This window comes from Shewanella sp. LZH-2, from assembly GCF_016859145.1.
Lineage (GTDB): Bacteria > Pseudomonadota > Gammaproteobacteria > Enterobacterales > Shewanellaceae > Shewanella > Shewanella xiamenensis.
The window spans coordinates 3,782,888-4,244,260 of record NZ_CP069350.1; the positions used below are offsets into that span (position 1 = coordinate 3,782,888).

The following is a 461,373-nucleotide window of genomic DNA, read 5'->3' on the forward strand; positions in this document are numbered from 1 at the left end:
GGTTCGTCTATTCATCAATGTCTCCCCAAGACGCTTAGTGTTAAATTACTGTGCTACAATGACCGCGAACCTAAATTAAACACACGTTTTAATTTTCAGCAATAGTTGATGCCAAGATAAGATCCCATGCCAAACGCTTTTACACCGCCTTGGTGGGCCAAAAGTCCCCATGTACAAACCATTTTGCCCGTATTCACTAAAGTGGCCAAACCTGTGCTTAAGCGACAGCGACTCGAGCTTCCCGATGGCGATTTTATCGATTTAGATTGGCAAGCTAGGCCAGAAATCGGTAAACCCATTGTGGTTATCATTCATGGATTAGAGGGCAGTGCCCAGTCCCATTATGCCAGACGCATTCTGCAAGCCTGTAAAGAACAAGAGTTAGCGGCCGTGGTTCACCATCATAGAAGCTGCTCAGGTGAAGCCAATCGTCTCGCCCGCAGTTACCACAGTGGCGACACCGACGATTTGCAGTTTAGCCTAAGCCAGCTGCAACAAACCTATCCGCAATCACCTTTATTGGCCGTAGGTTACAGCTTAGGTGGCAATGTATTGACAAAATACCAAGGCGAATATCAAGACCAAAGTCTGTTAACGCGTGCCGTAGTGGTGTCAGCCCCATTGCAATTATCAGCGTGCGCTAAGCGTTTAGAACACGGCTTCTCAAAGGTGTATCAAAGCCATTTAATCAAGCAGTTACAATATAAGGTCAATCAAAAGCTTAATGATCCAGAGCTTGCTGGCACTATGACCTTGACCCCAATCCAAGTTGCTAATCTCAATACTTTTTATGACTTTGACGATAAAGTCACCGCCCCGCTCCATGGATTTTTAGGTGTAGAAGATTACTATACCCGCGCCAGCGGCTTACCCTTTGTTAGCCGAATCACTAAGCCTACGCTAATTATGCATGCCAAGGACGATCCCTTTATGACGGATGAGGTCATCCCGCATCCCAGCCAGCTTTCCGAACATGTGGAATATGAGTTACATGCCCATGGCGGCCATGTTGGTTTTATCGAAGGCGGCACGCCATGGAAGCCACGCTATTATTTAGAGCGGCGCATTTTAGACTTTTTACTCGCCAATGATGCGTCATCGGCACCTTAAGGAACCCGAATGCTTATCCCCTATGATGCCTTACTCCAACTTCCCAAAGAGACCTTAGTCAATTTGATCCGCGAATATTTGTTAGGGCAAGTGGAAGATGGAAGTTTTACTAGCCTAGATGAGCAAGAACTATCAGGCGCAATTGTGCAATGCCAACAAGCACTTAAACAAGGTAAACTTGTCTTAGAATACAGTGAAGAGGATGAGTCCTTTGCCATTCGTCACGCTGACCAAGTGGCCAAACGGCAAGATTGACCACTAGTATCCCTGTGCCGTATAAATAGCTTATACGGTTTATCGCTCCCACTGAGCGGCTCTTTATGGTGCCTAGGTAGAAAAAATGTCAGCAAAACATCCAATTATTGCAGTTACAGGCTCATCTGGGGCAGGAACCACCACAACCACCACCGCCTTTAGTCATATTTTTCGCCAACTTGGAATCAATGCCGCCTTTGTAGAAGGGGATAGTTTTCATCACTATACCCGCGCAGAGATGGAAGTGATGATCCGTAAATCCCAAGCCGAGAATCGTAACCTGAGCTATTTTGGCCCCGAGGCCAATAACTTTGCCCGCCTAGAACAATGCTTTCGCGATTATGGCGCCACTGGCCAAGGTGAAACCCGCAGCTACTTACACACCTTTGACGAAGCCGTGCCATTTAACCAAATGCCCGGCACCTTCACCCAATGGCGGCCACTGCCTGAAAACACCGATATGTTGTATTACGAAGGCTTACATGGCGGTGTGGTCACGGGTGATGCCAATGTGGCCCAGCATGTGGATTTGCTGATCGGCATGGTGCCTATCGTCAACTTAGAGTGGATCCAAAAGATCATTCGCGATACATCGGAGCGTGGCCATAGCCGCGAAAAAGTCATGGGCTCGATTGTCCGCAGTATGGACGATTATATTAAGCATATGACGCCGCAATTTTCGCGCACCCATATCAACTTCCAACGGGTGCCGACGGTAGATACCTCTAACCCCTTTAGCGCCAAAGATATTCCAAGCCTAGATGAAAGCTTTGTGGTGATCCGTTTTCGCGGCATCAACAACGTCGACTTTCCCTATTATTTGAGCATGATCCAAGGCTCCTTTATGTCACGGGTTAACACCTTGGTGGTGCCGGGTGGCAAAATGTCCCTCGCAATGGAGCTGATCCTTACACCGCTGATTAAGGATTTGATGGAAAAACGCCAACAGCTTAATAGTCCGCAGGCGAACTGAGATAGCGTTAACGTTTGACTAAAGGCTAATGAAATAAAGCCTTTTTGAGCAATAGATTAAGTTTGATTTAAGCCATTGAAGTTAATCTTATTGGCATCGGGATTTCAGGCGAAAGAACGATAGTTGGCATACTCTTGGGAGTTAATTCCCCCATCTTGATCTGTTGATTCCCTTGGGTATGCCAGCAACCCCATTCAGCGTTAAGTCTTAGCTGTTAATTCCACATCCATGCTTGATCTGTTGATTCCCTTGAGTATGTCAGCAACCCCTTCAAAGCTTTTAGTTGTAGCAATTAATTCCACATCCATGCTTGATCTGTTGATTCCCTTGGGTATGTCAGCAACCCCTTCAAAGCTTTTAGTTGTAGCAGTTAATTCCACTTCAATGCTTGAACTGTTGATTCCCTTGGGTATGTCTGCACCGCTGAACCAAATAGGTTCTAGCTTCTAGCTTCTAGCTTCTAGCTTCTAGCTTCTAGCTTCTAGCAGCGAAGCGCTCTCGCAGTTGCGAAGCAACGCCCTAGAGATTCTAGCAGCGAAGCGCTCTCGCAGTTGCGAAGCAACGCCCTAGAGATTCTAGCAGCGAAGCGCTCTCGCAGTTGCGGAGCAACGCCCTAGAGATTCTAGCAGCAGCGTTTTTTTGCTGCGCCCTAGCAAACCAGATTTTTATACATCACCATACATTCCAAGGCGATACCGCGGGGTGAGCAATAGATAGACTCTTCCTCAAAACCTTCACCACCGAAACCGCAGTGGCGATAAAATTCGACCGCATTTAAAGTAGATTCTAATCGTAATTGGGCGATGCCTAAGTTAAAGGCTTTTGTTTCAATAAATTGCAGTAACGACTTGCCGACACCTAAGCCCATCGCCTCGGGAGCAACGAACAGCGCCTCGACCTGAGCATAGGGTTCATCCAGCATGATGGTACCAACCAAAGTGCCTTCTTGAGTTTCATCATCAAGGATTTCAGCCACATAAAAATGCGCGCCCACCATACGACGAAAAGATTCGGTCAATTCGCCCTGCATCCAAATCTGCAAGTCATCTTGAGCATAAAATCCGGCGCAGCCTTTATTAATCGCCGCATTGCGAATATCCCAGCAAGCCTTAGCATCTAATTGCGTCGCTTTACGTATCCTTAGCATAGTCATCCCGATAAATTGCCCTAGCCCTAGCCCTAGCCATGGCCATAGTAATAGCCACTGCTAATACGCTGAATCATAAAATAAACATATAAAGACTCATACTGCCCACGCTTTAATTTTATGCAATAAAAAACCGCCCGAAGGCGGTTTTAATACAATAAAAAGCTTTACTTGCAAGCTTAGCCGCAAAAGCAAACTCAGTCGCGAAAGCAAACTTAGCCTTTAATCAGCTCGCTGATGGTCAGCACACCATGGGTGGTCGCGCCAGCGCCCCATAGTGCAGAAGCAGAATCTTCGAAGGCGGCCGCTAAATCCACGTGTAGCCACTTGGCTTCTGGCGAAACGAAACGCCATAAGAAACCTGCGGCATTCGAGGCACCGCCCGCACCACCACCTTTCACTGGGCGGCTGTTTGCCGTGTCAGCATAGGCCGATGGACACATGTCTTTATGCCAAGGATCCAGTGGCAATGGCCATACACGCTCGGCTACTGTCGAAGCCTTTTGCTGCGCCAGTTGTAACACTTCTGTCTGTGGCGAGAAAATCGCGTTGTAGTTAGAGCCCACCGCCATCACAGCTGCGCCAGTTAAGGTTGCCGCATCGATAATAAAAGGAGCACCCGTCGCAGAAGCCGCTTGTAGACCATCGGCCAATACTAAGCGCCCTTCGGCATCGGTGTTAACCACTTCAACTGTGACGCCATTTTTGTAGGTGAGGATATCGCCCAGTTTGTAGGCACGGCCGCTGATCAGGTTTTCAGCGCAGCAGAGGAATAACTTAACGCGTTTGTTCAGGCCCGATTTAATCGCCAAACCTAAAGCGGCAGTAACAGTGGCGGCGCCGCCCATATCGCACTTCATGCCCAGCATGCCTTCAGAAGCTTTAATGCTGTAACCGCCGGAGTCGAAGGTAATCCCTTTACCGACCAAGGCAACAGATACTGGGGCATCGGCTGACAGCGGGTTAAAGTCTAGCTCTAACATTGCAGGTGGGCGCTCACTGCCGCGACCTACAGCATGAATACCAATCCATTGCTCTGCTAATAATGCTTCACCTTCAATAATACGGTAACTGACCTTGGCACCACCGAGTTCGGCTAACCATTTGGCCGCTTGCTGCGCCAGTTTCACAGGAGACAGATTTTCAGGAGTCTCATTGATCAGTTGACGGGCAAATGTCGCCACGTCTAAGCGACGTTGTAACTCGGCTTGTACTTCGGCATCGCCGCACCATTGGATTTTGTAACCCGGTTTAGCGGTGGCAAAGCCTTGAGCGAAGACCCATTGGCTATTCAGATCCCAAAGAGATCCCACTAAGGCAACAGTGCTAATCCCTTGATTGCGTAACTTACGCGCCGCCATTTGAATTTGGCGCAGCTCATCACCGCCACCTAAGTGGATTAATGCGCCTTCGGCATTGAAGGTCACATCGGCTTTGCCCCAATGGGCGGCGGGGGTCTCTTTGGTTAACTCTACTCTCATCACTTCAGTCACTTTAAGTTCACTCATGAGGGGTCCTTATTTTAATTTGTTCTTGCGCTTATACCCATGCAAGTTGAGGTGAGACGTCCTGCATCCTCAGGCTTTTGGGGTACACACAATACAACGGGGTTGGCGGCAGTTTACTGCCAGTGGCCCAGGACTGAAAGCCATCGGCCTAAGTTACCGAGGTAAAATCTGTAAACATTTGCGAAATTTGTTAGTCTTTGGCGCCAGAATCAACTAGCGACAGGGATCACATGCACTTTACTCCAGCACTGAAATCGGGAAAGCTACTTAAGCGCTACAAACGCTTTCTCGCCGATATTCAACTCGAAGACGGCAGTGAAATCACCCTGCATTGCCCCAATACTGGCTCAATGCGCAACTGCCTGTTCCCCGGTGAAACTGTGTGGTTTTCCACCTCCAGCAACCCTAAGCGCAAATATGCCAACACATGGGAGTTAATGACTACACCAGCAGGTGGCCTTATTGGCATTCATTCGGGCAATGCCAACGCCCTAGTCGAGGAGGCGCTTAATAAAGGTGTCATCACCGAACTCGCAGGCTATGACAGCTTAAGCCGCGAAGTGAAGTACGGCGATGAAAATAGCCGTATCGATATCTTGCTTGAGGCTGCTCAAAAACCCGCCTGTTATATAGAAGTCAAAAGTTGTACTTTGCTCGAGGATGGCCAAGGTTATTTCCCCGATGCTGTGAGTCTTCGCGGCCAAAAACATCTACGGGAATTAATGCACATGGCCAGCCTTGGGCATAGAGCCGTCTTGCTATTTGTGGTGCAACATACTGACATTATGAGTGTGGCACCAGCGGCACACATTGACCCTGAGTATTCTAACCTATTGAAAAAAGCTATTTTATCAGGTGTAGAAGTACTAGCGTATCGCTGCGAAATATCCCCCGATGAGATACATCTGGCCCAATCATGCCCAGTCCGAGTATGATGTTAAGATTGAGTAAAATACTTTTTCATTTCAATTAGCGAAGGCAGTCAAAAAATTCTGTCAAGGTGAAACGAAAAATTTGCCTCGTTGTAAAGATTCTGATATAGATAGCGGCCGTTCTTAAGGACGCCCTACAAACGCAAATGATGACAGGAGATGCGTTATGCCTGAAGGCACCAAAAAACTTGGCGTACTCGCTATCGCAGGTGTAAGTCCCTACCAGGAAAAACCCGGTGAGGAGTATATGAACGCTAAGCAACTGGGTCACTTCAAGATCATTCTTGAAGCTTGGCGCAATCAGTTGCGTGAGGAGGTCGACCGTACTCTGAGTCATATGCAGGATGAAGCAGCAAACTTTCCCGATCCTGTGGACCGTGCAGCGCAGGAAGAAGAGTTCAGTCTCGAATTACGTGCGCGTGACAGAGAACGTAAACTGATCAAGAAGATCGAAAAAACTCTCCAGAAAATCGAAGAAGACGATTTTGGCTTCTGCGATTCTTGCGGTATCGAAATCGGCATTCGCCGTCTCGAAGCGCGTCCAACAGCCGATCAGTGTATCGACTGTAAAACGCTTGCAGAGATCAAAGAGAAGCAAATGGCGGGTTAATCGGCCATCCTAGGCGGGGAGTTCCCCGCCTACTTGTTTGTGCATCTTGCATAAACATCCTCTCGTTTCACTTCGCTTTTTTTGTTAGTATCCCCCTAAAATACAGCCACTTTGACTGGTTATTCCTGCAAATTCCTATGATGGCGACTCACTCTTGCAACACTTCCGCTTTACATCCTTATGTTGGCCGTTTTGCGCCTTCGCCCTCAGGAGCATTGCATTTTGGCTCGCTAGTCGCCGCCCTTGGTAGTTATCTGCGGGCGCGCTCAGAGGGAGGAAAGTGGTTAATACGCGTTGAGGATATTGATCCACCTAGGGAAGTTGCTGGCGCCGCCGATGATATTTTACGCACCTTAGAGGCTTATGGTTTCGAATGGGACGATGCGGTGCTGTACCAGAGTGCGCGCACCGAGGCCTATCAGGCCAAACTCGATGAGTTACTCGCTGAGGATAACGCCTACTTCTGCCAATGCAGCCGCAAACAAATTCAAGCCATGGGTGGAATTTATGATGGCCGCTGCCATCGGTTAGCCACGCCACATCACAGTGGTGCGATTCGGCTAGTTAATCGCGCTCAAGTGGCCGAGTTTACCGATAACCTGATGGGAAAAGTGATTGTAGATCGAGCCTTTGCTGCTGAAGATTTTATTATCAAACGTAGTGATGGACTTTATGCCTATCAACTCGCCGTAGTGCTGGATGACGCCTACCAAGGCATTACCGAGGTGGTGCGGGGCTACGATTTAATCGAAGCCAGTTGTCGCCAATTAAGCCTATATCAAACCTTTGGTCTAACCGCGCCGCAGTGGTTGCACTTACCGCTCGCCAGTTTAAGTCCGGGTTTTAAGCTGTCAAAACAAAATCACGCGCAGGCTATCGATAAACAGCATCCGCAAGCGAGTCTCAATGCAGCCCTCGCCTTTTTGGGTCAAGCACCAGTAGAGCTCACAACTGCGCCGCAAATGCTGGCCCAGGCAGTGGCCCAGTTTGAACTGACGGCAATCCCTAAACAGCGGGAAATCCTGATCGCCCCTTAAAGCCTGACGGGCAAGTTCTCGACCTAAAAGCATCATGTTATCAGCGCTAAGTCGTGGCATAGCTCAAAAATCGCGATATACCCATCGGGACGCAATTGGTATATCATAGCCGCCAGATTTTTAATCACATAACAGATACATTCCGAGGTGTCCCATTTTTCGCCGTATTAGCCAATTCTGCAAGCAGCTATTTGAAGACGCGCCTAAAACGACCGCTCCAACTCCAGCTCAGATTGAACCCCAAACGCCCGAACTCACATCTGGCGGCTTAAGCTTGGCGATCGTGCCTCGGGATGCGCACACCATTTCCCGAAAGCAAATCAGTGAAAATGCGCTTAAGGTACTATATCGACTGAATAAAGCTGGTTTCCAAGCCTATTTAGTCGGTGGGGGTGTACGGGATTTGCTCCTTGGGCTTGAACCGAAAGATTTTGACGTAGTTACCAATGCAACGCCGGAAGAAATCAAAAAACTGTTCCGCAATTGCCGTGTTGTTGGTCGTCGATTCCGCCTCGCCCATATTGTATTTGGCCGCGATGTCATTGAGGTGGCAACTTTCCGTGGCCACCACGGTGAAAGCAACGAAAAAATATCTAAAGCTAATGCCGAAGGACGTTTACTTAGGGATAACGTATATGGAGAAATCGATGAAGACGCCGAGCGCCGCGATTTTACCGTCAACGCCCTTTACTACGATATTAGCGACTACTCTATCCGCAGCTATGGCGGTGGCATGGAAGATCTTAAAGCCGGCACCTTAAGGCTGATTGGCGATCCCGAAACCCGTTACCGCGAAGATCCAGTGCGAATGCTCAGAGCCGTGCGTTTTGCCACTAAGCTCAGCATGACAATTGATGAAGTAACTGCTAAACCAATCAAACAGTTAGCACCACTGCTCAAAGATATTCCTGCCGCCCGCATGTATGAAGAAGTGCTCAAACTCTTCTTCGCCGGCAAAGCCATGGCAAACTTTGAGATGATGCAGGAATATAAACTGTTTGCGCCCTTATTTCCTCAGGTTGACGCCCTATTAAAAGAAGCGCCTAAAGGTCCGGCAATGAAGATGGTGCAAGCCATCATGAAGAGTACGGATGATCGTGTTAATGAAGATAAGCCCGTCACGCCATCGTTTTTCTATGCGGCGATTCTCTGGTATCCACTGCGCCAACGCGCCGAAGATATTGCTGTTGAAAGTGGCCTTACTTTATATGATGCCTTTTTCGCCGCCATGGGCGATGTGATGGAGCAGCAATGCCAAACCATTAGTATTCCTCGCCGTTTTAGCACACCAGCCAAGGATATCTGGCAACTACAACTTCGCTTTGAGCGCAGCCAAGGCACGCGCGCCTTTAAACTGTTAGAGCATCCGAAGTTTAGAGCGGCATACGACTTACTGTTACTGCGTGGCGAAGTCGAAGGGGGCAATCTGGCCAAGAGTGCAGCCTGGTGGCAACAGTTTGTTGAAGCGGATGAAACCGAGCGTTTGGCGATTGCCCGCAGCGGTAATAAAGCCTCGAGCAGCCGTAATCGCAATTCACCTCAGCGTCGCCGTCGCCGCCCAAGTGCAGCCAAAGCCGAAGAATAATGACTCAAGTGTTTGTCGCCCTTGGAGCGAATCTTGAAGATCCCCAAGCACAGCTGGACAATGCCGTAGCGGCCTTGTCCACCTTGGCTGAAAATCAAAGTCTTAGGGTATCTCCCTATTACCGTTCAACGCCAATGGGTGAGGTTGTGCAACCTGACTATATTAATGCTGTCGCAGGCTTTGAAACTCAGCTGCCCCCGCTGGCCTTATTAGATGCACTGCAACACATTGAAAATACGCAAGGCCGTGTACGCCAAGAGCGTTGGGGGCCCAGAACATTAGATCTAGACTTACTCTTGTATGGCGACGCCATTATCGATGAGCCCAGACTCAAAGTGCCGCACTACGGCATGAAAGAACGTAGCTTTGTGCTAGTTCCTTTAGCTGCCATTGCGCCCGATCTCGTGTTGCCCTGTAAAACGCCGCTACACAGCCTTATCAGTGAAAAATTCTTGGCCGAGTTACAACTACTGGGCAATGATCATTGAAGTCAGCCCCCAGTTAGCTTATAACACCACTTCCATTTGGTTTGAAGATCACCCATATGTCTAAAGTTACTAGCTCAACCCTGTTGAAATACAAACAGGAAGGTAGAAAATTCACCGCTCTGACAGCCTATGATGCCAGCTTTGCCAGCGCGTTCGACGGCGAAGGCATCGATGTGCTACTGGTCGGCGATTCTTTGGGAATGGTTCTGCAAGGCCACGATGATACGCTGCCCGTCACGACAGCCGAAATCGCCTATCACACTCGTTGTGTGCGTCGCGGTATCGAGCGATCACTGCTGATCGCAGACATGCCGTTTATGAGTTACGCCACGCCAGAACAAGCCATGGAAAACGCCACCGCACTAATGCAGGCGGGTGCCAATATGGTCAAGCTGGAAGGCGGTCACTGGTTACTCGAAACGGTTACTAAACTGACCGAGCGCGGTATTCCTGTCTGCGCCCACTTGGGCCTCACCCCGCAATCGGTACACGTTTTTGGCGGTTTTAAAGTGCAGGGCCGCGATGCTGAAAATGCCCAGCGCATTCTCGATGAAGCTAAGGCCTTAGAGGCGGCAGGCGCGCAGCTGTTAGTGGTTGAATGTATTCCAGCATCGCTTGCTACCGCCATTACTCAAGCATTAACTATCCCTGTAATTGGCATTGGCGCGGGCGCCAGCACCGATGGTCAGATTCTGGTGATGCACGACGTGCTTGGTATTTCGAGTGGTTATATTCCACGTTTTTCAAAGAACTACCTCAAGCAAACGGGCGAAATCCGCTCGGCGGTTCGCGCTTATATTGAAGAAGTGGCCAATGGCACCTTCCCGAGTGCAGATCACACGTTCAACTAAGAGTGCTAGCACTCATAAAGCTAAATTGTGCTAAGCACACAGACTACTCATTTTAGGTTTTAGCAAGGTAAGAGTTAATGATCACTAGCGCCCATATCGATGATATTCGTACTCAAGTGCGAGCATGGCGTGCCAAGGGCGAGACTGTCGCCTTTGTGCCGACCATGGGCAATCTCCATCAGGGACACATCACCTTAGTGAAAGAAGCGGCGAAAAAATGCGATCATGTAGTCGTGTCTATCTTCGTCAATCCCATGCAGTTTGGGCAAAATGAAGATCTCGATGCCTACCCGCGCACCTTAGAGGCCGATAGCCAAGCCTTAACCGCAGCGGGCGCCGAGCTCTTGTTTACCCCAACACCGGCGATTATTTACCCCAAAGGGTTAGCGCAGCAAACCTATGTTGAAGTCCCAGGGATCTCCGATGTGCTCTGCGGTGCCAGTCGTCCCGGCCACTTCCGTGGCGTCGCGACCATCGTTTGTAAACTGTTCAACATAGTGCAGCCCGATGTCGCGTTTTTTGGCAACAAGGATTATCAACAACTGTTAGTGATCCGCACTATGGTTGAGGATTTGTCGCTGCCGATTGAAATAATTGGCATTGATACCATTCGTGAAGCCTCGGGTTTAGCCATGAGTTCACGCAATGGCTACCTGACGGCGGAAGAAAAAGCCGCAGCGCCCGCGCTGAAAAAGGCCATCGATACCATGGCACAAGGGATCAAGCAAGGCGTGAGTATCGAACAAGTCACCGCAGAAGCCAAAGCGAGCCTTATCGCCGCAGGCTTTACACCGGATTATTTAGAAGTTCGCCATGCCACCACGCTGGCCCATGCGGAAGCTACGGACCAAGCCCTGGTGATTTTGGCGGCCGCTTACTTAGGTAAAGCGCGTCTTATTGATAATCTGCGCTTTGATCGCTAAACATCTATTTAAGATTTGAGAAAAGGAGCTTAGGCTCCTTTTTTATTACCTCAGAACGCTGGTATTGCTGGCGTTCCAGTGAAGCGTCAAATAAATTCCAGTGTCAAAAAACTGGTTTTATTCTTTCACTTACGCCATAGTACTCACCAATGTTAACGTTAAGTAACATATGTTTATACTACATGGATTTATAACTGCTAAAGTTTAAAGGGAGATAAGTGAGACAACTCCATTTAACTCTAGCTTAATACCCATTGTGATAACTTCATTCATTGCGTATACAAAGGATTTGTCGTCGAATGGCAAGACTCATAGTGACTCTTATTTGTATGCTTTTGCCTCTCACGGCGCTCGCAAATACCGTCTATAAATGTCGCAAAGGCGATAAAGTCATCTTTAGCCAAATCGCCTGTCCGCAGGAATACAGTCAGCATAAAATTGAATATCAGTTGGGTATTAGCAACGAAATTGATTCGGATAAACGTGAAACCAAAGTAGACCCATTGCAAGCTTTGTTAAATAATCACTCCTTACCCCCAAAGAAACTGCTGCAATTACTCGACGGTGAAATCTATAGCCTAAAACAAGAGAATAGCTATTTTGAAATCCTAAGGGCCAGTGAATTACAGAAACTAGAACGGCAGCGATATTGGCAAAATAAAGACAAAAGTGATCCCGATTATTTAAAGCAACTGAGCAAGATTAATGATCATTTTGATAAACTCACCACAATCAATAGCCAACTTATACAGCAATTATCGGATAGAAAAACCCAAATAAATGCCGATGTAGAACACGAAGAACCCCAAAAAAATGACACGCATTAGTTGAGCATTAAACGTAAATGGTAACTACCGACTAAACAGCTAGTTTAGGGGTTGAAAGCAAAAAGGCGACCTTTCGGTCGCCTTCATTTTTAAGGACTAAATTAGAATTGTGCTACTACTGGTGCAGAACATAAGGTTCCAGTGGTTTCACATACTTGGTAAGTCACACTTGATGCAGACGTAGTGAAGCGATCACGATAGTTGCCATCGTTCTCAGTTGTCACCACTAACTGACCGTCACGGTATAGAGCAATACTTTCGCCTAATGCACTATCCCATTCAATATCTACCATAGCGCTACCACGGCGTGATACCAATGCGCGAGTGACGGATGCGTTGATACTATGCTCATAAACTTGAACTTCCATGGTCACAGTATTGCTGTGTTCCATTGAGTCAGTCACAGTGAGGGACACAGTGTAAGTACCTGCCGCAGCAAATACATGGCTAGGGTTCATTTCAGTTGAAGTTGAACCATCACCAAAATCCCAGCTGTAGCTCACGATATCATCGTTCGCATCGGTACTAGTGTTAGTAAAGGCGACACTTAAACCTTCAACTGCATACTCGAAGCCCGCCACTGGTGCCGCTGGAGATGCTTCGCCTAAGCCGCTGATCACTAAGCCCCAGTTATTAAGAGTACCAGTGTCAGCCGCTGCATTGTCATCTACTGATAATGACCAAGTACCCCGTGCGTTTTCACCATCAAACGCGCTTAAGTCCCAGCTCTTAACAATGTTGTCAGCGCTGCCGCCATCACGGTTATGTAGAACCACTTCAGTACCTGCTGGAGAAGTTAACACAACGCGTAAGTCACCAATCCAAGTGTGGCTGATATTGACATCGGCGGTCACGCCAAAAATCTGCACATCATCAGTAACTTCAATCGTGCTCACAATACCACTAGCATTGTTATCAGGGATAGCAACAGCATTCTCATTGCCATAGGTAAAGTCATTTAATCCTTGAGGGAACACATTCAGTGAAACGACTTTAGCCTTTTCAATGGTGCCATCGGTACCTGTTACTGTAATGCTGTAATCACCCCAAGCTGTTTGCGCCGTTGTCGCAACATCTAAGGTAAATGCACCACCAGCTGAAACAGTTGAGGCTGATAAGGACACACCTTCTAGCGCTGGAGAAACCGAGACAGAAAGAGCTACATCACCTTCCCATCCTGCAACGCTACCAACACTAAAGTTATAACTTGCAGTGCTGCCCGCTTCGACAGATTGTGATACTGGCGATACGGTAAACTTGTAGCTAGGAGATGGGTTAGCCTGCTCGAGTGCGTTAGCCACATTGAGGCGAGTACCAGCCACGGTTTTACCCGTTAAATCTGCATTAGCATCACCTGATGCCATAAGTAAGGATTTCATTTCTACTGGTGAGAGATCTGGATTTAATGACCACACCAGAGCTGCGGCGCCGGTGACATGTGGAGTAGCCATAGAGGTACCAGAATACGTCGCGTAACCACCACCTGGAACAGTAGAGAGAATCGCGGAGCCTGGTGCTCCCATATCGACGCTAGTTAAACCCCATTGTGAGAAGTCTGACATACGGTCATTACGATCCGTACTTGCAATCGAGAGGACAACGTCAGAATCGTAGCTTGAGGGATAATGTGGGCTCGCATCGTTATCGACCGCGTCATTACCCGCTGCTGCAACGAATAAAATGCCTGCTTCACCACCCGCTTCAATCGCATCTTTTAAGGCTTGGCTAAAGCTACCGCCGCCCCAAGAGTTGTTGGTGGCTTTGATATCCACGCCATGGTTAACCTTCAGATCCGTAAAGTAATCTAAACATGCAATAGCGCCAGCTGTAGAACCATAACCATCGGCATCAAGGAACTGACAGGCGGCAATTTTAACGTCCCAGTTCACCCCAACGACACCCACACCATTGTTGCCTTTAGCACCAATAGTGCCAGATACGTGAGTACCGTGACCATTACCATCCATTGGGTTACCGTTATCATTTACCGCACTGTAACCGTGAATATCATCGATCACGCCGTTACCATCGTCATCGATACCATTACCTGGAATTTCGCCAGCGTTAACCCACATGTTGGCTTGCAAATCTGGGTGATTGTAATCAACCCCAGTATCGATAACCCCAATCACCACATCCGAGCTACCCGTGGTGATTTCCCAAGCCTCTGGCGCGTCGATATCTGCATCGGCACGACCGCCATTTTGGCCAGTGTTGTTCATGCCCCACAGGCTAGCAAAGCTTGGATCATCGGGCGTACTTATCGCCTTAAGAATGTAGTTGGGTTCTGCATATTTTACCACTGGATGACGACTAATCACCTTAATCGCATCTTCAATATTAGCGCCTTTACGCAGGGCTAAACGGGCAAGTTTACCATTAAGTAGATGCTGGAATTTATCGTCTACGCCATCAGCATTTGCATCGGTTAAGGTGCCGCGAATTAAACGCTGTGCTGCTGCACGTTCGGCTTTAGTCACATTATCTTTGTACACCACAAGGATGGCGTCTTTTTCATAGACTGGTGCATCTTTTGCCATTGCAGGCACCGCTGACAACGTCATCGCCCCTGCAATTGCTAACGCCAATGGTGAGAGTTTTATTGACATACTTAAGCTTCCTATAGTCCTTTACGTTGAAATTCTGGAACGGCAATTACGCAGCCACCATTCAAAGTGAAATGGATAAAAACGACGAATTTCCAGCATGTTTGCCTGCAAATTGTTGCCATAATGTTTCAATTTAAAAAAGACGCTGCACGCTAAATACAACTTAACTACTAGACCAACTCGGTGAGGTAAATACCGCCTAAACGCAGGGTTTTATCGACAAAAAACAAGATATTCATGGAATTAACAAAAGTTAATCTGGTTAGCATTTAAATTACACCTCAAAAATAAATACCCTTTTGGCCAATTGTCTCTAAGCACTATGGCTCGTACCTTGATGCCTGAGTTGGAAGGAGTCTGTGCTCTGACCAAAACACCAATACATGCAAGGAGTCACTTGTGCCAAATCCATTAACACGCTTTTGGGTACTGCTGCTCTTGATATGTAGTTGCCTGACATCATCCCATGCGGCAGATGTCAGTGAATTGCCCGTCACACTGCAGGCGCTAATTGAGCGTTCAGGGCGCGATAATCTTATCGACCTAGTGCAGCAAGGCACGGCAAACCAAGGGATCGTGTTTCAATCAGGGAACGATAACAGCGCCTATGTGACGCAAGCGGGTAACGATAACGTATCGCTTGTGACACAGATTGGAACCAATAATGAAGTCCAACTACGACAAGTCGGCACTAAAAATATGGCTTCGATTACCCAGATTGGTAATGACAACCTGGTGCAATTGAACCAGCTAGGAAGCGGCAATTTTTCGATTCAACAGATTGCGGACGGTGCCGCAATCTCAATAACTCAGTATTAAACAGGGAGAGTCACATGAAATCACAAGCCAAAATGTCATTGATTGCATTAGCCATTACTGCGGGATTAAGTGGTAATGCGCTAGCAGCAAGCACAGTCAACGAAATCAGCGTTGAGCAAACAGGCCAAGGTCAAGATACCTTAGTCGCTCAAACTGGTGTCATTAACGCAGCAGCAGTAACCCAAACGGGTAACGACCAAGTTGCCACCGTATTACAAGACGGTGTGTGGCATGAAGCACAAGTCAACTCAACTGGCGATGCTAACAAAGTGACTGTTAGCCAACAAACAGATTGGCACGTAGCCTCTGTTGATGTGGAAGGCAATAATAACGAAGTTGAAGTGACTCAAGACGGCTTCTTCAACCAAAGCAGCAACGATGTCGTGGGCAACGACAACCTTGTTTCAGTTAGCCAATTAGGTGAGCTGAACGAAAGCTATGTTGAAATCACTGGCACAGAAAACAGTGCATTTGTTGAGCAAGAAGGTGATGAAAACCTTGCCGTATTCCGTGTTCAAGGCGACAACAACGACGGTGATATCAAACAATACGGTAACAGCAACCAAGCGGGTCTAATTGCACTCGATCTGACTGCCAACGTGGGTAACAACAACGACGTATCAGTTGAACAAATTGGTAACAATAACTTTGGTGCAGCCAAAGGCATCGCTGGTAACGACAACAGTGTTGATATCTACCAAAAAGGTGATAACCACACTGGCTTTGTTTACGCCTTAGCCGGTAGCGAAAACGATATCAGCATGAAGCAAGAAGGTAGCAATAACATTGCTTACCTCTCTATGACTACGGGTGATGATAACACTATCGACATCGCTCAAGATGGTGATAGCAACACAGTTGGTGATTCTTTAGTTGCTGATATTCAAGGTGATGATAATGATATCGCCATCAAGCAAAAAGGCGATAGCAACGGTGCAGAGTTCCAAGTATGGGGCGATAGCAACGACGTAGACTTAAAACAACGTGGTGATGCTAACTTCGCAACCTTTGGCGCTTACGGTACTGACAACGACTTCGACTTATCCTCTAAAGGTGATAACAACGAGCTGGTTGCCTTCGCAACAGGTGAAGACAACAGCATCGAAATCAGCCAAGAAGGTGATGCGAACTTCGCTTATGTGGATGCCGTGGGTAGCGACAACGAAGTGGATGTTGAGCAAGATGGTGATCAAAACGAGACCATCATTAGCGTAACAGGTAACAACGCCGATGTAACTGCACTGCAACACCGTGGCGATCTGAACCTTATCGATTTAATCATCGAAGGTGATGAAAACTCAGCAGAAATCACTCAAGCGGGTAACGGCAACTGGGTCGGTGGTGATAGCGGTAGTTCATTTGCTGCCAACTCATTTGGCGTGAGTGGTGACAACAACAGCCTAATGATCTCCCAAACAGGTAATGACAACTTAGTATTAGGCTCACAAGCGGGTAACAACAACAGCATCAGCGTAACCCAAAATGGTGATATGAACGTTGCGACTGTTGTGCAATACTAATCTTTAAATATGAGTCGCCTTCAAGTTGAAGGCGACTAAATAAAAACGGGAACATTGATAATGTTCCCGTTTTTATTTGCCTATCACACGCAAAAGTACATCGCTATTCGTCTTATCGTTTGGGTATCACAAACAAAGGCTTAACTACAAAACTCAAAATGGGTTTGATAGGTCTGAGCCCACCTTAATAACTCGACACGATTTCGTGACTGGGTTTTACGGAAAATCGATGAAATATGCGCCTTTACCGTGTGCTCACTGATGCAAAGACGATGGGCAATTTCCTTATTTCTCGCGCCGCTGGAAACGAATTGAATGATGGTTCTTTCTCTAGAGGTAAGAGCTTGCAGCATGGCCACAGTGTCGGCAGGCATATCATGTTGTCCATCCAACTTTTGCACCACGCGACGAAACATCTTACTGAGCAAAGTTCTATCGTACCAAAGCTCATCGGCAACCATTTTACGCAATCCGGTCAACATCAAATCCATACGCTGGTCAGTAAACAGTAGTCCGCGTATGCCAAGCAGCATAGCTGACTCTTGATCTAAGGAATTGCGCTCAACTTGATACAGAGCCACAGGAATATGGGGGACAAGACGAGATGCCAGCAAAGGGATCCCTTTATTGTCTAAGGCCGCACCTTTCTGGGCGATTAAACAAAAGCTGCGATGCCCTTTGTCTAAATCTAACTCTAACTCTGAGGCATGTTTAACGATCCGTGTTTTCAATCCGATAGATTCAGCAAGTATCGCTAGATGACAAGGCGCCGCCACTTGATGTAAAAATACTAACTCATTGATAGTACCCAATTTACTCTTCTCCCTGAAAAGTATTTCATTATCTTTTTATCCGGCTTAATGAAATCTGCCTAAATCTCAGCATACATCTCATTAACATAGCCCATTTTGACTAGTTACCGTATGAATGCCATCACCCAAATGTACTAATAACCTCTATTTATATGTAGTAAATTCGACTAAGTCCCTAAATAGTATTTAATTGCTAGCAATTAATACTAAATGAGATGGAGATCACATTCATCTTTATACCTTAGTCTATGAAAACATCAATCGAAAGTTTAAACAAAAAATTAACACCTGAAGATGACATTTTTGAGAATAAAAATCCCCTTTGAATCTAATTCAAAGGGGATTGGATGTTCTCAGACTACGATTAGGCTTGAGTCAGGAGTTTAGTGATTTGCTTATCCTGCACACGGGATAAACTGAGTAGCGCCACGATGACCCCAATTAAGGCTAAAAACATATCCGATTGAGTATCCCACATGTAACCTTGTGTGCCTAAGAATGCCTCAGCACCTTCGCCCGTTGCAGCGGCCACCCACCACTCAATAAGCTCATAGAAAGCACTGAAAGCGAGTACAAAACAAGTGACCAAAAAAGCGCACCAAGCGCCGGGTTTGACGGCTTGATTGCGTAACATAATCTCACGGGCCAACATGGCAGGAATAAAGCCTTGAGCGAAATGCCCGACCTTGTCGTAATTGTTACGTTCACTGCCCATCCATTGGGCAATGGTGTCAAATAATGGCACTTCAGCATAGGTATAGTGCGCACCGACAAACAGCACACAGCAATGTACAAGTACTAAAAAATACACTATTGGGGTTAGCTCAAAGCGTTTGCGGGTAAAAAATAATAGCGGAACCGCCACTAATGCAGGTAAAGCTTCAAGCCACCAAGTGAAAGTATCAGCAGGTTTTATCGCCGACCAGACTAATACTGAGAGGTAAATACCGCACCAAGCGATTTTATTATTCAATGTTTCTTCCTCTTATGCGATATTGTTCTAATTTTAGAATATTAACTTTAGCCATCTAGCCCTCCACAGTGAGCAAAAAAAGTGCTACTTTGATGAGCCAAGGTTGTCAGCATAACATACAAGAACCACTTCAATTAATTAGAGGGTACCCATATCATGGCGAAACATTCGCTTGACAAGGATAAGATCAAAATCCTGTTGTTGGAAGGCGTCCACCAATCTGCGGTAGATGTGTTTGAACGCGCGGGATACACCAACATTGAGTATCACAAAGCCTCGTTAGGTGATGAAGCCCTGCATGAATCCATCAAAGATGCTCATTTTGTTGGTATTCGTTCCCGTACCCAACTCACCGCCGATGTATTAAAACGTGCCGAAAAATTAATTGCGATTGGTTGTTTCTGTATCGGCACTAACCAAGTGGATCTAGCGACCGCCGAATTACTCGGTATCCCCGTTTTTAACGCACCATTCTCTAATACCCGCAGCGTAGCTGAACTGGTATTAGGCGAAATTATTATGCTGATGCGCGGTATTCCTGAACGTAACGCTATCGCCCATCGTGGTGGTTGGATGAAAACTGCCGCAGGCAGTTACGAAGTCCGTGGCAAAACTTTAGGCGTGATAGGCTATGGCCATATTGGAACTCAGCTGGGGATCCTGGCAGAAACCTTAGGCATGCGTGTGGTGTTCTTCGATATCGAAGACAAATTGCCATTGGGTAATGCCCAGCAAATCCATTCAATGGAGCAATTGCTGGCACAGTCCGATGTAGTGAGCTTGCACGTGCCTGAAACGCCGCAAACCAAAGACATGATAAGTACTGCCGAATTCGCCGCTATGCGTAAAGGCAGCATCTTTATCAACGCTTCCCGCGGTACTGTGGTCGATATCGATGCGCTCACGGTGGCACTCAAAGAGCGTCACCTTGCAGGCGCGGCGATTGACGTTTTCCCCATTGAGCCACAATCGAATGATGATGAATTTATCAGTCCACTACGCGGTTTAGATAATGTGCTACTCACGCCACATGTGGGTGGTAGCACCGCCGAAGCACAGGAAAATATCGGTATCGAAGTGGCAGGCAAATTAGCCAAATACTCAGATAACGGTTCAACCGTATCTGCGGTTAACTTCCCTGAAGTGTCTCTGCCAATGCATAAAGGTACCTCACGCCTACTGCATATCCACCAAAACCGTCCTGGCGTGCTGATCAAAATCAACAAAGCCTTCTCTGAAAAGGGCATTAACATTGCCGCTCAGTATCTGCAAACCACGGCAGAAATCGGTTATGTGGTAATGGAAGTCGACACTCACCAAGCAGAAGAAGCCTTGGTTGAGCTTAAAGCCATTGAAGGCACACTGCGTACTCGCGTGTTGTTCTAAAGCCTAAACCGCTTAGGTTTGCCCCCATCTAAGGCGCACATTTCATTTAAGATATGTGCGCCTTATGCTTTTGAGGCCAGAGGAATTCCGCTACAATCAAGCCTCTTGCATCGCCTTCATTTTCAGGATCTCGCTATGACTATTGCAGTTTCGACACCCAATTGGGATCTGGACGCCTCCACGCCTCCACTTATGCTCGCCAACTTATCCCACCTAGGCCTTATCAAAGTGGTTGGCGAACAGGGCCGCAGTTTTATCCATGGCCAAGTGACCACAGATATCAGCTCACTCGAAGCCAACCAATGGCGCTGGGGCGCACATTGTGATCCTAAGGGAAAGATGCTGGCTAGCTTCCGCACCTTTGCCATCCAAGATGCGCTGTTGATGTTGATGCCAAAGGACACTATTGCAGTGGATCTGCCACAACTGCAAAAATATGCGGTATTTAGTAAGGCGACCCTGACCAATGCCTCTGATGAGTGGACATTACTCGGTGTGGCGGGTGAACAGGCTAAACAATTTGTCAACCAACACTACGGTGAAGTCACTCAGGAACTCACTCTCATCGAGCATGGCGCCATTTTAAAAGATGCGGATCGATTTATATTGGTTCTACAACCACAAGCCGCAAGTGCCCTCATTGCCGAGCATACAGTATTTGATGCCAGCGCTTGGCAAGCATTAGAAATTGCTGCGGGTTATCCCAATCTAGCGCCAAGCCATGCTAATCAGTACGTACCGCAGATGTGTAACCTACAGGCTATCAACGGGATCAGCTTTAACAAAGGCTGCTACATGGGTCAAGAAACTGTGGCTCGGATGAAATACCGTGGTGGTAACAAGCGTGCGCTCTATATTCTTCAAGGCACCACTTCCTTAAATATCAATTTGGAAACTGGTATCGAGATAGAATTGGAAGACGGTTATCGCAAGGGTGGACAAATCATTGAATTTGTTCAACGTGGTAATCAAGTGCTGCTCAGCGCCGTGCTCGCCAACGATACCGAGAGTGACGCCAAACTGCGTTTCGCTGATGACGAGCAATCTAGCTTACGTATTCAAGCATTGCCCTACTCGCTCGAAGACTAGTTTCTCGCTGATAAGCGAATCGTATTGAAAAAGGCGCCCTAGGCGCCTTTCTGTTTTAATGTTCGAAATAAGTATCTCGAATCGCCACCACTTCGGGCAAAATTTGCTTAAATTCGGCCACCAGCTTAGGGTCAAAATGTTGCCCTGCTTGGCTTTCGAGTAACTCGAGCGTGGCCTCTATTGTCCAAGGCTCCTTGTAAGGGCGCCGCGAAGTCAGCGCGTCAAAGACGTCCGCTATCGCCACAATACGGCCTTCAATCGGAATATTTTCCCCAGACAAGCCATTAGGATAACCCGAACCATCCCATTTCTCATGATGGGTTAAGGCGATACGCCGCGCCATTTGCAGCAGTGGGTCGCCATGCTCACCAATGATCTCAGCACCAATGGCGGCATGTTGCTGCATGATTTTCCACTCTTCGGCATCGAGCTTACCCGGCTTTTTCAGTACCGCATCGGGCGTGCCGATTTTGCCAATGTCATGCATAGGCGCTGCGTTATACAACAACTCACAGAAAGTACTCGGTAAACCTAGTTTGATAGCGAGCAGCCGCGCATAATGGCTCATACGCACAACGTGCAGACCCGTTTCGTTGTCTTTGTATTCGGCGGCGCGACCTAAACGGCGAATGATTTCAAAGCGGGTTTCTTCTAACTCTTGGGTACGTTCTTTAACTTGTTGCTCTAGCAAGCGTTTTTGATCGTACAGCGCGAGATGAGTTTTGACTCGCGCCTTCACCACGGGAGCGCTGACTGGTTTGGTAATGTAATCAACCGCACCTAAGGCAAAGCCCTGTGCTTCATCGGCAACCTCAGATAATGCCGTCACAAAAATCACAGGTATGTGACAAGTTAAGGGCTCCTGTTTAAGCTGCTTACAGACTTCATAACCATTCATGCCGGGCATCATGACGTCGAGTAAAATTAAATCAGGCAGTGTTTTGGCTACAAGGGCTAGCGCCCTTGGTCCATCAATCGCGACTTTGACCTTATAGTCATCACCGAGTATGCCCACCAAAATATCAATATTTTCTGGAGTATCATCGACGACTAATATTGTTGCCTTATCCATCAACACATTCACCTTTCCAGTGGCTTTATCAATGATCAATACTGCGCATAATTGACCGTTTTACTTTAAGTCTACAAGTACTTCATCAATCAACTCGACGGCCTCATCGAATTGATATTGATTAATCATCGTTAGCGCTGGACTCAACTGCTGCCATAACTGCGCGCTCACTTGCGGTTTAAGTGCATCCATTTGGGCGACAGCATCGGAATCCGCTTCTTCTAAACTTTGGCGTAATCGCGTTAAGGCCTCAATGAGGGCTTCTGGTGGTAAATGCTCCGCCGTCGGCCCACTAGATTCTTCAAACTCAGGTTTAACTTTTTCAATTGCTTGGCAAATCGATGCCACTAACGTTTGGATTTGGTCCAACTCCGCTTGGAACTCAGTATTTTCACTTAAGTGAAGTTCCAATTGCCGAGCCAATTCCGCAAGCGTTGTGGAACTTAAATTGCCCGCAAGTCCCTTAAGCGTATGGGCCATTCGCACCGCATCCTCACGTTTATTGCTGGCAACGGCCTTGTTGATTTGCTCCACAACATTACGTTGACTAGTCACAAAACGATCAAAGATCCTTTGGTAAAGGCGCGTGGAGTTTTGCACTAACTGCAAGCCTCTATCAACATCAAGCTCTGGGTGTTCAGGCCATTTCACGACAGAATCAACATCAATATTCACAGGCTTGGGTGAATCATTAATAAGCTCTTGAGGCGGTAACGGTGCACCTAAATATTTTAGGAGGGTTTGATACAGTAAGTTAACCTCTATCGGCTTGGCGATATGATCATTCATTCCCGCTCTTAAACACATTTCCTTGTCGCCAGCCATGGCATTGGCGGTCATTGCTATCACAGGTAATTGTGCTAACTCGGGCCTTTGTCTCAGTGCTTTTGTTGCCTGATAACCATCCATCACTGGCATTTGACAATCCATCAATACCAAATCAAAGCTCTGCTGAGCTAACTTATCCAACGCAATTTGGCCGTTGGTGGCAATGGATAAAATAATCCCCACTTGCTCTAAAAATTCGGTCGCCACCTCAAGGTTCATTTCGTTATCTTCGACTAACAGAATACGCTTACCTTTAAGGGGCAATAATAACTCAGGCGCAATACTGTCTTGATGGCGCCTGACGGGTAGGAACCCTGCGCGACCAAGTGCGTTCATAATGCCATCAAGCAATCTTGATGCGCTGATAGGTTTGCTGATGTAGCCCGCTAACCCAAGTTGCTCGATTTGGGTCAAGAAATCTTGATTCGCATGGGCTGATACCATCAAGATCCGCGGCGCTTTTTTTGCCCGTTGCAGGATTTGTTTTGCGGTTTCGAGCCCATCAAGATGTGGCATTTTCCAATCAATCAATGCCACAGCATAATCCTGCTGGCTGCACCGCATCACCGCCTCGTCGCCAGAACGCACAGTATCCACTTGAAAGCCCATGCTCTCTAGAGTGGTTCGCATAATGTCCCTTGCGGTGGCATTGTCGTCGGCAACTAATACAGGCATACCTTCAAGCTCTTGACCTACGATGAGCTTTTGTCCACTGGAGATGCGCAATTTAACGGTAAAAAAGAAAGTACTGCCATGGCCTTGCTGGCTTTCGACCCCGATACTTCCCCCCATTAATTCAACCAGCTGTTTACAAATCGCCAGCCCTAATCCTGTACCACCATATTTACGGGTAGTAGACGTGTCTGCTTGCGTAAACGACTTAAACAGTTTGGCTTGTTGTTCATGGGTTAACCCAATGCCACTGTCACGCACACTACAACGTAATATGACATCATCGTTTTGCTGCTCGACCAAGCTGAGGGACAGTAATACCTCTCCTCTTTCGGTAAATTTGATCGCATTATTCATTAGGTTGATCAGCACTTGCCCCAACCGCAACGGATCGCCAAGCAGATAACGTGGAACATTGGGTGCGACAGCAAACAGCAATTCAATCTGCTTTTGAGCCGCCCTTTCGGAAAAGATATCGCTCAAATCTTCAAGCATGGTATCGAGTTGAAAAGGCACATTTTCGATATCAAGCTTGCCAGCTTCAATCTTAGAAAAATCAAGGATATCGTTAATGATTGATAATAAAGATTGCGATGCGCGCTCAATTTTTTCGAGATAATTTTTCTGTTTTTTGTCTAGATCAGTCTGTAAGCAAAGTTGCGACATCCCGATAATGGCATTCATTGGCGTGCGGATTTCATGGGACATATTCGCGAGGAAGTCGCCTTTTGCCTTACTGGCGGCATCAGCCTCTTCCTTGGCAACAAGCAATTGTTCTGAAAGCAGTTTTAACTCAGTCATATCGACCATGCTTACCACAGCTGACTCAAATTGGTTCTGGCTGTCCAATAAGCTTGAAACGTTGACTGTCATCCATAAATGCTCACCGGAGGGACGAATAAAGCTTCTTTCCCCTCGATAGTGATCAACTTTACCTTCTACAAGTTCCTTAAACTGCGCTTTTGCAACTTCTTTATCCTGTGCACTCAAGACATCAAAAATAGGCGTACTACGTAATTCATTACGGCTCAGCCCCATATCCTCACAGAATTGATCATTACAATCGAGGATAAGTCCTTTGATATCGACATTCACGATACCAATGGTTGCGCCATCAAATAAGGCCTTAAAGTGCGCCTCACTGACCGCAAGTTCTTCTTCAATAGACTTGCGTTCAGTCACATCCATCACATAGCCATTCCAGATAATGGCGCCATCATCGGCATAATGACCACTGGCTCCGGCTTCCATCCAGCGAATGCCACCATTAGGATGACGATAGCGGAACTCGCGGATCCAGCTTAATTTATCGTCACTCATTCCCTCAAGCGCGCGTATAACTTCTGGTCGTTCCTCATCAAAAATCCGCTCAGCAATAATATTAAAGTTACTGAGTAAATCTTCGCGGTGTAAGCCCAACATGTGAAATGCTGCGCCAGAAAGGAAGGTAAAACGGCGATCGCTAGGAGAAACCCAGCGCAATTGATACACAGTACAAGGAATGGACTCAGTGATATTGGTTAATTGCAGCCGTGAAGCTTCAAGCTCGACGATGGCTAACTTACTCTTGGTTATATCGTCAATACTGCCGTCAAACCATAGGGGAAAACCCTCTTCGGTATAACTCGCCTTGCCCTTTTCATGCACCCAACGGATGCTACCGTCACGGTGGCGAATACGATATTCCACCTCAAAGGTTTCCTGCTGCGCGAGGGCTCTATCAATATGCTGATGACACAGCTCGCGATCTTCTTCCAAAATCAATGAAGCAAAGCTGCGTTGACGATTCTCAATAAACTGGCTCGCGGCATAACCGGTAATATCGGCAATATTGTCACTGACATATTCCATCACCCACTCCTCGCCGATGCGAGTGCGGTAGACAGCCCCAGGAATATTAGTCACCAAACCACGGAAGCGAACTTCACTATCACGGATTTTTTGTTCAACCGCTATTTTTTGGGTCATATCACGGATCGATGCGGCCACTTGGCGACGACCATCAAAATCACTCGGTAAAATACTTAAGGCGATTTCGGCAACAAACTCATCCCCATCAGACTTAAGTGCCCGCACATGGCGTGCATTTGCCATCGGCCTATCACGCCCCTCACGTAGAAACTGTAATCTTTCTTTGGCATGGGGACTCCTTAAATCTTCGGGTAGCAAAGCTTCAATTTGTAATCCCAACATAGCTTTTGCGTCATAACCAAACAGCTGCTGACAGCGACTATTGCTAAATACTATTTGGCCACTTTGATCGACAATCAACATGGCCTCAGGTGCGGCCTCAAGTACCGCGCTAGACCAAGCTGCGGCGGAAAATTGTTCTGTCACATCGGTAAATAGCATCTCCACCGACATTAACTCGCCAGTATCTGACACTAAAGGCTGCATAAAAACATCGAGCCGCCTTGACTGACCTTTTGAATCGATGAGTTCAACTTGATGTGAAGGGACGTTCTGCCCTTTGAGTGCCAGATCGGTGTATTCCCAGTTTTTCTCATTAAGGGGGTTGGCCGAAAACAATCTTTGATATTTGCGCTTAAGTAATTCGGGCGGTATGCCCAATACTTTGGTCACCCCTTCACTGACCTGTGCAAGTTGTCCGTCAGGATCAAGTGAGCAGTAAAAGGATTTATCGCTCATACCGTCGATCAGGCGAGCGAAGCGGTTACCGCGGGAATCTAAAATAGCTTGCTCACGCTGAGCAAGCAGATCTGCCATTTTGTTAAAGGTTTCACTTAAGGTCACTATCTCGCTAATCGCCCCTTTAGGGATAACCAACTGCTGTGTTTTACCTTGACCGAAAGCCAAAATGCCGGATTCAAGGGTTTCCAGTGGACGAGTTAACCGTTTAGCGGCGATATAGCAGGTCAATAACAGCAGTAAGGTTAATAAACTTAAGTTGAGGACAACTGAGGAAATATCGTCCAGTAGCGAGGTAAATAACTCCTGCTGTGGTACCATAACAACCACGTGCCATTTTAACTTTGCCACTTCTGCAATGCTGGCAAGATAAACTGTACCAGTATCATCAACAAAACTGGCTTGCCCAGTCAGCCCATCTTCCAGCAAAGCGCCAAAGGCATTATTTTTGTGATTTCCTTTATCCAGCCATTCCGAGACTGATGTGGCTAAAACCTTTTCTTTATCCCCATGAAAGATAAGCCGACCTTGCTCATCTAATATCATCAGCCGATTAGGGGCTATCCCTAGTTGCTCAGGTAATCTATCTAAGGCCAAATCAACGGTTGTAACCCCAAAATAGTTCGGCTGCACTCCAAAAGGAACCGCATAAGTAATCATTAAAGTATTACCAGCACCCTCGTCGAAATAGGCTTTTGACCAATAACCTTCGACTTTATTGATGGCTTGCGTCCACCAATCCCAAGTCCCATCGGTATAATCGTACCCCTCGGCGCCAATATCTAAATAATGGAAACTATTACCACTGCGGTATACATAGGGAGAAAAAAGTTTTTTATTGAGAAAAGTGCCCGGTTTAAAAGCAACGGCAGAACCATAAAAATCGGGGTTACGTTCGAGGCGATTAGTTAAGACTTTTTGCAGCTTATCAGAATCGTTAATATCATTCTTGTCAGCCAAAAAACCAATAAAATCAGCAAGCCCTTGAGTATTTGTTTGAGCGTGTTCGAGTAATAATTGCAATCGAGAGGCTGAATGTGCCGACTGTTGAGCTAAATGATCGTAAAGCCGCTTTTCAAGGGAAAGATAATTAAACCATGAAGTAATCCCATAAACGGCCGCCATGATAAGAATCAAAGGCAGCGCAATATGGGATAAAATTTTGCTGCGGAAAGTACGAAGTTTACTTTTATCCATGGCGTCGCCTCAAAGCCCCCGTTTTAAGTCCCCCCTTTTTGGGGTAGCTCTTATAAAGTAAACGAAGAACGCTGTGGCGACAATCTCAAAGTTAAAATAATGTGAACTAATATATTGTTTTCACAACATTAATAAACAGGGTTTAGCGTACGGTTAGCGAATGTTCGAACAAAATAGCTTTGCGTTTCAGCAATGATAATGTGCCGCAATCCAATAATCGCAATCAAATTAGGTATGGCCATTAAGCCGTTTACCGTATCAGCCAGTAACCAAATCACATCCAACTTGATAAAAGCCCCACCAGCAATCAGGCCTAAAAACAAGATTTGATAGGCACGCAGCCCGCGCTCGCCCACTAAGTAGTACCAGCAACGTTCACCATAGTAATGCCAGCCTAAAATGGTCGTAAACGCAAAGCAGACCAAGGCGATAGTGACTAAATACTGGCCGATGGCAGCCGATCCGCCTAAGCTAAACGCCGCACTGGTCATGGCCGCGCCCGCAGTGTCACCGCTCCATACCCCAGTGATGATGAGCACTAATCCCGTCATAGTGCAGATGATAATAGTATCGAAAAAGGTGCCCGTCATACTCACTAAACCCTGCTCGACGGGTTCATTGGTTTTTGCCGCAGCCGCAGCAATGGGCGCACTACCTAAGCCTGACTCATTAGAAAATACCCCGCGGGCAATCCCCATTTGAATCGCTTGCGCCACGGTCGCCCCTAAAAATCCCCCCGCAGCCGATACTGGGGTAAAGGCCGACGCCACCACTAATTGCAACGCGGGTAGAATAGCATCGGCAAAAACCACTAAAATCCACACACAGGCCAACACATAACCAATTGACATCGCCGGTACTAACTTTTGCGCCACGTTGGAGATACGTTTGACACCACCTAAGGTGACAGCCGCCACCAGCAGGGTTAGCACCAGCGCGGTCGCCCATGTTGGTACATCAAAGGCGATAGTTAAGGCATCACTTATCGCATTCACTTGAGCAAAAGTCCCAATGCCGAAAAATGCAACCCCCACGCCAAACAGTGCAAATAACTTCGCCATCCAACGCAAACCGAGGCCACGCTCGATGTAATACATCGGGCCACCGGCAATCTGTCCACGCGCATCCGTAGTGCGGTATTTTACCGCCAACATACACTCGGCATACTTAGTCGCCATGCCAAAAAAGGCGGCAAGCCACATCCAAAATAACGCACCAGGACCGCCCATCTTAATCGCCGTTGCGACCCCAACAATATTGCCCGTACCTATGGTTGCAGACAATGCAGTACAAAGCGCGGCGAAGGACGATAGATCACCATGCCCCTTAGCGGGTTTGAACAATAGGCTAAGCGCCATTGGCAGACGAAACACTTGGATAAGCTTTAGTCGCGCAGTGAGATAAATCCCTGTGCCAACTAACAAACAAAGTGTGATAGGACCCCAGACAATACCATTTAGGCTGCTGAGTAAGGCTTCAAAACTCATGATATTCCTCAATTATTAAACAACTAAATTAATAAAGGAGGAGGAAAAGAAATGGCTGTGACACATCGCTGCCAGCCTAAAGAAATACCATCTTCCCAGCCAATAACGGCAGGAAAATAGTCCACAAAGACAAACGACAGGGACTGTGCAGTCATCCTCTCCTCTGTCCTTTTGCCTGAGCGTTTCGCGTCGCTTAAAACACTGCGACACTTTCGCCTTCGGCGCCACCTATTATTGCAAGTTAATGCAATCGGTAGTCTCTCCAGAGGCTCGTCCAGTAACAGTCCACGCCTTACGGCACCTGAAAGAGTGCTTTGTTTATGGAATGCTTCCAACAACAAAGTTGCCTCGTCGGTGTGGGGTTAATTCCCCACTCTCCTGCTACCTTCATCCGAACGGATTGTTAAAACGATAGCCAGCTATCGTTTTAACAGGGCGCACAGCATGCAACAAACACCACAATAGCTCAAGCCCATTTGCTCACAGAAATGAGAGCCAAGCCGTTAATCGCAGAAAATTCAAACAGACTCAATCCTAAGTCTTAATCGATGTGAATTGATCTAACTTGCCTAAATATCGGTATCTATAGGATTGTAAAATGCTTTATCTTTAGCCTAATGCCTAGGTTGGTAAAATCCCAATTGGAAGAGATAGATGAAAGAAGTCGCCAAGCTTATCCAAGTAAGTAAAAGTTTTCGCGACGGCGAGCAGCGCCACACTGTACTGCAAGCGGTCGATTTAACTTTGCATCAAGGGGAGACTATCGCACTCACCGGCCCAAGTGGCAGCGGCAAAAGCACTTTACTGAATCTGATTGCGGGATTTGAAACGGCAGACAGTGGCCAGATTGTGTTGAATCATCAATCCACCACCAAGTGGCAAGATAAGCAATGGAGTGAGTTTAGGCGTACCCATTTAGGCGTGGTATTCCAGCAATTTAATTTACTCACTCCGCTGAATGTTAAAAATAATATCGGCTTTTCCCTGCACCTTAACGGTGATAGCTGGAATCCTTGGTGCGATTATTTGGTGGAAAAACTCGGGTTAGCGGCATTGTTAAACCGGCAGGTTGAAGCGCTTTCCGGCGGACAACAACAGCGGGTCGCGATAGCCAGGGCATTAGCCCACAATCCGAGTTTACTGCTGGCCGACGAACCCACGGGTAACTTAGATGACGAATCTGGTAAACAGGTGATGTCACTGCTATGCGAACTCGCCAAAGAGAGCCAAACCAGCATTTTGATGGTCACCCACAGCGAAGAGTGCGCCGCCTTTATGAACAAACGCTGGCATCTGTCCCACGCCGCAGTGTCGATCTCCGGCTAGCATGATGAATAACACACAGCTAGAACATAAAGCCAATCCATACCACCACTTAAGCAAGAGTGGACAATGGCTGCGTATCACTTGGGTACTCAAGGTATTTTTAGCCCATTATCGCCACGCGCCATTGCAGGCTGGGGCGATTTTACTCGGAATCGCCCTCGCCGTGACGCTGCTCATCGGGGTAAAAGCCACCAACGATAATGCGATTCGTAGCTATAGCGAAGCCACAGAGCTATTAAGTCAGCGGGCCGATGTACTGCTGACCTCACCCGTTGGCCAAGATAATCTCGATGAATCGGTGTATTTCAGTTTAAGGCAGGCTGGGATTAGCCAAAGTCTTGCGGTAGTCAGTGGCAGAGTTGCTGGCCAAAACGGCCAGTATTGGCAAATTGAAGGCAGCGATATTGTCGCGGCATTGACTGCCACGTTAACCTCAAAAAACGCTTCACCGTCCTCAAATAACAAGGCAACGGCTAATTCTACTGTCTCAATGGGAGATCTGCCCCTTGCCGACCTAATAAGCGGTGAGCCCGTGGTGGTGATGAGTGACAGTCTAGCCAGCAAAATCGCGCCCAATGGCCAGCTCAGCCTAGCCCAATCCATAACACCATCGACCCTAAAAGTGATCCGTGTCGATGATAGTTGGGGACTTGGCAGCGCCATCTTGACCGATATTTCCCTCGCCCAAAACTTACTTGGCATGCAGGGCAAACTCAGTTATATCGCCCTATTTAGCGATAGGGATAAACTAGTCGCGTTAAAACAACGGCTCGACACCTTAGGTATCACCCCAGATCTCGCCAGCTACAGTCAGCAAGATCAAGGGCAAGCCTTAATGGCGCTTACCCGCAGTTTTCATTTAAATCTCAATGCAATGAGTATGTTAGCCTTTGTAGTTGGGCTATTTATTGCCTATAACGGCGTGCGTTACAGCCTGATGAAACGCCAACGTCTGCTGATTCAACTGCTGCAACAGGGGCTAGAACGACTCGACGTGATGCTTGCCCTGCTCGCCGAATTACTATTTTTGGTTATCTTAGGCTCGGTAATCGGGTTTATCTTAGGTTTACAACTCAGCCATTGGCTACAACCTATGGTTGCTATGACGCTAGAGCAACTCTATGGTGCTCACTTGCTGCCGGGCATTTGGCAATGGCATTGGTTAGCACAGGCGATCGCGCTCACCTTAGTTGCAGCGCTTGCTGCTTGCATGCCCTTGTATTTTGATCTTACGCGCCAATCCCTTGCCCAAGGCGCTAACCGTTATCAGCAAACTAAGGCCCACAACCAAACCCACCAGCGGCAATTTATCTTAGCCTGTGGGTTACTCGTACTCGCGGCGATACTGTTTCCCTTCAGCCAAAGTTACAACACCAGTTTGATATTACTAGGTATAGTGACGGTCGCGATTCCTCTGCTGTTGCCCCAAGTATTGCATTGGGGAGTAAGCTTACTGCTCCCCTTCACTCGCCCAGGGCTTAAGCACTATTTGCTCGCCGAAACCCGCGAGCTTATCGCGCCACTTTCCCTTGCGATGATGGCCATTTTGCTGGCATTAAGCGCAAATGTGGCGATGAATACCCTAGTGGGCAGCTTTGAGCAAACCCTAAGAAGTTGGTTAGAAACCCGCTTACATGCCGATTTATACCTACGCCCCAGTGCTAACCGTATGGCTGATGTACGGGATAAATTAAGCCAAGATCCTCGTGTCAGCGGCTTATATCAACAATGGCAAGTCGATGGCGAGATATCGACCCAAGGTCCAACAGCTCAAACGATCCCTGTGAATATTATCAGCCGTGATGATGAATCGATAAAGTACACAAGTACACTCAAAGACAGTTTACCTGACCTATGGCAACACTATTTTGGCGGACAATTTGTCTTGGTGAGTGAGCCAATGGCGATTAAGTATCAGTTGATGCTGGGCGATAAAGTCACTTTAAACGTGCTCGATAAAACCACCAATAACCAAGTGGTTATCGCAGGAATTTATTACGACCATGGTAATACCCGCAATGAGCTCATTATTAGCCATCAACTGTGGCAACAGGCACAACTGCCACTGTTACCCATCAGCCTTGCGGCCAGTTTTCATCCTCTGGAACAAGCTGATAAATCATCCTCATCAGTGCTAACGCAACCAATACCCACGAACGGCAAGCGCAGCGAGGCCGAACTGGATGAACTGCAAATGCAGCTCGCCACAGCGCTAGAGTTGGCTCAGGCACAAATTTATAGCCAAGCCAACATAAAGGCCCAAGCCATTGCCATGTTTAAACGCACTTTTTCAATCACGTTAGTGCTCAATAGTTTAACCTTGCTGGTGGCCGCCATTGGGCTATTTAGCGCCTGCTTAATGTTAACCCAAGCACGGCAAGCACCACTGGCACGGCTTTATTCCCTTGGGGTGAGTCGCAGCAAACTGCGTACTATGGTATTTAGCCAAATGCTACTGGTTGTAGTAATCACTTGCCTGATTGCGATGCCTACGGGCGCTCTGCTGGGGTATTTATTAATCGATAAAATCACCCTGCAAGCCTTTGGTTGGACCATCCAAATGATCTGGGACTGGTTTGCTTATGCCAAAGCCATCCTCATCGCACTGGTGACTTGTACCTTAGCCGTGCTCTTACCGCTTTACTGGCAAACCCGCAGGCCGCTAATCGCCAGTTTGCAGCAGGAAACCCTATGAACAGTCGTCCATATACCATTACCCAATTGAAAGTGAATGGTTTACTCACAATGAACTGGCTTAAGTGCCATACAAACGCACGCTTAATCAGTCAACTCATCATCGGTGGATTACTCTTTTTCACGATAAGCGGCTGCGATAATGCGCCCGCGAGCGTTTCAGAATCCAAATCCATGGGAGCTTTGCTAGGGCAAACAAAAGAAGGCGAAACCACAACTTCAACGCAACAAGCCTTTGCCAAGGTGACACCTGAGCATCAGTTTCACTTTCCCCAAGATCATCTTGCCCACAACGGCTTTCGGCAAGAATGGTGGTATCTCACCGCTAACTTAACCACCGAAAAAGGTGAGCAACTTGGCGCGCAATGGACCCAATTTAGGGTGGCACTAAAACCTCAATATACAGAATCGCAAAATGCGCAACCGACTACCCTTAACTCCGCTTGGGCCACTGAACAACTCTATTTTGCCCATAGCGCACTGACCTCTAGCGCGGCACATCTGGCCCATGAGAAATGGTCTCGCGGTCATCCAAAGCTTGCCGGCGTCAATGCCAATCCCTATCAAATTTATCTCGATAACTGGCAATGGCAGAGTGAATCGAGCGAGTTATTTCCGGCAACATTAAGGGTTGAGACCACAGACTTTAGTTACGAGCTAACGCTGACCAGCCAAGCACCGCTGCAATATCAAGGCGATAATGGCTATAGCATTAAAAACCGCGAGGGGAATGTCGCTTCCTACTACTACAGTCAACCTTTTATCAGCATTACTGGCCAGATCACCCGCCATATCAACATCAATGGCCAAGCCGAAAGTCGGGTAGAGAAAGTCACTGGCCAAGGCTGGCTAGACAGAGAATGGAGCTCACAATTTTTAACTAAAAGCCAGCAGGGTTGGGATTGGTTTGCCCTGCGCCTCAATGATGGTTCGGCGCTAATGCTCTTTCAGTTAAGGGAGCAATCCACCGATAAATCTCAAACTCCATTAGCCTTTTACAGCGCCAGACGAATGTTTGCCGATGGCACAGGCCGCAAGATCAACTCCCGAGACATGCCAGATGGAATAAAAATGACGCCGCTTGAATGGCAAACCACCCGCTCCGGCAAATACCCTGTAAGCTGGCAAGTCCAAATCCCGAGTGAGCAAATCGATATCCGCATCTCACCGTTAAATCCCAATAGCGCCATGGCGTTATCCACCTCCTATTGGGAAGGTCCGATTAAACTTAGCGGTAGTCACACCGGCATGGGTTATATGGAGCTGACGGGATATTAATCCACTTATAGTGATGTTTGACTGCCGGATCTTTCGCTAATCTAACCAATCTCGCCATTCCCTCTCCAAAGAGATAGCGATTGTTTAAATTTCAAACTGAGAGTTAGATCACGCGCAAAACTTTGATCCCGATCGACTATCCCCTGCAATACCTCTTGTGAGGTATACCCACATTTTTTATCAGGTCTAGACTCGCAGTTATCCACATTCAGTTGTACAGATGTTTATGCAAAGCAGCTGAGTGCATCTCAAGATAAAGGTCACCGCTATGAGTCAGGAATACCATGTCACCAGCCTCGTGGTACATGCAGCCCCTAATGCCTTGCAACAGGTTGAAGCCGATATTGCCGCGTTAAAAGGCTGCGATATCCACGCCATTTCACCCGAAGGCAAGTTGGTTATTACCCTCGAAGGGAATACCCAAAAAGCCATTCTCGACAATGTTGAAGCCATCAATGGCCTGTCCGGTGTGTTATCCGCCAGTTTGATTTACCACCAAGTAGAACCCCTAGAACAAGAACTGTTAGAAAAAGAGAGTGAGGAAACACTATGAGCATTAGCCGCCGCGAGTTTCTCAAGGCTAACGCAGCGGTTGCCGCTGCGACGGCCGTTGGCGTCACGCTTCCCGTGAAAATGGTTGAAGCCGCCGAGTCAGATAACATCAAGTGGGACAAAGCCCCCTGCCGTTTTTGCGGTGTGGGTTGTAGCGTATTAGTCGGTACTAAAGCGGGTAAAGTGGTTGCCACCAAAGGCGATCCTGAAAGCCCAGTTAACCGCGGGCTAAACTGTATTAAAGGTTACTTCCTGTCGAAAATCATGTACGGCAAGGACAGATTAACCACGCCATTACTACGCATGAAAGACGGCAAATATCATAAAGAAGGCGAGTTTACCCCAGTCAGTTGGGATGTCGCCTTCGATACTATGGCCGCTAAGTGGAAACACAGCATCGCCACTAAAGGCCCAACCTCTGTCGGTATGTTCGGTTCTGGTCAGTGGACGATTTGGGAAGGTTACGCAGCATCTAAACTGCATAAAGCTGGATTCTTAACCAACAACATCGACCCTAACGCCCGCCACTGTATGGCCTCAGCGGTCGTTGGGTTTATGCGTACCTTCGGTATTGATGAACCGATGGGCTGTTACGACGACTTAGAAGCCGCCGATCACTTTGTGCTCTGGGGCGCCAACATGGCCGAGATGCATCCGATCCTGTGGGCACGTTTATCTGATCGCCGTTTAAGCAGTAAAGACTGTCGCGTGCATGTGCTATCCACCTTCGAGAACCGTAGCTTCGATCTTGCGGATAACCCGATGGTTTTCCATCCGCAATCTGATCTGGTGATCCTCAACTATATCGCCAACTACATCATTCAAAACAAAGCGGTAAATACCGACTTTGTGACTAAACACACTAAGTTTGCCCTCGGTGTAGATGATATCGGTTATGGTCTGCGTCCAGATCATCCGTTAGAGAAGAAAGCCAAAAACCCTGGCAATGGTAAATCTAGCCCTATTAGCTTCGAAGAATACGCTAAGTTCGTCAGCACTTATACGCTGGAATACGCAGCAAAAATGAGTGGTGTAGAGCCTGAAAAATTAGAAACCTTAGCCAAAGCCTATGCCGATCCTAAGGTGAAGGTTATGAGCCTGTGGACCATGGGGATTAACCAACACGTTCGTGGAGTGTGGGCAAACAACATGCTCTATAACATTCACTTACTGACGGGCAAAATCGCCACACCTGGCAACAGCCCATTCTCACTGACAGGCCAACCTTCAGCCTGTGGTACCGCCCGTGAAGTCGGCACCTTCGCCCACCGCTTACCTGCTGATATGGTGGTGGATAACGATAAGCATCGCGCGATTACCGAAAAAATGTGGCAAGTGCCTGAAGGCACGATTCCACCTAAACCTGGCTACCATGCAGTGCTGCAAAGCCGGATGCTCAAAGACGGTAAGCTAAACTGTTATTGGACTATGTGTACCAATAACATGCAAGCCGGCCCGAATATCAACGATGAAATTTACCCGGGATTCCGTAATCCAGAGAACTTTATCGTGGTATCCGATCCTTACCCAACCGTCACCGCCATGGCAGCAGACCTTATTCTACCGACCGCCATGTGGGTTGAGAAAGAAGGTGCCTACGGTAACGCCGAGCGCCGCACCCATATGTGGCATCAACAGGTTAAAGCGCCTGAGGGAGCTAAGTCGGATCTGTGGCAATTAGTCGAGTTTTCAAAACGCTTTAAAGTGTCTGAAGTCTGGCCAGCAGAGCTTATCGCTAAAAAGCCTGAATACGCTGACAAGACCCTTTATGAAGTACTGTTTGCCAATGGTGTCATCAACAAGTTCCCGACTACCGATTGTAAGGGCGACCTAAACGACGAAAGTGAACACTTTGGCTTCTATCTACAAAAAGGCATCTTCGAAGAATACGCCGCCTTCGGTCGCGGCCATGGCCATGACTTAGCCGACTTTGACCGTTACCACGAAACCCGCGGCCTACGCTGGCCAGTGGTTGAGGGGAAAGAAACCCTGCGCCGCTTCGTTGAAGGCAGCGATCCTTATGTTAAGGCAGGTGAAGGCTTTAAGTTCTACGGTAAACCCGATGGTAAAGCGGTAATTTTCGCCCTGCCTTACGAACCAGCAGCGGAAGAGCCTAACTCAGAATACGATCTGTGGATGTCTACCGGCCGTGTGCTCGAACACTGGCATACAGGTTCGATGACCGCCCGTGTACCTGAGCTATACCGCGCCTATCCTGATGCACAAATCTTTATGCATCCTGAAGACGCGAAGGTCCGTGGTCTGCAACGGGGTGATGAAGTGATAGTCGCTTCTCCCCGTGGTGAGGTCAAAACCCGCGTCGAAACCAAAGGCCGAAACAAACCGCCACGCGGCGTGGTGTTTATGCCCTTCTTCGATGCGCGTCAGTTAGTCAACAAGTTGATTCTGGATGCAACCGATCCACTGTCAAAAGAAACTGACTTTAAGAAGTGCCCAGTAAAAGTGATGAAGGCCTAAGCCCTCATTTGATAGCGATAAGCGTATTTGAAAGCGATTAAGGAGTCTAAGGTGAGTCAGCAAGTGAAGAGTCCATTCACAGTCAAACAAGTCAACCGTCGCCAGTTTTTGGCCACGACGGCTAAGGCTGGCTGTGTGATGGGGCTTGTGGGATTAGGCTTGACGGCCACGGCAAAAAGCCAAGGTCAACTCGCCTCCCAAGCTTGCAGACCGCCGGGCGCCCTTGAAGAAAGCGATTTTCTCTCGGCCTGCGTGCGCTGCGGTTTGTGTGTTGAGGCTTGCCCTTACGACACGCTAACACTGGCACGTTGGTTCGATGGCGCCGCCACTGGCACGCCATTCTTTACCGCAAGACGCATTCCCTGCGAAATGTGTGAGGATATTCCCTGCATCAAAGCCTGCCCATCGGGTGCGCTTGATCCTCAACTTGAGCACATTAGCGATGCCAAAATGGGTATTGCGGTACTGATCGATGAGAAAAATTGCCTGAACTTTAAGGGATTACGCTGCGATGTTTGTTATCGGGTTTGTCCGTTAATCGACAACGCCATCACCTTAGAACGCCAACGCAATCAACATAGCGATCACCACGCCATGTTCTTACCCACAGTCAACAGTGATACCTGCACGGGTTGTGGCAAATGCGAGCACGCCTGCGTACTCGATACCGCCGCCATAAAAGTCTTACCGACGGCATTAGCACTCGGTAAGGCAGCGGAGCATGACACTTATCTCAACACCGAGGAAACCACCTTAGAGATGTTGAATAAGGGGCTGACGTTATGAGCAATGAGTCTATGAGTAACAAGTCTATAAGTCATAAGACAATGAACTCAAAAGCCCGCATGCAAGGCGAGCATGCCGCCGCCATTGCAGAACTCGGTTGGTTTGGCGCACATAAATATTTGCTACTACGCCGCGCAGTGCAATGCGGCTTGTTAGGGCTATTTGCACTGGGGCCGCTACTAGGGATTTGGTTATTTAAGGGTAATTTATCGGCCAGTTTACTGCTCGATACCATTCCCTTTGCCGATCCGCTAGTGAGCTTACAAATGCTCATTAGCGGGCATATTCCCGAGCTTAGCCTATTGATAGGTGCAACCTTGGTCATACTGTTTTATGCCCTCGCCGGTGGCCGGGTGTTTTGCAGTTGGGTGTGTCCCGTCAATCTGGTCACCGATACCGCAAGCTGGCTCAGACGTAAACTAAACCTCCCTCGCACCAGCGAGTTACCGCGTAATTTACGTTATTACCTGCTGGCACTCGTGCTGTTATTGCCACTGCTCACGGGCAACTTGATTTGGGAATGGATTAATCCCGTCCCCTTAGTCTATCGCGCCGTGCTATTTGGCAGTCTCAGTGGTTTATGGATCTTAGCGGCGATATTTCTGCTGGATCTGTTTATCGCCGAGCGCGCTTGGTGTGGCCACCTGTGTCCAACAGGCGCCCTATTTGGCTTAATCGGCAAATGGAGCCCCATCAAAATTGTTGCCAGCAAAGCCAGTGCCTGTGATAACTGCATGGACTGCTTTGCTGTTTGCCCTGAACGCCAGGTATTAAAGCCAGCGTTAAAAGGGCAAAACCCGGTGATCACTAGCCCAGACTGCACCCAATGCGGCCGCTGTATCGATGTCTGCGCACAACGCGTATTTCGCTATCAAACACGTTTTACGGCCACTCAGGCTCAACTTAGTTCAGGCGATTCGACCGATTGTCACTCGCCATCAACCACTTCACCAATTCGTCAACACATTGCCCCCAAGGCGGAGAATGACCAATGAAAAAAATACTCACCTTAACCGCGATTGTATTAGCCATCGGCGGCTGCTCAGGCCAACAAGCAGACTCTCAAGCAACACCAGTCAATATCAAATCCCTCGCCGGCGATAGCGCGGTGACCGATATTCGCCCCGCTGATGCTATGCCCGTTTACCCAGCTCGCGGTAAGGCGTTGGAACGCAGTTTTACTGACCAACCGCCACTCATCCCCCATAAGGATGATTACAAAATAACCTTAGATAAAAATGGCTGTTTAACTTGCCATAGCTGGGATAAAGCCCCACGGATGAAAGCCACACCAGTGGCGAAATCCCACGTTATCGACGATAAGGGCACGCTCAATGGCCATAATTATTTCTGCACCCAGTGCCATGTTGCACAAGCAGAAAACAAAGCGCCTTTAGTTGATAATAAGTTCTCAACTCAGTAAAACAATCCTCCCCTGCCCGCACCAAAGCCACTGATCATCCAGTGGCTTTTTATTATCCATAACAAAATTAGAGATAAACTTAAAAACTCAGTGGGGGAGATGTTGGACGAACTGAAAAATAAGCAGACGGGACAATAGATAAAATACGGAAAAGTAAAAACCCAGCCTAGGCTGGGTTAACTTGTTGTTTTGCTTTATGCAAATCACCCGCCGGAGCCGTTACTCTTGTTTGCGCTGCCTTTGCTGTTTGCACATTCTTTGTTTCAGGCATCGCCGCCTGCCACAAAGCACCTACCCATAAACTTGACGTTGACTTCATGACCAAATCTCCTGTTCTGTTAACAAGTTCAAAGTAATACTTAGACCATCATCAGTAAAATGAATTAACGCCATACAATGGATTCCATTTGAGCATGAACATTCCAATCAAGACCTTACAATGTTTTCTGATCTTAGTTGAAACGGAAAACTTCACCCGTGCAGCACAAAAATGCTTTATCACTCAACCAACGCTTAGCAAAATCATCCAAAGGCTTGAAGAAAGCGTAGGAGAAACCCTGCTGATCCGTAACAATCAAAAGGTGGAGCTAACCCAAGCAGGGCAGCTGTTTGAACACAGTGCGCGGGAGATCCTCGGACAATGGCATAGATTGCAGGAGGATATGAGTAACTTAAGCGGCCTAAAATCGGGGCGGCTTAGACTCGGTGTCTGCCCCATGATGAGTAGCTTAATTATTGGATTACTGACGAGCTATCGTAAGCGTTATCCAGGGGTTGAACTACAAATGTATGAATACGGGGGATTTGGCTGCGAGCAGGCACTGCTAAATAACAGTTTAGATATTGCCTTTACTGCGTTACCCACAACCCATGAGACTGAGCTAGTCAACCAGCCGCTAACAAAATATCCTCTGTTAGCTTGCCTGCCTGATGGACACCCGCTTGCGGCTAAGTCATTTCTCAACTGGCAAGATTTTGAAGCATATCCGTTTATCCTCTATAACGAGGACTTCTCACTTGCCAAATTGATAACTCGCCTCAGCCGTAAGGCTGGCGTGCAATTAAATATCGCCTTTCGCAGTGGTCAATGGGACTTTCTTGCAACCATGGTTGAAGCCGACATGGGACTGGCCATATTACCCGAACCTATTTGCCAAAAACTCAGTCACAGCAAACTAGTCTTTAGACCAATGCAACCAGCATTAACTTGGGATTTAGCCCTGATTTGGCGGCAGAACTTACCGTTAACTCCCGCAGCAAATGCTCTACTGGAATTAAGTAAACAAAAAGCGTGAATGCTGAATGCTGACTCGTCAACCTATCGTCAACCAGTGCATCGCCCATAAAAAAACCGCTGCTAGCCTAGGCTTAGCAGCGGTTTCTATTTAGAGGAAGTTAAGAATTACTTCTTAGCTTCAGCAGCTTTACGCTCTTTAACTTGCTCAACAACTTTGTCCGCAACACTGTTTGGACATGGGCTGTAGTGTGAGAACTCCATAGAGAACTGACCACGGCCTGAAGTCATTGTACGCAGAGTACCGATGTAACCGAACATTTCTGATAACGGTACGTCAGCCTTAACGCGAACACCCGTTACACCAGCAACTTGGTCTTTGATCATACCGCGACGACGGTTTAAGTCACCGATTACGTCACCCACGTTGTCATCAGGGCTGAACACGTCAACTTTCATGATTGGCTCAAGCAGTTGTGGTTTAGCTTTAGCCATAGATTGACGGAATGCCGCTTTAGCAGCGATTTCAAACGCGATAGCTGAAGAGTCAACTGCGTGGTAAGCACCGTCAGTCAGTTCAAACTCAACGTCTAACACTGGGAAGCCAGCGATAGTACCGGTGTTCATCATGCTCGCGAAGCCTTTTTCAACTGCTGGCCAGTATTCCTTAGGAACGTTACCACCAACAACTGAAGACTTGAACACGAAGCCAGAGTTTGGCTCACCTGGGCGAATGATGTATTCGATCTTACCGAATTGACCAGAACCACCAGATTGTTTCTTGTGGGTGTATTGGTCTTCAACCATTTGAGTAATGGTTTCACGGTAGGCCACTTGTGGCTCACCTACGATCAGCTCAACACCATAAGTACGCTTCAGGATGTCCACTTTAATATCTAAGTGCAGTTCACCCATACCTTTAAGGATGGTTTCACCTGAATCTTCATCAGTTTCTACGCGGAATGATGGATCTTCTGCGATCATCTTACCGATAGCGATAGCCATCTTCTCGCTGCCGCCTTTATCTTTTGGCGCTACTGCGATAGAGATAACTGGCTCTGGGAACACCATGGCTTCCAGAGTACATGGGTGCTTAACATCACACAGTGTGTGACCAGTTTGTACGTTCTTCATACCCACGATTGCGATAATGTCACCAGCTTCAGCTGATTCAATTTCGATACGATCGTTAGCATACATTTCGCACATACGGCCGATACGCTCAGTCTTACCAGTTGCACTGTTAAGAATGGTATCGCCTTTCTTCAGACGGCCAGCATAAATACGTACGAAAGTCAGGGCACCGAAACGGTCATCCATGATCTTGAACGCTAATGCTTTTAATGACTCATCAGCAGAAACGATAGCGTATTCGCCAGTTTCGTTACCTTCTTCGTCAGTTAAAGGTTGTGGATCAACTTCATCTGGCGCTGGCAGATAATCAACAACAGCATCCAGAACCAGTTGCATACCTTTGTTTTTGAAGGCAGAACCACAGAATGTTGGGAAGAATGCCATAGTACGAGTACCCTTACGGATACAACGTTTCAGGTCTTCAACAGATGGCTCTTCGCCTTCCATGTAAGCTTCTAGCAGATCGTCATCTTGCTCAACAGCAGTTTCGATCAGCATTTCACGGTATTCTTCAACTAAGTCAACCATGTCCGCTGGAACATCTTTAACTTCGAAGTTTTCTGGAATACCAGAATCGTCCCATACGTAGGCTTTACGAGTTAGCAGGTCAACAACACCACAGAACTCATCTTCAATACCGATTGGCAGAACCATAACCAGTGGGTTAGCAGCTAAAACGTCTTTAGTTTGCTTAACAACACGTAAGAAGTCAGCACCCATACGGTCTAACTTGTTTACGAAGATGATACGAGCAACTTCAGATTCGTTCGCATAGCGCCAGTTAGTTTCTGATTGAGGCTCAACACCACCAGAACCACAGAATACAGCGATACCGCCGTCAAGAACCTTCAGAGAACGGTAAACTTCAACGGTGAAGTCAACGTGCCCAGGGGTGTCAATAACGTTGAAACGGTGATCTTTCCAGAAGCAGCTTACTGCCGCTGACTGAATGGTAATACCGCGCTCAGCTTCCTGAACCATGAAGTCAGTTGTTGATTCACCATCGTGAACTTCACCGATTTTATGGATTTTACCGGTTAGCTTAAGAATACGCTCGGTGGTCGTGGTTTTACCCGCGTCAACGTGAGCGAAGATACCAATGTTTCTGTATTTGGATAATTCGGTCATGATTCAACTTTAATGATTAGTTTAAGAAGTAGACGGAGTATGCGACAAACCACCGACACACCGCACATCAGATTATTTTAGGCGCATATTGTAAATTGGAACCCCGCTATGCGCAAATGGCTCTTGCAATTTTTCACGATAAAGTCGCGGAAAAAATTAAAAAAAAATAAGAAAAATGCATTAAAACAATTAAATAAAAAAATTTAGCTCAGTTTTCAAACAATTAGTAAAAAGCCTAAAAATAAGCGTTTTTTTACCGATATTGCAGATTTCTCATACTTTAAGGACTCACAAATGGCAAAAGACCAGCCCAATGCAACCTCAATACAAACTTCAACTCAGGTTAAAACTCGGTTTAACCTAAAAGTTGATTAGCATAAATGTGAAATTGATCGAGTAAAGTGTCAATGGGCTTAGCAATGCATCTAATTTCGCAAACTAAGCATTGGATTCATCAATACAAATCTGATTTCTGCCCAAGGCTTTCGCTTGATACAATGCTTTATCTGCTCGTTCAAAGCAGGACTGCATTGGTTCATTACTCGCTAATTTGGCAATCCCCAAACTACAGGTGAGCCGCACATCACCACTAAAGCGATAATCCTTAATCGCCGCAGCAATCCGCTGGCACAATGAGTTAACTAAAGTAATTGAAGTCTGATGGCAAAGGATCACGAACTCTTCACCTCCCCAACGGGCAACAACATCTGATTCACGCACACAATGCTGCAGCACTGTAGACAGCTCCATCAAAATATTATCTCCGACGGTATGACCTAAGGTGTCATTAATCTCTTTAAAGAAATCGATATCTAACATGACAAGGCAGATGCTACTTTCTGTTGCGGTCTCAGAACGATGCTCATGCACAAACTGGCGGTTAAAGTAATGGCGATTATAGAGTTTGGTGAGCGGATCATGGGTAGATAAAAACTCGAGTTCAGTATTGGTTTGTTCTAATTGCCGACGTAGGGCTTCAAGCTGTGTATTTTTATCGGTTAAGCGTCGATTATAGCGACTGATAAAATAAGTCCGAGTCGCAAGTAAGAATATCACCAGCAGAGTACCTGCAATAACTTGATAGATAAGCCAATAGTTAGTCTCATCGATAACAGTAATGTTGTTCCACTTCTGGTAAATCCTAATTCGCTCAAGCTCATCAACATCATCAAGCACTTGATTAAGTATCGGCAGTAGTGCTTCATGGCCTAAACTCACTCCCATGCGTAGTTCATCTTCTGGCCCGCCCCACCCCGCAATTTTAAGATGGTTAAAACCTGTCTGCTGAATATAAGCATTCACCGAAAACATTGACCCAACAAATAAATCAGCGCGCTTATCGAGCACAGCCTCGAGTCCCGCTGGTTCACTGGCCACTTCGATGATTTTGACTCTAGGGTAATATTGCTGAATATACTCAGCGAGACGATAACCTTTAGGCACGACTAATGTTCGTGAGCCTATGTTTTCAAATCCTTGTAAAAATGGCTGTTCTTTTAGCGAAACCAACACATTTGGCGAGTGAAAATACACATGGCTAAAATGTAAAAATTGCTCTCGGGTAGCGGTTTTGTTCAACATTGGAGTTAAATCACAGCGCCCAGTTTGTAAAAAATTAAGGGTTTCAGACCAAGATGTTGTAGGAACAAGAATGAATTTAAGGGGAGAATGGGACTCAATGTAACGAATATAGTCCGATGAGACCCCTACATGTTTTCCCTCTCGAATCGCTTCATAGGGCAACCAGTCGGGATCAACACAGTAACGGACTAACTGCCTACTGCTAGCACCGTCATCAGCGGTTTTGAGATAGCGCGAAGCCAAACGCTCTGCACTCACAGTTAAGGGTGAGCATAAACAGAACAATAAAAACCAAAATCGACAACCCATGTCGCTTCTCAAATACATTCGTAATTCGCTGACGTAGATAAAAAGTGTATACATGATATTAAGATAATACCAATTCGCTCATCCTAAGCAGAAAAATGCACCGAACCTGAGAAACGTAATCTTGTTACCAATAAAAAAATACCCGCCAAATTGACGGGTATTTCGTTTACTTAATCTATTTTTACAAGATTAATCTTCAACTGGTGACACAACAAAGAGTAGGTCACCTTGCGATACTTGCTGACCATTGCTGTTCAGAATACGCTCGATGCGGTACTTCTTATCCTCAGGATAGAGCACTGCGCCTTGGCGGTTAAAGCCAGCCAAGTTAACCTGCGAGAACATCTTCATTGCTTCAGTCAAGGCAAGGGTTTGCTCAACGGTTACAATATCACCTTCTTTAACGAAATCAGGTTCGCCTGGCGCTGGAGAGGTATAGAAGATACCTGCGCCTTGGGCTAATACTTTAAGCTCGTTACTTTCACCTACACGCAGCGACTCAGTATCCACCCCAACGGTTTCGGCAGCGGCTTCCATTTCAGCAATCAGTGTTGGAATGTCTAGCTCAGCCATAAAGCGTGGCAGATAGTTAGTGTCGTATACACCTTCTTTGAAGGTGCCATCGCTTAGGATTAACTTCAGCAATGGAATGTTAGTCGCGATACCTTTGAGCACTACGCTGTCGAGGTAAGCATGTAGCTTCGCAATAACGTCTTCACGGTTTTCACCGCGCATAATCACCTGGGCGATTAAGCTATCGTAATAAGGCGAAACTTCTTTGCCCGGTGCAGCAATCGAGATGATTTCTACATCTGGATGATCAGGGAATACACATTCGGTGATCTTGCCAGGGTTTGGAACCAGTTGCAGGATGCCGTGGCTGTCGAGTGCGGCTTTCTCAGCCGTTACACGCACTTCCATCGCATAACCGATTTCTTTCGGCTCTAAATGCTCGATTGAACGACCCGCAGCGATATCAAACTGCGCGCTCACGATATCGATACCAGAAGTCGCTTCCGTTACTGGATGCTCTACCTGCAGACGGGTGTTCATTTCCATGAAGTACACTTCGTTCGCATCTAAGTTATAGATGAACTCAACTGTACCTGCGCCCATGTAATCGGTCGCATCACCTAAAGCACGGGTGTAATCCAGCACTTGTTTCTTCAGTTCTTCTGGCAGCATAGTTGAGCCAGATTCTTCAACCACTTTCTGGTTGTTACGTTGTACTGAACAGTCACGTAAACCCAGCACCTTAGCGTTGCCGAACTTGTCACGCAGTAACTGCACTTCGATATGACGCAGTGAGGTTACATATTTCTCTAAGTACAAGTCACCGTTACCAAAGGCCGCAGCCGCTTCGGTAGCGGTTTTTTGGAATAAACCAATCATATCCTCAGGACGTTTAACGACCTGGATACCTTTACCGCCACCACCTTGTACCGCTTTGAGCAGCACAGGGTAACCAATTTCATTGGCCACGTTCACCGCTTGCTCAGCGTTCGTCAGAATACCGTGTGAACCTGGTACTACTGGTACGTTTTGGCTTTGTGAAGTCTTAATCGCGTTCGACTTGTTACCCATAGTCGTCATTGAATGCACGCTCGGACCAACGAAGTTAACCCCATTGTTCACACACAATGCCGCAAATTGTGGACTTTCAGACAGGAAGCCGATACCTGGGTGCAGTGCGTCAACTTGCTCGTATTCGGCGACTTTCAGCACTGAGTAAGCATTCAGGTAACTTTCGTCAGAGGTGTTACCCCCTAAACAGACTAACTTGTCAGAATCTTTCAGCATATCCGCAGGTACGGCAGTCATGTCAGGATCTGACGCCACTAATACCACGTTGATATCGTTATCGTGAGCCTTACGGATCAACTTAACAGCAGTACAACCACGGGCATGAACCAATACTTTATTAATTGGTTTCATTAACTTACGAGGATCGTTTTGAACAATCACTTCTTCTTCAACAGGCGCTTCAACAACCAGAGTCGACAGAGCATTGATGATTACGTCATTAATCTTCGCCGTTGGCATTGGCATCAGAGGATCGATGCTCGCCAATTGGTTATCTAAGGTTTCGCTGAATGGGTTGTGGACTAAGCCCGCCATTGCACCTGGTACTTTCGACAGATAGTTCGACAGTGTAGAAGTCGAAGGCAAGTAAGCTGGAACCACCATTTGACCCGCGAATGGCATGTTAGTACCAGACAGGTAGTAGGTTTGCACTAATGGGTGAGTCACGAAACTCGCTTGCGCACCACCGGTACAGTCACCAAAACCAAACATCAATACTGGCAATTCGTTATCACGGATAAAGCGTGTGATACGGTCGTTCACAACAGCCATTGAGAACAGTGCCGCAGCACCTTCTTTAGTCTGCATACCGCCTGAGCTGATAAAACAAACTACTGGCAATTTACGCTTAGCACATTCGATCAGCAGCGCAGAGAATTTCTCGGCACTCGCCATATCGAAGGCACCCGCTTGGAATGCAGTGTTAGATACCGCCAGACCCACACGGACTTTTTGTCCCTTTTCTTTAAAGTCAGCAATACCGGTGATCAGGCCGCAAGGACGAATACCTTTATCTAACGCATCTTCAATGGATAAACGGAAACCAGGGAAGTTGAGCAAGTTAGCCGACATTTTGTCGCCATTGATTTCGTCGAAATTAGTGAAAAATTGCTTAATCACATTTTCCCACGTCATCTTGCCGGTACGTTTTTCGTCACGTAATACTTTTTGGATCAGTAAGTCCTGATAACCCATGGTCAAGCGGTTCCAGAAGTCCTTACGACGACCGATACGCACAGGGTTAATCGCACCAGTGTATTTGCTGTGGTCGCTTTCACTGTCGAAGTATTCAGGCAATAAACGTTCGAAGAAGTAAGTCAGGATAACGAATAAACTGTCGTTAAGTTGTGGGAAGCCCACACTCTTCCACTGCTCTACACGCACCAAGAGATCGGCACGGTTAGATTGGCTCATAAAGTACTTAAGCCACTTGTAGAATTTAGCCTTGTCGTTTGCGGTATCCTGAGTAGACAGCGCATGGTCAATCGACTTGTGCAGTAGATTGTTCACAGAGTTGCGTGACAGACTCTTAGACATCATGGCTTCTTTCGCGATAGACGCTAAGCTACCCACAACGTTGTCGTAAAGTGAGTTAAAAATCAGGATGTTATGGCATTGCCAAATAAAGTCTTCACGCAGCTCATCGTTTACAACGACATCGAGCACAGTCAATTGATTAAGCTCAGGCCATTTTGCTTGAGTTACAGACTTAGGCAGATTTTCAAGATGCTGAATTAAGCCCTTAAAGTTGTTTGCCGCGTTGCTCTTCCAACGGTGATATAAAGACCAACCGATGTTAAATAACAGTGCCTTACGAGCTTTTTTATAGTTTTCTTTTGGTTCACCCAAAATAAAACGTGTCAGCATATTACGTTCGGTTGAAATTTCATCGCGCTTAGCAATAAAGTTCGCCCACAATTTATTCAGATCTTCATCGTAAACCAGCTTATCGGGGCTAGATAACCAAGCTTGGAATACACGATCTTGCTCTTGCTGGATACGAGCTAACAAGTCACCTTCAGGCACGCTAACACGTGACAAACGTCCGTATTGCTCCTGAGAGATCGAATGAATACGGCTACGCAGCGTTAAATAACGCAGGTAACGGTAAGCGCTACCAAACAAGTTGTGGTGGTTGGTTGGGCTCGTTGCCACAGCCAATTCAGCGTTTAACTCTAATGCCATCAAGTTTTTAGATGGATTAAGGAAACGCGCTAAACTGCGATCATAATGCTCACGTAAATCCTTAGATTCACGTACAAAGTTCACTGCTGCGCGCTCAACCGCTTCGATACTACTGATAATCGCGCGGCGTAAATTGTGCTGACGCTCGTCACGGTCACCTGGAGAAAAATCGATAATGCCATCGATACAACCGGCGGTGTAAAGCTCTTCTGGAGATACACCCACAGATTTAGCACATTCCTGCCATGACAGGTTGTACTTACGCGCGATACTTTGTAGACCTTGTGGTTGAATGGTGTTGAAAATACCATCGCGCAGCGATAACAGAATGTTGGCTGCAGCTAAAGGAATCGCGCCACCCGAGTAACCCGCACCGATAACGATACCGACTGTCGGTACGTCAACGTTGGCACTCTCGGCAATCGCCTTAGAAATAGAATGTGCTTGGTTTTGGCTGTTGGCCACTTCGCCTGCATCGGCCCCTGGGGTATCGATTAAATAGACGATAGGCATAGACAATTCGGCAAAATGACGAATCGCTTTACAGGCGGCATAGTGATGCTCAGGCATCCATGCACCGTTAGCCGTTGTGCGCTCTTGAGCAATAAAGCCGATACGACGAGTGCGTGAACCGAAATTCAACTCGACCTCAGCACTGTAGAAAGAGCCCAAGTGAGTTTCGGTAATCAAGCGCCCCTTTAGGTCCGCAATGATACGTTTAGCACCAGGACGACCTTTGTCTTGGGTCGGTTGGATCACTTTTGCGACATAACCGTCAACATCTAACGATGCCAAGTCTTTTAAATTTGCCTGAATGGCATCTTCATTTAAAAGACCTTTAATTTCTTCTGATAAGCTCTGTTTACTGTGTTTTGGAAACAGAGAAAAATCCTTTGCCAAATGCTCGGCCTGTAAAAAAAGCGGATCGGGCGTTTGGGCTTGAGTCATGTGTTTGGGCTGATTATTGCTGGTCATCAAAAGATCCTCTGCTTTAGCCTCTGAAAATTTTTAGCCAATAAATATAACTTTGTTATCCCGCCAAATGCCATTAAACTGCATAAGACGCTATGTTCCAAATATGAGACAGTGGGAAAAACATGCCAGATTTAAACGGTATGATGCTATTTGCAGCCGTAGTGAGAGCAAAGGGATTCTCCCAAGCTGCACGTGAAACCGGCCACCCAAAATCCACCATAAGTCGCAAAATCGCGCAGCTTGAAGAACAACTAGGCGTGCGATTGTTACAACGCGACACCCGTAACCTGAGTCTTACCCAAGTCGGGGCACTCTTTTATCAACACTGTGATTCCATTCGCAATGAGGTGGAAGCGGCCAAGGCTGTTATCGAGAGTACCCATGATGATGTATCAGGATCATTACGGATAGCCATTCCGGTCTCTTTTAGCCAAGAATTAATTGCTAACCTCTGTAGCGGATTCATGCGTTTATATCCCAATGTGGAATTAGATGTCCAGTTTACCGACAACGATATCGGTTTGGTGGGTGAAGGATATGACATAGCTATCAAATATGGACCACTGCAATCCTCTGATCTTGTTGCAAGATTACTGTTCGAGCGTCAACCAATTCTGGTAGCAAGCCCTGGCTATTTAAAAGCACGCGGCACCCCCGCAACACCTAAGGAGCTGAGCGACCATAGTGGTATTCTGCTAGGGACATCCCGCTCAGCACCCATATGGCCCTTAGGCAAAGGTGCTCGCAAAACCATGGTAAACTTTCAGCGTAAAGTCAGGGTCAATAGCCCGATAATGGTTAAGCAGTTAGCCCTCGATGACTTTGGGATTGCAATGCTATCAAACTCCGCCTGCAAAACCGAACTCGCCAACGGCCAGCTAGTGCCAATCTTACAGGAATGGCCGATTGAACCCTTTAAGGTCTACGGGGTGTATTCGAGCCGCAGACAATTAGCCACCAATATCAGCGCCTTCTTGGACTTTTTCGTCAAACGCTTTAGCAGCCAAGAAAGCCTACAATCCTTGATGGGCTAGGCACTTTATCGCAGCGGCATTCACCTTTACTGACATCGCCATTCCTTTATACACATCCCAATGTTGAGTGACCATGACCATTTAGATAACAAAAAAGCCTAGCAAATTGGCTAGGCTTTTTACGTTTAGGAATGTGATGCTAACGCTCAGGCTAAAAGTTAACGCGCGGAGCTTAAGTCGATTTGGCCTAACCGATTAAGTATGAGCCATTAACTACAAGCGCATCAAGCATCAGCATTTTGTCCATATATCTTTACAGCTTATATGACGGCTATTTCACACAAATACGCGCTAACCACTTCTAGGGAATAATTTTTTCCTGTTTGAGCACTTCTTTTGTGATGGCTTGGCGCAGCCCTAAACCATCCGATGTGGGCATATCCATATTCATCGCAAAAAACCACACATTATCATCAAGTTCAACCCAACCGACCCACCAGCCAATCTTAGGTTCGATTCTAGTCGAGTATCCAGTTTTAGCCCGAATAATATAGTCGCCATTGGCTTCGGTCAGCATGGCTTGTTTCACGATGCGCTGACTGCGCTCCGATACGTGTAACTTATTGTGATACAGCTTTCTTAAAAAGCTGATTTGCTCAATGGCCGAAATTCGAATACCACCGTCGAGCCAGAAACTGTCTACATTGCCCGAAATGTCCTCATTACCATAATCGAAAGCATGTAGCATCTTGCTCATACGTGCCTCGCCAATTTGGCGGGCAAATTCTTGATAAACAGGCACAACCGAATATTTCATCGCGGTGATTAGATTATGATCGCGATTCCAAGTGGCGATATCGCGCGTCTGTCCATCCCACTTAAAGACTTGGTGTTCATCCTTAACCACGCCCAAATCGAGGGCGATCAAGCTATTGGGAATTTTAAATGTAGATGCGGGTAAAAATGCTTGGTTCGCCCGTTTAAGATTATTGGTAAATCCTTGCTGCTTATTCTCATTCCAGAGCACAACTACGCCCTGTGATTTATGTTCAGTAAAGTGAACATTCCAACTTTTGTTTTCTTGCCATTCCCTTGCTACCGCAGGCATTCCGATAATCGATGCCACCAAAAACACAGCCGATAAGGCTAATACACGCATAACGTCCCCTTGCTTAATGCAATATATCCATACAAATTAAGTGCTAAGCTTATCATTCTCTGCCCTCTCATTCCCTAGCAAACTGCTGACCAATTGTGGCAACAATCAGGCACAAGCTTTACAAGATTTAACTATTAGCTATCCCAACTAAACGCCAGTCCAAAATCATAGCAACTCGTCAGTATCGATCTGATATGCAAAATAGGAATAAGATCCTCGAATCACTATAGGTAAACTCTTATACTCAAAACAATCATTGTGGCTTTTTGGCATAAGTTTCATTATTTCTAAGATGAAGTAAGCCTGAACGCCCTAGAAACATCGTCTATTTCCAGCAAAATAAGTGATTAAAATAAAAAGGAAACGCCAATGTTAAAGCCCTGCCTCGCTTTTATCCTCGCTAGCACAGTGGCGCAAACCGCTGGTGCCGTACAACTCCTCGGCGATGTGGAAGTGTCTCGCATTCCTACCGCTGAAAAAGTCATGGCTGAAGTGGTAAACCGTTATCAAGCATTGGATGAAGGCTTAGCGAATCAATTATCCGCACAGAAAAATGAACGCGACGCTACCCAACTTGCCGCCCGCCAAGGGCATAGATTATGGCAACAGGCCGTGCGTGATGTGCAGTCTGGACACTTTGATGACAGATCCCTGTATTGGGCGCGACTGTCAATGTTAAATAGCATTAAAAACAACAGTGCTAACTTTAAAATGGCTGATTGGCAGCAACAGATTTTAGCCAGCGCGGTTGAAAAGGCATCGCGAGGCTTCAGTGATATCCAATACGATGATGATGTGCAGATAAAAATCTTCCTGACGGGATTCGACCCCTTCTTCCTCGACAAAGATATCAGTCAGAGCAATCCTTCGGGCTTAGTCGCCCTCGCCCTCGATGGTTTTAAATTTGATATCAATGGCAAAAAGGCCCAAATCGAAACCGCCATGATCCCAGTACGCTTCGAGGATTTCGACCAAGGTATTATCGAATCCTTACTCAGCCCCATTTATCGCGACCCTAAAACCCAGTTTGTCTTAACCGTCAGCATGGGGCGCAGCGACTTTGATATTGAACGCTTCCCAGGCCGTAACCGTAGTGCAGCAGCGCCCGATAACCAAAATCTATACACAGGCGCAAGCAAAACCGCGCCTGTCGCCCCAAAACTCAATGGTAAAGACTTTATCGGCCCTGAATTTGTTGAATTTTCATTACCCGTCGCAGCGATGCAAGTGCAAGATGGTCAGTGGAAAGTCAACGATAACCATACTGTGACCACCCTTGCGCGCGGTGAATTTAATGCTAGTTCCCTAAGCGAGCTACAAAATGAAACCTCGGTCGAAGGCTCTGGCGGTGGGTATCTCTCAAACGAGATTTCTTATCGCGCCATTGTGTTACAGCAAAAGTTCAATAGCCGCGCTAAGGTGGGCCATATCCACACCCCGAGGGTGAAGGGCTACGACAATGCCACCGAACAAGCCATTGTCGAGCAAGTGCGTACTATGGTGATGCAGGCCGCGGCAAGCCTGTAACCGCCGCAATACTGGCATTGTCAGCAAGCGTTGGTTATGATGCGAACGCTTGCTTTATGCGCCTTATCGGGTCGCATCATGGTATCCATCTGACACACCTAGCCACATTTGATGCTTTGCAAAATAAGAGTTAACGCCTAAGTCTATGTTTAACCCGAGATCCCTACTCAATAGCCTGCGCCGTAAAGCTATCTCATCCGCGAGTATCACCACGCCGACTGCGACCAAGATGGCGAAAACCAACACGCCACAACACCAGCCAAAGCCACTGACACCAGTGCAGCAGCAAATCCTTACGCGTATCGAAGACTGTTATCAGCAGGCAGAAATCTACTTTAAGCGTCCATTTGCGCGGCCGTTGACCCAATTTACCCTGCGGGGACGGAGTGCGGGCACAGCGCATTTGCAGCAGAATCGCCTGCGCTTTAACCCCGTATTACTCAGGGAAAATAGCGAAGCCTTCTTATCCGAAGTAGTGCCCCACGAAATAAGCCACTTACTCTGCTTCCAACTCTTTGGCAAAACCAAACCCCATGGCCGCGAGTGGCAATCCATCATGCTCAAGCTGTTTAAGGTGAGCCCCAATACCACCCACAGTTTCGATACTCAGTCGGTTAAAGGGAAAGACTTTGAGTACCGCTGTGCCTGCGGTCCGGTTAGGCTGAGCATCCGTCGCCATAATAAAGTACTGCGTGGTGAAACCCGTTATCTGTGTAAACGCTGCCATACCCACCTCACCTTTACCGAAGCAGCCAAATAACCCACATAGCGTAAAAATCCTCTGCCAAAAGTACGAGCGATTTGCATAGGACGCGGTATTTCCCTTACCATTCAGACATAAAAGACGAGCCACAGGCTCGCGTAGTATTGATTATTTTTGGGATAAATATTGAACAACTCCAAGATAGCCTTAAGGTCTCGGCAAACCTTGCTGTGCCTATTCAGTTGGCTGGCGGTGTTGGCCTCAGCCAATGCCTCTCCTTCGCACCCCAATAGTTTTAGCCAAGCCAAGGTCTTGTCTCAATCCTTATACCAAGGCAGTCGCCAAGGCACCTTGCCCGCAGTCAGTTTTTACTGTGGCTGCACTATCCAAATTAAGGGCAAATCCTGGAAGCCCGATCTCAATAGCTGCGGTTATCAAGTGCGTAAACAAGAAACCCGCGCCAACCGTATCGAGTGGGAGCATATCGTCCCTGCATGGGAGTTTGGTCACCAATTACAATGCTGGCAAAAGGGTGGCCGTAAAAACTGCGCCGATAACAGCCAAGAATTCAATAAGATGGAAGCGGACATGCACAATCTGGTGCCCGCCATTGGTGAAGTGAACGGCGATCGCAGCAACTTCCGTTTTAGCCAATGGAACGGTAAGGCCGACCAATATGGTCAATGCGCTATGGTTATCGACTTTAAGAATCGCCAAGCCCAGCCGCCCGCTCACGCCCGCGGCAAAATAGCCCGCACTTACTTGTATATGCAGCAAACCTATGGCCTTAAAATCGCCTCACAGCAATTAAAATTGTTCAAAGCATGGGATAAAAGCTATCCAGTTGATACTATTGAATGCAAACGCGATAACGCCATAGCGCAGATCCAAGGTAATCATAACCCCTTTGTGCAGAATGCCTGCAATGCACCACCACTGCGCCAACAATTAGCCGAATAAGGTCGACAATGAGAGTTCCAAGAATTTATCAACCTCAGCCATTAGCCGTAAACCAACAGCTGAATCTAGACGAAGATGGCGCAGCCCATATCGGCAAAGTGCTGCGTATGGGCAGTGGCGAGCAAATTAGCCTGTTTAATGGCGATGGTAATGATTATCTTGCCGAAATTGTCGATGCGGGTAAAAAATCGGTCACGGTAAAAGTGCTGTCCTGTGAGGCCAATCCATCGGAGTCCCCCCTCAATCTGCATTTAGGCCAAGTGATTTCCCGTGGCGATCGGATGGAGTTCACCATTCAAAAATCCGTTGAGCTAGGGGTAAATACCATTACGCCGCTATTTTCTGACCGCTGCGGCGTCAAGCTCACTGGTGAGCGTCTCGAAAAGAAAATCCAGCAATGGCAAAAGATAGTGATCAGTGCCTGTGAGCAATCGGGCCGTAGCCAAGTGCCCATCGTTCGCCCCGCCATGGAATTACAGCAATGGTGCAGCGAACCGACCAGCGCACTCAAACTCAACTTGCATCCAAGGGCAGCGCACGGTATCAATGGCTTAGATTTATCCCATACCCGCGTACGCCTACTGATCGGTCCCGAAGGGGGATTATCGGCGGAAGAAATCGCTATGACGGAAACCTATCAGTTTACCGACGTATTACTCGGCCCCCGAGTGCTGCGCACCGAAACCGCCTCACTCACGGCGATTACCGCGCTGCAACTTAGATTCGGTGATTTAGGTTAAAGGTTAACCGCTAACTAGCAAATCGGTTACTGGCTAATCCATAAATGCTTTTTGCCTGCGACGGCAACCAATAAGGAACAGATTAATGATAAAACTCGGCATAGTGATGGACCCCATCAGTGAGATCAACATTAAGAAAGACTCCAGTTTTGCCATGCTGATGGCGGCGCAGGAAAGGGGTTACCAGCTGTTTTATATGGAAATGGCCGACCTTGCTATGGTCAATGGCGTAGCCATGGGCAATATGCGTCCATTAAAAGTCATCAACGATGCCAATAAATGGTTTGAACTGGGCGATGCCCAAGACACGCCGCTGAGCGATCTGAACGTGGTGTTAATGCGTAAAGACCCGCCGTTCGATACCGAATATATCTATGCCACTTACATGTTAGAGCGCGCCGAAGAACAAGGTGTATTAATCGTCAACAAGCCACAAAGCTTGCGCGATGCCAACGAAAAACTATTCACCGCATGGTTTAGCGAATTTACTCCAGAAACCATTGTGACTCGCGATGCCAATCGGATCCGCGCGTTCCACCAAGCCAAGGGCGATATTATCCTCAAGCCACTAGATGGCATGGGCGGCACCTCTATTTTCCGCGTCAAGCAGGACGACCCTAACCTTGGGGTGATCATCGAAACCTTAACCCAATATGGCAACCAATACGCCATGGCGCAGGCCTTTATTCCTGAAATCACCAAGGGCGACAAGCGCATTCTGGTGGTGGATGGCGAGCCCGTGCCCTACGCCTTGGCGCGCATTCCGAAAAAAGGCGAAACCCGCGGTAACTTGGCTGCAGGCGGCAGCGGTGTTGCCCAACCGCTATCGGACTCAGATTGGAAAATCGCCCGTGCCATTGGCCCAGAGCTTAAAAAACGCGGCCTGATTTTTGTGGGTCTGGATGTGATTGGTGACAAGCTGACCGAGATTAACGTCACTAGCCCGACTTGTATCCGTGAAATCCAAGCGGCATTTGATGTGGACATTACTGGCATGCTGTTCGATGCCATCGAAGCCCGTCTCGCCCAGTAAGCTTGTACACCTACAAGATAATAATATTCATTGAAGGCGCCTTAAGAGCGCCTACGACTTCTAGGGATCTGATATGAGTTTCACCAAAGCGCCACTGTTACTGCTTGGTATGAGTTTATGGCTCTCAAGCCCCGTATTTGCAGCGGAAGCTGGGGCGAATGAGACGGGCCCAGCCAAGGCGCCATCACGCCCCAAAAATATTGTGATTATGATTGGCGACGGCATGGGGCCTTCCTATACCAGTGCCTATCGTTATTACAAGGACAATCCAGATACCGAAGAAGTCGAACAAACCGTCTTTGACCGTTTATTGGTTGGCATGGCAAGTACTTATCCCGCCAGTGTCAGTGGTTATGTGACCGACTCGGCCGCCGCCGCAACCGCCCTCGCGACAGGAGTCAAATCCTATAACGGCGCCATCTCGGTTGATACCCAAAAACAGCCTCTGCCCACCATTCTTGAAAAAGCCAAATCCTTAGGCTTGAGCACTGGGGTTGCCGTTACCTCACAAATCAACCATGCCACGCCAGCGGCATTTTTATCCCATAACGAAAGCCGTAAAAATTACGATGCACTGGCATTAAGTTATCTCGACACCAACGCCGATGTGTTTTTAGGTGGCGGGCAAAAGTACTTTCCACCCGAGCTGTTGGCCCAATTTACCGCCAAGGGCTATCAACATATTACCCGCTTTGATGATCTGGCCAGCATTACCCAGCCTAAGGTCTTAGGTTTGTTTGCCGAAGTACAACTGCCTTGGGCTATCGATGAAAAAGATGCTAAAAAACTCAGCACCTTGACCCAAAAAGCCCTCAGTTTACTGTCGCAAAATGATCAAGGCTTTGTACTGCTGGTCGAAGGTAGCCTTATCGACTGGGCGGGACATAACAATGATATCGCCGCCGCTATGGGCGAAATGGATGAGTTTGCCAACACCATTGAAGTCGTTGAGCAATTCGTACGCCAAAATCCCGATACCTTAATGGTGATCACCGCCGACCATAATACCGGCGGTTTATCGATTGGTGTCGATGGAAATTACAACTGGAATCCTGAGATCCTGCGCAATATTTCCGCCAGTTCAGATACCTTAGCGCAAGCCGCTATCGGTGGCGAGACCTGGCAAGCCGACTTATCCCGTGGTTTAGGCTTTGAATTAACGGAAGAAGAACTGGCTAAACTCAATGTAGCCAGAATGCAGGGCTTAGAAACCATGGCAATGGCTATTCGTCATGTGATTGATAAACGTACCGATACGGGTTGGACAACGGACGGACACACAGGCACCGATGTGCAAGTGTTTGCCGCAGGTCCCGCAGCTGGGCTGTTTAACGGTCATCAGGACAATACTGATATCGCCAATAAGATTTTTAGCCTGTTACCTAAGCCTAAAAAGCCAAAAGCCCCCGCACCTGTATCAACTCCAGCTCCAGCACCAGTGCAGCCACAGGGCTAATTTGCTGTGATTAGCTAAAAATAAGCCAATCGAATATCGCGCCAGCTAACAGATAAAAGGCAACCGTATTAACACAGTTGCCTTTTTTATTGGCTTTCAGTCAGCACCGTTCGAGTGAGCGCTGTTTTGCTGCATCCCTTAAGTCGGCATGCAGGCTGGCTCGTAGCCGAATAAGGGGTATAATGCCCGCACTTATTTTTTACGGTAGCCATGCAGTGTTAACGAATCCATCGCAAGTCATTATCCGCAATCAGGAAACCCTGAGCCAACATAAAGTCTTAGTGCTAAACCATGAGGCAGACTCACTGCCCAAAGCACTGCTCGATGTCGCCCAGTCCGTCGATGCTCTCGCCTTGGATTACCACCATTATCTGCATTTAGCGCCGCAGGCTAATGCCAAACTGCGCTGCTATTTTGGCCATCAACTGCCCCACCAGGATAAGTACGACACTGTGATTGTGTACTTTCCTAAGGCTAAGCCGTTAGCGCCCTATTTGTTTAATCTGGCCGCTCAGCATTTAGTGGCCGATGGCCAGCTCTTAGTCGTAGGAGAAAACAAAGGCGGGGTTAAATCCTTAGTCAAACTGTTGCCGAAATACTTTGCCACAGGCGTCAAACTCGATAACGCGCGCCATTGCCTACTCTTTGGCAGCAGCCTAATTAATACCGCGCCTGAGATTAAACTCAGCGATTGGACCAGCCAGTATCAACTCGCCACCCCGCAGGGCAATATCACCATCTGCAACTTAGTCGGTGTGTTCAGTGAAAAGCATTTAGACCAAGGCACAGAGCTATTGCTGTCGCATCTGCCAACGCTTTCAGGTCGAGTACTGGATTTTGGCTGCGGCGCTGGTGTGATTGCCGCGGCGCTGTTAAAGGCGCAGCCGACATTGGCGCTAGAATGTATTGATATCAATGCTATGGCGCTGGCGTCCTGCGAACTTACGCTGGCAGCAAACGGCATGACGGCCAAGGTCTATCCCTCCGATGGATTGGCGCAAACCAGTGGAAAATTCGACGGTATTATCTCCAATCCTCCCTTCCACGATGGCCTTGCCAGCACGACCAGCATTGCCCAACGCTTTGTCGCCGATAGCGCCAAGCAATTACAATCTAAAGGGATTTGGCAAATTGTGGCTAACCGCCATCTGCCCTACTCAGACACTATCGCGGCCGAATTTGGCCAATTAACGGTGCCCGCAGAGAATAACAAATACAAACTCTATTCCTTCCAGCAGGCCTAATCTTTCGCCCCGCTCGATTATGAGTGGGGCTAACTTAATTTGACTCTAGGATGCACCAAGGAATAAAGACTCGTTAAGAATTAAGAGAATAACGCAGCCCCTATCGAATACACGTATTTTGAAATCAAAAATCCCCCAACAAACAAGTTAACGCTGCCATATCTTAAATAGCATTTATTACCATTGAACTGTTTATCTGACTAAAAAGCTAATGCTCCATTCCGTGCTTCGGCTCGTTAGCTCAATCGAAAATTCCCACACCTGCTGCCATACAATTCTTATCTATTTACCTATGTTTGGACTTACCAGAAATCGACTAACAATGTATGGGTATAGTCATATTTAAATTGAGGTATTTTTGAATGATTTGAAGACAATATCAGTGCGCATTAACTCCATTTTCAACAAATAAAACGCTATAAAATCAATTGACTATAGTAGTTGGCTTTTAGTTAATAGGTTTGTAAAACGCGCATGCGCGTTTTCCCAGATGGATTACTTATATGAAAAGCGGCAGAAAGCTGATAAGTTCCTTGCATACAGATAGTTAGCTGTGCGCGTTTTCACTGGTCCAACGAGGTAAACCCGCATGCGCATGAATAAAATGTTAGGCCTCACGGAGTCATTCATGGATCGTTCTAAAAGTTTAAATAGGTCAAAAAAATCAGCAATAACTGTAGCTGATCTTTTAGCTAAAGAAGGTTTAACTGCTGTAGTTCCTGGAGGCGGGCTTATTTATGACATCTCTAAATCATTAGCTCAACATGGGCGAAATTATTTTATGGGCCGAACAGAGGCTAGATTAGAAGAATTCCATGATAAATTATTAAACGAAAATCTAGATGAAGAGGAAATAAAAGATTTTATAAATAAGGAGTTTAGTTTAGATGATTACCATGCAATTTTGTCGTCTTGTACTCAAGATATAGAAAATGAAAAAGTTACAATTTATGCAAACTTGTTAAAAGGGATAATTGAACAAAAAATTGAACCGAACGTTAAAAGGCATTTCATTACTACCTGTAAAGATCTAACTTTTACAGAATTGTGCTTTTTGAAAGAAATATACATTAATTCAATTTTTGATCTAATGACCCCCGGTGGAATTGGCTCTCAAGTTTCAAAGTTATTATCAACGAAAGACTTTTTTAAAAATGTAACAATTAGCAAATTGATTCAGCTTGGTTACATAGATTCGGAACGCTCCCGAATAACACCAATATCTAAACAATTTATTCCATTAATTTTTGATAAAGAATCTCTATTACCTAAGGCTGTAGGTAGAAGTGAATTTTCAGGCATTAATGTTTTAATCATTAGCTACCAACTTGGTAATAATATTCACAGTAAAGTAGTGCAATATATACAAGAATCTCTATGGTCAAATAATATAAAATCATCAATCTCTATCCTAGATGAGCGTTTCTTAAGAGGCATGCATAATTACAGTGCAGCAGTCCTGATAGTCGATGACAAAGAAATTATGGATAAGTATATACCGTCACTTATAAAATTTTCAGAACATAAACCTTTGATTAAGGTTAATATTTCAGAGGCTGGGATGAGAAACAGTGTAAGTGGGGTAAACTTCATTGATCAATTAAAACTAGATAATTTAGAACGTGCTTCAATTCGGCAAAATATTTCAGAGTTTATCTCCAACTTAAAGGCCTAACAAGGCGTTTAAACGGAACTAAAACAGTTGGTTACGTTTCGATTCGCTACACATTTCAACCCACAATTTTAGTCCGCTTAACGCGGCATTAACCTCTAGAGCAAATATGAAGCACATTATTAGTAAAGATTTAGGCATTGAAGCATTCAAAAAGAGATTCTCAGAAATCAGAGAATCCTTTCTGGATTCTTTAACAGCAGCTAGCGAAGGTTATAAGAACGTAAGATACCTTGCTTGTGATGAAAATGGGGCACCTATTAACTGGGTGTGGGACGATGAAACCTTCAGCCATAACAAGGAAGAAGGGTCGCTTGAAGAGGCAATTCAATTTGCCAATAACATGATAAATAGCGGCATGTGTTTTTCCTTCATGGGGTGTTTATCTGGCTCCGGTGAGCTTGAGGTTTGGCTGACCACTTTTGAATCTCCCATAGAAAAGCCGACATGGCCAAGCAATAAAGAACCCAGATTTGAGCTGACTCATGGGGGTGTAACACAAGAATAGAGTAGAGGTAATCAAATGCTAACCATAGAATTTTTAATCCCACGATTTAATCCTAACCCCACAAATTGAAGCAAAGCACCTAGCTTACTTTTGCCCCTAAGTTAGGCTATTCGAAGATTTTAACGTACCGCACGCGTCTGGATAGACTAGTTATCCCCTCAAAAACACCTCAATAGAGTCGTGATCCGCAACCGAAGACTTGCTGCTATCTAGAGAAGATTTTCATCATTTTGTGAACAGTATCAAATGCAGTAAACGCTAAATTATCAAGAATGTTGTCCAGTCTACCTCTCCCCTAACATACCCGACAGCGTTGTAAAGTTTATTTTTTTGTTAAGCTAAAAAACTTTCCCAATCAACACCCGTGCTGATATTTTGAAAAAAACCAGAGATTACACTAGATTAACTATCGTTAATCAAATAAAAAATCTATTGATAAATCAACCAATAGACCATCACAACAAAAACACAACATTTACATTTTTTCGCGTCGAAAAGGCTTCTTTGCGCAAAGTTTCTACTGTTATACTCGCGTTAGCCGATAAAACAATAATAAAACAAACGAGTAAGGAAGCGCTCTATGTTGGCCCCTGAACTCCTCGAGTTAAGCAGTGACAAAAGCAAGGCGGAATTACGCCTGATCCCCAAAGAGCATGGCCCCATCACCCGTGATGATGTGATGCGCCTGTTATCGCTCCCAGAGTTTTGCTCACTGTATCCACTTGATCAGGCCATCGATAAAGTGGTGGCGCAAACCAACTCTCTGTACCATCAAGAAGATGGTAAATTTGAACTGTTTTCCGTACTGGCTGAACGCCGAGATGGTAGCGTTAAGATTGAAATCAGCCCAGATAAAATGCTCGCCACCATGACCCTAACCGCCCCTTGTGGAGGTAAAGCGGTCGACTTACCTGAAATTCTTACTGAACTTAAAAAAAATAATGTTTGCATGGGCTTAAGCAAACTTAAAATCCAAACCTTGCTGCAAAAAATCACCAAGCTCAAACCCGGCGATAGCTGTCAAAGTGAAATCGCCCAAGGCAAGCACCCAGTAAACGGCCAAAATGCCGTGCTAGAGCGTAAGGTTTCGCTGGCCCGTGAGCGCTTACTCCAGCCGCAGGAGCGCGAAGATGGTACTGTGGATATGCGTAATCTTGGCTCCATGATAATGGTCAAGCCTAACGATATTTTGATGATCAAACACCCAGGGACCGAAGGCTCTCCCGGTTATAACATTAAAGGAGAAGTCCTTAAGCAAAAGCCTGGCAAGGATCTGCCTTTACTCGCAGGAACAGGTACCAGCATCCATCCGAATGATCCCAACAAACTCATCGCCACTGTAGCAGGGCAACCCGTTGAAACCCGCACAGGCATGAATGTTGATGATGTTTTACAGCTAAAAGATGTCGATATCAGCACGGGCCATGTCACCTTTAAAGGCAGTATTTTAATCACAGGTGATGTACACGAAGGCATGATAGTGAAAAGCTCCGGTGATATTACTGTGATGGGCTTTGTCGATTCAGCGACCCTTGAGGCAGAAGGCGATATTACCGTTAGTAAAGGCGTCATTGGTCGGCAAATTCGCGTCAATGAGTTTTCGACTAACCTCACTGCTCAAGGGCAAATCAGCGCCCAGTTTGTGCAATATTCCCAATTAACTGCAAAGGGGAATATTCTGATCACTAAGCAATTACTTCATAGTAATACCAAAACAGCAGGAACCCTGACGATAAGTGACACTAGCGGTCGCCGCGGCGATTTAACTGGTGGCGTCGCCCATGCTGAAAAAGGACTCATTGCCGTTGCCATTGGTGCCACTGCGGGGACAAAAACAGAAGTCTTTTGTGCAATGGAGCAAGGCGAGCTCAAGCAAAACCTCAAACAGCTGGAGGAAAGTGTCCAATCAATGGTGATAGCCACCCTCGATATTGAAGCTCGCCTAAAAAGACTTCCCCCAAAATCCGAATGGCAAAATGATCCCGTGATGATTGAGCAGATTAAGATGATGCTCGATGAGAAGAACCGAATTTTAAACGAGCGCACCCGTGAAGAGCTCGAATTTGATAGCCTAAAACAGGAAGTGGAAAGTTATTTCGATAAGTATCACATCGATGTGATTAAGCATGTATTCCTCAATGTCGAATTTCATATTGGCCAAGCTAATCATAGAACTACCCGCGAACATGGCACTTGCTCCATCACCAATCTTAATCAAGAGATTAACTTTGATTACAATGCCAAACCTAAAGCACAAGCGGCAGCCAGTTAAATAACGTTCAAAGCGTTTTACTAAGGGCGCACATGTCATTCAACGTGGCGCGCCCCTTAGGGCTACTGCCTCAATCATAGCCCCCTCATTGTTATCCACGAGTGAATCCTCACCCAAGAACATTTCAATGGCTTTCTTCTTTGACCTAGTCGGTGGCATACTGCCTACGATTCCCCACGTAAACGCCAGCGTTGGGGGATAAGGATAAATGTGATAGGTTGAAGTAGAACATGGCCCCAGGAATACACATGACTCAAGTAAAAATGGCTGATATTCAATGGCCTGCAGTAGTTAAGCTGACTCAAAATGATGAACTCCTTTATCTTGGCCATCAACGTGATTGGTTAGAACTCGCCTGCCTTTACCAGCATCAATTTATCGATACGGACCTGTTACTCGACAGCTTAGGTAACCAATATTTGATCCGCGCCACCCCAACCACTATTCATGAAGATCCTATTGGTGAGCTACCTAACCTGCTAAAACAAGAGCACAAATTGCCCCTCACCGATTTTATTAAATGGGTACAAAAACATGCCAATGCCTTAGGCCAATGCTGTGTGGCCAAATTAGCGTTTACAACATTCGCCCAAGGGATGGAAATCGTCCATAGCTTAGATGACTAAGCAGAAGCAAAGTAAAATCTGATAGGATTCACAGTCTTCGACGAGATGATCCAAAAAGCTAATATCCTCAACCACATTTAGCAGGCATAATTTATCACGAACGGCCCAGCCCGTTATGTCCAAAGCAATTGGTCTGCATACTTTGCCTTAAAGTGCCAAATCAACGCTGGACATCATTCGGATACACCAACAAACGGAACCTAAATTGGAACTACTTAAGATTGACTGCTTAGGCAAATCACTGCGTTTGGAAGGCTCCCTCGCAGGTTGGCAACAACTCTTTTGGGACAATACCTTAGTCTCACAAAAAGCCGCTTCAGTGGATAATGGCGGTCTCAAAGTCCATGAATTTGAACTCACTCAACAGCATAGCCAATTGGCCAGCGAGCATGGCGAAGCGCAAGTTCTTGAGCATAAAATCCTTGTGCGGCTTGAAACCGATGTGGTTTGGCAGCCCTTTAGATTCGACTATCGACTGCTTATTGATGAAGAAGTGATTGCCCAAGGCACTCGTACCGAAAAAGATATCGAACGCCAAACCCCTGAAATCCCAGTGACTACACCACAAAAATTTAGCTTTGTTGGTTTAGCTTCCCTTGGATTTAAGCTACTCAAAAGCGCTAAGGTCATCAAAGTGGTTCTCGCGGGCGCGAGTGTGGCGGCCTACTCTTGGTTGTTTTCCTTCCAATTTGCCTTGGCACTTATCGCCTGTTTGGTATTCCACGAGTACGGCCATATTCGCGCGATGAAGTACTTTGGGATGAAAACCAAAGGAATTTACCTCATCCCCTTTATGGGGGGACTCGCCCTCAGCGATGAAAAGATTAACACCCGCTGGCAGGATGTGGTCATCTCGATTATGGGGCCAACCTTCGGCCTGTTGATGTCGGTAGGCTCGCTTATCGCTTACCACATGACGGACAATGTCTTCTTTGCAGGGCTAGCAGCCTTTAACGCGCTACTTAACCTGTTTAATTTATTGCCAATTTTACCCCTCGATGGCGGCCATATTTTAAAGAGCATTAGCTTCTCCATGAACAGCATTATGGGGTTAATTGCCTGCGTGATTGGCGCCGCCTTTGGGGTGTATATCAGCTACACCTTGGGCCTTGCCTTGCTCGGTTTCTTGCTACTTATCGGCAGCTTAGAAATTGTATTTGAATGGCGTACTCGTCATCAAAGCCACCTCTTGCCGCTAGACAGATATGGGCAGATATTCTCAACCATTTGGTACTTAGTGACCGTTGCCGCCCTCGTTGGGATTATCTGGCACTTAGCGGGCACGGGCGATGATATGTTAAGCCTGCCACTCCAGATCCTGCGCAGCTAAACGCAATCGTCTGATCCACATAATAAAAAACCGCGATTGCTTAAGGCATCGCGGTTTTTATTTATCTAATAATTCAATTAATTATCCGCTAATGGCGGCGCAATATCGCTCCCACCTAAGGCTTGATAAAGCGTCGCTTGAGCCGTTAATTGGTTATAGCGATTCTCCAGCAATGCGGCCTCAGCGCTGCGGCGATTCTCCTGCGCATCAATCCAATTTTGAATGCCAATAGCGCCATGGCGATATTGGCTCTCATAAATCGCTTCGGCCTGGGCGGCGGCGCTAAATTGCTGCTCAAGCTTCTCACCTTGGTAGGCGTATTGCTGCTTGGCCGAGATAGCGTTATCCACATCTTTAAAAGCGCTGTAGAGGGTTTTACGGTAATTCACAATCGCCGTTTGGTAGTCGATATCTGCAAGATCATTGTTGATTTGCATTTGATTCCATTGCAAAAAGGGCAGCACTAAACCCGCACCTAAACTCCCCACGGGATTGCGCAACAGCTCTTTTAGCTCGGAGGTCGACTCACCCACGCTGCCAGTCAAACTCAAACTTGGGAAGTAACTGGCGTAGGTCGCATCCTTACTGGCCAGCGCCGAGCGCAATTGGTACAAAGCCGCCTTCACATCGGGACGACGGCCGACCAATTCGGCGGGAATGCCGACGCCAACCTCAGGCACCGCACCGTCCGGCAATTGCTTGATCTCAACCGCCACTTGCCCCGGGGCGCGATTGAGTAAGATCGCTAGGGCATTTTCGGCTTCAGCTAACTGTTGCAGCAATTGACTGTGGGAAGCCTCTTGCCCCGCTAAACTGCGTTGGGATTCGAGCACATTCAGCTCAGTCACGGCGCCCGAGGCATATTGGCGCTGGGTTAATGCCAGTGTTTGTCGACTATGTTCAATACTCTTATTGCTTAGTTCAATCCGCTGATGCAGATAGCCAATCTGCCAATAGAGGGATGCCGTCGTCGCGACTAGACTCTGCGCCGTGCTCTCCCTATCTTCGAGACTTGCCAGCGCCGTCCATTGGGCTTGGTCGATATTGGCCGACACTTTACCCCAGAGATCTACCTCATAGCTTACCGACAGGTTAGCCTGAAATGTCTTGCTCGAACTGCCGCCCTCCAGCGGTTTATTCACAGACGCGGTATTATTGGAGCTGAGCTGTGGATACAAATCATCCCGCGCTAACCCCGCCTGTAAACGCGCCTTTTGCAAGGTTAAGGTGGCGAGCGTCAGGTCATTATTGCTGCTAAGCACTTGGCTAATCAGCTGATTTAATTCGGGTTGATTAAACTTCTGCCACCAAGGGTCGAGGCTCACTTGACCATTCACTTGGGTGTGCTGCCACTGCTCTGGCACTTGTAATGCTGGCGGCTCAAAGTCGGAGCGCATCAGCGCGCCGCAGCCAGACAACAGCGCAATGCTGATGGCAATCACGCTGAACTTAAGCGTTCTTAATTTGTTTTGATGCGTTAACACTTTATTATTCATTGAGTTACTCTCTAGCCAGGGCATCAACAGGATCTAAACGCGCCGCATTGCGAGCGGGGAGGAAGCCAAACAACACCCCGATTAAGGTGGAGCAGGCGAAGGCGGCAACAATAGAAGTCGTCGAATAAATCATCTGGAAACTGCCTCCCGCTTGGGCAAACACCACGCCAATCAAATAGGCCAAGGCCACCCCAAGCGCGCCGCCGCACAGACAAACCAACACGGCCTCAATTAAAAACTGCCGCAGAATATCACTCTGGCGCGCCCCAACCGCCATGCGCACGCCAATCTCGCGGGTGCGCTCGGTCACCGACACTAGCATGATATTCATCACCCCTATGCCGCCCACTACGAGGGAAATCACCGCAATGGCCGAGATTAATAGCGTCATGGTCGCGGTGGTTTTCTCGATATTCTGGCGAATGGTATCCGTGTTAATGGTGAAGAAATCCTGTGTACCGTGGCGCATCTTCAGCAGGCTAATAATCCCCTGCTCCGCCGCATTGCTCGGTACGGATTCATCGAGCCTAACAGTAATGCCATCAAGGTATTTCTTGCCCACCATCCGGCCTGATACCGTGGTATAAGGCACCCACACATTGAGGGCATCACTGTTACCAAAGGCGCTTTCCTTAGGCTGAGTGACACCAATAATCCGCACCGGCAAATCCCCGAGGAAGATGACTTCCCCGATGGCAGAGCCCATGACGCCGCTACTGTTAGGGAACAGCTGTTTACGGGTGTTCTCGTCGATCACCGCATCTTGGGCTAACGCATTAACACTGTCATCGTCCCAAAACTGCCCTTGGGCGAGCTCATAGCCTCTAACCCGGAAGAACTCTGGCCCCACACCATTCACAGTCGCCGTCACCGCCTTATTGCCATAACGCACAGTCGCACTCGAGCCAATGCTCGGGGTGACACTATCGACATAGGGCAAATTTTTCAGTGCATTAGCATCGCTTGCAGTCAAAGTTCGTACCTTTGCCGAGCGCCTATCACCAAAGCCTGAGCCGGGGCGAATGTCTATGGTATTGGTGCCCATCGAACTAATGCTCTTTAAGATTTCCCGCTGCGAGCCTTCACCCAGCGCCACCACAGACACGACTGAAGCGATACCGATAATAATGCCGAGCATAGTTAAAAAGGTGCGCAATCTATGGGTCGACATCGCCAGCAGCGCCATTTTCAGGGCTTCGGCATATCTGTCCCATGCCGCCACGCGGGCGCGCACCTTCGTCTTGGCGGGGATCACTTCAGTCTTAGGCGCAGCCGCAACGTTTGAGGCGGGATTAGGCTCATCGCTGATAATCACCCCGTCCTTAATCTCAATAATACGGTCGGCATGCTGCGCCACATGCATATCGTGGGTGACGATGATAATGGTGTGGCCCTCGCGGTGCAGTTCCTGTAATAACCGCATCATTTCTTCACCGCTGTGACTATCTAAAGCGCCCGTCGGTTCGTCGGCAAGGATCACATCACCGCCATTCATCAGCGCCCGCGCCACACTCACCCTCTGCTGTTGGCCACCACTGAGCTGATTTGGCTTATGGTCGAGACGCTCACCTAAACCCAAGCGCGACAATAAGTGCTCAGCGCGCTGTCTACGTTCAAGACGATCTTTACCCGCATACACGGCGGGCACTTCGACGTTACCGACAGCATTTAGATCGCCAAGCAAATGATATCGCTGAAAAATAAAGCCGAAATGCTCACGTCTCAGCTTTGCGAGTTCATCCACATCCATCTGCGAGGTATCTTGGCCATCGATAAAGTACGAGCCCTTTGAGGGTTTATCTAAACAGCCCAAGATATTCATCAGTGTCGACTTACCCGAACCCGAGGCACCGACGATCGCCACCATCTCACCACGGGCGATGGAAAGATTAACATCTTTGAGTACAGTCAGTTGTTGCTCACCCGCCTGAAAACTGCGGTAGCAAGCTGACACTTCCAGTAATGGCTTAGTCACGCTTAAAACCTCATTGGTGGGCCACGGAACTTCATGGTCGAGCCGTCGGCGGGCATTCCGAGCACCACTTGGTCGCCTTCGTTCAGGCCAGACAGGATTTCGGCATTGATTTTGTTATTAATACCAACAGTTACATCCACATATTGCACTTGGTTATTCACCAATACAGGCACTTGATATTGCGGCCCACGGGACTTGCCTTCCGCTGGCGGAGCCGCTTTATCCCTTGGTTTTACCCTCAGCACCTGCGATGGTACTAACAGCGCATCATCAGACTTGGCAAGCACAATCGAAATCTGCGCCGTCATGCCAATGCGTAGGGTTCGGTCGGGGTTTTCGACATCGAACAGGCCATGGTAATAAATGGCGTCTGAATCGCTCGAGCTCATATTGCTATCGTCACCATCCATTGACGTCGGGCCAGGCTCAATCGCCCTTAAAGTGCCGCGATAGGGATGGTTAGGTCTACCAAGAATAGTGAAATACACTGGCTGTCCTGGGCGCACATTGACGATATCGGCTTCGGAGATCTGCGCCTTGACCGTCATGGTATCGAGCTGCGCCATCTCGACTATGGTTGGTGTGGTTTGATTGGCGTTAACGGTTTGACCCACTTCGACCGCAGAGTAAACGACGGTGCCATCCATAGGCGCAGTGATCTTGGTATAACCTAAATCGATTCTGGCACTGTCGACATTAATCTCAGCCTGTTGTTTTTGCGCTTCTAACTGCTCAAGCTCGGCTTGATACACCGTGAGCGTGGCTTCGGCGGCTTCAAAGTCTGCGCGGGAGCTGGCCTTATCGGCGAGCATTTGCTGCTGACGGGTATATTCGAGTTTTGCCTGACGAATTTGCGCCTGCTTAGCACGATACTGGGCATTGATGTTTTTAAGGGATGCCAGCGCATTTTGCAGGTTGTTTTGCTGGGCAAGACTGTCGATTTGCGCGATAAGATCGCCCTTTTTCACCTCTTGGCCTAGCTCCACAGGCAAACTCAGAATTTGCCCTGAGACCTGCGCGCCCACACTCACCAGCTTGGAGGCCTGCAACATGCCGTTGGCGAGCACCGAGTTTTCAATATCGCCGCGTCTAACGGGTTCAGTCACATAGCTTGGAGCCGCCTCGGGTTTATGTAGCAGAAAATAAGCGCCGCCCCCAAGGAGGATGAGGCCGCTTAGGATCAATATCAATTTACGCTTTGAGGATTTTTTCATCTGAATCTAGGTGTCCATCAATGCCAATGGGCGCAAGCGTGTATCTTGCGGGAAGAAAAATAGTGCTGTCAGTATATAGAGTTAGCTAAGCACAGTAGACGAAGGAAGTGTCGATATCAGGTAAAGATTTGCAAATATCTGTGTAGAAGTTTGCGCCCTAGACCTTTAAATATACGGATAAAACGTTGAACCATATAAATCCATGTTACTTGAGATTATCTGCATACCTCAAACTAAAGGGTCATGGCGTGAAACGCTGATTTTTATAAGCAAAGGTTTGTATAAACAACCAATAGCAAAACAGGGATACCTTAGGTATCCCTGTTGTTTACGTAAAGCAGTTGTGGCATTTATTACTCAGATATCACAAACACTTAGCCAAGGCGGCGACGCAATTCACGGGTCGCATCGACCATGTTTTTCAGCGCGGGTTCGACTTCAGCCCAAGTGCGTGTCTTAAGGCCGCAATCGGGGTTAACCCACAGTTGGCGCACTGGCACTTTTTGCGCCGCTTTTTCGATAAGGTGCACCATGGCCTCAACACTTGGTGTATTGGGCGAGTGGATATCGTAAACGCCAGGGCCAATTTCATTTGGATATTCAAAATCTTCAAAGGCGTTGAGCAGTTCCATGCGTGAACGGGAAGTCTCGATGGTGATCACGTCCGCATCCATGGCGGCAATCGCGGCAATCGTATCGTTAAACTCGCTGTAACACATATGGGTGTGGATTTGGGTTTCATCAATCACACCCGCCGCACTCAGTTTAAAGGCATTCACCGCCCAATCTAAGTAAGCTTGCCACTCGCTTTGCTTTAATGGCAATCCTTCGCGGAAGGCTGGCTCATCAATTTGAATAATGCCAATACCCGCATTTTGTAAATCCACCACTTCATCACGAATAGCCAGCGCCAATTGGGTGGCAATGGTATCGCGGCTGATATCTTCACGGGCAAACGACCAATGTAGAATCGTCACCGGCCCCGTTAGCATGCCTTTGACAGGTTTGTCCGTCAGGCTCTGGGCAAATACCGCCCAATCAACCGTCATGGCTTTCGGGCGACTCACATCGCCATAAATTAATGGCGGCTTCACGCAGCGAGAACCATAACTCTGCACCCACCCATTTTTGGTAAAGCCCACGCCTTCGAGCTGCTCGCCGAAGTATTCCACCATGTCATTACGCTCGGCTTCACCGTGCACCAGCACATCGATACCGAGCTTAAGCTGGCGGTCGATAGTATCGCGGGTCACTTGCTGCAACTGCTCAGTATATTGGGCATCGCTTAGCTCACCCTTGCGCCAGCGGCTACGTAGTCCGCGGATTGCCGGTGTTTGTGGGAATGAGCCAATCGTAGTCGTTGGCAACAATGGCAAACGATACTTACGCTGCTGCACCACTTGGCGCTCAGTAAATTCACTCACCCGTTCATAGTCGGCTGGGGTCAGCGCAGCGACACGGGCGATCACTTTAGCATCCGCCGCCTGTGCCTTAGCCTCACGGCGAGCCACGCAGGAGTTAACTATCGCTTTGGCCGCGACAGACTCAGGGGCCTGCAACAATTGGCGCACATTTGCCAGTTCCAACAGCTTTTGCTTGGCAAACGCAAGCTGCTGACGCAGCGTCGGCGTGAGCGTTGTCTCTACCTCTAAATCCACAGGGCTGTGCAGCAGTGAACACGAAGTGCCAATCCATAGGCGCGCTCCTAAGTCTCGGGCAACACCGCCGATACGCTCAACAATCAGGTCAACCTCCGCCGCCCACACGTTACGGCCATTAACTACACCCGCCGACAGAATTTGATCTGGTCTTAATGCATTAGCAAACAAGGCCAATTGTTCAGGGGCAGTCACTAAATCTAGGTGCACCCCCGCCACCGGCAGCGCGGAAACCAATGCCTGATGATGGCTAATGCTGCCATAGTAACTGGTGAGTAAAATCTTCACTTGAGCCGTTTTAAGCGCTTGATAAGCTTGGCTAATCGCTGCTTGCCAATCGGCGGCTAATTCGAGTGCCAGAATCGGTTCTTCAAGTTGCACCCAAGTTACGCCCTGCGCAGCAAAACGCGCAAGAATGTCGGCATAAGCCTTTACTAGATTGGGCAATAAACTCAGCTTATCGAAATCCTGACCTACAGTTTTGGCCAGATACAAGTAACTCACAGGGCCTAACAACACAGGCTTGGCTTGATAACCCAGCGCCTGCGCCTCGGCCACTTCATCAAATAACTGCTCATAGGCGATAGAGAACACTTGGTCTTGCTTAAGCTCTGGCACTAAGTAGTGATAGTTAGTGTTGAAATACTTAGTCATTTCCGAGGCTGGCGCATCGGTGCCACTTGGTGCACGACCACGGGCAACGCGGAATAAGGTATCAAGATCGATAGCACCCTCGCCACGGTGGCGATCGGGGATAGCGTTTAAGGTCGCACTCAGGGTTAACACTTGATCGTAAAAGGCAAAATCCCCTACAGGTACTTGCTCTATCCCTGCGTCCACTTGCCATTGCCAATGAGTGCGGCGTAACTCCCTAGCCACCTCATGCAGTTCAGCTTGAGTGCTCTCACCACGCCAGTATTTTTCAAGGGCAAACTTTAATTCACGACGACGCCCGATACGGGGAAAACCAAGACTGTTTAATTGCATACCATATCTTCCTTTATTTGAGATAAGCCATATTCGGCACTTGCACCCAGTAGATGGTGTTTTCTTGGCAACTTTTCGCATTTAAGCCTAGATAAATCACAATGGGCGTCTGGACGTCTAGAAGTTTATTGTGATAGTCTCTATGCCAGCAACCGAATTGATTTCAAGCACAACATGAGCGAAATTCACTTGGAGTGATCATGATCGAACTAAGACATCTGCGAACCTTAATGGCACTGAAGGAAAGTGGCAGCTTGGCGGGCGCAGCCAAAAAACGTTTTGTCACTCAATCGGCTCTCTCCCATCAAATTAAGGAGTTAGAGCAACGAATTAACTCGCCCATTTTTGTGCGTAAAAGCAAACCGCTCTCCTTTACTCAGGAAGGTGCACGCCTGCTGCACCTCGCCGAAGAGATCCTGCCTAAGGTGTTAGAGACGGAAACCGATCTCAAAAATGGGCTGGAAACTGAAACCAATCAGCTCAGAGTTGGCATTGAATGCCACAGCTGTTTTCGCTGGTTAATGCCAGTGATGGAACAATTTAGGCAAGATCATCCCCAAGCCGAGTTAGATCTCTCAAGCCGTCATCTATTCGACTCGCTCAATGCCCTAGAAATGGGCGAACTCGATATAGTGCTGACCTCAGATCCCGTGCCAGGTCACTCGCTCGCCTATCAGCATTTGTTTGATTTTGAAGTGAAGTTAGTGGTTGCTAAGGATCATCCCTTAGCGAAAGAAGCCTATGTTGCGCCTAAGCAATTGGCGCGCTTGCCGATAATCAGTTATCCGGTGCCACTGGCGCGTTTAGATATTTACCGTCACTTTTTAGAACCCGCGGGCATAGAAGCCGGCGAGCAAAAAACCTGTGATTTGACCATGATGTTATTGCAGCGCATCGCCTGTAAGGACGGTATCGCCGCCCTGCCCAATTGGTCGATTAATGAAGGGCATGGTTTAAGTCTCGCCACCGTCAAACTGGGGCAAGAAGGCTTAAAACGCCCACTATTTGGTGCCTATCGACGCCACAGTGCGAACTCGGCCTTAGTGCAAAACTGGCTGCAATTGGTGGCAAGCGAAGGCTTAGCCCGCCAGCAAAAATCCAATTAAGCTTTGAAATGTTTAACAAAAAAGCCTGCAATCGCAGGCTTTGTTTTTATGGGCGGTGCTTAGAGCGGGTTAAGCAATAAACCACGCATTGACAATACTCGGCGCAGAATTAACCCGGGGGAATTTTGATTACGGGTCTGGCGCAGATTGTGGGCGATCATAAACTCTTGACGCAGATCTTGGTCAAGATCTAAGGCTTCAAAGGCTTCGATGGTTAAGGTTTGTTGCTGATTATCGATCAAAGACTTAATCACACTTAGCGGGAAAGATTGCTCAGAGCTGGCATTCAAATAAGCAAATGCGGTTAAGGCAATAATCTGGCCGAACACACTAAACAGCGCCAAGGTTTGCACCTCATCGGGGTCGATATCGACATCCGGCATATCAACTAAGCTGTCAACCGCATCAGTTGCTATATTTTCCGTGAGTTTCCAATAACCTTGAACCAACTTCTTATAGGGTTGAGGCAATTCATCGAGGCGTTCTTTCAAATAAAATGTAAAGGCGTAACGGTAAATATTAACTTGGCCCAAACGAATTAAGGCATCTTTTAAAGAGCGAGACTTAGGGCTAACCACACCAGAAGCTTGCGCCGAATTACTGCGCATCAACATATGGGCCGCTAACGCGGGATCACTCGAAATAATATCGATCACATTACGAATATCGCCTTCGGCAAGAATGGCCTTTTTCAGTGGAATTAAGATCCCACGGCGGCCAATGACTTGCTCTTCATTCGCTATGATGGCTCTCACTTGAGTAAAAACCTGTTGCTCAAGATCTGTCATAGGACACTTTACACCTGTTAATTAGCTATAAGATGATTCGAATACCGCTCACATCATACCCAAACTACAAAGAATTTCAGCACTAAGTCGTAGAATAATTGCGTTAACCCTAAAGATGATGTGCTTTACAGTATAAGCAACGACTTAGCCTATATTACACCCGTAAAAATGATTTTTCTCTGCACCCAACAGCAGAAATAACAAAGCCAGACAACGTCTGGCTTTAAAATGCGCTAAATCACTTAATTATCAGGATTCGGCTTAGAAGCGGTAGCCGACAGTCAAGCGAATATCACGGCCTCGGCCTGAGTAATAGCTATCACCCCAAATGCCACCGTAGTAACCCGAGCTAACATACTCTTTATCAAACAGGTTATCGATACGCAGGCTCGCTAACCAAGCATCACGGGTATAGTTAAGGGCTAGATTACCTAAAACATAGCTAGATAATTTATCGCCTTCGTTGCCGTTATCGCCTTCAATAAAACGATCGCCCGTGTAAATTGCCTCAGCAAATACTTGGAAATGCTCGGCAAAATCCATGCTGACATAACCGCGCCCCGTATGCTCCGCAACCCAAGACAATTGCTTGCCATCATTCACCCCATCGGTAAATTCGGCATCAATATAGTTATATTCCAAGCCTAAGGTGAGGGCTTGAGTGACCTGCCAATCCCAATCGGCACTCGCGCCATAGCGGCGTGAAGCATCGGCATTGACGTTGGCGCCTTGGAAGCTGCCACCAACAGGTTTTTCCGCACTCGGGTCGAAGACAATTTCATCTTCTAAATCGAGGCGATATAGGCTGACGCGTAGGCTTTGGCTAGCCACAGTCCAATCCCAACCCGCCTCATAGGAACGGCCTGTCTGTGGCTTTAAGCCATAGACATCTTTCGGGGTGTAAGCTTGCTCATCGACCTTAGCAAAGCGGAAGTTTTCATCGCCACGTAGATAGAATCTGTGCTCGGCGCTCGGACGGTAATTTAAACCGAACTCGAATGCGGTCGCATCTTCATCTAAATCGATGCCGTTTGGATACACATTGCCATCGACCAGATCGTCGGTCACCCGCGCATAACGGCCGCCCACTACATAGCTTAAGGTGTGGCTTAATGGCACAGTGGCTTGCAGGTAAGCACTTTGCATTTCCTGCACGTTGCTGCGCGCCATAGAGTCAAACTCGGCCTTACCACGGCTGATGTCTAAACCAGTGACTAGGTTTAGCTCACCTTGACGGGTGCTGTAATTAGCAAGTGCTTTAGGGCTAAACATCAGCAGCGAGCGAGTATTTTGGCTACCTGCGCCCCAGTTTAATGAGGTCACTAAGGTATCGCTGTAATCCAGATCCGCCGCTAAGGCCCAGTTTTGGTTAAGCTGATGCTGATAACCACTGCGTGCAGCCGTGGTCATCTCATGAACATATTCGCTTTTATTGGAAGACTGGCGTGGGTCTTCTTTGAACTGATTTACGGTCAACGAGCCCGGATTTTCACGGTCATCATCGTAGTAGCTGGTTTCAACAAAGAAAGAATCGGTAGCGGTTTTATATTGAATGCGGCCAAGGATAGAACCCGTTTCATTGGCGTTATGCTGACGATAGTTGTCACCTTGGTTGTAGCTTCCGGTCAAGAAATAGCGCCAATCCTTGTTGATTGCGCCAGACACATCGCCGCGACCTTCATAGGTATTAAAGCTACCGCCGGATAATTGCACGCTGCCACCGGTATTCTCAGGCGATTTAGTCACAATATTGATCACGCCACCCACGGCTTGATCGCCATAGAGCACGCCCGCACTGCCGGATAAAATCTCGATGCGTTCAACCTGATTTAAGGGAATTGCATTCAGGCTAGGCGCAGCAATATCAATGTTATTCAGACGGCGACCATCGAGCAAAATCAAGGTGTTGTTTACCGCTGTGCTGGCGCTAAAACCGCGCATCGCAAAGCTAGTACCAATATTGTTATCCGAAATTTGAATACCGCTCTGACCACGTAAGACGTCAGTCAAATTAGTCGCGCCACTCATTTCAATCGCCGCAGCATCAATCACATTCACATTAGCGGCAATATTTAACGGGGTCTTATCAGCACGGCCAATCACCACGATATGCTCATCGACGTTGGCGGCATGAGTTTCATCGGCAGCCACAGCGGGCGCGATAATTGATACACTGCAAAGGCTGCCAATCAGCAGCGCAATTTTGGTTGGATGTGTTCCCATTTTACCTTTAACTCCTACAAGGAAAACGGGGCATTAGCGCCACGATACCGTTGATTCAGTAGAAAACACTGATAGTCACTATCGCATTTTGAGATCTGCCCACCGAAATCTCAAAAACACCTTTAGGGCCGGTCTCCGGACTTAGGCTATATCCATCTCAACTTGAGATGAACGCGAAACTGACCTTTACACACTCGATTACAGGGCTCATCGTGAACGCCTATCAAATGCGGTCGTCTCTCACCTTTTACCGTTGCGGGGGCAGTGCCAGAATTTCACTGGCTTCCCGATTATCTCGCGACTTCATCATCGCAAGCACCACAGAAGGTTGACTCAAAATTAGGTTCAAAGGGCGTCAAACCTGTTAACGCCCAACAAGGCTCAGAATATTAAAGACCTAAGCGCGCGCATTATAGACGTCTATACGGATGAAAGTCCATTAATCTCAGATTGGCGAGAAAGCTCAGATGAGTTAGAAAACGCCATCCCAGTTTTTTGCCGCAGGTTGGGGTCTGTCTTTGCTCAAAATCGCCTGACGCTGCTCAGGGCTTTCGCATTGGGCAACCGGGCTTAAATCCAGCGGCTTAATCACTAACGAGTCAGCAGGTTGCACAGGCGACTTGTCGAACATGGGCAAATTCATCGACCAAGAGACCAACTCCCCCTTGTCGCTAATGCCAACATAACCGTCATTTGCGCCATCTAACCACTTGAGGCGCGGAATACGTGCCATTAACTTTTCCACATTATCACGGTTGGCGCGATATCCAACGGGCACCACTTTGCCATCGGGACGCGTAAACACAAAGGAGGATGGTCCTTGAGTAATAACACTGCCTTCCTGCCAATATTTATCAAGAATCTCTTGGGCATAGTGAAAGCCAAACATATACGCGTAGTCAGTGTCGTCGGCCACAATTTGCGGCACCGCCTTATCCCGCAGTAATAAAAACCCTGAGCCGACACTGATAATCTCCTTCACGCCTGTAATGTCGGTTTTTTTAATCCAATCGACGCCACAGTTAATCCCATCGCCCCAAAAATGCGCATCCCCCGTAGGACTTAACACCGCAAATGCGCAATTGTTTGCCGTCATACTCGCCACGTCTTTTAAGGCACTGCGGATAGGATAAGTATCACTGCGCCAGCCCCAACTCACTACTGAGCCGTCCTTTTTCAAGGCGGCATAGGTGTGTTGAAAATATTCGATCTTCGCCACATCCGTAAGCTGCGGGAGCAACTTTTTCATATTGGTCGACTCTTCAATCTGGCCCCAAATCACTGCACTGCCCTGTTTTTTGAGTGCGACAAAACTGCGTCCCTTAGCAAAGATATCAATGACATCAACTAATTGATCCTGCACATGCAAGCTATTGCCACCGTAAGGGCCATAACCCCAAGTGTGTACCTTGCCTGTGGCATCTAGCGCGGCAATGGCCTCTTGGTTGGCGAATAATTTAGTAATATTAGTCATGCGGTTTTGTAGGGCTTTGTCGAGGCGATATTTCCCCGCATTGCCCCAGAACACCACAGTGCCATCTTGACGTAACGCGGCAAACCCATCTTTAATCGAGACGATTTGCTTAACTTGCTTAAGCTGCTCAGTCACCTCGCGGCTATCGCCACCAGCATAGCTATCACCCCAAGTGATCACCTCACCGGATTGTGTTAACGCCGCAAAGGCCGAACTATTGGTCACAACAGTCTCGACAGCGGGTAAATCACAGGGAATATGGCGGTACTGTGGACTCGGATTTTCCTTAAATTGGAGCAGTTTGCCGTTATCAAACTGCAATAAGGCTTCTTTATCATTTTCGAACACGGTTACGGGTTTCGGCTGACTACAAGCCGTTAATTGTAGGGCGATTAAGGCTGCTACCAATGCCAAAGGGCGAGGAATTGAATAAGACTGCATAACTTATTTCCTTGTCGTTGCTGAAAACGTGAGTTGTTGAATATGTTGCGCTACGTTATCCGATAATGACTCCATTATCGGCCTCAATGCGCACTGAAAACCATGACTCGCATCTAACCGAGATAATAATACTTGTGTATGTTTATCAATCACCTGAGCGCTGTCGAGGCTGAGTGTTTGCAGCGCCATTCTCTGGCCAAACGCCGCCAAGATCCGCGCTTGCACGGGGCTAACCGTTTGCTCCACCGCACTATGGGTATTATCGAGTACCCATTTAACTAACCAAAGTAAATATTCGATGCGGGCAGCAAGGTCGACACAGCATTGTTTTTCATCCTCCAAGCCAAAACTGAGCTCTTTGGCATAACAAAGTGCCTCCAATGCCTTGAGCTTTTCTGCCGATAATGTCAGTGCCAAAGGGAGCTGATAAGTGCGAGTTATCAGTACAAAGGTTGCCAAGGTTCTTGCCGACAAAGCTTGATTGCTACGGGCTAACATCGCGAGTGCCAAGTCGTGAAACCCTAAGGAACTCAAGCGATAAAAGCTAATCATCACAATGGTTTCATCTATCGGTTCTAACTGTTTTTTGCTTGGCACAGATTGCATTTGGGCAAATAAGGCAACAAAACGCGGGTATAACTCACGGCAATGGCCGATATGATCGGCTGCTTCCCATACCAGAATATTCGCGGCGGGGTGGCACCTGTAGGTTTCAAGCAGATTGATAATCCCAGCGTAATCCTGCTGCAGTCCTAAACGCTTGACCATTGGCACATAACGACACTCAGCCCAACGAATTCTAAATAAGTTCAAACAGAAATAACCGACAAACAAGCCAAATAATAAGCCTGCGACGCCAAAGCCAACGTCCAGTTTGGCGCGATCGCGGGTTAATTCAAGATTGGCGCTCGCCCGTGTTGGTGCATCAGGCAAGTAGCTCACAGCACTTTGCGCATAGTTGGGCACTAATGCCCCCGGCGTATCATCCTGCGGCGAGACTAATTGATAAGTTGCACGGCAATCCACACCATCGAGATCCCACTGACGAATTTGCTCGCCCTCGGCGGTGTGATACTCCACCAAACACACCAATCTTTGGCGAGAGATGCCGTTCGAACCTCGTTCACTCCGATACTCAGTGTCAATCACCCGGCCAATGGCGACAGCACCACGCTCTTCAAGTTGATTGACCAACGACCACTTTTGCACGCCTTCCCAGAGGAACAAGGCGGCAAAACTAAAAAGCAGCAGAGGGATACAGATTAAGAGTATTTCTAACCACCCCAAAAAACGAGTGGAGGTACTCGAGGTTAATTGACTAGGATTCACCAACACGCCAGAACGTCCTTATCATTCCATGATATTTAAGGCATTGAATATCTATCTTTATTGTGCCTAAAGCGGGCGCTATTGTAGCAGCTTATGAAGATAAATCAGAAAATGCTCACAGTTTATTGTAAAGACACTATGAGACTCACTGTCTTCAAGCTTTAGCGTGCTATTCTAAGCCTCCATTGCGCTGTTTAAAGGAGTAACAGTATGACTCGTCCTATTATTCTGGATTGCGATCCTGGCCATGATGACGCCATTGCGCTCATTTTAGCCCTCGCCCATCCAGAGCTCGTTCCACTCGCCGTCACCACTAGCGCGGGTAACCAAACCCCCGATAAAACACTTAATAACGCCCTGCGGATCTTAACCTTATTAAATCGCAGTGATATTCCGGTCGCGGGCGGTGCGGTTAAACCCTTAAGCCGTGAGTTAATCATTGCCGATAATGTCCACGGCGAAACCGGACTCGACGGCCCAGTATTACCAGAACCCAGCTTTACGCCACAAAGCATCAATGCCGTTGAGTTGATGGCGCAGCAGCTGCGTCAAAGTGATAAGCCCGTGACACTGGTTCCCACAGGGCCACTTACCAATATCGCGCTATTACTTGCAAGCCACGCCGAATTACACGCCAAGATCGAACGCATTGTATTGATGGGCGGTGCAGCGGGTGTCGGCAATTGGACGCCTGCCGCCGAGTTTAATATTTTTGTCGACCCAGAAGCCGCCGATATCGTGTTTAAATCCGGCATTCCCATTACCATGTGCGGCCTCGATGTAACACATCAGGCGCAGATCATGGATGAAGATATCGAACGTATTCGTGCTATTCCCAACCCTGTGGCTAAATGTGTCGCCGAGTTACTGGATTTCTTTATGATTTATCATAGGGATCCCAAATGGGGATTTGTGGGTGCGCCGCTGCACGATCCCTGCACTATTGCTTGGCTACTCAAACCTGAACTGTTTGATGCCCAAGACTGTCGAGTAGAGATTGAAACCCAGAGCGAATTAACGCTGGGGATGACGGTAGTCGACCGCTATCAGCTTACGGCTAAACCTGCGAATGCCACTGTACTGTTTGGACTCGACAGACAAGGCTTTGTTGACTTGTTAGTTGACAGCTTAGCGGCCTACACTCCAACGTATCTCAACCGCAGATGACACTAAGGTGAACCTTCCATGAGCCATATTCTCGTTATCGGCAGTGCCAACGCCGATCATGTCATGAATTTTGAGTATTTGCCCGCTCCCGGACAAACCCTAAAAAGCCGAAGTTATCGGCTAGAACATGGTGGCAAGGGCGCAAATCAGGCCGTCGCTTGCGCTCGCCTGTGTCTACCCGATTCTCGCGTGGATTTTATTTGCCATGTAGGCCAAGACGGTATCGGTAATGAAATGCGCAATAGTTGGCTCAAGGACGGTATACAAGCTGATGGCATCACTCAAGTTGCCAATATGAGTACAGGTACAGCGATGATTTTTATCGCTGAAAATGGCGAAAACACTATTGGGATTGCCGCTGGGGCTAATGCCCACCTCAGCCCTGCCGAGTTAGAAAAACATTACGCCCTGTTTGCCAATGCACAATACCTACTGATCCAACTCGAAACACCCACTGAGACGGTGAGTAATGCACTGCAAATGGCCAAACGTCTTGGTATCACCACTGTGCTTAATCCTGCGCCAGCGGCCACTCAGGAGCTGGACTACCTCAAATGGGTCGACATTATTACTCCCAATGAAACCGAGGCCGAAGCCTTAACGGGTATAGAGGTCAAGCATGAGGAAGATGCCAAACTCGCCGCCCAATGGCTACATCAACAGGGGATTGCGACGGTAGTGATCACCTTAGGCAGCAAAGGTGCATTTATCAGTAGCGCAGGCTTTACCGGGCTAATTCCGGCACTTGAAGTACAAGCCATAGATACAGTCGCCGCTGGTGATACCTTCAACGGTGCACTGGTTGTCGGCTTAAGTGAAGGTATGTCGATTGCCGCCGCCGTCGGCTTTGCCAATGCGGCATCGGCGATTACGGTTACCCGTGAAGGCGCACAACGCGCCATTCCCTACCGCAACGAAGTGCCGCGTTAATGCCTGATGAGTGCGGCAAATTGTCGCACTCAATCTCTTTCAATCAAAAGTTGTATATACATAATTTACATACCGAATTCATTCCCATTTAATGAATTCAACCTATGCTGAGCAGCGCATACTCGAGTCAAACGGCTCGATCCACCTTGTTCAGAATAAGGAAGTACCAGATGAAAGCGAAAAGCACCACTTTCCGTAACATGACTAGCGCAAGCCTACTCGGTCTAGGATTATTCGTCGCCAGCCAAGCGAGTGCTAACGAATGTGAACTCAAGATTGCTGCGACTGACGCAATGCAATTTGACACTAAAGAGCTATCTGTTCCTGCTACCTGTAAAGAAGTCACACTGACCCTAACGCACACTGGTACCCTGCCCAAAGCCGCTATGGGCCACAACTGGGTATTAACTAAAGCCGCAGATATGTCTGCCGTTGCGACCGATGGAATGAGTGCTGGTGCCGATGCAGCTTATGTTAAAGCCGGTGATACCCGTGTTATTGCTCACACTGCGTTAGTGGGTGGCGGTGAATCTACTTCGATAAAATTTAGTACTGCGGGTATGAGCCCAACTGAAGCTTACCAATTCTTCTGCAGCTTCCCAGGTCACTGGGCGATTATGCAAGGTAGCTTTAAAATTCAAGGCTAATCCCATTGCCTAACAGCTACTTAGGGGAATACCTTAAGATGGCATAACAAAAAGCGGACCTTGGGTCCGCTTTTTGTTGAATGCAGATTGGCTCACAAGCCAGCTTGCCTTCGAGACTTTTGTTCCGAGATTTCTTCTGCGATTTATTCTTCGCCGAACTCGTCTTCATCATCAAAATCATCGGCGTCAGTTGCCGCTTCCGCTGCTAATGCAGCCGCTAATTTAGCCTTAGCTTGTTTCTCTGAGCGACGCTTATTACGCTCAACCAGTGTGCCTAAAAACACTTGCAGCTCGGCTTGACCCCAAGCTTGTGCCTCGGCCTCAGTCGCAAAACCATCATGGCTTTTCGACACAACCGTCTTAGTCGACGTCATACGACGAGTGATTTCCGTCTTCCAACCATTTTCAGCTTGAGTGACGCGAAAATCGTATTTTTTACCCTTGCTCATTCTGCTCTATTTCCTAAATGATGCTTGCCACGTTTGTCTTATCAAGCGATACAAACGCCATCATAAAACAAAAGGAGCGCAGTTTACTTGATTTCGGCACAGAAAGATCGCTTACGAGAAAATTTTCATGCTTAGCACTTTCAAATAGCCGTAATAATCCCAAAAGTAACGCGACATGCTAGATGATTTTTCGCCCTAATCTTAGTCCTAAGCTCAGTATCAAGCTAGCGTAAAAGCGGCGGGCAAACGGTAACTTTTCTTGTTTTGATCATAAAACTGAACATATTTAGTCATCTAGCCATTTTAGAGTGTGAGGTGAATCCATTCACAAAAACTCAATCTAGGAAAGATGATGAAAACCTCTCCAATAACACGCTACATGCTATTTGCCACAACAGCTCTGCTTGCTGGCTGCAACAGTGATACTAAAGATAACGAGACCACAGCACCCACCACTCAAATGGTTGCGGCCCAAGTGGGTGAGCGGCCGCTGTTTCTGGTGCGCCAGATGCAAGACAGCACACTTAAAACCCGCTTAGAGCAATGCACCACTGATCATTTTTATCGCAGTGAGTTTTCCATTGGTCATCGCGGCGCGGCGATGCAGTTTCCTGAACACACCAAAGAATCCTACCAAGCGGCTATTGATTCCGGCGCGGGTATCGTCGAGTGTGATGTGACCTTTACCGCCGATAAAGCCTTAGTCTGCCGCCACTCTCAGTGCGATCTCGCCAGCACGACCAATATTTTGGCCATTCCCGAACTTGCCAATAAATGCTCTGTGCCTTTTACGCCCGCCGATCCGGCCAATGGCATTGCCGCCACAGCAACCTGCTGTACCAGTGATATCACCCTTGCCGAGTTTAAAACCTTAAAGGGGAAGATGGAGGGCGAGAATCCCAAGGCCACCACTGTCGAGGAGTTTATGAATGGTACGCCTAAGTGGCGCACGGATTTATATGCTGGCAATGGCACCCTAATGACCCACGCCGAAAGCATTGAGATGTTTAAAAAGGCCGGTGTAAAAATGACGCCCGAGCTAAAAGCCGCGAGCGTAGCTATGCCCTTCGATGGTTTTACTCAGCAGCAGTACGCTCAGAAGATGCTCGATGAATATACCGCAGCAGGTGTCGATGCCTCACAGGTCTTTCCTCAATCCTTTATTTTGGATGACATTAAATATTGGGTCGCCAACGCGCCTGAATTTGCTAAACAGGCAGTATTTCTCGATGACAGGTACGATTATAACAACGCCTTCGATCCGCAAAATCCAGCGACTTGGTCACCCTCAATGGCGGATTTAAAGACCCAAGGCGTCGAAATTATCGCGCCGCCACTCTGGGTTTTAGTCGCCTTAGATGCGGATAAAAAAATCATTCCCTCGGAATACGCTAAGGCAGCTAAAGCCTCGGGACTTAAGATCATCACATGGTCGCTGGAGCGTTCTGGTTTATTAAAAAATGGTGGCGGCTTTTATTATCAAAGTATTACCGATGCCATTGATAATGAGGGCGATACCTACGAATTACTCGATGTGTTAGCTAAAGATGTGGGCGTGATTGGCGTGTTTTCGGACTGGCCAGCGACTGTGACTTACTATGCCAACTGCATGGATTTATAGGCCAAAACAATAGGCCCTATTTCAAATACCGAGAAACAAAAAAGCGTTAGCAAAAACTGCTAACGCTTTTTATTAACAGATTCTTTTTACTTAAAAAGATGCTGAATATTTTTTAAATCGCCCTTACCTTCGGCAATTTCTTCCGGCGTTAAACCCGTCACTTCATGTGGGAACACTAACCAGTCTTCAGAGGCATGAATATAGTAATCAGGCTTTAAAGGCACAGCGGTATTCTTTGGCTTGTAATAAGGGCAAGCGATACGAATATCCTGCGGCATATTTAAGCGCATCAGTTGGCTTAACTTTTCCTTCAGCGCATGGATACTGCGGCCAGAGTCAAACACATCGTCCACAATCAGTAAGCTATCGCTAGCATTGGCATTTTCAACAATGTAATGCAGACCATGTACTTTGATTTCTTTGCTTTGCTTGTCGGTACCAATACCGTAATAAGACGAGGTACGCACAGCGATATGGTCGGTTTCAACCTTCTTAAAGTCGAAAAACTCTTGTACCGCGATCCCGATTGGAGCACCGCCACGCCAAATACCCACGATAAACTGCGGACGGAATCCACTCTCATAAACCTGTGAAGCTAATAGAAATGAATCTTCGAGCAGTTGCTGTGCGGTAACGAAATATTTTTCTGACATGACACCGATCCCCATCTTAATTATTGATTTTAGGCGGCAAAGCGTAGCTTTTTACCTAGTAAGGTCTGTTCGGCGTCCAAAACACGAGAACAGCATTCTCTTTATAAGAGTCCTAGCAAGTGTAGGCAGCCGCCGAATTTTGGGAGCGAATTTTATACCAAAAAAAACCACCGTGCTGCAGTAATAGTAATAAGTTGTAGATTAACTGCGGTTTATTTTGCATTTTTAGGACGGAACTAACAAAAACGCGTAAAAAAAAGGCCACCCCAAGGTGGCCAACAAGGAACGAGCACAAGCTCAGCGCAAAGGATGGAGCTTAAGTTTGGCGCTTAAGTTAGCTCACTGGGTTGATAATATGTTCACCGACCTTAGTCATGGCGCTGTAGCTACGGCTGGTCGACTCTTCAAACTCCTTCGCCAGAATCGTGCTGACATAATGCCAGTCGCTACGCACCGCTTCCTTAGTGAAGGTTAAGGTCATAAAACCGCGATCTTTGAGGTTGGTGTATTTAAGATCCGGTACCAATTCGACAATTGCCGCCTCGGTCGCGGGGATCTGCTCCACAGGCAGATTTAAGTAATATTCCAAACCAGGTGATGATACCGAGCTTGTGGCAAACTCCACCCCAACACTATTACCGTTGACGTCTTTAAGCTCATTCGCCCAGGCGTTATGGGTGTCACCCGCGATCACCACTAGGTTGTGATTTTTCGATTTAGCCGTGCCTAAAATCACTTCTCTTTCATAGGCATAACCATCCCATGCATCCAAATTATAAGGAATAGATGGCAGTTGTAGTAGGGCGATCACCTCTGGCGTTAACAGGGCTTGGTTGGCCTGTAAATACTGTAATTCCGCCGCCGTTAAGGTTGGATCATTTGCCGCTGCGCGGGCCGCTAACTTAGCCAGCGCACCAAGCATGGCGTATTGTGGAATGCTCATTTGCTGGGTGGCAATCGCGGCAGGTAGAGACATTTTGCCCATGAGGATCTGCTGACCCAACACCTGCCAAGTACCCGTGGCTTGCAATAAGGTGCCCTGTAACCAGAGTAATTGGGTTAAACCCAACATGGTGCGAGAGGTCGATGTCACATCGGCGCGGAAACGCTCGCCATCGAAGGCGCCCGTGCTGGCATCCATATAGTCGGCATAGTCGAGCTGCTTATCACGGGCTAACACACGCGTATCGAGCATATGTAAGTCGACTAGATTACCGTAACTAAAGCTACGGTAAATCTCCTCATGGTTGCCCTCACGCCATGGACGAATCGGCAGCCACTCGAAGTAAGCTTGCAACGCCGCTTCTTTGCGTGCCGCAAAAGTCCCTTCACCTTCGTTATGATTCTCAGCGCCATCACGCCAAGTATCGTTTGCTACTTCGTGGTCGTCCCATACCGTAATAAAAGGCACTTTAGCATGCAGTTTTTGCAGACTGGCATCGGTATGGTATTGGGCGTAACGGGTACGATAATCGCTAAGTGTTAGTAGCTCATTGGCGGGTAACACTTCACGGCCAAGCTCTGCCGCATGTTCGCTGGCATAACCACCACGGGCATATTCGTAAATATAATCCCCAAGATGCACCACGGCATCGAGATCATCCTGCGCCGCAGCCAATTCATACACGTTAAAATAACCCGCAGGAAAGTTAGCGCAGGACATCACGGCTAACTTGACTGAACTCACCTCTCCCTCCGGTAAAGTACGGGTTTTGCCCACGACAGAGATTTTATCAGCCGTCATAAAGCGGTAGAAATAGGTTTGTCCCGCACGTAAACCACGGGCATCAACTTTAACGGTGTAATCACGATTAGCATTAGTGACCATCTCCCCCGTGGTCACTAATTGGGAGAACGCTGCATCACTGGCGACTTGCCAGCTGACTTTAACATCCCCCGCAGAATCCGGCGTCACGCGGGTCCAAAGGATCACCGCATCCTGCGCGGGGTCACCACTGGCAACCCCATGTAAAAACTGTGCGGGCACAGAGTTATCATCATTACTGTCACTACACCCCATTAGGCCGTAGGAAATCACTGCGGCACCAATACCTTTGGCTGACATGGCTAAAAAATCACGACGAGTCACGGTTCGTTTCATTATTATTATTCCTTTCTAAGATGAGGGTTCACTGGTATGAGGTCTAATGAGGCCCCGATTGTGAGACATCACTGTTACACATTTGTGACATCTTTGTCAGCCTTTTATGATTTCTTTTAATTCATAGCCTTATACTGAATATCGTACTTTATTTGTACAATACTGGCATAAGGCGCAATGAAGCTGCTAACATCGAATAAGAGGCAAATCGCTCAGATTTTGGCTCATGCTGAGTCAAACCAGAGCATTGTTAAAAAAGGAATTTAGGATGAAAGTCAGCGATATTATGAGCACAGAGGTCATCTGCATCAGCGATGGTGCGAGCCTTAAAGATGCCCACCATTTAATGCAAACCCGCAGCGTGCGCCATTTACCTGTTATTTCTGAAACCGACGGGACATTAGTCGGTATTCTTACCCACAAAAAGATGATCGCCAGCGTATTGTCTATGTTGAATAAATACGGCCAAGGCGCGCTCGATCGCAAAGAACGCTATACCCCCATAGCGACTGTGATGGACAAAGACTGCCAGCAGTTAACTGCGGATGAACCCTTAACCGTGGTGGTAGAATACTTTATCGATAATAAACTCGGTTGCTTACCCGTAGTCGATAACGATAAGAAAGTATTGGGGATTGTGACTTCTTCTGACTTTATCAAGCTGTGCCGTACCCTGCTGCAACAGCAAGCTTAACGCCTAAGACTCTCCAATTCCTCGCCAGCTCTCGCAGAGCTGGCGAGTGCGGTTATTTCAACATTCCTAAGGAAGCACGTGGCCAAGTTATTAACCCAAGAACAATTTATTCGCGCCTATGAATGCGCAGAATTAGGCTGTATTGCCAATCAGCAACAACTCGCCAAATTGCTCGCCGATCCCGATTATGACGCTTTACATGAATACAGCGCCTACTTTGGCAAAGCGGTGATACAAATCTTCTGTATCAGTGACTTACAAAGTATGGAGGAATTGCATTTTGTCGCGGGTAACTTGAATTGGGATGACCATGATCCCGATATGGTGAGGGCGATTATCGAACATCCGCTCTGCGATGCGGGTACCGCTTTATTGCTTTACTGGTACGGACAAGGCTTTTATTACTCCACGCCACAGACACTCGATACCCCATTTGGACAGCTATTTACAGATATTACCGAGCGTTTTGTTAAGCGCGGCTATGCCAGTTATAAAATCCATTTTGACCCGATTAAAGAATGTTTTATGCCCTCATTAGAGGATGTGTTGACGCGAGGTTACCAAATTCCCGGTGCGCTTTTTGCCCCCTACAGCACCATGGAAATCGAAACCGATGCAGGGCACCCAAGGTATCTACAATTTAAAAATGAACTGCTGAAATCGGGCAAATGGGGCAACCAATAAGGGTTGACCTTTTATTATCAGAACGATTTAAGCTGAGGTTGCTGGCGGAATACGCGTAAAACGCTGCCAGCGACCCGAGCGCCAACGGTGCACCATAATCAAGCCTCGCACCCACTCGTCGGCCGCAACAGCAAGCCAAGCGGCAAGCACGCCATAACCTAAATGCAGCCCAAAGAACCAAGCTAACAGTACGCCAATCCCCCACATGCTAAACAGGCCCACGCGCACCGGAAACGCCACATCCCCCGCGCCTTTTAATGCCGAAATAATCACCAGATTAAAGACTCGGCCGGTTTCCAGCGCGATAGAGCACAATAGCAGAAGTGCAGTAAGTTCAATCACTTCTGGGTTTTCACTCAACCAACCCACAATGGTAAAACGCTGCCAATAAAAGGTTAACACTATGGCAAGGGAGACGATAAAGCCTACTAAGCAATACTTTTGCACCCGCAGCGTTATCTCATCAAACCATTGTTTACCGACGTAGTAACCGGTTTGAATTTGCGCCGCCTGCCCCAATGCCACCGAAAAACAGTAAATAAAGCGACTGATATTCAAGCCATAGGTATAAGCCGTTAACGATAAGGTGCCCATCTGGCTAATAAAATAGATGATGGTCATCTGCGCCACATTGTAGGACAGCATTTCGCCCGCATTAAGCAAACCAATGCGCATCACGCTCCAATAGGTGCTGCGCGGCAATAACTTAAGTCGTTGCATTGGCAGCGGAATACGCTTACTGCGGATCACCGCCAGCATAATCAAGGCGCCGATCATCTGGCTGGTGACAGTCGAAATCGCCACCCCAGTTACCCCATAAACCGGCAAACCAAAGGGAGAATAGAGGGCAATATAGTTACCGAGCACGTTCATCAATCCCGTGCTCAATGTGACCAACATAGCCGAGCGGGTAAAACCGTAACTACGTAAGATGGCAGCAAAGGCGATGTTCATCACCAGCCCGATACTTAAACTGCCGCAGATCAGCAGATAATCGTAACCATAGCCCGCAACCTTAGGCTCTAGCGCAAATAAACCGATAATGCCGTGGGCACCGAAAAACATCGAGGTGCCCATAATCACGGCTAAACCTAAACTTAAGGCCACGCTGGCCACGCCAATATCGGTCGCCTTTTGGGTTCGCCCCGCACCATTATTTTGGCTGATCAGAATGCTGGCGCCCGTGCTGACCATCATGGACATCACCATCATAAAAAACATCAATTGGGTGGTGAGTCCGACCGCCGCAACCGCATTATCGGAATAATGGCTCAGCATAAAAATATCGCTGATCCCGAGTAAGGATTGCAGCAATGTTTCGATAAAAATCGGCCAAGTGAGGGCGACAATGCCCATGCGTTGTTGCAGGGTTTTAGCTGGTGTGGCCACGTCCGATCCTTACCGCGGGAAGACAAGTGAAATAGCAATAGCACGCCAAGGCTGGCGAACGGTAATTTTCTTACATTTTTAGATTGTGCTCAATCCTTCATCAAACCTAAAACCTGCCCCTGCAACCGTATTCATCGGGCGAAGCTCAATACATAGGGGTCACAAAACATCGGCAATGACAAATCAATAAGCGTTAATCAATAACTGCTAATCAACTGAAATAGCAGGGATTAATACCTTATCACCCAATATACACTACCCTTTTTAATATTGAGCCGATACACTTTGCCGACCACAAAGGGCGATAAGCGCTCGCCGAATATATTCAGGGAAACTGCACATGAGCCAACTCTATTTAGAAGACGGAATTAAACAATTGGTGAGCGAGTTTATCGCCGCAGGTTGCCCTTCGGTGCGCGAGCAAAGCCTTGAAGAACGCCGCCAAGGTTATATCGCCAGCACAGTATTGGCAGGCGAGCCGGAGGCTGTGTTTGAAGTTAAAACCTTATCCCTTGAGGGTATAGAATTAACCCTGTTTAAGCCCTCGGCGGATAACAATTTACCCGTGGTTATTTACTATCACGGCGGTTGTTTTGTTAGCGGCGGCATCGCCACCCATAATCAGCAACTGCGTAAAATTGCCAATGATTCCGGCGCATTAGTGGTGGCGGTTAGCTATCGTCTCGCCCCTGAGCATGTGTACCCAGCAGCCCATGACGATGCCTTCAATGCGGCCAATCTCGTGCAGCAACATTGCCAGCAATGGGGCGGCGATAACACCCATATCACCCTGATGGGCGACAGTGCCGGCGGCCATTTAACCTTAGTCACTTGCCTGCGGTTAAAGGCCAAAGGGCAATGGTTGCCTAAAAAACAAGTGCTTATCTATCCGATGTTGGATGCGACCGCCAAAAGCCAGAGTTATATCGACAATGGCGACAAGTACATTATCACCCGCGACACGCTGCTCACAGGCTTTGATATGTACCTCGACTGGCATCCCAGAACCGATGTTGAAGCCAGCCCACTGCGTAGCCAGGATTTAGCAGGTTTACCCGAAACCCACATTATTACCGCCGAGTTCGATCCCCTGTTAGATGAGGGCGAGCAGCTATTCCGTAACCTATTAGAGGCAGGCGTCGATGCCCATTGCCGCCGCTATTTAGGGGTGATCCACGGCTTCTTCCAACTCGCTGGCGTCAGCCAATCGGCACGTGATGCCATGGTGCAAGTAACCCACATTATTCGCACTTAATCCTCACTAAGCCGCATGTCTAGATAAAAGACATGCGGCGATTGAATCCAGTCAACGAATAACCTATTGCATGATAACGCAATGATCTAACGGCGCTATTTCGCCTCTGGTCGACTCAGCTTGTAGATCACATCTTTATGCTGCGGATACATCGCCAGCAAAGCTTCTTGGCTAAACAACTCAAAGTCATCGAAGGTAAAACCGGGTGATACCATACAGCCCACCAGCGAGAATCCATCTTGATTCATCGCCGAGCCAAAAATGCAGCCCTTAGGCACTAAAAACTGTGGTCTTTCGCCCGCAGCTAAATCGAGTCCTAACTGCGCCGTGGTCAGCTCGCCTTCGGGGGAAATCATATAAATCGTCAATGATTGCCCCGCATGGAAATACCACATCTCATCGGCCGTGAGTCGATGAAAATGCGACACTTCGCCCGTTCGCAATAAGAAATAAATACTGCTCCACAGCTGACGACTCGGATCAAAGGCCGAATCGGAGCGATAAGACGAACGGTAATATCCGCCTTCTACATGCTGCTCAAGCGCTAAATACTGAATAAAATCATCTGCCGTGTGCATGGCATTTCCTCGTTTTAAATGTTAATGCGCCAAAGTTTACACTCTCACCTAAATGGGATTAACCCTAATTGTTTGCAGATCGAGGATTTGACCACAAAAACCACCTAAACTGATAAAGCTAGTCGACTATTCATCATATTGTTAACAATGCTGAACCCAAGTTTACGGTTTGAATATCCACAAAAAAAAGCTAAATTCAAAACCAAATAACTGCCAATAATGACATTTGCAGTAGCAAGGATAATGAACACATAAAATGTGTCAGGGAGTAGATTTGATGATCAATGTTGAGCAAATCGCTTTAGTGCTGGACGCCCTTCCCGATCCAGCGTTTATCCTTTCCCAAAGTGGCCGTTATATTGCGGTGTTTGGCGGTAAAGATGATCGTTATTACCATGATGGTAGTGGATTAGTCGGCCTATATATCAGTGACGTATTAAACGAAGAAAAAGCCAATTATTACCTCAGCATTATTGAACAAGCTTTAATCAGCCGTAAATTGCTCATCGAAGAATATGAGCTCAGTAACAAAGATATCAAAGGCTTACCCGAACAAGGCCCCACCGAACCTATTTGGTTTGAAGGGCGCATTCAGGCATTAGATTTTCTCGTCGATAATGAACCCGTGGTGCTATGGGTCGCCAGCAATATCTCCAAACGCCATCAGCTTGAAGTCCAGCTTCGGCAATTAAGCGATACAGACCAACTCACAGGACTATTTAACCGTCGCCGATTAGAGCGCGACTTAAACCTGCTGTTCGATACCTATAGTCGGCACCGCATTCCCGCCTCGATCTTAGTGCTCGATCTGGACAATCTAAAATTGATCAACGATCAACTTGGTCACCATGCGGGTGATAACGTCATCATGGCAGTGGCCGACACTTGCAAGCAGCAATTTCGCAAAACCGACAGTGCCTACCGTTTTGGTGGGGATGAGTTTGTCGTCGCCCTGCCCGGCGTTGAATACGATCAAGCCATAGTGTTTGCAGAATTTCTCTGCGATTGCTGCTTCAAAGCACTACAAAAACACGCCGTAAAAGGGCTCTTCGCCACTGTCAGTATTGGTGTCGCCACCATAGAGGCGAGCGATAAATCCTATGAAGACACCTTAAAACGCGCCGATGCCGCGCTCTATCAAGCCAAGCGGAATGGTAAGAATCGCGTAATAGCCAATACGGCTTAATTTCCGACAATAGGATAGTATAGAGCTTGATATGAGTTCACCTTGCAATATATCACCCCCAGAATTTATGACCTTATAATCATAACACATTGTAATAAAACAAATTCAAACAAGCCTAATATACAAAAACATTTAAGATAAATATCAAAAAAACCAGTTATTGTAAGATTAATAAATTGATAGAGTGAATAAACTCATTTACAATTATTAACCCTATTTTACCTTAGACGACATGATTGCTTATACATAATCAAGTCAACAGAAAAATATTTACACTCAAAATTTAAACAAGGCTAATATAATGAGATATTCTCAGGAAGAGATGAAAACAGCATATAATAATGTTATGAAAAAATGCAAACCTATGGGTGCTATTTTTGGCGCATTGGTCGGTACCATTCCGGCGCTAGCAATTTATATATCATTTGTTTTTATGAATGTTAATGGACCTATTTGGATTTTATGCATTTTGCCTCCAGCTGTAATTGGCATGTTTTCACGCTTTGTTGGAAGAACCTTTAGACCAGAGCATCGTATCCCCACAGGGCTAATCGGAGCAATAACTCATATTTTAGGATGTTACATATTAGGAAGTGGAATAATTTTTTATCTATTAGCACCGATTAATTTTGCAATAGCAATGATAGCAGCAAAAACAAAGCTAAGCGAAGTAGAAGAATGGGCAATTTATCAAGCTGATATTGGAAAGCTATCCTAAAAACATAATAAATAAAAATAAGAAAATGAGATTACTAAATATAGCATTATTCATTCTACTCCTTTGTAGTTTCCATGCCGACTCTACGGAACATTCTGTTAAAAGCTCAACGATAAGCTCCAGAATACAGATTAAAGATATCAATCAAGTGTTGTCAGCTCAAAGCGTAGGTACTCTGGTCATTACAAGAAATCGATTTAGCAAAGATACTCAATCACTATGTACGGGTATTCTAATTGCTGATGACTATCTTATGACAGCGGCGCACTGCATTATCGACCATATGACTGGTGAGGGTGTGCTCAATGCAGAATTTATTCCACAATACCTTGGCGATGGAAAGCAAATTCGTTCAAGAGTGTTTATTGAAAAAGGCTGGGTTCACAAAAAATATTTAACCACTGATTATAAAGATATTTTACAATTCAAAAATGGTTTAGTCTCACTCAATCGCAAACCAAATACGAGTGATTTAGCTATACTAAAAGTCACAAACAGCCAAACAGGATATGGCTTAGGGAAGCAGTACGGATATGTTTCCCCTATTGCAGCAGAAGATGTGTTAACCACTAAAAACCCTAATGTTAGTTTACTAAGTTATCCAGCAGATAAAAGTGGTAATACATTATGGTATCAGCAATGTCACTTAATAGAACACAAGTCATTAATAGGGAAGTTTGACTGTGAAATCTACTCGGGTTCTAGTGGTGCAGGATTACTAATAAAGGCACCGAATTCTGATAAAGATAGAGTGTTAGGGATAGTTTCATCTTCATCGGATAATGGACTATCAGGTGCTGCGGTTCTTTTCTCTACTGAAATGATACAGGATATTCAGAATATTATTAAGAATCGCACTGAATCGATTAAACATTTTAGCGCCGTAAAATTTAAAACAACACCTCGAACTTATGTGCATATTGAAAATCTTTGCAAAAAAGAAATTATTGCCATGGTATATTCAGAAGAAAATAATCAGGGAATGGTTTCTGAGAGTAAAATACCAGTTAATACATCCGTAATTTTTAATAGTATACAATCTAGAATATGGTACAGTCATATCAGAGATCTAGAAGGAAAACCTTACAATTTTGGCAATGATATATTGCTAGATGTTAATAACAAATCATATTACTTTAAAAAAAATACTATTCCATATAAAAATATTGGCAATGGAAGTGTTTTTTATGGTGATTATTTTCTAAAAGTATACTGTATTTAATACAAGCTGCGTTTATTAAACACAGTACTGTACGATGGCCTATAACATCAAACTAGGAACTACGATTTAGGGGCTTGCATCAACACTGTTTAGGTTAGTTTGATGCAAGCCTCTGTTGAGCCTTACTTAACCGCGTTGGCCTTGCGAGCGGCGTGCAGTTTTTTATAGCTTTCGATAAGTCTTAGGTGCGGTTCAATCCCTTCGAGCTGCATGCTGGTCTTAGTTAAACCGCTGAAACGGACTTTACCAGTAACGCTACCGACCACTTGTTCCATCACTTCCGCACCAAACATGCGAGTAAAGTTATGGCTAAAGTCTTCGAGTTCAAGGTCTTCATCCAGTGTCACTTCCAGTACCGCGCTCATTGCTTGGTAGAACAAATTGCGCTTCACGGTATTGTCGTTAAATTGCAAAAACTCACCGACTAATTCCAGCGCCTCTTCATGCGCGCCAAGTGCAAGATAAATCAGGATTTTAAGCTCGATAATCGTCAACTTGCCCCAGACGGTGTTTTCATCGAAGACGATACCAATCAGGGTACGAATATCGGTGTAGTTATCCAGCTGACTTTCCTCTAAGCGATTTACTAGGTTAACCAATTGCTTAGTGCTTAAGGAATGCAGATTCAGAATATCTTCCCGGTAATCCAGCGCCTTGTTGGTGTTGTCCCAAATCAGGTCTTCTACTGGATAAACCTCAGAGTAATCAGGGACTAAAATACGGCAAGCCGATGCGCCTAACTGGGTAAATTCGGCAACATACACCTCTTTACCAAGATCTTCTAAAATGCCAAATAAACGGTCCGCTTCCTCTTCGTTGGTGCCAGAGAAATCCCATTCGCAGAACTCATAGTCATGCTTGCTGCTAAAGAAGCGCCAGGAGATCACACCCGTTGAGTCGATAAAGTGCTCAACAAAGTTTTCTGGCTCGCTCACCGCCATACTGTTAAAGGTCGGTTTTGGCACATCGTTTAAGCCTTCGAAGCTGCGACCTTGAAGTAATTCGGTTAGGCTGCGCTCCAATGCCACTTCAAAGCTTGGGTGGGCACCGAAGGAGGCAAATACGCCGCCGGTTTTCGGGTTCATCAGCGTCACGCACATGACAGGGAACTGGCCGCCTAAGGAGGCATCTTTCACCACCACGGGGAAGCCCTGCTCTTCTAAGCCCTTAATGCCCGCAAGAATGCTTGGGTATTTTTCTAACACCGACATAGGCACGTCTGGCAAAACGATTTCTTGCTCGATAATTTGGCGTTTTACCGCGCGCTCGAAGATTTCAGAGAGACACTGCACTTCGGCTTCTTTCAGGTTATTACCCGCGCTCATGCCGTTGCTTAAGAACAGGTTTTCAATCAGGTTTGATGGAAAGTACACCGTCTCGCCATCAGATTTACGGGTATAAGGAATCGCACAAATACCGCGTTCACGATTGCCCGAGTTAGTGTCGATTAAGTGCGAGCCGCAAAGCTCCTCATCGGGATTGTAAATCTCGAGGCAATAGTCATCTAACAGGCCTGCTGGCAGCGAATCATCCTCTTCTAAGGCAAACCATTTTTCATTCGGGTAATGCACAAACTCGCTACTCGCGATCTCAACCCCAAAGAATTGATCGTTATAGAAGAAGTTATTGTTTAAACGCTCGATAAACTCGCCGAGGGCCGAGCACAGCGCGCTCTCTTTGGTTGCGCCTTTACCATTGGTAAAACACATGGGCGATGCGGCATCGCGGATATGCAGCGACCACACATTGGGCACGATGTTGCGCCATGAGGAGATCTCAATCTTCATCCCCAAATCGGCGAGCATCGCCGTCATATTGGCAATGGTCTGCTCCAGCGGTAAGTCTTTGCCCAAAATATAGGTGCTGCTCTCTCCAGCGGGATGACCCATCAACATGGCATTAGCGTCGGCATCGAGGTTTTCAACGGTTTCGATTCTAAATTCGGGGCCAGTCTGCACTACTTTTTTCACTGTGCAGCGGTCGATAGAGCGCAGAATACCTTCGCGGTCTTTATCCGAAATATCGTCGGGCAATTCGACATTGATCTGGAAAATTTGGTTATAGCGATCTTCTGGGTCGACAATATTGTTTTGCGACAGGCGGATATTGTCCGTCGGAATATCGCGGGATTTACAATATACCTTCACAAAGTAGGCCGCACACAGCGCCGAAGAAGCTAAGAAGTAGTCGAAGGGACTCGGCGCCGAGCCATCGCCCTTATAACGGATAGGCTGATCGGCCGTTACCGTAAAATCGTCGAACTTGGCTTCGAGTCTCAGGTTGTCGAGAAAATTAACTTTGATTTCCATTAGAATTTTTCCACTCAATATGCTCAAACGCGGTAATCGTATCCGTTACCGCACAGCATTGCCCTTGGGCGCTATCATCTGGGGGGAATTATCGGTGTTTTTCGACCATTAGTCTTGGGTTAATTATGTTAAAAAAACACCAGTGGGATTTTTATGCCATAAGCAGCAAGTAGAACTGTGGGATTTATTGCGACATTGACTGTGGTTTGGCTAAGGGTTAATGCTCAGCGTCGCCTTGCTTATCCGCCTCGCGCTTAACCAGTAAAAAGGTGAGATACATCTTTGTCGGCAGGGATAAGGCCATCCCAACGGCAACGCAAACGGCGCTGATAATAATGCCTTTTACGCCCATGGCTTCAACGGTCACATTAAAGTTATGCAGATAAATGCCAAGCACAATCAGGCACAACCCGATGCTAATACAGATTTTTAAGAGGGTGATCAGCCGTTGGTTGGTCACAGTCCTGCCCCTTTTAGTGTGCGCATTTGGTATGTGTCCATCTCGCCTTGTCCACCTCACTTTGATTAAGCTTGAGCTGCGACTCTTGCCCACTTAAGCGAACAAACGCCCTGTCGCATTTCATCAAGAATAACTAATATAATGAGCGCATTGGCTTATTGAGGCTTTGATTAAGATCAACGAAGTACTGCGAGCCGCCCTCATCCTTAAGTCAAATATCATTAAGGTTTTTTGTCGGTTACATTAGATTTTTGTTAACTTAAGCACTTAAGAACAATGGGGATTAGTTATACTGCCCTGCAAATATAGAGGCTTATTTCGGAGTTGTTAAGCATGTCTAATCTCAGTTTACGTAACAAATTGCTCCTGTTAGCGCTGTTCCCGTTACTCTTAACCCTCGTCATACTGATGACTGTTTCCTACCATATTGAACAAGAATCTCTTGCCGATGAGGTCACCGCATTTAGAGAAAAGCTGATTGGCGAGCGTAAAACCCAAATCAAAGAAGCCACCCAAATCGCCGCAGGCATAGTGCAATATCAGTTATCGTTAAAAGAACAGGGCAATGTCAATCAAGCCCTGCGTGATATCCGCTTTGGTAGTTCGGGCTACTTCTTTATTTACGATTCCCAAGGTAAAAACCTATTCCATGCGGTCATGCCCAATCTCGAAGGGCAAAATAAAATCGATATGACCGATCCCCGCGGCACCAAAATTATTGTCGGTTTACTCAATGCCGCGAAAAACGGTGACGGTAACTTCTCGTTTTATTTCCAAAAGCCAAATACCAACGAGCAAATCGAAAAACTCGGCTACTCCATGATGATCCCTGGTACTGATTGGATGCTCGGCACTGGGGTCTATGTTGATGATATCGATGCCGTGGTTGAGGATTACCGTGCAACCGCCTATGAACAAATGATGAGTAAATCCCTTGGGGTGTTATTAATTGCCCTGATACTGGCGGCAATTACTGCCGCAGTAATCCTTTTGACTGCTCATCGCATGGTGACGCCGATTAAGAATATGGCCGATAACTTAAACGATATTGCCAAAGGCGAAGGCGATTTAACTAAACGCCTTACAGTGACGGGTGAGGATGAAATCGCCCAATTAGGCCGCTCCTTCAACCTGTTTGTCGATAAACTGCAAACCATCATTGGTGATGTCGCAAACGCGACCGCCAAAGTCAAAAGCGCGGCCAACGCGATTCACGACCAAACCAAGGTGATGTCGAGCCAGCTTATCAGCCATAACAATGAGACGGATCAAGTGGTTACCGCCATTACAGAGATGTCTGCAACCGCGAGTGAAGTAGCGCAAAATACCACCCAAGTGGCCGAGGCTACCCATGCCGCCACGGGCGATGTGGCCAATGCCCAGCGTTGTGTCGATGCCTCGCTAGAGGAGATTTCGGCACTGATGGCGCAAATCAATAATGCCGCCAGCAATATTCAATCCTTGAGTGAACAATCCAAAAAAATCAACAGCGTACTCTCGGTTATCGGCGGCATTGCCGAGCAAACCAACCTGTTGGCATTAAACGCCGCGATTGAAGCCGCCCGCGCAGGTGAACAGGGACGCGGCTTTGCCGTGGTCGCCGATGAGGTGCGTAGCCTAGCCAGTCGTACTCAATCAAGCACATTAGAAATCAACGAGATGCTATCCGAACTGCACAAGCTTGTGGCCTTGGCAGTCAAAACCATGGAAGAGAGTCAGCAGAGTTGTGTGCGTTCGGTAGACTCGTCCCGCGCTATCTCAGACAGCCTTGGCTCTGTGACCTCGGCAGTAACCGCCATCAATGATATGAGTACCCAAATCGCCACCGCGGCAACCGAGCAAAGCTCAGTGACCGAAGAGATCAACCGTAATGTGTTTGCTATTCAAGAAATTGTGAATGAGCTACTGCACTCCAGCGAAGATGCGGCAAGAGTGAGCCAAACCGTGTCACAGGAAGGGACGAATCTGGGTAAACTTGTGGGTCAATTTAAGATTTAACGCCTAAGACTTCATGTCGGCGGTCGGCGTTAGTCGATTAAGTGTTAATCGATTAAGTGTTAATCGATTCAGTGTTAATCGATTCGGCATAAATAGCTATCTTTAACCACCAAAGGCCTCAAGCAATTGAGGCCTTTTTCTTAGTGGCAGCCCGCTTATGACCACGCCCAAGCTCAGAGCTCGGCATCAAAGCGCGCCAATCTTGCCTCAGTTATGCTGCATTGGGTCTGCTGCATAAGCTCACCTAAGGTAATGGCGGGATTTTCGTTAATCAGGCGGATTAATTTCGCACTCAATGGTTCAAGCTTATCGGCGTGTTGCAGTAAGGCGGTATCGATCTTTTTGATCATAAAGGCAAATTCGGCAGCATCACTCTGGGCTGTTAACTCACCACAGCAGCTTTGAATCGCGATAGCCTGCCCTGTGATGCTCCAATTACGGGAGCGGCGCACCCGCTTTAGCTCGCAGCCGTGCTTTAGCGCCATTGCCTGCGCCCGCTTTGCCGCCTCGCGGCCGATACGATGGATAAGGGATGGCAAGGGAATACTAATATCATCATGCATGGCAAGTTAACTATCGGGCCTTGGGTCGAATGTGGGTGAATAACGGAGCGCGGCTATAAGTTGTAAGCGCGTGCCTTAAGCACTAAGCACTAAGCACTAAGCCTTAAGATGCCTTTAGCGCGAAACCTATAGCCAACGCCGCCAGAGTTTACCTTGCAGGGCGTGCGAACAAAAGACGATACAGGCAGATGCTACAACTCACGCTGAGTGCCACTCGCCCAAGATAGCGGCTTAGGCGTCACAGACTGACAACAACAGTCCTTGAGCAAGGCGGCGGGATTGCCTACAATAACGCACTTTTTGTTCACTACAGATAACGACCATGACTGACACAACAGCACAACCCGCATTACCCGATCGTCTTTCGGTTAACCCACGCAGCCGCCACCATGTAGCTGAAGTCTTCCAATACGATGTGGGTATCCGCGTGAACGGTAAAGAACGTTTCGATGTTGAAGAATACTGCATCAGCGAAGGCTGGGTTAAAGTACCAAGCAAATCCTTAGACCGTCGCGGTCAACCTCTGCTGTTAACCATCAAAGGCACAGTAGAAGCATTTTATCGTTAAGCAGCCACTGCTAACGGAAAATAATAACGGCCAATTCGATTGGCCGTTTTTATTTACTCTGCATAACCCCAAAACGCCCACCAATTCATCACTCCAAATATTCACAAGTTGTTATTTAAAGTAAGTAACCAAGAGAAATTAGGCATTATTTCTATAACGTAAATTATATACCGTCCTAAATTTATCATAACAATCATTTCTTAAGCCTAAATTTTCCTCAGGGGAAAAGAGTTTAAAATAATGATCAAAATACCTACCATCACTTCGTAAATCACCTTTCCATGGATAATTGTTAATCGTTCTAACCAACAACTCCCTAAATAACACATCATTTAATTCAGTAACTAATGTATCACATGCTTTAGCTGCTTCCTGCACAACAATAAGGCTTAATTTAATCGGCTTTTCTAAATACTCACCATACTCATCCAAACCTAAAGATAAAGCATTATTTGAACCAAAAAGACCAGATCTATGTACAACACAATGCCTTAATTGCCCAACAAAGTCATAATCACTAAATGCTGAAATTAATTCAGGAATTTTATTGTTATTTAAATTGATACCAGTGATATTCTTTATAGTTTCCTTAATATTAGATGCAGAATGAAATGAATAATCCTCCATTATCGCTTCTGGTAACATAACTGCTTGATGGTGAACAGCGGCACCATAGGTTACTTTTTGATTATAACTTTTAAACTTAGAATCATCATCAATCAATAAAATACGTCTCAGCAGACATCTCATATAACTTTCTACTGAAGAAATAAAACCGAGAATCAGAAGGTTAGATAACTTATTCCACTCTTCACTACCACTTGCTGCTAGTGAAACATAATTCCCAGATTCAGGTTCCAAAATAAAACAGCCGAGTAACTTTTTATATGTAAGAATATTATTTTTATAAATATCAATAGGTGATTTACTAGATTCTTGATAAGACACATCAAAAACATTATGAGTGCGTATAGTAGTTGTACTTCTAGCACCAGATATAGAGAACAAAAATTCTAATTTAGCCATTAGTATAAAAACTCATTTGTCCAAGTGTTAATCTTATTCACAATTTTTTCTGCGTATTTAGGTCCAACATACTTAACCTTTTTCAATATCTCGATGGTATTGTCAGATATCAAAACATCCTCGACAGTTTTAAACCCACAGATATCGATAACATTAAGTTGAAATTCAGTAAATGGCAGTTCACAAAGTTTCTTCTTCATGCACTCTTTAAAAATTGAGCCATCAACTAATTCGCGACCACAGATATGACAAAATTTTTGACCTTCAGCAATACGAGCTGTACCGCAATTAACGCATGCTGGTAAATCAATCTTAATTCTAGCTAAAACATCTTCTGAAACTATACGATTAAACTTCCTTCTTATAGGATGTTTTTCTGATGGACCACTTAACACATTCACTATTTGATTAACATTAAAACCTCGACTCTTTATCAGGGCCTTTTCTTTTATAAGCAAAGCCAAATGTGGGACAAATCGCCTTAATTTTCGTTCTTGCCCATGAGAAACCATAGACATTTCGAACAATAAACCAGCCTCAATCAAAAATTTAATCATCCTTTCGGCTTTATCGTCAACATCCTCTATCCCTACAATTATATTCTTCTTAAAATCATCTCCTTTTTTATCATAGTTCTCATAATTAAATTCCTTTACAGAATTTATCAAACCAAATAAAAAATCATTACCTACATTAATAAAACTTCCATACTGCTTTATTTTCCCAGAAATGGATAAATATTCTTCAATGATATTATCACATCTAGATTGAATTATTGAGTTAATTCGCTGTTGTTGGTTTTTACCTTTATCAAATTCAACAAAAGAACGAATTAATGTTATATAAGACCTAGGGATTCCAAATGATGCAAACATTAAAAATTTTAATATAGCTTCATCTATATTTAATTCATTCTGAAACCTACGATCAATTATAGTATTCATAAAAGGTATGTAGTCTTTATCTTGAACGTCCATCCAAATTGAGACTTGTTCAGCATCTTGACCTACATGGAAACGAGGACCATATTGAGTAGTGCCAGGATAAACCGAAGCCTTTGGAGATATTTTAACTGACTTTATACTTCTAAAAATATCGAAAAACTCAATCATATAGTCACGAGTTAATGTTAACGCTGCATCATCTAAAAATAAAACTGCTCTTTTCCTACCATTCTTTTCAATCGCTCGATGTATTAAATCTTGTGTAATAGATATATTTATTGTAGATATAATTTCATTATAATTTTCTTCATATCGATTTAATTCCATATCTTTTATAAATCGAAGTAAATTATCTTTATTTAAAAAATCATATTTATATTCAACATCAAAATTATCAATTACCGCATAAGATATTTTACACAAAACCCAAGCGTGAAAGATGTCTAATGCATTAGATCTATCATGCAGATAAGTCTCTAATCTCAAATAGTGATTGAATGTTATATAAATTGGCAAAGGTAGTTTTTCGTCATTAATACAGGTATTGTATGCGCATCTCATTTGATGCGTTTTCCCTGTACCTCTCGGGCCAGTTATTAATTTAGCACCTACTTGTATTAACTTTTTCTGAATATACTTAAAGTGTTCACTGTTTGCCGTCCAGCTCAGCAATTGCTCAACGCTTAAATAGTCAGCCCGCTCTTCGTATTCGCTACTATCAAAAAATGATAGATCTATCCCTAACTGCTCGGCCATAAGAGGATTCCCTTTACATATATTATAAATGACTGTATTATATCCCTAATTTTATAAGGTTACCATAGAAAGTGGTCGAGTTAAATCAATACTATACCCCTGAGGTTACAAGCTTTTTCCTTGCAGCACAGCTTGAAATAAAGCACGTAAAGACCTGTCTAGAGCTAAGTGCAGGTGAAGGCGCACTTATAGAACCGATAAAAAAACTCAACCCTTCGATAGAATTTACTACAGTAGATTTAGATCCTAAAAATACAGCAAAACTAAGAAAAAAATACCCGAAAGATATCCATATCTGCAAAGATGCTTTAGACTTAAATTTGGGTATAGAGATTAATTCTTATGATTTAGCGATATGTAACCCTCCTTTTGCATATGTTTTTTTTAATGAAATAAACAATCAGTATATTGACAGTTGTTACTTAGACTTATTTAAGAACTCTAAAAAAGTAAGAACCGAAATATTATTCATACTAAAGAATCTTTTGTATATAAAAAAAGGTGGAACATTAGCCATCATTGTGCCTGATCTAATTTTTAGCTCTTATACTTTCTCTAACTTCAGAAGAGTTCTTTTCTCCGAAAACAGCCTAATAAAGATAATAGAATGTGAGCATAAAATCTTTAAAAAAACTGAAGCTAAAACATATATATTATTCATTAAAAAAGAAAAGCCTAAAAATTTAAATGAATTTATACCTTACATTAAAATATCACAAACTGGTATTCAGCAGCATAATTTTTTAGTAAGTTCTACATTTAAAATACTAGAAAACAAAAACTTAAAAAACTATATAATTTTCAGGGGCTCAAATTCAAGTAAAGAGTGCAGAGCTACAAATAGACCGTTTCATCATAACTACTCCTATTTGGAAGACTTTTCTGAAATAGCTTACCCTTTTTTAGAAAATGATAAAGTTGAAAATTTTAAATATGCCATACCAGGGGACATATTGATTCACCGTGTTGGAAGAAATATAGGAAAAACAGTTTATCTAATTGATAGTGAAGTAATTATTAGTGATTGCATTATTGCAATTCGTTTTAAAAGCAAAAAAATGCGTAAAAGTTTTATTAATGCATGGGTTAAGAGAAAGCAAGACTGGATAAAAAATAACTCAAAAGGTACTTGCGCTAAAAACATCTCAATTCATGATATCAGAAACTTTATAAGCTCCATATAACAAGAATGATTTAAGTAGGTGACACGATTTAGAGAATGTTTGTCTTCCCCAAAACACTACACCACTCTCAATGGTTACACCAAAACTGGCATTGTTGCACCAGTGACCTTCTAAAACATGGATGTTTTAGCAGAGCTTACAGGGATGTATTTACAGCGAGTCACTGGTGTAACAGTGCGAAAGCCTGCGGCAGGCAATTAGCAACACTCTATTATCAGCGACTTATAAAGCTAATTAGCAGCTCAATCTCAGCAGAATTAAAACTAACCAATAAAAAAGCGAACCGCTAAGGGTTCGCTTTTCATCAAACGTTAGACCTGAATAACGTACTATTCAGCCCTTATTCGTAGTCTGATAACGGCACACATGCACAGAACAAATTACGGTCGCCATACACGTCATCAATACGGTTCACGGTTGGCCAGAACTTGTTAGTACGCACTGCGGCACTTGGGAACACGGCCACTTCACGGCTGTATGGGCGTGAATCGAACGCTGGGTCCATAATATCGGCCATAGTGTGTGGCGCGTTGTGCAGCGGGTTGTTGTCCGCTGGCCACTCGCCCGCTTCAACCTTAGCGATTTCGGCGCGGATGGACACCATAGCATCGATAAAGCGGTCCAGTTCAACCTTAGACTCAGATTCGGTTGGCTCAATCATCAGCGTGCCCGCTACTGGGAAGCTCATGGTTGGCGCGTGGAAACCGTAGTCGTTCAGACGCTTAGCGATATCCATTTCGGTCACGCCAGAGGCTTCTTTGATTGGACGCAGGTCGATAATACATTCGTGCGCGACGCGATCGTTACGGCCACGGAACAGTACTGGGTAGTGTTCAGACAGCTTCTTCATCACGTAGTTAGCGTTTAACAGCGCAGTTTGAGTCGACTTTTTCAGGCCGTTTGAACCGAGCAGCTTAATGTACATCCAGCTGATTGGCAGAATGCCCGCACTGCCGTATGGCGCTGCCGATACTGCACCGTTGTTATCGCTTTCGCGGCCTGGTTTCACCACTACGTGACCCGCGACGAACGGCGCTAAATGCGCTTTCACGCCGATTGGGCCCATACCTGGACCACCGCCGCCGTGTGGAATGGCGAAGGTTTTGTGCAGGTTAAGGTGCGATACGTCGGCACCGATAAAGCCTGGTGAGGTTAAGCCAACTTGGGCGTTCATGTTGGCGCCGTCCAAGTACACTTGACCACCGTGCTGGTGCACAATGTTGCAGATTTCGCGGATAGATTCTTCGTACACACCGTGGGTCGATGGGTAAGTGATCATGATGCAAGACAGGTTTTCTGCCACTTCGGCCGCTTTGGCCTTCAGATCTTCTAAATCCACGTTACCTTGCTTGTCACAGGCAGTCACAACCACTTGCATGCCGGCTAATTGCGCCGATGCAGGGTTAGTGCCGTGGGCAGATTGTGGGATTAAGCAGATGTTTCTGTGGGCTTCGCCACGAGACTCGTGGTATTTACGAATCGCCAGCAGACCCGCGTATTCTCCCTGTGCACCAGAGTTAGGTTGGATACACACGGCATCGTAACCTGTGACATTCACTAACCATGAAGACAGTTCTTCAATCAGTTGAGTGTAACCCTTGGCTTGATCCAGTGGGCAGAATGGGTGCATGTTAGCAAATTCTGGCCAGCTGACAGGGATCATTTCAACCGCAGCGTTTAACTTCATGGTGCATGAACCCAATGAAATCATTGAGTAGTTCAGTGCTAAGTCTTTGCTTTCGAGACGCTTGATATAACGCATCATCTCGGTTTCGCTTTGGTAGCGATTGAAGGTTGGGTGGCTTAAAATCGCATCTTCACGCACTAAAGAAGCCGGAATCGATTGGCTACCTTGCGCCACGATTTGCGCGTCTAATGCGGCAACGTCTAAGCCATGGCCAGCACCTAAAATCACATCGAACAGCGCTTCGATATCGGTGCGGATAGTGGTTTCATCTAAGCTCACGCCGACGATGCCGTCAGCATCGAAACGCAGGTTCATTTCAGCGGCCAGCGCACGAGCATTGACTGCTGCAACGTCTAAGCCTTTGATGCTGATGGTATCGAACCAAGTGTTGTTCACTAAGCTCACGCCTTTAGCTTGTAAGCCAGCGGCTAAGATATCGGTGAAGCGGTTAATGCGTGATGCGATAGTTTTCAGGCCTTGTGGGCCGTGGAATACGGCGTAGAAAGACGCCATGTTCGCTAACAGAATTTGCGCGGTACAAATGTTTGAGTTGGCTTTTTCGCGGCGGATATGTTGCTCGCGAGTTTGCATCGCCATACGCAGTGCGCGGTTACCACGGGTGTCCTTTGACACACCGATGATACGGCCAGGCATTGAGCGTTTGTGCTCGTCACGGGCCACGAAGAAGGCCGCGTGTGGACCACCAAAGCCCATCGGCACACCGAAACGCTGCGCGCTACCGAAGACCACGTCGGCGCCCATGGCACCCGGTGACTTGAGTAACACTAATGCCATGATGTCGGCAGCAACAGTCACAATCACGTTTTTCGCGCGTAATTCGGCAAATAAGTCGGTGAAGTCAGTGATTTGACCGAAACGGTTTGAATATTGGAACAAAGCACCAAACAGCTCATGGTTTACGGCTTCATGGGCAGGACCTACCACCACTTCAAAACCAAAACACTCAGCGCGGGTTTTTACGACGTCTAAGGTTTGTGGGAATACGTCATCGGCTACGAAGAAGATGTTCGCTTTTTTGGCTTTAGACACACGCTTAGCCAGCGCCATCGCTTCGGCGGCGGCGGTCGCTTCGTCCAGCAATGAAGCTGAGGCTAAATCTAAACCGGTTAAATCCATCGACACTTGTTGGAAGTTTAGAATGGCTTCTAAACGGCCTTGAGCGATCTCTGGTTGATAGGGCGTGTACGCCGTGTACCAACCTGGATTTTCTAAGACGTTACGTAAAATCACATTAGGCACTTGGGTACCGTAGTAGCCCATACCAATGTAGCTTTTGAAGACTTGGTTTTGCTTGGCTAAACCACGAATGTAGGCCAAACCTTCGGCTTCGCCGCAGGAATCACCAATGCTCAACTCTTGGCTTAAACGGATCGACTCAGGCACGATTTGCGCGGTCAGATCGTCCAAAGACTCAGCACCAACGTAGTTCAACATTTCTTGTTGTTGGCTGCTATCTGGGCCGATATGGCGACGTAAGAATAAATCGTGCTGTTCTAACTGAGTGAGGGTTTGCTTGGTCATGATAAACCTTGTTCCAGATTTGCCGTCGCTCAGGACTGTAGGGTACTGATAAACGGGCTATTGTTATGTCAAACTTGCGCTAAAACAAACGAAGCCCCTGAGGGCTTCGTTAGCGTCGACGATTATTCTTCGTCGATTACAGCTTGGTAACCTTCTGCATCGAGCAGAGCGTCAACTTCTGATTCATCAGAAGGCATAACGCGGAAGAACCAGCCTTCGCCGTAAGCGTCGCTGTTTACGAGCTCTGGAGAATCTTCCAGTGCTTCGTTCACGGCAATCACTTCACCAGAGATTGGCGCGTAGATGTCAGAAGCCGCTTTCACTGATTCCGCCACTGCACAGTCGTCGCCCGCCGTGACAGTGTCACCCACTTCTGGCAGCTCAACGAAAACCATGTCACCTAACAGCTCTTGAGCGTGCTCAGTGATACCCACAGTGTAGCTACCGTCTTCTTCCTTGCGGATCCATTCGTGTGAAGAGGCGTATTTCAGTTCTGTCGGAATATTGCTCATTGTTCTTGTTCCTTGTTCCGTTTTTTTAAAATGCTTGTTTACCGTTGCGCACAAAGTTTGGCGCTACTACTCTAACAGCCACGCGCTTTTTACGCATCTCGACTTCCGCCGTATCCCCAATTGAACTAGGAACACGCGCCATCGCAATAGAATAGCCCAATGTAGGTGAGAAAGTACCGCTAGTGATCACGCCTTGCTGCTCAACACCCGCTGCATCGGTGAAAAATACTGGCATATCATGGCGTAACACGCCTTTTTCTTCCATCACTAGACCGACTAATTTATCGGTTCCCGCATCGCGCAGGGCTTCAAGTGCCTTACGACCAATAAAGTCACGGTCGGTTGGCTCCCATGCGATGGTCCAGCCCATGTTGGCGGCAAGCGGGTTGATGGTTTCGTCCATATCTAAGCCGTAGAGGTTCATACCGGCTTCGAGACGTAATGTATCGCGGGCGCCTAAACCACAGGGTTTAACGCCTTGATCTAACAGTGCTTGCCACAGGGCTTCGGCTTCCGCTTCTGGAACGATAATCTCGTAGCCCGCTTCACCCGTGTAACCTGTGGTCGCAATAAACAGAGAACCCGCTTGCTTACCGAAGAAAGGCTTCATACCTTCAATCGCAGCATTTTGCTCGCTACTGAATACGGCGGCGGCTTTGGCCTTAGCGTTAGGCCCTTGAACGGCGATCATCGCCAGCTCAGGACGCTCAGTCACTGTGACATCAAAACCTTGGGATTGTTTAGCGATCCAGGCTAAGTCTTTTTCGCGGGTCGCGCTGTTAACAACAACACGGTAGAAAGTGTCGGTGAGGTAGTAAGTGATTAGGTCGTCGATGATGCCGGCATTGTCATCTAACATGCCGCCGTATAAGGCTTTACCAGGAACTTTAAGTTTGGCCACATCGTTGGCGAGCAACTTACGGAGGAATGCACAAGCGTCGGTTCCGGTCACATCAACCACAGTCATGTGGGACACGTCGAACATACCTGCGTCTTGACGCACGGCGTGGTGTTCTTCGATTTGTGAACCATAGTTGAGGGGCATATCCCAACCGTGGAAGTCGACCATCTTAGCGTTTGATTCTAAGTGCTTGTTAAACAGAACAGTTTTATTAGCCATTGTTATCCCTTTTTTGCGGCCTTCTTCAGGTCTCTGCCTAGCGTAGGGTGATACAAATCCGGCTAAATATCTGGCTAATCGGCATTTCACTTCCACGATGCATCAATTTGAAAGGGGTTCTTTCGGTCTCAATGCGTCTGTCACTGCAACGCCTGATTCGCTCTGAATTAATCAGATATTTATCGTGATTGGTATAAGTACTAGGGTCTAAAATGCGGCGAAATTATACCTTGCGTCACAAATTTGTATACAGGAGATTTTTCTAATCCGAAGCCAGTGTCATTAGATTTTCTCATCTTCAACATGTAATTTTTTTACATGCGAAAGCGAGATTTGCGCAGCTTGCAATCAAATCGCTGATAATTGCGGCAATTCTGATCACATTAGCGCAACCGAGGCTAGCGACATAACTTGGGCAGCGACGACTTATTACCCATGGCCTGTTGCATGAACACTGTTTTCAGCCCAGCGACATTATCGACAAGGTTGAGTCCCAGATCGCGAATGGCCTTTTTAACTGGGTTTGAACCCTCGAACAGGCGCTTAAAGCCTTCCATCGCCGCGATCATCTCCATCGCATCGGCCTTGCGCCAACGCTCTAGGGCGCGCAGCTCGGCATAATCACCGATATCCTTACCCGCTTGCTGCAATTCGCTAACCACTTCGATAATGCTAGCGGCATCGAGGAAGCCAAGGTTTACCCCTTGGCCCGCTAATGGATGAATGGTGTGGGCAGCGTCCCCCGCGAGCACTAAACGGTGGCGGGCAAAATGGCGTGCGTAGCGCATCCGCAGTGGGAAGGCTTGGCGTTCACTCTCAAGCTTGCAAATCCCAAGGCGACCGTCGAAGGCGGCGGTAAGATTGCGCTCAAATTGCACTTTGTCCATTGCCAGTAATTCAGTGGCGCGCTCGGGCGGCACTGACCAGACGATGGAGCAGAGGTTGTCTTCATATAATGGCAAGAAGGCCAGCGGGCCATCCTGCAAAAACACTTGGCGAGCGGTGGCGAGGTGTGGCATTTCACTGCGAATGGTCGCCACGATCGCATGGTGACCATAATCCCAGAAGGTTAACGGGATCTTACATTGTTCACGCACCCAAGAATTGGCACCATCGGCGGCAATCACAAGTGCGGCGCTGACACTTTCTATTTCAGCACCATTGGCGAGAGTCAACCAAGCTTCACGCTCGCCAAAGGCGATACGCTCTAAGCGTTGGTTTTCGATATGGGTGATATTGTCAAATTCACTGGCACGCTTGGCTAGGGCGTAGCTGATGGCATCATTTTCGATAATGGCACCAAGACTCGTTTCACTGATGCTACTGGCATCGAAGGCGATTTTACCAAAGCCGTCTTTATCCCATACCGCCATTTTTTGATAGGGCGTCGCACGGCTGGCATCGACATAGTGCCAAGCGCCAAGATGCTCGAGCAAACGTTGGCTCGCCTTGTTGATAGCACTGACACGCAACCTTGGCTCGCCGCTCACGGCTTGGGTACTTTGGGCATCGATCACGACGACATTCAAGTTGGCCTGCGCCAATCCTATCGCGGTGGCGAGTCCCACCATGCCGCCACCCACAATGGCAATGTCATAGGCTTGTGAACTTAACATGGGTACATCCTTTTCGCGTTGCGATACCAGTAATGATTATTTCCAGCCCATCGCCTTCTGCGCGACGGGGGTTTTCAGTGGCGGGAACCAAGATAACAGACGCAATCCCAGATTACGCCCAAGGGCCAAGGGCCAGTATTGGTTAGAGAAGCCACGGACTAAAAATTCAATATTGCGAATAGTGCTGTTTCTATCCGCCTCACGGGCCTGCAAATAGCCATGGGTGACGGCGACACCGCCAATATCCTCACCCTGCTCTCGCGCAGTGTTGAGCACTTCAAGCAAGCTCACCACATCCCGAAGGCCTAAGTTAAATCCCTGCCCCGCAATCGGGTGTAGCGTCTGCGCCGCATTACCAATAAACACACATCTATGGTGAATTGGCCTTGGCATGTAGGACAGATTTAACGGATAAGCATGGCGCTCGCTGACATCGATAAACTGGCCGGCGCGATAACCAAAGGCTTGCTGCAACGCAGCCAAAAACTCAGCTTTAGGCGCGGTGAGCATCGCTTGCGCGCGGTGATTATCGAGTGCCCAGACGAGGGATAAACGCGGCTGGCCTTGGCTATCTGCCATCGGCAATAACGCCAGTGGGCCAGTCTCGGTAAAGCGTTCATAGGCCCAATGTTGATGCGGCTTATCGGTTTGTAGATTGGCGATAATCGCAGTTTGCTCGAACGCCACTTGGGTAATGGGCAGATTAAAACTGCTGCGCACCTTAGACTGCAAGCCATCGGCGGCGACCACCAGCTTGGCACAAATCCGCTCGCCGGAATCCAGCACCAGCGTGTGGCTGTCGATATCGGGAATTAACGCTGACAGTTTGGCAGGGCAATAGCGCTTAACCTGAGTTTTGTTAAGCTCGCTAAACAGCACTTGGCCGACCCTTTCCAGCTCGACCACTTGCCCCAGCGCATCTAAATGGAACTGACTGGCGTTGAGTTCCGTCATGCCAAAATGACCGCGATCGGACACATGGATATCTTTGATTGCCGTGCCTAAATGCGCCAATTTTGGCCATAAACCTAAACGGGATAACTCGAAGATAGAACCATGGGCAATGGCGATAGAACGGGCGTCAAAACCGGGGTGATTGTTATCGGGAAGATGCGCCTCAATTAAGGCAATTGATAACGGTTTTTCAGTACCAGACAAACGAGCCAAAGCTAACGCGAGGGTCGCACCCGCCATGGCGCCACCAACAATGGCAATATCGACATTTTGAACTGAATTATCCATGTGCTCTGCTACCGTCATGGGGTTCTCATTCAAGCTATGGCATGGCTAAAAGCGTTGCGCCATCAGGATGTTAGATTTGAAAAACAATAAAAGGCGGAATCGCTCCGCCTTTCTCTTTTAGGGATTAATGGATCACCGCGGCATCGTCACTCTCTTCGTGGCTCGGCTCTGGGCCAAACTCGGAGTAACACAAAATCGCAGCAATGCGCACAAATTCCAGCAATTCAATATACGCGGTTTCCGACTCTTCATCGTCGGTGACATCGAATTCCACTTGGGCGATATCGGCCAGATCTTTAATCACTTCACGCACTTCGGCGGAGGCTTTATTGAGCTTAGGCTGGATAATCGCAATGCCCGTTAAAAAGCTTTGCGTCCAAAGCGATAGCGCCTCAACTCGGTGACTGAGGGATTCTTCCTCTTCGGGAAGCAATGGCATAAAACCAAAATCAAAGTCACTCAAACGGGCAACCGAGTCTTGGAACAACTCACACACCAATTGATGTAAAGGTGCGGGTAAAGGCTGACCATCGTTCATCAGGTCAAATAACGGTTTAATCCACAAATCACCGGTTTGATCTACACCACCGCAGATTAAACCCACAAGAGCACCGTGAACTTCCACGGGATGCTGACCAATTTCAGCCGCATCGAGGGCTATTTTTAAGCTTTCGATACGTAACGAAGGAGGGGTCGCCATATCAGATTCCAATCAGAATTTTCCAGCAGCAATGCTAGCAGAGTTAAAGACTTGAACCAACTCTGATCCGGCATTCTTAGGGTTGAAGATAAAAATTCCGGCAACTGCTCACACAAGCAGCAAACAAAACGGCGAATGTGCAATCCATCAGCGGCTTACCTTGCACTTTTAATATCAGCCCTATATAGTCCGCCCTATCGATGCCAACGAAAGGATCATCTTCGAATGAGTAACAGTGCAGTTGAAATCACCCTGCTGGGGCGCACCTACTCTATCGCCTGTCCGAAAGGTCAGGAAGATGCCCTACGTGTTGTGGCTCAAGGGGTTGAGCAGCAACTCACCACCCTAAAAAATCGCACTAATAGCTTAAGCCGCGAAGAAATTGCCATTATGGCGGCGCTGAATATTGGCCACGAGTTGTACCAAGAAAAGCAAAAGAATAAGCATTATATGAAACAAATGGATGACCGCATCAGCCTGTTGCAGTCAACCTTGGAAAACGCCTTAGTTGAGCGTTCAACCAAATAGTTTTAGACTGTGCACTCGACTCGGTGCCAAGCACCATCTATCTGAGAAGAGTTGCACAGTGAATGGCTAACTGGCCTATACTTTTTTAAGCCAAACGATTAGCGATTCAATACCGTTTTTGCTCCCTGGGATGCAGGCCAACTGGTAATGTCCCTGTGCCGATAATTTTGATCTCAGGGTGAATGCTTTACTGACATTGAGCATGCTCGGCTCGTACCGAGAAGCCTTAGGAGGTAATCATTTACCCGCCTTGAACCTACGGTTCAAGGGCTACACCGGTAGCGGCATTCTGGGGAGCATCTTATTTATGTCTATCACTTCACCTGTCTCGAATACTTCGGCCCCAACAGTCAAGGGGCCACACGGCACTCAGCCTGAAATTGACACCAAGTCGCTAAGTATAAATCTAAGCCCAACTCTCAGCCGCGCCGAATTACGCAAACAAATACGTTTGGCACGCCGCTCGCTTTCGACAGAGGTGCAAACCGAGGCAAGCCTTGCCGCATGTCAGCGAATGCTCGAAAAACTCAGCGCGCTGAAGGCCCAGCATGTCGCGCTTTACCTCACCCACGATGGCGAACTGGCAACCGCTCCGCTTATCGCAGCGCTTTGGCAACAGGGGATTCAAACCTATTTGCCACGGCTGCACCCCTTTAATGCAGGGCAATTATTGTTTTTGCATTACCACGCCGACTCGCCAATGCAGCCGAATCAATTTGGCATTTTAGAGCCACGGCTAGATGTGCGTAACGTTATGCCGATTGAGCGACTCGATGTGGTGATCACCCCGCTGGTTGCCTTTGATATCAGAGGCAATCGCATGGGCATGGGCGGCGGCTATTACGACAGAACGCTAGCTAATTGGCACAGCAAAGGCAGACCACTTCCTATGGGGTATGCCCATGATTGCCAACAAGTACCGAGCCTGCCATGCGAACATTGGGATGTGCCCTTACCCGCCATCATCACTCCAAGCAGAGAATGGGAGTTTTGAATAAAGAAGGTGCTAGGTGCTAGATGCTAGATGCTAGATGCTAGATGCTAGATGCTAGATGCTAGATGCTAGATGCTAGATGCTAGATGCTAGATAACTAGATTCTAGGACCTAGAACCTAAAATCTAGATTTTTCTTTACCTTAAATGCCGCCCACCATCGACATTGTGGCTGCGCCCCGTGACATAGCGGCTCGCCAACAGATAATCCACTAAGGCGATAATCTCCTGATTTCCAGCTTCTTTTGGCAAGATGGCCTTGACTAAGGTCTTTTGTCGATAGGCTTCATCATCACTTGGATTAAAAAGGATCATCGCCGGCGCAATCGCATTCACTTTGACCTCGGGCGCTAATTTAGCCGCAAAGGATAAGGTTAAATTATCTAGCGCCGCTTTACTGGCAGCATAAGCCATGTGCTTGGCACTGCCCTTTTCGACCACATAGTCGGTGAAATGGATAATATCGCTGGCGCCAATCTCACCCTCGGCTCCCGCACGTAATTGCGAGGCTAAGGCTAGGTTTATTTGATAGGGTACGCTCACATGCACCTGCATCATGCGCTGCATCACCTCATGGGGGGCAAGGCTTGGGCTGTTGTCTGGCAACCAGTCAGAGGCATTATGGATAATAGCGCGGATTTTGGGGTATTGGCTCAATTGCTCAATCAGGGTTTGGAGCTGCGCATTATCGTAAAAATCGCATTGGATTAAGGTCGCGCCCAAAGACTGCAACTCATCGATGCTGGGATAATGGCTGCGATAGGTGCCAATCACCTTGTACCCTTGGGCGAGCAAGTGTTTCGCGAGGGCGTAACCAATACGTTTACCCACGCCAGTGATAATAATGGGAGCTGTCATATCCATCCTGTTATTTGCCAAGCACTGATTAAAAGCAAACGCATTTGGCAGATTGTTAATCGCACAATCACGTAATCACACAATCACGTCACTCATCGCAATAGCTTAATGCCTCTAGCCAAGAGTGTATAACAATTAAAACCGTAAACATGTCGATCTAAATGCCTGGCAACTGCGTATACTCAGGGACACACAGTAAGAGGTAGACCTAATGGAACTGCGGATTTTTTTCGATGGCAATTGCCCATTATGTAGCGCCGAAATGCGCCAACTCAAAGCGCGCGATCCCCACGACAGAATTGAACTGGTGGATCTTAATGCTGACAATTTCAGCTCAAGATTCAGCTATATCGATAAAGACTACGCCAATACCATTCTCCATGGCGAAACCGCCTCCGGCAAAGTGCTGCTCGGGCTCGATGTCACCTGCAAAGCATGGGCGCTCACAGGCACTCGCCCTTGGGTACAAGTGCTACGCTTACCGCTTATCAAACCTATTGCGGATTGGTGCTACCTGAGATTCGCCAAGCACAGATACCGTATTTCCTATCTACTGACGGGTAAAGCTCGCTGTGACAGCCAATGCCAACTGCCTAAATAGCGAGACTCAAGATTAAGACCCCCTGTTTAGAGAACAACGTTTAAAGCATAAAAAAACGGAGCCATTCGGCTCCGTTTTCTCATAATTCAGAAGAATTACTTAACGAAATCAACGCCTAGTTTGATATCGCCTTTCAGCGTATCTAACATAGAATCACGGGCGTTAGCTTCGAATGCGCTCACTTCACCGTAAGGCAGTACTTTTTCGATACCGTTTTTGCCTAACAATACTGGTTGAGCGAAGAATTCAGCGTGTTCGCTGCCGCCGTCAACGTAAGCACATTCAACGATGTTAGCTTCGCCTTGCAGACCACGAACCAGAGACATACCGAAACGGCATGCCGCTTGACCCATAGACAGTGTCGCGCTGCCGCCACCGGCTTTAGCTTCAACCACTTCAGTACCCGCGTTTTGGATACGTTTAGTTAAAGAAGCTACTTCTTCATCAGAGAAAGTCACGCCTTCAACTTGAGACAGTAATGGCAGAATAGTCACGCCACTGTGGCCGCCGATCACGTTGATTTTAACGTCAGCAACGTTTAAGCCTTTTAATTCAGCGATGAAAGTCTCAGAACGGATAACGTCCAGAGTGGTCACGCCGAATAAACGGTTCTTATCGTAAACACCTGCTTTTTTCAGCACTTCAGCAGCAATAGCAACTGTAGTGTTTACTGGGTTAGTGATAATACCCACGAGCGCTTTAGGGCAAGTAACAGCCACTTTCTCGATCAGGTTGCGAACGATACCCGCGTTGATATTGAACAGATCTGAACGATCCATACCAGGCTTACGTGCAACACCAGCAGAGATAAGCACAACGTCAGCACCCACGAGGGCAGGCGTTGGATCTTCACCAGCAAAACCTTTGATTTCAACCGCAGTTGGGATATGGCTCAAGTCAACCGCAACACCCGGAGTTACCGGTGCGATATCGTATAGAGACAGTTGAGAACCCGCAGGTAATTGAGTTTTTAACAGTAGGGCAAGAGCCTGGCCGATACCACCAGCAGCACCAAGTACAGCAACTTTCATAGTTATCTCCGTTATTTCTCGGATATGTGTGACATGGATCTAATTTGCGTTGGCGTCACATTACTGGAATGTCACGCTAATTTCAATTATCCCTTAGTCGTTGATTCAAAGATTTACTAAAACAGCGCGTTGCAATGTTGAATATTTACTCTAGTTCAACAAATACATTTATAAATGAATTAGCATAAATTGAGTTAATTGCATTTTTATTCAGTCATTGTGGTTATTTGTTGACAGTTTAACCAAAACTATTCAGAATAAGCCTGTTTTTTTGAATAAAGAATAAGACTATGCAAACGACCAAGAATCAGGATGACCTTGTTAGAATTTTTAAGGCGATTTTAAAAGAGGAGCGCTTTGGCTCCCAGAGTGAAATCGTCACCGCCTTGCAAGCAGAAGGCTTTACTAATATAAACCAATCTAAAGTGTCTCGTATGCTCAGCAAGTTTGGTGCCGTGCGCACTCGCAACGCTAAGCAGGAGATGGTTTATTGCTTACCTGCCGAATTAGGCGTGCCCACTGCGGGCAGCCCGTTAAAGAATTTAGTACTCGATGTTGACCATAACCAAGCGATGATTGTTGTCCGCACTAGTCCAGGCGCCGCACAATTAATTGCTCGTTTGTTAGACTCCATCGGTAAACCTGAAGGGATTTTGGGAACCATTGCGGGTGACGATACGATCTTTATTTGTCCATCTAGCATCCAAGATATCGCCGATACCTTGGAAACCATCAAATCTTTATTCAACTACGCAGAATAAAAAAACAGGTCAGCTTGCTGACCTGTTCTATTTCCACTGTACGCTTTTCAGTCCAGCATCACCCTAATTTCAGGGCTTGTGTCCCACTTACGTTACAGTATTTAGCCGAAACTCCTCAGCCTTAGTAAGCCACACTGATCCTTTGATTGGGATGCGCCGCTTTTTCTGCTTCGTCGAGCATGGCTTTGGCGTAATCACTCACCGAAATCCGGCTGCGGCCATTTGCATCGGTAAAGAAGTTATCACCACCTAAACGGTAAGAGCCTTCGCTTGCACCAGGGTAGATCTCTGCCGCTGGGCTGACAAAAGTCCAATTCACTGTGGTGTTAGCGGCACGAAATGCCTTTAATGCTTCACCTTGAGCCAGAGCTTCATCCTTATAGGCAGGCGGGAAATCTGGGCTTGAAACCAAGGTTACTCCCGGTGCCACTTCTAGACTACCTGCCCCACCGACCCACAATAAACGTGGCACTTTAGCCTGTGGCAATACGGCTAATAGATTATTAACTGTTTTCGCCACTAAGCCGTGATTCTGCTCGGCGCGGCCGCCCACTGAAGCAATTAACACATCCACGCCTGCAAAGGTTTCAGCGGTTAATGGCTGAGTCAGGTCAACACTACGCACTTCTGCCGCCGTTTCACCAAGCTTGCTTGGGTCACGCACTAAGGCAACGACGTCATGACCACGGCTTAAGGCTTCATTTAAAATGGTTCCGCCAATCCAACCTGATGCACCTAATACTGCAATTTTCATTTGATAAGTCTCACTGCTGATTTAAATTGAGACCAGTTTACTTGCGATACTTAGCGTGATAAATATCGATAAATGAGCAGGATTGTTTCAGATTGAGATACTAATGGGTGTAATTATATATGGATAAAATCGCCGCCATGCGTAGCTTTATCGAAGTGGCTAACTGTGGCAGCTTTACTAAGGCCGCAGAACACCTCAATCTCAGTCGTTTACAGGTTTCTCGCCATATTCAAGAAATTGAGCAGTGGCTCAGTTTACGCCTGCTACACCGCACCACCCGCAGCGTTAGCCTGACCTTACAGGGTGAAGAAGCCCTGCAATATTGTCAGCGGGTGCTGAGCGAAGTCGCCGCAATGGAAAGCCGCGCCCATAGTCATAACACTGAATTAGTCGGCAGTATTCGTATTGCCACACCCGTCGGACTTGGGCAGCACAGACTGTTTGATGTGGTCGATCGCTTTATAAAATTGCACCCTAAGGTCAATATTCAGCTGTTAATGTCGGACAGTTTTGCCCAGTTGGTGGATGAGCGGGTGGACGTAGCACTGCGTTATACCGAGCAGCCCGATGACAATCTGATTGCCCGTAAACTGATGAGCATAGATGCCGTGCTGTGCGCCGCGCCCAGTTACTTGGCTCAAGCCGAGCCGTTAACCGTCCCTAACGATCTGCTCAGCCATAATTGCCTTATCCATAGTTCGCAGCAACATTGGCAGCTACTCAAGGAGCAACAGAGTGAGCTGATTAAACCTATGGGGAATCTGATGGCCAATGAAATGGGAGTGCTGGTCAGCGCCGCGTTGCGAGGTCATGGCATTGCCTACTTGCCCTGTGACTTAGCTAATCAATATCTGGCCAGCGGTCAACTGCAAGAAGTGCTCCCCGAATACACGGCGCCAGGCCAAACCCTCTGGGCCGTGTACTTATCTCGCAGTTACCAACAAGCGCTAGTACGCGCCTTTATCGATTTTACCGCTCAGCAATGGCAACTCGATATCAATAAGTGGACAGCGGCGAGCTAAGCCCACAAACAAAAACGCACTGAGGTTTTAAGGCTCAGTGCGTTTAGTCGCGATTTGCGAAGGGTTAATTATCGAATTGCATCAAAAAATCTAAGCTTGGGGCGAAGAAAGAAGAACCCGTCAATGCGCTGGTGAAGTGCATCAAGTGATCGTGATTACCCGCACCATCACCAAACACCATGCTATGGAGCATCTTCTCGAAGTGATCCGGCGTGCGGCAGGTTGAAATAAACATCAAACCTTGTTCTTTGAGCGAGCCGTAAGGCATGCTCTGGCGCAAAATCTCGATGGACTTGCCGTTTTCATCCTTGAGGTTTACCCGCTTGATATGGCTGGTTAATGGCTTATCTTCCGACTCGTATTCGATGTTGTCTTGCTTGGTACGACCGATAATATCTTCTTGCTTTTTAAGCGGTAATCTATGCCACTTACTCAAGTTGTGGGCGTACTTTTGTACGTGAATATAGCTACCGCCCTTAAATTCAGGGTCCTCATCCCCAACCAAGGCGACCTCTTGGCGATGACGCCCTTTCGGGTTTTCGGTGCCATCGACAAAGCCCGTTAAGTCGCGACTATCCATAAATCTAAAGCCGCGTTCCTCTTCGACTAACTCGACTAAGTCTTCGAACATTTGGCTGATTTCGTTGGCGACTAAATGCAAAATGTCGTAACGATCGCAACGAAGATGCACAAACAGATCGTATTCGATAGCAGGCGCCTCGCGGTTACCCGCCTGCATCGCCGGGAAAGGCTTAAGCATTTCGGGGCGAGCATCGGGATAGAGACTGTCCCAATAGTTGGCGCCTATGGCCACAAAACCATTAAATGCACTATCGGAATACTGATCCGTCAACTCATAAATATACTGCGCAACGTTGGCAATACAGGGACGCAATTGCGATTCAACGTTATCGTTGTCGCTCGCATTAAACATCAAATAGACGCTATGTAAGTTTCCCTCTGCACACACACCTAACTGTTCACGCGGCATATTTTGAATATCCATCTGGTTATCACCCTGTTGTCGATTCATTTTCGGCAATATTATCCGCAACTTTACCTGAAAATGACATTAAGTAACGCACAGTTTGTCCGTCTTTGTGATGTAAAGGCCTTTTGAGGCTGAAATATAAAAATTGACGAGGCCATTACGCCTCGTCAATGTTGTCTATTCTGCATTCGCTTCAGTAGAGCAAAACGAGTGATGCGTTAATATCCTGCAGCATAACCATCCTTTCGGCTTTCGGATGCACCGCGGTAAACGCCAGTTTCAGCATTAAAGCCAATGGCTTGATAGCCACCGAAATCACCGAGAACATCGCGAAGCACATGGCCTTTCTTCATCAGCTCACGGCGGGTTTCAACGGGGAAGCCTGATTCAAGGCTCACATAGCCACCGTCATTCATTATCTCCCCCGTAGGCTCAGTCGAACCTGAGTGTAAAATTCTGGGGGCATCACCTGCTTCTTGCAAGTTCATTTTAAAATCAATCAGATTGATAATAATCTGCGCATGCATTTGCGGCTGTGTTGCACCGCCCATCACCCCAAAACTGAGCCAAGGTTTACCGTCTTTGGTCACAAAGGCGGGAATAATGGTATGGAAGGGCCGCTTACCCGGCGCATAGGTGTTAAATCGACCTTCGGTGAGATCGAACATCTGCCCGCGATCTTGCAGCACAAAGCCGAGATCCGGCGGCGTCATACCTGAGCCCATGCCGCGGTAGTTACTCTGGATCAGCGACACCATGTTGCCGTCTTTATCCGCGGTAGTGAGATACACAGTATCCCCATGTTGCAGCGCAGGATTGCCCGCATCGACACTCTTAACCGCCTTGTTTAAATCAATTAACTTGGCGCGATCGTAATTATACTGCTGCGAGATCAACTCTTTTACAGGCACCTTGTTAAAGGCCATATCGGCATAGAATTTCGCGCGATCGGCAAAGGCGAGTTTTTTGGCCTCTACAAATAAGTGCACATATTCGGAACTATTAAAGCCCATGGCGGCAACATCGAAGGGTTCCATGGTTTTTAAGATCTGTAGTGCAGCAATCCCCTGCCCATTTGGCGGTAACTCCCACACATCGTAACCACGGTAGTTGACCGATACGGGTTCAATCCAGTCACTGGTATGGCTGGCTAAGTCTTCATAACTTAAATAGCCCCCTTGAGCCTTGATGTATTTATCAATACTTTTGGCAATGTCACCCTTGTAAAAGGCATCGCGGCCGCCTTTAGCAATTTTCTCATAGGTGTTTGCCAGTGCAGGATTTTTGAAGATTTCCCCTACCGCAGGCATTTTGCCATTGGGCATATAGGTTTCTTTAAAACCGGGGAATTGAGCGAGTTTTTTACCGCTGCCCTCAAGGTAATAGGCAATCAACTCGGAGACAGGGAAACCTTCGCGGGCATAACGAATCGCTGGCGCTAAGTTATCGGCCATTGGTAACTTGCCGAACTTATCGTGCAGTTCGAACCATCCATCCACCGCACCAGGAACGGATACGGGTAGCGGCCCCAAAGGAGGCAAGTAGTCTAATCCGAGGGATTTTAGCTTCTCTAGCGTTAAGGATTTGGGGCTGCGACCGGAGGCATTAAGGCCATAGAGCTTTTTATCTTTCGCGCTCCAGACGATGGCAAATAAATCACCACCAACACCCGAGCCAGTCGGCTCGACTAAGCCCAGCATGGCATTCGCTGCAATGGCTGCATCCACGGCGCTGCCGCCCTGTTTTAATACATCAATCGCGACCTGTGTCGCCAGCGGTTGACTGGTCGCCGCCATTCCGTGGGTGGCATACACTTCTGAGCGCGTCGCAAAGGCTTTACCTGTGATCCTATCCATGGCTAACACTCCCGATGACGACATTGCTGTCGCCACTGTGACTAAGGTACAAATTGATTTTATTGTTTTTATCATAATTCCTCCCACTCTGGAGGAATTAAGGTAACAAGGAAGGCTGAAAATATCAGCAATCTAGGTGTTTTTTACCCAAGTTAAACGTAAGCAAAAATGTCATGCTTTCTGCTGAGACACTGGCATATCGAGTGCGGTATAGGCATTAAGACTCAAATAGCACTAGGGAATGTGGCTCAGTATTTAAGCCCACTCGCTGACCAACATTGAACTGCATAATTTGGCTACGCACTTCGACATAATGGGCGTGGGATGCCGCCTCGACTTTCACCCAATAATGGCAAAATGCCCCGAGGAAGCGCCGCTCGGTAATCGTCCCCACACCAGCATCATCGGCGCTGAGCGCCAATTGCTGTGGCCGCAAAAACACTTGGCCATTGAAAGCATGGGATTGCGACAAGGGCGTCAGGCTTCGCAGCTCACCAATGGGAGTGACAACACGGTGGCCATCAACGACCTCGGCGGGTAAATAGTTGCCACTACCCAGAAAATCAGCCACATAGCGGCTATTTGGTGCGGCATATAAGTCTTCCGCTCGGCCATGTTGTACTATCACACCTTGATTAAAAATGGCCAAGGTATCGGCAAACACAAAGGCCTCATCTTTGCTATGGGTAACAAAAACCGCACTAACATTACGCTGCTTTAGAATGCTGCGGATCTCCGCCATCATGCTGTGGCGCACCTGCGCATCGATATTCGAAAAAGGCTCGTCGAGTAACAGTAATTGCGGCTCATAGGCTAATGCGCGGGCAATCGACACCCGCTGCTGCTGACCACCTGACAACTCATGGGGATAACGCTTGGCTAAGCCTTCAAGTTTTACTAGGGCGAGCATGTCATCTAACCGCGCCTTGCGCTGCGCTGGCGTTAATTTTGCCACACCAAAGAGAATATTCTCGGCGACGGTCAAATGGGGGAACAAAGCATAGTCTTGGAAAATCATCCCTATGCCCCGTTGCTCACTCGGCACAAATTGCCCTGCGCCGCTGACCGTCTTGCCATTGATTTGGATCTCACCTTGGCTAATCGCCTGCAATCCTGCCACCGCCCTCAGCAAGGTGGTTTTGCCGCAGCCACTTGGGCCGAGCAGCGCAAGGATTTCCCCTTGTGCCAGGGTTAAATCTAAGCCTTTGAGTACCTGTTGGCCCTGATAATCGCTATGAACTTGATGAAGATTGAGCGTACTGGTCATCGACTATCTTGCTCCAAAGAACGGTTTAAATAAATCAGTGGGACTAAACCCACGAGCACAATCACAATGGCGGGCAAGGCGCCATGTTCAAGCTTTTCGTCAGAGACAAACTGGAAGACATAGGTCGCGAGATTCTCAAACCCTATGGGACGCAGTAACAATGCCGCCGGTAATTCTTTCATGCTTTCGATAAACACCAGCAGCGCCCCGGCAAATAACCCCTTAGTGAGCAGCGGCAGATGCACTCTTTGGAGCAAACGTCGAGGGCTTTGCCCAAGAGTTAGACTGACCATATCCAGTGAGGGCGAGATGCGTTTATAGCTAGTCTCAACACTGCCAATCGCAATGGCCACAAAGCGCACACAAAAAGCAAAAACCAGCGCAACCTTACTGCCAGTGAGCAAGAGCCCAGGGCCTGCCATCCCCAACCAATCGGCGACGTCGTTAATCGCAAAGTCGAGCAGGGTTAATGGCACCAATACACCAATGGCAAGTACCGTTCCGGGTAAAGCATAGCCAGTTGAAGCCAAGCGCGATGGCAATGCATCACTCGACCTTGGGCTCACACGGCGAATAAACATTAATATCAACGCAATCGCGCAGCACACTAGGCTAGTGATGAGTGCGAGGCTCAAGCTATTCACGCTCAATTGCCAGAAAATCGGATCCCAGCTCTGCTCAAAATAACCGATAGCGTAGGAGAGTAAAATTCCGCTTGGCAGCACAAAGGCCAGCAGTAACAAGGTGATGCAATAACCGAGGGCAAACAGGGTTTGCATCGGTGAGAGCCGATATAAATCGCTCGCTTGAATGCGGGACTGTTTTTGGAATAACTGCTGCTTACGGCGGGCAAAACGCTCAACGCCAATCAAGCTAAACACCACCAGCAGGATAATGGCCGACAGCTTTGCCGCGGCGGTTAAATTGCCATAGCCCAACCAAGTGTCATATACGGCTGTCGTTAAGGTTGGCACGGCAAAATAGTTAACCGTTGCAAAATCCGCTGCGGTTTCCATCGCCACTAATGCCACACCCACGGCCAAGGCGGGCCTTGCCATTGGCAAAGATAAACGCCAAAAACTCTGCCACGGCGAGCAGCCCATGATCCTTGATGCATGCGCCAAGCTTAAGGATTGCTCCATAAACGCGGTACGCGCTAACAGATAAATATAGGGAAATAACACCAGCGATAACACACACGCTGCACCACCTAAGGTGCGAATATCAGGGAAAAAGTAATCCTGCGGAGAGCTCCAACCAAAGAGCGCGCGCAAACTCCTTTGTACTGGGCCGGCGTAATCAAATAAATCCGTATACACGTAGGCAACAATGTAGGCTGGCATGGCTAAGGGCAATAACAAAGCCCATTGCAAATACCGTCTACCGACAAATTCACAGCGCGCCATTAGCCAAGCGCAGGGCAACGCCAGCAAGAGTGAGCCAATACTCACCCACAGGATCAACCATAAGCTATTAGTGATGTATGTCGGTAATACAGTAGAAAGTAGATGACCAAAAACGGCCTCATCGGGCTGAGCCGCTTGAAGAAGTAACGCAACGAGGGGGAACACCAGTAGCACAGCTATGGCATAACCAGTAAGCGACCAGCTTCTGGCTAATCCTAAAATCATGTGGCTCCTTTAAACAAGTGCGCCAATTAATGGCGCACTTATCGATTTAACTGCCTAACTAGAGGTCAAACTGCACTTCATCTAACAATTTCACCGCCGCTTGGTGGTATTCCGCCAGCTTGAAAATCGGCAACTTATCAGATTTAAACTCGCCCCAAGAGGCCACTAAGGTTGAAGGTGCAACATCGGCTTTTACTGGATATTCCATATTCACTTCGGCATAGGCTTTTTGCGCCACATCGCCAGAGAGGAATTCCATCAACTTGATAGCATTGTCTTTATTCGGCGCGTGGCGAGTGAGCACCATACCTGAAACGTTGACATGGGCACCGCGGTCAGCCTGATTCGGGAAATTAATCACCACGGCTTCAGCCCAGCTCTTTTGCTCCGGATCTTGCAGCATATTGCCATAGTAGTAGCTGTTACCAATCGCGATATCACATAGGCCTTCTTTTACCGCTTGAACCTGTCCGCGATCGTTACCTTGAGGCTTGCGGGCTAAATTGGTTTTAACACCCTGTAGCCACGTTTTCGTGTCCGCCTCACCGTGATGAGCAATCATCGAAGCCACCAAGGCGATATTGTAAGGATGCTTACCGCTGCGAGTGCAAATCTTACCTTTGTATTTAGGATCGGCGAGTTCTTCATAACTAATCGCTTGTGGGCCTAAGCGATCTTTTGCCGTATAGAGGTTTCGAACACGCATCGTCAAGGCATACCATTGCCCATCCGGATCGCGGTATTGCGCGGGAATATTGCTATTGAGCTGCTCACTTTTCACGGGAGAAGTCAGATCTTTTTCGACTAATTCGACCAAACGAGAAAAATCTGAAGTTAACACTAAATCCGCAGGTGATAAGCGACCTTCACGGGCGATACGTTCGGCAATCCCGTCTTTGGCAAACACCACATTCACGCCAATGCCTGTTTCTTCAGTAAAGCGCTTCAAGATGGGCTCAACCAAAAATGCTTGACGATAGGAATAAACCGTTAATTTTTCATCCGCATGTGCAGACTGCGCAACTGACATTAACCCAAGTAAAGCGGCACAAGTTACCCATTTCATTCGCGATTCTCCTCAAAATAATGACGTCAAACGTGAGTCCATAGTTAAGACTATTAATGATAATAGTTATCAGTTTCGCAAGAGTAATTGATCGACTTGAGGAGAGCAATAGTTAGTATAACTTTTTGTTTTTAATGAAATTAAGATATAAAAAGGCGAATTATCTCAAACCAAACTAAACTGAATCTTAATTTTTAAAAATAGTTGGGAGGTATTATGTTTAGCATGCTACTACTCTTCATTACTATTCTTGGACTAGCGATATTTATGACCTACCAAAATAGTCAAAAGCAGCACAAGTCGTTTGCCAAAACCACGAGTTCGGCAAAACGAGCAAAACACGGAACGACGATATTGAATGCCTTCCACTGCGTGAGTATTGAAAATGAAGCAAATTGCTGCAAACAGGTCGATGCAATTAAAGGAAAACGCTTCCTGTCAAAAGAAGCGCCTGAAATTCCAATGAAAGGCTGCACCCAAAGCCAATGTCAGTGCCACTATAAACACTATGACGATAGGCGCCAAGCTGGTAACGATCGCCGAGTTGACTACGGCATGACTAAAGAGCTCTTCGGCGCATTTGGTGAACATAATCGCCGAGATAAGCCTAAAGGCCGGCGCTTAACCGACCATTGACAATATTTATTGTGGGCGAGTATCTACAAACGCAGGTAAATCACGCATTTCGCTAAACCAGATCGCAGTCGCTGGAGCAACTTTACGCCAATCGAGTTCAGGGTGTCTGAAATCCACATAATCCAACAAACAGATTAACGCTAACTGTGGCGCTTGTATGGTTGCTTGAGTAATCACGCTCTGATGCTCCATCTGCATCAACCCACGCAGCAGAGCCTGCTCAAAACGTGATGTCCAAAAAGCTGATCTCACCCCCTCATCTTCACGCATTTGCTCTTGGCGCAACTTCACCGCGCTATCAATTAATCCCTTGATCATCGAGTACTGGCACTGCAATACCCAGTTATAAGGTTGACCGCCAAACATTTCCTGTGAACCTAATTCTGCGTCCAGATAACGCATAATCACTTCGCTATCGAAAATAGGCACGCCATCATTCGTGATCAGGCAAGGAATCTGACCTAACGGATTAACATCAAGCAACTGTGCCGTATTTTCCATTGGATTAACGAGAACTTCTTCAATATCTTTAATCCCTAAATAACGGATTAAGCTACGAACACAGCGAGCATAGGGTGACGCAAGGGAGCAGAGCAACTTCATCAAAAAATCCTTCTAAACGACAACTATAAAGCAACGAATACGTTGGTAACGGATGCTAAACACTCTCATTATTACCAATATTTTTCTACGGTAATTTGCCCAGGAGCACGGCGTAAATTTTTCGAGAGCCCCTTATCAAGCAATGCCGCTTGGGCGCCGCTAATCATCCCAGGATTACCGCAAATCATCACCTGGGAATCCGCCGCACTTAAGGTTAATCCGACTTTTCGCTCGATTTCACCCGAGACTAAGCCATCGGGGATACGACATTGCAATGCGTCATCAAGCTTTTCACGGGTCACAGTTAAACACAGGATAAACTGATCTGGATATTGCATCGAATAAGCCTTTAGTTTATCGAGGTAGGCTAAATCTTTAGCTTCGCGCACACCATAGACAAGCACAATTTTCTCAAAACGCTGCCAAGGTTCGGCGGTATCCAGCATGGATAAGAATGGCCCGATGGCCGTACCTGTGGCTAAAAACCATAAATGCCGACCTTGTAATTCTCCCTTTGGGATCTCATCTAAGGTCATAAAACCCGTTGCCGTTGGAGTGATTTCTATTTCATCACCGATGGTAAGATTCTGTAATTGTGGGGATAACTGGCCATCCTCTACAGCAACAGCCAAAATCTCGGCATAGGGTTTATCGGGAGAATTAACAAGGGAATAAGCTCTAGCGATACGCTTATCATCTTGCAGTTGACTGAGTTTAATAAATTGACCGGGAATAAAGGGAGCTAACTCGACCGCTATCCGCAGTGAAAATAACTTGTCGTTCCAATCAATACGTTCAATAACGCGTCCCCTAGTCCACATAACTCGCCCTCAAGCAAAACGTTAAATAGGCTCCTAGCATAGACGGTTATTCACACAACAAAAACCCCTTATTGTAAGGGGCTTAAGAGTTAAGATATGCAGGATTAAATTAAGTGTTAGTCGCTTGAGTCTCATTTGATTTTTTATTAAAACTGTCCCTAAAGGCCTGTAATCCTTCTTGAACGAGCCCATAGGTTTTATCCACACCATCGGCAATATCGCCCTGCAACACTTTAAGACCAGATAAAATATCCCTCGCCTCTTTAAAGCCATTATCGATAGCGCCACCAATGATGGTCATAAAGCTGTCGAGCTGTTCGTCAAAACTCATATTCGAATTTTGCTGCTGATGAACACTAAAAAATTGCGTCGCGAAACTCACAATACGATCGGCAGTGGCCTCGGGGGACGTATCGACACCGTTATCATAGGCGGTTTGAATCGCGTTCTCGCCCATAGAAGGAGCTAACTCTTTGTTTATCGCTTCGATTGCTGCGCGATAAAGCAAGGTCATAGATTGATCACCCGACTTTAGGCTTACATCTTCCTGCGCCGATAGAATCGCTTGATTCATTAACTGCTTACTGGTTTGCTGCGCCGTCTGTTTAGAAGTGGCATCCACATTTTTCGTCTTATCACTATTTGCCGCGTTTTCAGCATATTTACTGTGGGTCGAAGAAGTGCTCTGTACCTGTGCAGGGTTATTGATTTCCATGATGCTAGTCCACTCAACTTGGGGAGACTTAATTATCGACCAAAAATTGAGCAACTTTAGCAATTTTATAAATTGCAGTACCATTCATACTTAATGCGATGATACAAATAGAGAATAGGTTTGTTTGTTCAATACCATCCTAACCCCCTCTTAATACTCGCCCATAAAATAAGGATATAAGGCATGGCAATCGCCCAGTATTTACATGGTTTTTTGCGGCATAATCGAAGAATCGGTTTCAATTCGGGAACACTAATACAATCATTACTGATAAGTCTGCTATTCTTCGCCAGCATTGGACTTAGTCCGATCAATCAAGCTATTGCCGATAATCGATTAATCATTCTCGTAAGACATGCAGAAAAAGCCGACGAGCCCGCAGGCGATCCTCCCCTTTCATCCAGTGGCAATATACGTGCTCAGGCGCTTATCAGCGCCTTAAAACGTACCCCCATTTCACAGCTGATTGCGACCCAATATCAAAGAACTCAGCAAACCTTATTACCGATTTCAACGGAACGGCATTTACCGATTACTGTGCTCGAGGCAAAAAAACCTCTCGAAACCCATATCCAACATATTGTTGAACAAGTACATGCGGTTAAAGGTAACAGCTTAATTGCAGGGCACTCCAACACCGTGCCACTTATCATCAAGGCTCTCGGTGGACCAGACATTCCCAACATCAGTGAAGATGATTACAGCCAGTTGTTTTTACTTTCCATTAATGATGGACAACCTGCCAGCTTGATCTCCACCCGCTACGGCAATGAATAGAGGATAACAAGATGCACGAATTGAATTGGTTTATGTGGGGACTAGATCTCTTATCTGGGCTGTTTTTAATCATTATCGGTTTTGGCGCTCTAGCCATTGTCTACATGTACTTTGCTGACAAATTGCAAACCAAACAGGCAGTACGCCATAACTATCCTGTGATTGGTCGTTTTAGATATTTATTTGAGAAACAAGGTGAATTTTTCAGACAATACTTTTTTGCCCAGGACAGAGAAGAACTCCCCTTTAACCGCGCAGAACGAAGCTGGGTATATAGAGCGGCTAAAAATGTCGATAGAACGATAGCATTTGGCTCGACCCGGCCCTTGGACACGACTGGTACGATTATGTTTATGAATACCGCCTTTCCGACCCAAGATGAGGACATTACACCCATTCATCCGCTGACTATTGGCGCCGATTGCCACGAACCTTACACCACAAATACCATTTGCCACATCTCTGCCATGAGCTTTGGCGCTCTGTCCCGCCCCGCTATCACCGCCTTATCCCATGGTGCGGCGCAGGCAGGTTGTTGGTTAAATACAGGTGAAGGCGGTTTAAGCCCTTATCATTTAAAGGGCGGCTGTGATTTAGTCTTTCAAATCGGCACCGCCAAATATGGCGTTCGTAACGAGCACGGCCATTTAGACGATAACAAACTCAAAACAATTGCAGCGCACCCTCAAGTCAAAATGTTTGAAATCAAAATGAGTCAAGGTGCAAAACCCGGTAAAGGTGGCATCCTACCTGGCGTAAAAGTGACAGAGGAAATCGCCCATATTCGCGGTATTCCACAGGGACAAGATTCCATCAGTCCCAACGGTCATATCGAGTTTAAAAATGTTGGCGATATTCTGGATATGATTGCCAGAGTGCGCGAAGTAACGGGTAAACCCACAGGAATAAAAGCCGTACTCGGCGACGTAACATGGCTTGAAGATTTTTGCGATGAAATTGAACGTCGTGGAGAAGCATCTGCTCCAGACTTTTTCACCTTAGATAGCGCCGATGGTGGAACAGGTGCCGCGCCGCAACCTTTAATGGATTGTGTTGGCCTACCGCTAAAAGAAAGTCTACCTATTTTGGTCAATATTTTGATTCAACGCGGACTGCGTAAACGTATCAAAGTGATCGCCTCTGGTAAACTCATCGTCCCTTCACGGGTTGCTTGGGCACTCGCCTTAGGCGCCGACTTTATCGCCTCAGCCCGTGGGAATATGTTCGCCTTAGGCTGTATTCAAGCATTGCAATGCAACAAGGACACTTGTCCCACTGGAATTACCACACACAATAAAAAACTTCAGCAAGGACTTGATCCAAAAGATAAATCTAACCGAGTTGCCAATTATAACCATAATCTACACCACGACTTGGCGCTAATAGCCCATGCATGTGGGGTAACAGAACCAAGGCAGCTCAAACCTTCCCATGTACGGATTGTTCTTGAAAGTGGCTTGTCGGTTTCACTGGATAAATATTATTCCCATATCAATCAATAATTAATAAATTTCCAGTGCATAACATACGACTTTCATCTAAAGTTAATTCAGCAATAACTAATTTGAATGTGTATCACAAAAGGAGTAAAATCCGTGATACACGCATTAAATTAAATCATTTCATATTTATTGTTAAGGAAACACTGTGAAATCTAGCTTTGTAAGCCAAATGTCTGACAGCAAAACTGCCAGCACAAGCTGTAAGAGCTGTAATCGCTTAACAGAGATCGAAGGCGAGCTGTTGTGTTTTCGTGAAGGTCAAGTCATTCGTCTGAAACGAATTGACGACTCGACCAATAAATTCAATCTGCTGTGTGAAGGTTGGAAGGCTGGAAAACCCAAGGGGATATAATTTTATATATCCTATTATTCTGCTTAACAAACACCATGAATATCAGCGTTATATTCATTCGTTCCACGAATAATCCCAGCCAGTCCCATATCTAGATTCAGTTTTGCCAGCGTTAACCGTCTTGTTGTCACTTTCAGACCTGCATTGAGCTCAGCATGAATTCGTTGTAGCGAATCATAATCTACACCGCGCTTTTGAAGCGTTGCCATAATGGCAAACCAGTCTGTGCTGACTTTCTCTTCTCTGCCTTCAATATTGACTCTTAATGCCATATTTTCCATGCCAAGCACCTCTTATGATTATTTGCTTGGATTCGAGTATAGAGAGCCTTAGCTGAATAAAAACTGAATTGTCGCAACGCTATTAGACTTACAGCAAACGCTTTTGATAATTACACCAAGAGCTGTTGTTGTTCATTTTGTATCCGCCACAACTTAGCGTAAAGGCCGTCCTGGGCTAATAATGCTGTATGATGTCCCTGCTCAACAATTTCGCCTTTGCTTAAAACAACAATCTGATCAGCATCAACAATAGTCGATAATCGATGTGCAACCACTAAGCTGGTGTGTCCTTTGGCCACCTCGCGAAGGGCCGTTAAAATAGCCTGTTCGGAGCGACTATCGAGGGATGAAGTCGCCTCATCAAATACTAACACTGGCGATCCTTTTAAGATCGCGCGAGCAATCGCAACTCGTTGTTTCTCGCCACCTGAAAGTTTTAATCCCCGCTCACCCACTTTGGTATCCCAACCCTTTGAAAGTGAAGCAATAAAATCTTCTAAATGAGCGAGTTTAATAGCATCGCGCACTTCGTCATCACTCGCATCAGGGCGACCATAACGAATGTTCTCAACTAAAGAATCATTAAATAACACTGTATCTTGTGGCACTATCGCAATCGCTCTGCGAAGCGCATCTTGTGTTAACTGGCGAATGTCGTGTCCATCAATCAAAATACGTCCTTGCTCTACATCGTAAAAGCGGAACAATAGTTTGATTAATGTGGATTTTCCCGCACCGCTATCCCCAACCACAGCGACCTTTTTACCCGCTGCAACTTTAAAACTAACATTACGCAGTATGGGTCTGTCATCATAGTTAAAACTGACCTGCTCAAAACTGAGCTCGCCACGGGAAGGGTGAAAATCTAATGCATCGGGTTTATCTATAATACTAGGGTGTTTATCCAGCAAACTGAACATCCGCTCGATATTGGCTAAAGCGCCACGGATCTCACGGTAGACAAATCCCAAGAAGTTTAGCGGCATAAAGAGCTGCATCATAAAAGCATTGATCAGCACAAAGTCACCTATGGTCATTTCATTGTTGGTCACTTTATAAGCCGCTAACGCCATCATCGCCGTCATCGCTAAGGCAATAATCAGCGCCTGCCCGCCGTTGAGGGCAAAAAGCGATAAACGATTCTTACGCTTAGCGACTTCCCATTGTTCTAGGGCCTGATCGTATCTATCCGATTCATATTTCTCGTTATTAAAATACTTCACGGTTTCATAATTCAGCAGGCTGTCGATAGCGCGGGTATTCGAGAGGGAGTCGGCCTTGGCGGCATCGCGCACATATTCGGTACGCCACTCGGTAGCAATGACCGAAAACCAAATGTAGGCCATCACGGAGGTAAAAGTGATCGCAGCAAAGGCAAGTCCATAATTAAAAAAGAAAATGCCAATGACCATGGCAATTTCTAACAGCGTCGGCACTATGTTAAACACCATAAAACGCATCAAAAAGCTCACGCCACTGGTGCCACGTTCAATGTCTCGCGATAAACCGCCCGTGCGTCGCTCTAAGTGAAAATCCAAATCGAGGCGATGTAGGTGATCAAACACCGCAAGGCCTAAACGCCGAATAGCCCGCTCTGTTACTCGACCAAATAAGGTATCGCGAATTTCCCCCGTAATGGCAGTTAACAGTCGTACTGCGCCATAGGCCAATACTAAGCCGATAGGCACACTCAAGGCCTGCGCTGTTTTATTAACATCTAAAGTATCGACTATATCTTTGAGAATAAACGGCAAACCGACACTAGCAAGCTTAGCAACAATAAGGCAAGACATAGCCAATGCCACCCGCCCCTTATATTCAAGCAAATAGGGCCAGAGCAATTTAATCACATGCCAATTGAGCTTATCGATGGGACCTTCAAAGTACAGTGTTGGACGCATATATCTAAACCTTTGCCTAAGTCGGTCAATTGTAACAGCATGGCGAATAATAAAGTGAATCAAAGGATAAAGTTTTAATAAAATCAATCAGATTTTTCTGACAGACAAACCACTTATCACTTGGCACAATTACCACTTATACCAGCTGCCGGTACTGAAGTAATGAGACGTCTTTAATTAGATATCCGCATAGAAGTGCCTCGATATAAAAATGTCACACTAACGACTTACCCTAGGAGAAATCACTAAGGGCTTATTAACGATAAGAAATGCCATAGTTGCAAGGTTTTATCCGAATAATGAACGCTAAAATAGGCTGCGATAACATGGATTGGAGTGTTGATTATTTTGTCGGTTTTACCCAAAATGCCCCATGGACTTAAGTTCACTAGCAGCAGGATTTGCAAACCTCTGGCCGCAGCAGCGAGCGAAGCAATATGCTCTGTACTCGTTTTGCGATAACACTAAGATAACTCAAATAAATCAAGATCGAAGGATGCTTTATGTTGGATTCAGCCAAAGTTCAATACCCGCCGTTACCACTGATCCAAACTTGGGTGTGGATGATGATCGAGTCAGGGAATCCAGAAATTCAGGACAAAGGCCGAAATAACCTGATTGCCGCTTTTGGTAGCTTAGCCAAAGCGAACGAATATTTAGCCGAAATGAGCAAAAAATAATAAAAATAAAGGCGCTGGGATAGCGCCTTTGTTTTTGATCTTTAAGCGTATTAATCGCGCTGACGACGCTCAATTACACTCTGATTTAACACCGCTAACAAACGTTCCGTATCTTCCCAGCCAATACAAGCATCGGTGACACTCTGACCATAACATAAGGCTTGACCTTCGATCAGATCTTGGCGTCCCTCGACTAAGTGACTTTCAACCATCACACCGAAAATTGCCTTATTACCCGCCGCTATTTGCTCAGCAACCTCGTTCGCAACCTGCATTTGACGTTGATATTGTTTACTGCTGTTGGCGTGGCTAAAGTCGATCATGATATTGTCGACTAGCTTAGCCTTTTTCAACTGCTCGCTGATTTGCGCCACATGGCCTGCGCTATAATTTGGCTCACGGCCGCCACGCAAAATGATATGACAATCAGGATTACCTTTGGTCGACACAATCGCCGAATGGCCAAATTTAGTTACTGATAAAAAGTGGTGCGGCGCATTCGCGGCGCCAATGGCATCAATCGCCACCTTAATCGTGCCGTCGGTACCATTTTTAAAGCCTACTGGACAAGATAACCCCGAGGCCAACTCGCGATGTACTTGTGATTCCGTAGTGCGAGCACCAATAGCGCCCCAACACATCATATCCGCCACATACTGCGGGGTAATCATATCGAGAAACTCACCCGCGGTCGGCATGCCAGAGTCATTCAAATCGACTAAAAGTTTACGCGCAGTACGCAAACCATCGTTCAGTTTGAAGCTGTTATCCATATAAGGATCGTTGATGAGCCCCTTCCAACCCACTGTGGTACGCGGTTTTTCAAAATACACACGCATCACCACTTCGAGCTGATCTTGATAACGTTCTCTTAGCGCAACCAGTCGCTGGCCATATTCCAATGCGGCTTTAGGATCATGAATAGAGCAAGGGCCAATAACGACTAACAAACGATCATCTTGACGAGCGAGAATGTTATGGATGCTTTGGCGGGCGTTAAACACAGTTGCAGCAGCGTTTTCGGAAGCAGGAAATCGTTCAAGAATCGCAATCGGTGGAAGTAACTCTTTGACTTCATTAATGCGAACGTCATCATTTTGGTAATACATAATTTACTGCTCCAACTCTCGTGTTTAGGCTATTTTTATCGCTGCAATAGGGATCTCGACTGCAATACTGAATTCAATTTATCCAGTCTGCGCCGCTAATGCAACCAAGTTGTCTCCATTTCAACAAATCAGCTATAAGGTCTTGTTTTAACATATTTTTAAAAAATACAAATTCAAATATTTCAATGTGATATGCAAACTAAAGCCAAGCAAGTGTTGGGGTTGGAAGCAAGCGGTGATGAAAGCGGAAAATTAAAAACCTCCTTTATCAGGTATTAAGCACAAACAAAGGAGGTTGAGTTAAGAATTTAGTGTTGCTGCATGGCCTGTAACTTGGCCTGATAACGATGCTTATCTGTGGCTTCGCGGCTAAGTGCCACCGCCTTTTCCATATTCTGTTTAGCGCGTTTTTCATCACCCAGCGCCCAATAGGTGCGTGACAGACCAAAGAAAAACTCATGGCGATAATCGGCCTTATCGACCGCCCTTTGATACCAAGCGAGCGCCTCACGGTATTGATGCTCATCGTAGGCCTGCTCGCCCATATCATAGTAGTAATAAGGGTTACGAATGCGCGCTAATTCAAGCACTTTATGGATCTGTGCCCACTCATCTAAACGCCCCTGTTCACCTAAGATCACCGCTAAGTTATAGAGGGTCGTCATATCGCTAGCATCAAACTTAAGGGCGTAGCGATAAACTTGCTCTGCACGTTGCTCATCGCCCTTGTGGCGATAAATCACGGCTAAGGTGTTGAGTGCAGCGATAAAGTGTCCAGATTTTAAACCCGCTTTAACCAAAGCGTAGGCTCGGTCTAAATCTCCTTCGACTAAAGACTCGGCGGCCATATTGTTGTAAAACATAGCAGTTAAGGTCTGGCGATTGATTTGCACTTTGTTGTAGCCTCGCAGGGCGCGCTCGGGCATAAAGTCGACCAAAATGGCATGGGTCGACACATAAACCGCATGCACGCTTGAAGCGGGTAGCAAGCGCAGATTGACATGGCCGTTAATCAGATAAAACTCGCCCTGTTTATCCCAAACGGGTTCAATCGCAATATCCTGAAACTCAGTGCCAATCTTAAAAATATCCGCTAGCGCCGATGTCATCACTACCAACGACATACAATTCCCCGCACGCTGGGCGTAGGTTTCGCTGGCGGTTTGAGTCAGATTATCTTGATAGTGAAAGTCGCTGTGGCCACCATCTTGGTTAGCATTGATATAACTGGCTAACCATTCGTGCACCGCAAGGGGATTTTTCGTCGAGAAGCTATAGCGATCGTAGGCACGCCGGACATCGGCTACCACAGAGGGCGGAAGACTAAAAATATCCTCGACGCTAGGAATATTATTAACCGGTGTAAACAACGAATCGGCAAACAGGGCATCTATCTCATTATCACTAGGTTTGGGAGCTGTCGAGCTGCAACCCCATAATAGTAAAAGTAATAATGAGTAGAATATACCGCTAGAGATGGTGCGCAGTTGTATCATGATACGTCCCCCAGACCATAAGGCTCCTATTTGAGCTTATTACACTTGGCCAAAAAGACGTCATTAAATGGTTACAAAAAATAACGACCTGTCGCATAGGATTGCGGCAGTTTGAGAGTTAACGCTGCGCCGGAGGGTCAACCTTGATATACACATCCTGCTGCTGATAACGGTAAGGACGATAGTTATCTTGGCCACAGCGAAAGTAACGGTATGGCTGCATCTGCACGATACACCCAAGGGGCAAGGCTTGCAGAATTTGAATTTGCTCCTGTCTTCTCAAAGACTCCTGCCATTCATAATCTTTCAGCACTTGGTCGCGAACAGCAAAAGCATCGAAAGGCTTATCCGAGCGAGTCACCACAACTTGCCCCGCGAAAGTTGGCAAGGCTAAGAGAACAGTCAGCATACTCCCGAGCAAACAGGTACGTCTAAGTGGTGCGGTGAGATCCGAGATTAAGCGCATCGTTAGCTCCTTGTTGCGGTGCAAGTAGAATCGAAGACCCATAAAAAAAGCAGAGCACTTGGCTCTGCTTTACTATCCTCTTATCCCTTAGAGGCATCAAGTGTATCAGCGCGAGTTAGCCCGCACTTTTTACAGTTACAAACTCTGGGTAAGCATCGATACCACAGTCAGATGCATCCATACCGTTATATTCTTCTTCCTCAGAAACACGGATACCCATGGTCATCTTCAGTACAAACCACACCGCAAACGACGCGCTAAATACCCATGCGAAGATAATCGCTGCGCCAGTTAATTGCGCCGTGATAGTGGCGTCGGCATTTGATAACGGCACACACATTAAACCGAGGAAACCCGCTACGCCGTGTACAGAGATTGCACCGACTGGGTCATCAATCTTAATTCTGTCCAAACCGACGATAGAGAACACCACTAAGCCACCAGCAACTAGGCCAATCACACCCGCCATCAGCAGTGAAGGCGACAGCGGATCGGCGGTAATTGCCACTAAGCCCGCCAGAATACCGTTGAGGATCATGGTCAAATCTGCTTTACCCCAAATCATTTTGCACACAACGAGGGCAGAAATAGCACCAAAAGCGGCCGCGGTGTTGGTGTTCACAAAGACTTTAGCGACAGAGCTAGCGTTAGCCGCATCTGAAACCATCAACTGTGAGCCACCGTTGAAACCAAACCAGCCCATCCATAGAATAAACATCCCTAAGGTCGCCATTGGCAGGTTAGAGCCTGGGATTGGGTTGACTTGGCCGTTAGGGCCATATTTGCCCTTACGAGCACCGAGCAGTAACACCCCAGCGATAGCCGCCGCAGCACCTGTCATGTGCACAATCCCGCTACCTGCAAAGTCAACAAAGCCCAAGCTAGAGATAAAGCCTTTACCCCAAGTCCAGTAGCCTTCAACGGGGTAGATAATGCCTGTCATCACCACGGAGAAGAACAGGAAAGCCCATAACTTCATCCGTTCAGCGACGGCGCCAGAGACAATCGACATCGCCGTTGCCACAAACACCACTTGGAAGAAGAAGTCAGATTCCAAGGCATGGTTAGCATCGCTAGCTTGTGAGCCAATTAGCGTACCGAGTGAAGGCAACCAGCCACCTTCAGCATTGTCGACATACATAATGTTGTAGCCAACCAATAGATACATCACACAGGCAATCGCATATAACACCACGTTTTTAGTTAAAATTTCGGTGGTATTTTTAGAGCGTACCAAGCCAGCTTCTAGCATGGCAAAACCCGCTGCCATCCACATAACTAAGGCGCCAGAAATCAAAAAATAAAAGGTGTCGAGTGCAAAGCGCAGTTCAGAGACTGTCACGCCTAATTTTGTTAGTTCTTCCATCTTCCGACCCCTATAGCGCTTCAGTGTCGAGTTCACCCGTACGAATACGGATGGCATGTTCTAAGTCGATAACGAAAATCTTGCCGTCACCAATTTTTCCCGTATGAGCCGCAGTGGTAATCGCCTCAATCAGCATGTCGAGATTTTCTGCTTTAGTGGCAATTTCTAATTTTACTTTTGGCAAAAAATCCACCTGATACTCAGCGCCACGGTACAACTCTGTGTGCCCCTTTTGACGGCCAAAACCTTTAACCTCGGTCACCGTCATCCCCTCAATACCAATTCCGGCGATAGCTTCACGGACATCATCCAATTTAAATGGCTTGATGATAGCGCTGACTAGTTTCATCCTGACCTCCAAAAAAACGCGATTGTTATTAACTTGTAGCCAAGATAATTCAATCATTAGGCCATAATTTTAATTTATTGATTTAAAAGAAATAATAAAGAATACACTTGAATTAACCGATTAAAAATGCACCAGACTTGTGCAAGCGTTGAAGCAGCGCACTCTTTTAGTGAGCAATTTAAGTGCACGGCATATTCGACTTTTGCCCTATTGGTGAGGCTGCTCAATTAGGGTTTACTAACAGTGTAAAAAACACACAATTCACAAAATAAGCAGAGCAAACGCTAAACGATGCCTTTATTCCACCCGCGCAGAAGGAATACCCTATGTTAAAACCCGAAGAATGTGTACTCGTTATCGTCGATGTGCAGGGAAAGCTCGCTCAGATCATGGATAACTCAGCCAAGCTTCATCAGCAGTTGAGTACACTCATCCAAGGCGCGCAGCTGTTTGAAATTCCTATCCTTTGGCTCGAACAATTACCCGCCAAACTAGGCTCGACCACTGAAGAGTTAAAAACCTTACTCGAAAAAACGGGCTCGCCCATTGCCAAGCAACACTTTAGTGGTTGGTATTGTGATGAATTTGCTAATGCGTTAACTCAAACTCGGCGGAAACAGGTGTTGCTCGCGGGGATAGAAACCCATGTTTGCGTATACCAGACTTGCCGTGATCTGCTCGATCAGCACTACTCAGTGCATGTCGTTGCCGATGCCGTTTCTTCCCGCAGCGTTGACAATAAACAGCTGGGCATTCAAATGATGACCGCCAAGGGAGCCACGCTGACCAATGTGGAGTCACTGTTATTTGAACTGCAACACGAGGCCCAAGGCGATCGATTTAAAGCGCTGATTAAGTTGATTAAATAAGGCGAAAAGAGAGCTTGTTCAAGCTCTCTTTAGCGGGTCAAAACGCGGCGACACAAACAGCAAATTTGGCACTATTGGCATAACTGCGAAAACTATAACCGCTGGGGGCGACCGAGATAATGCCGACCTCGAATTCGGTCTCATACACTGTGCGAGACCAAGAAGGGATTGTCGAGCTCCACTGCGCACGTTGATAGGCTGCGCGACTCTCGCCATCCCCATAGAGGGTATTTAACTCCTGCTCCGTTGGCCTGCGCCAATTGTCTTTACCAGCAAACTCGATTGAGGCCAATTTTTGGCACCAGCGGTCAAACTGACCGTTAACACCAACCTTGGCCTCATTGCCCTTGGCCGCTTCGGTGCCGGGTAAGATAACGCCCTTACCGTCCTGACGAAACTGCGCATATTCTCCTCGACTTGGGCCAAACACAAATTCCTCCTGTACATAAAATGTCATCGCATAGGAATCGCCACTGTTGTCGGCATCATCTTGTTTTAAGTAACCCAAGGCGTTCATCACAGCGATAGAAGGCGAACTGCTAAACCATTTAGTTTGGCGATCACTTTTATCGTAAAGTGCTTTGATTTTTAAGCAGTTGGTTGATGCCAGAGTGCGGTCGTTATTGTCTAGGCCGCCATCAAAGCTAGTATCGATTGGCGTACCTTCGACATGGCCGCACAGGGGAATTTGCTCTTTTTGGCGACATTCAGTTAGTAAAAACAACAGCACTATGGCAGTGCCGAAAACGGCGATTTTGGCGGGATTAATCATCACAACAAACCTAAATCCGGTATTGATAAAAGACAGCTACAGACAACCTCGATGGCATTCGCATCAGGGAATTGGCCTTAAGTGAATGACCAATTAAGCTATAGCGCCTTAATCACAGGCTCCTGTACCAGCAATTGATCGTTTTTGTAGACATAAAGTCTACCCACTGGACTCTCTTCGGCGCTGAGCACTATCACATCGCAAACATAGCGATAGGGACCACTTTTAAACTGGAAGGAATGATTACCGCCAGTACCCTCGCGCACCAATTGACCCTTTTTGAGGACTAAATCAGGTTTCTCGCTCAGGGATTTACCCTTTGCCCAAGCGGCATAACGGTATTGGTTATTATCGATGGCATCGACACGTATGGTAAATCGCGCGGTTTCCCACGCGAGTACTGGGCTAGCAAATTCGCGCACACTCTCGTGTAGCATCAATTTTTGCTGCGCGATTAGCTCGTCTCTTAATTTGGCTTCCTCTGGGCTTTGATAATTAATGCCTGAGATTTTGCCATCAAAGTCCAACCAGACACTGCCGTGATCGAGCATAATGCCGCGCCAGCCCATAGTCTCCCAGTTGTTCTCTGTGGTCGAATTGGCAATTTGACTCAGCAACTTGCTATCAAAGACTTGCTGGAATCTCGTCAGCATTTGCTGTGGATTTTGTATATCGGGGAGCGGATATTCCCGCTTGAGAGGATAAGCAATCTGCTTGGCAATCGCCTGACGATCACCCGCCTTGGCCGCATCAATCAAAGCTTGCACCTGCGGCACATATTCCGCTTCTAGTGCAGCCAAAGCCTGTGGCGTAAGGCTTAGACTCCCCAGCAGCAAGCCTGCAAAAAGCCCTAAGCGCGAAAGTCGATGAATAGCTGAATATGTTCGAGAAGACAGAGTATGAGGCATGGCTTATTCCTTTAAAGTCAAAAACATCCAAATTAAGACTTGGCAAGGATAGCATAGCTAAGGTGGGATAAACATAAACAATCCCATCCAAGACTATGTGTTAAAAGCCGAATCACAGCCTCGCTCGCAGCTCCTTAAGCTAACAGCTCCTTAAGCCAACAGCAAACTAGACACTATCGCCACTGCGACCGACATAAAGATCACCCCAATCACCCCATCGATGATAGGCGTCAGTCGTTGCAACTTTTGCTGCACCTTGGCTTTTGAGAGCATCAGCGCCAGAAAGCCAAACCACAGTAGTGACAACACAAATAACAACAGCGCTGCGGCGAATTTAGTCACGGGCGTCACGCTGGGGGTGATCAGGGCAGAGAATAAGGTTAAGAAAAACACTAAAGCTTTAGGATTCAATAAATTGGTATAAAGCCCCCGCATAAAACCCTGTTTAGCTGACAAAGCGTTGACCGCACCCGCCGTGGGCATATCAATGCTGTTTTCTGATGTCGTTGTGAATCCAGAAGGATCAGCGCCCTCACCGTTTAATACGGTTTTGGGTTTACTGAAAAAAGCCACCGCGGCCTTTAGTGCGCCAAATCCCATCCACGCCAAATACGAAGCGCCCAGCAATTGCACTAAGAGATACAAGCTATGGGAGCTTTTAATCACTAAACTAACGCCAGTTAAACTCAAAATGGTATGGGCTAAAATCGCCGCCGATATTCCGACCGCCGTGGCGATTGCGGTGTTTCGTGGCTGTGAGGTGGCAATCTTCACCATAATGGCAAAATCCGGCCCGGGGCTGACTAAGGCAACACAATGAATAACGGCTAAAGTGACTAACAGGGATACATCCATCAATACGGCTCCGCAAAACAAGAAAAACAGAAAGTCCAGTATGACTAAATCGCCAGAGCTTGCATTGTAATAAATTGCACGCCGCTAATTTACCGAGACAAATTAAAGCATGCGCCGCTGGAATTGGGCGGGAGAGAGTAAAAAAGCCTGCTTAAACGCCTTATTTAGATGACTCTGATCGAAAAAGCCTAACTGCTGTGCCACATCAACCACCAGTGCGCCATCGGTTAAGGACTTTTTCGCTAACTCTAATCGCACCCGCTTAACGTAGGCATGGGGCGTCATACCCGTTGCCTGTTTAAACTGCCTTAAAAATTGAAACTTACTCAGGTTGACCTCATTGGCTAGACCTTCAAGCTGAGTGTTTTGCCACGGTTCATCGTGGATTTTCTGTTTGATTCGATTTAACTGCTGCCATGATAGCCCCCTATCCTGCTCAAGTTTAAGCACTCCTGCCGGATGGCGCGTTAATAACAGCTGCATAAAATTCAGCAGATGGGACTCGGCCGCAAGCTCAGAACATTGACCTTGGATAAGCAAATCATGCAACTGGATAAAGTACTGATATAACGCGGGATCATCCACCATCGGCGCATTAAAGAAATGTGCCTTCAGCCCTAACTCTAGGCTGATACCATTCATATATTCCACGGGGATCGACATCACCTTAACCCGATAACCTTCGGCGTCGCGGCTTTGTCCATCATGGGTTTCATCGGGATTGAGGGTCGATAGCCCATGTTGTCCTAGCTGATAATGACAGCCCTTATTGATAAATTGCTGTGCCCCTTGAGTCACCACACCTAAGTGATAATCCAGATGCACGTGTTTATCAAAACTGAAATGGGTAAATTCCGCCTGACTCAGTTCAATGCCCGAGAGACTGGGATGGCGCCAGTAATTGATATTTTCAACGGGAGTCACACGGCTCATAGGGCAAGCTTAATCTCACAGGGCAAACATAACTTTAGATACTACCCATTCTAGCCGCCGAGCTCTTGGTCGGAATAGTAAATTATTGCAGCGCCCTCCCAAAAAATGCCAAATGGCGGATGAGTGCGAATGACTGCCGTGGCCGTCTTGTGCCTCAATGGCATGGCCTTCGCTATTTATAGAAGCCACTGCGACCGTGTTCGATAACGCTTTAAACCACAAAGCAAAGTAATTGTGTTAGTTCAATAAAGTATTTGTTTTAGGTCAATGTTAGTTATATCAGCGGGCAATACCAGTGAGATCACATGGTATAACGGCTCACGATCGTGCTTGATGTTTAACGCCCGAAAGTCACCCTTGCGCTAAGTGACAGAGCACTTTCAACGGAGAAATAATGCAAATACTCGCCATTGGGAGCCTATTGTTCAAAGGTGGTGTTATCCCTTTAAATAACTCTGAGTCGCGTCATCTGCCAACGTTGCCCCTTATTAGCATTGTTCACTTGGTATTGGGCTGTTAAGTGGCTTGCCTTAAAGGTTGCACATTGGGCATTCACCTCGTTGGTAGAAGAAGCGGTAACGGGAGTGGCTAATGCCATGATTAAACTTCAGGAGATAACGGCAGCGATCCGTTTAATATTCATCACCAATTTTAGTATTGAGTGTTTGAGGGTATTCCCTTAAGAGGCACCGACAGCCTCAATGCCTAACATGACTAAATATCTTGATTTAAAAATATTTTATTTGAGCTAAATATCGAAATGATGATGTTAAACAGAATAGAAACGCTAAGTTTATCCTAGGTGCGGAACAAACTTAGCGTATCGGTTGGCGCTAGCAATGGTCACTCAAGAATGGTCACTCAAGTTAGAAACGATAACTGACACTCACCCGCACCATACGCGGCTCAACGGGATGATAATGCAAGTCTTCCACACCTTCAGCTGGCTCACCCGCTAGACGAGACTCGTAGAAATAATCGATATCGTGGTCTTTGCTATCAAATATATTCAATAGCTCCAGCTTAGTATCGAAGCCCGATAACTGATAACCAAGGGCAAGGTTCACTAAAGTCGTGTCATCGGCTTTATGCTCATCAAAACTATCGAGGATCCGCTCACCTAAATATCTCAGCCTGACACTGGTATACCAACCATCGCCATCGGGACGATAGGTAATGCCCGCACAGCCAACAAAGGGCACGGCACCATCGACATATTTGCCTTCATCGAGTTCATTTTCGGTAAAACGGGCACGGGTCCAGGCCAGTTCCATATCTAAGCTCACATCATCGTTAAGCCAATAATAGGCCGTGATTTCAGCGCCGTAACGCTCAGAGGCGCGGCTTGGTTCGGTATTGCCCGCATCGCCAACGAAGAGTAGTTCAGAGTCGAGTTCCAAATACCAAAGCGCGGCGGAGAAGTTAATAAAGTCGCGATCATAGTATTTGACGCCAAACTCGCCACCATTGGAGCGCACTAACAAATCGACCTTTTCAACCGGATCGCCCGTGACTGGGTCGACCTTAATGGTTGCGCCGCGGGCATCGTTAGAATGCAATCCTTGCCCCGCATTCATATAGAGTTCCAGATTATCGTTCACTAGGTAGGAAGCGCCCGCCTTTAAGCTCAACATACCATCGGAAGCATCACCGCTGTTGAGGGGATTATCACTATCGACCTGCACATCGAAATAGTCGTATCTCAAGCCTAAATTCAAACGCCATTGGTCAGCAGGCAACCACTCCAGCTTGCCAAACAATCCCGTAGAGAGTTCCTGCACTTCATCGAGTCTCACAGTGCTGAGGCGTTCCCGTGCTTTGGTGTTATATAAACCCACGGCACCAATATCGTCGTAACGTACATCGGCACCTAGACTGTAATTGATTTGTGTCCCCGCCAGACTCATTTGCCAGTCGCGTTTAATATCGCCGCCCCAAATGGTGCGCTCATCGACCTGCTCAAATTCATCGCCATTGATGGGATCGTTTAAGAAGTAGGTAAAGTTTGAAAACAGATCCATGGTCGAGCGAATGGCATAGGCATTGGCCTGCCAATTGCCTGCATCATAATTCGCCGAAATGCTGTAACGACTGGCCTCACCGCCCACATCGGTATCGAGTGAACCGTAAAAATCAATCAGCCCAGACTCCACCGCCCGCGCCGGAATTTGATCCGCCGAATTCCAGCTATTGTCGTAGGCCATCATAGTGAGGCTAAAGTCCCCGCCATTAAGCTTGGTAAGATAGCGACCTACCACATTGATCTTGCTGACATCCTCCTTAATATCACTCCAAGGACCATCGTAAGCCTGTAATTCTGTTCCTAAAATAAATCGACCGGCCTCGGTCTTCATATCCTGAGTCGCCACCAGCCGTTGATAACCGTATTCCCCTAAGGTCACCCCAACTTGGCGATAAGCGAGTTCATCGGCGAGCAGAATTTGCGCCGCACCCGCGCCAGAAAAGTCTGCCACTTCAGGATAATAAGCTCCTTTGGCATAACGTATTTCCCCTAACAGCTCGGGGATTAAAAAGTTAAGATCCGTATACCCTTGCCCATGCCCGTGAGTCCGCATATTGACCGGCATACCTTCGACGCGAGTATTAAAATCTGTGCCATGGTCTAAGTTAAAACCTCGTAGAAAATACTGATTCGCCTTACCCGAACCACTGTGCTGAGTGACTATCATCCCAGGGACAAACTCAAGGATCTCCCCCGTGCGCAGCAGCGGGCGACTCTCGATCTCCGCCGCCCCCACAATCCCTTCAGACGCCGAAGTACTATGGCCTAAGGTGTTAATTTGCCTGCCACGCACTTCTAAACGCTCGATTTTATCCAGATCATCAGCAAGTGCTGTGGCCGATAAGCCGCAAAGTGGCAATAAACATACGCTGGTTAAATAGACTTTAGCTGGCCGTGTTTTTAAAACGTGTTGTTTTAGTTTCATTGAGTGTTTCCCGAGTCAACGAGTTGATGACGCGGATTTAACACTGTCTTCACAGCATAAAAGCGGATCTAGCTCAAACTCCAGTGAGGAAAAATTCGCCAACAACATTTATCTGTCAAATTTATGTGCTGAGTCGCACGCTTTTATCGGCAAAAGGACAATTTGTCCGCCACCAGATCACATTTTATTGCCGATATTGAGGTTTTTCACCGTTCGAAGAACAAGGGAGAATAAAGCTAAGCCAGTGAATTAGGATGGCTATACTCTATATAACCAGAGCTCACTATGCGTACGACAGAGTGCCTTGATATGCGCAAAAATCTGCGCATCAGTCAGAAAAATTTTCTTTTAAAAATAATCATTTATAGCATTGATTTAGTTTGTTGAGTTTAGATTTTTTGACACTCGTTACCCCGAGTTCAGGTTATATAGTCAATATTAAAGGGAGTGAGCATGCCGTTTAGGAACCTTGCGGGTATATCCAATATATTAATTGGAATCGTCTTTTGCTTAAGCGCCCAAGCGAGTGAAACCACACCTTCGCCAACAGCGGCGACTGTAACGGATAAACCCATATTTACTATGGCGTTTTATGAGGATCCAGAACATAGCTTTTACTTTAAATGGGCCGAACTCATTTACAGCCATGCCTTAGACCAACTGGGTTATCAATTTAGTTATGAACTCGTACCCGCAATTCGAGCCAGCAAAATGCTGGAGTCAGGTAAAGTCGATGGCGAACCCGGTAGAGTGTTCACCTATGGCGATAAAGTACAACATGTGATTAGGGTTGAAGAACCCATTATCGAAACACATTTAATCGCCTTTAGTAATAATCCCAATATCAAGCTTACTGATTGGCAATCACTAACCGCAGCAGACTATAAGGTTGAATATTACCGAGGCATATTGCGGGTTGAACAAATCCTTACAGCGCTTATACCAGAAGCGCGGCTTAGCGAATCATCTTCACCCATTAACTCATTTCGAAAATTACTTCACGGCCGGATAGATATCTACATCGATTCAGAAATAAGTTCACAACTCCTTCAGCAAACTCCTGAGTTTAAAGGCGGCCTAATAAAACCGATAGCGACATTAGAGGCAATCACAAGCTATGGGTATTTAAACGAGCGCCATAACCAACTGGCCATAAACCTCGCTGCACAACTCAAAAAAATGAAGCAGCAAGGTTTATTTGAACTGTACAAGCAACAAGCGCAAGCAAGTATTAGCAGTAAGCAAAACAAATAATCCCTCACCACGAATCACGCCACCATTTAAGCCTCTAGCTTGCAGTTAACTTACGCCATCTCAACAGATCACGGATACATTCGTAACTGGGGAATAATGCCGTAATCAACAGGACATGACTTAACCATTTATCTAACTGTTCCACTGTAAAAAGACCATTTAAGTCAGATCCTTGAACCTGTAACAATGGCGAGTTAAACGCCAGAAAAACAAGCAATAACGCATAGGCTAGATTCATCCCCATATTCGTTAGCAATAATGTTGCCGTCCACACCTGACGGCGCAGTTGCCAAAGACTATTGAAAATAGACAGCAAGATAATGGGGCTAAACCATTGCAGCAATTGCTGTACATTAACACTGAAGATAACTGAACGTGCCGCCAGTTGCTCGGCGCTCATCCAGACACTATTCCAAATTACCAAGAGTAAAAAAAGATAAGTCGCTAGATCGAAAAACACATCACTAAAGCGGATTTGCTGCCAAGAAGGCACCACTTTGGGCAGTTGTTGCGGTTGCCAGTCTTTATTACAGCCAGCGGAAATTGATTTTCCCTGAATTGAAAAACTCCAAAATGACAACACAATTACGGTAAATGCAAAGCAAGCATCACCGATAAAGCCGTGGACAATATGCAGCAGAAATCCTAATAAACTCCCTTCAGTCGCACCAAGCCATTGGGTCGCACCGCCAATCACCTGCAATACAAATAAGACGCCCAGCACCATATACAAGGTGTACTTAAACAAAGAGATATCTTCATTAGCCACTATGGGGCTTGGTGGCACAAATTGCCAAGCGACCTGTGCCGGATGTCCCATTTGCTTTAACACTGCGGCGATTTGTGATTCCGACAGATCACCTTGTTCAGCAAGGGCATCCAATTGATCACAGATATTGGCTTTGAGTTCACGACTAATTTCCTGACGTTTATCTTCGGGCAATTCCCGTTGCACAGCGGCAATATAACGGTCAACTAATTCCATATCAGTTTTCCTCTGTATTCTCATCGGTAACCTGCCCTAGCAAAAATGCCAAGGCACCATTAAGTTGCTGCCATTCCTCGGTTAGTTGGCTAAGTAGCTCAGCCCCCGATGATGACAATTGATAGTAACGGCGTTCACGCCCTTCAGCCTGTCGCCACTCACTTTCTAACAATCCCTGCTCGGCTAAACGGCGCACTAGGGGATAAAGCGTCCCCTCATCAATATCGATACCGCCGTCCTGCAACTGTTTGCGAAGCGAATAACCATAATGGGGTTGTTTTAACAATCCCAATACCGCCAACACTAATACGCCACGGCGTAACTCGAGCCGCATTTTGACTAGCTGTGAACTTGTCATACTCAATTCCTATAATTAACACTGTGCCGTACATACTATGTGGCACACAGCAAATACTATGCGACACACAGTAATATGGCAAGTTTTTAGCGCAAAATTTAGTCAAAACGGTTTGGTGAGTTGTTTTTCAAATCAAATAAACCACAAGGTACTGAGGCCATCGCCCGCACAAAGCAAAGTGCATCAATCGCGATGCAACCCAGATACAAATTGCCAAAAGGCTGTAACTTGAGTAACTTAGCTGGCAGCCTTTTATGCAAGTAAATCCAATTAGGCGCAGAATCAACTCATAAGGAAACTATCAATGCTCATGGAGAGAGGCGTTTTAGTACGCTGGAACGATGAAAAGGGATTTGGTTTTATTCAGCCCGATAAAAGTGGTGATCGCGATGTGTTTATCCATATCTCAGTGCTTAAGAAGATGGCGCGAAAACCGAAAGTCGGCGATAGCATTTTATACCAAACAGAAATCCAGAATGACGGCAAAATTAAAGCTGTAATCGCTTCAATAGAGGGCGTTGCGGTACTGGCAGCAAACCCCACATCATCAGCCGCAAGCCGAACGCCACAGGTCAATCGAGGCAACAAAAGCGCCAATACCAAGAGACCCCAGACCTCACTCAACCGTTTGATTTCAATATTATTACTTGTTGCCATAGCGGGATTTGGCTATAAGGCATTTCAGCAAAGGCAAGAAACTATTATTGAGGAAAAACCAGCCGCTTATTCCGAAGTACAATCTCCAAGAACAGTCGAACCTCAATTTCACTGTGAAGCAGGTAAAACCCATTGCAGCCATATGCGCTCCTGTGCTGAAGCGACCTTTTACATTCAAAATTGTCCCAACACGCAAATGGATGGTGACGACGATGGTATTCCCTGTGAAAGCCAATGGTGCAGCTCATCCATGTTGTAACGAGGTAAAACAAAAATGATAAATACGCTTTCGCATTGGATCGATAAGCTCAGCGGAGCACAAATAGCAGGACTAATAGTATTCGGCATTATCATACTGACGGTGGGTCTATTTTTCGTAGGCTCATTTATCGGCAGCAGTGCCGTAAAATGGGGATTAATTCCGTGATACTCTGCCTGTAAAACCCCAAATTCGATAGGATTGTCCATGCCGACTGCCGTTATCCACACCCTTGAAACACCTGAGCAACTGGATGCCATACTAAAGCAAAATCCAGCGGTATTACTGCTATTTGGTGCGCCAAGTTGTGGGGTATGTCAGGTACTAAAACCGCAAATCGCCGCTATGCTAGCGGAGGATTTTCCCCAAATGCAGTTAGTCTATATCGACTGTGAGGCTCACCTAGAGCTTGCCGCGAGATACAATGTCTTTAGTCTGCCCGTGGTAGAAACAATATTTTATGGCAAAAGCTTTGCGCGCTTTTCGAAGGTGTTTTCCCTCGGCGATCTCAAAGGAGCGATTGCCCGCCCCTATAAATTACTGAATGCAGAATAACTGTCACCAAATAATAAAGAATCATACTGAAAAGGCAGCTAACACATCGGTGTACAGCCTTTTCTAAAACATTTATGCCCCCAAAACATCAAAACATGGACACCCAACCTTAATAGCGAGGTAGCTAACCTCCGACTATGCTTTGGTTAAGCATTGAACAAGGAGGTTTGTATGCCGCGCCCTCGCAGAACTCAGATAAGTCTTGAAGACACGCCCTATTACCATTGCTGTAGCCGCGTGGTGCGGCGGGCATTTTTATGTGGTGATGACAGTTACTCCGGTAAAAATTATGACCATCGTCGAGGTTGGGTAGAATCGCTAATGTTTGAACTTGAAGCTGTTTTTGCTATTGATATCGCAGCCTTTGCCGTGATGTCTAATCATCTGCATCTGGTGTTGCGAGTCGATATCGAGACGGCAAATCGTTGGACTGACCGCGAAGTGCTTGAGCAGTGGCATAAGTTGTTTAAAGGCGATGAGTTAACGCAAAAATTCGCTAAAGGTGAGTTAGTCGAAGCCCATCAGGTCAACCGATTAAAGCACTCAATCGCCCTTTATCGTAGTCGTTTGTGTGATATCTCATGGTTTATGCGCTGCCTTAACGAACCAATAGCAAGGCAAGCAAATCAAGAGGATAACTGTACAGGTCGTTTCTGGGAGGGGCGATTTAAATCGCAAGCCCTACTCGATGAAGCTGCGGTATTAGCCTGTATGACCTATGTTGATTTGAATCCGATTCGAGCGCAACTTGCTGATACACTAGAACAATCCGACCATACCAGTATCCAACTACGTATTCGGGCCGCATTAAAAGGTGAGCAGCCGAGTAATCTATTACCGTTTATTGGTAACGAGTGTGACAACCAACCCAATGGCATTGCGTTTTCCTTAACCGATTACCTTCAATTGGTGGAAGATACAGGCCGAATCATTCGCAATGATAAACGTGGAAGCATCAGTGAAAACAGTGGTAAGTTACTGACCAGATTAAATATCCCCCATGACAATTGGCTCAAATTGACTACCGAGTTTGGTAAGCTATTTCATGGTCCAGTAGGCACATTACAAGAACTGACTCATTACTGCGAACACTTAGAAAAGCGACGACGGCACTTTGTCGCAAGCTGCCAGCACTTTTACAGTGACTGACAACTGCTTATATCCCTTCGACAACAATCATTGCCTAAAACTTCCCAAGCACTATGGGATGACTTACCTCGTCTGAAATACACTATTTTTTAAGGAATTAGCTCAATTTATTACCTCAGATGCTATCCCTGTGACTTTTGATGGTTCTTTTTTGAACAATATTAACTTTTACAAGTTGTAGGTAAACGGAAAGTGCATTATGTTGTTACATCAAAACATGGACACCCAACCTTAATCGCGCGGTAGTTAATCTCCGACTATGCTTTGGTTAAGCATTAAACAAGGAGGTTTGTATGCCGCGCCCTCGTAGAACCCAGATAAGCCTTGAAGACACGCCTTATTACCATTGCTGTAGCCGAGTTGTTCGGCGGGCTTTTTTATGTGGCGATGATAGTTACTCGGGTAAAAACTATGACCATCGCCGCGCTTGGGTAGAATCGCTACTGTTTGAACTTGAAGCCGTTTTTGCTATTGATGTGGCGGCCTTTGCGGTGATGTCGAATCATCTGCATCTGGTGCTACGAGTCGATATCGAGACGGCAAATCACTGGACTGACCGCGAAGTGCTTGAGCAGTGGCATAAGTTGTTTAAAGGCGATGCGTTAACGCAAAAGTTCGCAAAAGGTGAGTTGGTTGAAGCGCATGAGGTGAGCAGATTAAAGCATTCAATCGCCCTTTATCGTAGTCGTTTGTGTGATATTTCATGGTTTATGCGCTGCCTCAACGAACCGATTGCAAGGCAAGCAAATCAAGAAGATAACTGCACAGGCAGGTTCTGGGAAGGTCGTTTTAAATCGCAAGCCCTACTCGATGAAGCTGCGGTATTAGCCTGTATGGCCTATGTTGATTTGAATCCGATTCGAGCGCAACTTGCTGATACACTAGAACAATCCGACCATACCAGTATCCAACTACGTATTCGGGCCGCATTAAAAGGTGAGCAGCCGAGCAATCTCCTGCCATTTATTGGTAACGAGTGCGACAACCAACCCAATGGCATTGCGTTTTCCTTAACCGATTACCTTCAATTGGTGGATGATACAGGCCGAATTATTCGCAACGATAAACGTGGAAGCATCAGTGAAAGTAGCGGTAAGTTACTGACCAGATTAAATATCCCCCATAAGAACTGGCTCAAACTGACCACCGAGTTTGGCAAACTATTTCACGGTCCAGTAGGCACATTGCAAGCACTGAGCGATTACTGCGAACATCTCGAAAAGCGACGACGGCACTTTGCATCAAGCTGCCAGCACTTGCGCTGCAACTGACAACGACTTATATAACTTCGAAAATAATCATCGCCTAACATCTTTCAAGCACTATGGGCTCACTTGCCACGTCTGAAATACACTATTTTTGAATAAATTAGTTCAATTTATGCCTCAGATTCAGTTCTCGCGACGTTTGATCGCTCTCGTTTAAACCATTTGAGCCAGAACGGGTTGTAGGTAACCTAAAAGTGCATTATGTTTTTGATTTAAAATGGGTGGCCGATTTATATTTAAAATGGGTGGCCGATTTATTCCGTTGGCCATGATGCAAACGGGAACATTATATCTGACAGTAGCCGTGGTAATACTTATACCTATGATGCATTCGAACAACTTATTAAGCTCACTAAAAATGGGGTAGATACTCGCTACGGATATAATGCAATTGGTCAGCGAGCTTATAAGGCCAACGGCAGCAGCACCGAACGTTATGTCTATTCTACAGCAGGATTATTGCTTGCCAAACCAAACAGTGCCCAAGAGTATATTTATTATGGCGGTCAGCCTGTAGGCTATGTCAAAAGCAATCAGCTGTATTATGTCCACAATGATCAATTAGGTAGGCCAGAGTTACTGACCAATACCAGTCAAGCTGTTGTCTGGAAAGCTAACCTGAAAGCCTTTGACCGGACAGTACTAACCAGTAGTATTAGTGAGTTCAACATAGGCTTCCCTGGACAATATTTCGATATGGAATCCAGTTTATACTACAACATGTTTAGGTATTACGATCCTCAACTGGGTAGGTATATTCAAAGCGACCCGATTGGTTTGGCGGGGGGCTCTAATACTTATACTTATGCAGAAAATAACTCTATTGCATTAACTGACCCTACAGGGCTATTTGTTCCAGGGTTTCATAATCGATGGACAAATGAAGCAATGGGAATGTTGGGATGCAGTTGTGGAAGTTTAGGAAGTGATGTTGCAGGAGTTGATTTCAGGCCGGGCAGTCAAATGCCTGAAAATTCTTATACACACCACATAAGAGACGGTAAAGTTGATCAACCTATTCAAGACACAACAGAACTGTATAACGAATTAATAAGCAAGGGGCTAACCAGTTGTAATAAAGATGACTTGGCGGCAGGAATACATGCATTGCAAGATAGTTTTTCCCCTGCTCATAGAGATATGCAACCTTGGAATGGAATGAATTACTTGAACCCAGCAGTTTGGGCTCATGGAGTTCAAGATTCCGTTGCTTCAATTACAACTTCCAATGCTGTACGGGCTGCTACGGCGTCTTACATAAAGTCTTCTGCTTGGTTTAAATTAGGAGGATGTGGATGCTAAAAATATACATTTATATGCTTATTTTTGCTTTTATCTCTGGTTGTTCATCAGCCACAATAACTAGTACACAACATGAATGTGCAGGATATCTTAATAATGAATTGATAAATTTTAATGTAATAGATTATTATGATAATAATAGTTTCAATGAAAATTATAAGTGGGATTACTCAGGGATTAGTCTTGCATCTGTGAAAGAAAAGTATTCTCCATTAAGTAAAATGCTCAGTAATGGTAGGCTTTCTGTATCTTTTAAGGTGCAGAGTGACTCTAAAAATTGGGCAATTACTACTTTGGAAATCATAAATTATGGAAAAGTTTTAAATAAAACATTTCATGGCATGATTTTGGGCTTAAATGAAATAAATGATGAAATGTTTTTGGTTGTTGAAGGAGTGAAATCTAAGTCATTTAGATTTGATCATTTTATTGGAGAGGTAGTGGTTCCATCCCATACACCACCGTTGACGAATATAAAGCTCTCATTGGTTAATGTAAATGGAGAAATTATTTGCTCCTCTACAGTTGCAAATGATTTAATTTATCCCAAAGTAGAGACAAATATCTATCATTATTAAAATAACAAAATATCGGGGATATCGGATATCGGGGACAGCCATATCTTTTTGTGTTATTCAGCACCTTCAACTAGGCTTTAAATTATCCTGATTTTGTCTGTGTGGAGTTTGCTATGACTTCGGCCAGAAGACAGCTAATTGATGCTAATGCAACGCCCTTCTATCATGTGATAAATCGCTGTGTCAGAAGGGCTTTTTTGTGTGGTGAGGATAAGCTCTCTGGACGTAGTTACGAGCATCGACGTAGCTGGATTGTTGATAAAATCAAAGCCTTGTCTACGATATTTTGTATCGATATTTGCGCCTACGCGGTGATGAGTAACCATTACCACTTAGTGCTTAAAATAGATGTCGATAAGGCCAAATCCTTAACGCAAAAAGACATTATCAGCCGTTGGTGCCAAATCACTAAAGGCCATGCAATTGCTACTAAGTATATGAATGGTGATGCTTTAATCGAAGGTGAACGCATGTTACTCGATGGCTTAATTACTGAGTGGCATGAACGATTAAGCAGTATTTCTTGGTTTATGCGTTGTTTAAATGAAGAAATTGCCCGTAAAGCCAATCGAGAAGATGAGTGTAAAGGCGCCTTTTGGGAAGGTCGTTTTAAATCGCAAGCACTGTTAGATGAGCAAGCACTACTGGCCTGTATGATGTATGTGGATTTAAATCCAATCAGAGCAGGCATTGCCGATTCTTTGCAATCCTCTGATTTTACATCGATTCAGGAGCGAATTAACTCGCTAGATTCACCCAAGCGCCCATTAGCTATCTCAACGCCACAAACTGACTCCGCAACCAATCAAGCTCATATTCTTCACAAGTATCTCGTCCAATTCGATGGCGCAGCTCACCAGAATCAGCAAGTGGGCATTCCATTTCATTTTGCCGATTATCTCGAACTGATTGATTGGACAGGCCGCGCCATTCGCCTTGATAAGAAAGGCTATATCGATAACCAGAGACCTAAGCTGCTCCATGAATTAGGTATTGCGCCCGATGCGTGGCTCACATCAGCCAAAGAGTTTCGTCGTCAATACAGTGGCATAAGTGGTCGATGGGATAGCATGTGTGCATTTAAAAAGCAGCATAACAGCGGAAAATGGTGTAAAGGTAAAGCCTCAAGCCAAGCGTTACATCCTTAAGTTGCTCACGACTCAGCGTTTAGGATTATTTTTTTATCCGAAATGGAGGTAATTTCGCGCAAAACATAGCACGCTTTTTGTCCCTTTGCTTTTTACGTACATATTGCAAATGGTTAGTTAAAATTGGCATTGGGGCACCAGTGACCGTTGGCGACATGGCAGCTCATTCACATCCATGTGATCGCTGCATTAGTACATCCTGTACCGCAGATGTCGCCGTCGAGCCTATAGGGATACTTCATGTTAAATAAAGAGGCGGCGAGTCACTGGGGAAACAATGACAATAAACTCCATAAATAGATAAAAGATTAATCGCTTTTGTCCCGAGGTGAGCTACAACGGGTATGATACTTTAATACTCGGTTGTAGCTCGATTCGGACTGAGTAGTAGCACTTAGTATGAATCTTTATTTTGGGTCATGTTTAATCTAAAACGGTACTCGCAGGGGAAATTGATTGTTTAGTATCAAACTTTATTCCGCTCCTACAATAACGCCATGACTATTTTGATAATCTAAAACCACTGTATGCGATGGGTTTAGCTAAGGTTAAGCTTGGCTGCGCTTGAGTCAGGCTCAACAAGGTTTGAGTTGTCTTTGCCTTACCGCCGCAGCCACAACTTCTTTTAGCACCACAGCATCCGCCCTTGGCTAAATGTTTTAGGGATGCACGCCCCTGTGATGCTTGGGTTAAACGCAAATTCACCTCTTTACTCTGGGCGAGCAGCGTGGCAATCGATAATTGATTATCCCCTCGGCTCACACTGATCCCTGCATCGAGCAGCTTACCAAGCATACGCTCACCAATATGTTGCACCACCACAATGCTGGTGTGCTGGGCACGAATGACATCTAACAAGGCTTTTTTATCTTGGCAATTGCCGCCAAGGGCGGGGTTCGGGATAGAAAGTAAAAGTTGATGATTTTCATCATAAAAATGGACTTGCTGCGCCTTAGTAAAATGGCTGGCAAGCCGTCCACGGCTAATAGGCAGGGCGATAATCATATTGGGTCCTTATCATTTGGAGTCGGTAATTTCAGTACTAACCCTTGAGTAATGGCAGTCGCCACTTTTTGGCGAGCACTGGCGAGCAGATAACCAAAGGTTTGCCGCGAGATCCCCATTTGCGCGGCGGCCTCAAGCTGGCTTAGGCGCTGCACATCACCAAGCTCTAAGGCTTCAAACTCGTCGGCAGCTAAAAGGATCTGGGATAAGTTGGCCGCTGGTATGCCATTAGGTTTAAACAGGCTACAGGGCACACAACTCGATAATTGGCGGCACTTTTTGGGTCTGGGCATCTGTAATTGCACCTCAGGGGCAAATGTTAGAAAGCAATCGAGTCTTGACGCTCCCTTTAAATAGTTTTTGGCGTACGCCAAAAACTATTATGGTCATTTACCACTTTTAAACCGAGGCTGTTATCACAGTTTTACTCACTATGATGATAAGGTTCGGCTCTATAGCGATAGTCGAGTTACACATCGGCACCCTCACTAATCTCGACCGAATAACCTTCTTCCTGCTTGATAAAATCGACAAAGTTTTTAATGGCTGGCAAGGCATCTTCCCTATGATGGGAGACATAAAGCAATTGGCTAAGATGGTGTTCGGCAATCATATTCAGCGCCCGCATTACCAAAGTGCGATTGATAAAGTCGAGCCCTTGGTAGGGTTCATCCAAAATCAACAATAACGGCTGTTTAATCAAGGCTCTACCAATCAGCAATAGCCGCTGCTGGCCGTAATCCAATTGCTTAAAACCCGTACTGGCAAACTCACTCATATGCAGTATCGCTAGCCATTCCTTCGCCAGATCCAATTGAGGTTTGGTGGGTTTATGGTACAGGCCGATAGAATCGTAAAAACCCGATAACAAGACATCGAGCGCCGAACAACTCACTCGGTATTGCAAATGCAAGGCCGATGATACTATGCCAATCCGTTGTTTTATTTGCCAAATACTCTCACCACTGCCTCGTGGACGCCCAAAGAGGGTGATATCGTTGCTGTAGCATTGGGGATGATCGCCCAAAATCAGCCCGAGTAAGGTACTCTTACCGCAACCATTTGGCCCCCGCACTTGCCAGTGTTGGCCTGCACTAATCCGCCAATTCACATCTTTAAAAATCAAGCCGCTAACATATTCCACCTTGCCATTTTTAATCTCAACTAAGGGATCAAAGGCTTCGGCATTGTGACGTTGACGCTCCATCAGTGCTAAAAGCTCGGCACTGCGGCTAGCCGAAAGCGCATTTAAGTGTGCCATCACAGGGTGACTATGCCATTGCTCAATCGACATAGGTGCACTGAGTTGATGCACATGCTGACCTGATTTGAGCATATCGCTATTAAACAGTGCCACATGGCTAATACAGGGCGGTAACTCTTCTTGGCGGGAGGTGATGATAAGCAACTGAGTATATTCGGCAATTTCAACTAACAGCCGTGATAGGCTGAGTTGATGCTCGCTATCCAACCCAGCGTAGGGGTCATCTAAAATCAATAATTCAGGTTCAGTTGCCAGTGCCCTCGCTAACATCACCCGACGAGTCTCACCAGTCGATAACTGTCTAAATCCTCTTTGCGCTAAGTGTTCGAGTTCCACTTTTTGTAAAAAGGCGCTCAAACGCTCAGTATGCAAACAAGACTCCAGCACTAAGGATTCAACCGTTGAACCATAGTCGAGTTCATCCTTTGCTAGCTCACGTTCAAGTAATGCCTGTTGTAAACCGAGTGACACCCAACCAATTCGCGACGGTAATCCAGATATCTCGCCTTCATCAGGCTGTATATCACCCGCTAATATTCGCCCAAGGAGTGAGCCGCTATAACTGTCGGTGGCAAAAATAGCCCAATGTTGCATCGGCATTAACTGCCAATCTTCAACGACTAGCAGCTCATTGCCACGACCGTAGCGCAACCCTTTTACAACAAGCGTTTTATCCCAGTACGTAGCACTATTCCCCATCCCACTTCCTTAGGTATTCAACCCGATTAACATTGACTCGACTGAATATGCGTAAAATCTATCATGGCATTGATACTACTGAGTAAATAAGCAGAATGGAATGCCAGTCAGCAATCGCTCAAACACTGATTATCCATAAAAATAAAAAAGCCCACCCCGACGAAAACGCGCGGATGGGCTTGAGGTTAACCACTCACTTTAGATGTCGAAGCGATCAGCGTTCATGACTTTATTCCACGCTTTAACAAAGTCTTGCACGAATCTGTCTTGGCCATCTTGTGCACCATACACTTCAGCCACGGCGCGCAGTTCAGAGTGAGAGCCGAAGATAAGATCGACTGGGGTTGCTGTCCACTTAAGCTTACCGCTCTTACGGTCTTGTCCTTCGTAAATGCCCTCTTGCTTGGCTGACTTGCTCCACTTAGTCGACATATCGAGTAAGTTAACGAAGAAGTCATTGCTCAGCACACCTGGCTTATCGGTAAATACACCGTGCTTAACGCCAGCACTATTGGCATCCAACGCACGCAAACCACCCACCAGCACCGTCATTTCTGGCACGGTCAGATTAAGCATATTGGCGCGCTCAATCAGCATCTCAGCGGGAGAAAGACTGCTGTCTTTTGAGTAATAGTTACGGAAACCATCGGCCGCAGGTTCAAGCACAGCAAATGAGTTCACATCGGTTTGTGCTTGTGTCGCGTCCATTCGCCCTGGGGTAAATGGCACCGAAACCGTCACTCCCGCCTCTTTCGCGGCTTTCTCAACCGCGACGCTACCACCCAGCACAATCACATCCGCTAAGGAGACTTTTTTGCCGCCCTTGAGCGAACCGTTAAAGTCTTTTTGGACTTTCTCAAGCTTAGCCAATACTTTAGCTAACTCTTTTGGATTGTTCGCCTGCCAGTTCATCATAGGCTCTAAACGAATGCGCGCGCCATTTGCCCCGCCACGCATATCGGTATCACGGAAGCTACTTGCCGACGCCCATGCGGTTCTCACCAACTCAGGCACTGTTAACCCAGATGCTAAGATCTTATTGCCTAAGGCTTTAATATCGGCGTTATCGATAAGCGGATGGTCAAGGGCAGGAATAGGATCTTGCCAAATCAGCGTTTCTGCTGGCACATCGGCACCTAAATATCTCGCTTTTGGCCCCATATCGCGGTGAGTTAACTTAAACCACGCCTTAGCGAAGGCTAGCTCAAACTCCTTAGGATTTTTCAGGAAACGCGTGGTGATTTCGCGATAAATAGGGTCTTCCTTCAACGCGATATCACTGGTAAACATAATCGGTGCGTGGCGCTTATCCGGCAGGTGCGCATCGGGCACTAGATTTGCCGCTTTGCCATCGGCCGGCGTCCATTGGATATGGCCCGCTGGACTCTTGGTTTGTACCCAGTCAAAGGTATACAACCAAGTTAAATATTCCATGGTCCATTTGGTTGGATTGGATGACCAAGCCCCTTCCAGACCACTGGTAACAGTGTCTTCAGAGTGGCCTTTACCACATTTGTTTTTCCAGCCTAGACCTTGCTCTTCAATGCCTGCTGCGGCCGGATCGGCCCCCACGCATTTTGCAGGATCGTGCGCGCCATGCGCCTTACCAAAGGTGTGACCACCGGCGATTAAGGCAACGGTTTCTTCGTCATTCATCGCCATACGGCCAAAGGTATCGCGGATTTCCTTTGCCGATGCTAAAGGATCAGGCACCCCGTTCGGGCCTTCTGGGTTAACGTAAATTAAGCCCATTTGGGTCGCGCCCATAGGTTTAGCCAATTCGCCTTTTTCGTTGCGTCTTTTACTATCGAGCCACGCTTTTTCTGAGCCCCAATTGACCATTTCGGCTTCCCAGTCGTCTTCACGACCACCCGCAAAACCAAAGGTTTTAAAGCCCATCGACTCTAATGCCACGTTACCCGTTAGCACCATCAAGTCGCCCCAAGACAGCTTGCTGCCGTATTTTTGCTTGATGGGCCACAACAGACGGCGCGCCTTATCTAAACTCACGTTATCCGGCCAGCTATTTAAGGGTTCAAAACGTTGTTGGCCACCCGCAGCACCACCGCGGCCATCAAAAATCCGGTATACGCCCGCGCTATGCCACGCCATACGGATAAAGAAAGGCCCGTAGTGACCATAATCGGCAGGCCACCAGTCCTGAGACTCGGTCATCAAGGCTTTGATATCATTTTTTACCGCATCGAGATCTAAGGTTTTAAAGGCTTCGGCATAGTGATAATCACTGCCATAGGGATTGGATTCAATCGCATTTTGACGTAATGGACTGAGATTTAATTTTTCAGGCCACCAAAATTGATTACCTGTGACTTGCTCTTGCGCTGTGGCCGTTCCCGCCCCCAATGCGAGAGACATAGCCAAAGTTAACGCCGATAGCGTAGGAAGGGTGTTTATTTTCATGATAGTTACCTAGTTTCGTCCTGTTCGGCCCATTGATTTGTATTAACAATGAGCCATCCGCTTGCTGCTTGACGGCATACAGCAATCCTTATCGTTGTGTTACTCCAAGGCAAAATTGTCATATGCCGTTAACACAACCGAGATTGCAGTCTAATGACAGGCTTCTAAGTAATTGAAACGATTAATACCGATGAATGGAATCGCGAAAATAGATTAACGATGGTTAATTTATGAAAGCATTAAGAAAGTTGCCGCTTACCGAAATCCATACTGTATTAGTAGTCAACTTATAGGGAATGACTATGGTATAAAATTGTTCATCCAAAAGGTTTAGCTATCTGTGATAGCATAGCGGCCGTTTTCCGTTAACGTTGATAAGGTATTGCAATGAATCCGATTATTGCCATCTTAAAAGAACACAATGTCACTGATGCAAAAATTAACGAGCTTTTTCAAGCATTAACCGATAATCCCCTGATGGCGATGGGCATTATTGGCCAGCTCGGTATTCCACCTGAAAAACTGCAACAACTGATGGCTCTGGTAATGCAAAACCCTGCCGTGATTAAAGAAGCAGTACTCGAATTGGGCTTAGATTTTGCTAAGGTTGAAGCCGCTAAAGCGCAGCTACAAAAGTAATTTATCCCAGCCAATCGGCTTATAAAGGCAAAGCAGCATTAGCTTTGCCTTTTTATTCAAATTGTTATCTCTACCCTTTCACACTGCTACACAAAGATATAAAAACCTTATCGCCCCTCGCGGACAATATTTGCTAGAGTGTTGCAATACGCCATCATAACCAAAAGTGATTGAAAGGAATCAAGATGCGCCCACCTATTCGTCTATTTGCACTTCTCTTGCCCCTATTGTTGTTGGGTTGTCAAAAGCAAACTCAAGCGCAACATGCACAAGGTATGGACAAACCCGCCGAGCAAACGAGTTCACAAACAAGCACGGCTCAAGCAATTACAGCAGAGATCAATCCGGTCAATATGGATAAGCGCGAAAGTCAGCAACAGCAAGCGGCTAAACAAGGTGTTAACAAGCCAAGTATTTCACCTAAAGGAGAAGGTATGATGCTGCAAGGCACTGTAAGATATCTCAATTTAGAAGGGGGTTTTTGGGGAATTATCGCCGACAACGGCCAAAAAATATTGCCTAAAAATCTGCCGCAGGAATACCGCAAAGACGGCATACGTTTAAGTTTCACCGCCCAGGAAATCACCGGCATGATGACGATTCAGCAGTGGGGTAAACTATCAAACTTGAGTGATATCACTGTTATTGGCCAAGTAGAGAGTCAATCGGCCGATCCACGACTCTAACAAGCCTTGGCCTGAGTGTGAGCCGCAAGCTACAGGCAAAACTCAGGCCACACTTATTGAACATTGAACATTGAACATTGAACATCGAGCGAGTAGCATCCCCTCGTTCTGGCAAGGTATCCTAAGTACGCACACATCAGGTGATGGTTCCACACCCGATGGCTCAAAGGATACATGCCACACGGGTCTAACATTAAGACTGCTCCGACACCTTGGCCTGCTCAGCCTGCCACTCTTCAATTACTTCCTTTGCCGCTCTAAAGGCTTCAATGCCCGACGGCATACCGCAATAAACGGTTGAATGTAAGAGTACTTCTTGTATTTCTGCAACTGTGCAACCATTTCGCAAAGCTCCCCGAACATGGCCTTTTAACTCAGCAGGCGCTTTTAGTGCCGCTAAAGTTGCGATGGTGATTAAACTGCGCGTTTGCAGCGGTAATCCCTCGCGAGACCACACTTCTCCCCAACAATTGGCAGTCACTAACGCCTGTAATGGCTGGGTAAAATCCGTTGCGCTGCTAAGGGCCTTATCGACAAAACTGTCACCCATCACAGCGCGGCGCACCTTAAGCCCTTTTTCATATTGCTCTTCGTTCATCTGACAATCCTTTTACTCTACACTCTGACAAGGTTAACTGGCTCAATAGATAATTCCCTTTAAAAACATCATTCACAGGCTTTGCATCGATCACATTATGGCAATTAAAACCTGACCTCAAGGTAAATTCCATATAAGCTATCGCGCATATTCAAGGTAAGAACAATTCTCATTTATAAAAAGGTGATTGATGAAACCATTGCCGCTCAGTCTATGTGCCCTTGCCGTTGCAAGTGCATTGCCCGCTTGGGCAGACGAACAATCTAAACCACTTATTCAAGAAGTGATTGTGGTCTCAGGTTCCCGTATGGAACAAAACATTGAACAGGTGGCAGGCTCTATTTTGGTGATAGATGAACAAGCCATCGAACGTAATATGAGCAATGACTTTGGTAGCCTGTTCCGTAACGAATCGGCTGTCGATATCAAGGGCGGTGCAGGCAAACCGACCTCAGTAACCATTCGCGGTATCGGCGGCAACCGAGTCATGATGGTAAAAGATGGCGTACGGGTAAATAACCAGTATGCTTCGCCGTTAGGCCCTGGTGCTGAAGGCACAGGCCGTGGTTTAACCGAAGTGCAAAGTCTTAAGCAAATTGAAGTAGTTAAAGCCGCTGCATCCACTATGTACGGCTCCGATGCCCTCGGTGGCGTAGTCGTGATGCGCACAAAAGATGCCAGCGACTACCTGCGGGGTGAAGATTATTATGTGTCGCTCAATGCGGGTTACACAGGCATCAATAACGAATACTCCGGCGGTTTTACCAGCGCAGCGGCCTATAGCGATTTTGAGAATTTGCTCACCTATCAGCATCGCAAAGGCGAAGAGTTACCTAACTACTTTGATACTCAGCCTGAAAGCGATCTGTTACAAGACAGCCTGCTATTCAAGAGCAAATACCGTTTTAACGAGCACACCACGGTGCAACTCACCCTCGACTATCTAGAGCAAACGCTAGAACGCTGGGAAGATAAGCTCAATCGTGCCCAAGTACCGCAGGAGCGGATTGATACCGATCGCGATACCCAAGTGATCAACGGCGCCCTACAACTGCGCTCCGATAAAGCCACGTATTTACACGATGATTTGACCGTTACCGCCTATTTTGGCCAAACGGAGCAACTCGAACACCGTGATTATTTTGATTTGCGTACCGCAGCGCGCCCACTTACCGAATATCGCGACTATGAATTTAAAGATCAGCGACTGGGCATAACCAGCACCTTCAGCAAATACCTAGGCGCTGAGGGATACGGCCATCAGCTCACCTACGGTATGGACTATGAATGGTCCAAAATGATGCGCCATCGCAACAACAATATCGCTAGCAGCGGCGGTGATTGGCAAACCGAAACCCCCTTTACCTTTGCCGATACCGATAGCAACCGTTTAGGGCTATTTTTGCAGGACGATATCACCCTGCTAAATGGGGATTTAAACCTGATTGGCGGCCTACGTTATGACTATTTCCGTAACAGCCCCGACCAACAACAAGCGATGGAAGCAGGTAAAGATCCCGCCGACTTTGCGGTAATGAGCGACACCTTTTGGTCACCCAAAGTGGGCCTCGTTTATAAACTTACCGACACAGTTAGCGCCTACGCTCAATATGCCTATGGCTATAAAATGCCTACGCCCGATCAAAAATGGGGTGAGTTAGAGGTCGATGGCGGCTCGATGACCGATGTGATCATTCAAGCCAACTATGACTTAAAGTCTGAGCAATCCCACACTTGGGAACTGGGTATCCGTGGCAATCATGCAGATACTCAATATGAACTCACCACCTTCTACACCCACGCGGTCGACTTTATTGATTGGCAATATGTCAGCTTTAAACCGCCAGTGTTTGGTCCGGTGATGCAGCCCATGGAGTTCAAATACCAGTACTTCAACCGCGATCAAGTGACCCTCTATGGCGCAGAGGCCCAAGCCAACCATTGGCTGACAGATACCATAGAGCTATGGGGCAATATCGCTTATACCCATGGAACCGATGAAAACGGTCAATACCTTAACAGCGTTAGCCCGCTAAAAGGTAACCTAGGGGTGAATTGGTATAGCGATATTGGAGGGATGGAAACCGATATTGGCGCAGTGGTCCGCTGGGCCGATAAGATGGACCGCACCCACGATATCAACCTGACCATCGATGATATTTGCGTGATGGGCCAATGTATTCCTAAAGAAAGCTTTAACGAAGTCTACAACACCGCCGGTTACGCCGTGTTTGACTTAACCATGGGCCTGCACGTTACCGACAATCTACATCTGCGTGCTGGGGTGTATAACCTGTTTGATAAGGAATATGTTGACTACGCCGATGTGGCTGGCCAATCCGTGTTCTTGCTCAATAGCACCATGAACTTGCAAAAGGATGATTTCACCCAACCTGGGCGTTATTTCAACCTGAGTGTGAATTATCAGTTTTAATTTAAGCTGTTGTACTTGCTAAGCATTCCCCGGTGTATATCGGGGAATGTTTAGCAATCTCTCTGAGCCATACACTCAATCAAAATCGCAGCTTCATCCCCTGATTTGTAATCAAGCGCTCGCAACAACAATGACTCATTTTATCGCGTATGCAGGGTTGCGGTGTTATCGAGCTGGCCATTGGCATCAACCCGCACCAGTACTGAATGGTCTTTGGATAATTTCACAAACTTTATCTGTTCTGCTTCAGGCTGTTGCCAGTTAAGGATAAAGAGCGAAGCGTTTTCATCCTGCTCAAAGCCGCGCTCGGTATTCAACTCCCCAAATGTTACAAGGCCATCAACGGTCATTCGATATTGGTTGCCTTGACCAATAATTTCCAGCGTGACGGGCTTAGTATTGATGACGCCACGGTATACCACGCCATCAAATTTATCGTAGGCGGTATTATCCGCGTTATGCTCACACTGATCTGAGTGTTGTTCAGAGCCGCTGACAGGCTGACAGTGATTAGCTTTGCTCACCTCAGCTTGCTGGGCATATCCCCATGCTGGCAATAACACCAGCACGCCAATAAGAGATGCTATTTTTCTACGATTTATCAATGCCACTCCTATCAACGCCATTTCCAGCCGTGTCGTCGCCATAAGCCGATGGCAATGATGCTAACCGCTTAACTTACTCTTGTCAGCAAGCAAACGGCTAGCCGCACTAATTTGCACTGAGGTTGGGGATGTCTTGCTGACTATAAAACAGCGCCACATCCTGTAATTGCTCAGCCGTTAATGCACTGACCTGTGATTGCATTAACGGATCGAGGCGTAAGCCCGCTTTGAAATCGACTAACTGCTTATTAAGGTAAGCCGGTTTTTGCCCCCTTAAATTGGGGAATTGCTTGGCCATGGCGATCATCGCCAGCCCATGGCATGACTCACATTGGGCCGTGGCCAGTGCCTTACCCCGCTCGATATCGGCTTGATAACCTTCGGCATAAACCGCTGTGGATAAGCCGCACAGGACAAGCAAACTGACGATAAACGTTTTCATTGAGATCCCTTAGCGGCAGGTTTAGCTGGCGGTGGTAACTGGCTTGCGTCAAGGGGCAAACGCCTAAAGAGGGTCATATCCATTTCAGCTTGACCATAATAGGTACTGAGGTAGCTCAACGTCGGCTCCCACGTATCCGACAAGTCCCATAAGCCTTGGGTATCCACCATCCACTGCAAGGTTTCTTTCCAAAAGGCTTTATCACCGCGATTTTGGGTAACAATCATACTGGTGTGACAGGCATTACATTGATAATTAACCAACTCCCAACCGGGCGCCATAATAAGGCCCGATTGAGGGTCCACGGGATACTCGGTGGCGAACGACGCCCCAGTGAAAAGCAGCCCACACATGATCAGCTTATTGACATACGCTCTCATCACACCACCCTAACGGCAATACGGTGGCAACCATTAAACATATATCCCTTAGGGTTCCATTGTGGCTGTACAACCGGTTGGCTATCACCTTCGCTATCGGTCGCTTTGGCCCAGATTTCGTAATAGCCCTGTGTTGGCAGCTGCAACTCAATGCTCCATTGCTGCCATGCGGTGGCGTTTTTCGGTTTTTGTAGCTCCGCGACAAACCAACGGGTGCCATAATCGTAACTCACTTCCACCTTCACCACTTCGCGCACGCCTGCCCACGCATGGCCCGCAACCGTTAGTTTTTGCCCTTGAGCCAGTTCAGTGCCGGATTGCGGTTGAGTGATCAAAGACTTCACGATCATTTCTTCAATAATTCGATAGTCTTTTTCAGCAACCGTCTCACCGGGTGCAATGGGATATTTAGGTACTTGATACGCTGGCGCTTCCATTTTATGCCCGTCGTGGACTTTATTACGCACACTGATCCCCGTTGCCGCTTTTTGCGAAACCGATCCCGGCCGGCCACCAAATACGATACGTAGGGGATAACCATGCAGGTAAGGAATATCCTCACCATTCATCGACCATGCGATTAACCCAAGTTCTTCGAGCGCAGCCTTGATAGGAACACCGCGGGAAATGGCCTCACCTTTTCCGCTCAAATGCACATCAGCCCCGTGGTGGCCGGTGTAAACCGCATCGGCTTTAACACCACAATCCTTCAGCACATCGCTCACCAACACCCCTGTCCACTCGGAACAAAATACCGCCGAGTTATTCCACTGATTGCCCTTAGTACTCGGGAAAAAGCCCGCGCGACTATTACCGCCACATTCAATCAATAGCTGTAAGGTGTGATGTTTAAAGCGGCGCTTTAACTCATCAATGGTGTAGGTTTTAGGGGTGATAACCGACTCGCCATCCACTGTAAAAGTCCAAGTTTTAGCATCCAGCGTCTTAAAATCAGGCACTATGCCATTCCAGCGGATAAACGAAACATCGGCAGGCGTCACCGCAGGCGCAAGCATATGCTCTGGCGGATAAGCATTCAGCGGATTAGTGTTTAATACTTTGAAATAACTCGGTAAGTCCTCAGCCTTAGTCCAGGTTAATGCCGAAATATCCAAAGCACTCACCCCAGCAGGCAGCTTATCAGCAAATACCCACTTAACCGGCAGCGCGGATAACACCGACGTCGCTACCGCACCTTTTATAAAAACTCGACGATTAAGATCCATGCTATTTGTCCTTTCCGAGGTAAAAGTATTCCGCCATCTGCTGCATATCAGCCTCACTCAACAACTGAGCGACTTTAGTCATAGTGGGGTCTTGACGCGTGCCAGCCTTAAAGGCTCGAAGCTGCTTCAACAGATAATCCGAGTTTTGCCATCCGATATTCGGAATATGTTCAAAACGACTCATGCCAGACTCGCCATGGCAGGCCTTGCACATATTCAATAATTTATTGCTCTCATCGGCGTGGGTGACCGCCGGCAACAAAAGCATCAGCACACCCGCCGAATAAATCACTCGCAGCAACATCCGTTATTCTCTTCAGTTAGTGTTCATCACGACGACTGTCATTGAACGTAGCCATTCAGATAACATTAAGTTACATCAATGCTTATCGAGGTTTACATTCAATACAATTGAGTCAAAAGCTCAAGAGAAGTGACTTGCATTAGCAAGCAGTAAAATTGCAAACCATTGATTAGAAAAGGAAGATGGTTTGTAGCCTTATGGCCAAGGAGAATCAAGGTGGATTATCCAAACTTTGTTTGGATTAACGTCGTGGGGTTTCACTCCACACTTGTTTATGTAGTTGCACAGTTATTGTGCCTTACGGCCAAGGTGAATCAAGATCGTGGGGCTTCACCCCCTGATTTTTTAATAAAGAGTCGACCAAGGAGGACTGCTCGTCCTATCAAAAACGTCCATGTTAAACTACCAGCTCGATATCCCTATCTCGCGCTCAAAACGGCCGTTGGCCTTCGCCCTTGGATGCTCCAAGACGCCCCTAACGGAGTAAGCGTTCTTATGCTATCGCGTCAGACACTCGTGAACTTCTGTCACTTTGGTGTTGTCTGCGATTTACTGAAAAACAAATGAATGTTCCATTTTGGGCTAATGCAAAACTAGCAGAGTGATTCCTTCTATATCTTTAGAAAATTAACAATCGGGGCTCGTTTAAAATCCAAGAGATAACTTTTCCTTGGCAACAGGTCACTATTGCCGCTGTTCATCATATGCTGTACGCTAAGTTAAATTTTGATTAATAAACAATGCTTAAGATGTTACTTAATCAATGCCTATTTAGTGTTAACGATAAATTCGTTGATTAAAATGGCGATAAAATGAGTCAGGGAAGATCCGCTCGACAAAGCGAACAAGGCAAGGACAAGCATTCTATACCTCTCCTTAAAGATGCTCCCCCTCTGAACCAATTGTGATTCAGTTTAAGGTTTCACCAACCACAAGCTGATAGCTTTATGATTGTTTTTCTTAAATTTATTATCTGTATTTGCTGTCTGGTAGCAAGTGCCATGGGCGGTAGCGTGCTTACAGATTCGGATAAAAGCACCGCCACTAACCCCAAAGCTAAAACCAACCTCCGTGCTTATAACGAGTAAAACAACTCCATTCGTTGGAACCCACATGCAGAATAAAGAAAAAATTGCGGTGTTCATTGATGCCGATAATGCGCCAGCCAGAAAGTTTGATGTGGTACTCGCTGAGCTTGCAAAACACGGTCTCATCAGTATTCGAAAGGCCTATGGCAATTGGAAAAGCCCGAACCTAAAGCCATGGGAAGATATCCTGCATGAATATGCCATTCAGCCTATTCAACAATTCGATTTAACTAAGGGTAAAAATGCCAGCGATATCGCTTTAGTAATTGATGCTATGGATATTCTTTACACAAAGGATATAGACATCATTTGCTTAATCTCTTCGGATTGCGACTTTACTCCCCTTGTGACCAGAGCCTTAGCCGATGGTAAAACCGTTTTTGGTTTCGGTGAACGTAAAGCACCAGCCGCTTTCGTGAATAGCTGCTCTCGCTTCCTCTACCTCGATGCTGAACCAGTAGTTGTCGCAGAAGAAATTGAAGTGATATCAGAAATCACTCAGCCTCCACCAACAGCACCAGACTCAGTCAGTAAAGCCGAGCAAACTCAGCCCAAATCCGCGACACCACAAAAATGCAATTTAAAAAGTGACACCAAACTGATCAACCTTTTGCGCCAAGCCATAGAAGCAACCGAAGAGGAAGATGGCTGGGCGCAACTCGGTCCAATTGGTTCACATATTTCCAATCATAGCTCATTCGATCAACGAAACTACGGATTTAAAAAACTCAGCGATCTCTTTGCCGCAATCGATCTCTTCGAAATGCGTAAAACCCACGGCTCAGTACTATGGGTAAGAGATATCAAACGAGCAAAGAAGAATGGGAAATAAGACAGGCTAAGTTACAGATTACAAAGACACAATCATAAATTTGCAATTGCTAATCTACATAACAAAAAATTTATATCGATATATTATTAAAGATAATATGGTGATTCAATGCTTCATAAAGTTAGTCCTAGAGAACAAAATGGTAGAGATTCATTTAGTAGGTTTAAAGCCCAAGCTAAAGCCGCCGCAATCGCATCATTATCAATTTTAGACAAAGATGGAGTTGATAGAGTGTACTGCGATCTTCATGATGACTTTGTCGTTAGGAAAATAGGGGAAAATGGAGTTGGTTACATTTTTTATCAAGTAAAAACTAATTCAAAACAAAATCACAACTGGACTATCAATGAACTATTTGGCCTGTTAACACAAAAAAACAAAATAAATAATCAAGAACCAGAAAAAATAAAAGAAAGCTTCATAGGAAAAATGTTGCTCCATACGATAGTTTTCGACATTTACTGTAATTCAATTGTTTTCCAGACCAACATCAATACTCATGATGATGTAGAAAATTTATATAAAGACGTTAATGAAGGTAAGTTTGAAAATAAATTTACACAAATATTACTACAACAATTCAAAGAGATATACAAAGAAAACTGCAGTTCTGACATATCTGAAGAAGATATAAAAAAGAAACTTTCAAAGATAAAGTTTGAAACTGATGTTCAATATTTAAAATTAAATGATGATACATTTGAAAGCCTTACTAGAGACAAAATTTACAGGTTCAGTGAGATAGAATTAAAATACACTGAATCAAAAATGATCATCATGAAGCTTTTGGAACTCATAGAGCGAAAATCATCAGGTACCATCCATGAGCTTACTGCGGAATCAATTGAAAATAAAGCAGCAGTATCAATTGATGACTTATTATCAATCATGAGTATTTCTAAGAGTGCGTATGATATTTTAGTTGAAGGCGGTGATGATAAAGCAATCAAAAATGCATCAATTATTCAAAGGCTTTTAGAGTCTAGCGGTGCAAGTGAGTTACAGATTGAATACTGCAGTAAATCTAAAACAAGTTGGGATCTTTGGGTTAGAAACAATAGACATACAATTCCAGAGTTTGACCTTCATTCAATTTTCATTGAAGTTCAATCTGCACTACTTCATTTATACAAAAATGAAACATCTATTAATCTTAAGGACTTAAAGAAATTGGTAACTAAATTATACGACGAACTCAATCAGTCCGATTTATTATTTGACTTGAATAAGGAACTATTATTCGGGGCACTATTATCAGAAATTGTTAGGATGAAGTCATGAATTTTGATGATTTTTTTGATAGTATATCGAATAAAACCATATATATTAATACAAAGAAAAAAAATAACCATTATTCTCAGCTTCTAAGTAATGAAGCTCTTTTTCAACTTCCACTAATAAGTATAATAATTTTATTATTAGCAAAGGACAAACGCAAACCTCTTGTTTCTGAAATAGGGCAATTAGTTGGTGAAAGTATTGAGTTGAGTCTCCCCGGTTTTAAAGGTTCCGCTCAGCATATCGGTTGGTCTGCAAACTTAAGAATACGTACAGTAAAAGCTTTAAGCTATTTAGAATTGACAAATTTAATTGGAGTAGAAAAGTCAACCAATAGAGTTTTTGTCACTGAACTAGGTAAAAAAGTTATCTCAAAAGCAATGAGCAATGATAGCGATCTATCATATAACTTATCTAGAATTGCTAATTCATACAGAAATATTTGTATATCAAAACAGCTAGATTTGGAACTAGAATGAAACTACTAGACATTAAGATATTTCCAATAAATAAAAATGGATGGGAATCTGACAAGCTTTTTTTCGGTGATCATATCACTCAACTTTACGGCCCTAACGGGTGTGGCAAGACACCGTTAGTACAGTCAATTGCATACTGCCTAGGGTTTCCGTCCGTTTTCAGAAATGATATCTACAATCATTGTAGTCATGTTGAACTTAATGTTGAGTGCCATGATGAAAAAATCAATATAAAGCGAGTCTATAATAGAGATGTTGATATTGAAGTAATTGATAGTAAAGGTCGAAAATCAAATTTTTACAATGAAAAAGATTACTCTTCATTTATATTTGAAAAACTAGGAATAAAAACAGCAACTTTAGTATCAAACAATAGTTCAGCTACTTATGCATATATAGCTTCTTTCTTGCCTATTTATTATCTTGATCAAGATGACGGTTATTCTAAGCTTTATCATGCTCCAAATAATTTTATAAGAGATCAGTTCTCTGAAATCATGAGAATGATCTTGAAGCTCCCAGTTAAAAACTCGTTTGATATGAAGAAATCGCAGCTTTTAGCCAAGCAGCAGCTTGAATTGTTAGACAAACGAGTCAACACATCTGCTTTGAAGCTCAAATTTGCTACACAATCTGCCAACTCAATATCTAAAAACTATAATGAGATATTGCACGAGATATCTAGTCTTGAACAAGAAATAGAAGCTTTAAAATCCTCAGGAGCAACACATGATGATTCCTTACTAGCTCTTGATAGATTAGTAAATAGTAATAGAAAAGAGATTCGTAGACTGGTAGATGAAATTTATGAAATTGAAAGTCGAACTCTAGGAATTAATAATATTGTTCATGAAATAAATGTGGAAATTGAAACATTAAACTTAAATGAAGAAGCTAGAAGAGTATTCCAATCATTTAATGAAATTTGTGGTTCTAGTTCATGCAGATTATTTTCATCTAGCTCTGACTCTTATAGTAAAAACTTACTTTATCTAAAAGACCAAATTAAAGATCTACAACGAAATGCTGATGCAGATAAAGAAAAACTAGACAGACTTAAATTACAGAAAACTCAACTAGAGACTGTTGTACAAGGTATTATTGAAGAAAGAAACAAATACACTATAAAATCAGAAATTTCTGCGTTAGTTGATTCTATTTCAGAAATTAAAAATAAAATTTTTTCACTGCAGAGCCAGAAAGATGAACTTGACTCACTTATAAAAATAGAAAATACTCATATAGATATTCTAAAACAAAGAGATATAGCTCTAGAAAAATATCAGTCTTATACCCCCAATAGAGAATCCATTCCATCTATTTTGAAAATAAAATCTCAACTAAGAGAACTATTTATAAAATGGCTTAATGTAATTCACACTACAAATATTAGCTTTGATATCACATTTAAAGACGATTTCATTCCTGTACTAGGTACTGAACAAGTATCCCAGTTGAAAGGTAGTACTAAAATTCGTGCAGTTCTTGCATACCATGCTGCACTTATTGAGTTAATGGCAATAAATTCATTACTTAGCTTTAAAGTATTAATACTTGATACGCCTAAGCAACATGAAATACACAATGATGACCTTAATAAATATATACTTCAATTGAAATTACTTTGCCAAAAACATGGTATTCAAGTTGTTTTCTCAACTACTGAGTATCGCTATTTGGGTGATATGGATGACATTGAATGGAATCCAATACACAAAGGTAGTGAACAACTTATGTTTTTAAGACAGCTAAATTAAAGCAATATGGGCAGCCTAAAGCACTGCCACCAATCTAAAAAACAAAACCCCGATACTGTTACCAGTATCGGGGTTTTCATTTACAAGAAGTTGGGTTTTAAGCGATTAAGCTAAAGACCACAGATGCTTTTTGCGCAGGATAAATCGTGTTAGTACAAGGCGCTGTGAGCGTAGCATACGTTGTTTGTATGTGAGCGAGCAGCAACGCCGTAATCACCGATTTAAACCAGCAAAAATTACATCATGCCGCCCATTCCGCCCATCCCACCCATACCGCCCATATCTGGCGCATCAGACTTTGGCAGCTCAGCTACCATTGCTTCGGTGGTGATCATCAGGCCTGCGATAGACGCTGCGAATTGCAGTGCGCTACGGGTTACTTTAGTTGGGTCAAGGATACCCATTTCTAACATGTCACCGTAGGTGTCGTTGCCCGCGTTGTAACCGTAGTTACCGCTGCCGTTTTTCACGTTGTTAGCCACAACAGAGGCTTCTTCACCTGCGTTGGTCGCGATTTGACGTAGTGGCGCTTCCATTGCACGTAGGGCAATAACCACACCGTGTTTTTGGTCTTCGTTAGCGACTTCAACGTCAGCAATCTTAGAAGCTACACGTACCAGAGCAACACCGCCGCCTGGAACCACACCTTCTTCAACCGCAGCACGGGTTGCGTGCAGTGCGTCTTCTACGCGAGCTTTTTTCTCTTTCATTTCAACTTCAGTCGCTGCACCGACTTTAATTACCGCAACACCGCCAGCTAATTTAGCCATACGCTCTTGCAGTTTTTCTTTGTCGTAGTCTGAAGTTGATTCTTCGATTTGTTGCTTGATTTGGCTAACGCGCGCTTCGATTTGCGCTTGTTCACCGTTACCATCGATGATGGTGGTGTTGTCTTTAGTGATCACAACACGCTTAGCAGTACCTAAATCTTCTAGGGTTGCTTTTTCAAGCTCTAGGCCGATTTCTTCAGCGATAACAGTACCGCCAGTTAAAATCGCTACGTCTTGCAGCATGGCTTTACGACGGTCACCAAAGCCTGGGGCTTTAACCGCTGCCACTTTCACGATACCGCGCATGTTGTTAACAACTAGCGTAGCTAAGGCTTCGCCTTCAACATCTTCGGCAACGATCAGTAATGGCTTACCAGTTTTTGCCAGACCTTCAAGGATAGGTAACAGTTCGCGAATGTTAGAGATTTTCTTGTCAACTAACAGTACGAATGGGTGATCTAATTCAACGCTGCCGGTTTCTGGCTTGTTGATGAAGTATGGAGACAGGTAACCACGGTCGAACTGCATACCTTCTACTACGTCCAGTTCGTTTTCTAACGCTTGGCCTTCTTCGACTGTGATCACGCCTTCTTTACCGACTTTTTCCATTGCTGTGGCAATGATTTGGCCGATTGACTCGTCAGAGTTTGCAGAGATAGTACCAACTTGAGCGATCGCTTTTGAGTCAGCGCAATCTTGAGAAAGGTTTTTCAGTTCAGCAACGGCGGCAATCACGGCTTTATCGATACCGCGCTTTAAGTCCATTGGGTTCATACCCGCTGCAACGGCTTTTAAGCCTTCAGTGACAATGGCTTGTGCCAGAACAGTTGCAGTAGTGGTACCGTCACCGGCGGCGTCGTTGGCTTTAGAAGCAACTTCTTTCACCATTTGCGCGCCCATGTTTTCGAATTTGTCTTCTAATTCGATTTCTTTTGCAACAGACACACCGTCTTTAGTGATCAGTGGTGAGCCAAAGCTCTTGTCTAATACCACGTTACGGCCTTTAGGGCCTAAGGTCACTTTAACTGCGTTAGCCAGAATGTTTACACCAGCCAGCATTTTTACGCGTGCGTCGTTACCAAATACAACTTCTTTAGCTGCCATAATTGAATATCCTTTACATTTTTAATGATTAATTGGAATGTCGAATTGATGTCGTGGATTAACCTACGATGGCCATCAGGTCAGCTTCCGACAGGATCAAGACTTCTTGACCGTCGATTTTTTCTTTCTTAACACCGTAACCTTCATTGAAGATCACTACATCACCCACTTTCACATCCAGAGGTCTTACAGTGCCGTTTTCTAAAATACGGCCATTACCTACTGCAAGGACTTCCCCGCGAGTCGATTTTTCGGCGGCGCTGCCTGTTAATACAATGCCACCCGCAGAAGTTGATTCAACTTCTAAACGCTTAACGATTACGCGGTCATGTAATGGACGAATATTCATCTATGAACTCTCCTAATGATTTAATGCCCAACAATCGAGGCGATTTTGTGATGAAAAAGAGGAGGCCTTTCCGCCTTCCCCTTTGATGTGTGTGATATGGGGTTAACCCCTGCCAGATCCAAGTGCCTTTACAAAAAAAAATTCAAATTTTTGATGTCGGTTTTTTCAAGCGGGCACAATCCTGCTAGAATCTCGCCTCCGCTCGCAAACAAGGCACTATTTTCCCCATGAAAGACAGACACGGGCTGCTTAGCGCGCCAATTGGTCGTGTACTGCTCAACATGAGCCTCCCTAACTTGATTGGCATTATGACCATTCTAGGTTTTAGCCTCGCTGATACTTTTTTTATCAGCCAATTAGGGACAGAGCCTTTAGCTGCAATCAGTTTTACCTTTCCAGTAACGTTAATTATTTCCAGCATTGCTATTGGGATTGGTGCAGGCGTTTCCACTAACCTTGGCAGGCTGATTGGCTCGGGTAATGCGCCACGAGCTAAGGTATTTTTGCACGATGCGCTGCTGCTGACCTTTATCCTTATCGCCAGTTTATCCGCTCTAGGTAGTATTTTTATCGAGCCACTGTTTAGTTTACTTGGCGCCAATGAAACCAGCTTGCCACTCATTCATGACTATATGATGTATTGGTATGTGGGCGCGCCGCTGTTGGTGTTATTGATGGTGGGCAACCAAGGCTTACGCTCCACGGGCGACACTCGCTCACCAGCGATGATTATGATGCTGGCGGCGCTGATTAACTTAATCCTCGATCCTTTGCTTATCTTCGGTATTGGGCCTTTTCCGCGTTTAGAGATCCAAGGCGCAGCGATTGCCACCCTGTTCTCATGGCTTGTCGCATTGTCGCTCTCGGGTTATTTGCTGATCATCAAGCGGCGAATGCTTGAGCGGGCGGTATTTGATATCGATAGAATGCGTGCCAACTGGAGTAAACTTGCCCATATTGCCCAGCCTGCGGCCCTGATGAATTTAATCAATCCGCTCGCCAATGCGGTGATTATGGCGATGCTGGCCCATATCGACCATAGCGCGGTGGCAGCGTTTGGTGCGGGTACGCGCTTAGAGTCGGTACTGTTGATTGTGGTGATGGCATTATCATCGAGCCTCATGCCGTTTATCGCGCAAAATCTCGGTGCTGGCCAACCCCAAAGGGCGAAGCAGGCTTTGCTGCTATCGCTTAAATTTATCTTTGTATTCCAAACCTTACTCTATATTCCGCTGGCGTTTTTGGCCCAGCCACTCGCGAATTTATTTAGTACCGATCCGCAGGTGCTAGAGTGGTTAAGTTTTTATATTCTGGTGCTACCCTGCGCCTATGGCCCGCTGGGAATTGTGATTATCTTTGCCACGGCGCTTAATGCCTACCATAGGCCGATGAGTTCGTTAGTGATTAACCTGTGCCGCTTAGTGCTATTGATGCTGCCACTGGCGGCGCTGGGATCTTATATTGATGGCGTAAAAGGCTTATTACTCGCGCTCCCCATCACCAACCTCTTGATGGGGATTGCCTGTTATTACTTAGCGCAGCGGATTTGCGAGCCGACCAAGGTCACGACCGCCGACGCGATTTAGGTTGTGCTTTTTAGGCTAAAACGCACATCATTGGGTGGGAAGGGCTCCTCCGATGCCTTACAAACTCGGCGCACACTTTGCGTGCTGAGATTAGTTGGTACACCTTTCGGCGCCAGTTCTTTAATAATAAAGTCGATAAAGCGTCTGCTGGCTAAGCTTACATAACGTCTTGATGGATAGGCTAAATAGCATTCGCCGGGATGGGACTCTATCTCAGGTAACAGGGTAATTAGCTGCCCTGAAGCCACAAAATCAGCCACCACTTCCGCAGGCGCATACACAATGCCGCGCCCTTGCAGGGCAAACTCTACCGCCACCTCGACACTGTTGGAGCAGAAATTCCCCCGAACCCGAACTTCCTGTTCGGCACCAATCCATAACTCATTAAAGATCTTGCCATTTGAGAGCCTAAATAAGGCCACATTATGGGACTCAATCTCCTGTGGAGTCTGCGGCATACCATGTTGCACTAGGTATTGGGGACTAGCATAAAAACGCAAATCCGTGGTGAATATCGGCCGCACCACTAAATCTAAGGTATCTAATGCGGGTTCGACCACAAAGGCTACATCGAGATTATTCTTAACCATATCAACGGATTCTGCGCTACTAATCACTTCAACCGTGAGCTTGGGATGCAGATCCATAAAACGAAAAATGGCTTGCATCAACACATTCATACTGTGGATAGGAAACATTTGAATGCGGAGATGGCCACTGATCTCAGCATCTTCGTTAGTCATCTCAAACAGAGTTTCATCGAGCTGCGCCAAGATATTCTGTGAACGTTGGTAAAAATGGCTTCCCGCCGAGGTCAGCGTCATCGAGCGGCTCTGTCGGTGGAATAGCTTGATATTCAGCTCATCTTCCAATGCCTGTAAACGCCGACTCACGGTCGATTTTGGTAAGTTAAGCAAATCCGCCGCTTCAATCAAACTGCCGGTTTCAGCGATTCGGTGAAATAACGCGAGGTCCTCTGTCTTCATTTTTAACTTAATATCAATCTCATTATGTGGGATTGATAATCCCAAAGTATCCCGTTTATTGCAACAACTTTAGCTGATATCTTCGCGCCCCTGAAATGCTGATAAATTGTTATTGAGGACTCTCCACCATGAAAGCTTATCGACTTATTCCCTTGGCGGCGTTATTGCCAGCCCTGCTTACAGCCTGCACGCCAGCGGAAAGCTCGGTACAGGCGAGTGTCATCAGACCCGTAAAACTGTTTGAGGTTGCCAAACTCGAGGGCGGAGATTTTAGAACCTTCCCCGCGCGGGTGAGCGCCAATAGTCGCGCAGAATTGTCATTTCGCATTTCTGGGCAACTTACAGAGTTGGCGCTGGTAGAAGGGCAAAGTGTTAACCAAGGTAGCCTATTGGCTAAACTGGACGACAGGGATGCCTATAACAATTTAATGACCCGCGAAGCAGACCATGAACTGTTAGCGGCGGATTTTCAGCGTAAAACCGAACTCCTAAAGCGTAAATTAATCTCCCAAGCCGAGTTTGATAGCGCCCAAGCACAGCTTAAATCGGCCAAAGCCGCCTTAGCCGCCGCCCGTGACCAGTTAAGTTATACCAAGCTTATCGCCCCTTTTAGTGGCACAGTGGCCAAACGTTTAGTGGATAACCACCAAATTGTGCAGGCTAATCAAGGAATATTAACCCTACAAAACAACCATTTGCTCGATGTAAGTATCCAAGTACCCGAGTCGATGGCCGCTGGTTTAAACACTTATATCCAGCAGCAAAAGTTTGTCGCTAAAGTGCGTTTTAGTGCATTAGCAGGCATGGAGTTTGATGCGAAATTCAAGGAGTACTCCACCCAAGTTACACCCGGCACTCAGGCCTATGAAGTGGTGTTTTCGCTACCACAACCCAAGGATATTCAATTACTTCCAGGGATGAGCGCTGAATTAACCCTGGCCTTAATGAAAAGCCCAGACCAAGCAGCATCGGCCATAGTGCCAGTCACCGCTATCGATAAACGCGATCAGGATGGCCGCGTCCAAGTGTGGGTCTATCAAACGCAATCGGGCGAAGTGAAACCCGCTGCTGTCACCTTAGGCCGAGTCACCAGTGAAGGGGTTGAAGTGCTTGGCGGTATTAATAATGGCGATTTAATTGTCAGTGCAGGTGTATCCCAATTATCCGACGGGATGAAAGTCAAACCACTACGCTGGCAGCGCGGAGTTTAATCCATGAATATTGCTGAGTATTCAATCCGCCACAAAGTCATCAGTTGGATGTTTGTATTACTGCTACTCGTGGGCGGTAGTGTGAGCTTTACCGGTCTTGGGCAGTTAGAGTTTCCCGAATTTACCATTAAAGAAGCCCTAGTGATCACCGCCTATCCGGGTGCATCGCCAGAGCAAGTGGAAGAAGAAGTCACCCTTCCCCTCGAAGATGCCTTACAGCAACTCGATGCGGTTAAGCACGTAACCTCCATTAACAGTGCGGGTTTGTCGCAGATCCAAATTGAGGTCAAAGAAACCTATGACAAAACGAGCCTGCCGCAGGTGTGGGATGAAGTACGTCGTAAGGTCAACGACACCGCAGGACAACTGCCTCCCGGCACTAGCACGCCCAAAGTCTATGACGACTTTGGCGATGTGTACGGCATTTTGTTTAATCTCTCAGGGCCTGACTATAGTAACCGCGAATTAAGCAATTATGCCGATTATTTGCGCCGCGAACTGGTACTGGTGCCTGGGGTCAAAAAGGTTTCAGTTGCGGGCAGCGTAACCGAGCAGGTTGTGATTGAAATATCACAACAAAAACTCTCGGCACTGGGGTTAGATCAAAGCTATATCCACGGCCTGATTAACAATCAAAACGTGGTCTCCAACGCGGGCAGTTTAGTGGTGGGCGATAATCGTATTCGCATCCATCCCACCGGAGAATTTAGCAGTGTGCAGGATCTCGCGCGTCTGATCGTCAGCCCGCCCGGCAGCACTGAGCTTATCTATCTTGGTGATATTGCCCATATAGAGAAAGATTATGATGAAACCCCTGACGTGCTCTATCACAACCGTGGCGAAGCCGCCCTCTCCCTTGGGATTTCCTTTTCAAGTGGCGTTAACGTGGTCGAAGTGGGTAAAAGCGTTAGCGAGCGCCTTGCCGAACTGGAGTCACAGCGCCCAATAGGGATGAGCTTAGACACGGTTTATAACCAAAGTTTGGCGGTGGATGACACAGTAAATGGCTTTTTGATCAATCTATTAGAATCGATTGCCATCGTTATTGCCGTACTCTTGCTGTTTATGGGTTTACGCTCAGGCTTATTGATGGGGGTCATCTTACTGTTGACCATTCTCGGTACTTTTATCGTGATGAAAGTGCTAGGTATTGAGCTGCAACTGATCTCCCTCGGCGCGCTGATTATCGCTTTGGGCATGTTGGTCGATAACGCCATTGTGGTGACAGAAGGCATTTTGATTGGTCTGCGTCGTGGTAAGACTCGCCTCGAAGCCGCCAAACAAATTGTGTCGCAAACTCAGTGGCCACTGCTTGGTGCCACCGTTATTGCGATTATCGCGTTTGCACCGATTGGCTTATCGCAAAATGCCGCGGGGGAGTTTTGTCGCTCACTGTTCCAAGTGTTGATGATTTCCTTATTTATCAGTTGGATTACCGCGATCACCCTGACGCCTTTCTTCTGCCATTTGCTGTTTAAAGATGCCCCCGCAGATGAGGAAGAGCAGGACCCATACAAGGGCTGGTTCTTTAGCATATACCGCGCGAGCTTAACCTTTGCCCTACGTTTTAGAATCGCCAGCATTTTATTAGTCGGTGCCATGCTCGTTAGCGCAGTGATTGGCTTTGGTCACATCAAGAATGTGTTCTTCCCAGCATCTAATACGCCCATCTTCTTTGTCGATATTTGGATGCCAGAAGGTACAGATATTAAAGGCACTGAACGCTTTACCGCCGATATTGAGCAGCAGTTACTCAAGCAAGCCGAGGAACAACATAGTGGCTTAAAACACTTAACAACGGTCATTGGCCAAGGTGCGCAGCGGTTTGTGTTGCCCTATCAACCCGAAAAGGGCTATCCCGCCTATGCGCAGCTCATTATTGAAATGGCAGATTTAGCCTCCTTAAAAGTCTATATGCCAGAGCTAGAAACCTTTTTAAATCAGAGATTCCCGCAGGCACAGTTCAGATTAAAGAACATGGAAAACGGCCCTTCTCCCGCCGCGAAGATTGAGGCTCGCTTCTACGGTGATGATCCCGAAGTACTGCGTACTCTAGGCGCTCAAGCCGAAGCCATCTTCCATGCGGAGCCGAGTATGGACGGTATTCGCCATGACTGGCGCAACCAAGTGACTTTAATTCGTCCGCAATTAGAAAATGCTCAAGCAAGGGAAACGGGGATCAGTAAACAGGATCTGGATAACGCACTGTTAGTTAACTTTAGCGGCAAACAGATTGGTCTGTACCGTGAAACCAGCCATTTACTCCCCATCGTTGCCCGCGCACCCGCCGAGGAGCGTTTACAGGCGGACAGCCTGTGGAAACTGCAAATCTGGAGTAGCGAGCACAGCACCTTTGTACCAGCAACGCAAGTTGTAAGCAGCTTCGATACTCAATGGGAAAACCCCTTAGTAAAACGTCGCGATCGGATGCGGATGTTAGCCGTTTTAGCCGACCCTAAACTGGGTAGCGATGAAACCGCCGACTCAGTATTACGTAAAGTCAAAGCTAAGGTCGAAGCCATCAGCTTGCCTGCGGGTTACCACTTAGAATGGGGTGGCGAGTATGAAACGGCGGGCGAAGCCCAAACCGCGGTATTTAGCTCAATTCCACTGGGTTACTTGGCGATGTTTTTAATCACAGTGTTCCTGTTTAACTCGGTACGCCAGCCGTTAGTGATTTGGTTGACCGTGCCATTGGCCTTGATTGGGGTATCGGCGGGATTATTGATTTTCGACGCGCCCTTTAGCTTTATGGCGCTGCTGGGACTACTGAGTCTATCGGGCATGGTGATTAAAAACGGTATTGTATTGGTTGACCAGATCAACCTCGAACTCAGTGAAGGCAAAGCCGCCTATTTAGCTTTAATCGATTCCTGTGTTAGCCGCGTTCGCCCTGTGATGATGGCGGCGATCACGACCTTGCTCGGGATGATACCTCTGATCCCCGACGCCTTTTTCGGCTCAATGGCGATCACTATCATCTTTGGTTTAGGTTTTGCGTCGCTGCTGACCCTTATCGTACTGCCAGTGATGTACAGCTTGGCCTTTAACATCAAACCGAATGCGGTGGCGAGCGAGAAACACTAGCCCGCCACTCCCCCTAAACGCTTCCCGGCGTGGCCGATCGATGCTGCTTATTAGCATCGATTGGCCTTTTCATATTGGGATGTCGAAGAATAGCGGCTAACCCCGATAACTTGAGGCTTTACACAGAGGAAAGAAAGTCGAGCTGAAAAGCGGATTACGCCTTTGGATCTTTAGGATGTTCGTCTTTATCCACCAATTGGTGGCTTTCAGGACGTTTATCGCTAGGGTCGGCCTTATGTTCAAAGTCGCCTTCGTACACATTGCCATCGGCATGTTTATTTTGCTCAAAGGGAGGTTGCTCGAAAGGATTTGTTTGTGAGCCAGAATGAGAGCCAAAGGGACCCGCACCAAAACCGCCGTGCATACCGCCTTGTAAGCCCGACACCACTCGCAGTTGCATACGTTTAAACACTAAGGCTGCTATCGGACGACGGGTTAAAGGAGTGAGCAACAATAAACCAATAAAATCAGTCACAAATCCAGGGATAACCAGCAACACCCCCGCCATGGCTAGCATCATACCTTCGACAATTTCTTGCCCTGGCGCCTCACCTCGCGCGAGCTTTTGCTGCACTTGCATTAGAGTACTTAATCCTTGACTGCGTACTAAAGACACGCCCAATACAGCAGTAAATAATACAAGGCCAATAGTGGTCCAAGTACCCAGCACTTCACCCACGCGGATTAACACTGATAGCTCAACAACTGGGATCAGCACAAATAATAAAAATAGGATTAAAAACATACCGACCTCAGATTTATCTTGCTCGTTTGAAAACTAAATGGGGGCAATCCGGTCTTAATTCAAGTCATTAGGGCGCAGACTGCGCTAAAGCGGTGAAACTTCTGATAGTTAGCTCACTCTTTCGTTAAGCCGTTAATGTATGAGACCATAAAAACACGTAAAGTAGCTTAGCCTAATAGGCTTAAGCGAAGTTTAAGATTGTTAGGGGACGATACCCACACTATGCAGCCTCAGTATTTAATGGTCAGCACTAGCTGTCCAGACAACGTTCATGCCAATCGCATCGCCCATGCGTTAGTGGAAGCGCGTATCGCGGCTTGTGTGCATATTTCAGCACCCATCCGCTCGGTCTATACGTGGGAAGGAAAAATCTGTGAAGAGCAAGAAATTAGCTTACACATTAAATGTTTACAAACACGCTATCCAGAGTTAGAACAGCTTGTGCTTAAACTTCACCCTTATCAAGTGCCTGAAATTATTGCCGTACCCGTGACTCACGGGCTACCAGCCTACTTAGATTGGATAAAAGATAACACTCAGCCATGAAAAAACTACTTAGCCTTACCTTTACTGCATTATTGCTTCTCGCGCCTCTCACTCTAAGTGGCAATGCCTTTGCGAATAACTTTGGTTTTCTAAAAAGCGAACCTGAGTTAATGCCCGTTGATCAAGCCTTTGCCTTTGATTTTAAGCAGGAAGGCAATAAGGTTACCCTTAATTGGGTGATTGCCGACGGCTACTACATGTACCGCGATAAACTCAAATTTAGTGTCAATGGCGCTGAATTGGGCACTATTGACCTACCAAAGGGCAAACCTCATAACGATGAGTATTTTGGTGAACAAGAGGTTTACTACACCTATATCGACATTCCCGTTGGCCTAAAGCAAGCGGATGAAAACAGCACCTTAAGCGTCACCTTTATGGGCTGCGCCGAGGGTAAACTCTGTTATCCACCAACCAAGCGTGATGTCAGCTTAAAAGCGGTAGCAGCTAATGATGGGCAAATCGCCTCTAGCGCAGACAACGCTAATACAGAGTCTGTCGCCGCAAATGCGAGCGCTAAACAAGCCGACATCGCCCCAGCTAAGCCGATTACTCAGCAGGATAGCCTAAGCCAGATGTTGTCTAACGACAGTTTACTCTGGACCTTAGTGATCTTCTTCGGCTTAGGGATTGGCTTAGCGCTCACCCCTTGCGTATTCCCCATGTATCCGATTTTATCGGGCATTATTGTTGGTCAAGGGCAAAAACTGTCGACCGCCAAAGCCTTCACCCTGTCGATGGCCTATGTGCAAGGTATGGCAATCACCTACTCGATTTTAGGTTTAGTCGTCGCGTCGGCGGGGATGAAATACCAAGCGGCGCTGCAACATCCCGCGGTGCTCGTGGTATTAGCCATCCTGTTCTTTGTACTCAGTTTATCCATGTTTGGCTTGTACGATCTCAAACTGCCTTCAAGCTGGCAGGAGAAGATGAACTCGATTTCCAACAATCAAAAAGGCGGCAATTTAGTTGGCGTGTTTTTGATGGGGGTAATCTCAGGATTGGTTGCCTCGCCTTGCACCACGGCTCCACTTTCTGGCGCCTTAGTCTATGTGGCGCAAACCGGGGATTTATTACAAGGCTTCCTCGCGCTGTATGTACTGAGTATGGGCATGGGCGTACCACTACTTATCATCGGCACCTCGGGTGGTAAGTTACTGCCTCGCGCTGGCGCTTGGATGAATATCATTAAAACCGTGTTTGGCTTCCTGCTGATTGCGGTATCGATTGTGATGCTTGGCCGTATTTGGACGGGCGTGGTTTCCGATGTGCTTTGGTCGCTTTGGGGCATTAGCTTCACCGGTTACCTGATGCACCAAAATAAGCTCAGCGCCTTTAACTGGAAACAAACCGTACGCTCAGTGCTACTCACCTTAACCCTGCTGGCAAGCTTCTCCTATGGCTTCCAAGCCGTGATGGGTCACTTTGGCTTTAGCCACAGTCCGGTTGCGACTGCGACAACGACTGAGCAAACCCATGGTTTTAAACGGATAAAATCCATTGAAGATTTGGACCGCGAAATTGCCGCTGCCACGGCAGTTGGTAAGCCTGTGATGCTGGATCTCTACGCTGACTGGTGTGTGGCTTGTAAAGAGTTTGAAGCCATTACCTTTAAAGACGCCGAAGTATTAGCGCGAATGAACAAAATCGTGCTGCTGCAAGCGGATGTCACTAAGAGTGATGCAGTGGATGTCGCTCTGCTTGAAAAATACAATGTCCTCGGTTTACCGACATTACTGATGTTTAACGAGCAAGGTGAACAGCGAGAAGATTTAAGGGTAACCGGCTTTATGGGTCCCAAGGAGTTTGCAGGTCATTTAGATCACTTGGTGAAATAATCTCGACTAAACGCTAACACTCCTCTGCGGCGTTTTAGCGTAAAATCAACAAAAAGCGGACTTTTTTCATTAAAAGTCCGCTTTTTTATCGCGCTGTCATCGATTTCTTATACAATCCTTGTTTATCGTGGACTTTTTAGATTGGAGCATTATGGAACCAGCTATCCTCATTATCACCCTTATTTGCGGCATGCTCGTTAGCCGTATAGGACTGCCCCCACTCATCGGCTACTTAGTGGCGGGCTTTGTACTCTTTGTATTAGGTATTGAAAAAGAAAGCCTGCCACTGCTGCAAGAACTCGCCAATTTAGGGGTTACGCTACTGCTGTTTGCGATTGGTTTAAAACTCGATATTCGCAGTCTTTTTAAGGCTGAAGTGTGGGCGGGGTCGAGTGTGCATTTGATGCTATCGATCCTAGTATTCGTCCCTATTCTCAAAATATTAGGGTTATTAGGATTATCTCAACTTACCAGTTTAGGGATTGAGCAGTTAACCTTACTGGCATTTGCGTTAAGCTTCTCCAGTACCGTTTTTGCGGTAAAGGTCTTAGAAGATAAAGGGGATATGCAATCCCTGTATGGCCGTGTTGCTATTGGTATCCTGATTATGCAGGATATTTTTGCCGTACTCTTTTTAACCATTTCTAAGGGCGATGTGCCTTCGGTGTGGGCATTTGCGTTATTGTTATTACCTCTGGCAAAACCACTGATTTATAAAGCCTTTGACCGTGTTGGCCACGGTGAATTATTAGTGCTATTTGGATTAGTAATGGCACTGGTTGTCGGCGCTTGGTTATTTGAATCCGTTGGCTTAAAACCAGATCTAGGCGCATTAGTTATTGGTATTTTGCTCGCGGGACATAAAAAAGCCTCTGAGCTGGCTAAATCATTGTTCTATTTTAAAGAACTCTTTCTTGTCGCCTTCTTCTTAACCATTGGTCTCAATGGCTTACCCACGATTTCGGATATCGTGCTGGCTACATTATTAGTACTGTTAGTACCGCTAAAAATCCTATTGTTTGTCTATATTCTTACTCGCTTTAAATTACGTTCGCGCACCTCGATGTTAGGTTCCTTTAACCTAGGTAACTTCTCCGAGTTTGGTCTGATCGTCGCTGCGGTTGCCACCAGCAAAGGCTGGCTACCGTCACAATGGTTGGTGATTATTGCCGTGGCCTTAAGCTTTAGCTTTTTATTAGCAGCGCCGCTCAATGCTACGGTCGGAAATATTTATCAACGCTTCCAACAGCGACTCGTTAGGTTAGAAAAACGCCCATTGCACCCAGAAGATCGCCCCATTGCCATTGGTAATCCACGCTTTTTAATCCTAGGGATGGGGCGTATTGGTAGTGGAGCCTACGATGAACTGCGTGCCCGGTTCGACGGTGAGATCCTCGGGATTGAGCATAAGCAAGACTTGGTCGATTTACACCGCGCTAAAGGCCGTAATGTTGTGCAAGGGGACGCTTCCGATACCGACTTTTGGGAGAAGCTTGATAAAGCGCCCAATCTTGAATTAGTGCTGCTAGCAATGCCGCATCATGCGGGAAATCTCTTCGCCGTTGAGCAACTTAAAAAGCTGAATTATCAAGGTAAACTGAGTGCAATCGTACAATATGGTGAAGATGCCGCATCACTCAGAAGTTCTGGTGTGCATAGCGTTTACAACCTATACGAAGCGGCGGGTGCGGGTTTTGTCGACCATGTGGTTCATGAGTTACTACCAGACTCTGAAACGAAGGCAGTTGCCGACCTAGACGATGACAACAAACAACATTCTGCCGCGGTTTAAGGCGTGTTTACGTTTGTTATCATGAATAAAACTCATCCTATTTAGGCTAAAAATGACTCAGGAAAGGGATTAACCTGAGTCATTACCTCACCCGATAAAACCTATCAAAACCACTAAAAATCAATCACCTTAACTCACTTACACACCATCAAACATTGCGGCGTTTTTGACTATCGGTTTTCTCTGACAAGCTTATCGTCAATGCCATAGAAAATCTCAGTTACATCGCCGACTTAGTCGTGATATAAATCGAAGACAAGAACGAAATTAGCCCAGCTTTTTTGGAAGTCTTCTCAGCATGTCGAACCCTGCGCAGCGCGCCACCAAGTTATTTGTCCAAACCTTTGGCACTAAAGCCGATGATTTATATCAAGCCCCAGGTCGAGTAAATCTGATCGGTGAATACACGGATTACAACGACGGCTTTGTTTTGCCTGCCGCCATAAATTTTCATACGGTGATTGCCGTTAAACGCCGTGAAGACAACAAGTTTCGCGCCGTTGCTGATGCCTTTCCCGGGCAAATTAAAGAATGGACCTTCGGCAAAGAAACCGAAATCCATCCTGAGGACGGTTGGGTAAATTATTTAAAAGGGTTCACAGCGGCGATGGCCAACACAGGGCTCATTGCCAAGGGCTTAGATTTAGCCGTGGTAGGCGATGTACCACTCGCAGCTGGATTATCTTCCTCTGGCGCCTTGGTCGTCGCCTTTGGCACAGCCATTAGTGACAGCAGCCAATTGCATCTCTCACCGATGGCAGTGGCACAATTGGCCCAACGTGGCGAATATCGATATGTCGCATCGGCTTGCAGCATTATGGATCACATGGTTTGCGCGATGGGCGAGCCGGATCATGCCCTGCTCATCGACTGCCTTGACCTTGATAGCGAAGCGATTGCAATCCCTGAGAATCTCAGCCTGATCATCATTGATGCGCATATTGAGAAACAACGATTAGCGGCGATTAGCCAGCAGCGACGTGAGGAATGCGCCCAAGCTGCCGAATTTTTTGGTTTAGACGCTCTGCGCCATCTTGAACTGCGTCAGCTTGAAAGTGCCAAGGATAAATTGGATGAAACCCTTTATCGCCGCGCCAAACACGTAGTCACCGAGAATAAACGCACTCAGAGTGCTGCTCGGGCACTAGAGCAAAATAATATTTCTAAATTCAGCCTATTAATGGCTCAGTCTCATCAATCACTGCGAGATGATTTTGAGGTAACACTGCCTGAATTTGACACTTTGGTGGATATTGTTAGCCAAGTGATTGGCGAACGCGGTGGCATACGCATGACCGATGGCTGCGTGGTCGCGCTCGTCGACCATGAGCTTACCGATGCGGTAGTTTCTGCGGTCGAACAGACATTTTTCGAGCAAACAGGGATAGACGCAACCGTTTATCTCTGTTCAGCGAGTGCTGGCGCAGGGCGAATCGACAGTTAATCACGCAATCGCACCTGCTAACTCCGCCACGAATACCATACGAATTCAACCATGAATTGTGTGGTATTTGTCATTTTTAAGAGGCAAAATCAAACGGTTAAATAATCTACGGTAGGCATTTTGACATTGAGGGAAACTAAATGGTGCGTTTCAGTGTATTAGATCCTTGGACTGATCCCCGCGGCGGCGAAATTGAACGCGTGCGGATAGACAATGGCATCATCGCCTTGGAAGTGCTCAGTTTAGGCGGCATTATTCGCGCGCTTTGGACGCCCGATAAACAGGGTGAGCGCGCCAATATCGTTCTAGGCTGCGACAGTGCCGAAGATTACCTAACTCAAAATGCCCACCTTGGCGCCATTGCAGGCCGCTTTGCCAATCGTATCGCCCTTGGCAAGCTGCAATATCAAGGGCAAACCTATCAACTGGATATCAATCAGGCTAGCAACTGCTTACATGGTGGCCGCGAAGGTTTTAACAGAAAGAACTGGCACTTAGGCCCGCTTCCCGATGGGGTAAGATTAACCTTAGTGAGTCCAGATGGCGATATGGGCTTCCCCGGTAATTGCACGGTGCAATTAGACTATCGCCTTGCCGCCAATAATCTCTATGTAGAAATGCTGGCCTCCATAGATAAACCTTGTCCGGTGAGCCTAACGCAGCACAGCTATTTTAATCTGGATGGTACGAGCAATAATTATCAGCACCAGATGCAAATCGATGCGACACGCTATTTGACGATGAATGAAGTCGGCATCCCGACAGGAATTGCTGAGGTTAAAGATAGTATTTTCGATTTAACTCAAAGTGTTACCCTTGGCGAAAAACTTCACGCTCCCGAACTAACAAGCACCCAAGGTTATGATCATTGCTATTTGATGGATAACCCCGATGGTTCACTACGCCGATTTGGTTGTTTAAGCAGTCCTGTCAGCGGCCGCGCCATGACGGTATTTACCAATCAGCCTGGCGTACAACTCTACTGCGCTAACTTTTTAGCGGGAACCGTGGGACGAAACCAACAAAGTTTGCACCAACATCAGGGCGTGTGTATTGAACCGCAAAAGCTGCCTGACTCGCCCAATCAACCGCAATTGGGTGATGATGCCTGGTTAGTACCAGGGAAAATCTATCATCATATTAGTCGATATCAATTTGATATTGTTGACTAAAGTTGAAATGAGCATCTGTAGGAATTAAAAAGAAAGGCTGGTAAGGAATAAAGTCGTTTCATTCCTTACCTTTATCCAATGTTGCCGAAGCAAATTGGATATTAATCGTCGAAATCATCGCCCCAATCTTCATCGAAATCAGCACCAATTGCATCGGTTTCGATTTCAGGCTCAACCTCAGGTTTAGCCTTACGTACAGGGCCAGAATCCTTAACGTTGTTCAGATCAATACGAGCTTGATGCTTGCTCATAAATTGAGCGCGAGCCGCTTTCCATGCACCGCTAAACTTAGCCTCAGCAGCTTTTAATGCGGCCTCATCTAAGTCGTATAGGTTCACTTTTACTATGTCTTCTACATACTCAACAATGGCATCACGGTCGGTATTGTAGAGGTAAATTCGTCCAGGGGAAGCCTCTGGCAGCTGGTTGTCGTGGACGACAATCGCATTGCCCTTCGATGTTCTCAGCTCACCATACCAAACCTGTTTCTTTGCTGTGTTATACATATATGCCAATACCCTTAAATCAACACATACACTATGAGTTTTTTAGTCTGAATAAGCGAAGCGACGCTTGCTTTGATCCACGAATAGCGCCGGAAAGTCTCTGACGTTTTCAACTGGGTATTTTTACAGAATATTTTCGATAATCAATGCCTCAAACCATGAAATTTTCACTTATTACGCATTAATTTCGGCCAAAGTCTCTAAAAAAATTTGTCACTAACGACTTTAGTCTAAAAAAACATCACATCAAGTTTTAATTATGCACCTATAACCATTAAATTATTGAAGCGATAAGAGGTTACAGCTTGTAGCTGAGTTAATTCAAAATGTTAATACCACTTTGCCCCTATGTTCGCCCGACTGCATTAATCTATGGGCCTTAGGCGCATCGTTCAATGGGTACGTTGCAAAAATATGTGGCACGATTTGCTGGCTATGAAGTAATGGCCAAACACGTTCGTGTAATTGCCTTGCGATTTCAGCTTTGGCTTCAACCGTTTGTGGTCTTAGGGTTGAACCTGTCCAGACAATTCGCTTAGCCATCAGCTGGAGAATATTAACCTCAGCTTTAGGACTACGTTGAGTTGAGACCGACACCATACGCCCATCCAACGCGAGTGCTTGCAAATTGAGGTTAATAAAATCGCCACCCGCGATATCAAATACCACATTAACGCCTTTACCCTGCGTAAAGCTCATGACTTCTTCGACAAAATTCTGAGTGTTGTAATTGACAACAAGATGGGCACCTAATCCTGAGCAATAGTCACGCTTTTCATCCTGCCCTGTAGTCGCAATCACTTGCGCACCAAGACGACTCGCCAGCGCAATCGCCGTACTGCCAATGCCACCTGAGCCACCGTGTATCAAAACGGTTTCGCCCGCCTTGAGTCCGGCGCGCATAAATAAGTTACCCCAAACGGTAAAAAAGGTTTCAGGTAACGCGGCAGCTTGCACCATCGAAAATCCCTTTGGAATCGGCAAACAATGAGCTGCATAGGTCAAGGTGTATTCGCCATAACCGCCACCAGGGACTAAAGCACAAACCTTATCCCCCAGTTGCCATTGAGTCACGCCTTCACCTATGGCGCAAATTTCACCAGCCACTTCAAGCCCTAAAATTAACGATGCTCCAGGTGGTGGCGGATAGGCTCCTGCCCTTTGCTTAAGATCCGGTCCATTCACCCCAGCCGCACTTACTCGAATAAGAACTTGTCCGTCCCCGACAACCGGTAAGGGTGAACGGGAAAGGTGCATCACCTCTGGCTCACCGGGTTGTTCAATATGAATATGGGCATAATCTTTTGGTAAATCTGACATAGCTAACTCCTTGTACAACTTTGGGATTTCGGCTTATCGCTGCAAACATAGCGGCATCATACTCAGGTTAAAGCATATTAACCCAAACAATGTTGGAATGAACTTTGTTGACCGTTAGCGAGGTAACAAAAGGACGCCAGCAACTTGAATGAAACGATGCCACATTAAAACAATTGCGATCTAGATTACCAATCTTTATTGGTCACATGACCATTCAACTTAAAAAACACAATAAAAACAGATTGATGCACTTAATGTAAAATATTTGTAAATTTTTATCGATTTATATTGGATATTTTATGCAATTTACACCATGATATTTCGGCGCTAACTGAATTAGATAAGCGTTAAATTCAGTTAGACCAATGAGGTCCGAGGTTAATTGCTGTAATACATCGGATAACGCCCAAGGAAGATCTGCTTTGCAGATAAAAATAACTATGGATACACCATGAAACAGACCCTACTTTTCGCGGCTATTAGCTTAGCCATCGCTACACCCTCGCTCGCCCATAACCATTCACAACAAGATCCAAACCATTCAATACAAGCGAAAAACACAGCAATCCCTAGTGCGCTAGCACCGTTAGCTTCGCCGTCAGCGCCACTCAATTTTGATGTCAGCCATCGGCCGTTATTACCCAGCAACAGCTTGATAGCCTCCCCTAACGAGCCGACACACTCTGAGTACCTCGATGCACATTCTTCACAACAGCAAGCGTTGCTCGAGAACTCTCCGAGATCAAAAGCCAGCAGCTTTGCCGCCGATGCCGACTGTAGTAACTTTGTCGGTAAATCGGGCCAAGCCCTGTTAGATGAGCTAACGCAGTCCACACCACAGTGTGTCGGTAAGCTATTTAATCTCAAGGGAAGTGACGCAAGCAGCGTATTTAGTGAGGCGAATGTATCCACAGTTGCTAATGCGATTGCGGCCATGGCGCCCCAATACACTGGCGTGGATAACCAAGGCATTGAGTCACATATTTACTTTGTGCGCGCCGCGCTTTATGTGCAGTTTTACAATCCCAGCGACGTACCCGCCTACAGTAGTGCGGTGAAAAACAATTTAAAATCAGCGCTTAATGCTCTCTTTACCAATAACGCCATTTGGACACTCTCCGATGCCAATGCCAGCGTGCTCAAAGAAGCACTGATCCTGATTGATTCGGCTGAACTGGGGGCTGATTTTAACTTTGTCACCCTCAAAGTGCTCAATGACTACAACAGCACATGGCAAGCCAGCTTTGCAATGAATGCGGCCGCAAATACCGTATTTACCACCTTATTCCGCGCCCAGTGGAATACTGACATGCAGGCGCTGTTTGCCCGAGATCATGCTATTTTAGATGCGCTCAACCAGTTCCAACTTAACCATAGGGACTTACTCGGCACCAATGCTGAATATGTTTTAGTCAATGCTGTCAGAGAGTTATCTAGACTGTACTACATTGATGCCATGCGCCCTAAAGTGACCCAATTGGTCAAAAATATCTTAAATAGCACCAGCAAAAATGATCCCAGTAAAGTGCTGTGGTTTGCTGCCGCCGAGATGGCAGATTACTACGATCGCAGCAACTGTAATGCTTATCAGATCTGCGGTTTCAAGGCGCAATTAGCCGCCGATAGCTTACCGTTTAATTGGAAATGCTCCGACAGCCTCAAGATCCGCGCCCAAGATCTTTACCAAGATCAAGCCAAATGGGCATGTGGAGTATTGAGCCAGCAAGAAAGCCATTTCCACACGATACTCGAAACGGGAATGCAGGCGGTCGCACAGGATAACAATGATGATTTAGAGCTGGTGATTTTTGGCGGCTCGTCAGAATATCAATCCCTTGCCAACAGCATTTTTGGGATCAATACCAACAATGGCGGCATGTATTTAGAAGGCTCTCCCGCTGGACTTAAAAACCAAGCGCGCTTTATTGCCTATGAGGCCGAATGGCGTCGCCCAGATTTTCATGTGTGGAACTTACAGCATGAATACGTGCATTACCTCGATGGCCGCTACAATCTGTTTGGCGACTTCAGCCGCAGCGTATCCGCCAACACAATTTGGTGGATTGAAGGATTAGCGGAATATATTTCGTACCGAGATGCCAACCCCGCTGCCATCGCCATGGGTGAAACCGGAGAGTTTATGCTCTCAACCATCTTTAAAAACACCTATGACTCCGGCCAAGACCGCATCTACCGTTGGGGTTACCTCGCCGTACGCTTTATGTTTGAAAACCACCGCGATGATGTTCGCCAGATCCTAACCTTCCTACGCAATAACCAATATGCTGAATATCAAGCATTTATGGATTCCATTGGCACCCGTTATGACAACGAATGGCGCGGCTGGCTCACCAGCGGTTTAAGCACTACCAACAATGGTATTGTCGATAAAGGCCCAAGTGATGAACAGGCTAATGCCAGTGGTCGCGAAGGCAACTGGGCAGGCCCCGCGGGCACCATCAGCAAGGATTACTCGCCCTGCCAAGTCAGTAACGAAGCATACCGCTATAGCGAGTCAGCCAGCCTCAGTCTTGAGGTACCTATGGAGTGTATTGACGCCAAACAAGGCCGAGCCAGCTTTAGCTTTGCCAATACTGACCGTTCGGCTCAGGATATTTGGATCAAAATTGGCGGTGGTTGGGGTGATGCCGACATTTATTACGATTCAAGGGGATGGGCAAGTGCTGAAAAAAATCAGGGCTATGGCATCGGCAATGGTAATTACCAAGTGATCAAAGTGAGCCTAAACCCGAATGAGTATTGGCACTATATCACCCTAGAAGGAGATTTTGGTGGTGTTGATATGCTGGTGAGTACCACTGAATTAGTTGCCGATACCGATCCCGATTTAGGTGATGGTGGCGATACTGGCGGTGAAGTGCCCAGCAATTGCGGTGCCGCAACCATCAATTACGGCAAGTTAACCCTCGGAAAAGATGAATGCCTTAGCGGTGGCCGTAATAGCTTTTATTTCTGGGTCGATGCTGACAACAGCCAATTTAGTGTTAGCACAACCGGCGGAACAGGCGATGCTAATATTTACTTTAATGCCAATACTTGGGCAAGCGCGAGCAATGCCCAAGCCAGCAGTGTAAATCCAGGCAACAAAGAGTCCTTTAGCTTTACGGCAAACCGTGGCTGGCGATATATCACGGTTGATACCACGAGTGAATTTAGTGGCGTGACCTTCAACCTTAAAGCCGGTGGTGGTGGCAGTAGCGTTCCTAATCAAATTGCCAATGCCTGTGCGACTAAATCACCGGTGAGCTATACCCAACTCACGCCGGGTGATGCCGTCTGCAGCGCCAATGGCCGTAATGACTATTATCTTTGGGTTCCCGAAGGAACAAGCCAACTAGAAGTACGCTCGGCCCACGGAACTGGAGATGCCAGCATTTACTCGGGTCGCAGCTGGGCCAATGCCCAGCAATATGAAGCCGCCTCAACAAATGCTGGCAGCACTACGGAGCAAATCAAGGTCAATAATCCCAGTGCTGGCTGGTATTACATTACGCTCCAAAGTGAAAGCCAAAGTACAGGTGTGGCCCTTCAAGTAGATTTACGTTAATCAGCCGCACTATAGCGGTAAAAGCTAAAAGCAAAAATCCCTGCTAGGCAGGGATTTTTATTATTTCAATCGGTTAGCACACTAAGACAGCTTTAGCCTTGCCTCAAACTCACACTCTGCGTGATCGATTGCTTAGTAAACCAGCCATTGTTAACCGCGATTAAAAGCAGAGGGTAATCTGACACAGAATGATGAATAGTCTCAGCAGCACAATTAAGGATGGGTGACCAGATTTGCTCGTCGGTTTAGCGCCAAGCAAGTTTGAAATGTCTTCAGGTATCAAATCATCCCCGCAGATCCGCAAAGCTGCTTGTGAATATTCAAGTGCACCCATCAAAGGCTCTAACGTTTGGTTAAGTGGCGAGCTTTAGCCCGTCCCAGCGAGCGAATTGAACCAGTTGTTATGACTGGTTCGTCGTGCACGACCCTCGAGGCAATGAGCGGTCTTGCTCGTTCCGTGAATAAAGTGAGCGATTTGAGCAGCTTATTATGACGGCCTGACGTAATATTTCCCTTTAATTACAGTCAATATGACATTTGGCACTACTATTACAATAATGCCGATTGTGAGTAATAAGTATTTGTAAGTTAGGTCAATGCTCATGCTTGCAACACCTATGCCCAGAAATAATGCTAGGATTGTTGCAGCGATAGTCTGAATTTTTATAAGTTTATTTCCAACCAGCTTAGCGCTGCATGATTTACAAGTAATCCACACAGGTATTGCAGAAAATGTAATTCTACTCCAATGGATTTTTTTTGAGCACGATGGACAATTCATTTTTCAGGTCACAGTAGTCATAACGCCCAAATTTAGCGCGGAAAGCATAAATCTAAGCATAAATCTGGCCACCCATTTTTAATCAACAACATAATGTACTTTACGTTTGTCTACAACTTGTAAGATCTGAAAATTGCCTAAATGAGAGAGAGCAAAAGTCACAGGGGCAGTATCTGAGGCAATAAATTGAGTTAATTCTTTCAAAAATGGTGCATTTCAGGCATGGCAAGCCATCCCATAGTGATTGAGAGATATTAGGCGGTGATTATTTTCGAAGTTATATAAGTCGTTGTCAGTTGCAGCGCAAGTGCTGGCAGCTTGATGCAAAGTGCCGTCGTCGCTTTTCGAGATGTTCGCAGTAATCGCTCAGTTCTTGCAAGGTTCCCACGGGACCATGAAATAGTTTGCCAAACTCGGTGGTCAGCTTGAGCCAATTATCATGGGGGATATTTAATCTGTTCAGTATCTTGGCGCTACTTTCACTGATGTTTCCGCGTTTATCATTGCGAATGATTCGGCCGGTATCATCCACCAATTGAAGGTAATCAGTTAATGAAAACGCAATGCCACTGGGTTGGTTGTTGCACTCGTTGCCAATAAAAGGCAGGAGATTGCTCGGCTGCTCACCTTTTAATACGGCCCGAATACGTAGTTGAATACTGGTATGGTCGGATTGTTCAGGTGTATCAGCGAGTTGTGATCTAATGGGACTTTCTTTTAATAAAGAGTAATCAACATAAGTCATGCAGGCTAACACCGCAGCTTCATCGAGTAGGGCTTGATTCTCTATAAAATAAATGGGTAAACCGACCTTCCCAGAAACTGCCTGTGCAGTTATCTTCTTGATTGGCTTGTCTTGCTATCGGTTCGTTGAGACATCGCATAAACCATGAAATATCACACAGACGACTGCGATAAAGGGCGATTGAATGCTTTAATCTGCTGACCTCATAGGCTTCAACTAACTCACCTTTAAAGAATTTTTGCGTTAATTCATCGCCTTTAAACAACTTATGCCATTGCTCAAGCACTTCGCGATCAGTCCAACGATTGGCACTGTCGATATCCACCCGCAGCACCAAATGCAGATAATTCGACATAACCGCAAAGGCCGCCACATCAATAGCAAAAACGGCTTCAAGTTCAAACAGTAGCGATTCTACCCAAGCGCGGCGATGGTCATAGTTTTTACCCGAGTAACTATCATCGCCACATCAAAAAGCCCGCCGAACAACGCGGCTACAGCAATGGTAATAGGGACTGATGTTAAGGTGAGAGTTCAAGGCTTATCTGGGTTCGGCGAGGGCGCGGCATACAAACCTCCTTGTTCAATGCTTAACCAAAGCATAGTAGGAGGTTAACTACCGCGCTGTTAAGGCTGGGTGTCCAGTTTTGCCCTCTCCGATTAAGGTTGGGTGTCCTGTTTTGCGCCTGATATCAAGTAATTACCCATCAAACTGTATAAAAACCGCTACCGCAAAAAAGCAAATTCCTATAGCATCATTTATTCCAATTGACTTGGATGTGGCTGCGTTATGACCTGCAAACAGCGCATCGCATAAATACTAAGACGTTATGTATCAAGGAAGGTTATGCAAAAATTTATAGCTACATTATTTTTTCTTTCGTTCGGTGTGTTTGCAAATGACAAATTACATTTGGAACTTATCAATGGTAGTTGGGAGTGTCCTGAAACGACTCAGGAGGAAGAAGTTACCATCAAAGTTAATACAAGATATTCGTACAATGTTTCTAATTTAACATATTCCTATGACTCTAAAGCAGAAATGCTATATCAAGATAAATTGCCTGTAGGTACTGTCCAAATAATTGAAAAAGGTGCTTTCTCATACCAATCATCCAAAATGGTATATGAATTACAAAGTATTGAATCTGTAGTTTTGGATGATCCATTAGAGGCTATTACAGCTGAATTAATTAAAGAAATGGAAGCTGATTTGAAAAGTGATAAAACAGAGTATGAAACAACTTTGATTAACGAGTTAGAATGGGAAACTCTTAACCCTAATGATAATTCAAAAGTCATGTGTCACAGAGTTATGAACAGCCTCAATCGCTAAGGCTGTTCATAATTTTGTTAAATACTCAGCGGGCTTTAACTCAACAGTCAACACTATTGCTCACAAGGCGAGTTAGGGTGATTGGCGAGGCGACCGTCCGCATCATGGACGGGGCGGCCGAGCATCCACGGATGGACTTGCTGCGCGTCGCTGAACAAGCAACCGAACATGCCTATGCTCGAATGCGATAATTTATCGACCGAAAAGAGTAAATCGAGCAAACCATTGTTAAAGAATAAAACATGGACAACCACTCTTAATTGCGCGGCAGCTTGGCACAATGTCCGTTGTCGTATTTCTAGATGTTCGCAGTAATCGGTCAGCTCTTGCAAGGTTCCCACCGAGCCATAAAATAACTTGCCAAGCTCGGTCGCCGCTCGATAGCCAATAGTTAAGTGTGATCAATAGCTAAGTGCGATACAGCACCTTAACTACATGCCAGCCAAATTTGGTTTTCACTAAATGCGGCACTAATAACTCACCAGAAAAGGCGACTTTATCGAACTGCGGCACCATTTGCCCACGCTTAAACTCACCGAGATCGCCGCCCTTTTTCGCTGAGGGACATGAGGAATAGCGTTTCGCTAAGGCGCCAAAATTCGCACCGTTATTCAATTGCTTAATAATATCTTCCGCCTGCTCTTTGTGTTTAACAAGGATATGCACTGCGGCTGCGGTTTTAAACATCTTGTACTCTCTTTATCAAAAACAGCGGTGCAATTAAGTTGCACCGCTATTATCGCTTTACCTATTAAGAATAAGTATTACTGACCTAAAATCTTCTGCCACCACTGCAACGGCTCGCCGCAGTTTTTAGCTGGGTTATAAGTGCCTCTCAGGGCGGGTAATGCCTCAGTATTGCTGCATCCTGCTTCCTTGGCTTCACCCGTATCTCGGTCAAAATAGCCTTGGATCACACCCGATGGTGGAATCGAACGCAGCCCAATCGGTGGTCGTTCCTTCAAGAAGGCTTGATACACCGCCATCGCCCCGCTGCTACCATAAAGACTGGTTTTTCCGTTATCGTCGCGACCGACCCAAATCGCCGCCACGTTACGCTCATCAAAACCGGCGAACCAAGAATCGCGGCTATCGTTACTGGTACCAGTTTTACCCGCCAGCGCCACACCCGGGAAGGCATTGCCTAAGCGCGTTGCCGTACCCGAACGCACCACTTGCTGCATGGCATATTGCACCAAAAAGTCGGTATCTGGCGTAATCGCTTGCTCTTTGGCTGAACGCGTTACGGGTAAAGGCTGATTATCACTATCGAGCACTGCGGTGACTGTGGTGAGTTTACGGTAAGCGCCGCTATCGGCGAGGGTTTGATAAACCTGCGCCACCATTAAGGGCGAGCCATTCACCGCGCCCAGTAGCATCGATGGATATTCGTTAAGCGGCTCCGACCAGCCCGACTTAGCCAAGGTGGTTGCCACGGCATCGACCCCAACGGCAATCCCAAGGTTTACCGTCGGCACGTTCATCGATTTTTTAAGCGCCGTTAACAACGAAACTTGGCCGCTAAAGGTCTTATCAAAGTTCTGCGGTGACCAGGTTTTGCCTTGCTCATTCTTTAGGGTAATCGGCTGATCTTTAAGTGGCGTGGCCAAAGTAAATTGACTATTTGGTGCCAAAGCGGTGGCGTACACAAATGGCTTGATAAGCGAGCCAATCGGTCTGCGGATCTCCACTGCGCGGTTATAACCGTCAAAGCCCGGCGTTTTATCACCCACCATAGCCGCGATACCGCCAGTGTATTTGTCGGTGACCACCATACCAATCTGCAACGACTTATTGCCCTTATCTAAGCTCTTAAAGGTTTGAGTCACGGCAATTTCGGCGGCCTCCTGCGCCATTGGATCGAGTGTGGTATAAATCTTCACCCCAGATTGTTTTAATAACGCATCGCCGTAGCGCTCATTAACCTCTTGTTTAACCAAGGCATAAAACGCAGGTAATTTTTGATGCACAGGCTTATTGGCATTACGCAAACCTAAGGGCGACTCCACCGCCACCTTGTATTGCGCGGTAGTCAGCTCGCCCGACTCCATCAATAACCGCAGCACTAAATCGCGGCGCTCTAAGCTGCGCTCTGGGTAGCGCCATGGGTTGTAGTAAGATGGCCCCTTAATCGCCGCCACTAAAAAGGCTTGCTGCGCCGTGGTTAACTCACCGATGGGACGACCAAAATAGAATTGCGAAGCCAGCCCCATACCATGCACGGCACGGGATTTATCTTGCCCCATATACACTTCGTTGAGATAAGCCTCGAGAATTTCTTCCTTGCTGTAACGAAAATCAATAATTACCGCCATTAAGGCTTCGCGAACCTTACGCAACAATGAGCGCTCGCTTGAAAGAAAGAAGTTTTTCGCCAACTGCTGGGTCAGTGTCGAACCGCCCTGCACGGTACGCCCTGCGCTGATATTTACAAAAGCAGCACGCAGAATCGCGAAGGGGTTCACCCCGTGGTGCTCGTAAAAACTGCGGTCTTCCACCAGCAATAGTGCCTGCACAATATGTTTGGGCATATCTTCGGTAGAGACAAAGAGCCTGTCTTCGCCGTCACCGGTGATCATGCGGTCAAGTAAAACGGGTTCTAAATGGAATACCGCTAACTGGCGCTTATCCTCCATTCGGGCAATAGAGCTGACGCCTTCGCTATCGAAGGTGATCATCACTCGCTGTTCTGGCTGATCGCCTTCGGGATGTAAAAAGGGTCGACGCCATAATTCGATTTTGGTGCTCGATGCCGAAAACTCGCCTACCTCGCGGGGGTTCGCCACTTTGCGATAGCCAAGTAGTTTTAACTCGGCCATCAACTGTGGATGACTCACCGCTGCTCCTGGGTATAAGGCCATGGAACGGCTAAAAACTTGTGCAGGTAAATGCCATTTTTGCCCTTCAAACTTACGGGCGATAATTTGGTCGAGGTAAATACCGTAGAAGGTCACAACGGCGAGGCCGATTAAGGCGAGCTTCCAGGTGAGCGACCAAATTTGCCCAAATAGGCCACGGCTTCGCTTCGCTTTACGTTGGGCTGGCGCTTTTTTTGTCGTATGAGTTGTCATATCTACTTCATCATTTATGCGTTAACGGCATCAGTCACAGGCACAACACAAGGTTGTAAATCAAAGCAGTCTAAAGGCTATGACTGAGATAAACCTAAGGTTTTCTTCTTGGTATATTTTGTCGGTAGCGTATTGGCAGGGTCGTCCGGCCACAGGTGTTTAGGGTAACGCCCACGCATTTCTTTTTTCACTTCAACATAGGGCCCTTGCCAAAAACTGGCGAGATCTGCCGTCAGTGCCAAAGGGCGCTGCGCCGGAGACAGCAACTCCATCGTCACCTTCAGCTTACCTTGGGCTAGTAGCGGGCTGTCAGCCATACCAAAGGTTTCCTGCAAGCGAACCCGCAGTAAGGCGCGACCCGAAGTCTCGTAAACTATGGGCGCGAAAGTGCCCGTGGCTAAAGGCCATGAGGTCGGCAACAGTGCATCAAGCGCCTGCTGCTGCGACCAACTCAATTGATTCATCACTAAACTAAAGCAATCGAGTTTTTGTAATTGCGGCAGATTATTCACATTTTCAAGGTAAGGCGCCAGCCATGTTTCAAGGTTTGCCAGCAGCGCGGCATCGCTCATATCCGGCCAATCAGCATTCGGATCTAACTCACGCGCTAAATGCAATCGCGCTTGAAACTGCGCTAAGTTATCGTGCCAATTAAGAATTTGTAAGCCTTGCTGACGGATATAACTCACTAATGCCGCCACAATTTGCGCCCGATTAGGGTTAGCAATCGTCTCGGATTTCAGTAATATCTGCCCGACTTTTGCTTGCCGCTCAGCAACAGCGCGACCTTTGGTTTCATCCCAACCGCACTGCTCATGAGTATCAACTAAGTCGGCTAACTCATGATCAAATAGGCTCGGTTGCAACGGACAAGCTAAATAGATCCGCCCAGCATTTTTACCTTCGGTTTCTTGAAAATCAGCCACCACCAACCAAGGCGTTTGCGCTAAGGCATCTTCAGCGTTGAGCACCACACCCGTTCCATTGGCCAATTGATAACCCTCGACACCGCGGGATTTGGCGATGCGATCGGGATAAGCCTGCGCCAACAGTAAACCGACATCCTGATGATGCGCATGGGAGGCGATGGCCACTAAATCGGCCTGAGTGAATTGCTTATCTAGCGCCAGCTTTTTAAGCCATTGTTTGGCCTGCTGCCCGGCACTGCCTTGGGTGGCAAAATGCAAGTAATTCATGATATCTGCGCCTTTGCGTGGCAATCCCCGCGCCTCTAAAATACCCGCGAGCAAGCAGGCCAAGGCCGCAAGTTCTGTAGAATGGGACTTAGCAGCTAATAACATGTGCGCGAGGCGCGGATGACAGCCCAGCTCATAGGCGGCTTTGCCGTGCAGAGTGAGTTTGTTTTGCCCATCGACCACGCCTAAGCGCTGCAGCAGTTGCCACGCCAGCGCTTCGTTCACGCTCGGCGGCGCTGTCAATAACAGCAAATCGCTGAAGGATTTAGCGCCCCAATAGGCACAGTCATGGGCCATTGAGACTAAATCGGCTTGGCTGATTTCGGGCTCATCGGCTTTGAGCAGACGTTGATGCTCTTCTTGGCCCCATAATCGAATACACACGCCCGCAGCTAAACGGCCAGCGCGGCCAGCTCGTTGGGTTGCCGAGGCTTGGCTAATACGTTTAAGGCTTAAGCGCGTAACCCCCGTTTTAGGGTTAAAACTCGCTTGGCGTTTATAGCCACTATCGATAACCAGCCCAATGCCTTCAATGGTGAGGCTCGACTCGGCAACGTTGGTGGAGAGCACTATTTTACGCCTGCCACTTGCGTCTGCCTTAATCGCCCTATCCTGTTCCTGCGCGGACAACTCGCCATAAAGCGGACAAATTGCCACACGGCTACCATCGAGGCGCTCCGCCAAATACTGCGCCACCCTGAGGATTTCCGCCTTACCGGGTAAAAACACCAGTATATCCTGCGGGCCACTATCCGTTATTGAGGTAGCACTATCGAGCACGGTGCGGCTCAGATGATCGAGCCAATGCTGCTGGCCCGCGACTGCACGGTAGATGATTTCAACCGGAAAACTGCGCCCTTCACTCTTGAGCAGGGCTGCGTTTGGCATTAACTCACTGAGCGCAAGGCCAGATAAGGTTGCCGACATGGCGAGGATTTTTAAGTCATCCCGCAGTGAGCTTTGCACTTCGAGAGCGAGAGCTAAACCAAGATCTGTGGTCAAATGCCGCTCGTGGATCTCATCGAAAATGATCATATCGATCCCAGTCAATTCAGGATCTTGCTGGATCATTCGGGTTAATATCCCTTCGGTAACAATCTCAAGCCGAGTCTCACCACTGACCTTTGACTCACCGCGCACCCTAAAACCGACCTCTTGCCCTACCGCCTGTTGCCGACAACTGGCAATAAATTGCGCCACACTGCGGGCGGCCACACGTCGAGGTTCCAGCATTAAAATCCGCCCAGAAACCTCAGCCCAATCCAAGATAGCTAAAGGCAAGGCGGTGGATTTACCCGCGCCTGTGGGTGCCTCGAGGATCACTTGGGCATGCGTTGCAAAGGCATCACGCAGAGATGGCAGTAAGGAATGAATAGGTAGATTGTTCAATGCAACAGTATCAACAGGGAAAAATGATGTGGCAGTTTAACATAGGCCTTTGGCAGTGTCCCTCCTGCAGCCTCGGCTTTGATACGTCGCAGTTTGGCATTGGCTTGCTAAAAATAGCATCGCCCCGACAGCAAGGCTCTCAGGGCGCTAATAGCACAAATAAGCCGAGTTAGAACTGATAGGTCAGCTTAGCCCAGAGATTACGCCCCGGCTCGTTGACCCTGAACATGGCCTCACTACCAGGCAGATCATTACCCGTACCCGCCTTACTCACATGCTCTGCGTAGGTTGCATCAAACAGGTTTTCGACACCAAAGATAAAGGATAAATCCTTGCTGTATGACCAAGAAGCATTGAGTGCCAAGGTACCAAAGCCACTACTTGGGCCTAAGTCTTGGCCCACAATATTGCCGTGACCTAAGGTATAACGATCCTGCGATGCAACCAGCCGCCACTGCGCCGCCATTGTCCAAGCTTGCCATTGATAATTAACAATTAATCTTGCCTCTAACGGCGATATTTGCCCGAGTGCGACCTTGTCGGTATCGTTTTCACCTTGGGTATAACTTAAGGTAAGTTGAGTCGACCATTGGTCATTAAACGCATAGTCTAGGCTTGCTTCGCCACCGAATAAGCTGGCATCAATATTACGGGCTACCGTGGTATTGCTGGTCGAATCAATCAAAATATAGTCATTAATCTCACCGTAAAATAGTGACACTGACGCTTCAACCGGGCCTTGGTAAATCCAGCCTATATCAAATTGATTGGTCGTTTCTGCCTTAAGATCAAAGGCTTTCTGTGCGGGATTATCGGCGCTAGCCTTCATGATCTCCCAATAGTCTGGCACGCGCTGCGCCGAGCCAAATCCAGCATAGTATTGATGAGCATCGAGTTGATATTCATAACGCACATAACCGCTGTAGAGGGTATCCTCCCGCTCACCCTGCTGGGCGATTAACAATTCGCTATCCCAGCGATCAACTCTCAGTCCTGCGTGCAAACTACTGTTACCTGAACCTTGGTTATCAAAGCCGTAACGGGATTCGGCAAACAGGCCATAGTTTTTATAGCGCATATCTTCCTTAAACGACTTATTGAGTAAGTCGTCTAAACCAACATCTCCCATTGCCATGCTGCGGCCATCATGCGCGCTAGACATATAATCCAGCCCTAGTGTTAATTCGAGGCCATCGAGCGGGGTTAAATCAAACCAAAGATGACCACCGTCGGTCATCCGACGCACATTCGAGCCAGAATTCACCCCTTCATCAAATCGGTCCATAATATGGTCGTTCTTATTGCTAAAGGCTTGTAACTCGACTGCGGCCAGCCAGGTCGACTCAAACTCATGTTGTATGAGCACCGCCGCATCACGGTTATCAATTTGGCGAGCCTTATTTAATCTGTCGGCATACTCTGCCTCACCGCTCGACTCACCGTAAGCTAACTCCACAACGGTACGCTCAGTAGGTGTCCAACCTAGGGCAAGATTGGCGTTTTGGCGGTCATAACTGGATTGGACCTTATTGCCATTGCCGTCCTGATAATGATCACTACTCGATTGATTAATATCAAAATCAAGGTAGTAATTCTTATCACCGGCACTCAACTCCACCATGGCATCTCGTCTATCGAAACTGCCACCCGTCGCACTGGCACGCCCTTCAAGATCCGCTTGATTAAAACGATGGCGATTTTTCTCAAACAGAATAGTGCCCGCGGTGCCGACGGGGCCATATTTCACCGTCTGCGGGCCTTTAATAACCGTTATCTGATCGTAAGTTTCGGGATAAATATAATTGGTTGGCGGATCCATACGTCCACCACAGGCACCATATACATGCTGGCCATCATCAACGATGTTTAAGCGCGAACCACCCAACCCACGAAACATCGGATCGCCGCCAGAGCCGCCTTTACGGGTGATATTAAATCCCGGAATCGTGCGTAAAAACCCTGAGCCATCATAGGCGGGTAATGGCAATCGATTTTGTTTGGGATCACTCACTAAGTGTACTGGCTGACGCATCACATCAGCGGTAACCAGCAGATAATCTTTACATTTTTGGTCATCACCACAGTCGGTCGCCTCTGTAGACCAGCCCAACTGAGGTAAAGTGGAGCCTAAAATACTCGCTAAAATTAGCGCTAATTTGATCGGTTGATACGGCATGACATTCCCCTACATATTGTTTTTAATGATTTTTGTGGGGGTATTGTTATGACTGGTGATATAAGTGCAATCAAAACTCGGCTTGGCGCGACAATCTGTCGCAGCCTAAGTTGCATGGGCTCACATTAAGGTAAATAGTGATAAATGAGTCACTTACAAATTAAGAATTGCAGAAGTATAAAAACTCACATGAAGGATAACTGCCGTTACAGCAGCCAAGGCTCGGCCAATCCAGAGGTTAATGTTAGCAATGGCGCGGGTTTATTAATCGCATAACCTTGAGCATAATCCACTCCTAAGCTCTTTAATTTTAAACCAATTTCTGTCGATTCAACAAACTCGGCTACCACATCAAATCCCATATCTTGTCCGAGCTGACAAATGGCTTTGATGATTGCTTGATCCGCATCATCGTCACACAGGTTGATAACAAACTGACCATCGATTTTGACGTAATCCACATTTAAACGTTTGAGATAAGCGAAACTTGAAAATCCCGCACCAAAGTCATCCAGTGCGAGCTGGCAATTTAATGGCCTAAGCACTTCAATCAATTTAGTTGCTTGATCTAATTGGCTTACGGCGGCGGTTTCGGTGATCTCAATGCAGAGTTTATCCACCAACTCAGGTTCGGTCATTAGCCGCATTTCAAGCCAATTCATAAACTCACTATCACCCAAAGACGTCGCCGAAAGGTTGACGGATACCAGCCCCAATTGCTGCCAAATCGCTAAATGGCTACTCCCCCACTTCAGCAGATTATCAATGACCCACAAGTCGACTTTGGCGGCCAAGTTATAGCGCTCAGCGGCAGGTAGGAAAATTGCTGGCGAAACAATGTTGCCATTGGGCTGCACCATACGGAGCAGCACTTCTAAATGTAATCCTGGCTCTTCGCAATTTAGTGGTGCAATACTTTGAAAATAAAGCTCAAATTGATTTAACGCGAGGGCACTAACAATATCTACCGAGGCCATCATTTCAGTGTAAAGACGGGTCATTTTAGGATCTTTAGCACTGTATAAATGCCAGCCATTTCGCCCCTTATCTTTGGCGAGTCGACAGGCCGCATCAGCATGGCTCATCACGGTATAAATATCAGAGGCCGACCTATCGAACTTAGCTATCCCCATACTGACGCTGACATTGTGGCAGCGGTTTTCCCAGATAAATTCGTGGGTTGCTAACTGAGTACAAATCCGCTTAGCAATATGCTGCGCCGAATCTACATTGCAGTAATGCATTAAAATACCGAACTCATCACCACCAAGCCGAGCAACGATATCGCCCTTACGCACCAGTTGTTTAAGCCGCAATGTCAACTGGCACAGTAACTTATCCCCCGCTTGATGACCGCTAACATTGTTGATTACTTGAAATTGATCGACATCGATAAAGGCAACACAGGTTGGCATATCATCTTTGCTATGCAGCAAATTATCGAGTAATGCCTCAAAGTGCAGCCGATTGGGCAATCCGGTAAGAGCATCATAGTTAGCATGAAAAGAGAGCTCATCGGCCAGCCGATACTTTTCACTCACATCTTCGGCAATCATAACCAGGGTGTCCTTATCACCGTGGATCTGACTAAAACTGAGCCTTAACCACTCTAATTGATGCAGCGATTTAAGCGGCAATTCGCACCAAGCTTGTCCTAATACGCCTTCACGCACCATATGCAACGTATCGGAGAGCATCGCGTGCTCTTCATCGCGCACCATGCTGAATAAATCGTATCCATGCTGCACTGGCAAGGTTTGCAGCGCCACTTTGTTCAGCATCGTCAGTTGATTTTGTTTATCCAGCAAAGCACAAGCCAAGGGCAATTGATTAAAGACTTCGCGATATTTGTTTTCACTCGCTAACATATCATGGGCGATACGGGTCAGCTCCATCGCCGAACCAATCATCACAGCCGCATGTTGAAACTCCTGAATAAATTCCTCAGTCCACTCACAGCATTCGGAGCAATTTACCGCCCCAAGGGCAATACGGGTTTCTCCAAATACGACGGGGGGTAACACCAGTAGACTTTTGACATCCCAATCCCGTAACAATGCCCGCTCTGCCTGAGCTTCTGACGGTAATGTATTCACATCGGGTAGATTCAGCAGCTTGGGGGTTCTCACAAGGGAGCGAAAAAAAGGCATACGCGCGAGCGGCCAAACGCGAGTCTGCTGGCCCTGGCTAAATTGCGGTTTTAAATACAAATTACGGGTGCGTAAATGGTCGAGGGATAAACTCCCCGTTAGCACAAACACCCCATCACAGTGCAACTGAAGTGTAATCGCCTCTAATGCTCTATCAACATTTTGCTCTAGGGTTTCTAGCGGCGTTTCGCTAAAAATCGTCACTAATGCCTGTTGGAGTGAATTTGCTAAACCATCTGACATGAAAAGGGATTTCCTTACCTACAATTCCATTTAAGGTATTATTGCTACACTTCCCAGAAACAAATTCAAGTCATCGAAAGCCGATGATGAATAATGACCACGGGCCTTTCTGTATTACCAAACAAAAGCATAGCTTATGTTTGGCATTTGAGCAGGTAGCGGAGATAAAGAGTGTTACAACGACTATTTCTTGGATTCGCCCTTAATGAGACTCAACGCATGCCACTGCTGCAATTGCAGCAATGCTTAGCACAACAGTTAACGCCCCATGCAAAACCCGTAAGCAAAGCGAATTTTCATCTCACCCTCGCTTTTTTAGGCTTAGCCAATCAGTCTCAAAAGACACTGCTGCTCGAAGCCGTTGATAGACTGTATCGGCCACGATTTACAGTACAACTAGATAAGCTCGCCGTTTGGCCCAAGGCACAGGTATGTTGTTTAAAGGGAGATAGGGTTAGCCCTGCGTTGGCGTTATTGGCATCGCAGGCGCAAGATTTAGCGCAGCAGTTGCAATTGCATCAGAGCGAACATCCATTTCGACCGCATATCAGCTTGTTTAGAAAAGCCAAGTCATTGAGCACCTTTGATAACGAGCTTCCCCTCAAGGATCTAGCGAATACACCAATAACTGAACTAACGCTCGCTCCCGAACAGCTTCATTTGTACCTTTCTTCAAGCGGTAATCGTGGGGTGGAATATCACATCTTACATTCTTGGCCGCTCGAACAGCCTGAATCCGCCCAATAAATAAGACGCCAGAAACAATCAGCCCGAGCATAGCCCGGGCTGATAAAGATAATAAAACACTAACGGGTTTAATCGAGCAAACGCAGTGTCTCACGGTAGGCGCGTTTCTGCTCATAGCTATGTAAACGCTGCTTAAATTCATCGGTTTTAGTCGCTTCAGCCGTCATCTTCAAAGCTGCAATCGCCTTTTGCTGCGTCGAAACGGCTGCGCCAAAATCGCCCACTTCCGCATAGGCCGCGGCCAAGTTGTCGAGATTAGTGGGATCATTTTCGTTGACCTTAAGGAGCTGTAGAGATAACTGAAGCGCTTTATTGCCATCACGGTATTCGGCCTCTGGGCAAGTTGCGAGAATCCAAGCCACATTGCCAAGGGCAATATCATCGCCAACACGGGAAAATTGCTCTACCGCTTTGCCGCAATTGCGCTTAACGCCATCACCACCCGAAGCGTAAATAAAGCCTAAACGAAACTGTGCCCAACGATTACCACGCTCCCCCATATCCTTATACCAACGCTCGGCTACAGCTAAGTCTCGTTTTATCAATTGGCCTTCAAAGGAGAGATCCGCCAAAGTTTGCTGCGCCTTTTCGTGTTGTTGCTCGGCGGCGAGAGTTATCCAGTGCAGTCCTGATGGCACTTCTTGCTGCACATAACGTCCAGAGAGAAACATCAGTCCCAGTAAAAATTGCGCATCGGCATCACCTTGTTCCGCCTGAACTTGAATATGCACAAATTTACTCGCCGCAATTTCATTTGCGGGCTGCGGGATAGAAAATGCGTATGCAGCAGAACTTAATCCAACGGATAAAGTCAATCCTGCACCGAAAACCCATTGTCTGTATTTCACGTGGTAACCTCTTCGAAAAACAACCGCGTCCCCAAGTTAGCCAGAATTAACCCTATAAGTCGAGTCTAAATAGGTTCAATTGACCTTAAATAAAGGGAAAAATCACCGCTGATTTTTAAATTGCTCGACTCACCATGTCAGGCCACTAAGGTTTACGATTATTTTACTCACAAAAAACCCTTAAAAGCCTTTATAAGATGTGATTAACTCTACAGAGTTAAGTGAATCCAGTGAGTTTGACACCGATTTAGTTGACTAATATCACTAAAGTAGCAAAATAAGCTCTAATTTTAGTTGGTTAATTGCATTTATTCACTCATTCTAAACTAAGATGTCCATCAAGTTTTTATGGGTGTAATTGACGTAAAATGCTTATTTAGAATATTCTTACTTTCGTTTTAATCAATCGAGGAACATCGACATGGCTCTGATTGGTAAGCCAAAACCGGACCCAACTTTGGAATGGTTTTTATCACACTGTCACATTCATAAGTATCCCGCTAAAAGCACCTTGATCCATGCTGGTGAAGACTCAGATACCCTTTATTACATCGTAAAAGGTTCTGTTGCGGTATTGATTAAAGATGAAGAAGGTAAGGAAATGATCCTATCTTATCTTAATCAAGGCGACTTTATCGGTGAGTTAGGATTGTTCGAAGAACAAGCTGAACGTACTGCTTGGGTTCGTGCAAAACAAGCATGTGAAATTGCTGAAATCTCTTACAAGAAGTTCAAGCAATTAATCCAAGTTAACCCCGAAATTCTGATGAAGCTTTCGGCTCAAATGGCATACCGCCTACAGAGCACTAGCCAGAAAGTCGGTAATTTAGCATTCCTCGATGTGGCAGGCCGTATTGCCCAAACATTGTTGCATTTAGCAAAACAACCTGATGCCATGACTCACCCAGACGGCATGCAAATTAAGATCACTCGCCAAGAAATTGGTCAGATCGTTGGTTGTTCCCGCGAAACTGTGGGTCGTATCTTAAAGATGCTTGAAGAACAAAATCTCATTCAAGCACACGGTAAAACCATTGTGGTATATGGCACCCGTTAAGTTAGACTTCAGCTTGATTTAAGCCTGTTTCATTAAAGTGGCCTAGCATAAAATCTAGGCCATTTTTTATTGGGGAGCATAAATGAAACGGCTGTTATTTATCTGTTTTTTCAGTCTGTTTACGCTGGTGCATCCAACAATAATTAACGCCGAACCGATTGAATTAGAACATTATCAAGCCAAGGCTTTAGTCAACTCTGGGCAAATTCTATCACTCAATGGCACCCTTGCCGTGGTCAATCAATTCTGCCAAGGTGAACTAATTGACGCACATCTCTATCAAGAAGATCATAAATGGCGCTATGATTTGCAAATCAAAGTTCAACGCGGCCAAATTGTGAATCTGAGTATTGATGCCACCAATGGTCAACTTGAACACTCCACCGCACTACCGAGCGAATGTCGAAAACATGAAACTGCTACTCGTTGAAGATAATCCGATGTTGGTCTCCGAACTGGAGAAACAACTCAAACAGGCTGGCTACGTTACCGATATTACTGACAAAGCGGTTGAAGCCGATTACCTCGTTAAAGAAACCCAATACGATTGCGTGATCTTAGATATTGGTCTCCCCGATGGCAATGGGCTGGAATTACTCGAAGGCTGGCGTAATCAAGGCATTAGCACTCCTGTTATTATGTTAACCGCCCGCAGCCAATGGCATGAAAAGGTCGAAGGTTTCAATGCCGGTGCCGATGATTATTTAGGAAAACCCTTCCACGCACAGGAGTTATTAGCGCGTATCCAAGCGCTTATTCATCGCGCCCATGGCCGTTTAAATAATTCCAGCAAGCAACTTAGCTATGGCGGCGTCACCTTAGATGAAGCCGAACAAACCGTCAGCGTTGGCGAGCATTTATATGAATTGACGGCCATGGAATTCAGGCTGTTAAAAATCTTCCTCATGTCACCTAAGAAGCTGTTATCTAAGGCTCAACTGACGGACAAACTCTATCAGTTTGACGACGAGAAAGAGAGTAATGTGGTTGAAGTTTACGTGACTCATCTGCGCAAAAAACTCGGTAAAACTGCGATAGAAACCCGCCGCGGTCAAGGTTATATCTTCCACGGCGTGACTGCATGATCTCGATTCGCACTAAGCTCAGTTTATGGTTAACGGGCTTATTGGTATTAGGCACAGTAGTTGGACTCGTATTATTTGAGTCCATGCTGCGCCAAGCGTTTCACGACTCGATTATCAATCGCTTAGAAGAAGATTTAGAACACATTATGCTGGCAACCCATTTCAATAATGGGGAAATCCACATCGATCAGAGCCAACTGTCGAGCTTCTACCGCCCCGCCTATTCGGGGCGTTATTTCCAGCTAAACCTGCCCAATGAAGTGATCCACTCCCGCTCCCTGTGGGATATGCAGCTCGATATCGAACCTTTAGCGCCAAACCAGACCCGTGTCTGGCAGGCAAAGGGACCTAAAAATAATGATATGCAGTTGTTATCTCTTGGATTAAATTCCAGCAGTGCCAATGTGACCGCTACGCTTACTGTCGCACAAGATTTGAGTATTGGTCGGCGGGTATTTAGTGAAGTCTACGGCACTAAGCTTGGGGTTAACCTCGCCATGTTAGTGGCCATGATCGCGGGTATATTCCTGATCCTGCGCCAATCCTTTAAACCCGTTAAACAGATCCAACATGCACTGTCACGCCTACAAGAAGGCGAGATTAACGCCTTAGAGCTGAATAACATTCCGCCCGAAGTGCAACCGCTGGCGAAGACCTACAACGAGTTATTGGAATACACCGCCAAGCAAATAGAACGTAGCCGCAATAACTTAGGCAACTTAAGCCATGGGCTCAAAACCCCACTGGCAGTGATGCAGCAACAGGTAGAAGCCTTGGGGCTAAAAGATCCCGATACCGCCATGGCGCTGCAACAGCAACTCGACGCTATCCATAAAATGGTCGAGCGTAAGCTTGCGGCGGCGCGGATCACCGGTGATATGTTACCTGCCGCCCAGTTAGTGGTGCCGAGGGATCTCCACAGCCTCGCCAATACCCTCAACAAAGTGCACAGAAGCAAAAACATCAACTGCGACTTTGAGCTCGATCCTAGTATCCAGCGCCTGCCTATTCATAGGGAAGATGGTATGGAGCTCTTAGGGAATTTGCTCGATAACGCCTTTAAATGGGCGGGTAGCCAAGTCACGGTAAAACTGTGGAAGGCGCAAAACAAACTCTGCCTTAGCATCGATGATGATGGCCCAGGTGTTGCTGACGACGAACTCGACAAACTCACCCAAAGGGGCACACGCCTTGATGAATCCGTCATGGGCCATGGCCTAGGTTTATCGATAGTGAAGGAAATTGCCGAGCAATATGGCATTGAACTTAAGTTTAAACACAGCAGCCACTTATCTGGCCTCAGTATTGAACTAGTCTTTGGCTAACGAGTGCTTAGCTAAGAGTGCTTAGCGAACATGTGTTGAGCTAACTATTGTTGTTCTAGCTACTTGCACTAAGTGCCACCCATAAAAAACGCCATCAATTGATGGCGTTTTTGTTTGAGATTAAGTCAGCAACAACCTAATTCATTAGGTTTTTTTCGCGTTGGTGCTCTCAAAAATCTTATCGGCTGATGCGGCCACAAAGCCGGTATACAGCTCACCATTCGCCTTTGGATAACGCAGGGCAAACTCATAAAAGCAGCTTGGGATCTCAACCGTTGTATCGCTAAATGCCACAGCGATTTTATCGGCCATAGTCGATGATTGCTCCAGTAACACCTCTGGTGAACCTTTGATTTCGCCACCTGAACTATTCAGCACAAAGCCCGCTTGTTTGAGTGCATCATTTACCGACTCTAAGGTATCAAAACCCTCGAGGTGGTTGATAGAGACAGTAAAGTGATTGGCGCGGTAGCCAAAGGCTGCGACCCAAGCCGCATATTCACTCTCTTCGAGCAGCGTCTCGTAGGTTTTAGCATCCAGCGTCCAATGACGACCCGAATAGATAAAGTTATCCGCTTTCGTCGCTTGCTCATCCACTTGGGCAATCAAGCCTTGGATAGTGCTTTGCAGTGATGGGCTAAATTCTTCCACCAATAGCTCAGAAATAAACACCTTAGGTTGAGTCGCATCTGGGTGCTCAAAATGCTTTGCTACCAGTTTTTTCTGTTCAAACTTATAGTCACCGCAGGCCACATAACCTAAAGAAGTAAAGTGCTCTGCTAATACGGCTAAATTCACCTTAGCGATGTTAAAAGTACGCAGAGCGATATGGTCGTTGATAATCGGCTTGCCGTGTCCAAGTAGCTCGTGCACCTTGGCCGCTGATGGGGTCATTTGAATATAGTCTTGCCAGAGGGCGGCAAATAACGCATTGATATCTGTGTGCATAAAAACTCCTTTTATTGTGCTGCGACTATAGTGCGTATTGTTTTGCCGCTCGCACTCAATGTAACGACCCTAGCCACTTGCTGCACAACGGCGCTCAGTAGCAGCCCAAGTAACGTTACTGCTTGTGATGAAAAAGGAAGAACCTAGGTTCTTCCTCAATGATGTCACTCTAAACTTAACCCTGGGCTTAAGCTTACGGGCAAGCTCACCGCATCGGCCTCAACGGAGGCAACGGGATAAGCACAGTAGTCGGCAGCATAAAATGCACTCGCCCTGTGGTTACCCGAAGCACCTACGCCACCAAAGGGCGCAGCACCCGAGGCACCAGTGATCTGCTTGTTCCAGTTCACAATCCCCGCACGAATGCGGGCAAGGAAATACTCATAATCATCACGGCTATCGGCCAAGATACCTGCGGATAAGCCATAACGGGTTTGGTTAGCCAGCTTAATCGCTTGGTCAAAATCACTGTAGCGCACTAATTGCAGCAGTGGACCAAAGTATTCCTCATCGGGTAACTCGCTCACCGCTGTGACATCGATAAGCCCGGGTGAGACTAAGCCTGTTCCAGCTTGCAGGTGAGTGAGTTCAACCAGTGACACGCCGCCTAAGTTCTGCAAGTTAGCCTGCGCCGCCACCATACCTTTCGCTGCGCCTTCGGAAATCATTGAGCCCATAAATGGTTGTGGCTGCGCGTTCCAAGGACCGACTTTAATCTGCTTCACCGCTTCAACCAGCTTGGCGACCAAGGCATCGCCCTGCTCGCCTTGCTCAACATAGAGCCTTCGGGCACAGGTACAACGCTGGCCTGATGAAATATAAGCCGATTGCAGAATATCGTGCACAGCGGCTTTAATATCGGCCACGCCTTTAATAATCAGCGGGTTATTACCGCCCATTTCTAAGGCGAGGATCTTACCTGGATGACCCGCATATTGCTGGTGCAACAGGTGACCGGTGCGAGAACTGCCGGTAAAGAACAGCCCGTCGAGTTGTGGGTGCGACGCCAGCGCCTTACCCGTATCGACTTCACCTTGGACTAAGTTGATTACACCCGCGGGCAGACCCGCTTTTTCCCAGAGAGAGACCATTAACTCGGCCACTTTAGGCGTCAATTCAGAGGGCTTAAACACCACGGTATTGCCCGCAAGCAATGCTGGCACTATATGACCATTGGGTAAATGCCCTGGGAAGTTATAGGGCCCAAACACAGCAACCACACCGTGAGGCTTATGGCGTAGCACGGCGCGCCCTACTGGCGTGTCATTGGCTTCAGTGCCGGTGCGCTTGTTATAAGCCGTTGCCGACAGGCCAATCTTACCAATCATGGCAGCAACTTCTGTCGCCGTTTCCCACTGGGGTTTACCGGTTTCCTGAGCGATCGTTTCGGCTAATTCGGCTTTGTTCGCTTCGAGTTGGCTACGATAAGCTTCAACTATCTTTAGACGCGCATCAAAACCTAACATAAACCAATCGAACTGAGCTTCACGGGCGGCATCGACGGCAGCGTTGACTTGATCGGCTGTCGCCGTTTGGCCGCGCCAAATAATTTCGCCATTTGCTGGGTTGCTAGAGGTCACATCATGACCCTTGCCAGCGTGCCACTGGCCTTTAATAAAATGTGTCATTTGCTATTCCTACATTGCCAAAATACGGATTTGATCGCCTTTTGCGAGTAACAAACCTTCGGCGAGTTCTGGGCTAATTACCACCTGCTCTGCTTTATCATCAACGCAAAGATAAGCTGCGGTCGCTCTGTAATTGGCTAATTGAGTGTTAGAGACAATAAATTGCTTATCGGATTCAGGCATATCACCAATTTCGACCGTCAGTAGACGGCTTTCACGCACGGCGCGAATATCGGTTAAACGGCATTCGACCGTTGGGCCACCATCGAAAATATCCACATAACCGCGGCATCTAAAACCTTCGGCCTGCAGCAAACTTAGGGCCGGACGCGTATTAGTGTGTACTTCGCCGATCACTTTTTGCGCTTCTTCTGGCAGCAGACAAACATACACGGGGTTACGGGGCATCATCTCCGCCATAAAGGCTTTTTTACCTAAGCCAGACAGGTAGTCAGCTTGAATAAAATCAATGCCTAAAAAGTTTTTTTGCAACCAACCATAGAAGGGAGAATGACCATCTGCATCACTTACGCCACGCATTTCAGCAATCACAGTTTCGCCAAAGCGTTTGGCATGCTGCGCCAAAAACAGAAAACGGCTGCGGGATAACATGCGGCCATTATTCCCCTTACGATAAGGCTCCCGTAAAAACAGGGTACAAAGCTCAGCGGCGCCAGTGTAATCGTGACAAAGAGTTAAGGTTTCCACCTCGTTGCGAACTTCAATTTGCTCAGAATGGTACACCTCAGTTCCGAGGCGATAGTGGTAGAAGGCATCCTCCATACCGACTGCGGCTTCAATCGCGCAGGTGCCGACCACTTCACGGGTCGCGGTATCCTCGAGCACCATTAAGTAGCCTTCATCAAAGGGCTTATCGACAACTTTGGCAAAAGAGGCTTCAGCACGGGCAATTTTATGCCGAAGCAAATCGGCATTGACTGGCAATGAGGTAAAGCCATGACCAGACTCTTCGGCAATTTGGTATAGAGATTCAAAGTCGCCAGCCCGAATAGGACGTATGATTAACATCTTAGTGTCTCCTCACTTAAGCTTGCAGTGCACCAATGCGCCTATCTTCAAAAGACAGGAATGATATCTGCAAGAATTCCCTGACAAAAAAGGAGTGCGAATAAAATTCAGCACTCCTTTGGTCCTTAGGCAGCGGCGATGCTCGCCACGGCACGTTCAAAACGTGCCAGACCTTCTGCAATATCTGCCTCAGGGATCACCAGTGAAGGTGCAAAACGAACTACGTTGGCCCCCGCCATCAGGCTCATTAAGCCTTCAGCAACAGATGCCACTAAAAAGTCACGTGAACGACCTTGATATTGTTCATTAAGAACCGCCCCTAACAGTAAGCCTTTACCGCGAACTTCAGAGAAAACGTGATATTTTTCATTAATTTTGTTCAAGCCGTCGCGTAATAATTGCTCGCGATGTTTCACACCATTCAAAACTTCTGGCGTGTTAACCACATCTAATACCGCGTTGCCGATAGCACAAGCTAATGGATTACCACCATAGGTTGAACCGTGAGTCCCCACTTTTAGGTGCTCAGCAATTTCCGCAGTAGTCAGCATAGCTGCAATAGGGAAACCACCGCCAAGTGCTTTAGCCGTGGTAAGAATATCCGGCACTATGTCGGTGCCCATGTAAGCATAAAGTTCACCCGTACGGCCAACACCAGTTTGTACTTCGTCGAAAATCACCAGTGCATTGTGTTTATTAGCCAGTTCACGCACCGCTTTGAGGAACGCAGGATCAGCATTAATAATACCGCCCTCACCTTGCAGCGGCTCTAGCATGATGGCGCAGGTTTTATCCGATACGGCCGCTTCTAATGCCGCAACATCGTTATAAGGTAAGTGGGTGATGCTTTGCGGTTTTGGACCAAAACCATCGGAATAGGCCGCTTGACCACCAACGCTCACAGTGAAAAAAGTACGACCGTGGAAGGCTTTATCGAAGGCGATGATTTCATCTTTCTCTACGCCGTATTTTTCTAAAGCATAACGACGGGCTAATTTCAGTGCCGCTTCGTTGGCTTCGGCGCCAGAGTTGGCAAAATAGACACGCTCAGCAAATGTGCTATTGACTAACTTAGTGGCCAGCTCGAGTGCAGGCTCGTTGGTCATGACGTTAGACAGATGCCATAATTTTTCGCCTTGGGTTTTTAAGGCATTCACTAAGGCAGGATGACAGTGACCTAAGCAATTTACCGCGATACCGCCAGCAAAATCGATAAATTCGTTACCCTCTTGATCCCATACACGGCTGCCTTCGCCACGTACTGGGATCACGGCAGCAGGCGCATAGTTAGGCACCATAACCGCATCAAACTGGGCACGATTCAACTTCATATCAACGCTCATTCTTCTTCATCCTTTGTTTAAATGTAACGGCATCGGGAGCCGTCTGAGTCCCCAACGTATCTTTATCTTGAGTTAGTGATACAGGGTATGCTTGTGTCTATTAATAGCCATTATTAGCGAAATTGTGATCAAAATACCAGTTTTTCACAAACAACATTCACCATGCTTAAGGCCAAAGTGCATAAAGATTGCAGTTTAAGAACTATACAAGCGTTTACGCCAGAGGCATTTAGCATATTTAGTCAGAAAAAAAGTTATTTACCTCTATTTTTGCTAGCTATTCACCGAATATGAATAACTACACAATTTTAACGAATCAGCTGTGAAAGCACAAAATCCGCAATTTGTTCCCTCGCCTCAAGCGCTTCGGGCAACAGATGGAACAGGGGAAAAACATGGGGCATGTTGTGATAAAAACGCGATTCTACCGCGCCACCACTGGCCTTAACTTGCATAACCAGTCGTTCTGAGTCCTGTAAAAGCAACTCACGCGTACCGGCAATCACTAAGAGTGGTGGCAAGTCTGCCAAGTTCCCCTGTAAAGGTGAAACCCGTTCTGAGATAGGATTCGCCCCAGCAAGATACGCCCCGCGCAGCCGCAATAGCGACTCAATGGTAAAGAACGGATCATCCGCGCCTAAAATCAGCTCGGTATCGCCGGTAATCGCTAAATCCAGCGCGGGTGACAACAACACACAGGCTTTAGGCATGGGCAGATGGCGCTTTTTAAGTTCGAGCAACAGACTTAAGGCTAAATTACCGCCGGCAGAATCGCCCATCAGCACTAGGTTATCGCTCCCTTTCAACTCAATTAAGTGCAGGTATGCCTCGAGTACATCGTCACAGGGCGCGGGATACGGATGCTCCGGCGCTAAACGATAATCAGGGATAAACGTATCGAGGCGACAACGTTCGCTGATATCGGCCACCAGTCTTGCGTGGGCATGGGGAGTTTTAAAACAGAATCCGCCGCCACGAATGTAAAATAGATTGCCCAAACGCGGCGTGTCATTGAGCAGCACGTAATGCAGTAGTGTGGAATGTTGTAAGGGAATTGAGGCCGTAACGAGCTTTTCAGGCCATGGCAACCAGCGCTTATCCAGCTCTAATAAACGTTGCCGTACTTGGCTTAGGGGAAGTTTGGCTTTACCTCGGCTGATCGATGGCCGTGCCACATAGGATAAAATAGTATTTAATACAGAAGCTTGCCAGCTTGGCATTTTCCGTCCTCCACATCAGTGCCGCAATTGAACACCGATGGGAGCGGCGTGCAGATTACAGCAGATCCAACTTCCGATAATTTTGTGCTTTTAGGCGCAGCACTTCCTGCTCGCTGAGCTCGTAATAATCGAACATTAAGCGTTTTTCCTGCGGCTCGATTTGGCGCATCTCTTCAAGCAACAGCACCTTAGCATAACAATTCGCCCGTGCCACTAATGCGGCCGGCATCGAGAGTTCACGGTAAGTTAAGGTTTGGTCCAACTCTTTAAGCAATTGAGTTAATGGACTCTGTTCAAACTTAAGTAACTCTAATAGTTGCCAATTAAGCTTATGTCCATGGGCTAACACTTGCTCAAAAACCACTTTAGCAGGGAATTCGGTGGCAATAACAGCATCGTACACTTCTTTATCTCGACTCGAGCTTGCCTCACGGATCCAATTGCCCCAAGTTTTATCAAATAAACGCGCACTCAAGCTAAGCACAACCGAAGTGCCTAACTGATTCATTAATGCACCACTATAAACTAAGGCTGAGTCAGTATTATGAAGCTGCGCTAACGCATTCGCTGCTATTCCGCTGACAATGCTATAGCGCCACAACTTGCGGGTGGTCCAGAGTAGCTTAGCGTTGCCACTGGGCAGCCAATTACGCAGGCAAAAATAAGGAATAATGGTACGCAGGTTTTCGATGCCAATGTAATTCATCACTAATTTGATATCGGTGACACGCACATCGGAACTCTGCGGGCGACGCGCCCGAAATGCGGGACTATTAACCATATTGGTTAAATCGCGGCATAACCAGCTTAAATTGCTGATTAAAGGTCTTAATCTTGTGGCATCAAGATTTTTAGCCAGCAGTAATTCAAGTAACAGGAGTTGCGATTCGTTAATATCCGACTTGGCTAGCACTAACTCAGGGGAAGCTAATTGATGCTCAATAGCATTATTCACTGTGTCAATAAGTTGCTTTGAAATGGCCTCAAATACTTCTCGAGCTTGAATTTGTTTAAGTAGCCGTGACAGTATCGCCTCTCGCTCTACATCAAGTTTATTGGCATCAGCCTCAAGCTCTTGGTCCAAATCATCCAATAGAGTAGGACTGGCTTTTTGTTTACCGAGAATAAGTTGCTGATAGAGTCTATGTTCTATCTCTAAAATTTTGCCAGGTCTGACGCCGCCCGCTACCGATATCGCCACAGTTTACCTTTCCTATCTCGCCCGTGCTAAGTGGCGCGCATACGCTAAAATCGTTAAAAACATTGCAATTTCAGCATATAGGTTACCTCTTGGCAATAAGCAAACAAGTGACTATTTTACAACCCTGATTAGATTCACTCGCGCCGAAATCCACGCAACAAAAAGGCCTCATATTGAGGCCTTAATACTTTCGCGAGATTTACTTAAGCTCTTGTTCAAAGAGTTTGTAAATACGGCGATATTCGTCTAACCAGCTCGATGGCTGACGGAAGCCGTGGGGCTCAACCGGATAAATCGCCGTTTCGAACATCGGTTTTTCCAGCTCGATAAGATGTTGCACCATGCGCACGCTATCTTGGAAAAACACGTTATCATCCATCACGCCACTCATGATCAGTAATGGCTTAGTCAAGCCTTGGGCATGTTCAATAGGCGAGCTACGCTCATAGGCGATTGGGTCAACATCCGGTGTGTTCAAGATGTTGGAGGTGTATGGCGCGTTGTAATGTGCCCAATCCGCAACAGGGCGCAGTGCTGCGCCTGCTTGGAATAATTCAGGCTCAGTAAACAAGGACATAAAGGTTAAGAAACCGCCGTAAGAACCGCCATAGGTACCGACGCGCTTAATATCCACGTTGGCATTTTGGCCCATCCAAGTCACGCCATCTTTTAAATCTTCGACTTCAGGATGCCCCATATTGCGATAAATTGCCGTGCGCCAATCGCGACCATAGCCTTTAGAACCACGGTAATCCATGTCCATCACTACATAGCCTTGTTGGGTCAGTAGGTTGTGGAACATAAACTCACGGAAGTAACCACTAAAGCCATAATCGGCATTTTGTAAGTAACCTGCGCCATGGTTAAAGACAACGGCAGGATATTTCTCGGCGCGGGATTTGTCGTATCCCTGCGGCAAATAAACCCGCGCATACACTTGGCCAGCGCCATGGTTTGAAGGAACGGCAACCACTTCGGGTGCTTGCCATGGATATTGCTTAAAGGCATCGCTGGTGTATGACGTGAGCTGTTTTAACTCACCGCCAATAGGCTGAATATAAAGCTCATTCGGCTCTGTACGGCGAGACGCATTCAGCAGCAACTTAGTGCCATCAGGGCTTAAGCTGTAATCTAAATTACCGTCCCATTGAGTGAGTTGTTCGTTTTTGCCCGAAGCAATACTCACGCGATAAACGTTATAAATACCGGGATGGCGCTGGTTAGCCTTGTAGTAGATGTAGTTTGCATCGGGCGATAGGGTAATATCACTCACCACAAACTTACCTTGAGTCAAAGCGCGGGGCTTTTCGCCACGAGCCTTGATATAAAGCTGGGAATAACCTGTTTCTTCAGAGAGATAGTACAGACTGTCCGTACCGGGTAACCAGCCAAATTGGTTATAGTCGTAGTTCACCCAAGCATCATCATGCAGGCGATGCTCGGTGATAAACTTGCCCTTTGCCAGATCGACACTGGCAATCCAACGATCTTTGTTATCGGTCGCTTCGACCATCACCACCAATTTATTCTCAGACTCATGCCATTGAATCGCGCTTTGAGTCCAGCCCCAATCCTGCATCAGCTGGATTTTACGTGGAGCCTTAGTACTTTGATATGACTCACCTTTTGCTTTAGCGTTTTCACTCTTAACCTTAGCTAAAACGTCTTCATCGAAGCCAGTTAAGCCTTCGATAGTCACATCGATCTGTTTATGCTCATTGAGGTCTAACACCACAAAGCGCTGTCCTGGTGGATTATCTTCCGCGACACGGGCACGCACGGGCACAGGGTCGATATAGCCTTCGCTACCGAGGTAGTTTGGCATGATGTCGTGTTCACTGCTGCCGGTGTAATTTTTATCGGTTAGGGCTACAAACAGATAGCGACCGTCTGGCGACAGACTTAGCTCAGACACCACCTCGGCATCACCTAGATACCAAGTGTTAGCGGCGAGGGTCGGATCGCTCTTTTGCAGCTCGTTCTTAAACTGTTCTTTGGCTTTGGCATTTTCCTGCTGCAACGCCACATATTGAATGAGTCTGTGCTGCTGCTTGGCTAAGTAGCTGCTGGGTTCTTTCACACCTTCAGGCGCTTTCGCCATTTTGATTTCAGCCAACTGCTCCACTAATCCACTGTCTTGATGGATTTGGAAAACATTATCCCCTTGCCAATAGGCGATATCGCCATTGTTAAGGTAACGCAGGCCACTGATGGCAGTGCGCTGGCGGGTAAGCTGGGTGATTTTGCCAGAGCTTAAATGCTTAACAAAAATATTGCCTTGGTAGAGATACGCCTTGTTAGCTTTAGTGCTATCGAACACACCAAACTGTTGATCAGCCGCATGTAGCTTATCGATGGCCAGTTCAACGGCGCGGCTGTCATTAATGCCCTGCTGATAATAATTCCGTAATGGCGATGCACTGGGTTGGCGCGCAAAGAAAACGCTCTGACTGTCATCGCTCCAGTAGGCTTCCTTAGCGAAAATCCCCATCCAATCGGGGTTCGCCATAATTTGATTCAGCGTAAGCGGTTGTGAAACTTGGGGAGGCTGAGCTAAAGGGACTTGATAAGCCTGTGGTGTGGTCGCGGGAGTTGCCGTTTCGGTTGAGGTGGCGGCGCAACTCGTCAATACCGCAACGGCTAACGCACTTAAACCCAAATTTCGCATTACGCTGTTCATTTGTCCTTCCTTTTATTGTTATCGCGGCCCTAGTTACACTTTGGAGCTAACTCCATGAGTACGTGAGCAGGCATCGTTTTGCGGCAGTTATATCACACTTGAGCGACATATTTGCTTAAATGAAGGAGAAATCTTGTAACAAAGAGTAGAGCAAAATCGATTTTTTTGATTCAACCTAAGCCGATTGAGATAAGAAATTTGCCAACAATTCATGCCCTTGTTCGGTCAGAATCGACTCGGGGTGAAATTGCACACCAAAGAGCGGCAACTCTTTATGACTCATCGCCATAATTTCGCGTCCATGGCTCGGGTCATCAAACCAAGCATCCAGCACAAAACCGTCAGGTATGGTATCAACCAGTAATGAATGGTAGCGAGTTACCGTTAATGGTTGGTTTAACCCTTTAAACAGGCGCTCACCAGTATGGGTAATCTCGCTAACTTTACCGTGCATCACCCGCTGTGCTCGCACAACTTTGGCCCCAAACACCTGCGCCATGGCTTGATGTCCTAAGCACACGCCAAGGATCGGTAAACGAGTAGCAAAATGCTCAATGGCTGCCAAGGAAATCCCCGCTTCGTTGGGTGAGCAAGGGCCAGGAGAGATGACTAAATGACTCGGCGATAACACCTCGATTTCCGCTAAGCTGATTTCATCATTGCGTTTAACCACGATCTCTTGCCCTAACTGCTGAAAATACTGCACTAAGTTAAAGGTAAAAGAGTCGTAATTGTCGATCATTAGCAACATACAAAATCCATTGGCTCAAATGGGAAGTCGATGCACTCCACGGCTGAAATGCGGCGCAAATGCTACCACAGCACTAGCTTGGGATTAAGCATTAAAAAAACAAAAAGCCAGTCAATTGACTGGCTTTCCATAGTATAGATCAGAGCACAAGTAACTTATTTGACTAAGGTTAAATGGCTACGACGCTTAGGCGGTTCATCCGTTGGTTCGGTAGGCTTGTCTTTTGTCTCAATGATAGACAAGGCCGATTCGGCTTCCTCTTCGACTAAGTACGCATCTTCAATATCGAAGACAGTCCCAGCGCCATTTTCACGAGCGTAAATGGCCACAATCGAAGCCATTGGCAATAATACCTGCTGAGGTACACCACCAAAACGCGCATTGAACTCCACAAATTCATTACCAATTTGCAAATTGCCCACTGCACCAGCCGCGATATTTAATACAATCTGGCCATCCTTCACATATTGCTGCGGTACTTGAGTGCCTTTGACAAAGGCATCAACCACAACGTGAGGTGTTAATTGGTTATCCATCAACCAATCGTAGTAAGCCCTGAGTAAATAAGGACGATTTGGAGTCAACGCTTTCATTACATACCCATGCGCATTTCGCGTTCAGCTTCAGTCAACGAAGCTTTAAAAGATTCACGCTCAAAAATACGTGTCATGTAAGCTTTGATGTCTTTTGCTACGCGGCTGTCTAACTCAATACCCAATACAGGCAAACGCCATAATAATGGGCCAAGGTAACAATCCGCTAAACCAAATTCTTCACTCATAAAGTAAGGCATTTCAGCAAATACTGGCGCGATTGACAGTAAACTTTCAGTCAGCTCTTTACGAGCAGCCTCTGCGCGGTCACCTTTACGAATACGTGCGACGAGTGAGTACCAATCAGTATCGATACGATGCATCATCAAGCGGCTTTGACCACGAGATACAGGGTAAACAGGCATCAAAGGTGGATGAGGGAAACGCTCATCCAAGTATTCCATAATGATACGTGACTCATAGAGTACGAGCTCACGGTCTAATAAAGTAGGTACTGAGTTATAAGGATTTACTTCGAGTAAATCCTCAGGCATTTCATTAGGGTCGACCTGTAAAACATCAACAGTAACCCCTTTCTCAGCTAACACGATACGGACTTGATGGCTATAAAGATCATCAGCACCTGAAAACAGTGTCATGACAGAGCGTTTGTTGGCAGCAACAGCCATTGATACCCTCCAGAGTCGAAATAAAACAAAAGTAAACGAGGGGCAAAGCCCCCCGTTTACACTATGCGGATACTATATTTTACCCGTTATTGGTGCCTAGTGTACATCTTTCCAATACTCTTTCTTCAAGAGGTAGGCCACAATAAAGAATATAAACAGGAATCCGAGCACCCACCAACCTAAAGCTTGACGCTCTAACTTAACAGGTTCAGCTGAATAAACTAAGAAACCAGTGATATCACGTACCGCTTGGTCATACTCTTCAGCATTTAACTTACCACCAGAAACCACAATTGTACCATCTTCTTGCTTAACAGGCGTGCCTTGCAGTTCTTCAAGAACATGTGGCATACCCACAGAAGGGAATACAGTGTTGTTTACGCCAAATGGGCGGCTTGGATCTTTGTAGAAGCCTTTGAGGTATGAATACACCCAATCTTCGCCACGAACACGTGCGACTAAGGTTAAGTCTGGTGGTGTTGCACCGAACCACTTAGCCGCATCTTTATGTGGAATTGCGTTTTGCATCAGCTCACCGATTTTGGCATCGGTAAACATGTACTTGCTACGCATATCATCGGCAGAAATACCGAGATCATTCGCCACACGTTCATAGCGTTGATACTGAGTGCTATGACAACCAGAGCAATAGTGTTGGAACATGTCCAGACCACGCTCTAAAGAAGCCTTATCATGCAGATCAACATTGGCTTTTTCTAAATGTACATTGTGTCCACTCGCGGCCATCGCCAGCGTCGGGATCAATGTAACTAATGCAATCAGTAATTTTTTCATTAGTGTGTCAACCTCGCTGGAACAGGCTTAGTTTTCTCATTTTTGCTGTATAACCACAGTAATAAGAAGTAGCCGAAATACGTCACAGTGAAGATACGTGCAACAATAGTCAGCTCTGGTGTTGCAGGTACAGCGCCTAAGTAACCTAAGACGATGAACGATACAGCGAACTGAGCGATGTTCAACTTGTGCAGCGTGCTACGGTAGCGAATTGACTTCACTTTACAACGGTCTAACCAAGGCAATACGAACAGTACTGCAATCGACAGACCCATCATTACCACACCACCCAATTTATCGGGAACAGCACGTAAGATGGCGTAGAACGGAGTGAAGTACCATACAGGCGCAATATGCTCAGGTGTCTTCATTGGGTTAGCCGCTTCAAAGTTTGGCTTTTCAAGGAAGTAACCGCCGCCTTCTGGGATGAAGAACAGCACGTAACAGAACACGATCAGGAAGCCCGCAACACCCATAATGTCTTTAACTGTGTAGTATGGGTGGAATGGAATACCATCGACCGGCCAGCCATTCTCGTCTTTGTTCTTCTTGATTTCGATACCGTCTGGGTTGTTTGAACCCACTTCGTGCAGAGCGATTAAGTGTAAGAACACTAAAACCACTAACACTAATGGCAGTGCGATAACGTGCAGAGCAAAGAAACGGTTCAGTGTGGCGCCAGAGATCACGTAGTCACCACGGATCCATAGAGTTAAGTCATCACCGATAACAGGGATAGCACCGAACAGAGAAATAATTACCTGCGCCCCCCAGTAAGACATTTGTCCCCATGGCAACAAGTAACCCATAAAGGCTTCAGCCATCAGCACGAGGAAAATCAACATACCGAATAGCCACAGCAGTTCTCTAGGCTTTTGATATGAACCGTAAATCAGACCACGGAACATATGTAAGTAGATCACCACAAAGAACGCAGACGCACCCGTTGAGTGCATATAACGCAATAACCAGCCGTACTCTACGTCACGCATGATGTATTCAACAGAGGCGAAAGCACCTTCTGCTGTGGGTACATAGTTCATCGTTAACCAGATACCCGTCAGTAATTGGTTAACCAATACCAACATCGCTAGCGAACCGAAGAAGTACCAAAAGTTAAAGTTAGTTGGCGTAGCATACTGACCCACATGGCGATTATACGTCGCCGTCATTGGGATCCGAGCATCAATCCAATTAATTAAATTCTTAACCATTACGCCACTCCTTTATCTACACCGATGATAACAGTGCCATCATCAACATATTGATGTGGAGGGATAACTAGGTTCAATGGAGCTGGAACGCCTTGGAACACGCGGCCCGCCATATCGAACTTAGAACCATGACATGGGCAGAAGAAACCAGAAGTCACACCTTGAACTTGCTCAGCAAATGAATCTGGCAAATAAGTGGGTGAACATCCTAGGTGGGTACAAATACCGACAGCAATAAAATACTCTGGCTTGATTGAGCGCAGAGGATTTGTTGCATATTCAGGCTGCTGCATTTCAGCAGACGCTGGATCTCTTAACTTATCGTCGTGTGTTGGCAGTTCATTGATCACAGCTTCAGTGCGACGAACAACCCATACAGGTTTTCCTCGCCATTCAACACGGATCAGCTGACCTGGCTCTACTTTACTGATATTTACTTCGACCGGTGCACCTGCAGCTTTCGCTTTGGCACTCGGATTCCATGACTTGATGAAAGGAACCGCTACAGCGACGGCACCAGCACCACCTACTACGGCGGTTGCGGCTGTCAGGAATCTGCGACGTCCGGTATCGACTGGCGCATTGCTCATCCACTTATCTCCCAGAGGGTGTTGGAATTTTTATATTTCAAAGACTTTTTGCCTCTTAGTTATCACCATGGGCAAAAATCGAAGTTTGAAGCGGGGCTCATTATAGCTAAAAATTAGAAGCAGATCATAGTGAAAACACGCAAGTAAGTTAGGGAGATTGCGAGTTTTTTAAAAAAAGGGCAAAAAAAGTACAGCTGTTAAGCAATTTTAATCATTTTGAACTGTTTTTTGAGCATATTGACTGTGTGATAGGCATAAACAATGCATTGCTAATGTAATTTTAGCGCTCACTTTGTCACTTACTGTTTTCATTTAGGATAAAAAAATGGGCCCCAGTGATTGGGGCCCATTCTGAACGATTTAGCATCGCTTATTTCTTAGTAGCACTACTCTTCATGTATTTGAAGAATTCGCTATCTGGCTCTAACACCATAACGTCTGAACTTCCGGAGAAGCTCGCACGATAAGCATCTAAACTACGCAAAAAGCTAAAAAATTCAGGATCTTTGTTATAAGCATCCGAATAAATTTTTGCAGCTAATGCATCACCTTCACCACGAATGGTTAAGGCTTTACGCTCTGCTTCCGCAATTTTAACAGTAACATTGGCATCAATCGTAGCGCGAATAATTTCAGATTGCTCTTTACCTTGAGCACGGTGCTCTTTAGCCACCGCTTGACGCTCAGCGCGCATACGTTGGTAAATACTGTTACTCACGTTTGCGGGTAAGTTGATCTGCTTAACACGCACGTCAACAACTTCAATACCTAAATCTTTAGCACTCTCAGCAGCATTCGCTAACGCGTTATTTTGTAACTCATCACGCTGCCCAGAAACGATCTCTTTGATCGTACGACGACCAAACTCGGTACGTAAATCGTTGTTGATCTTACGTTGCAGCAAGGTCTCAGCATTCGATTTAATCCCCCCATTAGTAGAGAGGTAGTATTTTTCGAAATCAAAAATACGCCACTTCACATAGGAGTCGACCATTAAGTCTTTTTTCTCAGAGGTGACGAAACGATCTGCAGCACCATCTAAGGTTTGGATACGCGCATCAAGCAACTTCACTTTATCGATCACAGGTACTTTAAAGTGTAAACCTGGGCCGAAAACACGTGTTACTTGTTTGCCATCAACTTTATCTTTAACGATTTCGCCAAAGCGCGCCACAATCGCACGCTCGCCTTCGTTAACCACCATCACAGATGACAAACCAATGCCTAATATAACGGCGATCAGAACAATACTTAATCTACCCATGAATTACTCCCTCCCCTGGCGAGCACGTTCCTCGCGAGATGGGCGTTCACTCAAAGGCTCACCAATGCGTGTCGTTGAAATAGATGAAGAATTGACATTCTGTTGAGGTTTAGGCTCAACGTCTGGCATAGTCGCAGGCTTCTCTTTCATTAACTTGTCTAGTGGCAGATACATTAAATTGCCGTTGTTTTTAGCATCGATAATGACTTTGTTAGTGTCAGTCATCACCTGTTGCATTGCATCGAGATACAAACGCTTACGGGTCACTTCAGGTGCAGCTTGGTATTCAGGTAAGAGCAACTCGAAACGAGCCACTTTACCGCGCGCCTCTAAAATTTCACGTTCTTTATAAGCATTAGCTTGTTGCGCCATGCGCTCGACCTCACCACGTGCTTTCGGTTCAATCTCACGGGCATAGGCTTCAGCCTCACGAATAAAGCGTTGTTCGTCTTCTTGCGCTGAAATGGCATCGTCGAATGCATCTTTCACTTCTTCAGGCGGACGCGCTGGCAAGAAGTTAACGTCAACAATAGCCAAGCCCAACTTGTACGGCTCAAGAATGCGTTCTAATTCTTTCCAAGTATCGCGACGAATAGCATCACGGCCTGTGGTCAGAATATCGTCCATCTTGTTGTGACCAATGACATAGCGCAGCGCACTGTCAGTGGCTTCACGTAAACTGGCATTGGCGTCTACCGCACTAAAAAGATAGGCATACGCATCTGAAATACGATATTGCACGTCTAGCTCAACCTTCACGACGTTTTCATCAGAAGTTAGCATGCTGCCAGATGATGGCACAGAGCGAACTGATTGCACGTCAACAGGATAAATTTCATCGATAAACGTTGGTTTCCAGTGAAGACCCGGTCCCACCTCACCATTATGTTGACCAAAACGCAACGCTACGCCACGTTCAGCTTCTTTAATGGTGTACAAACCCGAAAGTCCCCAAACAACAAAAGCGATGGCAAGAATGATGATTAAGCTAAAGGAACTAAAGTTTTGGCCAGAAGAGCCATTACCTTTGCCGCCAAAGCGTTTTGAAAGATTACGAAAAACCTCATCAAGGTCCGGTGGTCCTTTGTCGTTACCACCTTTATTTCCCCAAGGATCATTACCCTTGTTACCGGGCTCGTTCCAAGCCATTTAGCACTCCATAAGTGGATGAAATAAATTAGATTATTAACAAACAGCCTTTTCTATCGACGCATCGTAGATAAAGGTTTCTAACTCACCCTGACTCTGTTTAGCTAATCGGCGCCAATCGGCATCCGATAAACGAACAGACAAAATACAGTTCCCCAGATCGTCGTACTCTTTCTGCTGTATCGCATCCAGTCGATAAAACTGGCCAAGATAATGTCCAGCAGTTGCCGGAATCTTAAGTGTAAACTCATGAATAACTTCACCAATTAACTCAGTGATCGCCTTCAAGAGCAGATCAAACCCCAAACGCTTTTGTGCCGAAACCCAGACTCGTACAGGCTTACCGCGTTCATCATATTCGATACGCGGCGTAACATCTTCAAGCAAGTCAATTTTATTGCAAACAATCAATTGCATCACTTTATCAGCATCGATATCTTTAAGCACTGATTGCACTTGCTCAAAATTATCCGCCATATTTTCATCTGCACAATCAACAATATGCAGTAACAAATCTGCTTGACGCGTCTCTTGTAATGTTGCTTTAAATGCAGCAACGAGATCATGTGGCAAATGACGAATAAAACCTACAGTGTCCGCTAAAATTACGGCACCGTCGGGTAGATCTAACTTTCTCAATGTAGGGTCAAGAGTCGCAAATAGCTGGTCAGCTGCATAAACATCAGATGAAGTTAAGGCATTAAACAGCGTCGACTTGCCCGCGTTGGTATAACCCACTAATGAGACGGTTGGCATGTCACTACGCTTACGGGCGCGGCGACTCTGCTCACGTTGTTTATCAACACGCTCTAAGCGTTTGTTGATATTTTTAATGCGCCCCCGAAGCAAGCGCCTATCTGTTTCGAGCTGGGTTTCCCCTGGGCCACGTAAACCAATACCACCCTTTTGGCGCTCAAGGTGAGTCCAACCACGCACTAGGCGAGTCGACATGTGGCGCAATTGCGCTAGCTCCACTTGCAGCTTACCTTCATGAGTCCGAGCTCTTTGGGCGAAAATATCTAAGATCAGTGATGTCCTGTCCAACACTCGGCACTGACATACCTGTTCAAGATTTCGCTCCTGAGCTGGACTCAAGGCGTGATTGAAAATAACCACATTAGCCTCGGTGGCTGCCACTAAGGCGGCTAACTCCTCGGCTTTACCAGAACCAATAAAAAACTTACGGTCTGGTGAGCGTCGACTTCCAGTAATGACCCCGACTGAGCGTGCTCCAGCTGATTCGACTAATAGCTGTAACTCCACTAAGTCTTCTCGGCGTTCCTCATCGGAAAAGTCGATATGGACAAGAACCGCTGTTTCTCCCGCCTCATAACGATCAAACAAGAAGCAAACTCCTTAACTAAACTTTATTCGCCACTTGGCATATCATCTTGCGCGCCATAACCGCCCTGGGCATTTTGATGGCCAGCAACGTTAAATGGACGAGCAGGAACCACAGTAGAAATAGCGTGTTTGTAAACCATTTGGCTCACTGTGTTTTTCAACAGAATGACAAACTGATCAAACGACTCTACCTGTCCTTGGAGTTTAATGCCGTTTACCAAGTAAATAGATACAGGAACGCGCTCGCGGCGTAGTGCGTTCAAAAATGGGTCTTGTAAAGATTGCCCCTTAGCCATTTTATTATTTCCTTTTTAATTTATATAAAAATAAATCGATATCAGTGAAGTTTTTTGTTTAGTTTTAGTATTATACAGCAAGGGCTAATAAGCTAGCGGCATTGACGCATAAGTGTAACTAAATTCCCCTCAGCACCACTTTCCAGCCAATTCAACTCTGGCCAACTACGCAACCATGTTAATTGACGCTTAGCTAATTGCCTAGTAGCGGCAACGGCTTTTTCGACCATAGTATCATAGTCAAATTCACCATCGAGATATTGCCAACATTGTCGATATCCCACGCAACGCATTGAGGGTAAATCTAAATGCAAGTCACCCCTCGCTTTAAGCTGGACGACTTCATCAATAAAGCCTTGCTCTAACATTATGCGAAAACGCTGCCCGATTAACGCATGCAACACTTTACGCTCTCGCGGTGCAATGGCAAATTGCACCACATCATAGGGTAAAGGAGCCGACTTGGTCATGGTTAACTCAGTCAAACTCTTACCGCTTATTCTATAGACTTCTAACGCTCTTGAAAGCCTTTGTGGATCATTAGGATGAATTCTTTCTGCAGAGACGGGATCTATCTCCCTCAATTGCTCGTGCAGCGCTTCCCATCCGTTTATATCCGCCTCAGCTTGAATATCGGCGCGAATAGCCTCATCAGCACTGGGTAGCGGCGATAATCCCTCTAATAGAGCCTTAAAATACATCATGGTTCCGCCCACTAATAAAGGGGTCTTGCCCATGCTGATAATTTGTTCAATCTCGCGCAGCGCATCGGCTCTAAAATCGGCAGCCGAATAACTTTCACTCGGATCGCGAATATCAATCAAACGATGCGGACCTCGCACTAATTCCTCGGCAGAGGGCTTAGCACTGCCGATATCCATGCCGCGATAGATTAATGCTGAATCAACCGAGATAATTTCGCAATTATGCTTTTCGGCTAATTCGAGAGCTAAAGCCGTTTTTCCTGACGCCGTTGGCCCCATCAAAAAAACCACTTTAGGCTGTAATTCTTTATTCAATTGCTTGCTCTTCTAGCCACGATTGCCAAGGTAAGGATACTGCTTTACTGGCAATTTTCTGCCTTTTATCTTCCGTTAACTGACAATAAGCGGCCCAAATATCGGGTGCCGAGATAAATCCAGTTAGGCTTTGCTCTGCCAGCCATAACGCTAATGCATTGGGTGCTGGCGCTTCAAAACGTAGCGATTGTAACCACTCAGGAATGACCTTCGCTAACTGACAGTCCCTCAGATATGGGGGCACTTTTTTAATAATCAACTGCTGGTAACGAATTGTTAGCTCTAAACCAAGTTGACGGATAAGTGTTGCATGCTCTTCGAGTAACGCTGCCCAATCAGGATCAGCGGCGACCGATACTGGCATCAATAAAGGCTGCCCAATCAACCCTGTAGCCAGTTTTATTTCAATCTCATGGCTACGGACTGCTAATGCTGCAGACTCAATACGTAATAAACTTAATTTTGGCCCATCACTAAATACCCAAAATTGTCCATCTAGTATCGATGGCATAGGTAAAACAGCTTGATAAGCCTTGTCCTGTACGTTGTAAGATGGGGTCTGCAGTAATGCACCATAACTGGCAATCGCTGTCTTAGAAGGCAGCTCAGCTCTTGCACGGCTTTCTCCAGCCGAACTACTGCGTGACTCCCTAGGTACCTCCATGCTTCCATAGGCATTGCTCTGCACCATAGTCCCCGCCCGTACGGTGGCAATATCTCGAGCACGAGACTCACCAACAGGCGTATCGACTTGACTCCCTCGATAATTTTCAGGTTGAGGAGTATTAGTCCAAGCTAAGTTAGCTTTCGGAGATTGCAGCTCGAAGGCAGTATGTTCGGACTTGGATTCTGAAACATCATCCTCCACTTGGGGCGAACCCAGCTCGAAAGGACGTTCAAAACTAAGCTCTCCGGCTTCTTCTAACGCCGATTGCAGTGCCTGCAAAATATAATCATGCACATAACGGCTTTGATGGAATCGCACTTCATGTTTTGCTGGATGCACGTTCACATCCACCTGATGAGGATCGATATCCAGCATCAGCACATAGCCGGGTTGTTCTACTTCGGCCTTTTGTGCAAATGCTTGACGCACCGCATGATTAACTAAACGATCGCGCACTAGACGGCCATTAACATAAAAGTAATGAGTATCGGTCTGCACGGTTGACCAAGGCGATTGCAGATAACCACTTAAACGTAAATCATCGTGTTGACATTCGATTCTAAGCGCTTGATCGGCAAACGGCCGGCCCGCAACCTGGGTCAGTCGTTGTAAATATTGTGACTCATTCATCGCCGGGCGATAATTGCGCACGGTTTTACCATTGTGTGTCAGGGTAAAATGGATATCCCCCCGCACCAAAGCAATTCGCTTTAACCATTCATCAATATGGGTAAATTCGGTTTTGTCACTTTTTAAAAAGCGTCGACGCGCCGGAGTATTAAAAAATAGATCAACGACTTCAATGGTTGAACCCACCGGATGCGCCGCAGGCATGACTTTAACAGCCATATCGACGCCTTCAGCGTAAGCTTGCCACGCTTCGGTTTGCTCAGCAGTGCGCGACGTTAAGGTTAAACGGGAGACGGAGCTGATACTTGCTAAAGCCTCACCGCGAAAGCCAAAGCTGAGGATAGCTTCAAGATCGTCGAGGGAATGCAGTTTCGAGGTGGCATGGCGCGACAACGCCAAGGCTAATTCATCCTTTGGGATCCCCGAACCATTGTCACGGATCTTAATCAGCTTACTGCCGCCCTTATCTATTTCGATATCGATACGGGTTGCGCCAGCATCTAAGCTGTTCTCAACGAGTTCTTTCACCACTGAGGCCGGTCTTTCGACAACTTCGCCAGCGGCGATTTGGTTCGCCAATTGCGGCGGAAGGATCTGGATCCCCATAGAATTCATCCTATTTAGCTCTCAGGAATCACAAGTGTCTGCCCAAGCTGTACCACATCAGTCTTCATGCCATTAGCACGTATAATGCTAGCCATCGGGACTTTATAGCGCTGGGCAATAGCAGAAAGCGACTCCCCCCGACTCACCTTATGCTTAATATTTCCCGCAGATTTTGTACTTGATGGCGCCGTTGAACTTCCATGATTGCGCTTGGCCAATAAGGTATCAGCCGGTGGGTTGTTTTGGAAATAACGATTAACGCCCTTGTAAATCGCAGTGGCAATACTCTCTTGATGACGGTTGCTGCTCAGCAAACGCTCTTCCTTCGGGTTCGAGATAAACCCTGTTTCCACTAGAATTGAAGGAATATCCGGGGATTTCAATACGGCAAAACTGGCTGATTCAGGACGATTCTTATGCAGCTCCGTCACTGCACCTAAATCTTTTAAAATATCCCCAGCAACCGAGTGACCAATGGCCATAGAGCTGTTCATAGACATGTCGAGTAAGGTCATAGCAAGATACTGTTCATTATCAGTATTTTGAATAATTTCCCCTGCGCCTCCCAGCAACTCTGAGTGTTTCTCTTTTTGTTCTAACCAACGACCAATTTCACTGTTTGCACGGCGCATCGACAATACCCACACAGATGCACCTCGTGGATTGGGTGATGTAAAAGCATCCGCATGAATAGAGATCAGCAAATCTGCCTTACTGTTACGAGCAAGTTCAGAGCGTTTATTCAAATTCACAAAGTAATCACCAGTGCGGATCATCACTGCACGCATTCCAGGTGTGTCGTTAATTTTGCTCGATAACCGTTTTGCAATTTCGAACACGACTTTTTTCTCATAGAGACCGGATGGTCCAATCGAGCCGGGATCATCACCACCATGCCCAGCATCAATCGCGATAACAATATCGCGGGAAGATGGCACACTTTGATTAACGGATTTTTTAACTGAAGTTGAACTCGTGACTGACGGCGAAGCCGTCACAGTTTTATCCTCTAGGTCAACCACAAGCCGATTACCATAAGGGGCCGTCACGGGTAACGAAAATAAGTTCGCATTTAAGGGTTTAACCAAATCAATAACCAAACGTAAATCGCCTTTCGTCGGAGATTTGCTGACTCGTATGCCTTTGACTAACTTACTGTTGTTATCGATATTTTTCAGGCTCAGTTTCGTCGATGCCTTTTTTAGATCGACCACTAAACGATGAGGACCATCGAGGGAAAAATAACTGTAATTGGGCACCTCACTCAAATCGAACACAATTCGTGTCGACTCGGGTGCGGCCCAAATACGCACACCTTCGAGCTGGTTGGCCGCGTGGGCTGCAACAGCAAAAAACGCGCATAAAAAAAGAATAATTCTTTGAAAGTAATACTTATTTTTAGTCATCTTTGTTTTTATTTTATCGCGGCTAATAGCGTTTTACCTGATTCGGTTAAGGCTCGAATATGGATTTCACGTCCTTGGTTAAAATATTTTAAATGTAGGTGGATATCAGCATCGGGTAACAACCCTTCACCTTTGTCAGGCCATTCTACGATACACAGGCTGCTCTGGGTAAAGTAATCACGGATCCCCATAAACTCTAACTCTTCGGGATCGTTTAAACGATACAAATCAAAATGATAAACTTCGACACCGTCGAGCTCATAAGGTTCAACTAAAGTGTAAGTTGGGCTTTTGACTGCACCTTTATGTCCTAATCCTTGAATCAAACCGCGGCTCAGAGTGGTTTTACCCGCCCCCAAATCCCCCGTTAAATACAGAGTCAAAGGCGCTTGAATATGGCGAGCCAATTTTTGCCCAACCGCAATAGTCTCGTCTTCATTATGTAATTGAAAGGTTAACTCTGTCTCTGTCATGTCCGCTTATATCACTGCCGTTATCGATTAAGGAGGCATTTAAGCGCGGCAGTCCACCCGCGCTTAAATTTTACAGCGCCTAGAGTAAATCACTATTTACTAATTGGCGAATAAAAGGCATCAAATCGCTGGCTAACATGCCCCGTTCACCTTGAACCGCAGCAAGGTCCGCCGCACAACCATGAACGACAACGCCAACGACTGTCGCCTGCATGTTATCCATACCTTGAGCCATAAGGGCGCCTATAATACCAGATAACACATCACCGCACCCACCACTCGCAAGACCAGGATTACCAACTGGCGCCACGACCATCTGTTTTCCATCAAAAATAATGGTTCCAGCCCCTTTAAGCAGGACTACTCCACCGTATTTTTGCTGCAAAGCACGCACGGCTGCGAATCGATCATGCTCAATATCAGCGACACTGCATCCCAACAGTCGTGCGGCCTCTCCCGGATGGGGCGTGAGTACCCAGTTAGTTTGCCCGCGCGGTTCTTGACTGAGCAGATTCAGGGCGTCGGCATCGAGTACACAGGGTTTATCGCTTAACCCCGCGGCTTTAAACAAGTTATAACCCCAATCGTGTTTACCTAACCCCGGGCCAAGCACAACCACCTGTGCCCAACCAAGGCGCAGATACACCTCCATATCGACTAGCTCACAACCCCAAAACATTAACTCAGGTCGAGATACATTTACCGTAAGTTGGTGCTCAGGCCGACTGATCACTGTGACTAATCCAGCCCCCGCACGCAAACAAGCTTCACTGGCAAGCCGAATCGCCCCAGCCATGCCAAAGTCACCACCAATCAGGGTCACTTTACCCGATTGACCTTTGTGGCTATCCCTTGCTCTGGCGGCAAAATAGCTTTTTAGGATTTCACCACCCACTCGAGTCGCGCTTTCACCATTAAAAAAGGGAGTTAATCCCAGATCGGCAAAAGCAAGATGACCGCAGTGATGTCTTGCCTTACTGGTGAGTAGGCCTTGTTTTAAACCGCCAAAGCATAAAGTCGCATCCGCCATCACTGCGACTTGAGCGACAACACCGGTATCGGCCAAGATCCCCGAGGGGAGATCCAAACTAAGCACCCAAGCATTACTCTGATTAATGGCATGGATAAGCGCAGCAACCTGTTCTCGCACCGCGCCCTGAACGCCAGTCCCCAGCAATCCGTCGATAAGGATTGGCGCCTGTAAGATCGCATCAATATTAGGAGAATCGACTATCCCACCTTGATTAAGGTAAGCAGAAAGCGCTTGTTCAAATTCTGGCGTACCCTTGGTCTTTAGTAAAAAAACGTGAACCTTATGTCCTGCCTCTAGAGCTAGACGAGCACAAACGAGGGCATCGGCACCGTTATTACCATTACCTGCGAGTACCAATAATGGCATAGCCCCAAGCTTAGGCTGGCATGCTATCTGCTCTGTTAAATAGTTAAACGCTGCGCATCCAGCACGTTCAACTAATTGATACAACGTAGCTTCCCCTTCTGAAACTGCGAGCAGTTCCGCCGCTCGCACCTGCTCTTGCGTATAAAGCGCTGTGGGTAAACTCGATAAATCTTGTGCCATAGAGGATCTCCTGCGCGACAAAATAACAAAAGGGTGACTCATCTAATCGACCATCGCTATGGATGAAAACTAAACAGTTAATGGTCAAATCAACTAATGAGATCAAGAAAGTAGCAAAAAGCTTCGAGAAAAGTTATGACGTAAATCAGATGCCATGCAAAAAGCAGTGAATGTGGACAACACTTATCATCCAAAAACAACAAAGCCAGCATTTAGCTGGCTTTCGGTGTTTACACGAACACAGATGAGGTATCGATAGGTTAAATATCGTCCATCCGGATAGTGCTGTGAACTAATCGTTGCTGTTGAGTTTTCTCAACTCGAATTAAGCCTTCTAATGCCGCACGCGCATCTTCAGCGGTGGTTGAGTTGACGGTTTTTTCCAATAAGCCAATCAGACGATTTTCCAAGTCGAGATGTAAATTCAACACATCATCTTCGTTCATATTGGCGGGTAACATGGTATCTTGGCAACGCTTAGTAAAATCTTCAAACACAAAGTCTTTATACCAAGTATCAAGAACCCTCGCTGGCGCCTCATCCATATAATCACGCAATTTTTCAGCGACATGCTTTTGATGAGATTCAAAATACTCCAGCATCATCTTTACTCGAGCGGAGTCAGCATGATTGTTCAGTCGGCCATAGAGTTGCGCCATATCTAAGCGGCAGTTCGCCACATACTCAAGTAAATCACGTAATTGTTGAATACGCATATAATGCACTCCAGTGTTAAGCCAACTACTTGGCGCTATTAACTTTGTCTGGATTCATTATGTAAGTAAAAGCGTTACGAATATTTGAACAAGGTCATAATTTAACTTTCGCAACGCCATCTAATTTAGGAATTCTTGAAGAAACAAGGTGCAGATCACGCATTAACCTTGCTGTTTTATTTTTTACAAAATAGAAAACATCATCGACAACAGCCGCAGAGCAGGCAAATCCTGCAACACTTAACCGCATTAGTATTAAAAATAACCATGAAAACAAAGGTTAATAAATTGCAGCGATGAACGTGCTCAAAAAATGCATGGAATAATCAACAACGGAACAGACATGTTAAGTGTACAGAAAAGTAAAATAGCGCTATGTCAGTTGCGATAACTTAGTTTGAAATGATGAAGATTTTATGGGGAGACTGATGAGAAAAATTGGAGCGACATATCGGGTTCGAACCGATGACCTATACCTTGGCAAGGTATCGCTCTACCAACTGAGCTAATGTCGCATTTACATTTTAAGAATGTAACCGTCTGAAATTGGAGCGACATATCGGGTTCGAACCGATGACCTATACCTTGGCAAGGTATCGCTCTACCAACTGAGCTAATGTCGCATAATTTTTTATTTAATGACTTGGTAAATCACTAAATTTGTATTTGGAGCGACATATCGGGTTCGAACCGATGACCTATACCTTGGCAAGGTATCGCTCTACCAACTGAGCTAATGTCGCATTTTGTATCGCTGCTAAATTTGCCTTCAACATCCACAAAGGTATCGTCTATCCACCTTTGCCAACTGAGCTAATGTCGCATATCCTGCATTTAATGACTTGGTAAATCACTAAATTTGTAATTTGGAGCGACATATCGGGTTCGAACCGATGACCTATACCTTGGCAAGGTATCGCTCTACCAACTGAGCTAATGTCGCCTTTACTTATTTGACGAGACAAACATGCCCGCATCAAAAAGTTGAGGCCGCATTATATGAAAAATTTATGCGGCTGCAACCCCTTCTTGCAGATTTATCTGCTGATCGGTCAAATTTTAAATACTTTGCTGCGGTAATACTGTAATTCAGCGATCGACTCTTGGATATCTTGCAGCGCTTGATGAGTGTTTTGCTTTTTGAAACCTGCCATAGTTTCAGGGCTCCAACGTTTCACTAGCTCCTTAACCGTGCTTACGTCTAGATTGCGATAATGGAAGTAGTCCTCCAATTCACGCATATAACGATTTAAGAAGCGACGGTCCTGACCCACGCTGTTACCACACATAGGCGAGACACCCTTAGGCACGTATTGCTCTAAAAATGCGATGGTTTGTGCAACAGCCTGCGCTTCGTTCACTTGGCTGGCACGCACTCTATCGATGAGGCCCGATTCACCGTGATGTTTTTGGTTCCAATCATCCATGGCCGCCAGTACTTCATCCGATTGATGAATAGCAATCACTGGCCCCTGACCGATAATATTGAGTTCTTGGTCTGTTACTAAGGTAGCAATTTCAATGACCCTATCGACATCGGGTTCTAACCCAGTCATTTCGAGATCGATCCAAATGAGATTATTTGCGTCTGCCGCCATAATTGCGCCTTATCATGTCAGTTAGCCTAAATTCAGGCTTTTTTATTCAAGAGCGTGTATCATACTGCTTTTTTCAAACACAAAATATCACCTAATTGACGAAGACAAACCAGTGAGTAAAAAGAAACCCCTAAGCCAAGGCCAATTACGCCGTATGCGCGCCAATCACGAGAAACGCCTCAATCGTGACAATGGTGATAAAAATGCGCCTGAGTTACAGGATAGCTCACTCGGCCCAGAACAGAGCGGAACCGTGATCTCCCGCTTTGGTCAACATGCCGATATTGAAACCGAAGATGGCCTGATTGTGCGCTGCAACATTCGCCGCACCATTAGCAGTTTAGTGACTGGCGATAAAGTGATTGTACGCTTAGCTATTGAAAGCCAAGCAAATAGTGGTATAGCTGGCATTGTGGAAGCAGTGCATCCAAGACGCTCTTCCCTCTCGCGCCCCGATTTATACGATGGCGTGAAAATTATCGCCTCGAATATCGACCAAATTTTGATTGTGTCTTCCGTATTACCTAGCTTTACCACCCAGATTATTGACCGCTATTTAGTGGCAGCCGAAGACACGGATATTCCGCCGATCATCATTTTGAACAAAATTGATCTGTTAACGCCGGAAGAAGCCCCCGCCATCGATGCAGCCTTAAAGCGCTACGAAGCCATTGGATATCCAGTATATAAGGTCAGCAGTAAGTTAGGCGAAGGCTTAGATACCATTAAAGCCCTGCTGAAAGATAAAGTGAGCGTATTTGCTGGCCAGTCTGGTGTGGGTAAATCCTCTCTGGTCAATGCCTTACTGCCCGAAGCCGAGCTACTGGTGGGCGATGTCTCCGACAACTCTGGGCTTGGACAACACACCACGACCACCGCTAAGTTACTGCATTTACCCAGTGGTGGTGATTTAATCGACTCCCCCGGCGTGCGCGAATTTGCCCTCTGGCACTTACCCGCCCAACGTGTCGGTTGGTGCTTTATCGAATTTCGTGACTTTTTAGGTGGCTGTAAATTCCGCGATTGTAAGCACGGCGATGACCCAGGCTGCGCCTTAAAAGCCGCAGTCGAAGCGGGTAAGATTAGTGAAGATCGCTTTAATAACTACCATCGTATTATCGCAAGCCTTGATGAACAGCGTCACGCTCGGCAATTTCGCGCCCAAAGCGATGAATAACGAGTACAGCAAAGCCATCACAACGAATAGAATTAACGCAAAACAAGTCTCAACCTAAGTTGAGCAACATAAAGGAAAGGAACACAAATTGGATAAAGTTAAAATTGCGCTGCAGTACATGCTGCCAAAGCACCTGTTATCTCGCTTAGTCGGTAAACTTGCCGCTTCCGAAGCTGGCGCATTAACGACTGCCGCGATTAAATGGTTTATCAAGCAATATAAAATCGATATGAGCGAAGCGGCTCAGAGCGAACCTGAGGCTTATAAAAGCTTCAACGACTTTTTTACCCGTGCACTTAAGCCTGGTATTCGCCCAATTAATACTGCGGCCAACATCATGGTGCACCCCGTTGATGGCGCCGTCAGCCAACTTGGTCCCATCAAGGATGGGCGTATTTTCCAAGCTAAAGGCCATCACTATTCTTCACTCACTTTGCTTGGCGACCAAGCCGAAGATGCCAAACGCTTCGAAGGTGGTGATTTTGCGACAATTTATCTGGCTCCTAAGGATTATCACCGCATCCATATGCCGATTAAAGGCACGCTGTCGAAGATGACCTATGTGCCAGGTGAGCTGTTTTCCGTTAACCCGCTGACGGCGCGCCATGTGCCAGGCCTATTTGCTCGCAACGAACGTGTAGTGGCAATTTTTGAAACCGAGCTTGGCCCACTGGCTATGGTATTAGTAGGTGCAACTATTGTGGCGAGCATCGAAACCGTTTGGGCAGGCACTATTACGCCGCCAACCGGTAAGCAAGTATTCACTTGGGAATATCCAACGGTAGGCCCTGACGCGATTACCTTAGAGAAAGGCGAAGAAATGGGTCGCTTCAAGCTTGGCAGTACCGTCGTCATGCTGTTTGCCAAAGATGCTATCGATACCTTCGCCGAAGGCGTTGAGCCAGAAGCCGTGACGCGTATGGGTCAAGCCTTTGCTAATCTGAAAAATCAGGCGTCAGCCGACTAACTACGGCGACCCAATTGAGCCAGACCAGTAAACCTTCGGGATTAATCGAATTACACTTAGCTGTGCTGATGTTTGGCGGCACAGCGTTGTTTTCAAAGTTAATCCCCTTAAGCGCACTCGATATTACCTTCCTAAGATGTGTAGTCGCGGCGTTAGTCTTGGCGTTACTCATTAAATTCCGTGGCAAATATTTAAGCCTTGCTAGCAAACAGGATTATCTGGTTGCTATCGGCTTAGGAGTGATAGTCAGCTTACACTGGGTCACCTACTTTGCCGCGATGCAACTCTCATCGGTCGCCATCGGCATGATTGCTTTCTTCACCTATCCGGTGATGACGGTGATTGCCGAGCCATTATTAACGGGCAATAAAATCAAGCTGATGGATATTATCAGCGGCATTTTCGTGCTGATAGGTGTTGTACTGCTGATCCCCGAAGCCAATCTAGGCAACGACACGACTCTAGGAATTGCGATCGGTATTCTGTCGGCAATGTTATTTACCGCCCGTAACCTACTGCAAAAACGCTATTTTTCCCAGTATAGTGGCCCCCACGCCATGTTTTATCAAACCTTAGTGGCGGCGGTGTTTCTTATGCCTTGGCATCAAACAGATCTGCAAAGCATCTCCCTCGAAACCTGGGGCTTGATAGCGCTGCTCGGGGTCGTGTTTACTGCCGCGCCCCATGCGCTGTTCACCTCGGCATTGCGCCAATTAAGTGCTAAAACAGTAGGACTAGTCTCCTGCCTTCAACCCTTTTATGGGGCCATGTTGGCTTTGCTGATTTTAGGTGAAGCACTGAATGTAAATACTTTGATAGGCGGAACCATCATAGTCGCCACCGCCATCTTTGAAACCCATCAATCCCACCAGTCACAACGGCGAAAAAAGAACATTTAAAACATACCAATCTTGGCCCAAGTTGGCTAAGATGAGTGCGTCTTTCGCCTCTAATTGCTTTTGCCTCTATGCCACGTATTTTATTGTTCGTTATTGCTTTTTTGTCTTTTTCTCTCCATGCCAATTCGCCCTTGCAATTGGACAAGCGTCTTGGCCTAAACAACCAAAATCAGCAACAAAATATTAGCATTGACGATCAAATTGTTGAGCTTAAAAACAACATTGACAGACTGGCGGCCAATGCGAGCAGTTTTCAGCAGGCGCAGCTGGATTTTGAAAAAAATAAAAAGGTCATCGATCAGGGCTTAAAAGAGGCCACTAAGCCATTAAAGCTGGATAAAGGAACAGATCTTAACCAGCAAGCCTCGATGGCTTATTTACGCCTATCTGAGTTAAAAGAGAGCGAGGCAACTCTCGGCAATCAAGTCAACGAACTACTACAGCGCCATAATCTACTGCCTTCCGTCATTGCCAATGCAAGACAAAATGTGCTGCAAAATAAAAAAACGGAATTGGCGCCTATCGATACGCCAGCGGGTGAATTACAACAAATACAGCGGATTTTCTTCGAACAGAGCCTTGCCACCCATGAGGCCGAGCTTGCCAGTAGCCAAAAGCGTATCGAACTTACCCAGCTACAGTTACAGTTAGTTCGCCAGCAATTGAGCCAGCAAGAAGCCTTTATTGAAACTATCAATAAGGCGATCAACAAGCAGCGCCAACAACAAACCGATGCCACGCTGGCCAAGAATTTAGTTGATACCACTAAAGTCATCGATCCGATTACACGCAATATCGCCGATACCAATCAGATCTACGGCCAAAAACTGCAAACCTTAACCTTGCAAATCAATAACGTGGTAGAGCAGCAAGAACAGGCTGAGCTCCAATATCAATCCCAAGCCAAGCAACTCGCTAATATCCAAGAACAAATTACTTGGGTCAAAATGAACTCCGCCTTTGGCGAACGCTTTTTGCAGATGTTGCAATCGCTGCCCAAACCGCCAAACCATGAAAAACTACAAACTCTTATCGCCGATGCGCGTCTCGACAGGTATCACCTCGAGCAACAGCAGGCGCTCAACGAACAAGAACTCGAACAAGCCAATCTCTATAATGAGGGGCAGATTAAGTTGCTGCGCTCACAGCAAGCATTGCTGACTCAGCTAATGCAGAGTTATGACCAGTATTTGAGTGAACTAGGCAAGCTTAAAGTGAATTATCAGCAGCTTAGCCAACAGCACCTGACGCTAAAAAACACCCTAAACGAACATCTATTTTGGGTGCCTAATGCCGCGAGCATTAACAAGCTCTGGCTCACCGATATTCAACGTAGCGCCCTATGGCTAATCCAACAGGCACAATGGGGACAACTGAGCAAAGCTTGGCAGGAGCAAAACGACTATTGGTCATGGTGGATCATTCTGATAGTGCTCTGTTTAGTGGTTCAAGATTTAATAAAACCTAAATTCAATCGATTACTCGGCAACTATGCAACCTATGTGGGTAATGTGACTCAGGATAAATTTATTTATACCTTCAAATCCTTAGTCCTTAGCCTAGGTTATGCCTTAATCAAACCGCTCCCCATAGTGGCAGCAGGATGGATTTTCTATCAATCAGACCGTAACTTTGTGCAAGCGGTCGGCATGGGAATTTTAGCAATAGGATTGGTTTACCTATTGTATCGATTGATTTTTATTCTTGCTCTAGATAAAGGCGTATTGGTAGGTCACTTCAAACGCCCCTCAAAACTGATTCAGGCAGGCCAGCTCAGGCTCAAACACTTTGTATTTGTCGCCAGTCCCTTGCTTGGCATTATGGGCTTTACCGAAATACTCGATGCCTCGCTTATCCGCAACAGCATTGGCCGCGGCGCATTTATCTGTTTTTGTGTGGTGTTATTCTTGTTATACAAGGATATTTTGCTATTAAGCCGGCAAAATAGCGTTGCTCAAAAAGAGGGGAAGAACAAACGGCTGATCCAAAAAATGCTCTGGGCATTGTTGATCGCTGTTCCCCTACTGAGCGCTGGGCTCGCCTTTAGGGGCTACTACTTCACCGCATTCCAAATGCTGTTGCAGTTGCAGCTATCGATCATATTGGGATTAAGCTTTTTACTGCTCTATCAATTAATTAAACGTTGGATGTTGATTGAGCGCCGCCGCATTGCCTTCGACCGCGCGAAAGCGAAACGGGCTGAGCGTTTAGCCCAACGGGAAAAGGGCGAAACACACCATAGCTCCAATGATGGCTTAGATACCTACGAAGAACCCGTAGTCGACCTCGAAACCATTTCGAGTCAGTCCCTTGGATTGGTGCGTTCCTTATTGCTACTGGCGTTTTTAGCCAGCTTGATTGGCCTGTGGACGCAAACCCATACGGCGCTGTTTTCCTTCTTGGATGGCATCACCCTCTGGACCACCAATACCAGCGTCAATGGTGTCGAGCAACAGCTCCCCATCACCATGAAATCGCTGTTATTCGGCTTAATCATCGTTGGCTTCTCGCTGATGATTGCGACCAATTTACCCGGTTTGCTTGAGCTGATGATCCTACAGCGTCTAGACCTGACACCGGGCACTGGCTTTGCTATCACCACAGTAAGTCGTTATTTAGTGGTATTTTTAGGGCTGCTGATTGGCTTTTCAAATCTCGGGATGGAATGGTCAAAACTGCAATGGTTGATTGCAGCCTTGTCACTGGGTCTCGGTTTTGGTTTGCAGGAGATTTTTGCCAACTTTATCTCGGGTTTGATTATTCTGTTCGAAAAGCCAGTGCGTATTGGCGATACGGTGACAATCCGCGATCTCACCGGGACTGTGAGTAAAATCCAGATCCGTGCCACCACCATTATCGATTGGGACAGAAAGGAAATTATCATTCCGAACAAGGCTTTTATTACCGAGCAATTGATTAACTGGTCGCTGTCGGACCCTATTACCCGTGTCATTGTTTATGTGTCGGTTGCCCGCGATTCGGATCCAGCAAAAGTGGAAGCCACGCTTTATCAAGCTGTTCAGGAATGCGAAGATGCGTTGCCGAATCCAGAGCCAGAAGTGTGGTTTGCGGGCTTTGGTAAACATACTCAAGACTATGAAGTACGAGCCTATGCAAAAGATATGTCGGCACGCTGGCCACTACGCCACGATCTGCACAAACGTATTACCCGTAAGCTTAAAGAAAACAACTTAGAACTCGCCTATCCGCAAATGGAAATCCATATTAAAAATGGCCAAACTCGCGATCAGGTCGGCATAATCCGCAGTTAATAGGAAAAATCACATGCTTATTTTTGCTCACCGTGGTGCCAGCGGTTATGTGGCAGAAAATACCTTAGCCGCCATGGCCAAAGCAATTGAATTAGGCGCCAAAGCCATTGAGTTGGATGTCCACAATGTCGAAGGTGAGTTAGTCGTATTTCATGACCGCAGGCTCGACAATAAAAGCTCAGGCCAAGGCATTATCCATTTAGTAAATAAGGGCTATCTAGAGCAAGTCACGGTTAAAGGCGAACCCATCCCCACACTTTGGCAAGTACTCGAACTAGTCGCTGGTCGCGCCACAGTAAACATTGAACTTAAAGGCGTAAATACAGTAACGCCACTCGTCGAACTTTATCCCAAAGCCATCACCGAGCTAGGGTTCAGTACCGAACAATTACTGATTTCCTCCTTTAATCATCCTTATTTACAGCAAGTTAAACAGGCTCTGCCACAGGCATTAGTGGCGCCCTTGTTCGCCAGTATTCCCCTCGATGGCGCAGCGGTCGTAAGCGAGCTAAACGCATATTCTCTGCATTTAGATGTGAGTTTTATCAGCCAAGCTCTAGTGGATGACGCCCACCAAAGAGGCGCTAAGGTGTATGTTTACACCGTCGATCACCGCGATGATATTCATGCACTTAAGCAGCTTGGTGTCGATGGAATCTTCAGCAATTACCCCGACCGTGCGATGCAGGCGCTAGCACACCCGACCAATACAGACTATCGCGGTTATTTCGAATAACCGCATTTCACGGACTTAACGCCTTAAGCTTGGCTATTTCGCTGTGCCCAATAGCCGATAAAAATAAACATGGCGACGATCAGCAAAAACATCCAATGGGATGGCATGGCAACGATTTGCCTTGCCACCCAAGGCGTGGCTTTAACGATCAATAGGCCATAACCAAAGGCATTCACAATGATAAAAACCAAGGTTCGCAGGATAAAAGAGTGACCAACTAAATGCCGTCTGATGATGCGATTCATATCGGCTGAAAACACTAAAATCAAACACACCACCATGGCCGTGGCGATATCGAAGGACCAAGGACGCAACATATTTCCTAAATGGCCAATAATGGCGACTAACTGATCAAACATAAGACTCAACCTAAATAGCGCTGCAAAAATAAAACAAGACAGCAGCATATTGAAAAATAACGACAACCAAGCATAAAGGGAGACGACATGGGGCACAAGTTACTCTTACTCACTAAGGCGAATGAACAATATCGCCAGCTCATTGAGGCGCAGCAGTTACCCGACCTTGAGTTGCTTGATGATAATCCTGCGAATATTGCAGAGGCCGATATCTGGCTTGCCGAGCCCAAACTTGCCGCGCCGCTAGTGCCCCATGCTAAAGAGCTAAAATGGTTGCAATCCAGTTTTGCGGGCATTGATGCCCTGATGGGGCCAAGGGCGAGAAAGGATTATCAACTCACCAACATCAAAGGGATTTTCGGCCCCTTAATGAGCGAATATCTATTCGGTTATCTGCTCGCCCACGTGCGAGGACACCATTTCTACCAAGCGCAACAACGGCAAAAATCTTGGCAAGTACAATGTGCTACGCGCACCAGTTTACAAGGGATGCGATTATTACTCTTAGGTACAGGTTCTATCGCCCAGCATGTTGCCAAGACGGCTAAACAGTTCGGCATGCATGTCACAGGGATAAATCGCAGCGGCCGTGAGGTCGAAGGCTTTGATGTGATTTTACCGCTATCGCAGCTAACACAATGCTTAAGCCACAGCGATGTGGTCACTAACTTACTGCCAAGTACACCAGAAACTCGCCAGCTTCTGAATCAGTCAATGATCGCTAAGCTCAAAGCCGATGCTATTTTGGTAAATGTTGGCCGCGGTGATGTACTCGATCTCGATGCCCTCAATGCCCAGCTGATTGCCCAACCTGCGCAGCAAGCCATTCTCGATGTGTTCATGCAGGAGCCACTCCCTGCAACGCATCCGATTTGGGAGAGGCCAAACGTCATTATCACGCCCCATATCTCAGCGCCGAGTCAACCTGAGCAAATCGTCGGTATTTTTAGCGATAACTATCGCCGCTATATAGCAGCAGAGCCTCTGCAAAATCAGGTCAATTTTACTCAGGGCTATTAATCGAGGCTCAATCCCTATGGCAGAAAAGAAAAGGCAATCAAAGATTGATTGCCTTTTGATACAAACGCTTGGATAGCGACGGGACTAAACTTTAAAACTGCGTTTTAAAAACTGCCCAACCAACACGGTATGGGAATCCATTTCGCTAATCACTTCATCATTGAGGTCAACCATTTCACAGCCGAGTTGGTGGCTGGAATGGGTAAACTGTGACACATTAACCACGCTTCGGTTCATCTCATTTGCCACACTCGATTGCTCTTCCACCGCACTAGCAATATGGTGATTCATATCGGTAATGGTCACTATGGCCTCACGTATGGTACGCAGCGCCGCACCCGCTAAATCCGCTGTGGTAATACATTCGGAGGCAGCTTCAACCCCTTCATGCATACTTTGCACAGCTTTATTTGTCCCCTGCTGCAACAGATTAATCATACTGTGGATTTCCTTTGTTGCATCATGGGTACGTTTCGCTAACGCCCGCACCTCATCGGCAACAACCGCAAAACCACGTCCTTGCTCCCCTGCCCGCGCAGCTTCAATGGCGGCATTTAATGCCAATAGGTTTGTTTGCTCTGCAATGCTTTGAATGACATCCAGCACCCTACCAATATCTTTACTATGCCCTTCTAATTCGCTGATTACTTTCGAGGTTTCGTGCAACTGTTGCGCCATGGCCTGAATAGATTGAATCGTACTCAGCACAGTTTTATCGCCGTTGATTGTTTGCTCTGATGCCATCTGCGAAGCGCTCGCCGCATCAGCACAGTTAGAAGACATATCACCAAGGGTTGCTGTCATTTGCTGCATTGCAGTTGCTACTTGCTCGATCTCAGAAAGCTGTGACTGGCTTGTATTTTGAATTTCTTCGCCTTTTGCCGCTGATACTTTGGCTTCTTGAGTCACCTTATCGCAGGAATCACGGGCACGACCTAGCACAGATTTTAACTCAGAGTTTTGCATTTGCAGTGCAAGCTCTATCGAGCCAACATCATCGGATTGTCCAGTGTAGATATATGCCATTAAAGGGTTATCGTAGATTTTCTTCGCCTTAGCGACCAAAGTCCGATACCGACCTAAAATCAAATTACCACCAATAAACAGCACTAAGGCACTGATGGCTAGCGCCATAAATCCCACCACTCCCACTTGCAGCGCCAAATACAGCATGGGCAACAAAGCCGCAAACACTAAAAGCGCCAACTTAGTTGGCATATCCAAGATTCGTTTTAACGCGTTAACATGGCCGCTTTTATTTAACTCGGCGTAGGCCGCCTCTGCTCTGTTGATCTGTTCGCGGCTGGGTTTAGTCCGTACCGACTGAAACTCGGCCACCTGGCCATTAATAACAATGGGAGATACATAAGCATCAACCCAATAATGGTCACCATTGGCACAGCGGTTTTTAACAATGCCTTTCCAAGGTTCACCTTTACGGATAGTTTTCCAGAGGTCTTCAAACGCTTGAGGGGGCATATCGGGGTGACGCACCATATTGTGGGGTTGCCCCAACATCTCATTGAGGGTATATCCCGCTACAGTGCAAAAGGATTGATTGGCGTAGGTTATATGACTCTGAGTGTCAGTGGTTGACAGTAAAATCCAATCCGCTGGATAGTCATATTCACGTTGTGTTACAGGCAAATTTTTTCTCATGATAACCCTTGGATCTATTATGAATTTATTATTCAGTCATCCATGAGCTATCCTTCCCTGATACCAATTCAATCATCCATTTTGATCTAAACACTCAGCCTTGGTTCACGCTCTTTGAGATTAGCTCAAAAAATGTGCTAAAGGTAACAAAATAGAAAATTGAGAAAACAAGACCACCAACAATATTGCATTTGATAAGCGTTTTCATTTAGAATTAGCCCAACTTATGTTGGAGTTCCAAAAATGTACGTTTGTCTTTGTCACGCCATCACAGATACTCAGATCAAAAACGCAGTAAGCCAAGGCGATACAAGTCTTGCTGACGTTAAAAAGCGTTTAGGCGTTGCCGATCAATGCGGCAAATGCGCAAGAATGGCCGTACAAATCATCCAAAACCAACTCGAAATCGAACCTAATTACTACGAAGTCGCTTAACTTAGAATCTTCAACCCCTTTAAGCAAAACATCATTTTTGTATTAACTGCTATTCCTACTCGCTAACATCCACATCGTTTTGAGATATTGCACAATATCAAGCTTAGAAACAGATATTGCCGCACATCCCCTTAATGGGACATCCCACTCAGTCAACAGCACAAATGCTTGTCGCTCAATGGGATGCACTCTGTTTATCGGCGTTTTAATAAATACGCAGCTTCATTCAACCAAGGGACTTCTTTCTTAACAAACCTCGGGTTGTCCGCAAGTACGTCCTGACAATCCAAGAGCTGGATTTCAAAATCGTCACTTAAATGTGTTTCTACCCAAGTTGGCGACACCGCAAAAGGTGGCCCACTTAAAGCGTCCTGCGGGTAGTCTAAGGTCACCAATAACCCAACACTGCCCGAAGGCAATAACTGCGCTAATTGCTTGGCATATTGCGCCCTCATACTCTCAGGCCAGGCAATCAAGGCAGCGCGATCATAAAAACCACTCACTTGTGCCGTAATAGACTGAGGTAAGGTGAAGATATCGCCTTGATACAAACTTATCTGTTCGGTTTGGTAATGCTGATGTTCGCCCTCTGCTCTTTGCTGCATTGGCAATTGGTTATCGCTAAAAAACTGTTGCACAGCGAGTTCATTCAACTCACAACCAATCACTTGATGCCCCTGCTCGGCTAAAAAACACATATCCAAAGACTTACCACACAGGGGAACAAAAACCTTGGCATCGGCGGGAAGCGCCAATTGATGCCAATACGTGACGAGGAAAGGATTAACGTCTTGTTGATGAAAACCAATCTGTTGTTGCTGCCACTTCTCGTGCCAAAAACCAGGTTCCATAGGTATATCTCAAAAGGCTAAAGTTATCCTTACTCTAATGGCATTTACGAGTGGATGCAAAATCTCAAATACAGCAAGTTAATCATAGCGATGGAAATAGTTAATGATTAAGACAATGCTTCTTGCACCCGGCGTAACCAAGCACAGTTATCACATTGGCATTGGCGACGGGAAAGATGGTGTGGGCTGAGTGAAGAATCAATAAAGTCGACGGCAATCAGCAATTGTTGCTTAAGCTCGGAGATGGATTTTTGTTCGACGGCCACCAGCTCATCATTCTGGTTCATCCAGATACACTCCATGCCTTGGTGGCATGTTAGACACTGTTCATCACTATCATTAAAAAATACCGCGTGTGGACAATGAGTTACTTCCATTGACTGCAAAATTCGCTTACGCGGAAACTCTAATAGCTCGATCAATAAAGCCTTATCTGGGGCGGGCATATGCCATCCTTAAATCCACTTTGTCCACGGGAAATTTAACAAAATATATCCCAATCCAATGTGCTTAAGATTACCTAGACTCGATACGATTTAACTTGATATAAATCAAAGTCAGCGACGAAATGATGGGATAGGTAAGCCGCAAACATCGCACATTTTATCCCCATAAAATAAATCACCGCTCCGATTTGCTTAACTTACCCGCTTGCTGTTTAAATAACCCAAACAAGGAGCCTCGCATTGCAAACACCCCAACTACAACATTTTTACATTTCCGAAGAGCAATCGATTTACTTGCTCAAAGCTAACGATGCCCGTAAGCACAAGGCGTGGATCCGCTTATGTAAACAACAGCTAAGTAAGTTGGGCTACCGAGAGATTGAATTTATTGGTAAAGGCGCATACGGCTTTGTGTTTGCGGGCATAAACCAAGCCGATGAAGCCCATGTTTTTAAATTTTCAAGAATTAATCTACCGCAACACATTCAAGATCGCTTAGAGGAAGAAGCCTTTATGCTGTCCTTGCTTAAACACCCCAATATTCCGGGGGCGATCAAATTTGAGCGGGTCGGCAAACAAGGGATTTTAGTGATGGAGCGGGCTAAGGGCGAAGATCTCGAGCAGCTTTGCCGCCGCTTAGGCGCTCTGCCCCCCGCGATGGTAATGAGTATCGCCCGCCAACTCGCCGATATTCTCTACTATCTACGCACTGGCAAACCCTTAGTACATGGCGATATTAAACCCTCTAATCTTGTTTATGATATTGAAAGCCAACACTTATCCTTAATCGACTGGGGCTCTGCCGTGTTTGCGCAACGGGATGAATATAACAAGGCCGTCGAAGACAATGTGATGACGCTGATGTCGAGCGATCAGCAACACACCAATGCTCGCATGGGAGATGTGTATTTTATTGGCGAAGAACAGCTAAACGGCGCACTCTCCAGCCCACGCTTTGACGAGCAAGGCGTCGCAGCAACTTTATATGCCTTAGCCTCTGGACAAGCCAGTCGATTCGGTGCGCAGGTTATCCCGCCCACCAGCATTGGCTTACCGATGGAATTAGCGCGCACCTTGGAAGGCATGCTCAGTAGTGATGCCGTGCAGCGCAATCTAGCGGGAGATTATTTTCTCAAAAGCATGCGCCACAGCCATAGATTGCACTTACCTGAATTGCCAAAAGCTGAGCTGATGGGGGACATCCCCGTCTGGGTCCAATCCCGTGAAAAAGATGTCGAAACAGTCAGTTACAGTTCGCGTAAATCATTCTTAAAAGAACATAATGCTTACGATCCCATCGCCAAGATGGACGATATTCAACTCGAAAAATACTATCGGAACTTCTTAGCTGGCATGGGCGACACCGAAAAAGGCTTTATCGCCGCCGTGGGTCGTCTAGGCCAATATCCGATCGTGGGCGGACTAGCGATTCATTGGCAAGAAACCGGCGTGTTTATTGATTCTAATCTTGCCATTTACGATGCCAAACAAAAAAGCGCGCTCATCATCGCCGTTAATAATATGGTGACCCTCGCACGGGGAATTAAACGGATCGGCGTCTTTAAGGCCTGCTTTTTTAACGCCAGAGATACGCTACATATCGAGCGTGAAAACATTCACGAACCTTTTGTCGCCAGTGCCGATTTACAACTGCCCTTTGAAGTGGGTGATGTGCCAACCCTCGAGGATAAATCGCGGCTGCATTCTTACTTTGAAGATGGTAAAGATCCGGATGAAAACCTTGAACTACCGAACGAAATCATGGAGGAATTGGCGAGGATCAACCAAATCCACCATACAGGTTGCATTATTTTTGAAGCCCTACCGAACCACTTAAAGATCCACAGTTACTTAAAGTTGCTCAACCCGCGTAAACAGGCAGCGTTTCGCGCCAGCCTCGACCGCATTTTGCATTATGTCGGTAAAATTCAAGGTCATGGCGTTTCCGGCTTTATGAAACTGCCCTATAAAAATACCCGTCGCTTTACCCATATTGAACGTAAGCCCGAGTATTTTTATCCTAAAAATCCAAAAGAAATAGGCGCTTAACGATTCTATTCGCTAACGCCTATTATGCTGATAGCCCAAGCAAGACTAGATAGGTGAGCCTGGCGGTAAAGTTAAGGGCTTAGGGATAAGCTTTTTATTAGCATCCAAGAGCCCCGCACTAAGGCCCTGCTCCAATCCGTTATAGTGGGCAGCCACTTTAGCATTGGCTCGGTTAGCTTTGGCTTTGAGCTGTTTTATCACAAATTGAGCACGTTCAAAGAGCGCAGCCTTAACCTCTGGCGCAGTTTGCGGATCATGGTAGGTCGACAAGAGTTCATCGATCACCACCGCATTAACGCGCATCCACACACCTTCAACTAAGCCAAGCTTATCTTCCTGATATAACGTCGCGGCAAACAACTTATTCAGTAGGGTCTCAACCGAGAGTTGCTCATTATCGGCCATCGCCGCTTGACTCACACGATTTAAGCGTTTTGGCATGAGCAGTAAGCTTACAGTGTGGCGAGCAGACACTTCTGCCATGCCAAGGGGATCGCTCGCCACCCCAAGCCCCGATTCAAACGACTCCCGCGTTGGCTGATAATTACCCGCTTTAGGGACTAAAGTGTCTAACAATGTTTGTGGGACCGTTAGACTTGCTGCATCTAAGGTGCTTAACAACGCATCGAGACCCGACAATTGTAATGGCGGTGCAATATAGCTCCAGCGACCGCCCTCACCGATAGACAAATAGTGATAGTCGGTGCCGCCAATAAATTTTGCGACAGCCTCGATTTGGTAACGATTGAGTAAATAGATAGGTACAAAAGCATCGACCAATTCACCAAGCGGCTCGCCCGGCAATAAGGCCGCTCGACTGAAACCTTCAATCGCCTTGGCACGAATGCGATTTAGCTCCAATAGTTGAGCGATTGGATCATCACCACTGTCCCACAAACTTGCATAGGCATGACTGGCATCCTTTTGGCGAGAGTCGGCTTCACCGATGTAACGCAGTCCCTTACGCGCGACCTCGGCCAACAACTGATTTTGCAGCGCCAACTGGGCAGTCACATCGCCTTCATCGCTATAACCGTAGGCTATGGCAAAGTTATCCCACGGCCCGACACCAACGCCATAAGGTGCTGAAATATCAATATCATTGCCTTTCAGCTGGATCTTGGGATGGGGGTAATCCATCACAGAGGCATCCTGATTGGTTGAGGCGGCAAAGTTATGATCTAACCCTAAGGTATGGCCGACCTCATGGGCAGCAAGTTGCCGAATACGCGCTAAAGCCAGCTCATTAGCGGCCTTCTCTGCCGCCGCTCTATCCTGCCAGCCTGCGGTTAATCCTTTGGCAATCAAATAATCTTGGCGTACCCGTAAGCTCCCTAAGGTCACTTGGCCTTTGATGATTTCGCCAGTACGCGGATCGGTGAGCGCTGCGCCATAGGACCAGCCTCGCGTCGCACGGTGGACCCACTGGATCATGTTATAACGGATATCCTGCGGATCGGCATCGGGCGGCAACAGTTCAACCTTAAAACCGTTGATAAACCCCGCTTGGGTGAAGGCCGTTTCCCACCAGCGTGCGCCATCGAGCAGTGCCGAGCGAATAGGCTCAGGCACACCTGGGTCGAGGTAATAGGTGATAGGTTTAACCACCTCACTAGGCGCAGGGCCTGGGTTCACCTTTTGCAGGCGGTGGCGCAAAATAAACCGCTGCACCAGAGGCTCAGAAAAATCCGTCGCATAGTCGCGGTACTCATCGGATAGATAGCCGCTCATCGGATGATAGGCGCGAACTTGATAGCCTTCGCCTGGCAATTCAACAAAAGAATAACGCATCCGTACAGACATAAAGGTGCCATCGGGCGTGACCTTAGCGACTTGCTCGCCAGCAACATCGCCCTTAAAGGTCAATTGCACATCTACATCGCTATTGTTTTCAAAGGATTTAACTCCTGCGGGCAAAATCGCCGAGCGGGTTAAGTCGAGACGATAATTGCCCTGTCCCGTCTGTTGCAGCACATGTGAGACACCGTGCAGATCATTAAGCACTAGCTCACTGATCGCCACCATATCCGGCTTACCTTCGAGCAATTTTCCCTGCCACAATACCGAATCGGCAAAGGCTTCATCTACTGCTCGCTTTTCGGCGGCATCTTGGGTATTGGCGCGATACTGGGTGTTCAGTTGCTTAAGCTGGATGTAGAGACCTTGGCGCTCAAACTGCACCATGCGGGTTTGACCTAACTGGCCACGATCTAAGCCGATATCGTTAGAACCGACCCCTTCAGGCAAGCTAGTCACCAAGAGAAAGGGCTGATTGAGGCGACTCACCTCAAGGTATAACTCCCCTTCGCTCGGTTCATAGTAAAAATTGAGAAATCCCTTGGCTACTTGGCTTTGTTTAACAATTTTAGTGCTCGGCAGAGTAGCGGCAACGCTAAGGGTTGGCAAACCTAAGAGCAGGATGGCGAGGGCTAGGCTATGGGGTTTCATCTTTCCTCCTGAACTGGCTGTCTACGTGGTCACGCTATGAAACTAACCACGCGGGGCCATCACTGGCCCCGGGCGAACAATTAATGGTGATTATGTTTGTGCTTAATCCAATGGGTTAAGGTTTCAAATAATTCGGATAGCACGATAGGCTTAGTAATATGGGCATTCATCCCTGCGGCGAGACTCTTTTCCCGATCTCCAGACATCGCATGGGCTGTCATGGCGATAATCGGTAAGGCATCAGCGCTGTAACGTTCACGCAGTGCCCGCGCCGCCGTTAAACCATCCATTACTGGCATTTGAATATCCATTAATACCGCATCGAAGGGGCGCGAGTCGATAATATCCAACGCAATTTGGCCATTTCCTGCAACGACGACTTCGTAACCCGCACTCTTTAACAGCTCTGTCGCGACCTGTTGGTTGATAAAGTTATCTTCAACCAAGAGCACTAAACCTGTGTGCTCACCTTCTTCGACAGCCACTTCAGCAATAGGCTGTGCGACATTGAGCCTTGGCTCGTCGGCAAAGGCGGCAATAATCTCATCGAACAGGCTCGAGGCCTTAAAGGGCTTTTGCAACACAGCAAACACGTTGGCACTATCGACTTCAAGTTGCAAAGGTTCAGCCGCATAGGCCGTCATCATAATAATAATTGGCCGTTTCGCGATCCGACCTTCGGCCACCATGGTATCGATGGCGCTAATCACATCACTGCCATCCATTTCTGGCATCATCCAATCGAGCAACAATAAATCGATAGGATCTCGCGACAACTTATACAGCGCCTCGGCGCCGCTCGCGGCCGTATCCACCTCGAAGTGGAAATCGCGCATCAACGCTGAGTAAATTTGCAGCGCCGTTGGGTTATCATCCACCACAAGTGTGCGTAAATTATTGAGTTTTTCAGGCACAACTAAGGGCTCAACCTTGGCCTCTTCGGCAATCTCAAAGCTGATGGTAAAGCTGAAGGTACTGCCAACGCCTAACTCACTCTGTACTTGCATCTTGCCACCCATCATGGAGACCAAATGCTTACTGATCGATAAACCTAAGCCTGTGCCGCCGTATTTACGGGTCGTCGAACCATCGGCTTGGGCAAAGGCATCGAATAACTTTTCCTGCTGATCTTTACTGATCCCAATACCAGTATCCCGCACCCAGAATTTTAAGGTAATCCGGTGATCGCGCTCGCCCACATCTTCACAGCCCAGTTCAATCTCGCCGGATTGAGTAAACTTCACCGCGTTCGACAACAAATTGATCAGCACTTGGCCTAGACGCAGTGGATCGCCCTTAAGAATGAGCCCTGCCGTCACTGGCGCATACAGCAATAATTCAACGCCTTGTTCCTGCGCCTTAAGCGCGTTGAGATCGAGGGCATGATCGAGCACTTTATCCAGCGGAAACGGCACCCGCTCCAACTCTAACTTACCCGCCTCAATCTTAGAGAAGTCGAGAATATCGTTAATAATCCGCAGCAACGACTGCGCCGAGAAACCGGCTTTTTCGAGGTAATCCTTCTGCTGCGCCGTCAGCGAGGTGCGCTGTGCCAACTGCAACATACCGATAATGGCGTTCATTGGCGTGCGGATTTCATGGCTCATATTCGCCAAAAATTCACTCTTATACAGGTTGGCCAATTCCGCGTCCTGCTTCGCCTCCAACAGCGCCACTTCGTTACTCTTATGACGAGTAATATCCTTATGGGTACCGACCATACGCTTAGGCTGACCATCGGCGGTAAATTCCACTACCCGTCCACGGGAAAGCACCCAGTGATAACTGCCATTTTTACCTAAAATCCGAAACTCGATCTCATACGCATCGACGGGATTTTGCAGATACTGATTACGGTACTCTTCGACCCGAATTCTATCGTCGGGGTGTGTTAGCTGGTCGATAGCCGACAATAACGCAGGGAATTCATTGGGTTTATACCCCAGCATCGAATAGTAGGATGGGTTGCAAATAATATGCTCCGAATCCAGATACCAGTCCCATAGACCGTCTTCTACCGCATCCATCGCTAAGTGGTAACGCTCTTCCGACAGACGTAACTGTTCGGCGGACTCGTACTCACGCGTGACATCGCGCCACACGGCAATTAAGCCTTGCAGCTCACCACGGCGGTTATAGAAAGGCAGTTTCAGGGTGTCGAGCAACACAGGTTTGCCCGCTAACTCGACCTTCTCTTGATAACGCAGCGGCGTGCGATCTTTTAGGATCTGCTCATCCTCGGCACGAATACGAATGCCCATCTCTGGCGAGGTTAAATCCTCCGACGACAGACCGATCATCTCGCTTTCGGTGTAACCCAACATCCGCTCGGCGGCCTTGTTACAGCCGAGGTAATTGCCCTCTTTATCTTTAAAGACAATGGCTTCTGGGATAGAGTCGAGTAAGGATCGCAATAACGCATATTCACGTTCGCGGCGCTCGGTTGCATCTTTTAACCGCTCAGTACGACGCGCGACCAGTTTATCGAGTCGTTTATTTTGCTCGGCCAGATGGTGAGTGTATTGCTTGTTTTCCTCAAAAATGCGGCTGACCAATAGGAACCAAGGCTCCCAACCAGGGGTGATTTTTTCCGGCGGTTTACGCGGTTCTTGGGAGCAGCCCTCTAAGTGGGATAACAGCCGCGATGCAGGGCTCACAAAAGAGCGGCGCGTTTGCCAGTGTACTATGGTCACCAGCACCGACAGAGCGATGACCACAAGGATAAAGGTCAGTTGCAGTTTTTCGACCGAATCTTGGAACAGGTCGTCTTCATTTTGCAGATATAACAAGCGCCAAGGCGCATTATGCAGCGCAACCGAGTGGATATAGTAACCGTTACGAATAATGCCTTCGTGGGCATCGAACAATTCTGACTCAGGCAACGAATGCAGCTCAGAAGGAATGCGCTGGCTGATGTGATACACCCGATTGATATCTGAACCATCAAAATCACTGTGGGATAAAATATTATTCTGCTGATCGAGCAGGATCACCGTCCCCGGCATTTTGAAGTACACCCGAATTTGCCGCGCCAATGAGGCTAAGGTCATATCGAGGTTTATCGAGCCCATAAACTCATCGTCGAGGTAAACGGGCACACCTAAGGTGGTCAATAAGCCTTTACCTGTGGAGTCGACGTAGGCCTCACTCCAAAACACGCTGCGTTGCGGGTTCATCGCTGGCGTCGCGTATTGGAATTGTTTTTTATTGAGCAACTCGTCTCTAAAACGTTGATCATCATTGGTCCAAGGGAAGTATGACATCATCCGCTGGCGCGATAGATAATAAATTGCCGAGGCTTTGGGTGCGGCTTCTTTGGCCACAGGGAAAGACAGCGATAACTCGAACAGCATTTCCAGCTCTTGGTAGAACTTATCACTGCGACCATCGAGGGAACCCGCGCCCGTGATCCGCCCCATATTAGTGAATGGCTTGCCACCTTTGGCGTAATTAGGCTCTAAGGTAAAATACTGACCACTTTCGTTAAATTTGCCGTACTGCGGTAAGCGATCCTTACGCACTAACTCACCTAAACGTAGGTGATCCACAGCCACATCCCGCAAGCTCTTCACCGCACGAATGCTCGACTCCAGTAGTAAGTCAATTTGCAATACATGGCGTTCAACCTGCTCTTCACGCTGATCCATCTGCTGGCTTTTCTGGCGATCGAAAAACATCCACGCCGTCAGCAACGACAGGACAATTACACCGATATAAGTATAAAAAACGGCACGGTTATAATTCTTTTGGATCGGCGATTTTAGCTGGAGATCCGGCTCACTCGATTTCATCCACTACCCTTGATTGCAGCACTTGATTTAGCCATCGGTGGCAAAAGTTACGGAGTTCATTTATGGGTCCTTATATTAGCAGGAAGAAACCCCGAGTCACATCAAATAATTGCCATACTAAGACTGGCAAAGTCTATGATTAGCTAACTGAAAAATCATAGAAATGGCTAAAAACAAAGGTCCCACAAGTGAGACCTTTTGTAAAAATTTAGTTAATGGTTAGAGATGTTCTTCAGCGTATTCAGCTAAGCGTGAACGCACCACGCCATTCAGGTATAAGTTTGCACTGCCTTCAAAGTCTTTAAAACGCTCAACAATGTAGGTTAAACCCGAGGTCACTGCGGTGAGATAATTCGAATCGATCTGCGCTAAGTTACCGCAACAAATCAATTTTGTACCTTCTCCCATCCGAGTGATCATGGTTTTGATCTGCGACGCCGTTAAGTTTTGACATTCATCCAAGAGTACAATGGAGTTTTGGATCGAGCGGCCGCGCATAAAGTTGATCGACTTAAATTGGATATTCGCCTTCTCCATGATGTAGTTCAAACTGCCGGTCGGATTGACATCATTCTTGTGCAGCACTTCTAAGGTATCGGTAATGGCCGCGAGCCATGGCATCATCTTTTCTTCTTCGGTGCCGGGTAAAAAACCTATCGATTCGGCAATTTCCGGCGTATTACGAGTCACAATTACCTTATCGTAGCGATTGCGCTCAACTACCAGCTCAAGCGCAGCCGCCATTGCCAGTAAGGTTTTACCGCAACCCGCTGGCCCCGTTAAGATCACCAGATCAATATCGGGATCGAGCAAGGCTTGCAGCGCCATGCCTTGATAAACATTCTTAGGTTTAACGCCCCACGCCTCGAGGTTTTTTAAGCGCTCGCGGCCCAAATCCAAAATATGCAGATGAGTATCGCTACGCTCGGTGACGCGGCCACAAAAATCAGATTCGGTATCAATCAGATACTGGTTAATGTAGAAAGGTTCGTTGTCTAAATCTTTCAGCGGGACTTCATGAATCGTATGCCGACCGTGGCGCTCGGTGGACACTTTGTTTAAATGCTCCCAAAAATTACCTTCGAACTGATAAAAGCCCTTGCTGAGGAAACGAATATCGTCGATCAGCTGGTCGGTTCGATAATCCTCAACCAATTGAATACCCGCGCCCTTGGCCTTAAGACGCATATTGATATCTTTAGTGACGAGTACCACAGTGCGTGGATGGTGAAGATTTTGTAGATGTAGTGCGGTATTGATAATGCGGTTATCGTTGCCATCCCCCGGCAGGGCACCTAAGGTAAAATCGACAAGATGGTCAGGGAAAATAGAAAGTGAGCCTATTGCATCGGCATGCCCTTCTCGACTTGGCAAAGGGACACCATTAATAATTTGTTCAGGTGTTGTATCGCCGCCGAGGGTATCTTCCAATGCCCGAATGGCAACTCTCGCATCGCGACTCACATCACTCTTTCGATCTTTAATCTGGTCTAGCTCTTCTAGCACAGTCATCGGAATGACTACATCGTGCTCTTTAAACGAATAGATCGCCAAAGGTTCATGTAGTAACACATTGGTATCCAGTACAAACAACTTTCTGTCGTCTTGTTCCATGGCGCCTCCAGAGTGCTCGATTATTTTATGTTATATCTCGTTCCCAGTGAGTGGATATGGCTCCTTTGCTGATTGGCGTTAGGTTAAGAATGATCTTTAAGTTCAAGCCTCTACCGAATAAAGATAGCTAGCGGCTTACACTAATATTGGCACCATTCTCAATGAATGCCAACCAAATCATCAGAGACTCGAAAGCAGTGTAGGTCCCTCGATATGACAGAAGCATGACAAAACCTCGAGCTGCAACAGAGAATTTTCTTCACTGTTCAATTTGTAATCTGCTGTGTGGAGAATTAGTCTCTAACGGTTGAGAGGGCGATTCAAATATCCCTAGTATTGATATAACATACGCGCCCTTTGTTAGAGTCCGCCCAGAGATGAGAATTTAAGATGCCGTTTGCCTTAGGACAACGTTGGATAAGTGATACCGAGTCAGAGCTTGGTTTAGGAACAGTCGTACAAGTTGAAGGCCGCATGGTCACAGTGTTATTCCCTGCGACTGGTGAGAACCGTATGTTCTCGCGTAACGAAGCCCCGCTGACCCGCGTCATATACAACCCTGGCGATACGGTTGAAAGCCATGAAGGCTGGAGCCTCTCGGTCGAAGAACTCACCGAAAAAGACGGCCTCGTCGTCTACCACGGAATCCACAGCGAAACAGGTGAGAAAGCCAGCCTGCGTGAGACCCTGTTAAACCACAACATTCGTTTTAACAAACCGCAGGATCGCCTGTTTGCGGGTCAGATTGACCGCCTCGATCGTTTCGGCATTCGTTACCAATGCCAGTTACTGCGCAATCAACTGGCGACCTCTGATTTACTCGGCTTACAAGGGCCACGCGTCGGTCTTATCCCCCACCAAATGTGGATTGCCCATGAAGTGGGTCGCCGTTATGCGCCGCGGGTGTTGCTGGCCGACGAAGTGGGTTTAGGTAAAACCATCGAAGCAGGGTTAATTATCCACCAACAACTGCTGACAGGCCGTGCCGAACGAGTATTGATTATTGTGCCGGATACCCTGCGCCATCAGTGGTTAGTGGAAATGCTGCGCCGCTTTAACTTGCGCTTCTCCGTGTTTGATGAAGACCGTTGCGTTGAAGCCTTTGCCGACCATGACAACCCTTTCTATACCGAACAGTTAGTGATTTGTTCACTCGAATTACTGCGCAAAAAGAAACGTCTCGACCAAGCACTCGATGCCGATTGGGATCTGTTAGTAGTTGATGAAGCACACCATTTAGAGTGGACCGAAGACGCCCCGAGCCGCGCCTACCAAGTGGTAGAAGCCTTAAGCGAAGTCGTACCGGGCGTATTACTACTGACCGCGACACCGGATCAACTCGGTCACGAGAGTCATTTTGCGCGCTTGCGCCTGCTCGACCCAGATCGTTTCTATGACTACGACGCCTTCCTTGCTGAAGAAAACAGCTACAAAGATGTCGCCATCGCTGCCGAAGCCTTAGCGGGCGATGGAAAATTATCCGATACCGCTATCAACAGCTTAACCGAATTACTCAGCGAAAAAGACATAGCGCCGAGCATTCGGTTAATTCAAGCCGAAGGCATCGACAGCGAATTGCAACAAGCGGCGCGCAGCGAATTACTGCAAGAACTGCTTGATCGCCACGGCACTGGCCGCGTGCTTTACCGCAACAGCCGCGCCTCGGTAAAAGGTTTTCCGAAACGTATTTTCAACGCCTATCCCCATGCGATGCCTGAGCAGTATCTTACCGCTGCACGCGTGAATGAGATGATGGGCGGTCGTAAAACCGTAGAAGCGAAAGCGGCACAAGCCTTAAGCCCTGAAAAACTCTATCAAGAATTTGAAGACAACAGCGCCAGTTGGTGGAAATTCGATCCTCGCGTGGATTGGTTAATCGAGTTTTTAAAGTCGCACCGCAGCAAGAAAGTGCTGATTATCGCCAGTGGCGCCGATACCGCCCTGAGCTTAGAAGAAGCCCTGCGTACCCGTGAAGGCATTCAAGCCACAGTGTTCCACGAAGGTATGTCGATTATCGAGCGCGATAAAGCGGGTGCTTACTTTGCTCAAGAAGAAGGCGGCGCTCAAGCATTAATCTGTTCAGAAATCGGCTCAGAGGGTCGTAACTTCCAGTTTGCCAGCCACTTAGTGTTGTTCGATCTGCCATTAAACCCAGATTTATTGGAGCAACGTATCGGCCGTTTGGACCGTATTGGTCAAAAGAACGATATCCAAATTCACTTGCCTTATCTGCAAGATACGGCGCAGGAGCGTTTACTCCAATGGTATCACCAAGGTCTAAATGCCTTCGAGCTTACCTGCCCCGGCGGCCATATACTTTTCAGTGAATTTGCCGAAGATCTGTTAAATGTCCTTGTCGGCGGTGATGAAGATGAGCTAACCAATCTGCTCAACCACACCCAAAGCCGTTACAAAGAACTGAAACACGCCATGGAGCAAGGCCGTGATAAACTGCTGGAAATCAACTCCCATGGTGGCGATAAAGCCAAGGCGATTGTCGAGCGTTTAGCCCAAAGCGATCAAGATACTAAACTGATTGGCTCAGTGATCCGCTTGTGGGACATTATCGGTGTCGACCAAGAAGATAAAGGCGAAAACTCGATTATCCTACGTCCGAGCGAACATATGATGTTCCCGACTTATCCCGGCCTGCATGAGGATGGCGTTACCGTCACCTTCGACCGTGATACTGCACTCTCCCGTGATGATATTGCCTTGATCACCCAAGAGCATCCACTGGTGCAAACCGGCCTCGACTTGATCACCAGCTCGGATACCGGTACTACAAGTGTTGCGATATTAAAAAACAAGGCATTACCTGCGGGCACTCTGTTTTTAGAACTGATTTATATGGCAGATGCCTCGGCGCCTAAATCGAGCCAGCTCTATCGTTATCTACCGCCTACGCCTATCCGTATTCTGCTGGATAAAAATGGCAACGATCTGTCAGCCAAGGTCGATTACACCAGTTTTGACAAACAGTTAAGCGCGGTAAACCGTCATATTGGTAGCAAGTTAGTCACTGCATCACAGCCAATTCTGCATCCGTTATTTGCTAAAGGCGAAGAGTATGCCCAAGTGGCCGTCAATGAGTTAGTGGCTCAAGCGCGCGAGAAGATGACCAGCCAGCTTACAGGCGAACTCGAACGTTTAGAGTCTCTGAAAGCGGTCAACCCCAATATCCGTGAGGAAGAATTAGAATACCTACGCAACCAAATGCGGGAGCTGACCACTTACCTCGATGCGAGTCAGTTACAGCTTGATGCGATTCGTATGGTGCTAGTTAGCCATGTTTAATCTTGATTGGCATTAAACTGCGCCTGATCCGGCTCGCTTAAACTAAAACACAAACGCCCAGCCAATCGCTGGGCGTTTTTATTTTCTCTGTTGTATAAACATTTTTTTCACATAAGTCTGTCTAGACGCAGCAGTGCGCGGTCGCCGTCACGAGCTCAAGCAAAAATTGCTTCTGCTACGCCGCTTAAGGTTATACTCTAGATAATTGAATTTATAAGACTACACAGGTGGTTATCAATTCTATGGCGCGTATCATTCCCTCGGTATTGAGCCTCACCTTAGCTCTCGCCAGTGCGAGCTTACTCGCCGCCGATCCCAGTAACCAAACTCCCGAGCCTAGCGCCGAAGCAGCTCAGTCTAATCCTAACAAACCGACGCCCGCTAAAAGAGCGAGCAGCTATTTACCCGCCAATGAGATCAAACAAATCACCATAGATGACCAACCACTTGAACTCTTAGTCCGCTCGTGGGAAGGCCGGAAAAAACTCGGTGCAGCCATTATTTTACCCGCCACTAATGGCACCGCCGATGCGCCCGGATTAATGGCCTTTGTCCGACGTAATATCAATGCGGCTGGCTGGGCGAGCTTAAGCCTCACGCCGCCAACAGAACCACCAGCGCCCAATTTTGCCACCCCAGCAACTGAAGTCGCGACTGCGGGGTCAGCGCAATTAACCGCGCCTTCCAATAAACCAAGTCAAAAGGTAAAGCCGGAAGACAGTAATAAGCATCTCCTTGAGCAAGAAGACTTTCTCGTTAAAAGCATGTCACAGCTCGACAGCGTTGGTAGCGATTATCCTGGCAAACGAGTACTAATCACCGCCGATCAAAGTGCAGGATTATTGATAAGCCTATTAAGCCAAAAGAAAATTGCCGATCCCGATGTATTGATTGTCATCAATCCCTACAGTGAAGACGAAACGCGAAACCAAGCCATAGCCGAGAAGCTCGCTAAACTCACGATGCCGATACTCGATATTCAATCACCCGATGGTCACCCCGCCTCATTAGAAACGGCTGAACAACGTAAAACGCTGGCAGTGACCTTAGAGGCACCCAATTATCGGCAGACAACGCTGGCATTGAATCTGGATAATGAAAGCGCTTGGCAGAATTGTTTAACGGCCATAAGAGGATTCGCCGCCCGAATGAGCGGCGCCTATTGAAATTTGAATCCCCTGATTTTACGAGCACGGCTTGCTAGTACAAAATAAAGCTCGACACATCAACGCTGCCTCAGCATTGAGGAAGTCTTTACCATGGCTTTCTCGCTAAGGGCATCAACTAAGTTACCAGCCAGACTGGCGATCCTTGTAGGGTTTAGTGGGATCTTTTAACTGACGAACCGCAGCGATAGTACGATTTTTGCCAAGCAGCAATCTCACTTGGCTCCATGACTCGCGGCATAGCAACGCACGGACCGAAGCAGTCCAGCTGCGGTTAATACTCAGCTTAATTGCCGCAGCCGCATCGGGGGAGGTATTGAGGAGTTCTTCCGCCAATTGTTGCGCGCTTAACATTGGGTTATCACTTAACTGAGTCACTAAACCTAAGGTTTTAGCCTCTTCGCCAGAGAGCACTTTTGCCGTGAGACTGAGTAACATCGCTTGATCCTTTGGCATAATTTGCCGCAACGCCACTAGGCCTGCCATATCGGGCACCAGCCCCCATTTGGCCTCCATAATGGATAACTTACTGTCAGGGCTTGCTATCCTAAAATCCGCACCTAAAGCGATTTGCATTCCTCCACCATAACAGCAGCCTTCCAATACCGCGATAACGGGTACAGGTAAACGCTGCCAGCCAAGGGATACTCTTTGGGCTAGGTTGGCATTGCCTGGCAACCCTTTAAACAGCAATTTAACTGCTTGCATCGGCGCAGACATCACGCTTTTGACATCCAAGCCAGAACTAAAATGACCTCCGGCGCCAGATAAAATTACTAGCCGAATACGCGGATCTGATTTAATCCTTTTGATGGTTTTATCGAGTTCGCTAAACATCAAATAATTAATTGCATTGAATTTTTCTGGACGATTAAGCACAACATTTGCGATGCCATTCTCAACCGTAACTTGCACACAACGCTCACCCATGAAATATCCTGCTACTGGTCAGTCCAGACCAAATGTTAACATGTTTGGCATGATTAACCAAAACATGTAACATAAGGCCGAATTTTGACTTTAGTCAAAATATTGTCAGTCACCGTTAAGTATTAGTGTGCGATTATGTTAGGCTGCAATCTAAAACCTAACAAATTCTGATTTATGAAGCTGTTAGAATAAATTTACGATGCTGTTCAGCCCATGCCAGCGTCTAATTTGAACAAAATGCATCTCTAGCAACTCCGCTTACCTACAGCATGTATATCTGTGCATGATAGAGGATCGATACTGTAGACATCTGTTGATGGATTAAGCATATAGATGGTCGCAAAATCGAGGTATTTTTTGCGATAAATAACGAAGTTAACTTAGCTAACCACAATTTTAATCGCACTATGCCTTTAGAATTTAATGGCAAGATAAATAAAATTAGCTAATTAAATCTATAAGTTATATATAGATGATGTAAATCAAACTTGCCCGAAGCACATAATTCGTCACTCAAACATGAAGAATTAGTGTTATCTTCAATAAATGGGCAAATAAGGATCTGTAGTCAGCATGACAATCTCTGTACTCATCTGTGACGATTCCGCTATGGCGCGTAAACAAATGGCTCGCACCCTTCCCAAAGAATGGGATGTCGAGATTACCTACGCGACCAATGGTGCCGAAGGGTTAGATGCCATTCGCGCAGGTAAAGGCGAAGTGGTCTTCCTCGATCTCAATATGCCCGTAATGGATGGTTATGAAGTACTACAAACCGTTCAACAAAACGATCTCCCCGCCCTTATCATTGTGGTCTCGGGTGATATACAAATCAAAGCTCATGAACGTGTTAAAGCTCTAGGTGCATTGGACTTTATCCAAAAACCCGTCAGTGCTGATGCCATCAGTAATATCCTCCAAGAGTACGGCATTCTTACCCTAACGCAGAAAGATCAGGTGGAAGACACGCCGATGATCAAAGTCGATATGCGTGATGCCTGCCAAGAGATCGCTAACGTTGCCATGGGCCGTGCAGCCGATTTGCTCGCCAAATTACTCGACGTATTTGTCCTATTACCTATCCCAAATGTGAACGTGCTCGAAGTCAGCGAACTGACCATGGCTCTGAAAGCAACAGAAGAAAGCTCAACTGTTTCAGCACTTTGCCAAGGATTTATTGGAGCAGGCGTTGCGGGTGAAGCACTGTTGTTATTCCATGATTCAAGCTTTAAAGATATGGCCAAGCTCATGGGGGTTGCAAATCCTGAGGATAAGAATACCGAGATTGAAGTACTGATCGACACTGGAAACGTATTGATTGGTGCATTCCTGAATGGGATCTCAGAACAACTCGATATGAAATTCAGCCAAGCCCATCCTGTGGTGTTAGGCCGTCACTGTACAGTGAATGATCTTATCCATGATAATTCGGAAAAATGGCACAGAACATTAGCGATGGAAATCAACTATCGTATTGAAAATCATAATATTCAATGCGACTTACTGTTGCTCTTTACCGAAGACTCTATTCCGACACTGAGCTACAAACTCGGTTATTTACTCGATTAATCAGTTGGACTTTACCTTATGTCAAACGATCAAAGCGCAATGAACGAACTCCATTGGCTAATCGATATGGTACAAACCATAGAAGTGGGTCTTGTGGTATTAGATCGCGATTATAATATCCAACTGTGGAACGGCTTTATGGAAAACCATAGTGGCGTTTCACCCAATTCTATTAAAGGTCAAAACCTGTTTAGCCGCTTCCCAGATTTGCCAGCGACTTGGCTAAAGCAAAAAATGGAATCGGTTTTTATGCTTAAAAATCGAGCATTTATTAGTTGGGAACAAAGACCTTACGTGTTTCAGTTTAAAAACTATCGCCCAATTACTGGGCGCGCCGATTTTATGTACCAGAACGTGACTTTGCTGCCTCTCGCTTCATTAACCGGCAAAATTACCCATATCAGTGTGATTATTTATGATGTCACCGATATCGCCGTCAATAAGTTGCAGATCAAGGCCGCCAACGAACAGTTAGAGCGTCTCAGTCAAACCGATGGATTAACGCAACTGCATAATCGCCGCCATTGGCAACTATGCTTGGAACACGAGTACGATCTCTATGCCCGCTATTCTGGTATAGCAAGCTTGGTGATGATTGATATTGATCACTTCAAAAATATCAATGACACCTACGGCCACCTTGCAGGTGATAAGGTTATTCAACATATCGCCCATCTTCTGAGTCATTCATTGCGGGAAACCGACTGTGTCGGTCGCTATGGCGGCGAAGAGTTTGCGGTAGTCATGCCCAATACCAGTGGCACCGATGCCCTCAACTTTACCGAGCGTTTGAGGGAAAAGATCGCTGAATCCACCGTAGTGTATGAGGGGCTGAAGATTAAAGTGACTGTCAGCCTTGGCGTATGTGAAATAGGCAAACATATTACGAGCAGTTCAAGTTGGATTTCCTGCTCAGACAAAGCGCTTTACGAGGCCAAACAGAAAGGCCGAAATTGTAGCGTCCTACATGCAGCACCAATTTCCACTTAATTAGGCTTAATAAAGCAAAAGCCCATCATTGATGGGCTTTTGCTTTATAAGAATTATGACAACGTATTAATGTGGAAAACCATCGTCCTGTTCATCATCTTCTTCGTCTTCATCTTCTTCATCGCCAACAAAGTAAGTACCCCAACCGTCATAATCCACTTTTTGCTTGGCTGCGAGTTGCAATAACTGTTCAGTCGCTTTGTCTAATAATGGAATTTCTAACTTGTGATAAGCAACAGCGTCAAAACAGAAAATCACCGAACCATCTTCCAATTCCATTTCTTCGGCATCATTGACTTCAAATCCAAGTTTGAATGCATCAACCGCAGCCTTTTCTAAGCGCTCAAAATTGCTCGATGAAAAATGGTGCTCAATGGTGTATTCAGCATCAGGCTCTGAGCCATCGTCGAGCAAGGCTTGCACTATGTCACGATTCTCGGCGAATTGGGCTTTTAACTGACTTTCAATAGACATGGACTTGTCTCCGTTAAGATAAAACTGGCTCAAATTGGCGTTATTATACGTCATCAGCCGAGATAGTTTTACCCATTAATGTTGCCGCTTCGCGATTTATCTCGTTAAATTTTGCCGACATAATCTCGTGCACCTGTGCCGAAAAGGCTTTGGCATCAGCTTTATCCAAACCTTCAGTCGGGATTGGCGCCATCATCTCAATAATCACCACACCATTATCCCAACGGTTCAAATCAATATGGCTTTGGCATGACGTCAACACGGGTACGACTGGCACACCAGCCGCAATCGCAGTGTGGAAAGCTCCCGCTTTGAAGGGCAACAGTCCGCGCCCCCGTGAACGCGTACCCTCAGGGAAAATCCACACGGAAAGACGATTCTGCTTAATTTTTTCCGCCGTTTTCGCCATCGTATCAAAAGCACTATTGCGATTTTTTCTATCGATCAGAATATTACCTGACAGCCAATAGATCTGGCCAAACAAGGGGATCCACACTAAGCTCTTTTTCCCTAAGCTCACAGTGCCTTTAGGTACGGCTTTAGTATGTGTGAATAAATCGAAGTTATTTTGATGATTTCCAAGAAATATATAGGGGCCATCCTGCACTTCCTTAGGCCGACGTACTATGACTTTAAGCCCTAAAATCGGCGCTGCGGATGAAAAGATCTTGGCGAACATATGTACATTGTCACGGTGACGAGGTCGTAATAGGCAAACCAAACCACCAAAAATAAATGCAAGTAACAATGACAACGCCAACAACACAGATCTGACAATTAATAGCACGACATACTCCAAGGGTGAAAGTGGCGACAGTATAGCCACCCAGCCCTAGGGACTCAATATAATGTTTACATCTGTTAGCTGAGTTGCTAACAATCAAACAAAAGCCCATCGTTGCTCGCGCAATAAGCGTATCGATGGGCTTTTAAATCAATATCAACGCCTAACACTCAGCATAAAACCTAGCGTTAGATCTGACTCACTGTAGCCATTTTGCTTAAGCCTACACGAAATACCAGTGCACTGACTGCCAAGGTTGCGACAATCGCCGCCCCACTCGGTAAATCCATGGTTGCCGATAATACCAGACCAAGTAAGTAACCCATAAGGCCAACCAGATAGGCGTAAAACAAGCCGTTTTTACCTTGGTATTTATTCAGAGCAAGTGCAGGTAAAATCAAGGTACTAAACACTAAATAGACGCCCACCAGCTCAACCGACAACGTAATAACTAGGGCAAACAGGAGATAGAATCCGGCACCATTTAATATTTGTGGGCGCCAAAAAATCAACGCCAACACCCCAGCATAAACCACTGCTGGTAACACTAATTGCGACCAACTCACCCAAAGGATCTGGCCCGACATCAATTGTTTTAGCAGCTCTGCACCATGGGGATCGTTCGCCAGCAATAGCATAGCAGCCACGGCCGATAGCACATAAAAACAACCGATCATGGCTTCTAACTCACCCGCCATTCGCTTAGATAACCAAGCGATAAATCCCGCCCCCGCAAGGGCGAACAAGGCCGGCATCCACACATTAGAAAATGGCATGTCTTCTAACCTGTGGTCCATGTGGGCGACAATTGCTCCCAACGCGGCGACTTGCGCAATGGCTAAATCGATAAAGATAATCCCACGCTTAAGCACTTGTTTACCAAGTACAATGTGCGTTGAGAGCACTAAGATCCCCGCTGCCAGAGCAGGCAGCAGGATCGACATCAGTTCCAGATCCAACATAGGCTTATTTCACCCCGTTTAAGAGGGTAATCGCGCTGTCGTAGAGGCTAAAGAGATCTTGGCTGCTATCGTTTCCACCTACAGACATAGGTAACATCAGTACTGGAAGATTCGCTTTTTCACCCAACCACTTAGCACCACGTTCGTCCTGATAGGACGCCACAACCACCGCAAGAATATCACCCTGCTCGGCACGGCTGAGCAGGCTTGCTAAATGGCCACTGGTCGGCGCTAGACCGGGTTTAGGCTCAAGATCAGCGGCTTGTTCAATCCCCAACCAGTTGAACAGATATCTAAAACTGGTGTGATAGGCGATGACCTTTTTACCCTTTAACGGTTTGGCTTGTTCTTCCCAACGAGGGATCGCCGCCTGCCAACGAGTGCTAAAGTCCGCTAAGGCCTTTTGATAATTAGCCGCTTCACTCGGATCAAGTTGACTCATCTTAGCGCTGAGCGCATTCGCGACGCTAAGCAAACGATGCGGATCGAAGTGGATATGCGGATTTCCCTGAGCATGCACGTCGCCCATGCTGCGATCCACACTCGCTAACTTATCTAAGGTATCGATTTGATCTGCGGCGAAAAATAGCCCTTGATCGGTAGAGCGAACCTTAGCGTTGGCTGACTTCATTTGCAGCATCGGCAGCCAACCGACTTCTAAATCGGCACCTGCACAGACCACCAGATCCGCTTGGCGCATTTTAGCAATCAAACTCGGGCGCGCCTGCACTTGATGCGGATCCTGTAAGGCCGTGGTTGCCGAATAAATGCTGGCGTTTGGAGCCAACTCTTTTGCCAATGCGGCATATTCGGGTTCGCAGGCAAACACATTCAGCTCTGCGTGGGCAAAGCCTGAACAAGCGAAAGACAGGGCCACTGCGGCCGCTTTAACAACATTAGAATTGATGCGCACCGTGAGCCCCCAGAGACATAATGTATTGAATAGTGAAAACATTGTCGTCTTCGATTCCATCGAAGTTAGTTCCCTTCTGATTGGTGTACTGGAAACGTACCGTCGAGAAATGGCTCGAATGCCACGCTAGACTCACCTCAGATTCCTTTAACTTCTGGCCATGAAAATGCTCGCCATGGAGCTCTTGGGTATCCACCTCGCCGTAACGCACACCCGCAGACCAGCTAGGAGTGAACTGATACACACTGCTCAGATACCAACCTTGATGATAGTCCTTGCTCGGTGCATCTTCGGGATGAAGATCGGTAGGCACAAAGTCAGTCACGCGGTAATACTCACCGCTTAACGTCAGGTTTTGGTATTTATAGTTACCATTTGGTGCCCATTTATACACAAAATCAGCACCATAGGTGTTTTTACCTGTGTAAGATGCCGCATGGCTGTGGTCATGACCTTCCTCAGCGGTTTCGTCTTCGTGCGCATCCCCTTCTTCATGGGCTGTGACTTGACCATTTTCGTTACGTAAGTAACTCAATCCCGCCTGCCATGAACTGTTATCCCCTATATCGCCACCGATTTTTGAATATAAGGTGTACACACCGACATTTTTAAACTCACGTTCGCCATGTTCATCGGCGGCGCGCATGCTGTCGCCCTTGAACGCTTCAGCGCCAATGGTCCAATACAGATCAGTTGGAGCAACAAAGTTTAAGCGCACGCCATCATCGAAATAGTGGCCGCCGAAAAATGCACGGTAAGCAATCGGACGGTCGGTGAATGAATCGGTATGTAAATGCTGGTTATTTAGATAACCGATATCCGACAGGAAACGTCCGCCACGGATGGAAAAACCCGCAGGCATTGCCATGGTTTGGATAAAGGCTTCTTCAAGATTAAGCTCGGTTTCACCATCATGCATCTCAACGACGGCGGTCACTTTGCCGTAGAACATGTCGTCAATATTGGCACTCATCGCCAACTCAGTTTCACCTAAACCAAATCCTTCGGCGGTTTCTGCCAATGGGCGTTCAGCCGTTTGATAATAGCCATTCAGCACCGCACTGATCGCTGGATTGGTTAAACTTGAGTCAGCAGCAAATAACGTCGGCGAAGCAAATGCGCACGCCAAGGCCACCAAAGAAATTCGGTTGTTAAAAACAGTCATGATATCTCCAAAATACAACTAGCACTCGATGACTAAGTTAAGTCATCAAGAAATACAATAAGTTAAAATATTAAAGTTGATTTAATGGAGAACAGGCGGCGCACGGCTTAGGTAAACACTGACGTGTTCGAAGAAGGTAACGGGTAAGACAAACTCACAAACATCAAATCGCTGTATCGCTAAATTTAGCGTCTGCGGAGCTGTGAACAGAATTTTATTTAGCTGATGTTGATGGAAGCAGAGCGTACAGTGCGTCTTCGCCCCATCATCAAGGTGAGTCACACTATGGGCTGAGGCAACAAAAGACAGCAGTATCAATACGGCGGCAAGCCATATCGAAATTGTGCGTCTTAAGTGACTATCTAGTCTCACTCAGTCGTCCCCATAGTAAAAAGTGGCACAAGTTTAAGTCAGGCCGCTAGTAAGTTGCAATAAGGTAATGGTCAAGCAATGCGTTACAAGATATTTACCATTGCAACTGATGGCACCTTAAAAAGAGCACATTATTGGCAAAAAGAGTTATTTAAGATTAGCTTAAGTCAGTGAATCTATTATGTGCCCAGTGTTATACAGGCTAAATATTTAATTCTATTCAACCCAGTAAAAGGCAACCAAAATGCTAGCATTCTTTCGTGAAAACTTAGGATTAATCTTAGGGATAGTGATTTTCGGCGCAGTCATTTTGGGCGGGATTTATTACGTAGAACACTCATTAGAGAGTCAAGAACAGGTTATTCAATAACAGGTTCACCCTGTAAAACAATGTCGAGTCTCAGTGGTAGGCCCCTAAACGGCTCGACAGGGTTAAACCAGTGTCATCCCATCTCTAGCGATACTTTTGCCGTTGATCGCTATCGTCTTGCTTCTCTGGTGCCTCAATCGTTTGCAGTTGATCCATAAAATGGCTCACCAGCAGCAACATTACACAGAAGATCATCACAGGGATCAAAAAATGCCGCGTCGAGGCATCGAAGTAACTGTATAAGCCCGTCAGGGCACTCGCATAAAAACCAAACAACTTTAACTTCAATAATTTAGGACTATGACCAAGCCACGCTGAACAATGGGGACATTGGACTTGGGCGTGAAAGCCCTTTCCGCGCTGCTGGGTAATTTGGGCAATTTTAATCGACTGATGACAATGGGAGCACAGCATGTAAAGTACATTCCTAACTATGGGGCGCTAAGTTTATCAGATCCTTATCCCATTCAGTCGAACTAATTAGCGTCGAGGTTTCAGAGCTTCATTCTATGGCCTAAAGCTGTAAACTGGCGCACAAATTTTAAACATTGTTAGTCTATTATGCTGTTGATATTTTACAGGGTTTAGCTCTACACCTATCATATACCTACCTCTTTTTGTGGAAGATAACGTCTATGCGCCGCTCGCTAATATTGATACTTGCCCTAAGCTTTCCACTACTGATGAGTGCCAAGGTATTCGCTGCAGATCCAGACCCCATTACGACCAGCCCAAGCGCTTCGGCATCAAACGAAACCCAAAGTGAATTAACCACACTTCAGACCGCCATTAAAGAGGACATTGCGCGCTTAGCTCAATACCAAGGTGAATTACGCACCATTGTTGAATATCGCATTCAAAATAAGACCTTACAGTTACGCAATAAGATTAAAGCACTCTTAGATGATAATACTTACGATAAAACTTTTATGCTGGCTCTAATCCAAGAGCAATTGCAGTTTAATCTGAAAATTAACGACTACTTTAATGATCTCATCACCAAGTTGTCTCAAAAACTTGGCACGGCGGATGATGAGGCCACCTTACTCGAGATCTCCAAACGTGAACTCGACAAAGACAATAACTACAAGCAACGGCTTGAGACCTTAAACTGGCTAACCCAAATTGGCCAAGATGTAACAGCTGAAAAAACACAGCTCACCCAACTCCTGCTTAACCGCGCCGATAACTTCGACAGCTTTGTCACTTACACCCAACAGCAGTTACAAAATGCGGTAAATGATGCCACCAATGCAGGGAAAGACGTTACCGCAGCGCAAACCAGTCGCGTGATACAACTAAAAGAACGTTTAGCACAAAACAGCCAGAGCCTCAGCACCAATATCGAGTTACTGGATGCACTAGGGCAAAATACCGCCTTGCTGAAAAAGACCTTGTTTAGTATTTCAGGTGATATTACGCAGGACGTATTAAACATTGATGTGGCATCGAGCTTAATAGAGCAATGGCTAAATACTGCGAAGGATCAAGCCATTAATCATGGACCAACATTGGTCTTTAAGTTATTTATCTTCTCTCTGATCCTGTTTGTCGCTGGCCTTGCAGGCAAACTGGTGAAAAAAATTGTCAGTAATACCGTTAGCAACTCTAAGTTGAATTTCAGCAAGTTACTACAAGACTTCTTTACCTCACTCTCGGGCAAGGCAGTATTTACTATCGGCGTACTGATTGCTTTATCCCAGCTTGGTATCGAATTAGGCCCCTTACTGGCTGGCTTTGGTATCGCGGGCGTGATCATCGGTTTTGCCCTGCAAGATACTCTATCCAACTTCGCTTCAGGCATGATGATTTTGATCTATCGTCCGTATGATGTCGGCGATTTGATTAATGCGGCTGGCGTATCGGGGCGCGTTAGCCATATGAGCCTAGTCTCTACCACCATTAAAACATTAGATAACCAGAGACTTATCATTCCCAACAATAAGATTTGGGGGGATACCATTAATAATATTACCGCCGAGCACCAGCGCCGAGTCGACATGACATTTGGCATCGGCTATGGCGATAGTATTGAGCAGGCCGAAGCGGTACTAAAATCGATTGTTGAGGCGCATCCTAAAGTGCAAAAAGTACCGGCTCCACTCATCAAGTTGCACGTATTAGGAGAATCCTCGGTCGACTTTATCGTCCGCCCTTGGGCAAAACCAGAAGACTATTGGGATGTATATTGGGATATCACCCGTGAGGTGAAAATGCGCTTCGATGCTGAGGGTATCAGCATTCCTTTCCCACAGCGCGATGTGCATATTTACCAAACCAGTAAATAGTCTTTCGTCAAAGCAAATTCTTAACAAAAGGCGCAATCTTTGATTGCGCCTTTTCATCTTTACATTCAAATGGCTAAAAAACTAACCTAATCCAGTAATCTCACCATCAGCGGTGATATCTATCTTTAAATAACCAGGGGTTAACCCAAGCCCTGGCATAGTCATCACGTTACCTACCAATGCTGTTATAAACCCAGCCCCCGCATGCAGAACCAATTCACGCACGGGTACCATAAAGCCTTGAGGGACACCTTTAAGCTGAGGATCGTGGCTAATGGATAAGGGTGTTTTCGCCATGCAAACAGGTAAATGCCCATAACCAAGCGAGTTGAGCTCCTGTAATTGCAGCTTAGCCGCATCGGATAAGCTCACCCCTGCGGCGCCATAACCCACTTCAGCTAAGGTCGATAATTTAGCTTCTAAGTCCATATCATCAGGATATAACAACCGAAACTCGCTTGGCTGCTCACAGGCACGGATTACGGTTTGTGCGAGGCTAATGGCTCCCATTTCACCTTGGCTAAAGGCCTCGCTAAGTTCGCAACCAAATGCCGCGGTAGCACTTACAGCCTCAATTAACCAGTTAAGCTCGGCGTCCGTATCGGTGGCAAAGCGATTAATCGCCACCACAACGGGAATACCGTAACGCGCTACATTGTTGATATGCCAGTTTAAGTTGGCAAAACCCGCCTCGAGACGGACTTGGTCTGGTGCATTAATATCCGCATCGGACGTTAGGCCACTATTGGCCTTAAGTGCTTTCAAAGTGGTCACCAATACGGCGGCGCTCGGGGTTAACCCCGACTGACGCGCCTTGATATTACAGAACTTTTCAAAGCCCATATCGGAACCAAACCCACCTTCGGTCACCACAAAATCGGCTAATTTTAAGGCAATATCATCAGCAATCACCGATGAGTTGCCATGGGCGATATTGGCAAAGGGACCCGCATGAATTAGACAAGGGGCACCGTTTAAGGTCTGCATTAAAGTGGGTTTTACCGCCTCCGCCATAATCGCCGTCATCGCACCTGCGACACCCAGATCTTCCGCGCTAATGGTTTCCCCTTGACGATTAAGGGCTAGTACTAACTTACCTATACGTACGCGCATATCCGCCAGATTGCCGCTCAGCGCCAGAATCGCCATTAACTCTGAAGCGGCAGTAATATCAAATCTTGAATGATAAGCGGGACCATTGTTTTCACCCAATCCCACCTCAATTTCCCGCAAGCAACGGTCGTTATGATCAACCACCCTGTGCCAACGAATACCCTTAGGATCAATATCTAAATACCTTAATCCCGATTGACGCTCATATTCCGCCCGCCCCAAACGCGTCTCATGGTAAAGCCGAGAAGCAATCGCCGCCGCCCCAAGATTATGTGCGCTACTCACAGCATGAATGTCGCCTGTTAGGTGCAAATTCAGCTCCTGCATGGGCACCACTTGGGCGTAACCACCGCCTGCGGCGCCACCTTTCACCCCAAATACAGGCCCCATACTGGGCTGGCGAATACAGGCACAGACTTTGTTGCCGAGCGCCTTGAGCGATTGCGTTAAACCAATAGTCGTCACGGTTTTGCCTTCACCATGGGGCGTTGGCGTCACTGCGGTCACAATAATCAGCTTCCCCTTTGGTTGCCCGGCTAAGCGCTGCTGTACTTGTGGCTCCACCTTAGCTTTGGTATGACCAAATAGCTGCATCTCTTCGGGCAACAACCCAAACTCTGCACCAAGTTGTGCGATATCTTTTAGATGCGCGCGGCGCGAAATCTCCATATCGGTTAGCATGGGTAATATTTTCCTCTGGAACTTTGGTATACAAACTTTTATAGGAAATGAGTATACGGAACAAAAGCGTGCAAACAGTTTGTATCAACCACCGCTGATTGAATATGGCGGATAGTAGGTGATTAGCTTTAAGATATATAGCCATCGAAAGGGTTAATGAGCGATTCCTTAATCTGCATCAAATAAATCGACCAAGGCCCTTCACCCTACAAAATACAGATTCCCAAAAGAGAAACAACATGAACGGATCCCCTTTTACTTTTTCAGAGTTTGTTGCCGGCTTTTGGCGAATGCACAGTTGGCAAATGTCACCCGCCGAGCGACTTAACCTGATAGAACAATATTTAGACCTAGGTGTGACCACTATGGACCACGCCGATATTTACGGCCAATACCAGTGCGAAACCCTGTTCGGCGAAGCATTAGCGCTAAAACCAGCATTAAGACAGCAGATGCAATTAGTGAGCAAATGCGGCATAAAACCCGCATTCAATTGCCGTCCCGAGCGCTACGTGAACCATTACGACACCTCCAAAGCGCATATTATTGCCAGCGTGGAGCAATCACTAAAGTCGCTTAAAACCGATTATTTAGATCTGCTGCTGATCCACAGGCCCGATCCTTTAATGGACGCCGATCTAGTGGCCGATGCCTTTGCTGACTTAAAACAAGCTGGGAAAGTGCAACATTTTGGGGTATCTAACTTCACCAATGCGCAGTTGTCATTATTGCAGTCGAGATTAACTGAGCCCTTAGTCACTAATCAGCTGGAGATCTCTCCGCTAATGATGGCGAGTTTACACGATGGCAGTCTCGATTTATGTCAGGAGCGGCGCATTCGGCCGATGGCTTGGTCATGTTTGGGCGGCGGAAAAATCTTTGACAATAGCCATCCACAGGCCATTCGCTTGCAACAAACCTTAGCAGTCATCGCCGATGAGATTGGCGCCCAAGATATCAGCCAAGTGATTTATGCTTGGGTGCGGATGTTACCGAGTCGACCCGTACCGATTATTGGCAGTGGTAATATCGCGAGGATAAAAACCGCGGTGGCCGCGCGGACGCTCACATTAGATCGGCAGCAATGGTTTAGTATCTGGCAAGCATCAACCGGACACAGCGTGCCTTAACCCGCGCAAATCCCCCTCAAACAACACCAACAATAACGGCGCACTTGGCGCCGTTATCTTGATCATGCTTAAAGCTGTACTTCACCACTGAGGTGCGGTCTACGACCTTTACTGTCTCGCAGCTCAAACACCCACTTGTCTGGCGACTTTTCGTAACCAAATCCCACTTCAGCGGGCATCAGTAACGGCAGCTTAAAGGCAACATCGACCACAAAGGGGCGCTCACCAATCTCAGGCATCAATTCCGCTAAGCAGCGCGCCTTAGACCACATACCATGGGCCAGCACTCGGTCAAAACCAAAACGTTTCGACAGCACGGGATGCAGGTGGATCAGGTTATAGTCACCCGACGCTTTGGCATAACGACGACCTAAATCTTCACTCAACTCCCATGATTGAGGCGAGTCCCAAGCCATTTCAAGTGCCTTTGGTGGACGGACGCGACGACCGGCAGTCTCTATGCGATAGAGGTAAGTCGATAGCGATTCCCACACCAATTCTTCGCCCACAAAGGCCTTAGAAACAAACTCAAACTCTAAGCCCGAATCAGTTTCACGGCTGGTTGTTAGCGCGCATTCCAGGGAAAACACGTCATCGACCGTGGTAGGGCGATAGACTTGAATACGGTTCTTTAAATGGATCATCCCAAGTAACGGGAAGGTAATGCCATCATGGGTAAAAATCACCGCGTGCAGGCGAAATGCCATCACATAAAGGTAGGTGGGAGGTAATATTTTACCGTCGAAATCAAAACCACACACTTGCGCATATTGGCTGACTTTTGCCTCGGACACCTTCACATTGGGCGCGCTCACCTTGATATAAGGCAGCGGCTGTTGATCCCAACCGGGTTTACGGCCAAAGAAAATCTTGCGATAAAGAGAAAACAGCGACGGCATCGCGTTCAATTCAACACAATATGCATTATTCAAGTCTGAGTACCTTTTAATTAACTATCCCTATGCACGGATAGCCAGCAATACCCCCGGACAGATGCATAACATCTGGAAAATCAAAAAATCACGAGTGTAAAACAGGCAAAACAGTGTCTTAAAAGGGCTGATGCTGACTCTCCGAATGGACAATTATACCCAAACAACCTGAAGATGAGGATTCAGCGGGAATGTAACGCTCTTTAGGCAAGGCGGTTGTTTGCGGACCTAGTGGACTAAGTTAAAAATAACCAACACAGCATAAAGAGCGTTAAAACCCGCCGAGACGGAGCGCCTAGGGCACTCCACTTCGGTGTTGCATCAATTCACAAGGTGTTCACATTCCTTCATTGATGCGCCTTGAATTGAAGCCCCCTAGACGCTCTGAAACTCATATCTTCAGGTCGCTTGGGTATATTAGAGTCAGGTTTATCGAAAACGGCATGATTATACCCTAGAGGATCGAGTTCTGGGTATCCCTAAGTAAAGTAGGATTTTTTACTACCTTTAAAATCAAAAAGTTACACTCAACTCCTAAAGCAACAATCATCGCAGCTACAGGAAAAGTGCGAAAATATGCCGCCTGTGCGACACTATCGCCCCCAGTCTTTAACTTAGTTAACCCGTGCAAGATAAGAATTTCGATAAACTCGCGCAAAAATTCGCGAAGAATATTTATGGCACGCCTAAAGGTGAAATCCGTGCTGCCGTGCTATGGCGCGATCTTGCTCCTGCATTAGCGCAATTTGGCGATAAAAAATTACGAATTTTAGATGCCGGCGGCGGTTTTGGTTACTTCAGCCAAAAGCTAGCACGCCTCGGACATGAAGTCGTGCTGTGCGATATTTCCGCTGAAATGCTCGCCCAAGCGAAAGAGCAAATCGATGCCAGCGACACGCCATTGGCCATCAGCTTAGTACATTCGCCCATTCAAGCCTTATCGATTGCTGAACATGGCATGTTCGATCTTATCCTTTGTCATGCTGTGGTTGAATGGCTAGTCGATGCCAAGACCACCATGGAAGGCTTATTGACCATGCTTAAGCCCAATGGGCTGTTTTCGCTGATGTTTTATAATAAAGAAGCGATGCGATTCCATGCGCTCGTGTCGGGTAATTTCGACTATGTAGCTGCCGATCTAAAGGTGAAGAAGAAGGTGCGCCTCACGCCAACGCACCCGCTTTATATCCATGATGTTAAACAATGGTTTGCCGAATGGCACATGACCCTGCTGCGCGAGTCGGGCGTGCGAGTCATTCACGATTATTTGAAAAAACAGCAAGCTGCGGATTTTGACTATCAAAAACTGCTGGCGATGGAGCTCGAATATTCGCAACGCGAGCCCTATATTTCGCTCGGTCGTTATGTGCATTTTTTAGGGCAAAGCGCTGCAACGTCCCAAGCATCTGAGTAATATCGCGAAATAATACAGGACGCCTTGGCGTTCTGTATTATTAAATCACCCGATGATTTGTTCCTAACTCAGTGCACCAAGTGCGTTAAAACTCAGAGTCCCAAGCACAATCCCAGTCAAATCACTAAATATCAGTATGATCAGTCACATTGCTCACGCCAACAGGCGGTTACTGTCGCGCCCTTCTGCTTAAGGAGTTGCACCACACTCTTATCGCCAACCACATGGCCCGCTCCCACCACCACAAATAAAGGCTCGCTAGCAGTTACTGAACCCATCAATCTTATTATCCCATCAGCCATGACTTTATTACGCTGCCAGAGAATTTTATCCAGCATCTGTGTATCACCCTCGCCACCCAGTTGCTCCTGCATTAGCGTATCCAGCGCGGCTTCATCACCACTGCGCCATGCATCAACCAGTGAGAGCAGCTCAGCATCCGGCGCATCAATAGCTTCACGTACCATTGCCCACTGGATTTGACTATCGAAGGAGGCAAGTAATTGAAACTGAGACTCAGCCGTCTCTAACTCATAAACGGGCTTATCCCCGCGCCCAAGCAACTGCATGTCGACACCATAATCGGTGCTAAAACCTAAGCCATTGTAGCGTAATAGATTAAGTTGAGATGCCTGTAGCCAAGGCGCGAAAGCTTGAATTGACTGACATAAACTCGCTTTATCCACACAATATTGGTTCATTGTAGTGACTGTTTGTTTATCTCTACTTTGCCAATCAAGCCCTTGCGCTGAATTTGCCATACCGTATTTTTGCAATAAGGCGCGGCTATCAACCTTATTCATATCGATTTCGACAACAAGTCCTTTGGATTTGGCGAACGCCGCCTCAACTTGTGCAGGCATAGGATAAAAATCAGCACGACCAATATGAATAGAGCCCAGCAAATAAGCAGATTTCCCCTGCCATTGCACACGATAAAATGGCGGCTTATCTGTCGATGCAGCCCAAGTTATCCCATCTGCAAACAGCGTAACACTTAAGAGTACGAGTAATAGTCGCCACCGACTTGTTGCCATATCCTTTGCCCCTTATAATTCCTGCAAATTTTGCAATGAGACGCTGTTATGCCACACACTAAGGTTATAGAGCAACTGAAAGAAAATCTTCAAATCGCCTATCGCCAAGCCATCGATGCCGACGCTAAGTTAGATGAATTGAAAAAAGCTGGCCATGGAAAATTCACGAGTATCTTTACAGCCGAACAAGGGTTTATGGTTTCAAGCAATCGCTTTTTGCCATACGTGCAAGAACTGGTCGATGACTTAACTAAATTGCAGCAACACAGTAGCCTTGACCCCGTCGCACTCGAAACCTTAGTGCGTCAACTGGCCGCGCTGCTGCAAACGCTGCACGCCTTTAAAAAGCAAAGTTAATTCCATTTCCACGAGTGGATTTTCAGCCGCACAAATTGTCATCATTTTGTCATTTCTAAGTCATAGACTCCGCAAACATTGTTGCGGGGGCAGAAGTAATGACGAGTTTAGATCTAGCACAAGAGCTTGATAAGATAATTGCGAAGGGGGCAATCAGCCCCCTATTTCAGCCCATTTTCAATATATTGGAACATAAGATCCACGGCTTTGAGGCGCTCAGTCGTGGGCCAGAACACAGCCCACTATATTCACCCGTTCCCCTCTTTAAAACCGCTGAACATCAAGGCAAGTTGAGTGAGTTAGAAACCTTATGCCGCCGTATTGCGCTGGAGCAATTTAAGCTACGTCAGTTTCAAGGGCGTTTGTTTATCAATATTTCCCCAAAAGCCCTGCTCGATCCGGCTCACCCTAAAGGTATGACGCTGCAACTGTTGCAACAACTCGGGATTTCACCCTCACAAGTGGTAATTGAGCTGTCGGAGCAATATCCCGCCGATGACATTGATTTACTCAAATCTTGCCTGAATCACTATCGTAGCCAAGGATTTATGACGGCTATTGATGATTTAGGTGCAGGCTATTCGGGTTTACGGCTGTGGTCAGAGTTATCCCCCGACTATGTAAAAATCGATCGGCACTTTATCCACCAAATTGATTCGACCCCAGTTAAACAAGAGTTTGTGCGCTCGATTGTCGAACTCTGTCAAAGCCTTACTTGTAAAGTGATTGCCGAAGGAATTGAAACCCAAGAAGAACTAGCCGTACTTAAACAGCTAGGAATTGTTTATTGCCAAGGTTATTTGCTTGGACGTCCAGAGGCACAACCAAGTCGCGCAATGAAAGCGACCTTAGTCCCTAACAACACCCAAATTCAGCCAAGATATAGCGAATCCGCTGAAAGCCTCTGTACCAGTGCAATAACAGTGGTGCCGACACTCAAGCTGAAGCACCTAAGCGACACCTTTAGCGCCCAACCCACCTTACAAGCTGTCGTTGTGGCGCAAGATCAACTGCCGCTGGGGATTATTAGCCGAGCAACTCTGCTCGAACTTTTCAGTACCCCCTATGGTCGGGCGCTTCATGAAAATCATGCGGTTAGCGAGGTGATGGATCACCAAGTGCTACAAATTGAAGCTAACGAACCGCTCTCCATTGTGAGTCAGTTATTGACCTCAGAGAGCGCCAATACCGTCGCCCAGCAATTTATTATTCTGCGCCGTGGCAAGTTGCTCGGCATTGGCCACACCAAAGATTTGCTCCAGCGGATCACAGAGCACAGGATCAAAATGGCAAGGCATGCCAATCCCTTAACGGATTTACCCGGTAATGTGCCGATCCAAGAAGAACTAAAACGTCTCAGAACTCAACAAAAGCCTTTCTACTTGGCCTATTTTGACCTGTGTCAGTTCAAGCCTTACAACGATATTTACGGCTTTTGCCGCGGCGATGAGGTGATCTGCGAGGTCGCCAACCTATTAGTGAAATACAAGACGGACAACTGCTTTATTGGCCATGTGGGCGGCGATGACTTTGTGGTGATCAGTACCTGCAATCAACTTATCGATCGTTGCCAACGGATATTGACGGATTTTGAAACCAATAAACCTCTCTTCTATAGTGCCGAACATTGGCAAGCCCAAGAAATGCTGGCAGATGACAGGCAAGGACAAGCTTGTTATCACAAGTTGATCAGCCTATGCGTCGGCGTACTCACACCAGCCCATACCTTTAACTGCAATGAACACAGCCTATCGACCTTAAGTGCCAAGGCAAAAAAACAGGCAAAATCCGCAAGTAACGGATTTTGCCTGTTAGAAGAACAAGAAGAGACTCTTCAAGCCTTGAGTGCTTAGATGGGACTAATGCCTACAACTTAGGCGCAACGGTTTTTTTCAACCAATCGCTGAGCATTTTTGTTTCATACATAAATGGCTTGTCATTCACTGACTGAATGCCGGACATAAAGCCCATGTCGGAGAGTTTTTCATCCCCCGCGATGATCACTTTGTCATTTTCAAGCACTTGATAACTAAAGGTTATACGGGGTGGGTAAAGATCTTTTATCACCCGTAAATCATCAGCTGTCGCCCCAAAGGTTGGACGCATATCGCCCGCTAAGTCGACATCAGTAACTGTCATCTCCAACTTTTGGTTCGGTTTTAAGACTTTTACGGCTTCTTTATTGATATTTGTGGTTAAGGTATCGAATAAACGCTTTTCATAACGGGACTGAATTTCGCCCGAAGATTTAATATCACGAAAATCTTTTGGATTTTGCCAAACAATCTTCACCACTCCGTCTTCAGTCACAGGGTCAGTTTTCGCCTCATCGGCGGCCCACACACTACTGCAACTCAACACACCGGCGAGTAATAGGAACTGGACTTTCATATTTGCCTCCTAGGCCTAATAGTTTCTGCGTTATACCGTACAAAATCTAACCTGAACTCGAGCTTAATGCAAAACGCTCCCCTTAACAGCACATAATCAGTAAGCTTTTGTATAAATTAGTAAATATGATAGAAAATTTCAGATGATATCGTATCTTTTTGTATCCAATACCCAATAAGGGATAAAGTTATTAATTTGTGACTTTTTAACGCGCATATTACCTAAAAAAGTATTATCCTTCGCACACTGTTTTATGACCTCTAATTAAAAATGAAATTCCCCGTTGTACCTGTATTTGTATTGATCCTACTTTCCTGTTTTGCCAGCGCGATTTGGTTTATCTCCTCAGGGGAGAAAGACACGCGCCCAGAAACTTGGTCATCTTTTATTTATACCCATGGTTATGATTCAGGTAAGTATAAAAAAACTGATAATTTCAATAGCTATGAGGCCTGTCGAGACTTTGCCAAAGAGCAATCATCTTTTTACGATAACGTGCCTTGGGAATGCGGTCTAAAATGTGGTTTTGACTCCCGTAAACAGGGATTTCAATGCCAAGAGATGCGTAACGAGCAGTAAGGTTATGGTTCAGCCAAGGTTCAAGATATACCAGGTAAGCTTAATTTCTAAGCAATACCTTTGGTTTTGTTGGTCATGGATAATGGAATGGACCCATCCACTTTAAATCGGCCTCACAATGGGCCACGATGTAGTCGCTAAAACTCATCAGAAAGAGGACGGGTCCACCTATGAAGATTACTACAATCGGTTTAGATATCGCAAAGTCTGTTTTTCATGCTGTTGGCGTCGATAAAGCAGGCAAGTTAATTAAAAAGAAAATGCTTAGACGCAAAGACTTGCTGCCCTTTGTCGCTCAAATTGAGCCTTGTCTGATTGTGATGGAAGCCTGTAGTGGCGCAAATTACTGGACCAGAGAATTTGAGCTGTTGGGCCACAGCGTCAAGTTAATTGCTCCTCAATTTGTCGTGCCTTTTCGGCAAGGTAACAAAAATGACTACAATGATGCTTTAGCCATCGCGGAGGCTGCGCAGCGACCCAACATGCGGTTTGTAAAACCCAAAAGCGTCGAGCAGCAAGATGTGCAACTGCTCCACCGTATGCGCGAACGATTAACTAAGCAATCAACAGCCTTAATCAACCAAGTGCGAGGCATGTTAGCTGAATACGGCATCGTGATAGCCAAAAGTAAATCGGCTTTTAAAGTACAGTTTCCTGAGATTTTGACTAACGAAACCAATGCGCTGACTACCAAAGGTCGAACAATTTTTTATCAGTTATATGAAGAGTTTACAGATATAGAAAGACGGCTTAAGGATTGTGATACCCAAGTACTCACTGAAACGAAAAACAATGTGATTTGCCAGCGTTTAGAGACTATCCCAGGTATTGGTCCCGTCACCGCTACGGCCTTTTATGCGGCTGCTGGAGAGGGTAAAGACTTCAGTAATGGTAGACACTTTTCAGCTTGGTGTGGCTTGGTTCCCAAGCAACACAGCAGCGGAGGTAAAGATAACCTCCTTGGGATAAGCAAGCGGGGAAATGCGTATTTACGTACCCTGTTTATTCACGGCGCCAGAGCGGTGTTGCAGCACAGTTGTCATAAACAGGATAAATTTAGCTGCTGGGCAATACAGTTAGCAGAGCGCCGAGGTTTTAATCGAGCCTGTGTGGCCGTCGCCAATAAACTCGCGAGAATGGCATGGGTTATCGCGGCGCGTGAGGAAGAGTATCGGCTTCCAGTATAGTACTGAATAGATTCAATAAACGTGAATAATTAACCAACCAGCAAGTTGCTAAGACACTTGATTTGATGATGAGACAGTCAGACTGATCTACTAAAAACCTTAGTCGGGCATAGGCTCATTACGAAGCCGCAGGGATGATAAGGACTGTAGAAGCAGATATCCATCAGGGCCAGAGGGATCCCTCAATAACAGGCCGGATATATGGGTGCAATGAACTCTTCTCAAAATCGTTATCGAATGTCTTGCAAACCGGATGGGGCCATATATGCACGATGAAAGCCAAACGACGATTTAAAAACCAACCGAGTTCTGGTGATTTTAATTTGGAGTTTATCTATGAAGCTAAAAACGGCCCCCATACGCCATGTAGTGATAACAAAGTTTACCTTATGCACTCTGCTCACACTCAGCACACTGATTAGTTTATCCAGCCATGCTGCGACACTGACGGCCGAACAGCAACAAGCAGTAAAATCGCACTTCGATAAACTGGCTCAGTCACAGCAAGTTGCAGAGCAACGCCTGACTGAGCAGCTCGATCAAGAATTTACCCGCCAATTAGCACAGGAGGAGCATCAGTTCATGCGCCAAACGTGTACCCAATACGGCATGACCTTCGACGTTACCAGTAACGCATGTTTGCGCTCTTAGGGCGAATTAAAACGGAAAACGCGCACTAAGCTCAGGATATTGCTGTCTTAAGTCTTTGGGTTTAGTGCTAAATTTTTTGCCTACGGGAGTCGCTTTACCCGAAGGCATAAAAGGCAACTCTTTACCCGTTCGGTCTTCGTATAATTGCCCTGCAATAAGATCGTAATCTTCAATAAAGGGATAGGCATAACCATCCTTTTCTGGCCATGCGGTTAACTTCGCTAACGAATCAGGCTGGGCAATCACGGCCTCATAACGGGCTTGTCCAAGTGAAATCAGAAACGCGCGAAATTCGGCAAAGGCATAATCAGAATCACACCCCGTAATGATATAAGCCGCCCCCCAAACCGACCATAAATAACTTCGGCGCATCTGTTGACCAAACAGCTTATCAAAGACTTTTAGCTCTTCATCACTCAGTTTACTCAGTTTCAGCTTTAATGCCTCAACCAAAGACTCTTGGGATTGCGCTGGTTCACTGCGGGTCACTAAGTCCCAAAATTCTACTTCTGTCATCACTTAACCTAATGTTTAATACCCAAGCAAAGGCGTATTCTACATGATAATACGGTTATGCTGGACTCAGTTCTGGGCTTTTCCTACACTTGCTCCACTTCACATTAGCCAGTAACCCTAACTTTATGCCTAAACGCCTAATCCTATTGATAACCCTTTATACTCTGTTTGCCATTGTTGCCCTGCTACGTGCGGTTGCCACGGGTTCATTCGATCTCTTTAGCTTAGGTGTATTGCCCGTGTTGTTTGGCATACTGACACAAGCACCTTGGTCTAGCTTAGTGCTCAAAATTTATATTGGATTACAAACCTTAGGCCTGTCAGCACTTGGGGTTACTGCCATTATCGCCTATCAGATTACACCTCAAGACGTTAAAGTGGTGGTAGAGGGTCATAACATCCCGATGTTACCGCTGGTGCTGTCTATCATTGCCCTGCTATTAGTGCAGTACTGGATCGCATTTTCACGGGTAACCCGTGATTATTTAACCGCAAAATTGAAAGCTTGATTTAATATGTTGCGAAGCAGTTATTTCTCGCCTAAGTTAACGCCTTTCTAAAAAGCCCAATAGCTTGTGACTATGACTCATTTATCGCCTAACGAATTATCGATGCTTATTATTGAGCCATCGGAAACCCAGCGCCGCATTATCATCAAGCGCTTACAACAAGAAGGCATTGTTAGCATCGAAAATGCTGCCAATATTGAAGAGGCTAAAGGACTCATTGCTCGACACAAACCCGATCTCATTGCCAGTGCAATGCATTTTGAAGATGGAACAGCGACCGAGTTTTTGAACTACCTGCGCAGCAAAAGTGAATATAAAGATATTCAATTTATGCTGATCTCAAGTGAATGTCGCCGTGAACAATTGGAGATTTTCCGCCAGTCTGGCGTAGTCGCCATTCTGCCAAAACCTTTTAATGCCGAACACTTAGGCAAGGCGCTAAATGCGACCATCGATTTGCTCAGCCACGATGAACTCGACTTAAGCCACTTCGATGTGCACGATGTACGCGTGCTTGTGGTTGATGACAGTCGCATGGCACGTAATGTGATCAAGCGAACTATTGGTAATTTGGGGATAAAACTGATTACCGAAGTAGAAGATGGTGCGCAAGCCATTGAGTTAATGCGTCATAATATGTTTGATTTAATTATCACTGATTACAATATGCCCAGCGTTGATGGACTGGCATTAACGCAATTTATCCGCAATGAAAGTCAACAATCCCACGTGCCTATTTTAATGGTCTCGTCTGAGGCTAACGATACACATTTAAGTAATGTATCTCAGGCAGGGGTGAATGCCCTATGCGACAAGCCGTTCGAACCCAAATTGGTTAAGCAACTCTTATATCAGTTGCTCGAAGAATAAAACCTAAGTCACGAATGGCGCAAATACCCTCCAATTTTGTTACTTCGATGACACAAGCCCGCAGCAAAGGGCTTTCCAACGCTTTAACCTTGTGGCATGTTAGGCTCGCTGACTTACATAAATCTACGGAAAGAAGAGACAATAAAAATGAACAAAACTGAACTTATCGCCAAAATTGCAGAAAATGCCGATATCACTAAAGCTGAAGCAGCACGAGCATTGAAATCTTTCGAAGCGGCGATTACTGAATCAATGAAAAACGGTGACAAAATCTCTATCGTCGGATTTGGCTCCTTTGAAACAGCGACTCGTGCAGCTCGTACTGGTCGTAACCCACAAACGGGCAAAGAAATCCAAATTGCGGAAGCGACTGTACCTAAGTTTAAAGCGGGTAAAACCCTGCGTGATAGTGTGAACTAATTCGCTCGACATTGATTTTATAAAACGCCTCCTCTGTGAGGCGTTTTTTTGCCCTCACGAAAGTATGAAAGATGATTTTTTGCACAAGCACAGTGCAGCATCTGCTCCATTTCTGAGCAATAAAAAACATTTTTTTAACAAGGTTTTTTTAAACAATTGTTTTTAAAACGATTAAAATAATGGCATGTGATTAGCAACTCCCTTATCAGAAAAAACCATGATGCACCAATGCCGCCGTATTTAAGTGGCATGAGTGAATCGATAAATAAGTCAATCGAGGGGATGAGTATGAGAAAATCACTGTACAGCGTTTTGGCATTATCGACGGGATTATTACTAACCACTAACGTCTTTGCGGCGGTATCCGGCAATATTGGCGGCACATCAAACTATCTATGGCGCGGAGTGACTCAAACCAATGATGCGGTGGCGATCCAAGGCGGTCTTGACTACAATCATGACTCAGGATTTTATGCGGGTACGTGGGCATCAAATGTCGATTTTGGCAATGACACTAGCTACGAGTTAGACCTCTATGCTGGTTACGGTGGCAACATCACCGACGATCTCAGCTATGATTTTGGCTATCTCTATTATGCCTACCCCGATGCCGAAGGCAGCATCGATTTTGGTGAGCTCCACGGGGCTATTACCTGGAAGTGGGTCGAACTCAGTTATTCCCACGTGATCAATGCGGGTGATGACGTAGCGGCGGAACCACTCGATAACAAAGATATGAGTTATCTTGCCGCCACAGCATCTTTCCCTTTAACCGAGAAACTTAGCCTGTCATTCCACTATGGCTACTCCACGGGCGATGTGGTTGAAGCTTGGTTTGGTGAGGATAACTATGCCGATTACAACGTAACACTTAGTGCAGATACCAGCATGGGCACAGTCTCTTTTATGGTATCAGATACTGATCTGGCTGATGACGATGCTAAAATCGCTTTAGGTTACTCCTATAGCTTTGATTTATAAAATAAAGAACTAAGAAACACGCCGCGTTAATCGCGGCGTATTTTATTAAGCGATCACCGCCCGATTCGACTTACGTGCTAACACCATTTTCTCAATATATTCCACAATAGGCTCAGTTACCGAAATACCCGTAGTTTGCTCAATACCTTCGATACCGGGAGCTGAGTTCACCTCAAGGATCAACGGGCCACGATTCGAACGTAAAATATCCACGCCTGCAACGACTAATCCCATCGCTTTAACAGCGGCAACGGCCATCTTGCGCTCTTCTGGCGTAATTTTCACTTTTTCACCACAGCCGCCTAAGTGTAAGTTTGAACGAAAATCGCCCTCTGGCCCCTGACGCTTCATCGAGGCCACCACTTTATCACCCACCACAAAACAGCGAATATCACTGCCGTTGGACTCTTGAATATACTCTTGCACCAAAATATTGGCTTTGAGCCCTAAAAAGGCTTCAATCACGCTCTCAGCGGCGGTTTTCGTTTCCGCTAATACCACCCCAATCCCCTGCGTACCTTCGAGTAACTTGATCACTAAAGGAGCACCGCCCACCATATTAATGAGATCAGGAATATCATTGGGTTTATTGGCAAATCCAGTGATAGGCATACCAATGCCTTTGCGTGAAAGTAATTGCAGAGCACGTAACTTATCCCGCGAGCGTGCTATCGAAATTGAATCGTTGGCGGCAAATACACCCATCATTTCAAACTGGCGCACCACAGCGCAGCCATAAAAGGTCACACTGGCATGAATACGCGGAATAATGGCATCAAACCCTGTTAATTCTTCTCCCTGATAATGAATGCTAGGTTTAACGGAATTAATATTCATGTAGCAATTCAAGGTATTAATCACCACAGCCTCATGACCACGGCTTTCGCAGGCGGCCACTAAACGGCGGGTGGAATACAATTCTGGAAACTGAGATAAAATACCGATTTTCATTACTAAATGACCAAATTAAACACAGTGATTGAAGCTCTGAGCACATTGCATCAGAAAGGGGCGCTGATATTTGTCTATTGCTCAGTGTAAAGCAAGAAAATATTCCTCACCAGACGAAAACCTAAGCCTTAGTCAAACGTAAGATAATCTTCACAATTTAGTGACTAACGGTGTAATGAACCTTGCTTCAAATTCGCTTGCCTCTAGAGGACGAGAAAAGAAGTATCCCTGTAATAGATTGCAGTGTCTTACTGTACAAAACTCCGCTTGCTCGATGGTTTCAATTCCCTCGGCAACAGAGGTGACGTTAAAGCCATAGGCAAAGTTAAGCAACGCTGTGAGTAAACGAGTGTCCTTTTCGTCCTTATCGTAAGAAGCAATAAAACTTTTATCGATTTTTAACACGCTGATGGGGAACAACTTTATATGTTCAAGGGATGAAAATCCGGTACCAAAATCGTCCAACGCAAATCGCACTCCAAGTTGGGCTATTTTATCGAGGATCTTGGCATGTTCATGGGGTTCTTCAATCAAACAGTTTTCGGTAATTTCCAACTCAAGTGCACTGGGCGCTAGTCCTGTCACATTAAGAACATGGGCGATTTTCTCATATAAGTTGATATGCCCAATTTGAGATGCAGATAAGTTCACGGCAATGGTAAAGCGATGCGCTGTTGGAGCTAATTGGCTCAGCCAATATTGGGCCTGTCGGCAAGCTTCATACAATACCCAGTCACCGATTTCTTCCATTAACCCAATGTCTTCCGCTATGGGCAAAAATTGGTCAGGAGAAATCAAACCATCTTCGGGATGCTGCCAACGAATTAACGCTTCCATTCCCACCATATGGTGTGTTTGCGCGTCAACTTGCACCTGATAATAAACCTTAAACTGATTCTGCCTTAAGGCCATTTTTAAGCTGGACTCGATATGATTGCGGTAGCGGACTTCTTTATCTAGCGCCTCGGAATAAAACTGGATCTGATTGCGCCCCATTTTCTTAGCACGATACATGGCGATATCGGCGCATTTCATTAACTCAGAGCTATCGGAGGCGGCTTCATTATAAAATGCCACGCCAATACTGGCGCCAATCATCACATCGTTATCTCCAAGGCAAAACACTTCTTCAAAAGCTTTAAGTAGACGGTTAGCCACTATCATGGGGAAATATTTGTAGTCATTGTCAGTCACTAACACCACAAATTCATCCCCGCCTAAACGAGCAATGACATCACCATCCCGTAATACGGCACTGAGTCTCGATGCGACTTTCACCAACAAAATATCACCTGTCTGGTGACCTAACGTGTCATTAATCGCTTTAAAATCATCAAGATCAAGTAAAATCACGGCTAAAAAATCATTACTGCGTTTTGCTCTTGCAATGGCGCGATTTAAACACAGCTCAAATCCATAACGATTCATCAATTTGGTGAGTGAATCGTGCTCCGCCAGTTCTTTCAGTTTTTGATGGCTATGTCGTAGGGCAAGTGCCATTGAGGCGCGCTGTTTAGCGTAACGAATTGAACGACTCAGGATTCTTGAGTTAACTTCATCTTTAAGTAAGAAATCTTGGGCACCTAACTCAATACAACGCTGAGCGAGTTTTTCATCTTCGTAACGGCTCAACATCACCACCACAGTTTGATCTTGAGTCATAGAATTGAGCTTGATAAGCACTTCTAAGCCATTAGCATCGGGCAATAGGTAATCGAGTAGAATCCCGTCAAAATGACGCTCCAAGGCAAGATTCAATCCATCAAAAGCACAGTTTGCCTCAACCACATTAAAAGCTAACTTGGACTGTCGTAGCGCTCGAATAATAGCGGTTCTATCAACTTCATCATCATCGATAAGTAGTAAATCCATATACACATCCTATACGCTTGGAAGCTCAACGATGCGCCAGTAGCCTTCCAACATATTAAAAATATTGTGGAAACCATCTTTAATATCTGTTTTAACCATGTAACCAGCCACATGGTGACGGTAGGCTCTCATCCGATCTTCATCGGTACTAGAAGTCGTCAGCATAAACACAACGGAAGAAGACAACGTCGGATCAGAACGAATATGTTCAAGAAATTCAAAACCATTCATTCTGGGCATATTGAGATCGAGCAAGATCAAGTATGACCCCTTGATAGCGTTGGTATGCGTCAGAATTGAAAGTGCTTCAAGCCCATCCCTCGCGCGCACAAGAGGATTAAGCAAACGCAGTTGCTTCATCGCCCTCTGCACCGCCATATAATCCACATCATCATCATCAACTAACAGAATGGTCACTTGTTTATAGTCATGGCTATTACTCATACCGCCTCCTTGTTGACTATGTGCATCGGCCAGCTAAACCTAAAGCAACAACCTCGCCCCGCTGATTCAAGTAGAATTTCTCCCCCTAGACTTTCAACCGTCTTTTTGACAAGCGACAATCCCAAACCGCTTCCCTCGACTTCATCTCTTGGTCTAAGAGTTTGAAACATTTCAAATACTTTCTGGTGAAACGGGGCAGAAATTCCAGGTCCATCATCAATCACGCTAAACCAGTAATAGTGGCCTTTTGTTTCACATTGCACCTTAAGTACACCAGCACCTCTATCATGGTGTTTAATGGCATTGCTAATTAAATTCCGAACGACTAATTCTAAGAGCGTTTTAACCGTTTTAAATCGTGGAAAATTACCTTCGATGACCAATTCAAATCCCTGAGGCGGAGCGACCAAAGCGAACATATCTTCGACCAGTTGCCGACAATCGGTGTCAACCATTTCAATATCAACACGCCCAATGCGTGAAAACGTTAACAACCCGTCGAGTAATAACACCATTCTCTGGATACGATTCTGAATTAAGCCTAAGTATTTTTGGACATTTTCATTAGTGTTATCAGCAAGATCTTCACTTAACCAATGGGTTAGTTGCTCAATACCTCTGAGGGGCGACTTCAAGTCATGGGAAGCAATATAGGCAAATCTATCTAGCTCTTGATTAATACGTTCCAATTCTGCCGTATGCTCGATACGCTGTGCTTCAATCCGCTTACGTTCAGAAATATTATTGATCGTCGTTAAAATGTAGATCCCATTACTAAAGTGAATAGGAGTTAATCCGACCTCGATCGCCAAACGTGTACCATCTTTGCAGCAACCAAACAGATCATCCCGCATCGACATATTCTTCGCGATGGGATGAAGCAGATAATGAGATAGATGTTTTTGATGGATTTCCCTCAGCGACTCAGGTAGTAACATATTAATTGAACGTCCAAGTAACTCCTCCCTCGTATAACCAAAAAGCCTTTCGGCATGGGTATTGACTAAGGTTATCGCGCCTGTTTTATCAACCATAAACAGTGCACTCGGAGAAGCCTCGATGACTAGACGAAAGCGTTTTTCATTGGCAATTAATTCGGCGGTTAACATTGACTCTTGGTAACGGTTACGAGCCATACTGATCACTGCATAAAGTAAGGCAAGAATAAAGGCGCAGCCAATCACTTGCAGCCACATACTTTGGGTTTGCTCTGCAATTGAAATAAAGCGCGACTCAGAAGAAACATCTATTCGCCAAACTTGCCCTTCCATGTTTTCTAGTTTTGATTGATAAAAAACATCCTTCGGAGAGGGAAGCGCTTTGTGGGAACTAAACATTAAACTGGCATGATTTGCCTCTGAACCATCATAAATGGCAAGTTTTAGACCGGAAAAACGTTTTCCCATAATGCCCTGCATTAAATTATCCATCCGAAAAGGTGCGTAAACCACACCTATCGCTTGCTGTAGACGTTCCGCTTCTGTCACGGGTTGACCATGATAAAAAGGAACATACATCAATACACCAGCCTGAGAATTATCGGGCGTTTCCTGCACTAAGGTAACTTTGCCAGACACCTTAACTTGTCCCGAAGCAATAGCGTTTAGAATTGCAGTCCGACGAGTTGATTCGGAACACATGTCAAAACCAAATGCCCGTTGATTTCGCCAGTCGAATGGTTCTAAATATTTGATAACACAGTAAAGCTCTCTATTACCTGTGGGTGTGACGCGAAAATCAGTAAATCCCTCCTGTTGGACTTGCTGTGTAAACTCATCCAAGGATGTTGGCATCACTAGTTGAGCAAAACCAATACCTTGAATCCCTGGGTAATAATCGGATAAACGCGCATTAGCGACATAAATTTGCCATTCACTGCGAGTGACGCCGTTGGAGGACAAAAAAAGCCCTACTCCACCACGTAAAACTTGCTCATAGGCCATCATTCTTCGGGTAACAGCTTCAGACAACTCCTGAACATGATTATTAAATCGCTCTTCGCCTCGATCCCGTAAATACTCTTGAAGAACAAACCAAGAAATGCCCATAAACGTGAACGCAGCAAGTAACATTAGCCAACTTGAACGAGCCATACTGATAAAAAAGCTTTTTGAAGGGGTGAAAGATTCGGGAAAACGCTCCGTGTCCATATTGGCTTCCCTAGCACAGTTACATTTGTGTTGTCTCTCCCAAGTGTTGTTCGATTTTTGGTCAAATTCAAGTTTGACCGACAATTTAACTAGGACTTAGCATCAATATAAAAATAAAGTGTTATGCGCTAAATCACAAAATTCAGCAAAAACTTAAATAGCCTTAACTCCCCTAAAAATCCAGTAATGCCATAGGAGTAACACACTGTCGTATGGGAAAAAAAATTTGCGTTTATGAGTAAAATTTTTTGCTTTTCTGCCACACTCTTTTTAGATAGAAAGGCGTTAGGAACAACATGAGGAATTCGTTATGGCTCATATTACTGAAGTCGTGCCCAACGATACTGAAATTGAGGCAATGACCACCCCTAGAAATAGCAAAGCAGCAGAGGCAATGCAGCATAAGCGTGAAATCAAGAAACGCTTAGAAGATTATCTCGAACGTGCCGAATTACGACGCGCATTAGGAGATGATGACTTTTTCTAAACTTCCTACTCCCATAAGGCATTATGGTCGTTTAAGTTCACGACTGTTATCCAAACCTTCACCCAGCTCCTTGGGGCTGGGTGCAACCGTTAACACTGATTTACCAAGCCGACTTTTCCTCATTTTATAAACCTGTGTCAGCCTAGTTTTATCAGCTACCGTTAAATCGGCACCACCAACACATGCACTGCTGCATCGTTTCTCAAATAGCACAGTGCAGCCATAATCATCTCACACAGACTTTATAACCTTTTAGCATAAGCTAATTAGTCTTAATCTCATTGGGATAACACAATATTTAACAGTTACTTGCATAAAAAATCTTCGCCATTTTCAGGCTAAAACAATTCATATTGCACCAAAATGATTCACTAAATCGATAGCAGATAAGATACTTAATCGACAAGATTTAATTGTTCTGGGTAAGAAACCTATAAAAACAACGACTTTACCGCTATGATTGAACTAATTTTAGCGCCTAAGTAGCAACAGGATTTCGGGAATGTCAGAGTCATTAGCCCAGTACCAAGAAGATTTACGTCGCTTTTCCGATGAGCTGATCCGCATTCAAACCCCGATCAAGATTTTAGACGCCATCAAATGGCCACGGGAAATGGAGGAGCGTTTTCTTTCTAGTAAAGGCACGGTTCTGCCAGCAATTACACAGGATTTTTATCAAAAAATTGCTCTGCCCTTCGATCCCGTAAAAACACAGGCTGAATTACTTTCTCTCAAACAAGACATTCATCGACGTTTAGGCAAAAAAGACAAGCTGGGCAAGATATTAGTCGCTAACGTAGACCAGTATCGTCTGGTGGTCGATATGCTGGGTCATCGAGGGACCCCTGTCTTTGGTCAGCTTAGCCAAGAACTCTACGGCAGCGCCAGCCACAGATTACATGGCGATCGCCACACTCTGCGTCAATTGGGCGATAAACTCAGTTATATCTTCTCATTGCCCGCTGCGCGGCATATGAATAAGCATCACCCTAAAATCATCAGTGCCCCCGAAGCCGTGAATGTGCTGAGCCAGCGATTGGAAAAATACTTCCATAGCGATGACATGCGGGTGCGTTTGAGTGACGGGATTGTGTCTGACGCCGCAGTGGGGGGCGATACGGTCAAACTCAATAGTAAGGCCATGTTCAGCGAGTCAGATCTCAATGTGTACGAAGTTCATGAAGGTTGGGTGCATGTGGGCACCACCCTGAATGGTCGGGCTCAACCCCATGCTACTTGGCTCAGCGTCGGCTCACCCCGCGTAGCTGCCACCCAAGAAGGGCTTGCTGTATTACTCGAAATGCTCACCCTAAGCTCAAACCCAGGCCGTGCCCGCCGTATTAGCGACCGTGTCGCAGCGGTAGATATGGCGGAAAATGGGGCCAACTTTATTGAAGTATTTAACTATTTTAGAGAGTTAAATCTTAGCGCTAAGGATAGTTATCGAGTCACACAAAGGGTGTTTCGTGGCGGTATGGTCGAAGGCGGCAGCTTTTTTACCAAAGATATTTCCTATGTGCGTGGTTATGTTGAGAACATCAACTTTATCCGCAGCGCCATCACATCGGGTTTACCCGAACTTATCCCTATGCTGTTTTTAGGCAAACTCGCCATTGAGGATATTCCTGTTCTCTATCAAGCCTGCCAAGAAGGCATAATTACGCCACCAAAATATTTACCGCCCATGTTCGACAACTTTAGCGGTTTGTATGCTTGGTTTGGTTTCGCCTCAGGATTAGCAGGAATCGATCTGAAAGGGGTGCAACGTCACTTCACTCGCCTATTTAAAGATGTGCCTAGTATCGATCCAAGCTTAGAGTTATTCGACGATACAGAGTTTGATAATAACTCAGACTAATCAAGTCATTTTGCCACAGCCCTCTTCGGGCTGTGGCCTATCGCTTAAGTTGTTATCCACATCAGTTTGGGTAAGGCGTTCAAATCCAACTTATCGCCACGGGTGGCAATAGCCAGTGCCTTAGGTTTAGTTTTCGGATCTTGATTCATGACAGTCACTAATCCCTGTTGTGCTTGGGCCTCGCCATGCACTAGCACTAAAGGTGGTTGATCTTCAAAGTGCCGATACCAACGTAGCAACTCTGCCTGATCCGCATGGGCGGATAAGCCTCCGACGGTATGTAACTTGGCGGCAACTTTGACGCTATTACCATGGATAGTGAGCTCCTCAGCGCCATCGACCAAGGCTCGTCCAGGCGTGCCAAGCGCTTGGAAACCACAGATAATCACATCACATTCTGGCCGCCACAGATTATGTTCCAAATGACTACGGATACGGCCACCATTACACATGCCGCTACCCGCAATAATGATCAAGCCCTGATGCACATCATTTAATGCGATAGACTCTTCAGTAGTTTGAATAAATTCGACATTCGATAATAAGGGATGTTGCCCCGGGTGCTGGCGAGTAAAACGCTTAAAATCATCATCCATTAACGGATAGTTATTAACATATACTCGTGTTGCCTCAATCGCCATTGGACTATCGAGGCAGACTTTCCAGCGAGATAAATCCCAATCTTTAGCATATAAATGAAATAGATATAAAAGCTCCTGCGCTCGCCCTACTGAGAAGGCTGGCAAAAGAATATTACCGCGGCTCTCGGTGACTGCCTTAGCAAAAATCGCCTTTAATTCGGCCAGAGTATCAGTCCAGCTTCGGTGGAAACGATCGCCGTAGGTGCTTTCCATTAACACTAAATCTGCAGTGTCGACTAAGGTGGGATTACGTAATATCGGCATACCCGCCCGGCCAAGATCACCACTAAAGACGATTTTCTTCTGGGACTTACCTTCGCCTAACCATAGCTCCACTAAGGCAGAACCTAAAATATGCCCCGCATCTGAGAGGCAAATATCCACATGGGGAATAACCTGAGTCACTTGGCCGTATTCCAGCGGCACAAATTGACTAATGGCCTGTTCGGCATCTTCGACGGTGAACAGTGGCTCTAGGGGGTCAAGATCATGTTTAGCGCGCTTTTTATTGATTCTTTCGGTGTCGCGCACCTGCAGCATCGCCGCATCTTTAAGCATGATCGCGCACAGCTCTGCTGTGGCTTTATGGGTGTAGATTGGCCCATCAAAACCCGCTTTGACTAAGAGTGGTAAACGCCCTGAATGGTCGATATGAGCATGGCTTAGCACAACCGCGGAAATAGACTCAGGATCGAAGGTGAAGGGCTCATGGTTACGCAATTCATCCGCTTTACCACCTTGGATTAAACCACAATCGAGTAATAAGTGTTCATGATCGACCGAGAGCAAATGGCATGAGCCGGTCACTTCCTCTGTCGCCCCTAAAAACTGCAGTGTCATCCGCATGGTGTGCCTCCAACGTGATTACCTCGTATAAAGCTAGACTATGCCCTTATTCCTAAAACAAAAAGCAATAATTAGTCGCATGCGAGCAATGTCAACTTTTGCCGTAACACTTAAGCATCAATAACCTAATAACGGGTACAACTCACCTTGGCGCACGGTTTTATCGGCATTGATTAAGGTGCCATCACGCTGCCATTGAGCGAGTTGATCTTGAATGATGGGTTGCACTTCTTTTGCCGTCATCCCCGCGTTAATCTGGCGACTGTAGAGTAATTTCAGCAAAATATAATCGAGCCCAGTGAGTAAGTCCTGCGGGGTTTTATCGTTAAAGATGGACGGAAATACTTTTTCAGAATCATTGGGTAACCCAAGTACTTGGGTGATTTCTTCGACGATACAAGCCACTAATTTACCATGCATTTTTGCCTGATCCACGGGAATAATTACCCAGGCGCGCTCAATCTCATTCTGAGAGTTGAGGGCAAATTTGCCCATACAAACAGAGCCATGAATATTACTGGCTGCACTCGCGCCCATGAGGCGCATCACCTCATCGGCCCATTGGGATTGGCGGGTAAAGACTAAATGTAAATTAGCCTCTTCGAGCTTATCTACCTGCAAAATACTGTGACCCGTGATTTGCGCAAGATGACTTAGATGCATCTGCACCAATTGCGCATGCAGTGCATTGTCGCCAACTTGGTGCTCAACAAAGACGCGCACGGGTTTTTGCCATTTTCGTACTCGGTGCTTATCTTTATCGTATTCATTTTTAAGGGCTATCTCATCGAAAGCTTGGTTGATGTAGGCTGGATTTTTCCAATCTCGAATGGATGTTGAAGCGAGATTGGGCATGTCGGCCTCTTTGGGACTTAACGTTGGGGAAACCGATGCACAGAGTGGCGCAACAAAGGCTGCAAGTAGTGAAACAATACAGGCTAAGCCAATCGAACTCTTCCCCTTGAAGTGCTTTCGCCAGATTAACATCTTGTTATTCCTTCGATTGTCGAGGCAACTTAATAGAAATCAAGGCCGTAGTCGCGATAAAGGCTGTCGACATCCATAAGCAGGCCACCAGCCCATGACTCTGATACACCCAGCCAGAAAGCACGGTTCCCACCAAACGCCCCATAGCGTTAGCCATATAATAAAATCCAACATCGAGGGATACCGCCTCTTCGCTGGCATAACTCACAATCAAATAACTGTGCAGCGACGAGTTCACCGCAAACAGAGCACCAAATAGCATTAAGCCCAGCAACAAACTGGCTTCAGGGTAAAAACTGAACTGTATCGCGCTGGCAATCAATGCTGGGATAAAGGCCAAGATACTGGCCCAAATTAACGCGCTGCGACCATCGGGTACTGCACCGACGGCTAAGCTTTGGTGTTGGTGATTGCCAGTGATCTTAGGCGCCAAGGTTTGTACTATACCGTAGCCGATAACCCACACAGCTAAAAAGCCGCCTACCGCCCAATGATCCCAGCCAAATTTACTCGCTAGATACACAGGCAGCGCCACCACAAACCACACATCCCTGGCGGCAAACAGGAATAATCGTGCCGCCGAGAGAATGTTCACACTGCGACTCTTAGAGAAAATCTCCGTAAATTTAGGCTTATTCTTGGCTTTACCTAAATCCTTCTTCAGCATCACTAAGCTAAGTAGCCATACGAGTCCGAGCATACTCGCCATAGTGGCGATCGCCAGCTCAAATCCAAGTAAGGCAAGCAAAACACCACCGAGGAAAAATCCCGCGCCCTTGAGGGCATTTTTAGAACCCGTTAACAAGGCAACCCACTTATAAAGCTTGCCCTGCTCGCCTTTTGGTACTAGCAGTTTGATCGCGCTTTTAGCACTCATCTTATTGAGATCTTTAGCAACTCCAGAAAGCGCCTGCGCCGCCATCACCCAAGGCACGCCCGCGAGCCACAGCGGTAAACTGGCGGCAGGTACCAATAACATTCCTAATGCCAACACCTGCATACCAAGACCCAGATTCATGGTGCGATTTAACCCTAAACGCGCACCGAGATAGCCGCCCACCAGATTGGTTACGACGCCAAAAATCTCATAGAATAAGAACAACATCGCAATCGCGAATGGCGTATAACCGAGATCGTGAAAATGCAGCACCACCAACATCCGCAGCGCGCCGTCGGTTAAGGTAAAACTCCAATAATTGAAGGTGATCAGCAAATATTGCCGCACGGCGGCGGGCAATTGCATCAGTTGTTCAAATAGCTTGGCAGCAGGCACTATGCTCTCCTAAAGTGGCACATCAAGCTGACCGACTAAACGGGCGAGCTCTGCCGTACGGTTGGCATATCCCCATTCATTGTCGTACCACACGTAGAGTTTTAGCTGAGTACCATTCACCACCATGGTCGAGAGCGCATCGACAATGCTCGAACGCGGATCGGTTTTGTAATCCACCGACACCAGCGGCCGCTCTTCATAGCCTAAAATCCCCTTAAGCTCGCCCTCAGCGGCGGTTTGTAGCAGCGCATTCACTTCTTCTTCGGTCACGCTGCGTTCAAGCTCAAATACACAATCGGTTAGAGAGGCATTGGCGAGCGGCACCCGCACGGCGTGGCCATTTAGCTTGCCCTTAAGCTCAGGGAAAATATGGGTAATCGCCGTCGCGCTGCCAGTGGTGGTTGGGATTAAACTCAAACCACAGGCGCGGGCGCGACGTAAATCTTTATGTGGCGCATCGAGAATGGTTTGAGTGTTAGTAATATCGTGGATAGTCGTCATAGAACCGTGTTTGATGCCGATCTGCTCGTGGATCACTTTAACCACAGGCGCAAGGCAGTTGGTGGTACAGGAAGCCGCGGTCACAATCGGATGAATAGCCGGATCGTACAACTGGTGATTCACCCCCATCACCACATTTAACACTCCTTCCTCTTTGACGGGCGCAGTGACTACAACCCGCTTAACACCTTGATCTAAATAAGCTTGTAATAAGGCTTTGGTTTTCATCACCCCAGAGGCTTCAATCACTACATCGCATCCCGCCCAATCGGTCTCGGCAATCGTTTTATTACGTGTGGTGCGAATGCTTTTATCTTGAATGTGGATCTGATCATTACTCGCCGTCACGGAATAACACCAGCGGCCATGGACAGAATCAAACTCAAGCAAATGGGCTAAGGTGGCCGCATCCCCCGCCGGATCGTTAATCTGCACAAACTCCACCTCATCCCAGTCCCATGCCGCGCGCAGGGCTAAACGCCCCATACGGCCGAAGCCATTAATGCCGATTTTGATTGCCATGATGATATTCCAATATGCTGTTTTTAAATTTATATTGTTAATTTTTAATATGTTATGAATAAGACGGACTTTTTACTTAAGCGATTACATCGCCATTGCCACCCCTAATAGATGACAATGGCGCATCTTGTTAACAACCATTATTGCTAGGCCAAAGCAAGCCTTGATTGGCTAAAATGGGTTCTAATTTACTCCCTTAGCCATCCTTCAATTTCATCTCGGGTCGGTACTGAGCCGCTGTGGATTAACTCACCATCGATCACAACCGCTGGGGTTTTCATTACCTTAAATTTCAATAGGGTTTGCGGATCGGCATCCTTTTTCACAATCACATCTATGCCCATTTCTTCAGATATATCCGCAATCATTTCAGCGGTTTTACTACATTTAGCGCAACCACTACCTAATACTTTGACTTGTTTCATGTTATTTCCTTAAAGATACGGTGCTGCAAAATTAAACATCCAACCTACTAACGTAAATGCCGTTAATAGCACAATCAACAGCAGCGCCAACAGGCGCCACTGCATAACTTGTTTGAGTAAAATAAATTCGGGGAAACTGGCTGCCACAGTGCTCATACAAAATGCTAGCGTAGTGCCAATTGGCAGACCGTTTGCTAGCAAGCTTTCCATGACAGGAATAATGCCTGTCGCATTCGAATAAAGGGGAATGCCGATTAATACAGCCGCGGGCACTGACCACCATTGACCTTGGCCTAAGTGGGTTTCAACCCAACCCTCAGGTACAAAACCGTGCAGGGCAGCGCCAAGACCTACGCCGATAATGACCCACTTCCAGACGCGGCCAAAAATATCAATCGCCTCAGCTTTGGCAAATTGGTGACGTTCAGAAAAAGAGAGGGCTCGCTGAGTCGTTGAAACAGCATTTGATGCTGTCATCTGACGCCCACGGACGAGGGCTTCGGCGGCGAAGGATTGCAACCAACGCTCAGCCTTCATCGCATCTAGCAATAATCCGCCGAGCATACCCACTGCCATCCCCACAACCACATAGAGCAAGGTAAATTTCCAACCGAGTAAACTCATTAGTAATAGGACAGCAACTTCATTGATCAAAGGTGAAGTGATCAAAAAGGCCATAGTAATCCCAAGGGGAATACCCGCCGAGGTAAAACCTAAAAACACTGGTATGCTAGAGCAAGAACAAAAAGGCGTGATGGCGCCAAAAATCGACCCCAGCAAATAACCCACGCCCTTATTCTTGCCCGCTAAATAATTGCGGGCTCGCTCAACATCTAAGGACGCCCGCAGCAGGGCGATCACATAAATCATCACCACCAGCAATACGAAAATTTTACTGACATCTTCTACAAAAAAATGCACTGCGTCGCCCAAGGCCGAACCCGCATCGAGGCCAAACACGCCAAACACTAGCCAAGTCGCAAAATCAGTAAATATTTGGAACATATCGCTCCTTAAAACAATGCAGACCTACACCCTGCGATTTATTAAGATTGAAACCAGTGCCGAGTACGATTCGCAAAATACACCAGCGACAACATCACAGGCACCTCAACTAATACCCCAACCACAGTCGCGAGAGCCGCTCCCGAGTGCAGACCAAATAATGAAATAGCCACAGCGACCGCCAGCTCAAAAAAGTTAGAAGAGCCAATCATGCTCGCTGGTGCCGCAATCGCATGGGTAAGTTTTAGTTTTAAGGCAAGCCAATAGGCCAAGATAAAAATGCCATAGCTTTGAATAATCAAAGGGATAGCTATGAGTAGAATATTCTGTGGTTGACTCACAATGGTCTTCGCTTGAAAACCAAATAACAGCACAACCGTCGCGAGTAGCCCAATCACAGACCAAGGTTTGAGTTTAGCCAGTAACTGCGGCACAGCACTCGTATCATGGCTCGTCTCAAGGCGTTTTCGAGTCGCAACACCCGCAATCAAAGGCAATAACACATAGAGGACAACCGAAAGTAACAGAGTTTCCCATGGCACTTGAATATCGCTCACACCGAGTAATAATGCCGAGAGTGGCGCAAATAAAAACACCATAATGATATCGTTAACAGAGACTTGCACTAGCGTATAGTTCGGGTCACCTTTAGTCAGTTGACTCCACACAAACACCATTGCAGTACAAGGCGCCACACCGAGTAATATCATTCCCGCGATATATTCACTGGCGGTTTGCGGATCAACCCAGTCGGCAAATAGCAACTTGAAAAATAACCAGCCTAACAATGCCATAGTAAAAGGTTTAACGAGCCAGTTGATGAAAAGCGTTAACATCAATCCCTTCGGCGCTTTGCCAACATCTTTCACCGCAGAAAAATCAATCTGCACCATCATGGGATAAATCATTACCCAGATAAACAGGGCGATGACTAAATTAACATGGGCATATTCAAGCGCGGCTACAGCAGCAAATACACCGGGGACAACATTCCCCAACACAACCCCAGCAATAATGCTCAGCCCGACCCAAACACTTAAATAACGCTCAAAAATTCCCATATAAACCTCTTAATCGACTAACGGGTGGGCAAGTACAATTTGCTGTAATGCTGCCGATAAAACCCTAGGCTCGGCCTTTAAATCAACACGCAGCAAAGCACCTATCCATCCCTCTAACAATCTGATTATTTTAAAAAATAAGACATCTTGATCTTCAACGTTCAGCTGGCTTGGATCGGGTAATCCCCAGTGCAATTTCGGGGTATTTCCTAGCCATAAAGGGCAAGTTTCGCCCGCTGCACTATCACAAACGGTGATAACCAGATCCGGCGAGAAGTCAGCTAACGCCTCCCAACTTTTACTGTGAAGGCCTGCGGTTGAATACCCCTGTTGCTGAAGATGTTTCAGGGTCATAGGATGGACCTTGCCCGACGGGGCGCTGCCAGCACTCATAAAAGTCAGTGGCAACCCCAATGCCAGTTGCCGAGCAATGGCCTCCGCTAAAATGCTCCGACAAGCATTATGTGTGCACAAAAAAAGCACGTTAAAATCGGGGGTTAGCTCCACATATTGTTCTATAGCCGCCATGACAAACTCCAATCCAGTACGTTTCAAAAGCTATATTAACAACACGCTTTTGCTCGCTCAGGCCGCCCACCCATTTGACAGAGATTACGCAGGTTCTCCTGCAAAAAGATGTCGTTATCATCACAGGTTTGGGCAAGTACCTGCTGGCACCAAGGCGCGATCTCAGTATTAATCCGATAAAACACCCATTGTCCTTGACGTCGATCGACTAACAGCCGGGCTTTTTTTAACTGAGCCAAGTGGCGCGAAACCTTGGGCTGACTTTCAGACAGCGCAGCCATCAGTTCACACACGCATAATTCCCCTTCCCGCTGGATCAGCAGCAGACATTTCAACCGAGTTTCATCGGCAAGCGCCTTAAAAAATGCGACAGGTTGCATGGTTTAGTCCAAAGGTAGATAAAATTACATATGGAATTTAATATATATGAAAAAACATATATGTATAGTTATTTTTGTAGAAACCACTCACTGGCTTAATAAAACAAACCTAAAAATAAATACCTTAACCGTTGAAGATGATGATGTAGGTACGAAAATAACCCATTGGAAAGGCCATTAAAAAATGGTTACTCAGGCATAAAGTCGTGAAACCCGACCAAAAGAAATGCCAGTTAGCATTAACTGGCATTTTCGATTTGCAATACTTTATATCAAGTTAATGCTGATAAGGTTCTAGGGAGTAACCAAATCAAACCTTGGGTGACAACTTACACATAAATTTTCTGACTTTTGGTGTACGTGGTGGCACTTAGCACAATCCGTCTCGGTAGCAAAGTGACGGTTGTTATGGGGGTTAGTCGGTTTCAGGTTTTCAGTTTTTAGCGCCAGCTTTTCAGTGTTATGGCATTGCACACACTTAAGCATAGGCACAGCTTGACGCTCTCCTGTTCCATGGCAACTGTTACATTTAATCCCTTTTGCAGCATGGGTTTGATCGAGTAGAACATTGTCTTTTGCTATCGCACTTGCTGCGAAAATGCCCAAGACAAGAGCCAAAATAATTGTGAGATTTTTCATTTTTAAATTCCATCATTCATGTCACTGGATGCCAACTAAAAGCAGCCGCTATTGATAATTTGGCGTTTAAAGTTTCGCGACGTATTTGCCCGCTAAGTAGCCAAAGGTGTAGCAACGTCCCAGAGACAGACCGAATACTGTTAATGGGTAATCAACACCACCATAGAAGCCCGCACCCAAGTTGCCGACAATAAACAGGCCAGGAATTTCTTTACCATCCGCATCCAGTACTTGATGATTTTCGTTCACCAGAATTCCTGAACATAAGGTTGAAATTCTCATACGACGATGAATGCCGTAAAACGGCGGTTTAAGCACTGGAACCATTTTGCTGGCTGGTTTACCAAAATCTTCGTCTTTACCTTTTTTGCACAATTCGTTGTAACGATTCACGCTTGCAACAAAGGTTTTGGGATCACATTCTAGCTTCACAGCTAATTCTTCTAAGGTGTTGGCGGCGTAGGTATTGGTCAAAGAAGGGAATACACCTTTTTTCTCGCCGGGCACTTCAGGCATATAAACCTTAAGCTCCTCTGGAGAATAAAGATGACCAGGCCAATCCTTCGCTTGTGTCATGTAATCCGAATCAAATACCTGGGAGTAATGTCCCGCGTTATACTCATCTTTCAGGTAGTTATTCATTAATGACATTTCAACTGTTTCATTAACGAAGCGTTCGCCTTTACGGTTAACGGCTAAGAAAGGCATATCGCACATTGAAGCAGGACCCGCGTCGAAGTCATGCAACATTTTGGTATGACCAACAGGTTCAATAACCCCACCGGCCCAATACGCCATGGCAAAGCCATCACCCGTACGGTCCATTTGTTTGCGTTCAAAGTTTTTCAAATCTGGAATAAAGAAATCACACATTGCCTTGTTATTTTGGTAATCACCAGAAGACAGGATGACCCCTTTCTTCGCCATGTATTTGTGGTACTTACCATCACGAGTTTGAGCAATAACACCGATCACTTTGCCTGATTCGTCTTGGATCAGTTGTTGTGCAGGAGTGTTAAAGAAGAATTTTACACCTGCCTTTTCCGCTGTTTTTGCCAGTGCACGAATACCATCACCGGTTGTGTAGGGTTTAGGGCCACAGAATGAGGTCACAAAATTTAAACGATCAGATTGGTCCGCAATACCACGAATACCATGTTGTACCTTGGTACCCTGATCGACCACTTGGCCACCACTTTGTTTCATTCGATCAATCACCCAAGTGACTGCTTCACCGGAGTTGTAAGCCCATTGTCTTAATAAACCAGGATGCGAGCGGTGAGCATTATCAGCCATCAAACGGCTTACTAACGCCTCAATAGCCGCTTTATCACTGTTTTTAAGATCGATACCAGCACCAGTGTTTCCCTGTGAAACAGGAATGGCTTGTTTTTGTAAACAGGCAACTGTGGCGCCATTTTCTCTGGCAGATAATGCAGCTGGAACACCAGAAGCTCCGGCACCAACAACAACAACGTCAAAGGTTTGAGTCGTTGCGATATCTTTATCTGCGATCGGTTTAGGTTTAGGTAAAAAACTTAAGGCAGCACCGCCAATCTCGGCACATTCAGCACCCACTTGCAGTGGTGCAGCACTGGCAGACCCCATTCCTAAAGAGGCAAAAGCTAAACCACCACTGCCCATTGCCGCTCGAGTCAGAAAACTTCTTCGAGAGATCCCGTTTTGAAGCACACTCGCTGTGTATTGATCAATTTCTTTCGATTTATTACTCATTTGATACTCCTTTGCCCTCATTGCGAGTGGTATTGCACTCACAATGGTGCTGGGTCTATTCGTGCCCAGATTTTTTACGTGTATTTAGAAGCTAAAAACCGCTGCGTTGACTTAAGAACACCCAATCAATCGACAATTAAATGTATGACATATGACAATACATAAAAAGAGGTATTAGCAACATCTTTGCAGTACTTCACAAAATATTTAATTTATGGAAAAACTAACCTTATTTAATAAGCAACTTCAGACTATTTTCAAACTCACCATTTAATAGATACTCTAATTTTAATTATCTAATTAAAAAGTAATTTAAAATTCATTTCACAAGAAAAAATAGGTATACCCAAAACAATGGTATACCCTTAAAAAGTTGCAGGGGAGCAGTTTTCAGTACTAATGACCTAAAGTAAATTTATAGTTAATATAGAACCGAACATCATTGAAATTCTCACCTTGATCAAAATCAATAGTGGCATAACGAGCTTTTAACCCTAAACCGGAAAGTGCTCCAGAGAATTTATAACTAATTGAATAGTTCATTTCGCTAAAATCACTACCAGCATTTTCTGGCACATCATATTGACCATAATATGCATAGGCCTCTAATCCATTAAGGCCCAGTTTCTCAAAATCATAGGCTAGTTTTAATGCATTGACTTCTTCATCAGCACGCGCAGATTGATATACCTGTTGAATAACCACTTTTTCATCTCCCCATGGAGTGAGCACAGTGTCATCACCAGTTTTAGCATATAGATAAGTGATATCAGCACCAGCAAACTTGGCACCGAGATGGAAACCATATTGATATGTGTCTAGTGGGCCGCCAGTTTCATCACCCGTTGCTTTCTGAGTTAAGTAAGATGGAGTGAGATAAAAATTAACTGCACTGATGTCAGTGGAAAATTTTACTTTTGCATAGGTTTGATTAAAAACATCTTCCATGCGGTAATGCCAAAGATTAACCTCGGTTTTGACCGCTTCGAAAGGTAACTGATATTTAGCACCCAGAGCATAAACAGGGTTATCTGCCACCTCAGTAATCACACCCGCTCTCGCTAGCTCACTTTGTACAGCTTCTTTAACCGATATGAAGCTGTTATCAGACCATCCCATTGAGTCCGTAATATACAATGCGGAAAGAGTGAGATTATTTACGCTATTATTTTCAACAGAAAAACCACGAAATGTTCTTGGAATGGCTCTAATATCGTGAGGATTCATCATCGGAGTTCTTAATTCTTGAGCCCCAAGTTTAAATTTAGTATTCCACCAATCACCTTGAATAAAATATTCTTGCAATCGATTGACACTATCATGGTCGCCATTTTTATCTCGAGCCACTAAACCATAAACACTATCAGAATCATTAGTCCAAATTGGATTAGCAGAGGCAAAGCTAGTACCAAAACTAATACCGTTAACTTTAGCGGTATTATAATAAAACAGCCCACCTAATGACGTATCATGTTTTTTATTCGTTGCGCCATCATAATCACGCGTAAAATCAAATAACCGCAATTCACCTTTAACCGTTCCATCGCTAAACATTTTATCAATCGTTGTATCTGCGAACGCAGATACAGAAAGAGCAGACAGCACAAAAAAAGATAGGCTTTTCATTTTCATCATCATCTTCCTGTTATTAGTTGACATGTTTGCCATGCCTATACTGGTTAAGAAACAGACTCCAAACCACTTTAGAGAAATGTATGACGTATAACCTTACTTAACAATGAAGACTGAACAAATATGAGAAACTAGTTGCGAAATTTATCTAGATGTTACTTTGATCAACAAAAATGAATGTTTTTTAATCACTAATATAGGAAAAGCGAGAGTACATTTCCTGCCTCAAAAGTACTTTTATGTTAAGATGGCAGAACTAAGCATATTGAGGGCAAACTAGTGCATAACTTCAAGCCAATTAAGCAGATAAAAGCATCTAGTGAAGTTGGACAACAGCTAAAAAATGCTATTTTAGGTGGCGATTATAAAGCTGGTGATAAACTACCATCCGAACGCGAACTCATAGAATTATTCCAAGTGAGTCGAACCGTTGTCAGGGAAGCCATTAAGAGCCTTGAAGCGAGCGGCTTGGTAGAAATTCGCCAAGGTGCAACGGGTGGTGCATTTGTTAAACATCTGACATTTGAACGTTTAAGTGACGCTTGTCATGATATGTTTATGATGGGAAAACTGTCACTTCCTGAGTTATGCCAAGCGCGTATTTTGATTGAGCCTCAAGTCACTCGGATGGCCGCTAAAAATTGCACACCAGCACAAGCAATTGCGCTGCATGAAGCATTGCGACATGAAAATGACTCGTACGCATATCCCGAGACTGTCGCTTTACGCTCTGAAGTGCATTATTTATTAGCAGAAATGTCAGGCAACCGTTTCTTAGAGGCAATTGTAAAATCACTATTGATTTTACTTAAAAATCAAACAATAAAGTTTGAGCCGCCAACGGATGAAATCCATCCCTTGGGCTTACACGATATTATCGTTCAAGCCGTTATCGAAAAAGATGAAGCCAAAGCCGAAGCCGCCATGTTGGCACATTTAGAAGACTTTAATCGTCGTTTGAAAGAAATCGAATTAAGGTATATCAAGCGGCAAAATAACGCTTAGTACTGCCCGCGATAAATTTTGGCATTACAGTTTGATAAGCCGACTTACTGTAATGCCAAATTCTTCCATTACAACTCTTGACGACTGATTGAATCAACTCAATATCAGTATTATCTAATAAGTTAAGCTCGATTCTCTGCACCATACTCTTAAATATCAACCATCAAGATTTAACAATTTGATTTTTAATAGATAAAATTAATTAACGCGTCAGATTTTACTATTCCCTTTGAGCGATTAACCGCCGCATTACACCTTTAAATAAAAACACCCGATGGGGTTCATCAGGTGTTTTAGGAGTCAATCAGTAGCTGCTGATGGCAAACCAGACCGTCGCACAAATTTGATCTAATTGATTGCAGATTTAGCTAAATTGAGCATGCTTATAACCCAAAGCTTCAGGATGTTATTTTTTGCAACGTCCAATATTGGAACCAATAGATGCAACTTTGTCACACTCCTTGGCAGCTTTCTTTTCAGCAGTATTTGTAACTTTCGAGTTAGAGTTAGTATCAGCATTTGTCGATGCACAACCGCTCAAACCGAGAAATACGAGGGGAATAAGGCTCAGTGTCCATGTTTTTAGCATTGTATACATCCGTGAGTTAATTAGTGTTTAACATTTTGTTGCGGCATTGAATAGCGAAGACAGTAAGCTAACCAATAAAATCTCCTGATACAATGCTATAAACTGCAAAGACAATGTAAATTAATACATTCTACTGACGACATAAGGTTTATTAAGCGATAACACGGTAAAACACTTAGACGATGACCTGATGATAGGTTTCGACTTGGAACGACTCAACCAACTCAGGCATCACTTGGTGGAAATAATGTTGAATAGCCTCTTTAGCGCAGTGCTGATCGAAGGCAGTAATATCAACAAACTTCTCCACAAAGGTCACGCGGCGCGGTTCATCACGGCTGACATTGAGCTCATACCGAATACAACCGGCTTCACGGCGGGTATCGGGGATCAGCGAGGCGAGCGCCGCAATCAAGGCCTCGGTTTTGCCTTCTTTGGCTAAAAAGCTCGCGACGCAAACGAGTTGTTGTTGATTGATTTTATAGTCCGCAACAGTAGTCATTTGATTTCCTTAATAAGATGTAAATTCAGCTAGTTAAAACTAGATTACTTAGGCTGGTAGCGCATGTCGATATGAGGAATGCCATCTTCCAAATACATTTCAGAACAGATGTTAAACCCGAGTTTTTGGTAGAAGTTTTTCAGATAATCCTGAGCACCAATTTGGATCCCCGCCTTGGGCCAAGTACTGAGTGCAGATTCGATCGCCCGCAGCATCAACGGCATTGCCAATCCTTTACCTCGTCCAGCAGATGACACCACCACTCGGCCAATGCTGGCCTCGGGATAACTCAGCCCCGGAGGCAAAATACGGGCATAGGTGAGTAACTCGCCCGCAGGCGATAAGCCGATTAAATGCTGGGTTTCAGGGTGTCTATCTTTATCATCAAGCTCTGGATAAGCACAGGCCTGCTCGACCACAAACACATCGACTCGCAGTTTAAGGATTTCATATAAGGTGTTGGCAGTTAATTGATTAAATTTAAGAATTTGCCACTCAACTGAATCTTGTATCGACATAAAAAGGCTCTGCGTACGACAGGAAAAGAGCTCGAGTCTATCACAGCTCTGCGCATAAAAAAGCGCCTTAATTCTGGGGGGAATTAAGACGCAAGGGTTACGCATTGCGAAAACTGACTCAGTGTTATTCGATCACCGCATCGTGGGCGACTGGGCCTTGTGGTTTACGGATAAGCAGTACAGCCACCACGGCAATTAACAACAGGGCCCCCATAATCAAAAACACATCGTTATAGGCTTGAATATAGGCCTGCTGACTCATGGTTTGCCCTAACAATGCCTTGGCCTGCATAGAGGCGGTGTAGGGATCCGAGCCACCCTGTTGCAACATACTGGCACTCTGATTCAAATAGTCCTGCGCCTGCGTGCTGACCGCTGGCAAAGATTCCTTCACATGGGCCAAATGGCTGCGAGCCAAGTTATCGGTTAAAGTCGCCACCAAGGCGATACCAAAGGCCCCACCTAAGTTACGCATCACGTTCAGTACGGTCGAAGCCGAAGGATTTTCATGGGGTTTTAAATGCGCAGTCGCGAGCATTCCGATAGGCACTAAAATAAACGGCTGGCCTAAGGCGCGTACCACTTGGGAGGCAATCATCTGCTGCCCAGCGTAATCTGCGGTCATTTGGCTGTTCATGTAATAACTGAGGGCAAACATAAAAAAGCCGAAGGCGGCTAAATAACGTCCGTCGAAACGTTGCATTAACCGCGGCACTAATGGCAATACCAAGAGCTGCGGGAACCCCATCCACATAATCACCTCACCAATTTCCAGTGGTGTGTAATCATGCACTTGAGACAAATAAAGTGGGATCAAATAGATAGCGCCAAAGAGCGCCATCCCCAATAAAAAATACGCCACGGTTGAAAGCACAAAATCACGTTTACCGAGTAAGCGTAAATTCACTAAAGGATCTTTACGGTTGAGTTGGATCCACACAAACAGCACTAAATTCACTGCGGCAATGATGGCGAGATTGCGGATCAAATCCGAGCCAAACCAATCCTTACGGTTTCCCTCCTCAAGCACCACCTCGAGGCAACCCATGCCCAGCGCCATGGTGACAATGCCCGCTAAATCGGCATTTTTCAGCTTGTCCCATACCACAGGGCGTTTTTCGAGACCATAGGCCAACATCGCCATTACCAGCAATCCGGGCGGCACGTTGATATAAAACAGGTAATGCCAACTAAAATGCTCAGTTAACCAACCACCTAAGGTTGGGCCAATCGAGGGCGCAAATGTCGCAGTCACCCCGAATAACGCCATCCCCACGGCACGTTTATTCTCGGGTAAAAATTCTAAGATCAGCCGAAAAGCCAGCGGGATCAACGCGCCACCAAAGAAGCCCTGCAACGCCCGAAAGGCGATCATGGCCTCGAGGTTCCACGAAATCGAACACAGAATAGAAGCAAAGATAAAGGCTGCGGTGGTCGACAGCAGATAACGCCTGACCGAGAGCCCAGTGCTTAACCAGCCCGAGAGCGGAATCGCAATCATCTCGGCAACCAGATAAGCCGTTGAAATCCAGCTGCCTTCCTCAAGCGTCGCCCCAAGGCTGCCTTGGATTTCCTTCATCGAGGCATTGGTGATTTGAATATCGAGGATCGCCATAAAGGCACCAATCAAACCACCAAAAACGGCAATCCACGAACGGCGACTACCACGCTCATATTCGCTCGGCGTAGCCCCTGCGGCGATAGCCTCAGGTGCAGCAGCAATTGTGCTCATGTTAACGACCTACTTAGCGACCGACGTTAGCAGCGATAGCTGTCGTCGGATGCGACGCAGTATCGACCTTCACCACCGCACTTAACCCAGGGACGACACGCGCCTCTGCTTCGGACAGTTCTAAACGGATCCGCACCGGAATACGCTGCACGATTTTGGTGAAGTTACCCGTGGCATTTTCGGCGGGCAGCAGACTAAATTTGGCTCCGGACGCCGGCGACAGACTATCGATAACACCTGTAAAGGTTTTGTCGGGAAACGCATCGAGACTGACCTGCACCGACTGCCCGGGTTGCATATGTTGGATTTGGGTTTCTTTAAAGTTCGCCGAGATCCACACAGCCCCGTCCGGAACCAAACTAAAGAGTGCTTGGCCGGGCTGAACATACTGCCCCACCATAGCGCCGCGTTTACCAATCACCCCAGAGAAGGGCGCGGTCACACGGGTATCATTGAGCTGAATGTTAGCTAGCTCCAATGCCGCATTCGACTGCTCAACCACAGAGCGGGCTTGATTAAGCTGAGCATTAAACACAGCAAGCTCACGTTCTTTAGCCACTAACAGCGCCTTGGCTTCATCGAGGCGCGCAGCAGCAGAATCAAAACCCGCCTGTAATTGGTCGACATCGTCCTGTGAGCTGTAATTGCTGACTTTTAACTTTTTCGCTCGGCTTAATTGTTGCTCGGCACGAATTTTATCAGCCTGCGCCGCCACCACACCCGCACTCGCTTGGCTGATCAGCGCATGTTGCAGATCCACCTTAGCGGCTAAGGTTTGTAGATCGGCTTTGGCACTGGCAAGTGCAGCCTCAGCTTGGCTGACTTTGGCGCTAAACTGGTTATCTTCAAGTTGCGCTAATAACTCGCCCTTACGCACATGCTGGTTATCGGTCACATCGGACAACACCACATAACCTGGCACTTTTACGCTCACATGGGAGATATCGGCCTCAACATAAGCATTATCAGTGGTTTCGATAAAACGTACTTGCGTCCACCAGTAATAGCCGCCACCCGCAGCAGCGGCGAGTAATAGTGGAACGGCGATAATGAGCTTACTTTTGGACATGAATGACTCCTTGATTAGTGAGTACTAGTGTACTACTGTCTCATCAAGTTTATTAGGTAGTTAAAAATCAACCCACTGTTTCACAGGTGTAACAATCATGGATCTCAATCGGGTGCAAATATTTGCTCAAGTGGTAGAGCAAGGTAGTTTTACCGGGGCAGCTAAAGCCCTCGGACTCACTAAGGCAACAGTCAGTCGCAAAATTGCCGAACTAGAAGCCGATACGGGTACTCAGCTATTATTCCGAACGACTCGCGCACTCAAACTCACAGAAGCGGGTTCGAGTTATTACAATCGAATCAATAAGATCTTAAGTGATCTTCAAAGCGCCGAAAATCAGCTCAGTGCCCACCAGCAATTAATCAAAGGTAACCTAAGAATCGTATGCCCTATTGAATTAGGCCAACTGTTTCTTGGGCCGATCTTCGCCCAGTTTTTAACCCTTTATCCCGATATCACCATAGAAGCCGAGCTCACTAACCGTAAAGTGGATGTGATAGAAGAAGGTGTGGATCTGCTATTCCAAATCGCTGACTCGAGTGATACCCGCCTACAAAGTTATTCCTTAGTTAACGCCTATAAATCCTTAATGGCCAGCCCTAAATATTTGGCCGAACATGGCACGCCAAAAGTGCCACAGGATTTGGCTAAACATAAAGCAATTCGTTTACAGTCGGCCCATATTGAAGGGGCATGGAAGCTATTTGATGGTAAAACTTGGGTAGTCATTGAGCCCGTCACGCAATTAACAGTGAATAATGTCACCATTGCCCGCGAAGCCGCCATTGCAGGGCTTGGCATTACGGCCGTGCCGTCGATTATTGCCCAAGAGGCGATAGAGAAAGGCTATTTAGTGCGACTCCTTGACGATTATCCTATGGTGCAAACCAAGGTGGTACTCAGCTATCCCAAGCGAGCCTATCTGCCGCGCAAATACCGCGTTTTTATCGAGTTTATCTACGCCTCTTTGTTTAAACGCTGGGGCTCACAAGTATTAGAAGTGCCAGAATTTATCGGTCAGCAAAAATAGACCCATTCACAGCAAAATTAACAACTGTAACCTTGAGAGTGTGAAATCTGCCAGTACAGAATAAATCCTTAATCTCAGAATTGCCTTAATCCTTAAGCCCCTATAAGCTTGACAAGGTAACAGGCAGCAAAAGACCCTAAGGTTTTCCTGATACAGTTAATACAATAAAATTTAACATTTAATCATATTTTCGGAGGAAACCTAATGAGCTTACTTAAAGAGTTCAAGGCTTTTGCATCCCGTGGCAATGTAATCGATATGGCGGTGGGTATTATCATCGGTGCCGCTTTTGGCAAGATAGTCTCATCCTTTGTGGCCGATATCATTATGCCGCCGATTGGGATCATTTTAGGGGGGGTGAATTTTAGTGATCTGAGCGTTGTGCTCCTCGCTGCCCAAGGTGATGCGCCTGCGGTTGTCATCGCTTACGGTAAATTCATCCAAACCGTTATCGACTTTACCATTATCGCCTTCGCGATTTTTATGGGCTTAAAAGCCATTAACAGCTTAAAACGTAAACAAGAAGAAGCGCCTTCTGCTCCGCCCGCACCGACCAAAGATCAAGAACTACTGTCTGAGATCCGCGATCTGCTTAAAGCTCAACAGGAAAAATAAGCCTTAAAAGTCACTTAGGCAGAGTATTAAACATAAAAAACCCATCGATTTCGATGGGTTTTGTTTTTAACCTGTCAGGTCTCGATTACTCTGCGGCTTCGTGCACGGTTTCGCTATAATCTTGCACCACTTCGGCGACACGGATGCGATAAGCGTTAAACAAACAAGGCACTATGCCAGTCTGCTCGGCAATGCTGTGGGCCATTTGATTACGCCATTGGGTAATAGAGGCCATATCATCCCAAAACGATAAGCTCAGCACCTTACCATCGTCGGTTAAGCTCTGAAAACGTTCAATCGAAATTAATCCCTTGCGGCCTTCTAAATACTGGCGCATTTCAGCGGCCACATGCAGATACTCTTCCTTTCCTTCTTTCGTGGGAACGACTTCAAAAATGACTGCGATCATACTCTCTCCAGAGATACTTATCCTTAATACCAGCGCTAAGCCTAGCCTATATCAAACACTATAGCTCGCTGATTTTTAAACTTTAACATTGAGACTTACCACAAAATCATGCCAAGACTCAGCCCCAACTAGTCAGGCAATTTATCGTGTCGATATAACCAGCGGTATAAGGTCGGTAATACCAATAACGTCAGTGCCGTTGAGCTAAACAAACCGCCAATGATCACCACCGCTAGCGGCTTTTGGATTTCACTACCAACGCCCGATGACACTAAGATCGGAATTAACCCTAAGGCAGAGGTTAATGCCGTCATCAATACTGGTCGTAAGCGGCCCACAGTGCCTTCATAAACCGATTCATAGAGCGACTCGCCGCTCTGCCTGCGTTGGTTTATCGAATCCACTAATACCACTCCGTTGAGCACAGCCACCCCAAACAGCGTGATAAAGCCAATGGAGCTTGGCACCGACAGATAAGTACTACTAACAAACAACGCCACAATACCGCCGATGAGTGCTAGCGGCACGTTCGCCATAATCAGTAATACCTGCTTAACCGCACCGAAGGAGAAGTACAACAGCAAGGCAATCAAGGCGATTGAGACTGGCACTACCAACATCAGCTTTTGCTGTGCCCGCTGCTGATTTTCATACTGACCACCCACAATCACAGTATATCCAGCAGGCAAATCAGCCTTAGGCACCAACGCATAAATATCATTTACCACAGAGCCCATGTCGCGCCCTGCCACGTTCGCTTGCACCACCACTCGGCGCTGCACATCGTCACGGCGAATATTCGGCGGCGCCATTTCCACTGCAACGCTGGCCACTTCGCCTAAGCGCACAATTGCGCCATTGGTGCCACTCAAGAGCAAATCCTTAATCACATCTGGACTGCTGCGAAACTCGGCGGCAAGGCGTAAATTAATGTCGTATCTGGCGTTACCATCGATCACTTGGCCAGCACTGGCGCCACCAATACCTTGGCTGACGAGTGTCATCACCTGATCGACACTGATGCCATAACGGGCAAGCTGCGAACGGTCTGGCCGCACTACCAACTGCGCCTCCCCACTCACCTGTTCGAGGGACACATCCACAGCGCCGGGGATTTTCGCCACCAGATCGGTCAGCACTTGGCCTTTTTCAGATAAGACTTCTAAATCGGGGCCAAAGAGTTTAATCGCTAACTGAGCCTTAACCCCCGAAAGCAGCTCATCGACCCGAGTCGCAATCGGTTGTGAGAAGGTGAGTAGCAGCCCAGGGAAGACACTGAGCTTTTCCTCCATCAGCCGTTGCAACTCCAAACGCGAACTGGCCGATTGCCATTCTTCGATGGGTTTTAGGCCGATATAGACTTCAATATTGCTGACAGGCTCAGGATCGCCGCCTAATTCGGGCGCACCGATTCGGCTTAAGGCATATTCCACCTCGGGGAATTCCAGCAGCAAAGCCTCAAGCTTAGGTGCTACATCCAAAGAGGTGCCAAGGCTGGCGGTGGGTGCTAACGTGACCCTCAGGTTAATCGTGCCTTCCTCTAACTCGGGCACAAACTCGGTGCCGAGTCTGGGCAGCAATGCCATGCTCATGACAAACATCAGCGCCGCACTGAGTACCACCATTTTAGGACGCGCTAGCGTTGCACTGAGCAGTTTGCGATATGCGCTATCCAGCGGCCTTAAGATCACACTTTCTTTCAGCACAACTCCACGTTTAAACAGATATACCGCTAAAGCTGGCACCGCGATTAATGCCACCAGCAAGGCGGAAATCATCGCCAAAATAATGCTGACGGCCATAGGTTGGAACAGCTTGCCCTCAACTCCTTCCAGCGCAAATAGCGGCGCAAACACCACAATGATGATGGCGGTCGCGAAGAAGATAGGACTGCACACTTCTTTCGCCGCCAGCATAATGCGCACGGCCATATTCCCCTGATGTTCGTCATCATCAGCGTTAACACCCCCATCCTCATCACCATGGTACGGGTCAGTTTCACCATCGGCACGCGCCCTTGCCTCAGCTAAATGACGGCGATCCGGTTGGGTTAAATGTTTGAAAATATTCTCAACCATCACCACTGAGCCATCGACCAACATACCAATGGCTACCGCCAAACCACCAAGGGACATCAAGTTAGCCGACAGTCCGTAATAGGACATCGCCATCAGCGCCAAACCGATGGATACAGGGATAGACAGCAACACCAACAGGGTGGCGCGGATATTCACAAGGAACAGCGCTAAGATAACCACAATAAACACAAAAGCCATCAGCAGCGCATCGCGTACTGTGGTAACGGCTTTATCCACTAAGTCCGCTTGATCGTAAAACACCTCAAAGGACACGCCCTTCGGCAACGCCTGCTCAATCAGATTAATCCGCGCATCGATATCATCAATCGTCGCCTTAGTGTTAGCGCCCATGCGCTTAAGCACTACGCCCGCGACCACTTCACCCAAGGCTTGCGCCTGCCCAGCCTCATCGCGACGCGTCATAGTCACGGCACCTACGCGGATCTCACTGCCAAAATCGACCTTTGCAATGTCACCCACTCGCACAGGCGTGCCACGTACTTCAGTGAGTGGAATTTGAGCAATTGAGGCAAGCCCTGCCTCTCCGGCGGGCAACATACCATAGCCTCGAACCACTAGTTGCTCTTGGCCTTGGTCCATAAACCAGCCACCAGCGTTACGGTTATTGCTTTCGAGCGCCTCACTCACCTGCGCCATCGACAAGCCATAAGCACGCAACTTATTAGGGTCGACCTGCACTTGATATTGGCGAACTTCGCCGCCAAAAGATAACACATCGGTCACGCCGCCAACGGGCATCAAGATAAGTTTGACGAGGTAGTCGTTAAGACTACGCAGCTCGGCGGCATTGATGCCTGCACTTGGATCTGCCCGCAAAATATATTGATAAATCTGCCCCAATCCAGAGGTATTAGGGCCAATTTCTGGCACACCCACCCCGCTTGGGATCATCTCCCGCGCCGCCTGTAACTGCTCAAACACTTGCTGTCGGGCAAAGTAAATATCCGTGCCCTCAGCAAAGACGACCGTCACAATAGACAAGCCAGTGCGCGATAACGAACGCACTTCAGTCACCGCTGGCAAAGCATACATGGCCGATTCGACCGGATAACTGATGAGTTTTTCTACCTCTTCGGCGGCCAAACCCTCAGCCTCGGTATTGATGGTCACCTGTACGTTGGTGACATCGGGAAAGGCATCGAGATTCAACTTGGGCAACATGGCCACACTGGCAGCGACCGCCGCCAGCAGCGCCAACACCACTAATAGCCGATTTTTAATCGCGGCTTCGATTGCTTTTTGCAACATAAGAATTCCTTAAGCGAGAATCATAGGCACAGTGATAGGCATCGCGATTAGTGGGCATGAATATCAAAACCAGCTTTCGCCTGCTCCGATGCCAAGAAAAATGCCCCTGCAACAACCACCTTTAATTGTGCCTGCCGTGCTTTATCCAGCTCACTGCCACGCACTAAACTCAAGCCGCGCTGACGCTGCACCAGCTCCACCTCAATGGCTTCAAAACCATCCTCATCCTGAATAAAAATCTGCCAATCGCCATCACTGCTTCGGGTTAATGCTGCATCTGGTAATACAATTCCCGATGAAATACCTGATCCGCTACTCGCCGCTGCCATGTTTTGAGAGGTATCGGCAAAGTAAAGCTCGGCAAATTGCCCAGCGTGCAACACATGATCAGGATTAGGCATACTGACTAACACTTGCTCAGTACGTGTCACGCTATCCAGCTCGTGGGAGCGGCCGATAATCTTACCTGCTAAGGTTTTATCTCCCACCTGAATCAGCGCTGGGGCTCCCACCTTCACATTGACTGCCTGCGCAGGCGTTAGCTGAGCTTCCACCCAAAGGTGCGACTCATCGGTCAACTGCATTAATGGCGTGCCTGCGCTAAACACTTGCCCCAGCATGGCGATATCTTGCTGCACACGCCCGTCGATAGGCGCCAACAGTTGATAGCTACCGATAGCTTCAGGGCTCGACTCTAAGGTACGAATTTGCTCAGGGGTCATTTTTATCGCCTCTAAAATCGCCCGTTTCAGTTCGGCATCGACTTGAGCCTGCATCCGCCGACTGACGCTAACCGCACCTTCACTCATGCGCTTGACTCGACTCCATTCAGCAGCGGCATTAATGTAGTCCGCCTGTGCCTGCGCAACGGCTGCGCCACCCAAGGTAAGTAAAGGCTCACCCTTTTTCACCTCTTGGCCTGGTACCACATGACGCGCTTGTACGCGAACATCGAGCTGTGGCGCTAAGGTCGCGGTTCTATCACGATCAACCACTAAAGAAGCCGTTGCTCGAACATCGAGGTTTAAATTGGCAAGACTTAAGCTATCGCTGCTCAAGGGTAACAGGCGAATTCCCGCCAGCTCCAACTGTGCCGGCGTAAAGGTTAATGCTTGCTCACCATGGTCATCCGGTGCTTGCTCGGCAGCAGTACTCTTCGCTGCGTTGTTAACTTGTTTTTCGCCAGCATGATCATGGCCGTCACCAGCAAATGCTGACGTTGGCGTAATCACGGTTAACGAGGTAAGCATCAGTGCCAACGCTAAACGTGATGGCGTAAACACCGATATGAAACCTGCGGCAGACACATTGGCGAAAGAGTGAAAAACAGATTTAGGAAAAGTTGAATTCATTAGTGTGACCTCACGATTGACTTGGCTGGCACGGCGTTAGTGGGAGAAGTGGCTGTTAACGAATCGATAAAGGGCAGCAGTTGACCGCTGTCCCCCATCCAGGTTAACCAGCTCTGATAAATCGCCGTTTCGAGGTTTAAACCGACCAAATAACTGGCCGCAAGTTGTCGCCGACTCTGTAAATACTCACTGGTGCTCACATCGCCCGAGCGCCACTGTTCACTTAAGGATTTAGCGGCTTTACTCCCCGAGGCTGCGACTCGCTCACGCCAATCTTGGTAACGAGCCAGTAAACGGGGTAAGGCATTGTTAAATTGCGCCTGTTTAGCAGTAAGCACTCGCTCACGGGCTAAGTAGGACTGCTCTGCGATAGCGATGCCCTTATCTGCAACCGACTGTAACTCACTGTAGTTATTACGAACCTGCAAGGGGATAGCCACACCGACGCCAAACTTGTTGTCAGAGCCTTCCCGTTCGAGACCAAGGTTGATGGTGGGATCCGCCGCTGTATCAGCCTTAACCTTCATGGCATTGGCCTTGGCCAATAACACCTGCTGATGGGCACTGGTCAATGCGGGTAATTCCGCTTTCGGGGCAATCATCGACACAAATTGGCCAATGTCAGAGATGAACTCCCTAAACTTGAGCTTATCAACCCCAAGTAACTCAATCACTTTACCTTCGGCGACTAAGGCCGCTTGTTCGGCCAGCGCATAGTCGGCGGTATTGCTTGCCAGTTCGAGTTTAAGCAGTTGCAACTCAACATCAGACAAATCTCCCGCGGCAAAGCGCTGCTCGGCAATATTGAGCTGTGCCTGAGTAAATCTTAATTGCTGCTCTGCAAAAGTAAGCGCCTTGTGGCTTTGCGACTGCTCGGCCAGCGCTAATAGACGCTCGGCCAACATCTGACTGCGTTCTAACTGTATATCCGCTAACAGGATCTGCGCCTCAAGCTGGGCAAGGCGGGTTGCTACGCCACGCTTATCGCCCCAATCGATGGTTTGGCTCAGCCCTAGGCTGTAGGTATCTGTGTCGGCGTTTTGATAATTGAGTCCAAGTTCAGGGTTATAGACGGCGCGATCCGCCGCGGCAATCACCAGCTCAGCCTGTTGCTGCCGAGCAATTTGCGCCTGCACCTCTGGCAACTGATTAATTTGCTTGAGTAACTCTGGCAACCACTGATTCAGCGAGGTTTGAGTTTCTTGGGTTAACAGTTCGCCTTGCGCTACTGCATCTAACTCTTTGACGTCTAGGCTTGAGCTTGCTGCAACAGCGTAATTCACCTGTCCACCAACGAGCACTAGCGTACTCAACAGGCCAAACAAGGTCTGGGCGATAATGGTTTTCTTCATCGCAATTCCTAACAATATCTAAATAGGATTGGCCCTACGCCATCGACGTGCGGATACCAATCGAATGCTCCCCAGAGGCAAAATGTCGAATAAGCTCAAAGCGCTAGCGCGAACCAAACACGTTCTAGGTTAATAAAACCTTTGCTTTGGGGATAAATTAAGGGCTTATTGCGGCGCGCCCGAACAATAGATACGCAACCAGAAATAAGCAGATATTGAGAGTTAAGCGATGGGTGGGCGGTACTTAGGTAATTGATCGGGAGGGAAATAGGCTAAATCCGTTGGCACATAGGCCGCCTCAAAGGCTGTAAGCGTTTGGCTGTCGGAATAGGAGAGTAAAGCCACATGACCGCCATGGCATTGGCAATCAAGGCAAAGGTCAAAGTTTTGAATTTCAGTGGTTTGCACTAAATGTGAGTGGCTACTAGCACTGGTAGTCGATACGCCCGCATTGAATGCGGCTTCACCAAACTGCTCGGTGCTGAATCCGGGAGTCTGCTCATTGGGGCACACACAATCCACACATTGAGCTAAGGTGGTCACAGGAGCACTAAATTGTAGGTGGGGATGATTCTCGGCTTCTTCAACGCCATTGCCCGCATGTAACTGATGGGCACCCAAATTCGCGCCCGCAAATTGCAGCACGATAATGGCTATCAGTAGGGTCACCATTCGGCTAAAGAATGGCTTAGCGGTCGAAATCAAATATCACCTTTGGACGATTTAGTCATAATTCAGCAATAGCTTGTGCAAACTTAAGACAGGGATTTTAAGCATAAGTTCACAGCTTGCAAGGATTAATCTGTCAAGCTGTGACACTATTCGCTTGAAAAACTTACTTAAACACGCAGTGTTTGGCGTAATCGGCCGCTTCGTTCGCCGTCCAATCACCTTTAGGTTTTTCCTTCATTTGCTTACACCAAGCATCACTACCTACCTCTGGCGCACAGGCACTTAAGCCTGCGGTAAAGGCCAACACTAGGGCGATAGCGCCTAATTTAGCGGTCGGTTTGGCAGTCATAGTTTTCAACAAAGACATAGTTAATTCCCTATAAGTTATACCCACCATGGGTCATTAAAAAGTTGAACGTTTAGCGATCCACGCAATGGCTTTGGCTTTCTGCTCCAAGGGGAACCAAGCCACTTCGCCCTGCATAAAGGGGCCGAGTAAGCGCACAGCATTACCCACCCAATCTGGGCCGCCAACAAATACTAAAGCTTCAAAATTAGGAAGTTGGACTTCACCACTGCCCGTTAGCGACTCAAATTCCCAACCTTCGAGTAAGACGTCCGCCTCAATATACAGGCAAACCTGTCCCCAATCCTTGCGGTAACTCTTAATGGCCGGCTGTAAGCGGGTACGATAATCGGTTGAAGAGAGTCGACCACTGGCGAAAAGACTGATAACACCCTTAGCAATATCGGGGATTTGGCATAACATAAAGGCACTCCGAAACGAGAACACTATTTTGCGAACGGGCAACCACGCCTGCCCTGCAAGAATGCGCCCGATGATAACAAATCTATTGAAAAGCCATAAGCAGTTATTGCTCGCTTCTCAAAGCAATTGGACAAAACCCTAAGTCTGCCATGATAAAAATCTCAAACCGTGTGGAACTTCCGGAAAATGAAATCGAGTGGCAATTTATCCGCTCAAGCGGGGCTGGCGGGCAGAATGTCAATAAAGTCTCCACCGCCGCCCAATTGATTTTTGATATCAGAAACTCGTCATTACCCGAGTTTTATCAGCAGCACCTGCTGCAAAAAGCCGATCATCGGATTACCGCCAGCGGCAAAATCATTATCAAATGTCAGGCGAGCCGCAGCCAAGAGGCGAATCGGCAAACCGCATTGGAACAATTTATCGCCCTAGTTGCCAGCGTGGCCGAAGTGCCCAAAAAACGTATCCCCACCCGTGCGACCAAAAGCAGCCAAACCAAACGCTTAGACACCAAAAAACAACGTGGTGCCACTAAGGCTATGCGCCAGATTAAGTTGGATTAACCCAGCTTGCACAGTAACGACATTCATAATGCAAAATCCGCCCGAACAGGTTAAGTTAATGGCATTCAACCCGTTAAGGCATGTCGTAAAAGGAAAGCGTAATGAATCATAAAGTTCTGCTCATCAATGGCCCCAATTTAAACCTCCTTGGCCGCCGCGAACCCAGTGTTTACGGTCATCAAACCTTAGCCGATATCGTTGCCATTTTGAGTGAACAAGCTCAAGCAGCAGGTGTTGAACTTGAGCATATTCAATCGAATGCCGAATTTGAACTGATCAACGCTATCCATGCTACCGATGCGCAGATGATTATTATCAACCCCGCAGCCTTTACCCACACCAGTGTGGCCCTGCGTGACGCACTGCTCGGGGTGGATATTCCCTTCTTTGAAGTGCATTTATCCAATGTCCATGCCCGCGAGCCATTCCGCCACCACTCCTATTTGTCCGATAAGGCCATTGGGGTGATTTGTGGTTTCGGCGCCCAGGGCTATGAGTTTGCCCTCGCGGCGGCGATTAAGAGATTGAAGGCATAAACGCGATTAGCGTGAGTACAGGGAGCCACAAGCCATGGCGGTTGACCTTCGAAAGATCAAAAAACTGATTGAATTAGTGCAGGAATCTGGGATTGCAGAACTGGCGATTACCGAAGGGGAAGAGTCCATTCGCATCACCCGCTACGGCCCGCATCCCACAAGCGCACCTGAAGGCGCGCATAATCCTCCGCCTTCCACTGCATCAAGCCCAAAGCTGGCGAAAGCCCGTGACGCCCTGCCTGTGATTGAAGGCTTTGTGCAAGTATCGCCCATGGTGGGCAGCTTCCATACCTCGCAAGGCCAAACCGAGGTGCCCTTGGTGCGCATCGGTCAACGGGTGGCTCGCGGCGACACGCTTTGCATTATCGAAGCCATGCGAATGCAAAATCCCATCGAGGCCGAGCGTGACGGTATAGTCGGCGCTATTTGGGTGAAAGACGGAGATGAGGTCGCCTTCGACCAGCCGCTGTTCACTCTGATCGAAACCTAGACTTCGAAATAGAATTTAGAGGTAAAGATGATACTGATTACTGGCGCAAGCAGTGGCTTAGGCGCAGCATTAGCCGCCCTGTATGCCAAGGATAACCAAGCACTTACACTGACGGGACGCGATGCCAACCGTCTGCATACCGTGGCCAATGCCCTCAGCCCATTTTCGAATCAAAGCATTAGCGCCATCAGTGCCAATTTAGCAGACGAAGCGAGTGTCGAAGCGCTATTCGATGGCCTTACCGATGCCCCCGATACGGTTATCCACTGCGCTGGCAGTGGTTACTTTGGCGCACTGGAAACCCAAGGTGCGAGCGAAATCCAAGCGCTGCTGAATAACAATGTCACCTCAACGATTCTGCTGGTGCGTGAATTGGTGAAACGCTATAAGCAGCAAGCGGTTAAGGTGGTGATCGTTATGTCCACCGCCGCCCTCGCCGCCAAAGCGGGTGAATCGACCTACTGCGCCGCCAAATGGGCGGTGCGGGGCTTTATCGAATCGGTACGTTTGGAGCTCAAGCAAAGTCCAATGAAGTTGATTGCGGTTTATCCCGGCGGTATGGATACCGGCTTTTGGCCAAGCAGTGGTAAGAGTCTAGACACCTCAAGCTTTATGTCCGCCGATGAGACCGCAGGCATGCTAAAACAAGCGCTGCTTGCCACTGAGCATGGTTATATCGCCGATATCACCATACAAAGAGGTTAAAAAGTTAAGAAATTAACCGATAGGCGGCGCAGATATAGATCTGCGCCGTCATGGTCAGCTTAATCAATGCAATTTGCAGTACAAAGATTATCAGCGCGACGGCTCTCCCTATGGGTTAACCACCACATGACTAAACCGCCGAGGGATAAAAGTGCTGCGGCATAGCCAGTCGCGGCAATACCTTGGCCAGATAAGATCACTAAACTGCCCACCCAAGGGCCAATGGCATTAGCAAGGTTAAAGGCACATTGTACTAAAGCGCCGGTCATGGCCTGCCCATCGGGAGCCACATCCATTAATCGCGCCTGTACTATGGTTGCCAAACCAATCCCCGAACCCACAAAGAATACTATCGGCATTAATGCCCAGTAAGATCCCGTCAAACTCGGATACAGCGCCAACACTAAGGTACTTAACACCAACGACCAAAATGCCGCCGCCAGCGCCGACTTATCCGCCGCCCAGCCACAGACTAAGGTACCTAAGGTGGCGCCAATCCCAAAGACCGCCATCATCACCGGGATTTTAAAAGGCTCGACTTGGGTGACTTGGATCAGTGTTTCGGCCAGATAGGTATACACACAGAAAATCCCACCAAAACCGATAGCCGCAATGCCGAGCGTGAGCCAAACTTCGCGGTTCTTCAGGGTTTGCAGCTCTTTTTTCGGGCTGGCATTTTGCGGTACGGCGACATTCGGCGCGAGAAAATACAACATAACAGCAGTCACGGCGGCAATAATCGCCACTATGCCGATACCAGAGCGCCAACCGACGGTTTGCCCCATCCAGGTCGCGAAGGGCACGCCAACAATAGTGGCTAAGGTTAAGCCGATAATCACCCGAGAAACCGCTCGAGCCTTCATCTCGGGAGGCACTAAGGACGCCGCCAGTAACATAGCGACACCAAAATATGCACCATGGGGCAAGCCACTTAAAAAGCGGAAAAAGACTAACCAATTCAAGCTGGGTGCTAGGGCGCTTAAGCCATTGGCAACCGCCATCATGGCGGCCAAGGCGATTAACAGCGTGCGCCGCTTAATCCTCACCCCCAGCACCATAATGATGGGCGAGCCCACCACCACCCCAAGGGCATAGGCACTGATGGCATAACTCACATGAGCGACATCGACGCTTAAATCACTGGCGATATAAGGCACTAAGGTCATGGCGGCAAATTCTGTGGTGCCTAAGGCAAAGGTGCCTAATGCCAAGGCGAGTAACACCCAAAGCGCGCTGCTTTGAGCTGGGGGTTGAGCGTTGGGTTGAACTGCTTGCAAACGATTTCTCCGCGATTCTATAAAACGACAACTGGCTAAGAAAAAAACAGGAGCCCACTCGGGGCTCCCGTCGATAAGGTCTAAAACAATATTACTTCACTAACTGTTCTTGATAGGTTTGGCTATTCCAATCGAAGGCGTAAAGCGTACCTTGCCACTCATATAAGGTACGGCCATCCTGTTGCACTATTCTGGCATTGCTCGGCAGGCTCGACACACTGCGCGCCGCCCGTGCACGGGGCACATTGGCAATTTGCTCCGCCGAAGCTGTTGAGGCGCTCGCCGTCGATGTGCCTGTTTGTGATATCACAGTCGCGCTATTGGTTGGCATATTCGACACCATACGGCCTTCGCTCGGCGAATATTGCATGCTGGTGGTAACACGCACAGGCGCAGAAATGGCCACTGGCGTATCATCATAGCCCGTCGGGATCGACAAACCGATGCCCGAATAAGGCGAATGCCAGTAACGCTCGCGATTCCAACGCCAGTCGTCATTCCATATCCCATCATTCCAGCCATAGCCAAGGTTCCAGCCCGTCGCTAAGCCAACTCCTAAACCCAATCCCCAAGGATAATAGGGACGGTAATATGGGCGATAGTAACGATGGCTATCACTATGTTTATGATGCTTTTTATAGTGATTATCTTGGCGCCCATAACTCTCGCTATAGCGATCATTTGTGCCTCGATCCCCCGCAATAGCCCAATCTGGCGCGGCAAGACCACCGATCAACAAGGCGCCGAGTAAAGACAAAGCCAAGCCTGTTTTATGCCAAGGCTCCGCGTGCTTACTTAAGCAAACCGATTGATGTTTAAGGCATTTATCTTTAGCAAGGAATGAATAGAATCTCATATAAACCTCGATATACCGGGCGTTGGTCAAATTAACACCGACCTAGGACAAGTATTTTACGCTTCCAAAGCTGGAAGATCACTGAATAGGTTAACCCTAAAACAGAAAAATGCTATAGTGCGCGCCACACGGATTTCCACTGCAGAGGCTATTTCCACATGAGTTTTAAGGATTTACGCAGCTTTATCGATCATCTGGAAGCCAATGGCGAACTCAAACGCATTAGCTACCCCGTTGATCCTCATTTAGAAATGACAGAGATCGCCGATCGCGTTCTGCGTGCCAAAGGCCCTGCACTTCTGTTCGAAAATCCAACCAATCATTCCATGCCAGTGCTGGCCAACCTCTTTGGTACTCCAAAACGTGTCGCCATGGCGCTGGGTAAAGACGACCCGTTAGCGCTGCGCGAAGTCGGTGAGCTATTAGCGTTTTTAAAAGAACCCGAGCCACCACGCGGTTTTAAAGACGCGATTTCAAAAATTCCTATGTTCAAGCAAGCCTTGAATATGCCACCCAAGACGGTGCGTAATCCCGCCTGTCAGCAAGTGGTAAAAACTGGCGATGAAGTCGATTTAACCCAGTTACCGATTCAGCATTGTTGGCCGGGCGATGTCGCGCCGCTGGTCACTTGGGGCTTAACCATTACTAAAGGCCCGCGTAAGAATCGCCAAAACCTTGGGATCTATCGCCAACAATTGCTAGGTAAGAATAAACTCATTATGCGCTGGCTATCCCACCGTGGTGGCGCGCTTGATTTTGCTGATTTTAAAGAGCAATTCCCCGGTGAGCGTTACCCTGTAGTTGTAGCCTTAGGCTCAGATCCAGTGACTATTTTAGGCGCGGTAACCCCAGTACCTGATGCGATGAGCGAATACGCCTTTGCAGGATTGCTGCGCGGTGAACGCACCGAAGTCTGCAAAGCCTTAAGCTGTGATTTAGAAGTACCCGCCAGCAGCGAGATTATCCTTGAAGGCTATATCGATCCCGACGAAATGGCCGAAGAAGGCCCCTACGGCGACCACACGGGTTACTACAACGAGACGGATAAATTCCCCGTCTTTACTGTGACCCATATTACTCACCGTAAAGATCCGATTTACCACAGCACCTACACTGGCCGTCCACCGGATGAACCCGCCATGTTAGGCGTGGCACTCAACGAAGTGTTTGTGCCGATTTTGCGTAAGCAATATCCTGAAATTATTGATTTTTATCTGCCTCCTGAAGGTTGTTCTTACCGGATGGCAGTGATCTCGATTCGCAAACAATACCCCGGCCATGCGAAACGGGTGATGATGGGCGCTTGGTCGTTCCTGCGCCAATTTATGTACACCAAGTTTATTGTGGTGGTCGATGACGATGTGAATTGCCGCGACTGGAACGACGTGATTTGGGCCATTACCACCCGCATGGACCCGAAACGCGATACCGTGATGATCGATAATACCCCTATCGATTACCTCGACTTTGCCTCTCCCGTAGCGGGTCTCGGCTCCAAAATGGGCCTCGATGCCACCAATAAGTGGGAAGGCGAAACCACCCGCGAATGGGGCACGCCGATTGTGATGGACCCTAAGGTTAAGCAAAAGATCGACTCAATCTGGGATGAGTTAGGCATAGACGACAGCCCAACCCTATAATTCAGCTTAAGCACGACGTACCCACTTAAGCCAAGAGAATTGGCCGCGAATGGCCTTAATGTGACACCTCTAACTAGATAAAAAGGTGCAAAGGAAGTTTGATGAAAACCATACGTTGTAAGATAGAGAAAGTAACCCCCTTTAACGACTCCGTATATCAGGTGTGGTTAAAGCCTGATACCCCCTTGGAGTTTCAAGCGGGACAATACCTGTGTGTTGTGATGGGTGAAAAAGATAAACGTCCCTTCTCTATCGCGTCCGCCCCTAATGCCGAAGTGATTGAGCTTCATATTGGTGCGGCCGTCAGCGAAAGTTATCCAATGCAAGTAGTTGAAAGATTGCGTAATAACACGCATATCGACATCGAAGCGCCAGGTGGCGACGCTCACCTACGCCACGACAGCCTGCGCCCACGTTTATTGATCGCCGGTGGCACAGGCTTCTCTTACATCAAGAGTATTGTCGAGCAACAAATCGCCCTCGGCCAACAGGTCGAAACAACCTTGTATTGGGGTTGCCGCACCCAAGATGCGATGTACTACGAAAGCATCGCCCGCGCATGGCACGACGCTCACCCTTGGTTGCATTTTGTGCCCGTTATTGAAGAGGCCCCAGCAAACTGGCAAGGCAAAACCGCCAATCTGCTCGCGCAAATCAAACAGGATTTTATTAGCCTCAATGGCTATGACATCTATATCGCAGGTCGTTTCGATATGGTCGGTGCCGCCCGCGAAATCTTCCGCGAAATGGGTGTTGAAGAAGCCCATCTCTACGGCGATGCCTTCGCGTTTATCAAATAACGCATTGATTAGCTTGGCAGGATAACCTTTGCCAACCTAAGCTCAAACAATAAACCCCAGTGAAAACTGGGGTTTTGCTTTTAGGTTTGATCGCTTTTTTAACCGACTCACGAACGAGAGTCCTTGTCGAACAACGCCCATATCTAACGACTTGGTTACTCCCCAAGCCTCTCCATTCGCACCACTTAAAGACACATCAAAAGCGTATTAGGTTTACTGTGGATAGAAGGCTTAATTTAAAAGACTAAACCATAAAGAAATCCTGATGCGATAGCCATACCTAAAATAACGCCGAGAAAGGCAGCAATCATTTGATTTTTAAAGATTGCTTTTAACAAAATCACTTCAGTGATACTCGCGCCAGCACTGCCGATGATAAATGCCATCACGGAGCCCATTGCCATACCTTTTTGGACTAATGCCGCTGTAAGAGGGATGACAGCTTCGGCACGAATATAAAGGGGAATGCCAATAACCGCAGCAACAGGAATGGCATACCAAGTGGCCTCGCCGGCATAGTTCACGATAAATTCAGTGGGAATAAAGCCATAGATAAATGAGCCGAGTAACACCCCGACAAAAAGATAGGGTAATACATGCTTAAAGTCCTTCCATGTGGTGCGCCAAACTCGCAATGAACGACTCACAATATCGAGTTTAGGCGGTACAGTCGGGATATCAGCACCAGGAGTAACCGACGCCGATGTTGTCCCACAGCAGGAAGATGCTAACGGCGTTGGTTTGGTTTCGCAGCAGGAAGATGCTAACGGTGCAGGTTTGGTTTCGCAGCAGGAAGATGCAAACGGCGCTGGTTTGGTTTCGCAGCAGGAAGATGCTAACGGCGCTGGTTTGGTTTCGCAGCAGGAAGATAGTGCTGAAGTAGGCTTAACATCAGCATAAAGGAACATCTTAGGTGAAGGCTTTACATCACTACACAGGGATACAATCGGCGCTAATTTAGTGCTTTCACCGCATGAAGATAAGGCTGGTGCTGCTTTTGTGTCGCAGCAACTTGAGTGATCTACATTTTCTTGACCATAAGCCTCTTTACGCACATATCGTTCGAATCCTAGTTTTTCAAGGATATAGCCCGCAATGACCGATACTCCCATTGCCATGACAAAGTAAAATACCGCGACTTTCACACCGAAAGTGACCACGAATAATCCCACAATGATAGGGTTTAGTAATGGGCTAGCAAATAGAAACACCATCATAGGACCAAAGCCAGCACGAGCCCTGAGTAAACCTTTTAAGAATGGGATCGTTGAGCAAGAGCAAAATGGCGTAATAGACCCAAGTAAAGCAGCAATCAAATATCCTTTGCCATTACGCGAACTCAAAATGGATTGCACTTTTTGAGGGGTAACAAACTCTTGAAGCATACCAACGAGATAGCTAATCACAAGGAATAACAAGGTTAACTCAAGCGCAAGAAACGCAAACATATTTACCGTTTCTTTTAGCATAGTGATGAGCTGTGGATTCATTTCTATCCTCAAAATATTTCGAATTTTCTAGAATAATAGTTATGATAACGACAATTTTCAACACTAAATTTCCATAAATGTAGAAATATAGTGTGAACACAGTATCAACCGCAGATAAAGTTCATACTCATTGGGGATGGCAGTGCTTTTTGAAGCCGCTTAAAGATAGATAATTCTGGTATTATCGAATAAATTGATGGCATAAACGAAAACAATAGTATCAATATGAATATTGAAAATGCAGCTAAAGTATTGAAAGAACTCGGACATCCTACTCGTCTTGCCCTGTTCAGGATATTGGTAAAAGGTGGCTACGAAGGCGTTGCCGTGGGGCAACTACAAGAAGAGTTGCAGATCCCGGGTTCTACACTCTCGCATCATATTAGCGCCTTAGTATCAGCGGGGATTATCTCGCAGCGACGTGAAGGAAGAGTATTGTACTGCGTACCCGATTATCAATTATTACAAGGACTCGTACATTTTTTACAGGATCAATGTTGCAGTGCCCAGCGCCCTAAAATAGAGGAAGAGGCATAAACACACCTTCATACTACTACTTGCTAATCTCCGAAGTGTCTTGCACAAGCATTAAACAAGGACGTTTTATGCTCCGCAATACTCTGGCTCGCCTTACCCAGCAACCTAACGCTCAATATCTGTGACCATCACGAAAGGCAGGTTATCCACTGCATGCTTTTTTGTTGTCACGGCTCGAGTATTATCCTATCGATAAAATATAAACCCCAGTTTTTACTGGGGTTTATATTAATTGATCAACAACGACAAGTATCACTGATGGCTAGGAATAGACTTGTACGCTTATTTTCCTAAATTATCAGCTAACTGTTTAGCGCGACTCGCAGCCCACTGGTCGATCATCTTTTCCAGCTCGCTTGCACTAATTGGGGTATCTTTTTGGGTAGTGTCTTCACTCTCGCGAGCATCTAAAACTCGTACTAATAACTTACCGCTTTGTGAGTCGAGCAATTGCGACATGCTGCCAACCTTGAGCAAGTAAGGCTCCATACCTATTGCCTCTTTTGTCACATCAATGGCAATCTTCGCCGGTAATAAATCGCGTAATTTAAGCTCTGGTCGAGTTAAATCGAAATTTGTCACCGCCGCTTGAACTCTAATCACGCCAGGGCCAGACTCAGTCGCAATCTTGACTCCATTTTTCGTCAATTCATTTTTAAACTTCGTATGATAATAACGGCCAATCTCATTCTGCTCATTAGCCGTTAATAGATACCACTGGCCATTCTCTTGACGAATAAACTGTAATGGATCGAGCAACACTTGATTGTACTGGCGCAGATCTACACCCTGCTCCTTATAAATACGCTGATTGGGATTAGTTTCACTCGTTTTGAACGCATCAAAGGGCACAACTTGAAACCCACTCATCGCCCTTTCCTTTACCGAGCATCCACCCATCCCCAGTAAGACCGTCGCCATGGCAATCATTACCACTTTTTTCATATTTGCTCCTGCACTGATTAATAATTTGTTTTTAGGATGAACACCGCGATAAGCGGGCCTTCTCCTAAGTAGTATTCCAACCAACAGCCTTCCACAGTGGACACGACAAGGCAGCCCGTAACGACTCAAACAGTGACAACAGAACTCACTTTATCAAACGGGTTCAGCGCTTTATCTTACTGATAGAATAGTAATAACCTAGATTTTAGCGATTAGAAAGTCGTGGAAGCATTTATCTGTAAACTAGGTATGTGCCATAGCGCTAACACAACATCTTTCATATGAAATAATACCCAACACAACATTTCACTAAAGAAGATTGCAGACATATCATTTGGGGATGGTAGGCTTGGTTTAAATTAAGCAGGACCTGTACCTGCGGCATCCCGAGGGGAAGGTGAACTTCAGTGATCTCGGCATTGGCCCTAAATCTCAAAAGAGTTGTGTAAGTCCGATCTTTCTATAAACACCAGTTTTTACTGGGGTTTATTATTTCTATAGTTCTAGCGAATGCTAGGAATATCGACTTTAAAGCTTTCCAAACTTCGTTTGGATCAACGTCGTGGGGCTTCACCCCACACCCGACCAAGGAGGACTGCTCGTCCTATCCTCCTTGGATTCTCCAAGACGCCCCTAACGGAGTTGAAAGCCCCTTGGGCATTTAGCGTTCTTATGCTACCGCGTCAGACGCTCGTCCCTGATTCGACTGACGCTATCTCGGCATATATGGACCCATCCGGTTTGCAAGACATTCGATAACGATTTTGAGAAGAGTTCATTGCACCCATATATCCGGCCTGTTATTGAGGGATCCCTCTGGCCCTGATGGATATCTGCTTCTACAGTCCTTATCATCCCTGCGGCTTCGTAATGAGCCTATGCCCGACTAAGGTTTTTAGTAGATCAGTCTGACTGTCTCATCATCAAATCAAGTGTCTTAGCAACTTGCTGGTTGGTTAATTATTCACGTTTATTGAATCTATTCAGTACTATACTGGAAGCCGATACTCTTCCTCACGCGCCGCGATAACCCATGCCATTCTCGCGAGTTTATTGGCGACGGCCACACAGGCTCGATTAAAACCTCGGCGCTCTGCTAACTGTATTGCCCAGCAGCTAAATTTATCCTGTTTATGACAACTGTGCTGCAACACCGCTCTGGCGCCGTGAATAAACAGGGTACGTAAATACGCATTTCCCCGCTTGCTTATCCCAAGGAGGTTATCTTTACCTCCGCTGCTGTGTTGCTTGGGAACCAAGCCACACCAAGCTGAAAAGTGTCTACCATTACTGAAGTCTTTACCCTCTCCAGCAGCCGCATAAAAGGCCGTAGCGGTGACGGGACCAATACCTGGGATAGTCTCTAAACGCTGGCAAATCACATTGTTTTTCGTTTCAGTGAGTACTTGGGTATCACAATCCTTAAGCCGTCTTTCTATATCTGTAAACTCTTCATATAACTGATAAAAAATTGTTCGACCTTTGGTAGTCAGCGCATTGGTTTCGTTAGTCAAAATCTCAGGAAACTGTACTTTAAAAGCCGATTTACTTTTGGCTATCACGATGCCGTATTCAGCTAACATACCTCGCACTTGGTTGATTAAGGCTGTTGATTGCTTAGTTAATCGTTCGCGCATTCGGTGGAGCAGTTGCACATCTTGCTGCTCGACGCTTTTGGGTTTTACAAACCGCATGTTGGGTCGCTGCGCAGCCTCCGCGATGGCTAAAGCATCATTGTAGTCATTTTTGTTACCTTGCCGAAAAGGCACGACAAATTGAGGAGCAATTAACTTGACGCTGTGGCCCAACAGCTCAAATTCTCTGGTCCAGTAATTTGCGCCACTACAGGCTTCCATCACAATCAGACAAGGCTCAATTTGAGCGACAAAGGGCAGCAAGTCTTTGCGTCTAAGCATTTTCTTTTTAATTAACTTGCCTGCTTTATCGACGCCAACAGCATGAAAAACAGACTTTGCGATATCTAAACCGATTGTAGTAATCTTCATAGGTGGACCCGTCCTCTTTCTGATGAGTTTTAGCGACTACATCGTGGCCCATTGCGAGGCCGATTTAAAGTGGATGGGTCCATTCCATTATCCATGCCTCGCTCACGCAACGAACGCAAATGCCCTGCGGCAACTCCGAGGGGAGGGAACTTCTGTAGGGGTAGTGTCGGCGGTTAATCCCAAAAGAGTTATGCATGTCCTATCTTTTTTATATTCCAAGTTTCTCTTTGTAAATTTTCAAACGTTGTTCTGCGCGGTCAACAAAGTCTTTATAGAACAATATTTCGGAATATAATTCACCATATTGTATTCCACTCGAAAAATCATTAATTCTATCCGTATTGAAATAACCATTACCACTAGCGAATTTCGTATATGCTGGTGGCATTCGGCTTTCATCTATTTTATCACCAATTAAGTAACCATAAAATTTTCTAATCCTACCTTTTGACTTGGCCGCCAACAATCTAGCATATTGAACAAGATCATTAGTATGTTCCTGAAGTTCAACACCTGGAGCCTTAAACTCAATAATAATAGCAGAACCCTCTTGATTAAATATCGCAATATCAGGTCTTTTCAATCTGTTTTCAGAATTGTTTTTATTGAAAAGCACCTCCAACTCACTGTCAATATTTACATCGAACAATTTATCACTTTCATTCCAAGGTATAGATGCCAACGCTTTATCTGACGCAATATGTTCAAAGTAATGATACTCTTCATTTAGAATCCATATATCATGATCTATTATATCCTTACTATCCTTACCTGTTGGAAAAAATATGTTATGGATTAATTTTTCATTTTCATTCCTCCCACTTTTACTATCTTGGACTGATAACTCACCTTTAATAGCGCAAGTAAGAACCTCTAGCATAGCTGAACGCCTGACAACTAGTTGAGATAAATTAGCCATATCCATTTTTTTGATTGTTGATGTATACTTCCAAGACATAGCATTAACACTGTCACGAAAGTCAGAGTTTCTTGGATCTAACTCTATTAGCTTCTGCTTCATGTCGAAAATACTTTCTGTATCATTAACAATCTCTTCTTGATACTTTTTTAATACACGCTTAGCTATCATATCTGCAGTATCGCCATACTTGACTTTCACTCTAGTATCTAAAAGCATACTTGGTGATATACCAAATTTCACGCCAGTTTCTTTAATTAAGAGTTCCCGATCAAAATCAGTTGGGGTTAATATACTCAAAACATAGTCCTCAAGCGAATCGATGATATCCTCTATTGATGGTTCAATAGATATCATATCGCTATGTCTACAACTTGTTCGTATATCAAAATTGTCGCGTCGAACATTTACTTTGCGTTCTAAATAATCACTTTCAACTAAGATTAGATAAAACTTATTATTTATCGCTCTAGTTCTATCCTTTTTTACTTTTAAATATGTATTTGTAAGATATTTTACTATTGATGAGTTGGCGCACAGCGCTACATCATGAACAAAGCTTGGATATTCATTTTCAGAAAACTCATAAGTACTAACATTAAGATAGTATTCAGGTAGTTTAGCATCAATACCATGTAGGCAATAAATAGGTATTTTTTCTACAGGAAGTCTATTTGGTAGATCAAATGAATTGATAACTGCTATTTTCTTATCAGAACCATTTATAGAAAAAACAATTTCAATTAAAAAATCACCAATTATATCCTTAAGAGCTATGAATCTCTGAAGAAATGTAATTAATATATGACGTTTAATATTTTCGGCAGAAAACTCACTAGATAAACTCTTAGATGCAAAATGTTTTCTCATTGCATCGTTTGATAAACCAATTAAAGAAATACTGGTCTCTAAAGTGCTACTGTCAGCTTCTGTTGTAATAAAAGATGTTTCAGATATCTCGTTAGTGTTACTTTCAACATCTAACGTACGCAATAGTAAAGAATGTCCTTTTTCAAAGATGCTTCTGATTTTTATACGGTCAAAAAAATGAAAATACTGAACTCTTCCCGAACCAAAGCACTTACCGATCCCATTAATTCTTAGATCATCTTTAAAAGTAGAGTCTTTCGTTACAAATGCTTTTACTTGTTGATCGGCCATGCCAGCACCATTATCAGTACAAGTTATTTTCAATCCAAAACTTTCCTCTAAGAATAAATCATTTCCATACAGTTCAATTTCAAAATTCACATTGAGAGCGGAAATATCATTTGAAGAATGCTTTCTAATCAAATATGAATCTATAGCATTCGACAATAACTCTTCGAAAACAACAAATTGATTATCACTAATACCAGTTGTCTTCTTACTTCCTCGTATATCTAAAGTCATGAAACTCACCTTGAGTAGACATCAGCTCGAATCGCAGAACATAAATATTAAAAACATCGAGCATTGAATGATTTCTAATTTAAATATGAACTTTATAGCGTTATTTTTCCATTTAATATACTTACTTTTCAAAATAGTACAAGAAAGATGGGACAGGCAGAACTCTTTTGATATACACAGCTAACCCAGAAATAGCGGAAGCTCACCTTCCCCTGCGAAAGGGCGTTGAAGAAAATCGCGTGAGCGAGGCCTGGATGCCTCGCTAGCTTTCGGACTATCTGTTTAATACAAAGGGGGGATGTACCATCGGAAGCGTTAGCAATTTTCGAATAAGCACGAAGCCAGTAACCAATGCATGTAACTTCGCTAGGGATGTCTTGGCTGATGTGAAAACAATAGGCAAGGAGGATAGGACGAGCAGTCCTCCTTGGTCGACTCTTTATAAAAAATAGGGAGTGAAGTCTCACGACTTTGATTTTGACTCTGATTTAAAGCTAGAAACTCCACCCAAACCCACGGTTAACACTAAAAGCTACAACTCGGTTTGCCCGCGCCCTGCCTACCCTTAACCGCCACGCAAAGTTAGCAAACAATCCCAAACTGTTCGGCATAACTGCGTTTGGGATCTAAAGGTAATTCAAAGGAGAGCACTTGGTGACAAGCATCAAACAATTCCTCTCCAAACCATTGTTTATCAAATGAATGCAACGCATTAATGATGTCTTTTTGCCCCATATCCCCTTTCAAGGAGGCAGGGGTCAGCGCATCAATAAAGCTGGCGACGAGTCCAAAAAGATCCCGCTCGGCCTGACCTTCAAATGACCATAGGGTTGGATCGGCATATTGGGCCGCATAATAGCTTGCTGCAATATCGAGTCCGACCCCAAAGTTCACTAATACCGCCTTGTCAGCATGGCAAATGATGTTTTTGGGGCAGATGGCACCATGGAAAATATCAAGGCGATGCAAGTATTGCAGCGCGGACAATAACTGAGTAAACCATTGTCTCGGTTGCCCTATTTCAATATTTGACACAGTATCAATAGCGTCGCCTTGCTCCCATGCCCTAGCGATAAATAGCGCTTCGCTTTCTGGCAATTGGCCAAAAGCTAACACCTTTTCAATATGGGGATGATATATCTTCGATAAACTGCGATAGAGGTTACTTAGCATTGGCCAATCGGCATCGACCTGATGATAAATTGATAATCCGCATGCATATTGTCCCTGAAGGTGTAATGCCTGCCACAATTGACTATGGACGGATTCGGTGATCTGGCGTTCGAGGCGGTAATGGTGATCAACGACTGCTCCCTCTTTGATAACAATAGCTTGCGGTAACGTATCACACACGCCAATGTCGATAATGGCACTGAGATCGCTGCGCAGTGCATCCAAATCATTGGTGCCTCCTGCTATGGCCTGTCGATACCATTGGTAAATGCGTGGCTGGCGCGTTTGTTCCGCGAGGGCAAGAAAACGACTCGCATACAGCTGAATATCCGCCGATGTTGAAATAGAGTCTTTAATATCAATAAACTCAACGTCACCTTCCTCTGAAATAAATACGCAGTTTTCCGCCCACCCTCCAACGGTATAACCGCGACGATGTATTTGCTGTAGGCTCGAAACAGAGCGGCGAAGTATTTCAAGTAATTGATAGGTTGTTAATTCGGTGAGCGAGAGCATATTCATCGGCAAGCCACGCGGCATGCGGATAGGCAGCACTAATTGTTCGCCGTCTTGGATCAGCGGTGCGCAGTAGGGGACGCCACTGCACCCTGATAGTGCCTGCATGCGCTGAAATTCATCCCGTAAACGCTGCTCATGCACCGCGGCCTCTTCACTGTGATCGAACTGAATGGGTAATAAAATCTTCAGTAACCATGGTGCAGTCCAACCTCCCGGTTGATATTCGGCCTGCCATACCTCCAGTCCTTGCTGTAAAAACAAGCATTTTAGCTTAATAAAATCTTGGATCTTATTATTGCGTTGCTCCACCAATGCCACTTGACCTATGGTATTGAGCACTATTTCCTTTTGCTTTTCCGTTACCGGATGCTTGTGTGGAGCCGTTAAGCCCCATTCCTTTGTTAACGCGGCGATGATCTGCTTGGGCGTGTAAATACTCAGTGTGCCTTCATCCTTCTCAAGCTCAATTTCCTCCCCTTTGCGTCCAGTAACAAACACCATGCCTTGGCACCAAGGAGCATAAACACCCACGGGGATTTTGTGCTTGAGCTTACCGGCGAGTACACGGGCAACATAATTGGCTTTAGCTAGGCTGTTATCCACATCACGACCATCGAGTAACCACGCATGTAGCCCTGCATTCAGTCTTCCCATGTAACCTTTAACATCAACAACATATACCCCCCATTCCCCAACGACTAGGGCATCAACCTCCATCGCCTGTCCCGATTGCGTGGGGATTTCGACATTGGTTAGTAGCAAATAATCATCGGGAAGCTCTTCGGCAAGTAAACTGAATGCCCAACGCTCGGCATCGTTAACTGGCGTGCCAAAGCTGATATGTTTTGCCATAGGGGTCTCTGTTACTGAATAGATAAAAGTGAGTTAATACTAATCAAGCACTCGTTAAAAAACCACCATTAAGGTAGTTTTTTATATTAAATTCAGTCACTAAAGCATGTAAATTTGCTAGGAGAGTGCTGTAAAGCAGCGTTATGAACGAGAGTTATGGATAATGTACTGGCAGTTAGATATAGACGTTGTTTAGTAAGGCTCTTGTTAACAAAGAGGCAAGAGGGAATTGCTGTTGATCCCCTCTTGGCCGACTCTTGATTAAAAATCAGGGGTGAAACCCCACGACTTTGATTTTGATTTAAAACTCAAACGTAGTTTGAGTACCATCACCTATACCTGTGGTCTATGCAAATCAAACCTTAATTCTTCCGAAATCCCATAGTAGGCCGATGGGCCGCCAGCCCGCAGCACGGGTTCGGCGAGTGAAGGAAGCCGCCAAAAAAGATGGGACAGGCAGAACTCTTTTGAGATACACAGCTAACCCAGAAATAGCAGAAGTTCACCTTCCCCTGCGAAGTTGTCGAAATACGCAAATAAAAATGCCGTGGCGACATCATGGATGATGGCGCAGGCTCGGGGGGACAGGGATGTCCCATCTGAGCCGTTAGGCGATTTTTATTGGAGTATGAGACAGGTAACCAATGCATGTAACTTCGCTAGGGGCGTCTTGGAGAATCCAAGGAGGATAGGACGAGCAGTCCTCCTTGGTCGGGTGTGGGGTGAAGCCCCACGACTTTGACTTTGATTTTAAAAAAAGCTTTAGATTGCTCTGCCATGAGATACCAAAACTCAAACGAAGTTTAAAAACTCACAGCCCTGCGGCGAATGAGCAACCCCTTACACCTGTGGTCTATGCAAATCAAACCGTAACGCTTCCGAAATCCCATAGTAGGCCGATGGGCCGCCGGCGCGCAGCACGGGTTCGGCGAGGGCGGTTTGATACACGCCGTCACTATCGAGTAAATGCTTGGCGATATGCACGGCAACCACTTCACCTAAGACAAGCCAAGTATCAATCTTGTCGCCATTGGCGGCAGTTAATTGAATACATTGAGAAAGCTTACACTCAAAATTCACTGGGCTTTCGGCCACCAGCTCGGCTTGAACGATAGTGCCAGCCTTTGGGGTAAGTCCGGCAAAGGCAAACTCGTCCTCCCCACGGGGTAACATGGCGGAAGTTTGATTCATTTTCTCGGCAAGGCTGCGGGTAGTGAGATTCCACACAAATTCGCCGGTGTCGACGATATTAGCAACACTGTCCTTCCAGCCCGTGCTGGCAAAGCCGATGATAGGTGGTTTGTAGTTGAAACAATTGAAAAAACTATAGGGCGCAAGGTTGCGTTGTCCCTGTGCATTGCGGGAGGAGATCCAACCTATAGGCCTGGGGGCTATAATGGCATTTAAGGGATCGTGCGCCAGTCCATGTCCTTTGCTCGGTTCGTAAAAATAGCGGTTTTCTACACTCATGCCTCATCCCTTAATCGCAATGAAAATACTCAAGCATCATCTTACAGGACTTCGGCGAACCGCTAAATATTCTAATGGTTGAATAGCGCAAAGTATAAGGGGAACAATATGTTCCCCTTAGTTGATGCTGTTTAAGACGATGAACTTACCAGATCTTCACGCGATCCTCTGGCGCTAAGTACAGCTTGTCGCCAGGTTTCACATCGAATGCTGTGTACCAAGCATCTAAGTTACGCACGGTCAGCGCGCGGTACATGCCAGGGGCATGACCATCGGTCGCCACGCGGGCACGCAGGGCTTCGTCACGCATCTTGGTTGCCCAAGTCTGGGCGAAGCCGATAAAGAAGCGTTGGTCGCCGGTAAAGCCATCGATAACCGGTGCAGGTTTACCGTTAAGCGAGGCATGGTAGGCATCGAGTGCGGCCGCTAAGCCCGCCACGTCGGCAATGTTTTCACCTAAGGTCAGCTTGCCGTTTACATGCAAATCTGGGAATGGCGCATAGGCATCAAACTGCTTAGCCAGTGCCTCACCTTGTTTGGCAAATTGAGCAAAGTCCGCTGGCGTCCACCAGTTACGCATTGCGCCCGTCGAGTCGAACGCCGCACCATTGTTATCGAAGCTATGGCTGATTTCATGGCCAATCACAGCGCCAATCGCACCATAGTTGTAGGCGGTATCGGCCTTAGCATCGAAGAATGGCGGCTGTAAAATCCCCGCAGGGAAGTTAAGCGCATTCTGCACCGGCAGGTTAACTGCGTTAACCACTTGCGGCGTCATCCACCACTCGCCCTTGTCCATTGGTTTGCCGATTTTGGCGAGTTGATGGGCGTATTCCACCTTTTCACCATTGATAGCATTGGCATAGGCATTGGTTCGCGATACGGCATAGGCATCGTAATTGCGCCATTTATCAGGGTAACCCACGCCAACGGCGATGGTCGCGACCTTAGCTAAGGCTTCCTGCTTGGTTGAAGGGTCCATCCACTCGAGTTTTTCGACCCGCTTACCAAAGGCACTGACGATGTTATCCACCATAGTGCTAACTTCGGCCTTGGCCGAGACCGGGAAATAATGCTCGGCGTAGGCGCGGCCCACGGCATCACCAAGGTACTCATCCAAGGCACTCAAGGCGCGTTTATCACGGCTGCGCTGTTCGGGTGTGCCTGACAGCTTAGTGCCGTTAAAGGCAAAAGAAGCGTTATCGATAGCCGATGGCAATACATCGGCGTGGCTGTTGATATGGTGGAATATCAGCCAGTCTTTCCACGCATCCAACGGCTCAGAGGCCACCAACGCCGACAGGCCAGTAATGGCACTGGCATGGTAAGCGGCAAATCTGTCTTGCTTGCCAAGCTGGGCGGCATCTAAAAAGGCGGTCCAGTCGATGCCCGGAGCTTTAGCGTCAAAGTCGGCGCGGCTCCACACACCCGATGCCTTAGTGAAATCTTCACTGTCTTCACGGCTGGCGTGGGCGCTAGCGATCTTGTGTTCGAGGGCAAAAATGCGCTCGGCACGGGCAGCGGCATCGCTGATGCCCGCATCGGTCAGCAGGGTCTCGATATAGGCACGGTAAGCGGTGCGGATCTCGACCATTTTAGGGTCGTCCGACAGATAGTATTCGCGCTCGGGTAAACCTAAACCGCCTTGCAGTAGGTAAGGCAGCACTTCGCCCGGCGTCGCCAGACCTTGGGTGACGAAAATACCGAAGAGGTTTTCGGTGAAAAAGTCGGTGGCATTGAGCGGGTCCACATCAGCGCGCAGGTTAGCACCAAGCGCCGCCGATAAGGTCTGTTTATCCGCAATGGCTTGATAACGGGCTAAATCGGCTTCCATTGGCTTCATGCCCGCCGCATCGATTGCCGCAGTGTTAGTGTACGCCTTGTAGAAATCGGCAATGCGCGCATCATCGCTGCCAGCGGCGTGTTCGGCCTTGACTAAGTCGGCAATCAGGCTGGTCTTATGCTTTTCCGTCTCTTGGAAAGCCACTAAAAATGCACCCGTGCTTGAGCGATCGGCGGGGATCTCAGTGGTTTTCATCCACTCGCCATTGGCGTAGGTATAAAAGTCATCGCCGGGTTTCACCTTGGGCGACATGGCCGCGAGGTTAATGCCAATCGGCATGGCGGGTTGGCTGGCGGCGGGCGCTGCGCTGGTTTGTACTTTTGCAGCATTGTCGCTGGCGGCAGCGGCGGTTTCCTTGGTGTTATCACCACAGGCAGTTAATCCCGTCAGTACTGTTGTTGACAGTAATAAGGCGGGGATCAGGCGGTCCGACATAAGAGACTCCTTCCGTTGTTATTCTTGTATTTTTGGTATTTTGGCTAATCTAGATGCTTGCTAGCATGGTCTGGCAGTGTAACTGGCGATATGGTGGGATGTAAAAGAAACTCACACTTTATGATAGAAAGTTAATGCAAAGTCTTTAATACACGCTTTTGAGCGACGAGCCCAAAACAAAACAGCCGATGGCTATCGGCTGTTTTAATAACATGCGAAGTTAGAGTTTGACTTGGGTGTACTGAGTCCACGCCAGCAGTTGCCCCATTTGCGGGACGATCCAAACGGCTGTGTCCTTATTTTGATAAACCCGATAATAGAACAGATCTTCATCGCGAATATCGTGCTTACGAATCGCGCGGTAAAACTGCATTGCCGAGTGGCTCACTTCATCGGGTTTGGTCAGCTCTTTTTGTGATACTTTGACATGAAAAACATCCACATTGAGATCACCTATCTGGGTTTGATATTGCTCAAAATCGCCCCGAATCGTGTACTTAATCGGTGTGGTTAAACAGTCCTGATCGGTAATGCATGAGGTGGAGTAAAACTTGCCTCGACTTTGCCCCTCGTACACCAGCGACATGCTGAGATCCGTGCGAACCAGTAACTCACCAGCCACCGGAAAATAAATATCCGCATGGTAGTTATGCTCCAGTAGCTCCCCAACCCCTTTATCATCAACAGGTAAGACTACACGGTTGTAGCGGATCCGCTCTTCCATCTTTTTACTAAGTGGAATAAATTCCGCCATGCTCAGGCCAGCGGGTTTAGCATCAATCGAAGTGATATTGATGATGCCTTTGCCAGTACAATCCTTGGCATCTAACGCAGGGCATATTGCCATCGAATAGTTTTTACCATCCGTTGACGCAAAGGCACTGAAATAAGGTAAGCCATCGATATGATTGCCTTCTGGGGCTAAATGTTTTTGCCACCACGAGGGGTGTAAATGCTCTTCATCATCGATATACAACACCTGCGCCGTACCTAAGGTGCCACCAATATTCAGGCTGATATATTTATCGGCATTCCATTTCGCGACATGCTTCACCACAGCATGGTGATCGCTCCAGTACCAGATCAAGGTGAGGATCATCCCCAGCATGACGATACCAGCAACCTTAGTCCAAGCAGAGACACCCACAATCGCATCGCGGATAGCATCGGCATCGTTAATCGCCAACATTTTTACATGGGACTGTTCTGAGACGTGCAATTGATAACCGCGGCGCGCCACAGTTTTGAGCTGTACCTCGGTATAAGGCTCTAATTTTTTACGTAATGTGCTGATGCATTGGGTCAAAGAGGTTGGTGCGACCACGCGATCTGGCCAGCCTACTTGCAGCAATTCTTCCTTGGTAAAAATGGCATTCGGCGATGACAGCAGCAACACGAGTACGGCGGCTTCTGAAAAAGTCAGGCCGATCTCGGTTCCATGAACATGGTCAACCAGCAGCTTGGCCTGTTCATCTAGCATGAGGTATGAAGTAATTTTATGCATGTTAAGCGCCCAAAACTAAGCCAAAACAATAGACTATGATTGCGCTAACAACGGGCAAACACAGTGAAACTCAGTTTCACCCGAGAGCAACCGTGACTTGTGGCTACCAAATCAAGATGGCTTATTTTACCTTTTAACAACATAAAATACTGTGACTCTACACTCAGTTTACCTATTGTTTTTTAAGCGTAAATTTAAACTAATGCAGGGGTATCTAAACTTCTTGGCGATTAAAAATAACGCAACAAACCAGTAGCAAAACAGTCAACCAGCCCACAAATACACCATACATTAAGGGCAAGCCCATACCCGTTTGGGAAATTAGGGCGAGAGTACTCTTTGCCGATAAGGTATCGGCAGGGTTTGCGAGTAAGTTTAAAGCCCGGAAAAGATCGGTAGGATTGATTAAAATCAATAGGTTAAATAGTTGACGATTCAGTACTTCAGCCATACTGACGAGGGCTGTTAATAGTACCAAATCGTAGACCAACACCAACACAAACCAAAGCAGCAGTAATACACCTAAAGCTTTGGCTTTTTCCCGCACACACAGGCTCACGCAGTAACCTAAGAGTACAAACACTAAGGACAATAAAATTCCGCTACCCATCAGATGAATAAAGCCAATCACTAAGGCCAGCCGTGCGTGTTCGGCTCCAAGGACAAGCAGCAACAAGGCCGTTAAGCCAAATCCCAATAAACAGGCAGTGGCCATCACATAGGCGTGGCCGAGTAATTTGCCACAAACCAAATGCCAACGGGCTAAGGGGTAAGTCAGCAACAACAGCAAGGTGCCCGATTCCCGCTCACCAACAAAGCTATCGTAGCTAAGTAAAATGGCACCCAAAGGTAAAATAAACACCGCGAGCGTGACTAAACCAGAAAAAATTTGCGCGCTCTCAAATACCACTAAACTGCCCGATACTGCGCTGCCCATAAAACTCACACACAGCGAAAGAATCAATAACATACCCGCCATAAGCCATAACCAACGGTTACGCAGATTGTCTTTAAATTCTTTTACCGCAACGGCTTGAATCAATGCCAGCGCCATAGGAGGACGAAAACTCGACAAGCCTTGCTGCTTTTCTAACTGACAGATTTGGCTCATGCCACTAACTCCGAATTAAGGTTTTCTGTACCCGCAAAGGTGTTGCAACTGGACCCGCTCTGGGGGTGAAGATTCGCCATATAACAATGAAAAATATCCTGTAAACTCGGCGGCACAATAGAAAACTCATGGATCTTCAGGGAGTGTAATTGCTGTATCACCTTGGCTTTTAGCGCATCAGGCACCCTTAAGCACACTCGGTCTGAGGCTGAGGGTTCTAACAGTGAGGCGAACAACGCTTGGCTTAGCAACTGCTGATATTGCAGCGGCGTAAAGTGATGCAATTCAATCAGGCTGGGTAGCGAGGTTGCAGCCCTAAGACTATGCAAATTCCCCGAGGCAAGCATCTGGCCTTGGCCTAAAATCAGCGCGCTATCCATTTGATCTTGCACTAAACCTAACTCGTGGGTACTGATAATGATCGCGCAGCCTTGGGCCTTAAGTTGCGCCATTTTTTGATACAAAAAGGCCGATGCCAGAGGGTCGAGCCCGACAGTCGGTTCATCCAGCAGCAACACTTTAGGGTCGGCCAGCACCGCCTGCGCTAAGCCTAAACGTTGGCGCATTCCCTTGGAAAAGGTGCGCAGCCGTTTATCCTTAGCCGCCATAAGACCAAACTCTTCCAGTAAAAGGTTGACTCGCACAGGTTCAACGCCCTTAAGCTTGGCAAAGTAGCTTAAGAGTTCATGCGCCGTCATATTGTCATAAAAGCTTACATTTTCAGGCAAATAGCCTAAAGATAAACTCGCATTGACCCGCTTGGCTTGTACCTCTTGCCCCTGCACAAATAACTGGCCCGCGCTTGGGGATACCAAGCCTAAAATCATTTTGATCAGGGTAGATTTACCGGCACCATTATGGCCTAGCAGCGCTAAGGTTTGGCCTGTAAGCACCTCAAAATTAAGATTTTTTACCGCTTCAAATTCAGCATACCGCTTGCTCAATCCCACGGCCTTAACAGCCACTTGCCCTTGGGCGGCAGTTTGCTTTGTCATTAATGTCAGCGCCTGTGGATTGATGGCGTTGTTGGTAAAATGGCTCATATTCCATCTCCCTCTGTGGTCAGTCGCATTAAGGGGAAACTATCACTCACACCGCTGACACTCGTTGGCTGAAACTGTCGCTCTACCCAACGCAGCAGCAATACCACCGGGCTTTCCATCAGTAGTTTCGCCTCGGGATAGAGCCAAAATAGCTTGTCTAAATTGTCGTTGGGTCTGTGGGTAACATCCCCCACTCCGTCGCCATTAGCATCCCAGCCGCGGTATTCAGACCAGTAATTGCCCTGCCCCTGATAACTCCACTCCAGCTGAGCTTCACCGACGTACTTAACTTGGGTCTGATTGGCTAAAATACGATTATGCCAAAGGCGGTTTGCTTCGCCGCCCATCGCCATGCTGATCCCAGTATCACTGTGACTAAATTCATTATCTTGAATGCGATTATTCTGCGCGGCGTAGATAAAAATGCCCTTGCCTTCGTTACCGAGTTCTACCGAACCTTGGGGATGCTTCACGTCTGTGGCGATATTCGCCTGAATATGAGAGTCGTTGGTGATATTAAGCAGAATGCCAAAGTCCCGCGCTTGGCTGACGCGATTATGGTGCAGGTAGATTTGTTGTGAATTCATCAATGCGTAGCCGCCGTCGACGCTAATCGCTTGATTGTTTGAGGCTTCATCACCTCGGGTATACATGTAGTGGATGCCGTATTGAAGCTTAGCGAATTGATTATGGTGAATTTTGCTGTCCGTCACCGACTCGAGATATATCCCATCGCGGACAAAGATAACATGATTTTGTTGCACATCGGGCGCGGTCACATGCTTAAGGAAAATCCCATCGCCTCGGTCTAATACATAGATAGCGCCATTGCCACTGATGCTATTTTCAAGAATACGGGGCGCAGCAAGTTGTTCGCCATAAATCCCAAAGCCATCCCCCACCAGCCGATTGCCCTTGATAAGCACCTCGTCTGCCCCGGGCTGCAATAAAATGCCTGCATCATGGTAATAAAGATCCCGCCCCCAATGGCGGATATTGAGCCCTTCGACAATCACTTTGGGTGCAGTAATGGTGAGGGCGCTGCCTTGGCGTAGGGCATCGAGGGTCGCGCCCGCTTCGGCCTTAATATGAATGGAGCGGGTGACACTGAAATTACCTTCATACACTGCGGTATCAAGTACGAGTGTGTCACCGTCCTGCGCCTGCGCCAATGCTTGGGTTAAAGAGGCAGTATCTTTAACCCTTAACTCCTGCGTCACACCGATAAAGGATAAGGTGCAGAGCCAACAGAGGAGCAATAAACGCAGCATGATCAATCGCCTACTTATCGCCAGCGAGTAATTCGAGAGTGATATCTTCAAAGGTTAATACGCGTCCACCGTATTCCTTTGCAAAGGCTTCGGCGGCGGCTTTAGTACTAAAAGGTGCGACTGCTGGCCCCATCACGGCTTTTTTACTGGTGCCGTAAACATAAAATGCGCTGGCGGCATCGATAAAGGCGCCATCGTCAGGCTGTTCCCAATCGGTTGTCGCGGCGTCATGCACCATCATGTAAGCAATTTGTCTTTTATTTTCAGGCTGTAAGGCAAAGTTAAACATATCGCGGCTAGAGCAAAACTTAGGCACCATCTTCTCGGCCTTAAGGTGTACTTGCCCCTTTGGTCCAGGGTATTTAGTGATCACCATACCGCATAGGTGGCAACGATCATGCTCGTGGATCATCTCGGCTTTGTGTTGGTGATCGGTCGCTTCACTCTTATTGCAGCCTAATAACAAAGGAGCGAGTAGTAACAACCCAAAGAACTTTTTCATGCTGTTAATCCTTTGAAAAATATCAACGCCTCGCCAAGGCACCTTGCAGGGACAGACCTCTTGCGACGAGGGTTGATAAAAAAATGGTTCATCAAAGGCCGAGGCCTTAGTACATCGTTAAATCGCGTAGTTTTGGCCCGCTAACAGGATAAAGAGTCGTAGACACATCATCCCCACTACCGCACACATTCCCGACATATAAAACGCTTTGGCCGAATGGCTAAAATGTTTACCCGTCGCAAAGTTCAGTAGCAGTGGCGCGGCAAAGCCGATACCTACAACACCAATCCAGAATACGCTTGCCCACACACCTTCATGGAAGGCGGCAAAAGCAAATTGACCACCGGCATTACCCGTTAATAGTGCTGTCGCGATCATGAAAATAAACATGGCTTCGGCGAACATAATGGGCCACTCAGCGCCGTGCAGAATCTTCATTTCGCCGCTGTGCAGGGGCTCTTTAAATAACCACACCGCCAGCATTTTGGCTGAAGCGCCACCCGCGGATAGACCCGAGGCAATAAACAGCGCAGGGAGTACCGAGGTGTTGATCAGCGGGAAGCGGATCAGCGCAGAAATCAAGAAGCCTGTGTAAGCACACACTGATAACGCCAGTATTAAAACGAGCGCTTCCATTGGGCGTCTAAAGCCTTTTAACTTGGCAATAATCGGCGCTAAAAACTTCAATTGTGGGATGGCCATCAGCTCTTTTTCGAGGGCTAAAAGTGCCACCACTGCCACTAACGGGATATACACCGACAGCGCAATAACACCAATCGACATCACAGAATTTAAGTTATAAAACACCAAAATTCGCCAGAAGAATAAGGGGTTAGTCAAGTCGAGTACCAGACATAACATCCCTAAGCTAATGGTTACAAAGGACAGCAAAGTCGCGGCTTTTAAGAAGGCGGTATTTTCAACCTGGCCTAGGTAAAAACGCAGCGCCAGCGCAATGGTTAACGCCCCGCCCGAAATCCCCGCGAAAAATAAATACACTGCAATCGGCCAAGGCCAAGCAACGCCTTGGGATAAGCCGAGGGTAAATTCCATACTGGTATCCATATTTACACTCCCAGTTTGACGATTGGTATGTAACGTAAGCTCGGCTCAGTACCAAACTGCGGCTTAATCCGCACTGAGTCTTTTACCGCCAATAACTTACTCACATAGGACTGAGGATCGTTGGCATCACCAAAGATCAGCGCATCGTACTTACAGCTCTGCACGCAGGCGGGTAATTCACCCTTGGCTAGCTTACTGTTTAGACAGAAATCGCAGTTATCGGCCACATCCGTCTCTTTGTTGATGTAGCGGGCGTTGTAAGGGCAAGCACCAATACAGTACTTACAACCCGCGCATTTGCTCGCATCCATAGTCACGATGCCCGTTTTCGCGTCGCGGTGCGCCGCGCCCGTTGGACAAACCGTGACACAGGGGGCGTTTTTACACTGCTGGCAGGAAACCCGCACAAACTTACGCTCACAGTCGCAACTCATCTTGCCGCAATGAGGGCAGGCTTGACCTTCAACACGACCACTTTGCTGCTCAAGGATTACCCGAGAAACACCCGCGGGTAAGTTGTTTGCTTGGTTACAGGCGGTTTTACAATCACCACAACCGACACATTTATTTTGGTCAAACACCATGACGTAATGGGACTTATGGGCGCTGTCAGCATCTTCTTTGACCGAACAACCCGCTAAAGGTGTTAACATCAAAGAGCACATGCCAGCGCTTTTAAGGAACCTCCGTCTCTCTATATTTTCACTCACAACATCCTCCATCTATCGGTTTTATACCGACGTTTTTATTTATATCGTTATCGTTCCTACATGCCTGAAAATGGCTAGCGACTTGATTAATATCCACTTTCATTCAATTTGCTTTGGGCCTTGCCAATGGCGTTTAAAATGGCCTCACGATTAATCTCTGCCGTTGGCTGTAACAGTAGTGCCTGCCAATGGTCTATCGCCTCTTGGTAACGCCCATGAAGATACGCATCGGTGGCCTGTAACATGCGGGTCTGCGGCTCAAAGGGCGCAAACGCCAAGATCTGTGCAATCAGCGCTTGGGTTTGCGGCGTCATTTGGCGACCATCGCGGTAATAGAGTGCATTCGCTTTAGCACCGAGCACCTCGGCATCCTCTCCCACCAACGCAAGCAACTTGTCTAAGGTCTGCACCGCATCGCTGTATAAACCACCCGCGCTATAGGCCTGGGCAAGTGACATCAATGCCAGCGGGTTTTGTGGTTGATCGTCCACCAGGCGAACGGCTTTGGTAATGTCGGCTGCCACTAAGTAGTCAATATGTTCATTGACTATGCCCTTATCCCAATCCTGATAACGCCCCGTTTGGCTGTAGATAGCGAGCGTCATAGCAAGCAATACACCACTGCACAGCACTGGCAACCCAGGGGAGACTAAAGGCAGCCCCGCAACGGTTTGCTGTTGATTTAAGCGTGCGTGTTGCCAAAATATCCAAGCAACAAATCCGCTTAATAGGAGTGCGATGGTGAACCCTAAACTTGCCATACCTAACCTCTTTGCTTGCCGCCCCAGGCTTATGACTGAGCGAACAAAACCGAACGCTCAGTCCCCGATGTTTGCTCTTAGTGAGCAGGCATCATGCCCATCATGCGGGCTTCTTTTTTCTCACTTGGCTTTTCGATATTTTTCAGTTCGATTTCAAAGATCAAGGTAGATTGCGGTGGAATTTCACCCACAAATTCATTGCCATAGGCTAAGTTTGCTGGGATAACAAAGCGGTATTTAGAGCCCATAGGCATCAGTTTTAAGCCTTCTTCCCAACCAGGGATTACCGTCATTAAGGCAAAACGCGTAGGGTCTTTGCGGCCAACGGTATTTTCAAATTCAGTACCATCGATAAGCTTGCCAACGTATTCTACGGTGACAACATCCTCAGGATTAGGTTTGTTACCGGTTCCTTGGGTTAACACTTCATATTGCAGGCCGGATTCGGTCACAATCACGCCAGCTTTCTTTTTGTTTTCAGCAAGAAAGGCTTCACCCGCCTTGGTATTTTCAGCAGCTAATTTTTCAGCGTTGGCTTTTCTCACTTGATTTAATTCTTCGGCGCGTTGATTGAGATACGTCACCACTTCTTCATCGGTTAATTGCTGTTGTTTTTTCAGCGCGTCCACAAAACCTTGAACCACTAAGTCCACATTCACTTCTGCGCCCAGTTCCACTTGGTTATAAACCTGGCCAGAAATGTAGTTACCGACAGAGGCACCGATACTGTAAGACGCTTTATCTGCATCGGTTTTAAGGCTTGGGGCGGCAAAGCTCGCCATAGACACAAACAGTGCGGCGCAGGTCGCCACTGTGATGGTTTTTGGGATAAAAGACGTTGGCATAGATGTTTTCATTTTATGTTCTCTACAATTTAGCCCTAGGGCTTGGTGCGTTAGCCGAAAACGTATGGACATTGCCCATAACCGATTAATATATTTATTTGATTACTAGGGTTTTTCTGTTGTTCTTCCAGACATGCGCCAACCGAAAATGCCATCGGCCATATGGCGTACACCGGTGTAACCTAGCTTCATGGTTTCCCGTGCCGCCATGTTGCTGGCGGTACAAAGGCGGTTAGCGCAATAAAACACCATCACCGCATCTTTATTCTTTGGAAGTAACTCTCTCCAATTTTGAACATTGAAAAAAACCGCCCCGGGGATAAAACCTTCCGCCCAGATTTCCAGCGTGTTTACGTCGAAAAAATAAACCCCTTGCTTACCGACTAAGGTCTCTGCTTCCCGCATGGAAATAGGATTCAACTGAATTTCGTTATAGGGTGCTTCAGAAATATCAGAACCGCCCCCTGCAATGGCTGGAAGGCTGATGCCACCCAAGCTCAGTGCCATTAAGCCGCCTATCAGGCTTTGTCGGATCACGTTATTCATTATTTGGCCTCGTATATTCCCCGGCACGGATGTGCCGGGGACAAGTTAGACTCGAGTCGAACTAGATTTTCTGTGCGCTCAGACCTTTACCATCGATAATGGCTTGGGCTTGAGTGACATAGGTTAAGGCTGCATCGAGACGTTTCAGTGAGTAAGTTGGGCCGTGCGCACCCCATGAGCCGTCAGCCTTGATCAGGCGAACAACATCTTGGGCTTTGTCGGTCAACATCAGCACTTGAGTCTTGTCTTCTACCGACAGCTTGGTGACTTCTAACAGCTTGTCGATACGGGCAAGGGCTTGTTCTACTTGGGCAAAAGTTTCTTTAACTGGTTTTTGCCACTTTTGAACTTCGCCGTAAATTTCCATCTGGTCTTCAAAGTGCAGACCCACTTCAAGTTCAGATTGGAACTGGCTGTGACAACCTTTGTTTTCCACTACATCGTGGTCTGAAGCCGAAGTACGGGCACAGGTCCACATCAAGTCGAGGTAGTTGTAGCCGTTTTCATCTTTCGCCACAGTCCAACCTTTGGTCGTCGCATCGCGAGACTTACCTTCTGGTGGGTTAAGGGTCTTACGCAGTGGATCGACATCAATCTTCCACATGTGTGACTTACGAACGTTGTCGAAGCCCGCCATATCTGGGAATTGGATCGCAGTGAAGTTTTCACAGCTTCCCATGTTTGGCATGTGACAGCTTTGGCAAGTTTGGTTGCTGTGGGTGTTAGTGTTCTTAGCAATCTCGGCTTGAGCCGTATGACACTCAGTACACTCTTTGATGATTTTTGGTTTAGTAATGCCTGACTTCCAATCACCATCAGTCACTTCGTGAGGATCGTGACAGGTTGAACAACGCATGCCTTTGTCATAGTGAGCAGAGGCAAACATTTGTGAACCTTCAGTACCGCAAGATGGGCAAGAAGATTTCATCTTCACGTTGAAAGCATATTCCAGCTTCTCTTTACCCTGTGGCGTTTCAGCTAACTCTTCAACAAAGTTGAAGCGTTGGTGACAACGTTCACAGTTAGATGGCATACCGCCACCAATACCGCCGTCTAAGTGGCCGCCTGCGCCATGACACTCTTCACAGGTAATCCCTTTAGAAATCGTGTGTTTTTGCAGCTCTTTCGGGTTACCTAAAGCAGCAAAGAATTCATCTTTCGTTTGGAAGTCAAACTTGAAGCTATGGCACATTTCGCAATAGGAGCTAGCAGGTTGGAATAGGAATTCCTTCTCATACTTAGCACCGTATGAGCTCATGCCCCATTGGTGTGAACCGCTGGTACCAAAATCTTCCATTTTGACGGGGAAACTTGGAATAGCTTTGTTAATTTTTGCAGCCATTTCAGGAGTTAACCACTCAGCCCAACCGCGGGAGAATTGGTTACCACCAGCGACCATAGTACCAGTGCCATCTTTCAACAGACCGTCTTTCACATGGTAAGTACCGCGCACTAGGTAGGCGTCGATAAAACCATATTTAGTACGTGGCGTACCCACAGTCGCGTAGATAGCGTCTGGCGTAATACCCGATGGCAGAATCGTGGTATCTTTGGTGGTATACATGGTTTTTTTCAGGTCGTTATCGACTTCTGGATGTTCGCCAGGGAAGCGAATCGTCTTAGAGTGACGTGAACGTCTCCATTTTTCGTATTGCGGGCCATGACACTCACCGCATTTTTCTGGGCCCACAAACTTGTTAGGGAAATCTAAAATCGATTTTGCCCCTAAACGGTATTGCAGTGCTTTTGGACGCTGACCATCGTTATAAGAGCTATAACGTACAGCGGTGCCATCGGTTGAGTTCACTTCTTTACTGTGTTTACTGTAAGCAACACTGTCACCACCGTGTAAATATTCTTCACCACGGTCACTGACTTTATAAGTGCCTTTTAAACGACCTTCTGCGTCATATTTAAAAACTGGGTGATTTTCAAATAGAAAATCAAACAATTCTTGCTCTTGAACAATATAATCCTGCAGTGTTTTAACACCACGGGATTTCTCCATTAAATTTTCATTTAAATTGGGGTTAGCCAAGATATCTTGAGTATAGTGAGTTTGTTGTTTATTACCCACACCAGGGACCACTTTACCATCCGATTTAGCATCGGATGCGATTGTGGTAGCGCTTACGGCAGAACCTAAACAAAACAGCACGCCTAAGGCTGTTTTGGTTTTCCATCGCTTCATCATTCACTCCTAATTTATCATTAGTTTTATATTTTCCACTGAACCTAACTGTTCACTGAACGACATAAACAATTGACCAGTGACGGCATAATGAATGAGAGAAAAAGCAAAAAATCTGCGCTAGAGCACATTAAATTTCGATTCAGAAATCAATAGAGATAAAAATCAAAAAATACATATAAATCATAAAGTTGATAAAATTTCATTAGTGATTTTTTAGATTTTAAATCTGTTTTTTTACATCTAAAAAAACCTAAAAACAGCTTTGATTTTTCAAAAAGAACCAAAGCCACAAATGACAATTTTAATACCGAGACAGATCACATTCCTTCCGTTAAAACTCAGTTACCCTGCAAGCCAATCGTGGAATGGGTAAAGACTTCACATCTAACTTACCTAGATAAAAACAAATAAGTCTGTACCGATTAACCGCTAAAAAGTAACCTCTCATTAATTTCAGTATTAATGTAAATCGATAACTAATGCCATGCAGGAAATATCAATGATAAATATGATTCCAGAAATAGGGCACATATTGCTAATCATAAGTACTGTTTTTGCATTATTGTCGGCGACGAATCATTTAATTGGTAGTTACCGGAATAATTTTTACCTAATCCACTTTGGCAATAAATTATTTTACGCACTATTTATTACCTTATTTGCCGCACTGTGTAGCTTAATATTTAGCTTTATTAGCGATGATTTTTCAGTCGCCTATGTTGCCAACCATTCTAATAGTCAACTCGCTCTGGGCTATAAAATTGCGGCCGTGTGGGGCAGCCATGAAGGCTCAATGTTATTCTGGGTGTTCGCCATTGCCCTGTGGGGTGCGGTGATCAATTGGCGTCAAGCGACGCATAACGCCAAGCTCGACCTCGCCAATTTACAGGCTGATAGGGCTTACTTTGGCAGAGTTCTCGCCATTTTGGCCTTAGTGATCCTCGGCTTTAATTTGTTTTTACTCTTTACCTCCAATCCCTTTGCCCGCTTACTCCCAAACATTCCAGTCGAAGGACGCGACCTTAACCCCATATTGCAGGACATTGGCTTAATACTGCATCCACCAATGCTGTTTTTAGGTTATGTTGGGCTAACGGTTTGCTTTGCCGCTGCACTGGCATCACTCATTGGGGGCAAGTTACCTGTTCGCCAGCTCGATTACCTTCGCCCGTGGGTGTTACTGGCGTGGATTTTCCTTACTGGTGGCAATGCCTTTGGTTCTTGGTGGGCCTATAACGAACTGGGCTGGGGCGGATGGTGGTTTTGGGACCCTGTAGAAAACGCGTCATTTATTCCTTGGCTGGTCGCGACCGCGCTGGTGCATTCTTTAGTGCTCACCCGAAAAACACAGGGCTTTACCCTTACCACACTGTTTTTATGTTTATTAGCATTCTCCCTCAGTTTGTTAGGCAGCTTTTTGGTGCGTTCCGGTATCGTGCAATCGGTACATGCCTTTGCTGCTGACCCAACCAGAGGTATGTCAATCCTATGTTTATTAGTGCTTTTTGTTGGTGCGGCCCTATTTATTTTTGCGATAAAAGCCCCCGCACTGAGACGAGAAGTCACCCATGCGCTATTAAGCAAAGAGACCTTTTTACTGCTTGGGGTGATCGTGCTGGTAGTCGCGGCTTTTTCCGTACTACTTGGCACCTTTTATCCCCTGATATATGAGCTGTTAAACTTAGGTACTTTGTCGGTGGGCGCACCTTATTTTAATGCGATTTTTGTCCCATTGACCTTTATCGCTGTCGTCTTAATGGGCCTCGCCCCGCTACTCAATTGGGGGCAATCCACCCACAAACCACTCAAGGTATTGGCCGTCCCTACTGTAGCCATTGCCATTATTGCAGCAGTGCTGGGTTATCAAACTAAAGGCGATGGCGCATTATTCCTCGTTCTTGGCAGTGCCAGCGCGTTATTTTTATTGTTATGCCTTGGTTTGAGTCTAAAGATGATACTCAAGCCACCACGCGGCGCTCCAGAACACTTATCCACAGCACGACCAATCCAGCCGTCAGCATCAAAGCGCGCAAGGGTCGCCATGATGCTCGGCCACTTCGGGGTTGTAGTGACGATTATCGGCGCAACATCGGTATCTTTTTTCGAACAGGAAGCCCTGCTACGAATGGGGCCAGGCCAGGGTAAACCGTTAGCGGATTATGTGCTGGTGTATGAGAGTACCGAGCAAGTTGAGAGCCAAAGTTTTACCGCTATTCAGGCCAATATCAGTGTACGCGATGCCAAGCAGGACGATCGAGTTCTGGGCTATATCCAACCACAAAGACAAACCTTTAAAAGCAATGGTATGGAAATGTCCCACGCGGGCATCGACCACGGTTTTTGGCGCGATATTTACGTCTCAATGGGACTGCAACTGAGCGACACTGAGTACCTGATCCGCATTAGCTATAAACCATTGGCGACTTGGATTTGGCTAGGCGCCATGTTGATGATGCTCGCAGGAGCTATCGCTGCGTGGCCCGTCAGACAAGTTCGCCATGTCGAACACACAGAAGCACTGAGGGCAGCAGGTACCCCTCAGCTAGGGAGACTGTAACCCCATGAATCCATTATTTCGCTCCCCCTATTTGAGTTTATTGTTTTGGTTGTTGTCACTCATCCTCTGTTTTGGCGGGACAACCTTTCTCGCGACGGCACAGGAAAGCTCGGATATGGGCACATCCTATCAGCAACAGGCAATAGCGATCAGCAAAGTACTGCGCTGCCCAATGGCGACCAACCAAACCTTATTCGAGTCGCAGGCACCTATCGCCCATGAGCTCAAGGGGCAAATTTTTTCGCTGCTAGAACAAGGCTATAAACGGGATGAGATCCTCGATTTTATGGTGCAGCGCTACGGTGAAAAAATCCGTTATCAGCCGGAATTAAAACCCTCAACACTGGCGCTTTGGCTAGGCCCACTGGCGTTATTAATCATAGGGTTAGGCTTAGGTCTTACCCTGATAAAACGCAAGTCACCTGCCGCTAACAACGCGACTCGCTCAGTTTGAATATAAGGATAAACCCATGAAATCATCCACAGCCAAGCTCACCCTCCTTTGCACTTCATTGCTGCTGAGCTGCGTCGTGCAGGCCCATTCTCTGCAAAACAAACTCTATGACACTGGCGAAGCAATTCCAAAACCACGAGTCATGACGGGTTTTATTGAGATGCAACATGCCCGCGGGATACCCGAAGTGCCTTTTATGGATGAAGCAGGGCAAGCACAAAGCCTCAAACAACATCAAGGTAAGCTTACGCTAGTAAACCTCTGGGCAACTTGGTGTGTCCCTTGTTTAAGGGAAATCCCCGAGCTGCAAAAACTACAACAGCAATTTGCCGATAAAAAAATCGCTATTGTGCCAATTTCAATTGATGAAGAGATAAAAGAAGTACGCCCGTTTCTTAATCAGCATGGTTTTAATCAATACAGCACTTGGCTCGACCCCAACAAAAATATCGAGCAGATCATTCCTGCCAATGTGGTTCCTGCGACTTATTTATTTGATGCAAAAGGTAATCTTGTTGGATTTGTTCGTGGCTATTTAGATTGGTCTGACAAAGAGGTTGCCCCTTATTTGGATAAGCTGATCGCAAAATACGCACAATAAGCCGTTAACCCAGCGGTCAATGACGAGGTCTTTAGTGACTTAGTCCGTGCCTGTTAATCAAATCTCCATTCGGTGTCCACCCTAATCTTTGCCGAAACCCGCTGCTCCCCGATTTGGCAGCGGGTATTTTTTACTTCAAGGCCAGCACACTTTGTATTCTGCGCCACCTTTCTTTAGAATTGCCGCAGTTATCCATAAATCGATTTCACCAATCTATTTGTAAAACCTATTGATAAAATCTAAGGCACTCCGATGAAACTCAGCTGTTTAACTCAACCTATTTATGACCACTTGTATCGTGATATCAGTGAGTTTCGCAGTACCTTCGACCTCGCCGTCAACGATGCCAGCTCATTGGATGATAAGGCTGACACCTTACATACTTCGCTGATTATTGAAGAGTTAACTGAACTTGCCGAAGCCGATAGCCGTATCGAACAAGCCGATGCCATTGTCGATTCAGTGTATGTATTGATGGGGCGTTTAGTGCACTTAGGCGCCGAGCACATGCATGACAAATTAGAAATCAGCTACCTTATCGACTTGCTGCTGTGTGTCGCCAAAAACCGTGAAATTGACTTTATCGCCTGCTGGGACGAAGTCCATTCGAGCAATATGAGCAAAGTGTGCCGCAACGAGCAAGAGCTAGCCGAAACCATTGCTTTTTATGCCGAGCAAGGCGTTGACATCGTCGGCAGTAAAAAGGGCGAATTTATCATCGCCAAATGCGCTAAAGATGTAGAAATGGCCGGTAAAGTCGTGCGCCAAGGCAAGGTACTGAAATCCGTTTATTACCGCCCAGCGGATTTAACTCAGTTAGTAAAAGCGTAAAACCGCAAACCTAGGCTGCACAGCATGCAGCCTAGGCATCTCCCCTTAGTCCGACGTATCTTGCTCAGCATCCTTTCGGTATTCCAAAATATCCCCCGGCTGACAGGCTAAGTATTCACAGATACTCGCCAAGGTATCAAAACGCACCCCTTTGACTTTGCCCCGCTTAAGCAAGGACAAGTTAGCCTCGGTAATGCCTACTGCCTTGGCAAGCTCTTTAGAACTCACCTTTCGCATCGCCATCATGACGTCTAAATTAACGATAATATTCAAGATCAAACAAACTCTTTGTTTTCCGCCTCGTAATCGCGGGCGGCTTTAAGCAAATACACGATAAGCAACATCAATAAAATCGTGGTGATATTGCCAAAATCAAGCACTAATTCGATGCGACCATCCTCAAAAAATGACTGATGATAATAGCCTATGCCTAAGTTTTGTAGCATTTCAAACACTAAAGCGGCGGCTTTCAGCCATACGAGCCACAAGTAACATTTCATACTCTCATCACTGAAAAATAACCCCCGTTGATAGCAGGATAAGAGCCGTTGTAGCCAATAAACACCGACTAAAAATGAGATAAATAATGGGGTTAGCATGACGATCAACAGGTTTCGGTTAGCGTTCGGCAAGTTCCACAGTTCGAGGAACTGGGAATTACTGGTATTGAAGCGGATCTCATCATAGGCCCAATAGCTATAAAGCAGATGGGCGATAATCGCCACAGCAGACAAGAGCACCAGCCAGCGACAAAAGCCACTGATTTTTATTAATTTTTTAAAATTTTGATTCATCCACTCACCCAAACATCATCCCAAGCCGTTCATAGCGAACGAACACCAGTATAATCCTTCGACAAAAAATATTACAAAGAAATATAATTTTATTGTTTTACGATAATTAATTTTCGTATTAGCATAATGTCAATTTTCCTAAACTAAGGTTACGACAATGCAAAAATTTCCTTTTACGAGTCAGTTATGCAGTGCTGCCATTGCCGCCGCACTGCTGCTGACGGGTTGCACTACGGCGGATGTTCGCAACGAGCAACCTCAAGTTGCCGCGACACAGCAAACCGAGGCGCCGCTCATTCCTATCGAAAACTTCTTCAATGAGCAAAGCATTCGCCATCTAAAAATGTCCGACGATGGCAAGTGGCTTGCCTTTGTGAAGGAGTACCAAGGAGCCAGCAATATCTTCCTGATGGCCGATAAGGCCGACCTTGCCAGTGCCACACCACTGACCAAATCGGTAGAACCCATCCGCGCCTTCGAATGGTCCGCCAAGGGTAATGACTTATTCTTTATGAAGGACAAAGGCGGTAACGAAAATACGCAAATTTATAAGCTGAGTTTTGAGGAAAAAGCCGGCAAGATCACCGCCAAAGAGCAGCGCTTAACCCATAAGGACGATGTGCAATATAGCGTGCTCGAGCAGGTAAAAGACAATCCCGATTTGTTGGTTGTTCAAGCCAACCACGACGATTCGAGCCGCATGGATATTTATCTGCTCAATATCAACGACGGCAAGTTAACCCCTATCCTGAAGAACGAGCATAGCTTTACTCAGGTGAAGTTTAACAAGCAGGGTCAACCTGTGATTGCCAGCAGCAGTAATCTCGATAACACCAATGCCTTGTATGTGCTGATCGACGGTAAGTGGCGCAAGATCATTCAAAGTGCCAAGGGTGAGAGCATCGATATTCTTAAAGTGAATGATGCCAAAAAACTCGCCTATATCAGCGCCAATATCGGCGATCGCGATAAGCAGGAATTGCTGAAAGTCGATCTGATGACGGGTAAATATGAAACCATTCACAAGGATCCCGATAACGAGGCCGACGTCTTTGGGGTACAGTTTAGCGACGCGGGTGAGCCCTTAGCGGTTGGTTACTATGGTGGACGCTTACGGGTTTATCCCTTAAATGCCGAGTTTGCTCGTCATTGGGATGTGATTAATCGTCATTTTAATCAAGATGTTGAAATCACGATTGGCGAGATGAACGAGAAAACCCATCTGTGGCAAATTCATGTCGCCAGCGACCGAGCCGCAGGCGCTGACTATCAATACAATGCCACCACGGGGGATATCCACCTGTTAGTGGATATTCCGGCCAGCATTCCAGCTGATCAACTCTCGCCACGCCAATCGATTTTGTATACCGCGCGGGATGGCGTGAAAATCCAAGCTTATTTAACGCTACCGAAAGGCAAACAGACTCAGCTACCGACCATTATCCTGCCCCATGGCGGACCTTGGGCACGGGATTTTTGGACGCTCGACTCGGGCTACTTCCACGCGATTGCCCAGTTCTATGCCAACCGTGGTTATGCCGTATTACAACCTAACTTCCGTGCCTCGACGGGTTTCGGTAAGAAGTTCTTAAACTTAGGCAACCGTAACTGGGGGATTGGCAGCATGCAGCACGATCTCACCGATGGTGCCAATTACTTAGTCGAACAGGGTATTGCCGATAAACAGCGTTTAGGGATCTTCGGCGCCTCCTACGGTGGTTATGCGGCACTGTCTGGCGCGACTTTTACACCTGACTTGTACCATGCTGTGATCGCCTATGTAGGGCCATCGAGCCTAGTGACACTGATGAATTCCTTCCCCGACTACTGGCGTCCCTATTTAGGTCAATGGTTTGAGTCGGTTGGCGACCCGCAAATTGCCGAGCAGAAGCAAGATATGGAAAATCGCTCACCAATTAACTATGTCGATAATATCAAGGCGCCATTGATGCTGATCCAAGGGGCGAACGATCCACGCGTCACGCAAATTGAGTCGGATAATATCGCCAAGAAGATGTATCAAAAGTCTTTACCCGTTAAGTACGTACTGGCAAAAGACGAAGGACATGGCTTTAGTAAACGTGCCAACAAGCTAGCCTCGATTGTCGCCACCGAACAGTTTTTTGCTGAGCATTTAGGTGGGCGTGTCGACACCAATGTGAATCCTGAAATTCTAAAACACTTAGACAGCTTGAACGTCGACATCAGTAAGCTCTAAACTTTTGCCGCCTTTACCAAGGAAGAGAAAGGCGGCAAACTAGCCTAGATTTTATATATAAGCTCACCTTCAGCTCTCAAGATCATGCCGGATAACGAGCAGAAAACCGTAACAATCTATACTTAAAGATGGAATATTTCAGTTGGTTAGGGATAAAGAATGAATCCAGCAAAGGTTGTCAGAACCCAAGTAAAACAATTAACGGATTTACCGAATATTGGTAAGGCCTGCGCGGCGGATCTACGTCTGCTCGGCATAGAGACGCCAGTGCAATTGCTTGGGAGAAATCCCTATGAAATGTATCAAACCCTGTGTGACAAAACGGGGCAAATCCACGATCCCTGTATGCTCGATGTGTTTATTTCGATTACCCGCTTTATGGCGGGCGACGATCCTCAACCTTGGTGGTTTTATACCGAGGAGCGCAAACAAGCACTCACTCGTCCTTAATTTGAATGGCCGTGTTCCTGCGGTGATTCAAGGGATTCAGTTACAACCGAACTATCAGGATCATCCCTTAACCATTCGCGCCAGATAGCGACTAACAGCGCCATCAACACGGGGCCGACAAACAGACCCACAAAGCCCATGGTTTTCACTCCACCAATCAAGCCGAAAAAAGTCGGTAAGAAAGGCAGCTTAATAGGCCCACCAACCAGATTAGGGCGCAGGGTTTTATCGACGATAAACAGCTCGATACTGCCCCAGAGGAATAAGCCGACCCCAGCGGTCATATCGCCAGTGCCGACTAAATACAGTGAGATCAGGGTAAACATGGTTGGCGCCCCACCGGGCACTAAGGCCATAAACGCGGTCAACACCCCAAAGGCCACGGCCGAAGGCACACCCGCAATCCAGTAGGCAATCCCCAGCACTATGCCCTCACCGATGGCGATAAGCGTCATACCGATAACGGTTGAACTCACCGTCGCGGGCACCACGCGGGAAAAGCGATACCAGCGGGCGGGTAGAATACGCTCGCCGACAATATCAATCTGCTTCGCCACCGACGAGCCATCTTTATATAAGAAAAACAAGGTGATCAGCATAAACAACAAGGTCAGCAGCAAGCCTAAAGTATTCCAGCCCAATTGCAGCACCCAACGGGAAATGCCTGTCAAATTTTGTCCGCTAATTGCACTGACTATCTTGCCCAGTTCATGGGGTTCACCGATAAACTGTTGCCATTGCTGGGTAAACCACGCACCAACCCAAGGTAAATCCTTAATCCAAAGGGGAACGGGCGCGCCATGCTGGTTAGCATACACCAACCATTCAGCCCATATCCTAATCTCTTGTAAAGCATAGGAAAAAACAAATATCAGCGGCGTAATTAGCCCGACAATAATCAAAACTAACGCGATAGTGGCAGACAGCGCCGAGCGACCACCGCATTTAACTAATAATTTTTGATACAGCGGCCAACTGGAGAAGCAGACGATCAGGGCGGCCAAGGCGGGAACTAAAAAATCGATAAAAAAGAAAACACCAGCACACAGCAATAAAATCAATAGGGTACGACCCACCGCAGCATTACTGATAATCTGTGCCATCCACATACTCCCACAATAGAATCCAACAACAAGGTGGAAAACTCGGCAGAGTGCCAAGCAACAACCAGCCTTTGGGTCTTCCCCATTTTGTTAGCCAGTTTATTGCGCAGTGCTTTCCATGGGCAACGACATTTAACAAAAGCGTGAGTAGTGTATCAGTGGTGCTTGCATCCCCAAAGGTATTCAAATATCTCGAAGGCCGAATGGCTGAAAATCCTTATGGCGCGGCCTTGAGCCTTGGAAGTAAACAGTAGATGCAGGCTTTGCACCTGTAACTATTTATTGGATATTAAACCCAAAGCCTAAAGCCAATTGCCGTGTCAGCTCGGCTGCGGGAATCGTTCGGCAACCTCTGGCATTTTGCCCGCACCACAGCGGGCTAAAATCGCCACATCCTTGTCGCTCCGCCGCCGTCCTTAAGCCTGCAACCGCTGAGGATGCCAAGGGGAAATCCGGTACAGCCTCATTCATCGGCCCCATTTCAGCCATAAAGCGGTTTACTATGCCGCGCGCAGGTCGACCAGAAAATAAATTAGTCAGCGCTGTATGCTGCGCGGCATCGCTTTGCAGCACCTCACGATGGATTGCACTGGTATTGCACTCAGGGCAGAGCAAATAGACCGTCCCCACTTGCACGGCCGAAGCGCCCATCGTCATGGCTGCGCGCACTGTGGCTACATCGACAATGCCACCTGCGGCAATCACCGGAATATCCACCGCCGCAATCACCTGCGGTAATAGACTAAAAGTGCCGAGCTGCTCGGTTAAATCCTCGGATAAAAAGTGCCCTCGGTGCCCACCCGCCTCAAGACCTTGGGCAATAATCGCATCGGCGCCGTGGGCCTCAAGCCAGAGTGCTTCCTCGACGGTTGTCGCCGTAGAGATAACTTTTGATCCCCAGGATTTGATTTCAAGCAGCAATTCTTCATCGGGCAAACCAAAGTGAAAACTCACCACCTCAGGCTTAAATTTGGCTAACACCTCGGCCTGTGACTTGCTGTAGGGTGTACGCTGGGCGCCAGCAGGCTGCACACTTGAGTCGAGATTAAATTCCGCAAAATAGGGGGCTAACTGTTCGAGCCAAGTGGCTTGCTTGGCCGCCTGTGGCAGAGGCTCGCTATGGCAAAAGAAGTTCACATTGATAGGTTTAGTCGTGTTGGCTCGGATTTCGGTTAACTCAGCTTCAAGCGCCTCGAGGGATAACATGGCGCAAGGTAATGAACCTAAACCACCCGCCTCAGACACGGCGATAGCAAGCGTACTGCCTTGCACTCCAGCCATAGGCGCTTGAATAATCGGAAATTCAATCCCAAATAATCGTGTAAGTCGACACGGCATACTTCACCTCCTTTGAACTTAATCCTGCTGTCACTCACTCCGCAGCAGTTACTCACTCCGAGACCGCCAGCTTAAACAACGATTACCACCAAACTGAGTGGCATTTATCACAATCTACCAGAAAACTGCACGCAACTTATAGTATTTGCCAAATATTGAAAAATCGGTAAATTGGCTTAGATCATAAAATGTCATGCGTTAAGGGATATTTAAGTCTAATTAAAAGTAAAAATAATATCGGCATAATTTAAATTACATTTGTATCATAATGCAAAACACTTATTGACCTTATTCAAATAAAACCCGTGATATCAGCCGCACTAAGCGATAAAAAAACTATTTAGGTTACATTAAATACTTTATGATTCGCCCCCATTTTTTGGAGGCCATATGTTAATAAAATCTAGTCTATTTTCGACGTTCAATATTAATCGAATAATTATCTGCTTACTCTTGATGTTTACCACATCCGTTGCCTATGCAAAAAAAGATGATAATGACGATGAAATCACCCTTGGCCGCACCATATTACTCGGCATTGGCGATCATCCAGCCACCATCCCTTTGATCATTTGCCGACAGGCAAAATATATCAAAATCAAAGCAGAAAGAGATGTGAGTATCGATCGCGTTGTCGTCACCTATGGGGATGATAAAACCCGCACCATCAAATTTGATACCGATATCGACAAAGACGAACACTCGGAATGGAAATCATTAGGCGCCCGCCGCTGTGTTAAAAAAATTGAAGTATATGGAAACTCAGATCGTAGTAAAGCTGGGATAAAAGTATTAGGACGTAAATAACTTAAATCATCAACAATAAGTATTAATCAGCTAATAATATTCTTTCATCTAGCCGATTTTTATTAATAGCCTGAATATGAGTCATAAATAAATGAATTTTCGCACAATATTAATGTTATTACTCGGCCTTAATGTAGCAGCGTGTGTTACCTTTCCTACTGAGGAATCGGCACACGTCAAAATATTATGGGAAAACTCCGCAGCTATTGAAAACTGTACTTATAAAGGCACAGTGATTGGTTCGCAGGGGCATTTCTATGATTATTGGCTGCACAGTGATAGGGATATGGTGTGGGGTACACTCAACGAGATGCGCATCAAAAGCCATGCGCTCGGCGCCGATACTGTTTATCTCTATCAACCGCTTAAGTTTTTAGGCTCAGTGACTATGATGGGTAATGCTTACCAATGCGCTGACATCCAAAGTTCAGCCAGTCAATATCCGCAGATTGATGCGACGCAGGATACCACTTCGAGTCAGTGAGTCGCGGCTTGAGCTAAGTTTTGAGCGGCTATCAGGCGACACGCCTGATAGCACTCATACAAACGGAGAGGAAAACTTAAAACAGGTAATCGGCTCCGAGACCAATAAATAAGGCTAATCCTGCCCAGTTATTGTTAAGAAAGGCTTTAAAACAAGGGGCTCTTTCGCGGCCAAAAATCAGCATCTGTTGGTAAGTGCTAAAACCAACAAAGGTCAGCAATCCTAGACCATAAAGCAGGCCACGGTCGGCACTCCAACCGGCAGCAATAAAACACAGCAGTGCAGCCAGTTGAAATAATCCAATGATTTGACGGTCGTATTGGCCAAAAAGAATGGCGGTTGATTTGATACCGACTTTTAAATCATCATCCCTATCGACCATGGCGTACATAGTGTCGTAGGCCACAGTCCAAAACCAATTCGCCGCAAATAACCACCAGGCTTCGATGGGCACTTCACCGGTTTGCGCCGCATAGGCCATGGGGATAGACCAGCTCCATACCACACCCAAAAACATCTGCGGCATATTTGTTACCCGCTTAGTAAAGGGGTAAATAATGGTGAGGATAATGCCTACAACGGATAATTTAACCACTAAGCCATTGAGCAGTAAGACTAAACCAAAAGCGGCTAAACCTAAGATCACAAACAGTAATAACGCTTCTTTGGTGCTGATTTCGCCGCTGGCGAGAGGGCGGGATTTGGTACGTTCAACGTGGGAGTCGAGATCGCGGTCGGCATAGTCGTTAATAATGCAGCCACAGGCACGCATAATCACCACACCAATAATGAAGATAATGAGTACCTTAAGATCGGGCATACCACCCGCTGCTAGCACCAGCGCCATCAAACACGGCCAGAGTAATAACAAGGTGCCGATAGGACGGTCGAGTCGAGTCAGGCGGGAATACACGTCCCACTTCTGCTTTAGATTCATTAACTAACTACTCCCAAACCTAATTTTTTATCTCGGTTGCTAGGGTAAACATCATATACCCTAGCCCCCTTTTAAGCGAATTTGCATAGGCTGAAACTGTCACAAAATCATGACATTCATGCCAATCAACGCGCCTCTAAGCGCGCGTAAGCCACCACCAGCCACTTACTGCCAAAATCACTAAAATTCACCTGCACCCGCGCCTGTGCACCACTGCCTTCAAAGTTAGTCACTTTGCCGTCACCAAACTTGTGATGATGCACTCTTTGGCCGACGCTAAAGCCAGTATCGTTGGCGACCGCCGACTTTTGCGCACTGAAGCGATTATTGGCCATCGGCGTCGACACCTGCGCCTTTAAGCGAATCTCGTCCACATATTGCGGCGGGATTTCCTTAATAAAGCGCGATGGACGGGCGTAATCTTCACGGCCATAAATACGGCGGGACTCGGCATAGGTGATATAGAGTTTTTCCATCGCGCGGGTCATGCCCACGTAGCAGAGTCGGCGTTCCTCATCGAGTCTGTCACCCTCTTCGAGCGCCATCTTACTCGGGAAGATCCCCTCCTCGACACCCGCCATAAACACCATAGTAAACTCCAGCCCCTTGGCCGAGTGCAGTGTCATCAGCTGTACTGCATCGGTAAAGGCGTCGGCCTGACCTTCGCCCGCCTCTAGGGCCGCGTGGGATAAGAAGGCGTTAAGCTCGCCCATATCCTCAAGCTCCTCTGGCATTTCGAAGGTGCGTGCGGCGGTGACGAGTTCCTCTAAGTTTTCGATACGAGCGTGGGCCTTTTCGCCCTTTTCCGCTTCGTACATGGCTTTGAGGCCAGAGGCTTGGATCACTGTGTCCGTCATCCGGTACAGCGCCATATCCTGGGTTTCTTCCTGTAGGGTGACGATAAGATCCATAAAACCACGTACCGCAGAGGCAGCACGACCCGCGAGCACTTTTTCGTCCAGCAGCCGTAAACAGGCCTGCCATAACGTAAGCTCTTGCTGACGCGCGGTCGAACGCAGAATATCTAAGGTGCGATCGCCAATCCCACGGGGCGGCGTATTAACCACGCGCTCGAAGGCGGCATCGTCATTTTTATTGCTGATAAGACGCATATAGCCCATAGCATCTTTAATCTCTTGGCGTTCGAAGAAGCGCAGGCCACCGTAAATACGATAAGCTAAACCTTTGTGTAATAAGGCTTCTTCGAGCACACGCGACTGGGCATTCGAGCGATATAAAATCGCGCAGTCACTTAAATTGCCGCCTTTTTCGTACCAATCATTGATACGGCCGACAATAAAGCGCGCCTCGTCCATTTCGTTAAAGGCGCAGTAGAGGGAAATCGGCTCACCATCGGCTTCGTCGGTCCACAACTCTTTACCTAAACGCTCGGGGTTATTGGCGATAAGGGCGTTTGACGCCTTCAAAATATTGCCTTTGGAGCGATAATTTTGCTCGAGGCGAATCGTAGTCGCCGTCGGGAAATCCCGCAGGAAACGGTGCAGGTTTTCAACCTGAGCGCCGCGCCAACCGTAAATAGATTGGTCGTCATCACCGACTATCATCACATTGGCAGTTTGGCCGGCCAGCACGCGGATCCAGGCATATTGAATGGCGTTGGTATCTTGGAACTCGTCCACCAGAATATGCTTAAAACGTTCTTGATAATGTGCCAGCAAATGCGGCTTATTGAGCCATAACTCATGGGCACGTAATAGGATTTCGGCAAAGTCGACTAAACCTGCGCGATCGCAAGACTCTTGATAAACCTGATAAATCTTCAGCAAATTCTGTTCAATCGGAAAACCACCCGCATCGATATGCTTTGGCCGCAATCCTTGGTCTTTCTTGCCATTGATATAGCCCTGCGCCTGACGGGGAGGATATTGTTTTTCATCCAGATTCAAACTTTTCAGGATGCGTTTCAGCAAGCGCAGCTGATCGTCCGAATCAAGAATTTGGAAGCTCTGCGGTAATCCCGCATCTTGGAAGTGAGTGCGTAATAAACGATGCGCCAGCCCGTGGAAGGTGCCAATCCACATCCGCCCCATATTGGTGCCAGCGACTTTTTCAACCCGCTCGCGCATCTCAGCCGCGGCTTTATTGGTAAACGTCACGGCTAAAATCGAGTAAGGACTCTGCTGTTCAACCTGCATTAACCACGCGATACGGTGGGTTAACACCCGCGTTTTACCACTGCCCGCCCCCGCAAGCACTAACATGCTAGATTGCGGTGCCGCGACAGCCTCGCGCTGCTTATCATTCAGGCCGTCTAGTAAAGAAGATACGTCCATTCTCGCCTCCAAAAAATCGAGGAGGCATTATAACAGAAGAAATCCCACCTGCGCGCCTGATCCACAAGACAAGAGGCATAGGAGAGTGGTATGGAACAGTCCATTCTTAAACACTGTCATTCCAGTGACACGCAGCAAGCACATCCCTGTGTGCTCGACCGTGACATCCATGTCACGGACGGTCACTTCCATGACAGTGCTTAATCCCATTAACCTTTGCGTATCTCTGCCAGCCAACAAAGAATGAGAAAGCTAAAACAATATCAAGTGATTACCCATCAAACTGTACAAAAACTGCTACCGCAAAAAAGCCAATTCCTATAGCATCATTTATACCAATTGACATGGATGTGGCAGCGACCAAGTCCAACAAGCGATTTATGCCTCGCAAACAGCGCAGCGCATAAATACTAAGAAGTTATGCATTTTTGAAGGAACAACGATGTCCGTCGAGGTAATCAAAGATCAAATTTTTCAGTTTTTATCCTCAGATCAGCCAGAAGTTATGGCGATCAAAGGTGAATGGGGTGTCGGAAAAACCTATAGCTGGAAGAAGTTTCTTAAAGAGGCTTGTGATGAAAATAAATTAAACCTCAAACGCTACTCTTACGTTTCTCTTTTCGGCATTAACTCATTGGAAGCCTTTAAATACACAATTTTTGAAAATGTAATAAATAAAGAGATTGTCGGCACTGAGGCTAGTCTCGAAACATTCAGGAACAACACTACATGTCTAATCGAGTCATTTGGAAGGCAATCATTTAACCTCTTTAAAGGTGCACCATTAATTAAGTCGTTTAGCCCTGCTATAGAAACAATTTCATTTTTGTCATTAAATAAGACGCTTATATGCATTGATGATTTAGAAAGGAAAGGAAAAGGTCTTGATGTAAAAGATGTTTTGGGGCTGGTCTCGCTGCTAAAGGAGCAAAAGGAGTGCAAGGTAGTATTGCTTCTTAACGATGGTGAGGAAGGTTTGGGCGACTATGAAAAGTATCGTGAAAAAGTGATTGATACTGAGCTTGCATTTGCCCCCGATCCTCGAGAATGTGCGGAAATAGCCTATTCTGAACAAACACCTAATTATTTAAGGCTGAGGGAGCTAACTACAAGTCTCGGAATTCGAAATATCCGTATTCTTAAAAAAATTGAGAGGCTAACAACTCTAGCACTCCCACTGGTTGAAGAGTACGAGCCAGAAATATTAGATCAAGTTTTACATTCACTAGTGCTGTTTGCGTGGAGTTATTTTTGCTCAAACTCTAATGATGACATACCTTCTTTAGAATTTATTACTAGAAAAGGTTATGCCCTGCTAGGTCTCGGGGACGAGAAAGTCAGCGAACAGCAGAAAAAATGGCAAACTACTCTACAAGCATATAATTATCAGCTAACAGACGAATTAGACCTGTTGTTATCTGAAGCGGTAAAAACTGGCTATTTCGTTGTAGATGAGTTCAAACAAAAAGCTGCTGATAAAAACCAACAGATTATAGCATCCAAATCTGAGGGATCATTCACGAATGCCTGGCGTCTCTACCATGATACATTTAATGATAACGGCGACGAAGTAATAAACGGCTTGTATGAGAGCTTTAAGGAAAACTGCAAATATATAACCCCTACAAATCTAAATGGAACAGTTTCGCTATTTAGAGAGTTGGGTGAGGAAGAAAAGGCCTCAGAAATCATTGATATCTACATAGAAAATAGAAAGGACGAAACCGAACTTTTTAATATGAAGGAGAACAATTTCTTTGGCGATATTAGAGATAAGGAAGTTATAGATAAATTTACTGAAGCATATAATCGGTCTGTTACTACTGAGACAGCGAAACAAGTGTTAGAGCGTATAGTTGGTAGAAATAGCTGGAACCCAAGTGACGAGGTGGTGTTAGCGAGCACATCAGTCGATGATTATTACAATTTATTCAAAACTGAAAGTGGTCGCCATCTGTCATCCTTTGTCACAACCTGTTTGAAATTTGGTCAGTTTGGAAATGCTAGTGATCAACAAAAGGAAATTGCGAATAGGGCTACAGAAGCGTTAAGAAGAATTGCAGGCGAGAGCTAAATTAACAAAAGACGAGTCAAGAAGTTCGGTGTGAGTCTTGAGGATGCATAACAAGGCGCAGCTATCGGACAAATTTTCCACTGCGCTCCGGGCGAAACAAGACATCCACAACTCTTCAATGTTTTAAGTCACCCAAAACGACTCAACAATTAAAGGAATACACCATCCCTCGGAGTTGCCACAGGGTTAGTAGACAAATTGCGTGAGTCTTCACATATATGGCAAGCTAGCTTTCGGCTATAAAACTAAAACAGTTTAGGGGACTGTGTCATATATAAACTGGCATAAGACCCTAACAAACTCGCACCACGCGTTTGCTTTAAACGTTAGATTACTGAGGCACTATGGAAGATAAATTTGCCCGCATAGAAATTGATGGATGGGAACTCAATGATGGTGAGGCCATTCACCATCAGCATTCAGACACTTTCTGGATTCCCTCTTTTGAGGCAAGAAGCAACCTTAAAACAGGACAACTGGTTAAACTCATCTTCCAGATAATTACGGAGGATGGCGCTGGCGTGGAAGAGGTAAATGTAGAGCGCATGTGGGTTATCGTTAAAGACCGCATCGATAACATTTATAGAGGGCAACTTGATAATGACCCTTACTGCACGGAAGAAATAAGATCTGGTATGGAAGTATGGTTTGAGCCAAAGCACGTAATAGATATTTACGAATAGTTTATTGAGACACCCATTGTTAAATTTTGCTACACAAGGACCGAATAAGGTGAGGTTGAAACAGGACATCCTCAACTCTTTGATGCTTTAAGTGACCAATAGCAAACTTCATAATCAAAGGAGGATAGGACGAGCAGCCCTCTTGGTCGACTCTTGATTAAAAATCAGGGGGTGAAACCCCACGACTTTGACTTTGACTTTGACTTTGACTTTGGCTTTGGCTTTGGCTTTGGCTTTGGCTTTGGCTTTGGCTTTGGCTTTGGCTTTGGCTTTGGCTTTGGCTTTATAAATTTAACAATCGGTAACTCGTTAATTTTGAATTAAATAAAGAGTAACATGCATGAAATAGATCGAATTACCACTTTTATGCGCATAAAAGTGTAAAATTCCGCACTTTTATGCGCGTAAAAGTGTAGAGTGAGTTATAGTATAGGCCGTTAACAATCTTAATTGACGGGAAATGACAATGCAGCGCAACCTACTCAACGCCTTAATAGCATGGAAAGACCAACCTGTGCGCAAGCCATTATTGATCGATGGCGCAAGGCAAACGGGTAAAACCTATCTGCTGCAAGAGTTGTTTGGTAACACCTTTGCCAACATCCTGCGTATCGACTTTCTTGAAAATCCCGCCTACAAACAAGCATTCGATGGCTCACTGTCACCAGACGAGCTAATAATGAACATTGAGCTGTTGACCAATCAGGCGTTCAACCCAGAAACCGATCTGCTGATATTAGATGAAATTGGCGAATGTGAGCGTGCCGTTACTTCGCTTAAGTATTTTGCCGAAAAAGCACCGTCCTATTTTGTCGCGGCAAGCGGATCGAACATTGGTTTGCTCAACACCTTCCCTGTAGGTAAGGTAGAACAATACAATTTACGACCTCTGACCTTCCAAGAATTTATTTACGCATCTAACGAGCAAGCACTGATCAAAGCGTTTGAAGCCCAAGCAAGCACACCGGCGGTGCACACTAAATTGATGGATAAACTTACAGATTACTTTTTTATCGGTGGTATGCCAGAAGCCGTTTCCGCTTGGTATCGGTTGAAAGATGCGAGCATTTTAGAGCGGGTTGAAAAAGTCACAAAAATTCATGCCGATTTAGTTGAAGGTTATCGCCGCGATTTTGGCAAGTACGCGGGCAAGGTTGATGCCACACTGATTGAATCTGTGTTTAACAGTATTCCAGCGCAGCTATCACTTGTAAGTGATGAGTCCGTTAAACGCTTTAAATTTAAACATGTGCATGAGCGTAAATCTCGTTATAGCGATTTTGAGACCGCGATCCATTGGCTTCACTGCTGCCGTTTAGCCTTGCCAAACTACCCTATTGAAGGGCTGCCGAAATCGCCGCTGGCGGCCTATAAAAAAGAAAATATGGTTAAACTGTTTCTATTTGATGTGGGGCTGCTCAATCATATGCTGGGCAGCAGTTATAAAGAGATTAAGCAACAAAATTACGAATACAAAGGCTATGTGGCTGAAAACTTTGTACAACAAGAGCTCACTGCTATTGGCGTTGACCCAAGCTATTCATGGAATGACGCCCGCGCCGAAATCGAGTTTATTTTGGCAACCGATGAAGGCGATATCATCCCTGTTGAAGTCAAAAGTGGCAAACGTACCAGAGCCAAATCGTTGGCATCCTACGTTGAAAAATGTGCTCCAAGTAAAACCTTTAAGTTAACGGGCACACAAGGCTCATCGGCGTTAGAACAAACTAATATTGTAATGCCTTTGTATTTCACCCAGTATTTACCACAGAGATGGTAAAGAGCCATGCTTAGCATCCCGAGGTCTACACAAAGTGACTTTATGAGTAACAATCTGTAGACCTAAGGGGCATACAAGCTTTCAGCCAATCAAAACTTAACGATATTTTTTGCTAACAACGCTTGGCCTGTCTGTAACCCCATTATTTAAAGCAAATCACTTAACCGGTTTAACCGCGCTTTACGGCCATTATTAGTCACAACAAAGCGCTTAAAACGTTGCTCAAACGCCACGTTATCCGCTTTAAACTGATAGGCCTCAAACAGCTGATGCAAATAGCGTGCTGCCTCATCATAGCCACTGGCGCAGGTGCGATTCGCTTGCTCTTGTGCTTGCTCTTGTGCTTGCTCTTGTGCTTGCTGCCAGCTTTGCTCACGCTCATTGTAGATATCCGTCAACATCTTCTCTTTTTCCGCTTTTTCGATGGCTAATTTTTTTGCGAGCGCCTCAGCTTGCTCTTGCTGTATGGTGTACATGAAGCCCATCGCTTGAAAAGCCAAGCAACGCTTCAGGGATCGTTCCGGCTGGTAACTTGATGTATACATCGATTGAGCCCCAATCGGCATAGTAAAACCCGATATCAAAGTATTTTAACATCAGCGTAGAAGGTTCCGCCTTTAAGTCACTGTAGGTGTAATACACCTGAAAGGACGTAGCTGTGATGTCCGCACGGCTTGAAATGGTTCTGAGTGCTTAGCGCGCCTTAGCATCTAAGTAACCATCCAGACGCTCAAATTTATAGTATTGATATTCGCTCACGATGGCCTTGCTATGCGTTAATGGTGAATTGAAAAGTTTGTTTTAACAAAGGCTGTACCCTAACAACTCTGCCGATCGGTTCAGCGTCTTTGTAACGTCTTGGCTCAATGATCAAAAATCCCCAAAACTGTAAAAATCGCTCAATAAATCTTGATTCGATGAGCATGCTTAAACTTCTTTCTGGCGAGAAGTAATCATCCGTAGGCAAGGACTGAAGTAAATCGGGGAAAGCCGTCATCACATCTTCAACCAGCTGATCCACACTATTTTGGCTCTGAATGCGCCACAGCATAAACAGCCAAAAGGGTCGCAAGTCGATATCGTATTCAAAACCGTCCAAATACCCCCAGTTATATTTGCTGATGGCGGCCTCTAACATAGGTTTAAAAAATGCCTGTATGCCTAATGCTTGATACTGCTTTTGCGCTGACTTTTTAACGTGATAACGGCCACTACGAAGGTAAATAATACCGCTAATGTCAGCCAGTACTCGGGTGTAGTGCAAGGCATTAAATTTATCTTCGTTACTGCCCGCAAACTCGCTGATGCTAATATTTATTGGAAACTGAGCAACGGCAAACTCAGGTAATAACTCACTGGCCTGTTTAACCAACTTAGTCGGTAAGCTGCCTTTACTTGTGGCTTTGAAGGAGCCTTCTTGCGCCATGGCCTCATCAAGAATTAGCGCTAGATAACGCATCACCGGACTGGTTGAAAGATCGTCTGGTGTGCTGATTGTCACCCACTGTAATTGCTCAAAAGGCGCATATAGCCAATTTGCCATTTGCGTTGGTGTCAAGCCACAAAAATCGGGATGAGGTTGATTATTGCGGTCTTGCACTTTGTATTGTAAAGCTGCGTTAAATTCATCAAGGCTCAAATTTGGGTTCATTGCCAACATGGCCTCAACATCATCGAACACTTGGGCATGTTGCTGGAAAACGCTGCTCATACAACAACGTTTAAACTTTTTATCACTGCCACAATGGCAAGGATCGTTACGACCGAGTTTCATTACTGTCTCTTTTTATTGTTGTAGATACTTACTGACAACACCTTAAAACTTTGCACTTATCACAACACCGTTGAAATTAAGACAATCTATAACTCTTTGCTGCTGGACCGCGCTAAGCGTGTCGATATCATGGAAGGCAAACTCTGAGTGTTCATGGCTTAAGCGAATCACCGCATCGGCAGATGCAAACTCACAACGAAAGATAAAGGCTTGGGATTGATAGGCGCTGTGATAATAAACGCCGCTAAGATAGTGAATGTTCACCTCTAATCCCAATTCCTCTTGGCATTCGCGCAGCAGCGCTTCGTGAATGGTCTCTCCTGGTTCTAAGGCGCCGCCGGGTAAGCCCCAAGCAAAATTGCCATAGTTCGCTTTGAGCAGCAGCACTTGCCCTAATTCATTGGTGATAACTGCATGACTACTGAGCCGAAACCTATCTTCAAATGCCATCTACCCATCCTACGTTGGCGCGATTACCAGCTCGCTATTTGCTATTAAAAGTATTGCAGCTAGCGAGCTTACCGGAGGCAAAGCCGATATTAAACCATTTCACTCTGTCAGCCGAACTACCATGGGTAAAGGCTTCAGGTTGCACCGCGCGACCCGCCATTTTTTGCAGGCGATCATCACCCACAGCACTAGCGGCGGCAATGCCTTCTTCTACATCGCCAGGCTCAAGCAAATTGAGCTGTCTATCGACATAATGCCCCCACACGCCAGCGTAACAGTCGGCTTGCAATTCGAGGGCAACACTCAGTTGATTGGCCTGCGCCTTGCCAGCGGCTTGCTGCGCCTGACGCACTTTAGTGCTGGTGCCGAGTAGGTTCTGTACATGGTGACCGACCTCGTGGGCGATAACATAGGCAAAGGCGAAATCCCCCGGTGCTCCGAGTTTTTTCAACTCCTCGAGAAAACTCAAGTCGATATACACTTTGCCGTCAGCGGGGCAATAGAAAGGCCCAGATTGCGCCTGTCCCATACCGCATCCCGTTGAGGTCATATTGCGATAAAGCACCAGTTTGGGCTCGACATATCGCCCCTGTAGCAATTGATTCCAAACGGTCTCCGTCGTGCCAAGAATCGCCGCCACAAACTGGGCATTTTCATCTTGAGCCGCGGTATTACTGGCCGATTGAGACTGACTAAACCCCACTTGATTACTCGGTTCGAGGGATAATCCGCCGGTAAAATATTGAAACGCAAAATATAACCCGCCCAGCAGCAATACCACTCGACCGATTTTAGTTTGCAGCAGAAAAGGCAATAACCTAAGCAAGAGCGCACTGGGCACGCCCGCCGACGCCATCTGTTGGTCCCGTCTGTCTTCGATATTGGAGCTGCGATCACTGTCACGCCAACGCATTGGATTTCCTCGGCTATGGGTATGCAATAGACATTTCAGTTTAGCCGTTATTTGGGATCATTCTGCTCAGTAGGAGCCGCTTTTAACGAGCGCAAAAACAGCCCTAGCCCACCAAAGGCTAACACTAAAATCACGATCAAATCGAAGGCCGACATGGCTTTAAAGTGAAACTGAATCGAGCTGATCACGCCTACAAGTAAGGCGACTAAGGAGCCTAAGGTAAGCAGCCAACCGAGCTTAGTCTTGGCATCAAAAAACACCATCACTATCCCGAGGATAAACGGCAGCATCACCATACCTGTGGTGATCGATAATCCCTGTCCAAAGGCATTCATGCGGTAGAGGCCGTAACCTAGCCCAAAACTGGAACTTACCTGTATCGCATTGAATAACAGATAGAATCCTGCACACATCATGGCAAGTCCAATAAAAAACTGGCCAATACCGCCCTGTGTTCCTCCCGCTCCCTTCATACCAATCCTTTCTATTGACGTTGTTGAATCGCCCGATCTACAGCTTGTTTAAGCTGTTGTTCCTCTTCAGCCTTTTTGGCCTTTTCATGGGCAGTTAACTGCTTATCCGCCTCATCCACGCAGCGCTGTTTATCTAGCATGGGTTCATAGGGGTCGACATCCGTCCGGGCGGAACAGGCTAGCTCAGCACAGCCAGAGGTCAATAATAATGTGGACAAGACTAACATAATCAATGGGGTTTTCATCTTCGGCTCCTCAACAAATGCTACAAAATAACTACACTTAGCCAAACTAACATTGCCAAGCTTTACTTGAGCTGTATCGATTATGTGCTCAACGATATTGACACAGATCCACGAAAGGCAAACACTGAGTGATGTTTTTTTATCCACCCATGACCAACTCCCCCTTGGTTCACCTTGGGGCGTTAATTAAGACAAGGACTGCGCTTGAATACTCTACTCTTAGGTAAAGGTGAGCAACAGGTTCACTTAAATCTTAAATATGCCAACCGCCACGGACTGATCGCTGGCGCTACAGGTACAGGCAAAACCGTTTCGCTGATGACGCTAGCCGAAGGCTTTTCCCGCCAAGGTGTACCCGTCTTTCTTACTGATATCAAAGGCGATATTTCAGGACTCGGTGTTGCAGGCACACCAAACGATAAGCTATTGAAGCGAGCGGCAGAAATCGGGATAGTAGATTATCAAACCGAGGCAAACCCCGTCGTTTGCTGGGATTTGGCAGGAGAGCAAGGTCATCCATTACGCACAACCGTGAGTGAAATGGGGCCGACCTTACTCGGGCGCATTCTCGAGCTCAATGACACCCAAAGCAGCATTTTAGACATAGTGTTTCAACTGGCTGACGACCAAGGTTTATTGTTACTCGACCTCGACGATTTGCGCGCCATGCTCAACTTAGTGGCCGATGAGCGCAAAGACATCTCCGCCAAATATGGGCTTATCAGCGCCCAGTCCCTCGCTGCGATTCAACGCTCTGTCCTCGGCTTAGAACGCGATGGTGGCAAAGACTTTTTCGGCGAACCTGCACTTCAACTCGAAGACTTAATGCGCACTAATTTGCAAGGGCGCGGCATTATTAACCTGTTAGCCGCCAATAAACTAATCCTCACCCCTAACCTCTATTCCAGCTTCTTACTATGGCTGCTATCAGAACTCTTTGAAAATTTACCCGAAGTCGGCGATCTCGATAAACCTAAATTAGTCTTCTTTATTGATGAGGCACACCTATTATTTGAGGGCTGCCCAGCAAGTTTGCTTAAACGCATAGAGCAAATTATGCGGCTTATCCGCTCCAAGGGCGTCGGGGTATATTTCTGCTCGCAATTTCCCGACGACATTCCCAATGAAATTCTCGGTCAGCTCGGCAATCGCATTCAGCATGCCCTCAGGGCGTATACCCCAAGGGATCAAAAAGCCGTTAAAACCGCAGCCGAAACCTTTGTATCGAATCCTAAATTGGTGGTCAGCGAGGTAATTTCACAACTCGCCGTGGGCGAAGCCTTAGTGTCAACCCTTGCCGATAAAGGCGTGCCGACTATGGTTGAGCGCACCTTGATAGCACCACCACGCTGCCGGATGGGACCAGCCACGACCGAGGAGTTAACCGCTATCCGTCATCAAAGTCCGATTGGTGGTAAGTACGATACCTTAATCAACCGAGAGTCCGCCTACGAGCGACTCAATCAACGGCACGCCGAAGCGGCCAATGGCGCCACTAGCTCGAAAACGGCGAATACGCCCTCTACCCAAGAGGCTGAACAGGGCTGGTTTAGCGAACTGATTTTTGGCAATAAACGCCGCCAAGGGTTGGCCGAAACCTTGTCTAAACAAGCGGCAAGAACCGTTGGTAATCAACTCGGAAAACAAATTTTACGCGGATTACTCGGCGGTATACTGGGAAAATCGACTCGCAGGTAAGGTAATGAAATGTGTAAATACCGTGTTCTGAACCGCATATTTTATATACAGATTAGCACTAGCATTAGCGTGAATTATTCTAAGCAGCGAGTGGATCTTCCTTAGGATTTCGGTGATAAGATTATTTTGCGAGTACAGCTCAGAGAGGCAAACAAATTCAAATAAATTACCAATCGTTTTAAATAGTTGTGATTTAAAAATGGTGTAATTCGAGTTTAAACGTTTCGCTTTAATCAGGACATCATGGAACGGGTTTTATGCAAATGGCTTACATGATTAGCCTGATGAACAACCACTGAAAGTACATGGAGTTAACTATGAGTAAAGAGCAAAAAAATCGCAAAGAGGCCAAGAAAAAGCCGTTAATGTCGATCAAGGAAAAACGCGCTGCAAAGCACGCCAAAAACGCGACTAAAGGCCTCCTCGATAACGTTAAGTAATATTGTGACACCTTAGGGTGCGCTTCCAATATCTTGATTAAGGGTTAACTACGGTTAGCCCTTTTTATTAGCCCGTTTTTTATTCTCACCAACTTAACGATAATTTATTCCGCAAACACAAAAACGCTAACATACTGATTTTTTAAATATTAATAAGCTAGAACGCCTTTATTTAGGACCTCACCTAGACTAAAGCAATATCTACAATGCTTGAGTCTTTTGCTATGGTTTTCTTCACCCAAATCCACACATTCTGAATGCAACACACTTGCCGATATGTTCCAAGATGCAGATGTAATCTACGCATTATCGACTCATGGTTACCCCGATTAACTCGGCACATTAGCCGTAAAAACTCACTGTCTAGCTTGTATCGAAAGGCGTGTTAAAGCTTGTATTTTGAACAGTTTTGGGTATATAAGGTCTGATACTAAAATAAATAATCAATGGTATATATTGTTCTTACCCTATATAACACAATAAAAAATAAGGATATTTAAGCATGAAAATCAACAAACGTTTTATCGCCGTGGGCGCCGCTTTAACCCTCTCACTCAGTGCAGCCACGATGGCGGCCGCACCAGCCTTTATCAATATTCTGACCGGTGGTACCAGTGGTGTGTATTACCCGATTGGTGTGGCACTGTCGCAACTTTATGGTACAGGTATTGAAGGCGCGAAGACCTCAGTACAAGCCACAAAAGCCTCGGTTGAAAACCTCAACTTGCTGCAAGCCGGTCGTGGTGAGCTGGCCTTAGCCTTAGGTGATTCAGTGGCTGCGGCCTATCAAGGCGATGCCGATGCAGGCTTTAAAAAACCGTTAGATAAAGTGCGTGTACTCGCAGCCGCTTACCCTAACTATATTCAAATAGTGGCGAGTAAAGAATCTGGCATTAAAACCTTAGCTGATTTAAAAGGTAAACGTATTTCTGTCGGTGCACCTAAGTCGGGTACTGAACTCAATGCTCGCGCCATCTTCAAAGCGGCTGGTTTAAGCTATGAGGATATGGGCAAGGTTGAGTTTTTACCTTACGCCGAATCCGTTGAGCTGATTAAAAACCGTCAGTTAGATGCAACCTTACAGTCCTCGGGCTTAGGGATGGCGGCGATCCGTGATTTAGCTGCGACGATGCCAATCAACTTTGTTGAAGTCCCCGAAGATGTGATCCTCAAAATTAATAATCCTGCCTATCAGCATGGAGTCATCCCCGCATCGACCTACGAAGGTCAAACTGCTGATGTCTCAACGGTTGCGATTCAAAACCTATTTGTCACTCAAGCGGGAGTGTCGGACGATTTAGCCTATCAGATGACCAAACTGATGTTTGAACATTTAGATCGTCTCGGTAATGCGCACTCAGCGGCAAAAGCGATTCAATTAGACAAAGCGACCAAAAATCTGCCAGCGCCGCTGCACCCAGGTGCGGAGCGTTATTTCAAAGAAGTTGGCGCACTCTAAGGGTGTAACCTCAATCTGAGCGACCCTTTTCCAACTAAGCACTTGGGTGATTCCCCAAGTGCTGCGTCGCCCTCTGTTGTCTAATGCTGTGAGGCATAAATATGAGCGATTCCGAACAAGGCCTAGGTGCAAGCACCAGTGACTGGCCCAAAGCGCTGTTTTATACGGCACTTATTTTCTCGATTTTTCAAATCATTACCGCCGCATTTCACCCCGTATCGACTCAAGTGCTGCGGGCAACCCACGTTGGTTTTTTACTTTTAGTGGTTTTTTTAAGTTATCCCGCCGTGGGCAAGTCTCGCCCTTGGCAACCCTTAGCTTGGTTGCTTGGCCTTGCGGGCATGGCAACGGCCGCCTATCAATGGATTTTTGAGGCCGACTTGATCCAACGTTCGGGTGAATTAACCGATGCCGATATGGTGATTGGCGTGGTGTTGATTGTCTTAGTGTTTGAAGCTGCACGGCGGGTGATGGGTTGGGCATTACCAATAATTTGCAGTATTTTCTTAGCCTATGGTTTATTCGGCCAATATCTCCCCGGTGACTTAATGCACCGCGGCTATGGCGTTGACCAAATTATCAACCAGTTATCCTTTGGCACCGAGGGGCTCTATGGCACTCCAACTTATGTGTCGGCCACTTATATCTTCCTGTTTATTTTGTTTGGTGCTTTTTTAGAACAAGCAGGCATGATCCGTTTGTTTACCGATTTTGCGATGGGCTTATTCGGCCATAAACTGGGTGGCCCGGCCAAAGTTGCCGTGGTTTCCTCGGCGATGATGGGGACAATCACAGGCTCGGGCGTCGCCAACGTGGTGACCACTGGACAATTTACCATTCCTCTGATGAAACGCTTTGGTTACCGCCCCGCCTTTGCCGGTGGTGTTGAAGCCACCTCCAGTATGGGTAGCCAAATCATGCCGCCGATTATGGGCGCAGTGGCCTTTATCATGGCCGAAACAATTAACGTGCCGTTTATTGAAATCGCCAAAGCCGCCTTGCTGCCAGCGTTACTGTATTTTTGCTCCGTTTTTTGGATGGTGCATTTAGAAGCCAAACGCGCCAATCTTTGTGGCTTGCCCAAAGATCAGTGTCCCGATCCTTGGGCGGCGGTTAAGGCGCGTTGGTATCTTCTTATTCCGTTGTTTATTTTGGTTTATTTACTGTTTTCCGGCAGAACACCGCTGTTCTCGGGCATGGTCGGTTTAGCGCTGACCTCGATAGTGATCTTAGGCTCAGCCATTGTGCTGCGCCTGCCTTCTAATGCCCTGCGTTTTGCCTTTTGGATTGCCCTTGGCGTGCTGTGCGCGGGCTTCTTCCAGATGGGGATTGGCGTAGTATTTGGAGTCATTGCCATACTCGTGGCCATCTGTTGGTTTATCAAGGGCGGTAAAGATACTCTGACTATTTGCTTACATGCATTGGTCGAAGGTGCGCGCCATGCCGTACCAGTTGGGATTGCGTGCGCCTTAGTGGGAGTGATCATCGGTATTGTCTCGCTCACGGGAATAGCCTCCACTTTTGCCAGCTATATTCTCGCTGTAGGGCAGGATAACCTGTTCTTATCCTTAGTATTAACTATGCTCACTTGTCTGGTATTAGGCATGGGAATACCCACCATCCCTAACTACATTATTACCAGCTCAATTGCCGCACCGGCGTTACTGGATTTAGGCGTGCCGCTGATCGTCTCCCATATGTTTGTGTTTTATTTTGGGATTATGGCTGACTTAACGCCACCCGTTGCCTTAGCCTGTTTTGCGGCCGCGCCGATTGCAAAGGAGTCGGGGCTTAAGATCAGTCTGTGGGCGATTCGTATTGCTATCGCGGGCTTTGTGATCCCCTTTATGGCGGTTTATGACCCCGCACTAATGCTGCAAAGCGATAGCTGGTTGGCAACGGGTTTTGTGGTGCTAAAAGCAACCGTTGGTATTGGTATCTGGGGCGTAATTTTTACGGGTTTCTTACTGCAAAAACTCTATTGGTGGGAACGGGTTATCGGCTTCCTCGCTGGAGCCAGTTTGATCCTTGCCACCCCGCTCAGTGATGAAATTGGCTTTGGACTGGCGCTACTGTTTATCGTGCAGCACAGCCTCAGAGCCCGCAAACTGAAACGTCTTGCCGAGCAGGGGTAATGTTTTGGAATTTTATGCGAAGGTAAGGCAATAGCATGCTAGGTCTATGTTTAGGCCTAGCTGGCACACTGTGGGCACAAGTGCCCACAGAGCACTTTACTTTGGCCTGGAACCACAGCATCGAAAAAATCCGCTGGGAAGAAGACTATCAGCTCACACCACAAGGCTTAGTGTTAGTTGAAGCCAGAGTGAAAGGCACAGGTGCGGGTATGGAAATCCCTGATGATGCGGTGTTTAACAATGGAAGTTGGCATTATCAGCCCAAGCTGCCCGTGCTGCCCAAATTACGCTTAGGTCGCATCCCCGAAGCGGGAGATTTTGAGCTGTGTTTCGCCAACGCCACAGGTAAAGTGCAATGCCAAGCCATGAGTCATTGGCTTGGCCCTCCAAATAAGCAAGATGCCGCTGTTGAGGTATGGAGTTGTGAGCAGTGAAATATCACTTTATAGAGACGCGCAAGCAAGGCGCGATGCTGCCCATTAGCGCTCAATAATGCTCTTAACGAGAGAAGCTGTAGCCGTTTTTCCCTTGATGTTTAATGCGATACATGGCGGCGTCTGCACGCTCGCAACTTTCAGCAAAACTATCACCATCACTAAAAATATCAATGCCGATGCTCAGTCCAATCGCCACTTCATGACCTTCAAGTAAAAAAACCTGTCGATAAACATCAAGCAAGGATTGTGCAAGCATGCTTAATGATTCAATCTCGGAGGATGGCAGTATGATCACAAACTCATCACCACCTAACCGTGCGATCTTCGCTTGCTCACCCGAATGAGCGACCAAAGAATCTGCAACGTGCACTAATAAATTGTCGCCAAATTTATGGCCGTAACGGTCATTTAAGGCTTTAAAACCATCAAGATCGATAAAAAATAACGCACCACTCATACCGGGCTGCAAGCACTCATCGAAGGCCTTGGCTATAGCTTGGCGATTCATCAGGTTGGTAAGTGGGTCGCTATGGGCGAGTAGCGCTAAATCGAGTTCATAACGCTTTTCTTGGGTGATATCGATATGGCTGCCCATCATCCGCAGCGGTGTACCATCAGGTAAACGTTCTACAATGCGGCCCCGATCCGACACCCAAGTAACGCTGCCATCTTTATGCAGCATTCGGTGCACAGCCTGGTAATAATCGGCCTTGCCATTCACATGATCTTCAAAGGCTTGGATTACCCAGTCTTTATCTTCTGGGTGTAATTTGCTTTTCCAGATATCAACATGGGCTGCTAACTCATCGGGGCTAAAACCGAGCATTTCGCCCCAGCGCATATTGAAAATGGTTAAATTCCCACTTGGAATATGCTGTTCCCATAAGCACAAACCATTGCCATCAAGGGCGGCGAATAGTTTCTCTTCGGCACGACGATTCAACGCCGTTAATTGAGCGTTTTCACGTTGAAGCTGAGCAATTTCGGCCTGAAGTTGCTTAATCTGTTCTGCTGCCGTATCCGATGCCACAGAAAAATCTCTTTCCTTAACGTGGGGAAACCTCGTCCAGTGTAAAACAAACAATGCCGAAGTGACATAGTGAGGAGGGCGAGAAAACCCTAGATCATACTCGCCCTATCGAGCTTACACAGACTCTTACTATCTTGTCATACTTAGTCGCGAGTCAGTACTTCAAGCAATTCGATTTCAAAAGTGAGATCAGAATTGGGTTTGATATGAGCCCCAACTTGGCGCTCGCCGTAGGCTAAATGAGCTGGCACCAATAACTTGCGTTTGCCGCCCACTTTCATCCCCATAATCCCTTGGTCCCAGCCTTTAATCACTCGGCCAGTCCCAATCACACATTGAAATGCCTGACCACGGTCATAGGAGGAATCGAACTGCGTACCATCCTGCAAGAAACCGCGGTATTGGGTAGTGATCAACGCGCCTTTTACAGCCTCTTTTCCATCACCGACAACCAGATCGATTATTTCTAATTCAGTCATTTAATTAATCTCTTACTCTTCACTTAACACAGTGATTTATCAAAGTGTCTATTCTAACATCGACACTCCTACTTGTCGGCGTGCCGTGGGGATTTTGTGGCTTATACCAATCTTGCTTGATCCTATCCTCCTTTAAATTCCACTTATTCAACCCCATATCTAGATCATCCCCGAGCTTAGGAGCCAGATTATGATTATCGCTTGCCCCCACTGTGACACCTTAAACCGCGTGCCCCAAGAGCGGTTAACTGAGCAGCCGACCTGCGGCAAATGCAAACAGAATCTGTTTGCGGCGGCTCCGATTGAACTCACAAGTGCCAATTTTATCAATCATGCCCATAAATCAGAGTTGCCCTTAGTTGTTGATTTTTGGGCCAGCTGGTGCGGTCCCTGTAAGAGTTTTGCGCCTATATTTTCTGAGGCCGCAAAAGTATGGGAGCCAAGATTCCGCTTCGGTAAAATCAATACTGAAGAACAACAAGCCCTTGCGGCTCAATTTAATATTCGCTCCATTCCCACCTTAATGATTTTCAAGCAGGGACAACTCCTCGCGCAGCAAGCCGGCGCCTTACCTAAGCCAGCGTTCGATCAATGGTTAAAACGTTATAGCTAATGTGTGTGCTTCGCCCATAAAAATACCCAGCTGAGCTGGGTATTTTTATTTGGATGAATCAGAGGCGATTACACTTCCCAGAAGGTGTGAGCAATAATGCCCAGCACTATCATGCTGAGGAAGTTAACTATCATGCCCACTCGCACCATTTCCGACTGCTTTATATGGCCAGAGCCATAAACAATGGCGTTAGGCGGCGTCGCCACTGGTAACATAAAGGCGCAGGATGCGGCAATACCAATTAGCACGGATAGCATGACGGGGGATACCCCCAATGCTTCGGCAATAGCCGCAAATACAGGCACTAACAGCGCCGCACTCGCGGTATTACTGGCAAATTCGGTTAGCATTACCACAAAGGCGATCACCGCAAACACAAACAGCGACATGTGGGTGCTGCCAAAAATATCCGTCATCCAGTGCGCGAGGAACACACTGGTACCGGTAGTTTTGAGCACGGCACTCAAGGTCAAACCGCCACCGAATAAAATCAACACGCCCCAGTCGGTAGTCGATTCAATCTTCTTCCAACCAACTAAACCTAGCCCCGCCAGTAATACCACAGCACCGAGTGCAACGACGGTATCAAACTGAGTTATTCCGCCAAGTGCTTTTGCCAACGGCACACTGAAAATCCAGCAACATACGGTCGCAAGGAAAATAACCAGCGTCAGTTTTCCTTGGAACGTGAGCTTTTGATCTTCAAGTGCAAGCTCGCATTTAGCCGACAAGTCTGGCTTAAAGTACCAATAGAGCGCAATGAGCATCATAGGGAGCATTAAGATCACGGTTGGAATGCCAAATTTTAGCCAATCGCTAAAACTTAACCCCACCTGCGCTGCGGCAATCGCGTTGGGTGGACTGCCGACTAAAGTACCAATACCGCCGATATTAGCGGAATAGGCAATCCCCAATAATAGGAACACATAGGTACTGTGATAGGTTTTACGATCTAATTGCTGCAAAATTCCCAGTGCCAGTGGCAGCATCATAGCCGTGGTTGCGGTATTACTGATCCACATCGACAGCAGCGCAGTTACCCCAAACAACATTAAGCAGGCAATACTCAGCTTGCCTTTAGAGGCCAGCAGCAATTTTTGCGCGATTAAGGTATCAATCTTTTGATTGTGCAATGCAGCTGCAAGCACAAAACCACCGAAAAACAGATAGATAATTGGATTAGCAAAGTTACTCATGGCCTCTTTGGTTTCAAATACCCCAAAGAATACCGCCAAAATAGGCACCAAAATCGCAGTAATACTGATATGAATCGCTTCGGTTAACCACAGAATGGCCGCAAAGACTAAAATCGCAAGCCCCGTATTCACTCCCTGCTCAAAGGGTAATCCGTAATACAGTGCAAATAGCAGCACAATATCCGCCATTAGGACCAGCATATTTTTCTTTTCAAGCCCTGTATTGGCGGGCGAATGATTAGGGGGAACCGACGTTGATTGCGTTAAGGACATGGTGACTACTACCTTCATACCATTATTTTTTCTAGCAAATTTAGGGCATAGGTCACACTAGTAAAAGCAGTTTATTTTGTACTTTAGCTACGTAGCAACAACAAAATGCTAAGACTTAAAACGCAAAAAAACCATTTTCGCGATAAAAACCACCTATTTTTGATCTTAAGTGATGAACAAAACTTTCAAACGGATAAAAATACTGCAAAAGCTTGATAAAGCTGTAACTAAATAAATATTTAAAACTGTGACAAAGATCAAATCACAGCGTAATTCAAAGTGATAAAAGCCTTAATTTAATATTAATTTTTAACAATATAAAATGCTAATTAATTGCATAACATCCAGATAATCATCCCACTGACTTTTCATCGCTAATAACAAAGCTTATGAGCACTAGAGCGTGTTAATATTTCGAGATTAGATTTTGTTCGTTCTGATAAGTAAGTGATCACCAAACAACGCGTTGAATGTTGCTTTTTCACCCAAACCAATAACATTTAAACTTCAATATCTATATGAATAATAAACACAAATATTATTCACCATCTCAGTCAATCTAACTCACTTTACCCCGTCAACAATCCAGCCTAGAGTCGCGACCGTAATCGTGCCTTCTGTTTATTTTTTTACCTGTTTTGGTACCGCTTGTGGAAAATATGCTGTTAGCTCAACCCAATCAAAAGCCAGGGCTTTTTGTTCCAGTGGCAGGACTTAGTCTATTTGCTTTAGCGTCAGGCTACTTGATGAGTTTGATCCCACTCTCGCTCACTTACTTTGATTTGAGCCTTGATCTTGCACCTTGGCTGGCGAGTATTTTCTACCTCGGCTTATTACTGGGCGCACCTTGTATTGCACCGATTGTCAGCCGCATAGGGCACAGTAAGGCCTTTATTTTGTTCTTAAATATCTTACTGTGCAGCGTTGTAGTGATGATTTTGCTGCCACAGAGCAGTGTTTGGTTAGCAGCACGCTTGATTGCCGGCATCGCCGTGGCGGGGATTTTTGTGGTAGTTGAATCCTGGTTACTGATGGCCGATACCCAAAAACAACGGGCAAAACGTTTAGGTTTATATATGACCGCCCTCTACGGTGGCACCGCCATTGGGCAACTCGCCGTAGATTATTTAGGTACCACGGGTAATTTACCCTACTTGGTGGTAATAGGTTTGCTGGCCGCCGCCAGTTTACCTGCACTGTTGGTTAAACGTGGCCAACCACAGTCCAGTGAACAACACGCTATTGCCCTTTCCGACCTAAAAACCTTAAGTAAACCCGCCGTGGTCGGTTGTTTAGTCTCGGGATTATTACTAGGCCCCATCTACGGCTTATTGCCTGTGTATGTGTCGCGAGACATGGGTTTTGCCCAGCAAACCGGGCAATTTATGGCGCTAATTATCTTGGGCGGCATGATAGTCCAGCCCTTAGTGAGCTATTTATCTCCCCGCATTCAAAAGAGTGTGTTGATGACCGCCTTTTGCTTAGTGGGTGCTGCGGCGCTGTTGTTACTGATGCAAACATCGCTTGTGGGATTATGGTTGGGTTTTGTGTTACTCGGCGCCTGCGCCTTTGCTCTCTATCCCATCGCCATCAGTCTGGCATGCGATCATTTACCTAGCAGCCAAATCGTCTCCGCCACTCAGATTATGTTGCTCAGCTATTCTGTGGGTTCGGTTATTGGTCCGGTTGCCGCCAGTCGTTTCGATGATGTAGAACATGGCTTACCACTGTATTTAGCCGCAAGTTTTTTAGTCACGGCTTGCTACCTCAGTGCGCACTTACTGGCCCGAAGTAAAGCTCGCCTACCCGCAGCAAAGGCTTAGTCCAGGGCCGTTAATGTTGAGTCATCTGCATCCGATAAATAACAATGGGCGCCGATAACGGCGCCCATTGTTATTACGATGTTTGCTGGGTTAATTCTGCCACGGGCACTGTGGCGGGAATGGCCCAGACACTGTCCTGCGGCCCATTAAGCACCCGATAGCGAGTAAGTCTGTAACCATAAAAGAACACTCCACTAAAGGCTAACGCCACCAGATCGACGCCTAACGTTGCCGCAGAATAAGGCGCCCATAAACCTAAACTTGGCACGATTAACGCAACTAAAGACGTGATTGGCATCGCCAATGTAGCCAAGCCGCACAAAGGCAAAATCAGCAGCGCCGCCTTGGCTGCACCACGCCAAAAGGCGTAAATCACCAGCAAGCCAAACACCAGATAATACAGCCACAAATAGACGTGGTTAATATTACTCACATGCGCGTAAAACCATTTACCCAGCAACATACTTATCGTTAAGGCGGCAACGGAGCCTAAGCAAATCCCCACTGTGGCACTGGCCATTAAACGGCAAGCACGGGTTTGTTCACTGGCCTGCTTTTTACGGCGTTTTTCCAGCCACAGCAAGTTGCCACTGTAAAATAAAAAAGCGCCGCTCAAACCTAAGAAGAAATACACCCAGCGCCCGAGATCGCCACCATAACTGCCAAAGTGTAATCCAAAGAATACTGCGACCGTTCTAGCCCAAATCCCCTTGTCACTTTGGTCAATCGTGCTGTTGGATACCTTGAGGCTATAGGGATGCAGATATAAATAATCAGTGACAGGCCCACGCATAAAACCATTGGGGTTATATAACCCCAAGCGCAAGGTCGCACGGGGATTATCCAAGTTCATAAAGCTCATTTCATGCACTTGATAGTCAGGGGCGATTTGCTGCACCTTTGCTAACACAGTGGTGACCTTTGGCAAATCGGCAAGTGTATAGGGCGTTCTGTCGGGTGCAGGTTGGGTAAACAGTGGTTTTTCGCCATAAACCACCTGCTTAAGCCCATCGTAAAGCTGATCATGGAAGGCAAACACTATTACGGTAAGGCTAATCACTAAATGAAATGGCAGACTGGTAATACCGACTAAATTATGGGCATCGAGCCAGAAACGGCTTTCGCCCTTATCTTTACGTAGGGCGAAAAAGCTTTTAGTTAAGGTAGGCAGTAAGAAAATCACCCCAGAAACCAGCGCCAAGAAGTATAAAACGGCGGCTATCCCCAACACATAGACACCCGCTTGATCGTGGCCGACCTCACCGGCAATCCCCGCGGTGCGATGTAATTGGTCAATCAGCTCAGCCAACTCACTGGGCGTACTTAACTGTGTCAGTAGCTGCCCATTGTCATCAAGGCTGGCATGCCAAAGCTGGTGACTCATGCTGAGTTCACGCTCAGAGCCCTGCTGATACCAGGTCATCGGCGATTGATGTTCATCATTTAAGTGCAAACTAAAACCGGTTTTGGCCTTATCATCCTGCGCTAACACTTGCGCGACTAAATCATCCAGTTTGTCAGCGGGCACTTGAGGCAAAGTTAGGGCTGGCGGCATTGACCAAGCGTCAATCGCCCCCTTAAACATGGTGAGCGAACCAGCATAAAAGCCGATAAACAATACGATTCCGGCGATGATACCAGTCCAAATATGGATAGACTGATACACCCGTAACACATCACTGCGAACTTTCATCCTTGTCACCTAAAGGTATATAACACTATATAAGTCAAAATGTTAAATAGGCCCAAGTAGCCGATTGCCCTGAGTCCGGTTTTAAACAGAAAGCTAAAACTTAAGATCAATAACCAGATAGGCGTTATCAGCCACATGTTGAACTGCACTTTAGTATCGGCATCGATACCGCCTGGGCCAAACCAGGCAAATAACCCCACCAATCCAAGCGCTAAGGTAAATCCTAAAATCAATCCCGCCAGTGATTTAGTCCACCAGTCAGGTTGTAATTTGTCCTGTTCAGCTAAACGTGCCATGAGTTATTTACGCCCCAAAAGTGAGACAAAAGGCACTAACCCCGTCAATAACATCAACAGGGCTAACCAAATAAAAATCGCGGCGCTAAGGGTAAAGAGACTGAGCCAACCGAGTAAACTGGCAAAGGCAAAAGCATAGGCGAGTAACCGCCAAGGCCGCTTAGGAAGGGAGCTTGCAAATAGTTTTTGCTGCTTATTCGTCACATAAAATAACAAGCAGGCCAACAGCGTCGCTAACACAGATATAAGTTGCAACACGGGATGTTTTCCTCTCACGACAAAGCGTTAGCATTCGAGCCCATTTGCCTATGCTCGGTGTATATCCTATAAAAAGATAAGCGCATGAAAGCAATGGAAGAATTTGAATCTCAGGACTCTAGCTATGGTGAGAATAATTCGCAATAAGATTTACACTGTAAGGATGAGTTGTGATATTACTGTCACATATTGATAAGCTAGATACCCTATTGTTGCCAGTCGTTAACCATTAAGATACATTTTGCAACAACCGTTTCGTCTCGATATAAATAGTCATCAACACGATCCGCGCTCACTCCAACCCCATCTCGACGACCCTAGCAAAGGAAGCTAAATGATAAAAAATGAACTCAACCTGCCAAGTTCCTTTGGCCTATCTAAAATCATTCCTTTAGTGATTTTACTCATCCTATTTATCTCACTCTTTGGCAGTTGGTACACGGTTGACCAAGGTGAACGCGGGGTGATTCTACGTAACGGTAAGATCATTGGTACAGCAGAGCCGGGACTTGGGTTTAAACTGCCCATTTTTGACACCGTAGTAAAAATCTCAACCCAAACCCACACGACTAGCTACAGTTCACTACAAGCCTATAGCCGTGACCAACAACCCGCGACACTCAATGCCTCAGTCACCTTTAGCGTACCGCCGGATCGGGTCGAAGAAGTCTATGCCAACTTCAAAAGTATCGATGCCATGGTGGCGCGCTTACTCGACCGCCAAGTACCAACGCAAGTTGAAAACATTTTTGGTAAATACACCGCAATTTCAGTGGTACAGGAGCGGATCAAATTTGGTATCGATGTGACCAATGCCATAACCCAATCGGTGAAAGGGCCAATCGAGATCACCTCGGTACAGATTGAAAATATCGATTTCTCCAACGCTTATGAGAAATCTGTTGAAGACAGGATGCGCGCAGAGGTTGAAGTACAGACCCAACTGCAAAACCTAGAGAAAGAAAGAGTCAGCGCCCAAATCGCCGTGACCCAAGCGCAAGCGGAAGCAGACTCACAACTCGCCCGCGCGAAGGCTGAGGCCGAAAGTATTAGGATTAAAGGGGATGCAGAAGCCTCTGCGATTAAGAGCCGCGCCGAGGCTCTGGCACAAAATCAAAACCTTGTCGAACTGACCAAGGCCGAGAAATGGGATGGAAAACTACCAACCACAGTCTTACCAACGGGCACTCTGCCCTTTATCGATGCTAAGAAGTCGAACTAACAAACGACTAAGCATCGCAAGTAAGCTATTTGCCACTAGCGATACGCATTAGGCTTTACCATAAAAATCCCCAGTCATTGCTGGGGATTTTTATTTAGCGTTAGCGCTATGAACAGCAATCGCTGCGGCGTAACCAGCTTCTTGGGATCTTCTCAAACACCACTTTCGCCATCAACAACGCCAGTACTATGCCCGAGGTGGCCACTAACCAACTTGGTAGCATTTGGTGTTCATGACCAATCTGTGGCATTACCTCAAAGCCAAAGTTCGCCACTAGATAGTTCACTAAGGCACCAGCTATTAAGGCAACACCTAACACACCGCCAAGATAGCCATAGAGCGCACGCTTACCCAGCTCCTTAGTCACTACACCTAAAGTAGCGATATTGGTTGCAGGGCCTGCCATCATAAACACCAGCACGGCGCCGGGGGACACGCCAGCGAGTAACAAGCCCGCTGCAATCGGTGTCGAAGCCGTTGCGCAGATATACATAGGGACAGACACTAGCACCATCACCAGCATGGCCAGCAACCCATCGCCCCACTTAGCTAAAAAGTCGGCAGGAACATAGGTTTGTACTAATGCAGCGAAGAATAAACCCACCAGCAGCCAGAGGGTCGTATCACGCACAAGATCCGTCGCCGCATATTTAAACCCAATACCAATACGTGCAATCACAGATTCAGACTTCAACTCAGTCGCCATATCCTGAGTCGACGCACAGCAGCTCTCGCCTTCGGCTTGATGGCTGTCAGCCGTTTTAGCGCTTGAGCTACCACAACAAGCGCCCTTCTTCACTACGACTATTTTTTCAGGCGCGGCAGTTTGCGTACCACAGCATGAACCAGCATTTTCAACCTTGACCGCACTGACTTTAGCCGCATTAACCATACCGACAGTGCCCATACTTGAGCCACTAACTGCCATTAGGCTAGGCGAAGCCATCGGTGTCATTTTGATTTTTGGCTCAGTTGTTGGCACTTTCGCGTTATTACTGCCGCAACAGGAAGATTTGACCGGCGTGATTGCAGGCGCCTTAGTCGAGGCGCAGCAGCTTTTTACCACTTCGGCTTTTACCACTGTCTCTGGCGACGGGGATTTTGAGGCGCAGCATGAAGCGACAGGCGCTGCGCGAGCTAATGCCTTGTCTGACTGAGTCTTGTCTAACTGAGCCGTGTCTGACAGGGCCTCGGCCTTAGCCGCTGGCTTGCCATCGTCATCATCACGCCCCACTAAAAGACCCGCGACAATAGCGCTGGTGATCGCCGCAATTGGGCGCACTATTGCCATAAACGGGCCGAGTAACACGTAGGAAACCGTTACTGAATCAACCCCAGTTTCAGGAGTGGAGACTAAAAAGGAGGTGGTTGCCGCTTTCGATGCCCCAGAGCGGCGCAGCCCCACGGCAGCGGGGATCACACCGCAGGAACACAGAGGTAAAGGCGCGCCCAATAACGCTGCCTTGACCACAGTTTTAAAGCCATGTCCGCCGAGCTGCTTTTGCATCCAGGCCATAGGCACGAATACTTTAAGTAAACCCGCCAGAATCAAGCCAAGCAACAGCCAAGGGGCAGAATCTAAAAACAGATCGATAAAATTCTTCAGTAACATAATTAATTCCCTGACTTATCTAGGGTTGTAGCGCTATGGACTGCACCATGATCATGCTCAACGCGAACTCGTTCGGTACTCGACTCCAGCGCCTCTAAAATCGAGCAATGTTCGGCGCTACGAGGCCCGCCGCAGCAAGCATCCGACAAGCTCTGCAAACTAGTTTGAAAATGCAGTAACTCGGCAATCTTCGCCTGCACCTGCGCCAGCTTGAGATCGACCATGCCCTTAACATCGGCACAGGCCCAGTTGGATTTGTCGAGGTCGATAGACAACAACTCACTGATTTCACTCAAGGTAAAACCCACCGCCTTCGCCCGCAGAATAAAACGCAGCCGCGCCGCGTCGGCATCGGTATAGACCCGATAGCCAGAGTCGGTTCGGCTCGAAGGCGAAAGTAGACCGTGTTTCTCATAGAATCTGAGGGTATCGGCCTTAACCTCGCATAAATCGGCTAACTCACCAATTCGGTACATAGTTAATCCTTTGCAGTTTTACTCGAATCATCTCAAGCAATACCGACAATCAATATGATGGAGCGAGTATAAACCTTAGAGCCTACTCCAAGGTCAAGGGCTATTTTCAAATTTACACTTCACCCCAAAATCATTCCACTTTGTTCTGATATCAATATTGTGAAATCGCGCAGAAAAAACACCCGTAAATCCCGTTTTACGGTAGAATACGCGCGCCTGACGTTGGGACAAAAAATATAAGTAGGACCAAGGGGCTTTTGGAAAGCAGAACCGATTGAAGTTGTTCTGTTTTCCGAAAGATCCTTGAAACTAAAATAACTGGACCCTGTACCCAAATGACTGTTGCAAATAATGCCAGACCCATTCGTCGCGCGCTGTTAAGCGTTTCAGATAAAACCGGAATTCTCGAATTCGCCAAAGCATTACACGCCCAAGGCGTTGAACTGCTGTCAACGGGCGGCACCGCTCGCTTGTTAGCGGATAACGGCGTGCCTGTTATCGAAGTATCTGACTATACAGGACACCCTGAGATCATGGATGGTCGCGTTAAGACCCTGCATCCTAAAGTGCATGGCGGCATTTTGGCGCGTCGCGGTCTTGATGAAAATGTCATGGCTGCCAACAATATCAATGCAATCGATCTGGTTGCGGTTAACCTCTACCCTTTTGCCGATACCGTTGCTAAAGCCGGTTGCACCTTAGAAGATGCGATTGAAAACATCGACATCGGTGGCCCGACTATGGTGCGCGCTGCGGCGAAAAACCATAAAGACGTGACTATCGTGGTAAATGCGGCCGACTATAACCGCGTATTAGCCGAAATGGCCGCCAACAATGGCAGCACGACTCACGCGACCCGTTTCGATTTAGCGATTGCCGCCTTCGAACACACTGCGGGTTACGATGGCATGATCGCCAATTACTTCGGCACTATGGTTCCAGCGCATAGCACTGATGAGTGCTTCGAAGACTCAAAATTCCCACGCACCTTCAACACCCAATTAGTGAAGAAGCAAGATCTGCGTTACGGTGAAAACAGCCACCAAACTGCAGCCTTCTATGTTGACACTAAGATCGACGAAGCCTCAGTCGCAACTGCCGTTCAACTGCAAGGTAAGGCACTGTCTTACAACAATATCGCCGATACCGATGCCGCCCTTGAGTGTGTGAAAGAGTTCAGCGAGCCCGCCTGCGTTATCGTTAAACACGCTAACCCATGTGGTGTTGCACTGGGTAAAGACTTGCTCGATGCCTATAACCGCGCCTATCAAACTGACCCAACGTCAGCCTTTGGCGGCATTATCGCCTTCAACGGCGAGTTAGATGCAGCAACCGCTAGCGCTATCGTTGAGCGTCAATTCGTTGAAGTGATTATTGCGCCAGTCGTGAGCCAAGGCGCCCGCGATGTAGTGGCCAAGAAAACCAACGTGCGTCTGTTAGAGTGCGGTCAATGGGATACTAAGACCAAGACCTTAGACTACAAGCGCGTAAACGGTGGTCTACTGGTGCAAGACCGCGACCAAGGCATGGTTGGCTTAGATGACATTAAAGTCGTAACTAAACGTCAACCGACCGAGAGCGAGCTGAAGGACTTAATGTTCTGCTGGAAAGTGGCTAAGTTTGTTAAATCTAACGCGATTGTTTACGCTAAAGACGGCATGACCATCGGTGTCGGTGCCGGCCAAATGAGCCGCGTCTACAGCGCTAAGATTGCCGGTATCAAGGCGGCCGATGAAGGCTTAGAAGTGGTTAACTCTGTGATGGCGTCCGATGCCTTCTTCCCATTCCGCGACGGTATCGATGCCGCAGCGGCGGCGGGCATCAGCTGCATCATCCAGCCAGGTGGCTCTATGCGCGATGCTGAAATCATCGCCGCTGCCGACGAGCACGGCATGGCCATGGTAATGACGGGCATGCGCCACTTCCGTCACTAATGCCACCTACAGCCAGCACGCCAAGTGCTGGCTGTTTCGTTTATCGCACTCTGTAGCACTAAGAATCTAACCACAAGAATTTAAAACTCAAAGGGATGACTTAACATGAAAGTATTAGTTATTGGTGGCGGCGGCCGCGAACATGCCCTAGCTTGGAAAGCGGCACAGTCGGCTCAGGTAGACACAGTCTATGTTGCACCGGGTAACGCGGGCACTGCCCTTGAACCCAACATCGAAAACGTCGCCATCAGCGCGACGGATATTCCTGCCCTGCTCGATTTTGCTAAAACCAATCAGATCGAACTCACCATCGTTGGCCCAGAAGCACCGCTGGTATTAGGTGTGGTCGATGCCTTTAACGCTGCGGGTCTGCCCATTTTTGGCCCAACGAAGGCGGCAGCTCAGCTCGAAGGTTCAAAAGCCTTCACTAAGGACTTTTTAGCGCGCCACAATATTCCTACCGCGGGTTATAAAAACTGTACCGAAATCCAAGACGCTAAAGCCTTCGTGCGTGAACTGACGGGCAAGACAGGCTATCCAGTAGTGATCAAGGCCGACGGTTTAGCCGCTGGTAAAGGCGTGATCATCGCCCAAGACCAAGCCGAAGCTGATGCTGCGATTGATGATATGCTCGCTGGCAACAAGTTTGGTGATGCCGGCTCACGCGTGGTCATCGAAGAGTTCTTAAAAGGCGAAGAAGCCAGCTTTATCGTGATGGTCGATGGCAAAAATATCCTTGCCATGGCGACTAGCCAAGATCATAAAGCTCGCGATAATGCTGATCACGGTCCAAACACTGGCGGCATGGGCGCTTACTCCCCTGCGCCCGTTGTAACCCAAAGCGTACACGATTGGACGATTGCTAATGTTATCCGCCCAACGGTTGATGGCATGGCCGCCGAAGGCAATGTTTACACTGGCTTCCTGTATGCAGGCCTGATGATTGCCCCCGATGGTAGCGCCAAGGTACTGGAATACAACTGCCGCTTTGGCGATCCTGAAACCCAACCTATTATGATGCGCTTAAAATCAGACTTAGTTGAACTCTGTTTAGCGGCAACCCGTGGCGAGCTAGATAAAGTCACCGCAGAGTACGACGTGCGCGCCGCAGTTGGCGTAGTGTTGGCCGCAGGCGGTTACCCTGATGACTACCGCAAAGGCGATGTGATTGACGGCCTAAGCCTAGGTAATCACGATGCCAAAGTCTTCCACGCCGGTACTGAAATGAAAGGCGGACATGTAGTCACTAATGGCGGCCGCGTGTTATGCGCTACAGCCTTAGGAAACACAGTGACCGAAGCACAAAAAGCTGCTTATCTGCTGGTTGATGAAATCCACTGGGATGACGTGTATTTCCGTACCGATATCGGTTATCGCGCCATTGCCCGTGAACAACAGGGCTAAAGGTTAAATCATTCAAAAGAACCGGCTACCTGCCGGTTTTTTTATGCCTTAAATTTGACGATCGTCAAATTTAAATTGATGATTTTTAAAGTTTTTATTTAAAAACTTCTACTATGGCCCGCATTATTCCTATACAATGCTGCATAAATGTTAATTACCAATAATGCTAAGGATTCGCTATGGAGACTAGACTCATTTCTGCCGCCATCGCTTTGATACTCACAGGTTGCGGCGGGGGCTCAGAGGATGCTGGCGGTACAACGCCTCCACCAGTCCAACCTCCCTCGGTCAGTCAATATACCGCCAGCACAAGCTCGGTCATTGGCGGAAAGCTCAGTCCCACTAGCCAAAAGGTCGATTCGGGTAAAAGCGCCAGTTTTATTGTTCAAGCCGATAATGGCTTTGTACTGGATAGTATTAGCGGCTGTGGCGGCACGCTAACAGAACTGACTTACACTACGGCGGCGATAAGTGCCGATTGCACTATCACCCCAAGCTTTATCAGCAATGCTGAAAATGCCATTCGCCATCAAGACCATACCCTTGCCAGCGCCAATGAGCTGATTGATTTCAGCACTGCCGAACTTGCGAAGGTGGACGCTGCACGTAAGACGCAAATCACCGAACTCTATCAAGGTGTGGGTAACAGCATCAGTTGGCATCCGACCCACGATTCCATCACTTTTTCGAGCTTTATGCCGGAAAACACTTTTACCTTACTGCCATCGAATGTGGATGGCAGCGGCGCTAGTGCCGTACGTGGTTTAGTGATGGCGGGCGAACAACAAGGCCAGCGTTATGCCGCCATGGGTGGCAACTTGTTTGCGGTTAATAATTCAGATGAGAGTGATAAGCTACTGAAAAACCTTATCGGATGGCTAACCAAAGGCGGCGATCAGCAGGATGGCCTCAACATAGTCACGGCACAAATGCCGAGCCGTACCGACAGCTGGTATTTCCCCCATAACGAAGGGATCCGCACTTGGCTAAGCAAGTACTATCCCAATACTCACAGCATCAATGCCGCCAATAGCTGTGATTACAGCGCCCTCGCCAGCTGTATCGATACCTTAAAGCCCGATTTAATTGTTATCAGCGATATTGACCGCGACAACCTAGGTTACGCGGGCATTCAAGCGGCGATAGCCAAAGCCAAGGCTGCGGGTATTCCCCTGCTACTCTCAAATTATCGACGCGAACAAAGCGCTATGCTCTCGCCACTCTATCTTGAGATGGGACTCTCTACCGCGGGCAACTATTGGTCGAAACTCAACGCCGACAATCTGAGTGTAAGCACCATTCTGGCTGAAGATAAAGCCCTTGAAGATGTTAAAAAACTACTGGCAAATCTGCGGGAGCAGCGCTTTGACACGCAGGTATTAAATGACTGCACAGGTAATTATTTGAGCTGTAATAGCAGCGCCTTTGTTGAGGCCTTTAAAGCGGGTGCCGACTGGTATCGCAGCAGCGCTGAAACCTTAGATATCAATGACATTGATGTGTTTAGTCGCACTAACTTCTCACTGATAAAGGCCGGTTTACTGCTCGCCGATAAATACCGTAGTGAAATTGATTATCCCATCGCCTACAGCGAGTTCACCCAATGGCAGCAAGCGCTATTTGCCGATTGGACAGTGAGCTACGCCCGCGCCCATAACCTTGCCCAAGCCGATTTAGGGGAATATGTCACCGACAGAGCCAATCTAAGTAAAGGCACTAATGCTCACTACGCTTATCCGGCCACAGTATCAGAGCGCAAAACCATTAGCGTACCTTATACGGGTCAATGGACCAGCACAGGCTGGTACGCCTTACCGGGACAAACCATCACGCTCAGTCGTTTGGATAGCACCAATGCCAACGTTGAAATTAAGCTGAATTATCATAGACGTAATACTAACCGCGCCTATGAGCAAAAGGTTTATCGCGCGCCGCTTGAGTTAGCGCAGCAGCGTCTTAAGCTCGCCAAAGGGCAAAGCATCGAGTTTTCAACCCCCTATGGCGGCCCGATTTATTTCTATATCAGTGGCGGCGAAGGCGCGCTCAGTGTCAATGTGCAAGCAAAAAATGTGGCTAAGCACCCGAGTATCATGGATTTTTCTAATCCTGCTGAAATCACGGCCTTCAATGACAAAATCCAAAACACTGAGCTGCCCCATGTGGATCTGCGCACCGATGGCGCTGAACAGCATTTACGCCGCGACCGTTTTATGAATGCCATTGGCGGTAAGATCCCTGATGTTACCGCCTTGCTCAAAAGCATCGTCGAGGACCATATCAATAGTGTTTACACCTTAGCAGGACTTAAGATCCAAGGTAAAAGCTTAAGTGAGTCGTTACCCGCCGAGGTACTATCAAGCTGTCAGGCACTGTTTGGGCAAGATTGTATCGATGTTAATCTGCACACTCGCACGATTATCCAACACGCTAACTATGACCAGAATGCCCAATGTGGATCGGGTTGCAGTGGCAATCCTTGGGATGCCGCCTGGAATATTTCACCCACGGGTTGGGGAGATAACCATGAACTTGGCCATAATCTGCAAACCAACCGCCTCAATGTGCAATATGTCACTGCCGCCAATAGCGATAATTGGACAGGTTATGGCAACCGTGCAGGAGAAAACTCCAACAATATCTTCCCCTATGTGGTGCTATGGAAGACCCATTATTTGCGTGATGGTAATACTAACACCATCAATGATGGTCATATGAATCACAAAGATCTCTTTTATGTGTTTATGTCCGATGCCATAGGCACTAAGGATACCAGTGGCAAACGTGTAGTCTTTGGCGCTAACTGTAAAGTGTTAGATATCGGCGAAGACCGATATACCGCACCTTGGGCAAGTAATGATTATGCGGTACATAATGGCTATCGCATGGGGTTTTATATCCAAATGGCCCTCAAGGCCCATGGCATGACGCTAAGTGATGGCACAACCTTAAGTAATGGCTTTAATCTCTTTACCTTGCTGTATCAGCACAGCCGTATTTTCGGTAAATACGCTAATAACGCCAGCGATTGGGAGGCAAACCGCAGTAAACTCGGTTTTGACTTGTTCCCCTTCGATGGCTATAGCGTCTACGGTGGTAAAACGGTCAGAGATATTCCTGGCAATGACTTTATGTTGGTTTCCTTAAGCAAACTCACAGGCAAAGATTGGCGCAGCCATTTCGATATGCTAGGACTGCGTTACTCTAGTCTTGCAGCCATGCAAGTCACTGCAAACGCCACCCTTGGCACGGTACCAATGGGTATGTATGAGCTCGAAACTGATTTACCACCCGCTAATATGAGCCAAGGCTTAACCTTTATCCCACTGTCACTGAGCGATAGCAGCACATTTTGGAAAGGCACAGGTTCACCTAGCCAATGCGCGAAACCTTAATACCCTAGACGTTAAAACACTAGACGTTAAGACACTGAAAATTAAGTGCTATAAAAAATAAACCTCGCAAATGCGAGGTTTATTTTTGCCTAAAAGCGTGATCTAACGCACAAAAGTTGCGAAGTGGATAGCGCACTATTTGACCTCAATAATGATATCCAATAATAAATCAGGGGTTTTCTATGGGTTATTCAATCAAAGACATTATTTATCAAGGCGAAAAGTCCGGCGTGCACAACTGGCAAACACTATCGGGACAGAATTTTTACTGGCATCCTGACTGGCTTCATATTGCCGAGGATCTCACTGGTCATAAGGCAACAGCCAACATCCAAGCTGATGGTGATAAAGCAACTCAAAATGAAGCTGAACAAGCCATCGTCAAACACCTCAATAAAAGCTAATGGCCTGAGGCAATTGCTTTACGGGCTATTTTATCGATTAAGCCCGGTGCAATCAGCTTAAGCCAACGCCCGAGCCGGCCGCGAAGAGAAGTGATAAGCTGCCGGCCTCGGGTTGCTATCACGGGTAGCATCATGTCGGCACATTGCTCTGCGGAAATAATTTTAGCTTCCTGCATTGGCGATTTACCGAGTGGCTTACCCGCACCATCTAAGGCTCGCTTATGGATTTGCGAGACGACAAAATCAGGGCAAATCACCGTCACGGCCACATTATCGTCAGCAAGCTCAATCCGTAGCGAATCAAAAAAACCGATAACAGCATGCTTAGACGCCGCATAACCACTACGAGTCGGTACGCCTGTTAACCCAGCCACCGAAGCCACCACCACGACCTGACCTTGGCTCGACTTTAAATAGGGTAAGGCGGCATGGGTCAAATAGGCAGGGCCTAAGTAATTAACGCGCATGATATCTTCAAGAACCGCTAGTTGGGTTAACTCATCAAAACGCGACCACATCGTCATGCCCGCATTATTAACCAAAATATCGAGACGGCCATAATGGGCAATCGTGGCTTGAATTAAGTCTTCACACTGGGAGGCACTGCTGACATCAGCGGCAAAAACAAAGGGAGTAGGACCATAGTTAGCAATTTCGAGGGCAAGTGAGGCAAGACGCGTTTCGTTGCGAGCACTCAATACAAGTTGGCATCCTACCCGCGCCATGGCAATCGCCAGCGCACGACCAATACCTTCAGAAGCCCCTGTAATAATAACCACTTTACCCGTCAGTCCATCCATAACCATATCCTTGTTACTAATATGTTAACTTCGGTTAAGGGTAAATTGGCATAATCACCTAAAAAGCGCAATCCCCTATGCGCGTTGCGCTAAGCTCATCTCAAACTGCTCACAATAACTTGCTAGAGGTTGCGGCCGTCCTATCGCATAACCTTGAGCATAGTTGATACCAATCGCTTGCAATCTATCGATAATCTCTTGGTTTTCTACAAATTCGGCGACCGTCTCAATTCCCATTACTCGGCAAACGTCTTGAATAGATTTCACGATGGCATAGTCCTTGGCATTGACGGCCAGGTTTTTAACAAAGCAGCCATCGATTTTGACGTAGTCCACGGGCAGTTCGCGTAAATAGCCGTAGGAAGCAAAGCCACTGCCAAAATCATCCAATGCAAAGGAAAAACCGAGTTTGCGCAATTGCCTGAGCATTTCCATGCCGCGGTGACGGTTTTGAATCGCAGTCGTTTCGGTAATTTCAAAGCAAACGCATTGGCTAGGAATATCAAAAATTTGCTGCTGCTTAGCAATATATTCCACCATGCCTTCGGCGCCGAGACTATTGCCCGAAAGGTTGATTGAAATGCAGTGATCCGGCCAAAGCTGCGAATTTAGCGACAGCCATAAAAAGGCTTTACGTATCACTTCTTTATCAATTTCAGGCATCAGCTTAAAACGCTCTGCGGCAGCAATAAACTGGGCTGGCGCCAAAATGCGACCACAAGGCTCTTGGATCCTGAGCAGAATCTCCATCCGTTGGCGTTTAGAACTCGCACCTAATCCTCGGATGGGCTGGTAGTAGAGTAGGAGTTCATTTTCCTCAATTGCTTGGGCAATACGCATCGCCCATTTAGGCGCATTACGCTGGTAGGTCAGTTCTTTATCTTTATCATCATAAATATGAATTTGATTGGCGCCCTTAGCTTTAGCGGCAATACAAGCGATATCCGCATCCTTGAGTAACTCCTGCGCATTGATATAGGGCGCACGCCCAAAGGCAACACCAATACTTAAGCCGACTTTGTAGTTGCAATTTTTATCGTGTAACACTTGCAACGATACCTGGGCAATAATGTGCTTTAGCAACTGCACCACGGCTAACGCAGAGCGATCGCAGATCACCAGTCCGAACTCATCCCCACCTAAGCGAGCGAATAACTCCTGAGGCCCAAGACATGATTGGATTGCCTTAGCGACCATGGCCAGCATGCGATCACCCGCAGTATGGCCACAACTATCATTGATCAACTTAAACTGCTCTAAATCCAAATAACATACCGCAAGGCTCCTCGTTTGACCGGCGAACTCGGGCAGTTGTTCTTCAAACGCTTGGCGATTAAGTAACCCGGTAATACCATCAAAGTTTGCGCGTTTTTGTAGCTGGTGCTTAAGGTGTTCTTCTTGAGTGATATCCCGCAGTACCACTACAGTACCGACAATCTCTTTTTCATGATTAAGCACGTTACTAATGCTACGTTCAATAATCCGTGGCGTTGTGGTTAACAGTTTGATTTTAGCGACTTGAGGTGTCGTTTCGCCAAGGCGAATACAGTGAAATACCGCTTGATTTAACTGCTCTCCAGCCTTTAATAAGCTAGCAAGACTCTCACCAACGGCATCACAACTGGCCACATCAAGCAGTGTTTCAGCCTTTGGATTCATGTAAATGACGTTTGCATCGATGTCGGTCAAGATAACGGCTTCAGCAATCGACTCTAAGGTTATTTTACCGCGCTCTTTCTGCTGATAAATCCTCGCGAGTAAGCTGTTTACGCGATTCGCCAATACAGATAACTCTTCATTACCCTCGCTGGTCACAGGCCGATATACACTCGCCATAGGATCAACGAGCGCTAATTGCTGCATCAAGCTATTAAGGGGCTGTAACAGGCCTGAACGCAACCAAACATAACCCAAGGCGACAATGAATACCCCCAGCAATATCACCGCAAGCGACACCCAGTCGAGACTAAGCTTTACATCTCGAAAAGGATCATCAGAAAATTCAACCTGAAGATAGATTGGTTGTTGACTAATGAGACTCGGCAGCGCAACCGAACTTGGATGTAAGGTATTATGTGTTGTTACAGCATTAGACATGCTGATCCGCGCGACAAGGGAGGTTTGGGCGTATTCCAGTAGATCGCGCTCAGTAAGTTGCCGCACTAACAGCACATACTCACCCAAATGTGAAGCGACCGCAGTGACGACATATCCTTTATCGCCAATTAAATAGGCGCTGGCAAACTCAGGCTTAGCCTGCGTTGTTATCGCCTTGGCGATTTCCTGCCGATTCACATCAGCTATTGATTGCTCATTTTGAAAAACACTCTGCAAATTTCCATCTCGCAGAATAAACCAACTTAAATTGGCAGACATGGAGCTCTCAAGCCACGAAGACTCGAGGGCTTTTAACTGCTCGCTATCGAGATGAGCTAATGGGGAGGCATAAATATTAGTGAGAAACCCTAACCGATCGACATCGATGCGGAACTGCTGTTGAATATTCGCTAGCTCGCGCTGTACATTATCCTGACGTAACAATTCGACCCTATGGTCAAACCAAACCCCGAGGCAATAGGAGACAAGCACAACGGCTGGTAAACAGAACCCTGCAATAAATACCAATATTTTGTTGCCTATGCGCATCTTTTACCACGGCTTACGTAATTAAATTAACAAACGGCTTTATTTAGTCCCTTATAGCGCCATGCAACATATCTCATTTGCAAATAGTATTAAATATCACTTTGCTTTATCCGTTGCTAAAGTAGGCAATAGCATGCATTTAATTGCTTTAAACGCCTTTGATTTAACGCAGCTATTCGATAAAAAAGTTTTAAAAAGTTAGATGGTAACCGAGCTCCAATGCACTAACACCGCGGAGACATACGCTATAAAGCACGCGATTAATTAATGCACTCGCTAAACCACAAGTTAATACCCAATTAACAACGCCCAAGTGGAAGTTTCTGACGCTGTGATAAACGCCATAAAAAACGGACCCTCAGGTCCGTTTGTTATTTAGTGCAGCTTATTTATGGTACTGCTTAGATTGAGCGTGAACCGCCTTAATAAAGGCACCTGCATGCTCTGGGTCCACATGCTGGTGAATACCATGGCCTAAATTAAACACATGGCCTGTACCTTCACCATAGCCAGCCAGAATTTGAGCGACTTCTTCTTCGATACGTGGGATTGGTGCATATAACATGGATGGATCCATGTTGCCTTGCAGCGCAACTTTATGACCAACACGGCGACGGGCGTCAGCGATATCGACAGTCCAATCTAAACCTAAAGCATCACAGCCCGTTTCAGCCATCGCTTCTAACCATAAACCACCGCCCTTAGTGAATAAGGTCACTGGCACTTGGCGGCCATCAGCAAAGCGAGTTAAGCCATCAACAATTTTCTGCATATAACGCAGTGAGAACTCACGGTAAGCAGTGTGCGATAACGCGCCGCCCCAAGAGTCGAAAATCATTAAAGATTGCGCACCATTAGCTACCTGTGCGTTTAAATATAAGGTCACTGAATCTGCAAGCTTATCAAGCAACATATGCAATGCAGCAGGCTCGGCGTAGGCCATTTTCTTAATTTTTTCGAAGGTTTTGCTCGAACCGCCTTCAACCATGTAAGTGGCTAGAGTCCATGGAGAACCAGAGAAGCCGATTAATGGCACTTGGCCATTCAGTTCACGACGAATCGTGCTAACGGCCTTCATCACATAACCCAGCTCATCTTCTGGGTCTGGGATTGATAATTTTTTGATGGCATCGATAGTATCTGTTGGGCGCTCAAAACGTGGGCCTTCACCCGCCTCAAAATACAGACCTAATCCCATTGCATCGGGAACAGTCAAAATGTCGGAAAACAGAATCGCCGCATCCAGTTCATAACGACGCAGCGGTTGTAGTGTCACTTCACAGGCCAATTCATGGTTTTTACATAAAGACATGAAATCGCCCGCTTGAGCGCGAGTCGCTTTATATTCAGGAAGGTAGCGGCCTGCTTGACGCATCATCCAAACCGGAGTCATATCGACAGGCTGTTTTAATAGGGCGCGTAAATAACGATCATTCTTTAATTCTGCCATTTGGCTTGATTCCTAGACTTTTATTGAGATCCGCTGGGTCGGTAGTTTAGCATTTACGCGAATAATGTAACCAATATGAGATAATTTATGTGAGCTATTCCCCATCATTGCTGTCCATTTAAGCAGTTATCCTCAAAATGCTAGCCAGATAACATACTGTTTATTAATCGAACTCAAAGTCACAGTCAGACAGAAAAAAGTTGCACCAGTTCCCCGCCTTTGGTATAAAAAGTCTGCGCTAGCAAGAACAATCAAGAAGCTCGTCGCATCGAGCCTGCTATATACATTACTCGCCCAACGATAGGTTTCTATCGTTGGGCTTTTTATTTCCACATTTTTTTATACAAAACAGCTGGTTTGTCCATTTACCAATTATCGCAAATCCCGATAAAAAGGGTTGATCGAAGAGCTATTTCTCCCCTACATTAGAGTTATGTCCTAGCACTTAAATGGAATGCATCATGCTGAGAGAACTCGAAAAAGCAGAACAAAAGTGGGGCGGTTCAAATAAGCTTATAGATCAATGGCTAGAAAATCGTCGCAAACTCTTGGTGCATTATTGCCAAATTGCTGGGCTACCGCCCTACACTAATGCGGAAAAATCGCTTCCCTCTTTTGAGAACGTAAAGTCATTTTGTGATTTATTAGTGGATTACGTTTCTGAAGGTCATTTCGAAGTGTATGACCAAGTGATTAACGCCTGCGAAAAATTTGGCGCCCCTTGCAAAGCGGCTATTCAACAGGTTTTGCCTAAGATCACCCCAACGACCAACGCAGCGCTAGACTTTAACGATAAGTATGCTGAAACGCAGGACGATCAAGTGATGTATCAGCTCGATAAAGATCTTTCCGAACTGGCGCATACCATGGAAACGCGTTTCGAGTTAGAGGATAAACTCCTCGAAGTGCTGCACAGCAAATACTCAGAGCACGCCCAGCAAGCTTAATGCGGCATGATAAGCCACGCTAAACACTGCGCTAAAGAGATACCTGACCGATAAATAATCAATTTATCCTCTATCTTTCGTTAAGTTGCTATGTGATTGTTTGCGCATTAACAGTTAGAGCAAAGCATTCAATAGAAACAAAAAAGCCAGCTTTCGCTGGCTTTTTCATTATCATATCAATCGATTATACAGCTGATTGAAAGATCACTTGTGATGCTTTCTTAGTGTAAGAATCGATTTGATCGAAGTTCAAGTAACGGTAAGTGTCAGCTGCAGTTGCGTCTAACTCTTTCGCGTATTCTTGGTATTCTTCAACCGTAGGCAGACGACCTAACAGTGCTGCTACTGCCGCTAATTCCGCAGACGCTAAGTATACGTTAGCACCTGTACCTAAACGGTTCGGGAAGTTACGGGTAGAAGTCGATACTACAGTTGCACCTTCAGCCACACGTGCTTGGTTACCCATACACAGTGAACAGCCTGGGATCTCGATACGCGCACCAACGCGACCGAAAATACCGTAGTAGCCTTCCTCGGTCAGTTGGTCTTTGTCCATCTTAGTCGGTGGTGCAATCCACAGACGTGTTGGCAGTGTCTTAGCAAACTTATCTAACATCTTACCAGTCGCACGGAAGTGACCGATGTTAGTCATACAAGAACCCACGAACACTTCGTCAATCTTCGTTTGCGCAACAGATGACAGTAACACGGCATCGTCTGGATCGTTAGGCGCACACAGGATTGGCTCTTTGATCTCGTTCAGATCGATTTCGATTACTGCTGCGTACTCGGCATCGGCGTCAGCACTCATCAACTCAGGATTCGCTAACCACTCTTCCATGCCTTTGATACGACGCTCTATCGTGCGACGGTCACCGTAACCTTCAGCGATCATCCACTTCAGCATAGTGATGTTAGAGTTCAGGTACTCGATGATTGGCTCTTTGTCTAACTTGATAGTACAACCCGCTGCAGAGCGTTCTGCTGAGGCGTCAGACAGTTCGAATGCCTGTTCTACTTTCAGGGTTTCTAAGCCTTCGATTTCCAGTACGCGACCAGAGAAGATGTTGATCTTACCTTTCTTCTCAACCGTCAGCAGACCCATTTCAATCGCTTTTAATGGGATAGCATGTACTAGATCACGTAGGGTGATACCAGGTTGCATCTTGCCCTTGAAGCGTACTAATACTGATTCTGGCATGTCCAGAGGCATCACACCGGTCGCAGCAGCGAAGGCAACAAGACCAGAACCCGCTGGGAATGAAATACCGATTGGGAAACGCGTATGTGAGTCACCACCAGTACCAACTGTGTCTGGTAATAACATACGGTTTAACCATGAGTGAATAACACCGTCACCTGGGCGCAGCGACACACCACCACGGTTCATAATGAAGTCTGGCAGTGTGTGGTGCGTGTTAACGTCAACTGGTTTTGGATAAGCGGCAGTGTGGCAGAATGACTGCATAGTCAAATCGGCACTGAAGCCTAAACAAGCTAAGTCTTTCAGCTCGTCACGGGTCATAGGACCGGTAGTGTCCTGTGAACCTACAGAAGTCATCTTAGGTTCGCAGTATTGGCCTGGGCGCACGCCAGCAACGCCACAGGCTTTACCGACCATCTTCTGTGCAAGCGTATAACCTTTGCCATTATCAGCGATGTCTTGAGGACGTACGAATACGTCAGAGGCTGGTAAACCTAATACTGCACGTGCTTTGTCAGTTAAACCACGACCGATGATCAGTGGAATACGACCACCTGCACGCACTTCGTCTAACAGTACGTCGGTTTTCAGGCTGAACTCAGAAATCACTTCATCTGAGCCATGACGCTTAACAACACCAGCATATGGGTAAATGTCGATCACATCGCCCATTTCCATTTTGCTGACGTCGAGTTCGATTGGCAGTGCGCCCGCATCTTCCATCGTATTGAAGAAAATCGGCGCAATCTTGCCACCTAAGCAGAAACCACCAGCACGTTTGTTAGGAACGAATGGGATATCATCGCCCATGAACCACAGTACTGAGTTAGTCGCAGATTTACGTGATGAACCAGTACCTACAACGTCACCCACGTAAACTAATGGGAAACCTTTGGTTTTCAGTTCTTCTAATTTCTTGATTGGACCTACGCTGCCAGGTACATCAGGCTCGATACCATCACGCGCGTTTTTCAGCATCGCTAAGGCGTGCAATGGGATATCTGGACGTGACCAAGCATCGGGTGCTGGTGACAGGTCGTCGGTGTTGGTTTCACCAGAGACTTTGAATACAGTCAGGGTGACTTTGTCCGCTAATTTTGGACGACTTAAGTACCAGTCTGCATTTGCCCACGCTTCAACCACTTGTTTTGCATAGACGTTACCGGCTTCCATTTTCTCAACCACATCGTGGAAAGAGTCAAACATCAGCAAAGTGTGAGATAAGGCTTTAGCAGCTAAAGGCGCCAGAGCGGGGTTATCTAGCTGTGCAATTAGCGGCTCGATGTTATAGCCACCTTGCATAGTGCCTAATAACTCAGTCGCACGTTCGGCAGATAGTATGGGTGAAGTTGCAGTGCCTTTAGCTACCGCATCTAAGAAAGCGGCTTTTACATAGGCGGCTTCGTCAACACCGGGGGGAATTCGATTTTCGAGCAGGTCAAGAATAACAGCTTCTTCACCAGCGGGGGGATTTTGAACCAATTTAACCAGTTCAGCCACTTGATGTGCATCTAATGGCTTAGGGACTACGCCCTCTGCAGCACGTTCTGCGACGTGTTTACGATATGCTTCTAGCACGGCAACATTCCTCTTTGTTTGGCGCTCTAACAACGAAACTGCACGTCTTCTCAATTGAAGCTGACAGTCCGACATGATCGACCCGTATTTCCGGCCAGCAGTATACTACAGCTTTGCAAAAGTATGAATCAGGTCACACTCGGCAAAAGACGAAATAAGGGCTAAATCCGGAGGTGCAGCTCAACTTACGGCAACAATAAAACAATGGAAATTAGACAATAGTTTGAAAACAGATAAAAAACCATAATCTACAAATAGTTAACATACGTTCATCAATTTAAAATCGAACGATTATTTTTTTGGACATCAATTCCTTTCCACCAAAAATATTTCTCAACTTTGTGTGTTTAGGCTTTGAAGATGACGGGCTTAAACTTACACTCAAGCTCGAATGACCCATTTCCCGTTCTTTGGAGTAGTAATGACATCTCTCAGTATTCAAGCCGTTATTTTTGATATGGATGGCGTGTTAATTGATTCAGAACCCCTTTGGCAAAGGGTTGAATATGAAGTGTTATCGGCACTTGGCGTGCCCGTCACTATTGAAACGATTCAACAAACCACAGGGTTACGTATCGATCAATGTGTCGATTATTGGTATCACAAAGCGCCTTGGGCCGATTACGATAATGCCAAGGTCAGCAACGCCATTGTTGACAAAGTTGCTGAAGAAATTCGGCAAACCGGTGAGCCGATGTCTGGCGTTCAACAAGCAATGGCATACTGCCAGGCAAAAGGCTTAAAGGTAGGCTTAGCCACCTCTTCACCAACAGCGTTGATTGATGCAGTGCTAGCAAGGCTTAAGCTTAAGGGCCAATTTATGGCGGTAGAATCTGCTGAAGCGATCACCTATGGCAAACCCCATCCAGAGGTTTACTTAAATTGCGCAGCGGCCTTAGGGGTTGACCCGCGATATTGCCTCGCGATTGAAGACTCTTTTAATGGTCTGATCGCTGCCCGCGCCGCCAATATGCAAACCGTTGCGATTCCTGCGCCAGAACAACGCGGTGAAGCAAAATGGATCATAGCCCATCATCAATTAGAGAGTTTATTGGAGCTTGATAAGGTGTTCTAAATAAAGTCACCGAATCAATTTGAGAAAGGTTAATCACTGCTAGGATACACCGATGAAGTATTATGTGTTGTTAATACTGTGGGCGGCGAGTTTGCCAGCCTTAGCGACAGATTCTATGCGCTGTAAGCAATTCGTCATCAACGTAGGCGATCCCTTAGACGCAGTGTTAGAAAAGTGCGGACCGCCAAACGAAGCCAAAGAATATAGCCAACCCGCCACTTATCGAAACTCCGCGGGTGATATCGTGATTGATCCAAGCAAGTTGCCGATAGAATATGCTGAGTGGACCTATGATTTTGGCCCGACACGATTGATGCGGCGGGTTTATGCAACCGATCAAAAAATCGAAAAAATTGAAACCTTAGGATATGGGCATTAATCCTAACCCAAGTAAAAAGCCAGACAGATGTCTGGCTTTTTCGTTTTCATCCTATGGATTACCAGATTTTTACGCGCTCTTCTGGTTTTAAATACATCTTGTCGCTCTCTTTCAGCTCAAAAGCTTTATAGAAAGCTTCAATATTGCGCGGCGTCCCCATCGCGCGGTAGTGGCTAGGTGAATGTGGATCCGTCAGTAAACGACGACCTAACTCTTCATCACGGTAATTACGACGCCATACCTGTGACCAACCGACGAAGAAACGCTGCTCGCCCGTTAAGCCATCGAGCACGGGAGCAGGTTTACCGTTTAAGCTCATCATATAGGCGCGAGCAGCTACTGTTAACCCACCTAAGTCACCGATGTTTTCGCCTAAGGTTAAATCACCGTTCACAAACTTACCGGGTAATGCTTCGTAGCCAGAATACTGCGCCGACAGTTGCTTACCGCGTTTTTGGAACTCTTCACGGTCTTTATCCGACCACCAGTCACGCAGGTTACCGTCGCCATCGTACTTAGCGCCTTGGTCATCGAAACCATGGCTGATTTCGTGGCCAATAACCGCACCGATACCGCCATAGTTGACCGCATCATCGGCTTCCATATTGAAAAATGGCGGTTGCAGGATCGCTGCTGGGAATACGATTTCATTGCCAACTGGGCTGTAATAAGCGTTCACCGTTTGCGGTGTCATATGCCACTCGGTACGATCGATTGGCTTACCGAGCTTGTTGATCATGTCTTGATATTCAAACTGGGCGTAACGCATATAGTTGCCCACCAGCTCATCAGGCTTGATTTCTAGCGCAGTGTAGTCTTTCCACTTGTCTGGATAACCAATCTTGTAGGTAAACTTAGACAGTTTTTCCTGAGCCGCGACTTTAGTTTCTGGCGTCATCCACTCGAGCTCATTAATACTGACTTCGAAACCTTTGATCAGATTTTTGATCATAGTTTCCATGCGAGCTTTGGCTTCTGGTTTAAAGTACTGCTTAACGTACTCTTCACCCACTAATTCACCTATTACTTGGTCGGCGCCATCAACCGCTTTTTTCCAGCGTGGTTGCTGCTCTTCAATGCCCATCAACGTTTTGCTCTTAAAGGCAAAGTTAAGATCGACAAAGTTTTTACTTAACAGCTCGGCGTAACTATCCACGAGGTGGAACGTTAAATAGTCCTGCCAAGCCGAAACAGGGAAGGCATCAAAATTTGCACCTAACTTTTCAAAATAAGAGGGTTGACGCACGATCACGTCAGTCACTTTATCTCCTAAGCCAGCATTCGCGGCAAAGGCATTAAAATCAAACTGTCCCATGAGCTTTTGCAGCTCGGCGCGGTTCAGTTTGTTATAGGATTTGTTCGCATCGCGCGACTCTACACGGCTCCACTGACTTTTCGCGATCATCATTTCAATATCGGCCACGTTTTTCGCGGCACGTTTTGCATTTTTATAGCCCGCTTCAGTCAGAATGTCAGCCACATATTTCGCCATTGCTTGGCGATTAGCGACAAACTTAGCGTCATCTTTTAAGTAGTAATCGCGGTCTGGCAAGGTTAAGCCCGACTGGCTTAAATAAACTGCATATTGGGTAGAATTTTTCGCGTCGTTATTAACGTAGAAACCAAAGGGAATACCTGAGCCGCTGGTCAGTAATTTCCCCATCACCGCGGGTAATTCACTGTGACTTTTCACTGCTGAGATGTCCGCCAGTAATGGATTTAATGGGGTTACACCTAAGGTTTCGAGCAAATCGGTATTCATAAAGCTGGCGTTAAAGTCGCCAATTTTTTGCTCATTGGAGCCAGGGGCAGCATTCTTTTTGGCGGCCGCTGCATCGATGATCTTTTTCAATGCATCTTGGCTTTGATCGTACAGCACAGAAAATGCACCGTAGTTGGATTTATCAGCTGGAATGGGTGTGTTGGCTAACCATTTACCGTTAACACTGTAGTAAAAATCATCTTGATGGCGAACTGAGGCATCAAAGTTTTGTAATTCAATGCCAGAAACCGCGGCGACTTCAGTTTTAGGCTCGCTGCTGCAAGCGGCTAAACCTAGGCTCAAGGCAATACCCAGCGCCAGTGTGCTTATCTTCTTCATTGTTTTCCCCAGCTTCCGTTGAGAGTGTTGTTATTTTTTCCTGCAAAACCTTAGCATTTAGACTGGTTTGGCTGTAGTAAGATTTTGTAAAAGGTTATGACACTTATCGATTCATCCCACCTTATTAAAAGACAGAATGAACAAAATCTAATCTCGAAACGTCAACACGCCCTAGTTATACCCTTATCATTAAAACGCTTTACCAATAAATAAATAAACTGACTTATCACCCATATCGGTAATGCCGAAACCAATCGCCGCAGGTCCCATTGTGGTATCAGTGCCGATGTACAGACTCGATGCATAAATAAGATCAGTAAGCGATACTTCTGATCGCTCAAACCACACATTACCTGCCTCTAAACTTAAGCCTAAGTACAGAGGGTAATCTCGCATACCTAAGGCATCACGCCCTAAATCATACTGATAAATAAAGGCACCAAAGAGTTTATGAGCTCCATTCAACGAGTCCTTGTGATAACCAGAAAGATTTAAGAAACCGCCTAAATCTGACAAGTGCAAGGTATTGAGGCCATCATTATTATTTGTCGCAAGCGACGCTTTACCTACAAAGGCGTGATTGCCAACGCTCAGTGCGCCTTTCCAGTCGGCCTCTATCTGCACGCTATAGTCGTTCTGATTATCGATGACATCGTCAAAATTCTCTTTACGAACATAAACGTTTAAGCTGACACGATTGCCCGATGTCGGAAAACTAATACTGTCTAAGCTGTCATACCCCATCCTGAAATAAGCGCCATAGGAGTTAAAATCAAAATCCTGAAGTAACCATGCATCATTAATAATGACACCTTTTTCCGCCACTAGCCCCAACTCGACAACGCCTTGCAGCACATAGTTGTAACCAATACCTAATTCGACGGTGTGGGTTTTCTTATCAAAGGTTAGCGCACGATTATTGTTATCGTATAAGTCCCAATTATGGATATCGTATTGATAACGAGCTCGACTATAAAACTCTTGATCCCGATTCAAGGGCTGATAAAACTCAGTCGCAAATAGCTTCTCGAATCCAAGCTTAACTTCGTTTCGCCACTCTCCGCCATTAAAGGTTAAGTCTGTCATGGTATAAGCCATATCAAAGCTGATGGCTGAATCAGAGCTAAAATCGTCCTCCCAATTAAAGCCTAGTTGGAAATAATTAGGTCCCCATGATTTAGCGCGCGTGGTTACCGTAAGTACACGCCCTTCTTTACCCTCCACAAATTCGGCGTCAACACGTTCAAATTTATTTAAGGAATAGATACGTTTTATCGCATCGTTCAATTCATCTTTAGTGATATTCTGACCAGGTTTAAGTTCTAGGGTTTCTTTTAATAAATTAAGGCTAACTTTTGAGTGGTTATCAAACACAATTTCCTTGATAGGATGAGCGATATCCGCCATGACAGTCTTACCCTTGGCCCTTTTACTCTCAACATAGGCGGCATATTGTTCTTCGCTAACGCTCATCTTTTGCAATTTAACTAACTGACTGGTCGCCGCTTCTTTGCCGAGGGTTAACGCTAAAGGCATGATGGTAAAATCGGTTGTGCTTAGGGCATCGATCGCAGGACGGATCAACACATCATTATCAGTCAATAATTGCTTTTGTTTTTCAGTACTGGCGTTAGTCAAGAAATTGGACAACTGATCTAATACGGCAATAGTGCTATCGAGCTTATCTTTTTTTACCAGTGGTGAGCCAATATCCACAGCAATGATAATATCAGCGCCCATCGCCTTCACTACGTCCACAGGCATATTGTTGGCAATACCACCATCCACAAGTAACTTACCGTCGATTTGCGTAGGTTGTAATGCACCTGGCACCGTAGCAGAAGCCTGCATTGCTTTGATAATACTGCCATGGTTAAGCACTACGGGTAGACTGGTTTCTAAATCCGTCGCCACGGCACGATAAGGAATTGCTAAAGCATCAAAATCACCAAATTGCTCCACTAAATCCGTAGACTGCCGTAATAACTGCGACATGGTCTGCCCACGCAATACCCCACTTGGCGCTTTCACCTCGCCTTCGGTATAACCAATATTGAGCGGAATATTATAGCGATCTCGTAACTGTTTATCTCGATAACTCAATACATTACGAGGGATGGTATCCGAATAACCACTATCCCAATCAACCCCCATCATGATGGTTTCGACTTCACTTGCACTGTATCCCAAGGCATACATACCCGCGACATAAGCGCCGATACTCGTACCTGCAATATAGTCCACAGGAATATGATGTTCTTCTAAAATTTTAAGTACACCAACATGGGCGGCGCCTTTAGCACCACCACCGCTTAACACTAATCCTATTTTTGGCCGTTCAGCCGCACATAAGGGAGTCAGCAACACACATAAAAAGAGAGAAGCTACTATTCGGCGCATCATAATGAGTACTTTTATAGGATAAAAAATTTCGAGTTAATATTAGCAAATTTATCTATTTAACCATCAGTCATATTTTATCTGAACCGATGAGTTGAAAATTTGCCATTAATGATCGCGTTATTTCATTTACGTTTAAACACAAGTGCTGTAAACAGATAATTCAACATAAAACCCCAACTTGAGCCGAGGCTAAAAATGCGCAATTAAGCACACATAAATTGCAGATTAAGATTGCAATGAGTCAAGCGGAGACTGTAACTGAAGATATTTTTCAAAATCATTGACAGACATTGGTTTGGCAAAATAATAGCCCTGAACAATATAACAGCCACGGCTAAAAAGCTGCTCTAACTGCTCAACGGTTTCAACCCCTTCTGCTACTACGGTTAATTTTAAGTTACGTGCCAATTCAATAATACTACTCACAATAGCCTGATCAGCAGAATTCGAGGCGATATCGATCAAAAATGAACGGTCAATTTTGAGTGTATTCACCTCAAAATTGCGTAAATAAGCTAAAGAGGAATATCCGGTGCCAAAGTCGTCAATCGCGACTTCAATGCCAAGCTCATCAAGCTGCATTAAGTGGGCTTTAGCCACCTGCAACTCTTTCATTAACACTCCTTCGGTAATTTCTAAACATAAAGATGAAGCTGGCATACGGGTGGCATCGAGAATTTTCTTCACGCCATCGATAAAGTCTGGCTGACGGAAATGCACAGCTGAAATATTGACCGACAATTTAAATGGCTCAGCGGTTTGCATTGCCCATTTGGCCCCATCCGAACACGCGCGGCGTAAAACCCAGCGATCAATATCAACAACCAAACCACAAGCTTCGGCAACTTTAATAAAAATATCGGGTCGCACAAAACCATCGACGGGATGTCGCCAACGAATGAGTGCTTCCATGCCAATAAATTTATCCCCCTGCAAAATATCAATTTGTGGTTGATAATACAGTTCAAATTCTTGCCGCTCTATCGCTTTACGTAAATCAGCCTCCAAACGTAAATGGTATAACGCTTGGGCATTGCGCTCTGATGAATAATATTTGAAGTTACCACGACCTTCTTCCTTGGCATGATACATGGCCAGATCCGCATTTTTTATGAAAGCTTCTGGCTGCATTGCATCATCGGGCCAAATACTGATCCCAATGCTGGTTGAAATATAAAACTCGCGGCCAAACAACCTAAATGGCGCGACGATTTGTGCCAACAACTGTTCAGCTAAGTGGTTAATATCACTTAACTCTTTAACATTCTTCAGTAAAATAACAAATTCATCGCCACCAAAACGGCAGAGTAAATGGTCACTTCCGATACAGGATTGTAATCGATTAGATGCTTCAACTAAGAGTGCATCGCCCATACTGTGGCCATAGGAATCATTGACATGCTTAAATCTATCTAGGTCAAGAAACAGCAATGCTAACTTTTCACCACTTTGCTCAGCCGCTTGAATAGATTGCATCAAACGATTGGCGAATAACGAACGGTTAGGGAGTCCTGTTAATACATCGTAATTTGCCAGACGTCTAAGGTCGGCCTCGGTGCGTTTCCGCTCAGTGATATCTGAAAATACTACTACATAGTGAATGGCATTTTCATTCAGTGACTGCATCACCGACACGTTAAGCCATACGGGATAAACTAGGCCGTTTTGTCCGACTAACTCACGCTCACCCGTCCATGAGCTATCCTGACCAAGTAACTGGGCAACTTCCGTAGATAACCCATCCTTCATTTGCACAAATTGCGAAAATGATAGGCCGACTAAGCTCTGTTGTTCTGAGCCTATAATGTGTTGTGCGGCATGATTGGCAACACGAATATTTTCATCTACGTCTAAAATAAGTACACCTTCTGATGTATTTTCAAACGCTTGGGCTAAAAGACTGACTTCATCTTCAAGCTGCCGCTGCAAGGTTATATCACTATAAATCCCCGCTACCCGCTCAATAACTTGGGTTTGTTTATTACGAGCCACAGGACGCCCGCGCACCCTCAACCAGCCCCAGTTACCATCGCGACGATGATATCGATATTCGGCTTCAAACCGATCAACCTCTCCTGCAAGCATGCTATGCCATTGCACCAGTACTTTTTCCCGATCCAAAGGATGTACGGGAAGTGATTCAAGGGTTAGTACAATTTCGTTGGCATGACTTCCCAAGACATAACCGCGGTTATCGAGATAAAAACATTGGCTATCCCTATGCCATTCCCAAAGATCAGAGTCGCTACCACGTAACGATTGCCTGAGACGATCATCACTCTCGGTTAGCGCTTGATTCATCGCCATAAAGGTGCGAACCTGACGCTGTCGATACCAAGCTAAACTCAGTGCAATAATCGAAAACACTAATAATAATAAACCTTTAAACCCTTGAGTCAGCCACCAGTGCTGCTCAACATAGAAGGGAAAAGTAAAGGGCTTATCTGACCAGATTCCATTGACTTGGCTTAACACCTCAAGTAGATATTCTCCCGCTGCTAAGCCTGCGAGGTTTACCTGCGACTCACCTTGGAGCAGCACGTAGTTATCTTCCTCCCCTTGATATCTGAGTCGATATTTAAATTGTATTGGCGAATCATCAAGGTAATCGAGGTTAGTGATCTGCAGGCTTACCATATTGGCGTCAGGCTTAATCACCATCAACGGTTTGGGTAACAACGAGACTTGGGTATTGTTGTCGTAATAAACCGATACCGACTCCAACATCACATGATCATCGGCAATACGGTTGACCATCTTGTCCACATCAAGGTTCATCACCCCTTCAGGAGTACCAATATACAGACCTGAAACGGCAGAATAAAAATAGGCGCCTTCATTCATTTCATTAGAAATTAGGCCATCAAGTTGGTTAAACATTGAGATTTGCCCTGTCGCTCTATCTTGACGGATTAGCGAATCAGCACAGGCAACGACATTGGCATTGGTTGTTTTCTGGATAAAAAATACTGAACTACAATTTACTTGCCATTGTGAACTTAACGAAACCAGTTTGCCGCCGTGGAGATTTAATTCGAATAAGCCCCTTTCATAGGAGCCAAACCACATCACACCGGGAGATATTTCTTCAATATGGCTAATTGAGGGCACAGAGTTTAAGCCACTGAACAATTGTCTTTGATCGTGAAAAAGATTTTGCTCGTCGATATAACCAAATACCTTTCGTCCACCTATCCATAACTTGCCGTCAGAGGCTCGATATAAAGTACGAATGGTCGGCCGCTTAAGCTCTGGCGAATTCCCAGTTGTCCCATCAAAGTTAAATGGCTGCGGCTCAAACAGTCCTTGCTCCCAAAAATACAGCCCCGTACCCGTTGCAATCCAAAACCGTCCTTTGAGTTTGGGATCGGCATAAGTGCCATAGATGAGTTTATTTTTAAATGCTTCACCACCATGCGTCCACTGGGCAAAACTGATCCCTTTTAAGGTCAACTTATCCACGACAAACAAACCACTCGTGGTAGAAACTAATAAATAGTGGTCAATAAAGCGACTGATCCCGTAAACACTCTCGTGCGGCTTTAATCCCTCAATATCTACGGTAATTGCTTTTTGAGTGTTTCGCCCGACAAAGCTGACATTTGACGCCCCAAACCATAATCCTTCATCACTCGCAAACACCGACCACACCATAGCGTCAGATAATTGATGTGGCGGTTCGCCAGTAAAAGTATCAAGAATGAAATCCGGTTGCGATGCCAGTAAGGCTAAACCATCTCCAGAGCCCCCAACCCACATCAAACCTGATTTATCAAACAATATCGCCTTTAATGTTTCCATATTGGCTTGAGTTTTAAGCTCTTGTTGATAATTTTCAATCTGATGGGTATCTGGAGACCACTTTAATAAACCTGCCCGACTCGAAAACCAAATCTCACCATTATGGCCTTCAGCCATAGCAGTGCTCCAATCGGGTAATTCAGGAACAGGGAAAATCTGTAAGGTTTTTGGTTCTAATCGGTAAATCCCTCGACTCGTTGCAATCCAAATACGCTGTTTTGAATCCTCAAGCATATCCAGAATACTGCCCATAGGTTCAGTCCATTGGTAATCAACGACTTTTTCCCCGGCACTGTTGAGGAGTAACAATTGAAATTGACCCGCAACAAGAAACTGACCATCAGGCATGCTCAATAACTTGCGCCAGGGTAGATCGCGATTAACGGGTAACTGACTCACTAAAGTTAAGGTCAAGGTTGAGGGGGATAAGTCGTAAATCTGGCCGTTATCAATCAACAAGCGCCATTCTTGGGCATTTTTACGAGCAGCAGAAATTAACACTCCACCAGGGAAATGAGGGAATAAATTAGGTGACCCCATCTGGGTAAATTGATTTTTTGCGATGTCATAAAAATAGGTTGCGGCATTGGTACTGACTAACAGCATATCGCGATCGATATTGACAACTGTTGTCAAAAACTCATCAGCAAGGCGTAACTCGGAACCCGTTTTATCAATTCGCCTCACTTTAGAATTACTAACCCGATATAAACCTTGCTCGGTTGCAGCCCATATAAAACCATGGTCATCGAGTGTGAGCGCGCGAATACTGGTCGCTTCAAGTCCGTCCCTGTCAGAAAAAACCCGTTGTACAAAACTACCCGCCCAAGCCGAATGAAGACCTGAACAAAAAACCAATATTGATGCCAAAAGGAAGTGGATTATTATTTTTTTCATTTGACGACTTACTTAACACCATAGTTTTACTGTAGCAGTTCAACAGCCTGAATACACCCGCACATTCACATTAACTTTACATTTTGACTTAGGCAATAAAAAAGCGCCCTAAAGGCGCTTTTACGAATATAAGTCTCAACTTATTTCAGGACGAGACAAAGGTTAAATTACTTTTTCTTTGCCTTTGGGTTTGGCAGGTCAGTAATAGAACCTTCGTAGATTTCAGCCGCTAGACCCACTGACTCGTGCAGAGTTGGGTGAGCGTGGATAGTTAATGCTAAATCTTCAGCATCACAACCCATTTCGATGGCTAGGCCGATTTCGCCTAACAGTTCGCCACCGTTCACACCTACGATAGCACCACCGATTACGCGGTGAGTGTCTTTATCGAAAATCAGCTTAGTCATACCTTCGCTGCAATCTGAAGCGATTGCACGGCCGCTGGCTGCCCATGGGAAAGTCGCTGTTTCGTAAGCAATACCTTGCTCTTTAGCTTCTTTCTCAGTCAGACCTACCCAGGCTACTTCAGGGTCTGTGTAAGCGATTGATGGGATAACTTTTGGATCGAAGTAGTGCTTCATACCCGCGATCACTTCGGCCGCTACGTGGCCTTCGTGCACACCTTTGTGAGCCAACATTGGTTGACCAACGATGTCACCGATTGCGTAGATGTGCGGTACGTTTGTACGTAATTGTTTGTCTACGTTGATGAAACCACGCTCATCGATCTTAACGCCCGCTTTTTCAGCGTCGATCAGCTTGCCATTTGGCGTACGACCGATAGCCACTAACACTGCATCGTAACGTACTGGTTCAGTTGGCGCGCTCTTACCTTCCATCGAAACGTAGATACCGTCTTCACGGGCTTCAACCGCAGTCACTTTAGTTTCGAGGATCAGGTTGAATTTCTTCTTGATTTGCTTAGTGAATACGCGAACAACGTCTTTGTCAGCCGCAGGGATCACTTGGTCGAACATTTCAACCACGTCGATTTCACTGCCCAGAGAAGAGTAAACCGTACCCATTTCTAAACCGATGATACCGCCGCCCATTACCAGCAGTTTGCCAGGAACTTCTTTCAGTTCTAATGCGTCGGTCGAATCCCAAATACGTGGGTCTTCATGGGGAATGAATGGCAGTTTGATTGGGCGAGAACCCGCAGCGATGATCGCTTGGTCAAACTTAACAACGGTCACAGTGCCGTCTTCAGCAGTCACTTCTAAGCTGTTAGGGCCTGTAAATTTACCGAAGCCATTAACAACGTTTACTTTACGCATTTTAGACATGCCGCCTAAGCCACCAGTCAACTGGCTGATCACTTTTTGCTTGAAGCTGCGTAACTTGTCTAAATCGATGGTTGGCTCGCCGAACACCACACCGTGTGCAGCAACGGCTTTGGCTTCTTCGATGACTTTAGCAACGTGTAACAGGGCTTTAGATGGGATACAACCCACGTTCAAACACACGCCACCTAAAGTGCTAAAACGTTCAACGATAACGGTTTCCAGACCTAAGTCAGCCGCACGGAAGGCAGCAGAATATCCCGCAGGACCTGCACCTAATACCACTACCTGAGTTTTGATTTCGTTACTCATGTTTTCCTCTAATTCTCATTCAATCCGTTGGAGGGGAGTAATCCTGCCAACCGAAAATGCGCCAGCGCGTAAGGTGGGCGCATTTTAACCTGTGTTTGATACTGATCACAATAAACAAAAGGCCACTCAAGATGAGCAGCCTTATTTGTTTACAGAATCAAAGTACGAATATCGGACAGAATTCCTGACAGGGTCACGCTAAAGCGTGCAGCCATTGCACCATCGATCACGCGGTGATCGTAGGATAGCGACAGTGGCAACATCAATTTAGGCTCGAATTCTTTACCATTCCACTTAGGCTTAATTTCAGATTTAGACACACCTAAAATCGCCACGTCTGGGTAGTTAACGATTGGGGTAAATGCAGTACCACCAATGCCACCTAGGCTTGAAATAGTGAAGCAGCTGCCCTGCATATCGGCGGACTTCAGCTTACCGTCACGGGCGCGGATAGAAATATCTGCCAGCTCACGAGATAACTCGATAATGCCTTTCTTATCCACGTCACGCACCACTGGCACAACCAAACCGTTTGGCGTATCAACCGCCACACCGATGTGGTAGTACTTCTTCTGGATCAGTGATTCACCGTCGCTGCTTAAGCTTGAGTTGAACACTGGGAACTGTTGTAGCGTTTTCGCCACAGCTTTCATCATAAAGACCAGCGGAGTGATCTTATAATCGGCTTTCTTCTTCGCCGCTGCGTCGTTCTGCTGCTTACGGAACTCTTCCATTTCAGTGATATCAGCTTCATCGAACTGAGTCACGTGGGGAATAGTTACCCAGTTGCGGTGCAGGTTTGGACCAGAGATCTTCTGGATACGGCTTAATGGAATTTCTTCCACTTCACCAAACTTGCTGAAATCCACTTTCGGTGCGGCAATTACTTGCAAACCACCACCGCTACCCGCTGCAACGGAAGTTGCTGCTGTCGCCTTAGGACGAGACAGTTCGTATTTCACATACGCCTGAACGTCTTCCTTCATGATGCGACCTTTACGGCCAGAACCCGTCACTTGAGTGAGATCCACACCAAATTCACGGGCCAAACGGCGAACCGCAGGAGACGCATGCACCGCACCAGTAGACACAGGCGCACCTGCACTTGGGTGATGTGGAACCGGTGGACGGCTAGGCGCGGCTGCAACAGGTGCTGGAGCCACTTCTTGGGCGACTGGTGCAGATGCTGGCGCGGCGGCTTGAGGTGCAGGAGCTGCACCGGCAGTCACAGTTTCAATCGTCGCAATCACGCTACCTTGAGAAACCTTATCACCGACTTTAACGGTTAACGACAGCAGTTTACCGGCGAATGGCGCAGGCACTTCCATGGTCGCTTTATCGGTTTCTAACGTGATCAAACCTTGGTCAGCAGTGATCATATCACCCACAGACACTAGCACTTCGATCACATCGACATTGCTGGCATCACCAATATCTGGCACTTGGATTTCTTTAACGGCAACCACTGGTGCAGCAGCTACTGGAGCAACAGCCGCCGCAGGTGCAGCTTGAGCGACAGGAGCTGACGCTGCTGGCGCGCTTGCTTGTGGAGCCGTGGCAGCAGGAGCTGCGCCACCCACTTCGAGCATGATCACTAATGAGCCTTGGGAAACCTTGTCACCCACAGCCACTTTCACTTCTTTTACCACACCCGCGAATGGCGATGGTACGTCCATGGTCGCTTTGTCGGTTTCAAGCGTGATAAGGCCAGCGTCAACCTCAATCTTATCGCCAGCGGCGACTAAGACTTCAATAACAGACACATCGGTGTCACCACCGATATCCGGCACAGTGACTTCAACCACTTGGGTTGCGCCCGTCGCTGTCGCGGCAGCCACAGGGGCTGGAGCCGCTTGTACTGGAGCAGGTGCTGCTGGAGCTGGCGCAGAAGCGGCAGCTTGAGCAACTGGCGCAGCAGCTTGAGCGGATGCGCCCGCTGCTTGCATCATCGCAATTAAGGTACCTTCGCTGACTTTGTCACCGACGGCCACTTTCAATTCGGCTAACACACCCGCGAAAGGCGCAGGAATGTCCATGGTCGCCTTGTCGCTTTCAACGGTCAGAATCGACTCTTCCGCTGCTAAGGTATCGCCCACAGAAGCACAGATTTCGATAACTTGTACTTCATCGCCGCCGATATCAGGAACAAAAACTTCTTTTAATTCAGCCATTTTTATTGCCTCTTACGCGTACTGTGGATTGATCTTGTCAGCGTCGATGCCGTATTCCTTGATGGCATTCGCTAACACATCAACAGGCAGCTCTTTACGATCAACCAGTGACTTCAGTGCCGCGATAACGATGAACTTAGCGTCCACTTCGAAGTGGTGACGCAGGTTGTCACGGCTGTCTGAACGACCGAAACCGTCAGTACCTAACACTTTGTAATCGGTTGGCATAAATGCACGTAACTGCTCGCCGTAGATCTTCATGTAGTCAGTTGCTGCGATTGCAGGCGCATCACTGGAGATCACTTGGCTGATATACGCTTGTTTTGGCGTTTGCGTTGGGTGCAGCATGTTCCAACGTTCTGCCGCTTGACCATCGCGAGTCAGTTCGTTGAAGCTGGTCACGCTAAATACGTCGGCAGTGATACCAAAGTCTTTCGCCAGCGCTTGCGCCGCTTTACGGGTTTGCTCAAGAATGGTGCCACAGCTCAGTAACTGCACTTTGCCTTTACCAGAACCACTAACCGTTTCCAGCTTGTAGATACCTTTAACGATACCTTCCTCGGCACCTTCTGGCATTTCAGGCTGAATATAGTTTTCGTTCATTGTGGTCAGGTAGTAGAAGATATCTTCTTGTTTTTCGCCGTACATACGACGGATACCATCTTGAACGATAACGGCAATTTCATAACCATAAGTTGGATCGTAGGTAATACAGTTAGGAATAGTGTTAGCCAGTACGTGACTGTGACCATCCTGATGCTGTAAACCTTCACCGTTCAGTGTTGTACGGCCTGAAGTACCACCGACTAAGAAGCCACGTGCACGCATATCACCCGCAGCCCATGCCATGTCGCCAATACGTTGGAAACCGAACATTGAGTAGTAGATGTAGAATGGGATCATCGGTGTATCGTTGACTGAGTAGCTGGTCGCAGCCGCTACCCAAGATGACATTGCACCCAGTTCGTTAATACCTTCCTGCAGCACCTGACCGGTTTTATCTTCACGATAGTAAGCCACTTGGTCAGAGTCTTGCGGTACGTATTTTTGGCCTTCGTGAGCATAAATACCCACTTGGCGGAACAGACCTTCCATACCGAAAGTACGCGCTTCGTCAGGGATAATTGGCACAATGTTTTTGCCAATTTTCTTGTCTTTTAACAGCGCAGTCAGTACGCGAACAAACGCCATGGTCGATGAAATTTCACGGCCATTTGAGCCTGCTAAGATCGAATCGAAAATCTTCAGTGATGGCACTTCCAACTCTTCGCTGAACTTCTCACGACGTTGTGGCACGCTACCATGCAGCGCGGCACGACGGCTCATCATGTACTTCACTTCTTCCGAATCTGGACCTGGGTGGTAGAACGGCAGATCTTCTAATTGATCGTCAGGGATCGGGATATTGAAACGATCGCGGAAGTAACGGATAGACTCGATACCCATTTTCTTCACGTTGTGGGCGATGTTCTTACCTTCACCCGCATCACCGAGGCCGTAACCTTTAACGGTTTTCGCTAGGATCACCGTTGGGCGACCTTTAGTCTTACGCGCATGGTCTAATGCCGCGTACACTTTAACTGGGTCATGACCACCACGGTTTAAGCGCCAAATGTCATCATCTGACATGTTCGCTACCATTTCGGCGGTTTCTGGGTATTTGCCGAAGAAGTGTTCGCGAGTATAAGCGCCACCTTTGGCTTTACAGTTTTGGTATTCACCGTCAACGGTTTCTTCCATTAACTGCAATAACTTACCGCTGGTATCACGGGCCAATAATGGATCCCAGTAACGACCCCAAATCACTTTCACGACTTCCCAGCCAGCGCCGCGGAATTCGCCTTCCAGTTCTTGGATGATCTTACCGTTACCGCGTACTGGGCCGTCCAGACGTTGCAGGTTACAGTTGATGATAAAGACTAAGTTATCTAATTCTTCACGGGCGGCTAAACCAATCGCACCTAAGGCTTCTGGCTCGTCACACTCACCGTCACCTAAGAAGCAGTAAACGGTTTGCTCAGAACAATCTTTCAGACCACGGTCAGTCAGATATTTTAAGAAGCGCGCTTGGTAAATCGCTTGGATTGGGCCTAAACCCATAGAAACCGTTGGGAATTGCCAGTAGTCAGGCATCAACTTAGGGTGCGGATAAGAAGATAAACCTTTGCCATCCACTTCTTGACGGAAGTTAGCCAGTTGATCTTCCGTTAAACGACCTTCCAAGAATGAACGCGCATAGATACCTGGAGCGATATGACCTTGGAAATACACTAAGTCGCCGCCGTCTTTCTCGTTTGGCGCACGGAAGAAGTGGTTGAAGCACACGTCATAAATGGTTGCGCTCGACGCGAAACTCGAAATATGGCCGCCTAACTCTAAATCTTTCTTAGAACCACGTAGCACCATAGCTAAGGCGTTCCAACGGATGATGGCGCGAATGCGACGTTCCATCTCTTGGTTGCCTGGCATGTGCGGCTCTTGACCCGCTGGAATGGTGTTCAAATAGGCCGTGGTCGCCGTGTAAGGCAAGTGTGTGCCATTGCGACGGGCTTTATCGATCAGTTTCTCTAATAAGAAATGGGCGCGTTCAGGGCCTTCCTGTTCTAATACAGCTTGCAGGGCATCAACCCATTCCTGAGTCTCTAACGGATCTAAGTCTTGTAGCATATCTTCAGACATGACACTGTCCTTCTCTATATACATGATAATGAATGGTGTTTGCGGCATATTCCGCTTTAGCGAGTGCTAAAGTCGGGAACTTAAGCGCCACTCTTTAAACGGCGCAAACTTCGCTGCAACCGGCTATCTTCTTCCCGCACAGATAACATCACCTCTTCGATGTAACTTAAATGTTCATTCGAGGCTTCTCTAGCGGCTTCAGGATCACGACGAACGATTGCAGCGAGCAGAGCACGTCTGTGATCGTTAGCCATAGTGGAAGCTTCTTCGCGGCGGCTTAAAAGCTCCAGGTTTTGCGCCACATTCTTATGCAGCACAGGGGTTAAACTGAGTACGAGATGCAACATAGCCACATTGTGTGACGCTTCAGCAACAGCGCGATAGAAGCGCACAATGGCAGCAGCTTGTTGTTCGATATTGGTGGCGGCTTCCACCTCAAGGATCATCCGCTTGATATTCTGCATATCGGCGTCTGTGCCACGCAGGGCGGCAAAATAGGCCATCATGCCTTCGGTCGCATGACGAAACTCCAGCAAGTCGTATTGGCTTTCTGGATCGGCTGTCATTAATTCAACGATAGGATCGGCAAGACTCTGCCAGAGTTGCTCTTTGACATAAGTACCGCCGCCTTGACGGCGCATTAATAGCCCTTTCGCCTCGAGTTTTTGAATCGCTTCACGCAATGAGGGACGAGATACTTCGAACTGGATGGCCAGTTCACGCTCCGGTGGTAATTTCTGGCCCGGCTGTAAACTACCTTCGAGGATCATTTGCTCGAGTTGCGCCATGATCACATCAGAAATTTTTGGCTGATTAATTTTACTATAGGCCATTTGGCGCTCAGCTCCGTTGTAAATTGGTCTTACCAATTTTTATGAGTGAGCGCACTTTATCAAATCACACTTTTGATGTCCAGATTGAAAATCAACCTTAAAAGGTGATCTCACTCAAAACCGCTCACGATGAGAGAGCATAGCCTAAAAAACTCATCATGGGGTCAGACCATTAAACCACAACGAGAGCAAGTGCTAGCGGCTAGGTTCTGGAGCGCTGTAAAAAGCGCAGCTGCTAGAAAAAGCAAAACGGGCTGCGCCCTTATAGATTCTAGATTTTAGGTTCTAGGCTCTAGGTCCTAGGTGCTAGATTCTAGAGCCACGAATTGGCGTCCTAGAGCAGCGCTTTTTGCTGCGTCCTAGCAGCGAAGCGCCCTAGATTCTAGAAGCAGCGTCCTTCTTATTAACTCACCAACCCAAAAATAGTCAGCAGTGATAACACAGCAACCATCAGCGTAAAGTTGCGTTTGCTTAATACTAACAATGCTAAGGTCGACTGCACACAAACAGGCGCGCTAGACACCTCGGGCAAAGGCTGGGCAGCGAGTGCCGTTTCAGTGACTACTTGCCTAGCACTGGCATTAATATTTAACGCATTATTGCGCCACGCCGCGAGCCCTTCACTAAACTGACCACTGAGCGCATAGCCAAAGGAAAACACTCGGCTTGGGAGCCAATCAAACGCAAACATAATATCTTCAATCAGCGGTAAATTAAGTGACTTACGTATATTTTCCTCCGCATAAAAGCGCGCAGTGCAATATAACACCGCCCCCACAGGTCCAAGAAAAATAAGGCATAATGCCACTGCACCGTAGTAACGATAGTTAATCCAAGCAACGCTCTGCCCGACCTTGGCACCTAAATCTTTTTCCGAAACCGCCTCCAAACACTCACTGCAATCTAATTCAGCGGCATAGTGATAACAGGCCTGCACATCGGAGCGACACGCCGCCTGCATATATTTTTTAAAGGTATCGCGCTGTTTTTGATGATTAAAACAAATAATCGCCACCAGCACCCATAGCGCGAGACTTAATACTCCCCAAAACATACCCGACGCAATCCAACCCAACAGATAAACCACACCCGCGGGCAATATCAAAGCCAGCAACATATTAGTGTTATTAAGCGACGCTTTATCGCCAAAAAAGCTGGATTGGTAAGATTGCAGTACACGATCACACTGCCAAGAGGCGGGAAGAAACTTTAGTCGCTCCACAAGAATGGCGACCAGTAATGAAAATAATGCCATCGATAGTACTCCTTGTAAAAAAGCAGGACTGACTAGAAAAAGCAGCGCGGGCTTCGCCCGTCTAGGTTCTAGATCCACGAAGTGGCGTCCTAGAACAGTGCTTTTTGCTGCGTCCTAGCAGCGAAGCGTCTTAGATTCTAGAAGCAGCATCCTTCTTTGCCTTCAACGCAGCGCCGTTAAATACCTTTCCCAGTCAAAGCTTGAGCCAGGGTCAGTTTTACGCATTGGCGCAATATCACAATGCCCAACAATCTGCTCGGTACTCAAGCTAGGGTATTGTGCAAACAAGGCTTGAGTCAATTCAACAAGTTGCTGATATTGTGCGGCAGTATAGGGCTTAGTATCCGTCCCTTCGAGCTCAATGCCAATGGAAAAATCATTACAATTTTCCCTTTCACCATAACGGGACACGCCAGCGTGCCAAGCTCTATCGTCACAACTCACATACTGCACACATTCACCATCGCGGCGAATTAAAAAATGTGCTGATACCTTAAGCCCCGCTAAATCGGCGAAAGTTTCATCGGCACTGGTATCTAAACAGCCTTGAAATAATTGATCGATGTAAGGTAAACCAAAGCATCCAGCGGGCAGGCTGATATTGTGGATCACCAACAGACTAATCTCCCCAAAGGGGCGTTGATTAAAATGTGGCGATTCACAGCGCCGCGCCGCGCGATACCAACCAAACTCAAAACTCATGTTTACTCCTTAAAAACGGAACGTCGCTACGCGACTGCTAGGAAAGCAGAGCGGGCTTCGCCCTTCTAGGCGCTAGATTTTAGATTCTAGAAGGAGCAAAGCGACGCTCTAGCACCTAGCGGCGCAGCCATGATAATCTTAAGCCCAAATGCAAGCAGGCAGACGATTGACCCATGTTAACCCATGCCCACTCGCCCGACGTATAAAAGCAAGGACTCCGATCATGCTAGAAAACGATATTCGACATGCCGTAAAAACCGCGCTCAATGAAGATCTTGGCGGCACTGAAATCAACGAGCATACCAAAACCATTGCCTACGGTGACATTACTGCCGAACTTATTCCGGCAGATAAATATGCCGAAGCGACCTTAATCACCCGCGAAGAAGGGGTTTTTTGTGGCAAAGCCTGGGCAGAACAAGTCTTTAATCAATTAGGTGGCGAAGTCGCGCTGCATTGGCATGTCGATGATGGCGATCTTGTGTTACCCAATCAAGTCTTGTGTGAATTATCCGGCCCCGCTCGCGCCTTATTGACGGGCGAGCGCACTGCGATGAACTTTATCCAAACCTTATCCGGTGTCGCCACCCTCACCAAACACTATGTAGACAAACTTGCTGGCACTCACACCCAACTGCTCGATACCCGTAAAACCATTCCAGGACTGCGCACCGCCCAAAAATATGCTGTCACCTGTGGCGGCGGTAAAAATCACCGTATAGGTCTATTTGATGCCTTTTTAATTAAAGAAAACCATATTATGGCCTGTGGTGGCATACGCCAAGCAGTGGATGCAGCGCGCAGTTTACACCCCAATAAACCCGTTGAGGTCGAAGTCGAGTCCTTAGCCGAACTGGCATTAGCACTGGATTCTGGCGCAGATATTATCATGTTAGATAACTTCGATATCACTATGATGGTCGAAGCTGTTGAACTGAATGCAAAAAGCCAAGCTAAAGGCAAAGGTGCAAAACTTGAAGTCTCTGGCAATGTGACCTTAGACACCTTAGCGGAATTTGCCAAAACGGGGGTGGATTATATTTCCGTCGGCGCCCTCACCAAGCATGTCCGCGCCTTAGATCTATCAATGCGACTGAAAGGCTAGAAAAAGCAGAGCGGGCTGCGCCCTTATAGATTCTAGGTACTAGGTTCTAGTAGCAGCCCATAAGCCGTCATCCTCGCGAACGACTGCATGGATGCAGGAGGTAGAATAACGCAGGAGCAGTTATCGACGAGGGGATCCAGCTTTATGCATTTCAGCTCTAGATTCTAGAACGAGCTTGCGAGCGCCCTAGCAGTTGCGCAGCAACGTCCTAGATTCTAGCTTCCTGCCCTTTACAGCATAAACCCACTAAATAGCCTAACAAAACACAGGTATAATGCGCGCCGATGTTTTGACGTTGTTTTAAATGCGTCAACTTAACTAACATTGTCAAACGTTTGTTAGAACGCAATACGTTTTAGCGTCAAGTTTTTAGACAAAATAATCATTTAATTAATACTTTATGCGTAAAAGTTGTTTCATTTTACTTAACTTTGTACTAACTTTTACCTAGGCGAGATGGCCGTTTCGGCCTTCCTTATCAAAATTAGCTCAAAGTGAATTGTCGCTAGCCAAAAAACCAGCAATTCATGTCAAGCAATCAAGATAAGCAGCCGAAACGAACACAATCGATAAACAACAATTTGCATTATATTTGGAGCAAAAAATGAAAGGTATCAAGATGAACAAGCAAGCTCAGGGTTTTACCTTGATCGAATTAATGATTGTAGTAGCCATTATCGGTATTTTGGCTGCAGTGGCATTACCTGCTTATCGCGAATATGTTGCAACATCTCATGGTGCAGCATCAATGAAAGGGTTAAGTTCATACGTTCAAAAAACTCAAGCTTGCGTACAAACAGGTGTTGGTTGTAAAACTTTAGGTGATGAGTTAGCTGTCGCTGGAAGTAAAATTACAGGAGATGTAACTCCGGCAGAGACAACAGCAATTAAGCTTACATATGATGATGGTACTTGTACCGTTACCGCAGATATTGGAACAGCAGGTGAAGTAGCATATTCCGCTGACACCAAAGATGAAGATAAAGCGACCAAAGTTCAATGTGAAGAAGGCGCAGGGTTAAAAGCTAGTAGCTAATTAGAGTTAATTTTTAAAGCCCCATTTTGGGGCTTTTTTATTTTTATCCATTAATAATCCCAGTTAACCATAATCTTGGATAAAGTTGCTGATTTAGCGCGGTATCACCAAGGCTCGCGATTAATAGTGCAGCACAGGTTATCACTGCTGCAATTAATACCACTTTCCAAGGTAATGCTATCACTCGCAGTTGATAGTGGCGGTAATTAAGTGCCAATAATGCCACCAATAACGCTTGGGATAATGGCATTACAATTACCCCATCAAACATGGCATATATCCATATTGCACACAGAGCAAATACCAACACAATATCGGTTGTGTCCTTCTCTATGCCTATATGTGAGCCTGTATCGAGGCTACATTGTGAGTTTTTAGCCAAATGCTCACTCAGTTTTTCCCCTAATAAAGTAAGCCGCTTTAATTTTGACCATAATGTTATTAGCGACCAACTTACCAGTAAAATAAACGCAACCACACCAAACTCATATAAAAACTGTAGTAGGGCATTATGCGGGTGAGCATTAGGCAAAGGCCTTGCTTCTGCCCAGGCAAAACTCATTGGCCCGTAACCTAAACCAATACGTTCAGGGATCATCTGCAAAATATAAATCCACATATCAATGCGGCCTGAGCTATTGGTTCTTAATTGCCAAATTGGGCTATCAAAAATAAACAGTGGAATAATAATGATCAGCACCAGCCATAAAAGCGTGCCGAAAACCACCGCCTTCAGCATTGGGAGAACAAATGTTTTACCCAAGTTGGCGGGCAAAAAGCGATACACCACAACAGCCGCTAAAACTATTGCCAACAATGCGCCGCGAGCCTCTGATTGCAGCAAGATTAACCACTGCACACTAAAAGCCAACATAGCTGCCCGTTTATATTTTTTAAGTGGTTCGATATAAAAAGATAAACACAACAGCGGCAGCAGCATAACTTGCAATTGATTGAAAAACCTTACATTCATAAATCCAGCAATTAAAGAATGCACATCGGGCCGATTAGCATCGAGCGCATGAAAAAACAGCAGCAAAAAAAACTTAACCGCAATACAAATCGAGAAAAATAACGCAAATCCAAAAAAATATTGCAGCGTCAGGTTTCTGCCAATGTCAGTTATGAGTACACCTAAGATATAAAACAAACAGAGCAGCAAAAAAAAGTTGGCTAATTCAAGTAATGACCAAAATGGATGCTGGCTAAAAATGGTTGATATAAAACCAAGTATAAATAGGCTTACCACCACCCAAAGTGTAAAAGGCGATGGGACGATCATCGGAATACTCGAGCGCCACAAAAGGCCAACCGCAGACAATACAACAAACAAAATCACCAGTATTCGCTTAAGGTCGTAAGCATTATCCACCCCCAGATATCCAGTGATATAACCTGATAATACTGAGCCAAGGAAAAATAGCGCGAAGAAAGTGAGCAGGAAAATCCGGCTAAAAATCGGGATTGATTGCAATATCTGTTTCCTTAATTGAGCATTCCATCACGTATTTATCCCCCGATATTGGCGTAAAAGTGCATCACCAAATCACCGATTATTTACGCGTTCTAGTCAAGTAAATCAAAGTGACTTGATTATAAGGCATTGTTATTTATCGACCATTAACCCACAGTACAGTTTATGGTAAAATATTGCTACTTTTGCAAGTGGTACATAAATTCGCATCCTTATGATGATACTCATTTTTTTGTGATTATTTGAGCTTTTTTATATATGACAAATAACCTTTTTGCCGCTATGATGGAAAAACTAATGGAGATAGGAGTTTTTCATGCCATCCGCTGGCCTTCACCTGGGATTATCCACCCTTTTCATCCGTAAAGGTCTGCTTAATGAAGAGCAGATGGCGAGTGCCATCACCAAATCCCGCCAAAATAAACAAACCTTAGTCACTACCTTAGTGCAGACTAAGCTCGTGTCGGCCCGCAGTATTGCAGAGCTTTGCTATGAGGAATATGGCACCCCGCTGCTGGATTTAGCCGAATTTGATATTAGTGCCATTCCCGAAGAGTTTCTTAATAAAAAACTAATTGAAAAACACCGCTGCTTGCCGCTTTTTAAACGTGGTAATCGCCTGTATATCGCCACCTCTGACCCAACCAATATTGCCGCCCTTGAGGAATTCCAATTTAGTGCTGGCCTACATGCCGAAGCCATTTTGGTGGAAGAAGATAAGCTCGCTAAAGCACTTGAAAAGGTACTCGAAGAAGATATTACTGGCCTTGATTTAAGCGGCATGGATGAAGCAGCGCTTGCTGGTATCGAAATTACCGATACCGATAAACGCAATGAAGACAATGCTGGTGAATCCAGTGACGATGCCCCAATTGTTATTTATATCAATAAGATATTAACCGATGCTATTCGTAAGGGCGCCTCAGACTTACATTTTGAGCCCTATGAAAAGCGCTATCGTATCCGTTTTCGTATCGATGGTATTTTGCATGAAGTCTCAGAGCCGCCAATCAGCCTAGCCGGACGACTCTCAGCGCGCTTAAAGGTAATGTCAAAACTCGATATTGCCGAGCGCCGCGTCCCCCAGGATGGCCGGATTAAAATGAAGCTATCCCGTACTAAGTCGATTGACTTTCGGGTAAGCACCCTGCCGACCCTGTGGGGCGAAAAAATTGTAATGCGGATATTGGACTCCTCCTCCGCACAGCTCGGCATCGAAAAACTCGGTTACGAACCCGATCAAGAAAAGCTCTACCTTGAGATGCTAGCCAAACCCCAAGGGATGATTCTGGTGACAGGCCCAACGGGTTCGGGTAAAACCGTTTCGCTCTATACAGGCTTAAATATCCTCAATACCGCCGAGCGTAATATTTCCACCGCCGAAGATCCGGTGGAAATTAACCTTGAGGGGGTAAACCAAGTCCATATTAATTTAAAAGCGGGTTTAACCTTCGCCTCAGCACTACGTTCGTTTTTGCGACAAGACCCCGATGTGGTGATGGTCGGCGAAATCCGTGACCTTGAAACCGCCGAAATTGCCATTAAAGCGGCGCAAACAGGCCACTTAGTTCTATCAACCCTGCATACTAACTCGGCGGCAGAAACACTCACTCGTTTAATTAATATGGGCGTACCCGGCTATAATATTGCCAGCTCAGTCAATTTAATTATTGCTCAGCGACTTGCACGGCGGCTTTGCCCAGAATGCAAACAACCCGAACAGATACCTGAACATGAGCTACAACGTTTAGGCTTTAGTGATGCACAAATCGCCCAAGGGTTTATCACCTATAAACCCGTGGGTTGTGAGCATTGTTCTGGTGGCTATAAAGGACGGGTAGGTATTTACGAAGTGATGAAGATGTCAGATGAAATTGCCCGTACTATTATGGAAGGGGGTAATTCATTACAAATTGCTGCTCAAGCCAAGGCCCAAGGGATGCGCGACCTGCGGCAATCAGGGCTACTAAAAGTGCTTCAAGGTGTAACCAGTATTGCCGAAGTGAATCGGGTAACCAGTTTTTAATAGCGGGACGGACTGCGCCCTTCTAGGAGCTAAGCTCTAGATGCTAGAGCGAGCATGTGAGCGTTCTAACAGTTGTGCAGCAACGTCCTTCTTAGCTTTACAACCAACAGGGATAATTTATGGCTACGGCAACCACAGTAAAAAAGCCTCGCCCAAAAAAGATTGAGCAAAAAAGCCAACCTAAAATTTATACCTTTGAATGGAAAGGTGTTAACCGCGACGGCCAAAAAACCAGTGGCGAACTGAGGGGGGCCTCTGCTGCTGAGGTTCGTAGCAAGTTAAAATCTCAAGGGGTAAATCCTAAAACCGTTCGCAAACAATCGGCCGCCTTATTTAAATTAGGCGATGCCAAAATTACCCCTATGGATATTGCTATGGTGACTCGGCAAATTGCCACCATGCTTGCCGCTGGGGTGCCATTAGTGACTACCATTGAATTACTGGGTCGCGGCCATGAAAAAGCAAAAATGCGTGAACTGTTAGCGACAATTCTATCGGAGATCCAATCAGGTATTCCGTTATCTGATGCTTTGCGTCCCCACCGACGCTATTTTGATGATCTCTATGTTGACTTAGTTGCTGCGGGTGAACATTCAGGCTCACTCGATGTAGTGTTTGATCGTATTGCGACCTACCGTGAAAAATCTGAAGCATTAAAATCTAAGATTAAAAAAGCCATGTTTTATCCGGCAGCAGTAGTAATAGTCGCTATTTTAGTAACAGCACTATTATTACTGTTTGTGGTGCCACAATTTGAAGATATTTTTAAGGGCTTTGGCGCCGAGTTACCTGCATTTACCCAATTGGTTTTGCATATCTCCCGCGGCCTACAATCCTCTTGGTATATCTTTTTGGGTGCCATAGTGGCTGGCGTATTTTTATTTGTGAGGGCTCATAGGAACTCGCAAATCGTGAGAGACAGAGTTGACGAAGTCATCTTAAAAATTCCAGCTATTGGTCCCATTCTACACAAAGGCGCTATGGCGCGTTTTGCCCGTACCTTAGCCACCACCTTTGCCGCTGGTGTCCCCTTAATCGACGGCTTAGAATCAGCCGCAGGGGCATCGGGCAATGCGGTATACCGTAAAGCCATTTTAAAAATCCGCCAAGAAGTGATGGCGGGGATGCAAATGAACGTGGCAATGCGAACCACAGGGCTGTTCCCCGATATGCTGATCCAAATGGTGATGATTGGCGAAGAATCAGGCTCACTTGATAATATGCTTAATAAAGTTTCAACTATCTATGAGATGCAAGTCGATGATGCTGTTGATGGTTTATCCAGCCTAATTGAACCTATCATGATGGTGGTCATTGGCACTGTTGTTGGTGGTCTTATTGTCGCTATGTATTTACCCATCTTCCAAATGGGTAAAGTGGTTGGCGGTTAAAACGCTGCAAAAACCGCAGCAGCTAGAAAAAGCGGGCTTCCCCCTTATAAATTCTAGGTTCTAGAGCAGCGAAGCGTCCTAGAGGCCTAAAATCCGTTTTACATTGAACAATATAATTAAGTAAGAATAATGACTGAATTTTTCACTTTATTGGGTCACACTTTTGACCAAGCTCCATGGCTTTTTATCTGCTTAAGTTTTGTGTTTGCCGCAACTATTGGCAGTTTTTTAAATGTGGTTATCCATCGTTTTCCGGTGATGATGAAGCGCGAATGGCAACAGGAATGTAATCAGTATCTGCAGGAATATCATGCAGATGTAGTCAAACAAGTCGGTTTAGAAAAGCTTAACAAGCCTATAGATAACTATCCTGAAAAATACAATCTAGTGGTACCAGGTTCTGCCTGCCCTAAATGCAAAACCGCCATCCAGCCTTGGCATAATTTACCCGTTTTAGGTTGGTTAATGTTGAGGGGAAAATGCGCTGCCTGTCATGCCCCCATTTCCTCACGCTATCCGATTATTGAGCTAATAACAGGGTTACTCGTTGCAACACTCGCCTGGCATTTTGGGCCAAGCTGGCAATTTGTGTTTGCTGCAATACTCACTTTTGTGTTGATTGCGCTCACCGGAATCGATCTGGATGAAATGCTGCTTCCAGATCAAATGACCCTTCCCCTGCTATGGTTAGGACTACTGATTAACCTCAACCATACCTTTACCAACCCAACCGATGCGATTATTGGTGCCGCTGTAGGCTATTTAAGTTTATGGTCGATTTTTTGGCTATTTAAGCTGTTAACCGGTAAAGAAGGTATGGGCTATGGTGACTTTAAACTGCTTGCCGTATTTGGCGCTTGGCTTGGTTGGCAAATGTTGCCACTGGTGATTTTACTTTCATCCTTAGTGGGTGCCCTCGTTGGCATCACGCTGATCGTGACCAAACGTAATCAACTGGCAAATCCGATTCCCTTTGGTCCTTACATTGCCGCCGCAGGCTGGATCGCCCTAATATGGGGTCAACCTATAGTGGATTGGTATTTAAGTACGTTATAGAACTGGCTTCGGCCTTATAGATTCTAGGCTTTAGGTTCTAGGCTTTAGGTTCTAGGCTTTAGGTTCTAGAAGGAGCGCAGCGACGCCCTAGTAGGACGAAGTCCAGTCCGTTCTAGGTCCTATAAGCACGTCCTTCATCGCTTTTAAGAGAGTTTTATGTCCAAATTTGTTGTCGGTTTAACGGGCGGGATTGGCAGTGGTAAAACGACCGTGGCGAATCTGTTTGCGGCAGAAGGTGTTTGCCTAGTCGATGCCGATGTCGTTGCCCGAGAAGTCGTCGCACCAGGCACCTACGGATTAAACGCCATTATTGACCATTTTGGGACAGAAATCTTAACGGCCTCGGGTGAGCTTGACCGCGCAAAACTTAGGCAGCGAGTGTTTAGCGATGAACAAGCGCGTCAGTGGTTAAATCAACTGCTGCACCCTATGATCCGCCAAGAAATGCTTTTGCAAGTCAAAAATGCCACATCAGACTATGTAATTATGGTTGTACCCTTGCTATTTGAGAACGGGTTAGATAGGTTAGTCAATCGGACTTTAGTGGTGGATATTTCGCCAGAGTTACAAATAAACCGTACCGTAAAGCGGGACAATGTCGATGCAACTCAAGTAAATAACATCATTGAGAGCCAGTGTAGCCGCAGTGAAAAACTCGCTAGAGCCGATGACATTATTGATAATCAGGGAGAGATATCAACGCTAAAACAAGAGGTGCAAGCATTGCATCAGCGCTATTTACAATTATCTGGTAATCACAACGCCCATGACTGACTTAGTTTATGAACAGCCTTTAAATGAGAAGATCCGCAGCTACTTGCGGCTCGAATACCTCAACAAGCAGCTCTGTAATAACCTAAATCACGACCACCAGCATAGATGTTTCTACCCTCTGTTTTCCCTGTGCGAGCTCTCGGAGCGCTGCGACTACCGCAATGAGGTCCTCAAAGATATCGAGCGAAATCTACTGCAACTGAGCAAATGGCAAGAACTCGAGCATGTCGATAGCGAACAAATCCGCTTTTATATTCAAGCCTTAAGCCAAGCCAGAGAACCATTACAACGCCCCGAACGCTGTGGGAGCCAGCTAAAGCAAGACAGATTCTTATCAGCGCTCAGGCAACGCTTTGGTATGCCAGGTGCCTGCTGTAACTTCGACCTTCCCCAACTACATTTTTGGCTCGCCAAACCCTGGGAAGAAAGACGCAAGGATTATCAAGCTTGGATAAGTCATTTCGATCCCCTACTCACACCCATCACGCTTTTGCTTCAACTGACCCGCAGTACCGCTGATTTCGATAATGCCACCGCTCATGCCGGTTTTTATCAAGGGGATAGCACTCAAGCCCTGTCATTAGTTCGAGTCAAAGTCGATGCTTCCCACGGTTGTTATCCCACGATCAGTGGCCATAAAAATCGTTATGCCATTCATTTTGTACAATTCGATCAACAACGCCACTCTGACCGTAGCATCGAATTCTTACTAGCGACCTGCGCGTGAAGCCTTTACACTAACGCCATTGATAACCGTTATTCGTTATTCGTTATTCGTTATTCGTTATTCGTTATTCAGCAGTAAATCAAGAGATCCCCATTATGCCGTTAACCGTCAACTGCCCAATTTGTAAAACCCCAGTACAATGGAGCCCTCAGTCAGAGTTCAAACCTTTTTGCAGTGAGCGCTGTAAGATGATCGATCTCGGTGATTGGGCATCGGAGAAACACGCCATTCCAGTCAAATCTGAGTTTGATGTCGACGCTTTAGACGAACTTGGCTACGACGAAGAAAGCTTCTTTAAAGAATAAGCCTCATACAACAACTCCGTATATTTACCAACGACCAGAACCGACGAGTCTCGGATTGTTGTTCATACAGTGATAAGTAGAAATTTATGACAAAACGTATTCATGTTGCCGTGGGCATTATTCTTAATACTGACGGACAAATCCTACTCGCCAAGCGCCCAGAGCATTTACATCAAGGCGGCAAATGGGAATTTCCCGGTGGAAAAGTGGAGCAAAACGAAACCGTTACCCAAGCCTTAATTCGTGAGTTAAAAGAAGAAGTGGCGCTTAACGTCCATTCGAGCGAACCTTTTATGGCGTTAAGCTACGACTACCCAGATAAACAGGTACTACTCGATATTCACACTGTGAGTGACTTTACGGGCGAGGCGCAAGGGCTTGAAGGACAACAAGTCGTCTGGGTCGATAAGCACGAGCTCACCCATTACGACTTCCCTGATGCTAATAAACCTATCCTCGCCAAGCTATTAGCACAAAACTAATCACATCTTTTTATGGGTAACAGCCAGATTTACATTAGCGATACGTGATCTGGCTTGCAGCAAATTCATTCACAACTTTTACAAAACGTAAATTAGTGCTTGAATGCAAATTCATTATTCTTCTTCGATTTTGAGGGCATATCATGCACAATAACGTTAAAGCATTACTCGCCACGACCGCGTTATTTTTTAGTTGCCAAGTACTAGCAAATGGCGGCTGTGGCTTTGAAGAGCAAAAACAGGGCTTGATTGCCACCTGCAGCGAGGAGAAACAAGAAGTGATTTTAACCGGTGTAGTTGAAGCGCAACATTTAGTAAAAGATCTCAATGAGTTTGCTGAGGGCTACAGAAGCTACCAAGTCGATACCGACGCCTTAGCACCACTCAAAAAAGTCACAGAACCAACAGAAATCGTCGTGATTATTGGTACTTGGTGCCCAGACTGTCATCGCGAAACGCCACGTTTTATCCGCATTATCGAAGAAGTGGCGAACCCCAATATTAAAGTGACTTATATTGGTGTCGATCGCAGCAAGCAAGACCCTGAAGGACTGGCGGCAAAATACGAATTCAAACGTATTCCTACCTTTATCGTGCAACAACAAGGTAAAGAAATTGGCCGCATTGTTGAACGCCCAACCGTTTCGCTCGAAAAAGATTTAGCCGAAATCTTAAAGTAACCCAATCCATTAAAAGATAAAGGCCGTCAAGTGTGCACTTGACGGCCTTTATCTTTTTTAAATGGGCTTGAGAGTTAAATCGCTTCTTCTAAAATCCGCTGCGCCAGCATCACTAACACACCCTCACGCAATGCTCCACCTGATAGCGCCAACTGCTCAATTCCTAAGAGTTCAAAGAGCGCAAGTAAAATCGCCACCCCTGCGGCAAATGTCGGCGCACGTTCGGCGCTTAAGCCGATAATTCCCTCAAGACTCACATCTTCCTCGGCGAGGATTTCCGCTTTCAGCTGTGTCAGCACAGCCAAAGTGATGATTTCAGACTGCTTACGGTGCATTAGCACTTCGACCACAGATTGCACTGCGCCAGAAGCCCCCACTACACAGTGCCATCCTAAGTCTTTTAGCCTTTGCCTATGTTCACCTAAGACTGCTAGCACTTCCTGTTTAGCATCGTCAAAATCGAGCTCTTGCAACGGCGCGTTGTTGAAGAAACGGCGGTTAAAGGTCACGCTGCCCATAGGCAAGCTAGTCTTAAACTGAACCTGATGACCATCCCCGATAATAAATTCGGTACTTGCTCCACCAATATCAATCACTAAGCGTCGACCTTGGCCACAGGTTGTTGCCACCATACCTTGATAAATCAGCTCAGCTTCACGCATGCCCGAAATAATCTCAATCGGGTGACCGAGAAGGGGAATTGCCCTCTGGTTAAACTCGTCGGCGTTATTGATAGTACGCAGTGTCGCTGTGGCAATCACAGCAACATGATTAGGATGGACTTTATGCAGTGCTAACATTTGGGCAAACATGGCGAGGCAATCTAAACCTCGTTGCATCACTTCCTGTGATAAATAGCCGTCTTCGCCAATCCCTTCGGCTAACCTTACTTTACGTTTGTACTTAGCAATAATATGTGGCTGACCACCTTTTGTTTTAGCGATCAGCATATTAAAACTGTTAGAGCCTAAAGTAATGGCAGCATAAGCGGGTGTTGGCATTTACGGCTGTCTACGCGTCCTGTCATGGCGAGGTGGACGACCACCACTACGATGTGCACCTTGAGTACGACTCACCCCAGAGCGCTCACGTAAATTACGAGCTCCCGCTGGATGTTTACGATGAATCTTAGCTGGCTGTGGAATATCATCTAGTAACGCATCGCGGTCATAATTACTCACTGGGATTGAGTGATTAATATAAGTCTCAATCGCTGGTAAGTTTAGTGCGTATTCTTCACAGGCAAAACTAACTGATACCCCTTTGTTACCCGCTCGCCCAGTACGACCAATACGGTGGACGTAATCTTCACAATCATCAGGTAAATCATAATTGTAAACATGGGAAACATCGGAGATATGCAGGCCGCGTGCAGCCACGTCAGTCGCAACCAAGATATCTAATTGACCTTGCGTAAATTGCTCTAGGATTCGAATACGTTTCTTCTGTGGCACATCCCCAGTGAGCAAACCCACACGGTGACCATCACCCTCAAGCCAAGCCCATAAGTTCTCACAGCTATGCTTAGTGTTTGAAAAAACAATGGCTTTCTCAGGCCAATCTTCTTCAATCAGCGTTAGCAATAAACGCATCTTATCTTCTTGGGAAGGATAGAAAATTTCTTCTTTGATATTCTTTGAGGTTTTTTCTTCGGGGGCAATTTCGACTTTCACCGGATCATTCATATGATCATAAGCCAACTCTTGCACCTTCATCGAAAGCGTCGCTGAAAACAACATGTTCAGGCGCTGATCGGCATTAGGCATGCGTCGGAATAAGAAACGAATATCCTTGATAAAACCGAGGTCGAACATACGATCGGCTTCATCTAACACCACGGCTTGAATCGCATTTAAGCTAATAATGCCCTGACGCACATAATCGATAATCCGTCCGGTTGTACCGATTAAGATGTCAACACCTTGGTCAAGCACTTTACGTTGGACGTCATAACTCTCACCACCGTAAACAATCCCCACCTTTAAGCGAGTATGTTTCGCGAGTAAAATCGCGTCCTTAGCAATTTGAATGGCTAATTCACGGGTGGGCGCCATGATAATGGCACGCGGTTGATTTAATTGACGTCCTTCAGGAACAGGGGTCGACAATAAATGGTTAAATGTAGCAACCAAAAACGCCATTGTCTTGCCAGTGCCCGTCTGAGCTTGGCCAGCGATATCTTTTGATTGAAGTAATACGGGTAATGATAACGCCTGAATCGGCGTACAAAATTCAAAGCCGTTCTCGGCAAGGGCCTGTTTAACCTCAGGATGCAGAGGTAAGTCGGCAAATTTTTGATTTGATAAATGTGTTTGGCTCATAGCGCAAGCATACCATTTGGGGTTGCAATAAGATACTCGATCGTTTGAAATAGCCACATTGTAAAAGGTAACTTGAAAAGCTATTTTTCAGCCCCAATATACATGGTAAGCCATTAACAAACCAGCAATGGCAACCAAACTGGAGAACATCATGAGCGATAAAATTATATACCTGAGCGACGACAGCTTCGAAAACGACGTATTAAAGGCCGATTTACCAGTATTGGTAGACTTTTGGGCTGAATGGTGTGGTCCATGTAAAATGATCGCGCCAATCCTTGACGACGTTGCCGAAGAGTATGCCGGTCGCGTAACTATCGCTAAACTAAACGTTGACCAGAACAACGTTTCTCCAGCGAAATACGGCGTTCGCGGCATTCCAACATTGCTGTTATTCAAAAACGGTGAGTTGGCAGCGACCAAAGTTGGCGCGCTCTCTAAAACTCAGTTAAAAGAGTTTATCGACGCACAAATCTAATTTGTTGTCGTTATGAGTGACCTCCGGCACAAGCTGAAATTAAATTGTGCCGGAATGCCCCTAAATTTCTGGACGCCCCGCTTTGTTAGTGCTACTTTAATAACCAGATTCTTTCTAACTAAACCACTTCTCGCTCGTCAATCACTATCCTGAATCACAAACTTTACTGATTGATCGCGGTAAGCTTTGTCGCGTAACACAAGATCCCCAACATGAACTTAACTGAATTAAAAGACACGCCGATATCCGACCTAGTTTCGCTAGCCGAAAACATGAAACTCGAAAATATGGCCCGTGCTCGCAAGCAGGACATTATTTTCTCCATCCTTAAAGCCCACGCCAAAAGTGGCGAAGACATTTTCGGTGGCGGCGTATTAGAGATACTCCAAGACGGATTCGGTTTCTTACGAAGTGCAGATGGATCTTACTTAGCTGGCCCTGATGATATTTACGTGTCACCAAGCCAAATTCGCCGTTTCAACATGCGAACGGGTGACACCATTTTTGGTAAGATTCGCCCACCAAAAGAAGGTGAACGTTATTTTGCCCTGTTAAAAGTTAACGAAGTTAACTTTGATAAACCTGAAAACTCTCGCAATAAAATCCTCTTTGAAAACTTAACCCCACTCCACGCAGAAGAACGTATGCGTATGGAGCGTGGTAATGGCTCAACTGAAGACATCACTGCCCGTATTCTGGATTTATGCTCACCTATCGGTAAAGGTCAACGTGGTCTGATCGTTGCGCCACCAAAAGCGGGTAAAACGCTATTACTGCAAAACATTGCGCAATCCATTACCTACAACAACCCTGAAGTGGTATTGATGGTATTGCTGATCGATGAACGTCCAGAAGAAGTGACCGAGATGCAACGCCTAGTTAAAGGTGAAGTTATTGCATCTACCTTCGACGAACCAGCAAGCCGTCACGTACAAGTGGCTGAAATGGTTATTGAAAAGGCTAAGCGTTTAGTCGAACACAAAAAAGACGTGGTGATTCTGCTCGACTCTATCACCCGTTTAGCGCGTGCTTACAACACTGTTATCCCTTCATCAGGCAAAGTGTTAACCGGTGGTGTGGACGCAAACGCCCTGCACCGTCCAAAACGCTTCTTCGGTGCAGCACGTAACATCGAACACGGCGGCAGCTTAACCATTATCGCGACTGCGTTAGTCGATACCGGTTCTAAGATGGACGAAGTGATTTACGAAGAGTTTAAAGGTACTGGTAACCAAGAGCTGCATCTGTCACGCAAAGCCGCTGAAAAACGCGTCTTCCCTGCGATTGACTTTAACCGCAGCGGTACTCGTCGTGAAGAGAAGCTGACAAATCCTGACGAACTGCAAAAAATGTGGATCCTGCGTAAGATCCTCAATCCAATGGATGAAGTCAGTGCAATGGAATTCCTCATTGATAAGCTGGCGATGACTAAGACTAACGAAGAATTCTTCACCGCGATGAAACGCGCAAAGTCTTAAGCCATATAAGATTGTATGAATAATAAGGCCGCTCAGTGAGCGGCCTTTTTTACGTTTTACACATGGTGATGGATTGCAAAGCCGCGGGTGCGGCTCACTCGATTCAAGTGACTTAATCAAGCACAGGTAAATAACTGAGTACTAACTGATCTCGGCTTAGTTGCCCATCAATTATCTCACCTACTGTACCGTTGTTTAACTTGATGGCAAGCGTGGCCTCGCCGACCTGCGCCTTAAAGGTTTCCATTTCTTTAATTCGGTTGATCAGCGCCAATGCTAAAGTGTTTTCTGCGGTCGCAGCATACACACGGCCATTTACTGTCACTTCCGCTTGTGTGGCTAATGCAGGGCCGGCTAGATGAATACCGACGTATTCACGCCATACTCTGGCTTTTTGCTCGCCTTGATAATCACTGTCAACCGATGCAAGTACCACTTGGCGTAATATCATCTGCAGTAAATTGCTCTTACCTTTTGGCTGGCCGTTAACAGTATCAAATTGGAAGTAACGTGAAACTGAACGATCGTAATTAGGTAATGGCTCAATACTTTGTTGGGCAAAATCAGTGTAATAAGGCAGATAGCTATCGAGCTTACCACTCACGCCACAGCTTTCGGTAAAGAGCGGTGCATTACCACGAGTCAGCCCAGGGCCTTCACCCATGGTCATCTTACACAACATGTCTTGGAACACTGGCCCCACATTCGGTAAATCAACCAAGGCTTTATAACCACGACTCGAAGTACTACGTGGGGTGGTACGTGACACTAAGGCTCGCACGGCTAACAATTTATCAGGCCATACACCTAACACGTCGCGCTCATTCACATACGGATGGTTAGGTGAGGAGGCAGGCGTTTTAATACCGTTGAGTAAGCGGCCCGAAAAGCTAACATCAGCCGTTAATAAATCCTGAAATTGAGGATTTATTTGCGATTTAATGATCAACTCTTTCAAGGCTTCTGGGGAATCAGAGAACTGACTGATCACCTCACCCGGCTCAAATTGCGCCTTCATATCGCCGCTTTTAAAACGATATTGCTCAAGTACCTTAGCAAAATTGTACTGCTGTCTTAACGCTACGCTGCCATCAGCTTGCTTGTATGTGACGTCCAATGTGGCGTCGTTTTCTCCCACTAGCTTAAGGAAGAAGTCGGCCGACTGATTCATCGCCCGCTGATTCGCACAATACCAAGCCTCGCTACCTGCCGCAGCCAGTCGGTCGCACTCACCAGCAAAAAAGTTTTCTGATAGACCAAATAATTGCTCTAAAAAGCTCACATCTTCAATGAATTGACGTATCTCATCAAACTGAACTTTACGATTGATGGTGTAACTTAGACTATGATCCTCAAACAAAGATTGACGATTATGGCGTAGGTTCATGGTCTCGTAGCTATCAAAATACTTATCGATATAGAACTGGTTAATATCATCTAAGTTTTTACCCGCATCACCACGATTACAGTTGCTGTTAAGGGACACATGTTCATCTGTGCAATAAGAATACTGACGTAGGCTATTGTTTTGCTCAATATTATAAAGCGCGCCAAATCGGGTATCCCCGTTAACAATGCCTTTGGCAAGTTCGTCGCGACGCTTAGCATCTTCCGCTTTGAGCGATACAAATTCGTTAGCCTTTGTTTCCACTTCGCGGGCATAGCCAAAACGTAACGCCGCTAAGTCATAGGGTTCAAACGTGGTTGCAAACCGATTCACGTTGTAGTCCATTTGGCTCGAAAACTCGGCATTAACAGTAATATCTGGGTAACCTGCATCGCTAAAGGCGGCTTTTAACTCCGTCAGTTGTGCTTGGTTAAAGGTATTGTCGTGGTCGCGACTCCCAGCAAAGTTATGTCTTAAGCCAAAGGTATGCCCTAATTCATGGGTCAAGGTGCCGGCAAATGCTTGTGCAGCAAGGGCTGTGGTTAATGAGTCTTGTAAACTTATCGGCAAATCTTCAAATGCCGCTAATTTACCGCCCACTTTGCCATCAACCCACATTTCGGCTTTTTTCCAATCAATTTCATGACCTTTGATACCGCGAGGTAATTCACGATTACTACCACCTGTAGCAAACACGGTATCCACATGCATCATTGAATTTTCAGACCAAAACGCTTGTGTTTTTTCATCAAAATCCGCCAAAGCATCGAGACTATTATCCTTAGGCGTTAATAACATTGATTTGGGTGCTGCAATAAGCTGCTGAGTCGGTTGTTCAAATGCAGCCGCCTCAACTGGCACAGTATCAACGCTGACATCTGGCTTGTTCAAATTCGACACATAAGGCTCGCCCGTTAACGATGTGACTGAATTCGCGTCTAATTTGCCTCTGTTATAATCTAAACGCACTTGGCGATAGTAACGTACTGCGCCTTGTTTTAGATTCGAGCTGTATTGATTGACTCGCGCACTCACAATTTCGCCTGTAAGCGGGTTTGCCGCGGATGGGCCATAACCCGCCAAACCATTATCCAGCGGTTCATCAAATAAAGTGATGTTGCTATAGCGCAGGTCGCCATGGCGTTTATCGTGGGCTTGCTCAAGTTTTATCTGTGGAAAACCCGTTTTATACAACTTGTTTTGAATATTAATTGCCGTCACGGACTCGATAGCAGCATCCAAAAAGGGTTTATTTTTCGCATCGTAGAAATTATTACTCAAGTAATAAGTCAGTTCCGATTTGGCCGGATTGAAGCGATTCATGTAGGTACGCACATACCCGTCAACGCCCTCTGAATCAGTCGCATCACGATAAGTATGTGAGGAAGTAAAGAAACCAAATGCGCCCTTTTCATTTTCGGCATAGGGAATCGCTTGATAGTCTTTACTGGCTAACTGATCCACCGCCACAATCGAAATAAACTCAGTGGTCGTAAAGGATAGATTGTCGAGGTTGCCACCGTAAAATTGGTTAAAGCAACTTGGTGAAGCCTGATAGGTATGCTCAATTTCAAAGTTAACCACGCCCTTAGCTAAATCCATCTCATAGCCTTTTTGGCCTTGAGTATTTACTAGTCGTGGGGCCTCTGTTTCAGTCACACATTCACCAAAGGTGAAAATGTCATTAATGCCCAACTCGGCAATTTTAGCTTTGGCAAAATCGGGGACAAAGTAGCGCTTATCCTGCCATGTTAAATTAGCATCGGTGTTAACTTGCTCTACGTTAATACACTCACGCCATTTATCTTCGGTACATTTAAAGTCGATATATTCACCAGGAATGGTTAACACTGGCGCTTGGTTATATTCATTAGGATAACGGCTGTCATGGCCTAATCCGATATTATCTCGGTCAATTTGACGTACTTGGATACCATTCTCTGTTTTATGCAAGGTTACCAACTTAGGATCACCTTGGGTAAAACCTCGCACCTCGGCGGCATAACGCGGAGCCTTACCCACGCTGCGAATGTAGAGATATTGCCGCTCAGTGGCTTTATCGATGTCGGCAGTGGTGACTTGCTTTTCATCTTTGGGGAGTTCTTTATAAGGCTCATCACCGGCACCACACCCCACAAGGGTCAGTGCGCTGGTTATCGCCAGACATACCATGGACTTCTTCATAGATTCCTCTTAACTACTGTTTTTATAGATATTTAGTAACTGACAAATAAAAGGTTGAACTCTTTTTGTCATAAATCTCAAATCCCTGAGATGTCCCCACTTCTGGGTTATAGAAACGACCACTATTGTTATGACCAACAGCCAACACCCAGTCAGGCTTAAACGACCAACCGAGTTCTTGGGCGAAGGTAAATTGATCGTCGAGTCGGCGACCGTAATAGTTTTTGGATACTCGATAACGACCACTCACATCCAAATACCAATTAGCCGTAATTTGCCAATAAGCATCGAGTAATCCATCGAGTTGCTGTTCAACTAACACGCGCTCACCAGCGGTTTTGTATTGGTAAGCGTTGTAGCGATAGCGCGGTGAAAAATAAAAACTTAGGTTATCTAGCGGGCTCCAAAATAAGTACGCAGCAATACGCGGTGCATATTGCAACCTATCCAATTTTGATTCGCGCTCTGCGGGCAAATACACACCTAAACTGCCTTTGAATGAGACGGTATCGCTTAAGGCATACAGTGGTGTGCGGTATTCCAGCAAAGGGTCATAAAAACTGGACTCTTTGCCATGCAATGTTTGCTTTTCGCCCCCAAGGGTAAACAGCACATTGCCCCAATTTGCCTTGTAATCGATCCGGCTATCGATGTTATAGGCTTGATAGGCGTAATAACTATCCGAGTCATAAATGTTTCGGGTAAACCCAACATTAACGTAGCCAGACCATTTTGCAGCTTGTGCATCCGTGGCTAACTCAAATTCATTGACAGCCAATACTTGGCCAACAAATGAAAAGCTCGCCAGCATCACCTGCAAGCAGAAAAGCACAGACCATTTATTTCGTCGACGAGAAATCGACGAATAATATTGATTATTCGTTGGTTGCATAATAAAACCTTGATTTATATTTTGATGAAAATATTGATAGTGAGCATGCGCTCTATATAGCGCTAGGATGTACTTGCTTGAATAGACTTTATCCAATTAAGTAAAATGGAATAACAATGTTCCAAATTAAGAATGTAACTACGCAGAAAAATAGCTGAAATGAAATAAATAACACTAAATAAAACAAAAAAAGACAGTCCAATAAATATGCTTTCAAAATTAGTTTCACAAAACCAATTCCAAAGTGTAACGCTATATTCATTCAGTACGATTGTCGATTTATGGCCCACAAACTCACTCTGCGCCACAAGTGTCGAAGCCATTAAAAAATCATTCTTTTCAACAGAATAAATTTCATTTTTAGCAGAAACACTTAGCGATAAGCTCAACCATAATATTCCGAGCACCAGTAATCCACCGACTATGGGATGAAGATGTTTCGGTATTTTTGAGTAATTTTTTGTGGCTAATTTAGTTAACATTTTCAGTCAATACGTCATACTATAAATAATCTCCACTGTGACCCACAGTTAAAGATACAAAACGATACATTTATCGCATCATACGCACGAAAAAAAATGCTTTTCAACTCAAGCCAGCGACAACTCATATGCAATTAAAATAAATATGAGTTAGATCAGAAAAAATTAGCGACATTAAACATAAACAACACAATTCATAACAGAAAAAACCGCCATAAAAAACAATTTAAAAACAGATTAAAAACAATAAATAACAACATGCAGTGCGATTATTTACATATGCCACCATAATGCAAATAGCTTAACGGTAGTTTGGGATAATATGATGAGCAGCCAGTTGAGTTTGCAATTCTTTACAACGGCGACGTAACATTTCGCGAAGCAGTAACACCACGGGTGTGACATGTTCGCGTCCTGGGCACACTAAGTATAAATTGACCGACTCGCCGCGATATTCTGGTAACAAGGGCACTAAACGCCCAGCCATAATATCCTCTGCCAAATCTAAGCTCGACTTAAACACTAACCCCTTTCCTGCTACCGCCCAGCGGCGCGCAATTTCAGCATCATTCGCACTACGATTCCCCGTGACGCGAACTTTACATTCCTGGCCATCACGCTCAAATTGCCATTGATCGTGAGTTCTCTCATCTAACTTATAAAACAAGCAATTATGTTGTGTTAGCTGCTCTAAGGTTTCGGGTTGACCAAATTTAGCAAGATAGTCCGGCGATGCACATAACACTCTGTCGGCACTGCAAATCGGAAAGGCAACTTGATTAGAATCCTGCGGCTTACCATAACGCACCGCCACATCAATTTTATCGTGGTAAAAACTGCTGATATTGTCGCCCAAATGCAGACGCACTTGCAGCTGTGGAAAATCCAAGAGAAAGTCATCGAGCCAAGGGACAAATAAGTTTCGCCCAAAGTCAGATGAAACCGACAGGCTTAAGGTGCCAGAGACCTTACCTTTATCGCTGGCAATCGCCTGCTCTCCAAGGGCGAGATCACTTAAGGCGCGGCGGCAATGGATCAGGTAACGTTCCCCTTGAGCGGTTAATCTAAGGCTGCGAGTCGTGCGCACAAACAAACTCGTATCAAGCTGTTTTTCAAGACGTTTAATCGCTGCGCTCGCTGAAGCAGCAGAGAGGTCCATTTCGGCCGCTGCGGCCGAAATGCTGCCGCAATCGGCAACGCGAACAAATAAGGCGAGATCATTAAGCAACATGATTATCAAATTTCCTTTGAAAAAATTACAAACTTTACCCCGTTTATCTAAAGGTTAATATTTCACACAATGGTGCTCAATGACAAGTGACAGACATGAGTCGCCAGTGAGGAATGATTATGAGAGCCGTAGGTTACCAAACAGCAGGCGCAGTCGATGCGCATAATACATTAGAAAACATAACATTAGCCAAACCCACCCCAACGGGTTTTGATTTGTTAGTCGAGGTTAAAGCCATATCGGTTAACCCCGTCGATACCAAGATCCGCGCATCAAGCTCAGCGCCTGCTGGGGAGTATAAAATCCTCGGTTGGGATGCCGTTGGCGTTGTAAAAGCTATCGGGGACAAAGTCAGCCTATTTAAGGTAGGTGATGAGGTTTGGTATGCTGGCGATATTAGCCGCAGTGGCAGCTATGCCGAATATCAGTTAGTGGATGAGCGCATTGTCGGCCATAAACCGCAAACCTTAAGCAACGCACAGGCGGCAGCCTTACCCTTAACCAGTATCACGGCTTGGGAATTGCTGTTTGACCGTTTAGGTCTACCACAGGATGGTACAGCCACAGATGCACGTATTCTGATTATCGGTGCGGCTGGCGGTGTGGGTTCGATTATCACTCAACTGGCGGTCAAATTGACTGGAGCAGAGGTTATCGGTACCGCATCACGGCCAGAATCAGCAACTTGGGTGCAAACCTTAGGTGCCGATGCAGTGATTAATCACAATAAACCCCTCTCGGAAGAGCTGACTAAGCTAGATATAGCCGATGTCACCCATGTGATTAGCCTGACCCAAACCGATAAGCACTTTGACGAAATTGTAAAAGTGCTCAAACCACAAGGAAAACTGGCACTGATTGATGATCCTGTCGGCCCGTTAGATGTGATGAAGCTTAAGCGTAAAAGCCTGTCGCTGCATTGGGAGCTGATGTTTACCCGCAGCCTGTATCAAACCGAGGATATGATTGCCCAGCACCATCTACTCAATCGCATTGCAGAGCTTATCGATACCGGTAAAGTAAAAAGCACCTTTGGTGAGCATTACGGCACGATTAATGCGCAAAACTTGCTAAAGGCCCATGCACAAATTGAGTCGGGCAAAGCGATTGGTAAAATTGTGCTTGAGGGATTTAGCCAATGAAAATCACGGTTTTTGCGCAAATCCAAGCGCATTCAGGCCAGAGTGATTCACTCTTTAAAGTCCTCAAACAACTGGTAAGTGACACCCACACCGAGGCAGGTTGTTTTGAGTATACGCTGCATCATTCTTTAGATAATGCTAATCAGTTCTGGATGTATGAAGTGTGGCAATCCCAAGCAGCACTGGATGCGCATATGGCAAGCCCACACTTTAATACCTTTGTCGCCACCTCCGAGCAGTTAGTAGAGAAAGTCGCCACCTCCGAGCAGTTAGTAGAGAAAGTCGAGATCCATAAGAGTTATGCTTGCTAGCATCACCAACAAGAAAGCGCCAAATTTGGCGCTTTCTATTTTTAAATCAACTGCGTAAATAAAGCTAAACCAACGTCATCGCCATTTTTCGGCGTAGATAAGCAATCTGTTGCATATGGGGTAAATCCTTCGGACAGTTGTCTTGGCAGCCAAGCAAGGTCATACACCCAAACACACCATCCTGATTACCGATCACATGGTAAAAATCCTCCGCAGTGCGGGCATCACGGCTATCGAGTTCAAAGCGGGCAATTTTCATCATGCCAACTGCACCGACAAAGGTCTCGCGCATTTGCTTGGTCGCGCAGGCTGATACGCAAACGCCACACTCGACGCAGCGCTCCAACTCATACAGGCGAGCAG

General features: G+C 46.5%; 389 protein-coding genes, 4 tRNA genes, 1 other RNA gene, 2 pseudogenes and 2 riboswitches (2 of these 398 only partly in view). Of the genes and pseudogenes, 171 read left to right on the forward strand and 225 right to left on the reverse strand.

Translation table 11 applies throughout. The annotated features are described in order from the left end of the window. Positions 1-15: the 5' portion of a hypothetical protein gene (locus JM642_RS16660; RefSeq protein WP_047539290.1), read on the reverse strand. Its footprint begins 492 nt before the window's first position; the window shows 15 of its 507 coding nt (coding positions 1-15); it begins with the start codon at positions 13-15; the stop codon falls past the left edge of the window. Between the two features lie 111 nt (positions 16-126). Between JM642_RS16660 and JM642_RS16665 the strand changes: the two genes are divergently transcribed. From JM642_RS16665 to JM642_RS16675, 3 genes are all read left to right on the forward strand, one after another. Then, complete coding sequence (locus JM642_RS16665) at positions 127-1,110, forward strand: hydrolase (RefSeq protein WP_203432186.1); 984 nt, start codon at positions 127-129, stop codon at positions 1,108-1,110. 9 nt (positions 1,111-1,119) lie between these two features. After that, positions 1,120-1,365, forward strand: coding sequence for a YheU family protein (locus JM642_RS16670; protein WP_037429042.1), 246 nt, complete (start codon positions 1,120-1,122; stop codon positions 1,363-1,365). Between the two features lie 85 nt (positions 1,366-1,450). Then, complete coding sequence (locus tag JM642_RS16675) at positions 1,451-2,338, forward strand: phosphoribulokinase (protein ID WP_011071167.1); 888 nt, start codon at positions 1,451-1,453, stop codon at positions 2,336-2,338. Positions 2,339-2,538: 200 nt separating this feature from the next. On the opposite strand, the gene JM642_RS16680 is transcribed toward JM642_RS16675, so the two are convergent. From JM642_RS16680 to pepB, 3 genes are all read right to left on the reverse strand, one after another. Continuing rightward, a complete protein-coding gene (locus JM642_RS16680) occupies positions 2,539-2,718 on the reverse strand; it encodes a hypothetical protein (protein WP_188869881.1) in 180 nt (59 codons plus the stop codon). A gap of 269 nt (positions 2,719-2,987) precedes the next feature. Next, positions 2,988-3,485, reverse strand: coding sequence for a GNAT family N-acetyltransferase (locus JM642_RS16685; RefSeq protein WP_169548406.1), 498 nt, complete (start codon positions 3,483-3,485; stop codon positions 2,988-2,990). Between the two features lie 215 nt (positions 3,486-3,700). After that, positions 3,701-4,993: an aminopeptidase PepB gene (gene pepB, locus JM642_RS16690; protein ID WP_203432187.1), complete on the reverse strand. Its 1,293-nt coding sequence runs from the start codon at positions 4,991-4,993 to the stop codon at positions 3,701-3,703. A 230-nt stretch (positions 4,994-5,223) separates the two neighbouring features. Here pepB and sfsA point away from each other — a divergent pair, with 230 nt between their 5' ends. The 8 genes from sfsA (at position 5,224) to JM642_RS16730 (ending at position 12,246) form a co-directional block, all read left to right on the forward strand. Further along, complete coding sequence (gene sfsA, locus JM642_RS16695; RefSeq protein ID WP_203432188.1) at positions 5,224-5,928, forward strand: DNA/RNA nuclease SfsA; 705 nt, start codon at positions 5,224-5,226, stop codon at positions 5,926-5,928. A gap of 163 nt (positions 5,929-6,091) precedes the next feature. After that, positions 6,092-6,535, forward strand: coding sequence for an RNA polymerase-binding protein DksA (gene dksA / locus JM642_RS16700; RefSeq protein ID WP_037414555.1), 444 nt, complete (start codon positions 6,092-6,094; stop codon positions 6,533-6,535). A gap of 140 nt (positions 6,536-6,675) precedes the next feature. Beyond that, the gene (gluQRS, locus tag JM642_RS16705) at positions 6,676-7,572 is read left to right on the forward strand and encodes a tRNA glutamyl-Q(34) synthetase GluQRS (RefSeq protein WP_203433850.1); all 897 of its coding nucleotides are present in this window, start codon (positions 6,676-6,678) and stop codon (positions 7,570-7,572) included. 283 nt (positions 7,573-7,855) lie between these two features. Continuing rightward, on the forward strand, positions 7,856-9,157 hold the full coding sequence (locus JM642_RS16710) for a polynucleotide adenylyltransferase PcnB (RefSeq protein WP_037414638.1): 1,302 nt from the start codon (positions 7,856-7,858) through the stop codon (positions 9,155-9,157). Further along, positions 9,157-9,645, forward strand: coding sequence for a 2-amino-4-hydroxy-6-hydroxymethyldihydropteridine diphosphokinase (gene folK, locus JM642_RS16715; RefSeq protein ID WP_037414553.1), 489 nt, complete (start codon positions 9,157-9,159; stop codon positions 9,643-9,645). Before JM642_RS16710 ends, folK begins: the two co-directional genes overlap by 1 nt. 56 nt (positions 9,646-9,701) lie before the next feature. Beyond that, the gene (gene panB / locus JM642_RS16720) at positions 9,702-10,496 is read left to right on the forward strand and encodes a 3-methyl-2-oxobutanoate hydroxymethyltransferase (protein WP_037429053.1); all 795 of its coding nucleotides are present in this window, start codon (positions 9,702-9,704) and stop codon (positions 10,494-10,496) included. 77 nt (positions 10,497-10,573) lie between these two features. Continuing rightward, the gene (gene panC / locus JM642_RS16725; protein WP_203432189.1) at positions 10,574-11,419 is read left to right on the forward strand and encodes a pantoate--beta-alanine ligase; all 846 of its coding nucleotides are present in this window, start codon (positions 10,574-10,576) and stop codon (positions 11,417-11,419) included. Between the two features lie 299 nt (positions 11,420-11,718). After that, entirely contained in the window at positions 11,719-12,246 is a 528-nt protein-coding gene (locus JM642_RS16730) for a hypothetical protein (RefSeq protein WP_037414547.1), read from the forward strand. A gap of 101 nt (positions 12,247-12,347) precedes the next feature. On the opposite strand, the gene JM642_RS16735 is transcribed toward JM642_RS16730, so the two are convergent. Continuing rightward, positions 12,348-14,855, reverse strand: a complete 2,508-nt coding sequence (locus JM642_RS16735) for a S8 family serine peptidase (protein WP_203432190.1) — start codon at positions 14,853-14,855, stop codon at positions 12,348-12,350. Positions 14,856-15,254: 399 nt separating this feature from the next. On the opposite strand from JM642_RS16735, the gene JM642_RS16740 reads away from it, so the two are divergent. Then, positions 15,255-15,674 (forward strand): curlin, encoded by a 420-nt coding sequence (locus tag JM642_RS16740; protein WP_203432191.1) that lies wholly within the window; start codon positions 15,255-15,257, stop codon positions 15,672-15,674. A gap of 14 nt (positions 15,675-15,688) precedes the next feature. Then, positions 15,689-17,194, forward strand: coding sequence for a curlin (locus JM642_RS16745; protein ID WP_037414540.1), 1,506 nt, complete (start codon positions 15,689-15,691; stop codon positions 17,192-17,194). A 140-nt stretch (positions 17,195-17,334) separates the two neighbouring features. Here JM642_RS16745 and JM642_RS16750 read toward each other — a convergent pair whose 3' ends face one another. Then, positions 17,335-18,006 (reverse strand): LuxR C-terminal-related transcriptional regulator, encoded by a 672-nt coding sequence (locus JM642_RS16750; protein ID WP_037414538.1) that lies wholly within the window; start codon positions 18,004-18,006, stop codon positions 17,335-17,337. A 364-nt stretch (positions 18,007-18,370) separates the two neighbouring features. Continuing rightward, complete coding sequence (locus JM642_RS16755; RefSeq protein ID WP_203432192.1) at positions 18,371-18,979, reverse strand: DUF2238 domain-containing protein; 609 nt, start codon at positions 18,977-18,979, stop codon at positions 18,371-18,373. A gap of 156 nt (positions 18,980-19,135) precedes the next feature. Here JM642_RS16755 and serA point away from each other — a divergent pair, with 156 nt between their 5' ends. Then, positions 19,136-20,365, forward strand: a complete 1,230-nt coding sequence (gene serA, locus JM642_RS16760) for a phosphoglycerate dehydrogenase (RefSeq protein WP_047539679.1) — start codon at positions 19,136-19,138, stop codon at positions 20,363-20,365. A 135-nt stretch (positions 20,366-20,500) separates the two neighbouring features. Further along, positions 20,501-21,454, forward strand: a complete 954-nt coding sequence (ygfZ, locus tag JM642_RS16765) for a tRNA-modifying protein YgfZ (protein WP_203432193.1) — start codon at positions 20,501-20,503, stop codon at positions 21,452-21,454. A 55-nt stretch (positions 21,455-21,509) separates the two neighbouring features. On the opposite strand, the gene JM642_RS16770 is transcribed toward ygfZ, so the two are convergent. The 3 genes from JM642_RS16770 to JM642_RS16780 all read right to left on the reverse strand — a co-directional run bounded on the left by JM642_RS16770 (position 21,510) and on the right by JM642_RS16780 (position 29,359). After that, positions 21,510-22,526, reverse strand: a complete 1,017-nt coding sequence (locus JM642_RS16770; protein WP_037414530.1) for a two-component system response regulator — start codon at positions 22,524-22,526, stop codon at positions 21,510-21,512. A gap of 60 nt (positions 22,527-22,586) precedes the next feature. Then, positions 22,587-27,872, reverse strand: coding sequence for a PAS domain S-box protein (locus JM642_RS16775; RefSeq protein WP_203432194.1), 5,286 nt, complete (start codon positions 27,870-27,872; stop codon positions 22,587-22,589). Between the two features lie 128 nt (positions 27,873-28,000). Then, complete coding sequence (locus tag JM642_RS16780) at positions 28,001-29,359, reverse strand: sodium:alanine symporter family protein (protein WP_069453509.1); 1,359 nt, start codon at positions 29,357-29,359, stop codon at positions 28,001-28,003. 153 nt (positions 29,360-29,512) lie between these two features. Further along, positions 29,513-29,635, reverse strand: a riboswitch (glycine riboswitch). A 378-nt stretch (positions 29,636-30,013) separates the two neighbouring features. Between JM642_RS16780 and JM642_RS16785 the strand changes: the two genes are divergently transcribed. The 8 genes from JM642_RS16785 to napB all read left to right on the forward strand — a co-directional run bounded on the left by JM642_RS16785 (position 30,014) and on the right by napB (position 39,896). Beyond that, on the forward strand, positions 30,014-30,685 hold the full coding sequence (locus JM642_RS16785) for an ABC transporter ATP-binding protein (protein WP_037429713.1): 672 nt from the start codon (positions 30,014-30,016) through the stop codon (positions 30,683-30,685). Position 30,686: 1 nt separating this feature from the next. After that, positions 30,687-33,380: an ABC transporter permease gene (locus JM642_RS16790; RefSeq protein ID WP_203432195.1), complete on the forward strand. Its 2,694-nt coding sequence runs from the start codon at positions 30,687-30,689 to the stop codon at positions 33,378-33,380. Positions 33,381-33,430: 50 nt separating this feature from the next. Beyond that, positions 33,431-34,657 carry a lipocalin-like domain-containing protein gene (locus JM642_RS16795; protein WP_186295961.1) on the forward strand — a complete coding sequence of 409 codons (1,227 nt, stop codon included), beginning with the start codon at positions 33,431-33,433 and terminating at the stop codon, positions 34,655-34,657. A gap of 268 nt (positions 34,658-34,925) precedes the next feature. Beyond that, the gene (locus JM642_RS16800; RefSeq protein ID WP_037414522.1) at positions 34,926-35,210 is read left to right on the forward strand and encodes a chaperone NapD; all 285 of its coding nucleotides are present in this window, start codon (positions 34,926-34,928) and stop codon (positions 35,208-35,210) included. After that, a complete protein-coding gene (gene napA / locus JM642_RS16805) occupies positions 35,207-37,687 on the forward strand; it encodes a nitrate reductase catalytic subunit NapA (protein WP_169548346.1) in 2,481 nt (826 codons plus the stop codon). The genes JM642_RS16800 and napA overlap by 4 nt, the downstream gene beginning before the upstream one ends. 51 nt (positions 37,688-37,738) lie before the next feature. After that, complete coding sequence (gene napG / locus JM642_RS16810; protein ID WP_047535020.1) at positions 37,739-38,473, forward strand: ferredoxin-type protein NapG; 735 nt, start codon at positions 37,739-37,741, stop codon at positions 38,471-38,473. 41 nt (positions 38,474-38,514) lie between these two features. Then, positions 38,515-39,468: a quinol dehydrogenase ferredoxin subunit NapH gene (napH, locus tag JM642_RS16815; protein ID WP_239000462.1), complete on the forward strand. Its 954-nt coding sequence runs from the start codon at positions 38,515-38,517 to the stop codon at positions 39,466-39,468. Then, complete coding sequence (napB, locus tag JM642_RS16820; RefSeq protein ID WP_203432196.1) at positions 39,465-39,896, forward strand: nitrate reductase cytochrome c-type subunit NapB; 432 nt, start codon at positions 39,465-39,467, stop codon at positions 39,894-39,896. Before napH ends, napB begins: the two co-directional genes overlap by 4 nt. A 166-nt stretch (positions 39,897-40,062) precedes the next feature. Here the strand turns inward: napB and JM642_RS16825 are convergent, their stop codons facing one another. Further along, complete coding sequence (locus JM642_RS16825; RefSeq protein WP_037414512.1) at positions 40,063-40,215, reverse strand: hypothetical protein; 153 nt, start codon at positions 40,213-40,215, stop codon at positions 40,063-40,065. A 94-nt stretch (positions 40,216-40,309) separates the two neighbouring features. Here JM642_RS16825 and JM642_RS16830 point away from each other — a divergent pair, with 94 nt between their 5' ends. Then, on the forward strand, positions 40,310-41,191 hold the full coding sequence (locus JM642_RS16830) for a LysR family transcriptional regulator (protein WP_069453512.1): 882 nt from the start codon (positions 40,310-40,312) through the stop codon (positions 41,189-41,191). A gap of 107 nt (positions 41,192-41,298) precedes the next feature. Here the strand turns inward: JM642_RS16830 and fusA are convergent, their stop codons facing one another. The 3 genes from fusA to JM642_RS16845 form a co-directional block, all read right to left on the reverse strand. Further along, the gene (gene fusA, locus JM642_RS16835) at positions 41,299-43,392 is read right to left on the reverse strand and encodes an elongation factor G (RefSeq protein WP_055648166.1); all 2,094 of its coding nucleotides are present in this window, start codon (positions 43,390-43,392) and stop codon (positions 41,299-41,301) included. A gap of 438 nt (positions 43,393-43,830) precedes the next feature. Further along, positions 43,831-45,282 carry a diguanylate cyclase gene (locus tag JM642_RS16840; RefSeq protein WP_203433854.1) on the reverse strand — a complete coding sequence of 484 codons (1,452 nt, stop codon included), beginning with the start codon at positions 45,280-45,282 and terminating at the stop codon, positions 43,831-43,833. A gap of 189 nt (positions 45,283-45,471) precedes the next feature. Then, positions 45,472-50,025, reverse strand: coding sequence for a biotin carboxylase N-terminal domain-containing protein (locus JM642_RS16845; protein WP_203432197.1), 4,554 nt, complete (start codon positions 50,023-50,025; stop codon positions 45,472-45,474). A 122-nt stretch (positions 50,026-50,147) separates the two neighbouring features. Here JM642_RS16845 and JM642_RS16850 point away from each other — a divergent pair, with 122 nt between their 5' ends. Next, positions 50,148-51,059, forward strand: a complete 912-nt coding sequence (locus tag JM642_RS16850; RefSeq protein ID WP_015586033.1) for a LysR family transcriptional regulator — start codon at positions 50,148-50,150, stop codon at positions 51,057-51,059. A gap of 301 nt (positions 51,060-51,360) precedes the next feature. Here JM642_RS16850 and JM642_RS16855 read toward each other — a convergent pair whose 3' ends face one another. After that, positions 51,361-52,158: an OXA-48 family class D beta-lactamase OXA-547 gene (locus JM642_RS16855; RefSeq protein ID WP_085562403.1), complete on the reverse strand. Its 798-nt coding sequence runs from the start codon at positions 52,156-52,158 to the stop codon at positions 51,361-51,363. A gap of 369 nt (positions 52,159-52,527) precedes the next feature. Here JM642_RS16855 and JM642_RS16860 point away from each other — a divergent pair, with 369 nt between their 5' ends. From JM642_RS16860 to JM642_RS16915, 12 genes are all read left to right on the forward strand, one after another. Further along, the gene (locus JM642_RS16860) at positions 52,528-53,685 is read left to right on the forward strand and encodes a hypothetical protein (RefSeq protein WP_203432198.1); all 1,158 of its coding nucleotides are present in this window, start codon (positions 52,528-52,530) and stop codon (positions 53,683-53,685) included. Positions 53,686-53,830: 145 nt separating this feature from the next. After that, the gene (locus tag JM642_RS16865; RefSeq protein WP_088586104.1) at positions 53,831-54,445 is read left to right on the forward strand and encodes a SprT family zinc-dependent metalloprotease; all 615 of its coding nucleotides are present in this window, start codon (positions 53,831-53,833) and stop codon (positions 54,443-54,445) included. Between the two features lie 126 nt (positions 54,446-54,571). Continuing rightward, positions 54,572-55,348 carry an endonuclease EndA gene (endA, locus tag JM642_RS16870; protein WP_086024041.1) on the forward strand — a complete coding sequence of 259 codons (777 nt, stop codon included), beginning with the start codon at positions 54,572-54,574 and terminating at the stop codon, positions 55,346-55,348. An 8-nt stretch (positions 55,349-55,356) separates the two neighbouring features. Further along, positions 55,357-56,088: a 16S rRNA (uracil(1498)-N(3))-methyltransferase gene (rsmE, locus tag JM642_RS16875; RefSeq protein WP_037414496.1), complete on the forward strand. Its 732-nt coding sequence runs from the start codon at positions 55,357-55,359 to the stop codon at positions 56,086-56,088. An 85-nt stretch (positions 56,089-56,173) separates the two neighbouring features. Beyond that, a complete protein-coding gene (gshB, locus tag JM642_RS16880) occupies positions 56,174-57,121 on the forward strand; it encodes a glutathione synthase (RefSeq protein WP_037414494.1) in 948 nt (315 codons plus the stop codon). A 73-nt stretch (positions 57,122-57,194) separates the two neighbouring features. Then, positions 57,195-58,577 carry an alkaline phosphatase gene (locus JM642_RS16885; protein ID WP_172587708.1) on the forward strand — a complete coding sequence of 461 codons (1,383 nt, stop codon included), beginning with the start codon at positions 57,195-57,197 and terminating at the stop codon, positions 58,575-58,577. Between the two features lie 215 nt (positions 58,578-58,792). Next, the gene (locus tag JM642_RS16890) at positions 58,793-59,821 is read left to right on the forward strand and encodes a methyltransferase (RefSeq protein WP_203433856.1); all 1,029 of its coding nucleotides are present in this window, start codon (positions 58,793-58,795) and stop codon (positions 59,819-59,821) included. 628 nt (positions 59,822-60,449) lie between these two features. Then, positions 60,450-61,496 (forward strand): hypothetical protein, encoded by a 1,047-nt coding sequence (locus JM642_RS16895; RefSeq protein ID WP_152978801.1) that lies wholly within the window; start codon positions 60,450-60,452, stop codon positions 61,494-61,496. Between the two features lie 106 nt (positions 61,497-61,602). Beyond that, positions 61,603-62,001: a hypothetical protein gene (locus JM642_RS16900; protein ID WP_188869925.1), complete on the forward strand. Its 399-nt coding sequence runs from the start codon at positions 61,603-61,605 to the stop codon at positions 61,999-62,001. A gap of 580 nt (positions 62,002-62,581) precedes the next feature. Beyond that, positions 62,582-64,273 (forward strand): FapA family protein, encoded by a 1,692-nt coding sequence (locus tag JM642_RS16905; protein ID WP_047534553.1) that lies wholly within the window; start codon positions 62,582-62,584, stop codon positions 64,271-64,273. A 248-nt stretch (positions 64,274-64,521) separates the two neighbouring features. Next, positions 64,522-64,899, forward strand: coding sequence for a DUF4144 domain-containing protein (locus JM642_RS16910; RefSeq protein WP_203432199.1), 378 nt, complete (start codon positions 64,522-64,524; stop codon positions 64,897-64,899). Positions 64,900-65,104: 205 nt separating this feature from the next. Beyond that, entirely contained in the window at positions 65,105-66,229 is a 1,125-nt protein-coding gene (locus JM642_RS16915) for a site-2 protease family protein (protein ID WP_047534546.1), read from the forward strand. 77 nt (positions 66,230-66,306) lie between these two features. On the opposite strand, the gene JM642_RS16920 is transcribed toward JM642_RS16915, so the two are convergent. The 4 genes from JM642_RS16920 to metE all read right to left on the reverse strand — a co-directional run bounded on the left by JM642_RS16920 (position 66,307) and on the right by metE (position 73,559). Next, positions 66,307-67,725, reverse strand: coding sequence for an efflux transporter outer membrane subunit (locus JM642_RS16920; protein WP_203432200.1), 1,419 nt, complete (start codon positions 67,723-67,725; stop codon positions 66,307-66,309). Between the two features lie 4 nt (positions 67,726-67,729). Continuing rightward, the gene (locus tag JM642_RS16925; protein ID WP_037414407.1) at positions 67,730-69,700 is read right to left on the reverse strand and encodes a MacB family efflux pump subunit; all 1,971 of its coding nucleotides are present in this window, start codon (positions 69,698-69,700) and stop codon (positions 67,730-67,732) included. Between the two features lie 2 nt (positions 69,701-69,702). Then, on the reverse strand, positions 69,703-70,914 hold the full coding sequence (locus JM642_RS16930) for an efflux RND transporter periplasmic adaptor subunit (RefSeq protein WP_088586117.1): 1,212 nt from the start codon (positions 70,912-70,914) through the stop codon (positions 69,703-69,705). A 374-nt stretch (positions 70,915-71,288) separates the two neighbouring features. Further along, the gene (gene metE / locus JM642_RS16935; protein ID WP_203432201.1) at positions 71,289-73,559 is read right to left on the reverse strand and encodes a 5-methyltetrahydropteroyltriglutamate--homocysteine S-methyltransferase; all 2,271 of its coding nucleotides are present in this window, start codon (positions 73,557-73,559) and stop codon (positions 71,289-71,291) included. A 200-nt stretch (positions 73,560-73,759) separates the two neighbouring features. Between metE and JM642_RS16940 the strand changes: the two genes are divergently transcribed. After that, complete coding sequence (locus tag JM642_RS16940) at positions 73,760-74,665, forward strand: LysR family transcriptional regulator (RefSeq protein ID WP_203432202.1); 906 nt, start codon at positions 73,760-73,762, stop codon at positions 74,663-74,665. A gap of 59 nt (positions 74,666-74,724) precedes the next feature. On the opposite strand, the gene JM642_RS16945 is transcribed toward JM642_RS16940, so the two are convergent. From JM642_RS16945 to JM642_RS16960, 4 genes are all read right to left on the reverse strand, one after another. Beyond that, the gene (locus JM642_RS16945) at positions 74,725-75,453 is read right to left on the reverse strand and encodes an HDOD domain-containing protein (protein WP_037414412.1); all 729 of its coding nucleotides are present in this window, start codon (positions 75,451-75,453) and stop codon (positions 74,725-74,727) included. A gap of 261 nt (positions 75,454-75,714) precedes the next feature. Next, entirely contained in the window at positions 75,715-77,676 is a 1,962-nt protein-coding gene (locus JM642_RS16950) for a TonB-dependent receptor (RefSeq protein ID WP_203432203.1), read from the reverse strand. 108 nt (positions 77,677-77,784) lie between these two features. Further along, positions 77,785-78,014: riboswitch (cobalamin riboswitch) on the reverse strand. A 134-nt stretch (positions 78,015-78,148) separates the two neighbouring features. Continuing rightward, positions 78,149-79,591 (reverse strand): hypothetical protein, encoded by a 1,443-nt coding sequence (locus JM642_RS16955; protein WP_203432204.1) that lies wholly within the window; start codon positions 79,589-79,591, stop codon positions 78,149-78,151. Positions 79,592-79,594: 3 nt separating this feature from the next. Then, entirely contained in the window at positions 79,595-80,926 is a 1,332-nt protein-coding gene (locus JM642_RS16960) for a DUF3592 domain-containing protein (RefSeq protein ID WP_203432205.1), read from the reverse strand. Between the two features lie 204 nt (positions 80,927-81,130). Here JM642_RS16960 and rihA point away from each other — a divergent pair, with 204 nt between their 5' ends. The 3 genes from rihA to azu all read left to right on the forward strand — a co-directional run bounded on the left by rihA (position 81,131) and on the right by azu (position 83,664). Continuing rightward, positions 81,131-82,087 carry a pyrimidine-specific ribonucleoside hydrolase RihA gene (gene rihA / locus JM642_RS16965; protein ID WP_037414420.1) on the forward strand — a complete coding sequence of 319 codons (957 nt, stop codon included), beginning with the start codon at positions 81,131-81,133 and terminating at the stop codon, positions 82,085-82,087. A gap of 18 nt (positions 82,088-82,105) precedes the next feature. Continuing rightward, positions 82,106-83,017, forward strand: coding sequence for a ribokinase (gene rbsK / locus JM642_RS16970; protein WP_055648146.1), 912 nt, complete (start codon positions 82,106-82,108; stop codon positions 83,015-83,017). A gap of 170 nt (positions 83,018-83,187) precedes the next feature. Continuing rightward, complete coding sequence (gene azu / locus JM642_RS16975) at positions 83,188-83,664, forward strand: azurin (protein ID WP_055648145.1); 477 nt, start codon at positions 83,188-83,190, stop codon at positions 83,662-83,664. Positions 83,665-83,807: 143 nt separating this feature from the next. Here azu and JM642_RS16980 read toward each other — a convergent pair whose 3' ends face one another. Then, positions 83,808-84,113 (reverse strand): DUF3622 domain-containing protein, encoded by a 306-nt coding sequence (locus tag JM642_RS16980; protein ID WP_037414426.1) that lies wholly within the window; start codon positions 84,111-84,113, stop codon positions 83,808-83,810. Positions 84,114-84,465: 352 nt separating this feature from the next. Between JM642_RS16980 and JM642_RS16985 the strand changes: the two genes are divergently transcribed. After that, the gene (locus JM642_RS16985; RefSeq protein ID WP_188869945.1) at positions 84,466-85,734 is read left to right on the forward strand and encodes a glycerophosphodiester phosphodiesterase family protein; all 1,269 of its coding nucleotides are present in this window, start codon (positions 84,466-84,468) and stop codon (positions 85,732-85,734) included. An 86-nt stretch (positions 85,735-85,820) separates the two neighbouring features. On the opposite strand, the gene JM642_RS16990 is transcribed toward JM642_RS16985, so the two are convergent. Next, a complete protein-coding gene (locus JM642_RS16990; protein WP_011624046.1) occupies positions 85,821-86,387 on the reverse strand; it encodes a phosphoribosyltransferase family protein in 567 nt (188 codons plus the stop codon). 334 nt (positions 86,388-86,721) lie between these two features. Further along, entirely contained in the window at positions 86,722-88,488 is a 1,767-nt protein-coding gene (locus tag JM642_RS16995) for an alkaline phosphatase D family protein (RefSeq protein ID WP_203432206.1), read from the reverse strand. 268 nt (positions 88,489-88,756) lie between these two features. Here JM642_RS16995 and JM642_RS17000 point away from each other — a divergent pair, with 268 nt between their 5' ends. Then, entirely contained in the window at positions 88,757-89,182 is a 426-nt protein-coding gene (locus tag JM642_RS17000; RefSeq protein WP_099456992.1) for a CBS domain-containing protein, read from the forward strand. 78 nt (positions 89,183-89,260) lie between these two features. After that, on the forward strand, positions 89,261-89,866 hold the full coding sequence (locus tag JM642_RS17005) for a DUF4274 domain-containing protein (protein ID WP_203432207.1): 606 nt from the start codon (positions 89,261-89,263) through the stop codon (positions 89,864-89,866). Between the two features lie 27 nt (positions 89,867-89,893). Here the strand turns inward: JM642_RS17005 and JM642_RS17010 are convergent, their stop codons facing one another. Further along, the gene (locus JM642_RS17010) at positions 89,894-91,255 is read right to left on the reverse strand and encodes an MATE family efflux transporter (protein ID WP_203432208.1); all 1,362 of its coding nucleotides are present in this window, start codon (positions 91,253-91,255) and stop codon (positions 89,894-89,896) included. 340 nt (positions 91,256-91,595) lie between these two features. On the opposite strand from JM642_RS17010, the gene JM642_RS17015 reads away from it, so the two are divergent. Then, the gene (locus JM642_RS17015; RefSeq protein ID WP_203432209.1) at positions 91,596-92,510 is read left to right on the forward strand and encodes an alpha/beta hydrolase; all 915 of its coding nucleotides are present in this window, start codon (positions 91,596-91,598) and stop codon (positions 92,508-92,510) included. A gap of 95 nt (positions 92,511-92,605) precedes the next feature. Here the strand turns inward: JM642_RS17015 and JM642_RS17020 are convergent, their stop codons facing one another. Then, positions 92,606-93,088: a cupin domain-containing protein gene (locus JM642_RS17020; RefSeq protein WP_203432210.1), complete on the reverse strand. Its 483-nt coding sequence runs from the start codon at positions 93,086-93,088 to the stop codon at positions 92,606-92,608. 277 nt (positions 93,089-93,365) lie between these two features. On the opposite strand from JM642_RS17020, the gene JM642_RS17025 reads away from it, so the two are divergent. From JM642_RS17025 to JM642_RS17035, 3 genes are all read left to right on the forward strand, one after another. Further along, positions 93,366-94,274 carry a GGDEF domain-containing protein gene (locus JM642_RS17025; protein ID WP_047539832.1) on the forward strand — a complete coding sequence of 303 codons (909 nt, stop codon included), beginning with the start codon at positions 93,366-93,368 and terminating at the stop codon, positions 94,272-94,274. Positions 94,275-94,575: 301 nt separating this feature from the next. Beyond that, positions 94,576-94,992, forward strand: a complete 417-nt coding sequence (locus tag JM642_RS17030; protein ID WP_047539835.1) for a hypothetical protein — start codon at positions 94,576-94,578, stop codon at positions 94,990-94,992. Next, a complete protein-coding gene (locus JM642_RS17035) occupies positions 94,976-96,214 on the forward strand; it encodes a trypsin-like peptidase domain-containing protein (RefSeq protein ID WP_203432211.1) in 1,239 nt (412 codons plus the stop codon). The genes JM642_RS17030 and JM642_RS17035 overlap by 17 nt, the downstream gene beginning before the upstream one ends. Positions 96,215-96,336: 122 nt before the next feature. Here the strand turns inward: JM642_RS17035 and JM642_RS17040 are convergent, their stop codons facing one another. Together JM642_RS17040 and JM642_RS17045 are read right to left on the reverse strand one after the other, a co-directional pair. After that, positions 96,337-98,523 carry an OsmC domain/YcaO domain-containing protein gene (locus JM642_RS17040; protein ID WP_203432212.1) on the reverse strand — a complete coding sequence of 729 codons (2,187 nt, stop codon included), beginning with the start codon at positions 98,521-98,523 and terminating at the stop codon, positions 96,337-96,339. Positions 98,524-98,740: 217 nt separating this feature from the next. Beyond that, on the reverse strand, positions 98,741-98,983 hold the full coding sequence (locus JM642_RS17045) for a hypothetical protein (RefSeq protein WP_047538762.1): 243 nt from the start codon (positions 98,981-98,983) through the stop codon (positions 98,741-98,743). Positions 98,984-99,316: 333 nt separating this feature from the next. Between JM642_RS17045 and JM642_RS17050 the strand changes: the two genes are divergently transcribed. Further along, a complete protein-coding gene (locus tag JM642_RS17050; protein ID WP_203432213.1) occupies positions 99,317-100,981 on the forward strand; it encodes a methyl-accepting chemotaxis protein in 1,665 nt (554 codons plus the stop codon). A gap of 173 nt (positions 100,982-101,154) precedes the next feature. Here JM642_RS17050 and JM642_RS17055 read toward each other — a convergent pair whose 3' ends face one another. Next, a complete protein-coding gene (locus JM642_RS17055) occupies positions 101,155-101,544 on the reverse strand; it encodes a ribosome recycling factor family protein (protein WP_203432214.1) in 390 nt (129 codons plus the stop codon). A 322-nt stretch (positions 101,545-101,866) separates the two neighbouring features. Here JM642_RS17055 and JM642_RS17060 point away from each other — a divergent pair, with 322 nt between their 5' ends. Further along, entirely contained in the window at positions 101,867-102,112 is a 246-nt protein-coding gene (locus JM642_RS17060) for a DUF3297 family protein (RefSeq protein WP_037414354.1), read from the forward strand. Positions 102,113-102,250: 138 nt separating this feature from the next. On the opposite strand, the gene JM642_RS17065 is transcribed toward JM642_RS17060, so the two are convergent. Next, positions 102,251-103,138: a hypothetical protein gene (locus JM642_RS17065; RefSeq protein WP_203432215.1), complete on the reverse strand. Its 888-nt coding sequence runs from the start codon at positions 103,136-103,138 to the stop codon at positions 102,251-102,253. Next, positions 103,138-104,838 carry a zinc ribbon domain-containing protein gene (locus tag JM642_RS17070; RefSeq protein WP_203432216.1) on the reverse strand — a complete coding sequence of 567 codons (1,701 nt, stop codon included), beginning with the start codon at positions 104,836-104,838 and terminating at the stop codon, positions 103,138-103,140. Before JM642_RS17070 ends, JM642_RS17065 begins: the two co-directional genes overlap by 1 nt. A gap of 71 nt (positions 104,839-104,909) precedes the next feature. On the opposite strand from JM642_RS17070, the gene JM642_RS17075 reads away from it, so the two are divergent. Then, positions 104,910-106,022, forward strand: a complete 1,113-nt coding sequence (locus tag JM642_RS17075; protein WP_203432217.1) for an N-6 DNA methylase — start codon at positions 104,910-104,912, stop codon at positions 106,020-106,022. Positions 106,023-106,362: 340 nt separating this feature from the next. Here the strand turns inward: JM642_RS17075 and gcvP are convergent, their stop codons facing one another. The 6 genes from gcvP to JM642_RS17105 form a co-directional block, all read right to left on the reverse strand. Beyond that, positions 106,363-109,251, reverse strand: coding sequence for an aminomethyl-transferring glycine dehydrogenase (gene gcvP, locus JM642_RS17080; protein ID WP_203432218.1), 2,889 nt, complete (start codon positions 109,249-109,251; stop codon positions 106,363-106,365). A 122-nt stretch (positions 109,252-109,373) separates the two neighbouring features. Further along, positions 109,374-109,763: a glycine cleavage system protein GcvH gene (gene gcvH / locus JM642_RS17085; protein WP_011071083.1), complete on the reverse strand. Its 390-nt coding sequence runs from the start codon at positions 109,761-109,763 to the stop codon at positions 109,374-109,376. Positions 109,764-109,788: 25 nt separating this feature from the next. Beyond that, positions 109,789-110,883, reverse strand: coding sequence for a glycine cleavage system aminomethyltransferase GcvT (gene gcvT / locus JM642_RS17090; protein ID WP_037428462.1), 1,095 nt, complete (start codon positions 110,881-110,883; stop codon positions 109,789-109,791). A gap of 398 nt (positions 110,884-111,281) precedes the next feature. Further along, positions 111,282-112,499 carry an FAD-dependent oxidoreductase gene (locus JM642_RS17095; RefSeq protein ID WP_203432219.1) on the reverse strand — a complete coding sequence of 406 codons (1,218 nt, stop codon included), beginning with the start codon at positions 112,497-112,499 and terminating at the stop codon, positions 111,282-111,284. A 36-nt stretch (positions 112,500-112,535) separates the two neighbouring features. Then, a complete protein-coding gene (gene ubiH / locus JM642_RS17100; protein ID WP_037428466.1) occupies positions 112,536-113,759 on the reverse strand; it encodes a 2-octaprenyl-6-methoxyphenyl hydroxylase in 1,224 nt (407 codons plus the stop codon). Between the two features lie 106 nt (positions 113,760-113,865). Next, a complete protein-coding gene (locus tag JM642_RS17105) occupies positions 113,866-114,441 on the reverse strand; it encodes a UPF0149 family protein (RefSeq protein ID WP_037414338.1) in 576 nt (191 codons plus the stop codon). 225 nt (positions 114,442-114,666) lie between these two features. Between JM642_RS17105 and zapA the strand changes: the two genes are divergently transcribed. The 3 genes from zapA to JM642_RS17120 all read left to right on the forward strand — a co-directional run bounded on the left by zapA (position 114,667) and on the right by JM642_RS17120 (position 115,963). After that, positions 114,667-114,969 carry a cell division protein ZapA gene (zapA, locus tag JM642_RS17110; RefSeq protein WP_011718292.1) on the forward strand — a complete coding sequence of 101 codons (303 nt, stop codon included), beginning with the start codon at positions 114,667-114,669 and terminating at the stop codon, positions 114,967-114,969. A 119-nt stretch (positions 114,970-115,088) separates the two neighbouring features. Continuing rightward, positions 115,089-115,269: non-coding RNA, 6S RNA (gene ssrS, locus JM642_RS17115), on the forward strand. 7 nt (positions 115,270-115,276) lie between these two features. Continuing rightward, positions 115,277-115,963: a 5-formyltetrahydrofolate cyclo-ligase gene (locus JM642_RS17120; RefSeq protein ID WP_203432220.1), complete on the forward strand. Its 687-nt coding sequence runs from the start codon at positions 115,277-115,279 to the stop codon at positions 115,961-115,963. A 137-nt stretch (positions 115,964-116,100) separates the two neighbouring features. On the opposite strand, the gene folM is transcribed toward JM642_RS17120, so the two are convergent. Beyond that, positions 116,101-116,820: a dihydromonapterin reductase gene (gene folM / locus JM642_RS17125; protein ID WP_203432221.1), complete on the reverse strand. Its 720-nt coding sequence runs from the start codon at positions 116,818-116,820 to the stop codon at positions 116,101-116,103. 211 nt (positions 116,821-117,031) lie between these two features. Between folM and JM642_RS17130 the strand changes: the two genes are divergently transcribed. Continuing rightward, positions 117,032-117,421 (forward strand): DUF393 domain-containing protein, encoded by a 390-nt coding sequence (locus tag JM642_RS17130; protein WP_203432222.1) that lies wholly within the window; start codon positions 117,032-117,034, stop codon positions 117,419-117,421. A 95-nt stretch (positions 117,422-117,516) separates the two neighbouring features. Here JM642_RS17130 and mdh read toward each other — a convergent pair whose 3' ends face one another. Continuing rightward, entirely contained in the window at positions 117,517-118,452 is a 936-nt protein-coding gene (gene mdh / locus JM642_RS17135; RefSeq protein ID WP_037414331.1) for a malate dehydrogenase, read from the reverse strand. Between the two features lie 290 nt (positions 118,453-118,742). Here mdh and argR point away from each other — a divergent pair, with 290 nt between their 5' ends. Next, entirely contained in the window at positions 118,743-119,213 is a 471-nt protein-coding gene (gene argR / locus JM642_RS17140; protein WP_011071072.1) for a transcriptional regulator ArgR, read from the forward strand. Between the two features lie 121 nt (positions 119,214-119,334). Here the strand turns inward: argR and JM642_RS17145 are convergent, their stop codons facing one another. Then, positions 119,335-119,967 carry an NAD(P)-dependent oxidoreductase gene (locus JM642_RS17145; RefSeq protein ID WP_203432223.1) on the reverse strand — a complete coding sequence of 211 codons (633 nt, stop codon included), beginning with the start codon at positions 119,965-119,967 and terminating at the stop codon, positions 119,335-119,337. A gap of 119 nt (positions 119,968-120,086) precedes the next feature. Between JM642_RS17145 and JM642_RS17150 the strand changes: the two genes are divergently transcribed. Beyond that, the gene (locus tag JM642_RS17150) at positions 120,087-120,989 is read left to right on the forward strand and encodes a LysR family transcriptional regulator (protein ID WP_203432224.1); all 903 of its coding nucleotides are present in this window, start codon (positions 120,087-120,089) and stop codon (positions 120,987-120,989) included. Between the two features lie 64 nt (positions 120,990-121,053). Here the strand turns inward: JM642_RS17150 and JM642_RS17155 are convergent, their stop codons facing one another. From JM642_RS17155 to JM642_RS17175, 5 genes are all read right to left on the reverse strand, one after another. Then, on the reverse strand, positions 121,054-121,995 hold the full coding sequence (locus JM642_RS17155) for a Dyp-type peroxidase (RefSeq protein WP_037414323.1): 942 nt from the start codon (positions 121,993-121,995) through the stop codon (positions 121,054-121,056). Between the two features lie 203 nt (positions 121,996-122,198). Beyond that, positions 122,199-123,911, reverse strand: a complete 1,713-nt coding sequence (ggt, locus tag JM642_RS17160) for a gamma-glutamyltransferase (RefSeq protein WP_203432225.1) — start codon at positions 123,909-123,911, stop codon at positions 122,199-122,201. A gap of 142 nt (positions 123,912-124,053) precedes the next feature. Further along, positions 124,054-125,103: an ABC transporter ATP-binding protein gene (locus JM642_RS17165; protein WP_203432226.1), complete on the reverse strand. Its 1,050-nt coding sequence runs from the start codon at positions 125,101-125,103 to the stop codon at positions 124,054-124,056. After that, positions 125,100-126,734: an iron ABC transporter permease gene (locus tag JM642_RS17170; protein WP_203432227.1), complete on the reverse strand. Its 1,635-nt coding sequence runs from the start codon at positions 126,732-126,734 to the stop codon at positions 125,100-125,102. The genes JM642_RS17165 and JM642_RS17170 overlap by 4 nt, the downstream gene beginning before the upstream one ends. 58 nt (positions 126,735-126,792) lie before the next feature. Then, on the reverse strand, positions 126,793-127,800 hold the full coding sequence (locus JM642_RS17175) for a Fe(3+) ABC transporter substrate-binding protein (RefSeq protein WP_144345377.1): 1,008 nt from the start codon (positions 127,798-127,800) through the stop codon (positions 126,793-126,795). Between the two features lie 216 nt (positions 127,801-128,016). Between JM642_RS17175 and JM642_RS17180 the strand changes: the two genes are divergently transcribed. Beyond that, entirely contained in the window at positions 128,017-128,436 is a 420-nt protein-coding gene (locus tag JM642_RS17180) for a hypothetical protein (RefSeq protein WP_203432228.1), read from the forward strand. Between the two features lie 6 nt (positions 128,437-128,442). On the opposite strand, the gene JM642_RS17185 is transcribed toward JM642_RS17180, so the two are convergent. The 3 genes from JM642_RS17185 to JM642_RS17195 all read right to left on the reverse strand — a co-directional run bounded on the left by JM642_RS17185 (position 128,443) and on the right by JM642_RS17195 (position 130,575). Then, on the reverse strand, positions 128,443-129,039 hold the full coding sequence (locus tag JM642_RS17185; protein WP_037414311.1) for a glutathione S-transferase N-terminal domain-containing protein: 597 nt from the start codon (positions 129,037-129,039) through the stop codon (positions 128,443-128,445). A 71-nt stretch (positions 129,040-129,110) separates the two neighbouring features. Further along, positions 129,111-129,860 carry a ferredoxin--NADP reductase gene (locus JM642_RS17190; protein WP_037428492.1) on the reverse strand — a complete coding sequence of 250 codons (750 nt, stop codon included), beginning with the start codon at positions 129,858-129,860 and terminating at the stop codon, positions 129,111-129,113. Positions 129,861-129,969: 109 nt separating this feature from the next. Beyond that, positions 129,970-130,575 carry a DUF5610 domain-containing protein gene (locus JM642_RS17195; RefSeq protein ID WP_037414307.1) on the reverse strand — a complete coding sequence of 202 codons (606 nt, stop codon included), beginning with the start codon at positions 130,573-130,575 and terminating at the stop codon, positions 129,970-129,972. Positions 130,576-130,758: 183 nt separating this feature from the next. On the opposite strand from JM642_RS17195, the gene JM642_RS17200 reads away from it, so the two are divergent. The 3 genes from JM642_RS17200 (at position 130,759) to JM642_RS17210 (ending at position 133,206) form a co-directional block, all read left to right on the forward strand. Then, a complete protein-coding gene (locus tag JM642_RS17200; protein WP_203432229.1) occupies positions 130,759-131,352 on the forward strand; it encodes a phosphoglycerate mutase family protein in 594 nt (197 codons plus the stop codon). Between the two features lie 11 nt (positions 131,353-131,363). Next, positions 131,364-132,854, forward strand: coding sequence for an FMN-binding glutamate synthase family protein (locus JM642_RS17205; RefSeq protein ID WP_144376347.1), 1,491 nt, complete (start codon positions 131,364-131,366; stop codon positions 132,852-132,854). A 145-nt stretch (positions 132,855-132,999) separates the two neighbouring features. Continuing rightward, the gene (locus tag JM642_RS17210) at positions 133,000-133,206 is read left to right on the forward strand and encodes a hypothetical protein (protein WP_037414301.1); all 207 of its coding nucleotides are present in this window, start codon (positions 133,000-133,002) and stop codon (positions 133,204-133,206) included. Between the two features lie 23 nt (positions 133,207-133,229). Here the strand turns inward: JM642_RS17210 and JM642_RS17215 are convergent, their stop codons facing one another. Together JM642_RS17215 and JM642_RS17220 are read right to left on the reverse strand one after the other, a co-directional pair. Beyond that, positions 133,230-133,487 (reverse strand): hypothetical protein, encoded by a 258-nt coding sequence (locus JM642_RS17215; RefSeq protein ID WP_037414299.1) that lies wholly within the window; start codon positions 133,485-133,487, stop codon positions 133,230-133,232. A gap of 110 nt (positions 133,488-133,597) precedes the next feature. Further along, positions 133,598-135,388: an ABC transporter ATP-binding protein/permease gene (locus JM642_RS17220; protein ID WP_144376346.1), complete on the reverse strand. Its 1,791-nt coding sequence runs from the start codon at positions 135,386-135,388 to the stop codon at positions 133,598-133,600. A 503-nt stretch (positions 135,389-135,891) separates the two neighbouring features. Here JM642_RS17220 and JM642_RS17225 point away from each other — a divergent pair. Then, positions 135,892-136,068, forward strand: coding sequence for a hypothetical protein (locus JM642_RS17225; RefSeq protein WP_011624090.1), 177 nt, complete (start codon positions 135,892-135,894; stop codon positions 136,066-136,068). A gap of 50 nt (positions 136,069-136,118) precedes the next feature. On the opposite strand, the gene aroG is transcribed toward JM642_RS17225, so the two are convergent. The 5 genes from aroG to JM642_RS17250 form a co-directional block, all read right to left on the reverse strand. Beyond that, positions 136,119-137,177 (reverse strand): 3-deoxy-7-phosphoheptulonate synthase AroG, encoded by a 1,059-nt coding sequence (aroG, locus tag JM642_RS17230; protein WP_037414295.1) that lies wholly within the window; start codon positions 137,175-137,177, stop codon positions 136,119-136,121. Between the two features lie 308 nt (positions 137,178-137,485). After that, complete coding sequence (locus JM642_RS17235; RefSeq protein WP_203432230.1) at positions 137,486-138,673, reverse strand: hypothetical protein; 1,188 nt, start codon at positions 138,671-138,673, stop codon at positions 137,486-137,488. Positions 138,674-138,791: 118 nt separating this feature from the next. Next, a complete protein-coding gene (locus tag JM642_RS17240) occupies positions 138,792-139,139 on the reverse strand; it encodes a hypothetical protein (RefSeq protein ID WP_203432231.1) in 348 nt (115 codons plus the stop codon). Positions 139,140-139,254: 115 nt separating this feature from the next. Continuing rightward, complete coding sequence (locus JM642_RS17245) at positions 139,255-140,505, reverse strand: ammonium transporter (protein WP_037414289.1); 1,251 nt, start codon at positions 140,503-140,505, stop codon at positions 139,255-139,257. A 10-nt stretch (positions 140,506-140,515) separates the two neighbouring features. Then, positions 140,516-140,854, reverse strand: coding sequence for a P-II family nitrogen regulator (locus tag JM642_RS17250; protein ID WP_011071066.1), 339 nt, complete (start codon positions 140,852-140,854; stop codon positions 140,516-140,518). 326 nt (positions 140,855-141,180) lie between these two features. Here JM642_RS17250 and JM642_RS17255 point away from each other — a divergent pair, with 326 nt between their 5' ends. Further along, positions 141,181-141,723 (forward strand): hydrolase, encoded by a 543-nt coding sequence (locus tag JM642_RS17255; protein ID WP_037414286.1) that lies wholly within the window; start codon positions 141,181-141,183, stop codon positions 141,721-141,723. 37 nt (positions 141,724-141,760) lie between these two features. Here the strand turns inward: JM642_RS17255 and JM642_RS17260 are convergent, their stop codons facing one another. The 6 genes from JM642_RS17260 to JM642_RS17285 form a co-directional block, all read right to left on the reverse strand. Continuing rightward, positions 141,761-142,495 carry a DUF1566 domain-containing protein gene (locus JM642_RS17260; protein WP_203432232.1) on the reverse strand — a complete coding sequence of 245 codons (735 nt, stop codon included), beginning with the start codon at positions 142,493-142,495 and terminating at the stop codon, positions 141,761-141,763. A 98-nt stretch (positions 142,496-142,593) separates the two neighbouring features. Further along, a complete protein-coding gene (locus JM642_RS17265; RefSeq protein WP_144376341.1) occupies positions 142,594-143,403 on the reverse strand; it encodes a hypothetical protein in 810 nt (269 codons plus the stop codon). 150 nt (positions 143,404-143,553) lie between these two features. Next, a complete protein-coding gene (locus tag JM642_RS17270) occupies positions 143,554-144,258 on the reverse strand; it encodes a LysE family translocator (RefSeq protein ID WP_144376340.1) in 705 nt (234 codons plus the stop codon). A gap of 102 nt (positions 144,259-144,360) precedes the next feature. Continuing rightward, positions 144,361-145,191: an AraC family transcriptional regulator gene (locus tag JM642_RS17275; protein ID WP_144376339.1), complete on the reverse strand. Its 831-nt coding sequence runs from the start codon at positions 145,189-145,191 to the stop codon at positions 144,361-144,363. A gap of 445 nt (positions 145,192-145,636) precedes the next feature. Next, entirely contained in the window at positions 145,637-145,789 is a 153-nt protein-coding gene (locus JM642_RS20415) for a hypothetical protein (RefSeq protein WP_156143201.1), read from the reverse strand. 268 nt (positions 145,790-146,057) lie between these two features. After that, entirely contained in the window at positions 146,058-148,139 is a 2,082-nt protein-coding gene (locus tag JM642_RS17285) for a TonB-dependent receptor (protein ID WP_203432233.1), read from the reverse strand. A 453-nt stretch (positions 148,140-148,592) separates the two neighbouring features. Between JM642_RS17285 and JM642_RS17290 the strand changes: the two genes are divergently transcribed. Continuing rightward, positions 148,593-149,393, forward strand: a complete 801-nt coding sequence (locus JM642_RS17290; RefSeq protein ID WP_203432234.1) for a hypothetical protein — start codon at positions 148,593-148,595, stop codon at positions 149,391-149,393. A gap of 34 nt (positions 149,394-149,427) precedes the next feature. Here JM642_RS17290 and JM642_RS17295 read toward each other — a convergent pair whose 3' ends face one another. Beyond that, a complete protein-coding gene (locus JM642_RS17295; protein ID WP_203432235.1) occupies positions 149,428-150,378 on the reverse strand; it encodes a hypothetical protein in 951 nt (316 codons plus the stop codon). Between the two features lies 1 nt (position 150,379). Next, positions 150,380-150,736, reverse strand: a complete 357-nt coding sequence (locus JM642_RS17300; RefSeq protein WP_037414271.1) for a helix-turn-helix transcriptional regulator — start codon at positions 150,734-150,736, stop codon at positions 150,380-150,382. Positions 150,737-151,040: 304 nt separating this feature from the next. On the opposite strand from JM642_RS17300, the gene JM642_RS17305 reads away from it, so the two are divergent. From JM642_RS17305 to JM642_RS17335, 7 genes are all read left to right on the forward strand, one after another. Continuing rightward, the gene (locus JM642_RS17305; protein WP_203432236.1) at positions 151,041-151,652 is read left to right on the forward strand and encodes an excalibur calcium-binding domain-containing protein; all 612 of its coding nucleotides are present in this window, start codon (positions 151,041-151,043) and stop codon (positions 151,650-151,652) included. A 207-nt stretch (positions 151,653-151,859) separates the two neighbouring features. Beyond that, a complete protein-coding gene (locus JM642_RS17310; RefSeq protein WP_169548405.1) occupies positions 151,860-152,207 on the forward strand; it encodes a thioredoxin family protein in 348 nt (115 codons plus the stop codon). A gap of 171 nt (positions 152,208-152,378) precedes the next feature. Next, positions 152,379-153,356: a transposase gene (locus tag JM642_RS17315; RefSeq protein ID WP_088586145.1), complete on the forward strand. Its 978-nt coding sequence runs from the start codon at positions 152,379-152,381 to the stop codon at positions 153,354-153,356. A 293-nt stretch (positions 153,357-153,649) separates the two neighbouring features. Then, positions 153,650-154,627: a transposase gene (locus tag JM642_RS17320; protein ID WP_203432237.1), complete on the forward strand. Its 978-nt coding sequence runs from the start codon at positions 153,650-153,652 to the stop codon at positions 154,625-154,627. A 456-nt stretch (positions 154,628-155,083) separates the two neighbouring features. Further along, positions 155,084-155,926 (forward strand): RHS repeat-associated core domain-containing protein, encoded by an 843-nt coding sequence (locus JM642_RS20495; RefSeq protein WP_275403228.1) that lies wholly within the window; start codon positions 155,084-155,086, stop codon positions 155,924-155,926. Then, the gene (locus JM642_RS17330; RefSeq protein ID WP_203432238.1) at positions 155,920-156,504 is read left to right on the forward strand and encodes a hypothetical protein; all 585 of its coding nucleotides are present in this window, start codon (positions 155,920-155,922) and stop codon (positions 156,502-156,504) included. The genes JM642_RS20495 and JM642_RS17330 overlap by 7 nt, the downstream gene beginning before the upstream one ends. A 113-nt stretch (positions 156,505-156,617) precedes the next feature. After that, the gene (locus tag JM642_RS17335; RefSeq protein ID WP_203432239.1) at positions 156,618-157,652 is read left to right on the forward strand and encodes a transposase; all 1,035 of its coding nucleotides are present in this window, start codon (positions 156,618-156,620) and stop codon (positions 157,650-157,652) included. A 501-nt stretch (positions 157,653-158,153) separates the two neighbouring features. Here the strand turns inward: JM642_RS17335 and JM642_RS17340 are convergent. The 4 genes from JM642_RS17340 to katG all read right to left on the reverse strand — a co-directional run bounded on the left by JM642_RS17340 (position 158,154) and on the right by katG (position 163,041). Next, the gene (locus JM642_RS17340) at positions 158,154-158,657 is read right to left on the reverse strand and encodes a NifB/NifX family molybdenum-iron cluster-binding protein (protein WP_037414203.1); all 504 of its coding nucleotides are present in this window, start codon (positions 158,655-158,657) and stop codon (positions 158,154-158,156) included. Beyond that, a complete protein-coding gene (locus JM642_RS17345) occupies positions 158,654-158,950 on the reverse strand; it encodes a DUF134 domain-containing protein (RefSeq protein ID WP_011071038.1) in 297 nt (98 codons plus the stop codon). Before JM642_RS17345 ends, JM642_RS17340 begins: the two co-directional genes overlap by 4 nt. A gap of 176 nt (positions 158,951-159,126) precedes the next feature. Next, positions 159,127-160,620, reverse strand: a complete 1,494-nt coding sequence (locus tag JM642_RS17350; RefSeq protein ID WP_203432240.1) for an ATP-binding cassette domain-containing protein — start codon at positions 160,618-160,620, stop codon at positions 159,127-159,129. A gap of 198 nt (positions 160,621-160,818) precedes the next feature. Further along, entirely contained in the window at positions 160,819-163,041 is a 2,223-nt protein-coding gene (gene katG, locus JM642_RS17355) for a catalase/peroxidase HPI (protein WP_203432241.1), read from the reverse strand. Between the two features lie 387 nt (positions 163,042-163,428). Here katG and JM642_RS17360 point away from each other — a divergent pair, with 387 nt between their 5' ends. Beyond that, positions 163,429-163,680, forward strand: coding sequence for a DUF2999 family protein (locus tag JM642_RS17360; RefSeq protein ID WP_037414210.1), 252 nt, complete (start codon positions 163,429-163,431; stop codon positions 163,678-163,680). Between the two features lie 185 nt (positions 163,681-163,865). Further along, entirely contained in the window at positions 163,866-164,366 is a 501-nt protein-coding gene (locus JM642_RS17365) for a hypothetical protein (RefSeq protein WP_203432242.1), read from the forward strand. A gap of 193 nt (positions 164,367-164,559) precedes the next feature. Here the strand turns inward: JM642_RS17365 and JM642_RS17370 are convergent, their stop codons facing one another. Continuing rightward, the gene (locus tag JM642_RS17370; RefSeq protein WP_037429985.1) at positions 164,560-164,964 is read right to left on the reverse strand and encodes a carboxymuconolactone decarboxylase family protein; all 405 of its coding nucleotides are present in this window, start codon (positions 164,962-164,964) and stop codon (positions 164,560-164,562) included. Positions 164,965-165,154: 190 nt separating this feature from the next. On the opposite strand from JM642_RS17370, the gene JM642_RS17375 reads away from it, so the two are divergent. Further along, positions 165,155-167,398: a TonB-dependent hemoglobin/transferrin/lactoferrin family receptor gene (locus tag JM642_RS17375; protein ID WP_203432243.1), complete on the forward strand. Its 2,244-nt coding sequence runs from the start codon at positions 165,155-165,157 to the stop codon at positions 167,396-167,398. A gap of 140 nt (positions 167,399-167,538) precedes the next feature. Here the strand turns inward: JM642_RS17375 and JM642_RS17380 are convergent, their stop codons facing one another. The 5 genes from JM642_RS17380 to JM642_RS17400 form a co-directional block, all read right to left on the reverse strand. Further along, entirely contained in the window at positions 167,539-168,009 is a 471-nt protein-coding gene (locus tag JM642_RS17380; RefSeq protein WP_239000518.1) for a hypothetical protein, read from the reverse strand. 100 nt (positions 168,010-168,109) lie between these two features. Next, positions 168,110-168,445, reverse strand: coding sequence for a c-type cytochrome (locus JM642_RS17385; RefSeq protein WP_037429989.1), 336 nt, complete (start codon positions 168,443-168,445; stop codon positions 168,110-168,112). Then, positions 168,442-168,798: a cytochrome C gene (locus JM642_RS17390; protein ID WP_231640339.1), complete on the reverse strand. Its 357-nt coding sequence runs from the start codon at positions 168,796-168,798 to the stop codon at positions 168,442-168,444. The genes JM642_RS17385 and JM642_RS17390 overlap by 4 nt, the downstream gene beginning before the upstream one ends. A gap of 26 nt (positions 168,799-168,824) precedes the next feature. Beyond that, positions 168,825-170,051 carry a sulfite oxidase gene (locus JM642_RS17395; RefSeq protein WP_037429995.1) on the reverse strand — a complete coding sequence of 409 codons (1,227 nt, stop codon included), beginning with the start codon at positions 170,049-170,051 and terminating at the stop codon, positions 168,825-168,827. Position 170,052: 1 nt separating this feature from the next. Next, positions 170,053-170,355 carry a cytochrome c gene (locus JM642_RS17400; protein WP_037429997.1) on the reverse strand — a complete coding sequence of 101 codons (303 nt, stop codon included), beginning with the start codon at positions 170,353-170,355 and terminating at the stop codon, positions 170,053-170,055. A gap of 1,113 nt (positions 170,356-171,468) precedes the next feature. Between JM642_RS17400 and JM642_RS17405 the strand changes: the two genes are divergently transcribed. From JM642_RS17405 to JM642_RS17420, 4 genes are all read left to right on the forward strand, one after another. Beyond that, the gene (locus JM642_RS17405; protein WP_037430001.1) at positions 171,469-172,275 is read left to right on the forward strand and encodes an NYN domain-containing protein; all 807 of its coding nucleotides are present in this window, start codon (positions 171,469-171,471) and stop codon (positions 172,273-172,275) included. Positions 172,276-172,383: 108 nt separating this feature from the next. Further along, positions 172,384-173,556 carry a dsDNA nuclease domain-containing protein gene (locus tag JM642_RS17410; protein ID WP_037430005.1) on the forward strand — a complete coding sequence of 391 codons (1,173 nt, stop codon included), beginning with the start codon at positions 172,384-172,386 and terminating at the stop codon, positions 173,554-173,556. Beyond that, positions 173,553-174,032: a hypothetical protein gene (locus JM642_RS17415; protein ID WP_037430007.1), complete on the forward strand. Its 480-nt coding sequence runs from the start codon at positions 173,553-173,555 to the stop codon at positions 174,030-174,032. The genes JM642_RS17410 and JM642_RS17415 overlap by 4 nt, the downstream gene beginning before the upstream one ends. Next, on the forward strand, positions 174,029-175,789 hold the full coding sequence (locus JM642_RS17420; protein WP_037430010.1) for an ATP-binding protein: 1,761 nt from the start codon (positions 174,029-174,031) through the stop codon (positions 175,787-175,789). The genes JM642_RS17415 and JM642_RS17420 overlap by 4 nt, the downstream gene beginning before the upstream one ends. 236 nt (positions 175,790-176,025) lie before the next feature. Here JM642_RS17420 and groL read toward each other — a convergent pair whose 3' ends face one another. Continuing rightward, positions 176,026-177,663, reverse strand: a complete 1,638-nt coding sequence (gene groL / locus JM642_RS17425; RefSeq protein ID WP_037430013.1) for a chaperonin GroEL — start codon at positions 177,661-177,663, stop codon at positions 176,026-176,028. A gap of 58 nt (positions 177,664-177,721) precedes the next feature. Further along, positions 177,722-178,012: a co-chaperone GroES gene (locus JM642_RS17430; protein ID WP_011071021.1), complete on the reverse strand. Its 291-nt coding sequence runs from the start codon at positions 178,010-178,012 to the stop codon at positions 177,722-177,724. 227 nt (positions 178,013-178,239) lie between these two features. Between JM642_RS17430 and JM642_RS17435 the strand changes: the two genes are divergently transcribed. Further along, positions 178,240-179,598, forward strand: a complete 1,359-nt coding sequence (locus tag JM642_RS17435; RefSeq protein ID WP_037414232.1) for an MATE family efflux transporter — start codon at positions 178,240-178,242, stop codon at positions 179,596-179,598. Here JM642_RS17435 and JM642_RS17440 read toward each other — a convergent pair. Then, the gene (locus JM642_RS17440; RefSeq protein ID WP_109277898.1) at positions 179,595-180,584 is read right to left on the reverse strand and encodes a LysR family transcriptional regulator; all 990 of its coding nucleotides are present in this window, start codon (positions 180,582-180,584) and stop codon (positions 179,595-179,597) included. The two genes, JM642_RS17435 and JM642_RS17440, sit on opposite strands and share 4 nt — an antisense overlap. A gap of 128 nt (positions 180,585-180,712) precedes the next feature. On the opposite strand from JM642_RS17440, the gene JM642_RS17445 reads away from it, so the two are divergent. Then, a complete protein-coding gene (locus JM642_RS17445; RefSeq protein WP_088586155.1) occupies positions 180,713-181,795 on the forward strand; it encodes an efflux RND transporter periplasmic adaptor subunit in 1,083 nt (360 codons plus the stop codon). Positions 181,796-181,798: 3 nt separating this feature from the next. Next, on the forward strand, positions 181,799-184,882 hold the full coding sequence (locus JM642_RS17450) for an efflux RND transporter permease subunit (RefSeq protein WP_172591218.1): 3,084 nt from the start codon (positions 181,799-181,801) through the stop codon (positions 184,880-184,882). A 154-nt stretch (positions 184,883-185,036) separates the two neighbouring features. Here the strand turns inward: JM642_RS17450 and JM642_RS17455 are convergent, their stop codons facing one another. After that, complete coding sequence (locus JM642_RS17455; protein WP_088586157.1) at positions 185,037-185,627, reverse strand: FxsA family protein; 591 nt, start codon at positions 185,625-185,627, stop codon at positions 185,037-185,039. A gap of 222 nt (positions 185,628-185,849) precedes the next feature. Here JM642_RS17455 and cutA point away from each other — a divergent pair, with 222 nt between their 5' ends. The 5 genes from cutA to JM642_RS17480 all read left to right on the forward strand — a co-directional run bounded on the left by cutA (position 185,850) and on the right by JM642_RS17480 (position 192,419). Continuing rightward, positions 185,850-186,173 (forward strand): divalent-cation tolerance protein CutA, encoded by a 324-nt coding sequence (gene cutA, locus JM642_RS17460; protein ID WP_172591219.1) that lies wholly within the window; start codon positions 185,850-185,852, stop codon positions 186,171-186,173. Further along, positions 186,170-188,011 carry a protein-disulfide reductase DsbD gene (locus JM642_RS17465; protein WP_172591220.1) on the forward strand — a complete coding sequence of 614 codons (1,842 nt, stop codon included), beginning with the start codon at positions 186,170-186,172 and terminating at the stop codon, positions 188,009-188,011. Before cutA ends, JM642_RS17465 begins: the two co-directional genes overlap by 4 nt. 151 nt (positions 188,012-188,162) lie before the next feature. Continuing rightward, positions 188,163-189,803, forward strand: a complete 1,641-nt coding sequence (locus JM642_RS17470) for a cation:proton antiporter family protein (protein WP_037430346.1) — start codon at positions 188,163-188,165, stop codon at positions 189,801-189,803. A 298-nt stretch (positions 189,804-190,101) separates the two neighbouring features. Continuing rightward, positions 190,102-191,247, forward strand: a complete 1,146-nt coding sequence (gene galK / locus JM642_RS17475; RefSeq protein ID WP_055647537.1) for a galactokinase — start codon at positions 190,102-190,104, stop codon at positions 191,245-191,247. Between the two features lie 140 nt (positions 191,248-191,387). Further along, positions 191,388-192,419 (forward strand): aldose epimerase family protein, encoded by a 1,032-nt coding sequence (locus JM642_RS17480; RefSeq protein ID WP_203432244.1) that lies wholly within the window; start codon positions 191,388-191,390, stop codon positions 192,417-192,419. A gap of 101 nt (positions 192,420-192,520) precedes the next feature. Here the strand turns inward: JM642_RS17480 and JM642_RS17485 are convergent, their stop codons facing one another. Beyond that, a complete protein-coding gene (locus tag JM642_RS17485; RefSeq protein ID WP_037414254.1) occupies positions 192,521-192,925 on the reverse strand; it encodes a hypothetical protein in 405 nt (134 codons plus the stop codon). A 321-nt stretch (positions 192,926-193,246) separates the two neighbouring features. Then, the gene (locus tag JM642_RS17490; RefSeq protein WP_203432245.1) at positions 193,247-194,245 is read right to left on the reverse strand and encodes an NAD(P)H-quinone oxidoreductase; all 999 of its coding nucleotides are present in this window, start codon (positions 194,243-194,245) and stop codon (positions 193,247-193,249) included. 451 nt (positions 194,246-194,696) lie between these two features. Between JM642_RS17490 and JM642_RS17495 the strand changes: the two genes are divergently transcribed. Continuing rightward, on the forward strand, positions 194,697-197,813 hold the full coding sequence (locus tag JM642_RS17495) for a M9 family metallopeptidase (protein ID WP_203432246.1): 3,117 nt from the start codon (positions 194,697-194,699) through the stop codon (positions 197,811-197,813). 1,073 nt (positions 197,814-198,886) lie between these two features. On the opposite strand, the pseudogene JM642_RS17500 reads toward JM642_RS17495, so the two are convergent. After that, positions 198,887-199,908 (reverse strand): annotated as a pseudogene (locus JM642_RS17500) (transposase). 278 nt (positions 199,909-200,186) lie between these two features. Between JM642_RS17500 and JM642_RS17505 the strand changes: the two are divergent. Beyond that, positions 200,187-200,675 (forward strand): hypothetical protein, encoded by a 489-nt coding sequence (locus JM642_RS17505; protein ID WP_203432247.1) that lies wholly within the window; start codon positions 200,187-200,189, stop codon positions 200,673-200,675. A 53-nt stretch (positions 200,676-200,728) separates the two neighbouring features. Here the strand turns inward: JM642_RS17505 and JM642_RS20425 are convergent, their stop codons facing one another. From JM642_RS20425 to JM642_RS17535, 6 genes are all read right to left on the reverse strand, one after another. Further along, positions 200,729-201,007 (reverse strand): hypothetical protein, encoded by a 279-nt coding sequence (locus JM642_RS20425; RefSeq protein WP_239000463.1) that lies wholly within the window; start codon positions 201,005-201,007, stop codon positions 200,729-200,731. A 76-nt stretch (positions 201,008-201,083) separates the two neighbouring features. Next, entirely contained in the window at positions 201,084-201,362 is a 279-nt protein-coding gene (locus JM642_RS17515; protein ID WP_011070961.1) for a peptidylprolyl isomerase, read from the reverse strand. Between the two features lie 77 nt (positions 201,363-201,439). Then, positions 201,440-203,746 (reverse strand): penicillin-binding protein 1B, encoded by a 2,307-nt coding sequence (mrcB, locus tag JM642_RS17520; RefSeq protein WP_203432248.1) that lies wholly within the window; start codon positions 203,744-203,746, stop codon positions 201,440-201,442. Between the two features lie 77 nt (positions 203,747-203,823). Then, on the reverse strand, positions 203,824-206,331 hold the full coding sequence (hrpB, locus tag JM642_RS17525; protein ID WP_203432249.1) for an ATP-dependent helicase HrpB: 2,508 nt from the start codon (positions 206,329-206,331) through the stop codon (positions 203,824-203,826). A 169-nt stretch (positions 206,332-206,500) separates the two neighbouring features. Further along, positions 206,501-208,507, reverse strand: coding sequence for a TonB-dependent copper receptor (locus JM642_RS17530; RefSeq protein WP_203432250.1), 2,007 nt, complete (start codon positions 208,505-208,507; stop codon positions 206,501-206,503). Between the two features lie 206 nt (positions 208,508-208,713). Then, on the reverse strand, positions 208,714-210,900 hold the full coding sequence (locus tag JM642_RS17535; RefSeq protein WP_037414143.1) for an EAL domain-containing protein: 2,187 nt from the start codon (positions 210,898-210,900) through the stop codon (positions 208,714-208,716). A gap of 171 nt (positions 210,901-211,071) precedes the next feature. On the opposite strand from JM642_RS17535, the gene thpR reads away from it, so the two are divergent. Continuing rightward, entirely contained in the window at positions 211,072-211,647 is a 576-nt protein-coding gene (gene thpR, locus JM642_RS17540; protein WP_203432251.1) for an RNA 2',3'-cyclic phosphodiesterase, read from the forward strand. Between the two features lie 68 nt (positions 211,648-211,715). Here the strand turns inward: thpR and JM642_RS17545 are convergent, their stop codons facing one another. Further along, entirely contained in the window at positions 211,716-212,495 is a 780-nt protein-coding gene (locus JM642_RS17545) for a tetratricopeptide repeat protein (protein ID WP_037414147.1), read from the reverse strand. A 421-nt stretch (positions 212,496-212,916) separates the two neighbouring features. Here JM642_RS17545 and crp point away from each other — a divergent pair, with 421 nt between their 5' ends. From crp to JM642_RS17565, 4 genes are all read left to right on the forward strand, one after another. Then, complete coding sequence (crp, locus tag JM642_RS17550) at positions 212,917-213,552, forward strand: cAMP-activated global transcriptional regulator CRP (RefSeq protein ID WP_011070954.1); 636 nt, start codon at positions 212,917-212,919, stop codon at positions 213,550-213,552. A gap of 82 nt (positions 213,553-213,634) precedes the next feature. Further along, a complete protein-coding gene (locus tag JM642_RS17555) occupies positions 213,635-213,982 on the forward strand; it encodes a hypothetical protein (protein ID WP_037414150.1) in 348 nt (115 codons plus the stop codon). After that, entirely contained in the window at positions 213,963-214,637 is a 675-nt protein-coding gene (locus JM642_RS17560; protein ID WP_037414152.1) for a response regulator transcription factor, read from the forward strand. The genes JM642_RS17555 and JM642_RS17560 overlap by 20 nt, the downstream gene beginning before the upstream one ends. Further along, a complete protein-coding gene (locus JM642_RS17565) occupies positions 214,634-215,962 on the forward strand; it encodes an ATP-binding protein (protein ID WP_203432252.1) in 1,329 nt (442 codons plus the stop codon). Before JM642_RS17560 ends, JM642_RS17565 begins: the two co-directional genes overlap by 4 nt. A 144-nt stretch (positions 215,963-216,106) precedes the next feature. Here JM642_RS17565 and JM642_RS17570 read toward each other — a convergent pair whose 3' ends face one another. The 28 genes from JM642_RS17570 to orn form a co-directional block, all read right to left on the reverse strand. Then, entirely contained in the window at positions 216,107-216,910 is an 804-nt protein-coding gene (locus tag JM642_RS17570; RefSeq protein WP_203432253.1) for a DUF1338 domain-containing protein, read from the reverse strand. Positions 216,911-217,074: 164 nt separating this feature from the next. Then, complete coding sequence (astD, locus tag JM642_RS17575) at positions 217,075-218,538, reverse strand: succinylglutamate-semialdehyde dehydrogenase (RefSeq protein ID WP_203432254.1); 1,464 nt, start codon at positions 218,536-218,538, stop codon at positions 217,075-217,077. Between the two features lie 9 nt (positions 218,539-218,547). Further along, positions 218,548-219,567, reverse strand: coding sequence for an arginine N-succinyltransferase (astA, locus tag JM642_RS17580; RefSeq protein ID WP_069453617.1), 1,020 nt, complete (start codon positions 219,565-219,567; stop codon positions 218,548-218,550). A 125-nt stretch (positions 219,568-219,692) separates the two neighbouring features. Continuing rightward, positions 219,693-220,910, reverse strand: coding sequence for an aspartate aminotransferase family protein (locus tag JM642_RS17585; RefSeq protein ID WP_037414164.1), 1,218 nt, complete (start codon positions 220,908-220,910; stop codon positions 219,693-219,695). 308 nt (positions 220,911-221,218) lie between these two features. Continuing rightward, complete coding sequence (locus JM642_RS17590; RefSeq protein WP_203432255.1) at positions 221,219-222,130, reverse strand: alpha/beta hydrolase; 912 nt, start codon at positions 222,128-222,130, stop codon at positions 221,219-221,221. Between the two features lie 55 nt (positions 222,131-222,185). Further along, positions 222,186-223,331, reverse strand: a complete 1,146-nt coding sequence (locus JM642_RS17595; protein ID WP_037414167.1) for an HDOD domain-containing protein — start codon at positions 223,329-223,331, stop codon at positions 222,186-222,188. A gap of 199 nt (positions 223,332-223,530) precedes the next feature. Beyond that, complete coding sequence (locus JM642_RS17600) at positions 223,531-226,011, reverse strand: prolyl oligopeptidase family serine peptidase (RefSeq protein ID WP_203432256.1); 2,481 nt, start codon at positions 226,009-226,011, stop codon at positions 223,531-223,533. 175 nt (positions 226,012-226,186) lie between these two features. Continuing rightward, a complete protein-coding gene (locus JM642_RS17605; RefSeq protein ID WP_069453620.1) occupies positions 226,187-226,762 on the reverse strand; it encodes an aminodeoxychorismate/anthranilate synthase component II in 576 nt (191 codons plus the stop codon). 155 nt (positions 226,763-226,917) lie between these two features. Continuing rightward, positions 226,918-227,355 carry a ClpXP protease specificity-enhancing factor gene (locus JM642_RS17610; protein ID WP_037414173.1) on the reverse strand — a complete coding sequence of 146 codons (438 nt, stop codon included), beginning with the start codon at positions 227,353-227,355 and terminating at the stop codon, positions 226,918-226,920. Further along, the gene (gene sspA, locus JM642_RS17615) at positions 227,355-227,984 is read right to left on the reverse strand and encodes a stringent starvation protein SspA (RefSeq protein ID WP_037414175.1); all 630 of its coding nucleotides are present in this window, start codon (positions 227,982-227,984) and stop codon (positions 227,355-227,357) included. The genes JM642_RS17610 and sspA overlap by 1 nt, the downstream gene beginning before the upstream one ends. Before the next feature lie 96 nt (positions 227,985-228,080). Next, positions 228,081-228,779: a cytochrome c1 gene (locus JM642_RS17620; RefSeq protein WP_037426994.1), complete on the reverse strand. Its 699-nt coding sequence runs from the start codon at positions 228,777-228,779 to the stop codon at positions 228,081-228,083. After that, complete coding sequence (locus tag JM642_RS17625) at positions 228,779-229,993, reverse strand: cytochrome bc complex cytochrome b subunit (protein WP_011715793.1); 1,215 nt, start codon at positions 229,991-229,993, stop codon at positions 228,779-228,781. The genes JM642_RS17620 and JM642_RS17625 overlap by 1 nt, the downstream gene beginning before the upstream one ends. Next, positions 229,993-230,583 carry a ubiquinol-cytochrome c reductase iron-sulfur subunit gene (petA, locus tag JM642_RS17630; RefSeq protein WP_037414180.1) on the reverse strand — a complete coding sequence of 197 codons (591 nt, stop codon included), beginning with the start codon at positions 230,581-230,583 and terminating at the stop codon, positions 229,993-229,995. The genes JM642_RS17625 and petA overlap by 1 nt, the downstream gene beginning before the upstream one ends. Before the next feature lie 370 nt (positions 230,584-230,953). Beyond that, positions 230,954-231,847, reverse strand: coding sequence for a protease modulator HflC (hflC, locus tag JM642_RS17635; protein WP_037414182.1), 894 nt, complete (start codon positions 231,845-231,847; stop codon positions 230,954-230,956). 3 nt (positions 231,848-231,850) lie between these two features. Then, the gene (gene hflK / locus JM642_RS17640) at positions 231,851-232,996 is read right to left on the reverse strand and encodes an FtsH protease activity modulator HflK (RefSeq protein WP_037414184.1); all 1,146 of its coding nucleotides are present in this window, start codon (positions 232,994-232,996) and stop codon (positions 231,851-231,853) included. Positions 232,997-233,032: 36 nt separating this feature from the next. Beyond that, positions 233,033-234,340, reverse strand: a complete 1,308-nt coding sequence (hflX, locus tag JM642_RS17645) for a ribosome rescue GTPase HflX (protein WP_047539763.1) — start codon at positions 234,338-234,340, stop codon at positions 233,033-233,035. Positions 234,341-234,363: 23 nt separating this feature from the next. Next, a complete protein-coding gene (gene hfq, locus JM642_RS17650) occupies positions 234,364-234,636 on the reverse strand; it encodes an RNA chaperone Hfq (RefSeq protein ID WP_011070934.1) in 273 nt (90 codons plus the stop codon). Positions 234,637-234,728: 92 nt separating this feature from the next. Next, entirely contained in the window at positions 234,729-235,655 is a 927-nt protein-coding gene (gene miaA, locus JM642_RS17655; protein ID WP_203432257.1) for a tRNA (adenosine(37)-N6)-dimethylallyltransferase MiaA, read from the reverse strand. After that, complete coding sequence (gene mutL, locus JM642_RS17660) at positions 235,648-237,558, reverse strand: DNA mismatch repair endonuclease MutL (RefSeq protein ID WP_203432258.1); 1,911 nt, start codon at positions 237,556-237,558, stop codon at positions 235,648-235,650. The genes miaA and mutL overlap by 8 nt, the downstream gene beginning before the upstream one ends. A gap of 14 nt (positions 237,559-237,572) precedes the next feature. Continuing rightward, the gene (locus JM642_RS17665; RefSeq protein WP_037414192.1) at positions 237,573-238,964 is read right to left on the reverse strand and encodes an N-acetylmuramoyl-L-alanine amidase; all 1,392 of its coding nucleotides are present in this window, start codon (positions 238,962-238,964) and stop codon (positions 237,573-237,575) included. A gap of 8 nt (positions 238,965-238,972) precedes the next feature. Then, positions 238,973-239,437, reverse strand: a complete 465-nt coding sequence (gene tsaE / locus JM642_RS17670) for a tRNA (adenosine(37)-N6)-threonylcarbamoyltransferase complex ATPase subunit type 1 TsaE (RefSeq protein ID WP_037414194.1) — start codon at positions 239,435-239,437, stop codon at positions 238,973-238,975. A 79-nt stretch (positions 239,438-239,516) separates the two neighbouring features. Then, a complete protein-coding gene (locus JM642_RS17675) occupies positions 239,517-241,016 on the reverse strand; it encodes an NAD(P)H-hydrate dehydratase (RefSeq protein WP_203432259.1) in 1,500 nt (499 codons plus the stop codon). A 260-nt stretch (positions 241,017-241,276) separates the two neighbouring features. Next, a complete protein-coding gene (locus JM642_RS17680; protein ID WP_037426974.1) occupies positions 241,277-241,732 on the reverse strand; it encodes a hypothetical protein in 456 nt (151 codons plus the stop codon). A 439-nt stretch (positions 241,733-242,171) separates the two neighbouring features. Beyond that, positions 242,172-242,247: transfer RNA gene (locus tag JM642_RS17685), tRNA-Gly, on the reverse strand. 32 nt (positions 242,248-242,279) lie between these two features. Beyond that, positions 242,280-242,355: transfer RNA gene (locus JM642_RS17690), tRNA-Gly, on the reverse strand. A gap of 44 nt (positions 242,356-242,399) precedes the next feature. Beyond that, positions 242,400-242,475, reverse strand: a tRNA-Gly gene (locus JM642_RS17695). A gap of 124 nt (positions 242,476-242,599) precedes the next feature. Next, positions 242,600-242,675: transfer RNA gene (locus JM642_RS17700), tRNA-Gly, on the reverse strand. A gap of 109 nt (positions 242,676-242,784) precedes the next feature. Further along, positions 242,785-243,330, reverse strand: a complete 546-nt coding sequence (orn, locus tag JM642_RS17705; protein WP_037426972.1) for an oligoribonuclease — start codon at positions 243,328-243,330, stop codon at positions 242,785-242,787. Between the two features lie 112 nt (positions 243,331-243,442). Here orn and rsgA point away from each other — a divergent pair, with 112 nt between their 5' ends. From rsgA to JM642_RS17730, 5 genes are all read left to right on the forward strand, one after another. Further along, on the forward strand, positions 243,443-244,507 hold the full coding sequence (gene rsgA / locus JM642_RS17710) for a small ribosomal subunit biogenesis GTPase RsgA (RefSeq protein WP_047534699.1): 1,065 nt from the start codon (positions 243,443-243,445) through the stop codon (positions 244,505-244,507). Between the two features lie 88 nt (positions 244,508-244,595). After that, entirely contained in the window at positions 244,596-245,474 is an 879-nt protein-coding gene (asd, locus tag JM642_RS17715; RefSeq protein WP_055646843.1) for an archaetidylserine decarboxylase, read from the forward strand. A gap of 14 nt (positions 245,475-245,488) precedes the next feature. Next, positions 245,489-246,373, forward strand: coding sequence for a DMT family transporter (locus JM642_RS17720; protein ID WP_169548621.1), 885 nt, complete (start codon positions 245,489-245,491; stop codon positions 246,371-246,373). A 68-nt stretch (positions 246,374-246,441) separates the two neighbouring features. After that, entirely contained in the window at positions 246,442-249,645 is a 3,204-nt protein-coding gene (locus JM642_RS17725) for a mechanosensitive ion channel domain-containing protein (protein ID WP_203432260.1), read from the forward strand. 13 nt (positions 249,646-249,658) lie between these two features. Then, on the forward strand, positions 249,659-250,381 hold the full coding sequence (locus JM642_RS17730) for a glycerophosphodiester phosphodiesterase (protein WP_203432261.1): 723 nt from the start codon (positions 249,659-249,661) through the stop codon (positions 250,379-250,381). Positions 250,382-250,404: 23 nt separating this feature from the next. Here JM642_RS17730 and JM642_RS17735 read toward each other — a convergent pair whose 3' ends face one another. Beyond that, on the reverse strand, positions 250,405-250,740 hold the full coding sequence (locus tag JM642_RS17735; RefSeq protein WP_037414115.1) for a DUF3392 domain-containing protein: 336 nt from the start codon (positions 250,738-250,740) through the stop codon (positions 250,405-250,407). 87 nt (positions 250,741-250,827) lie between these two features. On the opposite strand from JM642_RS17735, the gene JM642_RS17740 reads away from it, so the two are divergent. Next, on the forward strand, positions 250,828-251,760 hold the full coding sequence (locus tag JM642_RS17740) for a D-2-hydroxyacid dehydrogenase (RefSeq protein ID WP_203432262.1): 933 nt from the start codon (positions 250,828-250,830) through the stop codon (positions 251,758-251,760). Between the two features lie 84 nt (positions 251,761-251,844). Here JM642_RS17740 and JM642_RS17745 read toward each other — a convergent pair whose 3' ends face one another. Further along, positions 251,845-253,419 (reverse strand): PAS domain-containing methyl-accepting chemotaxis protein, encoded by a 1,575-nt coding sequence (locus JM642_RS17745; RefSeq protein WP_203432263.1) that lies wholly within the window; start codon positions 253,417-253,419, stop codon positions 251,845-251,847. A 243-nt stretch (positions 253,420-253,662) separates the two neighbouring features. Between JM642_RS17745 and JM642_RS17750 the strand changes: the two genes are divergently transcribed. Next, positions 253,663-253,854 carry a bacterioferritin-associated ferredoxin gene (locus JM642_RS17750; RefSeq protein WP_037414050.1) on the forward strand — a complete coding sequence of 64 codons (192 nt, stop codon included), beginning with the start codon at positions 253,663-253,665 and terminating at the stop codon, positions 253,852-253,854. Between the two features lie 194 nt (positions 253,855-254,048). Here JM642_RS17750 and JM642_RS17755 read toward each other — a convergent pair whose 3' ends face one another. Then, positions 254,049-254,705 (reverse strand): thiopurine S-methyltransferase, encoded by a 657-nt coding sequence (locus tag JM642_RS17755; RefSeq protein WP_203432264.1) that lies wholly within the window; start codon positions 254,703-254,705, stop codon positions 254,049-254,051. Positions 254,706-254,812: 107 nt separating this feature from the next. Continuing rightward, positions 254,813-255,151 (reverse strand): hypothetical protein, encoded by a 339-nt coding sequence (locus tag JM642_RS17760; RefSeq protein WP_037414054.1) that lies wholly within the window; start codon positions 255,149-255,151, stop codon positions 254,813-254,815. A 240-nt stretch (positions 255,152-255,391) separates the two neighbouring features. On the opposite strand from JM642_RS17760, the gene JM642_RS17765 reads away from it, so the two are divergent. Then, positions 255,392-257,200, forward strand: coding sequence for a protein kinase (locus JM642_RS17765; RefSeq protein ID WP_069453628.1), 1,809 nt, complete (start codon positions 255,392-255,394; stop codon positions 257,198-257,200). A 45-nt stretch (positions 257,201-257,245) separates the two neighbouring features. Here JM642_RS17765 and JM642_RS17770 read toward each other — a convergent pair whose 3' ends face one another. The 3 genes from JM642_RS17770 to JM642_RS17780 form a co-directional block, all read right to left on the reverse strand. After that, a complete protein-coding gene (locus JM642_RS17770; RefSeq protein WP_203432265.1) occupies positions 257,246-259,648 on the reverse strand; it encodes a zinc-dependent metalloprotease in 2,403 nt (800 codons plus the stop codon). 80 nt (positions 259,649-259,728) lie between these two features. Beyond that, positions 259,729-263,439, reverse strand: coding sequence for a response regulator (locus JM642_RS17775; protein WP_037414057.1), 3,711 nt, complete (start codon positions 263,437-263,439; stop codon positions 259,729-259,731). A gap of 219 nt (positions 263,440-263,658) precedes the next feature. Beyond that, positions 263,659-265,053: a PhoH family protein gene (locus JM642_RS17780; protein ID WP_037426948.1), complete on the reverse strand. Its 1,395-nt coding sequence runs from the start codon at positions 265,051-265,053 to the stop codon at positions 263,659-263,661. 390 nt (positions 265,054-265,443) lie between these two features. Between JM642_RS17780 and rapA the strand changes: the two genes are divergently transcribed. Both rapA and JM642_RS17790 read left to right on the forward strand, forming a co-directional pair. Continuing rightward, positions 265,444-268,350, forward strand: coding sequence for an RNA polymerase-associated protein RapA (gene rapA / locus JM642_RS17785; RefSeq protein WP_203432266.1), 2,907 nt, complete (start codon positions 265,444-265,446; stop codon positions 268,348-268,350). A 242-nt stretch (positions 268,351-268,592) separates the two neighbouring features. Continuing rightward, positions 268,593-269,516 (forward strand): DUF3530 family protein, encoded by a 924-nt coding sequence (locus JM642_RS17790; protein ID WP_172588254.1) that lies wholly within the window; start codon positions 268,593-268,595, stop codon positions 269,514-269,516. Between the two features lie 123 nt (positions 269,517-269,639). Here JM642_RS17790 and JM642_RS17795 read toward each other — a convergent pair whose 3' ends face one another. Beyond that, positions 269,640-270,446, reverse strand: a complete 807-nt coding sequence (locus tag JM642_RS17795) for a crotonase/enoyl-CoA hydratase family protein (protein WP_037414065.1) — start codon at positions 270,444-270,446, stop codon at positions 269,640-269,642. A 573-nt stretch (positions 270,447-271,019) separates the two neighbouring features. Here JM642_RS17795 and JM642_RS17800 point away from each other — a divergent pair. Together JM642_RS17800 and JM642_RS17805 are read left to right on the forward strand one after the other, a co-directional pair. Then, positions 271,020-272,015, forward strand: coding sequence for a response regulator (locus JM642_RS17800; protein WP_037414066.1), 996 nt, complete (start codon positions 271,020-271,022; stop codon positions 272,013-272,015). A gap of 18 nt (positions 272,016-272,033) precedes the next feature. Next, on the forward strand, positions 272,034-273,005 hold the full coding sequence (locus JM642_RS17805; RefSeq protein ID WP_037414068.1) for a sensor domain-containing diguanylate cyclase: 972 nt from the start codon (positions 272,034-272,036) through the stop codon (positions 273,003-273,005). A 66-nt stretch (positions 273,006-273,071) separates the two neighbouring features. On the opposite strand, the gene rraB is transcribed toward JM642_RS17805, so the two are convergent. From rraB to JM642_RS20430, 6 genes are all read right to left on the reverse strand, one after another. Further along, positions 273,072-273,479, reverse strand: a complete 408-nt coding sequence (gene rraB / locus JM642_RS17810) for a ribonuclease E inhibitor RraB (protein WP_037414069.1) — start codon at positions 273,477-273,479, stop codon at positions 273,072-273,074. A gap of 43 nt (positions 273,480-273,522) precedes the next feature. Next, positions 273,523-274,266: a 1-acylglycerol-3-phosphate O-acyltransferase gene (locus tag JM642_RS17815; protein ID WP_203432267.1), complete on the reverse strand. Its 744-nt coding sequence runs from the start codon at positions 274,264-274,266 to the stop codon at positions 273,523-273,525. 185 nt (positions 274,267-274,451) lie between these two features. Then, positions 274,452-275,225 (reverse strand): metal ABC transporter permease, encoded by a 774-nt coding sequence (locus JM642_RS17820; protein WP_037414073.1) that lies wholly within the window; start codon positions 275,223-275,225, stop codon positions 274,452-274,454. A 4-nt stretch (positions 275,226-275,229) separates the two neighbouring features. Beyond that, positions 275,230-276,138 (reverse strand): zinc ABC transporter substrate-binding protein, encoded by a 909-nt coding sequence (locus JM642_RS17825; protein ID WP_037414074.1) that lies wholly within the window; start codon positions 276,136-276,138, stop codon positions 275,230-275,232. Beyond that, positions 276,122-277,303, reverse strand: a complete 1,182-nt coding sequence (locus JM642_RS17830; RefSeq protein WP_144376593.1) for a hypothetical protein — start codon at positions 277,301-277,303, stop codon at positions 276,122-276,124. The genes JM642_RS17825 and JM642_RS17830 overlap by 17 nt, the downstream gene beginning before the upstream one ends. A gap of 81 nt (positions 277,304-277,384) precedes the next feature. Next, a complete protein-coding gene (locus JM642_RS20430; RefSeq protein ID WP_037414078.1) occupies positions 277,385-277,675 on the reverse strand; it encodes a hypothetical protein in 291 nt (96 codons plus the stop codon). A gap of 244 nt (positions 277,676-277,919) precedes the next feature. Here JM642_RS20430 and JM642_RS20500 point away from each other — a divergent pair, with 244 nt between their 5' ends. Further along, entirely contained in the window at positions 277,920-278,045 is a 126-nt protein-coding gene (locus JM642_RS20500) for a hypothetical protein (RefSeq protein WP_011621366.1), read from the forward strand. Between the two features lie 84 nt (positions 278,046-278,129). On the opposite strand, the gene JM642_RS17835 is transcribed toward JM642_RS20500, so the two are convergent. After that, positions 278,130-278,459, reverse strand: coding sequence for a hypothetical protein (locus tag JM642_RS17835; protein ID WP_037414080.1), 330 nt, complete (start codon positions 278,457-278,459; stop codon positions 278,130-278,132). A gap of 221 nt (positions 278,460-278,680) precedes the next feature. On the opposite strand from JM642_RS17835, the gene JM642_RS17840 reads away from it, so the two are divergent. Continuing rightward, a complete protein-coding gene (locus tag JM642_RS17840) occupies positions 278,681-280,333 on the forward strand; it encodes a mechanosensitive ion channel family protein (RefSeq protein ID WP_047536026.1) in 1,653 nt (550 codons plus the stop codon). A gap of 81 nt (positions 280,334-280,414) precedes the next feature. Here the strand turns inward: JM642_RS17840 and JM642_RS17845 are convergent, their stop codons facing one another. Further along, on the reverse strand, positions 280,415-282,127 hold the full coding sequence (locus JM642_RS17845; protein ID WP_203432268.1) for a formate--tetrahydrofolate ligase: 1,713 nt from the start codon (positions 282,125-282,127) through the stop codon (positions 280,415-280,417). A gap of 239 nt (positions 282,128-282,366) precedes the next feature. Here JM642_RS17845 and JM642_RS17850 point away from each other — a divergent pair, with 239 nt between their 5' ends. Further along, positions 282,367-283,257 carry an aldo/keto reductase family oxidoreductase gene (locus JM642_RS17850; RefSeq protein WP_203432269.1) on the forward strand — a complete coding sequence of 297 codons (891 nt, stop codon included), beginning with the start codon at positions 282,367-282,369 and terminating at the stop codon, positions 283,255-283,257. Between the two features lie 68 nt (positions 283,258-283,325). Here JM642_RS17850 and JM642_RS17855 read toward each other — a convergent pair whose 3' ends face one another. Beyond that, positions 283,326-284,156 (reverse strand): MaoC/PaaZ C-terminal domain-containing protein, encoded by an 831-nt coding sequence (locus JM642_RS17855; RefSeq protein WP_080612392.1) that lies wholly within the window; start codon positions 284,154-284,156, stop codon positions 283,326-283,328. A gap of 658 nt (positions 284,157-284,814) precedes the next feature. Between JM642_RS17855 and JM642_RS17860 the strand changes: the two genes are divergently transcribed. Continuing rightward, positions 284,815-285,603, forward strand: a complete 789-nt coding sequence (locus JM642_RS17860) for a methyltransferase domain-containing protein (protein WP_088586184.1) — start codon at positions 284,815-284,817, stop codon at positions 285,601-285,603. A gap of 140 nt (positions 285,604-285,743) precedes the next feature. Here JM642_RS17860 and JM642_RS17865 read toward each other — a convergent pair whose 3' ends face one another. Then, positions 285,744-286,640, reverse strand: coding sequence for a TraB/GumN family protein (locus JM642_RS17865; RefSeq protein WP_203432270.1), 897 nt, complete (start codon positions 286,638-286,640; stop codon positions 285,744-285,746). 48 nt (positions 286,641-286,688) lie between these two features. Between JM642_RS17865 and JM642_RS17870 the strand changes: the two genes are divergently transcribed. Beyond that, positions 286,689-286,997, forward strand: a complete 309-nt coding sequence (locus JM642_RS17870) for a hypothetical protein (RefSeq protein ID WP_047536014.1) — start codon at positions 286,689-286,691, stop codon at positions 286,995-286,997. Positions 286,998-287,095: 98 nt separating this feature from the next. Next, on the forward strand, positions 287,096-288,850 hold the full coding sequence (locus tag JM642_RS17875) for a GGDEF domain-containing protein (protein ID WP_069453668.1): 1,755 nt from the start codon (positions 287,096-287,098) through the stop codon (positions 288,848-288,850). A 13-nt stretch (positions 288,851-288,863) separates the two neighbouring features. Here the strand turns inward: JM642_RS17875 and JM642_RS17880 are convergent, their stop codons facing one another. Continuing rightward, a complete protein-coding gene (locus JM642_RS17880; RefSeq protein ID WP_037430174.1) occupies positions 288,864-289,388 on the reverse strand; it encodes a DUF3016 domain-containing protein in 525 nt (174 codons plus the stop codon). Positions 289,389-289,658: 270 nt separating this feature from the next. Here JM642_RS17880 and JM642_RS17885 point away from each other — a divergent pair, with 270 nt between their 5' ends. From JM642_RS17885 to JM642_RS17895, 3 genes are all read left to right on the forward strand, one after another. Beyond that, on the forward strand, positions 289,659-289,967 hold the full coding sequence (locus JM642_RS17885; protein ID WP_037414101.1) for a hypothetical protein: 309 nt from the start codon (positions 289,659-289,661) through the stop codon (positions 289,965-289,967). Positions 289,968-290,137: 170 nt separating this feature from the next. Next, on the forward strand, positions 290,138-291,154 hold the full coding sequence (locus tag JM642_RS17890) for an IS110 family transposase (protein WP_037431787.1): 1,017 nt from the start codon (positions 290,138-290,140) through the stop codon (positions 291,152-291,154). A gap of 336 nt (positions 291,155-291,490) precedes the next feature. Beyond that, the gene (locus JM642_RS17895) at positions 291,491-291,805 is read left to right on the forward strand and encodes a hypothetical protein (protein ID WP_144345924.1); all 315 of its coding nucleotides are present in this window, start codon (positions 291,491-291,493) and stop codon (positions 291,803-291,805) included. Between the two features lie 6 nt (positions 291,806-291,811). On the opposite strand, the gene JM642_RS17900 is transcribed toward JM642_RS17895, so the two are convergent. After that, on the reverse strand, positions 291,812-292,321 hold the full coding sequence (locus JM642_RS17900; RefSeq protein WP_037414022.1) for a DUF4240 domain-containing protein: 510 nt from the start codon (positions 292,319-292,321) through the stop codon (positions 291,812-291,814). A 125-nt stretch (positions 292,322-292,446) separates the two neighbouring features. Between JM642_RS17900 and JM642_RS17905 the strand changes: the two genes are divergently transcribed. From JM642_RS17905 to JM642_RS17920, 4 genes are all read left to right on the forward strand, one after another. After that, on the forward strand, positions 292,447-292,830 hold the full coding sequence (locus JM642_RS17905) for a hypothetical protein (RefSeq protein ID WP_144375763.1): 384 nt from the start codon (positions 292,447-292,449) through the stop codon (positions 292,828-292,830). A gap of 72 nt (positions 292,831-292,902) precedes the next feature. After that, positions 292,903-293,700 (forward strand): response regulator, encoded by a 798-nt coding sequence (locus JM642_RS17910; protein WP_203432271.1) that lies wholly within the window; start codon positions 292,903-292,905, stop codon positions 293,698-293,700. A 96-nt stretch (positions 293,701-293,796) separates the two neighbouring features. Beyond that, positions 293,797-294,120 carry an HU family DNA-binding protein gene (locus tag JM642_RS17915; RefSeq protein ID WP_219848070.1) on the forward strand — a complete coding sequence of 108 codons (324 nt, stop codon included), beginning with the start codon at positions 293,797-293,799 and terminating at the stop codon, positions 294,118-294,120. A gap of 288 nt (positions 294,121-294,408) precedes the next feature. Then, the gene (locus tag JM642_RS17920) at positions 294,409-295,101 is read left to right on the forward strand and encodes a TorF family putative porin (RefSeq protein ID WP_172591271.1); all 693 of its coding nucleotides are present in this window, start codon (positions 294,409-294,411) and stop codon (positions 295,099-295,101) included. Positions 295,102-295,146: 45 nt separating this feature from the next. Here JM642_RS17920 and rimK read toward each other — a convergent pair whose 3' ends face one another. From rimK to JM642_RS17940, 4 genes are all read right to left on the reverse strand, one after another. Beyond that, positions 295,147-296,052, reverse strand: coding sequence for a 30S ribosomal protein S6--L-glutamate ligase (gene rimK / locus JM642_RS17925; RefSeq protein ID WP_037414013.1), 906 nt, complete (start codon positions 296,050-296,052; stop codon positions 295,147-295,149). A 150-nt stretch (positions 296,053-296,202) separates the two neighbouring features. Next, positions 296,203-297,924 (reverse strand): GGDEF domain-containing response regulator, encoded by a 1,722-nt coding sequence (locus tag JM642_RS17930; RefSeq protein WP_203432272.1) that lies wholly within the window; start codon positions 297,922-297,924, stop codon positions 296,203-296,205. A 9-nt stretch (positions 297,925-297,933) separates the two neighbouring features. Beyond that, positions 297,934-298,368 carry a response regulator gene (locus JM642_RS17935; protein ID WP_144375758.1) on the reverse strand — a complete coding sequence of 145 codons (435 nt, stop codon included), beginning with the start codon at positions 298,366-298,368 and terminating at the stop codon, positions 297,934-297,936. Continuing rightward, on the reverse strand, positions 298,365-300,518 hold the full coding sequence (locus JM642_RS17940) for a CHASE domain-containing protein (protein ID WP_203432273.1): 2,154 nt from the start codon (positions 300,516-300,518) through the stop codon (positions 298,365-298,367). The genes JM642_RS17935 and JM642_RS17940 overlap by 4 nt, the downstream gene beginning before the upstream one ends. A 310-nt stretch (positions 300,519-300,828) precedes the next feature. Between JM642_RS17940 and JM642_RS17945 the strand changes: the two genes are divergently transcribed. After that, entirely contained in the window at positions 300,829-301,005 is a 177-nt protein-coding gene (locus JM642_RS17945) for a hypothetical protein (RefSeq protein WP_011621344.1), read from the forward strand. A gap of 502 nt (positions 301,006-301,507) precedes the next feature. Beyond that, entirely contained in the window at positions 301,508-302,863 is a 1,356-nt protein-coding gene (locus JM642_RS17950; RefSeq protein ID WP_069453686.1) for a flavohemoglobin expression-modulating QEGLA motif protein, read from the forward strand. A 44-nt stretch (positions 302,864-302,907) separates the two neighbouring features. Here the strand turns inward: JM642_RS17950 and JM642_RS17955 are convergent, their stop codons facing one another. From JM642_RS17955 to JM642_RS18010, 12 genes are all read right to left on the reverse strand, one after another. Beyond that, a complete protein-coding gene (locus JM642_RS17955; protein WP_144375755.1) occupies positions 302,908-304,350 on the reverse strand; it encodes an MBL fold metallo-hydrolase in 1,443 nt (480 codons plus the stop codon). Between the two features lie 117 nt (positions 304,351-304,467). Continuing rightward, positions 304,468-305,205: a DUF2927 domain-containing protein gene (locus tag JM642_RS17960; protein ID WP_229778014.1), complete on the reverse strand. Its 738-nt coding sequence runs from the start codon at positions 305,203-305,205 to the stop codon at positions 304,468-304,470. Between the two features lie 136 nt (positions 305,206-305,341). Beyond that, positions 305,342-306,610: an organoarsenical effux MFS transporter ArsJ gene (arsJ, locus tag JM642_RS17965; RefSeq protein ID WP_172588154.1), complete on the reverse strand. Its 1,269-nt coding sequence runs from the start codon at positions 306,608-306,610 to the stop codon at positions 305,342-305,344. A 9-nt stretch (positions 306,611-306,619) separates the two neighbouring features. Then, entirely contained in the window at positions 306,620-307,633 is a 1,014-nt protein-coding gene (locus JM642_RS17970) for an ArsJ-associated glyceraldehyde-3-phosphate dehydrogenase (RefSeq protein ID WP_055648657.1), read from the reverse strand. A 188-nt stretch (positions 307,634-307,821) separates the two neighbouring features. Next, positions 307,822-308,058 (reverse strand): thioredoxin family protein, encoded by a 237-nt coding sequence (locus tag JM642_RS17975; protein ID WP_203432274.1) that lies wholly within the window; start codon positions 308,056-308,058, stop codon positions 307,822-307,824. Between the two features lie 9 nt (positions 308,059-308,067). Beyond that, positions 308,068-309,063, reverse strand: a complete 996-nt coding sequence (locus JM642_RS17980) for a permease (RefSeq protein ID WP_069453691.1) — start codon at positions 309,061-309,063, stop codon at positions 308,068-308,070. Positions 309,064-309,104: 41 nt separating this feature from the next. Further along, entirely contained in the window at positions 309,105-310,124 is a 1,020-nt protein-coding gene (gene arsB, locus JM642_RS17985; RefSeq protein WP_203432275.1) for an ACR3 family arsenite efflux transporter, read from the reverse strand. Between the two features lie 9 nt (positions 310,125-310,133). Further along, entirely contained in the window at positions 310,134-310,652 is a 519-nt protein-coding gene (locus JM642_RS17990; protein WP_203432276.1) for an arsenate reductase ArsC, read from the reverse strand. Between the two features lie 35 nt (positions 310,653-310,687). After that, positions 310,688-311,032 (reverse strand): metalloregulator ArsR/SmtB family transcription factor, encoded by a 345-nt coding sequence (locus tag JM642_RS17995; RefSeq protein ID WP_037413988.1) that lies wholly within the window; start codon positions 311,030-311,032, stop codon positions 310,688-310,690. 294 nt (positions 311,033-311,326) lie between these two features. Next, entirely contained in the window at positions 311,327-311,671 is a 345-nt protein-coding gene (locus JM642_RS18000) for a cytochrome c3 family protein (RefSeq protein WP_037413986.1), read from the reverse strand. Positions 311,672-311,737: 66 nt separating this feature from the next. Then, positions 311,738-313,405, reverse strand: a complete 1,668-nt coding sequence (locus JM642_RS18005) for an FAD-binding protein (RefSeq protein ID WP_037413985.1) — start codon at positions 313,403-313,405, stop codon at positions 311,738-311,740. Positions 313,406-313,801: 396 nt separating this feature from the next. Beyond that, positions 313,802-315,064 (reverse strand): OprD family outer membrane porin, encoded by a 1,263-nt coding sequence (locus JM642_RS18010; protein ID WP_239000464.1) that lies wholly within the window; start codon positions 315,062-315,064, stop codon positions 313,802-313,804. 252 nt (positions 315,065-315,316) lie between these two features. Here JM642_RS18010 and JM642_RS18015 point away from each other — a divergent pair, with 252 nt between their 5' ends. After that, positions 315,317-316,042: a FadR/GntR family transcriptional regulator gene (locus JM642_RS18015; RefSeq protein WP_203432277.1), complete on the forward strand. Its 726-nt coding sequence runs from the start codon at positions 315,317-315,319 to the stop codon at positions 316,040-316,042. Positions 316,043-316,806: 764 nt separating this feature from the next. Here JM642_RS18015 and JM642_RS18020 read toward each other — a convergent pair. The 4 genes from JM642_RS18020 to JM642_RS18035 all read right to left on the reverse strand — a co-directional run bounded on the left by JM642_RS18020 (position 316,807) and on the right by JM642_RS18035 (position 320,452). Next, entirely contained in the window at positions 316,807-317,133 is a 327-nt protein-coding gene (locus JM642_RS18020) for a putative quinol monooxygenase (protein WP_203432278.1), read from the reverse strand. Positions 317,134-317,177: 44 nt separating this feature from the next. Next, a complete protein-coding gene (locus JM642_RS18025; protein WP_144375746.1) occupies positions 317,178-317,651 on the reverse strand; it encodes a GNAT family N-acetyltransferase in 474 nt (157 codons plus the stop codon). A gap of 124 nt (positions 317,652-317,775) precedes the next feature. After that, complete coding sequence (locus tag JM642_RS18030) at positions 317,776-319,383, reverse strand: DHA2 family efflux MFS transporter permease subunit (protein ID WP_203432279.1); 1,608 nt, start codon at positions 319,381-319,383, stop codon at positions 317,776-317,778. 13 nt (positions 319,384-319,396) lie between these two features. Beyond that, positions 319,397-320,452 (reverse strand): HlyD family secretion protein, encoded by a 1,056-nt coding sequence (locus tag JM642_RS18035; RefSeq protein ID WP_203432280.1) that lies wholly within the window; start codon positions 320,450-320,452, stop codon positions 319,397-319,399. A gap of 97 nt (positions 320,453-320,549) precedes the next feature. Between JM642_RS18035 and JM642_RS18040 the strand changes: the two genes are divergently transcribed. Continuing rightward, positions 320,550-321,482, forward strand: a complete 933-nt coding sequence (locus tag JM642_RS18040; protein WP_088586195.1) for a LysR family transcriptional regulator — start codon at positions 320,550-320,552, stop codon at positions 321,480-321,482. A gap of 204 nt (positions 321,483-321,686) precedes the next feature. Beyond that, a complete protein-coding gene (mscL, locus tag JM642_RS18045) occupies positions 321,687-322,097 on the forward strand; it encodes a large-conductance mechanosensitive channel protein MscL (protein WP_037413967.1) in 411 nt (136 codons plus the stop codon). Positions 322,098-322,182: 85 nt separating this feature from the next. On the opposite strand, the gene JM642_RS18050 is transcribed toward mscL, so the two are convergent. The 7 genes from JM642_RS18050 to JM642_RS18080 form a co-directional block, all read right to left on the reverse strand. Continuing rightward, positions 322,183-322,506, reverse strand: a complete 324-nt coding sequence (locus JM642_RS18050) for an antibiotic biosynthesis monooxygenase (protein ID WP_037413966.1) — start codon at positions 322,504-322,506, stop codon at positions 322,183-322,185. Between the two features lie 128 nt (positions 322,507-322,634). Continuing rightward, the gene (locus JM642_RS18055) at positions 322,635-325,853 is read right to left on the reverse strand and encodes an efflux RND transporter permease subunit (RefSeq protein WP_203432281.1); all 3,219 of its coding nucleotides are present in this window, start codon (positions 325,851-325,853) and stop codon (positions 322,635-322,637) included. A 47-nt stretch (positions 325,854-325,900) separates the two neighbouring features. Continuing rightward, positions 325,901-327,205 (reverse strand): efflux RND transporter periplasmic adaptor subunit, encoded by a 1,305-nt coding sequence (locus JM642_RS18060; protein ID WP_203432282.1) that lies wholly within the window; start codon positions 327,203-327,205, stop codon positions 325,901-325,903. Next, positions 327,205-328,557: a TolC family protein gene (locus JM642_RS18065; protein WP_203432283.1), complete on the reverse strand. Its 1,353-nt coding sequence runs from the start codon at positions 328,555-328,557 to the stop codon at positions 327,205-327,207. Before JM642_RS18065 ends, JM642_RS18060 begins: the two co-directional genes overlap by 1 nt. A gap of 222 nt (positions 328,558-328,779) precedes the next feature. Continuing rightward, positions 328,780-329,229: a hypothetical protein gene (locus JM642_RS18070; protein WP_203433859.1), complete on the reverse strand. Its 450-nt coding sequence runs from the start codon at positions 329,227-329,229 to the stop codon at positions 328,780-328,782. A gap of 163 nt (positions 329,230-329,392) precedes the next feature. Further along, entirely contained in the window at positions 329,393-329,596 is a 204-nt protein-coding gene (locus JM642_RS18075) for a DUF3012 domain-containing protein (RefSeq protein ID WP_037428695.1), read from the reverse strand. 36 nt (positions 329,597-329,632) lie between these two features. Next, complete coding sequence (locus JM642_RS18080) at positions 329,633-329,998, reverse strand: STAS/SEC14 domain-containing protein (RefSeq protein ID WP_023268861.1); 366 nt, start codon at positions 329,996-329,998, stop codon at positions 329,633-329,635. 149 nt (positions 329,999-330,147) lie between these two features. Between JM642_RS18080 and arfB the strand changes: the two genes are divergently transcribed. The 4 genes from arfB to JM642_RS18100 all read left to right on the forward strand — a co-directional run bounded on the left by arfB (position 330,148) and on the right by JM642_RS18100 (position 332,292). After that, a complete protein-coding gene (gene arfB / locus JM642_RS18085; protein ID WP_037428698.1) occupies positions 330,148-330,561 on the forward strand; it encodes an alternative ribosome rescue aminoacyl-tRNA hydrolase ArfB in 414 nt (137 codons plus the stop codon). A gap of 101 nt (positions 330,562-330,662) precedes the next feature. Further along, complete coding sequence (aroQ, locus tag JM642_RS18090; protein WP_037428701.1) at positions 330,663-331,097, forward strand: type II 3-dehydroquinate dehydratase; 435 nt, start codon at positions 330,663-330,665, stop codon at positions 331,095-331,097. A 34-nt stretch (positions 331,098-331,131) separates the two neighbouring features. Then, on the forward strand, positions 331,132-331,587 hold the full coding sequence (locus JM642_RS18095; protein ID WP_172590906.1) for a biotin/lipoyl-containing protein: 456 nt from the start codon (positions 331,132-331,134) through the stop codon (positions 331,585-331,587). A 27-nt stretch (positions 331,588-331,614) separates the two neighbouring features. Further along, entirely contained in the window at positions 331,615-332,292 is a 678-nt protein-coding gene (locus JM642_RS18100; RefSeq protein ID WP_203432284.1) for an SDR family NAD(P)-dependent oxidoreductase, read from the forward strand. Between the two features lie 59 nt (positions 332,293-332,351). On the opposite strand, the gene JM642_RS18105 is transcribed toward JM642_RS18100, so the two are convergent. Next, positions 332,352-333,569, reverse strand: a complete 1,218-nt coding sequence (locus JM642_RS18105) for an MFS transporter (RefSeq protein ID WP_203432285.1) — start codon at positions 333,567-333,569, stop codon at positions 332,352-332,354. A gap of 91 nt (positions 333,570-333,660) precedes the next feature. Beyond that, the gene (locus JM642_RS18110; protein WP_203432286.1) at positions 333,661-334,425 is read right to left on the reverse strand and encodes a hypothetical protein; all 765 of its coding nucleotides are present in this window, start codon (positions 334,423-334,425) and stop codon (positions 333,661-333,663) included. 158 nt (positions 334,426-334,583) lie between these two features. On the opposite strand from JM642_RS18110, the gene ubiD reads away from it, so the two are divergent. Both ubiD and fre read left to right on the forward strand, forming a co-directional pair. Continuing rightward, complete coding sequence (ubiD, locus tag JM642_RS18115) at positions 334,584-336,065, forward strand: 4-hydroxy-3-polyprenylbenzoate decarboxylase (protein ID WP_037427322.1); 1,482 nt, start codon at positions 334,584-334,586, stop codon at positions 336,063-336,065. Positions 336,066-336,166: 101 nt separating this feature from the next. Continuing rightward, positions 336,167-336,865: an NAD(P)H-flavin reductase gene (gene fre / locus JM642_RS18120; protein WP_203432287.1), complete on the forward strand. Its 699-nt coding sequence runs from the start codon at positions 336,167-336,169 to the stop codon at positions 336,863-336,865. Between the two features lie 236 nt (positions 336,866-337,101). Here the strand turns inward: fre and JM642_RS18125 are convergent, their stop codons facing one another. Next, positions 337,102-338,355, reverse strand: coding sequence for a permease (locus JM642_RS18125; RefSeq protein ID WP_203432288.1), 1,254 nt, complete (start codon positions 338,353-338,355; stop codon positions 337,102-337,104). Between the two features lie 225 nt (positions 338,356-338,580). On the opposite strand from JM642_RS18125, the gene JM642_RS18130 reads away from it, so the two are divergent. After that, the gene (locus JM642_RS18130) at positions 338,581-338,892 is read left to right on the forward strand and encodes a metalloregulator ArsR/SmtB family transcription factor (RefSeq protein WP_037414026.1); all 312 of its coding nucleotides are present in this window, start codon (positions 338,581-338,583) and stop codon (positions 338,890-338,892) included. Positions 338,893-339,174: 282 nt separating this feature from the next. On the opposite strand, the gene JM642_RS18135 is transcribed toward JM642_RS18130, so the two are convergent. The 17 genes from JM642_RS18135 to sirA form a co-directional block, all read right to left on the reverse strand. Beyond that, a complete protein-coding gene (locus JM642_RS18135) occupies positions 339,175-339,837 on the reverse strand; it encodes a DUF3313 domain-containing protein (protein WP_037413939.1) in 663 nt (220 codons plus the stop codon). Positions 339,838-340,826: 989 nt separating this feature from the next. Next, the gene (locus JM642_RS18140) at positions 340,827-341,843 is read right to left on the reverse strand and encodes an IS110 family transposase (RefSeq protein WP_037431787.1); all 1,017 of its coding nucleotides are present in this window, start codon (positions 341,841-341,843) and stop codon (positions 340,827-340,829) included. 208 nt (positions 341,844-342,051) lie between these two features. Continuing rightward, positions 342,052-344,154, reverse strand: coding sequence for a hypothetical protein (locus tag JM642_RS18145; RefSeq protein ID WP_203432289.1), 2,103 nt, complete (start codon positions 344,152-344,154; stop codon positions 342,052-342,054). Positions 344,155-344,736: 582 nt separating this feature from the next. Then, positions 344,737-346,698 carry an NERD domain-containing protein kinase family protein gene (locus JM642_RS18150; protein WP_203432290.1) on the reverse strand — a complete coding sequence of 654 codons (1,962 nt, stop codon included), beginning with the start codon at positions 346,696-346,698 and terminating at the stop codon, positions 344,737-344,739. Positions 346,699-347,538: 840 nt separating this feature from the next. After that, positions 347,539-348,168, reverse strand: a complete 630-nt coding sequence (locus JM642_RS18155) for a flavin reductase family protein (protein WP_203432291.1) — start codon at positions 348,166-348,168, stop codon at positions 347,539-347,541. A 145-nt stretch (positions 348,169-348,313) separates the two neighbouring features. Beyond that, entirely contained in the window at positions 348,314-350,446 is a 2,133-nt protein-coding gene (locus JM642_RS18160) for a M13 family metallopeptidase (protein ID WP_203432292.1), read from the reverse strand. A 220-nt stretch (positions 350,447-350,666) separates the two neighbouring features. After that, positions 350,667-351,950: a helix-turn-helix domain-containing protein gene (locus JM642_RS18165; RefSeq protein WP_037413903.1), complete on the reverse strand. Its 1,284-nt coding sequence runs from the start codon at positions 351,948-351,950 to the stop codon at positions 350,667-350,669. 214 nt (positions 351,951-352,164) lie between these two features. After that, positions 352,165-353,061, reverse strand: a complete 897-nt coding sequence (locus JM642_RS18170; protein WP_203432293.1) for an ABC transporter permease subunit — start codon at positions 353,059-353,061, stop codon at positions 352,165-352,167. Further along, positions 353,058-354,104: an ABC transporter ATP-binding protein gene (locus tag JM642_RS18175; protein ID WP_203432294.1), complete on the reverse strand. Its 1,047-nt coding sequence runs from the start codon at positions 354,102-354,104 to the stop codon at positions 353,058-353,060. Before JM642_RS18175 ends, JM642_RS18170 begins: the two co-directional genes overlap by 4 nt. Beyond that, positions 354,101-355,375, reverse strand: coding sequence for a nitrous oxide reductase family maturation protein NosD (gene nosD, locus JM642_RS18180; protein WP_203432295.1), 1,275 nt, complete (start codon positions 355,373-355,375; stop codon positions 354,101-354,103). Before nosD ends, JM642_RS18175 begins: the two co-directional genes overlap by 4 nt. A 10-nt stretch (positions 355,376-355,385) precedes the next feature. Further along, positions 355,386-355,877, reverse strand: coding sequence for a nitrous oxide reductase accessory protein NosL (locus JM642_RS18185; protein WP_037413896.1), 492 nt, complete (start codon positions 355,875-355,877; stop codon positions 355,386-355,388). A 117-nt stretch (positions 355,878-355,994) separates the two neighbouring features. Further along, a complete protein-coding gene (gene nrfD / locus JM642_RS18190) occupies positions 355,995-356,942 on the reverse strand; it encodes an NrfD/PsrC family molybdoenzyme membrane anchor subunit (protein ID WP_037427338.1) in 948 nt (315 codons plus the stop codon). Between the two features lie 2 nt (positions 356,943-356,944). After that, positions 356,945-357,652, reverse strand: a complete 708-nt coding sequence (locus JM642_RS18195) for a 4Fe-4S dicluster domain-containing protein (protein WP_037413892.1) — start codon at positions 357,650-357,652, stop codon at positions 356,945-356,947. A gap of 86 nt (positions 357,653-357,738) precedes the next feature. Continuing rightward, positions 357,739-358,413: a tetratricopeptide repeat protein gene (locus JM642_RS18200; RefSeq protein ID WP_203432296.1), complete on the reverse strand. Its 675-nt coding sequence runs from the start codon at positions 358,411-358,413 to the stop codon at positions 357,739-357,741. A 77-nt stretch (positions 358,414-358,490) separates the two neighbouring features. Continuing rightward, positions 358,491-359,270, reverse strand: a complete 780-nt coding sequence (locus JM642_RS18205; RefSeq protein ID WP_037413888.1) for an FKBP-type peptidyl-prolyl cis-trans isomerase — start codon at positions 359,268-359,270, stop codon at positions 358,491-358,493. A 93-nt stretch (positions 359,271-359,363) separates the two neighbouring features. Continuing rightward, on the reverse strand, positions 359,364-359,804 hold the full coding sequence (locus tag JM642_RS18210; protein ID WP_037427342.1) for a rhodanese-like domain-containing protein: 441 nt from the start codon (positions 359,802-359,804) through the stop codon (positions 359,364-359,366). Between the two features lie 61 nt (positions 359,805-359,865). After that, positions 359,866-361,995, reverse strand: a complete 2,130-nt coding sequence (gene sirA, locus JM642_RS18215; RefSeq protein WP_037413884.1) for a dissimilatory sulfite reductase SirA — start codon at positions 361,993-361,995, stop codon at positions 359,866-359,868. Between the two features lie 502 nt (positions 361,996-362,497). Between sirA and JM642_RS18220 the strand changes: the two genes are divergently transcribed. From JM642_RS18220 to JM642_RS18235, 4 genes are all read left to right on the forward strand, one after another. Then, positions 362,498-364,555 (forward strand): heme lyase CcmF/NrfE family subunit, encoded by a 2,058-nt coding sequence (locus JM642_RS18220; RefSeq protein WP_203432297.1) that lies wholly within the window; start codon positions 362,498-362,500, stop codon positions 364,553-364,555. Between the two features lie 4 nt (positions 364,556-364,559). Further along, positions 364,560-365,009, forward strand: a complete 450-nt coding sequence (locus JM642_RS18225) for a cytochrome c-type biogenesis protein (RefSeq protein WP_055648686.1) — start codon at positions 364,560-364,562, stop codon at positions 365,007-365,009. 16 nt (positions 365,010-365,025) lie between these two features. Continuing rightward, positions 365,026-365,610, forward strand: coding sequence for a TlpA disulfide reductase family protein (locus JM642_RS18230; protein ID WP_037413878.1), 585 nt, complete (start codon positions 365,026-365,028; stop codon positions 365,608-365,610). A 252-nt stretch (positions 365,611-365,862) separates the two neighbouring features. After that, entirely contained in the window at positions 365,863-366,441 is a 579-nt protein-coding gene (locus tag JM642_RS18235) for a nucleoside triphosphate pyrophosphohydrolase family protein (protein WP_037413877.1), read from the forward strand. Between the two features lie 45 nt (positions 366,442-366,486). Here the strand turns inward: JM642_RS18235 and JM642_RS18240 are convergent, their stop codons facing one another. Next, the gene (locus tag JM642_RS18240; RefSeq protein ID WP_039978987.1) at positions 366,487-366,714 is read right to left on the reverse strand and encodes a helix-turn-helix transcriptional regulator; all 228 of its coding nucleotides are present in this window, start codon (positions 366,712-366,714) and stop codon (positions 366,487-366,489) included. Between the two features lie 2 nt (positions 366,715-366,716). Further along, positions 366,717-367,235, reverse strand: coding sequence for a DUF2975 domain-containing protein (locus JM642_RS18245; protein WP_069453716.1), 519 nt, complete (start codon positions 367,233-367,235; stop codon positions 366,717-366,719). Positions 367,236-367,392: 157 nt separating this feature from the next. On the opposite strand from JM642_RS18245, the gene JM642_RS18250 reads away from it, so the two are divergent. After that, entirely contained in the window at positions 367,393-369,453 is a 2,061-nt protein-coding gene (locus tag JM642_RS18250; protein WP_188871853.1) for a prolyl oligopeptidase family serine peptidase, read from the forward strand. A 159-nt stretch (positions 369,454-369,612) separates the two neighbouring features. Continuing rightward, on the forward strand, positions 369,613-369,903 hold the full coding sequence (locus JM642_RS18255) for a helix-hairpin-helix domain-containing protein (RefSeq protein ID WP_203432298.1): 291 nt from the start codon (positions 369,613-369,615) through the stop codon (positions 369,901-369,903). On the opposite strand, the gene JM642_RS18260 is transcribed toward JM642_RS18255, so the two are convergent. Together JM642_RS18260 and JM642_RS18265 are read right to left on the reverse strand one after the other, a co-directional pair. After that, positions 369,900-371,006: an AI-2E family transporter gene (locus JM642_RS18260; protein WP_203432299.1), complete on the reverse strand. Its 1,107-nt coding sequence runs from the start codon at positions 371,004-371,006 to the stop codon at positions 369,900-369,902. The two genes, JM642_RS18255 and JM642_RS18260, sit on opposite strands and share 4 nt — an antisense overlap. Positions 371,007-371,285: 279 nt before the next feature. Then, positions 371,286-372,344, reverse strand: coding sequence for a nitronate monooxygenase (locus JM642_RS18265; protein ID WP_203432300.1), 1,059 nt, complete (start codon positions 372,342-372,344; stop codon positions 371,286-371,288). A gap of 390 nt (positions 372,345-372,734) precedes the next feature. Here JM642_RS18265 and JM642_RS18270 point away from each other — a divergent pair, with 390 nt between their 5' ends. Then, the gene (locus JM642_RS18270; protein WP_047536814.1) at positions 372,735-373,151 is read left to right on the forward strand and encodes a DUF2541 family protein; all 417 of its coding nucleotides are present in this window, start codon (positions 372,735-372,737) and stop codon (positions 373,149-373,151) included. 91 nt (positions 373,152-373,242) lie between these two features. Then, positions 373,243-373,635, forward strand: coding sequence for a DUF4156 domain-containing protein (locus tag JM642_RS18275; RefSeq protein WP_203432301.1), 393 nt, complete (start codon positions 373,243-373,245; stop codon positions 373,633-373,635). A 76-nt stretch (positions 373,636-373,711) separates the two neighbouring features. Here JM642_RS18275 and ubiA read toward each other — a convergent pair whose 3' ends face one another. Both ubiA and uvrD read right to left on the reverse strand, forming a co-directional pair. Beyond that, complete coding sequence (ubiA, locus tag JM642_RS18280; protein ID WP_037413866.1) at positions 373,712-374,572, reverse strand: 4-hydroxybenzoate octaprenyltransferase; 861 nt, start codon at positions 374,570-374,572, stop codon at positions 373,712-373,714. 125 nt (positions 374,573-374,697) lie between these two features. Further along, positions 374,698-376,866, reverse strand: coding sequence for a DNA helicase II (gene uvrD, locus JM642_RS18285; RefSeq protein ID WP_203432302.1), 2,169 nt, complete (start codon positions 376,864-376,866; stop codon positions 374,698-374,700). A gap of 442 nt (positions 376,867-377,308) precedes the next feature. Here uvrD and JM642_RS18290 point away from each other — a divergent pair, with 442 nt between their 5' ends. The 4 genes from JM642_RS18290 to JM642_RS18305 all read left to right on the forward strand — a co-directional run bounded on the left by JM642_RS18290 (position 377,309) and on the right by JM642_RS18305 (position 381,403). Beyond that, on the forward strand, positions 377,309-378,940 hold the full coding sequence (locus JM642_RS18290) for a hypothetical protein (RefSeq protein ID WP_203432303.1): 1,632 nt from the start codon (positions 377,309-377,311) through the stop codon (positions 378,938-378,940). Between the two features lie 344 nt (positions 378,941-379,284). Next, entirely contained in the window at positions 379,285-379,623 is a 339-nt protein-coding gene (locus JM642_RS18295; protein WP_203432304.1) for a DUF2314 domain-containing protein, read from the forward strand. Between the two features lie 153 nt (positions 379,624-379,776). Then, positions 379,777-379,947, forward strand: a complete 171-nt coding sequence (locus JM642_RS18300) for a hypothetical protein (protein ID WP_203432305.1) — start codon at positions 379,777-379,779, stop codon at positions 379,945-379,947. Between the two features lie 142 nt (positions 379,948-380,089). Beyond that, positions 380,090-381,403, forward strand: a complete 1,314-nt coding sequence (locus JM642_RS18305; RefSeq protein WP_203432306.1) for an AAA family ATPase — start codon at positions 380,090-380,092, stop codon at positions 381,401-381,403. A gap of 146 nt (positions 381,404-381,549) precedes the next feature. Here JM642_RS18305 and JM642_RS20530 read toward each other — a convergent pair. The 6 genes and pseudogenes from JM642_RS20530 to JM642_RS18335 form a co-directional block, all read right to left on the reverse strand. Then, positions 381,550-382,162 (reverse strand): annotated as a pseudogene (locus tag JM642_RS20530) (hypothetical protein). A gap of 10 nt (positions 382,163-382,172) precedes the next feature. Continuing rightward, positions 382,173-383,177 (reverse strand): SEC-C domain-containing protein, encoded by a 1,005-nt coding sequence (locus tag JM642_RS18315; protein WP_203432307.1) that lies wholly within the window; start codon positions 383,175-383,177, stop codon positions 382,173-382,175. Positions 383,178-383,219: 42 nt separating this feature from the next. Beyond that, entirely contained in the window at positions 383,220-383,627 is a 408-nt protein-coding gene (locus JM642_RS18320; RefSeq protein ID WP_203432308.1) for an NUDIX domain-containing protein, read from the reverse strand. Positions 383,628-383,661: 34 nt separating this feature from the next. After that, on the reverse strand, positions 383,662-384,540 hold the full coding sequence (locus tag JM642_RS18325) for a neutral zinc metallopeptidase (RefSeq protein ID WP_203432309.1): 879 nt from the start codon (positions 384,538-384,540) through the stop codon (positions 383,662-383,664). Between the two features lie 47 nt (positions 384,541-384,587). After that, positions 384,588-385,013 (reverse strand): hypothetical protein, encoded by a 426-nt coding sequence (locus JM642_RS18330; protein ID WP_047536794.1) that lies wholly within the window; start codon positions 385,011-385,013, stop codon positions 384,588-384,590. An 11-nt stretch (positions 385,014-385,024) separates the two neighbouring features. Next, a complete protein-coding gene (locus tag JM642_RS18335) occupies positions 385,025-385,258 on the reverse strand; it encodes a hypothetical protein (RefSeq protein WP_037413552.1) in 234 nt (77 codons plus the stop codon). A 204-nt stretch (positions 385,259-385,462) separates the two neighbouring features. On the opposite strand from JM642_RS18335, the gene JM642_RS18340 reads away from it, so the two are divergent. From JM642_RS18340 to JM642_RS18355, 5 genes are all read left to right on the forward strand, one after another. After that, positions 385,463-386,956, forward strand: coding sequence for a helicase HerA-like domain-containing protein (locus tag JM642_RS18340; protein WP_203432310.1), 1,494 nt, complete (start codon positions 385,463-385,465; stop codon positions 386,954-386,956). Positions 386,957-387,273: 317 nt separating this feature from the next. Further along, the gene (locus JM642_RS20505; protein WP_037413559.1) at positions 387,274-387,396 is read left to right on the forward strand and encodes a hypothetical protein; all 123 of its coding nucleotides are present in this window, start codon (positions 387,274-387,276) and stop codon (positions 387,394-387,396) included. Positions 387,397-387,898: 502 nt separating this feature from the next. After that, positions 387,899-388,855 (forward strand): TAXI family TRAP transporter solute-binding subunit, encoded by a 957-nt coding sequence (locus JM642_RS18345; protein ID WP_037413561.1) that lies wholly within the window; start codon positions 387,899-387,901, stop codon positions 388,853-388,855. 101 nt (positions 388,856-388,956) lie between these two features. Continuing rightward, positions 388,957-390,990, forward strand: a complete 2,034-nt coding sequence (locus JM642_RS18350; protein ID WP_172587523.1) for a TRAP transporter permease — start codon at positions 388,957-388,959, stop codon at positions 390,988-390,990. A gap of 35 nt (positions 390,991-391,025) precedes the next feature. Further along, complete coding sequence (locus tag JM642_RS18355; protein ID WP_037427372.1) at positions 391,026-391,424, forward strand: DUF1850 domain-containing protein; 399 nt, start codon at positions 391,026-391,028, stop codon at positions 391,422-391,424. Positions 391,425-391,488: 64 nt separating this feature from the next. Here the strand turns inward: JM642_RS18355 and JM642_RS18360 are convergent, their stop codons facing one another. Continuing rightward, positions 391,489-392,457 (reverse strand): diguanylate cyclase, encoded by a 969-nt coding sequence (locus tag JM642_RS18360; protein ID WP_203432311.1) that lies wholly within the window; start codon positions 392,455-392,457, stop codon positions 391,489-391,491. 143 nt (positions 392,458-392,600) lie between these two features. Further along, positions 392,601-392,936, reverse strand: coding sequence for an FKBP-type peptidyl-prolyl cis-trans isomerase (locus JM642_RS18365; protein WP_011070807.1), 336 nt, complete (start codon positions 392,934-392,936; stop codon positions 392,601-392,603). Positions 392,937-393,126: 190 nt separating this feature from the next. On the opposite strand from JM642_RS18365, the gene trxC reads away from it, so the two are divergent. Beyond that, positions 393,127-393,549 (forward strand): thioredoxin TrxC, encoded by a 423-nt coding sequence (trxC, locus tag JM642_RS18370; RefSeq protein WP_037413568.1) that lies wholly within the window; start codon positions 393,127-393,129, stop codon positions 393,547-393,549. Between the two features lie 68 nt (positions 393,550-393,617). Here the strand turns inward: trxC and JM642_RS18375 are convergent, their stop codons facing one another. Then, the gene (locus JM642_RS18375; RefSeq protein ID WP_037413570.1) at positions 393,618-395,018 is read right to left on the reverse strand and encodes a DASS family sodium-coupled anion symporter; all 1,401 of its coding nucleotides are present in this window, start codon (positions 395,016-395,018) and stop codon (positions 393,618-393,620) included. 650 nt (positions 395,019-395,668) lie between these two features. Between JM642_RS18375 and JM642_RS18380 the strand changes: the two genes are divergently transcribed. Further along, on the forward strand, positions 395,669-396,841 hold the full coding sequence (locus JM642_RS18380) for an MFS transporter (protein WP_169547565.1): 1,173 nt from the start codon (positions 395,669-395,671) through the stop codon (positions 396,839-396,841). Positions 396,842-396,914: 73 nt separating this feature from the next. On the opposite strand, the gene JM642_RS18385 is transcribed toward JM642_RS18380, so the two are convergent. The 3 genes from JM642_RS18385 to JM642_RS18395 are packed head-to-tail and all read right to left on the reverse strand — an operon-like array spanning position 396,915 to position 399,088. After that, on the reverse strand, positions 396,915-398,534 hold the full coding sequence (locus JM642_RS18385; protein WP_088586211.1) for a PepSY-associated TM helix domain-containing protein: 1,620 nt from the start codon (positions 398,532-398,534) through the stop codon (positions 396,915-396,917). Positions 398,535-398,539: 5 nt separating this feature from the next. Continuing rightward, on the reverse strand, positions 398,540-398,830 hold the full coding sequence (locus JM642_RS18390; protein WP_037427379.1) for a hypothetical protein: 291 nt from the start codon (positions 398,828-398,830) through the stop codon (positions 398,540-398,542). A gap of 3 nt (positions 398,831-398,833) precedes the next feature. Beyond that, entirely contained in the window at positions 398,834-399,088 is a 255-nt protein-coding gene (locus tag JM642_RS18395; RefSeq protein WP_037413578.1) for a hypothetical protein, read from the reverse strand. Positions 399,089-399,422: 334 nt separating this feature from the next. Here JM642_RS18395 and JM642_RS18400 point away from each other — a divergent pair, with 334 nt between their 5' ends. Next, a complete protein-coding gene (locus tag JM642_RS18400) occupies positions 399,423-400,310 on the forward strand; it encodes an SPFH domain-containing protein (RefSeq protein WP_037427382.1) in 888 nt (295 codons plus the stop codon). 106 nt (positions 400,311-400,416) lie between these two features. Here JM642_RS18400 and JM642_RS18405 read toward each other — a convergent pair whose 3' ends face one another. Together JM642_RS18405 and zntR are read right to left on the reverse strand one after the other, a co-directional pair. Continuing rightward, positions 400,417-401,922, reverse strand: coding sequence for an SO_0444 family Cu/Zn efflux transporter (locus JM642_RS18405; protein ID WP_203432312.1), 1,506 nt, complete (start codon positions 401,920-401,922; stop codon positions 400,417-400,419). 2 nt (positions 401,923-401,924) lie between these two features. Then, positions 401,925-402,398: a Zn(2+)-responsive transcriptional regulator gene (gene zntR, locus JM642_RS18410; RefSeq protein WP_047535147.1), complete on the reverse strand. Its 474-nt coding sequence runs from the start codon at positions 402,396-402,398 to the stop codon at positions 401,925-401,927. A 335-nt stretch (positions 402,399-402,733) separates the two neighbouring features. Here zntR and purH point away from each other — a divergent pair, with 335 nt between their 5' ends. The 4 genes from purH to JM642_RS18430 all read left to right on the forward strand — a co-directional run bounded on the left by purH (position 402,734) and on the right by JM642_RS18430 (position 409,532). After that, positions 402,734-404,332, forward strand: coding sequence for a bifunctional phosphoribosylaminoimidazolecarboxamide formyltransferase/IMP cyclohydrolase (gene purH / locus JM642_RS18415; RefSeq protein WP_023268923.1), 1,599 nt, complete (start codon positions 402,734-402,736; stop codon positions 404,330-404,332). A 105-nt stretch (positions 404,333-404,437) separates the two neighbouring features. Then, positions 404,438-405,736 (forward strand): phosphoribosylamine--glycine ligase, encoded by a 1,299-nt coding sequence (gene purD, locus JM642_RS18420; protein WP_203432313.1) that lies wholly within the window; start codon positions 404,438-404,440, stop codon positions 405,734-405,736. 179 nt (positions 405,737-405,915) lie between these two features. After that, positions 405,916-409,128: an ImpA family metalloprotease gene (locus JM642_RS18425; RefSeq protein ID WP_203432314.1), complete on the forward strand. Its 3,213-nt coding sequence runs from the start codon at positions 405,916-405,918 to the stop codon at positions 409,126-409,128. Positions 409,129-409,310: 182 nt separating this feature from the next. Continuing rightward, the gene (locus JM642_RS18430) at positions 409,311-409,532 is read left to right on the forward strand and encodes a hypothetical protein (RefSeq protein ID WP_037413589.1); all 222 of its coding nucleotides are present in this window, start codon (positions 409,311-409,313) and stop codon (positions 409,530-409,532) included. Here the strand turns inward: JM642_RS18430 and JM642_RS18435 are convergent. From JM642_RS18435 to hemE, 3 genes are all read right to left on the reverse strand, one after another. Then, positions 409,529-410,332, reverse strand: coding sequence for an SDR family oxidoreductase (locus tag JM642_RS18435; protein ID WP_055648707.1), 804 nt, complete (start codon positions 410,330-410,332; stop codon positions 409,529-409,531). The two genes, JM642_RS18430 and JM642_RS18435, sit on opposite strands and share 4 nt — an antisense overlap. 75 nt (positions 410,333-410,407) lie before the next feature. Then, entirely contained in the window at positions 410,408-412,978 is a 2,571-nt protein-coding gene (gene pdeB, locus JM642_RS18440) for a cyclic di-GMP phosphodiesterase PdeB (RefSeq protein ID WP_144375711.1), read from the reverse strand. A 385-nt stretch (positions 412,979-413,363) separates the two neighbouring features. Further along, entirely contained in the window at positions 413,364-414,428 is a 1,065-nt protein-coding gene (gene hemE / locus JM642_RS18445) for a uroporphyrinogen decarboxylase (protein WP_037413592.1), read from the reverse strand. Between the two features lie 461 nt (positions 414,429-414,889). Between hemE and rsd the strand changes: the two genes are divergently transcribed. Then, on the forward strand, positions 414,890-415,375 hold the full coding sequence (rsd, locus tag JM642_RS18450; RefSeq protein ID WP_086023981.1) for a sigma D regulator: 486 nt from the start codon (positions 414,890-414,892) through the stop codon (positions 415,373-415,375). Positions 415,376-415,559: 184 nt separating this feature from the next. Here the strand turns inward: rsd and acnB are convergent, their stop codons facing one another. Further along, positions 415,560-418,157, reverse strand: coding sequence for a bifunctional aconitate hydratase 2/2-methylisocitrate dehydratase (gene acnB, locus JM642_RS18455; RefSeq protein WP_047535159.1), 2,598 nt, complete (start codon positions 418,155-418,157; stop codon positions 415,560-415,562). 421 nt (positions 418,158-418,578) lie between these two features. On the opposite strand from acnB, the gene hxpB reads away from it, so the two are divergent. Then, complete coding sequence (hxpB, locus tag JM642_RS18460) at positions 418,579-419,232, forward strand: hexitol phosphatase HxpB (RefSeq protein WP_047535161.1); 654 nt, start codon at positions 418,579-418,581, stop codon at positions 419,230-419,232. Between the two features lie 52 nt (positions 419,233-419,284). Continuing rightward, entirely contained in the window at positions 419,285-419,611 is a 327-nt protein-coding gene (locus tag JM642_RS18465; RefSeq protein ID WP_037413600.1) for a DUF2845 domain-containing protein, read from the forward strand. A 58-nt stretch (positions 419,612-419,669) separates the two neighbouring features. On the opposite strand, the gene JM642_RS18470 is transcribed toward JM642_RS18465, so the two are convergent. The 9 genes from JM642_RS18470 to ampD form a co-directional block, all read right to left on the reverse strand. Further along, a complete protein-coding gene (locus JM642_RS18470) occupies positions 419,670-421,712 on the reverse strand; it encodes a M13-type metalloendopeptidase (RefSeq protein WP_203432315.1) in 2,043 nt (680 codons plus the stop codon). Positions 421,713-421,901: 189 nt separating this feature from the next. Then, positions 421,902-424,115 carry a patatin-like phospholipase family protein gene (locus tag JM642_RS18475; RefSeq protein WP_047535167.1) on the reverse strand — a complete coding sequence of 738 codons (2,214 nt, stop codon included), beginning with the start codon at positions 424,113-424,115 and terminating at the stop codon, positions 421,902-421,904. Positions 424,116-424,340: 225 nt separating this feature from the next. Next, positions 424,341-428,813, reverse strand: coding sequence for an EAL domain-containing protein (locus JM642_RS18480; protein ID WP_203432316.1), 4,473 nt, complete (start codon positions 428,811-428,813; stop codon positions 424,341-424,343). A 167-nt stretch (positions 428,814-428,980) separates the two neighbouring features. Then, positions 428,981-430,408, reverse strand: coding sequence for a dihydrolipoyl dehydrogenase (lpdA, locus tag JM642_RS18485; protein ID WP_011715641.1), 1,428 nt, complete (start codon positions 430,406-430,408; stop codon positions 428,981-428,983). Positions 430,409-430,557: 149 nt separating this feature from the next. Then, positions 430,558-432,579, reverse strand: a complete 2,022-nt coding sequence (gene aceF / locus JM642_RS18490; RefSeq protein WP_203432317.1) for a dihydrolipoyllysine-residue acetyltransferase — start codon at positions 432,577-432,579, stop codon at positions 430,558-430,560. A 12-nt stretch (positions 432,580-432,591) separates the two neighbouring features. Beyond that, positions 432,592-435,258 carry a pyruvate dehydrogenase (acetyl-transferring), homodimeric type gene (gene aceE, locus JM642_RS18495; protein ID WP_037413614.1) on the reverse strand — a complete coding sequence of 889 codons (2,667 nt, stop codon included), beginning with the start codon at positions 435,256-435,258 and terminating at the stop codon, positions 432,592-432,594. Positions 435,259-435,338: 80 nt separating this feature from the next. After that, positions 435,339-436,091 carry a pyruvate dehydrogenase complex transcriptional repressor PdhR gene (pdhR, locus tag JM642_RS18500; protein WP_011070781.1) on the reverse strand — a complete coding sequence of 251 codons (753 nt, stop codon included), beginning with the start codon at positions 436,089-436,091 and terminating at the stop codon, positions 435,339-435,341. 403 nt (positions 436,092-436,494) lie between these two features. Beyond that, positions 436,495-437,346 carry a beta-lactamase regulator AmpE gene (gene ampE / locus JM642_RS18505; RefSeq protein ID WP_037413617.1) on the reverse strand — a complete coding sequence of 284 codons (852 nt, stop codon included), beginning with the start codon at positions 437,344-437,346 and terminating at the stop codon, positions 436,495-436,497. Between the two features lie 162 nt (positions 437,347-437,508). Continuing rightward, entirely contained in the window at positions 437,509-438,048 is a 540-nt protein-coding gene (gene ampD / locus JM642_RS18510; RefSeq protein ID WP_203432318.1) for a 1,6-anhydro-N-acetylmuramyl-L-alanine amidase AmpD, read from the reverse strand. A 223-nt stretch (positions 438,049-438,271) separates the two neighbouring features. On the opposite strand from ampD, the gene nadC reads away from it, so the two are divergent. Further along, the gene (gene nadC / locus JM642_RS18515; RefSeq protein WP_088586229.1) at positions 438,272-439,153 is read left to right on the forward strand and encodes a carboxylating nicotinate-nucleotide diphosphorylase; all 882 of its coding nucleotides are present in this window, start codon (positions 438,272-438,274) and stop codon (positions 439,151-439,153) included. A 604-nt stretch (positions 439,154-439,757) separates the two neighbouring features. Beyond that, positions 439,758-440,189 (forward strand): prepilin-type N-terminal cleavage/methylation domain-containing protein, encoded by a 432-nt coding sequence (locus JM642_RS18520; RefSeq protein ID WP_275403229.1) that lies wholly within the window; start codon positions 439,758-439,760, stop codon positions 440,187-440,189. A gap of 43 nt (positions 440,190-440,232) precedes the next feature. Here the strand turns inward: JM642_RS18520 and JM642_RS18525 are convergent, their stop codons facing one another. After that, positions 440,233-441,663 carry an O-antigen ligase family protein gene (locus tag JM642_RS18525; protein WP_203432319.1) on the reverse strand — a complete coding sequence of 477 codons (1,431 nt, stop codon included), beginning with the start codon at positions 441,661-441,663 and terminating at the stop codon, positions 440,233-440,235. A 316-nt stretch (positions 441,664-441,979) separates the two neighbouring features. On the opposite strand from JM642_RS18525, the gene pilB reads away from it, so the two are divergent. The 8 genes from pilB to JM642_RS18565 all read left to right on the forward strand — a co-directional run bounded on the left by pilB (position 441,980) and on the right by JM642_RS18565 (position 449,104). Next, positions 441,980-443,689, forward strand: a complete 1,710-nt coding sequence (gene pilB / locus JM642_RS18530) for a type IV-A pilus assembly ATPase PilB (RefSeq protein ID WP_203432320.1) — start codon at positions 441,980-441,982, stop codon at positions 443,687-443,689. Between the two features lie 119 nt (positions 443,690-443,808). After that, positions 443,809-445,080, forward strand: a complete 1,272-nt coding sequence (locus tag JM642_RS18535; RefSeq protein WP_188871158.1) for a type II secretion system F family protein — start codon at positions 443,809-443,811, stop codon at positions 445,078-445,080. A 129-nt stretch (positions 445,081-445,209) separates the two neighbouring features. Continuing rightward, the gene (locus JM642_RS18540) at positions 445,210-446,136 is read left to right on the forward strand and encodes an A24 family peptidase (protein WP_047534372.1); all 927 of its coding nucleotides are present in this window, start codon (positions 445,210-445,212) and stop codon (positions 446,134-446,136) included. A 156-nt stretch (positions 446,137-446,292) separates the two neighbouring features. Continuing rightward, a complete protein-coding gene (gene coaE / locus JM642_RS18545) occupies positions 446,293-446,910 on the forward strand; it encodes a dephospho-CoA kinase (protein ID WP_099457088.1) in 618 nt (205 codons plus the stop codon). After that, positions 446,903-447,637, forward strand: coding sequence for a cell division protein ZapD (gene zapD / locus JM642_RS18550; protein WP_203432321.1), 735 nt, complete (start codon positions 446,903-446,905; stop codon positions 447,635-447,637). Before coaE ends, zapD begins: the two co-directional genes overlap by 8 nt. 95 nt (positions 447,638-447,732) lie before the next feature. Next, positions 447,733-447,942, forward strand: coding sequence for a DNA gyrase inhibitor YacG (gene yacG / locus JM642_RS18555; protein ID WP_037413634.1), 210 nt, complete (start codon positions 447,733-447,735; stop codon positions 447,940-447,942). 86 nt (positions 447,943-448,028) lie between these two features. Continuing rightward, a complete protein-coding gene (mutT, locus tag JM642_RS18560; protein WP_203432322.1) occupies positions 448,029-448,424 on the forward strand; it encodes an 8-oxo-dGTP diphosphatase MutT in 396 nt (131 codons plus the stop codon). Between the two features lie 143 nt (positions 448,425-448,567). Continuing rightward, positions 448,568-449,104, forward strand: a complete 537-nt coding sequence (locus JM642_RS18565) for a thioredoxin family protein (protein WP_203432323.1) — start codon at positions 448,568-448,570, stop codon at positions 449,102-449,104. Positions 449,105-449,178: 74 nt separating this feature from the next. Here JM642_RS18565 and JM642_RS18570 read toward each other — a convergent pair whose 3' ends face one another. Then, complete coding sequence (locus tag JM642_RS18570) at positions 449,179-450,105, reverse strand: exopolyphosphatase (protein ID WP_037413637.1); 927 nt, start codon at positions 450,103-450,105, stop codon at positions 449,179-449,181. After that, positions 450,106-451,425 (reverse strand): ATP-dependent RNA helicase RhlB, encoded by a 1,320-nt coding sequence (gene rhlB / locus JM642_RS18575; RefSeq protein ID WP_037413639.1) that lies wholly within the window; start codon positions 451,423-451,425, stop codon positions 450,106-450,108. It abuts the gene before it with no gap. 151 nt (positions 451,426-451,576) lie between these two features. Here rhlB and trxA point away from each other — a divergent pair, with 151 nt between their 5' ends. Together trxA and rho are read left to right on the forward strand one after the other, a co-directional pair. Next, positions 451,577-451,903, forward strand: coding sequence for a thioredoxin TrxA (trxA, locus tag JM642_RS18580; protein ID WP_011070766.1), 327 nt, complete (start codon positions 451,577-451,579; stop codon positions 451,901-451,903). A gap of 212 nt (positions 451,904-452,115) precedes the next feature. Further along, positions 452,116-453,381, forward strand: a complete 1,266-nt coding sequence (gene rho / locus JM642_RS18585; protein ID WP_037413641.1) for a transcription termination factor Rho — start codon at positions 452,116-452,118, stop codon at positions 453,379-453,381. A 112-nt stretch (positions 453,382-453,493) separates the two neighbouring features. Here rho and JM642_RS18590 read toward each other — a convergent pair whose 3' ends face one another. The 4 genes from JM642_RS18590 to JM642_RS18605 form a co-directional block, all read right to left on the reverse strand. Beyond that, positions 453,494-456,952 carry a zinc-dependent metalloprotease gene (locus tag JM642_RS18590; RefSeq protein WP_037426369.1) on the reverse strand — a complete coding sequence of 1,153 codons (3,459 nt, stop codon included), beginning with the start codon at positions 456,950-456,952 and terminating at the stop codon, positions 453,494-453,496. Between the two features lie 22 nt (positions 456,953-456,974). After that, positions 456,975-457,844, reverse strand: a complete 870-nt coding sequence (locus tag JM642_RS18595) for a hypothetical protein (RefSeq protein ID WP_047534358.1) — start codon at positions 457,842-457,844, stop codon at positions 456,975-456,977. Between the two features lie 62 nt (positions 457,845-457,906). Beyond that, entirely contained in the window at positions 457,907-458,326 is a 420-nt protein-coding gene (locus JM642_RS18600) for a hypothetical protein (protein WP_047534356.1), read from the reverse strand. 301 nt (positions 458,327-458,627) lie between these two features. Then, positions 458,628-459,557 (reverse strand): LysR family transcriptional regulator, encoded by a 930-nt coding sequence (locus JM642_RS18605; RefSeq protein ID WP_037426378.1) that lies wholly within the window; start codon positions 459,555-459,557, stop codon positions 458,628-458,630. A gap of 119 nt (positions 459,558-459,676) precedes the next feature. Here JM642_RS18605 and JM642_RS18610 point away from each other — a divergent pair, with 119 nt between their 5' ends. Both JM642_RS18610 and JM642_RS18615 read left to right on the forward strand, forming a co-directional pair. Then, on the forward strand, positions 459,677-460,699 hold the full coding sequence (locus JM642_RS18610; protein ID WP_203432324.1) for a zinc-binding alcohol dehydrogenase family protein: 1,023 nt from the start codon (positions 459,677-459,679) through the stop codon (positions 460,697-460,699). After that, positions 460,696-461,010 (forward strand): putative quinol monooxygenase, encoded by a 315-nt coding sequence (locus JM642_RS18615; RefSeq protein WP_203432325.1) that lies wholly within the window; start codon positions 460,696-460,698, stop codon positions 461,008-461,010. Before JM642_RS18610 ends, JM642_RS18615 begins: the two co-directional genes overlap by 4 nt. Before the next feature lie 64 nt (positions 461,011-461,074). Here JM642_RS18615 and JM642_RS18620 read toward each other — a convergent pair whose 3' ends face one another. Beyond that, a protein-coding gene (locus tag JM642_RS18620; RefSeq protein WP_037413651.1) for a fumarate reductase iron-sulfur subunit crosses the window boundary here: on the reverse strand, positions 461,075-461,373 show its final stretch. It continues 433 nt past the right edge of the window; the window shows 299 of its 732 coding nt (coding positions 434-732); the start codon falls outside the window, past its right edge; it ends in the stop codon at positions 461,075-461,077.

Excerpts from the sequence above, each read along its gene's own strand:
- JM642_RS17200 (WP_203432229.1), top strand. The coding sequence starts at position 130,759 with ATGGCAATCGCCCAGTATTTACATGGTTTTTTGCGGCATAATCGAAGA.
- rsd (WP_086023981.1), top strand. The coding sequence starts at position 414,890 with ATGCTGAGAGAACTCGAAAAAGCAGAACAAAAGTGGGGCGGTTCAAAT.
- JM642_RS17790 (WP_172588254.1), top strand. The coding sequence starts at position 268,593 with ATGGCGCGTATCATTCCCTCGGTATTGAGCCTCACCTTAGCTCTCGCC.
- JM642_RS17360 (WP_037414210.1), top strand. The coding sequence starts at position 163,429 with ATGAATCCGATTATTGCCATCTTAAAAGAACACAATGTCACTGATGCA.
- JM642_RS18535 (WP_188871158.1), top strand. The coding sequence starts at position 443,809 with ATGGCTACGGCAACCACAGTAAAAAAGCCTCGCCCAAAAAAGATTGAG.
- JM642_RS17800 (WP_037414066.1), top strand. The coding sequence starts at position 271,020 with ATGACAATCTCTGTACTCATCTGTGACGATTCCGCTATGGCGCGTAAA.
- JM642_RS18270 (WP_047536814.1), top strand. The coding sequence starts at position 372,735 with ATGTTAATAAAATCTAGTCTATTTTCGACGTTCAATATTAATCGAATA.
- JM642_RS17040 (WP_203432212.1), bottom strand. The coding sequence starts at position 98,523 with ATGGAAATCAAAGTTAATTTTCTCGACAACCTGAGACTCGAAGCCAAG.
- JM642_RS17745 (WP_203432263.1), bottom strand. The coding sequence starts at position 253,419 with ATGAGAAAAAATTTGCCTGTAACACAACGTGAATATGACTATCCAGCG.
- JM642_RS17990 (WP_203432276.1), bottom strand. The coding sequence starts at position 310,652 with ATGGCGGCTATAGAACAATATGTGGAGCTAACCCCCGATTTTAACGTG.
- JM642_RS16885 (WP_172587708.1), top strand. The coding sequence starts at position 57,195 with ATGAGTTTCACCAAAGCGCCACTGTTACTGCTTGGTATGAGTTTATGG.
- JM642_RS17795 (WP_037414065.1), bottom strand. The coding sequence starts at position 270,446 with ATGGGTGAGCGTTGTGTGCAAGTTACGGTTGAGAATGGCATCGCAAAT.
- JM642_RS18610 (WP_203432324.1), top strand. The coding sequence starts at position 459,677 with ATGAGAGCCGTAGGTTACCAAACAGCAGGCGCAGTCGATGCGCATAAT.
- JM642_RS16945 (WP_037414412.1), bottom strand. The coding sequence starts at position 75,453 with ATGACAGATCTTGAGCAACAGGTTTTTACTCAAGTGAGAGCCATCATA.
- JM642_RS18430 (WP_037413589.1), top strand. The coding sequence starts at position 409,311 with ATGGGTTATTCAATCAAAGACATTATTTATCAAGGCGAAAAGTCCGGC.
- nadC (WP_088586229.1), top strand. The coding sequence starts at position 438,272 with ATGCTAGAAAACGATATTCGACATGCCGTAAAAACCGCGCTCAATGAA.
- JM642_RS16950 (WP_203432203.1), bottom strand. The coding sequence starts at position 77,676 with ATGGGAACACATCCAACCAAAATTGCGCTGCTGATTGGCAGCCTTTGC.
- JM642_RS18600 (WP_047534356.1), bottom strand. The coding sequence starts at position 458,326 with ATGTTAACTAAATTAGCCACAAAAAATTACTCAAAAATACCGAAACAT.
- JM642_RS17320 (WP_203432237.1), top strand. The coding sequence starts at position 153,650 with ATGCCGCGCCCTCGTAGAACCCAGATAAGCCTTGAAGACACGCCTTAT.
- JM642_RS17480 (WP_203432244.1), top strand. The coding sequence starts at position 191,388 with ATGGTGCGTTTCAGTGTATTAGATCCTTGGACTGATCCCCGCGGCGGC.
- JM642_RS18055 (WP_203432281.1), bottom strand. The coding sequence starts at position 325,853 with ATGTTGCAAAAAGCAATCGAAGCCGCGATTAAAAATCGGCTATTAGTG.
- JM642_RS18365 (WP_011070807.1), bottom strand. The coding sequence starts at position 392,936 with ATGACTGAATTAGAAATAATCGATCTGGTTGTCGGTGATGGAAAAGAG.
- JM642_RS16800 (WP_037414522.1), top strand. The coding sequence starts at position 34,926 with ATGAGTCAGGAATACCATGTCACCAGCCTCGTGGTACATGCAGCCCCT.
- JM642_RS17310 (WP_169548405.1), top strand. The coding sequence starts at position 151,860 with ATGCCGACTGCCGTTATCCACACCCTTGAAACACCTGAGCAACTGGAT.
- JM642_RS17885 (WP_037414101.1), top strand. The coding sequence starts at position 289,659 with ATGAAATTCCCCGTTGTACCTGTATTTGTATTGATCCTACTTTCCTGT.
- JM642_RS17840 (WP_047536026.1), top strand. The coding sequence starts at position 278,681 with ATGCGCCGCTCGCTAATATTGATACTTGCCCTAAGCTTTCCACTACTG.
- JM642_RS17905 (WP_144375763.1), top strand. The coding sequence starts at position 292,447 with ATGCCTAAACGCCTAATCCTATTGATAACCCTTTATACTCTGTTTGCC.
- JM642_RS17240 (WP_203432231.1), bottom strand. The coding sequence starts at position 139,139 with ATGCGCTTAATCTCGGATCTCACCGCACCACTTAGACGTACCTGTTTG.
- JM642_RS18140 (WP_037431787.1), bottom strand. The coding sequence starts at position 341,843 with ATGAAGATTACTACAATCGGTTTAGATATCGCAAAGTCTGTTTTTCAT.
- JM642_RS18035 (WP_203432280.1), bottom strand. The coding sequence starts at position 320,452 with ATGTCCAAAAGTAAGCTCATTATCGCCGTTCCACTATTACTCGCCGCT.
- JM642_RS17485 (WP_037414254.1), bottom strand. The coding sequence starts at position 192,925 with ATGTATAACACAGCAAAGAAACAGGTTTGGTATGGTGAGCTGAGAACA.
- JM642_RS17770 (WP_203432265.1), bottom strand. The coding sequence starts at position 259,648 with ATGAAACCCCATAGCCTAGCCCTCGCCATCCTGCTCTTAGGTTTGCCA.
- JM642_RS18385 (WP_088586211.1), bottom strand. The coding sequence starts at position 398,534 with ATGAAAGTTCGCAGTGATGTGTTACGGGTGTATCAGTCTATCCATATT.
- gluQRS (WP_203433850.1), top strand. The coding sequence starts at position 6,676 with ATGGCGACTCACTCTTGCAACACTTCCGCTTTACATCCTTATGTTGGC.
- JM642_RS17870 (WP_047536014.1), top strand. The coding sequence starts at position 286,689 with ATGCCACACACTAAGGTTATAGAGCAACTGAAAGAAAATCTTCAAATC.
- JM642_RS18205 (WP_037413888.1), bottom strand. The coding sequence starts at position 359,270 with ATGAAAACATCTATGCCAACGTCTTTTATCCCAAAAACCATCACAGTG.
- ubiH (WP_037428466.1), bottom strand. The coding sequence starts at position 113,759 with ATGACGGTAGCAGAGCACATGGATAATTCAGTTCAAAATGTCGATATT.
- JM642_RS17950 (WP_069453686.1), top strand. The coding sequence starts at position 301,508 with ATGTCAGAGTCATTAGCCCAGTACCAAGAAGATTTACGTCGCTTTTCC.
- JM642_RS17260 (WP_203432232.1), bottom strand. The coding sequence starts at position 142,495 with ATGATTAATCCCGCCAAAATCGCCGTTTTCGGCACTGCCATAGTGCTG.
- JM642_RS17955 (WP_144375755.1), bottom strand. The coding sequence starts at position 304,350 with ATGCGGATGACACTGCAGTTTTTAGGGGCGACAGAGGAAGTGACCGGC.
- lpdA (WP_011715641.1), bottom strand. The coding sequence starts at position 430,408 with ATGAGTAACGAAATCAAAACTCAGGTAGTGGTATTAGGTGCAGGTCCT.
- sspA (WP_037414175.1), bottom strand. The coding sequence starts at position 227,984 with ATGGCTGTTGCTGCCAACAAACGCTCTGTCATGACACTGTTTTCAGGT.
- rho (WP_037413641.1), top strand. The coding sequence starts at position 452,116 with ATGAACTTAACTGAATTAAAAGACACGCCGATATCCGACCTAGTTTCG.
- JM642_RS18185 (WP_037413896.1), bottom strand. The coding sequence starts at position 355,877 with ATGAAAAAGTTCTTTGGGTTGTTACTACTCGCTCCTTTGTTATTAGGC.
- JM642_RS17665 (WP_037414192.1), bottom strand. The coding sequence starts at position 238,964 with ATGACTAAAAATAAGTATTACTTTCAAAGAATTATTCTTTTTTTATGC.
- JM642_RS18435 (WP_055648707.1), bottom strand. The coding sequence starts at position 410,332 with ATGGATGGACTGACGGGTAAAGTGGTTATTATTACAGGGGCTTCTGAA.
- JM642_RS17150 (WP_203432224.1), top strand. The coding sequence starts at position 120,087 with ATGGATAAAATCGCCGCCATGCGTAGCTTTATCGAAGTGGCTAACTGT.
- JM642_RS17015 (WP_203432209.1), top strand. The coding sequence starts at position 91,596 with ATGAGCCAACTCTATTTAGAAGACGGAATTAAACAATTGGTGAGCGAG.
- JM642_RS16830 (WP_069453512.1), top strand. The coding sequence starts at position 40,310 with ATGAACATTCCAATCAAGACCTTACAATGTTTTCTGATCTTAGTTGAA.
- JM642_RS17805 (WP_037414068.1), top strand. The coding sequence starts at position 272,034 with ATGTCAAACGATCAAAGCGCAATGAACGAACTCCATTGGCTAATCGAT.
- JM642_RS18565 (WP_203432323.1), top strand. The coding sequence starts at position 448,568 with ATGCACAATAACGTTAAAGCATTACTCGCCACGACCGCGTTATTTTTT.
- JM642_RS18465 (WP_037413600.1), top strand. The coding sequence starts at position 419,285 with ATGAAGTATTATGTGTTGTTAATACTGTGGGCGGCGAGTTTGCCAGCC.
- JM642_RS17300 (WP_037414271.1), bottom strand. The coding sequence starts at position 150,736 with ATGACAAGTTCACAGCTAGTCAAAATGCGGCTCGAGTTACGCCGTGGC.
- JM642_RS18200 (WP_203432296.1), bottom strand. The coding sequence starts at position 358,413 with ATGGCAAGTTTAGGGTTCACCATCGCACTCCTATTAAGCGGATTTGTT.
- JM642_RS17515 (WP_011070961.1), bottom strand. The coding sequence starts at position 201,362 with ATGTTTAAAACCGCAGCCGCAGTGCATATCCTTGTTAAACACAAAGAG.
- JM642_RS17340 (WP_037414203.1), bottom strand. The coding sequence starts at position 158,657 with ATGATTATCGCCCTGCCTATTAGCCGTGGACGGCTTGCCAGCCATTTT.
- JM642_RS18110 (WP_203432286.1), bottom strand. The coding sequence starts at position 334,425 with ATGAGATTCTATTCATTCCTTGCTAAAGATAAATGCCTTAAACATCAA.
- JM642_RS17850 (WP_203432269.1), top strand. The coding sequence starts at position 282,367 with ATGAACGGATCCCCTTTTACTTTTTCAGAGTTTGTTGCCGGCTTTTGG.
- arsB (WP_203432275.1), bottom strand. The coding sequence starts at position 310,124 with ATGGGAATTTTTGAGCGTTATTTAAGTGTTTGGGTCGGGCTGAGCATT.
- panC (WP_203432189.1), top strand. The coding sequence starts at position 10,574 with ATGATCACTAGCGCCCATATCGATGATATTCGTACTCAAGTGCGAGCA.
- JM642_RS20500 (WP_011621366.1), top strand. The coding sequence starts at position 277,920 with ATGCTAGCATTCTTTCGTGAAAACTTAGGATTAATCTTAGGGATAGTG.
- JM642_RS18405 (WP_203432312.1), bottom strand. The coding sequence starts at position 401,922 with ATGTTACTGAAGAATTTTATCGATCTGTTTTTAGATTCTGCCCCTTGG.
- mrcB (WP_203432248.1), bottom strand. The coding sequence starts at position 203,746 with ATGACAACTCATACGACAAAAAAAGCGCCAGCCCAACGTAAAGCGAAG.
- JM642_RS17020 (WP_203432210.1), bottom strand. The coding sequence starts at position 93,088 with ATGCACACGGCAGATGATTTTATTCAGTATTTAGCGCTTGAGCAGCAT.
- JM642_RS18615 (WP_203432325.1), top strand. The coding sequence starts at position 460,696 with ATGAAAATCACGGTTTTTGCGCAAATCCAAGCGCATTCAGGCCAGAGT.
- JM642_RS18470 (WP_203432315.1), bottom strand. The coding sequence starts at position 421,712 with ATGAAGAAGATAAGCACACTGGCGCTGGGTATTGCCTTGAGCCTAGGT.
- trxA (WP_011070766.1), top strand. The coding sequence starts at position 451,577 with ATGAGCGATAAAATTATATACCTGAGCGACGACAGCTTCGAAAACGAC.
- JM642_RS17565 (WP_203432252.1), top strand. The coding sequence starts at position 214,634 with ATGATCTCGATTCGCACTAAGCTCAGTTTATGGTTAACGGGCTTATTG.
- JM642_RS17295 (WP_203432235.1), bottom strand. The coding sequence starts at position 150,378 with ATGGAATTAGTTGACCGTTATATTGCCGCTGTGCAACGGGAATTGCCC.
- JM642_RS17345 (WP_011071038.1), bottom strand. The coding sequence starts at position 158,950 with ATGCCCAGACCCAAAAAGTGCCGCCAATTATCGAGTTGTGTGCCCTGT.
- rhlB (WP_037413639.1), bottom strand. The coding sequence starts at position 451,425 with ATGAGCCAAACACATTTATCAAATCAAAAATTTGCCGACTTACCTCTG.
- JM642_RS17470 (WP_037430346.1), top strand. The coding sequence starts at position 188,163 with ATGGAACCAGCTATCCTCATTATCACCCTTATTTGCGGCATGCTCGTT.
- napA (WP_169548346.1), top strand. The coding sequence starts at position 35,207 with ATGAGCATTAGCCGCCGCGAGTTTCTCAAGGCTAACGCAGCGGTTGCC.
- ampE (WP_037413617.1), bottom strand. The coding sequence starts at position 437,346 with ATGGCATTATTTTCATTACTGGTCGCCATTCTTGTGGAGCGACTAAAG.
- JM642_RS18540 (WP_047534372.1), top strand. The coding sequence starts at position 445,210 with ATGACTGAATTTTTCACTTTATTGGGTCACACTTTTGACCAAGCTCCA.
- JM642_RS16775 (WP_203432194.1), bottom strand. The coding sequence starts at position 27,872 with ATGGATAAAAGTAAACTTCGTACTTTCCGCAGCAAAATTTTATCCCAT.
- JM642_RS18305 (WP_203432306.1), top strand. The coding sequence starts at position 380,090 with ATGCAGCGCAACCTACTCAACGCCTTAATAGCATGGAAAGACCAACCT.
- JM642_RS17755 (WP_203432264.1), bottom strand. The coding sequence starts at position 254,705 with ATGGAACCTGGTTTTTGGCACGAGAAGTGGCAGCAACAACAGATTGGT.
- JM642_RS17895 (WP_144345924.1), top strand. The coding sequence starts at position 291,491 with ATGAAGCTAAAAACGGCCCCCATACGCCATGTAGTGATAACAAAGTTT.
- pdhR (WP_011070781.1), bottom strand. The coding sequence starts at position 436,091 with ATGGCCTATAGTAAAATTAATCAGCCAAAAATTTCTGATGTGATCATG.
- JM642_RS17625 (WP_011715793.1), bottom strand. The coding sequence starts at position 229,993 with ATGGTTAAGAATTTAATTAATTGGATTGATGCTCGGATCCCAATGACG.
- JM642_RS16895 (WP_152978801.1), top strand. The coding sequence starts at position 60,450 with ATGGATCGTTCTAAAAGTTTAAATAGGTCAAAAAAATCAGCAATAACT.
- JM642_RS17875 (WP_069453668.1), top strand. The coding sequence starts at position 287,096 with ATGACGAGTTTAGATCTAGCACAAGAGCTTGATAAGATAATTGCGAAG.
- JM642_RS18345 (WP_037413561.1), top strand. The coding sequence starts at position 387,899 with ATGAAAATCAACAAACGTTTTATCGCCGTGGGCGCCGCTTTAACCCTC.
- JM642_RS17415 (WP_037430007.1), top strand. The coding sequence starts at position 173,553 with ATGAATTTTGATGATTTTTTTGATAGTATATCGAATAAAACCATATAT.
- JM642_RS18160 (WP_203432292.1), bottom strand. The coding sequence starts at position 350,446 with ATGTCGGACCGCCTGATCCCCGCCTTATTACTGTCAACAACAGTACTG.
- gcvH (WP_011071083.1), bottom strand. The coding sequence starts at position 109,763 with ATGAGCAATATTCCGACAGAACTGAAATACGCCTCTTCACACGAATGG.
- JM642_RS18080 (WP_023268861.1), bottom strand. The coding sequence starts at position 329,998 with ATGTTATGCCAAATCCCCGATATTGCTAAGGGTGTTATCAGTCTTTTC.
- napH (WP_239000462.1), top strand. The coding sequence starts at position 38,515 with ATGAACTCAAAAGCCCGCATGCAAGGCGAGCATGCCGCCGCCATTGCA.
- crp (WP_011070954.1), top strand. The coding sequence starts at position 212,917 with ATGGCTCTGATTGGTAAGCCAAAACCGGACCCAACTTTGGAATGGTTT.
- JM642_RS17315 (WP_088586145.1), top strand. The coding sequence starts at position 152,379 with ATGCCGCGCCCTCGCAGAACTCAGATAAGTCTTGAAGACACGCCCTAT.
- JM642_RS17620 (WP_037426994.1), bottom strand. The coding sequence starts at position 228,779 with ATGAAAAAATTACTGATTGCATTAGTTACATTGATCCCGACGCTGGCG.
- JM642_RS17675 (WP_203432259.1), bottom strand. The coding sequence starts at position 241,016 with ATGGCACAAGATTTATCGAGTTTACCCACAGCGCTTTATACGCAAGAG.
- JM642_RS17915 (WP_219848070.1), top strand. The coding sequence starts at position 293,797 with ATGTTAGGCTCGCTGACTTACATAAATCTACGGAAAGAAGAGACAATA.
- JM642_RS16920 (WP_203432200.1), bottom strand. The coding sequence starts at position 67,725 with ATGAATAATAAAGTGTTAACGCATCAAAACAAATTAAGAACGCTTAAG.
- JM642_RS17465 (WP_172591220.1), top strand. The coding sequence starts at position 186,170 with ATGAAAAAACTACTTAGCCTTACCTTTACTGCATTATTGCTTCTCGCG.
- JM642_RS17960 (WP_229778014.1), bottom strand. The coding sequence starts at position 305,205 with ATGCCCAATCTCGCTTCAACATCCATTCGAGATTGGAAAAATCCAGCC.
- JM642_RS18010 (WP_239000464.1), bottom strand. The coding sequence starts at position 315,064 with ATGTCAACTAATAACAGGAAGATGATGATGAAAATGAAAAGCCTATCT.
- JM642_RS17410 (WP_037430005.1), top strand. The coding sequence starts at position 172,384 with ATGCTTCATAAAGTTAGTCCTAGAGAACAAAATGGTAGAGATTCATTT.
- JM642_RS16685 (WP_169548406.1), bottom strand. The coding sequence starts at position 3,485 with ATGCTAAGGATACGTAAAGCGACGCAATTAGATGCTAAGGCTTGCTGG.
- JM642_RS18275 (WP_203432301.1), top strand. The coding sequence starts at position 373,243 with ATGAATTTTCGCACAATATTAATGTTATTACTCGGCCTTAATGTAGCA.
- aceF (WP_203432317.1), bottom strand. The coding sequence starts at position 432,579 with ATGGCTGAATTAAAAGAAGTTTTTGTTCCTGATATCGGCGGCGATGAA.
- ampD (WP_203432318.1), bottom strand. The coding sequence starts at position 438,048 with ATGAGTTTTGAGTTTGGTTGGTATCGCGCGGCGCGGCGCTGTGAATCG.
- JM642_RS17940 (WP_203432273.1), bottom strand. The coding sequence starts at position 300,518 with ATGGACACGGAGCGTTTTCCCGAATCTTTCACCCCTTCAAAAAGCTTT.
- JM642_RS17270 (WP_144376340.1), bottom strand. The coding sequence starts at position 144,258 with ATGGATGTATCCCTGTTAGTCACTTTAGCCGTTATTCATTGTGTTGCC.
- azu (WP_055648145.1), top strand. The coding sequence starts at position 83,188 with ATGAAAGCGAAAAGCACCACTTTCCGTAACATGACTAGCGCAAGCCTA.
- JM642_RS17555 (WP_037414150.1), top strand. The coding sequence starts at position 213,635 with ATGAAACGGCTGTTATTTATCTGTTTTTTCAGTCTGTTTACGCTGGTG.
- JM642_RS17535 (WP_037414143.1), bottom strand. The coding sequence starts at position 210,900 with ATGTCAGATGGTTTAGCAAATTCACTCCAACAGGCATTAGTGACGATT.
- JM642_RS17970 (WP_055648657.1), bottom strand. The coding sequence starts at position 307,633 with ATGGCAATCAAAATCGGCATTAATGGCTTCGGCCGTATGGGGCGTTTA.
- JM642_RS18390 (WP_037427379.1), bottom strand. The coding sequence starts at position 398,830 with ATGGCACGTTTAGCTGAACAGGACAAATTACAACCTGACTGGTGGACT.
- JM642_RS16675 (WP_011071167.1), top strand. The coding sequence starts at position 1,451 with ATGTCAGCAAAACATCCAATTATTGCAGTTACAGGCTCATCTGGGGCA.
- JM642_RS18260 (WP_203432299.1), bottom strand. The coding sequence starts at position 371,006 with ATGGCACAGATTATCAGTAATGCTGCGGTGGGTCGTACCCTATTGATT.
- JM642_RS16785 (WP_037429713.1), top strand. The coding sequence starts at position 30,014 with ATGAAAGAAGTCGCCAAGCTTATCCAAGTAAGTAAAAGTTTTCGCGAC.
- JM642_RS17450 (WP_172591218.1), top strand. The coding sequence starts at position 181,799 with ATGAATATTGCTGAGTATTCAATCCGCCACAAAGTCATCAGTTGGATG.
- JM642_RS18025 (WP_144375746.1), bottom strand. The coding sequence starts at position 317,651 with ATGTCGATACAAGATTCAGTTGAGTGGCAAATTCTTAAATTTAATCAA.
- JM642_RS17050 (WP_203432213.1), top strand. The coding sequence starts at position 99,317 with ATGTCTAATCTCAGTTTACGTAACAAATTGCTCCTGTTAGCGCTGTTC.
- JM642_RS17605 (WP_069453620.1), bottom strand. The coding sequence starts at position 226,762 with ATGTTGCTAATGATCGACAATTACGACTCTTTTACCTTTAACTTAGTG.
- zapD (WP_203432321.1), top strand. The coding sequence starts at position 446,903 with ATGACTGACTTAGTTTATGAACAGCCTTTAAATGAGAAGATCCGCAGC.
- JM642_RS17225 (WP_011624090.1), top strand. The coding sequence starts at position 135,892 with ATGTTGGATTCAGCCAAAGTTCAATACCCGCCGTTACCACTGATCCAA.
- aroG (WP_037414295.1), bottom strand. The coding sequence starts at position 137,177 with ATGTATTACCAAAATGATGACGTTCGCATTAATGAAGTCAAAGAGTTA.
- JM642_RS17350 (WP_203432240.1), bottom strand. The coding sequence starts at position 160,620 with ATGGGGAATAGTGCTACGTACTGGGATAAAACGCTTGTTGTAAAAGGG.
- JM642_RS18170 (WP_203432293.1), bottom strand. The coding sequence starts at position 353,061 with ATGAGCCAAATCTGTCAGTTAGAAAAGCAGCAAGGCTTGTCGAGTTTT.
- JM642_RS17130 (WP_203432222.1), top strand. The coding sequence starts at position 117,032 with ATGGAACTGCGGATTTTTTTCGATGGCAATTGCCCATTATGTAGCGCC.
- rraB (WP_037414069.1), bottom strand. The coding sequence starts at position 273,479 with ATGTCTATTGAAAGTCAGTTAAAAGCCCAATTCGCCGAGAATCGTGAC.
- JM642_RS18145 (WP_203432289.1), bottom strand. The coding sequence starts at position 344,154 with ATGACTTTAGATATACGAGGAAGTAAGAAGACAACTGGTATTAGTGAT.
- JM642_RS18220 (WP_203432297.1), top strand. The coding sequence starts at position 362,498 with ATGATAAATATGATTCCAGAAATAGGGCACATATTGCTAATCATAAGT.
- JM642_RS17730 (WP_203432261.1), top strand. The coding sequence starts at position 249,659 with ATGCTTATTTTTGCTCACCGTGGTGCCAGCGGTTATGTGGCAGAAAAT.
- petA (WP_037414180.1), bottom strand. The coding sequence starts at position 230,583 with ATGAGCAATGCGCCAGTCGATACCGGACGTCGCAGATTCCTGACAGCC.
- JM642_RS17505 (WP_203432247.1), top strand. The coding sequence starts at position 200,187 with ATGCAAAAATTTATAGCTACATTATTTTTTCTTTCGTTCGGTGTGTTT.
- JM642_RS17175 (WP_144345377.1), bottom strand. The coding sequence starts at position 127,800 with ATGAAATGGGTAACTTGTGCCGCTTTACTTGGGTTAATGTCAGTTGCG.
- JM642_RS17385 (WP_037429989.1), bottom strand. The coding sequence starts at position 168,445 with ATGAAAACGTTTATCGTCAGTTTGCTTGTCCTGTGCGGCTTATCCACA.
- JM642_RS18315 (WP_203432307.1), bottom strand. The coding sequence starts at position 383,177 with ATGAAACTCGGTCGTAACGATCCTTGCCATTGTGGCAGTGATAAAAAG.
- JM642_RS17155 (WP_037414323.1), bottom strand. The coding sequence starts at position 121,995 with ATGGATATTCAAAATATGCCGCGTGAACAGTTAGGTGTGTGTGCAGAG.
- JM642_RS18150 (WP_203432290.1), bottom strand. The coding sequence starts at position 346,698 with ATGGCAAAACATATCAGCTTTGGCACGCCAGTTAACGATGCCGAGCGT.
- sirA (WP_037413884.1), bottom strand. The coding sequence starts at position 361,995 with ATGAAGCGATGGAAAACCAAAACAGCCTTAGGCGTGCTGTTTTGTTTA.
- JM642_RS18590 (WP_037426369.1), bottom strand. The coding sequence starts at position 456,952 with ATGAAGAAGTCCATGGTATGTCTGGCGATAACCAGCGCACTGACCCTT.
- JM642_RS17835 (WP_037414080.1), bottom strand. The coding sequence starts at position 278,459 with ATGCTGTGCTCCCATTGTCATCAGTCGATTAAAATTGCCCAAATTACC.
- JM642_RS17000 (WP_099456992.1), top strand. The coding sequence starts at position 88,757 with ATGAAAGTCAGCGATATTATGAGCACAGAGGTCATCTGCATCAGCGAT.
- JM642_RS18265 (WP_203432300.1), bottom strand. The coding sequence starts at position 372,344 with ATGCCGTGTCGACTTACACGATTATTTGGGATTGAATTTCCGATTATT.
- JM642_RS17440 (WP_109277898.1), bottom strand. The coding sequence starts at position 180,584 with ATGAAGACAGAGGACCTCGCGTTATTTCACCGAATCGCTGAAACCGGC.
- JM642_RS18350 (WP_172587523.1), top strand. The coding sequence starts at position 388,957 with ATGAGCGATTCCGAACAAGGCCTAGGTGCAAGCACCAGTGACTGGCCC.
- JM642_RS17025 (WP_047539832.1), top strand. The coding sequence starts at position 93,366 with ATGATCAATGTTGAGCAAATCGCTTTAGTGCTGGACGCCCTTCCCGAT.
- JM642_RS17145 (WP_203432223.1), bottom strand. The coding sequence starts at position 119,967 with ATGAAAATTGCAGTATTAGGTGCATCAGGTTGGATTGGCGGAACCATT.
- JM642_RS18175 (WP_203432294.1), bottom strand. The coding sequence starts at position 354,104 with ATGAGCCATTTTACCAACAACGCCATCAATCCACAGGCGCTGACATTA.
- mdh (WP_037414331.1), bottom strand. The coding sequence starts at position 118,452 with ATGAAAGTTGCTGTACTTGGTGCTGCTGGTGGTATCGGCCAGGCTCTT.
- JM642_RS17420 (WP_037430010.1), top strand. The coding sequence starts at position 174,029 with ATGAAACTACTAGACATTAAGATATTTCCAATAAATAAAAATGGATGG.
- ubiA (WP_037413866.1), bottom strand. The coding sequence starts at position 374,572 with ATGAATCTAAAGCAGAAGTGGGACGTGTATTCCCGCCTGACTCGACTC.
- trxC (WP_037413568.1), top strand. The coding sequence starts at position 393,127 with ATGATTATCGCTTGCCCCCACTGTGACACCTTAAACCGCGTGCCCCAA.
- JM642_RS16930 (WP_088586117.1), bottom strand. The coding sequence starts at position 70,914 with ATGAAAAAATCCTCAAAGCGTAAATTGATATTGATCCTAAGCGGCCTC.
- JM642_RS18320 (WP_203432308.1), bottom strand. The coding sequence starts at position 383,627 with ATGGCATTTGAAGATAGGTTTCGGCTCAGTAGTCATGCAGTTATCACC.
- JM642_RS18000 (WP_037413986.1), bottom strand. The coding sequence starts at position 311,671 with ATGAAAAATCTCACAATTATTTTGGCTCTTGTCTTGGGCATTTTCGCA.
- JM642_RS16730 (WP_037414547.1), top strand. The coding sequence starts at position 11,719 with ATGGCAAGACTCATAGTGACTCTTATTTGTATGCTTTTGCCTCTCACG.
- JM642_RS17235 (WP_203432230.1), bottom strand. The coding sequence starts at position 138,673 with ATGATACAACTGCGCACCATCTCTAGCGGTATATTCTACTCATTATTA.
- JM642_RS16865 (WP_088586104.1), top strand. The coding sequence starts at position 53,831 with ATGTTTAACCCGAGATCCCTACTCAATAGCCTGCGCCGTAAAGCTATC.
- hflC (WP_037414182.1), bottom strand. The coding sequence starts at position 231,847 with ATGGGTAGATTAAGTATTGTTCTGATCGCCGTTATATTAGGCATTGGT.
- mutT (WP_203432322.1), top strand. The coding sequence starts at position 448,029 with ATGACAAAACGTATTCATGTTGCCGTGGGCATTATTCTTAATACTGAC.
- JM642_RS17190 (WP_037428492.1), bottom strand. The coding sequence starts at position 129,860 with ATGTGGACTAGGGGACGCGTTATTGAACGTATTGATTGGAACGACAAG.
- nosD (WP_203432295.1), bottom strand. The coding sequence starts at position 355,375 with ATGCTGCGTTTATTGCTCCTCTGTTGGCTCTGCACCTTATCCTTTATC.
- mscL (WP_037413967.1), top strand. The coding sequence starts at position 321,687 with ATGAGCTTACTTAAAGAGTTCAAGGCTTTTGCATCCCGTGGCAATGTA.
- dksA (WP_037414555.1), top strand. The coding sequence starts at position 6,092 with ATGCCTGAAGGCACCAAAAAACTTGGCGTACTCGCTATCGCAGGTGTA.
- napB (WP_203432196.1), top strand. The coding sequence starts at position 39,465 with ATGAAAAAAATACTCACCTTAACCGCGATTGTATTAGCCATCGGCGGC.
- uvrD (WP_203432302.1), bottom strand. The coding sequence starts at position 376,866 with ATGGACGTATCTTCTTTACTAGACGGCCTGAATGATAAGCAGCGCGAG.
- JM642_RS17910 (WP_203432271.1), top strand. The coding sequence starts at position 292,903 with ATGACTCATTTATCGCCTAACGAATTATCGATGCTTATTATTGAGCCA.
- JM642_RS17180 (WP_203432228.1), top strand. The coding sequence starts at position 128,017 with ATGTTTAGCATGCTACTACTCTTCATTACTATTCTTGGACTAGCGATA.
- JM642_RS17445 (WP_088586155.1), top strand. The coding sequence starts at position 180,713 with ATGAAAGCTTATCGACTTATTCCCTTGGCGGCGTTATTGCCAGCCCTG.
- JM642_RS17455 (WP_088586157.1), bottom strand. The coding sequence starts at position 185,627 with ATGTTTTTAATCCTATTTTTATTATTTGTGCTGATCCCAGTTGTTGAG.
- JM642_RS16735 (WP_203432190.1), bottom strand. The coding sequence starts at position 14,855 with ATGTCAATAAAACTCTCACCATTGGCGTTAGCAATTGCAGGGGCGATG.
- JM642_RS17330 (WP_203432238.1), top strand. The coding sequence starts at position 155,920 with ATGCTAAAAATATACATTTATATGCTTATTTTTGCTTTTATCTCTGGT.
- JM642_RS17890 (WP_037431787.1), top strand. The coding sequence starts at position 290,138 with ATGAAGATTACTACAATCGGTTTAGATATCGCAAAGTCTGTTTTTCAT.
- JM642_RS16670 (WP_037429042.1), top strand. The coding sequence starts at position 1,120 with ATGCTTATCCCCTATGATGCCTTACTCCAACTTCCCAAAGAGACCTTA.
- JM642_RS18060 (WP_203432282.1), bottom strand. The coding sequence starts at position 327,205 with ATGAATTCAACTTTTCCTAAATCTGTTTTTCACTCTTTCGCCAATGTG.
- JM642_RS16980 (WP_037414426.1), bottom strand. The coding sequence starts at position 84,113 with ATGAGCAAGGGTAAAAAATACGATTTTCGCGTCACTCAAGCTGAAAAT.
- ygfZ (WP_203432193.1), top strand. The coding sequence starts at position 20,501 with ATGACTATTGCAGTTTCGACACCCAATTGGGATCTGGACGCCTCCACG.
- JM642_RS17365 (WP_203432242.1), top strand. The coding sequence starts at position 163,866 with ATGCGCCCACCTATTCGTCTATTTGCACTTCTCTTGCCCCTATTGTTG.
- JM642_RS17610 (WP_037414173.1), bottom strand. The coding sequence starts at position 227,355 with ATGAAAGCGTTGACTCCAAATCGTCCTTATTTACTCAGGGCTTACTAC.
- rbsK (WP_055648146.1), top strand. The coding sequence starts at position 82,106 with ATGAGCCATATTCTCGTTATCGGCAGTGCCAACGCCGATCATGTCATG.
- JM642_RS16910 (WP_203432199.1), top strand. The coding sequence starts at position 64,522 with ATGACTCAAGTAAAAATGGCTGATATTCAATGGCCTGCAGTAGTTAAG.
- JM642_RS18330 (WP_047536794.1), bottom strand. The coding sequence starts at position 385,013 with ATGAAGGGAGCGGGAGGAACACAGGGCGGTATTGGCCAGTTTTTTATT.
- JM642_RS18225 (WP_055648686.1), top strand. The coding sequence starts at position 364,560 with ATGAATCCATTATTTCGCTCCCCCTATTTGAGTTTATTGTTTTGGTTG.
- JM642_RS17195 (WP_037414307.1), bottom strand. The coding sequence starts at position 130,575 with ATGGAAATCAATAACCCTGCACAGGTACAGAGCACTTCTTCGACCCAC.
- JM642_RS17945 (WP_011621344.1), top strand. The coding sequence starts at position 300,829 with ATGGCTCATATTACTGAAGTCGTGCCCAACGATACTGAAATTGAGGCA.
- JM642_RS17060 (WP_037414354.1), top strand. The coding sequence starts at position 101,867 with ATGACTGACACAACAGCACAACCCGCATTACCCGATCGTCTTTCGGTT.
- JM642_RS17830 (WP_144376593.1), bottom strand. The coding sequence starts at position 277,303 with ATGACTGTTTTTAACAACCGAATTTCTTTGGTGGCCTTGGCGTGCGCA.
- purD (WP_203432313.1), top strand. The coding sequence starts at position 404,438 with ATGAAAGTATTAGTTATTGGTGGCGGCGGCCGCGAACATGCCCTAGCT.
- JM642_RS17390 (WP_231640339.1), bottom strand. The coding sequence starts at position 168,798 with ATGTGTGGGCTGCTTTTCACTGGGGCGTCGTTCGCCACCGAGTATCCC.
- sfsA (WP_203432188.1), top strand. The coding sequence starts at position 5,224 with ATGCACTTTACTCCAGCACTGAAATCGGGAAAGCTACTTAAGCGCTAC.
- zapA (WP_011718292.1), top strand. The coding sequence starts at position 114,667 with ATGAGTAACAGTGCAGTTGAAATCACCCTGCTGGGGCGCACCTACTCT.
- JM642_RS17265 (WP_144376341.1), bottom strand. The coding sequence starts at position 143,403 with ATGCCTCATACTCTGTCTTCTCGAACATATTCAGCTATTCATCGACTT.
- JM642_RS17065 (WP_203432215.1), bottom strand. The coding sequence starts at position 103,138 with ATGGCTAAATTAGAATTTTTGTTCTCTATATCTGGTGCTAGAAGTACA.
- JM642_RS20415 (WP_156143201.1), bottom strand. The coding sequence starts at position 145,789 with ATGGCATTAGCCACTCCCGTTACCGCTTCTTCTACCAACGAGGTGAAT.
- JM642_RS17055 (WP_203432214.1), bottom strand. The coding sequence starts at position 101,544 with ATGCATGATGATATTAGTATTCCCTTGCCATCCCTTATCCATCGTATC.
- JM642_RS18005 (WP_037413985.1), bottom strand. The coding sequence starts at position 313,405 with ATGAGTAATAAATCGAAAGAAATTGATCAATACACAGCGAGTGTGCTT.
- rapA (WP_203432266.1), top strand. The coding sequence starts at position 265,444 with ATGCCGTTTGCCTTAGGACAACGTTGGATAAGTGATACCGAGTCAGAG.
- JM642_RS16900 (WP_188869925.1), top strand. The coding sequence starts at position 61,603 with ATGAAGCACATTATTAGTAAAGATTTAGGCATTGAAGCATTCAAAAAG.
- JM642_RS16840 (WP_203433854.1), bottom strand. The coding sequence starts at position 45,282 with ATGGGTTGTCGATTTTGGTTTTTATTGTTCTGTTTATGCTCACCCTTA.
- zntR (WP_047535147.1), bottom strand. The coding sequence starts at position 402,398 with ATGTACCGAATTGGTGAGTTAGCCGATTTATGCGAGGTTAAGGCCGAT.
- JM642_RS17920 (WP_172591271.1), top strand. The coding sequence starts at position 294,409 with ATGAGAAAATCACTGTACAGCGTTTTGGCATTATCGACGGGATTATTA.
- JM642_RS16780 (WP_069453509.1), bottom strand. The coding sequence starts at position 29,359 with ATGAGTTTTGAAGCCTTACTCAGCAGCCTAAATGGTATTGTCTGGGGT.
- JM642_RS17530 (WP_203432250.1), bottom strand. The coding sequence starts at position 208,507 with ATGCCGTATCAACCGATCAAATTAGCGCTAATTTTAGCGAGTATTTTA.
- metE (WP_203432201.1), bottom strand. The coding sequence starts at position 73,559 with ATGCAATTAAACAGTCTTGGTTTTCCCCGTATCGGGCGTCGTCGTGAA.
- JM642_RS16995 (WP_203432206.1), bottom strand. The coding sequence starts at position 88,488 with ATGAAACGAACCGTGACTCGTCGTGATTTTTTAGCCATGTCAGCCAAA.
- pdeB (WP_144375711.1), bottom strand. The coding sequence starts at position 412,978 with ATGCGCATAGGCAACAAAATATTGGTATTTATTGCAGGGTTCTGTTTA.
- JM642_RS17335 (WP_203432239.1), top strand. The coding sequence starts at position 156,618 with ATGACTTCGGCCAGAAGACAGCTAATTGATGCTAATGCAACGCCCTTC.
- hemE (WP_037413592.1), bottom strand. The coding sequence starts at position 414,428 with ATGGCAGAATTAAAGAATGATCGTTATTTACGCGCCCTATTAAAACAG.
- JM642_RS18570 (WP_037413637.1), bottom strand. The coding sequence starts at position 450,105 with ATGCCAACACCCGCTTATGCTGCCATTACTTTAGGCTCTAACAGTTTT.
- folM (WP_203432221.1), bottom strand. The coding sequence starts at position 116,820 with ATGACAGCTCCCATTATTATCACTGGCGTGGGTAAACGTATTGGTTAC.
- JM642_RS17725 (WP_203432260.1), top strand. The coding sequence starts at position 246,442 with ATGCCACGTATTTTATTGTTCGTTATTGCTTTTTTGTCTTTTTCTCTC.
- JM642_RS17400 (WP_037429997.1), bottom strand. The coding sequence starts at position 170,355 with ATGTTGCTGCGAGTGATTTATTCGGCGGGTGTGCTGATGCTTTTGTTG.
- rsmE (WP_037414496.1), top strand. The coding sequence starts at position 55,357 with ATGAGAGTTCCAAGAATTTATCAACCTCAGCCATTAGCCGTAAACCAA.
- JM642_RS18020 (WP_203432278.1), bottom strand. The coding sequence starts at position 317,133 with ATGACTACTGTTGCGGACTATAAAATCAATCAACAACAACTCGTTTGC.
- JM642_RS18230 (WP_037413878.1), top strand. The coding sequence starts at position 365,026 with ATGAAATCATCCACAGCCAAGCTCACCCTCCTTTGCACTTCATTGCTG.
- JM642_RS17975 (WP_203432274.1), bottom strand. The coding sequence starts at position 308,058 with ATGAAACAAGTCAAAGTATTAGGTAGTGGTTGCGCTAAATGTAGTAAA.
- JM642_RS16860 (WP_203432198.1), top strand. The coding sequence starts at position 52,528 with ATGTTAAAGCCCTGCCTCGCTTTTATCCTCGCTAGCACAGTGGCGCAA.
- aceE (WP_037413614.1), bottom strand. The coding sequence starts at position 435,258 with ATGTCTGAAGATATGCTACAAGACTTAGATCCGTTAGAGACTCAGGAA.
- gcvP (WP_203432218.1), bottom strand. The coding sequence starts at position 109,251 with ATGACCAAGCAAACCCTCACTCAGTTAGAACAGCACGATTTATTCTTA.
- JM642_RS17430 (WP_011071021.1), bottom strand. The coding sequence starts at position 178,012 with ATGAATATTCGTCCATTACATGACCGCGTAATCGTTAAGCGTTTAGAA.
- fusA (WP_055648166.1), bottom strand. The coding sequence starts at position 43,392 with ATGACCGAATTATCCAAATACAGAAACATTGGTATCTTCGCTCACGTT.
- JM642_RS17900 (WP_037414022.1), bottom strand. The coding sequence starts at position 292,321 with ATGACAGAAGTAGAATTTTGGGACTTAGTGACCCGCAGTGAACCAGCG.
- JM642_RS17680 (WP_037426974.1), bottom strand. The coding sequence starts at position 241,732 with ATGCGTATTCAACAATTACGTGATTTACTTGAGTATGTGGCGAACTGC.
- JM642_RS18130 (WP_037414026.1), top strand. The coding sequence starts at position 338,581 with ATGAATATTGAAAATGCAGCTAAAGTATTGAAAGAACTCGGACATCCT.
- JM642_RS17880 (WP_037430174.1), bottom strand. The coding sequence starts at position 289,388 with ATGAAAGTCCAGTTCCTATTACTCGCCGGTGTGTTGAGTTGCAGTAGT.
- JM642_RS16855 (WP_085562403.1), bottom strand. The coding sequence starts at position 52,158 with ATGCGTGTATTAGCCTTATCGGCTGTGTTTTTGGTGGCATCGATTATC.
- argR (WP_011071072.1), top strand. The coding sequence starts at position 118,743 with ATGCAAACGACCAAGAATCAGGATGACCTTGTTAGAATTTTTAAGGCG.
- JM642_RS16905 (WP_047534553.1), top strand. The coding sequence starts at position 62,582 with ATGTTGGCCCCTGAACTCCTCGAGTTAAGCAGTGACAAAAGCAAGGCG.
- JM642_RS17030 (WP_047539835.1), top strand. The coding sequence starts at position 94,576 with ATGAGATATTCTCAGGAAGAGATGAAAACAGCATATAATAATGTTATG.
- fre (WP_203432287.1), top strand. The coding sequence starts at position 336,167 with ATGAAAACCATACGTTGTAAGATAGAGAAAGTAACCCCCTTTAACGAC.
- JM642_RS18095 (WP_172590906.1), top strand. The coding sequence starts at position 331,132 with ATGGCGGTTGACCTTCGAAAGATCAAAAAACTGATTGAATTAGTGCAG.
- JM642_RS17935 (WP_144375758.1), bottom strand. The coding sequence starts at position 298,368 with ATGAGTAATAGCCATGACTATAAACAAGTGACCATTCTGTTAGTTGAT.
- JM642_RS16790 (WP_203432195.1), top strand. The coding sequence starts at position 30,687 with ATGATGAATAACACACAGCTAGAACATAAAGCCAATCCATACCACCAC.
- JM642_RS18165 (WP_037413903.1), bottom strand. The coding sequence starts at position 351,950 with ATGCATAAAATTACTTCATACCTCATGCTAGATGAACAGGCCAAGCTG.
- JM642_RS18325 (WP_203432309.1), bottom strand. The coding sequence starts at position 384,540 with ATGCGTTGGCGTGACAGTGATCGCAGCTCCAATATCGAAGACAGACGG.
- JM642_RS18250 (WP_188871853.1), top strand. The coding sequence starts at position 367,393 with ATGCAAAAATTTCCTTTTACGAGTCAGTTATGCAGTGCTGCCATTGCC.
- JM642_RS17585 (WP_037414164.1), bottom strand. The coding sequence starts at position 220,910 with ATGAGCGTTGATATGAAGTTGAATCGTGCCCAGTTTGATGCGGTTATG.
- JM642_RS18100 (WP_203432284.1), top strand. The coding sequence starts at position 331,615 with ATGATACTGATTACTGGCGCAAGCAGTGGCTTAGGCGCAGCATTAGCC.
- yacG (WP_037413634.1), top strand. The coding sequence starts at position 447,733 with ATGCCGTTAACCGTCAACTGCCCAATTTGTAAAACCCCAGTACAATGG.
- mutL (WP_203432258.1), bottom strand. The coding sequence starts at position 237,558 with ATGGGGATCCAGATCCTTCCGCCGCAATTGGCGAACCAAATCGCCGCT.
- JM642_RS18335 (WP_037413552.1), bottom strand. The coding sequence starts at position 385,258 with ATGAAAACCCCATTGATTATGTTAGTCTTGTCCACATTATTATTGACC.
- JM642_RS17980 (WP_069453691.1), bottom strand. The coding sequence starts at position 309,063 with ATGTTCCAAATATTTACTGATTTTGCGACTTGGCTAGTGTTTGGCGTG.
- JM642_RS17245 (WP_037414289.1), bottom strand. The coding sequence starts at position 140,505 with ATGGAAGAACTAACAAAATTAGGCGTGACAGTCTCTGAACTGCGCTTT.
- JM642_RS17600 (WP_203432256.1), bottom strand. The coding sequence starts at position 226,011 with ATGAACAGCGTAATGCGAAATTTGGGTTTAAGTGCGTTAGCCGTTGCG.
- rihA (WP_037414420.1), top strand. The coding sequence starts at position 81,131 with ATGACTCGTCCTATTATTCTGGATTGCGATCCTGGCCATGATGACGCC.
- JM642_RS16985 (WP_188869945.1), top strand. The coding sequence starts at position 84,466 with ATGAAAACCTCTCCAATAACACGCTACATGCTATTTGCCACAACAGCT.
- JM642_RS17490 (WP_203432245.1), bottom strand. The coding sequence starts at position 194,245 with ATGTCAGATTTACCAAAAGATTATGCCCATATTCATATTGAACAACCC.
- JM642_RS17820 (WP_037414073.1), bottom strand. The coding sequence starts at position 275,225 with ATGTTGGATCTGGAACTGATGTCGATCCTGCTGCCTGCTCTGGCAGCG.
- JM642_RS17250 (WP_011071066.1), bottom strand. The coding sequence starts at position 140,854 with ATGAAACTAGTCAGCGCTATCATCAAGCCATTTAAATTGGATGATGTC.
- JM642_RS16845 (WP_203432197.1), bottom strand. The coding sequence starts at position 50,025 with ATGACCAGCAATAATCAGCCCAAACACATGACTCAAGCCCAAACGCCC.
- JM642_RS16940 (WP_203432202.1), top strand. The coding sequence starts at position 73,760 with ATGATCGAACTAAGACATCTGCGAACCTTAATGGCACTGAAGGAAAGT.
- JM642_RS17780 (WP_037426948.1), bottom strand. The coding sequence starts at position 265,053 with ATGGAACAAGACGACAGAAAGTTGTTTGTACTGGATACCAATGTGTTA.
- nrfD (WP_037427338.1), bottom strand. The coding sequence starts at position 356,942 with ATGGATACCAGTATGGAATTTACCCTCGGCTTATCCCAAGGCGTTGCT.
- JM642_RS18605 (WP_037426378.1), bottom strand. The coding sequence starts at position 459,557 with ATGTTGCTTAATGATCTCGCCTTATTTGTTCGCGTTGCCGATTGCGGC.
- astA (WP_069453617.1), bottom strand. The coding sequence starts at position 219,567 with ATGTTAATCATACGTCCTATTCGGGCTGGCGACTTTGAATCTCTATAC.
- JM642_RS18075 (WP_037428695.1), bottom strand. The coding sequence starts at position 329,596 with ATGTCTTTGTTGAAAACTATGACTGCCAAACCGACCGCTAAATTAGGC.
- JM642_RS17165 (WP_203432226.1), bottom strand. The coding sequence starts at position 125,103 with ATGACCAGTACGCTCAATCTTCATCAAGTTCATAGCGATTATCAGGGC.
- galK (WP_055647537.1), top strand. The coding sequence starts at position 190,102 with ATGTCGAACCCTGCGCAGCGCGCCACCAAGTTATTTGTCCAAACCTTT.
- JM642_RS18210 (WP_037427342.1), bottom strand. The coding sequence starts at position 359,804 with ATGAATAACGTGATCCGACAAAGCCTGATAGGCGGCTTAATGGCACTG.
- pepB (WP_203432187.1), bottom strand. The coding sequence starts at position 4,993 with ATGAGTGAACTTAAAGTGACTGAAGTGATGAGAGTAGAGTTAACCAAA.
- JM642_RS16770 (WP_037414530.1), bottom strand. The coding sequence starts at position 22,526 with ATGGATAAGGCAACAATATTAGTCGTCGATGATACTCCAGAAAATATT.
- JM642_RS17070 (WP_203432216.1), bottom strand. The coding sequence starts at position 104,838 with ATGGCCGAGCAGTTAGGGATAGATCTATCATTTTTTGATAGTAGCGAA.
- JM642_RS17775 (WP_037414057.1), bottom strand. The coding sequence starts at position 263,439 with ATGAAATCGAGTGAGCCGGATCTCCAGCTAAAATCGCCGATCCAAAAG.
- JM642_RS17845 (WP_203432268.1), bottom strand. The coding sequence starts at position 282,127 with ATGCTAACCGATATGGAGATTTCGCGCCGCGCGCATCTAAAAGATATC.
- JM642_RS18155 (WP_203432291.1), bottom strand. The coding sequence starts at position 348,168 with ATGAGTGTAGAAAACCGCTATTTTTACGAACCGAGCAAAGGACATGGA.
- JM642_RS17185 (WP_037414311.1), bottom strand. The coding sequence starts at position 129,039 with ATGAAGTTGCTCTGCTCCCTTGCGTCACCCTATGCTCGCTGTGTTCGT.
- JM642_RS17395 (WP_037429995.1), bottom strand. The coding sequence starts at position 170,051 with ATGGATCTTAATCGTCGAGTTTTTATAAAAGGTGCGGTAGCGACGTCG.
- hfq (WP_011070934.1), bottom strand. The coding sequence starts at position 234,636 with ATGGCTAAGGGGCAATCTTTACAAGACCCATTTTTGAACGCACTACGC.
- JM642_RS17105 (WP_037414338.1), bottom strand. The coding sequence starts at position 114,441 with ATGGCGACCCCTCCTTCGTTACGTATCGAAAGCTTAAAAATAGCCCTC.
- JM642_RS18295 (WP_203432304.1), top strand. The coding sequence starts at position 379,285 with ATGGAAGATAAATTTGCCCGCATAGAAATTGATGGATGGGAACTCAAT.
- JM642_RS18070 (WP_203433859.1), bottom strand. The coding sequence starts at position 329,229 with ATGGTGACCCTACTGATAGCCATTATCGTGCTGCAATTTGCGGGCGCG.
- JM642_RS18290 (WP_203432303.1), top strand. The coding sequence starts at position 377,309 with ATGTCCGTCGAGGTAATCAAAGATCAAATTTTTCAGTTTTTATCCTCA.
- JM642_RS17205 (WP_144376347.1), top strand. The coding sequence starts at position 131,364 with ATGCACGAATTGAATTGGTTTATGTGGGGACTAGATCTCTTATCTGGG.
- JM642_RS18235 (WP_037413877.1), top strand. The coding sequence starts at position 365,863 with ATGAAACTCAGCTGTTTAACTCAACCTATTTATGACCACTTGTATCGT.
- JM642_RS17290 (WP_203432234.1), top strand. The coding sequence starts at position 148,593 with ATGCCGTTTAGGAACCTTGCGGGTATATCCAATATATTAATTGGAATC.
- JM642_RS18245 (WP_069453716.1), bottom strand. The coding sequence starts at position 367,235 with ATGAATCAAAATTTTAAAAAATTAATAAAAATCAGTGGCTTTTGTCGC.
- JM642_RS17170 (WP_203432227.1), bottom strand. The coding sequence starts at position 126,734 with ATGATTTTAGGATTAGCCAGAAGCTGGTCGCTTACTGGTTATGCCATA.
- JM642_RS17995 (WP_037413988.1), bottom strand. The coding sequence starts at position 311,032 with ATGCAACCTGTCGCATTTTTTAAGGCGCTTGCCGATGAAACTCGGTTG.
- JM642_RS17495 (WP_203432246.1), top strand. The coding sequence starts at position 194,697 with ATGAAACAGACCCTACTTTTCGCGGCTATTAGCTTAGCCATCGCTACA.
- aroQ (WP_037428701.1), top strand. The coding sequence starts at position 330,663 with ATGAATCATAAAGTTCTGCTCATCAATGGCCCCAATTTAAACCTCCTT.
- JM642_RS16990 (WP_011624046.1), bottom strand. The coding sequence starts at position 86,387 with ATGTCAGAAAAATATTTCGTTACCGCACAGCAACTGCTCGAAGATTCA.
- hxpB (WP_047535161.1), top strand. The coding sequence starts at position 418,579 with ATGACATCTCTCAGTATTCAAGCCGTTATTTTTGATATGGATGGCGTG.
- JM642_RS16745 (WP_037414540.1), top strand. The coding sequence starts at position 15,689 with ATGAAATCACAAGCCAAAATGTCATTGATTGCATTAGCCATTACTGCG.
- JM642_RS17930 (WP_203432272.1), bottom strand. The coding sequence starts at position 297,924 with ATGGATTTACTACTTATCGATGATGATGAAGTTGATAGAACCGCTATT.
- hflK (WP_037414184.1), bottom strand. The coding sequence starts at position 232,996 with ATGGCTTGGAACGAGCCCGGTAACAAGGGTAATGATCCTTGGGGAAAT.
- panB (WP_037429053.1), top strand. The coding sequence starts at position 9,702 with ATGTCTAAAGTTACTAGCTCAACCCTGTTGAAATACAAACAGGAAGGT.
- groL (WP_037430013.1), bottom strand. The coding sequence starts at position 177,663 with ATGGCAGCTAAAGAAGTTGTATTTGGTAACGACGCACGCGTAAAAATG.
- JM642_RS17255 (WP_037414286.1), top strand. The coding sequence starts at position 141,181 with ATGTTAAAACCCGAAGAATGTGTACTCGTTATCGTCGATGTGCAGGGA.
- JM642_RS17760 (WP_037414054.1), bottom strand. The coding sequence starts at position 255,151 with ATGCCCGCCCCAGATAAGGCTTTATTGATCGAGCTATTAGAGTTTCCG.
- JM642_RS18050 (WP_037413966.1), bottom strand. The coding sequence starts at position 322,506 with ATGATCGCAGTCATTTTTGAAGTCGTTCCCACGAAAGAAGGAAAGGAA.
- JM642_RS20505 (WP_037413559.1), top strand. The coding sequence starts at position 387,274 with ATGAGTAAAGAGCAAAAAAATCGCAAAGAGGCCAAGAAAAAGCCGTTA.
- tsaE (WP_037414194.1), bottom strand. The coding sequence starts at position 239,437 with ATGACAGAGACAGAGTTAACCTTTCAATTACATAATGAAGACGAGACT.
- JM642_RS17735 (WP_037414115.1), bottom strand. The coding sequence starts at position 250,740 with ATGTTTGATCAGTTAGTCGCCATTATTGGCCATTTAGGAAATATGTTG.
- JM642_RS17855 (WP_080612392.1), bottom strand. The coding sequence starts at position 284,156 with ATGCCGTCGCTGTTTTCTCTTTATCGCAAGATTTTCTTTGGCCGTAAA.
- JM642_RS16795 (WP_186295961.1), top strand. The coding sequence starts at position 33,431 with ATGAACTGGCTTAAGTGCCATACAAACGCACGCTTAATCAGTCAACTC.
- JM642_RS17435 (WP_037414232.1), top strand. The coding sequence starts at position 178,240 with ATGAAAGACAGACACGGGCTGCTTAGCGCGCCAATTGGTCGTGTACTG.
- cutA (WP_172591219.1), top strand. The coding sequence starts at position 185,850 with ATGCAGCCTCAGTATTTAATGGTCAGCACTAGCTGTCCAGACAACGTT.
- coaE (WP_099457088.1), top strand. The coding sequence starts at position 446,293 with ATGTCCAAATTTGTTGTCGGTTTAACGGGCGGGATTGGCAGTGGTAAA.
- JM642_RS18030 (WP_203432279.1), bottom strand. The coding sequence starts at position 319,383 with ATGAGCACAATTGCTGCTGCACCTGAGGCTATCGCCGCAGGGGCTACG.
- JM642_RS17305 (WP_203432236.1), top strand. The coding sequence starts at position 151,041 with ATGCTCATGGAGAGAGGCGTTTTAGTACGCTGGAACGATGAAAAGGGA.
- JM642_RS18375 (WP_037413570.1), bottom strand. The coding sequence starts at position 395,018 with ATGTCCTTAACGCAATCAACGTCGGTTCCCCCTAATCATTCGCCCGCC.
- JM642_RS17750 (WP_037414050.1), top strand. The coding sequence starts at position 253,663 with ATGTACGTTTGTCTTTGTCACGCCATCACAGATACTCAGATCAAAAAC.
- JM642_RS17120 (WP_203432220.1), top strand. The coding sequence starts at position 115,277 with ATGTCTATCACTTCACCTGTCTCGAATACTTCGGCCCCAACAGTCAAG.
- JM642_RS18480 (WP_203432316.1), bottom strand. The coding sequence starts at position 428,813 with ATGAAAAAAATAATAATCCACTTCCTTTTGGCATCAATATTGGTTTTT.
- pilB (WP_203432320.1), top strand. The coding sequence starts at position 441,980 with ATGCCATCCGCTGGCCTTCACCTGGGATTATCCACCCTTTTCATCCGT.
- arfB (WP_037428698.1), top strand. The coding sequence starts at position 330,148 with ATGATAAAAATCTCAAACCGTGTGGAACTTCCGGAAAATGAAATCGAG.
- JM642_RS17095 (WP_203432219.1), bottom strand. The coding sequence starts at position 112,499 with ATGTTAAGTTCACAAGCCTATGACATTGCCATTGTGGGTGGCGGCATG.
- JM642_RS17275 (WP_144376339.1), bottom strand. The coding sequence starts at position 145,191 with ATGAGCCGTGTGACTCCCGTTGAAAATATCAATTACTGGCGCCATCCC.
- rimK (WP_037414013.1), bottom strand. The coding sequence starts at position 296,052 with ATGAAAATCGGTATTTTATCTCAGTTTCCAGAATTGTATTCCACCCGC.
- JM642_RS18040 (WP_088586195.1), top strand. The coding sequence starts at position 320,550 with ATGGATCTCAATCGGGTGCAAATATTTGCTCAAGTGGTAGAGCAAGGT.
- JM642_RS17560 (WP_037414152.1), top strand. The coding sequence starts at position 213,963 with ATGAAACTGCTACTCGTTGAAGATAATCCGATGTTGGTCTCCGAACTG.
- gcvT (WP_037428462.1), bottom strand. The coding sequence starts at position 110,883 with ATGGCTAATAAAACTGTTCTGTTTAACAAGCACTTAGAATCAAACGCT.
- JM642_RS17215 (WP_037414299.1), bottom strand. The coding sequence starts at position 133,487 with ATGGAAAATATGGCATTAAGAGTCAATATTGAAGGCAGAGAAGAGAAA.
- JM642_RS18475 (WP_047535167.1), bottom strand. The coding sequence starts at position 424,115 with ATGATGCGCCGAATAGTAGCTTCTCTCTTTTTATGTGTGTTGCTGACT.
- JM642_RS18595 (WP_047534358.1), bottom strand. The coding sequence starts at position 457,844 with ATGCAACCAACGAATAATCAATATTATTCGTCGATTTCTCGTCGACGA.
- JM642_RS16665 (WP_203432186.1), top strand. The coding sequence starts at position 127 with ATGCCAAACGCTTTTACACCGCCTTGGTGGGCCAAAAGTCCCCATGTA.
- katG (WP_203432241.1), bottom strand. The coding sequence starts at position 163,041 with ATGAAAATAAACACCCTTCCTACGCTATCGGCGTTAACTTTGGCTATG.
- JM642_RS16955 (WP_203432204.1), bottom strand. The coding sequence starts at position 79,591 with ATGCAGTCTTATTCAATTCCTCGCCCTTTGGCATTGGTAGCAGCCTTA.
- JM642_RS17285 (WP_203432233.1), bottom strand. The coding sequence starts at position 148,139 with ATGAAACTAAAACAACACGTTTTAAAAACACGGCCAGCTAAAGTCTAT.
- gshB (WP_037414494.1), top strand. The coding sequence starts at position 56,174 with ATGATAAAACTCGGCATAGTGATGGACCCCATCAGTGAGATCAACATT.
- purH (WP_023268923.1), top strand. The coding sequence starts at position 402,734 with ATGACTGTTGCAAATAATGCCAGACCCATTCGTCGCGCGCTGTTAAGC.
- ubiD (WP_037427322.1), top strand. The coding sequence starts at position 334,584 with ATGAGTTTTAAGGATTTACGCAGCTTTATCGATCATCTGGAAGCCAAT.
- JM642_RS17220 (WP_144376346.1), bottom strand. The coding sequence starts at position 135,388 with ATGCGTCCAACACTGTACTTTGAAGGTCCCATCGATAAGCTCAATTGG.
- astD (WP_203432254.1), bottom strand. The coding sequence starts at position 218,538 with ATGACACATTTTATTAAAGGCCAGTGGCACGCTGGCAAGGGTCATGAT.
- serA (WP_047539679.1), top strand. The coding sequence starts at position 19,136 with ATGGCGAAACATTCGCTTGACAAGGATAAGATCAAAATCCTGTTGTTG.
- JM642_RS17405 (WP_037430001.1), top strand. The coding sequence starts at position 171,469 with ATGCAGAATAAAGAAAAAATTGCGGTGTTCATTGATGCCGATAATGCG.
- orn (WP_037426972.1), bottom strand. The coding sequence starts at position 243,330 with ATGGCGGCAGACGCAAATAATCTCATTTGGATCGATCTCGAAATGACT.
- folK (WP_037414553.1), top strand. The coding sequence starts at position 9,157 with ATGACTCAAGTGTTTGTCGCCCTTGGAGCGAATCTTGAAGATCCCCAA.
- JM642_RS17590 (WP_203432255.1), bottom strand. The coding sequence starts at position 222,130 with ATGCCAAGCTGGCAAGCTTCTGTATTAAATACTATTTTATCCTATGTG.
- JM642_RS17740 (WP_203432262.1), top strand. The coding sequence starts at position 250,828 with ATGGGGCACAAGTTACTCTTACTCACTAAGGCGAATGAACAATATCGC.
- ggt (WP_203432225.1), bottom strand. The coding sequence starts at position 123,911 with ATGATAAAAACAATAAAATCAATTTGTACCTTAGTCACAGTGGCGACA.
- JM642_RS18400 (WP_037427382.1), top strand. The coding sequence starts at position 399,423 with ATGATAAAAAATGAACTCAACCTGCCAAGTTCCTTTGGCCTATCTAAA.
- JM642_RS17570 (WP_203432253.1), bottom strand. The coding sequence starts at position 216,910 with ATGCACACAGATATCAATGCGTTATTTGCCGCCCTCTGGCAAGACTAT.
- JM642_RS18355 (WP_037427372.1), top strand. The coding sequence starts at position 391,026 with ATGCTAGGTCTATGTTTAGGCCTAGCTGGCACACTGTGGGCACAAGTG.
- JM642_RS18125 (WP_203432288.1), bottom strand. The coding sequence starts at position 338,355 with ATGAATCCACAGCTCATCACTATGCTAAAAGAAACGGTAAATATGTTT.
- JM642_RS17370 (WP_037429985.1), bottom strand. The coding sequence starts at position 164,964 with ATGAACGAAGAGCAATATGAAAAAGGGCTTAAGGTGCGCCGCGCTGTG.
- JM642_RS18135 (WP_037413939.1), bottom strand. The coding sequence starts at position 339,837 with ATGAAAAAAGTGGTAATGATTGCCATGGCGACGGTCTTACTGGGGATG.
- JM642_RS16850 (WP_015586033.1), top strand. The coding sequence starts at position 50,148 with ATGCCAGATTTAAACGGTATGATGCTATTTGCAGCCGTAGTGAGAGCA.
- JM642_RS18425 (WP_203432314.1), top strand. The coding sequence starts at position 405,916 with ATGGAGACTAGACTCATTTCTGCCGCCATCGCTTTGATACTCACAGGT.
- JM642_RS17865 (WP_203432270.1), bottom strand. The coding sequence starts at position 286,640 with ATGGCAACAAGTCGGTGGCGACTATTACTCGTACTCTTAAGTGTTACG.
- JM642_RS17375 (WP_203432243.1), top strand. The coding sequence starts at position 165,155 with ATGAAACCATTGCCGCTCAGTCTATGTGCCCTTGCCGTTGCAAGTGCA.
- JM642_RS18520 (WP_275403229.1), top strand. The coding sequence starts at position 439,758 with ATGAAAGGTATCAAGATGAACAAGCAAGCTCAGGGTTTTACCTTGATC.
- JM642_RS16825 (WP_037414512.1), bottom strand. The coding sequence starts at position 40,215 with ATGAAGTCAACGTCAAGTTTATGGGTAGGTGCTTTGTGGCAGGCGGCG.
- JM642_RS18065 (WP_203432283.1), bottom strand. The coding sequence starts at position 328,557 with ATGAAGAAAACCATTATCGCCCAGACCTTGTTTGGCCTGTTGAGTACG.
- JM642_RS18255 (WP_203432298.1), top strand. The coding sequence starts at position 369,613 with ATGAATCCAGCAAAGGTTGTCAGAACCCAAGTAAAACAATTAACGGAT.